Origin of the sequence: Actinoplanes sp. NPDC023714 (assembly GCF_040639855.1) — a bacterium.
In the GTDB taxonomy this organism is placed as follows: domain Bacteria; phylum Actinomycetota; class Actinomycetes; order Mycobacteriales; family Micromonosporaceae; genus Actinoplanes.
In genome coordinates, this window is sequence record NZ_JBFAAR010000003.1 from 417,129 (window position 1) to 742,132 (window position 325,004).

The 325,004-nt window shown below is 72.1% G+C and carries 300 protein-coding genes and 2 pseudogenes (1 of these 302 only partly in view); 142 read left to right on the top strand and 160 right to left on the bottom strand.

Annotation, left to right across the window (positions count from 1 at the left end; genetic code table 11):
- The 3 genes from AB0G10_RS17240 to AB0G10_RS17250 all read left to right on the top strand — a co-directional run.
- Positions 1 to 759 carry the 3' portion of an IclR family transcriptional regulator gene (locus AB0G10_RS17240; protein WP_360921882.1) on the top strand. The gene continues 6 nt to the left of window position 1, outside the view, so 759 of the gene's 765 nt are visible here — the last part of the coding sequence; the start codon falls outside the window, past its left edge; it ends in the stop codon at positions 757 to 759.
- Between the two features lie 107 nt (positions 760 to 866).
- On the top strand, positions 867 to 2,279 hold the full coding sequence (locus AB0G10_RS17245) for an extracellular solute-binding protein (RefSeq protein WP_360921885.1): 1,413 nt from the start codon (positions 867 to 869) through the stop codon (positions 2,277 to 2,279).
- Positions 2,276 to 4,222: an ABC transporter permease subunit gene (locus AB0G10_RS17250; RefSeq protein WP_360921888.1), complete on the top strand. Its 1,947-nt coding sequence runs from the start codon at positions 2,276 to 2,278 to the stop codon at positions 4,220 to 4,222. The genes AB0G10_RS17245 and AB0G10_RS17250 overlap by 4 nt, the downstream gene beginning before the upstream one ends.
- On the opposite strand, the gene AB0G10_RS17255 is transcribed toward AB0G10_RS17250, so the two are convergent.
- Positions 4,197 to 5,303 (bottom strand): GDSL-type esterase/lipase family protein, encoded by a 1,107-nt coding sequence (locus AB0G10_RS17255; RefSeq protein WP_360921891.1) that lies wholly within the window; start codon positions 5,301 to 5,303, stop codon positions 4,197 to 4,199. The genes AB0G10_RS17250 and AB0G10_RS17255 overlap by 26 nt on opposite strands.
- A gap of 117 nt (positions 5,304 to 5,420) precedes the next feature.
- Here AB0G10_RS17255 and AB0G10_RS17260 point away from each other — a divergent pair, with 117 nt between their 5' ends.
- On the top strand, positions 5,421 to 5,768 hold the full coding sequence (locus tag AB0G10_RS17260) for a hypothetical protein (protein WP_360921894.1): 348 nt from the start codon (positions 5,421 to 5,423) through the stop codon (positions 5,766 to 5,768).
- Positions 5,769 to 5,774: 6 nt separating this feature from the next.
- Here the strand turns inward: AB0G10_RS17260 and AB0G10_RS17265 are convergent, their stop codons facing one another.
- Positions 5,775 to 6,293, bottom strand: a complete 519-nt coding sequence (locus tag AB0G10_RS17265) for an ester cyclase (protein ID WP_360921897.1) — start codon at positions 6,291 to 6,293, stop codon at positions 5,775 to 5,777.
- Positions 6,294 to 6,353: 60 nt separating this feature from the next.
- Between AB0G10_RS17265 and AB0G10_RS17270 the strand changes: the two genes are divergently transcribed.
- Positions 6,354 to 6,989: a helix-turn-helix domain-containing protein gene (locus AB0G10_RS17270; RefSeq protein ID WP_360921900.1), complete on the top strand. Its 636-nt coding sequence runs from the start codon at positions 6,354 to 6,356 to the stop codon at positions 6,987 to 6,989.
- Here AB0G10_RS17270 and AB0G10_RS17275 read toward each other — a convergent pair.
- Complete coding sequence (locus AB0G10_RS17275; protein ID WP_360921903.1) at positions 6,979 to 7,887, bottom strand: MerR family transcriptional regulator; 909 nt, start codon at positions 7,885 to 7,887, stop codon at positions 6,979 to 6,981. The two genes, AB0G10_RS17270 and AB0G10_RS17275, sit on opposite strands and share 11 nt — an antisense overlap.
- A 115-nt stretch (positions 7,888 to 8,002) precedes the next feature.
- On the opposite strand from AB0G10_RS17275, the gene AB0G10_RS17280 reads away from it, so the two are divergent.
- Positions 8,003 to 9,055 carry a serine hydrolase domain-containing protein gene (locus AB0G10_RS17280; protein WP_360921906.1) on the top strand — a complete coding sequence of 351 codons (1,053 nt, stop codon included), beginning with the start codon at positions 8,003 to 8,005 and terminating at the stop codon, positions 9,053 to 9,055.
- A gap of 38 nt (positions 9,056 to 9,093) precedes the next feature.
- Here the strand turns inward: AB0G10_RS17280 and AB0G10_RS17285 are convergent, their stop codons facing one another.
- A complete protein-coding gene (locus tag AB0G10_RS17285) occupies positions 9,094 to 9,735 on the bottom strand; it encodes a fasciclin domain-containing protein (protein ID WP_360921909.1) in 642 nt (213 codons plus the stop codon).
- Positions 9,736 to 9,843: 108 nt separating this feature from the next.
- Positions 9,844 to 10,350: a MarR family transcriptional regulator gene (locus AB0G10_RS17290; RefSeq protein WP_360921912.1), complete on the bottom strand. Its 507-nt coding sequence runs from the start codon at positions 10,348 to 10,350 to the stop codon at positions 9,844 to 9,846.
- A 104-nt stretch (positions 10,351 to 10,454) separates the two neighbouring features.
- Here AB0G10_RS17290 and AB0G10_RS17295 point away from each other — a divergent pair, with 104 nt between their 5' ends.
- The gene (locus AB0G10_RS17295) at positions 10,455 to 10,988 is read left to right on the top strand and encodes an STAS domain-containing protein (protein ID WP_360921915.1); all 534 of its coding nucleotides are present in this window, start codon (positions 10,455 to 10,457) and stop codon (positions 10,986 to 10,988) included.
- A gap of 55 nt (positions 10,989 to 11,043) precedes the next feature.
- Here AB0G10_RS17295 and AB0G10_RS17300 read toward each other — a convergent pair whose 3' ends face one another.
- Complete coding sequence (locus tag AB0G10_RS17300) at positions 11,044 to 12,168, bottom strand: cellulose binding domain-containing protein (RefSeq protein WP_360921918.1); 1,125 nt, start codon at positions 12,166 to 12,168, stop codon at positions 11,044 to 11,046.
- A 167-nt stretch (positions 12,169 to 12,335) separates the two neighbouring features.
- On the opposite strand from AB0G10_RS17300, the gene AB0G10_RS17305 reads away from it, so the two are divergent.
- Positions 12,336 to 13,040: a hypothetical protein gene (locus AB0G10_RS17305; protein WP_360921921.1), complete on the top strand. Its 705-nt coding sequence runs from the start codon at positions 12,336 to 12,338 to the stop codon at positions 13,038 to 13,040.
- A 233-nt stretch (positions 13,041 to 13,273) separates the two neighbouring features.
- Here the strand turns inward: AB0G10_RS17305 and AB0G10_RS17310 are convergent, their stop codons facing one another.
- The 4 genes from AB0G10_RS17310 to AB0G10_RS17325 all read right to left on the bottom strand — a co-directional run bounded on the left by AB0G10_RS17310 (position 13,274) and on the right by AB0G10_RS17325 (position 16,768).
- Entirely contained in the window at positions 13,274 to 13,456 is a 183-nt protein-coding gene (locus tag AB0G10_RS17310) for a hypothetical protein (protein ID WP_360921924.1), read from the bottom strand.
- A 1-nt stretch (position 13,457) separates the two neighbouring features.
- The gene (locus AB0G10_RS17315; RefSeq protein WP_360921927.1) at positions 13,458 to 14,129 is read right to left on the bottom strand and encodes an alpha/beta fold hydrolase; all 672 of its coding nucleotides are present in this window, start codon (positions 14,127 to 14,129) and stop codon (positions 13,458 to 13,460) included.
- 68 nt (positions 14,130 to 14,197) lie between these two features.
- Positions 14,198 to 16,240, bottom strand: coding sequence for a M4 family metallopeptidase (locus tag AB0G10_RS17320; protein WP_360921930.1), 2,043 nt, complete (start codon positions 16,238 to 16,240; stop codon positions 14,198 to 14,200).
- A 66-nt stretch (positions 16,241 to 16,306) separates the two neighbouring features.
- Positions 16,307 to 16,768, bottom strand: a complete 462-nt coding sequence (locus AB0G10_RS17325; RefSeq protein WP_360921933.1) for a DUF427 domain-containing protein — start codon at positions 16,766 to 16,768, stop codon at positions 16,307 to 16,309.
- Between the two features lie 61 nt (positions 16,769 to 16,829).
- On the opposite strand from AB0G10_RS17325, the gene AB0G10_RS17330 reads away from it, so the two are divergent.
- Positions 16,830 to 17,084, top strand: coding sequence for a hypothetical protein (locus tag AB0G10_RS17330; RefSeq protein WP_360923049.1), 255 nt, complete (start codon positions 16,830 to 16,832; stop codon positions 17,082 to 17,084).
- Between the two features lie 35 nt (positions 17,085 to 17,119).
- A complete protein-coding gene (locus AB0G10_RS17335; protein ID WP_360921936.1) occupies positions 17,120 to 17,299 on the top strand; it encodes a hypothetical protein in 180 nt (59 codons plus the stop codon).
- A 9-nt stretch (positions 17,300 to 17,308) separates the two neighbouring features.
- On the opposite strand, the gene AB0G10_RS17340 is transcribed toward AB0G10_RS17335, so the two are convergent.
- Complete coding sequence (locus tag AB0G10_RS17340) at positions 17,309 to 19,351, bottom strand: ATP-binding protein (RefSeq protein ID WP_360921939.1); 2,043 nt, start codon at positions 19,349 to 19,351, stop codon at positions 17,309 to 17,311.
- A 65-nt stretch (positions 19,352 to 19,416) separates the two neighbouring features.
- Positions 19,417 to 20,607, bottom strand: a complete 1,191-nt coding sequence (locus AB0G10_RS17345) for an ROK family transcriptional regulator (protein ID WP_360923052.1) — start codon at positions 20,605 to 20,607, stop codon at positions 19,417 to 19,419.
- A gap of 118 nt (positions 20,608 to 20,725) precedes the next feature.
- Here AB0G10_RS17345 and AB0G10_RS17350 point away from each other — a divergent pair, with 118 nt between their 5' ends.
- The 5 genes from AB0G10_RS17350 to AB0G10_RS17370 are packed head-to-tail and all read left to right on the top strand — an operon-like array spanning position 20,726 to position 25,005.
- Complete coding sequence (locus tag AB0G10_RS17350) at positions 20,726 to 21,757, top strand: substrate-binding domain-containing protein (protein ID WP_360921942.1); 1,032 nt, start codon at positions 20,726 to 20,728, stop codon at positions 21,755 to 21,757.
- Between the two features lie 2 nt (positions 21,758 to 21,759).
- Positions 21,760 to 22,734 (top strand): ABC transporter permease, encoded by a 975-nt coding sequence (locus AB0G10_RS17355; RefSeq protein ID WP_360921945.1) that lies wholly within the window; start codon positions 21,760 to 21,762, stop codon positions 22,732 to 22,734.
- 10 nt (positions 22,735 to 22,744) lie between these two features.
- Positions 22,745 to 23,488, top strand: a complete 744-nt coding sequence (locus tag AB0G10_RS17360) for an ATP-binding cassette domain-containing protein (protein WP_360921948.1) — start codon at positions 22,745 to 22,747, stop codon at positions 23,486 to 23,488.
- Between the two features lie 27 nt (positions 23,489 to 23,515).
- Positions 23,516 to 24,385, top strand: coding sequence for a sugar phosphate isomerase/epimerase family protein (locus AB0G10_RS17365; RefSeq protein ID WP_360921951.1), 870 nt, complete (start codon positions 23,516 to 23,518; stop codon positions 24,383 to 24,385).
- Positions 24,382 to 25,005 (top strand): nucleoside/nucleotide kinase family protein, encoded by a 624-nt coding sequence (locus AB0G10_RS17370; protein WP_360921953.1) that lies wholly within the window; start codon positions 24,382 to 24,384, stop codon positions 25,003 to 25,005. Before AB0G10_RS17365 ends, AB0G10_RS17370 begins: the two co-directional genes overlap by 4 nt.
- Here AB0G10_RS17370 and AB0G10_RS17375 read toward each other — a convergent pair.
- Entirely contained in the window at positions 25,002 to 26,669 is a 1,668-nt protein-coding gene (locus tag AB0G10_RS17375; RefSeq protein WP_360921956.1) for a HAMP domain-containing sensor histidine kinase, read from the bottom strand. The genes AB0G10_RS17370 and AB0G10_RS17375 overlap by 4 nt on opposite strands.
- Positions 26,670 to 26,875: 206 nt before the next feature.
- Here AB0G10_RS17375 and AB0G10_RS17380 point away from each other — a divergent pair, with 206 nt between their 5' ends.
- Positions 26,876 to 28,480, top strand: coding sequence for a BCCT family transporter (locus AB0G10_RS17380; protein WP_360921959.1), 1,605 nt, complete (start codon positions 26,876 to 26,878; stop codon positions 28,478 to 28,480).
- 58 nt (positions 28,481 to 28,538) lie between these two features.
- On the opposite strand, the gene AB0G10_RS17385 is transcribed toward AB0G10_RS17380, so the two are convergent.
- Positions 28,539 to 31,745, bottom strand: coding sequence for a hypothetical protein (locus AB0G10_RS17385; protein WP_360921961.1), 3,207 nt, complete (start codon positions 31,743 to 31,745; stop codon positions 28,539 to 28,541).
- A gap of 257 nt (positions 31,746 to 32,002) precedes the next feature.
- On the opposite strand from AB0G10_RS17385, the gene AB0G10_RS17390 reads away from it, so the two are divergent.
- Together AB0G10_RS17390 and AB0G10_RS17395 are read left to right on the top strand one after the other, a co-directional pair.
- The gene (locus tag AB0G10_RS17390) at positions 32,003 to 32,239 is read left to right on the top strand and encodes a PLDc N-terminal domain-containing protein (protein ID WP_360921964.1); all 237 of its coding nucleotides are present in this window, start codon (positions 32,003 to 32,005) and stop codon (positions 32,237 to 32,239) included.
- A 32-nt stretch (positions 32,240 to 32,271) separates the two neighbouring features.
- Positions 32,272 to 33,945 carry a glycoside hydrolase family 9 protein gene (locus tag AB0G10_RS17395; protein ID WP_360921966.1) on the top strand — a complete coding sequence of 558 codons (1,674 nt, stop codon included), beginning with the start codon at positions 32,272 to 32,274 and terminating at the stop codon, positions 33,943 to 33,945.
- Here AB0G10_RS17395 and AB0G10_RS17400 read toward each other — a convergent pair.
- A complete protein-coding gene (locus tag AB0G10_RS17400; protein ID WP_360921969.1) occupies positions 33,897 to 34,097 on the bottom strand; it encodes a hypothetical protein in 201 nt (66 codons plus the stop codon). The genes AB0G10_RS17395 and AB0G10_RS17400 overlap by 49 nt on opposite strands.
- Positions 34,098 to 34,260: 163 nt before the next feature.
- Here AB0G10_RS17400 and AB0G10_RS17405 point away from each other — a divergent pair, with 163 nt between their 5' ends.
- Positions 34,261 to 34,638, top strand: coding sequence for a DUF2568 domain-containing protein (locus AB0G10_RS17405; protein WP_360921971.1), 378 nt, complete (start codon positions 34,261 to 34,263; stop codon positions 34,636 to 34,638).
- Between the two features lie 278 nt (positions 34,639 to 34,916).
- Here the strand turns inward: AB0G10_RS17405 and AB0G10_RS17410 are convergent, their stop codons facing one another.
- From AB0G10_RS17410 to AB0G10_RS17420, 3 genes are read right to left on the bottom strand one after another with little or no spacing between them, the layout of a single operon-like run.
- A complete protein-coding gene (locus tag AB0G10_RS17410; RefSeq protein WP_360921974.1) occupies positions 34,917 to 35,705 on the bottom strand; it encodes a nitroreductase family protein in 789 nt (262 codons plus the stop codon).
- Complete coding sequence (locus AB0G10_RS17415; protein ID WP_360921977.1) at positions 35,705 to 36,031, bottom strand: hypothetical protein; 327 nt, start codon at positions 36,029 to 36,031, stop codon at positions 35,705 to 35,707. Before AB0G10_RS17415 ends, AB0G10_RS17410 begins: the two co-directional genes overlap by 1 nt.
- Positions 36,028 to 36,729, bottom strand: a complete 702-nt coding sequence (locus AB0G10_RS17420) for a class I SAM-dependent methyltransferase (RefSeq protein WP_360921979.1) — start codon at positions 36,727 to 36,729, stop codon at positions 36,028 to 36,030. The genes AB0G10_RS17415 and AB0G10_RS17420 overlap by 4 nt, the downstream gene beginning before the upstream one ends.
- 169 nt (positions 36,730 to 36,898) lie before the next feature.
- On the opposite strand from AB0G10_RS17420, the gene AB0G10_RS17425 reads away from it, so the two are divergent.
- From AB0G10_RS17425 to AB0G10_RS17435, 3 genes are all read left to right on the top strand, one after another.
- Complete coding sequence (locus AB0G10_RS17425) at positions 36,899 to 38,404, top strand: VCBS repeat-containing protein (protein ID WP_360921981.1); 1,506 nt, start codon at positions 36,899 to 36,901, stop codon at positions 38,402 to 38,404.
- Between the two features lie 71 nt (positions 38,405 to 38,475).
- Positions 38,476 to 40,959: a discoidin domain-containing protein gene (locus AB0G10_RS17430; RefSeq protein WP_360921984.1), complete on the top strand. Its 2,484-nt coding sequence runs from the start codon at positions 38,476 to 38,478 to the stop codon at positions 40,957 to 40,959.
- 90 nt (positions 40,960 to 41,049) lie between these two features.
- A complete protein-coding gene (locus AB0G10_RS17435; protein WP_360921986.1) occupies positions 41,050 to 41,301 on the top strand; it encodes a hypothetical protein in 252 nt (83 codons plus the stop codon).
- On the opposite strand, the gene AB0G10_RS17440 is transcribed toward AB0G10_RS17435, so the two are convergent.
- The 3 genes from AB0G10_RS17440 to AB0G10_RS17450 all read right to left on the bottom strand — a co-directional run bounded on the left by AB0G10_RS17440 (position 41,279) and on the right by AB0G10_RS17450 (position 44,138).
- Complete coding sequence (locus AB0G10_RS17440; RefSeq protein WP_360921989.1) at positions 41,279 to 42,598, bottom strand: acetamidase/formamidase family protein; 1,320 nt, start codon at positions 42,596 to 42,598, stop codon at positions 41,279 to 41,281. The genes AB0G10_RS17435 and AB0G10_RS17440 overlap by 23 nt on opposite strands.
- A gap of 74 nt (positions 42,599 to 42,672) precedes the next feature.
- Entirely contained in the window at positions 42,673 to 43,275 is a 603-nt protein-coding gene (locus AB0G10_RS17445; protein ID WP_360921991.1) for a hypothetical protein, read from the bottom strand.
- A complete protein-coding gene (locus AB0G10_RS17450) occupies positions 43,272 to 44,138 on the bottom strand; it encodes an ATP-binding cassette domain-containing protein (RefSeq protein WP_360921994.1) in 867 nt (288 codons plus the stop codon). Before AB0G10_RS17450 ends, AB0G10_RS17445 begins: the two co-directional genes overlap by 4 nt.
- Positions 44,139 to 44,185: 47 nt before the next feature.
- On the opposite strand from AB0G10_RS17450, the gene AB0G10_RS17455 reads away from it, so the two are divergent.
- The 3 genes from AB0G10_RS17455 to AB0G10_RS17465 all read left to right on the top strand — a co-directional run bounded on the left by AB0G10_RS17455 (position 44,186) and on the right by AB0G10_RS17465 (position 49,356).
- Complete coding sequence (locus AB0G10_RS17455) at positions 44,186 to 45,853, top strand: hypothetical protein (RefSeq protein ID WP_360921997.1); 1,668 nt, start codon at positions 44,186 to 44,188, stop codon at positions 45,851 to 45,853.
- Positions 45,854 to 45,999: 146 nt separating this feature from the next.
- Positions 46,000 to 48,258, top strand: coding sequence for a discoidin domain-containing protein (locus AB0G10_RS17460; RefSeq protein ID WP_360922000.1), 2,259 nt, complete (start codon positions 46,000 to 46,002; stop codon positions 48,256 to 48,258).
- 90 nt (positions 48,259 to 48,348) lie between these two features.
- Positions 48,349 to 49,356, top strand: coding sequence for a GGDEF domain-containing protein (locus tag AB0G10_RS17465; protein WP_360922003.1), 1,008 nt, complete (start codon positions 48,349 to 48,351; stop codon positions 49,354 to 49,356).
- A 28-nt stretch (positions 49,357 to 49,384) separates the two neighbouring features.
- Here the strand turns inward: AB0G10_RS17465 and AB0G10_RS17470 are convergent, their stop codons facing one another.
- On the bottom strand, positions 49,385 to 49,690 hold the full coding sequence (locus tag AB0G10_RS17470; RefSeq protein WP_360922005.1) for a hypothetical protein: 306 nt from the start codon (positions 49,688 to 49,690) through the stop codon (positions 49,385 to 49,387).
- A gap of 295 nt (positions 49,691 to 49,985) precedes the next feature.
- On the opposite strand from AB0G10_RS17470, the gene AB0G10_RS17475 reads away from it, so the two are divergent.
- Positions 49,986 to 50,741 (top strand): alpha/beta hydrolase, encoded by a 756-nt coding sequence (locus AB0G10_RS17475; RefSeq protein WP_360922007.1) that lies wholly within the window; start codon positions 49,986 to 49,988, stop codon positions 50,739 to 50,741.
- Here the strand turns inward: AB0G10_RS17475 and AB0G10_RS17480 are convergent.
- Both AB0G10_RS17480 and AB0G10_RS17485 read right to left on the bottom strand, forming a co-directional pair.
- Positions 50,710 to 51,087: a hypothetical protein gene (locus AB0G10_RS17480; protein ID WP_360922010.1), complete on the bottom strand. Its 378-nt coding sequence runs from the start codon at positions 51,085 to 51,087 to the stop codon at positions 50,710 to 50,712. The genes AB0G10_RS17475 and AB0G10_RS17480 overlap by 32 nt on opposite strands.
- A gap of 135 nt (positions 51,088 to 51,222) precedes the next feature.
- Entirely contained in the window at positions 51,223 to 51,792 is a 570-nt protein-coding gene (locus AB0G10_RS17485) for a YciI family protein (protein WP_360922013.1), read from the bottom strand.
- A gap of 92 nt (positions 51,793 to 51,884) precedes the next feature.
- On the opposite strand from AB0G10_RS17485, the gene AB0G10_RS17490 reads away from it, so the two are divergent.
- On the top strand, positions 51,885 to 52,394 hold the full coding sequence (locus AB0G10_RS17490; RefSeq protein WP_360922016.1) for a LytR C-terminal domain-containing protein: 510 nt from the start codon (positions 51,885 to 51,887) through the stop codon (positions 52,392 to 52,394).
- 4 nt (positions 52,395 to 52,398) lie between these two features.
- On the opposite strand, the gene AB0G10_RS17495 is transcribed toward AB0G10_RS17490, so the two are convergent.
- The 6 genes from AB0G10_RS17495 to AB0G10_RS17520 all read right to left on the bottom strand — a co-directional run bounded on the left by AB0G10_RS17495 (position 52,399) and on the right by AB0G10_RS17520 (position 57,912).
- Positions 52,399 to 53,151, bottom strand: a complete 753-nt coding sequence (locus AB0G10_RS17495; RefSeq protein WP_360922020.1) for an ABC transporter ATP-binding protein — start codon at positions 53,149 to 53,151, stop codon at positions 52,399 to 52,401.
- Complete coding sequence (locus tag AB0G10_RS17500; protein WP_360922022.1) at positions 53,148 to 53,906, bottom strand: ABC transporter permease; 759 nt, start codon at positions 53,904 to 53,906, stop codon at positions 53,148 to 53,150. The genes AB0G10_RS17495 and AB0G10_RS17500 overlap by 4 nt, the downstream gene beginning before the upstream one ends.
- On the bottom strand, positions 53,903 to 54,691 hold the full coding sequence (locus AB0G10_RS17505) for a methyltransferase domain-containing protein (protein ID WP_360922025.1): 789 nt from the start codon (positions 54,689 to 54,691) through the stop codon (positions 53,903 to 53,905). Before AB0G10_RS17505 ends, AB0G10_RS17500 begins: the two co-directional genes overlap by 4 nt.
- Positions 54,688 to 55,689 carry an ABC transporter substrate-binding protein gene (locus AB0G10_RS17510; protein WP_360923055.1) on the bottom strand — a complete coding sequence of 334 codons (1,002 nt, stop codon included), beginning with the start codon at positions 55,687 to 55,689 and terminating at the stop codon, positions 54,688 to 54,690. The genes AB0G10_RS17505 and AB0G10_RS17510 overlap by 4 nt, the downstream gene beginning before the upstream one ends.
- A gap of 71 nt (positions 55,690 to 55,760) precedes the next feature.
- Complete coding sequence (locus tag AB0G10_RS17515) at positions 55,761 to 56,858, bottom strand: L-dopachrome tautomerase-related protein (RefSeq protein WP_360922028.1); 1,098 nt, start codon at positions 56,856 to 56,858, stop codon at positions 55,761 to 55,763.
- Between the two features lie 58 nt (positions 56,859 to 56,916).
- Positions 56,917 to 57,912, bottom strand: coding sequence for a LacI family DNA-binding transcriptional regulator (locus AB0G10_RS17520; RefSeq protein WP_360922031.1), 996 nt, complete (start codon positions 57,910 to 57,912; stop codon positions 56,917 to 56,919).
- A gap of 55 nt (positions 57,913 to 57,967) precedes the next feature.
- Here AB0G10_RS17520 and AB0G10_RS17525 point away from each other — a divergent pair, with 55 nt between their 5' ends.
- On the top strand, positions 57,968 to 58,777 hold the full coding sequence (locus AB0G10_RS17525) for a phytanoyl-CoA dioxygenase family protein (RefSeq protein WP_360922034.1): 810 nt from the start codon (positions 57,968 to 57,970) through the stop codon (positions 58,775 to 58,777).
- Positions 58,778 to 58,783: 6 nt separating this feature from the next.
- Here the strand turns inward: AB0G10_RS17525 and AB0G10_RS17530 are convergent, their stop codons facing one another.
- On the bottom strand, positions 58,784 to 58,942 hold the full coding sequence (locus tag AB0G10_RS17530; protein WP_360922036.1) for a hypothetical protein: 159 nt from the start codon (positions 58,940 to 58,942) through the stop codon (positions 58,784 to 58,786).
- Positions 58,943 to 59,141: 199 nt separating this feature from the next.
- Here AB0G10_RS17530 and AB0G10_RS17535 point away from each other — a divergent pair, with 199 nt between their 5' ends.
- The gene (locus tag AB0G10_RS17535; RefSeq protein ID WP_360922039.1) at positions 59,142 to 59,414 is read left to right on the top strand and encodes a hypothetical protein; all 273 of its coding nucleotides are present in this window, start codon (positions 59,142 to 59,144) and stop codon (positions 59,412 to 59,414) included.
- A 311-nt stretch (positions 59,415 to 59,725) separates the two neighbouring features.
- Here the strand turns inward: AB0G10_RS17535 and AB0G10_RS17540 are convergent, their stop codons facing one another.
- From AB0G10_RS17540 to AB0G10_RS17560, 5 genes are all read right to left on the bottom strand, one after another.
- A complete protein-coding gene (locus AB0G10_RS17540; protein WP_360922042.1) occupies positions 59,726 to 60,367 on the bottom strand; it encodes a DUF4360 domain-containing protein in 642 nt (213 codons plus the stop codon).
- Between the two features lie 186 nt (positions 60,368 to 60,553).
- Positions 60,554 to 61,768, bottom strand: coding sequence for an MFS transporter (locus AB0G10_RS17545; protein WP_360922045.1), 1,215 nt, complete (start codon positions 61,766 to 61,768; stop codon positions 60,554 to 60,556).
- 150 nt (positions 61,769 to 61,918) lie between these two features.
- The gene (locus AB0G10_RS17550; RefSeq protein ID WP_360922047.1) at positions 61,919 to 62,584 is read right to left on the bottom strand and encodes a hypothetical protein; all 666 of its coding nucleotides are present in this window, start codon (positions 62,582 to 62,584) and stop codon (positions 61,919 to 61,921) included.
- Between the two features lie 56 nt (positions 62,585 to 62,640).
- Positions 62,641 to 63,360 carry a MerR family transcriptional regulator gene (locus AB0G10_RS17555; protein WP_360922050.1) on the bottom strand — a complete coding sequence of 240 codons (720 nt, stop codon included), beginning with the start codon at positions 63,358 to 63,360 and terminating at the stop codon, positions 62,641 to 62,643.
- A gap of 18 nt (positions 63,361 to 63,378) precedes the next feature.
- On the bottom strand, positions 63,379 to 64,599 hold the full coding sequence (locus tag AB0G10_RS17560; RefSeq protein WP_360922052.1) for an MFS transporter: 1,221 nt from the start codon (positions 64,597 to 64,599) through the stop codon (positions 63,379 to 63,381).
- 147 nt (positions 64,600 to 64,746) lie between these two features.
- Between AB0G10_RS17560 and AB0G10_RS17565 the strand changes: the two genes are divergently transcribed.
- Positions 64,747 to 66,333, top strand: coding sequence for a beta-1,3-glucanase family protein (locus AB0G10_RS17565; RefSeq protein WP_360922055.1), 1,587 nt, complete (start codon positions 64,747 to 64,749; stop codon positions 66,331 to 66,333).
- Between the two features lie 127 nt (positions 66,334 to 66,460).
- Positions 66,461 to 67,636: a serine hydrolase domain-containing protein gene (locus AB0G10_RS17570; protein ID WP_360922058.1), complete on the top strand. Its 1,176-nt coding sequence runs from the start codon at positions 66,461 to 66,463 to the stop codon at positions 67,634 to 67,636.
- 39 nt (positions 67,637 to 67,675) lie between these two features.
- Here AB0G10_RS17570 and AB0G10_RS17575 read toward each other — a convergent pair whose 3' ends face one another.
- Both AB0G10_RS17575 and AB0G10_RS17580 read right to left on the bottom strand, forming a co-directional pair.
- Positions 67,676 to 68,410 carry a DUF1963 domain-containing protein gene (locus tag AB0G10_RS17575; protein ID WP_360922061.1) on the bottom strand — a complete coding sequence of 245 codons (735 nt, stop codon included), beginning with the start codon at positions 68,408 to 68,410 and terminating at the stop codon, positions 67,676 to 67,678.
- A gap of 48 nt (positions 68,411 to 68,458) precedes the next feature.
- The gene (locus AB0G10_RS17580; RefSeq protein WP_360922063.1) at positions 68,459 to 68,875 is read right to left on the bottom strand and encodes a hypothetical protein; all 417 of its coding nucleotides are present in this window, start codon (positions 68,873 to 68,875) and stop codon (positions 68,459 to 68,461) included.
- A gap of 134 nt (positions 68,876 to 69,009) precedes the next feature.
- Here AB0G10_RS17580 and AB0G10_RS17585 point away from each other — a divergent pair, with 134 nt between their 5' ends.
- Together AB0G10_RS17585 and AB0G10_RS17590 are read left to right on the top strand one after the other, a co-directional pair.
- A complete protein-coding gene (locus AB0G10_RS17585; RefSeq protein WP_360922065.1) occupies positions 69,010 to 69,795 on the top strand; it encodes a polysaccharide deacetylase family protein in 786 nt (261 codons plus the stop codon).
- Between the two features lie 122 nt (positions 69,796 to 69,917).
- A complete protein-coding gene (locus tag AB0G10_RS17590) occupies positions 69,918 to 71,051 on the top strand; it encodes a cytochrome P450 (protein WP_360922067.1) in 1,134 nt (377 codons plus the stop codon).
- 8 nt (positions 71,052 to 71,059) lie between these two features.
- Here the strand turns inward: AB0G10_RS17590 and AB0G10_RS17595 are convergent, their stop codons facing one another.
- The 5 genes from AB0G10_RS17595 to AB0G10_RS17615 all read right to left on the bottom strand — a co-directional run bounded on the left by AB0G10_RS17595 (position 71,060) and on the right by AB0G10_RS17615 (position 75,809).
- Positions 71,060 to 71,437, bottom strand: a complete 378-nt coding sequence (locus tag AB0G10_RS17595; protein ID WP_360922068.1) for a hypothetical protein — start codon at positions 71,435 to 71,437, stop codon at positions 71,060 to 71,062.
- 52 nt (positions 71,438 to 71,489) lie between these two features.
- On the bottom strand, positions 71,490 to 72,428 hold the full coding sequence (locus AB0G10_RS17600; RefSeq protein WP_360922070.1) for a PfkB family carbohydrate kinase: 939 nt from the start codon (positions 72,426 to 72,428) through the stop codon (positions 71,490 to 71,492).
- Positions 72,425 to 73,621, bottom strand: coding sequence for an AGE family epimerase/isomerase (locus AB0G10_RS17605; protein ID WP_360922072.1), 1,197 nt, complete (start codon positions 73,619 to 73,621; stop codon positions 72,425 to 72,427). Before AB0G10_RS17605 ends, AB0G10_RS17600 begins: the two co-directional genes overlap by 4 nt.
- A gap of 128 nt (positions 73,622 to 73,749) precedes the next feature.
- Entirely contained in the window at positions 73,750 to 74,670 is a 921-nt protein-coding gene (locus AB0G10_RS17610; RefSeq protein WP_360922074.1) for a substrate-binding domain-containing protein, read from the bottom strand.
- Positions 74,667 to 75,809, bottom strand: coding sequence for an ROK family transcriptional regulator (locus tag AB0G10_RS17615; protein WP_360922077.1), 1,143 nt, complete (start codon positions 75,807 to 75,809; stop codon positions 74,667 to 74,669). Before AB0G10_RS17615 ends, AB0G10_RS17610 begins: the two co-directional genes overlap by 4 nt.
- Before the next feature lie 111 nt (positions 75,810 to 75,920).
- On the opposite strand from AB0G10_RS17615, the gene AB0G10_RS17620 reads away from it, so the two are divergent.
- The 5 genes from AB0G10_RS17620 to AB0G10_RS17640 are packed head-to-tail and all read left to right on the top strand — an operon-like array spanning position 75,921 to position 83,933.
- Entirely contained in the window at positions 75,921 to 77,234 is a 1,314-nt protein-coding gene (locus AB0G10_RS17620; protein WP_360922079.1) for an ABC transporter substrate-binding protein, read from the top strand.
- Positions 77,231 to 78,166 carry a sugar ABC transporter permease gene (locus AB0G10_RS17625; protein WP_360922082.1) on the top strand — a complete coding sequence of 312 codons (936 nt, stop codon included), beginning with the start codon at positions 77,231 to 77,233 and terminating at the stop codon, positions 78,164 to 78,166. The genes AB0G10_RS17620 and AB0G10_RS17625 overlap by 4 nt, the downstream gene beginning before the upstream one ends.
- Positions 78,163 to 78,996, top strand: coding sequence for a carbohydrate ABC transporter permease (locus AB0G10_RS17630; protein WP_360922084.1), 834 nt, complete (start codon positions 78,163 to 78,165; stop codon positions 78,994 to 78,996). Before AB0G10_RS17625 ends, AB0G10_RS17630 begins: the two co-directional genes overlap by 4 nt.
- A 33-nt stretch (positions 78,997 to 79,029) precedes the next feature.
- Positions 79,030 to 81,393, top strand: coding sequence for a glycoside hydrolase family 2 protein (locus AB0G10_RS17635; protein ID WP_360922087.1), 2,364 nt, complete (start codon positions 79,030 to 79,032; stop codon positions 81,391 to 81,393).
- On the top strand, positions 81,378 to 83,933 hold the full coding sequence (locus AB0G10_RS17640; protein ID WP_360922090.1) for a carbohydrate binding domain-containing protein: 2,556 nt from the start codon (positions 81,378 to 81,380) through the stop codon (positions 83,931 to 83,933). The genes AB0G10_RS17635 and AB0G10_RS17640 overlap by 16 nt, the downstream gene beginning before the upstream one ends.
- Here AB0G10_RS17640 and AB0G10_RS17645 read toward each other — a convergent pair.
- From AB0G10_RS17645 to AB0G10_RS17655, 3 genes are all read right to left on the bottom strand, one after another.
- Positions 83,858 to 84,295 carry a chemotaxis protein CheW gene (locus AB0G10_RS17645; protein WP_360922093.1) on the bottom strand — a complete coding sequence of 146 codons (438 nt, stop codon included), beginning with the start codon at positions 84,293 to 84,295 and terminating at the stop codon, positions 83,858 to 83,860. The genes AB0G10_RS17640 and AB0G10_RS17645 overlap by 76 nt on opposite strands.
- 143 nt (positions 84,296 to 84,438) lie before the next feature.
- Complete coding sequence (locus tag AB0G10_RS17650; protein WP_360922096.1) at positions 84,439 to 85,431, bottom strand: glycosyl hydrolase; 993 nt, start codon at positions 85,429 to 85,431, stop codon at positions 84,439 to 84,441.
- 263 nt (positions 85,432 to 85,694) lie between these two features.
- Positions 85,695 to 86,522: a substrate-binding domain-containing protein gene (locus AB0G10_RS17655; RefSeq protein WP_360922099.1), complete on the bottom strand. Its 828-nt coding sequence runs from the start codon at positions 86,520 to 86,522 to the stop codon at positions 85,695 to 85,697.
- Between the two features lie 78 nt (positions 86,523 to 86,600).
- Here AB0G10_RS17655 and AB0G10_RS17660 point away from each other — a divergent pair, with 78 nt between their 5' ends.
- Entirely contained in the window at positions 86,601 to 87,758 is a 1,158-nt protein-coding gene (locus AB0G10_RS17660) for an ROK family transcriptional regulator (protein ID WP_360922102.1), read from the top strand.
- 466 nt (positions 87,759 to 88,224) lie between these two features.
- Positions 88,225 to 89,877, top strand: coding sequence for a DUF4173 domain-containing protein (locus AB0G10_RS17665; protein WP_360922105.1), 1,653 nt, complete (start codon positions 88,225 to 88,227; stop codon positions 89,875 to 89,877).
- 36 nt (positions 89,878 to 89,913) lie between these two features.
- Here AB0G10_RS17665 and AB0G10_RS17670 read toward each other — a convergent pair whose 3' ends face one another.
- From AB0G10_RS17670 to AB0G10_RS17690, 5 genes are all read right to left on the bottom strand, one after another.
- Positions 89,914 to 90,186 carry a hypothetical protein gene (locus AB0G10_RS17670; protein WP_360922108.1) on the bottom strand — a complete coding sequence of 91 codons (273 nt, stop codon included), beginning with the start codon at positions 90,184 to 90,186 and terminating at the stop codon, positions 89,914 to 89,916.
- A 160-nt stretch (positions 90,187 to 90,346) separates the two neighbouring features.
- Positions 90,347 to 91,027, bottom strand: a complete 681-nt coding sequence (locus tag AB0G10_RS17675; protein ID WP_360922111.1) for a DUF6082 family protein — start codon at positions 91,025 to 91,027, stop codon at positions 90,347 to 90,349.
- Between the two features lie 245 nt (positions 91,028 to 91,272).
- Positions 91,273 to 92,676, bottom strand: a complete 1,404-nt coding sequence (locus AB0G10_RS17680) for a hypothetical protein (protein ID WP_360922114.1) — start codon at positions 92,674 to 92,676, stop codon at positions 91,273 to 91,275.
- The gene (locus AB0G10_RS17685; RefSeq protein ID WP_360922117.1) at positions 92,673 to 93,023 is read right to left on the bottom strand and encodes a PadR family transcriptional regulator; all 351 of its coding nucleotides are present in this window, start codon (positions 93,021 to 93,023) and stop codon (positions 92,673 to 92,675) included. Before AB0G10_RS17685 ends, AB0G10_RS17680 begins: the two co-directional genes overlap by 4 nt.
- A gap of 32 nt (positions 93,024 to 93,055) precedes the next feature.
- The gene (locus AB0G10_RS17690; RefSeq protein ID WP_360922120.1) at positions 93,056 to 95,683 is read right to left on the bottom strand and encodes an EAL domain-containing protein; all 2,628 of its coding nucleotides are present in this window, start codon (positions 95,681 to 95,683) and stop codon (positions 93,056 to 93,058) included.
- 94 nt (positions 95,684 to 95,777) lie between these two features.
- Between AB0G10_RS17690 and AB0G10_RS17695 the strand changes: the two genes are divergently transcribed.
- Genes AB0G10_RS17695 through AB0G10_RS17705 form a run of 3 tightly spaced genes read left to right on the top strand, consistent with a single transcriptional unit; the run spans position 95,778 to position 99,109 of the window.
- The gene (locus AB0G10_RS17695; RefSeq protein WP_360922123.1) at positions 95,778 to 97,766 is read left to right on the top strand and encodes an EAL domain-containing protein; all 1,989 of its coding nucleotides are present in this window, start codon (positions 95,778 to 95,780) and stop codon (positions 97,764 to 97,766) included.
- Positions 97,767 to 97,793: 27 nt separating this feature from the next.
- Positions 97,794 to 98,783 carry a TRAP transporter substrate-binding protein DctP gene (gene dctP, locus AB0G10_RS17700; RefSeq protein ID WP_360922126.1) on the top strand — a complete coding sequence of 330 codons (990 nt, stop codon included), beginning with the start codon at positions 97,794 to 97,796 and terminating at the stop codon, positions 98,781 to 98,783.
- A gap of 32 nt (positions 98,784 to 98,815) precedes the next feature.
- Positions 98,816 to 99,109: a Uma2 family endonuclease gene (locus tag AB0G10_RS17705; protein ID WP_360922128.1), complete on the top strand. Its 294-nt coding sequence runs from the start codon at positions 98,816 to 98,818 to the stop codon at positions 99,107 to 99,109.
- A 1-nt stretch (position 99,110) separates the two neighbouring features.
- Here AB0G10_RS17705 and AB0G10_RS17710 read toward each other — a convergent pair whose 3' ends face one another.
- From AB0G10_RS17710 to AB0G10_RS17720, 3 genes are all read right to left on the bottom strand, one after another.
- Positions 99,111 to 100,556, bottom strand: a complete 1,446-nt coding sequence (locus tag AB0G10_RS17710) for an SMI1/KNR4 family protein (RefSeq protein ID WP_360922131.1) — start codon at positions 100,554 to 100,556, stop codon at positions 99,111 to 99,113.
- Positions 100,557 to 100,688: 132 nt separating this feature from the next.
- On the bottom strand, positions 100,689 to 101,474 hold the full coding sequence (locus tag AB0G10_RS17715) for a maleylpyruvate isomerase family mycothiol-dependent enzyme (RefSeq protein WP_360922134.1): 786 nt from the start codon (positions 101,472 to 101,474) through the stop codon (positions 100,689 to 100,691).
- A gap of 15 nt (positions 101,475 to 101,489) precedes the next feature.
- Entirely contained in the window at positions 101,490 to 102,605 is a 1,116-nt protein-coding gene (locus AB0G10_RS17720) for a mannosyltransferase family protein (protein ID WP_360922136.1), read from the bottom strand.
- Between the two features lie 118 nt (positions 102,606 to 102,723).
- Here AB0G10_RS17720 and AB0G10_RS17725 point away from each other — a divergent pair, with 118 nt between their 5' ends.
- Positions 102,724 to 103,383, top strand: a complete 660-nt coding sequence (locus AB0G10_RS17725; protein WP_360922139.1) for a response regulator transcription factor — start codon at positions 102,724 to 102,726, stop codon at positions 103,381 to 103,383.
- Between the two features lie 4 nt (positions 103,384 to 103,387).
- Positions 103,388 to 104,416, top strand: coding sequence for a HAMP domain-containing sensor histidine kinase (locus AB0G10_RS17730; RefSeq protein ID WP_360922141.1), 1,029 nt, complete (start codon positions 103,388 to 103,390; stop codon positions 104,414 to 104,416).
- Here AB0G10_RS17730 and AB0G10_RS17735 read toward each other — a convergent pair.
- Positions 104,367 to 104,672: a hypothetical protein gene (locus tag AB0G10_RS17735; RefSeq protein ID WP_360922144.1), complete on the bottom strand. Its 306-nt coding sequence runs from the start codon at positions 104,670 to 104,672 to the stop codon at positions 104,367 to 104,369. The genes AB0G10_RS17730 and AB0G10_RS17735 overlap by 50 nt on opposite strands.
- 71 nt (positions 104,673 to 104,743) lie before the next feature.
- On the opposite strand from AB0G10_RS17735, the gene AB0G10_RS17740 reads away from it, so the two are divergent.
- Both AB0G10_RS17740 and AB0G10_RS17745 read left to right on the top strand, forming a co-directional pair.
- Complete coding sequence (locus AB0G10_RS17740) at positions 104,744 to 105,367, top strand: TetR family transcriptional regulator (RefSeq protein WP_360922147.1); 624 nt, start codon at positions 104,744 to 104,746, stop codon at positions 105,365 to 105,367.
- Between the two features lie 108 nt (positions 105,368 to 105,475).
- On the top strand, positions 105,476 to 107,086 hold the full coding sequence (locus AB0G10_RS17745) for an FAD-dependent monooxygenase (RefSeq protein ID WP_360922150.1): 1,611 nt from the start codon (positions 105,476 to 105,478) through the stop codon (positions 107,084 to 107,086).
- Positions 107,087 to 107,180: 94 nt separating this feature from the next.
- On the opposite strand, the gene AB0G10_RS17750 is transcribed toward AB0G10_RS17745, so the two are convergent.
- Positions 107,181 to 108,032, bottom strand: coding sequence for an oxidoreductase (locus tag AB0G10_RS17750; RefSeq protein WP_360922152.1), 852 nt, complete (start codon positions 108,030 to 108,032; stop codon positions 107,181 to 107,183).
- 70 nt (positions 108,033 to 108,102) lie between these two features.
- On the opposite strand from AB0G10_RS17750, the gene AB0G10_RS17755 reads away from it, so the two are divergent.
- Positions 108,103 to 108,687, top strand: a complete 585-nt coding sequence (locus tag AB0G10_RS17755) for a TetR family transcriptional regulator (protein ID WP_360923058.1) — start codon at positions 108,103 to 108,105, stop codon at positions 108,685 to 108,687.
- A complete protein-coding gene (locus AB0G10_RS17760; RefSeq protein WP_360922155.1) occupies positions 108,684 to 109,451 on the top strand; it encodes an alpha/beta hydrolase in 768 nt (255 codons plus the stop codon). Before AB0G10_RS17755 ends, AB0G10_RS17760 begins: the two co-directional genes overlap by 4 nt.
- Here AB0G10_RS17760 and AB0G10_RS17765 read toward each other — a convergent pair.
- From AB0G10_RS17765 to AB0G10_RS17785, 5 genes are all read right to left on the bottom strand, one after another.
- Entirely contained in the window at positions 109,415 to 111,505 is a 2,091-nt protein-coding gene (locus AB0G10_RS17765) for an iron ABC transporter permease (RefSeq protein WP_360922158.1), read from the bottom strand. The two genes, AB0G10_RS17760 and AB0G10_RS17765, sit on opposite strands and share 37 nt — an antisense overlap.
- Positions 111,502 to 112,551, bottom strand: coding sequence for an iron-siderophore ABC transporter substrate-binding protein (locus tag AB0G10_RS17770; protein WP_360922161.1), 1,050 nt, complete (start codon positions 112,549 to 112,551; stop codon positions 111,502 to 111,504). Before AB0G10_RS17770 ends, AB0G10_RS17765 begins: the two co-directional genes overlap by 4 nt.
- Entirely contained in the window at positions 112,548 to 113,369 is an 822-nt protein-coding gene (locus AB0G10_RS17775; protein ID WP_360922164.1) for an ABC transporter ATP-binding protein, read from the bottom strand. The genes AB0G10_RS17770 and AB0G10_RS17775 overlap by 4 nt, the downstream gene beginning before the upstream one ends.
- A gap of 111 nt (positions 113,370 to 113,480) precedes the next feature.
- Entirely contained in the window at positions 113,481 to 114,314 is an 834-nt protein-coding gene (locus AB0G10_RS17780) for an AraC family transcriptional regulator (protein WP_360922167.1), read from the bottom strand.
- On the bottom strand, positions 114,311 to 115,081 hold the full coding sequence (locus AB0G10_RS17785; RefSeq protein WP_360922170.1) for a class I SAM-dependent methyltransferase: 771 nt from the start codon (positions 115,079 to 115,081) through the stop codon (positions 114,311 to 114,313). Before AB0G10_RS17785 ends, AB0G10_RS17780 begins: the two co-directional genes overlap by 4 nt.
- Before the next feature lie 179 nt (positions 115,082 to 115,260).
- Here AB0G10_RS17785 and AB0G10_RS17790 point away from each other — a divergent pair, with 179 nt between their 5' ends.
- Both AB0G10_RS17790 and AB0G10_RS17795 read left to right on the top strand, forming a co-directional pair.
- Complete coding sequence (locus tag AB0G10_RS17790) at positions 115,261 to 115,731, top strand: hypothetical protein (RefSeq protein ID WP_360922173.1); 471 nt, start codon at positions 115,261 to 115,263, stop codon at positions 115,729 to 115,731.
- 66 nt (positions 115,732 to 115,797) lie between these two features.
- Positions 115,798 to 116,295 (top strand): NUDIX hydrolase, encoded by a 498-nt coding sequence (locus tag AB0G10_RS17795; RefSeq protein ID WP_360922176.1) that lies wholly within the window; start codon positions 115,798 to 115,800, stop codon positions 116,293 to 116,295.
- 60 nt (positions 116,296 to 116,355) lie between these two features.
- On the opposite strand, the gene AB0G10_RS17800 is transcribed toward AB0G10_RS17795, so the two are convergent.
- On the bottom strand, positions 116,356 to 117,165 hold the full coding sequence (locus AB0G10_RS17800; RefSeq protein ID WP_360922179.1) for a DedA family protein: 810 nt from the start codon (positions 117,163 to 117,165) through the stop codon (positions 116,356 to 116,358).
- A 65-nt stretch (positions 117,166 to 117,230) separates the two neighbouring features.
- On the opposite strand from AB0G10_RS17800, the gene AB0G10_RS17805 reads away from it, so the two are divergent.
- Positions 117,231 to 118,220 carry an LLM class flavin-dependent oxidoreductase gene (locus tag AB0G10_RS17805; RefSeq protein WP_360922182.1) on the top strand — a complete coding sequence of 330 codons (990 nt, stop codon included), beginning with the start codon at positions 117,231 to 117,233 and terminating at the stop codon, positions 118,218 to 118,220.
- Here AB0G10_RS17805 and AB0G10_RS17810 read toward each other — a convergent pair.
- Both AB0G10_RS17810 and AB0G10_RS17815 read right to left on the bottom strand, forming a co-directional pair.
- Positions 118,217 to 118,981: an alpha/beta fold hydrolase gene (locus AB0G10_RS17810; protein ID WP_360922185.1), complete on the bottom strand. Its 765-nt coding sequence runs from the start codon at positions 118,979 to 118,981 to the stop codon at positions 118,217 to 118,219. The genes AB0G10_RS17805 and AB0G10_RS17810 overlap by 4 nt on opposite strands.
- A 16-nt stretch (positions 118,982 to 118,997) precedes the next feature.
- The gene (locus AB0G10_RS17815; protein ID WP_360922187.1) at positions 118,998 to 120,002 is read right to left on the bottom strand and encodes an MsnO8 family LLM class oxidoreductase; all 1,005 of its coding nucleotides are present in this window, start codon (positions 120,000 to 120,002) and stop codon (positions 118,998 to 119,000) included.
- Between the two features lie 141 nt (positions 120,003 to 120,143).
- On the opposite strand from AB0G10_RS17815, the gene AB0G10_RS17820 reads away from it, so the two are divergent.
- From AB0G10_RS17820 to argF, 4 genes are read left to right on the top strand one after another with little or no spacing between them, the layout of a single operon-like run.
- Positions 120,144 to 121,544: an amino acid permease gene (locus AB0G10_RS17820; protein ID WP_360922190.1), complete on the top strand. Its 1,401-nt coding sequence runs from the start codon at positions 120,144 to 120,146 to the stop codon at positions 121,542 to 121,544.
- 29 nt (positions 121,545 to 121,573) lie between these two features.
- On the top strand, positions 121,574 to 122,530 hold the full coding sequence (locus tag AB0G10_RS17825; protein WP_360922193.1) for a carbamate kinase: 957 nt from the start codon (positions 121,574 to 121,576) through the stop codon (positions 122,528 to 122,530).
- Between the two features lie 5 nt (positions 122,531 to 122,535).
- Entirely contained in the window at positions 122,536 to 123,756 is a 1,221-nt protein-coding gene (locus tag AB0G10_RS17830; RefSeq protein ID WP_360922196.1) for an arginine deiminase, read from the top strand.
- An 18-nt stretch (positions 123,757 to 123,774) separates the two neighbouring features.
- Positions 123,775 to 124,776, top strand: coding sequence for an ornithine carbamoyltransferase (argF, locus tag AB0G10_RS17835; RefSeq protein ID WP_360922199.1), 1,002 nt, complete (start codon positions 123,775 to 123,777; stop codon positions 124,774 to 124,776).
- Positions 124,777 to 124,781: 5 nt separating this feature from the next.
- Here the strand turns inward: argF and AB0G10_RS17840 are convergent, their stop codons facing one another.
- The 6 genes from AB0G10_RS17840 to AB0G10_RS17865 all read right to left on the bottom strand — a co-directional run bounded on the left by AB0G10_RS17840 (position 124,782) and on the right by AB0G10_RS17865 (position 129,346).
- The gene (locus AB0G10_RS17840) at positions 124,782 to 126,377 is read right to left on the bottom strand and encodes a methyl-accepting chemotaxis protein (protein WP_360922202.1); all 1,596 of its coding nucleotides are present in this window, start codon (positions 126,375 to 126,377) and stop codon (positions 124,782 to 124,784) included.
- Between the two features lie 109 nt (positions 126,378 to 126,486).
- Complete coding sequence (locus AB0G10_RS17845) at positions 126,487 to 126,807, bottom strand: STAS domain-containing protein (RefSeq protein WP_360922204.1); 321 nt, start codon at positions 126,805 to 126,807, stop codon at positions 126,487 to 126,489.
- Positions 126,804 to 127,229, bottom strand: a complete 426-nt coding sequence (locus AB0G10_RS17850; RefSeq protein WP_360922207.1) for an ATP-binding protein — start codon at positions 127,227 to 127,229, stop codon at positions 126,804 to 126,806. Before AB0G10_RS17850 ends, AB0G10_RS17845 begins: the two co-directional genes overlap by 4 nt.
- A gap of 140 nt (positions 127,230 to 127,369) precedes the next feature.
- The gene (locus tag AB0G10_RS17855) at positions 127,370 to 128,011 is read right to left on the bottom strand and encodes a fasciclin domain-containing protein (protein ID WP_360922210.1); all 642 of its coding nucleotides are present in this window, start codon (positions 128,009 to 128,011) and stop codon (positions 127,370 to 127,372) included.
- An 83-nt stretch (positions 128,012 to 128,094) separates the two neighbouring features.
- The gene (locus AB0G10_RS17860) at positions 128,095 to 128,823 is read right to left on the bottom strand and encodes an anti-sigma factor (protein WP_360922213.1); all 729 of its coding nucleotides are present in this window, start codon (positions 128,821 to 128,823) and stop codon (positions 128,095 to 128,097) included.
- A gap of 4 nt (positions 128,824 to 128,827) precedes the next feature.
- Positions 128,828 to 129,346, bottom strand: a complete 519-nt coding sequence (locus tag AB0G10_RS17865) for a sigma-70 family RNA polymerase sigma factor (protein ID WP_360922216.1) — start codon at positions 129,344 to 129,346, stop codon at positions 128,828 to 128,830.
- A gap of 92 nt (positions 129,347 to 129,438) precedes the next feature.
- Here AB0G10_RS17865 and AB0G10_RS17870 point away from each other — a divergent pair, with 92 nt between their 5' ends.
- The 4 genes from AB0G10_RS17870 (at position 129,439) to AB0G10_RS17885 (ending at position 132,576) form a co-directional block, all read left to right on the top strand.
- On the top strand, positions 129,439 to 130,263 hold the full coding sequence (locus AB0G10_RS17870) for a DUF4397 domain-containing protein (protein ID WP_360922219.1): 825 nt from the start codon (positions 129,439 to 129,441) through the stop codon (positions 130,261 to 130,263).
- On the top strand, positions 130,260 to 130,946 hold the full coding sequence (locus AB0G10_RS17875) for a class F sortase (RefSeq protein WP_360922221.1): 687 nt from the start codon (positions 130,260 to 130,262) through the stop codon (positions 130,944 to 130,946). Before AB0G10_RS17870 ends, AB0G10_RS17875 begins: the two co-directional genes overlap by 4 nt.
- A gap of 44 nt (positions 130,947 to 130,990) precedes the next feature.
- Positions 130,991 to 131,437, top strand: a complete 447-nt coding sequence (locus AB0G10_RS17880; RefSeq protein ID WP_360922224.1) for a DUF4440 domain-containing protein — start codon at positions 130,991 to 130,993, stop codon at positions 131,435 to 131,437.
- 110 nt (positions 131,438 to 131,547) lie between these two features.
- Positions 131,548 to 132,576 carry a hypothetical protein gene (locus tag AB0G10_RS17885; RefSeq protein WP_360922227.1) on the top strand — a complete coding sequence of 343 codons (1,029 nt, stop codon included), beginning with the start codon at positions 131,548 to 131,550 and terminating at the stop codon, positions 132,574 to 132,576.
- A gap of 6 nt (positions 132,577 to 132,582) precedes the next feature.
- Here AB0G10_RS17885 and AB0G10_RS17890 read toward each other — a convergent pair whose 3' ends face one another.
- The 3 genes from AB0G10_RS17890 to AB0G10_RS17900 all read right to left on the bottom strand — a co-directional run bounded on the left by AB0G10_RS17890 (position 132,583) and on the right by AB0G10_RS17900 (position 136,621).
- Positions 132,583 to 133,347 (bottom strand): hypothetical protein, encoded by a 765-nt coding sequence (locus tag AB0G10_RS17890; RefSeq protein WP_360922230.1) that lies wholly within the window; start codon positions 133,345 to 133,347, stop codon positions 132,583 to 132,585.
- Positions 133,348 to 133,449: 102 nt separating this feature from the next.
- The gene (locus AB0G10_RS17895) at positions 133,450 to 135,030 is read right to left on the bottom strand and encodes a methyl-accepting chemotaxis protein (protein WP_360922233.1); all 1,581 of its coding nucleotides are present in this window, start codon (positions 135,028 to 135,030) and stop codon (positions 133,450 to 133,452) included.
- Between the two features lie 40 nt (positions 135,031 to 135,070).
- On the bottom strand, positions 135,071 to 136,621 hold the full coding sequence (locus tag AB0G10_RS17900; RefSeq protein ID WP_360922236.1) for a GGDEF domain-containing protein: 1,551 nt from the start codon (positions 136,619 to 136,621) through the stop codon (positions 135,071 to 135,073).
- Positions 136,622 to 136,704: 83 nt separating this feature from the next.
- Here AB0G10_RS17900 and AB0G10_RS17905 point away from each other — a divergent pair, with 83 nt between their 5' ends.
- Entirely contained in the window at positions 136,705 to 137,268 is a 564-nt protein-coding gene (locus tag AB0G10_RS17905; protein ID WP_360922239.1) for a WHG domain-containing protein, read from the top strand.
- A gap of 16 nt (positions 137,269 to 137,284) precedes the next feature.
- Positions 137,285 to 138,418: a GDSL-type esterase/lipase family protein gene (locus AB0G10_RS17910; protein ID WP_360922242.1), complete on the top strand. Its 1,134-nt coding sequence runs from the start codon at positions 137,285 to 137,287 to the stop codon at positions 138,416 to 138,418.
- Here AB0G10_RS17910 and AB0G10_RS17915 read toward each other — a convergent pair.
- From AB0G10_RS17915 to AB0G10_RS17955, 9 genes are all read right to left on the bottom strand, one after another.
- Positions 138,415 to 138,948: a hypothetical protein gene (locus AB0G10_RS17915; protein WP_360922245.1), complete on the bottom strand. Its 534-nt coding sequence runs from the start codon at positions 138,946 to 138,948 to the stop codon at positions 138,415 to 138,417. The two genes, AB0G10_RS17910 and AB0G10_RS17915, sit on opposite strands and share 4 nt — an antisense overlap.
- Before the next feature lie 91 nt (positions 138,949 to 139,039).
- A complete protein-coding gene (locus AB0G10_RS17920) occupies positions 139,040 to 139,666 on the bottom strand; it encodes a response regulator transcription factor (protein WP_360922248.1) in 627 nt (208 codons plus the stop codon).
- Positions 139,667 to 139,808: 142 nt separating this feature from the next.
- Positions 139,809 to 140,867, bottom strand: a complete 1,059-nt coding sequence (locus AB0G10_RS17925) for a hypothetical protein (protein ID WP_360922251.1) — start codon at positions 140,865 to 140,867, stop codon at positions 139,809 to 139,811.
- Between the two features lie 25 nt (positions 140,868 to 140,892).
- Complete coding sequence (locus AB0G10_RS17930; protein WP_360922254.1) at positions 140,893 to 142,014, bottom strand: serine hydrolase domain-containing protein; 1,122 nt, start codon at positions 142,012 to 142,014, stop codon at positions 140,893 to 140,895.
- A 72-nt stretch (positions 142,015 to 142,086) separates the two neighbouring features.
- On the bottom strand, positions 142,087 to 143,169 hold the full coding sequence (locus AB0G10_RS17935; protein WP_360922257.1) for an oligopeptide/dipeptide ABC transporter ATP-binding protein: 1,083 nt from the start codon (positions 143,167 to 143,169) through the stop codon (positions 142,087 to 142,089).
- Positions 143,166 to 144,152 carry an ABC transporter ATP-binding protein gene (locus AB0G10_RS17940; RefSeq protein ID WP_360922260.1) on the bottom strand — a complete coding sequence of 329 codons (987 nt, stop codon included), beginning with the start codon at positions 144,150 to 144,152 and terminating at the stop codon, positions 143,166 to 143,168. The genes AB0G10_RS17935 and AB0G10_RS17940 overlap by 4 nt, the downstream gene beginning before the upstream one ends.
- Before the next feature lie 5 nt (positions 144,153 to 144,157).
- Positions 144,158 to 145,099, bottom strand: coding sequence for an ABC transporter permease (locus tag AB0G10_RS17945; protein ID WP_360922262.1), 942 nt, complete (start codon positions 145,097 to 145,099; stop codon positions 144,158 to 144,160).
- The gene (locus AB0G10_RS17950) at positions 145,096 to 146,103 is read right to left on the bottom strand and encodes an ABC transporter permease (RefSeq protein ID WP_360922265.1); all 1,008 of its coding nucleotides are present in this window, start codon (positions 146,101 to 146,103) and stop codon (positions 145,096 to 145,098) included. Before AB0G10_RS17950 ends, AB0G10_RS17945 begins: the two co-directional genes overlap by 4 nt.
- Before the next feature lie 4 nt (positions 146,104 to 146,107).
- Positions 146,108 to 147,766 (bottom strand): ABC transporter substrate-binding protein, encoded by a 1,659-nt coding sequence (locus AB0G10_RS17955; protein WP_360922268.1) that lies wholly within the window; start codon positions 147,764 to 147,766, stop codon positions 146,108 to 146,110.
- A 218-nt stretch (positions 147,767 to 147,984) separates the two neighbouring features.
- On the opposite strand from AB0G10_RS17955, the gene AB0G10_RS17960 reads away from it, so the two are divergent.
- Complete coding sequence (locus tag AB0G10_RS17960; protein WP_360922271.1) at positions 147,985 to 148,437, top strand: pyridoxamine 5'-phosphate oxidase family protein; 453 nt, start codon at positions 147,985 to 147,987, stop codon at positions 148,435 to 148,437.
- Between the two features lie 51 nt (positions 148,438 to 148,488).
- Positions 148,489 to 149,097 (top strand): TetR family transcriptional regulator, encoded by a 609-nt coding sequence (locus AB0G10_RS17965; protein ID WP_360922274.1) that lies wholly within the window; start codon positions 148,489 to 148,491, stop codon positions 149,095 to 149,097.
- 152 nt (positions 149,098 to 149,249) lie between these two features.
- On the opposite strand, the gene AB0G10_RS17970 is transcribed toward AB0G10_RS17965, so the two are convergent.
- Positions 149,250 to 149,846: a helix-turn-helix domain-containing protein gene (locus tag AB0G10_RS17970; RefSeq protein ID WP_360922277.1), complete on the bottom strand. Its 597-nt coding sequence runs from the start codon at positions 149,844 to 149,846 to the stop codon at positions 149,250 to 149,252.
- 335 nt (positions 149,847 to 150,181) lie between these two features.
- Between AB0G10_RS17970 and AB0G10_RS17975 the strand changes: the two genes are divergently transcribed.
- From AB0G10_RS17975 to AB0G10_RS17995, 5 genes are all read left to right on the top strand, one after another.
- A complete protein-coding gene (locus AB0G10_RS17975) occupies positions 150,182 to 150,412 on the top strand; it encodes a hypothetical protein (RefSeq protein WP_360922279.1) in 231 nt (76 codons plus the stop codon).
- A 64-nt stretch (positions 150,413 to 150,476) separates the two neighbouring features.
- Positions 150,477 to 151,412 (top strand): LLM class F420-dependent oxidoreductase, encoded by a 936-nt coding sequence (locus AB0G10_RS17980; RefSeq protein ID WP_360922282.1) that lies wholly within the window; start codon positions 150,477 to 150,479, stop codon positions 151,410 to 151,412.
- A 42-nt stretch (positions 151,413 to 151,454) separates the two neighbouring features.
- Positions 151,455 to 152,732 (top strand): aminotransferase class I/II-fold pyridoxal phosphate-dependent enzyme, encoded by a 1,278-nt coding sequence (locus AB0G10_RS17985; protein ID WP_360922285.1) that lies wholly within the window; start codon positions 151,455 to 151,457, stop codon positions 152,730 to 152,732.
- On the top strand, positions 152,726 to 153,934 hold the full coding sequence (locus tag AB0G10_RS17990) for an amidohydrolase family protein (RefSeq protein ID WP_360922288.1): 1,209 nt from the start codon (positions 152,726 to 152,728) through the stop codon (positions 153,932 to 153,934). The genes AB0G10_RS17985 and AB0G10_RS17990 overlap by 7 nt, the downstream gene beginning before the upstream one ends.
- 17 nt (positions 153,935 to 153,951) lie before the next feature.
- Entirely contained in the window at positions 153,952 to 154,596 is a 645-nt protein-coding gene (locus AB0G10_RS17995; protein WP_360922290.1) for a disulfide bond formation protein DsbA, read from the top strand.
- Between the two features lie 18 nt (positions 154,597 to 154,614).
- Here AB0G10_RS17995 and AB0G10_RS18000 read toward each other — a convergent pair whose 3' ends face one another.
- Positions 154,615 to 155,115 (bottom strand): Lrp/AsnC family transcriptional regulator, encoded by a 501-nt coding sequence (locus AB0G10_RS18000; RefSeq protein ID WP_360922293.1) that lies wholly within the window; start codon positions 155,113 to 155,115, stop codon positions 154,615 to 154,617.
- A 93-nt stretch (positions 155,116 to 155,208) separates the two neighbouring features.
- On the opposite strand from AB0G10_RS18000, the gene AB0G10_RS18005 reads away from it, so the two are divergent.
- The 15 genes from AB0G10_RS18005 to AB0G10_RS18075 all read left to right on the top strand — a co-directional run bounded on the left by AB0G10_RS18005 (position 155,209) and on the right by AB0G10_RS18075 (position 171,071).
- A complete protein-coding gene (locus tag AB0G10_RS18005; RefSeq protein WP_360922296.1) occupies positions 155,209 to 156,441 on the top strand; it encodes an MFS transporter in 1,233 nt (410 codons plus the stop codon).
- Between the two features lie 193 nt (positions 156,442 to 156,634).
- A complete protein-coding gene (aroB, locus tag AB0G10_RS18010; RefSeq protein WP_360922299.1) occupies positions 156,635 to 157,822 on the top strand; it encodes a 3-dehydroquinate synthase in 1,188 nt (395 codons plus the stop codon).
- Entirely contained in the window at positions 157,819 to 158,490 is a 672-nt protein-coding gene (locus AB0G10_RS18015) for an HAD-IA family hydrolase (protein WP_360922301.1), read from the top strand. The genes aroB and AB0G10_RS18015 overlap by 4 nt, the downstream gene beginning before the upstream one ends.
- Positions 158,484 to 159,443, top strand: a complete 960-nt coding sequence (locus AB0G10_RS18020; RefSeq protein WP_360922304.1) for a sugar nucleotide-binding protein — start codon at positions 158,484 to 158,486, stop codon at positions 159,441 to 159,443. Before AB0G10_RS18015 ends, AB0G10_RS18020 begins: the two co-directional genes overlap by 7 nt.
- Positions 159,440 to 160,459 (top strand): BadF/BadG/BcrA/BcrD ATPase family protein, encoded by a 1,020-nt coding sequence (locus AB0G10_RS18025; protein WP_360922307.1) that lies wholly within the window; start codon positions 159,440 to 159,442, stop codon positions 160,457 to 160,459. The genes AB0G10_RS18020 and AB0G10_RS18025 overlap by 4 nt, the downstream gene beginning before the upstream one ends.
- A complete protein-coding gene (locus AB0G10_RS18030) occupies positions 160,450 to 161,403 on the top strand; it encodes a sugar phosphate isomerase/epimerase family protein (RefSeq protein ID WP_360922310.1) in 954 nt (317 codons plus the stop codon). The genes AB0G10_RS18025 and AB0G10_RS18030 overlap by 10 nt, the downstream gene beginning before the upstream one ends.
- Positions 161,397 to 162,812 (top strand): glycosyltransferase, encoded by a 1,416-nt coding sequence (locus AB0G10_RS18035; protein WP_360922313.1) that lies wholly within the window; start codon positions 161,397 to 161,399, stop codon positions 162,810 to 162,812. The genes AB0G10_RS18030 and AB0G10_RS18035 overlap by 7 nt, the downstream gene beginning before the upstream one ends.
- Positions 162,797 to 163,552, top strand: a complete 756-nt coding sequence (locus AB0G10_RS18040; protein WP_360922316.1) for an SDR family oxidoreductase — start codon at positions 162,797 to 162,799, stop codon at positions 163,550 to 163,552. The genes AB0G10_RS18035 and AB0G10_RS18040 overlap by 16 nt, the downstream gene beginning before the upstream one ends.
- Positions 163,549 to 164,436, top strand: coding sequence for a mycothiol conjugate amidase Mca (mca, locus tag AB0G10_RS18045; RefSeq protein ID WP_360922319.1), 888 nt, complete (start codon positions 163,549 to 163,551; stop codon positions 164,434 to 164,436). Before AB0G10_RS18040 ends, mca begins: the two co-directional genes overlap by 4 nt.
- Positions 164,436 to 165,503, top strand: a complete 1,068-nt coding sequence (locus tag AB0G10_RS18050; protein ID WP_360922321.1) for a glucose 1-dehydrogenase — start codon at positions 164,436 to 164,438, stop codon at positions 165,501 to 165,503. The genes mca and AB0G10_RS18050 overlap by 1 nt, the downstream gene beginning before the upstream one ends.
- A 66-nt stretch (positions 165,504 to 165,569) precedes the next feature.
- Positions 165,570 to 166,970 (top strand): cytochrome P450, encoded by a 1,401-nt coding sequence (locus AB0G10_RS18055; RefSeq protein ID WP_360922324.1) that lies wholly within the window; start codon positions 165,570 to 165,572, stop codon positions 166,968 to 166,970.
- 1 nt (position 166,971) lies between these two features.
- A complete protein-coding gene (locus tag AB0G10_RS18060; protein WP_360922327.1) occupies positions 166,972 to 167,646 on the top strand; it encodes a class I SAM-dependent methyltransferase in 675 nt (224 codons plus the stop codon).
- Positions 167,643 to 169,112, top strand: coding sequence for an FAD-dependent monooxygenase (locus AB0G10_RS18065; protein ID WP_360922330.1), 1,470 nt, complete (start codon positions 167,643 to 167,645; stop codon positions 169,110 to 169,112). Before AB0G10_RS18060 ends, AB0G10_RS18065 begins: the two co-directional genes overlap by 4 nt.
- A 10-nt stretch (positions 169,113 to 169,122) precedes the next feature.
- Entirely contained in the window at positions 169,123 to 169,557 is a 435-nt protein-coding gene (locus AB0G10_RS18070; RefSeq protein WP_360922333.1) for a nitroreductase/quinone reductase family protein, read from the top strand.
- An 80-nt stretch (positions 169,558 to 169,637) separates the two neighbouring features.
- Positions 169,638 to 171,071: an MFS transporter gene (locus tag AB0G10_RS18075; protein ID WP_360922336.1), complete on the top strand. Its 1,434-nt coding sequence runs from the start codon at positions 169,638 to 169,640 to the stop codon at positions 171,069 to 171,071.
- Positions 171,072 to 171,212: 141 nt separating this feature from the next.
- On the opposite strand, the gene AB0G10_RS18080 is transcribed toward AB0G10_RS18075, so the two are convergent.
- Positions 171,213 to 173,663 carry an excinuclease ABC subunit UvrA gene (locus AB0G10_RS18080; protein ID WP_360922339.1) on the bottom strand — a complete coding sequence of 817 codons (2,451 nt, stop codon included), beginning with the start codon at positions 173,661 to 173,663 and terminating at the stop codon, positions 171,213 to 171,215.
- A 230-nt stretch (positions 173,664 to 173,893) separates the two neighbouring features.
- On the opposite strand from AB0G10_RS18080, the gene AB0G10_RS18085 reads away from it, so the two are divergent.
- The 9 genes from AB0G10_RS18085 (at position 173,894) to AB0G10_RS18125 (ending at position 195,321) form a co-directional block, all read left to right on the top strand.
- A complete protein-coding gene (locus tag AB0G10_RS18085; protein WP_360922342.1) occupies positions 173,894 to 175,177 on the top strand; it encodes a tetratricopeptide repeat protein in 1,284 nt (427 codons plus the stop codon).
- A 228-nt stretch (positions 175,178 to 175,405) separates the two neighbouring features.
- On the top strand, positions 175,406 to 175,984 hold the full coding sequence (locus AB0G10_RS18090) for a YceI family protein (protein WP_360922345.1): 579 nt from the start codon (positions 175,406 to 175,408) through the stop codon (positions 175,982 to 175,984).
- Positions 175,985 to 176,259: 275 nt separating this feature from the next.
- Positions 176,260 to 185,157, top strand: coding sequence for an amino acid adenylation domain-containing protein (locus AB0G10_RS18095; RefSeq protein WP_360922348.1), 8,898 nt, complete (start codon positions 176,260 to 176,262; stop codon positions 185,155 to 185,157).
- Positions 185,154 to 189,632, top strand: a complete 4,479-nt coding sequence (locus tag AB0G10_RS18100; protein WP_360922351.1) for an amino acid adenylation domain-containing protein — start codon at positions 185,154 to 185,156, stop codon at positions 189,630 to 189,632. The genes AB0G10_RS18095 and AB0G10_RS18100 overlap by 4 nt, the downstream gene beginning before the upstream one ends.
- Complete coding sequence (locus AB0G10_RS18105; protein WP_360922354.1) at positions 189,629 to 190,615, top strand: hypothetical protein; 987 nt, start codon at positions 189,629 to 189,631, stop codon at positions 190,613 to 190,615. Before AB0G10_RS18100 ends, AB0G10_RS18105 begins: the two co-directional genes overlap by 4 nt.
- An 11-nt stretch (positions 190,616 to 190,626) precedes the next feature.
- Positions 190,627 to 191,286 carry a class I SAM-dependent methyltransferase gene (locus AB0G10_RS18110; protein WP_360922357.1) on the top strand — a complete coding sequence of 220 codons (660 nt, stop codon included), beginning with the start codon at positions 190,627 to 190,629 and terminating at the stop codon, positions 191,284 to 191,286.
- Between the two features lie 33 nt (positions 191,287 to 191,319).
- Positions 191,320 to 191,523, top strand: coding sequence for an MbtH family protein (locus tag AB0G10_RS18115; RefSeq protein ID WP_360922360.1), 204 nt, complete (start codon positions 191,320 to 191,322; stop codon positions 191,521 to 191,523).
- Complete coding sequence (locus AB0G10_RS18120; protein ID WP_360922363.1) at positions 191,460 to 193,037, top strand: FAD-binding oxidoreductase; 1,578 nt, start codon at positions 191,460 to 191,462, stop codon at positions 193,035 to 193,037. The genes AB0G10_RS18115 and AB0G10_RS18120 overlap by 64 nt, the downstream gene beginning before the upstream one ends.
- A 22-nt stretch (positions 193,038 to 193,059) precedes the next feature.
- Positions 193,060 to 195,321, top strand: coding sequence for a M28 family peptidase (locus tag AB0G10_RS18125; protein WP_360922365.1), 2,262 nt, complete (start codon positions 193,060 to 193,062; stop codon positions 195,319 to 195,321).
- Between the two features lie 6 nt (positions 195,322 to 195,327).
- On the opposite strand, the gene AB0G10_RS18130 is transcribed toward AB0G10_RS18125, so the two are convergent.
- The 3 genes from AB0G10_RS18130 to AB0G10_RS18140 all read right to left on the bottom strand — a co-directional run bounded on the left by AB0G10_RS18130 (position 195,328) and on the right by AB0G10_RS18140 (position 198,554).
- On the bottom strand, positions 195,328 to 196,203 hold the full coding sequence (locus AB0G10_RS18130) for an SDR family oxidoreductase (protein ID WP_360922368.1): 876 nt from the start codon (positions 196,201 to 196,203) through the stop codon (positions 195,328 to 195,330).
- Positions 196,204 to 196,279: 76 nt separating this feature from the next.
- The gene (locus AB0G10_RS18135) at positions 196,280 to 197,698 is read right to left on the bottom strand and encodes a helix-turn-helix transcriptional regulator (RefSeq protein WP_360922371.1); all 1,419 of its coding nucleotides are present in this window, start codon (positions 197,696 to 197,698) and stop codon (positions 196,280 to 196,282) included.
- Between the two features lie 175 nt (positions 197,699 to 197,873).
- The gene (locus AB0G10_RS18140) at positions 197,874 to 198,554 is read right to left on the bottom strand and encodes a hypothetical protein (RefSeq protein ID WP_360922374.1); all 681 of its coding nucleotides are present in this window, start codon (positions 198,552 to 198,554) and stop codon (positions 197,874 to 197,876) included.
- Positions 198,555 to 199,067: 513 nt separating this feature from the next.
- On the opposite strand from AB0G10_RS18140, the gene AB0G10_RS18145 reads away from it, so the two are divergent.
- From AB0G10_RS18145 to AB0G10_RS18160, 4 genes are read left to right on the top strand one after another with little or no spacing between them, the layout of a single operon-like run.
- Entirely contained in the window at positions 199,068 to 201,569 is a 2,502-nt protein-coding gene (locus AB0G10_RS18145) for an amino acid adenylation domain-containing protein (protein WP_360922377.1), read from the top strand.
- On the top strand, positions 201,566 to 203,032 hold the full coding sequence (locus AB0G10_RS18150; RefSeq protein WP_360922380.1) for a tryptophan 7-halogenase: 1,467 nt from the start codon (positions 201,566 to 201,568) through the stop codon (positions 203,030 to 203,032). Before AB0G10_RS18145 ends, AB0G10_RS18150 begins: the two co-directional genes overlap by 4 nt.
- Before the next feature lie 32 nt (positions 203,033 to 203,064).
- Positions 203,065 to 204,531 carry a multicopper oxidase family protein gene (locus AB0G10_RS18155; protein ID WP_360922383.1) on the top strand — a complete coding sequence of 489 codons (1,467 nt, stop codon included), beginning with the start codon at positions 203,065 to 203,067 and terminating at the stop codon, positions 204,529 to 204,531.
- On the top strand, positions 204,531 to 205,805 hold the full coding sequence (locus AB0G10_RS18160; protein WP_360922386.1) for a cation:proton antiporter: 1,275 nt from the start codon (positions 204,531 to 204,533) through the stop codon (positions 205,803 to 205,805). Before AB0G10_RS18155 ends, AB0G10_RS18160 begins: the two co-directional genes overlap by 1 nt.
- A gap of 366 nt (positions 205,806 to 206,171) precedes the next feature.
- Here the strand turns inward: AB0G10_RS18160 and AB0G10_RS18165 are convergent, their stop codons facing one another.
- Positions 206,172 to 206,498 carry an STAS domain-containing protein gene (locus AB0G10_RS18165; RefSeq protein WP_360922389.1) on the bottom strand — a complete coding sequence of 109 codons (327 nt, stop codon included), beginning with the start codon at positions 206,496 to 206,498 and terminating at the stop codon, positions 206,172 to 206,174.
- A gap of 68 nt (positions 206,499 to 206,566) precedes the next feature.
- Here AB0G10_RS18165 and AB0G10_RS18170 point away from each other — a divergent pair, with 68 nt between their 5' ends.
- The 3 genes from AB0G10_RS18170 to AB0G10_RS18180 are packed head-to-tail and all read left to right on the top strand — an operon-like array spanning position 206,567 to position 208,173.
- A complete protein-coding gene (locus tag AB0G10_RS18170) occupies positions 206,567 to 206,911 on the top strand; it encodes a metalloregulator ArsR/SmtB family transcription factor (protein ID WP_360922392.1) in 345 nt (114 codons plus the stop codon).
- Entirely contained in the window at positions 206,908 to 207,900 is a 993-nt protein-coding gene (locus tag AB0G10_RS18175; protein WP_360922395.1) for an SRPBCC domain-containing protein, read from the top strand. The genes AB0G10_RS18170 and AB0G10_RS18175 overlap by 4 nt, the downstream gene beginning before the upstream one ends.
- A gap of 24 nt (positions 207,901 to 207,924) precedes the next feature.
- Positions 207,925 to 208,173 (top strand): hypothetical protein, encoded by a 249-nt coding sequence (locus AB0G10_RS18180; RefSeq protein ID WP_360922397.1) that lies wholly within the window; start codon positions 207,925 to 207,927, stop codon positions 208,171 to 208,173.
- Here AB0G10_RS18180 and AB0G10_RS18185 read toward each other — a convergent pair.
- The 6 genes from AB0G10_RS18185 to AB0G10_RS18210 all read right to left on the bottom strand — a co-directional run bounded on the left by AB0G10_RS18185 (position 208,159) and on the right by AB0G10_RS18210 (position 216,288).
- Positions 208,159 to 209,610 carry a cryptochrome/photolyase family protein gene (locus AB0G10_RS18185; protein WP_360922400.1) on the bottom strand — a complete coding sequence of 484 codons (1,452 nt, stop codon included), beginning with the start codon at positions 209,608 to 209,610 and terminating at the stop codon, positions 208,159 to 208,161. The genes AB0G10_RS18180 and AB0G10_RS18185 overlap by 15 nt on opposite strands.
- A gap of 28 nt (positions 209,611 to 209,638) precedes the next feature.
- Complete coding sequence (locus AB0G10_RS18190; RefSeq protein WP_360922403.1) at positions 209,639 to 211,204, bottom strand: FAD-dependent oxidoreductase; 1,566 nt, start codon at positions 211,202 to 211,204, stop codon at positions 209,639 to 209,641.
- Positions 211,205 to 211,269: 65 nt separating this feature from the next.
- Positions 211,270 to 213,222: a right-handed parallel beta-helix repeat-containing protein gene (locus AB0G10_RS18195; protein WP_360922406.1), complete on the bottom strand. Its 1,953-nt coding sequence runs from the start codon at positions 213,220 to 213,222 to the stop codon at positions 211,270 to 211,272.
- 14 nt (positions 213,223 to 213,236) lie between these two features.
- On the bottom strand, positions 213,237 to 214,043 hold the full coding sequence (locus AB0G10_RS18200) for a carbohydrate ABC transporter permease (RefSeq protein WP_360922409.1): 807 nt from the start codon (positions 214,041 to 214,043) through the stop codon (positions 213,237 to 213,239).
- Positions 214,040 to 214,999, bottom strand: coding sequence for a sugar ABC transporter permease (locus AB0G10_RS18205; protein ID WP_360922412.1), 960 nt, complete (start codon positions 214,997 to 214,999; stop codon positions 214,040 to 214,042). The genes AB0G10_RS18200 and AB0G10_RS18205 overlap by 4 nt, the downstream gene beginning before the upstream one ends.
- 2 nt (positions 215,000 to 215,001) lie before the next feature.
- Complete coding sequence (locus tag AB0G10_RS18210) at positions 215,002 to 216,288, bottom strand: extracellular solute-binding protein (RefSeq protein ID WP_360922415.1); 1,287 nt, start codon at positions 216,286 to 216,288, stop codon at positions 215,002 to 215,004.
- A gap of 177 nt (positions 216,289 to 216,465) precedes the next feature.
- Here AB0G10_RS18210 and AB0G10_RS18215 point away from each other — a divergent pair, with 177 nt between their 5' ends.
- Entirely contained in the window at positions 216,466 to 217,986 is a 1,521-nt protein-coding gene (locus AB0G10_RS18215; RefSeq protein ID WP_360922418.1) for an alpha-L-arabinofuranosidase C-terminal domain-containing protein, read from the top strand.
- 55 nt (positions 217,987 to 218,041) lie between these two features.
- On the opposite strand, the gene AB0G10_RS18220 is transcribed toward AB0G10_RS18215, so the two are convergent.
- From AB0G10_RS18220 to AB0G10_RS18230, 3 genes are all read right to left on the bottom strand, one after another.
- On the bottom strand, positions 218,042 to 219,502 hold the full coding sequence (locus AB0G10_RS18220; RefSeq protein WP_360922421.1) for an endo-1,4-beta-xylanase: 1,461 nt from the start codon (positions 219,500 to 219,502) through the stop codon (positions 218,042 to 218,044).
- A 202-nt stretch (positions 219,503 to 219,704) separates the two neighbouring features.
- Positions 219,705 to 220,319, bottom strand: a complete 615-nt coding sequence (locus AB0G10_RS18225) for a TetR/AcrR family transcriptional regulator C-terminal ligand-binding domain-containing protein (protein ID WP_360922423.1) — start codon at positions 220,317 to 220,319, stop codon at positions 219,705 to 219,707.
- Positions 220,316 to 221,047, bottom strand: a complete 732-nt coding sequence (locus AB0G10_RS18230) for an SDR family oxidoreductase (RefSeq protein ID WP_360922426.1) — start codon at positions 221,045 to 221,047, stop codon at positions 220,316 to 220,318. Before AB0G10_RS18230 ends, AB0G10_RS18225 begins: the two co-directional genes overlap by 4 nt.
- A gap of 126 nt (positions 221,048 to 221,173) precedes the next feature.
- On the opposite strand from AB0G10_RS18230, the gene AB0G10_RS18235 reads away from it, so the two are divergent.
- Positions 221,174 to 221,752, top strand: a complete 579-nt coding sequence (locus AB0G10_RS18235; RefSeq protein ID WP_360922429.1) for an ATP-binding protein — start codon at positions 221,174 to 221,176, stop codon at positions 221,750 to 221,752.
- A gap of 3 nt (positions 221,753 to 221,755) precedes the next feature.
- Here AB0G10_RS18235 and AB0G10_RS18240 read toward each other — a convergent pair whose 3' ends face one another.
- From AB0G10_RS18240 to AB0G10_RS18280, 9 genes are all read right to left on the bottom strand, one after another.
- The gene (locus AB0G10_RS18240) at positions 221,756 to 222,316 is read right to left on the bottom strand and encodes a DM13 domain-containing protein (RefSeq protein ID WP_360922431.1); all 561 of its coding nucleotides are present in this window, start codon (positions 222,314 to 222,316) and stop codon (positions 221,756 to 221,758) included.
- Between the two features lie 26 nt (positions 222,317 to 222,342).
- Positions 222,343 to 223,059 (bottom strand): AfsR/SARP family transcriptional regulator, encoded by a 717-nt coding sequence (locus AB0G10_RS18245; protein WP_360922434.1) that lies wholly within the window; start codon positions 223,057 to 223,059, stop codon positions 222,343 to 222,345.
- 112 nt (positions 223,060 to 223,171) lie between these two features.
- Complete coding sequence (locus tag AB0G10_RS18250; RefSeq protein ID WP_360922436.1) at positions 223,172 to 225,379, bottom strand: carbohydrate binding domain-containing protein; 2,208 nt, start codon at positions 225,377 to 225,379, stop codon at positions 223,172 to 223,174.
- A gap of 81 nt (positions 225,380 to 225,460) precedes the next feature.
- A complete protein-coding gene (locus AB0G10_RS18255) occupies positions 225,461 to 226,228 on the bottom strand; it encodes an enoyl-CoA hydratase (protein WP_360922439.1) in 768 nt (255 codons plus the stop codon).
- Complete coding sequence (locus tag AB0G10_RS18260) at positions 226,225 to 227,196, bottom strand: nitronate monooxygenase (protein ID WP_360922442.1); 972 nt, start codon at positions 227,194 to 227,196, stop codon at positions 226,225 to 226,227. The genes AB0G10_RS18255 and AB0G10_RS18260 overlap by 4 nt, the downstream gene beginning before the upstream one ends.
- Positions 227,193 to 227,942 carry an SDR family NAD(P)-dependent oxidoreductase gene (locus tag AB0G10_RS18265; RefSeq protein ID WP_360922444.1) on the bottom strand — a complete coding sequence of 250 codons (750 nt, stop codon included), beginning with the start codon at positions 227,940 to 227,942 and terminating at the stop codon, positions 227,193 to 227,195. The genes AB0G10_RS18260 and AB0G10_RS18265 overlap by 4 nt, the downstream gene beginning before the upstream one ends.
- A gap of 71 nt (positions 227,943 to 228,013) precedes the next feature.
- The gene (locus tag AB0G10_RS18270) at positions 228,014 to 228,613 is read right to left on the bottom strand and encodes a TetR/AcrR family transcriptional regulator (RefSeq protein WP_360922447.1); all 600 of its coding nucleotides are present in this window, start codon (positions 228,611 to 228,613) and stop codon (positions 228,014 to 228,016) included.
- Positions 228,614 to 228,631: 18 nt separating this feature from the next.
- On the bottom strand, positions 228,632 to 229,231 hold the full coding sequence (locus AB0G10_RS18275; RefSeq protein WP_360922449.1) for a TetR/AcrR family transcriptional regulator: 600 nt from the start codon (positions 229,229 to 229,231) through the stop codon (positions 228,632 to 228,634).
- Positions 229,228 to 229,980 (bottom strand): SDR family oxidoreductase, encoded by a 753-nt coding sequence (locus tag AB0G10_RS18280; protein ID WP_360922452.1) that lies wholly within the window; start codon positions 229,978 to 229,980, stop codon positions 229,228 to 229,230. The genes AB0G10_RS18275 and AB0G10_RS18280 overlap by 4 nt, the downstream gene beginning before the upstream one ends.
- Before the next feature lie 161 nt (positions 229,981 to 230,141).
- On the opposite strand from AB0G10_RS18280, the pseudogene AB0G10_RS18285 reads away from it, so the two are divergent.
- Both AB0G10_RS18285 and AB0G10_RS18290 read left to right on the top strand, forming a co-directional pair.
- Positions 230,142 to 230,324 (top strand): annotated as a pseudogene (locus tag AB0G10_RS18285) (phosphotransferase); the annotation flags it as partial.
- Between the two features lie 274 nt (positions 230,325 to 230,598).
- Complete coding sequence (locus AB0G10_RS18290) at positions 230,599 to 231,801, top strand: acyl-CoA dehydrogenase family protein (RefSeq protein ID WP_360922455.1); 1,203 nt, start codon at positions 230,599 to 230,601, stop codon at positions 231,799 to 231,801.
- 14 nt (positions 231,802 to 231,815) lie between these two features.
- Here the strand turns inward: AB0G10_RS18290 and AB0G10_RS18295 are convergent, their stop codons facing one another.
- The 5 genes from AB0G10_RS18295 to AB0G10_RS18315 form a co-directional block, all read right to left on the bottom strand.
- On the bottom strand, positions 231,816 to 232,340 hold the full coding sequence (locus AB0G10_RS18295; protein ID WP_360922458.1) for a hypothetical protein: 525 nt from the start codon (positions 232,338 to 232,340) through the stop codon (positions 231,816 to 231,818).
- A 62-nt stretch (positions 232,341 to 232,402) separates the two neighbouring features.
- Complete coding sequence (locus AB0G10_RS18300) at positions 232,403 to 233,053, bottom strand: lytic polysaccharide monooxygenase (protein WP_360922461.1); 651 nt, start codon at positions 233,051 to 233,053, stop codon at positions 232,403 to 232,405.
- 138 nt (positions 233,054 to 233,191) lie between these two features.
- The gene (locus AB0G10_RS18305) at positions 233,192 to 234,313 is read right to left on the bottom strand and encodes a lipase family protein (protein WP_360922464.1); all 1,122 of its coding nucleotides are present in this window, start codon (positions 234,311 to 234,313) and stop codon (positions 233,192 to 233,194) included.
- Between the two features lie 14 nt (positions 234,314 to 234,327).
- Positions 234,328 to 235,617 carry a hypothetical protein gene (locus tag AB0G10_RS18310; protein ID WP_360922467.1) on the bottom strand — a complete coding sequence of 430 codons (1,290 nt, stop codon included), beginning with the start codon at positions 235,615 to 235,617 and terminating at the stop codon, positions 234,328 to 234,330.
- Positions 235,562 to 236,542 (bottom strand): hypothetical protein, encoded by a 981-nt coding sequence (locus AB0G10_RS18315; protein ID WP_360922470.1) that lies wholly within the window; start codon positions 236,540 to 236,542, stop codon positions 235,562 to 235,564. The genes AB0G10_RS18310 and AB0G10_RS18315 overlap by 56 nt, the downstream gene beginning before the upstream one ends.
- A 528-nt stretch (positions 236,543 to 237,070) precedes the next feature.
- On the opposite strand from AB0G10_RS18315, the gene AB0G10_RS18320 reads away from it, so the two are divergent.
- Complete coding sequence (locus AB0G10_RS18320) at positions 237,071 to 237,406, top strand: hypothetical protein (protein ID WP_360922473.1); 336 nt, start codon at positions 237,071 to 237,073, stop codon at positions 237,404 to 237,406.
- Positions 237,407 to 237,421: 15 nt separating this feature from the next.
- Here AB0G10_RS18320 and AB0G10_RS18325 read toward each other — a convergent pair whose 3' ends face one another.
- Positions 237,422 to 237,904, bottom strand: a complete 483-nt coding sequence (locus AB0G10_RS18325; protein ID WP_360922476.1) for a hypothetical protein — start codon at positions 237,902 to 237,904, stop codon at positions 237,422 to 237,424.
- Between the two features lie 105 nt (positions 237,905 to 238,009).
- Between AB0G10_RS18325 and AB0G10_RS18330 the strand changes: the two genes are divergently transcribed.
- From AB0G10_RS18330 to AB0G10_RS18340, 3 genes are all read left to right on the top strand, one after another.
- The gene (locus tag AB0G10_RS18330) at positions 238,010 to 238,657 is read left to right on the top strand and encodes a hypothetical protein (RefSeq protein WP_360922479.1); all 648 of its coding nucleotides are present in this window, start codon (positions 238,010 to 238,012) and stop codon (positions 238,655 to 238,657) included.
- Between the two features lie 266 nt (positions 238,658 to 238,923).
- Entirely contained in the window at positions 238,924 to 246,423 is a 7,500-nt protein-coding gene (locus AB0G10_RS18335) for a LamG-like jellyroll fold domain-containing protein (RefSeq protein WP_360922482.1), read from the top strand.
- A gap of 30 nt (positions 246,424 to 246,453) precedes the next feature.
- Positions 246,454 to 246,894, top strand: coding sequence for a hypothetical protein (locus AB0G10_RS18340; protein ID WP_360922485.1), 441 nt, complete (start codon positions 246,454 to 246,456; stop codon positions 246,892 to 246,894).
- A 29-nt stretch (positions 246,895 to 246,923) separates the two neighbouring features.
- On the opposite strand, the gene AB0G10_RS18345 is transcribed toward AB0G10_RS18340, so the two are convergent.
- From AB0G10_RS18345 to AB0G10_RS18360, 4 genes and pseudogenes are all read right to left on the bottom strand, one after another.
- Positions 246,924 to 247,925 carry an NAD(P)H-dependent glycerol-3-phosphate dehydrogenase gene (locus AB0G10_RS18345; protein WP_360922488.1) on the bottom strand — a complete coding sequence of 334 codons (1,002 nt, stop codon included), beginning with the start codon at positions 247,923 to 247,925 and terminating at the stop codon, positions 246,924 to 246,926.
- A gap of 18 nt (positions 247,926 to 247,943) precedes the next feature.
- Positions 247,944 to 248,315: a hypothetical protein gene (locus tag AB0G10_RS18350; RefSeq protein ID WP_360922490.1), complete on the bottom strand. Its 372-nt coding sequence runs from the start codon at positions 248,313 to 248,315 to the stop codon at positions 247,944 to 247,946.
- Between the two features lie 118 nt (positions 248,316 to 248,433).
- Positions 248,434 to 248,856: pseudogene (locus AB0G10_RS18355) on the bottom strand (FAD-dependent oxidoreductase); the annotation flags it as partial.
- Positions 248,857 to 248,966: 110 nt separating this feature from the next.
- Positions 248,967 to 249,578 carry a hypothetical protein gene (locus tag AB0G10_RS18360; RefSeq protein ID WP_360922493.1) on the bottom strand — a complete coding sequence of 204 codons (612 nt, stop codon included), beginning with the start codon at positions 249,576 to 249,578 and terminating at the stop codon, positions 248,967 to 248,969.
- A gap of 211 nt (positions 249,579 to 249,789) precedes the next feature.
- On the opposite strand from AB0G10_RS18360, the gene AB0G10_RS18365 reads away from it, so the two are divergent.
- Positions 249,790 to 250,206 (top strand): SHOCT domain-containing protein, encoded by a 417-nt coding sequence (locus tag AB0G10_RS18365; RefSeq protein ID WP_360922496.1) that lies wholly within the window; start codon positions 249,790 to 249,792, stop codon positions 250,204 to 250,206.
- Between the two features lie 78 nt (positions 250,207 to 250,284).
- On the top strand, positions 250,285 to 252,186 hold the full coding sequence (locus AB0G10_RS18370; protein ID WP_360922499.1) for a bifunctional diguanylate cyclase/phosphodiesterase: 1,902 nt from the start codon (positions 250,285 to 250,287) through the stop codon (positions 252,184 to 252,186).
- 25 nt (positions 252,187 to 252,211) lie between these two features.
- On the opposite strand, the gene AB0G10_RS18375 is transcribed toward AB0G10_RS18370, so the two are convergent.
- The 4 genes from AB0G10_RS18375 to AB0G10_RS18390 all read right to left on the bottom strand — a co-directional run bounded on the left by AB0G10_RS18375 (position 252,212) and on the right by AB0G10_RS18390 (position 254,746).
- On the bottom strand, positions 252,212 to 252,976 hold the full coding sequence (locus AB0G10_RS18375; RefSeq protein WP_360922502.1) for a hypothetical protein: 765 nt from the start codon (positions 252,974 to 252,976) through the stop codon (positions 252,212 to 252,214).
- 42 nt (positions 252,977 to 253,018) lie between these two features.
- Positions 253,019 to 253,225: a hypothetical protein gene (locus AB0G10_RS18380; RefSeq protein ID WP_360922504.1), complete on the bottom strand. Its 207-nt coding sequence runs from the start codon at positions 253,223 to 253,225 to the stop codon at positions 253,019 to 253,021.
- Between the two features lie 44 nt (positions 253,226 to 253,269).
- Positions 253,270 to 253,764: an LURP-one-related family protein gene (locus AB0G10_RS18385; protein ID WP_360922507.1), complete on the bottom strand. Its 495-nt coding sequence runs from the start codon at positions 253,762 to 253,764 to the stop codon at positions 253,270 to 253,272.
- Positions 253,765 to 253,999: 235 nt separating this feature from the next.
- Positions 254,000 to 254,746, bottom strand: a complete 747-nt coding sequence (locus AB0G10_RS18390; protein ID WP_360922510.1) for a helix-turn-helix transcriptional regulator — start codon at positions 254,744 to 254,746, stop codon at positions 254,000 to 254,002.
- Between the two features lie 78 nt (positions 254,747 to 254,824).
- On the opposite strand from AB0G10_RS18390, the gene AB0G10_RS18395 reads away from it, so the two are divergent.
- The gene (locus AB0G10_RS18395) at positions 254,825 to 255,187 is read left to right on the top strand and encodes a nuclear transport factor 2 family protein (protein WP_360922513.1); all 363 of its coding nucleotides are present in this window, start codon (positions 254,825 to 254,827) and stop codon (positions 255,185 to 255,187) included.
- Positions 255,188 to 255,241: 54 nt separating this feature from the next.
- Here AB0G10_RS18395 and AB0G10_RS18400 read toward each other — a convergent pair whose 3' ends face one another.
- The gene (locus tag AB0G10_RS18400) at positions 255,242 to 256,252 is read right to left on the bottom strand and encodes a glycoside hydrolase family 11 protein (protein WP_360922516.1); all 1,011 of its coding nucleotides are present in this window, start codon (positions 256,250 to 256,252) and stop codon (positions 255,242 to 255,244) included.
- A gap of 347 nt (positions 256,253 to 256,599) precedes the next feature.
- Between AB0G10_RS18400 and AB0G10_RS18405 the strand changes: the two genes are divergently transcribed.
- The gene (locus tag AB0G10_RS18405) at positions 256,600 to 256,755 is read left to right on the top strand and encodes a hypothetical protein (protein ID WP_360922519.1); all 156 of its coding nucleotides are present in this window, start codon (positions 256,600 to 256,602) and stop codon (positions 256,753 to 256,755) included.
- Here AB0G10_RS18405 and AB0G10_RS18410 read toward each other — a convergent pair.
- A complete protein-coding gene (locus AB0G10_RS18410; protein WP_360922521.1) occupies positions 256,748 to 257,257 on the bottom strand; it encodes a GyrI-like domain-containing protein in 510 nt (169 codons plus the stop codon). The genes AB0G10_RS18405 and AB0G10_RS18410 overlap by 8 nt on opposite strands.
- A gap of 42 nt (positions 257,258 to 257,299) precedes the next feature.
- Here AB0G10_RS18410 and AB0G10_RS18415 point away from each other — a divergent pair, with 42 nt between their 5' ends.
- Positions 257,300 to 257,545, top strand: a complete 246-nt coding sequence (locus AB0G10_RS18415; protein ID WP_360922524.1) for a nuclear transport factor 2 family protein — start codon at positions 257,300 to 257,302, stop codon at positions 257,543 to 257,545.
- On the opposite strand, the gene AB0G10_RS18420 is transcribed toward AB0G10_RS18415, so the two are convergent.
- A complete protein-coding gene (locus tag AB0G10_RS18420) occupies positions 257,520 to 257,954 on the bottom strand; it encodes a MarR family transcriptional regulator (RefSeq protein ID WP_360922527.1) in 435 nt (144 codons plus the stop codon). The two genes, AB0G10_RS18415 and AB0G10_RS18420, sit on opposite strands and share 26 nt — an antisense overlap.
- A gap of 89 nt (positions 257,955 to 258,043) precedes the next feature.
- Here AB0G10_RS18420 and AB0G10_RS18425 point away from each other — a divergent pair, with 89 nt between their 5' ends.
- Positions 258,044 to 258,865, top strand: a complete 822-nt coding sequence (locus AB0G10_RS18425) for a hypothetical protein (RefSeq protein WP_360922530.1) — start codon at positions 258,044 to 258,046, stop codon at positions 258,863 to 258,865.
- A gap of 198 nt (positions 258,866 to 259,063) precedes the next feature.
- Here the strand turns inward: AB0G10_RS18425 and AB0G10_RS18430 are convergent, their stop codons facing one another.
- Positions 259,064 to 259,333, bottom strand: coding sequence for a hypothetical protein (locus AB0G10_RS18430; RefSeq protein ID WP_360922533.1), 270 nt, complete (start codon positions 259,331 to 259,333; stop codon positions 259,064 to 259,066).
- 79 nt (positions 259,334 to 259,412) lie between these two features.
- Positions 259,413 to 259,571 carry a hypothetical protein gene (locus AB0G10_RS18435; RefSeq protein ID WP_360922536.1) on the bottom strand — a complete coding sequence of 53 codons (159 nt, stop codon included), beginning with the start codon at positions 259,569 to 259,571 and terminating at the stop codon, positions 259,413 to 259,415.
- Between the two features lie 49 nt (positions 259,572 to 259,620).
- Between AB0G10_RS18435 and AB0G10_RS18440 the strand changes: the two genes are divergently transcribed.
- Complete coding sequence (locus AB0G10_RS18440) at positions 259,621 to 260,043, top strand: hypothetical protein (RefSeq protein ID WP_360922539.1); 423 nt, start codon at positions 259,621 to 259,623, stop codon at positions 260,041 to 260,043.
- A gap of 35 nt (positions 260,044 to 260,078) precedes the next feature.
- Here the strand turns inward: AB0G10_RS18440 and narI are convergent, their stop codons facing one another.
- Genes narI through AB0G10_RS18460 form a run of 4 tightly spaced genes read right to left on the bottom strand, consistent with a single transcriptional unit; the run spans position 260,079 to position 266,609 of the window.
- The gene (gene narI, locus AB0G10_RS18445) at positions 260,079 to 260,795 is read right to left on the bottom strand and encodes a respiratory nitrate reductase subunit gamma (RefSeq protein ID WP_360922542.1); all 717 of its coding nucleotides are present in this window, start codon (positions 260,793 to 260,795) and stop codon (positions 260,079 to 260,081) included.
- On the bottom strand, positions 260,792 to 261,379 hold the full coding sequence (gene narJ, locus AB0G10_RS18450; protein WP_360922545.1) for a nitrate reductase molybdenum cofactor assembly chaperone: 588 nt from the start codon (positions 261,377 to 261,379) through the stop codon (positions 260,792 to 260,794). Before narJ ends, narI begins: the two co-directional genes overlap by 4 nt.
- Positions 261,376 to 263,016, bottom strand: coding sequence for a nitrate reductase subunit beta (gene narH, locus AB0G10_RS18455; RefSeq protein ID WP_360922548.1), 1,641 nt, complete (start codon positions 263,014 to 263,016; stop codon positions 261,376 to 261,378). The genes narJ and narH overlap by 4 nt, the downstream gene beginning before the upstream one ends.
- On the bottom strand, positions 263,016 to 266,609 hold the full coding sequence (locus AB0G10_RS18460; RefSeq protein ID WP_360922551.1) for a nitrate reductase subunit alpha: 3,594 nt from the start codon (positions 266,607 to 266,609) through the stop codon (positions 263,016 to 263,018). Before AB0G10_RS18460 ends, narH begins: the two co-directional genes overlap by 1 nt.
- A 222-nt stretch (positions 266,610 to 266,831) precedes the next feature.
- Here AB0G10_RS18460 and AB0G10_RS18465 point away from each other — a divergent pair, with 222 nt between their 5' ends.
- The 3 genes from AB0G10_RS18465 to AB0G10_RS18475 all read left to right on the top strand — a co-directional run bounded on the left by AB0G10_RS18465 (position 266,832) and on the right by AB0G10_RS18475 (position 269,295).
- On the top strand, positions 266,832 to 268,043 hold the full coding sequence (locus AB0G10_RS18465; RefSeq protein ID WP_360922554.1) for an MFS transporter: 1,212 nt from the start codon (positions 266,832 to 266,834) through the stop codon (positions 268,041 to 268,043).
- Positions 268,036 to 268,515, top strand: coding sequence for a hemerythrin domain-containing protein (locus AB0G10_RS18470; RefSeq protein WP_360922557.1), 480 nt, complete (start codon positions 268,036 to 268,038; stop codon positions 268,513 to 268,515). Before AB0G10_RS18465 ends, AB0G10_RS18470 begins: the two co-directional genes overlap by 8 nt.
- Before the next feature lie 135 nt (positions 268,516 to 268,650).
- Entirely contained in the window at positions 268,651 to 269,295 is a 645-nt protein-coding gene (locus AB0G10_RS18475; RefSeq protein WP_360922560.1) for an MBL fold metallo-hydrolase, read from the top strand.
- A 32-nt stretch (positions 269,296 to 269,327) separates the two neighbouring features.
- Here the strand turns inward: AB0G10_RS18475 and AB0G10_RS18480 are convergent, their stop codons facing one another.
- From AB0G10_RS18480 to AB0G10_RS18490, 3 genes are all read right to left on the bottom strand, one after another.
- Entirely contained in the window at positions 269,328 to 270,761 is a 1,434-nt protein-coding gene (locus AB0G10_RS18480; protein ID WP_360922563.1) for a pentapeptide repeat-containing protein, read from the bottom strand.
- A 146-nt stretch (positions 270,762 to 270,907) separates the two neighbouring features.
- Positions 270,908 to 274,462 carry a glycoside hydrolase family 9 protein gene (locus tag AB0G10_RS18485; protein WP_360922566.1) on the bottom strand — a complete coding sequence of 1,185 codons (3,555 nt, stop codon included), beginning with the start codon at positions 274,460 to 274,462 and terminating at the stop codon, positions 270,908 to 270,910.
- A 46-nt stretch (positions 274,463 to 274,508) separates the two neighbouring features.
- Positions 274,509 to 275,342, bottom strand: a complete 834-nt coding sequence (locus AB0G10_RS18490) for an SDR family NAD(P)-dependent oxidoreductase (protein WP_360922569.1) — start codon at positions 275,340 to 275,342, stop codon at positions 274,509 to 274,511.
- Between the two features lie 154 nt (positions 275,343 to 275,496).
- Here AB0G10_RS18490 and AB0G10_RS18495 point away from each other — a divergent pair, with 154 nt between their 5' ends.
- Both AB0G10_RS18495 and AB0G10_RS18500 read left to right on the top strand, forming a co-directional pair.
- Positions 275,497 to 276,375, top strand: a complete 879-nt coding sequence (locus tag AB0G10_RS18495; protein WP_360922572.1) for a helix-turn-helix transcriptional regulator — start codon at positions 275,497 to 275,499, stop codon at positions 276,373 to 276,375.
- 189 nt (positions 276,376 to 276,564) lie between these two features.
- Positions 276,565 to 278,202 (top strand): pectate lyase, encoded by a 1,638-nt coding sequence (locus tag AB0G10_RS18500; RefSeq protein ID WP_360922574.1) that lies wholly within the window; start codon positions 276,565 to 276,567, stop codon positions 278,200 to 278,202.
- Positions 278,203 to 278,688: 486 nt separating this feature from the next.
- Here the strand turns inward: AB0G10_RS18500 and AB0G10_RS18505 are convergent, their stop codons facing one another.
- Positions 278,689 to 279,447, bottom strand: a complete 759-nt coding sequence (locus AB0G10_RS18505; protein ID WP_360922577.1) for an IclR family transcriptional regulator — start codon at positions 279,445 to 279,447, stop codon at positions 278,689 to 278,691.
- Positions 279,448 to 279,535: 88 nt separating this feature from the next.
- Between AB0G10_RS18505 and AB0G10_RS18510 the strand changes: the two genes are divergently transcribed.
- The 4 genes from AB0G10_RS18510 to AB0G10_RS18525 are packed head-to-tail and all read left to right on the top strand — an operon-like array spanning position 279,536 to position 282,176.
- Positions 279,536 to 280,234 (top strand): CoA transferase subunit A, encoded by a 699-nt coding sequence (locus AB0G10_RS18510; RefSeq protein WP_360922580.1) that lies wholly within the window; start codon positions 279,536 to 279,538, stop codon positions 280,232 to 280,234.
- Between the two features lie 4 nt (positions 280,235 to 280,238).
- A complete protein-coding gene (locus AB0G10_RS18515) occupies positions 280,239 to 280,856 on the top strand; it encodes a 3-oxoacid CoA-transferase subunit B (protein WP_360923061.1) in 618 nt (205 codons plus the stop codon).
- Complete coding sequence (locus AB0G10_RS18520) at positions 280,853 to 281,995, top strand: acetyl-CoA C-acyltransferase (protein ID WP_360922583.1); 1,143 nt, start codon at positions 280,853 to 280,855, stop codon at positions 281,993 to 281,995. Before AB0G10_RS18515 ends, AB0G10_RS18520 begins: the two co-directional genes overlap by 4 nt.
- Positions 281,979 to 282,176 carry a hypothetical protein gene (locus tag AB0G10_RS18525; protein WP_360922585.1) on the top strand — a complete coding sequence of 66 codons (198 nt, stop codon included), beginning with the start codon at positions 281,979 to 281,981 and terminating at the stop codon, positions 282,174 to 282,176. Before AB0G10_RS18520 ends, AB0G10_RS18525 begins: the two co-directional genes overlap by 17 nt.
- On the opposite strand, the gene AB0G10_RS18530 is transcribed toward AB0G10_RS18525, so the two are convergent.
- From AB0G10_RS18530 to AB0G10_RS18560, 7 genes are read right to left on the bottom strand one after another with little or no spacing between them, the layout of a single operon-like run.
- Entirely contained in the window at positions 282,173 to 282,622 is a 450-nt protein-coding gene (locus tag AB0G10_RS18530) for a MarR family transcriptional regulator (RefSeq protein ID WP_360922587.1), read from the bottom strand. The genes AB0G10_RS18525 and AB0G10_RS18530 overlap by 4 nt on opposite strands.
- Before the next feature lie 34 nt (positions 282,623 to 282,656).
- A complete protein-coding gene (locus AB0G10_RS18535) occupies positions 282,657 to 283,499 on the bottom strand; it encodes an SDR family oxidoreductase (RefSeq protein WP_360922590.1) in 843 nt (280 codons plus the stop codon).
- Positions 283,496 to 284,974, bottom strand: coding sequence for an AMP-binding protein (locus AB0G10_RS18540; protein ID WP_360922593.1), 1,479 nt, complete (start codon positions 284,972 to 284,974; stop codon positions 283,496 to 283,498). The genes AB0G10_RS18535 and AB0G10_RS18540 overlap by 4 nt, the downstream gene beginning before the upstream one ends.
- Positions 284,971 to 285,951 carry an acyl-CoA dehydrogenase family protein gene (locus tag AB0G10_RS18545; protein ID WP_360922596.1) on the bottom strand — a complete coding sequence of 327 codons (981 nt, stop codon included), beginning with the start codon at positions 285,949 to 285,951 and terminating at the stop codon, positions 284,971 to 284,973. The genes AB0G10_RS18540 and AB0G10_RS18545 overlap by 4 nt, the downstream gene beginning before the upstream one ends.
- A complete protein-coding gene (locus AB0G10_RS18550; RefSeq protein WP_360922599.1) occupies positions 285,948 to 287,096 on the bottom strand; it encodes an acyl-CoA dehydrogenase family protein in 1,149 nt (382 codons plus the stop codon). The genes AB0G10_RS18545 and AB0G10_RS18550 overlap by 4 nt, the downstream gene beginning before the upstream one ends.
- 16 nt (positions 287,097 to 287,112) lie before the next feature.
- A complete protein-coding gene (locus AB0G10_RS18555) occupies positions 287,113 to 288,681 on the bottom strand; it encodes a succinic semialdehyde dehydrogenase (RefSeq protein ID WP_360922602.1) in 1,569 nt (522 codons plus the stop codon).
- A complete protein-coding gene (locus AB0G10_RS18560; protein ID WP_360922605.1) occupies positions 288,678 to 290,027 on the bottom strand; it encodes a cytochrome P450 in 1,350 nt (449 codons plus the stop codon). The genes AB0G10_RS18555 and AB0G10_RS18560 overlap by 4 nt, the downstream gene beginning before the upstream one ends.
- 81 nt (positions 290,028 to 290,108) lie before the next feature.
- On the opposite strand from AB0G10_RS18560, the gene AB0G10_RS18565 reads away from it, so the two are divergent.
- Positions 290,109 to 290,711 (top strand): TetR/AcrR family transcriptional regulator, encoded by a 603-nt coding sequence (locus AB0G10_RS18565; RefSeq protein ID WP_360922607.1) that lies wholly within the window; start codon positions 290,109 to 290,111, stop codon positions 290,709 to 290,711.
- Between the two features lie 10 nt (positions 290,712 to 290,721).
- Here AB0G10_RS18565 and AB0G10_RS18570 read toward each other — a convergent pair whose 3' ends face one another.
- The gene (locus AB0G10_RS18570) at positions 290,722 to 291,084 is read right to left on the bottom strand and encodes a MerR family transcriptional regulator (RefSeq protein WP_360922610.1); all 363 of its coding nucleotides are present in this window, start codon (positions 291,082 to 291,084) and stop codon (positions 290,722 to 290,724) included.
- Between the two features lie 57 nt (positions 291,085 to 291,141).
- Here AB0G10_RS18570 and AB0G10_RS18575 point away from each other — a divergent pair, with 57 nt between their 5' ends.
- From AB0G10_RS18575 to AB0G10_RS18585, 3 genes are all read left to right on the top strand, one after another.
- Complete coding sequence (locus AB0G10_RS18575; protein WP_360922613.1) at positions 291,142 to 291,852, top strand: SDR family oxidoreductase; 711 nt, start codon at positions 291,142 to 291,144, stop codon at positions 291,850 to 291,852.
- Between the two features lie 95 nt (positions 291,853 to 291,947).
- Positions 291,948 to 293,537, top strand: coding sequence for an MFS transporter (locus AB0G10_RS18580; RefSeq protein ID WP_360922616.1), 1,590 nt, complete (start codon positions 291,948 to 291,950; stop codon positions 293,535 to 293,537).
- Positions 293,538 to 293,545: 8 nt separating this feature from the next.
- Positions 293,546 to 295,114, top strand: a complete 1,569-nt coding sequence (locus AB0G10_RS18585; protein ID WP_360922619.1) for a GMC family oxidoreductase — start codon at positions 293,546 to 293,548, stop codon at positions 295,112 to 295,114.
- Here AB0G10_RS18585 and AB0G10_RS18590 read toward each other — a convergent pair.
- Both AB0G10_RS18590 and AB0G10_RS18595 read right to left on the bottom strand, forming a co-directional pair.
- The gene (locus AB0G10_RS18590) at positions 295,100 to 296,152 is read right to left on the bottom strand and encodes a cytochrome d ubiquinol oxidase subunit II (RefSeq protein WP_360922622.1); all 1,053 of its coding nucleotides are present in this window, start codon (positions 296,150 to 296,152) and stop codon (positions 295,100 to 295,102) included. The two genes, AB0G10_RS18585 and AB0G10_RS18590, sit on opposite strands and share 15 nt — an antisense overlap.
- Complete coding sequence (locus tag AB0G10_RS18595; protein WP_360923063.1) at positions 296,149 to 297,561, bottom strand: cytochrome ubiquinol oxidase subunit I; 1,413 nt, start codon at positions 297,559 to 297,561, stop codon at positions 296,149 to 296,151. The genes AB0G10_RS18590 and AB0G10_RS18595 overlap by 4 nt, the downstream gene beginning before the upstream one ends.
- A gap of 95 nt (positions 297,562 to 297,656) precedes the next feature.
- Here AB0G10_RS18595 and AB0G10_RS18600 point away from each other — a divergent pair, with 95 nt between their 5' ends.
- Both AB0G10_RS18600 and AB0G10_RS18605 read left to right on the top strand, forming a co-directional pair.
- Entirely contained in the window at positions 297,657 to 298,976 is a 1,320-nt protein-coding gene (locus tag AB0G10_RS18600) for an NAD(P)/FAD-dependent oxidoreductase (protein ID WP_360922625.1), read from the top strand.
- Positions 298,954 to 300,354 carry a glucose-6-phosphate dehydrogenase gene (locus AB0G10_RS18605; protein WP_360922628.1) on the top strand — a complete coding sequence of 467 codons (1,401 nt, stop codon included), beginning with the start codon at positions 298,954 to 298,956 and terminating at the stop codon, positions 300,352 to 300,354. Before AB0G10_RS18600 ends, AB0G10_RS18605 begins: the two co-directional genes overlap by 23 nt.
- Here AB0G10_RS18605 and AB0G10_RS18610 read toward each other — a convergent pair.
- The gene (locus AB0G10_RS18610; protein WP_360922631.1) at positions 300,315 to 301,463 is read right to left on the bottom strand and encodes a glycosyltransferase; all 1,149 of its coding nucleotides are present in this window, start codon (positions 301,461 to 301,463) and stop codon (positions 300,315 to 300,317) included. The genes AB0G10_RS18605 and AB0G10_RS18610 overlap by 40 nt on opposite strands.
- 34 nt (positions 301,464 to 301,497) lie before the next feature.
- Here AB0G10_RS18610 and AB0G10_RS18615 point away from each other — a divergent pair, with 34 nt between their 5' ends.
- Positions 301,498 to 302,163 (top strand): DUF998 domain-containing protein, encoded by a 666-nt coding sequence (locus AB0G10_RS18615; protein ID WP_360922634.1) that lies wholly within the window; start codon positions 301,498 to 301,500, stop codon positions 302,161 to 302,163.
- Here the strand turns inward: AB0G10_RS18615 and AB0G10_RS18620 are convergent.
- The gene (locus AB0G10_RS18620) at positions 302,051 to 302,854 is read right to left on the bottom strand and encodes a glycosyltransferase family A protein (protein WP_360922637.1); all 804 of its coding nucleotides are present in this window, start codon (positions 302,852 to 302,854) and stop codon (positions 302,051 to 302,053) included. The two genes, AB0G10_RS18615 and AB0G10_RS18620, sit on opposite strands and share 113 nt — an antisense overlap.
- A gap of 73 nt (positions 302,855 to 302,927) precedes the next feature.
- Here AB0G10_RS18620 and AB0G10_RS18625 point away from each other — a divergent pair, with 73 nt between their 5' ends.
- On the top strand, positions 302,928 to 303,302 hold the full coding sequence (locus AB0G10_RS18625; protein ID WP_360922640.1) for a hypothetical protein: 375 nt from the start codon (positions 302,928 to 302,930) through the stop codon (positions 303,300 to 303,302).
- A 58-nt stretch (positions 303,303 to 303,360) separates the two neighbouring features.
- Here the strand turns inward: AB0G10_RS18625 and AB0G10_RS18630 are convergent, their stop codons facing one another.
- On the bottom strand, positions 303,361 to 304,497 hold the full coding sequence (locus tag AB0G10_RS18630) for a lipase (RefSeq protein WP_360922642.1): 1,137 nt from the start codon (positions 304,495 to 304,497) through the stop codon (positions 303,361 to 303,363).
- A 40-nt stretch (positions 304,498 to 304,537) separates the two neighbouring features.
- The gene (locus AB0G10_RS18635) at positions 304,538 to 305,218 is read right to left on the bottom strand and encodes a TetR/AcrR family transcriptional regulator (protein WP_360922645.1); all 681 of its coding nucleotides are present in this window, start codon (positions 305,216 to 305,218) and stop codon (positions 304,538 to 304,540) included.
- A 95-nt stretch (positions 305,219 to 305,313) separates the two neighbouring features.
- On the opposite strand from AB0G10_RS18635, the gene AB0G10_RS18640 reads away from it, so the two are divergent.
- From AB0G10_RS18640 to AB0G10_RS18660, 5 genes are all read left to right on the top strand, one after another.
- Positions 305,314 to 306,090 carry an SDR family oxidoreductase gene (locus AB0G10_RS18640; protein WP_360922648.1) on the top strand — a complete coding sequence of 259 codons (777 nt, stop codon included), beginning with the start codon at positions 305,314 to 305,316 and terminating at the stop codon, positions 306,088 to 306,090.
- Positions 306,091 to 306,212: 122 nt separating this feature from the next.
- The gene (locus AB0G10_RS18645) at positions 306,213 to 306,785 is read left to right on the top strand and encodes a phosphoesterase PA-phosphatase (protein WP_360923066.1); all 573 of its coding nucleotides are present in this window, start codon (positions 306,213 to 306,215) and stop codon (positions 306,783 to 306,785) included.
- A gap of 15 nt (positions 306,786 to 306,800) precedes the next feature.
- Positions 306,801 to 307,271: a hypothetical protein gene (locus AB0G10_RS18650; RefSeq protein WP_360922651.1), complete on the top strand. Its 471-nt coding sequence runs from the start codon at positions 306,801 to 306,803 to the stop codon at positions 307,269 to 307,271.
- A gap of 66 nt (positions 307,272 to 307,337) precedes the next feature.
- Positions 307,338 to 308,096: a class I SAM-dependent methyltransferase gene (locus AB0G10_RS18655; protein ID WP_360922654.1), complete on the top strand. Its 759-nt coding sequence runs from the start codon at positions 307,338 to 307,340 to the stop codon at positions 308,094 to 308,096.
- A gap of 140 nt (positions 308,097 to 308,236) precedes the next feature.
- Complete coding sequence (locus AB0G10_RS18660) at positions 308,237 to 309,823, top strand: peptide chain release factor 3 (RefSeq protein WP_360922657.1); 1,587 nt, start codon at positions 308,237 to 308,239, stop codon at positions 309,821 to 309,823.
- 19 nt (positions 309,824 to 309,842) lie between these two features.
- Here AB0G10_RS18660 and AB0G10_RS18665 read toward each other — a convergent pair whose 3' ends face one another.
- From AB0G10_RS18665 to AB0G10_RS18690, 6 genes are all read right to left on the bottom strand, one after another.
- A complete protein-coding gene (locus tag AB0G10_RS18665; protein WP_360922660.1) occupies positions 309,843 to 310,199 on the bottom strand; it encodes a nitroreductase/quinone reductase family protein in 357 nt (118 codons plus the stop codon).
- Positions 310,200 to 310,252: 53 nt separating this feature from the next.
- Positions 310,253 to 310,723, bottom strand: coding sequence for a hypothetical protein (locus AB0G10_RS18670; protein WP_360922663.1), 471 nt, complete (start codon positions 310,721 to 310,723; stop codon positions 310,253 to 310,255).
- Positions 310,723 to 313,185 carry a molybdopterin oxidoreductase family protein gene (locus AB0G10_RS18675; protein ID WP_360922666.1) on the bottom strand — a complete coding sequence of 821 codons (2,463 nt, stop codon included), beginning with the start codon at positions 313,183 to 313,185 and terminating at the stop codon, positions 310,723 to 310,725. The genes AB0G10_RS18670 and AB0G10_RS18675 overlap by 1 nt, the downstream gene beginning before the upstream one ends.
- Positions 313,186 to 313,364: 179 nt before the next feature.
- Entirely contained in the window at positions 313,365 to 314,171 is an 807-nt protein-coding gene (locus tag AB0G10_RS18680; protein ID WP_360922669.1) for a CAP domain-containing protein, read from the bottom strand.
- A gap of 102 nt (positions 314,172 to 314,273) precedes the next feature.
- Positions 314,274 to 314,660 carry a DUF6069 family protein gene (locus tag AB0G10_RS18685; protein ID WP_360922672.1) on the bottom strand — a complete coding sequence of 129 codons (387 nt, stop codon included), beginning with the start codon at positions 314,658 to 314,660 and terminating at the stop codon, positions 314,274 to 314,276.
- Entirely contained in the window at positions 314,657 to 315,610 is a 954-nt protein-coding gene (locus tag AB0G10_RS18690; protein WP_360922675.1) for an RNA polymerase subunit sigma-70, read from the bottom strand. Before AB0G10_RS18690 ends, AB0G10_RS18685 begins: the two co-directional genes overlap by 4 nt.
- A 176-nt stretch (positions 315,611 to 315,786) precedes the next feature.
- Here AB0G10_RS18690 and AB0G10_RS18695 point away from each other — a divergent pair, with 176 nt between their 5' ends.
- Entirely contained in the window at positions 315,787 to 316,740 is a 954-nt protein-coding gene (locus AB0G10_RS18695) for a beta-ketoacyl-ACP synthase 3 (protein ID WP_360922678.1), read from the top strand.
- On the opposite strand, the gene AB0G10_RS18700 is transcribed toward AB0G10_RS18695, so the two are convergent.
- Complete coding sequence (locus tag AB0G10_RS18700; RefSeq protein ID WP_360922681.1) at positions 316,719 to 317,102, bottom strand: hypothetical protein; 384 nt, start codon at positions 317,100 to 317,102, stop codon at positions 316,719 to 316,721. The genes AB0G10_RS18695 and AB0G10_RS18700 overlap by 22 nt on opposite strands.
- Before the next feature lie 28 nt (positions 317,103 to 317,130).
- The gene (locus tag AB0G10_RS18705; RefSeq protein ID WP_360922684.1) at positions 317,131 to 318,189 is read right to left on the bottom strand and encodes a polyprenyl synthetase family protein; all 1,059 of its coding nucleotides are present in this window, start codon (positions 318,187 to 318,189) and stop codon (positions 317,131 to 317,133) included.
- A 77-nt stretch (positions 318,190 to 318,266) separates the two neighbouring features.
- Between AB0G10_RS18705 and AB0G10_RS18710 the strand changes: the two genes are divergently transcribed.
- Together AB0G10_RS18710 and AB0G10_RS18715 are read left to right on the top strand one after the other, a co-directional pair.
- Complete coding sequence (locus AB0G10_RS18710) at positions 318,267 to 319,088, top strand: alpha/beta fold hydrolase (protein ID WP_360922687.1); 822 nt, start codon at positions 318,267 to 318,269, stop codon at positions 319,086 to 319,088.
- 75 nt (positions 319,089 to 319,163) lie between these two features.
- Complete coding sequence (locus AB0G10_RS18715) at positions 319,164 to 319,961, top strand: PRC and DUF2382 domain-containing protein (RefSeq protein ID WP_360922690.1); 798 nt, start codon at positions 319,164 to 319,166, stop codon at positions 319,959 to 319,961.
- A 54-nt stretch (positions 319,962 to 320,015) separates the two neighbouring features.
- Here AB0G10_RS18715 and AB0G10_RS18720 read toward each other — a convergent pair whose 3' ends face one another.
- Together AB0G10_RS18720 and AB0G10_RS18725 are read right to left on the bottom strand one after the other, a co-directional pair.
- Positions 320,016 to 320,771 carry an ABC transporter permease gene (locus AB0G10_RS18720; protein ID WP_360922693.1) on the bottom strand — a complete coding sequence of 252 codons (756 nt, stop codon included), beginning with the start codon at positions 320,769 to 320,771 and terminating at the stop codon, positions 320,016 to 320,018.
- Positions 320,768 to 321,481, bottom strand: a complete 714-nt coding sequence (locus AB0G10_RS18725; protein ID WP_360922695.1) for an ATP-binding cassette domain-containing protein — start codon at positions 321,479 to 321,481, stop codon at positions 320,768 to 320,770. The genes AB0G10_RS18720 and AB0G10_RS18725 overlap by 4 nt, the downstream gene beginning before the upstream one ends.
- Before the next feature lie 87 nt (positions 321,482 to 321,568).
- On the opposite strand from AB0G10_RS18725, the gene AB0G10_RS18730 reads away from it, so the two are divergent.
- Positions 321,569 to 322,717 carry a sensor histidine kinase gene (locus AB0G10_RS18730; RefSeq protein ID WP_360922698.1) on the top strand — a complete coding sequence of 383 codons (1,149 nt, stop codon included), beginning with the start codon at positions 321,569 to 321,571 and terminating at the stop codon, positions 322,715 to 322,717.
- A complete protein-coding gene (locus AB0G10_RS18735) occupies positions 322,714 to 323,418 on the top strand; it encodes a response regulator transcription factor (RefSeq protein ID WP_360922700.1) in 705 nt (234 codons plus the stop codon). Before AB0G10_RS18730 ends, AB0G10_RS18735 begins: the two co-directional genes overlap by 4 nt.
- On the opposite strand, the gene AB0G10_RS18740 is transcribed toward AB0G10_RS18735, so the two are convergent.
- Together AB0G10_RS18740 and AB0G10_RS18745 are read right to left on the bottom strand one after the other, a co-directional pair.
- The gene (locus AB0G10_RS18740; protein WP_360922702.1) at positions 323,348 to 324,145 is read right to left on the bottom strand and encodes an SAM-dependent methyltransferase; all 798 of its coding nucleotides are present in this window, start codon (positions 324,143 to 324,145) and stop codon (positions 323,348 to 323,350) included. The genes AB0G10_RS18735 and AB0G10_RS18740 overlap by 71 nt on opposite strands.
- Positions 324,146 to 324,155: 10 nt before the next feature.
- A complete protein-coding gene (locus AB0G10_RS18745) occupies positions 324,156 to 324,755 on the bottom strand; it encodes a DUF998 domain-containing protein (protein ID WP_360922705.1) in 600 nt (199 codons plus the stop codon).
- Positions 324,756 to 325,004: the final 249 nt, after the last annotated feature.

Sequence of the window (325,004 nt, forward strand, 5' to 3'; positions counted from 1 at the left end):
CGTGTGGTACCGGCGGTCATCCGCGCGCTCGACATCCTCGAACTGTTCCTGGACCGGCCCGAGCTCTCGGCCCGTGAGGTGACCGAGCGGCTGGATCTGCCCCGGACCACCGTCCATGAGCTGCTGGTCACGCTGGTCGAGCGGGCATACCTGATCGTCGTCCCGGGCCAGCCGGTGCGGTACCGGCTCGGCATGCCGGTGTTCCAGCTGGGTTCGGCGTTCGCCGGGCGTCTCGATCTGGTCCGCGAGGCGCAGGGCGTCGCGCGGGAGGTGGCGGCCGCCTGTGACGAGGCGGTCCACGTGGCCGTGCTGGACGGCGCCGACGTCATCTACCTCGTCAAGGTGGACAGCACGCACCCGGTCCGGATGGTCTCGGCGGTGGGGCGCCGGCTGCCCGCGCACTGCACGGCGGTCGGCAAGATCCTGCTGGCCGGCCTCGACCGGGCGGGGCTGGACGCCGTCCTGGCGAAGGGCCCGCTGGCGGGCATGACACCGGCGAGCATCACCGACCCGGACCGGCTGCGGGCGCATCTCGAGCAGGTCCGCGCCGAGGGCGTGGCGGCCGACGTCGGCGAGTCGGACACCGCCATGCGCTGTGTCGCCGCGGCGGTCCGGGACCATTCCGGGGCGGTCGTCGCCGCGATGAGCGTGTCGGCGCCGATCATCCGCTGGACTCCGCAGTCGCCGCGGGAGTGGGCCGGGCTGGTACGCGAGGGCGCGGCCACGCTGTCGGCCCGGATGGGCTACCGCGCCGCGTAGCGGTCGTAGAGACATTGACACCTCTCACCGTTCTGTCCTAGCGTCGCGTCCACGCGGTTCGGTATATCGAATCATGTTCGAAATCTCGAACAGGGGAGTGGGTGGCCATGGAGAGACGCGACTTCTTGGGGATGGGCGCAGGGATGCTCGGCGCGGCCGGCCTGGCCGCGTGCGGCGGCGGCTCCGAGTCGCCGCCCACGGCCCCGGCGGAGGTGCCGAAGGACCTGCTCGACGCCGCCGCGGCGCTGAAGGGCTCCACCATGGGCATGCTGTCGCAGAAGCTGTACTCGACGGCTGCCAACGAGGCGCTCGACGCCTCGATCAGGAGATTCGCCGCGGCGACCGGGACCACGATCGAGAACAGCCTGGTCCAGGCCGACGCGGGCGACGTGGTCGCCAAGATCGACGCCGAGGTCAAGGGCGGCGTGGCCCGCGACCTGGCGTTCATGACCGACTCGCGGTTCATCGCGCAGTTCCACGCGCTGGGCGACCTGGAGGACGTCACCGAGACCGTCACGGCACTGACCGCGAAGTACGGCGAGCCCTGCGCCGAGGCGAAGAACTTCTGCGTCTTCGACGGCAGGTGGTACGCGATCCCGTACCACTTCATCGGCATCGGCTCGTTCCTGCGCCGGGACTGGATGCTGGAGTCAGGGATCACGCCGAAGGACGTCTACAGCTGGGAGGAGCTGCGCGACGTCTGCCTGGCGATCTCCGACCCCGGTAGGCGCCGCTACGGCTGGGGCATGACCGTCAACCGCTCCGGCGACGGCAACGGCATGATCGAGGCGCTGATCAACTCGTACGGCGGGGCGATCGCCTCCAACGACGGCCGGAAGGTCACCTTCGACTCCCCGGAGACGGTGCAGGCGGTCACCTTCCTCGGCGACATCTACACCAACCCCCAGTACAAGCCGATGCTGCCGCCGGGGGTGGACAGCTGGACGGACACCAGCAACAACGAGAATTGGCTGGCCGGGGTCCTGGGTTACACCCGCAACAGCTTCAGCGTCTACGCCGATTCCAAGACCAAGAAAAACCCGGTGTACGCGAACACGCACGTCTTCTCCGACTGCGTCGGCCCGGCCACCGACAAATCGCTGCTGCTCGGCCAGTCGCAGGGCTTCGTCGTGTTCAAGGGCGCCAAGAACGGCGCCCTCGCCCGGCTCCTCGCCCAGTACCTGATCACGGCGCCCGCGCTGGTCGGGGTGGCGACGGAGGCGCCCGGGCTGGCCATGCCCGCCTGGGAGAAGGTCTGGGACGCCGACCTGTTCTTCACCGGCGGCGACCCGGCGTTCCCGATGCTGCGCACCATGTCGCAGCAGCCGCTGCCGCTGAGGACCACGAACGGCCTGACCTTCCCGCAGAAGGCCAGCGCCGGGCAGCAGGCCGTCGTCGCGGCCTACGTCCTGACCGACATGATGCAGCAGGTCGTGCAGGGGGCGGCGCCCGCGCAGGCGGTCAAGGACGCCCACGCCAGGATGGTGCAGATCTTCGCCCAGCAGGGGCAGCCGCAGTGACGTCGCTGCGCACCGGGCCGGCCCCCGTCGTGACGGCGCAACCGCCGCCGGGGCCCGGCTCGCTCACCCCGGCCCAGCGGCGGCTGGGCCGGGACTGGCGGCTCGCGGCACTGTTCCTGACGCCCACCGCCGTCCTCGTCGGCGCCCTCGTGCTGGTGCCGATCGTCCAGTCGATCGTCACGAGCACCACCGAACGGCACGGCGCGGACAGCGTGTTCGTGGGCCTGGACAACTACCGTGCGCTCGCCGGGGACGAGCAGTTCCGCACCGGCGTGGTGAACTCGTTCGTCTTCACCACGTACGCCGAGGTTTTCAAGGTCGTGCTGGGCCTGGCGGCGGCACTGCTGCTGCACCGGATGCGCCGCGGGCGCGCCCTGCTCACCGGCCTGCTGCTGGTGCCGTGGGTGGTGCCGACGGTGGTCACGGCCTTCACCTGGCGCTCCCTGCTCGACCCGATCTTCGGCAGCGTCAACACGCTGCTCACCGGCTCCGGCGTCGGCCCGCTGCTGGCGAGCCTGCACCTGGTGGACGCCTGGCCCGCGGGCTGGCTGTCCGACCCGGCGCTGGCCATGCCGTCGGTGGTGCTGGTCAACGTCTGGAAGGGGATCCCCTTCTTCACCGTCTGCTTCCTCGCCGGGCTCAAGGCGATCCCGGCCGACCACTACGAGGCCGCCACCATCGACGGCGCCTCGCCCTGGCAGCAGTTCCGCCACGTCACCCTGCCCGGACTCCGGCACGTGATCACCGTGACGGTGACCCTGTCGTCGATCTGGACGTTCAACAACTTCGACCTGATCTGGCTGCTCACCCAGGGCGGTCCGGGCGACGTGACCGCGCCGTACGTGCTGGTCGCCTACTCCAAGGCGATCCTGCAACTGCAGTACGGGGCGGGCGCGGCCGTCACCCTGGTCATGCTGCCGATCATCGCCGGTCTGGTGTTCGTCCTGGTCCGGCAGCTGCGCCAGGACTCCGGCGGCCGGGGGTCGCGGTGGAAGTGGCTCCTTGCCGCGGTGGTCACCGGCCTGCTGTTCCGGGCGTCGCCGCAGATCTTCTGGCGGGCCGCGGTCGTCCTCGCGTTGATCCTGCTGATCGCCGCGGCGGTGGGCCGGGCGTCCACGTCCCCGGTGTTGTCGAAGGTCGCGTCCGGCCTCGCCCTGGCCGGCCTGCTGATCTTCACGCTCGGCCCGGTGTACTGGATCGCGGTCACCGCGTTCAAGTCGGAGAGTCAGGTCGTCATGCGCGGCAACGACCTGTGGCCGACACCGTGGACCCTGGAGCAGTTCGGCGCCCTCTTCACCAGCCAGCCGTTCGGCCGCTGGTACCTGAACACCCTGATGGTGTCGGCGGCGTCCACCACCGTGGCGCTGCTCTGCGCCGCCCTGGGCGGGTACGCACTGGCCCGGCTGCGGTTCCGCGGTGCGCAGGGCTTCACCGTGACGGTGCTGCTCACCTACGTGATGCCCGGCGCGCTGCTGTTCATCCCGCTCTACCAGCTGCTCATCGAGACCCGGCTCACCGACTCGCTGTGGTCGCTGGTGCTCACCTACCCGACGTTCACGCTGCCGTTCGCCACCTGGCTGCTGACCGGCTACTTCGCGTCGATCCCGGTCGACCTGGAGGAGGCGGCGCTGGTCGACGGCAGTACCCGCTTCCAGGCGTTCCGCCGCGTCGTGCTGCCGCTGGCCCGGCCGGGTCTGCTGGCGGTCGCGCTGTTCACGCTGACCAACGCCTGGAACGAGTTCCTCTTCGCCTTCGTGTTCCTCACCAAGGACGACTACAAGACCCTCCCGGTCGGGATGCAGTCGATGATCGCCGGAGACGTCGTGCCGCAGGGCCAGCTCGCCGCCGCGTCCCTGCTGGTCAGCATCCCCGTCGTGGTCATGTACGCGTTCGGGCAGCGCTTCCTCACCGAGGGACTCACCGCCGGCGCGGTGAAGGGGTGACCGGCGCGGCCGGCCGTGCCGTGACGACGTTGGACCAGGCGCCGGTGTCGTCGCCCTTGGCGGTCTGCAGCCGGTACTGGTATTCGCTGCCGTTGGTCAGCATCGCCGACGTCCACGGGTTGTAGGCCATGCTCAGCGGCAGGGTCAGCTTCTGCCAGTCCTCGCCCGCGGTGACGTTGCGGGTCCACACCCAGTACGCGGTGGCGCCGGGCGACTCGGTCCACCGCAGGATCGCCTCGCCGTCGCCGTCGGTCACGCTGAGCACCGGCGCGACCAGCGGCCCGACCGGCACCGGGGGCAGCGGCCGCGGATAGGCGCGGCCGACCCGGAATCGCGAGGCCAGGGCGTCCTGGAACGCGGCCGCGATCTTCAGTTCGCCCCGGGCGTTCGGATGCACGCCGTCGTAGGTGTCGTCGCCGGCCACGAAACCGTTCGCGGTGGCCGCCAGGGCGGCCGCACTCGTCCCGGAGACGATCGCGGCGATGCGTACGTTGAGATCGGCGACCTTCGCGGCGAACGCCGGATCGGTCGCGGCCCGGGCGGTGGGCAGCACCGAGCCGAGCACGATCCGGACCGTCGGCTTGGCCGAGCGGGCATTGGCGACGACGGCCCGCAACCCCGCCTCGGCGCCGGCCGGGTCGGTGAACCAGGCCAGGTCGTTGATGCCGAGCAGGATCAGCAGGTAGTCGGGGTCGGCGCCGCGGACCTCCCCGGCGATGGTGTCCTTCTCCTCGACGGCGGCCCGCCCCCAGGTGGCGTCGTGGTCCCGGTCGAAGTTCGGGTCGGCGTACCGGGTGTCGCCCTGCCGCTGAGCGACGTTGTCGAAGATCCAGTCGCGGGGCCCGACCATGTCGGCCGGGACGCCCTGCGCCACCAGGTTCCTGTAGAACCGGTAGCGCCAGGTGTAGTCGCCGGTGCTGCCCTGCGAGATTGAGTCACCCACCACCATGATCCGTGGCCCGGCGGCCGCACCGGCCGCCGTGCTTGCGGGCGCGACCAGGGCCGTCACCGTCAGAGCCAGAGCCAGAGCCAGAGCCAGTGCCGCGGCCGAGACCGCCATCCGCCGAACGCCGCCGCCCATGACGGTTCTCCCCGCAGTCGTATCGATTGACGCCGATCCTGCGAGGTGCGCGAGGGGAAGTCAACGTGCTGGCAGAAAAACCGGTTAAGCCGAGCCCTCGGCGGCTATAACTCATGTATGTCGATTGATGAAGCGGAACTGATGACCTGTCCGGCCCGCATCACGCTCGACGCGGCGCAGCAGAAGTTCGTCGACGGCCTGCCGGCGGCGGCGCCGGCGTTGCAGTCGGAGCTGGGTTGCGAACTCGAGCGCGGTCACGACGGGTCCCACGCCGCGCTCGTGCAGCAGGCCGGCGACACGATGTGGTGGGCGCAGTGGACGCTCAGCGCGTCTGAGATCAACCCGTACACCTGGTGTCCGGTGCGGCAGCCGCAGCGGGAGGTGGAGCCGGACTGCACGCTGTTCGAGGGGCATCCCGGCCCGCACTCCTCGGAGGAGCGCTTCTGGATCAGCGACGCGGGCTGAAACGGTTCAGGTGAGTGCGTCGGCGCGGCGGGCCTGCCGCTTGGCCCGCACCATCCGCAGCAGGTATGCCGGGGTGGGCGGGATCCAGCCGAGCTGGCGGGCCATGCCCATGTCGTCGCGGTTGGCCCAGTGCTCGAGGACCTGGCCGTCCCTCATGCGGAACCAGTGGGTCTGCGTGATCGCGAAGGTGCGGCCGGTCGCGGGGAAGGCCTGGGCCACCTCGCCGCGCTCGTCGTACGCCACGAACGCGCCGGTCTGACGCCCGGACATGGTGCAGTGCACGACGGTGAGGTCGCCGTCGGTGACCGTGTCGTGGATGTCGAACGCGAGGCCGGTGAAACCCGAGCGCAGCCACTGGGCGGTGGCCGCGAACGCGGCGGGTCCCCGGCCGCGGCAGGCCGGCGGCTCGTCCTTCGCCTCGCGGTTGGTGGCCTGCGGGTGAACCACCCGGTCCAGCTCGCCGAGGTCACCGGACGCCATGATCGTCATGGAACGGATGCAGGTCTCCGCATCGGTGGTGAGCATGATTCCTCCAGGAAAATTGGATACACTCCAGCAGTATTCAATGCCGTGGGGTGGTATTCAATGTCTCGTCGCGTGTACGACAACACCCGCCGTGCCGAGCAGGCGCGCCTCACCCGCCGCCGGATCCTGGACGCCGCCCGGGACCTGCTGATCGGCCGGGGACCCGCGGTCACCATGCGGGAGGTGGCGGCGCACGCCGACGTCTCGGTCGAGACGGTCCGCAAGGTGTTCGGCACCAAGGCCGCCCTGATCAAGGACGTCTACGACGTGACGCTCGCCGGCGACGACGAGCCCATCCCGATGATCGACCGCCCGGAGCTGCGAGCCGTGTTCACCGCGACCGGCCCGGAGGACAAGGTTGCCCGGTACGCGCACGCGGCCCGGCTGATCGGCGAACGCGTGGGCCCGCTGCTCGCCACGCTGCTGGCCGGCGCCCGCGGCGGCGACCCCGACCTGATCCGGTTCCGGGAGACCACCAACCGGGAGCGGATGGCCGGCGCCGGCGCCATCGTGAACCACCTCGCCGGCAGCGGTGGCCTGCGCGCCGGCCTCGACCCCGGCAAGGCGTCCGACGTCGTCTGGACGCTCATCTCGCCCGAGGTCTTCGATCTGCTGGTGAGCGACCGGGGCTGGTCACCCGAGGACTACGAGCGGTGGCTGGCACGCGCGCTCACCGACGCCCTCGTCACCCGTTGAGGCGGTCCGCGGCGGAAGCCGCCGGCCGGCCCTCACGGGCGGCCAGTTCCCCGGCCAGTTCCATGCAGCGCAGGCGGGCCGGCGAGAAGTCGTAGGGCATCAGGCCGGCGGCCTCGGCCGCGCTCATGGCGCGGGCCTCCGGCCGGTCGGTGTCCGCGGCGTCGAAGAGGGCGTCGTCGGCCTCGTCCAGGCCGGACTCCTCGATCACGGCCTGCAGGGCGCTCTCGAAGGCGTGCCGCTCGGCGGCCACGCGCGCCACCCGGGGATCGTCGACGGCGACGCTGTCGTCGAGTGCCTCCTCGGCCGCGTCGACGCGGTCGGACTCCGCCCGCAGCGCGGGATGCGTGGCCAGGGCGACGAAGCGGGTGGCCTGGACGGCCGCGCCGAGCGGGCCGAAGATCCGCTCGGTGACCAGCAGGGTGTCCAGGTCCGCCTCGCGCAAGGAGCCTTCGGGCAGGCCCTCGAGGCGCCCGGTGACGAGGTCGGAGAGCAGGCCCATCCGGCTGCCCTCGGTACGCATCCGCCGCACGGCGGCCCGCTGCCGCCGCAGTGCCGCCTCCCGCTCGGCGAGGCTCTCCTCCAGCCGCTCCAGAATGCCGGCGATGCCGCGCCCGGGGGTTGCGGCCGTGCCGGTTGCGGCCGTGCCGGTTGCGGCCGTGCCGGTGGTGAAGGCGTCGCGGATGTCGTCCAGGGCGATCCCGGCGCCGGCCATCCTGCGGATCCACAGCAGGCGGATCATGTCCTCGTACCCGTAGCGGCGGCGGCCGTCCCCGCCCCGCTCGGGCTCGGGAAGCAGGCCGATCCCGTGGTAGTGGCGGATCGCCCGCGGCGTGCTGCCGGCGAACGCCGCCGCGTCGCCGATCTTGACGTTGCGGGGTGGCATGAAGGACGGAGGCACGGACGGGGACCTTCCCTCGGTGGATCGGGACGTAGGTCCACTGGATCACATGCCGCTACGGCAGGTGCAACCCGGATCACATCGACGAAAGCCGAACCCCCGTCATACTTCACCCATGGGAAATGTACGGGGGACGGTAGCGCCGGGTTTCGAGACCGTGCGGGAGGCGTTCGCGGCGTTCCTGGCCGCGGAGCCGGCCGGCAGCGGGTCGCAGCTGGCCGCTTTTCATCGGGGTGAGCAGGTCGTCGACCTGTGGAGTGACGACGTCGACGGGGACACGCTGACCGGGGTGTTCTCGGTCTCGAAGGGCGCGGCACACCTCGTCGTCGCGCTGCTGGTGCAGGACGGGGTGCTGGATCTGGACGCGCCGGCGCGGAGCCTGCCGTTCCCGCTGAGCCTCCGGGAACTGCTCGGGCACCGGTCCGGGCTGATCGGCGTCGACGGCGGGTTCAGCATCGAGGAGGCGGCCGACGATCGGGTGGTGGCGGCGCGGCTCGCCGGCCAGAAGCCGTACTGGACGCCGGGCGAGGGCTACGGCTACCACGCCCTCACCATGGGCGCGCTGATCGACGCGGAGCTGCGGGCGGTCACCGGGCGGTCGGTGCAGCAGTGGTACGCGGACCTGCTGCGCGACCGGTTCGACCTGGACCTGTGGCTGGGGCTGCCGGAGGAGCTCGAACCGCGGTTCCGCCCGCTGCTGCCGGCGCTGGGCCCGGCCTTCGTCCCTGACCCGGCGTCACTGATGGCCGTCTCGTTCAACACGACCCGGTTCGACCTGCTCGACTACGGCAACACCCGTGCGGTGCGAGCCCTCGGCGCCTCCTCGGGCGGCGGTGTCGGCAACGCGCGCGGGGTGGCCGGCCTGTACGCGGCGGCGCTGCGCCTGCTCGACGGGGACACCGTCGCCACGTTCGCCCGGCCGTACTCTCTGGGGTCTGATCTGGTGACCGGCGAGATCGACCACTTCGGGCTCGGCTTCGAGAATCTGCCGGTGACGTATCCGTTCCTCGGCCCCCGCACGATCGGGCACGGTGGCGCGGCGGGGTCGCTCGGCTGGGCGGATCCCGATGCGGAGGTGGCGTACGGATACGTGCGGCGCCGGTTCGCCTATCCGGGGCCGGAGAACGCCTGCCTGGGTGAGGCGATCATCGGGGCGGCCCGGGCGTGAGCTGCGATCTCACGCCCGGGCCGGGGTGAGAGTGAGGATCAGGGGAGGTTGATCGGGCGCAGGACCCGGTCGATGCCGTGGGCGATCTGGCGGTTGCCCTTGTTGATGTCGGTGCGGTTCACGCGCGGGTTGCGGTCGGAGCGGTCGGCGTCGACGAGGGCGATGCGCTTGTGCCGGCGCGGGCCGTACACATCGACCTTGATCTTGGATCCGGCCGCCGTGGTGAGCTTCGCGTTGTCGGACTTGAGCGCCGTCTTCCCGGTGATCGTGGCGCCCGGCACGACGTGGTAGAGCAGGACCGACTCGACGGTGTTGATGCCGAGGCCGGCGACCGCCGTGAACGCCTTCTTCTCGCCGGGCAGCTTCCTGGACTTGGTGATGTCCTTGACGAGCAGCTGGAAGGCCCGGTCGTTGGGCAGGAAGGCGGTGACCCGGGTCTTTCCGTCGGCGAGCACGGCGACCTTGCTGCCCGGCTTGGCCTTGAGCACGGCCTTCACCGCGGCGGTCAGGATGTCGTAGTCGTGGCCGTTGTGGTCGAAGCCCTGCTTGCCGGCGGTCAGCACGGAGACCAGGGACTTGGTCTTGAGCGGCTTCTTGCCGGCGGCCTGCGCGGGTCCGGCGACGAGCGCGGAGGCGACGATCGCGGCGGTGGCCACGGCGGCGGCCCGGGTGATCCTCATTCTCGTGCGTCCTTTCGAAGCGGGGTGGTGGCTCCAACGGCCACCACCCGTACTTCGCCCGGCGCCCGCCGGATGGATGCAGTCCTTCCGGGGAATCTCGTCAGGCTGTCAGCGGGACGTGGTCCGCCGGGCGCGGGGCTTGGCCGAGCGCGGCGGGGCGGCGCGCATGTGGTCGCGGGCCCGGCCCAGGATCGCGCCGAGGGTGGTGACGTCGGCGCCGGTCAGGGGCTCGAACAGCAGCTGCTGGACGCGGGCGACGTGCTCGGGCAGCACCCGGGCCACCAGTTCCCGGCCGCTGCCGGTGACCGTCACCATGACACTGCGCTCGTCGTCCGGCGACGGCGCGCGGGTGATCAGGCCGCGCTTGTCCAGCAGGCCGGCCTGATAGGTGAGCCCACTGCGGCTGTAGACGACACCGTCGGCGAGATCGGTCATCCGCAACCGCCCGCCGGGGGCGTCGACGAGCCGCGCCAGGATCTGGAACTGCACGTAGCTGAGGTCGCCGTCGGCGCGCAGGTGCTCGTCCACCGCGTACTGCAGAAGGCTGCTGACCTCGACGAGAGCGAAGTAGGCGCCCAGTTGTTCCGCGCTCAGGCCGGGCGCCGCGTCACTCATGCGGCGATCGTACCTGCTTTGAATTCGAAGTTCGGTGTGCGGCTCGCAGCGTACTACTGTGACCAGGACGCCGAAGAGCAGCGAAGCCGGCAGGCGGTGATGGCATGGACGGCCGTTCGCGAGCCGATCGTGACCCCGGCATGACGTCGCTGGGCATCAGCGTCAGCGGCGGTTCTGCGGGAACCGTCGTCCTCCGGGTGGCCGGTGACATCGACATCGATACGGCGCCTCGGTTGCGCGACGCGATCGAGGCGCAGCTCGCCCGGCGCCCGGCGCAACTGTGCGTCGAGCTGTCCGGGGTCGCCTTCATCGACTCGATGGGGGCGCAGACGCTGCTGGACTGCCGGGCGAGCGCCATGGACTCGCACTGCCGGCTGCGGCTGGCCGGACCGCAGGTCCTCGTGCACAACGTCCTGGACATGCGCGGGGTGGTGGAGGTGTTCGGCCTGCCGGCGGCGCCGGACGTCCCCTGGCGGGGGAGTGAGCCGAGGCAGTACGCGCCGCCTCGGGCCTGGACGCCGGTCGAGCAGACCGTCGAGCAGGCGGAGCGCGTGATCGCCGAGGCGCGGGAGATCAGGCGCCGCGCCGTCGCCGTCAGCGCTGCCGCCCGTCGTCTGCTGGATCTGCGGCGTGAGTGATGCTGTGCCGCGGTAGCACAGCATCACCCGGGATCTCGCGCGGTGCCGGCGGTCGTCAGCGCCTGGTGCAGGGCGTGCCGTTCAGGGTGAACGCGGCCGGGGTCGCGAACGAACCGCTGTAGGTGCCCTGGAACCCGAACGACGTGCTGCCGCCGGCCGGGATGGTGCCGTTGTGTGCGGCGCCGCGGGCGGTGAGCGCCCCGGAGTTGCCGCTCAGCACGGTGTTCCACGAGCCGGTGACGGACTGCCCGGCGGGCAGCGTGAAGCCGAGGTTCCAGCCGCTCACGGCGTTGGCGCCGGTGTTCGCGACGGTGACGTCGGCGGTGAAGCCGGTGTTCCACACGTTCGTGGCGTAGGTGACGGCGCAGGCGGCGCCGCCCGGCTGGCTCGTCGGCGACGTGGACGGCCCGGGTCCGCTGCCCCCGCCGTTGACCTGTGCGGAGAAGTTGGTGACCGCCAGGCCGGCGCCGCCGATCCACGGCTCGAAGCCCGCCTGGATGCTGGTCAGGTACCACGAGTTCGTGATCGCGCCGCGGTTGCGTACGTCGTTGATGAAGTCGAGGACGCTGAACGACCAGCTGCTGATCGGTGAGGGCGCCACATAGGAGACGACGGCGTTGGAGCCGTTGCTGCCCTGCCACACCTCCCACGTGCGCCCGCCGATGGTGGCGGAGCCGACGCGGGACCCGATCGGCTGGATCGAGCCCTGCCGGTTGAACCAGATCATGATCTCCTGGGCGTTGACGCCGTTGGTGCGCGGCGTCGGGTCGAGCCAGATGTCGAACGACGCGTTGTAGGTCGCGCCGGAGACGTAGTTGTAGCTGATGCTGCTCGTCGCGCTGCTGATCGCGCCGACCTGGATGGGCAGGTTCGTGCCGGGGGAGCAGTTGGTGTAGTGGCAGCCGAAGTAGACCGCCGGGTACGACACCGGCGCGCCGCTGGTGTTGCCGACGCCCTGCTGGCTGGCGATGGAGAACCCGGTGCTCGTGACGTTGATGCACTGTTCGGCGCTGGTGCCCCAGCGGTTGTTCATGACCACGTAGCGGCCGCCGATGGTGGTCGACCCGTACTGCTCGCAGATGCGGGTGTCGGCCTGCGCGGGCCCGGCCACGGTGAGCCCGACGATCGCCGCGGCTGCCAGGGTGCAGGCGGCGACGAGGGCGCGGAGGGGATGCTTCACGTCTGCTCCTTCTCGAAGGGGAGCGGGGGATCGGGGGTCGGGGGCGTGGGAGCGCTCCCGGTATCAACATAAGTCAATGCCGGCCGGACCGCGACATCACAGCGTCGCTGCGTGCGCCACCCCGATAGCATGGAGATCATTCGCTGCGAGTGGACGGCAGGTCGAAGGTGGAACGAACCGATCTCGTCGTGCCGGCGGATGCGATCGCCCGCCTGCGGATCCCGCCGCTGGCCATCACCGACGGCGCGGCCGACCCGGAATGGGTCGAGGTGCCGCTGAGCCGCTGGTGGTTCCTCACGCGGCGGCCGTCGCAGCGGTTACCCCTCGACGCGCGCAGCGCGCGGAGCGTCCGGCGCGCGACCCGGCTCGCGCCCTGGTCCCTGCCGGTCGCCCTGGTCTCGCTGATCGGCTGGTGGCTCGCCTACCACGCGAACCTGACCCGCGCCGGTCTCCTGGCCGCGATGGCGGCCTTCTTCTCCGTCCACCTCCTCGGCCTGGTGCGCGACCACGGGTTGCCGAAGCACCTGCCCTATCGCACGCGATTCGGTGAGCTGCGCATACCCGGCGTCCCGGCCGCGGTCGCGCAGCAGTGGCTCGCCCGGAACCCGGAGGTGACGGCCACCGGCGAGCCGGCGCCGCGCCCGCACTCCCGGCGCTTCTACATCGGCTGGTCCACGGGTCTTCTCGCCGCGTCGATCGGCATCGCCGCGACCATGGCGAACAACGGCCGCGAGGACGACATCCTGCTCTGGATGCTGGTGCCCGCCCTGTTCACCGCCGGCATCGTCGCGGCCCTGCGTATCCCGTCGCCGAGGAGCGCCGGCCGCGTGCGGACCTGGCCGCCCGTGAACGTCGACCGGCGGGTGCCATAGCGGGCCGGTGCAGCGGGTCAGTGGCTCCGGCATGAGCGTGGCGATCATCGGTCCCGATCGGCCTGCCGAGGTCGGTATAGCGATCGCTGCCGGCAGGCCGGCCACTTCCACGACGACCTCCTGCGCCGCCCGCGCGGGCGCCGGATCGGTGAGCAGCCAGTCGGTGGAACCGCCGCCGCCGTGGTGGACGATCGCGGTGCTGACGGCGAGGGGCGGCCACCGGCACCCGGCGGCTAGTGCAGGTAGAAGCAGCGATCCGGGCGGACCGGGACCGACGTGAAGCCGAGGCTCCGGTGGAGGTGGAAGCCGTCCGGGGACGGGAAGAGGACGGCCTGGACGGCGCCGTCACGGGCTGCGGCGGCGAGGCCGTGGAACCACGCCGCCTGGGCCCGCTCCGCCGGCTCGGAGACGTCCATGTCAGCTGCCGACGTGCTCGTGCAGGAAGGTGACGGCCCGGGACCAGGCCAGCTTCGCGGCATCGGGGTCGTAGGTGCCGATCAGGTTCTCGTCGTTGAGGAAGGCGTGCCCGGCCTCGTACACATGAAGCTCGGCCTTTTCCAGCTGCCCGAAGAGATCGCGGACTGCGTCCAGCGGGATGCGGTCCTGCGTCGCGTAGTGGCCCTGCACGGCGGCGCGGATGCGGGAGGCGACGGCGGCGGGATCCTGGGGGAAGCCGTAGAACGGGACCGCGGCCGAGACCTGCCCGGGACGGTCGGCGGCGAGCTGGAGGACGAAGCCGCCGCCCATGCAGAAGCCGATGACGCCGACCGTGGCGCTGGTGACCGCGTCGTGGGCGAGCAGGTAGTCGACGGCTCCGGAGAGGTCCTTCGCGGCGCGGTCGGCGGGCAGCTCGGTCATGAGCTGCTGGGCCTCGGCGGCGTCGTGGGTGGTCGAGCCGCCGTAGAGGTCGGGGGCGAGCGCGACGAAACCCTCGGCGGCGAGGCGGCGGGTGATGTCGGCGATGTGGTCGGTGAGCCCCCACCACTCCTGGACGACGATCACGCCGGGGCCGGTGCCCGCCTCGGGCAGCTGGAGGTAGCCGTGCGCCTGGCCGCCGTTGCTGGGGAAGGTGACGTTCTGAACCGACATGTATTGATCCTTACATTCCGGCGGCGCTCGCGCAGGCTCGGCGCGGGCACTCGCGCAAACGGCGGAGGTCAGGCCGGGCTGACGGTCCAGGTGAAGGTGACGACCGTGGACCGCTGCTCGTCGTCGGTGACGGTGAGGGTCACCGGGTAGACGCCCGCCTCCTGCAGCGTGCCCCACACCAGCGAGTCGTAGCCGGCGATGCCCGGCGGCAGGCCCGACCACGAGTACGTGAGGTCGATGCCGTCGTCGGTGGCGAAGACGAAGAAGACGTCCCCCTCGCCGACCACCCCGGTGCGGTCCTCGATGGGCCGGACGATCGGCGGCCCGCTGACCGACCACTGGACCTGGGTGACGCCGGCGTGGCCGGCCGGGTCGGTCGCGGTGACCGTGGACAGCGTCGAGCCGTGCGCCACGAGCGTCCCGGTGATCAGCCCGCCGGCGCTGATGGACAGGCCCGCGGGCAGGTCGGTGGCGGAGAACGTGACGGCGTCGCCCTGCGGGTCGCGGGCCTCGATGCGCAGGCTGACCGGGTCGCCGACGAGGTGGTGCTGCAGGGGCGGGCGGGTGACCGCCGGCTCCTGCTGGACCGGGGACGTCCCGTCGACGCCGGCCGCGGCCCAGGCCGCGTCCACGGCGGTGACCTCGGCTCCGCCCGTACCGTAAAGGTCTGCCGCCGCTCGCAGGGTGGCCTCCCGCGCGCCGCCGAAGTTCGTGTTCGACAGCATGTAGACGGTGAGCGCCCGATACCAGATCCGGCCGGCCGCCTCGTTGCCGATCCCGGTCACCGGTGGCGCGCCGGCACAGGTGGGACTGTCGCCCCACGCGGACTTCCCGCTGCCCACGGCCAGGGTGTAGAAGAACTTGTTCGCCACCCCCGACGACTCGTGGACGTCGAGGTAGCCCACCGACGGACTCCAGCAGGACGCCGACCAGCCGTCCCGGGCCGGGTCGTCCATGTAGCGCAGGACCACCCCGGTCTTCTCGCTCAGCGTGTAGTCGGGCCGGTCCTGCGGATTGTCGGCGGCGAACTCGACGAGCGTGCCGAAGATGTCGCTGGTGGCCTCGTTGAGCCCGCCGGACTCGCCGTCGTAGACGAGATCGGCCGTGGCCGCGGTGACGGCGTGCGCGTACTCGTGGGCCACGATGTCGAGCGACACGAACGGCCCGTACGTGGCGTCGCCGTCGCCGAATCCCATGCAGAAGCAGAAGTCGTCGTAGTAGGCGTTGGCGTCGTCCCAGTGCACCAGCGCGTCCGGCACCGAGCCGTCGTCGCGGACCCCGCTGCGGCCGTGCTCCCGCTGGAAGTAGTCGTACGTCTCGGCCAGGCCGTAGTGCACGTCGGCCGCGACCGTCGCCGGGTCGGATCGGGTGCCGTCGCCCCACACGTTGTCGGCGTCCACCAGCGGCTCGCCGCCCAGTTCGAACACCTGCGCGCCGCCGCGCGTCGGATCGGCGAGGGTGTAGCCGCCGTCCTCGCGGCGCGTCGTGGTCAGCGGCACCTCGCCGTTGTAGAGGGTGTGCCCGGTGCCGGCCTCCGCACCGTGGACCCCTTCGAAGGTGCGCCGCACCGCGCCGGTGCGCGCGTCCACGACGACGTTGAGCTCGCGTTTCTCCCCATCGGCGACGACCACCTGCCAGGCCAGCGCCGGCGCGCCCGCGACCGCGTCGATCACCAGGTGGGCGTCGGCCGTGCGATGGGCGCCGCCGAACTCCTGCACGGCCACCGCGGTCGCCCGGCGGGCGCCGACCGCGGGCTCGATGCCGGTGGTGATCTTCTGCCGCTGCGCCACCGAGGCGTCGCGGAAACTGCCGTCCGGGCCGGCGTGCACCACATAGTCACCGCCCAGCACGGGCAGACCCCGATGGGTACGGTCGAAGCGCACGTGCCGGGATCCGTCCGGATCGATCACCACGCCGCGGACCCGGTACTGCTCGTTCGCCGCGGCACGGATGGCGGCGCCGTGCCGGCCGACCAGGTCGCGGGCGTCACCGGCCGCCTGCGCCCGCGTGGGCCGGGGACGGTCGGGTCCCGCCGTCGCCGGTGTGGCCGAGGCCGCCAGCACGAGCGCCGTCGTGCCGGCCGCCAGCGTCCGCCGTGCAGTGCGAAGCATGTCGATCTCCCCGTGGTCGATGCCGCGGGGACCATATCGCATGCTATCGATGAATTCCGGCCCGGGTCACCACCCCGTCGTCCCCGGACCGCCCTTGAACGGCCCCTCGATGTCCGCCGTGATCCAGCCGCCGTAGAAGTCGCCCTCCTGCGCCCGCACCCGTTCGCCACCGACCCGGCATTCGTCGACACGGCTGGGATAGAACGCGACAAATCCAGAGATCTCAGCGTACGCCGCCACGGGGCGCTCGTAGGACCAGCCGGCCCGCGGCACCCGGGTCCCGCCGGCGACGAGATCCCAGTACCCGGCCACCCCCTTGAACTCGCAGAGCGACCGTCCCTCGCCCGGCTCCAGCACGCCGTCGGCGATGTCGTCGCGGGGCACGTAGTAGACCGGCGGATGCGACGTCTCCAGCACCCGCAGGCAGCGCTCGCTGTCCACGATCGTCCGCCCCGCGTGCACGATCGTCACCCGCTTCGTGACCCGCTCCACGCGCGGCGGACGAGGGTAGTCCCACACCGACTCCATCAGTCCAGCTTGCCACCCGCGCGGGCCGGGACCGTACGACCACGGCACCGGGCTGAGCCGGCTGCTCGGCTTCCTCAGCCGGATGGCGTCGCCCGACCTGGCGCACCTCGACGGCGTCAGCGCCGGCCGCGCCCATCAGCTCGTGGCGGGAGCCCTGGTCGCCCGGGACGCCATGCGGGCGCTCGGCGTCAGCGAGCTGGAGATCTGCCCGTGGGCCGTGGCCGCTCACCGACCGCCGGCCGCGCCGGGCCGCCGGCATCGCCCGGTGACCCCGCCCAGGCACGGGGCGGAGCACGCCCGGCGTCTGGCAGCATGATCGGGATCAGCCGTCGCAGGGAAGCAGGTGGGGTCATGCCCTTCGAGCCGCAGGACATCCCGCATCCGCTGCGCGTCACCGCCGAGCTCGTCGCGACCAGCCGGGACCTGTGCCGGATGGCCGCCGAATCCGTCGCCGCGGCCACCGAGAGCCGCACGCGGTCGCGCGCCCTGATCCGGCCCGCCGTCCCGCGGCATCCGCAGCGGCCCGGGTGATCCTGCGGCTCACGCGTGCCGGAGCGCCGGCCCGGCGGGCAGCCGCACGGTGAACACGGTCGCGGTCTCGCCGGGTTCGCCGGTCTCGCTGACGCTGATCGTGCCGCCGTGCAGTTCGACGATGGCGCGGACCAGGGTGAGGCCGAGTCCGTTGCCGGGCACGCCGTGGTGGCGGGCGGCGCTGCCGCGGAAGAACAGCTCGAACAGCTGGGCCCGTTCCTCCTCCGGGATGCGCCGGCCCGTGTTGGCGACGGACAGCACCGTGGCGTGCGCGTCGGCGTGCAGGGTGACGCCCACGGTGGAGGCGTCCGGCGCCCAGGTCAGGGCGTTGTTGACGAGTTCGCCGGCGACCTGGCGCAGCCGGTGCGGATCGCCGTCGACCGGGGCCGTGGCGGGGGCGTTCACGGCGACGGTGACCCGCTCGCCGGCGCGGGCCCGGGCGTCGTCGGCGGCGGCGCGGACCACGTCGGCCAGGTTCACCGGCTGCCGGTCGAGGCGCAGGTAGCCGGAGCGCAGCCCGGCCACGTCGAGCAGGGTCACCACGACCGCGTTGAGGCCGGCGACGTTGCGGTGCATCACCTCGAGCATCTCGCGGTGCTCGGCGGACAGCTCCGGGTCGTCGACGAGCATCTCGGTGTACGCCTGGATGCTGGTCAGCGGGGTGCGCAGCTCGTGACCGACGAGGGCGATGTACTCGTCCTTGGTGCGGTCGAGCTCGGCCGCGAGGCTCTCGGCGCGGCGGCGCTCGAGGAACCCGCCGAGCTGGGCGCAGATGCCGGTCAGGCTCGCGGTACGGGTGTCGCCGGCCGCCCTCGGGGTGTCGCTGTAGCAGACCAGCACGCCCAGGGTGTTCGATCCGCTGGACACCGGGGCCGCGAGCGCCGCGCGCCGGGGCCCGTCGTCCGGGCCGGTGGCCCACACCGGTTCGTTCGTCTGCCAGGCCCGGCCGGGCGCGTCCCGGCCGGCCGGCAGCGGCCCGGGTGGCGGCCGGAGCGCGTCCCGCTCGTCGGCGGCCCATCGGGCGCTGCGGCGCAGCACGCCGGCCACCTCGTCGACGATCCAGAACTCGGTGGCATCCCAGCCGGTCATCACGCCGATGAGGCGTACCACCCGGGCCAGGACCCCGTCGGTGTCGCCGCCGCCGGCGATCAGCTTCGCGATCTCCAGCTCGCACTCGGTGAGCTGCGCGACCCGGCGCAGCGCGGTCACGTCGTTCATCGCCACCACGGCGGCGAGCCCGGAGCGGTGGGTGACCGGCCGGGCGTGCATCCGGAAGCTGCGCGGCGGCGTCCCCGGGATCCGCATGACGACCATGTCGTCGCGGACGTGCTCACCGCGCAGGGCGCGGGTCACCGCGACCTCGGTCCCGGGCAGCGGGCCGCCGTCCGCGGCGTACAGGTGCAGCCGTTCCGGCCACCGGCTCGCCGGCGCGCCGGCGAGCCGGCCGGCGATCAGGGTGCGCGCGGCCTCGTTGTAGACCACGGGCCGGCCCTCGGTGTCGCAGCCGATCACCACGGTGTCCAGGCTGTCGGCCAGGTCCTGCAGGGTCTGGCGCTGCTCCCAGAGCGCCTGGTGGGCGAAGGGCTCGGCCTCCCGCTGCCGGGTCTGCGCTTCCGGTTCGCCGGGGATGTCCTCCCGCTGGGCCCGGACGTAGGCGGTGACGTCCTCGGCGCGGTGCACGATGTGCGTCAGCTCGCCGGCGGCGTTCAGGACCGGCACGCTGACCGGCGCCCACCACCGGGTCTCGAAGCCGCCGCCGGCCTGCGGGATGTCGTACTGATGCAGCTCCATGACGTCGGTGACCCGGTCGCGCAGCACCCGCTCCAGCGACGCGGCCAGTTTCGCCACGCCGGGGGAGGAGGGGTCGCGGGGGTTCTCCGGGAACGCGGCCAGGATCGGCCGGCCCACCAGCTCCTCCCGGGACCGCATGGTCGCCGTCTGGTAGGCGTCGTTCACGTCGACGATCAGCAGCTGCCGATCGAGCACCACCACCGGCGTCGGCACGCTGCGGAACAGTGCCCGGTAGTCGATCGGCTCCTGCGTACCGCTCACGCCACCAGCGTATTTGCGCCGGGCCGGGTGCGGCGTGCGATCGCCGAACCGGCGGCCGGCGCCGGTCACCCGCGGGCGATCAGGGCGTCCACCCGGTCCGGGGCGAAGATGCCGTCGGCGAGCAGCAGGGCCAGCCCGATCAGCCCGGACCGGTTGCCGAGCTGGGTGGCCACGATCTGCAGGCTCCGCGTCGCCAGCGGCAGCGAGCGCCGGTAGACCATCTCGCGGATGCCGGCGAACAGCTGCTCCTCGACCCGGGCGAGCTGGCCGCCGATCACGACGACGCGGGGGTTGACCAGGCTCACCGAGTCGGCGATGGCGTGCCCGACGATGCGGCCGGCGCGGCGGGCCAGCCGGACCGCGGTGAGGTCGCCGGTGCGGATGAGCGCGACGGCGTCGTCCACAGTGGTGACGTCCTTGCCGGCGGCGCGCAGGTCCCGGACCAGGGCCCAGCCTCCGGCGTACGCCTCCACGCAGCCGGTGTTGCCACAGCGGCACACCGGTTCGGCCTCGGCGTCCTCGACGGTGACCTGGATGTGCCCGATGTCGCCGGCCGCGCCGTCGGCGCCCCGGTAGACCTCCCCGCCGAAGATCATCCCGGCGCCGACGCCGGTGCCCACCTTGACCATCAGCATCTGGCGGACGCCGGGGTGCACGCTGCGCTGCTCGCCGAAGGCCATCGCGTTGACGTCCTTGTCGACCAGCACGGGGCAGCTGTAGCGCCCGGCGAACCAGCCGGGGATGTCGTACCGGTCCCAGCCGCTCATGATCGGCGGGCTGACCACCTGGCCGCTGTCGAAGTCGACCGGCCCGGGCACGTCGATGCCGACGCCGAACACCTCGCCCGGGTCGCGGCCGGCCTCGGCCAGGAGCTCCCGGAACAGGCTGTCGGCGGCGGAGAGCACCGGCTCGGGGCCGTCGGCCACGTCGATGGTGCGCTCGCGCTCGGCCCGGACCGCGCCCTTGAGGTCGCACAGCGCCGTGCGCATGCCGGTCGCGCCGATGTCGGCGACCAGCAGCACCCCGCGGTCGTGGTGGAAGGTGAACCGGCTCGCCGGCCGGCCGCCGGTCGACGAGCCCTCCCCGCTGGGCACGACCAGGGCGGCGCCGAGCAGGGCGTCCAGGCGCTGGTTGACGGTGGAGCGGGACAGGCCGGTCAGCTGCATGACGTCGGCCCGGGTCAGGCTCGGCCGGCCCCGGAACAGCTGGAGCACCTCGCCGAGCCCAGCCGCGGCCGTCAGGGAGGGCGCGCTCATGGACACGGTCGCATCCTATTACGAGTAGTCACCATGCGTAAGTCCCGAACCTTTTGCTTGACAGTCGTCATAACTCGGGATTCTAATCAGTCGAAACATCGACCGGAAGGGATCCCCCATGTCGCCCACAGCCGTCCACCGCGGCATAGCGGCCGCCGTCTCCGCCACCGCCCTCCTGCTCGCCGCCGCCTGCGGGTCCGGCGACTCCGGCACCGGCACGTCCGGCGGCGGGAACAAGGTCGCCGCGGTCATCATGGGCCTGGACAACCCGTTCTTCCAGTCCATGGAGCAGGGCATCGAGGACCAGGCGAAGACCGCCGGCACCGAGGTCACCGTGCAGGCCGCCAACTCCATCACCGACACCACCGGCCAGGCCGACAAGCTGACCGGCCTGGCCGGGCAGGACTACGGGTGCTACATCGTCAACCCGATCTCCGGCACCAACCTGATCCAGGGCATGGCGCAGCTCGCCGCACAGAAGAAGGCGATCGTCAACATCGACAGCCCGGTCGACGCGGCCGCCGCGAAGGCCGCGAACGCCACCCCGGCCACGTACATCGGCACCAACAACACCTCGGCCGGCGAGAAGGCCGGCCAGCAGATGGTCACGCTGCTGCCCGGCGGCGGGGAGGTCGCCGCGATCGGCGGCATCGCCGGCGACGTCACCAGCGGCCAGCGCGTCGACGGCTTCACCAAGGCGATCACCGGCAAGCTCGACCTGGTCCAGACCGTCGCCGCGAACTGGGAGCGGCAGGAGGCCCTCACCCAGGCCACCAACATCATGCGGGCCCAGCCCGGCCTGAAGGGCTTCTTCGTCGCCAACGACGACATGGGCCTCGGCGTGGCCCGCGCCGTCCAGACCGCGGGCAAGGCCGGCCAGATCAAAATCATCAGCGTCGACGGGATCAAGGACGCCCTGACCGCCGTCCAGAACGGCGAGATCGACGCGGTCGTCGCCCAGTACCCGTACACGATCGGCCAGATGGGCATGGAGGCCTGCCAGGCCATCGCCAAGGGCGCCACCGTCCCGGCGAGCGTCGAGGCCCCCGTCGAGGTGGTCACCGAGGACAACGCCGGCGAGGCGCTCGCCGCCACCCCGAAGCCGTTCGGCGCCTACGACGACCCCTTCACGACCCTCCTGGGAAGCTGACCATGACCACCGCCACCGTTCCCGAACGCCCCGCGAGCACCTGGACGAGCCACCTCAAGGACGTCGGCTTCTGGGCCGAATGGGCCGCCGCCGTCGGCCTCGTCCTGCTCGTCGTCGTCTTCCAGATCCTCAACCCGACCTTCCTCAGCACCGGCAACATCTCCTCCATGCTGGTCGCCGCCGCGATCCTGGTGATCCTCGCGGTGGGGCAGACCTTCGTGGTCGCCACCGGCGGCATCGACCTGTCGGTGGCGTCGATGATGACCCTCGGCGCCGTCGCCTTCGGCCAGGCGTACTCGCACGGCTGGGGCCTCGGCTGGTCCTGCCTCGTGGCCGTCGGCACCGGCCTCGCGACCGGGTTCGTCAACGGCTTCGTCATCGCCCGCGGCAAGATCACCGACTTCATCGTGACCCTCGGCATGCTCTCCGCCGCGTCCGGCGCCGCGCTGATCCTGGCCGACGGCAAACCCGTCACCATCGTCGACACGTTCCTGCTCAAGCTCTCCACCGGCGGCATCGGCATCTTCGGCTGGACCGTCATCATCGCCGCGGTGGTCGCCCTGATCGCCCACGGCTTCCTGTTCTGGACCCGGTTCGGCACCCACGTGCTGGCCACCGGCGGCTCCCGGGAGGCGGCCAACGCGACCGGCATCGACACCGCCCGCGTCAAGATCGCCGTGTACGCGGTCTCCGGCCTGCTGGCCGGCCTCGCCGCGATCCTGCTGATCGCCCGGGTGGGCGCCGCCGAACCGGCGTCGAACACGTCGTTCCTGCTCAACTCCGTGGCCGCGGTGGTCCTCGGCGGCGTCAGCCTGCTCGGTGGCCGCGCCACCATCGTCGGGCCGGTCATCGGCGCGCTGCTGCTCACCGCGCTCACCAACGGCCTGACCCTGCTCGGCGTCTCCCAGTTCTACCAGCCGCTGGCGGTCGGCTTCGTCGTCGTGCTCGCCGCCCTGCTCACACGATTCCAGAAGTGAGGTCTCGAGCATGAGCACTCTCATCAGCGTCGACGGCGTCTCCCTCGCCTTCGGCAGCGTCCAGGCCCTCAAGGACGTCTCCCTCACCATCGCCGAAGGCGAGATCACCGCGCTGGTCGGCGACAACGGCGCCGGCAAGTCCACCCTGGTCCGCTGCATCTCCGGCATCCACCGGCCGCAGGCCGGCACCATCGCGAAGAAGGGCCGGGAACTGCACCTCAAATCGCCCGAGGACGCCCGCGAGGACGGCATCGAGACCGTCCACCAGAACCTGGCCCTGGTCGAGGACCTCACCGTCTGGCAGAACCTCTTCCTCAACCGCGAGCTCGTCCACCGGGCCGGGCCCCTGGCGGTGCTGAATCGGCGCGGCATGCAGCGGCAGGCCAGGGAGATGGTCTCCACCCTCGCCGTCAACGTGCCGGCCGTGGGCAGCCGGGTGCGCCGGCTCTCCGGGGGACAGCGGCAGGCCGTCGCCATCTGCCGGGCCGCCGGCTTCAGCTCCGAACTCGTGATCATGGACGAGCCCACCGCCGCGCTCGGCGTCCAGGAGACCGCCCGGGTCGAACAGCTGATCACCAAGCTGCGCGACGACGGCCGGGCCGTCCTGCTCATCAGCCACAACTTCGACCAGGTGATGCGCCTGTCCGACCAGGTCTGGGTGATGCGCGCCGGGCGCTGCGTCGCCGGCCGCCGCACCGCCGACACCACCGGCCAGGAGATCGTCGCCCTCATCACCGGCGCCACGAGCTCCTGACACCCCGTACGGATGGAAAGAGGAACCATGGACCTGCGCAATCCCCTCGGCGTGCACGCCCTCGTCTGGGTCGGCGGCACCGGGCCGGCCGACGTGACCGCCGCGATCGGCAAGACCAAGGCCGCCGGGTACGACCTGCTCGAGTTCTCCCTGCACGACTCGATCAACCTGGACGTGGCCCGCACGCGCGCCGAACTCGAGGCGGCCGGCCTGCGCGCGGCCTGCTCCCGCGGCCTCGCCATGGACGCCGACATCTCCAGCGACGACCCGGCCGTGGTCGAGCGCGGCGAGAAACTGCTGCACGAGTCGCTGCGGGTCGCCGCCGGGCTGGGCGCGAGCCACCTGACCGGCGCCCTCTACAGCGCGTTCGGCAGCTACGCCCGGCCGCTCAGCGCCGCCGGCCGCGCCAACGTGGTCGCGGTGCTGCGCCGGCTCGCCAAGGAGGCCCGCGGCACCGGCGTCACGCTCGGCCTGGAGGTCTGCAACCGGTACGAGACCAACGTCGTCAACACCGCCCGCGACGCGCTGCGGCTGGCCGACGACATCGGCGAGGACAACGTGGTCGTCCACCTCGACACCTACCACATGAACATCGAGGAGAACGACATGGTGCGTCCCGTCCTCGACCTGGGGGAACGGCTCGGGTACGTGCACATCGGCGAGAACCACCGCGGCTACCTCGGCTCGGGGCACCTCGACTTCACGTCGTTCTTCCATGCCCTCGGCCAGATCGGCTACACCGGCCCGATCACCTTCGAGTCGTTCTCCTCGGCCGTGGTCGCGCCGGGCCTCTCCGCCGACCTGTCGATCTGGCGCAACCTCTGGGACGACGGCGAGCACCTGGCCCGGCACGCCCGCGACTTCATCAGCACGCACCTGAGCGCCGTACCGGCATGACCGTCACCTTCGCGGCCCTCGTGGACCGGGCCCGCGCGCTCGCCGGCAACGGGCGCCGGGCCGTCCTCGGCATCGCCGGAGCGCCGGCCGCCGGCAAGACCACGCTGGCCGAGGAGCTGGTGCGAGCGCTTGCGGCGACCGGGGTGCCGGTGGCCCACGTACCCATGGACGGTTTTCACCTCGCGGACGCCGAACTCGATCGTCTCGGGCTCCGGGACCGCAAGGGCGCTCCCGAGACGTTCGACGCCTTCGGGTACGCGGCACTGCTGCGCCGCATCCACGAAGGCCGCGACGAGATCGTCTACGCGCCCGGCTTCGAACGGGTCGTCGAGCAGCCGATCGCGGGGGCGATCCCGGTGTTCCGCGAGTCCCGGCTGATCGTCACCGAGGGCAACTACCTGCTCCTCGACGACCCGCGCTGGCGGGCGGTGCGGCAGCAGCTCGACGAGGTCTGGTACGTCGACCTCGACCGGGAGGAACGCCTGCGCCGGCTGGTCGACCGGCACGTGCGCTTCGGCAAGCCCCCGGCCGACGCGCTGGCCTGGGCCACCGGCACCGACGAGCGCAACGCCGAGATCATCATGGCCACCCGCGACCGCGCCGACCTGGTCATCCTTTAGCTCAGCGGCAGCTCGCCGCCGGCCAGGTCCCGGGCCGGCGCGGTCTCCGGCCGGTGCGGCGCGCGCGGCAGGCGCAGCACGAACCGGCTGCCGTGCGGGACGGCGTCCTCGTACCAGACCCGGCCGTGGTTCGCCTCGGCGAGCAGCCGCGACAGGTACAGCCCGAAACCGGCGCCGGTCCTCCGCCCGGTCTGATCGGCCTGGGTGAAGCGGTCGAACAGGTGCTCGACGAAGTCCGGCGGCACCCCGTTGCCCTCGTCGGTGACGGCGAACAGGACCTCGTCGCCGTGGCCGTCGAGGACCGCCGACACGTGGATGTCGCCGGGGCTGTACTTGATCGCGTTCGTGACGAAGTTCGTCAGCACCTCGTGGGTGTGCACCGGGTCGGCCCACACGGCCGCGCCGTCCGGGCCGTGGTCGACGCTGACCCGTGCCCGCGCCTGCCGGGTCAGGTTGTCGGTGACCCGGCTGATCGCCTGCGCGACCGGCAGGGCGACCGGCTGGGTGTGGATCTCGCCGGGCTCGGCGCGGCAGAGCGCGAGCAGGTGCGCGGCCATGTCGAGCAGCTGATCGACCCGGCCGCCCAGCGCCCGCACGGCGGCGCGACGCTCGTCCTCGCTGGTGAGGTCCCACTCCTGGGTCAGTTCCTCGGAGTACGCCGAGATCACCGCCAGCGGCTGGTTGATCTCGTGGGTGAGCGTGGCGATGATGTCGCTCTTCCAGGCGCCGGCCGCCTCCAGATCCCGGTTCGCGGCCGCCAGGTGCTCGGCCCGCCGGCTCAGCTCGCGGTGCGCCCGGTCCAGGCCCTCGTGCGCCGCTGACAGCTTGCGGTAGAGGCCGGCGCTCTCGGCGAGCAGGGCCAGCAGCACCACCCCGGAGGCGATCAGCAGGGTGACCCGGGCCGTGTAGTAGCCCAGCGTGTAGCGGTGCGGCGCCGCCAGGAACAGGATCGCCGTCGCCGCGGACGCGCTGATCGCCACCGCCACCCACTGCTCCACCGGCGGCCGATGGCGCAGATTCCGGACCACCGCGAGCAGGGCGGCCGCCGCGGCCGCCAGCACGGCGCCCACCACCCACTGCCCGGCCGTGGTCGGCGTGCCGTCCCGGTAGATCCGGGGCAGCCAGGCCGCCGCCCCGACGACGGCCACCGTCACCGCGATCACCAGCGCGAACACCGCGGCCGTCACGACCGCGACCGCGGCCCGCCGCCGCCTCTCGGCCAGCGCGATCCACCGCTCCGGCAGCGCGGCGACGACGTACTGCTGCGCCGCGGCCAGGACCGGGAAACCGCCGAGGAGCAGCAGGAACAGCCACGGGCCGCAGACCTCGGACCAGCGCGAGTCGTCACCGGTCCGCAGGATCCGGGTGAAACTGACGCCGTAGAGGACCATCATCAGCGCCGAGTAGAGGTACGCCGTCGACAGTCCCAGCGTCGCCGGTCGCCCGCCGGCCAGGAACTGCTGGATGAGCAGGTGCGCGGTCAGCAGGTCGGCCGCGGCCATCAGCACGAAGAACGCGTTGATCAGGTTCGGGTGCACGGCCAGGCGCAAGTCGGCCACCGGCACCATCGCCAGCGTGACGGCGACCACCGTGATCGCGCAGACCCACAGGCTCCGGCGTACCGGGCCCTCGTCCTGCCGCTCCACGATGCTCTCGGGGCACACGGCACCCGCCCTCTATCGATCACAGCTTCCCGCGTACGACGTTACCGCCCGTCACCGCCGCCCCCACCCGATTCCGCCCGACCGGTCCCGGCGGGTCAGCCGGGGTCGGCGAATGAGGATGTTCGTCCGGGTCGTGCGCCGGGTGCCTCGTTTCTGATCGTGTCATTCCCGCCGCGCGCCGGTGTGGTCGCTGGAAGACTGAGGCGATGGCGAGATCGGCCGAGGTCACGACGGGTCCGGGCGCCGACCGTGCCGTCGTGATCGCCGGGACGGCCGGTGTCCTCGCGGTGGTGCTCTGGGCGGTCCTCGCCCCCGATGCCGTGGACCGTGCCGGCGACGCCGCGCTGGGCTGGACGATCGGGACGTTCGGCTGGTTCTTCGTGCTGGCCGCGGACGCGTTCCTGGTGTTGTCCGTGGTGATCGCGGCGGGGCGGTTCGGGCGGATCCGGCTCGGCGCCGACGACGAGGAACCCGAGTTCACCACGCTGGCCTGGGTGGCGATGATGTTCAGCGCCGGAATGGGCATCGGCCTGGTCTTCTACGCGGTCGCCGAGCCGATCCAGCACTACGCCTCGCCGCCTCCTGCGTCCGGCGCCCTGGCCGGCACCGGCCAGGCCGGCGCCGTGGCGATGCAGTACACGCTGTTCCACTGGACGCTGCACCCCTGGGCGATCTACGCGGTGGCCGGGCTGGCGTTGGCCTACTCGACATTCCGCCGTGGTCGCGGCAACCTGCTGTCGGCCGCCTTCCGGCCAGTGCTGGGGGAGCGTGCCGACGGCGTGGCGGGCAAGCTGATCGACCTCTTGGCGATCTTCGCGACGGTGTTCGGGTCGGCGACCAGCCTGGGCCTGGGCGCGCTGCAGGTAGCGGCCGGTCTCGGCATCGTGGCCGGGGTGCCGGACACCCGTGCCGTCGAGCTCGTCATCATCGCGTCGCTGAGCGCGGCGTTCGTGGTGTCCGCGTTCTCCGGCCTGGACCGGGGTGTCAAGTGGCTGTCGACGATCAACATCTGCCTGGCCGTGCTGCTGATGCTGTTCGTGTTCCTGGTCGGTCCGACCGTCTACACCCTCGAGGTGCTGCCGGCCGCCGTCGGCGACTACCTGAACAACCTGCTGGTGATGTCGACGCGCACCGGGGCGTTCTCCGATCCGGACTGGATGGGCGGGTGGACGCTCTTCTACTGGGCGTGGTGGATCTCGTGGGCGCCTTTCGTCGGCACCTTCATCGCCCGGATCTCACGCGGCCGCACCGTGCGGCAGTTCGTCGTCGGAGTGCTGCTCGTTCCCAGCGGAGCCAGCGCCGTCTGGTTCTCCATCATGGGTGGCAGCGCGCTGCGGGCCCAGGCGACCGGCACGGCCGATCTGGTCACCGACGCCCGCGAGGGCGCCGAGTACGCCCTGTTCGGAATGCTCGACGCCCTGCCGCTGGCCACCGTGACGACCACGCTGGCCATGGTGCTGGTCGGGCTCTACTTCGTCACCAGCGCCGATTCCGCGTCGCTCGTGCTGGCCTCGCTCTCCTCCGGCGGCGCTCTGCGGCCACACCGCCTGCTGGTGGTGATGTGGGGCGTGCTGATGGGGGCGGTGGCCGGTGCGCTGCTGCTGGCCGGTGGCCTGCAGGCGCTGCAGCAGGCCACCATCGTGATCGCGTTGCCGTTCGTCGTGGTGATGCTGATCCTGGCCGCCTCCGTCGTGAAGGAGATGGCCGCGGACCCCGGCGCGGGAAGCCGCCCGAGGCGCGGGCGCCCGCACGGCATCGGCGACGCGGTACGCACCGTCTGGCCCGAGACGAAGCCCCGGCGCTCGCGCTGACCCCGGCCGGATCGGTTGGTGCCGGGACAGCCGGATGTCCTCGCCGAGGCGATCCGCATCAGGGGTCGCCGGCGGGTATCCGCCAGAGCCGGACGACGGGACCGCGCGATGCGGCGACGAATTCCGCGTCCGGACTGATGGCCAGTTCGTCTGGCCCGGCGAAGTCGCCGCCGGTATCCAGGATGGTGACCGACCTGCGGCTGGCGTCCCCCTCCGTCAGAGGGTCTCGGCGGGATCGTGCGACTGTCATGCCTCCCTCACCGTAGTAGTCGGATGAGATCACGAACGTGGGAACGGGGTCCTCCCCGCCGGCGCCCACTCCGATCTCCCCGTAGGTGGTGGTGTAGCCGTCGTCGGATCGGATGCCGAATAGGGTGATGTCCGCGCATCTGGCGACGACGACCTCGAGGGGTTCCTCGCTGTACTGCGGCGGTGCTCCTCGGTGGGCGATCGACTCGATGTCTCCACGGTCGAAGATCCACAGCGGGATGGCGTCCCATCTGTTGACCGTGGCCTTCTTCCTCCTGCTGCCGGTCGTGACGCAACGCTGACGTCCCCCCGAAGACCAGTCGTAGACGAAGAGTTCCCCCTCGGTATCGATGAAGATCATGATTCGGCCGTCATCGTTCAGCATGATCTCGTCGACCGGATGGGCGAGCGGGATGGGGGGACGCGCATCCGGCAGGTCATCCGGATACGTGTCCATCACGCGCACCTCGCCGGTGGTCGCCATCGCCAGGATGGAGCCGTCCGCGCTCAGTGCCATCGCTCGGGCAGGTTCCCCCGTCCGGCGTTCGGCTCGGGGATCGTCCGCGAATCCCGACGGGCCCCTGCTCCAGATCTGAACCTTGCCGGTGAGCGTCGAGACCGCCGTCGACTCCGCCGAGTCACTCAGTGCGATGGGCCCGTAGCGTTCCCCGGGTGACACCAGGACCGCCACGGCGGGATCCCTGGGGGCGGAGATGACCACCATGCTCAGGAGCACCGCACCGGTCAGGCCCACCACGGTCAGCCGCCGCCGGGGTGCCCGTCTCCTCGGCGCCGCGCCGATGGCCTCGGGCAACTCGAGTGGCTGAGTGGCGAGACGCTCCTGGAACCGGATGTGCCGGAATTGGTAGACCCCGCTCGACTGTCGCAGGAGGCCCTTCTCCCGGGCGTCGGTCAGAAACCCGATGAGACGCCACGGCAGCTGCCCCCGTGCGGCGAGCACCGACCGCGCGATCACGAATCTCGGCCATGCCCGGGTGAGCAGCAGCAACGCTGCGAACACGGTCCCGGGGAGGAGGAATGCCGTAGCCACCGAGAGTGCGTCGCCCACCGAGTCCCACGACAGACCGATCGCGAGCGGAGTCGTGCGATTCGGGCTCGTCCATGCCGCCGACCACTCCGGATCCCCGGCGATCGCCTGTGCCAGCACCTTCCCGATGAGTCCTCCGGCCAGCAGGGCGGGGAACGCCATGAGGTTGACGGCGGCACCGGCGCAGAACGCCCCGATCAGAGACGATCGGCGGTCTTCATGGATGAAGCGCACCGGGTCGGCGAGCGCGGACCGCTCCGCTGGGGCGTTCAGCCAGTCATGAACCGCGAGTGCGAGTGCCACCACCAGGCTGAACGAGGCCGCCATGCCCAGCAGTTGGCCGAAGGCGTAGAGCTCGCGCGTCGTCCACCCGCCGAGGCTCATGCCGACCGCCGTGCATGCCACGACGAGGCCACCGACGACGGCGCCTATGGTGATTCCGGAGCGTAGCCCGTGCCGCAGCCGGCCGAGCGATCCCTTGGCCGACACGGAGAGGGCGCTGGGTGGCCGGTCACCGGCGACGAACCAGATCACGATCGTGAGGAGGGCGAAAGCGAATCCGAACGCCCCGGCGGCACTGAGAGTATCCGGCAGATAGGTGGAGCCGTCAGTCAACGTGTACATCGCGGACGCGATGGTCGCCGCCAATGCCGTTCCGCCGATGATGCCGAGACCGATCGCGGTCCAGGGCGGGAGCAACCGGTGCATGGTCCACCAGGCGAGGTCCCGGTCACGATGCTGGTGCAGGTAGCGTGCGAGGAATTCCAGCCAGCGGCGAACCTCCTGGGCCGACCACCGCGACGGTTCCGCCGGCGGAGCGGCAGGCTGGTGACGGGGCCCGTACGCCCCGTCGATCACCTGGTCGATGATGTGGTCCTCGACCCGGTGTCGCGAGTCGAACCGTCTGATGTTCAGCAACTCGTCCGGCCGGCCGCCGCACCGCTCGTAGACGAATCGGGCCAGCGACACCATCAGCGGCGTCGACAGCGCCTGCGCCACCGGATGATCACGGCTCGGGTCGCCGGATGCCGCCAGCAGATCGCCGTAGACGTCATCCCAATCGGTGTCCTCGGGCCAGGCTATCGAGGACAGGTGGGCCACCACATCGTCTGCGGCGAGCGGCAGCACCTCCACCACCGGCGCGCCGCGAAGCACGGGCGCGCCGCCACGGATGACGTCGACGTACTCGGCTGAGCGACAGGTGACGATGATCGGACGATCACCGCCGATCGCACGGTTGATCTCGCGGACGGCGCTGCGGCGCGCCGACTCGGGTATCTCGTCCAGACCGTCCAGCACGGGCAGAACGAGTCCGTTGAGCAGCAGCCGGCGGGGCGTCTCGGGCTGTCCGTGGTAGTACAGCATGGCGAGGCTGTTCACGATCCAGGCATCCAGGGAAGCGGACAGCGGATCCCAGGTGGAGGCCGACAGCAGCACGGGCGTCACACCACCGGTCTCGCGCGCGTCGAGCAGCCCGAGCGTCATGAGCATGGCCAGCACGCTCTTGCCCGCGCCCGGCTCGCCGAGCAGCACCAGGCGCCCGGTTCCGAGGTGCGCGTAGTCCTCCGCGAGCTGCCGGACGACATCGTCGAATCTGCCGTCCAGCCGACCGGACAATCGCCTGCGGCGTACGCGGATGCCGCTCGGCATCCGCGCGGCCCGGATCGGATCATCCGCAATGCCGTCACGCTCGGTCGCCGCCCAGGACAGAGGTAGGACGCCGGGGTCACGGAGCCGCCGTGCCCGCGCTTCCTCGAGCCACTGCTCGCGAAGGGTCTCCGCCAGGTCGTCGGCCAGGTCACGGGCGGGTTCCTCGCCCTTCTCCGGCCAGAGGAACGCGACGATCGCGGCTCCGAGACTCACCAGGGTGACCAGCAGACCGACGTCGTTGGCAGAGATTCCCCCGACAGCCATCCGAACCAGCAAGGCCAGGACGGCGATCGCGCTGAGCACGAGGAGCGCGACCATGCTGGAACGGACGCGGGAGTTGCGGCGTAGCGATCGAGACGACATGGCTGGTCCTGCGCAGATCCGAATAGCCGAAGGACTATCTGGGGGACAGGTTCAGTGTCACTCGCCGGACGAGGTGGAGCCGTGTCGGATGACCGTCACCGTAGCGCGCGTCCGACCCAGGTCATACCCGCGTCTCCGACTCCGGTCAGACGCGCCCGCACCCCCTTCCTCGAGACCATGAACGGGTCATCGAGCGAAAGGAAAACCCCGAGATGTACGAGATCCTCGCCGCCGCCGGCATCGCGACGACGCTGGCCGGCATCGCCTTCTGGACCGTTCTGCTGGCCGGCTACGTCGCGCTGTTCGCGGTCACCCTCGTCAGCGTCTGCCGGTCGCCGCTGGAGTCGCGGTCGCGTACCCGATGGATCTGGTTCGTGGTTCTGGTCCCCGCCGTCGGGATCGCGATGTGGTTCCTGAGCGGCCGGCCCGCCACGCGCCAGGAGGTTTGACAGCCGGCGCACCGGCTGGGAGCGTTCCCAACGTGTCGAACATCGCGGTCAATCAGGTGGGGTACCTCTCGTCCGGGCCGAAGCGGGCCACGCTGGTCACCGACGCCGTCGCGGCGCTGCCCTGGCGGCTCGCCGACGGCGCGGGCCGGACCGTCGCGAGCGGGACGACCGAGCCTCGCGGCGTCGACGTCTCGTCCGGGCAGAACGTGCACACCATCGACTTCGGCGCCTGCGAGCAGGCCGGCGCCGGCTTCACGGTGACCGCGGGCGGCGCGACGAGCCGGCCGTTCGCCATCGGTGCCGACCTCTATGGACCGCTGCGCGCCGACGCGCTCAAGTTCTACTACTGCCAGCGCAGCGGCATCGAGATCCGCGAGGACCTGCGGCCCGGCTACGGCCGCCCGGCCGGGCACCTCGACGACCGTGACGTGCCGTGCGGCCCCGGCGCCGGCGACTATCGGCTGGACGTACGCGGCGGCTGGTACGACGCCGGTGACCAGGGCAAATACGTGGTCAACGGCGGCATCACGGTGTGGCAGCTGCTGCACGCCTTCGAGCACCGGCGCGGCCTCGACGAGCTGGTTCTGGACCTGCCGGAGAGCGGCAACGGCGTCCCCGACCTGCTGAACGAGGTGCGCTGGGAGCTCGACTTCCTGCTGCGCATGCAGGCGCCGGGCGGCCTGGTGCACCACAAGATGCACGACGAGCAGTGGACGCCGCTGCCGACCCTGCCGCACCTCGACCCGCAGCCGCGCCTGCTGCGCCCGGTGTCCACGGCGGCCACGCTGAACCTGGCCGCCGTCGCCGCCCAGGGGGCGAGGATCTTCCACAAGTACGACGCGGACTACGCGGAACGCCTGCTCACTGCCGCGAGGACCGCCTTTGCGGCGGCCGGGGCCAACCCTTCCCTGTACGCGCCAGCCGAGGACACGATCGGCGGGGGCCCGTACAACGACGACGACGTCCGTGACGAGTTCTACTGGGCGGCGGCCGAGCTGTTCCTGACCACCGGCGAGCAGCGGTTCGCCGACGCGGTCCTCGCCTCGCCGCTGCACACCGCCGACGTCTTCGGCCCGTACGCCTTCGACTGGGCCGCCACCGCGGCCGCCGCCCGCCTCGCTCTCGCCTTCACCGACCTCCCGGGCGTGCGCGCCTCGGTCATCGCCGGTGCGGACAGATATCTCGACATTCAAAAGGCCCATCCGTACGCCGTCGCGTACGCCCCGCCGGGCAACCACTGGGACTGGGGTTCCAGCAGCATGGTGCTGAACAACCTGGTGGTGGTGGCCACGGCCTACGACCTGACCGGCGACACCCGCTACCGCGACGGCGTCCTGGAGGGCTTCGACTACATCCTCGGCCGCAACGCGCTGAACCTCTCCTACGTGACCGGCTACGGCACCGACTTCGCGAAGAACCAGCACAGCCGCTGGTACGCCCACCAGATCGACCCGGCCCTGCCGCACCCGCCGGACGGAACCCTGGCCGGCGGCCCGAACTCCGGCCTGCAGGACGAGGTCGCACAGGCGAAGCTGTCCGGCAGGGTGGGCCAGTTCTGCTACATCGACGACATCCAGTCCTGGTCCACCAACGAGCTGGCCATCAACTGGAACGCCGCCCTGGCCTGGACGGCGGCTTTCGCCGCCGAGCACGGCTCTCAGGACGGCGTCAGCACCAGCCATCCGAAGCCGACCACGTCGCGGTAGCCGCCGAGATACTCGTTCCGTCGCTGATCGGCGAACGAGCGCGCGGCCGGCGTGCCGAGGCGTTCGATGCCGGCACGCCAGTCCGACTCGAAGTCGTCCCACTCGGCCACCGTCGACTCGGCGACGTGCAGCGGCCGGAACCCGGCGTCCACCGCGGCCCGGCAGGCGCCAGCCGCCGGATCAGATCGGCCACCCGCTGCCCGCCCAGGGGCGCATTGAAGTCCAGGCCGGCCGCGGCGGCAGCCAGATAGACCTTCCGCTCTTCGTCATTCACCGGCACACGGTAAGGCAGCACGAGAGCTTAAGCTGCGCCGTGTGCCGAGGGGTGAAGAAGCGGAGCCGCTGCCATTGACCGGCTGGCGCGGCCTCGTGCTGCTGACCAGGTTCCTCACCGAACTGGCGCTGTTCGCCGCGCTCGCCTACGCGGGCGCAACCCTGCCCGGCCAACTCCCGCTGAAGATCGCGCTGGCACTGGCCGCACCGGCATCCGCGATCACGCTGTGGGGCTTGTTCATCGGCCCGCGAGCGACCCGGCGGCTGCCCGAACCGTGGCGCTTCCTGACCGAGGCAATCCTGTTCGCCGCAGCCGGCGCCCTGATGACCGCAGCCGGCCACCCCTTCACCGCCATCCTGACAAGCGCAACCGGAATCGGCGTCGCCGCACTGACCAGAATCGCCGCCCCGGGCAAATAAGGCCGCCGCACCGAAAGAAGGACGAACCCGCAGCCTCCGGACGGCCCGGACCACCGACACCGCAACCCACCACCCGCCGCAACGTCATTCATCGAGTGGCAAGCCGACCCGCACCGCAGGCGCGCCAGCGCCGAGGAGCGGAAGCGGCGCGGCAGCACAACGGCCCGGACCAGGCAGCAAGCGCAGGTGAGGCACTCAGCGCAAGCCCCGCCAGGATCGCCGCCGCAGGAAGGGGCCCTCTCCCCGGACGTCCTGCTGGTCCGGACGCGCGCCTGATCTCAGTCCCAGCCCTGCTGCGGGGTGGCGCAGGTGCCGCGGAAGACGTACTGCGACGGCACCTTGCGCTGCTCACTCGACCAGTCGATGGGTGGCCGCCGCTGCTGTTCGGGCAGATATCCGAGCCGGTAGACGGCCATCAGTTCGAGGTCGTCCGGCACCTTCAGCAGCCGGACGATCTCGTCCCAGCGGCCCGGGACCTCCATCGGGAACGAGACGAACTGGATGCCCATGCCGAGCTCGACGGTGGTGAGCCAGACGTTCTCCATGGCGGCGCCCATGCTGAACACCGAGTAGAACGAGGACAGCTCACCCGGCCGGTACTCGGATCGGTCGAGCATGACGCCGAGCAGCAGCGGCGAGCCGGCCACCAGCTTGCGGTTCTCCTCGCCGAGGCTCTGCGGCACCCGCATGGCGTTCATGAGTTTCTGGCCGCGGGCGGTGAACACCTGGCTGGTGAACGGGCGCAGCGGCGCCGGCAGCCTGTCGAACAGCATGCCGTCGCGGCGGCGTTCCATCTCCTCCCGGCTGAACCGGAAGTACGGCTTGTACCGTTCGAAGAACGTGCCGTTCGACATGGCCTCGGTCATGCTCTCACCGCTGATGCGGGCGATCTCCTCGATCGCCGGGCGGTCCTCCACGATGACGAACCGCCACGGCTGGCTGTTCAGCTGCGACGGTGCACGCCCGGCCACCTCCATGAGCAGCCGCTGGTGCTCCTCGGAGACGGGATCGGGCAGGAACGCGCCGTTGGTGGTCTTGCGGCGGCGCACCACGTCAAGGAACTCCATCAGCGATTCCTCCAGACAAGGGCAAGGGCGATTGCGTACGAGGGGGCAGCCGCGCCGGCGACCGTGGCGTGCCGGCGCAGCCTCCCGCCGGCGTAGGGCAGCGCGATCAGCGGCCCGGCGGCCGGCAGCAGCGCGAGCCCGGCGGGCCGGCGGTCGGCGGCGCAGGCGACGAGCGCGGCCGTGGTGAGCGCGGACGTCACGACGTACAGGGAATGATGCACCCACCGCAAGCGGCGGTTGTCGATCGCGCCCGTCGCGACGGCGGCGCCGAAGGCGGCGTTCGCCAGATAGCTCAGCGCCGCGGCGGTGACCAGCCGCCGGGTCACCGCGGCGTCCCCTCGTGAATGAGCAGCAGGCGCTGCGGGAACATCGGCCTGACCTGCCAGCCGGGCGGCACGGCCGCGCGCAGCTCCGGGGGCCGGTAGCTGCGGCGGATCGAGAGCAGCCCGTCCTGGTGGATGAACGAGCCGCGGGCGAACGGCAGCGTCGCGGCGGCGTAGAGGCCGTAGCCGGCGCGCCCGCGCGACAGGTCGTTGTGGACGGTCAGCCGGCGCGCGAGGGTCTCGCTGTCGGCCAGCACGGCGGACAGCGCCGCCGGGTCGAGGTGGTGCAGGAGGTGGTTCGAGATCACCAGGTCGTACCGGTCGCCGCGGGCCACCAGGTCCGCGCTCGACGCCTGCTCGAACCGGACCCCGGCGGCGGGCCGATCGCGGACGTGGCGCAGCGCGCGCTCGTCCGGGTCGATCGCGGTGATCCGCAGCGCCAGCCCGTCCCGGGCCGCCCATCCGCTGAGGGCGCGGGAGATGTCGCCGCCGCCGAAGCCGATGTCCAGCAGCGTGGCGGGCCGGTCGGCGTCCAGGTGCGGCCGGATCCACCGCTGGTAGACGCGCCGCCATCCGGAGACGAGCCGGTTGACGGTGCGGAACTGCCGGTAGGTGCGTTCCAGCCGGTCGGGGTCGCAGCCGGGATCGTCCATGAACTCCTGCACGGCGGTGTCGCGGCGGGTGAGGCCGATGTTGCTCAATGCGTTGACCCTCCGGTTCCGGGCTGGACGGTCGACGGGATACCCGGAAAGATCAGCGCCTAACGACGGCTGTGTATCCGGTGGGAATTCCGGCTGCATCCTTTCGGGTGAACCGGGACGTATGGCAGATTGATGCGGCACCCAGGCGTCGGCGGAGGTTCGGTTGGACATGACAGCGCAGCAGACACGATCCTTCGGCCTGTGGCTGTCCGCGGCGTTCGCCGCCGTCATGCTCTATTCGCCCGCCCCGGCCCTGGCCGCGCCCGCGCAGGCCCCGTGCCAGGCCGGCGGCGTCTCGGCCGCCGACCGGGCGCTCGCCGACCAGCTGCGGCCGTCGCTGAACGGCAAGCGCCTCGGCCGGGCGGTGACCGGCAACCGGATGGCCTGCGCCCGCGCCATCGTCGACGCGGTCCGGGACCGCGGCCTCAACCAGCGCGCGGCCGTCATCGCGATGACCACCGCGATCGCCGAGAGCACCCTGAACAACCACACCGTGGCCCTCGACCACGACAGTCTCGGCCTGTTCCAGCAGCGCCCCTCGCAGGGCTGGGGACGTCCCGAGCAGCTGGTCGACCCGGAGTACGCCACCAACGCGTTCCTCACCTCGATGCTGCGTAAATACCCGGACGGCGCTTGGATGTCCGGCGACGTCGGCGCGATCAGCCAGGGTGTGCAGCGCTCGGCCTTCCCCCGGGCCTACACCCCGGAGGCGCACGACGCCGAGCTGATCGTGACGGCGCTGTGGCGGCAGGAGAAGGCGCAAGAAAAGGCTCCGGCCGGCACGACCGGGGCGACCCCGGCGCCGACCGCGTCGAAGCCCGCCGGCCCGTTCCAGCAGACCCTGACCACCGGGGCGACCGCGCTCGGCCCGATCACCGGCCACCACGAGCTCGCCGCGGCCGACTGGAACGGCGACGGCCGGCCCGATCTGGTGCTCGTCAACGGCACGGAGACGGTGACCGGCAAGACCGAGGTCCGGATCATGGACGGGGCGACGAACTTCGCGGCCCTGCTGCTGAGCACCGCCACGGCGCTCGGCCCGACCGACGACCGCTTCACCTACGCGCTCACCGACTGGAACGGCGACAAGCGCCCCGATCTGCTGGTGGCGCAGCGGTCCGGCACGGACAGCGGGCGCACCGAGGTGCGGATCCTCGACGGGGTGTCGGGCTTCCAGCAGCTCCTGGTGGAACCGGCCGCCGTGCTCGCCGCCACCGACGAGCGTCACCATTTCGCGGCGGCCGACTGGAACGGCGACGGCCGGCCCGACCTCGTCGTCACGCAGACCGCCGGGACGGCCGGCGGCAAGATGGAGGTTCAGGTCCTCGACGGCGCCGCGGGCTTCCAGCGGCACCTCATGCCGCCCACCGCCACGCCGGAGCCGGCCTCCGCCGACCGCCAGGTGGTCGTGACGGACTACGACAACGACCGCCACCCCGACCTGGTGGTGCTGCAGAAGTCGACCACGGCCGAGGGGAAGACCCGGGTGCGGGTCTACGACGGCGAGGCGCAGCTGCGGCGGACGCTGGCCGGGGCCGACGCGGTGCCCGGCGCGACCGCCCACCTCGACATGCTGGTCACCGACTGGAACGGCGACCGGCGCCCCGACCTCATGATGGTGCAGAAGCCCACCGCCACGAACCCCCTGACCGAGCTGGCCGTCTTCGGCGGATAGCGGGACGGCACGGGACTCCCATTGGCGATCTTCGATGTTAGTGTCGGGATCGCGAAAGGGAGGGGGACCCTTTGACATCTCGCATTCGACTGTGGACGGCCGCGAGCGCCGCCGTCTGCGTCATTCCGGCCCTGACCGTGGCGACCACGCCCGGCACGGCCCAGGCCGCCGCTCAGGCCGTCGCCTGCACGGCGCCGATCACGATCCCGGCCGGCGGGGTCGCGCCGCGCGCCGACCAGACGACGGTGGTGACCGGCAACACCGGCACGGTCTTCGACCCGGCCGGCGCCGACATCGCCTGGGCGCCGCGCGCGTTCGGCGCCGACGTGGTGCGCGCCGACGGCAGCCTGTCCAAGCAGATCACCGTGGGGTACTCGCGCACGACCGACGTCTCGAAGGGGGCCGAGCCCGCCGACGCCGGAGCCCGGGTGTCGTCGGACTCCGGGGCGACGTTCACGACGGCGCCCTCGTCGGTGCCGATGTACCGGCTCGGCGACGTCGCCAACCTGCTCGACGGTCGGCTGCTCGGCGCGCAGTTCGTCATCAACGGCGGCTTCGACACCAGCGTCGCCGGTCAGGTGACCATCCCGCTGGTGCTGAACCTCTCGGCCGACAAGGGCCGGAGCTGGACGCCGGTGTCCGCGCGGACGGTGATCACCGATGCCCAGATGCCGCAGAACCAGGCGAACCCGAACGTGGCCTCGATCAGGGGCGTCCGCACGGCCGGCAAGCCGATCCAGATGACCGGCGGAACCATCGCGATCCCGGTCTACTTCGCGATGAAGTACACCGAGACCAGCAACATCCTGTACGCCGCGCTGCTGACCGCCAAGCCCGGCTTCACCGGCACCGGCGCGATCGACACCAGCGCGCCGTGGCAGTTCACGATGCGGACGATCACCTCGAACCCGACGGTCAGCTTCAACGAGACCGCGGTGATCGAGCGGCAGGACGGCGCCCTGCTCGCGGTGACCCGCCGCGAGACCAGCCCGGCGGCGACGCTGTCCTACCGGATCTCCGCCGACGAGGGCCGGACCTGGAGCGTCAGCACCGTCCTGACCTTCGCCGACCAGCCCGGGTGCGCGGTCAGCGGGGTCCTGCCGCAGCTGGCGATGCTGCCGACCGGTCAGCTCGTGCTCAGCAGCGGCCGGCCGGACAACTGGCTGGCGATCTCCACGGACGCGTCCGGCACTAGCTGGACGCAGGAGCAGCAGACGTACTGGAACCAGCCGACGAACGGCGGCCTGTGGTGGTACGGCTCGTCCGGCTACACCTCGCTGATGCCGACCGGCGTGAACCGGCTGCTGCAGTTCGCCGACAACTGCCAGGCCCCGAACGCCAGCAAGGTCAACGGATGCGCGTCGGCCCTGAACTTCGAGAAGGGGCGGGACTACCGGATCGTGAACCGGCAGGTCGCGATCCTGCCCCCGGGACTCGGCAAGATCGACCTGCTCGGCAAGCTGCGGCACGGCACCGTCACGCTCACCACCGACCTGCACGGGGTCCCGCCGGTCGGGGCGGTCACGCCGCCGACCCCGTACGGCAGCGGCCCGTCGGCGGCCGACGCCACGAGCACGCCGTACTGGCGGGACGCGCTGGGCGCCGTGGACGGCAGCACCGCGTTCTGGTCCGGCGCGCTGTCCAGCCGTGAGGACGGCTCCGGCACGTACCAATTGAAGCTGGACCGGACCTATCGCCTGACCAAAATCGGTCTGGCGCTGCTGCCCGGCGCGGCAGCGACGGCGCAGCTCGACGTCTCCGCCGACGGCGAGACGTGGACGCCGGCCACCACCGTCAGCACGAGCGGCGACCGCGCCATGCGCTACTACAACCTCGACGCGACCGCCCGTCACCTGCGGATCCGCACCGACGCGACGAGCTGTGCCGCGGTCGGCGGCCCGGCCCGGTGCAGCATGATCAACGAGCTGGAGCTGTACTCGACGGTCAACTCGTTCGAGAACGAGGCGGCCATCCCGCGCGGCCTGACCGACCTGGCCTGCACCCGGATGACGTCGGTCTGGGCCAACGGCGACCTGGACCACGACAGCAACCACGGCGTCCGGATCATCGACGGCGGCAACGACACCTACTGCGACGGCGCCACGACGATCGGCAAGTTCACCTACCCGGGGCCCGGTGTGAGCCTGCCGGCCGCCTCGGCCCGCACCCTGCAGGCCGGCGTGCAGCCGGTGACGATCACCAACGGCCTGCTGGTCGACATCAACGGGGTGCGCAGTGACGGCACCACCGGCCCGGTGTACCACCTCGGCATCAACAACGGCCGTCGCTGGGCCGCCTACACCGACGCCGGCGGCTGGGCCGGGCTGGGCGGCGCCGCCGTCCCGCTCGGCGCCTGGACGACGTTCCAGGTGGTGGCGTCCACTACCGGCGCCACCCTCTACACGGTGGACGCCGCCGGTGAGCGCACGCTGATCGGCACGATCCCGAAGACCGGCAGCACCGGCATCACCTCGATCACCGGATACTCCTTCGCCAGCGGCAGCACCGAGGGCGTCGGCGACCAGGCCGTCTACGACGACATCAGCTTCGACTGACCCGGCGGCGTCCCGGGAGCGATCACCGCTCCCGGGACGCCGTGCCGGACCCGGGAGTGATCGGACGCCGCGCCGGACCGGGATGGCACCATGACCGACATGATCGACATGACCGCTGACGAGCACGCCTCCCGCGCCGCCGAACTCCTCGCCGAAGCCGAGCGCCTCTACCAGATCTGCCTGGTCGACTACCAGACCAACATCAACGAGGACGACCACTCGGAGGAGCCCTACGTCCCCGGCGCCGACCTCGCGATGCTCACCGCCACCACCCAGCTCGCCCAGGTCCACGCCACCCTGGCCCTGCGCCGGCCGCCGGTCAGAAGTGCGATTTCGGAATGACGGCGTGCACCCCGACCGTGCGGTCCACCACCTGGGACACCTCGAAGTCGGCGGCGGCGGACAGGTAGGCGTACGCCACCGCCCGATGCATGCCGAGGTCGTGCTCGAGGAAGTCCAGCGCGTTCACGACGGCCCGCCGCATCGCGATGTCGAGGTCGCCGCCCTGGCCGTTCTGCGAGCCGTCCGGGTCGGACAGCCCGATCGGCACCCAGGCGTCCGGCGTCTCGGCGAACGGGTAGCCGAACGCCACCGACGGCGCGCCCTTGCGTCCCCGCTTCACCACGGTGAGCCGGTACGTCGCCCGCAGCGAGCCCTCCATGGCCGTCAGCGCCACCTCGCCGTTGCCCATCGCCATGTGCGGGTCACCGGCGTAGAACAGCGCGCCCTCGGCGAACACCGGCAGATAGAACGTGGCGCCCCGGCCCAGCAGGTTGATGTCGATGTTGCCGCCGCCGAGCGTCGGCGGGATCGAGTTGAGGGACGCGTCGGTGAGGCCGGCCGCGTTCGCGAAGGCCACGCCCATCATGCCCATGAACGGGTTGAGCGGGAACGCGACGCTCTTCGAGCCGCGGGGGAGCACCCCCTTCGCGCCGCGGATCGGGGTGAAGACGGAGACGTTGCCGTACCGGCGCGGGTCGCCGGTGGCCCGGCCGTCGGCGCCGACCGGCGGCATGATCTCGGCTTCGGTGATGCCGGCCGGCACGGCGCCGCCGGCCAGCCGGGGGAGTGCACCCTTGCCGTGCCGGCTGGAGATCACGCCGTACGGGACGCGGGGCAGCGCCGAGAGGATCTCCACCTTGAGGACGTCGCCGGGTTCGGCGCCGGACACGTGGATCGGCCCGGTGACCACGTGCGGGCCGTCGACGTCGAAGTTGCGGGTGGTGCGGTCGTAGGAGCGGGCGATCGCGATCGCGTCGCTGAGCACGTCGGAGCGCTGCACGCCGTGCTTGCCGAACCACGCCACCGGGTCGCGGCCCTGGTCCTCGAGGATCCCCTCGTGCGACACGGTGTCCACGGTGACGGTCTCGCCGGAGCGCATCCGCAGGATCGGCTCGCTGGTCGTGGACGGCACATAGCCCCAGCGGACCTCGTCGGGGTGCGAGCGCACGTAGTGCCTGCCGTCGATCGGGCCCTTGCCGGGCTGCAGGATCTGCCCGGGCCGGCCCGTCGCCGGCCGCGTCGCCGAGGCGGGTGCCGAGGCCGCGCCCGCCGCGGCGCTTCCCGCGCCGACCGCGGCGATCGCCCGCAGGAAGGTGCGCCGGCCGAGTGCGTCTTTCAGTTTCTGTACGCCATCCATGCGCCAAGTCCACGAGATCTCTGTGTCGGGCCTGTCGTGCGGCTGTGACGCACCGGTTAACGAGATCGATTCCGTCAGGCGCCGGCCAGGTCCCGGCGGATGAACCAGGCCGCCACCGGTAACGACGCGGCCGTCCAGGCCAGCAGGGCCAGCTGGAATCGGGGCTGGCCGGCCGCCGCGAGCAGGAAACTGGTGAACGGCAGTGGTTCCTGGAGCTGGCCGATCAGGCCTTCGGCGAACAGCAGCCAGCCCAGATAGCCGGCCAGCAGCCACAGCGGGCGGCGCACCACGGTGGCGTTCGCGACGCCGAAGACGGCGATGAGCGGGATGACGGCGAGCGTGGTGACGTACTGGCGGCCGAAACCGGACCAGGCCACCGCGATGCCGCTGACCGCGGCCAGCAGCAGGGCGAAGAGGATCGCCACGAGGCACTGCACCGCGAGGACGCGCAGGCGGTGGGGCTGACCGAGAAAGGTCAGGATGATCGTACGGTGCTGATAGTGCTGGGCGGTCAGCATCACGGCGATGCCGAACGCCCCCACTCCGGCGAAGAGCATCCAGAACTCCTCGCTGAGCCAGCCGGTCAGCGCCGCCAGGGTGGTGAACCCGGCCAGCGAGATCCACGACGAGCGGATCGTGAAGCTGCGGTGGAGCTCGCTGCGCAGTACGGCGATCACGACGTGGCCTCCAGGAAGACGTCCTCCAGGTGCTGGCGTTCGGCCACCAGCTCGTAGATCGGGACCTGGAGGCGCAGGGCGATGTCGCCGGCCTGCTCGGGGGTGAGGCCGGCGACGAGCAGGACGCGGCCGTCGGTGTCCACCGAGGCGCCGCGGGCGAGGAACGCTTCGGCCAGGGCCTGCTGGTCGCCGCCGCGTACGCGCAGGGTGGTCATCCCGGCCAGCGAGGCCAGCGGGGCGGCGACCCGGATGCGGCCGTCGCCGATGATGACCACGTCGTCGACCATCAGCTCCAGCTCGCTGAGCAGGTGGCTGGAGATCAGCACGGTGCCGCCGGTCGCGGCGTGGTCCCGGAGCAGGGCACGCAGCCAGGCCATGCCGGACGGGTCGAGGCCGTTGGCCGGCTCGTCCAGCACCAGCACCGGCGGCTCACCGAGCAGGGCCGTCGCCACGGCGAGGCGCTGACGCATGCCGAGGGAGTACTCGCCGGTGCGCTTGTGGGCGTCGGCGGCGAGACCGACGTACTCGAGAAGGTCGTCCACCCGGGCGCGCGAGGTGCCGCTGAGCAGCGCCTGGCTGACCAGGTGGGCGCGGCCGGTCTGGCCGGGATGGCTCAGGCCCTGTTCGAGGACGGCGCCGACCTCCCGCAGCGGGCGCTTCAGGTCCCGGTAGCGCTGCCCGTCGATCAGGGCGGCGCCGCGGGTGGGGCGGCACAGGCCGAGCAGGATCCGCAGGGTGGTGCTCTTGCCCGAGCCGTTCAGGCCGAGCAGCCCGGTGACCCGGCCCGGCGCGGCGGTGAACGTCACGTCCCGGACGGCGTCCTCGCCACCATAGGTCTTCGTCAGTTCCCGGATGTCGATCATCGCGGGCGATTGAACACGCCGCCGTCAAGCCCCGCTAGATTCGCCGGGTGCCGATCGATGCGAAGACCGATGTCAATCCTGTCGCGGCGGTGCGCGCCGCCCTCGCCCGGTTCGACGAGGCCGGCCCCGGCCTGAGGCGGGACCCCGAGGCGGTGATCCGATGGGCCGGCGCGCTGCTCGACGGCGGCGACGAGCAACGGGCCCTCGAGGCGCTGCTCGGCGTGCTGCACCGGGAGGAACTGCCGGTCGCGTTCGACGCGGTGGCGACGCGGATCGGGGCGGACGACCGCCGTCGTACGCTCGCCCGCGCCCTGCTCGGCAGCGGGTGCGTCACCAGGTCGTACGGAACCCCGTGGCCGCATCCTTACCGGGCCGTCGCCGCGACCGTGGTCCGGCTGGCCGGCCGGGACCGGGACCTGGAGGAGGCCGCGCTGCGCACGGCGCGGGAGCACACGCCGGAGGAGTGGCGGGAGTCGCCGTACCGGGTCGGTGACGTGGTCGCGGCGCTCGCCGAGGCGCACCGCGACGAGCCGGCGTACCTCGATCACCTGGCCGGCCTGCTCGCCGGCGACGATCGGCGGCACCTCGGGTTCGCCGCCGCGCTGCTCGGGCCGGCCGGCCTCGACGAGACCCGCCGGCTCTGCGGCACGGTCGCCGACGAGGCCGGCGAGGCCCTGACCGCCGCGTTCGCCGGGGCCGGCCGGTTCGACGAGGCGCTGGCGTTCGCGGTCACGCTCGGCGCCGACGCCCGGCAGCGGGCCCTGCTGCGCCTCGCCACGCCGGGCATGCCGGCCGGCCGGGCCACGGCGCTGCTCGCCGCGTACCGCAAGTGCCCCAAGGCCAGCCGCCAGCGCGCCGACCAGGCGATCTACCGATCCCGGCAGATCAGCCTCTTCCTGACGCTCGACCGGGTCGACGACGCGCTGGCCGCGCTCGCCCAGATGCCCGACCTGCGCTTCGGCGACCTCGGGCACGGGCCGCGCGTTCTGCACATCCTGCGCCGGTTCGCGGACCGGCCGGAGGAGGCGACCCCGGAGCGGCTGCGGGCCGTGCTCGACGTGCTCACCGGGGAGAAGTTCAACCTGGGGGATCTGGGGGACGTGGTCGTCGAGGCGGTGCGGCTGGTCCACGGCGTCGCCGACGCCACCGTCCGGGCGGACCTCGTCGCGACGTACCTGCCGCGGATGCGGGCCACCCTGCGATCGGCGACCCTCACCGACATCGCCCTCGCCTGGGCGCGGGTGGACGAGGGCGATCACGCGGCCGCCGACCCGCTGTTCGCCGCGAGGGCCGCCGACGGCCGGCCCAGCCTGATCACGGGGATCATGCTGAGGCTGGCGCCCGCGGCCCGCCTCGCGAGCCGCGACCCGGAACTGTTCGGCCGGCTGCTCGCCAAGGCGTGCGGCGGCGTGATCCGGTTCCGGTTGACCGGGTACGGCGCGGACGAGTTGCGTCTCGTGGCCGAGGCGCTCGCCGGCGCCCCGTACTCCTATCCCCCGTGGATCGGCACCCACGTCTCGGCGCACGCCGCGGAGATCGGCGACCGGCGGCTGCTCGCCGCCGCGGCGGCGCACGCGCCGGACCGGGAGGCGGCGCAGCAGGTGGGCCGGGACATCGCGGTGGTCCTGGCCCGCGCGGGCGAGCTCGCGGCCGCGACAGAAGTTGCGGAACTGTGCGGCCTCACTGGGCAGGAAAAGGCCTCTGGGCAGGCCTGATGCGCCCAATAACAGTTTTCCCGGAGCTATTTGTTCGGGTCAATTCTGATTCTTTGTTTTCGGCATATTGACGAACCGCAACACCGAAGTAACAATTCCACAGAGAGCGCTCTCCCGTCTCCGCACCCGTCCGAATAGGCAGGTCCATGACACCCCCGACTATGACCTCCCCACCGCCGCTCCACCGCCGACGCCGCGGGCGGGTCGTGCTGAGCGCCGCCCTCGCCGCGGCCCTCGGCGCCACCGTCGTCTCGGTCACCACCGCCGCGAGCGCCGCGGACACCCCGATCTCGCAGGGGAAGGCGGCCACCGCCTCGTCCGTGGAGAGCGCCGCCTTCCCCGCCTCCGCCGCGGTCGACGGCGACGCCGGCACCCGCTGGTCCAGCACGTTCGCCGACCCGCAGTGGCTCCAGGTCGACCTCGGCACCTCCCAGTCGATCAGCCAGGTCGTGCTGAACTGGGAGGCCGCCTACGCCTCGGCCTTCACCATCCAGACCTCGGCCAACGGCTCCACCTGGACGAACATCAGCCCGGTCACGGCAGGCAGGGCCGGCGTCCAGACGCTCAACGTCACCGGCAGCGGCCGCTACGTGCGGATGAACGGGACCACGCGCGCCACCCCGTACGGATATTCGCTCTGGGAATTCCAGGTCTTCGGCAGTGGCACGGGTCCCTCACCCAGCACGAGCCCGAGCCCGAGCGGGCCGGCGCTGCCCACCTCGGACACCCCCGATCTGGGCCCGAACGTCCGGATCTTCGAGCCCTCCACCCCCGCCTCGACCATCCAGTCGGCGGTGGACCAGGCGTTCAACGCGCAGCTGCGCAGCCCGACCGCGCAGTTCGGCTCGCAGCGCCACGTGTTCCTGTTCAAGCCCGGCAGCTACGGCCGGGTCTGGGCCAACGTCGGCTTCTACACCACGATCGCCGGTCTCGGCCTCAATCCCGACGACGTCACGATCAACGGCGCCGTCAACGTCGACTCCGGCTGGAACTACGGCGACGAGTCCAACGCCACCCAGAACTTCTGGCGCAGCATGGAAAACCTGTCGATCGTGCCCGAGGGTGGCACCAACCGCTGGGCCGTCTCGCAGGCCGCCCCGATGCGCCGCGTGCACATCAAGGGCAACCTGACCCTCGCGCCGTCCAACCAGGACAACGGGCAGGGCTACTCCAGCGGCGGCTACCTGGCCGACTCGGTCGTCGACGGCGTCGTGTCCTCCGGCTCCCAGCAGCAGTGGTACACCCGCGACAGCCGGATCTCCCGCTGGGACGGCGGCGTCTGGAACATGGTCTACTCCGGCGTGCAGGGCGCTCCCGCCAACGCCTTCCCGAACCCGCCGCACACCACCCTCGCGACCACGCCGGTGACGAGAGAGAAGCCCTATCTGTACGTGGACAGCGCCGGGCTCTACCGGGTCTTCGTGCCCGCGCTGCGCCGCAACTCGGCGGGCGCCTCCTGGCCGAACGCCGCCGGCACCTCGATCCCGATGCGCCAGTTCTACGTCGCCAAGCCCGGTGACAGCGCGGCCCGGATCAACCAGGCGCTCGCCCAGGGCCTGAACCTGTTCTTCACCCCGGGCACCTACTCGCTCAACGAGACCATCCGGGTCACCCGCGCCAACACCGTGGTCACCGGCATCGGCTTCCCGACCCTGATCCCGACCGGCGGCGTCGAGGCGCTGAACATCGCCGACGTCGACGGGGTCAAGGTCAGCGGCCTCACCTTCGACGCCGGCACGACGAACAGCCCGACCCTGATGAGCGTCGGCCGGGCCGGCGTGCACACCGACCACTCCGCGAACCCGATCAGCCTGCAGGACGTCTTCTTCCGCATCGGCAGCAGCGTGCAGGGCAAGGCCACCACCACCCTCGCCGTGCACAGCGACGACACGATCATCGACCACATCTGGGCCTGGCGGGCCGACCACGGCGGCGCGCCCACCGGCTGGACGGTCAACACCGGCGACACCGGCCTCATCGTGAACGGCGACGACGTCCTCGCCACCGGCCTGTTCGTCGAGCACTACCAGAAGTACGAGGTGATCTGGAACGGCAACCGCGGCAAGACGATCTTCTTCCAGAACGAGAAGCCGTACGACGTGCCCAACCAGGCGGCCTGGATCGGGCCGCGCGGCAACGGCTACGCCGCCTACAAGGTGGCCGACGCGGTGACCGACCACGAGCTCTGGGGCGGCGGCTCCTACGCCTACTTCAACGTCAACCCGAGCGTGCGGGTGGACCGGGCGTTCGAGGTGCCGAACCGCTCCGGCGTCCGGCTCCGCAGCGTCCTCACCGTCTCCCTCGGTGACGTCGGCACCATCGCCAACGTCGTCAACGACACCGGCGGCGCCGTCCCGAACCCGGCCGGCAACACCACGCCGCGCAACGTCGTGGCCTATCCCTGACAGGTAGCTCGGGAAACGGGCGGCCACCGGTGCGACATGCGCCGGTGGCCGCCCGCTCAGGTCGGTGCTCCCGCCGTCGATCTTCCTGGTGTGAGCCTTCCGCGGCGGCTGCGCGCCAACGTCAGGGATCCCCACCCCGCCACCGTCAGCGGGTTCACCGTCGGTGTCATGTTCTTCCTGTGCGGGCTCTACACGTTCTTCACCATCCTGCTGCCGACCCCGCCCGGATTCCACGTCGGCGCGGTCAGCATGATCGGGCTCTCCGCCGTGATCGGCGGCCCGGTCCTGATGGCGCTGCCGTGGGCGCGGATACCGAACGTGGCCCGCCTCGCGATCGCCCCGGTGGCGATGACGTTGATCGCCTTCCACAACGTGGCCGCGGGCACCGACCCGTTCCGCTACGGCATGTTCTTCTTCCTGGTCTTCGTGTGGTTCGGGTTGTGTGAGCCGCGCGGCACCAGCCTGCGGATGTCCCCGTTCCTGGTGATCGCCTACCTGACGCCTCTGATCATGCGCGACGCCTCCGCGTCGGACCTCGCCTCACTGAGCTACACGCTCCCGCTCTACCTCACCGTCGGTGAACTGCTGGCGTGGCGGACCGACCGGCTGCGGCAGTTGCAGGACCGGCTGCGGCGGCTCGCGGAACACGATTCCCTGACCGGTCTGCCGAACCGGGCCGCGTTCATGACGGCGTTGCGGGACCGCTGTGCCGGCCCCGGCCCGGTCGCCGTGCTCTTCCTCGACCTGGACGGCTTCAAACAGATCAACGACCGGCTCGGTCACGCCGCCGGCGACGACGTGCTGGTCCAGGTCGCCGAGGCGCTGCGCGAGATGGCCCGGCCGGGCCTCGACCTGCCCGGCCGGTTGGCCGGCGACGAGTTCGTGATGCTGCTCCCGGAGACGTCCGCGGCCGAGGCGGAGGCCATCGCGGACCGGACCGTGCGGCGCCTGCGCGAGCTGCGCGCCGCGGACGGCACGCCGGTGGGCGCCAGTGCGGGCATCGCGGCCGGTCACGGCATCGCCGCGGACCTGCTCCTCGCGCAGGCGGACGAGGCGATGTACGCGGCCAAGCAGCGCCGCCCCGCGTCGGCCGCCTGACCCGGCCGGCCGGGCGCGGCCGCCGCGCTCAGCCGAACCGGTTCGCGGCGTCCCGGAGCACCTGCCAGAGCAGCGCGCTCACCGTCGCGGTCGCGATCGTGGCGATGAGCAGGAGCGGCCAGGACCGCCAGAGGCGCTGGACGTGGGCCAGCCGGGCGAGGACGGCGAGCGGAAGAACGACCTGGATCAGCGTGGCCGCCAGGTAGGCGGCCAGGCCCCAGGCGAGCCCGCTGCTGACCAGCACCGTGAGCAGCCGTCCCGCCGCCGCGTCGACGTCGTCGGCGGCGAACGCGAGCAGGCCGAGCCCGGCGGCCGCCGCGGCGATCTTCTTCAAGTGGGTCACGCTACCGGCTCTGCCGCCGCCCGGGAGGCGCAACCCGGTACGACGAGGGCCACCGCGACAGCTGCGGCGAGCACGGGGCGTGCCCGCCTGCTGACGGCTGCTAGGGTGGGCTCGTGCCCCGGATGGGCCGACACGATGGAGGCAGCAACTTCTCCCGCCGCTTGCCGGTCGGGCCTATCCGGAACCCTTTCTCTCTTCCGCCCGTCGCGCACCGCCGTCCCCGGCGCCTGCGCGCACGGTGGCCCGTTGCTGCTTCCGTCGTCACCTGCGACGACGAGAAGGACCCATGACGCCCGACATCACCTGCTACCCGTCCCACGAACGGTTCCCCGGCCCGCGACCGGCCGTGCTCGTCCTCCCCGGCGGTGGATACCGGTTCCACGCCGAGCACGAGGGCGAGGGCTACGCCCGCTGGCTGAGCGGCATCGGCTTCCACGCGTTCGTCCTGCGCTACCCGCTGCTGACCGAACACCGTTTCCCCGCGCCGCTGGAGTCCGGCCGCGCCGCCCTCGATTGGATCCGCGGCGGCGGGCACGGACTCGACGTCGGCGGCGTCGCCGGCGTCATCGGCTCGAGCGCCGGCGGGCATCTCGCCGGTCTGCTGGCGACCGGCACCGTGCTGTCGGCGGAGACGCTCGACGCGCCGCCGCCCCGGCCGGACTTCGCGATCCTCGCCTACGCGGCGGCGGACCTGAACCTGCTGCCGGACGAGCCGGTGCGGTGGATCCTCGACGGCCGGATGGAACTGCGCGACGAGCTGTCGCCGGCACGCCACATCGACGCCGATACCTGTCCGGCATTCGTCTGGGCCACCGCCGAGGACCCGCCCGGATTCCCCAACTCCCTGGCGTACGCGAGCGCGCTGTTCGCCGCCGGCATCCCCGTGGAGCTGCACATCTATCCGCGCGGGCGGCACGGCCTCGGCCTGGCGAACGGGGTCGCGTACGGGGAGCACGGCGACATCCACATCCCGCACACGGCCCGGTGGGCCGAGCAGTGCGAGGCATGGCTCAGGGCGGAGGGGTTCCTTCCGGCCGGCTGACGGCTCCCAGGCGCCGTTTCGCTTCGGCGACGGCCAGCCGCCCGGCCGCCTCGTTGCGGTCCTCGGTGGAGTCGACGAGGTGGATCAGGATGCGCCGGAGCACGAAACGCACCGGCGGCAGCGGCTCGCCCAGTTCACCGAGGACACCGCGGCGGACGGCGTTCACGCACGCCTCGACCAGCTCGCCGTCGTCGGATCCGGTCCCCTGGCTCTCGTGCGCGTCCACGAACTCGAACCGGTCCGCGGGCTCGACGTCGGCCAGGATCCCGGCGAACCCGGCACAGTGGAGTTGCGAGCCCGCGCGGACGTCGATGTCCCGGACCGGCCGATCGAAGACCACACCCATCCCGGCACCATAGCGGCGAGCCACCGGCGAACATGGTCGACGCGAACGACTTCACCCGACGGCAGGGGGACCGCCCTACCCGCCCGGGTGACGCGGACCGGGCCCCTGCGCACTCGACTACGACCCGTTCCGCCGTCACCGGCGGCCGCCGAAGGTCCAGGGGTGCACCTCGATCCGGTCGTAGACCCCGGTCGCGGCGAACCGGCCCCGGACCTCCTCCGGATCCGCGAACTCGCCGATCACCGCCGCACCCTCCCAGTCCTCGCCGTCCTCGGACAGCAGCCGGCCGAAAGCGATCAGCCGGTCGCGGTCCAGGGCCGGCTCGGCGCGCCCGGCGCCCGGCCAGTCCGTCAGCGGGCGGGCGTGCGCGAGGATCAGATAGCGCCCGGCCCGCTGGTCCCGCTCACCCGGGAAGTCCCACATGGTCCGCCCGAGCAGGTCGACGAAACGCCGGACGAGGACCTGGCGGTAGACGCCCGCCAGCTGGTTGGGCTCCTCGAACGCGAACACCCGCGCGGCCTCCGCGTCCGGCAGGTCGACGATGTGCACGCTGCCGGTCGCGCCCTCCAGATCGCCGGTGAGCGTCGGACCACGCGCGATCATCCCGGCGGCGAACCGGTCCATGAACGCCCAGTGCTCCTCGACGAGGCGCATCCGCAGCTCGCCGGCGCCGTCCCGGTCGCGGCCGTAGAAGAAGTAGTCCATCCGGCAAGGATCGCCCGGCCGTTCCGGACATCGAAGGCACGGCTCGATAACGACAGGTTCACCGTGTCGCGGGGGTGGGCACCAAGGTCGACATGACGGACACGCGGGTGCGGGCGTACCGCATCATCAGCAGCCTGGCCGTGGTGGCGGCGGCGACCGTGACGGTCGCGACGGTTCACGACACGCAGAGTGTCGCGGTGGCGAACGAGAGCTGCGCCGTCCGGGTGAACCTGGCGCTGCCCGGCGGATCGGGGGAGGTGACGCTGCGGGTGCTCAACGGCACCCGGAGCGCGGGGCTCGCCGAGCGGGTCAGCGACGAGTTCGAGAACCGCGGCTTCGCGATGAAGAAGCCGGCGAAGAGCAAGAGCAGGCTCGATCAGGTGGCGGTCGTCGAGTACGGACCGAAATCGGTCGGCGCGGCGCAGTGGATCCGAGCGTTCTTCCTCGGGCAGGCCGAACCCCGCTTCGTCCCGGAGCGGACCACCGACGTGATCGACGTGGTGCTCGGCGAGAAGTTCCGGGAGCTCGCCACGTCCACCGAGGTCAACCAGTCGCTGGCGCAGCTGGGCGAGCCGGAGCTGCCGCCGGGCACCTGCGCCTGAGCGGTCACGCCTCGGCCAGCAGGTCGTGCAGCTGGGCCACGCACTCGGCGACCGCCGGCAGGGCGGCGCTGTGGCCCAGCGACCGCGGCCGGGCGATGTCCACGTCGAGGACCTTGCGCACCCGGCCCGGCCGGGGGGTGAGCACCACGACGCGGTCGGCGAGCAGGACGGCCTCCTGGATGGAATGGGTGACGAAGACGGTGGTGGCCGGGCGGGCCAGGTGCAGGGCCTGCAGCTGGGCGGCCATGTCCTCGCGGGTGAGCGCGTCGAGGGCGGAGAACGGCTCGTCCATGAGCAGCACCCGGGGCTGCTGGATCAGCGCCCGGCACAGGGCGACGCGCTGCTGCATGCCGCCCGACAGCTCGTACGGATGGCGGTGTTGAAAGTCGGCCAGGCCGGCCGCCTCGAGCAGCTCGCGGGCGCGCTCGGCGCCGGCGGCGCGCGGCTGCCGGGCCATCTCGACCGGGAGCAGGACGTTGCCGAGGGCGGTCCGCCACGGCAGCAGCGCCGGCTGCTGCTGCATGAGCGCCACCTCGCGGCTCGGCGCGCGGACCGGGCGGCCGCCCACGGTGATCGTGCCCGAGGTCGGCGCGAGCAGGCCGGCGATCAGGCGCAGCAGGGTGGACTTGCCGCAGCCGGACCGGCCGATGACGGCGACGAACTCACCCTCGGCGACGGTCAGGTGGATCTCGTGCAGTGCCGCGACCGCGCCGGTCCGGGCCGGGAAGGTCCGCGACACCCGGTTCAGCTCGATCATCCGCTGATCGCCCGGGCCCACGGCACGAGCCAGCGCTCCAGGAGCACCACGAGGTAGAACAGCGTGGTGCTGAGCAGGGCGAGCAGCGCGATCGCGGCGAACGCGAGCGGGGTGTCGAACGACATGCCGGACAGCACGATCACCGCACCGAGCCCGCCGGTCGGGTTGTTGATCTCGGCGACCACGGCGCCGATCACGGCGAGCGAGATGGCGAGCTTGAGGCCGACGAACATCTGCGGCAGCGCCCACGGCAGGCGGATCTTGACGTACGCCTGCCAGACGTTCGCCGACAGCGACCGGCTCAGCTCGCTCAGCTCGGCCGGCGTCGACGTCAGCCCGGCCATCGTGGCGACCACGACCGGGAAGAAGCAGATCAGCACGACCAGCACGATCTTCGGCTGGGCGCCGAAGCCGAGCCAGACCACCAGCAGCGGCGCGACCGCCACCTTCGGCACCGAGTTCAACGCCACCAGCACCGGCAGCGTGGCGCGCTCGAGGGCCCGCCACGCGGTCAGCACCACGGCCAGGAGCAGGCCGGCCAGCACCGCGATGCCGAAGCCGGTCACCGTCACGGTCACCGTGGAGCCGGCCTCGCGCATCAGGTATCCCGGCTGCTTCCGGAACGCGGTGACGATGTCCGGCGGGGCGGGCAGGAAGAACGAGCGGATCCCGAACACCGCGGTCGCCGACCACCAGAGCGCCACCGCCGTCACGGCCCCCAGCAGCGGCAACGCGGACAGCCGGATCCGGTTCACCGGCGGAAACCCATGGTTGCGTACGTGAAATAGCCGCGGATCACCAGGCGCGGGTCCCCGGACAGCAGGCACAGGCGGTCCAGCTCCGCGTCGGTGAGCCCGGCCGCGCGCAGGGCGGCGCCCACCTGCGACACGTTCACCGCGATCAGCCGGGCGCCGGCGGTGCCACCGGCCCACGACCGCGACCGGATCTCGGTGCGCACGTCGCCGAGCCCGGCGCCGGCCATCGCGGCGTGCACCCGGCCGGCCCACGTCGGGTCGGCGCCGTTGGCCGGGAGCACCCGTTCGACGAGGATGCGGTGGTAGCGCTCGACGAGTTCGGCGGCGGCCGCGTCGGGGGCGGCGAGAACCACCCCGGGGTACGCCGACAGCCACTCCTCGAGGAACAGGACGCCACCGGGTGCGAGGGCGCCGGCGAGCCGTCCCAGGATCCGTTCCCGATCGGGGAGGTGGGCCAGCACCAGCCGGGCGTGGATCAGATCCCACGGCGGGTCCGGGACCGGCTCCGTGGTCAGATCGTGGCGGCTCACCCCGTACCCATGATCTTTCGGCATGTGACGGGGATTGAGGTCGGTGGCCAGCACATGCCCGCCCGGCCCGGCCAGAGCCGCGAGACGGCGCGCCACGCTGCCACCGCCGGCGCCCGCCTCCAGACAGCGGCGCCCGCGCAGATCCCCGGCGGTCGCGAGCTGGTCGAACGTGAACGGGTCGAGGATCTCGGCGAGCAGATCGTGACGCAGCGCCGCGGCCGGATCGTCGTTGTCGAACGAGTACGCCGCCCTCATCGCGCCGGCGCCAGGTCGAAGTCGACCACCGACTCCGGCGTGAGGCCCGGTGGGATCAGCCCGTTGCCCTGCAGGGTCGCGATGGCGTCGGCGACCCGGTTCTTCTCGATGAGGCCGGACGGATCCACCGCCGGCGCCATCAGTCTGATCTCACCGACCGCGGCCGTCACGTCGGCGGCCGGCTGCGCCTTCTTGAGGATCTGCGCGGCCTCGTCCGGATGCTCCATGGTGTACCGCAGGCCCTTCAGCGCCGCGTCCCGGAACCGGCGCACCAGGTCCGGGTCCTTCTCGATGACCGCGGAGGTGGTGATCAGGCCGTTGCCGTAGAGGCCGGACAGGAAGACGCTGTACGGCAGCACCACGGTCTTCTTGCCGCCGGCCGCCTTCTCGATGCCGCGCGCGCCGATCAGGAAGGTGCTGAGCGCGTCGACCCGGCCGCTCGCCAGCAGCGCCGGGAGCTGAGGCGGCGCGGCGTTGACCCACTCCACCCGGCCCTCGTCGACCCCGGCCAGCTTCGCGTACGCCGGGAACAGCAGCTGGTTCACCGAGCCGGTCGCGGCGCCCAGTTTGCGGCCCTCCAGGTCCTTCGGCTCGGTGACCCCGGACCCCTCCAGCGCGATGATCGAGACGAGGGTCTGCTGGTGCACCGCCGCGAACGCCCGGATGTCCGGGGCCTGACCCTTGCCGGTCAGGATCCACGTGCCGGTCAGGTCGGAGTTGGCGAACTGCGCCTGCCCGGCGCTGAGCACCTTGATGTTCTCGCCGGTGGCGGCGCCGAGCCGGATGGTGACGTCCAGCCCGGCGTCGCCGAAGTAGCCCTTCTCCTGCGCGACCCAGGCGAACGCGTCGCGGCCCACCGCGCCGAACGCGGTCAGGTAGGTGATGTCGTCGTTCTCGGTGCCCGGTGTGTCGCCGGAGTCCGCGCAGCCGGCGGCCAGCAAAACGACCGTTACCAGGGCAAGGGTGAAGATCCGCTTCATCGCCATGATCCCCCGCATCGTCGACAAATGCCTTCAAACGATACGCTTCGATGTCCGTGATCGGGAGATTGCGCGGGCGGGCCGGCTCGTCAGCGGCGCAGCAGGACCGGGCCGGCGCCGATGCGGATCCGGAACAGGGCGTACGGCCTGCGCCGCAGATCCTTGCCCTCCTGGTAGGTGGGCTGGCGGTGCAGCTGGTTCGCGGTGACGTACAGGTGACCGTCGGCGGCGACCGACATGGTGTCGGGCCACAGCAGCCGCGGATCGTGGACGAGGGTCTCGTACGCTCCGCCGGGGCGGCGCAGCAGGACCGCGTTCTGCTCGTAGGCGGTCAGGTAGAGGTTGCCGGCGTCGTCGGTCTCCAGCCCGTCGGAGCCGGTGCCCTTGTCGCCCTCGTCGGTCACGGTCCCGGCCACCGCCGCGTTGTCGAGCGACCGGTCGCACAGCGCGTCGACGGAGACGCTGAAGAGCCGGCGGGAGGCGAGCGGGCAGTAGTACAGGCGCTGCCCGTCGTGAGAGATCGCGATGCCGTCGGCGCCCATCGTCAGCGGCTGCGGTTCGCCGCCGGCCGGCCGCTGCATGAGGTAGCGACCCTCCACCACGGGACGGAAGGCGGTCAGGGGCTCGGCCTTGGTCGACGGGTGCTCGTGCAGCCGGCGCCAGGACTCGCCGGTCGCGAGGTCGACCACGATGATCGCGTTCGGCCCCTGATCCGACGAGTCGGTGATGAACGCCGTTCCCCCGGCGCCGCGGCGCAGGTCGAACCGGACGTCGTTGAGGTACGTCGTCGGCAGCGCCACGTCGGGCGGGAACACGATCGTCCGGACGACGGTGTCGGTCCGGAGATCGACGCAGACCATCTTGGGCCCGCCGGGCCGGGTGGGCCGGAACATCGGGGAGCCGGTGTCGAGAACCCAGAGCCGGTCGGCCGGGTCGACGACGACGCTCTGCACCGAGACGAAGGCGTGCTCGTCGTCGTCGCCGTCCGGGGTGTTCCACTTCTCGTCCGGGAACGGGACCGGGCGGCCGTCGCGCAGCTCGGTGACGGTGGCGGGCACGTCGTCACCCCACTTCGGGAAGTTGACGAAGACGCGTCCGCGGTGCGAGACGGTGACGCCGGTGGGCATCGGGCCGTCGAAGGTGGCGACCGTCTCGAGGGTGCCGCTCGGTTCGTCGCTGATGGTCATGGGGTCTCCGTCCGGTGAGCCGATCGTCGTCGATGACGCCTACCCCGAAGTGAGCGCTTCACACGGTGTCGGCGGCGGTGCTGGCCCGGATCTCCAGGTGGTGGGCGACGATGTGCCGCGCCGGCTCCCGGGGTGACCGATCGTCGAGGCAGTCCAGGGCCGCCCGCGCGATCCCCACCTTGTCCGGCGCGACGGTGGTCAGCGGCGGATTGGCGTAGCGACCGTCCTCCACGTCGTCGAAACCCGCGACGGCCAGGTCGGCGGGCACGCGCAAGCCGTGCTGCACGGCGACATGCATGGCGCCGAGAGCGAGCTGGTCGCTGAAACAGAACACCGCGTCGACCTCGGCCCCCGCGGCGATCAGCTCCCGCATCGCGGCCGCGCCGTCGGCCCGGTGCAGCCGGGCCACCGGGACCTCCCGCCCCGGCAGACCCGCCTCGGCCAGCGCCTCCCGGTAGCCCTCCAGCCGCCGATCCGCTGTCGCGTTGCTCAGATGCGGTTGCGGCCCGACGGCGGCGATGCGGGTGCGCCCGGTCTGGATCAGGTGGGTGGTGACCTCGCGGGCGGCGGCGACGTTGTCGATGGCGACGTGGTCGAGCAGGCCGCCGGCATCCTGTTCGCCGAGCAGCACGAGCGGCGCGGCGTCCGGGCCGCGGCGCAGGTCGGCGGGGGAGAGCGCCCACGGGCTCACGATCAGGCCGTCGACGGCCTGGCCGCCCGCGCCGCCGAGCAACTCGCGCTCGCGGTGGGCGTCGCCGCCGGTCTGCTGCACCAGCAGGGTCCAGCCGCGTTTCTCCGCCTCGTCGGCGAGGTGGCCGGCGAGCTCGCCGAAGTACGGCGAGGCGATCTCCGGAATGACCAGGGCGATCAGGCCGGACCGCCCGCCGCGCAGGTGACGGGCCGCGGCGTTGGGGCGGTAGCCGAGCTCGTCGAGCACCCGCTGCACCCGCTCCCGGGTCTGCGGCGCCACCAGCGGGAAGCCGGAGACGACGTTGGACACGGTGCGCACGGACACGCCGGCGCGCGCGGCGACGTCACGAAGGGTTGCGGCCACAGGGGCATCCTACCGCCACTTGCAACGTTGCATGCCACGTTGCAACATGGGAGGCATGACGACTTCTCTCGATGCACGCGAAGCCATCTACACCGACGGCATCACCGCCCTGCGCGGCGCGTTCAGCGTCGACTGGGCCGACCGGATGCGGGCCGACATCGAGGCCGCCTTCGCCGAGGCCAGGTCGCGGCCGGGCGGCGCGGTCGGGCGCGGGCCGAACCGCTGGTACGTCGAGATCCACCCGGAGCAGATGAGCGGCTTCGTCGACCTGGTCACCCACCCGTGGGTCATGGCGGTCTGCACCGCCGTGCTGGGCGACGACTACCGGATCGTCGAGCTCGGCTTCGACATCCCGTTCGCCGGCGCCGTCAACCAGCCGTGGCACCGCGACTTCCCGATGCCCGAGGTGACCCGCACCGAGCGCCGCCTCGACTCGCTCGCCTTCAACCTGACCGGCGTCGACACCACCGACGAGATGGGACCGTTCGAGATCGCCCCGGGCACCCAGTTCGACGACGAGCCCGACTTCGAGCACGGCATGTTCCCGCCGAAGTCGCGCTACGGCCGCTACCAGGAGCTGGCCACCCGCAAGTACCCCCAGCGCGGCGACATCTCGGCCCGGTCCGCGCTGACCATCCACCGCGGCACCGCGAACCGCTCCGCGCTCTCCCGCCCGGTCCTCGTCCTCGGCGTCGACGCCGCCGGCGGCACCAACAGCGACAAGCACGACATGGCGGTCACCGACCGGTTCTGGGCCACCCTGCCGGCCGAGGTCCGCGACCACCTGAAGTGCCCGATCGTCGACCGCCTCACCCCGATCACCCAGAAGCACACCATCGAGGGCCTGGTCATGGGAGACGCCTGACGGACCTCAGCGGGGCATCGTCGTCACCAGCAGCTCCCACCGGTTCACCTCGGTGATGAGCACCCGCTGCCGGTAGGCGCCCGCACGGCCGAGCGGATGCCGCACCACGAACTCGTCGCCGTCGTAGATGACCACGAACCCGGTGGACGGGTCGCCGATCACCACGGTCCGGTCCCGGTCCGGCGCGGGCCTGTTCCGGTGCTTCTTCGGCCGGTCGCGGTCACGGTCGCGGTCGGCGTCGTGGGGCTTGCCGCCCGGCTTGGGACGGTCGGCGTGCGGACGGTCGGCGTGCGGGCGGTCGGCATGCGGGCGGTGGTTCGGCGCACCGGAAGTGGTCGCGCCCGGGGTCGGCCGATCGCTGCTGGTGGTGCTCGTGATGGCGGCGGGCCTGCTGGCCGTGTGTGAGGGCGGGGCGCTCGGCGTGCTTGATGCCGGTTTGCTCGCGGAAGGTGAGGGTTGGGCGCTCGGCGTGCTTGATGCCGGCTTGCTCGCGGCGGGCGACGGCTGCGCGCTCGGTGTGCTTGATGCCGGTCGGCTCGCGGCAGGTGACGGCTGGGCGCTCGGAGCGCTTGATGCCGGGGAGGGCTTGGCGCTCGGTGTGCTCGATGCCGGCCTGCTCGAGGCGGGTGAGGGTTGAGCGCTGGTTGCGCCCGGCCTGCTCACGGTCGGGGACGGCCGGGTGCTCGGCGCGGCCGGACCGCCCGCGGTGGGGACCGGGCGGCCCTGGGCGTCGAGGATGCGGAGCACGGAGGCGTCCGGTTCGGAGCCCGCGCCCTGGCCGGCCGGGGGATCGGGCGTATCGGCCAGGGCGAGCGCTGAGGGCACCAGTGCCGTGACGACAGCGACACCGGCGGCGACGGTCATGCGCATCCCGGGAACCTCCTCGAGCCAGGAACCTGACTCCCCGAGATTAGCGCGAAACGGTACAAAACGGTCATCAGGCCACGATCAACACTTCTTCCAGGCGACGTGGTAGACGGTGTCCAGGTTGCCGTCGGTGGAGTCCATGGTGAGCAGGCTCGTGGTCTTCCTCCGGTCGGACCAGCCGCCGTTGACCCGCAGCTCGGTGTTGACGTTCAGGAACCGCTGCTCGCCGCAGGGCAGGAACGACAGCGAGCTGATGCCGATCGTGTCGGAACGCTGCCAGTCGCCGTCGGCCGGGCCGGTGAAGTCGTGCCGGGTCCGGTGGGTCTGGAACTCGCCCTGGAAGTAGTAGGTGGACGACTGGGTCGCCGACGCGCCACGTTCCAGGTGCGCGAACCCCCGGTAGTCGGTCCGGGCGATCGCGAAGGTGTAGCCCTGCGGGACGTCGACGTTCAGGGCGAGCTGACAGTTCTTCCGGAAGTCGAGCGGTTTCGCGCCGGCGCCGACCTGGGCGGTGAACGCGCTGTAGGTGACGGTGAAAGCCTTGTTGTCCGGCGACACGGTGGCGTCGGCCGTACCGATCGGGCAGCCCGATCCGTTCGCGGAGACCACGTCGATGAGCATCTTGCCGAGCGGCCACGGCGGGCTGGGGGCGGCGGCGGCCGGGGCGACGGTCGCGGCGAGCGAGGCGAGCACGGTGGCGGCGGTGGAGAGAGTCCTGAGCATGGCGACCTCTTCGATAGTCGTTGGTGAGAGCCACCGCAAACGTACGATTTGACCGGTTTGTCCACAACGATGGCGGAGCCGAGTTGATCTCGTGCGGGTGAGCCGCGGCCCCTTTCCGGCCGAGCGGTCGATCAAGCGATCGGCCGCTCGGCCCACCGGTGGCCCGGGAAGGCGGACCCGGCAGCACTACCGGGCGACCCCGACGGTGTCCGGCACCGGGGAGGCCGCCCGCGCCGAGAACGCCACGAAGGCCAGGGCCAGACCGATCGCGGCGAGCGCGAAGCCGATCCACGCGGCGCCGAGATACCCCCAGTTCAGGCTGATCGCCGCGCCGCCGAGGGCCGCCCCGGCGCTGTTCGCGATGTTGCCGGCCGACTGGTTGACGGCCGCGCCCATGAGCTGCGCGCCCGGCGTCACCGAGATGAGCCAGGTCTGGATGGCCGGGCCGATGAAGCAGGACGCCCCGCCGACCAGGAACGCCGCGGCGAACAGCCCGGCCGGGTGCCGTGCGGACACGGCGAACAGCGCGATCGACGCGACGATGCCGGCGAAGCCGAGCAGCACGCTGCGCCGCAGGTCGCGGTCGGCGGCGAACCCGCCGGTCAGGATGCCGGCGGTCATGCCGCAGCCCATCACCGCCATCACCCAGGGCACGGTCGCGGGGGAGAGGCCGGCCACGTGGGTGGTCACCGGCGACACGTAGCTGATCACCGCGAAGAACCCGCTCGAGCCGACCGCGACCACGAGGGTGACCAGCCAGACGTGCGGGGACCGGAAGCTGCGCAGCTCGGCCCGCGGCGATCCGCCGGGTGCGGCGGCGACCGGCGGCACGGTCGCGAGCACGGCCAGCAGCGTGAGCACGAAGACGCCGGCGACGGCGAGATAGGCGATCCGCCACCCCTGCGCCTGCCCGAGCCCGGTGATCAGCGGGACGCCGAACACGTTCGCGCAGGTCAGCCCGCTCAGCACGATCGCGAAGCCCTTGCCGTGGTTGCCGGGCCCGAGGATGGTGGCGGCGACGATGCCGGCCGCGCCGAAGTAGGCGCCGTGCGCGAGCCCGGAGACGAACCGGCCGGCCATCACCAGGTCGAAGCCGGGCGCCACGGCGGAGGCCAGCGTCCCGGCGACGAAGAGGCTCAGCAGTCCGACGAGCAGCCGGCGGCGCGGGACCCTCGCGGTCAGCGCCGCGATGGTCGGTGCGCCGACGACGACCCCCATCGCGTACGTCGTGATCATCCAACCGGCCCGGGCGACGGCCTCCGGATCCGAGGACGACAGCAGGTCCCGGGCGATCTCCGGGAGCAGGCCCATGGCGACGAACTCGGTCAGGCCGAGCCCGAAGCCGCCGAGGGCGAGCGCGGCGAGGGCGGCCCAGCGGCGGCCGGCGGACAAGGTTTCCACGAGCGCCGACTCTAGAACGTTCTAGCGCTTCACCGCTTAGAACGTTTTAGTAATCACACCTGATCGGTTTCCGGAGAGCCGCCACACGCCGTCACGGCCGTCGCCCCTTCTTCGCGGCCGGCAGCGTGACCGCGTAGTCGCGTCCTCCGTTCAACTCGGGTCGTCCGAGGTCTTCTCGCCCACGATGAACTCGCACCACGGCGACCACCCGGCCGCCGGGACGTAGGGCGGCGTGCCCCGCACCCGCCACCGGTACGTCTCGCCCTGCCGGAGACGGGTGCCGATCATCGCGAAGTCCAGCGTCGACGCCTCACCGGCCGACCGCACCGTGGTCCCCTGCTGATCGAGGTTGTGCGCCGGGTCGGTGTCGCTGCGCAGCTGGAACGTCGGCTCCAGCTCGGTCAGCCCGGGCCCGGCTGAGAACCGCGCCGACAGCGCGGGGAACACGGTGTCCAGCACCGGCCGCCGATCCTCCCCGTTCACGCACGCCATGCCCTCGGTGCTCAGCACGGTCGGCAGCGCCGCACCCGCATAGCGCGGATCGGCCGGGTCGGCGGCGCCCTCACGGTCCAGGCCGGCCGTGCTCTCCCACGGATAGCCGCAGGTCACCCGCTCGGTGCGGGGATAGGGCTGGGTGGCGATCGCGACCTGACACTCGGCGAGCGACATGAGCGGCGCCGCCGCCTGCCCAGAAGCCTGCCCGGAAGCCTGCCCAGACGCCTGCGCCGCCGGGCCCTCGTCACCCGCGGCTCTCGCCACCGCCGCCACCAGGAAGACGACACCGGCCGCACCGACCGTGACCCACCGACGTGACATCCGATTCCCCCTGTTCGCGACGGAGGATCGGCAGCCCGGCATGCGGGTTGAGAGGATCAGGCGGCGGCGATCAGCCGCGCGAAGAACTCGCGCTGGGCGTCGTTGAAGACCATTTTCTGGTACGCGGTGAGCAGCGCCCCGGTCCTCCCGTCCACGTTCTCGAACCCGTCGAAGCTGAGGTGACCGAGCGCCCGGTGGTAGTCGGCGACCAGACGGTCGATCTCGGCGTCCGGGGTGTCCGGGGTGAGCGCCGCGAACCGGGCGGTCAGCTCGTTGCTCGCCGCGAGCGTCTCCGGCTCGGACACCTGTGACATCAGTCCGGTGAGCGCGGCCCGGCCCGCCTCGTCGAGACGATGGTGCAGCAGCACCATGATGTCGCGGTCGTGCTCGAGCATCAGCGGCCCGCCGCCGGCGCCGGCCCCGAGCAGATCGGCCAGCTCCGGCGGGGTGTCCGGGCCGGCGCCGGCCGCGCGCAGCCGGGCGATCACCGCTCGGCGGGCGGTGAGCCGTTCGATCTGCCCGGCCAGTTCCCGGTCCAGCTCGTCCAGCACCGCGTCGGCCGGCCCGTCCGACGCCAGCATCGGCGGAATACCGTCGAGCGGGACGCCGAGCTCGGCCAGCCGCCGGATGCGCAGCAGCAGCACCAGGTCGCGCACCGTGTACTCGCGATACCCGTTGCTCCGCCGCGCCGGTTCCGGCAGCACCCCGACCTGGTGATAGTGCCGCAGGGTACGCACGCTGACCCCGGCCATCCGAGCGATCTCGCCGCTGTTCAATCCGCCCCCTCCGCCCGCTCAGCCTACGAGTTCCGCCGCGGAGGCCGGTCTCGGTTCCAGGTCGCGCAGCGCCCGCGCGCCGATCGCGACGAGCGCAGCGACGAGCCAGACGGCGGCGAGGACGACCGCGCCGGCCCGGGCGCCGGACCCGTCGACGAGCAGGGCGGCGCCACCCATGCCGATCGCCGGGGCGAGGGTGAGGATCGAGTTCTGCAGGCTCATCACCCGCCCGCGCATCGCGTCCGGGATCCGCTCGACCATGAGGACGCCCATCAGGCTGCCGAACAGCCCGTTGCCGAGACCGACCAGCGCCGCGGCGCCGAGTACCAGCCACGGGCCGGCGAGCGTGGCCATCAGGGCGAAACCCACGACCGTGATCACCAGCCCGGTTCGGAACCAGGTCCGCCGCCGGCCCCGATGCCCCGCCCCCGCGTAGATCCCGCCGCCGGCCAGCAGCCCGGCCGCGAGCGCGCTGAGCACCAGTCCGAGCAGCTCGGGGCGGTGCTGCAACGTGAAGTAGATCGGCAGCACCAACGCCTGGAATCCGGCCAGCACCACGACCAGCCCGGCGCTGAGCAGTGTGGTGACCATCAGGAACGGCGAGCGGATCAGCGTGTGCCAGCCGTCGCGGAGCACCACCCGCCGTGGGCCCGCTCCCGTCGCCGCGATCGCGCCCGCCTCGCGCGGAATGAGCAGGGTGACCGCCGCGGCGGCCGCCGAGGTCGCGGCCGTGAGCCACAGGACGGTGACCCCGTCGAACGCCGTGAGCAGTGCGGCGCCGGCGGCCGGCCCGATCAGCATGACCATCGCACCGGACGCCTCGCGCAGGCCCAGCAGCCGTTCGGCGCTCATCCGGCCGGCCCGGACGATTCCCGGGATCATCGCCTCGCGCGCGGTGAGCCCCGGCACGTCGCCGAACGAGCCGACCACCGCGAACAGCACGAGCCAGCCCAGCGCGAGCCCGGCGGTCGCGTCCAGCAGGGGGAGGGCGGCGATCGACAGCGCCGAGATCACGTCGGTGATCACCGAAGCGGTCCGCCGGTTGATGCGGTCGATCACCACGCCCATGACCAGGCCCGCCACGGCCGCGGGCAGTGCCGAGGCGACGGCGACGGCACCGGTGGCGAGCACGCTGCCGGTGATCTGGAGGACGAGCAGGGGCAGGACCACTCCGGCCACGGAGTTGCCGAGCAGGGACAGGACGTAGGAGGCCAGGTACGCCGACGAGACGCGGTTCATGCGGCCATCGCAAACCATGACGTCACGGCGGGGTCAACGGCCGGCCGGAAACATTCACGAATCTCGCTGTTGACAAAAGTTAACAAACCGAACAATGCTGAGAGCGCTCTCACAATCCCCGGAGAGGACGTCATCTTGCGTACCCGAATGAGATGGCTGACCGCCCTCGCCGCCCTCGTGGCGGCGGCGCCGGTCATTGCCGTGACGACACCCGCGGCGGCGGCATCGCCCGCCGTCCTTCCCCTGACCGTCACCAACAACACCGGCCGCGGCGACGCCGTGTTCCTCTACGTCATCGGCACCATGAACGGGCGGTGGGGCTACGTCAACACCGGCGGCGCGTTCACCCCGTGGCCGGCCGGCGGCAACCCGCCGGTGCCCGCCCCGGACGTGGCGATGGCCGGGCCCGGCAACGGCGGCACCACGACGCTCCGCATCCCCAAGGGCCTGTCCGGCCGCGTCTACATGGCGATGGGCGACAAGATCAAGTTCTTCATCACCCCGGACGGCTTCGTCCAGCCCGCGCCGTGGGCTGCCGGTGACCCGAACTACAACACCCTCTTCGACACCAGCGAGTTCACCTTCAACGACGCCGGCCTGTGGCTGAACAGCTCGCAGGTCGACTTCTTCGGCATCCCGCACGCCGTCACCGTGACGAACGGCGCCGGGCAGACCAAACGCACCGGCGACGTCGTCAGCGACGGCCGCAACAAGGTCATCAACGCCATCAAGGCGCAGGCGGGCTGGCAGAACTCGGTCATCACCCGCTCCGACGGCACGGTCCTGCGGGTGCTCGCCCCGGGCAAGGCCACCGATGCCGGCAAGTTCCCGGCGAACTACCTCGACGCCTACATCAACTCGGCGTGGAGCGCGTACACGAGCAGGACGCTGACCGTCGTGCCGCGCCAGAACGAGCCGAACCGGAAGTTCTTCGGCCGGACCGTCGGCAACACGATGCGCTTCACCGACAGCACCGGCGCCGAGGTCGCGACCGTCGACAAGCCCAGCACCGCGAACGTCTGGGGCTGCGACGGCGTCTTCAACGCCCCCAACGTGGCGCCGTTCATCCAGAGCGAAGTGCGCAGGACCATCTGTACGGCCCTGGTCCGCGGCACCCTCGGCACGTCCACCCAGGAGCCGGTTTACGACGCGAACCAGTTCTACAAGAACAGCGCGCCGAACCACTACTCCCGGATCATCCACGCCAACATGGTCGACGGTAAGGCCTACGGCTTCGCCTACGACGACGTCGGCGGCTTCGAGTCGCTGGTCCACGACGGTGACCCGCAGCAGGCCGGGATCGTGATGAGCCCGTTCGGCGCGGGCGGGACCACCACCCCGCCGCCGGCCACCGGCAACCGGATCCTCAGCAACTGGAACAACAAGTGCATCGACGTCAACAACTCCAACTTCGCCGACGGGGTGCAGCTGCAGGTCTGGACCTGCAACAACACCGCGGCGCAGGCGTGGACGTTCAGCGGCGGCACGATCAGCACGCAGAACAACAAGTGCATGGACGTGGCCTGGGGCTCCCGCGACAACGGCGCGGCCATCCAGATCGCCACGTGCAGCGGCAACGCGGCCCAGCAGTTCGTGCTCAGCGCGGCCGGCGACCTGGTCAACCCGCAGGCGAACAAGTGCGTCGACATCGCGGCCTGGAACGCGAACGACGGCGCCAAGCTGCACCTCTGGGACTGCGTCGGCGGCGCCAACCAGAAGTGGCGCAGGGGCTGACGCTCCGGGGCCGAATCTCCGGGGGCGGGCTCACACGAGCCCGCCCCTAGGGGTCGCCACCGATTGACCGGCGTCACTGGCGGTGGCAGCGTCGGCGGGGTCATTTCCGTACGGGGGGAGACTCGTCATGCCTGACCGCAGGACTGTTCTGGCCGGCTCCGCGGCGGCGCTGGTCGCCGTGAGCACGGGAACCGCGTCGCGCGCCGAAGCGTCGGCGACCCGCCCGGACCGGGCCGCTCTGCAGGAAGCCCTGGACCGGATCGTCGCGACCGGCGGCACCGCGGCGCTGGCCCGCGTGGACGGCCCGTCCGGCAGCTGGCGCGGTTCCAGCGGGGTGGCCCGGCTCGGGCACCCGGCCCGGCCGGTCCCGGGCGGACGGTTCCGGGTCGGCAGCATCACCAAGACCTTCGTCGCCACCGTGATCCTCCAGCTGGCCGGGGAGGGACGGCTGCGCCTCGACGACACGCTGCAACAATGGCTGCCGGGCGCGGTCCCGGGCGGCGCCGGGATCACGATCCGCCATCTGCTGCAGCACACCAGCGGGCTGTTCGACTACACCGAGGCGCTGTTCACATCCGTCGAGGACGTGCTGGCCGCCCGCTACCGCACCTTCCGGCCGGAGGAGCTGGTCGCCCTGGCCGCCGCCCGCCCGCCGCTGTTCGCGCCGGGGACGAGCTGGTCGTATTCGAACACGAACTACATCCTGCTCGGCATGATCGTGCGGAGGGCGACGGGTCGTCCGTACGCGAAAGAGGTTGATCGTCGCATCCTGGCGCCGCTGCGCCTGCACGGCACCGAGGTGCCCGGCACGGACATCACGATCGACGGGCCACATGCTCATGGGTACGAGGGGATCGAGCGTGACGGCGCGATCGTGCCGCTGGACTTCACCGATCTCAACCCGTCGATGGCCGGCTCGGCCGGCGAGATCGTCTCCACCACGGCGGACCTCAACCGGTTCTACCGTTCGCTCCTCGGCGGCCGGCTGCTGCGCCGCCCGCAACTGGCCGCGATGCTGGCGAACCCGGCCGGCGAGCTGGGTTACGGCCTCGGCATCTACCAGCAGCCGCTGCCCGGCGGCCCGACGCTGTGGGGGCACAGCGGCGGCATCTTCGGATACGTCACCTACTCCTTCTCCACGCCGGACGCCGCCACCCAGCTCAGCGTGTCGATCAACCCGTATTTCGGCGACTTCGGCGAGGCGCTGCTCGACCTCATGCTGATCGCGTTCGGCGTGACCGCGCCGGCCGCGCGGGCCAGGTCCACCGCCGGCCTGTTCCCGGCGGTGGGCATGCGCCTCTAGGCTTCCCGGCCGCGCCGGCCGCCTCCTGATCGAGCCGGCTCAGCCGTTGAAATCGGTCATCAGCCAGATCCGGTCGAAGGCGCGCTCGGCGAGATCCGCATGCTTGATCATGAAATTGACCACGATCAGCGTCTCGCCGAACGCGTCACCCACCCGGCCCTCGTCCAGCCAGACGGTGGCCAGCACGACGTGGTCGTTCGCGTCGAGGATGGGGTTGTCGGCGCCGCCCGTGCTGGCGGCGCCGTAGCCGCCGAGGGAGAACTCGTAGTCGTTGTCGTCGAGGTCCCACATCACCTCGCCGATCGCCTCCTCCACCTCGTCGTCGAGGCGGAGGTCGAACGGCACCTCGTGCTCGTTCTCCGGCAGGCTCCAGCCGGCCCGGGCGTGCAGCGGGATCGGGTCGAGGACCGGCACCCCCGGGCCCGGGCGCTCGGTCACCGCGGCGCCGGCCGGCACGTGGACGACCCGGCAGGCGCTGGGCGCGAAGTCGGGCTCGACGAAGAACAGCAGCGACCCGTCGGCCGGCAGGTCGAGGTCGTGCCCGTGCGAGGGGACCGCGGCCAGGTCGAGCGTCAGCACGAGACACTGCCCGGCCGGCCACTGCTCGCCGTCGGGCAGCGCCGCGAGACCGCCGAACCGGCCGGCCGCGGGCAGGCCGTCACCTTTCGGAACCAGCTCGGTCTGTGGCCGGGCCAGCCGCACCCAGCGCTCGATCTGGTCCACCGGCACGCCCTCTTCCCGGGCGGCGCGCCGGAACTCCTGTCGTACATCCATGGCCGGCATTGTGCCCGACGGGTCCGACAGAACCGGCGCCGCCGATCCTCAGTGGAAGAAGGCGACCACGGAGACCTTCCTGCGGTGGGCCTCGCTGAGCCACTGGAAGACGTCGTAGGCGGGGCCGGAGAACTCCTCCGCCTCGTCACCCTTCACGTCGAACCAGGAGAGTCGTTCGGCCGGTTCCTCGAGGGAGCCGTACTCCCGGTAGCCGATGCCGGGGAAGTCGCCGATCGGCGGCAGCGGCACCGGCGAGCCGCCGAACAGCAGATCGGATACCGAGAAGCCGTCGGTCAGGGTGACGGCACCCTCCTCACCGGTCACCTCGTCGATGGACGACTGCATGTCGGCACGGCGCTCGGCGAACGCCGCACCGGAGCGCCGCGCCAGCTCCCGGTCACCGCTGCCGATGTCGGCGCGCAGCAGCCCGAGGTCGACCGCCCACGCTTGCGCTCCGTACCCCATCGTCGTCCTCCCCGTGAACTCGTGAGCGGCATCGTAGTGCTGGGGGTGGCGGCCGTCTGCTTAGGTGGGCCACTGACCTACAGCGAGGACCTACCTTGATGCGCATCGGCCGGGGATTCCGGGCGGCTACGGCCATGACTCTGCTGGCGATCGTCGCCGGGTGTCGCGGGGACGCGCCGGTGGCGGCGCCGCCGGTCGGCGTGAGTGCCCGTCCGGTGGAGGCGGTCACCGTCTCGGCGCCGCCCAGTGTGCGGGAGGTGGCGCTGGCCGCGCTGCCCGAGAAGATCCGCAAGCGGATTCCGGAGTTCGGGCCGGCGCCCGCGCCGGAGCCGGTGACGCTGCCGGAGGGGACGGCCGGGTGGTTCAGCAGGATCCCGACGGATCAGAAGGTCGCGTTCATCACGATCGACGACGGCTGGGAGAAGAACCCGCTCACGCTGAAGCTGTTCCAGGCCGCGGACGTGCCGGTCACGCTGTTCCTGGAGATCGACGCGATCAAGGACGACCCGGAGTTCTTCACGCCGCTGCAGGACGCCGGCGCCACCATCGAGAACCACACGGTCAGCCACCCGAATCTCCGGGGCCGGTCGTACGACTTCCAGAAGCGCGAGATCTGCGGCGGCGCCGACCGGCTGGAGGAGTTCTACGGCCGGCGCCCGGTGCTGTTCCGCCCGCCCGGCGGCACCTACGACACCACCACGCTGCAGGTGGTGCACGACTGCGGGATGAAGGCCGCGTTCTACTGGAAGGAGACCACGCACAAGGGCAAGGTCCGCTACCAGGAGGACGAGGTCGTCAAGCCGGGCGACATCATCCTCATGCACTTCCGGCCGCGGTTCGTCGACGACTACCTGGCCGTGCTCAACGCCATCCACAGGGCGGGCCTGACACCGGCCCGCCTCGAGGACTACGTCCCCTGACCGTCGGCGCGCGTGAGAGCGCCGGCGCGGGGCATCGTCCGATCAGGCGGGTCGCCGCCGTGGCATGTCGGAAAACCGATCGATGCGTACAGTCGAGGCGTCCGGACGGGGGAGGGAGCCGCATGGCGCTGTTCGACGACGGGTATGCGGCGGACCCGCATCCGGCCCTGGCCGAGCTCCGGGAGGCCGGTCCGGTGCACCGGGTCGTGTCGGCGGCCGGGGTCCCGTTCTGGATGGTCACCCGCTGGGACGAGGCCCGGCGCGTGCTGACCGACCCGTCACTGTCCAAGCAGCAGCCGATGGACGGGCTGCCGGCGGAGCTGCGCTCGGCGCTGACCACCCAGATGCTGCTGCGCGATCCGCCGGACCACACCCGGCTGCGGCGGCTGGTCTCGGCCGGCTTCACGGCACGCCGGACGCAGGCGCTCGAACCGCGGATCGCGCAGGTGGCCGAACGGCTGCTCGACGATCTGGACCCGGCGGCCGGCACCGATCTGATCGGCCGGTACGCCGTACCCTTGCCCCTGGAGATCATCGGAGAGCTGCTCGGTGTCCCGGCACCCGACAGGGGTCTCTTCCACACCTGGTCGACCGTGCTGATCGAGGGTGACTTCGGCCCGATCCCGGAGATCGTCGCCTACTTCCGTGATCTGCTCGCCCGCAAGCGCGCCCGCCCCGCCGACGATCTGCTGAGCGCGCTGCTGGCGGTCGCCGACGGCGGCGACCGGCTCTCCGACGACGAACTCGCCGGGATGGCCCTGCTGTTGCTGGTGGCCGGCCACGAGACCACGGCGAACCTGATCGGCAACACCGTCCACCTGCTGTGCCGCCACCCCGACCGGCGCGACCCGGATCTGCTGCCGGCCGTGGTCGAGGAGGTCCTGCGGACGGCGAGCCCGGCGGCGACCTCGACCTACCGGGTCACCACGCGCCCGCTCACCCTCGGCGACACCACGATCCCGGCCGGCGAGCAGGTGCTCGTCTCGCTGCTCGCGGTGAACCGCGACCCGGCCCGATTCACCGACCCGGACGTGTTCGACCCCGGCCGCGACGACGCTGGGCATCTCGCCTTCGGGCACGGCATCCACTTCTGCCTCGGCGCGCCGCTGGCCCGGCTGGAGGCGCGGATCGCGGTGGGCCGGCTGTTCGCCCGCTTCCCCGATCTCGCGCTCGCGGCGCCGCCGGAGAAGCTGCCGTGGCGTGCCGGCGTGCTGATGCACGGGCCGGCCGCGCTTCCGGTCCGCCTGCGACCCTGACGCAGGCGCTATCCCTCCTCGTCGGCCTCGTGGACGGCCCGCTCGGCCGCGTCGTGATGCCACCGCGCGTGCTGCTCGTGCTCGGCGGCATGCGGGGCATCCACGTCGATCGCGCGTTCGTGGGCCTTCTCGGCGAGCTGGTGACCCCGGGCGGCGCTGCGATGGGCGACTGCCGACCGTTGCCGGCTCTCCCCGGCGTGGGCGGCGGCCCGCTCCGCCGTATCCGAGTCGGACACCACCGCCACCCGGCCCTCGCCGGCACTCTCCCGCAGCTTCTGGATCTCCGCTGCCCGCCGATGTGCCTCGGCGGCACGCCGGGCCGCCCGCTCGCCGCGCTGGTGGGCCTCGGCCACCAGGTCCTTCCATGTCCGCTCGTCAGGTTCCACGCGGCGGCTCCTTCAGGTAGACGAGGCCCGGCCGTCGTGCGGGCCGTACCTCCTACGGTAGGCACTCGCCGGCGGCCGGCCCAGCCCGGCGGCGTGACTCCAGGGTCGTCAACTCCGTCCGGGTCGGTGGCGCCGCCCCGGCCCGGGCCACCGTCAGCGCCGCCACCAGGGCCGCGTGCGAGAGGACTTCGTGCAGGTCGGCGGCGCCGATGTCGCTCAGCCGGGTACGGGCGGCCGCGCCGAGCAGGTCCCTCGTGTGCAACGCGTCGAGCAGGCCGGACATGAACGCGTCGCCGGCGCCGACCGTGTCGACGACCTCGACCGGGACCGGCGGGACCTCCACCGCCGCGCCGGCGGCGACCGCGACCGCGCCCTCGGCTCCCCGGGTCACGCAGACCAGGGCCGGGCCGAGGGCCAGCCAGCGCCGGGCGGCGTCGATCGGTGGCAGCCCGGGATGGAGCCACGCCAGGTCCTCGTCGCTGGCCTTCACCACGTCGCTGAGCGCGACGATGCGTTCCACCCGGTCGCCGCAGTCGCCGACGAGGGCCGGGCGGATGTTCGGGTCGTAGCTGATCGTCGTGGTGGCCCGCCGATCGCGGAGGAGTCGCTCGACGTCGGCGGCGCCCGGTTCCAGGAGGGCCGCGATCGAGCCGGTGTGCAGGTGCAGGGCGTCACCGGCGGGCGCCGGGCCGCCCGGCCACTCCACCGCGAAGGTGTAGCGGGCCGACCCGTCCGGCCGGATCTCGGCGATTGCCCGGGAGGTCGTCCCGGACCGGGGCGCCGGCAGCTCGACGCCCGACGAGGTGAGGTGGTCGCTCAGCAGGTCGCCGGCCGGGTCGTCGCCGAGGTGGGTCCACAGGGCGACGTCGTTGCCGAGCCGGCCCAGACCGACGGCCACGTTGGCCGGGCTGCCGCCGGGCAGCTCGCGGGCGCCGCCGCCGTCGTTCACCACGTCGATGATCGACTCGCCCGCCACCAGGAAACGCCTCATCCGACCGCTCCCGTCGCGCACGCGGCGGCCAGCCCGGGGGCGAGCGGCGCGCGGGGGATCAGCATGGCCTGCACCGCGTGGTAGAGGTCCGGTTTGCCGGACCAGGTCGTCTCGGCCGGACGGTTCGCGGTGTCCAGCTCGTGCCACCACGAGCCGCGCGGCAGGTCCACCACGTGTTCCCGGACGTAGGCGCACCAGGTCTCGTACCAATGGGCGTAGTTCTTCTCCCCGGTCCGGGTGTGCAATGCCGCGGCGGCCGCGATCGCCTCCGCCGCCACCCAGTGCATCCGCTGCCGGACCACGGGAGTGCCGTCCCAGTCGGTCGTGTAGACGAAACCCGGCGCCCCGTCCACCTCCCAGCCGTCCTCGACGGCCCGGGCGAACAGCGCCTTCGCGGCGGGCAGCATCCACGCCCCGGCGGTCGATCCGAGAGCCGCCTCGACGTGCAGGATCAGCCGGGACCACTCCAGCGCGTGCCCGACCGTGGCGCCGAACGGCTTGAACGGATCGTGCGGGCGGTCCCGGTGGTGGTCGAGCCGCGGCTCCCACCGGCTGTCGAAGTGCTCCGGCAGCCGCCAGTCGTACCGCCGGCCCCAGCCGGCCGTCCGCTCGGTGATCGCCAGCGCGCGGTGCAGGCACTCCTGCCGGCCGGTCGCGTCGTACGCCGCCAGCATCGCCTCGACCGCGTGCATGTTGGCGTTCAGCCCGCGGTAGGCGTCGAGCCGCTCCCACCCGGTGTCCCACGCGTCGGCGAACATGCCATGCCCGGGTTCCCAGAACCGCTGCACCAGGGTGTCCAGGGCCTCGGCCAGCAGCTCCCGCGCCCCGGCCCGCCGCGCCAGCGTGCCGGAGGACGCGGCGAGCACGACGAAAGCATGGTCGTAGCAGGACTTGCCCTCGGCCGGCCGTCCATCGGCGCCGACCGACGGATGCCACCCGCCGTGCCGATCGTCGTGCAGCACCCCGGTGAGCCCGGCCAGCGCCGCGTCGGCCAGCGGACCGGCCCCGGGCACCCCGAGCAGCTCGGCCATGCTGTAGACGTGCGCCATCCGGGCGGTGATCCAGGTGTGCACCGGGGCGTCGAGGTCGGGCGTGCCGTCCGTCCGCAGCCAGGCCGCCCCGCCGAGCGGATGCGGAAATTTCCGGCCGAAGTCGAGCAGGCGCCCGGTCTCCTCAGCGAGCCATGTCGGCAAGAGATCAACTCCTTGTGATGAGTTTTGCAAAAGTTTATTAATTTAAGTCAAAGTCAAGAGCCGCTTGGGTACGAGGGAAGCGCCGCCCCATTCGGCTGCACTCCATGGTCGTAGCGCCGGGCGGGCGGTCAAGCTGTGCTGTCCCGGGCGACCATGTGGGCCTGCGGCGCCTCGTAGATGTCGTTCGCCGGGCCGGAGCGCATCGTGTCGAGGGCCGCCTCTGCGGCTATCTCGCCGATCCGGCCCACGTCGTGGCTCATCGCGGAGAGGGCGGGGACCGCCAGCTGGCACTGGGCGGAGTCGTCCCAGGCCACCACGGAGAGGTCGCCGGGAACGGTCAGGCCCTCCTGGCGGGCCGCCTCGAGGCCGCTCAGCGCCATCACGTCGTTGTCGTAGATGATCGCGGAGGGGCGGGGCGGGCCGGTCAGCAGGCGGACGGTAGTGGCCCGGCCGGATTCCTGCGAGTAGTCGCCCTCGGCGCTGATCAGGGTGATCCCGCGGTCGGCCGCCTCGGACCGCAGGCCGCCGAGCCGCAGCTGGGTGTGCGCGAGGGCGAGTGGTCCGCTCACGTGGCCGAGCACGGTGTGGCCCCGTCCGGCGAGGAAGCGGACCGCCTCGCGGGCCGAGCCGGCGTCGTCGGTCCAGACCGTGGGCAGGCCGTCCGCCGTGGACGGGTCGCCGATCACCACGGCGGCCAGGCCGAGGCGGCGGACCAGGTCGACGCGTTCGTCGCCGGGGCTGAGGTCGACCATGACGACGCCGCCGACGCGCCGTTCGGCCGCCCACTGCCGGTAGGTGGCGCTCTCCGCCGCGTGGTCCGGCACGACCTTGAGCAGCACCGAGTAGCCGGCCGGGATGAGCAGGCGTTCCAGGCCTTCGATGAACTCGTGGTAGTACGGCTCCTCGCCGAGCACCCGGGAGGCCCGGGCCAGGACCAGGCCGACCCGTGGCGGTGACCCGGCCGGCGGCCCCGGAAAGTCGTGCGCGGCCGGCGGCCCCGGAAATGGGTGCGCGGCCGGCGGCCCCGGGAACTCGAGCGACGCTGTCAACGGTTGCTCCTCACTGCCGGCGCGACGGCCGCCTGGATGACCAGCACGGCGGCGCCGATGGCGGCCGCGTCCCGGGGTTGAGCGGAGATCTCGACGGAGACGCCGTGCCGGCGCCTCGCGTGCGCGGTGCGGTCCAGGCAGGCCCGGATCCGGCGCGCGTAGATCGAGCCGGCCAGGGCGACGCCGGGGCCGGTGAGCACGAGCCGGCCGAGGTCCAGCACGTTCACCACCGAGGTCGCGGCGACGCCGAGCCAGGTGGCGGCCCGGTCGAGGACCGCGTACGCCTCCGGGTCGCCGCCGACCGCGGCCCGGGCGATCACCTCGTACGCATGGGACTCGCTCCCGTCGAGAGGAAGACGCCGGGCGAGAGCGGGATTCTCCCGGGCCGCGCGCACGGTGGCGCCGGTGGACGCGTACTGCTCGACGCATCCCCGGTTGCCGCAGGGGCACGGCCGTCCGTCGTAGTCGATGGAGACGTGTCCGAGCGCGCCGGAGCCTCGGGACAGCGCGCCGTGGAAGACGAATCCGGCGCCGACGCTGCTGTTCAGGTGGATCGAGCCGAACGCCTGCTCCCGCGACACCCGGCGGCTCCAGAACTCGCCGAGCGCCGAGGCCGCTGCCTCGTTCTCGACCATGACCGGCACCCCGATCCGCTCCCTCAACGCGGCCCGGACCGCACCGGGATCCCGCGCCGGCGAAGGAGAACCGGGGACGGAGAGGGCCAGGCCTTCGATCCGGTGGCGGGGCAGGTCCAGGCCGGCGATGAAGCGGTCGAACTGCTCGGCCTGCCACGACTCGCCCGGCGGCCGGGGCACCACCTCGCGGCCGACCACCCCGCCGGTGAGATCGACGGCGACGCAGGTGAGCGTTTCCGGTCCGAGGTGGAATCCGATGCCGAAGCGGCTGACCGGGTTGATGGCGACCAGCTTGCGCCGGCGGCCGTGCGCCGAGTCGAGCGAGCCGATCTCGTGGATGATGCCGTCCGCGATGAGCTCGCGCACGATGTTGGAGATCGACGGCTGGGTGAGGCCGGTCAGGTCGGCGAGCTCACCGCGGCTGATCGTCACCGCGGAGCGGATGACGTCGACGATGAGGGCACGACTGCCCGGCCCGGCCGCTGGGGTTTCGCGACGTGCCATGGCAGCGCACGCTACACCATAAATAAATTAGTAATCTAACCTTGACAGGCCTGTAACGGCCGTCTCATGCTGGGCGCCTCACCGCTGATTCCAGCAGGACGGACAACTCTGATGATCGATAGAAGGACTCTGCTCGCCCTCGGCACGGCCGGGGCGCTGGCGCTGGTGACGGGCTGCACCGGCGGCGCGAGCGACGACACCGCCGCGACCGGCGACTTCTCCGGCGACATCAAGGGCAGCATCACGGTCCTGACGAACCGGACCGACCTGGTCGAGACGAAGCTGCCGGAGTACGCCAAGGTCTTCGAGGCGAAATACCCGGGCACGACTGTCACGTTCGAGGGCGTCACCAACTACGAGGACGACGTCACCACCCAGCTCAGCGGCGGCGACTACGGCGACGTGCTGCTGATCCCTAACAGCGTCGCTGTCGACCAGTACCCGCAGTTCTTCGAGCCGCTCGGGGACGCCGCCGAGCTCAAGAACAAGTACCGGTTCATCGACCAGACGACCTACGACGGCAAGGCGTACGGGCTGTCGCTCGGCGGCATCGCCAAGGGCTTCGTCGTCAACAAGCGGATCTGGGCCGAGGCCGGCGTCACCGCGCCGCCGAAGACGCCCGAGGAGTTCCTGGCCGGGCTCGAGGCGATCGCCGCGAAGGGCGGGACCGTCCCGTACTACACCAACTACAAGGACGGCTGGCCGCTCAGCGAGTGGAACAACCAGCGCGCCGTCTTCGCCGACCCGGCGATCAACGAGAAGTTCCCGGAAGACCCGAACCCGTGGCAGCCCGGCAAGATCCAGTACATCGCGGACGGCCTGCTCTTCGACATCGTCGACGCGAAGCTCACCGAGAAGGACCCGCTCACCACGAACTGGGAGGGCTCGAAGCCGATGCTCGCCACCGGCAAGACGGCCGCGATGCTGCTCGGCTCCTGGGCGGTCCCGCAGATGCAGGACGCCGCGAAGGCCGCGAACGCGAACCCGGACGACATCGCGTTCTGGCCGTTCCCGTACCAGACCGAGGGCAGGTTCCACGCCCGCATCGACGGCGACTACACCGCCGCGGTCAGCAGGAACTCGGAGAACAAGGCGACCGCCCGGGCCTGGCTCGACTGGTTCGTGAACGAGTCCGGCTTCGCCGCCGACAACCAGGCCATCCCGCCGGCCGTGGACCAGCCGCTGCCGGCCACCCTCAAGGCGTTCACCGACGCCGGCGCCGAGCTCATGGAGACCCCGCAGGCGGTCACCAACGTCGGCAAGGAAGACGAGATCATCCGGCGGTCCGAGATCGACCTGAAGGGCGACATCTACCGGCAGAAGCTCGTCGACGTCGCCCGCGGCGCCGCGAAGGGGGACAAGGAGTCGTTCTTCGCCGACCTGAACAAGCGGTGGAGCGCCGCCCAGTCGCAGGTCATGAAGTGACGACGCAGCTGATGACGGACGCCCGGCCCGCCTCCGCGGCGGCCCGGGCGACCGGCCCGAGCCGATGGCACCGGCTGCTGAAGACCCCCTATCTGTACGTCGCGCCGGCCCTGATCCTGCTGATCACGTTCACCTACGTGCCGGTCGGCAACATGATCTGGTACAGCTTCCACCGGTGGGACGGCCTGGACCCGGTGATGGAGCCGGCCGGCCTGGACAACTACATCCGCGTCTTCACCGACGAGCAGTACTGGCGGGTCTTCCTGATCAGCGGGTACTACCTGCTGGCGTCGTTCGCGCAGATCGCCATCGCGCTCTACTTCGCCGTCGTGCTCTCGTTCAGCGTCCGGTTCCGCAACCTGTTCAAGGGCATCCTGTTCTTCCCGTACCTGCTCAACGGCGTCGCTGTCGGCTTCGTCTTCCTCTACCTGTTCCAGCCGGACGGCACGCTCGACACGGTGCTGCGGCTGGTCGGGCTCGGCGACCACACCCGGCTCTGGCTGGGCGACCCGGACATCGCGAATCTGTCGCTCGCCGGCACGTCGGTGTGGCGGTTCACCGGCCTCAACTTCGTGCTGTTCCTCGGCGCGATCCAGTCCATCCCCGGCGAGATCTACGAGGCCGCGGAGATCGACGGCGCGAACCGCTGGCACCAGTTCCGGCACATCATCGCGCCGGGCATCCGGCGGATCATCAGCCTCTCCTTCATCCTGGCGATCTCCGGCAGCCTCGGCGTCTTCGAGATCCCGTTCATCATGACCGGCGGCGCGAACGGCACCCGCACGTTCGTGGTGCAGGCCTACGAGACGGCGTTCCAGTTCCGGCAGATCGGCCTCGCCTCGGCCATGGCGGTGGTGCTGCTGCTGTTCGTCCTGCTCATCACGTGGCTGCAGCGCCGCTTCCTGCCCGACGACGAGGTGACCCTGTCATGAAGAACGGCATGCGAGGCGTGGCGCGCGCCGCCAAGTACGCCTCGCTCATCGCGGCGGCCCTCGTCGTCCTCATCCCGCTCGTCGTCGTGCTCTTCGCGGCATTCAAGACCCATGCCGAGTACGACGCGACGGGCCCGCTCACGCCGCCGGAGAATTGGCACAACTTCGACAACTTCGTCACCGCGTGGACCGCCGGCGACATGTTGCAGGGATTCGTCAACACCACGATCATCCTGGTGATCTCGCTCGCCGGAACGGTCGCCGTCGGCACGCTCGCGGCGTACGCGATAAGCCGTTTCTCCTTTCCCTTCAAACGCCTGATCCTCGGGCTCTTCCTGGTGGCGGCGCTGGTGCCGGGCGTGACCACCCAGGTCGCGACGTATCAGATCGTCAAGTCGATGGGCCTGGTCAACACCCAGTGGTCGGCGATCGTGCTGTTCCTGGGCACCGACATCATCTCGATCTACATCTTCATCCAGTTCATGCAGTCCATTCCGCCGAGCCTCGACCAGGCGGCCATGATGGACGGCGCGAACCGGTTCACCATCTACCGGCGCATCATCCTGCCGCTGATGAAACCGGCCATCGCCACCGTCGTGATCATCAAGGGCATCGCGATCTACAACGAGTTCTACATCCCGTTCCTCTACATGAGATCGCCCGATCTCAACGTGATCTCCACGGCGCTGTTCCGCTTCAAGGGCCCCTATGGCGCGCAGTGGGAGACCATCGCCGCCTGCACGATGATCGTGATCCTGCCGACCGTCGTGATCTTCCTGCTGCTGCAGCGCTTCATCTACAACGGCGTCACCGCCGGTGCCACCAAGTGACTGCCGTTTCCCAAAGTGACTAAGGATCTCTCAATGCTGCATGCGGAAGACCTCGGCGGAGCGTGGGAACTGCGCGAGAAGCCCGCCGACGAAGCCATTCCGGCGGTCGTTCCGGGCTGCGTGCACGTCGATCTGCTGAACGACGGCCGGCTGCCGGACCCCTTCCTCGACGACAACGAGAAGGCGGTCGCCTGGGTCGGGCGCACCGACTGGCAGTACACCCGCGAGGTGGCCTGGACCGGACCCGAGCACGACCGCGTCGACCTGGTCTTCGAGGGCCTCGACACGGTCGCCGGGATCGAGCTCGGCGGCACGGTTCTCGGCACCACCCGCAACATGCACCGCACCTATCGGTACGACGTGACGGCGCTTCTCGAAAACGGCCCGCAGCCGCTCACCGTCCGTTTCGCATCCGCCTACACCGAGGCCGGAGAAGTGCGCGAACTGCTCGGCGAGCGCGACAACGCGTACCCGGAGCCGTTCAACTTCATCCGCAAGATGGCCTGCGGTTTCGGCTGGGACTGGGGACCCACCCTGGTCACCGCGGGCATCTGGCGGCCGGTGCGCCTCGAAGGCTGGAGCACGGCCCGCATCTCGGCGGTGCGGCCGCTCACGACGTACGCGAATGGTCTCGGAAAGCTGGACCTGACCACCGAGATCGAACGCACCCGGGATCGCGCGCTCCGCGCGCGGATCCTGCTCGACGGCCGGGAGATCGCCTCACTTCCGCTTCATGCCGATTCCGTACGAACGGAACTGGACGTCCCCGGAGTGACGCCCTGGAATCCGCGCGGCCACGGCGAGCCGGCGCTGCACACCCTGACCGTCGTGCTGACCGATGGCGATCACGAGCTGGACCGCTGGGAGCGACGCGTCGGATTCCGCACCGTGGAGATCGACCGGACCGGCGGCGGGTTCGTGTTCCACCTCAACGGCGAGCCGGTGCTGATCAAGGGCGTCAACTGGATCCCGGACGACATCTTCCCGTCCCGGATGACCCGGGAGCGCTACGCGACGCGGCTGCGCGAGGCGGCCGGCGCGGGCGTCAACCTGATCCGGGTGTGGGGCGGCGGCATCTACGAGGACCGCGCCTTCTACGAGATCTGCGACGAGCTCGGCCTGATGGTCTGGCAGGACTTCCTGTTCGCCTGCGCCGACTACCCCGAGGAGGAGCCGCTCTTCTCCGAGGTGGTCGCCGAGGCTCGGGAGAACGTCACCCGGCTGTCGCCGCACCCGAGCCTGATCACCTGGAGCGGCAACAACGAGAACCTGTGGCTGCACGGCGCGATGGGCTGGGGCGGGCACGGGAGGTCCTGGGGTGAGCGCTACTACCTCGAGGTGCTGCCGGAGATCGTGGCCGAGCTCGACCCGTCCCGCGTCTACCAGGCGGGCAGCCCGTGGTCGGGCTCCTGGGAGCACGAGCCGAACAGCGTCGACCACGGCACCTTCCACTCCTGGGAGGTGTGGAACCGCGAGCCGTACACGAACTACCGGAACTCGGCGCCCCGGTTCGTCGCCGAGTACGGCTGGCAGGCGCCGCCGGCCTGGACCACGCTGCGCGAATCCGTCTCCGACGACCCGATCCGGCCGGACTCGCCCGGGGTGCTGCACCACCAGAAGGCCGAGGACGGCAACGGCAAGCTGGCCCGCGGCCTGGCCCCGCACTTCCCCGGGTTCGAGGCGCTCGGCGTCGAGGCCTGGCACTACCTGACCCAGCTCAACCAGGTCCGGGCCGTCCGCACCGGCGTCGAGCACTGGCGGTCGCACTGGCCGCACACCGGCGGCGCCATCCTCTGGCAGCTCAACGACCTGTGGCCGGTCACGTCCTGGGCCGCCATCGACGGCGCCGGCCGGTACAAGCCGCTCTACTTCGCGCTCGGCGAGATGAACGCTTCCCGCGCCCTGACGATCCAGCCCCGGGACGGTGGGCTGGTGGTGGCGGTCCTCAACGACACCGCTTTCTCCTGGGACGGGACGCTTCTCGTCGACGGTCACGACATCCCGGTGTCGGTGGCGCCGCGGTCGGTCTCTCTCGTGCCGTTCACCGTCTCTTCCTCCGCCGGCGTCGTCGTCGCCCGCCTCGACGACGCCCGGGCGCTGTGGTTCTCCTCGTCCGTTCCCCTCGAGAATCCTCGTCTCACCGTCGACGTCGAAGCCGTGCCGGGAGGGCTCGATGTCCATGTGCGGGCCGCCGGCCTGGCCCGCGACATCCTGCTGCAGGCCGACCGCATCCACCCGCGGGCCACCGTCGACAGGGGATTCGTCACCCTGCTGCCCGGCGAGTCGGTGGTGTTCCACGTCCGTGCCCCCTTCGACCTCGACCCGGCGCTCGCGAAGGTGCCGTGGGTGCTGACCGACCTCTTCTCCGCCCTGGAGGACCGTTGCGTTCCGCTCTGATCGCCCTCACCGTCATGGCTTCCCTCGCCGTCCCGTCACCCGCTTCGGCCACTGCTCCTGAGAAGTGGCCGTCCCTCAACAAGACCTTCGTGACCCGGGACGGCGCGTCCCTCTCGCTCGACCGGCGCGACTTCCGGTTCGCCGGCACCAACATCTACTGGCTCGGCCTCGACGAGAACGTGGGCGGGATCGGCTACCCCACCTACTTCCGGATCCGGGACGCCCTCGACACCGCCAGAGCCATGGGCATGACGGTGGTCCGCTCGCACATGCTGACCTCGACCGGGCACCCGCTGACGCTGCTGCCCTCGAAGGAGGCCGGCTTCAACGACGAGGCGTTCCGGACCGTCGACTACGCCATCGCGTACGCCGGTAGGGTCGGCATCCGGCTCATCCTGCCGCTGACCGACAACTGGGCGTACTACCACGGCGGGCACGCCGACTTCACGAAGCCGTACGGCCTGCCCGACGCGGCGTTCTACACCGACCCGCGGGTCATCGCCGACTACCGGGCGTACGTGAAGCACGTGATGAACCGGGTCAACGCGCTGACCGGCAAGCGCTACGCCGACGACCCCACGATCATGGCGTGGGAGCTCGGCAACGAGCTCGAGGGCATGACCCCCGAGTGGATCAACACGAACGCCTCGCTCTTCGCCGGCTGGGCCCCGCGCCAGCTGATCGCCGCGGGCCGCCGCTTCGACATCGACCCGGACACCCTCACCGCCCCCGACGTCGACATCGTGGACGTGCACTACTACCCGCCGACCGCCGCGAAGGTGAAGGCCGACGCCGCCACCATCGCCGGCGCCGGCAAGGTCTACATCGCGGGGGAGTACGCCTCGAACGCCGCCTCGGCCGAGCTGTTCGACCCGGCCGTGGCCGACCCGAACGTCACCGGCATGCTGTCCTGGTCGCTCTTCGGCCACCACGACCGCAACGGATTCGTCCAGCACGACGACGGGTTCACCTTCCACTACCCCGGCGACGACGCCCGGATGACAGCCGCGAACCGGGCGCAGATCGCGTTCGCTTCGTCGATGGGCGGTTCGGTCCCGCGCAGGGCGGCCGGCACCCCGCTGATCACCGCGATCGGCAAGCGCGGCGGGCTCAACGTCCTGCGGTGGCGGGGCGCGGCCGGCGCCGACGGATACCGGGTGGAGCGGGCGCGCTCCCCGCACGGGCCGTGGAAGCCGGCACACGGCGGCGTGCTCACCGACGCCGACGCGCCGTGGACCGACCTGACGCCGCCCGGTGACGCCTGGTACCGCGTCGCCGCCGTCAACGGCGCCCGGTCCGAGCCGCGGTACGCCGGCGCCCGGGAGACCGTGCTCACCGATCCACTGCAGGACTTCTTCCTGACCTCCGGGCACACCGACGCGGAGATCCGCCCCGGCGGCCTTCATCCCACCGGCCGCGGAGACGCGTCGGTGAGCTGGCAGATCGCCGGTCTGAAGCGGATCCAGGTCGATGTGCTCAGTGACCGGCGTCCCTCGCTCGCGGTGCAGGTGTCGAAGGACGGCAGCAGCTGGCGGTCCATCGCCTCACGTGCCGACCGTGTTCGCGACGTGAAGTGGTCGATCACGGCGTCACTCGCTGGCGCCGGAAATATCCGACTTGTCTGGCGCGCTGCCGGACTCGCCCAGGCCACCCTCTGGGCCGCCGACCCCGCACCGGTGACCGGCCGTCCCGCCGGGTTCGCCGTGACGGCCCCGGCCGCGGGCGCCACCGGGGTGATCGGCCCGCAGGAGTTCACCTGGCAGGAGGCGGCCGGCGCCGGCCACTACACGCTCACCGTCTCCCGGCACCGCGACCTGCACGACCCGGTGATCGACGTGACCGGGCTGGACACCACCTCATACACCCCGGCGCAGGGTCTCGACCCGGCCACCACCTGGTACTGGAGCGTGCGCGCCACCAACACGGCCGGCAGCCGGACCACGCCTGTCGCGTCCTTCACGACCCGGGCCCTGCCGTCCGCTCCGGCGACGATCGACGACTTCGAGGGGTACGCGGACAGCGCCGCCCTCGCCGCGGCCTACGTGCGCAACACCGGCGGCGACCCGGTGACCCCGACGATCGTCGCCTCGCCGTCGGGCGCCGGCCGGGCCATGCGGCTCGACGTGACGCCGGGCAGTTCCGGCTACGCGGGCGTGACCCGCACGTTCGCCCCGCTCGACCTCTGGGGCCAGCAGGGCATCTCGCTCGACCTGGACCGGACCGGCACCCGGGCCGGCATCACGATCCAATTCGTGGCGAACGGCGTCTACTGGGAGCACACCCTCCCCGCCGGAACGCCGTCCGGAACGGTCCGGGTGCCGTTCACCGCGTTCGCGCAGCCGCCGTGGGCTCCCACCGGCACGCTCGATCTGCGGCAGGTCACGCAGCTCTCGGTCTATCTGGGCGGCGGCGACGCCGGCCGGCTGATCGTGGACCAGGTGCAGGCGTACCCGGCGCCGGAGTCTCAGGCCGTGACGCGGGCCGTGTTCACGCACTCGGCGACGTCGAGCACCAGCAGCAGCCGGCCCTCGGTCTTGTAGGCGCCGATGACCAGCTCCCGGGACGGCCCGGTCAGCGTCGCCGGCGGCTCCTCGAACAGCTGCGAGTCCAGGTCGGCGACCTGCCCGATCCGGTCCACCAGCAGGCTCACCGGCTCGTCGCCGGCCCGCACGATCACGTTCATGACGAGGCCCGACATGTCCCGGCGCGGCAACCCGAACTGCACCCGCAGGTCCACCGCGGCGATCACCTGGCCGCGCAGGTTGAACAGCCCGCCGACCGCGTTCGGCGCCAGCGGAACCGGCGTGTACTCGCTGTACGACAGCACCTCCTGCACGGCGTCCACGTCGACGCCGAAGAACTGCCCGGCGACCTCGAAGGTGACGAACTGGCGACTCGACATGCGGGCTCCCGACGATGGTGACCGCCGGCATCCGTGCGGCGATCGCTCGCCGGGGTTATCGGACGCCGTCGCGCCGACTCAAGGAATCCGGCCCAGTCTTGAAAAGAAAGGTGGCCGCCGGAGGAGACCGGCGGCCACCGTGATCAGCCGATGCGGACTTCGCCCTGGTTCAGGACGCGGGGATGGAAGTAGGCCGCCTGGATCTCGGCGTTCGTGTTGGTGCCGCGCAGCTGCTCGGACCAGACCATGAAGTACGCCCACCGGGTCTGGCTCGTCAGCAGGCTGTTGTTCGGGACCCTGCCCATCTCGGCGATCGCGATCGGCTTGCCCGCCGCGATCGACTGGATCTGCGAGTAGTCCGACGACGACGGATAGCTCTTGTACCAGGCGTCGAGCGAGACGACGTCGACGTAGCCGCTGCCCGGGTAGTACTGCGCCCAGTTGGCGTTCGGGTTGTCCTGGACGTTCCAGACCCAGATCAGGTTGTCCAGGCCCTGGCTGGTGAAGTAGTCGCGCATCTGCTGGTAGATCTTCGCGCCGCCGTTCGCGCCGGGCCGCGCTCCCCACCAGTTCCAGCTCTCGTTCATCTCATGGAAGGGCCGCCAGAGTACGGGGATGCCGGCGTCCTTGAGCTGCCTGAGGTAGGGCACGACCGCCGCCATCCGGCTGCGCCACACGGTGTTCAGGTTCGTGCCGCCGGTGACGATCTCCTGGAACTGCGCGTTCGAGATGCTCGTCTTGACGCCGCCCTCGAAGTTGCAGGTGGCGCCGACCGTGGGGGAGCAGGCGTGCCAGGTCAGGGTGACCAGCGAGCCGTTCGCCCACTCGGTCTTCGCCTGGTTGATCACGCTCTGCCGATTGGCGACGTCGGTGCCGGTGAACATCATGTCGCCGCCCCACAGGCCGGGGTACTGGCCGGTCACGTCGTACACCTGGCGGGTGTACTGGCCGGGCTGGTTCGCCGGCTCCTTGTTGTGCTGCCCGGAGACGATCGACGTGCCGGTGATCGACCGCAGATAGTTGAGGACGGTGGACTTCGGGGTGGCCGGGAACGCCTGTGCGGCCGGTGCGCTGATGCCCGTGCCGAGCAGCACCATCGCGGCGCCGACGGCCCAGGCGGGTCGGGGGATTCGCATGCACGAAGCATCGATCGTCGTTACGCCCATGTCAACCTTAGATTAATAATTTAAGCAACCAAGGTTGGCGCGGTGGTCCGTGGGCGGGCGCGGCGCTATGGGCATGCGTGCACCTCACGGGCATCGTCGTTGCTGACTTAAGGCGCGAGCCATAGTTCCGGGGCCGCGTGTGCCGTCCGCGGAAGAACAGTCCGCCAGATCCCGCAGGCGCTCGAGGCAGTCCCCGTGGTGGCGCGCGCGGGCTCGGGCGGCGGCGTGAGGCTTCAGCCGGTGCTGTCGCGTGCCACGAAGGTGGCCGGCGGCGCCTGGTAGACCGCCGGTGGCTTGCCGGCCATCGCGTCGAGGATGGCGCCGCCGGCGATCTCGCCGATCCGGGCCACGTCGTGGCTCATCGCCGAGAGCGCCGGCACGGCCAGCTGGCAGAGGGCGGAGTCGTCCCAGGCCACCACCGAGACGTCGGCCGGCACCGCGAGATTCCGTTCGCGCAGGGTGTCGAGGGCGGCGAGGGCCATCAGGTCGCTGTCGCAGATGATGGCCGTGCACGATCGGGCGGCCAGCTCGGCGGTGGCGACGCGGGCTGATTCGTACGAATAATCGCCGTCGGCCTGGACCAGCGTGATGTCCAGTGACGCGGCCTCGGCCTCGGCGCCCTCGCGGCGCAGCTGGGTGTGCATGAACGAGAGCGGGCCGCTGAGGTGCCCGATCGTGCGGTGCCCGCGCCCGGCCAGGAGACGGACCGCCTCCCGGGCGTAGCCGGCGTCGTCGGTCCAGACCGTGGGCAGCCCGGACGCCGTGGACGGGGCGCCGAGCACCACGGCCGGCAGCCCGAGCCGGTCCACCAGCGGGACCCGGTCGTCGTCGGGCAGCAGGTCGACCAGGATGACGCCGTCGATGCGACCGCGCTCGGCCCACCGTTCGTACGCCTGGTTCTCGGCCTCCCGATCGGTGACGACCTTCACGAGGACGGAGACGCCGGCCGGGGTGAGCACACGCTCCAGCCCTTCGATGAACTCGTGGTAGAACGGCTCCTGCCCGAGCACCCGTGAGGCTCGTGCGAGAACCACGCCGACCCGCCGCTGCGCCTGTGTCACCGGTTCCTCCGTAGCTGTCGTGCCGAAAGGTACGGTATCGCCTGACAGCAGGCGGCACGCGAACGGAGACCACACGTCATGGCACGCCGAGAAACCTCCGTGGCCGGGCCGGGTAGCCGCGCCCTGGTCGTGGACGTCATCCGCTCGACGGCCACGATCAGCCGGGTGGAGCTCGCCGAGCGGACCGGCCTCACCCAGCCGTCGATCTCCAACATCGTGCGGGACCTGATCGCCGAGGGGGTCATCTACGAGACCGGCTCGTCCGATTCGTCCCGCGGCAAGCCCCGCAAGCTGCTCGCGATCACCCCGGCCAACCGGTTCGGCATCGGCTTCCACCTCGGCCCGGACACGCTCACCTGCGTGGCGATCGACCTGACCGGCGGCGTGGTGGGCCGCGAGGTCATCCCGTTCGACGGCGTGGACCTCGCCGAGCGGCTGGGGGAGCGCTTCGACGAGTTCATCGCCGACCTCGACCTGCCCCGGGACCGGATCGAGGGGCTCGCCGTGGTGGCGCCGACGGCCCGCCCCGGCGAGGAGGAGGACGCCCCGGAGTGGACCGCCGTCCGCGCCGCGCTGACCGAGCGCCTGAACCTGCCGGTGATCGTGGAGAACGACGCGGCCGCGGCCGGGCTCGGCGAGTTCTGGAGCCGGCGGGTGCCCCGCGAGCAGGCGTTCGGCAGCGTCTACCTGTCCACCGGGATCGGCGCCGGCCTGGTCTTCGGCGGGGCGTTGTTCCGCGGCGCCGGCTTCGACGCGGGCGAGCTCGGGCACCTGTCGATCGCCTACGACGGCCGGCCGTGCCCGTGCGGCAATCAGGGGTGCGTCGAGCGTTACGCCTCGATGGTGGCGACCGTCGACGCCGCCCGCGAGGCGGGGCTGACAGTGGATCAGAAGACCATTTCGACCGCGTACGACGCGATCGCGCACGCCGCGGTCAGCGGCGACCCGCGGGCGTTCGCGGTGGTGGACCAGGCCGCCCGGTACCTGAGCCTCGCGGTGACCTCGATGGTGAACCTGCTCGACCTCGGCCGGGTCGTGCTGACCGGGCCGGGCGTCGCGGTGGCCGGCTCGATCTACGCCCGCCGGCTGCGCGCCCACCTGGAGCGGACCGCGCACGCCCGGCGCCGGCACGAGATCGTGGTCGAGCTGTCGGCGCAGCCGCGCGACGCCGCCGGGATCGGGGCGGCGGCGCTGGTGGTCCAGGCGTCGATCGCGCCCGGTCACACCGCCACCTGACGCACGCACCTCCCGCATCCGTGCCAATCCATCCGCGCGTCGCGGCGATACGGACACGTCCCGGCGTAGAAATTGCCGTGCGCACGCCCTACAGTGTGCGGACCGAGCAACCTAGGAGGGTGCAGTGGCGGACGTGCCACGACAGCAGCCGGATCCGGCCGCGGATGTTCCTGTACCGGCACCCCAGCTATTGGTCATGCCGCCCGTCGAGGGGATTCCGCCCATCGTCTGGCCGGGCGCCGACGGTGAGACGGCGTGGGCGATTCCGGTTCGAGTTCCTTCGGGTACGAAGGGATACGCGCTCTTCCTGCCGATGATCCCGGTGGAGACCGAACCGGCTTCCACGAAATCCGCTCCGGCTCCTGTTTCCAAGCCTGAGCCGGCTCCCGCTCCTGTGCCGGCTCCGGTTTCCAAGCCTGAGCCGGTCGCCAAGCCCGAGCCGGCTCCGGTCGCCAAGTCTGAGCCGGTGCCCGCGCCCGTGGAGAAAGCGGCGCCCGTCGAGAACGCGACCCCGTCGGACCTCGCCTTCACGCCCGCGAAGGCGCCGGCCCCCAAGCAGGTTCCTCCGGTCCCGCAGCCGATCCACCCGTTCGGGAGATACGAGCAGCCGCCGTCCAGCTGGCAGCTGTTCCGGAAGAAGAACTGGCCCGGGCCGAAGACGGCGCAGGGCTGGGCCGTACCGGCCGGTGTGCTCGCCGGAGCCCTCGGCTTCCTGGTCTTCCTGCCGCTGGACCGGGTCGGCATCGGCTGGTTCCTCGGCTGGCTCGCGCTCACCCTGGGCGTCGGGTTCGCGGTCCGCGGCTCCAAGGACCTGTCCCGCAGCGAGAGGCTGATCCGCTCCGGCTGGGCCGCCGCGGCGCTCGCCCTCATGCTCATCCCGGCGTTCCGCAACGCCTGGTGGCTGGTGACCTTCAGCGTGCTGGGGGCGATCGGCTGCACGGCGCTCGCGATCGTCGGCGGCCGGCAGGTCAGGTCGATCCTGTTCAGCCTCGTCGCCGCCCCGTACGCGGCCTTCGCCGGCATCCCCTGGGTGCGCAAGCACCTGAAGACCGGCCGCAACCCGGGCATGGCCCGGCGGATCTTCTTCTCGGTCGCGCTCACCGTCGTGGTGCTGTTCGTCTTCGGCGCGCTGCTGTCCTCGGCCGACGTCGCGTTCTCCAGCCTGCTCGACGACGCCGTGCCCGACCTCGCGGCCGGCTCGCTCTTCCAGTGGATCCTCCTGGCCGCGGCCGGTGGCCTGCTCGCCGTCTCCGGCATCTACACGCTCACCGCGCCGCCGACGACGTCCAGCCTGGACACCGAGGGCCGGGGCCGGTTCGGCCTGATCGAGTGGGCGCCGGCCGGTGCCGCGCTGGTGCTGCTCTTCGGCGGCTTCGTGGCGGTGCAGTTCACCGTCCTGTTCGGGGGCAGCCGGCACGTGCTCGAGACGGCCGGGCTCAGCTACTCGCAGTACGCCCGGAGCGGTTTCTGGCAACTCGTCGCCGTCACCCTGCTGTCGCTGGCCCTGATCGCCGGCCTGGCCCGCTGGGCGAAACGGGAGGAACCGGCGGAGCGGGTGCTTCTCCGCGTACTCTTGGGCCTGCTCTGTGGTCTGAGCGTCGTGATCGTGGCGTCCGCGCTGTCCCGGATGTGGGAATACCAGAGGGTCTACAGCTTCACCGGCGAGCGCATCTTCGTGATGGCCTCCGAGATGCTGCTCGGCGTGATCTTCGTGCTGATCGCGGTGGCCGGCATCAAGTGGCGGGGCCGCTGGATCCCCGGAACCACCGTCGGCCTCGCCGTCCTGATGCTGCTCGGCCTCGCGGTCCTCGACCCCGAGGGGTACGTGGCCAGCCGCAACGCCGCCCGCTACGAGGGTTCCGGCAAGATCGACGCCTGGTATCTCCGCGCCCTCTCCGCCGACGCCACACCGGCCCTGAGCGAACTCCCCGATCCGGTGCGCCGGTGCACGCTCAGCTGGATCGTCGAGGATCTGAAGGAGCCCGACCCCTGGTACGCCTGGAATCTCGGGCGGGAGAGGGCGCGCGAGGAGCTGGCGAAGCTGCCGCCGGACGCGATCGGCAACCAGAAGGACTGCAAGGCGGCCGACCAGTTCGACCTGCCCAAGACCCGCAGGTGAGGCCGGGGTGCTCCGGCTCAGTGCCGGAGCACCCTCTCACGCATCCGGGATGTCCCGCTTGGCGGCCAGCAGGGTCTCCCGTGAGACCACCACGATCCGCTCGTAGTCGGCCCGTGCGGCATCCGGCGGCAGAGCCGGCTCCAGAGCCTCGGTCATGTCCGTCCCGATGACGGCGAAGTTCCCATCGGAGAGCTCGAATACGTCGGGGCACGTCGCATTGTTCAACGATCCGCGTTCCCGGGGTGAAAGACCGAGCCGGCGTACGAACTCCACAGGGATGCCTTCCTTGCCGCTGACGGACTCGATCATCTTGCACGTCGTCGTGGTGCCGTCAAAGGAACGCCACGCGCCGACAACCGCGCCGGACAGGATGTCCGGGTAGTCGGCGGTCAGGGTTCCGGCATGGGTCCGGGGCCGGCGCTCGCACCGACCCGCTGGGCTACTTGATGAGCCTACCTTCGCGCGCTGGTCAGGTGGGCTCTTCCGCCAGGATGGCCTCGTCCGCAGACGGCCCGAAGTCATGGTGCGCGGTGGCGACCGCTGTCTCGTAGTCCCGGCAGATCTCGTCGAGCTTCCTCGCGAAGGCGTGCTCCGAGCTACCGGGCTCCAGGGATGTCCTGCCGCGCTCGGCGGCCGCCCAATACTTCCGCATTATGGAACTGGTGAAGAGGTACCGCATGCTGCCGAGCACCTCATCGTCGGTCGCCTTGTTCAAATTCAATGACGTCCAGTGGAACTGATAGATGATGTTCGCGTACAGGAACTGACGATTTCGTTTGACGGAGAGGCCCGGCTGAAATGCCGGCCAGACTTCGGCCAGTTGCTGATCGTCGATGCTCATCTTCAGGATCTCGAGATGCAACATGCTCAATTCGGCGGCTGCGCTGCGCTGCAACTCGCGGAACTGGACGCGTGCGGTCATCACCACGGCCATCAGCGCGAGCCCGCTGATGATCGAGCTGAGGACGCCGAACGTCTGTCCGACGTCACTCCAGCGACTCCAGTCACCGGGGGGAGCCTGCTGTCCCAGCACGGCTGCGACGCCCACCCCGGCGACCAGGGCGAGCAGGCCCGCTGCGGCGATGGCGGCGAGCCGGTAGATGAGACGGGCCGCGGCGACTCGACGGGACTCCTTCGTAGCGCTCGCCATCGCAACTCGCCTCCCGTCGCCGGTGGCGGCCGTGCAGCCACGACCGCCACTCCCGAGCTGTCCACCGCGACCATCGGCAACTGGCCGCGATGCCGCCTCATCTCACATAATGCGGCAACAAATGTGGGAGAACCACCATCGTCCCATGAGTGAAAGTCGATACGGAGTCGGTGCCGATGTTGCGACATGGCATCTTGAATGGTGGCGATCCGCCACCATTCAAGACCATTAACGACCGTTAATGCTCAGCGGTATTCCTCGCCGTGGCGGACGGCGACCACGCCGGGCATGTGTGCCACCTCGTCGGCGAGGGCGGGGAAGACGCCGGGACTGCTCAGGCCGATCTCCCAGAAGTAGGGGACCGTCATGCCCGAGTCGCCGGTGAGGTCGCCTCCGTCGCAGTAGGCCCACCGGTATTCGTCGTCGGTGGGGTCGTGGTGGAACGAGTAGGAGATGGTGCCCCAGACCCGGGAGATCGCGGCCTGCGCGTAGTTGCGCTGCTCGTCGGTGGACGACTGGGTGATGTAGACGCGGGCGACCCGGCTGTGGGCGACGTCGGCCGGGGCCGGGTCGGCGGGTGGGCCGGACGGGGCGCAGGACGCCAGCACTGCCGGGGCGTGCCAGCAGGCGGCGGCGATCAGGCAGGTCAGCACGGCGATCGGCGGGAGCGCGGCGCGCAGCCGGACCGCGGCGAGGGCCACCACGATCAGGCCGAGGATCATCGCGCCCGGCACGCCGGTGAGGGCGCGCAGGCCGAGCCAGAGGACCTCGTCGCCGGGGCGGTCGGCCTGGATGTTCCACAGGCCGCCGAGCAGGGCGGAGAGCAGGGTCAGCAGCACCGCCGTCCAGCCGGCGGTCGCGGCGACGCCGGCGCGGGCCGGGTCGTCCTCGGTGCGGCGGCTGGCCCAGCCGACGAGCAGCCAGCCGAAGGCCGCGGTGAGAAGGCCGCCGGCGACGGCGACCGTGGCCAGCCAGGGCGGGGCCGAGCGGGTGAGCTGGAAACTGGCCGCGCCGTCGGAGTCCCACGGCGCGCGTTCGCCCCAGAGGACGCCGGTGTAGGTGAGCACCAGGCCGTCCCGGGTGGCCCAGAAGCCGGCCGTGTCGATCGACGACTCGGACCCGGCCTCCGACTCGTGCGTGACGTCGCCGTGCACGTCCCAGCCGGCGGCGGCCAGCCGGTCCCGGGCGCCCTCGGCGTAGGCGAGCACGTCCCGGGTGGTGTCGTCGTGCTTCACCCAGTAGTCGGCGAACCCGTAGATGGTCTGCTCGCCGTCGCCGCTCTCCACGAACGTCTCGGCGTCGCCGCCGCCCCACACCCGCTTGCCGGGGAAGACGGTCGCGCCGAGCTCCTGCGACGCGGCGCCGGACGGCAGGGCCGGTGCGTAGTGCCAGCCGACCCGGGCCGCGACGGCGGCGCCGAGCAGGCCCGCGGCGAGCGAGGCCAGCACGGCCAGCACGACGATCGCGGTGCTGGCGGGCCGGCCGAGACGGGCGCGCAGACCGTACCCGATGATGTTGAAGATCTCCCGGCCGGTGGGCCGGACGCGCTCCGGCGGAGCGCATTCCAGCAGGGTGGCGAGCATTTCGGCGCGGCGCGGGCCGGGTGGGTGGACGCGCAGAAGGTACGAGTAACGACGTTCCAGGTTCATGACGGCGCCGTCCCCAGGCCGAACCGGCGGCGGGCGGCGAGCTGGGCGGAGGCCGCCTCGACGCTCGCCCGCAGCCGCTTCGTCTCGGCGTCCAGCGCGGCCGCGCCGTCGGTGGTGAGCCGGTAGTAGCGCCGGGGCCGCCCGTCCACGATCTCCTCCCGGTCCGGCTCGACCAGCCCGAGCGCGGCGAGCCGGTCGAGGGCGGCGTAGAGGGTGCCGGCCTGCAGGGTGATCCGGCCGTCGGAGAGGCGGGTGACCTCCTGGATCACCCCGTAGCCGTAGCGCGGCTCGGGCGCCAGGGCGGTGAGGATCCAGAAGGTGGGTTCGCGCATCGGGGCGGGTGGCATGCGGGCCAATATAAAGATGATCTGAGTATGGGTCAACGCTCGGCCGGTACGGCGGCCTCCCCGGCCAGGCGGGCGCGCAGGTCGGCGGCGGGCATCGGGCGGGCGAAGTGGAAGCCCTGCGCACGTTCGTAGCCGAGCCCGGCCAGCAGGGCGGCCTGCTCGGCGGTCTCCACGCCCTCGGCCACCGCCTGCAGGCCGAACGCCCGGGCCATCTGCACCACCGCGTCCGCGATGGCGGGCGAGCCGCCGACGTCCGGGACGAACGAGCGGTCCAGCTTGATCTGGTCGACCGGGCAGCTGGCGAGCAGGCTCAGCGTCGACGCCCCGGTGCCGAAGTCGTCGAGCGACAGCCGTACCCCCAGGTCCCGCAGGGCCTGCAGGTTCGCGGCGGTGGCGCCGCCGCCGACCGCGAGCGACTCGGTGATCTCCACGGTCAGCCGGCGCGCCGGCAGGCCGCTGTCCCGCAGCGCCGCCGCCACCACGTCCGGGAAGCCGGCCTCGCGCAGCTGGCGGGCCGAGACGTTCACCGACACGGTCAGCTCGCCGGGCCAGGTCGTCGCCTCCCGGGTCGCGTCCCGCAGCACCCAGGCGCCCAGCGCGACGATGAGGCCGCTCTGCTCGGCCGCCTCGATGAAGGCGCCCGGACCGAGCAGCCCCTCGGTCGGGTGCTGCCAGCGGACCAGGGCCTCGCAGCCGGTGATCCGGCCGCCGGGCAGGGTCACCACCGGCTGATAGAAGGTGACCAGCTGACCGGATTCGATCGCGGTGTGCAGCGCCGCTACCCGCCGTCGCCGTTCGGCGCCGCGCGCCTCCATGCCCGGCCGGTACCGCTCGACGCCGCCCTCGCCCCGGGCCTTCGCCTCGTACAGCGCGATCCCGGCCCGGCGCAGCAGGTCACCGGCGTCGTCGCCGCCCCGGCCCTCGGCGACGCCGAACCCGGCCCGCACGGTCATCGGCTCGCCGTCGATCAGGGCGGGCTCGAGCAGCGCCGCCGCGATCCGGGTGAGCACCTGGTCCAGGTCCGCGCCGCGGATGCCCTCGAACAGCACGGCGAACTCGTCACCGCCGAACCGGGCCACCGTGTCGGCCGGCCGCACGCTCGCGCGGATCCGCTCGGCCACGTGCACCAGCAGCGCGTCGCCGGTGGTGTGCCCGAGCGCCTCGTTCACGGTCTTGAAGTCGTCCAGGTCGATCAGCACGACGCCGAGCGGCGTGTCCGGGCCGGCGGCGGTCACCGCGGCCGTCATCCGCTTCGTGAACACCGCCCGGTTGGTCAGGCCGGTCAGCCGGTCGTGACTGGCCTCGTAGCTGAGCCGGTCGCGCACCTCCCGGGTCTCGGTGATGTCGCGCGCGTTGCTGACGATGCCGGCCACGCTCGGCTCGCCGGTCAGGTTCGCGCTGGTGACGTCGAGCCACCGGTAGGTGCCGTCGGCGTGCCGCAGCCGGACCTGCGAGACGGCCGTGGTCTCGGGCGCCGCGAGCAGCGTGGTGAGCCGACCGGCCGCCGCCGCCCGGTCGTCCGGGTGCATCCACGTTCCCACGGTGGTGCCGATCATGTCGTCCGGGTCGGTGCCCAGCACCCGCAGGGACGCCGGGCTGACGTACGTGAGCATGCCGGACGCATCGGTGATGGTCACCATGTCGGTGGAGTTCTGGACCAGGAGACGAAACCGCTTCTCCTGTACGCCGATACGCGCCAGCAGGGCGTCGTTCAGCCGGAAGGCCAGCAGCTGCCGGACCACGACCAGCGCCGTCAGCGTGACCGCGACGGCGTCGACGAGCAGGTCGTCCCGGTCGCTGCCGACCCCGACGTTGTGGAAGAGCACCACGGCGTCGACCGCCGCGATCGCGACGTACGGCATCAGGCTGTACCCGCGCGGCCGCCGCTCCGGCCGGCCGCCGCCCGCGGTGTCCACCACCTGCACCCGCGCCCCGGCCGCCGCCGCGAACGCCGCCAGTGGAAGCACCAGCACCAGCGGATTCCCGGCCGGCTGCCGGGGGTCCAGGAAGCTGATCGCGGAGCCGAGCCCGCCGATCAGCGCCGACGCGCCGATCCAGTACAGGCCGCGCCGGGCGAACGTGCCGACCCCGGCCAGCACCACCCGCGCGGCCATGTAGACGAGGTTGAGCCCGGCGCCCATGATGACGGCCGCGGCGACCACCCCGGAGACGGTGACCCGGCCGCCGGCGAACTGCGCGGAGGCGCCGAAGTGCCAGATCAGCAGGCCGGCGGCGCAGGTGAGGGTGCCGAGATCCAGCCAGATCCCGATCTGCTCGGCGCGGTTGCGGGCGCCGGAGGGCAGGCCGACCAGCGGCCAGGTCAGTACGATGCCGCCGACCAGGTGCAGCACCACCGACGCCGGGAGCAGCCAGCCGCCGGCGCCGAGCTCGTACAGGATGCGCAACGCCGCGACCCCGACGAACAGCGTGATGCCGACCCGCACGGACTTCCAGTACCGGCGCACCGCCGGCGCGGACGCCGGATCGCTCTCCACCCGCCGGACCAGGATCAGCGTCGGCACGATGACCGCGATCATCAGCAGCCAGTTCACCGGGCCCGGCCACCACGGGCCGGTCCGCTCCTGCAGCAGGAACACGGCGACATCGGCGATGACCAGCGCCGTTACGGCCCGGAACGCCCGGTCGGCGAAGGCACGCACCCCCTCCCCATCGACGCGATCACGGCCGAGTTGAGATCTACACCGCAGCTTCGAAGCGTTCAATTCGCGGCCCGCCGAGCCGAAAAGACACCGTGTGAAGGCGAATGGCGCAGGCGACCGGCCCGGACGCGGGCGGTGGACCCGGCTGCTGGAGGCTCGGGCGACCGCCCGGTCGGCGATCGCCGGCACCGCGGCCGGCATCGTCATCCTGGCCGCCGCGGCCGTCCTGGCCTCCACCGGCACCGCCGAGACCACCGAGGAGGTCCGCCGGGTCCAGGCCATCACGCAGACCCTGAACCGGATCTCGGTACAGATCAACGCCGAGGACGCGGCGCTGCGCGGATACCTGGCCACCGGCGGCACCGAGTACCGCCGCGCCGAGCTGGTCGCGAAGCTCGGCGCCGCCCGGGCCAACCTCGACTGGCTGGAGCGGAACAACGCGGTCGACCGGGCCGAGCTCGACGCCATCCGCGGCGGGTACGAGAACTACAACCGGATCGTCTCGGACATCATCTCGCACACCGACGGCGGCGCCGACGTCGCCGGATACACCGACCTCGCCTCGATGACCTTCGCCCCGCTGCGCGACAACGTCCTCGCCATCGGCGACCACCACCAGCAGGAGCTCTCCGACTACCTGCGCGAGGTGAACCGGCGCGCCGACATCCTGCACGCCATCGCCGTGGCGACCATCTGCGTCGTCCTGGCGCTGTTCGCGGTCTGCGCCCGGGTGCTCATCGGCTATCAGCGCCGCGCCGAACGGCAGGCGGAGCAGCGGTTGCACGAGGCCACCCACGACCCGCTGACCGGGCTCGGCAACCGCGCCAAGCTGCACCACGAGCTCGACGCCGCGGTCCGGCGCGGGCAGGCCTCCGGCACCCCGTTCAGCCTGCTGCTCATCGACCTCGACCGGTTCAAGGAGGTGAACGACACGCTCGGCCACCACGCCGGCGACGACCTGCTCGTCGAGGTGGCGCAGCGGCTGACCGGGGGCCGCCGGGCCGGCGACGTCGTGGTGCGCCTCGGCGGCGACGAGTTCGCCCTGATCCTGCCGACCGCGCCGGACCACCAGCAGGCCATGGAGGCCGGCCAGCGGATCCTCGAGGAGCTGCGCCGGCCGGTCGCGCTCGGCGGCCTGCTCGTCGACATCGACGCCAGCATCGGCGTCGCGTCGTACCCGGTCGACGGCGACGGCGGCGAGGAGCTGCTCCAGCACGCTGACGTCGCGATGTACGCGGCCAAGCGCCGGCACGGCGGCGTCGCCGGCTACGACCCGGCGCTGGACAGCGGCGACGCGAGCCGGCTGTCGCTGCAGAGCGAGCTGCGCCAGGGCATCGAGCGCGGCGAGCTCGTCGTGTTCTACCAACCCAAGATCGACGTGGCGACCCGCCGGCCGTGCGGCGCCGAGGCCCTGGTCCGCTGGCAGCACCCGGCCCGCGGGCTGCTCGGCCCGGACGCGTTCATCCCGCTCGCCGAGGACAGCGGCCTCATCGACATGGTCACCGCCGACGTGCTCGACCAGGCGCTGGCCCAGCTCGGCCGGTGGACCGCGCTCGGCCACGAGCTCCCGGTCTCGGTGAACGTCCCGGCGCGGTCGCTGACCGACGAGGCGTTCCCGGCCACCATCGTCGCGGCACTCGCCCGTCACGACGTACCCCCGAAGCTCTTGACCTTGGAGATCACCGAGAGTGCGGTGGTCACCGACATGGAACGCGCCGGCGAGGTGCTGCGGCAGCTGCGCGAGCACGGCGTGCACATCTCGATCGACGACTTCGGCACCGGGTACTCCTCGATCGCGCACCTGCGGGACATGCCGCCGCACGAGCTGAAGATCGACCGGAGCTTCGTCATGAAGATGTGCGAGGACACCCGGGACGAGACCATCGTGCGGGCGGTCGTGGACCTGGCCAAGAACCTGCGCCTGCGGGTCGTCGCCGAGGGCGTCGAGAACGAGGACGCGCTGCGGGCGCTCGGCGACCTCGGCTGCGACGAGGCGCAGGGGTACCACATCAGCCGCCCGCTGCCGGCCGCCGAGCTGACCGCCTGGCTGGACCGCTCGGGAATGGCGATAAGCATCAGCTGAGGCCGCCGCCGGCACTACCGTGAGGATGTGGATCGCCGCGCCCTGCTGACCTCGGTGGCGGTGGTGGCCGGCGGGCTGGCGACCGGCTGCTCCCGCTCGACCTCGGCCCCGACCGACACGGTGGACGTGCTGCTCGGCGAGTCCGTGCAGCCCACCAGCCCGATGGTGGCCGCCGAGAACTTCTTCGCCGGCAAGGTGTCCGAGCTGACCGGCGGCCAGTGCCGGGTCACCGTGAAACCCGGCGGCGAGCTCGGCGACGAGCAGCGCATGGCGGAGATGCTGCGCACCGGCAGACTCGCCTTCTGCAAGACGCTGCTGGCGAACCTGACCGCGTACGACAAACGGCTCGGCGTCTCCAGCCTGCCCTACGCCTTCACCGACCGCGACGAGTGCCTGGCGAGCATGCGCGGCGACTTCGGGCGGCGCTGCTCGGCGATCCTGGCCGAGCACGGCCTCGTCATGCTCGGCTTCTTCTACGCGGGTGACCGCAACTTCTACAACCGGGTCCGCGCCATCCACACCCCGGCCGACCTGAAGGGCCTGCGCATCCGGGTGCCGCAGAGCATCGTCTCGATCGACATGATCAACGCGCTGGGCGCCACCGCGGTGCCGCTCGCCACCAACGACATCGGCTCCGCGCTGAAACAGGGCCTCGTCGACGGCGCCGAGAACAGCGTCGTCTTCTACGAGACCGAACAGCACCAGCAGTACGCGCCCTACCTGTCCTGGACCCGCCACCAGCACGGCGTCGACGTCCTCCTCGCCGGCGCCACCTGGCTCGCCGACCGGCCCGCCGCCATGCGCGACTCGATCATGCAGGCCGGGCAGCTCACGCAGGAGGAGGAGATCCGGCTCTGGGCCGAGGCCACCAAGGCCAAGACGGCGTCGGCGGAGCGGCAGGGGAGCCGGCTCAACGAGGCGGACGTGGAGCTGTTCCGGAAGGCCCTCGCCAAGGTGATCAGCAACCATCGCGGCACGTTCGGCGACCTCGCGGATCTGCTGCCGGGCCTGTCCTGAGACCGCCCTATCGTGGTTGTCCGGGAGGGTGCATGACTGCTGACACCATCGACCTGAATCCCACCCGGCCTGAACACGTGCTCCTGGTGATGGAGGTGGTCTCTCCGGGATCGGAGACCACCGACCGGATCGTCAAAACCGATCAGTACGCGAGGGCCGGCATCCCGTTCTACTGGCGGGTCGAGCAGGCCGCCACCGGTGCGCCGATCGTCTACACGTACGTTCTCGATCCGGCGGCGGGCCGCTACCGCGACAGCGAGATCTTCACCGGCCTCATCAAGCCGACGGCGCCCTTCGCCGTCGAGATCGACCTCGCCCGTATCTGACTCAGCGGCCGCCGCTGATGGTGCGGACGCTGCTCGCCACCCCAAACGCCCGTGCCCAGCGGGCCGCGTCGCCCACCCCGGCGGCGCCGCCCAGCCGGGCCGCGGCCAGCCGGTCCGGTCGCCGGCCGGTGGCCAGCAGATCCGTCCACTGGCGGCCGTCGAGGGTCAGCACGCGCAGGGCGGGCAGCGCCGCGATCACCTCGATGTCCGCGACCGCGGCGCCGGACAGGTCGAGGCGGACCAGGTCCGGCAACCTCTCCAGGCCGGCGATCGACGCCGGCTCCCGGTTGCCGCCCAGGGTGAGATCCACGATGGTCGCCGGCAGCGCGCCGAGCTCCCAGCGCGCCGCTTCCACGTGCAGGCGCTCGATCGGCAGACTGAAATCGATCAGTGCGGAATCGGCGGTCACGCGCACCGAGCGAAGGTCGGTGAAGGGCTCGAAGGCGGCGAAGCGGACCGGTCCCGCGGCGTTCAGCACCACCCCCTGAGCCGTCGCCGGCAGGTCGGCGAGGTCGTCGACCCTGATCTCGGGGTCGGGGGCCGGCGGGCGCTCGTCGCCGAGGGTTGCGACGGCCCGGCGGAGCAGGTCGGTCACCGAGGCGGCGACATATGCGACGGGCGCCCACACGTCCCGCCCGTACGTGAGCACCTGACCGATCCGGCCCAGCGGCCCCGGATCGAGGTCGACGGCCGCGAAGTTCATCCCGTGGTCGCGCGCGAACGTCACCCAGCCGCTGCTCGACGACACCCGGCGCACATGTCCGGCCGGCACACAGTCGAAGATCATCCCGTCGTCGAACGGCCCGTCCTCATAGCCGGGATGGTTCTCCCGATTCCAGGCGAGGAGCACATTCAAGGGTACGAGGACGAACGGGTCGAGCAGGCCCGATTCGCCGCCGTCGCCGCGCACCAGGCGGTAGAGGGCGCGCAGATCCTCCGGCAGGCGCACCCCGAGCTGCCGTTCGGCGTCGAGGATCTCCTCTTCGGACCAGCCGGGCGCGTACCCGGCCGGGTGATGCCGGGCGGTGAACGCGGCGACCAGCCGCCCGACCTCGGCCAGCACCGCCGGATCCGTGGCGGCGGAGCCGGTGACGCCGGGCTTCCGGGCGGGCGGCACCTCGTGCCCGGGCAGGCGGTAGTGCTCGTCGAGGACGATCCGGGCGGGCAGCGACGGCACGTCCCGTGACCAGTGGATGGTGTACGTCCCGTCCGGATCACCGATCATCTCGACCACCATGCCCCGGCCGGCGACGCCGGGCAGGGCGGCCATCGCGTGGTCGAGGTCGAGGTTGTTCCAGCGGCCGAGCAGGGCCGGCTCACCCGCCAGGGTGTAGGTCCGGCTCTCGCTGCCGCGGGCGTGCACGGTGGTCAGCTGGTATCCGGGCTGCCGCAGTCCCGCCACGAACGCCTTCCCCAGCCGGTGCAGCGCCTCGTCGATCTCGATCACGCCGGGATTGTGCCATGCGCAGGGTCCGGCCGTACCGAGATCATCCTATCTTCCTAGGACGCCTTAGGGGCCGTGACCGGCGACCCGGCCCGCGGCGGCGACCAGCACCGCCGCGGACGCCGGGCCGGTGGATCAGAAGCCGGGGAACACCGCTCGCAGCTCGTCGAGGGTGATGTTGCCGGTCACCTCGATGCCGGGGGCGGTGTGCCGCGGGGACAACCGGCCGTAGATCAGCCGCAGCGCCGCCTCGAGCGGACCCGAGAACACCGCGGTGGCCGGCACGGACTCGGTGGTGAGGCGCACCGAGTCGTCGATGACGAGGCGATAGGGGCTGCCGGCGATCTCGACGACGGCCGGTTCGGGGGCCTCCTTCGGCTTGCCGATGAAGCCGAGCAGGAAGCCGATGCCGCCGGCGAGGTGTTCGGCGATGATCTCGGCGGAGCCGGCGGCCAGGGTGGCGGCCGGGTCGAGGCCGGCGCGGACGTCCCAGGTGTGCGGGGCGACCTCGCTGAGGCGGAGGGCCGCGAAGGTGGCGTACGGGACCGGGTCGGGCAGGAACGTCCGGACGCGGAGGTCCTCGTGGCGCTCCTCCGGCACGGATTCGAGGGCGGCGACGAGGGCCTCGTCCGAGGCGATCGCGCCGGTGGCCTGGTCCTGCGGGCTCGTGGCGTTCCAGCGGTCCCACACGCCCTGGTTGAAGTCGGGGCCGGGCTCGGCGGCCTCGCCGACCGCCGCCCGGAAGCCGGCCAGCGTGATCTCGGCGCCGCTGCCCAGGTGGGACAGGACGTCGGCGATCGTCCACTCGGAAGCGCCGGACGGGCCGGTCAACCGGTCGGGGGAGAGCGTGGGGACGAGGTCCGCGAGGGCGTCGTGCTCGCTGCGCAGGGCCGCGATGGTGCGGCCGGCAAGGGTCGTCATGACGAGAACCCTAGGTCAGGCGACCAGGAATGTGCCGCCCATGAAGACGACCAGGAACGCCGCCTGCAATGCCATGCCGACCATGAGCACGGCACGGTCGGCCGCCTCGTTCGCGCCGATGCGGGCCAGCACCAGGAAGATCGCGACGGCTTCCATGGCGTACCGGGCGGCCGACTGCATCGACCGGCCGCCCACCTCGGTCGACATCAGCACGACGAGGGTGAGCGCGCCCTGGACCACGAGGTAGGCCTGGTCGCGCCGGAACCGCCAGGGGCCGGTCACGCAGAGGACCAGCAGCACGGCCGCGAGCAGCACCGAGCCGGCGTCCAGGATCGCGCCGAGCGCGCCCGGCTCGCCGATCTGGCGGACCGCGATGAGCCAGGCCTCGCCGGGGAGGGTGTAGCGGCGGTCCCACTGGTCCTGGGCGACGCTGAACGCCAGCGGGTCGCCGAGTTCCATCCAGCAGTAGAGGCTGTAGGCGAGCGCGCCCGAGGGCACCAGCGCCAGGCCGAGAACGTCCGGCCGGATCCGGTGGGCGCGCAGGTACTCGACGGCGAGCGGGACGATCAGCAGCAGGCCGAACAGCCGGGTCGCCGACGACATGCCGGCCAGCGCGCCGGCCAGCCACCAGTGGCCGCGGCGGCCGGCGTACAGCGCGCCGGCGGCGAGCAGCACGAAGAGTGACTCGTTGTAGCCGATGAACAGGAAGAAGCCCATCGGGGTGGCGGCCAGGTACCAGGCCGCGCGCCGGGCCACCAGCGGGCCGAACTCGTGGGCGGCCAGGCGGTGCAGCACCGCGAGCGCGCCGATCCCGGCCGCGTTCGCGATGACCAGGGCGGCGACCTGGCCGCCGCCGGGCAGCACCGGGTCCAGCAGGCGGATCAGCAACGGGTGGAGCGGGAAGAACGCCGGGTAGCCGGGGCCCTCGTGGTAGCCGTGCTCGGCGATCGTGACGTAGTGCTGGGCGTCCCACTGGTTCCAGCCGTGCAGGGCGGAGGACCGGTGGCCGAGCAGGCTCACAGCGAGCCGGGCCGCCGTGGTCGTGGCCCAGACCGTGAGGGCCGCGAGCAGCGCCGTACGCCACGGCTGGGGGCGCAGGACCGGGGGAGCCGGGGCCAGGAGTGTCGACATGGGCGACGAAGCTACGGACGTACGGATAACCACCCGCTAAATCGAAGATCACGGATTTATCCGGCGGTTAGCGGGTCACCCGTACCCTCGCAGTCGGTTTTGCGGTGAGGGAGAGCGGATGCGCGTGCTGGTGGCCGACGACGAGCGGCTCTACGTCGACCTTCTGGCGCGGGGGCTGCGGCGCGAGGCGATGGCGGTGGACGTCTGCTACGACGGGGACGCCGCGATCGAACGGCTCGCGGTCAACCGCTACGACGTGGCCGTGCTCGACCGCGACATGCCGGGCAGCACCGGCGACGAGGTGTGCCGGTGGATGGGGGAGCGGCGGCTGGAGACCCGGGTGCTGCTGCTCACCGCGGCCGGCAGCGTCTACGACCGGGTCACCGGGCTGCGGCTGGGCGCCGACGACTACCTGACCAAGCCGTTCGCGTTCGCCGAGCTGGTCGCCCGGCTGGAGGTGCTGGCCCGGCGCACCGCCCCGGCCCTGCCGCCGGTGCTGGAACGCGCCGGGATCGTGCTCGACACCGGCACCCGCGCGGCCACCCGCGACGGCCGGCCGCTCGACCTGACCGCCAAGGAGTTCGGCCTGCTGCGGGCCCTGATGCGCGCCCAGGGGCGGGCGGTGAGCGCCGAGGACCTGCTGGAACAGGTCTGGGACGAGAACATCGACCCGTTCACCAACGTCGTGCCCGTCACCATGCGTAAGCTGCGGCTCAAGCTGGGCGAACCGGCCGTGATCCACACCGTGCCGCGCGCCGGCTACCGCCTCGGAGGCTGACCGGATGCGCGCACGGCTCCTGATCGTCCTGCTGGCCGCCGGCACCGCGGTCCTGATGATCCACCACTACTGGTTCCGGGTGCCGTGGCTCCCCGGCTACGCGGGCGAGCCGTGCCTCTACGAGATCGAGGGCTTCTGCGGCACGGTGGAGCGGAACAAGCCGGTCGACTCGCTGATCCTGTGGGCCTGCGTGCTGGCGGTGATCGGCCTGCTCCACCGGCCGGTCAGCCGGTGGGTGATGGCGCCGGTGCGCGACGTGGTCCCGCTGATCAGCCAGGTCGGCCCGCAGAACCTCGGCCTGCGCATCCCGCCCGGTCGCGGCCGCCGCTCCGCCGACGAGATCACGACGCTCGTCACCGCGCTCAACGGCATGCTCGACCGGCTTGCCGCCGGCTATGAGGGACAGCGCAGCTTCGCTGCGAATGCGAGCCATGAGCTGCGTACGCCGCTGGCGCTGCAACGCATGATCATCGAAGTCGCCATGGCCGAGCCGCTGGCCGCCGACCAGTCCGCGCAGGTCGCCGGCCAGCTGCTGCAGGCCAACGAGCGCAGCGAGCGCATCATCGAGGGGCTGCTCACCCTCAGCCAGGCCGAGCAGGGGATCGTCGCGCACACCCCGCAGCGCCTCGACGAGATCGCCGCCGAGGTGGCCGCCGAGCACGAGGTCCCCTTCCTCGCCGAGCCGGACTCGTGGACCGTCGACGGCGACCGGGTGCTGCTGGAACGGCTGATCCGCAACCTGGTGCACAACGCCGTCAAGTACAACCGGCCCGGCGGCTCGGCGCACGTCGTGCTCGCCGCCGGGGGCGCGCTGACGGTCACCAACACCGGCCCGGTCGTCGCCGCGTCCGACGTGGCCCGGCTCTTCGAACCGTTCACCCGGCTCAACGGCGACCGCATCGACCACACCGGCGGCAGCGGCCTGGGGCTGGCCATCGCGCGGGCGATCGTGCGGTCGCACGGCGGAACCCTCGACGCGGTGCCTAATCCGGGCGGCGGTCTGCGGGTGACGGTGCGCCTGCCGGGTTCGTAGCGCGGACGTGCGCGCCCGTCACCGCGACGCCGGGGACGCCGGCCAGCAGCCCGTCCGGGTCGGCCAGGCTCGCCAGGCCGGTGAGCAGGTCGGCTCCGAGCTCGGCGGCGGCGGTCTCCAGGTCGTCCTCCTCCTCGTCCCAGTCGATGTTCGCGGCCCGCAGCCGCCGGACGGCCAGGGCGGTGACCGCCGCGGGATCGTCGACGCGGACGGTGAGCCGGCAGTGGAGTTCCACGGTGCGCGGTGTGGTCGTCATGCCGTGATGCTGTCATCTTTTTGCGTACCACGCATCTTTGCGTGCCACGCATGTTTTGCTACGGTGGGGGCATGACGGGATTGCGGCAGCGCAAGAAGGCCGAGACACGGGCGGCGCTCGGCTGGGCCGCGATCCACCTCACCGCCGAGCGCGGCTACGACAACGTCCGCGTCGAGGACATCGCCGAGGCGGCCGGCGTCTCGCCGCGGACCTTCAACAACTACTTCTCCAGCAAGGCCGAGGCGATCGCCTCCCGCCATCTCGACCGCAGCCTGCGCACCGCGGCCGCGCTGCGGGAGCGTCCCGCCGGCGAGCCGCTCTGGGAGGCGCTCACCGCGGCGGCGCTGGAGCAGTTCCGGCCCGGGCCCGAGGTCGAGGCGATGCCGTCGCCCGCGCACCCCCAGTGGGCGGCCGGCGTGCGCGCCATGCTCGCCGAGCCGGCGCTGCAGGGGGAGCGGCTGCGGGCCGCCGCCACCGCCGAGGCCGAGCTGGCCGCCGCGGTGGCCGAGCGGACCGGCACCGACCTCGCCACCGACATGTACCCGCGTCTCGTCGCGGCCGCGGCCGGCGCCGCCGTGGCCGTCGCGATGCAGCACTACCTCGACAGTGCCGACCCGGCCCCGATCGACCGGCTCATCACCGACGCCGTCAGGCAGATCGCGGCGGGCCTGCCCGAACCGTCCCGCCTCCGCTGAGCCGCCGCTTCCGCTGAGCCGCCGCTTCCTTCAAGCCGCCGCTTTCCAGCCGCATCCGCGTCGCCTCCGCGACGTGGCGATGACGCGTGCCCCGAAAGGATCACGATCATGATCGATGTCCTCATCGCCGGAGCCGGGCCGAACGGCCTCATGCTCGCCTGCGAACTCGCCCTCGCCGGCGTCCGCCCGGTCGTCCTCGAACGCCGCACCACCGCCACCGGCGAACCCCGCGCCAACGGCCTCGTCGGCCAGGTCGTGCGGCTGCTCGACCGGCGCGGGCTCGCCGCCCGGCTCAGCGGCGACCCCACCCCGCCGAAGCCGCAGCCGGCCTTCGTCTTCGGCGCGTTCCCGCTGGACCTGACGACGCTCGAGGAGAACCCGCACTACGTCCTCGGCGTGCCGCAGGCCCGGCTCGAGGCCGAGCTCGCCGCCCGGGCCGCCGAACTCGGCGTCGGCGTGCGCCGCGGTCACGAGGTCACCGGCCTGCATCAGCACGACGACCGCGTCGAGGTCGACCTCGCCGGCGGCGCCCGGCTCACGGCCCGGTTCCTGGTCGGCGCCGACGGCGGCCGCAGCGTGGTGCGCCGGCTCGCCGGGATCGCGTTCCCCGGCGTCACCGACGACCGATCGGTCTCCCGTACCGCCACCGTGACCATCCCGGCCTCGCATCTCGATCCCGGGACCGGCGGCCTGCGCGTGCCCGGCTACGGCATCGTCCCGCCGTTCCAGCACACCCGCACCCCGCACGGGCTGATCGCCTGGGCGCCGTTCCCCGGACGACCCGCGGTTCTGAGTACGACGGAATGGCCCGCGACGCCGGCCTCCGGCGACACCCCGATGAGCCTGGCGGCGCCGGCTGTCGCCGGCACTCCGATCAGCCCGGCGGCGCCTCCGATGAGCCTGGCGGAACTGCGCGCCAGCGTCGCCCGGGTGCTCGGCGCGGACCTGCCGGTCGACGCCCCGGACGGCCCCGGCCTGCTGCGCCGGTTGACCAGCGGGAACACGAGGATCGCCGCCCGCTACCGGGACGGCCGGGTGCTGCTCGTCGGCGACGCCGCGCACGTCCACCCGGCGATGGGCGGCCCCGGCCTCAACCTCGGCCTGCAGGACGCCGCCAACCTGGGCTGGAAGCTCGCCGCCGAGGTGCGGGGCTGGGCGCCGGAGGGCCTGCTCGACACGTACGAGTCCGAGCGCCGCCCGGTGGCCGACCGCGTCGTGATGTCCACCCGGGCGCAGGCGGCCCTCATCGCTCCCGGCGACGACGTCACCGGCCTGCGCGAACTCTTCGCCGAACTGCTCCACGAACCGGCGGTGACCGGGCACATCGCGGCGCTGATGTCCGGCGCGGACACCCGCTACCCCGCCGACCCGGCCGACCCGCTGGCCGGCCGCTCCGCCCCGGACGTGGTCGTGCACGGCGCCGAGGGCCCGCAACGCCTCGCCGAGCTGACCCGCACCGCCCGGCCGCTGCTGCTGGACTCCACCGGCGACTTCGCCGAGATCGCCACGCCCTGGAAGGACCGCGTCGACGTGGTCACCGGCCGCCTCGACGGCACCGCCGCGACCGCGCTGCTGATCCGCCCCGACTGCTTCGTCGCCTGGTCAGCAGGGCATGCCGAATCCGAAGGTGGCGCCGAGGCAGCAGGCGCCGAGTCACTTCGAGCCGCACTCACCGCCCACTTCGGCTCGCCCGGCGGCGAGCGTCAGCGAGAAGCCTAGTTTCCTAGGACGCCACGGAGCGCGTAGCGGCGAACGCACCCGAGGGCTGCCCGCCCGAGAGTTGCGCCGACACCACAGCTAAAAGCCTAGTTTCCTAGGACGCCAATGAGTGGACCCCGGTGAGCTGCTCCGACACCGTCCACAGCCGAGCACCCAGCTCCGGATCGCGGGCGTCGGCGGACGGCTCGACCCGCTTCGGGCGCCCCCGCAGTTCCCCCACGCCAGAGGGGCCGTAGAACTCGCCACCGCGGGCGCCGGCGTTCGTCGCGGCGTACAGGATCGGCAGCGCGCCCGAAGCGGCGCCCTGCGCGACCAGCGGGGTGATGATGCGCAGCATCAGGCGGTTGAGGCCGGTGGTGGCCGCCCGCTGGATGCCGGTACGGGTGAAGCCGGGGTGGGCGAGCATGCTGCGGATCGGGCTGCCGGCCGCGGTGAGGCGGCGGTGCAGTTCGAGGCCGAAGACGGCGTTGGCGAGCTTCGACCGGTTGTAGGCGGCCATCGGCCGGTATCCGGCGGCGCTGCCGAGGTCGTCGAAGCGGAGCGTGCCTTTCCGGTGCAGGTTCGACGAGACGGTGACGACGCGCGGGTCGCGGCCGGCGGCGAGCAGGTCGAGCAGCAGGCCGGTGAGCGCGAAGTGGCCCAGGTGGTTGACGCCGAACTGCAGTTCGTGGCCCTGGGCGGTGACTGTGCGCGGCATCCCCATGACGCCCGCGTTGTTGATCAGCAGGTCCAGCCGGTCGTGGTCGGCGCGCAGGTCGCGGGCGAAGGCGCGGACCGCGTCGAGGTCGGCCAGGTCGAGCCGGCGGGCTTCGGCGCCGGGCAGCAGGCGAGTGGCGCGGCCGGGGTCGCGGACCGCGGCGATGACATGGTCGCCGCGGTCGAGGAGGGCGCGGGCGGTGGTTAGGCCGAGCCCGCCGGTGGTGCCGGTGATCAGCGATACCGTCATGCGTCACACCATGTCGAAAGTGGCACTCAGTGTCAAGGGAGGCGCGTAGTATCGTGGCGCCGTGACGAGCATGGCGGAACGCAAGCGGCAGCTGGTGGCCGCCGAGATCACCGAGGCGGCGCTGCAGCTCTGCGCCGTGAAGGGGTTCGACAGCACGACGGTCGACGAGATCGTGGAGGCGGCCGGCATCTCCCGGCGCACGTTCTTCCGGTACTTCTCCTCGAAGGAGGACGTCGCGATCCAGCTGCTCGCCTCGCTCGGCGCCGACATGCGTGACGAGCTCCGGGCGCGACCGGCCGGCGAGGCGCCGGCCGTCGCGCTGCGCCATGCCGTCGGCATGGCCATCGACCACTGCGTGGACGAGCCGGTGAAATCCCTGCGGGTGGTCCAGCTGATTCTGCGTACGCCGGTCCTGCACGCCCGCATGCTGGAGCGTCAGGCGCAGTGGCGGGAGTGGCTGACCGCCGACCTGGCCGGCCGCCTCGGCCGGGACCCGGCCACCGACCTGTTCCCGGAGATGGCGGCCGGGATGGCGCTGGCCGCGTTCGAGGCGGCGATGCGGCACTGGAGCGTCAGCGACGGGGCGGCCGACCCGCACGAGCTGACCGACCGGGCGTTCGCGGTGATCGGGCCGGCGCTGGACCCGCGCCGGTGAGCCACCTCCGGATCAACGGCGCCGACCTCTACGCCGAGGTGGCCGGGGACGGCGAGCCCGTCCTGCTGCTGCACGGCGGCTTCTGCTCGCTGGAGTCGCTGCGAGCACAGTCCGACGCCCTCGTGGCGGATCACCGGGTGTACGCGTTCGAGCGCCCCGGGCACGGCCGCTCCGCCGACATCGACGAGGCCTACGGATATCCCCGCATGGTCGCCGACACCCTGGCCTACCTCGACGCGGCGGGCCTCGGGTCGGCGCACGTGGTCGGCTACAGCGACGGCGCGATCATCGGGCTGCTGCTCGCCCTCGACCACCCGGAGCGGGTGCGGTCGCTCGTCGCGATCAGCGCGAACCTCGACCCGTCGGCGTTCGAGGACTCCGATCTCACGCTCAGCGCGCTGCCGAAGCCGGAGCCGCAGCGCCCCGACGTCGAGCGGATGCACTACGACCGTCTCTCGCCGGACGGCGCCGCGCACGCTGACCTCGTACTCGAGAAGCTCTTCGCTCTCTGGACCAGTGAGCCGCACATCGCGCCGGCCGACCTGGCCCGGATCACGGCGCCGGTGCTGGTCATGGCGGGGGACCGGGACACCATCCGCCCCGATCACAGCCTGCGCATCGCCGCCGCGATCCCCGGCGCGCAGCTCGCCATCGTGCCGGGGACCACGCACAACCTGATCGCCGAGCGTCCGGAACTGATCAGCACGATGATCCGCGAATTCCTCGATCACGCCCGGGAGCGGCTCAGCAACCAGACGAAATAGGGCGCCCCGATCAACGCCATCATCAGCCCGGCGGGAATCTGCGAAGGGGCGATCAGGGTACGGCCGAGCGCGTCCGCCACGCCGACGAGCAGGCCACCGAGCAGCATGGCGACCGGGATGATGCGCCCGTGCCGGACGCCGACGAGGCCGCGCGCGAGGTGCGGGGCCACCAGCCCGACGAAGCCGACCACGCCGACCGCCACGACCGCCACGGCCGCCGCCACCGCCGCGATCGCCAGCAGGGTGAGCCGGGCGCCCTCGCAGCGGACGCCGAAGATCCGCGGGGTGTCCTCGTCGATCGCCAGCAGGTCGAGCTGGCGGCGCAGGCCGAGCACCGCGGGCGTGGCGATCAGGAGCACGGCCACGACCGGCAGCACGTCGGCGAAGGTACGGCCGTACGTGGTCCCGGACAGCCAGGTCAGGATGCGCGGGGTGTCCCACGGGTCGGCGCGCAGCAGCAGGAACGTGCTGACCGCGGTGAGCGCGTAGCCGCAGCCGATGCCGATCAGCAGGAACCGGTCCGGCAGCAGCCCGCCCCGCCAGGCCAGCAGGGTGATGAGCGCGAACGTGGCGAGGCCCATCGCGACGGCGGTGCCGATCAGCACCGGGCGCCCGCCGGGCAGGCCCGAGGTCACGACGATCACGGCGCCGAGGCCGGCGCCCGCGGTGATGCCGAGCACGCCGGGCTCGGCGAGCGGGTTGCGCACCGTTCCCTGGACGACGGTCCCGGCCAGGGCGAGGGCCGCGCCGGCCGTGATGGCTGCGGCCACCCTCGGGGCGCGGTCGTCGAGCGCCCGGCCGATCAGATCCGGCGCGGCGCCCTGCAGCCAGAGCACGACGTCTCCGGTGCGCAGCCACAGGCTCCCGGCCAGCAGGCCGGCCACCGCGACGGCGGCGAGCAGCACCGCCGCGACGGTCAGCACGGTGAGGAAGCGGCGGCGGGAGCGGACGGCGACGTGGGCCCGGGGCGCCTCGCGGGCTGTCCCGGCGTCGCGCAGCCGCAGCGCCAGGACCACGATCACCACGGCGCCGAGCAGCGAGGTCGGGATGCCGGTCGGGATCGAGGCGGCCGCCTGGGCGCCCATGATCGCCCGCAGCACGGCGTCGGCGAGCAGCACGAGCAGCGCCCCGGCCAGGCCGCAGGCGGGCAGCAGGAGGGCGTGCCGGCTCAGCACGCCGATGCGGTGGGCGGCCAGGCGTACCGCGACCGGCGCGGCCAGGCCGACGAAGGCGAGCGGGCCGGCGAGCGTCACCGAGATGCTGGTGAGCAGCACGGCGCAGAGCACCGCGACGAGCCGGGTCGCGCGGATCGGCACGCCGAGCGAGGCCGCCGTGTCGTCGCCGAGGCCGAGCACGTCGAGGCGCCGGGCCAGCAGCAGGGCGACGGCCAGCACCACGGCGACGACCGGGGCGGCGCGGGCCGCGGCGTCGATGTTGAGCTGGGCCAGCGAGCCGCTGCCCCACGCGTACAGGCCGGTGGTGTTCTCCCGGAACAGGATCAGCAGCATCGCGGTCGCCGCGTCGAGGGCCATCGCGACCGCCGAGCCGGCCAGGACCAGCCGGGTCGAGGCCAGCCCGGCGGCGCTGCCGGCGAGACCGAGCACCAGCGCCGCGGCGAGCAGGCCCCCGCCGAAGGCGACGGCGCCGGACGCCCAGAGCGGCACCGCCAGGTGGAACGCGGCGACCAGGCAGAGCGCGAAGTAGGAGCCGGCCGTGACGGCGAGGGTGTCCGGGGCGGCCAGCGAGTTGCGGGTCACCGACTGCAGCAGCGCGCCGGCGCAGCCGAGCGCCACCCCGACCGCGATCCCGGCGGCCATCCGCGGCAGGCGCGAGCCGGTCAGCACGTCCGTGACGGGCACGCCGCCGACCTGCTCGCGGGCACCCAGCAGGTAGCGCAGCAGGTCGGTGAACCCGATCCCGGAGGTGCCCTGGGTGATGTGCCAGAGGCCGGCCGCGACCACCGCGACGAGCAGGACGGCCAGCACGGCCGCCCCGCTCGCGCCGCGCCCGAGCCCCGCGGCGGGCAGGGCCCGCCGCACCCGGGTGTCGCTCACGCCCCGGTCAGGATCTTCACGTAGGCGTCGATCGCCTGCTCGTTGGAGAGCGGGCCGCCGGCGCCCCAGACGCCCGCCGGGAACGCGTAGGCGCGCTTCTCCGCGACGGCCGGCAGTGCCGTCCAGATCGGGCTCTTGGTCAGCTCGGTGACGTAGCTGTCCGGGGTCTCGTCGTCGGAGTAGAACAGCGTCGCGTTCCCGACCGCGGTGAGGCCCTCGATGTCGGTCTGGGCGAGACCGTACGAGGGATCGACGCCGCCACTGCCGTACGAGGAGTTGATCTCGTCGGTCCACGCGGCGGTCATGCCGAGCTGCTCACCGAGCTCGGTGAAGAGCGCGCCCTTGCCGTACGGGCGGATGACGACGTTGCCGCCCTCGATCCAGCCGTCGAAGAACAGGAAGTCCTTCGCCGTCACGTTCGCGGCCGCGACCTTCTGCTTCGCCTCGGCGAGGTGCTGGTCGAACTGCTTCAGGACCAGGTCGGCGCGCTCGGTGCGGCCGGTGGCCGTACCGATCATCGAGAAGACCTTCTTCATGTTCGCGATCTGGCCGGACGCGTCGGCGCCGACCGTGGCGAGCACCGGGACGCCGCGCTTCTCCAGCTTCGTGATGATCTCGTCGTCCGCCTGGTACGCCTCCACGACGATGAGGTCCGGGTTCGTGGCGTAGAGCGCGTCCAGGTCGGGCTCGCCGCGCTCGCCGGTGTCCACGACGCCGGAGGGCAGCGTCTCCGCCTTCACGTAGGTGCCGTAGCCCTTCGCGTCGGCGACCGCGACCGGGGTGACGCAGAGGGTCAGCAGGTCCTCGGTCTGCTGCCACTCCAGCACCGCGACCCGCTGGGCGGGCTTGGCGAGCTCCACCGTGCGGCCCACGCCGTCGGTGATCGACACCGGGCCGGTCGCGGTGCTCGTGGTGTCGTTCGCGCAGGTCTGCGACACGGGCGCGGACACCGCGCCGGCGGCGGGCTCCTCGACCTCGGTGGTGCCGCAGGCCGAGGCCGTCACGGCGACGGCCGCGGCGAGCGCGGCGAGGCGGATGCGGTTCATACCGGGATCTCTCCTGTGGTGGTGCGGGGACGGGCGGGGTGCCGCCCGACGGGGTCGATGCGCAGGCGGCCGGTGCGCGGGTCGGTCTCGACCTCGACGCGCAGGCCGTAGACCTCGCTGATGTTCTCGGCGGTGAGCACGGCGAACGGGTCGCCCGCGGCGTGCACCCGGCCGGCGGCGAGCAGCACGAGCGTGTCCGCGACGCGGGTGGCGTGGTCGAGGTCGTGCAGCACGATGCCGACCGCGACGCCGTGCTCCCCGGCGAGGTCGCGGACCAGGTCCAGGGTCTCGATCTGGTAGCGCAGGTCGAGGTGGTTGGTCGGCTCGTCGAGCAGCACGACGCCGGTCTCCTGCGCCAGGCAGGCGGCGAGCCAGACCCGCTGCATCTCGCCGCCGGACAGCTCGCCGACCGGCCGCTCGCCCATGTCGTGGACGCCGGTGACCCGCATCGCCCGGGCGACCGCGGCGCGATCGGTGGCGGACGGCCCGGCGAAGCGGCGCCGGTGCGGGTGCCGGCCGAACGCGACGACCTCGGCGGCGGTCAGCCCGTGCGGGGCCTGCCGGGACTGCGCGAAGAGGGTGACCTCGCGGGCGAACTCGCGGGCGCTGAGCAGCGCCGTGTCCCGCTCCTCGAGGCGCACCCGGCCGTCGTCCACCCGGTGCAGGCGGGCCAGGGCGCGCAGCAGCGTGGACTTCCCGCTGCCGTTCGGGCCGACCAGCGCGGTCACCCGGCCGGGCTCGATCGTCACCGAGACGCCGTGCACGACCGCCGTTCTCCCGTAGCGGAGCACCAGCTGTTCAGCGCTGAGGGCGGACATGGTCGGGCTCCGTATCGGCTTAGTAAGGGTTGCCTTGCCTAACGGAGGCTAGGTGATGATCAACTTGGCGGCAATCCCGCACCCGGGACATCCGATACGGGAAACCGGACATCAGCCCGCTTTCGTGATCCGCCCCGGAGTCACCTGCATCACCCGGCGGAACGCCGCGATGAACGTGCTGGGCTGCGAATATCCGAGCCGCTCGGACACTTCCCGCACGTCGGCGCCGGTCGACAGCAGCGCCATCGCCTCGTGCACCCGCAGTGCCTGACGCCACTGCGCGAACGACAGCCCGGTCGCCTCCCGGAACGCCCGGGTGATCGTTCTCTCGCTCACACCCAGGTGAACCGCCCACTCCTGCAGCCCGCGGTCGTCGGCCGGGTCCTCGAGCAGCGCCTCGGCGATCACGTCGATCCGCGGGTCGCCGGGCAGCTCCAGCGCGAACTGCCGCTCGGCGGCCTCCAGCACGTCGAACACGACGGCCTCGGTCCGCTGCCGGGCCCCGGCGTCGAGGCCGGCGCGGGCCAGCCGCAGCAGCAGCGACTCCAGCAGCGGCGTCATGGTGATCGAGGTGGGGCCCGGGAACGCGACCGGCGTGCGCCCCGGGTCGAAGAACGCGTCGTGCAGCTCGGCGCCCGCGGTCAGCCGGCCGCCGTGCACCACCCCAGCCGGCAGCCACAGGCCGGACCCGGCCGGCACCGTGACGATCCGGTTCCCGATCCGGGAGGTCAGCGTCCCGCCGCGGACCCACACCAGCTCGTGCATCGGGTGCGCGTGCGGCAGCCAGTCGGTCGCGGCGCCCTGCACCTCCGACTCGGCCACGATCGCGTGCGGGGCCTCGCCGGCCGGCACGGGGAGGGCCCGGCGGACCACCGTGCCCGGGTCCCGGCGCCAGGTCGCCGGTCCGACCTCGTCCTTCACCATCCCCGATTCGTGTTCGATCACCCCGCGAGGGTACGGGCGACCCACAGATCCTCGACCGGCCATCGTCCCGCCCAGTCCGCCGTCGCGATGTCGTAGTACTCGTGGGTCTCGGCGTCGTCGGCGGCGTACAGCTCGTGCAGGGCCTCGACGGCGAACCCGGAGGCGCGCAGGATCCGGATCCACTCGCCGTGGCTCGGATGGAACTCGGTCCCGCCGCCGGGCCACCGTATCCGCGCCGTGCCGCGCTGCGGCCGCAGCAGCCGGTCCCCGGCGAAGCCGCCCTCCTCGGGGACGCAGAGCATCGCCTGCACGCTGGTGGTCAGGAAGACGAGCCGGCCGCCGGGCCGCAGCAGCCGGGCCGCCTCCGGGATCCAGCGCTCCGGGTCGCACCAGACGCACGCCCCGTACTCGCTGACGGCCAGGTCGAAGGAGCCGTCCGGCAGCGGCACCTCCTCGGCGTTCGCCTCGATCAGCGGGAACGACAGCCCGAACTCCCGCTGGCAGCGGCGGGCGGTGTCCAGCTGGGCGGGCGTCAGGTCCACGCCGGCCGGGCGCGCGCCGCGCCGGGCCAGCCAGGCCGAGACGTACGCGGTGCCGCAGCCGAGCTCGACGACGTCGAGGCCGGCGACGTCGCCGAGGACGCCGAGCCGCCGCTCGGTGTTGCCGAACAGGCCCCAGGTGAACTCCTCGGCCGCCCACGCGGCGTGCGCCCGCGAGTCGGTGAACTCCGCGTTCACCAGCGTCCAGAGCGCACGGTTGACGGCCAGCTCGTCCGGCGAATCAAGCATGCGCCACTGTGGCAGGACGACCGGGCGGACGCCGTCATCCCGGGCGGACGAAATCACCCCTATGACGCGCGGCACGGAGGGTCACGGTCATCGGCACCTGCACCGCCCGTCCCGACGACACCGTCACCGCCTGCGAACACCGCACGCCGCCTGATCTCCGGCCCGGTTAGAGTGCGATCATGACCGACGCATCCGTGCACCTCGCGGCCCAGCCTCGCCTCGACACGCTCGTGACGGAGTTCCGCTCCGACGCCCGAAGGCTGCGCACCGACTTCGCGGGGACGGCCTGGATCGGCGACATCCCCGACCCGGAGTCCGGGATGATGGGACCGAACTACCAGCGGCGCGCCGTCGACTCGCAGTTGTTCCTGCCCGACACCCACTGGTACACCGTCGGCGACCTCGACGACGCCGAGATCCAGATCGCCGTCGGCCTGCTCCAGGTGCCCGGCACCAAGCAGGGCACCCAGGGCCTGGTCGGCGCGATCGCGGACCCGAGTGCGGACTTCTTCGAGCACCCGGAGCACGACGACCGGGTCGGCGTCTGCCTCACGCTGCGGGGCCAGATCTGGTCCAACGTCGGCCTGTCCTATCGGATCACCGTGCTGTGCCGGCCGGAGGCCTTGATCAGTACCGCACCCACCGCCTGAACGTGACCGTGGTGGCCGGCGGCGCGTGAATGGCCGAGAAGCCGCGCCGGATCTAGCATGCACACCATGAGCGACGTCGACCCCGGTGAGCTGCCCGAGCTGACGTTCGTACTCCCGACCATCCCGGCCTCGGCCGGGGCTCTCGTCCGTGGCCGCAAGGGCCGGTTGCTCATTCTGAAGCCGACGTACAAGGGCGGCTGGACGATCCCGGGTGGGGTCGTCGAGGTCGGCGAGTCACCCTGGGATGCGTGTCGCCGCGAGACCAGGGAGGAGTGCGGCCTCGACGTCACCACGGGACGGCTCGCATGCGTCGACTTCCGCCGCCCACGACCCGACCGTCCGGGTGGTATGCGCTTCCTCTTCGACTGCGGCGTCTTCGACGACGACGTCCTGGACACGGTGATCCTTCAGCCGATCGAGATCGCCGAAAGCCGGGTCCTGCCGATCGACGAGGCGCTGCCTCTGCTCAGCGGACCGGTCCGGCGTCGTGTGCGCGCCGCCTGGAAGGCCAAGGGAGTGCGCTATCTGGAGGACGGCCGCCCGGTGCAGGGGGTCAGCCCTTAGCGCCCGGAAGCCGGCGACCGCACCAACCGCGAAGGCGGCTCGACGCCGCGCCCGGGGGCGTCAGCGCCCGCGATCGGACACCCGGGCCACGCCGCGGGCCGTCGGGTAGTGGTTGGGGCTGCCCAGGCCGTCGAAGTCGGCGGCGAGCCGGCCGTCCACGTCCGCCTCGGCCGGGTCGACGCCGGCGGCCATGGCGCGCTTGCGGGCCAGCAGCCGGCGGACCACCAGGAAGACGACGAAGGCGACGCCGAGGGCGAGCACGACCTTGGACACCGGGCCGAGCCAGCCTTCGACGCGCTCCCAGTTGTCGGCGAGCTGCCAGCCGGCCCCGATCAGGGCGGCGTTCCAGATGCCGCTGCCGATCGCGGTGAACAGGACGAACCTGCCGATCGGCATCCGGGCGACACCGGCCGGCAGCGAGATCAGGCTGCGCACGATGGGGACGCACCGGGCGGCCAGCACCAGCCAGGAGCCGTACTTGTCGAAGAGCGCGTAGCCGCGTTCCACGTCGGCCCGGGTGGACAGCACGAACCAGCGTTTGCCGGCCAGCGCGTGCAGGCGGTCGTACCCGAGCAGGGCGCCCACGTAGTAGAGGACGAGCGCGCCGGCCAGGGCGCCGACCGTGGCGGCGGTCCAGACGGCGATCACGTTGAGGTCGCCGTCACGGGCCCGGAAGCCGGCCAGCGGCAGGATCAGCTCGGAGGGGATCGGCGGGATCACCGTCTCGAGGAAGAGCAGCAGGCCGACGCCGGCCGCCCCGAGCGCATCGACGAGCCGGAAGACCCAGTCGGTGATCCAGTCGGTGATGCCACTCACGTGGAACTCGTCTCCTCCGTCGACCAGCAGGTGGCGCCGAAGATACGGGGGCAAGATACGAACTTCCTGAAAAACTGCCCGATGGGAACGATCTTGACGGGCCGGGTGTTGCCCCGGATATGACTGCACCCCGCCTTTCGATCCTGGACCTGGCGCCCATCGCCCCCGGCGAGACCGTCGCGCAGGCCTTCGCGAATTCCGTCGCCCTCGCTCAGGCGGCCGAGAGGCATGGGTACGAGCGGGTCTGGTACGCCGAGCACCACAACATGGCCCGGATCGCGTCCAGCGCCACCAGCCTCCTGATCGGCCACGTCGCCGCCCACACCTCGACCATCCGGCTCGGCGCCGGCGGCGTCATGCTGCCCAACCACTCGCCGCTGGTGATCGCCGAGCAGTTCGGCACCCTCGCCTCGCTGCACCCGGACCGCATCGACCTCGGGCTGGGCCGGGCGCCCGGCAGCGACCAGGCCACCATGCGGGCGATGCGCCGCGACCCGATGTCCGCCGAGTCCTTCCCGCAGGACGTCCTCGAGCTGCAGGGCTACCTCAGCGGCGCGTCCCGCGTCGAGGGTGTGCAGGCCACGCCCGGCGCGGGGACGAACGTGCCGCTGTTCATTCTGGGTTCGTCGATGTTCGGGGCGCGGCTGGCCGCGGCGTACGGTCTGCCGTACGCGTTCGCCTCGCACTTCTCGCCCGGACTGCTGCACGAGGCCGTCGCCCTCTACCGCCGCGACTTCACGCCGTCGGAGCAGCTGTCCGCACCCTACGTGATCGCCGGGGTGAACGTGGTGGCCGCCGCGACCTCCGAGGCGGCGCGGGAGCGGTTCGAGACCACCCGCCGCATCCTGGTGCGCGGCCTGATCACCCGGGCCCCCGGCGCGCCGGACTACGGCGACGAGGAGATCGACGCGTTCCTGGCCACGCCGAACGGCCGCCAGCTCGCCTCGATGCTGACGTACACGGCGGTGGGCACGCCGGACGAGGTGGGCGCGTATCTCACCGCGTTCGCGAAGGAGGCGCAGGCCGACGAGCTGATCGTCGCGCACCAGGCGACCCGGATCGAGGACCGCCTGGAGTCGGTCGCGCTGACCGCGGAGGCCGTCGCCTAATCGACGGAGGTCAGATAGGGGTCGGCCCACGCGCTGATCACCCGGGCCGCGCGCTGCGCCTGTCCGGAAGCGGTCAGCAGATGGTCCGACCCCTCCAGCGCGACGAAGCTGCGCGGGTGCTTCGCGGCCTGGAAGATCCGGCTGGCGTTGGCGACGTCCACGGTGCTGTCCGTGGGGGAGTGCATCACCAGCAGCGGCAGCCCGAGGTCCTCCACGTGGTGGCGCAGCTCGGCCCGGCGGAAGTCCTCGACCAGGCTGCGCTTGAGGATCAGCGCCTTGCCGCCGACCAGCCACTCGGCGTGCCCGTCCTCGATGACCCGGTCGACGAGGGCCTGGTAGTGCCGTTCCACGTTCTTCGGCTCGAACGGGGCGCCGATCGTGGCGACCGCCCGCACGCTGGGGATCCGGTTCGCCGCGGCGATCACGGCGGCGCCGCCGAGGGAGTGGCCGACCAGGATGTCGGGCGCCGTGCCGCGCCCGGCCAGGAACTCGGCGGCCAGCACCGTGTCGTCGACCTTGACCGCGAACGATCCGTCGCCCCAGTCGCCCTCCGAGTCGCCGAGGCCGAGGTTGTCGAAGCGCAGCATGCCGATGCCCTCGGCGGCGAGCTGCTTGCAGGTGCGGGCCGCGCCCGGCGAGTCCTTGCTGAGCGCGAAGCCGTGGGCGAAGACGCCCCAGCCGCGGACCGGTTCGGCGGGCGGGTCGATCAGCCCGGCCAACGCGGGCCCCCGGCTGCTGGCGAATCGGACGCGCTCGGCCACACCCCGATCCTAGGTGTCATCCGGGCTTTACCGGCCCGGACTTCCCGAACAGCGCGGCCAGGCTCGCGTCCGAGGCGGCCAGGGCGTCCCGGTCGAAGGTGCTGCTCGCGGCGACCAGTTCGGCCGCCCCGGTCCGCTCGAGCAGTTCGGCGAGCCGGCTCTCCACGGCGGCCCGCGTCCCGGTGATCGCCGCCGCCACGGTCCGGTCGAGGTGACCCTGCTGACGCGACGTCCGCGGAGCGGCCCGGACAGCCGCCACGGATTCCAGGGGCGGAAACACCCCATGGGTACGGCTCCACGCCATCGCCCACGCCTCGGGCAGCAGCAGGTCGGCGGCCTCCGCCTCGGTGTCCGCGATCAGGACGTCCAGGCTGATCGCGACCCGCGGTTCCGGTTGCCGCTCGGTGGGCCGGAAGGCGCGCCGGTAGGCGTCCAGCGCCTCCATCCCGGGACCGGGGTCGCCGCCGACGCCCAGCAGCGGCCCGCCGACGATCACCGGCAGCCCGGCCTCGGCGGCCACCCGCAACCCGCTGCCGGTGGCGAGCACGTGCAGCGGCACCGGACCGTCCGGCCGCGGATGCGCGGTGACCTCGGCCGTCCCGTCGAGATACGCCCGCAGTTCGGCGAGGTCGGTGGCGAAGTCGTTCTCGCCCTGGCGCAGCGCGCGGCGCACCGGGGCGGTGAAGCCGGGGGAGCGGCCCAGCCCGAGGTCGACCCGGCCCGGCGCGAAGGCGGAGAGGGTGGCGAACTGCTCGGCCACCACGATCGGCTGGTGGTGCGGCAGCATCACGCCGGCCGAGCCGATCCGGACGGTCGACGTGGCGCCGGCCACCGCGGCCAGCAGCACGGCCGGCGCGGCGCCCGCGATCCCGGGCACCCCGTGGTGCTCGGCGACCCAGATCCGGTCGTACCCGAGAAGCTCGGCCCTCGTGGCGCGCGCGACGGTCGCCCGGAGCGCCGCGGCCCCGGTCTCGCCGGCGCGGATCCGCGACCGATCCAGCAGGGAGAGTCCGTTGATCACGACAGGTGCAGCATCGCCGGGCGGCGCGCTTGTTCCCGGGAATTCATCCGTTCCGGAGGAGGCGATCACGCCGGATCGACGTCCATCGTCGAGCCGAACAGCTCCCTGCGGCGTCTCCACCCAAGCAGTTCGGGGAAAGTCATGGCAGATGTAAGGGAAGCCCCCTCGAAACCCGAAGCCGTCGCGAGCCTCGGTCTCCCGCAGGCGACGGCGCTGATCCTGGGCAGCATCATCGGGGTCGGCATCTTCAACCTCCCGTACTCGCTGGCCTCGATCGGGCCGATCAGCATCGTGGCGATGGTCCTCACCACGGTCGGCGCCGTCGCCCTGGCGATGATGTTCGCCTCGCTGTCCCGGCGGCTGCCGGCCGACGGCGGCCCGTACGCCTACGCCCGCGCCGGGTTCGGCAACGGCACCGGATTCCTGAACGCCTGGTCGTACTGGATCACCGCGTGGGCCGGCAACGCGGCGATCGTCACCGGCTGGGTCTTCTACGTCGAGAAGTTCGTCAACACCGGCCACGTGGCCGGCTGGTCGATCGTCATCGCGCTGGTCGGCCTCTGGATCCCGGCCGCGATCAACCTGAGCGGCGTCAAGAACACCGGCGCGGTCCAGCTCTGGACCTCGATCGTCAAATACGTCCCGCTGGCCCTCATGTCGACGGTCGGGCTGCTCGCCATCAGCTCCGGCAACTTCACCCCGTGGAACGTCAGCGGCGAGTCGGACCTGCGCGCGATCGGCAGCGCCATGGCCATCTGCCTCTTCAGCTACCTGGGCGTCGAGGCGGCCGCGGTGGCCGCCGCGAAGGTCCGCGACCCGGAGCGCAACATCCCGAAGGCCACCCTGCTGGGCACCCTCGGCGCCTCGGTCGTCTACCTGCTCTCGATGGTCGCCGTGTTCGGCGCGGTGCCCACCACCGAGCTGGCCAAGGACGAGAACAAGGCGTCCTACTCGGTGGCGGCCGACGCCATGGTCGGCGGCGGCACCTGGGCCGGCACCCTGGTGGCCCTCGCCGTGATCGTCTCCGGCATCGGCGCGCTCAACGGCTGGATCATGATCTGCGCCGAGATGCCGCTGGCCGCCGCGAAGGACGGCCTGTTCCCGGCCGTGTTCGGCCGGATCTCGCGCCGCGGCGTCCCGGCGCCGAGCATCATCGCCTCCACGGTGCTGGGCAGCGTCGCCATGGCCGTGAGCTTCATGGGTACGAGTGGAGCGACGGTCTTCAACACGCTGGTGCTGATGACCGGCATCACCGCGGCGGTCCCGTACGCCTTCTCCGCCCTCGCCCAGCTGAAGTGGCGGCTGCGCGACCGCCGCGAGCTGCACACGCCCCGGTTCGCCCGGGACGCCACGGTGGCCGTCCTCGCGCTGATCTTCTCGGTCCTGTTCATCTGGTGCTCCCGCAACACCGGCGCGGAGAACTGGTACGAGGTGTGGGGCCCGTTCCTGATGGCCGGTGTCGCGATGCTCCTCGGCATTCCGGTCTACCTGCGCATGCGTACGAGAATGACCGACCCGCCGCCGGTCCCGCCCTACCACTGACCGCTTCCGACCCCCATCCGGGAGGCGCCATGCGCATCGTCATCGCCATCGGCGGCAACGCGCTGCTGGAGCGCGGCCAGAAACCCGACGCCGCGGCCCAGCGGGAGAACGCCCGCCGCGCCGTCGAGGCCCTGGCCCCGCTCGCGGCCCGGCACGAGCTGGTCGTCACCCACGGCAACGGGCCGCAGGTCGGCATGCTCGCCCTGGAGAGCGCCAACGATCCCGAGCTGGAGCGGCCGTACCCGCTCGACGTCCTCGGCGCGCAGACCCAGGGCATGATCGGCTACTGGCTGCTGCAGGGCCTGCAGAACGCGCTGCCCGGCCGGCAGGTCGCCGCCATCGTCAACCAGACCCTGGTCTCCGCGGCCGACCCGGCGTTCGCCGCGCCGACCAAGTTCGTCGGCCAGGTGTACGACGAGGAGACGGCCCGCCGGTTCGCCGCCGAGCGCGGCTGGGAGGTGAAGCCGGACGGCCCGCACTATCGCCGGGTCGTCCCGTCGCCGGCGCCCGAGCGGGTCGTCGAGATCCGCATCATCCGGCAGCTGCTGTCGTCCGGCGCGGTGGTGGTCTGCGCCGGCGGGGGCGGCGTGCCGGTGATCCGCAACGAGGCCGGCCTGCTGGAGGGCGTCGAGGCGGTCGTCGACAAGGACCTGGCGACCGCGGTGCTGGCCGAGTCGCTCGAGGCCGACGCCCTGCTGCTGCTCACCGACGTGCCGGCGGTCTACCGAGGCTTCGGCACCGACCGGGCCGAGCCGATCTTCCGGTCCACCCCGGCCGCGCTGCGCCGCGAGCGGTTCCCCGGCGGCTCGATGGGCCCGAAGGTCGAGGCGGTCTGCCGGTTCGTGGAGCTCACCGGCGACCTGGCCGCGATCGGGGCGCTCACCGACGCCGAGCAGATCCTGGCCGGCAAGGCCGGGACCGTGGTGACCCCGGCCGGCGACTACGGCGGCCCGCACGACCTCACACCCCCACATCAGAGAAGGTGATCGACGTGTCCTTCGGTGTCCATTCCGAGGTAGGCAAGCTGCGCAAGGTCATGGTCCACCGGCCCGGTCTGGAACACACCCGCCTGACCCCGTCGAACGCCGAGGAACTGCTCTTCGACGACGTGCTCTGGGTGGAGCGCGCCGAGGCCGAGCACGACGCGTTCTGCGACGCGATGCGCGGCCGCGGCGTCGAGGTGTTCGAGGTCGAGAACCTGCTCACCGAGGCGCTCGCCGACCCGGCCGCCAAGCAGTGGGTCGGCGAGCACGTCCTGAACGAGCGCGAGGTCGGTATCACCGCCGCCGACCGGGCCCGGGAGTGGGTCGGTGAGGCCGAGCCGGCGCAGGTCGCCGACTTCCTGATCGGCGGGATCACCAAGGCGGACGTGGCCCGGCCGCTCGGGCTGATGTGGGAGTCCGCGTCGTCGACCACGATGCTGCTGCCGCCGCTGCCCAACTTCCTCTTCCAGCGCGACCCGTCCTGCTGGATCTACGACGGCGTCACGCTCAACCCGATGACGAAGCCGGCCCGCAAGCCGGAAACCATGATCATGGAGACGGTCTACCGGTTCCACCCGATGTTCGCGGCCGAGAAGTTCCCGATCTGGCTGGGCGGCGCCGGCGAGGACTGGGGCCGGGCCCACGTCGAGGGCGGCGACGTGCAGCCGATCGGCAACGGCGCCGTGATGATCGGCATGGGGGAGCGGACCACCCCGCAGGCCGTGCTCTGGATCGCGCGCTCGCTGTTCCGGGCCGGCTCGGCGTCCGTGGTGCTGGCCGTGCTGCTGCCGAAGTCGCGCAGCTACATGCACCTCGACACCGTGATCACCATGTGCGACCGCGACCTGGTGACCGCGTTCCCGCAGGTGATCGGCGGCGCCCGGATCTGGACCGTCCGGCCCGGCGACGCCGCCGACGACCTCGTCGTCGAGCAGGCGAGCGGATCGCTGCCCCAGCTCATGGGCCGGGTCCTCGGCGTCGGCGAGATGCGGGTCATCGAGACCGGCGGCGACAGCTTCGGCTCCGAGCGCGAGCAGTGGGACGACGGCAACAACGTGGTCGCCCTCGAGCCGGGCGTGGTCGTCGCCTACGAGCGCAACACCGGCACCAACGCCGCGCTGCGCAAGGCCGGCATCGAGGTGATCCCGATCGCCGGCTTCGAGCTGGGGCGCGGCCGTGGCGGTTCGCACTGCATGACCTGCCCGATCCAGCGTGACCCCGCGTACTGAGCAGACCGGAGGCATCCCATGGCGTTCAACCTGCGCAACCGCAACTTCCTCAAGGAGATCGACTTCGAGCCGCGCGAGCTGCGGCACCTGCTGAACCTGGCCCAGGCGCTCAAGCTCGCCAAGTACGCCGGCACCGAGGTCAAGCACCTGGACGGCCGGGAGATCGCGCTGATCTTCGCGAAGACGTCCACCCGGACCCGGTCCGCCTTCGAGGTCGCCGCGTACGACCAGGGCGCGCACGTGACCTACCTCGACCCGTCCGGGTCGCAGCTGGGCCACAAGGAGTCCATCGCCGACACCGCCGCCGTGCTCGGCCGGATGTACGACGCCATCGAGTTCCGCGGCAGCGAGCAGGCCGACGTCGAGGAGCTCGCCGCGCACGCCGGCGTCCCGGTCTACAACGGGCTCACCAACGAGTGGCACCCCACCCAGATGCTCGCCGACTTCCTCACCATGCACGAGGCCAGCGGCAAGCCGTACGATCGCCTGACCTACGCCTATCTGGGCGACTGCCGCTACAACATGGGCCGCTCGCTGCTGGTCATGGGCGCGCTGATGGGCAGCGACGTCCGGCTCGCCGGTCCGGCCGAGCTGCACCCGCCCAAGGACGTCGTCGAGCTGGCCCAGGACATCGCCGGCCGCACCGGCGCCCGGATCACCCTGACCGACGACCCGGCCGCCGCGGTGGACGGTGCCGACTTCGTGCACACCGACGTCTGGGTCTCGATGGGCGAGTCCAAGGACGTCTGGAGCGAGCGGACCAAGGTGCTGGCGCCCTACCAGGTGAACGCCGCCCTGCTGGAGCGGTCCGGCAACCCGGCCGTGAAGTTCATGCACTGCCTGCCGGCGTTCCACGACGCCAACACGGTGGTCGGCGCCGAGATCATGCAGCACACCGGGATGACCTCCGGCATCGAGGTGACCGACGAGGTCTTCCGGTCGGCCGCCAGCATCGTCTTCGACCAGGCGGAGAACCGCCTCCACACGATCAAGGCGGTGCTGGTCGCGACCCTCGGCTGACCGGCTCAGTGCCGGAAGCCGCCGACGAGGGCGCTCAGCTCACCGGCCAGCCGGGTCAGGTCGGTGGCGGCGCGCTGGGTGGACCGGGCGCCCTCGGCGGTGTCGCCGGCGACGCGGGCGACGTGCGAGACCGTCTCGGCCACGGCGCTGCTGCTGGTCGCCGACTCGGCGACCGAGCGGCTCATCTCGCTGGTGGTGGCGGTCTGCTCCTCGACGGCCGAGGCGATCGTGGTGGTGTAGTCGCCGATCTGCGCGATCACGGTGGTGATCTCGCCGATGGCGTGCGCCGCGTCGGCGCTCGACGACTGGATCGCGGCGATCCGGGCGGTGATCTCCTCGGTCGCCTTGGCGGTCTGCTGGGCCAGCTCCTTCACCTCGCCGGCCACGACGGCGAAGCCCTTGCCGAGTTCGCCGGCCCGGGCCGCCTCGATGGTGGCGTTCAGGGCGAGCAGGTTGGTCTGCTCGGCGATGCTGGTGATCAGCCGGACCACGTCGCCGATCTCGGCGCTGGCCGCGCCGAGCTGACCGACCTGCTCGTCGGTGCGGGCGGCGACGGCGAGGCCCTGCTGGGCGACCTGCGCGGCCTGGGACGCGTTCGCGGCGATCTCGGTGATCGAGGCGCTCATCTGCTCGGCCCCGGCGGCGATCGACTGCACGCCGGCGTTGACGTCCGCGCTCGCGGCGGTGGCCGACTGCGCCCGGGCGGCGGCGTCCCCGGCGCCGGCCTGCAGCTGGGCGCTGACCGCGGTCAGCTCCTCGGAGGCCTGGGTCAGGGTGGCCGCCGACGCGCCGATCGTGGTGACGGTGCCGCGGAGATTCGTGACGGCGGTGTCCAGGGCGGCGCCCATCCGCCCGGGCTCGTCCCGGGAGACCAGCCCGGTCGTGCGGGTGAGGTCGCCGGTGGCGAGGCTCTCGCAGACGTCGCGTACCCGGCGCAGGGACCGCACGATGCCGCGGGCCACCAGTACCCCGAGGGTCACCGCGCCGGTCAGGCCGGTGCCGAGCAGGGCGACCGCGACGGTCCGGTTGGTGGCGTAGTCGCTCTCGGCGGCGGCGGCCGAGGTGGCGGCGTCGGCGCTCTCGGCGTCGTTGAGGTGCTGGACCTGCTCGTTGACGTCGGCCAGCAGCGGGGCGATCGCGGTGTCCCGGGTGGTCTGCCAGGCGTCCAGGTCGTTGCGGGCGCCGGCCGGCAGCTGCTCGTCCCGGACGATCCGCACGTAGTCCTGCCAGTCGGCCTCGAGTGCCGCGATGGCGGACTCCCCGATGGCCGGCTCGGTGGCCCGGTAGGCGGCGAAGGCCTCCTCGACGGCCCGCAGGTCGTCCTCGACGGCCTGGGCGTACCTCCGGTTGGCCGCCGGGTCCTCGGAGATCACCTGGTTGGCCTGGTTGAGCCGGACCATGCTCATCGCCCGGGCCAGGTCGCCGACGGCGTCGACGCTGGTGAGGTTGCTGCGATAGATCTTCTGCGCGGCCGCGCTGGAGTGCCGCAGGGCGGTCAGGCCGACGATGCCGACCGCCATGGCGACGGCGGCCGCGGTGAGCACCGCGATCAGAATCTTGACGCTGACGCTGAGATCGGCGAACGAGCGCGTACCGGTCACGACGTCATCCCCTCCCGGCGCGCGGCGTCCGATCGACCCCTCCTATGGCAAAGAGTAGTCTCGCCAGCACTTCGTGTGATCGGATTGCGCGGCAGGACGCGGGGCCGGATCAGGTGGGCAGGCTCGGGGCCGTCAGCACGTCCAGCAGGCCCGCGATCTCCAGCGTCCGCCGGGTGATCCCGACCGGCTCGGTCACCACGAACGACACCCCGCGCCGCCGGCAGGCCTCGCGGGACCGCAGCAGGGCGTGGATCCCGGAGGAGTCGCAGAACTCGACCCCGGCCGCCTCCACGACCAGGCTTCCCGGCGGCGGGCCGGCCAGGACCGCCGCGACGTGCTCGTCCAGATCCCCGGCGGTCGCCATGTCCAGGTCGCCGGTCAGGACGAGCCGGACCGTACCGGTGGTGGTGTCGTGACGCACGATCTTCATGCCTGCTCCGTCCTGGTCGTCCCGCTCGCCGGCACGCCGTCACCCGGGAAGGGCCGCAGCTCGGCGCGCACCCGCTTGCCGCCCTCGTACGACTGCACGAACCACCGCGTCGTCAGCGACTCGATGATCCGCAGTCCCAGGCCCCCGGTCCCGTCCGGCTCGCGGCGCCGCGGCACCACCGACGAGCCGTCCGCCACCGAGAGGGTCACCTGGCGCCCGTAGGCCTCGACGTCGACGACCACCGCGCCGCCGCCGTGCCGGACCGCGTTGGTGACCAGCTCACTGACCACGGTGGTCGCGTCGTCGAGCCAGGCCTGATCCCGCAGGCCCCATCCGCCGAGCACGGCCTTCACCGCGCTGCGCGCCCACCCCGGCGCGCTGCTGTCCAGCGGCAGGTCGAAGTGAGCCGTCAGAGCACTCATCGAGCACGTCACCGCCCCGTCATCCCGGCAACCTCGCCGGTCATTTTCCCTTCGATAGAATCGACATGCAAATCGACGCAACTGTGGGGTGCGCTGCCCTGGCGGAGGCGGCGCACCCCACAGTCTTCCCCCGGGACAGGTCAGGGAAGGTCGATCGGGCGCAGCACGCGGTCGATGCCGTGGGCGATCTGCTTGTTGCCCTTGTTGATGTCCCCGCGGTTCACCCGGGGGTTGCGGTCGGAACGGTCGGCGTCGACGAGGGCGATGCGCTTGTGCCAGCGCGGGCCGTACACATCGACCTTGATCTTGGATCCGGCCGCCGTGGTGAGCCGAGCGTTGTCGGACTTGAGCGCCGTCTTCTTGGTGATCGTGGCGCCCGGCACGACGTGGTAGAGCAGGACCGACTCGACGGTGTCGATGCCGAGGCCGGCGACCGCGGTGAACGCCGTCTTCTCGCCCGGCAGCTTCTTGGCCTTGGTGATGTCCTTGACGAGCAGCTGGAAGGCCCGGTCGTTCGGGAGGAAGGCGGTGAGTGCGGTCTTGCCGTCGGCGAGCACGGCCACCTTGCTGCCCGGCTTGGCCTTGAGCACGGCCTGCACGGCGGCGGTCAGGATGTCGTAGTCGTAGCCCCTGCGGTCGAATCCGCTCTTGTCCGCGGTCAGCACGGCGGCGAGCGACTTGGTCTTGAGCGGCTTCTTGCCGTGCGCGGCGGCCGGCGCAGCGGTGAGGGCGGAGGCCATGACGGCGGCGGTGGCCACGGCGGCGACCCGGGTGATCCTCATTCTCGTGCGTCCTTTCGAAGACGGGTTGGTGGCTGCGTCGCCACCAACCCGTACTTCGCTCCGGCCCCGCCGGATGGATGCACCTAATTCTCGAGAGTTCCCCGCAGCAGGCTCCGGCCGGAATGCGTGGCGTCGCCGTCGTGCGGCTCGTCGCTCACATCGACGAGCCGGAACCGGTTCAGATCCGTTCCGGCCGGCAGCGGCAGCGCGGCCTCCGTGCCGTCCGCCGCGAGACTGCCGAGGGCCACCATCTTCGCCGGATCATCCGGATCCAGCAGCCACACCTCATGAAAACCCGAGGTCAAAGGCAGATTGCGTACGTCGATGAGCACCTGCTGATCGGCGAGCACGCGGACGTCGCCGCCGGCCGAGGGCGGCACGGTCGCCAAGGGCTCGAGCGTCGCCCGGGCCGTCACCTCGGCGGCGGGCTGCCGCTCGGTGAGCCGCTCCACGGTGATCGTTCCCGCGACCGCGGCGATCGCGGCGGCGGCCGCGGCGAGGGCCGGGACCAGCCAGCGGGGGCGGCTCCGGCGCTTCTCCCGGTGCTCCCGCTTCCTTTCCAGGTCGGTCTTCCTTTCCCGGCCGGTCTTCCTTTCCAGGCCGGTCGTGACGGCGTCCTCCCGGATGCCGGCCTCGATGCTCTGCCAGAGGTGCTCCGGCGGTGGGGGCAGGTCGCGCAGATCGCCGGCCTCGGCGCCGAGGCCGGCGACGTGCCGCAGGGCCTCCACCTCGTCGTGGCAGGCGGCGCACTCCGCCAGGTGACCGGTTTCGGTCCCCTCCGGGGAATCCTCCGCGAGTGCTATCGCGATCATCCGATCAGGATCCAGGTGTTGCACCGTCCACCTCCCAACGGCGTCGCAGGGTCGCCATCCCGCGGCGGATATGGCTCTTGACCGTCCCGAGCGGCAACCCGGTGGCGGCCGCGATCTGGTGATGCGTGAGGTCGCCGAAGAACGCCAGTTCCAGTGTGCGCCGCTGCTCGGCCGGCAACCGGCTCAGCTCGTCGGCGATCAGCAGGCGGTCGGCGACCCGTTCCGGCGTCTCGGGTCCGGCCGGCGGCGACGCCTGGGCCCGTACCGTCTCGGTCACTCGCTCGTGGCGCGCCACGGACCGCAACCGATCCGCGGCCTTGCGCCGCGCGATACCGAGCAGCCACGCCAGCATCGTCCCGCGCTCCGGGTCGAACCCGTCCCGGCCGGTCCACGCCGCCACGAACGTCTGCTGGGTGACGTCCTCGGCGTCGGCCCGGTCGCCGAGCAGGCGCTGAGCCAGATAGAGCACGGCCGCGCCGTGCTGCTCGAAGGCCGCCCGCAACGCCGTCTCGTCGTCCCTCATCGACCTCCTTCCGAAAAAAGCTGCATCCATTCGCGGCCGTGGCGGCGAAGGACCTGGCGTAGGCAATCACGACGAACAGTTCAGGAGATCCGATGCGCATTCTGCCTCTCGGCCGCGCCGCCGCTGCCGGTGCGGTGTCCCTGCTCGCCTTCGGCGGTGTCGCGGCACTCGCCGGCTCACCCGCGTACGCCAAGGCGAACGCCCAGGTGACGGTCGTGCACGGCATCCCCGGCCAGCCCGTCGACGTCTACGTCAACGGCGAGAAGACCCTCCCGGACTTCCAGCCCGGCAAGGTGGCCGGACCGCTGAGCCTGCCGGCCGGCGACTACGACATCGCGCTGACCAAGCCGGGCGACGCGATCGGCGACGCGCTGCTCACCGTGAACGACGCCGCGGTGCCCGCCGACGCGAACGTCAGCCTCGTCGCGCACCTCGACGAGGGCGGCAAGCCGGCCCTCACGCCGTTCGTCAACGACACCGCGAAGCTGGACGCGGGCAAGGCCCGGCTGATCGTGCGGCACGCCGCGGCGGCCCCGGCCGTCGACGTCCGGGCCGGCGGCCAGCCGGTCTTCGAGGACGTGACCAACGGCGAGGAGGGCAAGGCCGACGTCGACGCCGGCACGGTCTCCGCCGACGTGGTGCTGGCCGGCACCGACGACCGGGTTCTCGGCCCGGCCGACCTGGACCTCGCCGAGGGAACCGCCACGGTCGTCTACGCGGTCGGCTCGGCCGAGGACGACTCCCTCGACATCGTCTCGCAGACCATCGACGGCCTGCACTCGGCGCCCGGCGGCGTCCCCAGCGGTGACGGCGGCCGCGCCGACGGCAACGGCGCGCTGCCCCTCTACGCGGCCGGCGCCCTCGGCGTCCTGCTCGCGGCGTTCGGCCTGACCCGGCTGGTCACCGCCCGTCGATGAGCATCTCCCCGTGGCAGGGCACGCCCCGGCGTGCCCTGCTCCTCATCGTCCTCGGGGTGACGCTGGCGGTGGCGGCCTTCGCGGTGGTGTCCCGGTCCCGGCCCGCTGACGACTTCGGCGCCGTGCCCGTCGCGGTTCCGGCCTCGGTCGCTCCCTCCGCTTCCTCCGCTGCTTCCCCCGCCGTTCCCGTGCGGGATGGTGCCCTTCCGGCCGCTTCCCGGGATGAAGGGCCGACCCGGCTGCGCATCCCCGCGCTCGACCTGGACGCGGCCGTCGACGCGGTGGGCATCGACGCCCGGACCGGCGACTTCGCGGTGCCGGCGAGCGTCGACCGGGTCGGCTGGTACCGCTTCGGCCCCGGCTTCGCCGCCCGGGCCGGCTCGATCGTCGTGGCCGGCCACGTGGACAGCGCCGCCGAGGGCGAAGGCGCATTCTTCCGGCTCGGCGCCCTCGAGGCGGGGGACCGGGTGACCCTCTCCGGACCCGGCGGCGAGACCCGCTCCTTCGAGGTGGTCGCCCGCGAGCGGTACCGCAAGACGGCGATCCCACTGGAGAGGTACTTCGCGCGCGACGGCGAGGTCCGGCTCACCCTGATCACCTGCGGCGGCCCGTTCGACGAGAAGACCCGGCACTACCGCGACAACGTCGTGGTCACCGCGACGGCCTGGCAGCCGCCGCAATAACGGCGTATGGTGTACGGAGTTTCTCGCCGACCCCGAGGAGTGCCGTGACCGCCCAGAACCCCCTCACCGCCGCCCCGTTCACCCCGACCGCCGACGACACCGCGAGCCTGATGGCCTGGTTCGACCGCTACGACGCCCTGGTCCGCCGCCACGACGTCGAAGCCATGGCCGACATGGCCCGCTTCCCGCTCACGGTGATGACCAGCGACTCCGCCGGGGAGTACGTCACCCAGCAGTGGGACCGCGCCACCTTCGTGCAGACCATGGACGCCGGCGCCGGCGATCTGAACCTGGACAATCAGCGCCGGCCGTTCTTCCTCAACCACGACATCGCCGTGGTCGTCACCGACACGACGGTCACCGCCGTCGGCGAGGAAGTGCGGCACATGCGCTACGTCGACGTGATGGCCAAGACCGGCGGCGAATGGCGCTTCACCAGCATGATCCAGGGAGGCTGGGGCGACATGCTGAAGCAGTACCTCGGCGCCTGACACGCTGCGGCCTGATTCCTCCGGCACGCCGGCCTGGCCGAGCTGAAGCTCTGGTCCACCAGGATCGCGGAGCGCTACACGGTCCCCATCGATGCTGGACAATGGCTTGCATGCGCGCCTACCGCGACCTGTTCGCCGTGCCCGAGGTGCCCCGCCTGCTCCTCGCCATCGTCACGACGCGGCTGGCCCCGCCGATGCTGACGCTCACGCTGCTGCTCGCCGTGGTCGACGCCGGGCGCCTGCCGACCGCGTTCGCCCTGGACGGCGTGCTCAACGAGGCCCTGTACGTCGGCGGTCCCGTACTCGTCTCCGCCCTGCTCCTGGTCACCGGCCCGATCGTGGTGCTGGCCGTGGTCGCGGCGATCCTGACGACCGGGGTGCTGCTGCTCGTCGCCACGCCCAGCCTGCGGCGCCGCCCGCCGGCCCGCACCGGCCTACGCCGCGACTACCTGGGCCCGCTCGCGACCGGCCAGGTACGCCTCATCCTCGCCGTGATCGTCCTGAGCGCGTTCACCTTCGGCACCGTGATGGTCGGCGGACCGGCCTCGGCCACCGCCGCCGGCTCCCCGCACGCGTCCGGCGTACTCATCGCCGCGCTCAGCGTCGGCTCGGTGGTCAGCGCCCTGATCTACGGCAGCCGCAGCCGCCGCGGCGCGCCCGGCCCGCAACTGGCCGTCACCCACCTCGCGGCGGCGCTCGTCCTCGCCGCCGCCGGCTGGGCCCCGGCCCTGCTCGCCCCGGCCGCCGCCGGTTGGGCCCCGGCTCCGCTCGCCCCGGCCGCCGCCGGCTGGGCCCCGGCTCCGCTCGCCTCGGCCGCCGCCGGCTGGGCGCCGGCCCTGCTCGTCCTGGCCCTGCTGCTGCTCGCGGCGGGCGCGGTGACCGGGCCGCAGGACACGCTGATCCAGGTGGTCCTCGGCGAGGCCGCCCCGGAACGTTTCCGCACCGAGGCGTTCGCCTGGATGGGCGCGTCGACGTGGGCCGGCTATGCGCTGGGGTCCGCCGCCGCGGGCCAGCTGATCGACCTCACCGGCGCGCCGGGCGCCGCCTTCCTCGCGGCCGCCGCCGTGGCCCTGCTGGCCGCGCCGCTGTCGCTGCTGGTGAGGCGGGCGGCGGCGGAGGAGCCGTCGCGGGCGCGGTGATGGCGCTCAGGGTCGGGTCGCCACGATCAGGGCCGTCGCGATCAGGGCGATGGTGAGCAGGGCATGGCTGATCAGCAGATACGCGAGCAACCGGCTCCCGGGCTCCAGCGTCCCGGCCCTCTCCGGCTCAGCCCTCCCCGGCTCAGCCCTCTCCCGCTCAGCCCTCTCCCGCTCAGCTCTCTCCGGCTCAGCTTTCTCCCGCGCGGCCCTCTCCGGCTCGGCCGCCGATCTTCGCGTGGGCGGCCGGTCGCGCCGGCGGCGGTTGCCGGTCCGGCTCGGCGGCATCTGCCGCGCCGACAGCATGCCCTCCTGCATCTCGACGCGCGCCGGCCCCATCTCCGCCGTGAAGCCGCTGCCGAGGGCGGCCGAGCTGACGTTGCGCACGTACCGGGCGACCGGACCGGGCACCAGCCGTGAGATCTCCCGGATGCCCTGCGCCAGCGACCCGAAGTCCTGCACCAGCTTGATCGTCGCGGCGATCACGATGACCACCTCGAGGGAGCCGGACCGCACGGTCAGTTCGGACACCTCCACGTCACCGGAGCCGAGGGCCTGCCGGCAGATCCCGGTCAGCTCCGCCTTGACGTTCGCCCGTTCGAGGGCGAACTCCTCGGCCGTCCAGGCCATGCCCTCAGCCGTGCCACCCCCGGTCGCCGCAACGACCAGGCCTTCCTGCGCCGGGGTCGCGGGAACCCGGGTCGCCCGCTGAAGGACGAGCGCCCTCATCCGGATCAGCACGATGGGACCCGTGATGGTCAGCTCGTCCGGCATGAGCCGAGGCTCCCGCGACGACGAGATCCTCTCAATCGGATGATCGGACGCCCGGCCTCAGTTCAGAGATGTACGACGATGGGCCGCCATCGTAGGGGGCTGTCAGTAGCGGAACGTCGCGACCAGGCCGCTCAGTTCGGTGGAGAGGCGGGCCAGTTCGCCGGTGGCCTCCTGGGAGCGGGCGGCGCCCTCGCTGGTGACGCGGGCGGCTTCGGCGACGCCGACGATGGTGCGGGCGATGTCGGAGGTGCCGCCGGCCGCCTCGGCGACGCTGCGGTTCATCTCGGCGGTGGTGGCGGTCTGCTCCTCGACGGCCGAGGCGATCGTGGTCTGGAAGTCGCTGATCCGCGCGATGACGCGGGAGATCTCCTCGATCGCGGTGATGGCGCCGGAGGTGTCGGCCTGGATCGTCTCGACCCGGCGGGAGATGTCCTCGGTGGCCCGGGCCGTCTCCTGGGCGAGGTCCTTCACCTCGGAGGCGACCACGGCGAAGCCCTTGCCGAGCTCGCCGGCGCGGGCCGCCTCGATGGTGGCGTTCAGCGCGAGCAGGTTGGTCTGCTCGGCGATCGCGGTGATCACCTTGATGACGTTGCCGATCTCCGCCGACGACTCGCCGAGCTTGCCCATGGTGTGCGAGGTCGTCGACGCCAGCCGTACCGCCTCGCCGGCCACCTGGGCGGCCTCGGTCGCGTTCTGCGAGATCTCCCGGATCGAGGTGCCCATCTCGTCGCCGCCGGCCGAGACCGTGCTGACGCTGCGGGAGACCTCCTCGGCGGCGGCCGACACGTGCTGCGCCTCGCCGGAGGTGCGCTCGGCGGAGGCGGCGATCTGCGCGGAGACGCCGGTCATCTGCTCGGTGGCGGCGGCCAGCGAGGAGGCGGAGCCGTCGATGGTGGCGACCGTGCCGCGCAGCCGGACCATCGCGGCGTCGAGCGCCCGGCCCATCTGACCGGGCTCGTCGGCGCCGGTCAGGCCACTGGTGCGGGTGAGATCGCCCTGGGCCAGGGCCTCGCACACCGTTTTGACGCGAGACAGCGAGCGTACGATGGCCGTCGCCACCACGACACCGATGGCCAGCGCGAGCACCAGCCCGGCGGTGAGCAGGACTATCGACAGTGTCCGCGACGACGAGGACTTCGACTGGGCCGAGGTGACGTTCGTCGACGCGTCCGCCGCCTCCGCCTCGGTCAGGGCGTCGACGGCCGCCATCATCTTCGTGACGATGGGCGCGATCTCCTGCTCGTTGACCGTGGTCCAGGTGTCGTAGTCGTTGGCGGTGGCGGCGTCCGCCTGCCGTTCCTCCACGACGTTCTGATAGTCCTGCCAGAGCTGTTCCAGCTCGGCCAGCACGGCGGGGTCGCCGGCGAACGTGCCGTCGCGGTAGTTGAAGATGGCGTCGTCGACGGCCTCGATGTCGGCGTCATGCGCCTTGTCGTACTTCTCGCTGGTCGCGTCGTCGGGCGCGATCGCTGCGGTGGCGACGTCGAGCCGGGTCTGCGTGATGGCCGCGCGGATCCGGCCCACCTGGTCGACGTTGACGACGTTGTTGTCGTAGATCGCCTGCGCCGAGTCGGCGGCCTTGTTCAGCGCCACGAGAGTGACCAGACCGACGACGAGCGCCACGAGGGTGGCGACGCCGATCGCAGCGAGGATCTTGACGCGCACGCTGAGGTCCCTGATCACCTCCTCACCGTACGAGCCGGTAACCGGATGCGAGGGAGTTTCAGGACACCGCGGCCAGCCGGTTGCGGCCCGATCGTTTCGCGACGTAGAGGTGCGCGTCGGCGCGGTCGTACAGGTCGCGGCCCGGCTCGCCGGCCCGGCACGCGGCCAGGCCCATGCTGAGGGTCACGGTGAGGCCCGGCACGATGGCGCTCCAGTCGCGGGCCTGGATCACCCGGCGGATGCGCTCGGCGATCTGCCGGGCCTCCTCCTCGCCGGTGTTCAGGAACATGGCGAACTCGTCGCCGCCGAACCGGATCGCCACCTCGCCGTGCCGGCAGTGCGCGCGCAGCACGCCGGCGATCTCGCCGAGGACCCGGTCGCCGACGCCGTGCGAGTAGCGGTCGTTGATGTCCTTGAAGTGGTCGACGTCGATGAGCAGCAGGGAGCCGCCGGCGACGACGGTGTCGATGCGGCGGTCGAACATCCGCCGGTTGCCGAGCCCGGTCAGCGCGTCCGAGGCGGCGGCCTGGTCGGCGCTGGTCCGGGCCGCCTCCAGCTCCACCCGGCGGTACGCCTGCCGCAGCATGGTGCGCCGGTCCAGCCGCAGCTGCCAGAGCGCCTCGACCTGCCCGTGCAGCGAGTCCAGCACGAGCTGGGTGGCCTCGTCCGGGAGCTCGCGCACCGCGGTGATCGCCAGCTCGTACTGGAACAGCAGCCGCTGCGATCGCAGCACGGCGAGTTCGAGGCCGGCCCGGAACTCGCGGCGGGCGGCCCGCCACGCGCCGCCGGCCCGCAGCGCCAGGCCGTGCGCCAGGTGCAGCAGCCGGGCCTCGTGGTGCTGACCGGCCGCCCGCATCGTCGGGAGCAGTTCCTCGGCGAGGGCGATCGTCTCCTCGTACCGGGCGGATTTGGCATGACAGACGGCGAGCAACGCGGCGCTGAGCGGGGAGTCGATGCCCTGTCCGATCCAGAAGTTCAGCACCGTCGCGCTCTTGGCGATCAGGGCGACCGCCTCCTCGGCGCGGCCCACCTGTTCCAGCCGGAGCGCCCACTCGAGCCACAGCTCGGTGTGGGTCAGCTCGGCGGCCGACCGATAGAGGTCATCCGGGTTCTCGAACGACGCGATCGACCGGCGCATGGCCTCGTCGGCGAGCTCGAACAGCTCGGCGCCGCGCGCGGCCTCGGCCAGCGAGGCCATCGCGGAGAAGTACCGCAGGCCCTTGCGCGGCGCCACGTCGAGCAGCGCCATGGCCCGCGCCACGTAGTGCAGGCCGTCGTCGATGCGACCGAGATGGATCAGCACCTCGGCGGTGTCCGCCAGGATCTTGGCGTCGGTCGCCTTCGGGCCGCCCAGCTCGCTCTGGTCGGCGATCAGGTCCTCGGCGATGCGCAGGGCCTCGTCGAGCCGGCCGAGCGCGCTCAGGGCGTACATCCGGCCCAGCCGGCTGACCCGGTGCGTGCGCCGGTCGCCGAGCATCAGGGTGATCGCCTCGGCCTCGTCCGCGGCGAGCAGCGTCTCCGTGTGGTGACCCCGGATGGTGAGGTCGTGCACGTGCAGCGCGAGCTGGGCGTGCGGGCCGTACGGAGAAACCAGCACCGGAAGCGACATGGCCCTAGGGTCGGCCCCCGCGGGACCGACATGAGCTACCTAAACCCTTTAGGTTTCAGCCTAAGGTATGTAGTCTCGGGAGCATGGCACGAGCGAACCTGACCCCGGCCGTGGTCGTCGCGGCGGCGGCCGACCTGGCCGACCGGGAGGGCGTCGACGCGATCACCCTGTCCGCGCTGGCCCGCGGGTTCGGGGTGCAGACCGCCAGCCTCTACTCGCACGTCCGGGACCGGGCCGCGCTGCTCGACGGTGTCCACGAGCTGGCCCTCGGCGAGCTCGCCGATCGGATCGCGGAGGGCATCGGCGGCCGCTCCGGGCGGGACGCGCTCGTCGCCCTGGCCGAGGCGCACCGCGACTACGCCGGCGCGTTCCCCGGACGCTGGGCCGTGCTGCTGCGCCCGGCCGCGGCGTCGACCGTCCGTTCGGCATCGGCCGGCCGGGTCGCCGCGCTCACCCTCGCGATGCTGCGGGGATACCACCTGCCGGAATCCGAGCTCGTGCACGCCACCCGTCTGCTCGCCGCCACCGTCAACGGCTTCCTGGCGCTCGAGGCCAACGGCAGCTTCGGCCATCGCGAGCCCTCCACCGACATCTCCTGGGGGCGTGCGCTGGACGCCCTCGACACCGTCTTCCGTTCCTGGGCATAGAGAGAAGAGATTTCTTGTGTACGCCGTAGCCGACCACATCCGCGGCGCCGCCGAACTCGAGGTCACCCCCCGAGGCGTCCGGCCGCACCGGCTGCCCGCATGGGTGCGTGAGCAGTTCCCGGACGGGCAACTTCTCGCGATGGAGAGCCAGCCCTCCGGCGTACGCATCGCCTTTCGCACGACGGCGACCACGGTGGAACTGGTGACCCATCCGACCCGGGTCGCCTACCCGGGCGCCGACCGGCCGCGCGGGCGCATCGACGTCTACGCCGACGGTGAGCTGGTGCTTCGTGACGTGCTCGGCGGCGGCGACCGGATCGAGGTCGACCTCGCCACCGGCGCGAGCACGTTCCATCCCGGCGAGCCGCACACCACCACGATCACCGGGCTGCCGGCCGGCCGGCGGCGGATCGAGATCTGGCTGCCGCACAACGAGAGCGTCGAGGTGGCCGATCTGCGGGCCGACGCCCCGATCGAGCCGGACGATGTGACGCTGCCGCTCTGGGTGCACCACGGCAGTTCGATCAGCCACGGCTCGAACGCGCTCGCGCCGAGCGGGATCTGGCCCGCCGTCGCCGCCCGCCGGGCCGGTGTCGAGCTGCGGAACCTCGGGTTCGGTGGCAGCGCCATGGTCGATCCGTTCGTGGCCCGGGTGATCCGGGACGGGCCGGCCGACTACATCAGCGTGAAGCTCGGCATCAACGTGGTGAATCTCGACGCCATGCGGCTCCGTGCGTTCGTGCCGGCCGTGCACGGCTTCCTCGACACGATCCGGGACGGTCATCCCGGCGTACCCCTGATCTTGATCTCTCCGATCTTCTGCGGCATCCATGAGGAGACGCCCGGACCGGGGGCGATCGACCCGGCCTCGATCGGCACGGGCCAGGTGCGTTTCACCGCGACCGGCACCCCCGGCGACGTGGCGCTGGGACGGCTGACGCTGCAGGTCATCCGGCGCGAGCTGCGGTCGCTGGCCGAGCGCCGGGCGGCCGACGAGAACCTCCACTATCTGGACGGCCTTCATCTGTACGGGCCGGAGGACGCCGCCGAGCTGCCACTGCTCGACGGTCTGCACCCGAGCCCCGAGGCGCACGAGCGCATCGGGACCCGGTTCGCTTCTGTCCTGGCTCAGAAGTCCGCTTCTCTTTAGTTCAGAAGTCGGAGCAGGGCGTTCAGTAGCGCGGCCAGGGCGCCCGCACCCGGGTTCTGGTCGAGCAGGTGGGTGATCGCGCAGAGCAGGTTGCCGAGCAGATTGCCGGGCGCCGACTCGGCGGTGATCGTGAGATGCACCCGGTTCAGGTCCACGACCAGGCCGAGCAGGTCCAGGTGCAGCGGGCCGAGTGTCAGGTCGAGGATCCGGCAGGTGGCCTGGGCCACGGCGACCGGCATGGCCACCGGCTGGCTCACCGTGCCGACGGTGTCGCCGGCCGCGTCGGTGAGCGTGCCGGTCAGGGTGCCGACGGCGACCAGGCCGCCGTCCCGCGCCGCGAAGCTCTCCGGCGTGAAGGTGCCGGCGAACGTGCCGGCGTCCTCGGTCGCACCGGTTATCGGGATGTTCAGGATGCCCGCGGCCGCTTGCGTGACGGGAGCGGCCGTGGCGGTGCCGGGCGCGGCGGCGGCCAGGCCGAGCGCGGTGATCAGCGCGATGAGGATGGTCGAGAGACGTTGCCGGTGTGTCATCGTTTCCTCCTTCGTCGGTTCCTCTCATCGACCTTCTTCGTTCGCGGAGATCGGTTGCAGTGAGCGCTGTCATCGATCGGCCTGACACGTGTCACAGGAGCCAGCCCGCGTCCTCCGCCACCCGGACCGCCTCCAGCCGGTTGCGGGCGCCGGTCTTGCGGAGGATCACCGAGATGTAGTTGCGCACCGTCCCGGCCGTGAGATGCAACGTCGCGGCGACCTCGGCCGACGGCATCCCGGACGCGGCGACGCTCAGCACGTCCCGCTCCCGCTCGGACAGCGGGCTGCGCGGCGCGGCCACCATGGCGACCGCCAGCCCGGCGTCGATGACGCGTTCGCCCCGGGCCAGGCGGCGGACGGCGTGCACCAGCTCAGCGGGCGCGGCCTGCGTACCGATCACGCCGCTCGGCGTCTCCCTCTCCCGCGAGCCGTCCAGCGCGCGGCGCAGCTGAGGCGCCGTATCCGGGCAGGCCACCGCCAGCGTGGCGCAGGCCGGATGCTCCACGCAGTACCGGCGGAACAGCTCAAGACCATCGCCGGCCATCAGCCCCGCGTTGACGATCGCGACATCCGGCGGCGGCACGGCACGGGCCATGACGGCCGCCTCGGCGAGACAGCCGGCTTCGCCCGCCACGGCGAAGTCCTCCTCCAACGACAAAGTAGCGGCCAGAGCGCCGCGCAGCAGATTCATGGGTTCGACGAGCAGAATGCGGATCACGATGGCCTCCCAGCCAGATTCGAAGCTTCGCGGTGGGATCGCCGGCCCTGATCCGGCCTCGAGGACCGATGCGGATTGTGGGGCCGGCGGGCCGGTCGCCGGGTCGGTACACCGGCGACGGCCCGATCTCGAACCGCGTACTTCAGCTGGGAGGGCCGCTGTACCGGACCGTGCGTCCGGAGCTGCTCGCATTCGCGGGCAGGGCGGCGGAGGTGGCCGGGATGTCGGGCCACCAGGAACTCGGGACGGTGCCGAGCGGGGGAGAGGCGCCACTGCCGGCGTCGCGGAGATGGCCGGCGCCGGCGGATTGCTCGCCCGGAGGTGGTGGCGTCCGGGGATGCGGCGTGCGGGAGGGGGTCGCGTGCGAGGACGTCGCATGCGAGTTTACCGGCATAACGGATTTATCCGAAATGTCGGGTGTGGAAGAGAGGAGGAGCGCGAGTCGCGGGTTGAGGGCTGCGGTCGCCAGGCCACGGACCTGGGGCAGCGTGGCTGATGTGGCCGCCGGCTCGCGGATCTCGGGCGGCGTGGGGATCGCCGGGCCGCGGATCTCGGGCGTGGTTGGCGTGGGGATCGCCGGGCTGCGGATCTCGGGCAGTGCCAGTGGTTCGGTGAGGAATGCCGGTAGGGATGCGGCCGATGGTGCTTTCGGCGGCGATGCCATCTGTTCGGCGAGGTGTGACACCACCGCGTCGACGGGCGCCTCGGGAAGGGATGCCACGATGTCCTGCGGCTTCGGATCCGGCAGCTCGGGTGCGGCAGGGAGCGACTTCGCCGTGGCGGTGACGGTGCGGCGAGTGGTCTTCTCGGTGTGCGTGACCTTTCGCGACGTGGTGCGCATCTTGTGGCCGACTGCCTTGGGTGCGACGCGCTGGAGCTTGGGCTTCGAGGGCTTCACCTTGCGCGCCACGGCCTTCGCGGACTCACCTTTGCGCGGTGAGGCTTCGGGCGACGCTTTGCGTGCCGAGGGCTTCGGCGACTCCGTGCGCGCCGTGGGCTCGGCGGGAACGACCTTGCGAGTGGAATCGGAGACCTCGGAAGCGACCTCGGGAACGGCGTCGGAGGCGACCTCCGTCAGTGGGGTGCCCTCGCCGGCCCGCGCTGCCGGCTGATCCAGGGCGCTCAGCGCGAAGTACGCGCCGGCGACCAGGCCGATCAGCAGCAGCAGGCGGGCGCAGCGGGCGACCACGAGCCGAGCCATCGAAACCCATCTACCCCGAAAGGGGTCAGCGCATGCCCAGCGCGGCGTAGATGATGCCGTCCGCGACGGTCATCTGCCCCGAGCCCTTGGCGTCGGTTGAGTTCACCGAGTAGACGAGGCGGAAGCTGCCGTCGCGGCTGCCGCCGATCGCGCTGGAATAGCCGTACCGGGCTCCGGACTTCGCCCACAGGACCTCGCCGGTCGGCAGCGTGGTCGCCTCGAGGCCGGCGCTGTGGGTGGCACCGGGTACCGGCGGCAGCGTGAACATCTCGTCGAGCTGGGCGGCGGGCAGTAGTCGGCCGGCGAAGAGCGCGGCCGTGAAGGTGTCCAGGTCGGCCAGGGTGGAGATGATGTCGCCGGCGGCCGGGGTGAGGGTCTGGCTCCAGTTCGTCACGTCGACGAGCGTCCCGCCGACGGTCTGGTATCCGTGCGCGTGCGGTCCGCGGATCGTCGGGTCGGCGCCGGGCACGTACGTGTCGCGCAGCCGCAGCGGGCCGGCGATCCGGCGCTGGATCTCGGTGGCGTACGCATGCCCGGTGACCTTCTCGATCAACCGGCCGGCGACGATGTAGCCCATGTTCGTGTAGTGCTGCTCGTCGCCGGGCGCGAACTCGCGCGGGTTGCGCAGCGCCAGCCGGACGATCCGTTCCGGCGTCCAGACGTCGTAGCGGTGTGCCAGCGCCCATTCGATGTCGTCCGGCAGGGCAGGGCTGGGCAGGCCGCTGGTGTGGTTCAGCAGCTGCCGGACGGTCACGCCGGCGTACTCGGCGGGCAGCAGCCGGGGCAGGTGAGTGCGGACGGAGTCGTCGAGGCTGAGCCGGCCCTCGGCGGCGAGCTGGAGGACGACGGTGGCGGTGAAGACCTTCGTGACACTGCCGACCCGGAACCGCGCGTCCGCCGGGACCGGCGCTCCGGTGCGCAGGTCGGCGACCCCGGACGTGCCCGTCCAGCAGCCCTTCGCCGTCGTGACCCGTACCTGCGCCGCGGTGGCCTCGGCGTTCGGCAGCCCGGCCATCGCCTGACGCATGCCGGCCGCGTCGATCCCATCGCCGGCACAGACGACAGCAGCAGGAGGAGCGGCCGCGACCGGCGACGCGACCGTGACGGCGGCGAGCGCGGCGACGATCGGGAACAAGAAGATCTTCATGACGATCACCCTGCCGGGGTGACGGGATCCGGACATCCGGGTCGCGACCCCCGCAGAACCCTGACCGTCCACTTAGGGGGTCTGGATCAGCCCGTCGCCGACGTCCGGCGCCGCCTCGGAACCCGGCCGGACGATCTCCGCCCGCACCGCGTGCATCGCCAGCGACCCGTCCAGGATCTCCTCGGCGAAGTGGCAGGCCACCCGCTGCCCCGAGTCGTCGAACACCCGCAGCGGCGGGCGTTCCGATTCACAGCGGCTCTGCGACCAGGGACACCGGGTACGGAACCGGCATCCGCTCGGCGGCGCCGCGGGCGACGGCAGATCGCCGGCCAGCAGGATGCGTTCGCGCTGATCCTCCACGTACGGGTCGGGGATGGGCACGGCGGAGAGCAGGGCCTTCGTGTACGGGTGCAGCGGCCGCGAGTACAGCAGGTCGCCGTCCGCCTCCTCGACCAGCGCCCCCAGGTACATCACGCCGATGGTGTCCGAGATGTGCCGGACCACCGCGAGGTCGTGCGCGATCACGAGGTAGGTCAGCCCGAGCGACTCCTGCAGGTCGCCGAGGAGGTTGACGACCTGGGCCTGGATCGACACGTCGAGGGCGGACACCGGCTCGTCGGCCACGATCAGTTCGGGGCCGAGGACCAGGGCGCGAGCGATGCCGATCCGCTGGCGCTGGCCGCCGGAGAACTCGTGCGGGTACTTCGACAGCGCCGAGGCGGGCAGGCCCACCGCGTCGAGCGTGGACCGGAGCTTCGCTCGTACCCCCGCCTTGTCCTTATGAAGGTTGTGGGCCCGGAGACCCTCGAGGAGCAGGGACTCCACCGACTGGCGGGGATCGAGGCTGGACATCGGGTCCTGGAAGACCATCTGGATGCGTTGCCGGAACAGCCGCATCTGTTCGCCCTTGAGCGCGCGGACGTCGGTGCCGTCGAAGATGATCCTTCCGCCGGTCGGCTCGACCAGGCGCAGCAGCCCGCGGCCCAGCGTCGACTTGCCGCAGCCGGACTCGCCGACCAGGCCGTAGGTCTCGCCGCGCCGGATGGTCAGGGAGACGCCGTCGACGGCATAGACGTAACCGAGCGTCCGGTCGAAGAGCAGTCCGCTTTTGATCGGGAAGTGGACCTTCAGGTCGTCGATCTCGACGAGCGTCACGCGGGCACCTCCTGAGGCACGGGGTTGGTGCACCGCAGCGCGCCGTCGCGGCGGCGGGTGGCGACGAGCGGGACCGTCCCGCCGATGCAGTCGTCGATCACCCGGTCGCAGCGCGGGGCGAAGGCGCACCCCTCCGACCAGGGAATGTTGTCGCTGACCGAGCCGCGGATCTGGTGCAGACGCCCGCCGCGATCGGCATCCAGGCGAGGGACCGACTGCAGAAGACCATATGTGTACGGGTGGCGCGGCTCGGCGAACAGATCGTGGCGGACGGCGCGCTCGACCACCTTGCCGGCGTAGAGGACGTTGACGGTGTCGCAGAGTCCCGCCACCACGCCGAGGTCGTGAGTGATCATCACGAGGGCCGTGCCGGACCGGTCGACCAGGTCCTTGAGGAGCGTGAGGATCTGCGCCTGGATGGTCACGTCGAGGGCCGTGGTCGGCTCGTCGGCGATCAGCAGCCGGGGCCGGCAGGCCAGCGCGATGGCGATCAGCGCCCGTTGCCGCATGCCGCCGGAGAGCTGGTGCGGGAACTCCTTGAGCCGCCGTCCCGGGTCGGGGATGCCGACCGCGTCGAGCAGGCCGGCGGCCTCGCGCAACGCCGCCTGCCGGGTGCGGCCCCGGTGGCGTTCGAGGACCTCGGCGACCTGGAGGCCGAGCGGGATGACCGGGTTGAGCGACGACAGGGGGTCCTGGAAGATCATGCCGATGTCCCGGCCGCGCCGATCCCGCAGATCCTGCGGCCGCAGCTGGAGCAGATCGGCCTCCTCGAAGAGGATCTCGCCGGTGACCCGGTTGCCGCGGCGGGGGAGCAGCCCCATGATCGCCAGGCTGGTCACCGACTTGCCGCAGCCGGACTCGCCGACCAGCCCGACCGTCTGGCCGGGCTCCACGGTGAAGCTGACGCCGTCCACCGCGGTGAAGGGCGCGGCGCCCCGGCGCTGGAAGACGACGGAGAGGTCGCGGACGTCGAGAAGGGGCATCGGGATCACCGCCGGTTCTTCGGGTCGAGCGCCTCGCGCATGCCTTCGCCGAGCAGGGTGAAGCCGAGCGCCACCACGATGATCGCCACGGCCGGGTAGTAGGCCAGCTCGGGGCGGACCTCGAGGTAGCGGACGCCGTCGACGCCCAGCATCAGGCCCCATTCGGCCCGGTTGATGTCCGGGTCGCCGAGGCCGAGGAAGGACAGCGCGGCCGCGTCCAGGATCGCCACCGCGAAGGTGAGGGTGGCCTGCACGATGACGGCGGTCAGCGAGTTCGGCAGCATGTGCCGGGTCACGATGTGCCGCCGCTTCACACCCAGCGCGCGGGCCGCGAGCACGTGGTCGCTCTCCCGTTGCGCCAGCATCGACCCGCGCAGCAGCCGGGCGAAGATCGGCACGTTCACCACCGCGACCGCGATGATCACCGTCCACTGGGTGGACTCGCTGGCCAGCGCGACCAGCGTGATCGCCAGCAGCAGGCTGGGCAGCGCCAGCATCACGTCGGTGACCCGCATGATCAGTACGTCCACCCAGCCGCCGACAGCGCCCGCGATCGCGCCGAGCAGCACCCCGAACAGCAGGCCGATGAGGGTGGCCAGGACGCCGACGAAGAGCGTCTGCCGGGCGCCGTAGATCATCCGGGAGGCGAAGTCGCGGCCCAGCGGGTCGCTGCCGAGCGGGTGCCCGGCCGTGGCGCCCGGCACCGAGTCGACGGTCAGATCCTTCGTCAGCTCCGGGAACCGCTGCACCGGGTCGTGCGGCGCCACCAGCGGCGCGAAGATCGCGACGATCAGGAAGAGCAGGATGATGACGGCGCCGGCGATCGCCGTGGGGTCGCGCAGCAGCCGCCGGCCGGCGTCGCGGAGCAGGCTGACCCCGCCCGCCTCGGCGGTCCGCGCGGTGAGCTCGTCGATGCGCCGGCGCTTGTGTTCGGCGAGGGTGCTCATTGGACACGCACCCTCGGGTCGATGAACGCGTACGACAGGTCGACCACCAGGTTGACCACGATGAAGACGACGGCGGCGAGCAGGATCAGCGCCTGCAGCACCGGATAGTCCCGGCTGCCGCTGATCGAGTCGGTGATCAGCGTGCCGAGGCCGCCCCAGTTGTAGACCTTCTCGGTCAGCACCGCGCCGGCCAGCAGCGCCCCGGTCTGCAGGCCGATCGTGGTGACCACCGGCAGCAGGCCGTTGCGCAGCACGTGCCGCTTGCGGATGGTGGCGTTGCGCAGGCCCTTCGCGTCGGCGGTGCGGATGTAGTCCTCGTCGAGGACGTCCAGCACGCTCGCCCGGGTGATCCGCACGATGATCGCCAGCGGGATCGTGGCGAGCGTGACGGCCGGCAGCACCAGATGCCACAGCGCGTCGGCGGAGGCGTCCCACTCCCGGGTCAGGATCCCGTCGAGCACGAAGAAGCCGGTCACGTCGGTGTTGTCGGCGCCGGTGCTGATCCGCCCGGACGGCGGGAACAGGTGGACGCCCTGGGTGAGCCAGTCCTTGAGCAGGTAGCCGAGGAAGAAGATCGGAATGGAGATGCCGATCAGGGTGACCACGATGGTGGCGTTGTCGAGCAGCCGGCCGCGGTGCCGGGCCGCCAGGTAGCCGAGCGGGATCCCCAGCCCGACGGCGATGATGATCGCCGCCAGGGCCAGTTCGATCGTCGCCGGGAAGGCCCGGCTGATCACGTCGGTGACGGGCTCCCCGGTACGGATGGAGTTGCCGAAGTTGCCCGTCACCACATTCTTGAGGAAGTGCCCGTACTGCACGTGGATCGGCTGGTCGTAGCCGAGGGCCCGGATGAGCGCCTCGCGGGTCTGCGGGGTCGCGCGCTCGCCCAGCAGCGCGTCGACCGGCCCGCCGGGCAGGCTGCGCAGCCAGAAGAACACCAGGGTCATCAGGGCGATCAGGGTGACGGAGAGCTGGACCAGGCGGCGCGAGACGACTCTCACCATGGGGTTACTTGGTGATCGAGACGGTGTCGAACTCCTCGGCGGTGAGCGGGCTCGGCACCAGTCCCTCGACCTCCTTCGTGGTCACGATGGCGGGCGGGGCGTGCCAGATCGGCACGGCGGGCAGCCACTTCGCGGCGAGGTCCCGGTTGACCTGCTCGAAGGCGGTCCGCTTGGCGGCCTGGTCGACGGTGGCGTCGGCCTTGCCGATGGCGGTGAACATCTCGGTCATCGCGTCGTCGCCGAACTCGACCTTGGGCCGGCCGAAGAAGGTGCCGACGAAGTTGCCCGGGTCGTTGTAGTCGCCGGTCCAGCCGAGGATGTGCAGGTCCTGCTTGCCGAACTGCTGCACGTCGTCCTTGAAGCCGCCGTTCCACGGCCGGGGCACGCCGTTCACCTTGATGCCGGCCGCCTGCAGGTCGTTCGCGAGCACCGTGAAGATCTCCTGCGGGTTCGGCATGTACGGCCGGGACACCTCGGTCGGGTAGTAGAAGTTCAGCGTCAGCCCGGTCGCGCCGGCCTCGGAGAGCAGCGCCTTGGCCTTGTCCACGCTGTAGTCGTACTTCTGCACGTCCGGCGCGTAGCCGAGCACGGTGTCCGGCAGGAACTGGTCGGCGACGACCGAGCCGCCGGGCCCCTTCGTCTGCACCAGCTGCGCCCGGTTCAGCGCGTAGGCGATCGCCTGGCGTACCCGAAGGTCTTTGAGCTTGGGGTTGTTCTTCTGGTTGATGCCCAGGTAGAGGATGTTGAAGGCGGGGCGCTCGAGCACCTCGTAGCCCTCGTCGGCCAGCGCCTTGCGGTCGGCCGGGGCCGGGAAGTCGATCGCCTGGACGGTGCCGGCGCGCAGCTCCTGCTTGCGGGTGTTCTCGTCCTTGATGACCTTGATGATCACCTTGTCGACCTTGGCCTTCTCGCCCCAGTAGTCGGCGTTGCGGTTCAGCGTGATCTCGCCGGTCGCCTTGTTCCAGCCGCCGTAGGTGAACGCGCCGGTGCCGGTCGGGTGCTCGGTCGCGAACGCGCTGTAGGAGAAGGAGTCGCCGTTCTGGGTCACCGTGTCGGCGTCGTACTGCTTGATCGCCGCCGGGCTCGCGATCGAGAACGCGGTGAGCGCGAACGCGCCCGGGAACGCGCCCTTGTACTTCGTCATCGTCACGACCGCGGTGGAGGCGTCCTGCGCCTTGCAGTTGTCGTAGACGGCGTCCGGGCTGCCGGCGAACCCGCCGAAGACGTCGGCGTAGTAGATCATCTGGGACTGGGCGGCCTCGCCCTTCATGTTGTACCAGCGGTCGAAGTTCGCGCAGACCGCGGTGGCGTCCAGGGCCGTGCCGTCGTGGAACTTCACCCCCTGGCGCAGCTTGAACGTCCAGACCTTGCCGGTCGGGTCGTTGGACCAGCTCTCGGCCAGGCCGCCGGTCAGCTCGGCGGTGCCGGGCTTGTGGGTGACGAGCGTCTCGTACATCTGCCGGATCGGCCGGAACGACTCCCCGTCGTCGTTGAAGATCGGGTCGAAGTTCTTCGGATCGCCGGCGCCCGCGAAGACGAAGGTCCCGCCGGAGGCGTTGCCCTGGTCCTCGCCGTTGTCCCGGTCGCTCTCCGCGCAGCCTGCCACGCCGATCGTCAGCGCCGCGATGACACCGGCGGCGATGGCCGTCCTTGGTGCACGCATCGTGTTCACCCCGTCCTGTGGGTACGGACTTTGGCGAGAGACTAGCCATTGACGATGATCAACGTCGGAGTTCGGTATCCGATTGTGTCCTTTCATTCCGGGCGCATCGGCCAAGATCAAATTCAAAGGCCATCGGTACGAGGGGAGCCGGCGCCCCGGCAGCCGGCTCTGACCAGGCATTTTCCGGTCATCGGACGCGGCTGGCACACTCTGCTGCCATGAGCAGATGGGCCGAGATCGAGAAGGACGAACCGGAGTTCGCCGCGCGGGTGCGGGAGCTCTTCGAGGCGCACGACCACAAGTTCATGGCCACCCTGCGGCGGGACGGCGCCCCGCGGATCAGCGTGGTGGAGGCGCGCTTCACCGGCGGGGACGTGGTGATGGGGATGATGGGCAGGTCGCTGAAGGTGGCCGACCTGCGCCGTGATCCGCGCGTGGCGCTGAGCAGCGCGAGCGACGACGTCCCCGGCGACCCGGCCGCGTGGGCGGGCGACGCGCGGATGAGCGGCCGCGCGATCGAGGTGCCCGACCCGGCGCGCCCGGGGGAGCCGTCCGGGGTCTTCCGCGTCGACATGAACGAGGTCGTCCTCAACTCCATCTCGCGGTCGGAGGGGCTGGTCGTGCAGGCGTGGCGGACCGGCAAGGGGCTGGAGCGCCGCCCGCTGGGCTGATCTCGCTGGAGTGATCTGGACAGGGTTTCTGATTGGTGGTTCAATAACTCCGTGCCGCGACCCAGGAAAGTCTCCGACGCCGCCCTCATGGACGCGGCGGCCGACGCGCTGGGCCGCAAGGGGCCCCGCTTCACGATGGCCGACGTGGCCGAGCTGGCGGGCGTCGCGACCGCGACGGTGGCCATGCGGTTCGGGTCCAAGCAGGCGCTGCTGCTGGCCATGACGGCGGTGGCGAAGGACGACCTGCTGACCCGGATGCGGGCCGCCGCGGACGCCGAGACCGACCCGGTGCGGTCGATCGCGGCGGCCGCGCTCGCCGCGCTGGCCGGCGGGGGCGACCCCTCGGCGACCGCGAACCACCTGTCCCAGCTCGGCGCCGACCTGGTCGACCCCGACCTCCGGGCGTCGCTGGCGCGGCTGCGCGACGACTACCGCGAAGAGCTCCGGGTGCTGCTGGAGAAGGTTCCGCTGCCGAACGCGCCGTCGGCGGCGCAGGCCGCGAGGATCCTGGCCGGTCTGGTGCACGGTCTGCAGCTCGACTGGGCGCTGGCCCCGGACGGCGACATGCTCACCACGATCGGGTCCGATGTCGACACCCTGCTCGCGTGGTGGAGTGGCGCCTCCGCGGATTATTGTCGTCCCGATGCGGAGGGTGATTAGCCTCATTGCGATTCCCTTCTGTTTCCCCGGTGTTTCTCAACTACGCATTTCCCTGATTGTCATCGGCGTTTTCTCCGTTGTCCGTCAATGGCGTCACCGCACACAAAAAAGTGCCACCGGCTGTTCTTAACCGGTGGCACTTTCTCGATCATTCACTCCCCGCTCGGGGAATCGTTTCCCTCGTCCACTTCCATGATGTATCCGCGGCCCCATGCGGTACGGATCGCGAGACCCAGCGGGGCGATCCGGCGACGGATTCGCATGATGTGCAGATCGAGAGAATTCCGGCTGCACAGCTGCCCGTCGTCGGCCAGTCCGGTGGTGAGCGTCTCGCGGGCGACGAGGTGGCCGAACCGCAGGACAAGGATTTTAAGTAGCGAAGCCTCGCTCGGCGACAGTGCCGTGGAGTGGCTCCGGAAGGACAGCACGCCATCGTTGTTGAGCTGGGGAATCTGGTGTGCTCCGGCCCGCGCGCGGAGGCCGGCGGCCCGCAGCCGCACATCCTCGCGCGGGGCCGGGACGCGGACCCAGTCCTCGCGCGGATCGGTGCAGACCGGCGGCTGGGAGCCCGGGGCGATCACGAGCAGCCGGAGGACCCCCCGGGTGCGACATCGCTCCCGCCGCGCGGATTCTTCGGGCCATCTGATGATTTCGACATGATCGAACTTGGAAGTCGGCGCGCTCTCCCTGGGCGGCCGATTCGCTTGCCGGGGTTGATCAGCATAAGCGACCTGACTGTGCTGTTTCATGGTCCCCCCGTAGCGCCTTTCTGTCGAGTACGTCGATATGTTATTGCCTTCCGGGCAACTATGTCACCCCGGTTGTCAGTCATTCGTCGGTCACCGCGAGGCGCCGATAGGGATGCGATACCCGCGGTGACTCTGTGGTCATCCGGAAAAGCGCGGCAGGGCATTCGAACTTCACGGACAGTGACGGCCATTCGATAGGATCCCCAAATGCGACATGGCATCCCAAGGTCAGCTAGACGGCGCAAACCCTCCTGACAGAACCCTGACGGAAACGGTGGGGCGGTCCCGGGCGCGCTCCTAGGCTCACGCCGACTCCACTCCCGAGGGGGCGAGGCATGCGGCCCGACAGCGAACGGTTCCCGCCACTGACCCGATCGCAGCGCTGCGGCTACGCCGCGGATCCCGATGTCCTGCTGTCCGACATGAGTCACCTGGCCGAGCCCGCCGTGGTCCCGCCGCCCTCTTCCGGTCCGCCCGGTTCCCTGGCCCTCCCCGTGCTGCTCCTGGCTCTCGGCACCCTGCCGGCGCTGCTGCTGCTGATCCTGGCCGTCATCGCCGTCGCCTGATTGTTCGACAGAGCGCCGAAAGATGTTGCGGTGCCTCCCGCCGGTCGTCGCTAGCTTGGCCGCCATGGAGTTGCGCATCTTCACCGAACCGCAGGAGGGCGCTCGCCACGAGGACCTGTCGCGCGTGGCACGGTTCGCCGAGGAGGCGGGCTTCCCGGCGTTCTTCCGATCCGACCACTACCTCAACACCGGCCCCGGCGCCGGCCTGCCCGGTCCGAGCGACGCCTGGATCACCCTCGCGGCGCTGGCCCGGGAGACGTCCCGCATCCGGCTCGGCGTCCTGATGAGCGCCGCCACGTTCCGCGCGCCGGGCCCGCTCGCGATCATCGCGGCGCAGGTCGACGAGATGTCCGGGGGCCGGCTCGAATTCGGCGTCGGCGCCGGCTGGTTCGAGACCGAGCACGACGCCGCCGGCCTGCGTTTCCCGCCGCTCGGCGAGCGGTTCGACAGGCTCACCGAACAGCTCGAGATCATCACGGGGCTGTGGGACACACCCGGCGGCGAGCGCTTCGACTACCGGGGCGCCCACTACCGGATCACCGATTCACCGGCGCTGCCCAAACCGGTGCAGCGCCCGCGGCCGCCGCTCATCGTCGGCGGCAAGGGCACGGTCCGGACGCCGCGGCTCGCCGCCCGGTTCGCCCAGGAGTTCAACGTCTCGCTGCGCGACATCCCGACCTGCCGGGCACAGTTCGACCGGGTGGACGCCGCCTGCGAGCGCATCGGCCGGGACCCGGCGGGCATCGTCCGGTCGGTCGCGCAGACCGTCTGCGTGGGCGCCGACGAGGCCGAGCTCCAGCGCCGCGCCAAGGTGCTGAACCGCGACGTCGACGATCTGCGGGCCAACGGCATCGCCGGCACGCCGGCCGAGGTGGTGGACCGCATCGGCCGCTGGCGGGAGGAGGCCGGGGTGACCCGCATCTATCTGCAGCTGCTCGACCTCACCGACCTGGGCCACCTCGACCTGATCGCCGCCGAGGTGATGCGCCAGCTCGACTGAGCCGGCTCCGGGATTGGATCGACGACACGGGGGACGTTCGCGATGAGCACCACCACGACCGGCCGGGCCGGCGCCCTGGACGGGCGGTCCGGCGCGCTGGACCGGCAGCCCGGCGCGCTGGACCGGCAGTTCGACGCGCTTGACCGCGAGTTCGACGCGTTGGACCTGGCCCGGCTGCGGGCCCGGCCCGGCGCGAAATGGCAATGCACCCCACCGGACGTGCTGCCGGCCTGGGTGGCCGACATGGACTTTCCGGTGCCACCGCCGGTGCTCGCGGCCCTGCGCGCGGCGCTCGACACCGGCGACCTCGGCTATCCCGACTGGCCGGACGGCGCCACCCCGGTCCGGGAGGTGTTCAGCGAGCGGATGGCGGCCCGGCACGGCTGGCGCCCGCCGCCGCACGAGGTCCGCGAGTTCGCCAACGTGACGCAGGCGGTGCAGGTCGTCCTGCAGACGGCCACCGCCCCCGGCGACCCGGTCGCCATCCACGTGCCGGCCTTCCGGCCGCTGCTCGCCGGGTTGGCCACGATGAACCGGCCGATGGTGCCGATAGCCCTCACCGGCACCGGCACCGGCACGGGCTGGGAGTTCGACGCCGACCGGTTCGCCCGCGACGTCGCCGCGACCGGATGCCGCGCGCTGATCCTGGTCAACCCGCACAACCCGACCGGCCGGGTCTTCACCCGCGCGGAGCTGTCCGCGCTCGCCGCCGTCGCCGAGCGCCACGACCTGCTGGTGATCGCCGACGAGGTGCACGCCGACCTGACGTACGCGCCGGCCGCGCACGTGCCGTTCGCCTCGCTGCATCCGGACGTCGCCGCCCGGACCGTGACCGTCGCCTCGGCCAGCAAGGCGTTCAACCTGGCCGGGATGCGCGTTGCCGCCTGCCACATCGGATCGCCCAGGGTCCGCGAGGCCCTGGCCGCCGTGCCGCCCGAGCTGTACGGCGCGGTCGGCCTGCTGGGCGTCACCGCGACCGTCGCGGCCTGGACGAGCGGCGACGACTGGCTCGCCGGCGTGCTGCGCTATCTGGACGGCAACCGGCGGCTGGTCGCCGAGACGCTGGCCGGCGTCCCCGGGATCGTCGCCCACCGGCCGGAGGCGACGTACCTGAGCTGGCTCGACCTCACCGGCCTGGACATGGGGCCGGACCCGGCCGCCCGGCTGCTGACCGAGGCCCGGGTGCTGCTCTCCTCCGGCCCGGACTTCAACCCGGGCGGCGACGGCTTCGCCCGGCTGAACTTCGCCGCCCCGCGACCGGTGCTGCGCCGGATCCTGGAGCGGCTGCTCGACGCGACGGCGCGGGCCGGCCGGTGCTGATCACGGCGGCCCGGATGCTGGCCGGACCGGCCGGCGAGGTGACGGCCGACGCCGCCGTGCTGGTGCGGGGCGCGACCATCGTCGCGGCCGGGCCGCGCGCCGAGGTGGCCCGGCTGGCCGCCCCCGGCGAACCGGTCTCCGACCACCCCGGGGCGACGCTGCTGCCCGGCCTCGTCAACGGCCACGTGCACCTGAGCCTGGACGCCTCGGCCGACCCGGTCGGCGGCCTGCTCGCGGCCGGCGACGGCGCGCTGGAGGCCGCCGTGGCGGACCGGGCCGCCCGGCTGGTGCGCGCCGGGATCACGACGGCGCGCGACCTCGGCGACCGCGGCGGCGCCGTGCTCCGGCTGCGGGGGCGGATCGCCGCCGGCGAGGTCGCCGGGCCGCGGCTGCTCACCTCCGGCGCGCCGCTGACCCCGCCCGGCGGGCACTGCTGGTTCTTCGGCGGCGAGGTGGACGGCGAGCGCGCGGCGCTGGACGCGGTACGCCGGCACGCGGAGGCCGGCGTCGACGTCATCAAGATCGTGGCGAGCGGTGGCCATCTCACCGCCGGCGCGGCCCGGATGTGGGAGAGCCAGTTCTCCGCGCCCGAGCTGCGCAGCATCGTCGGCGAGGCGCACCGCCTCGGCCTGCCGGTCGCGGCGCACGCCCACGGCACCGCGTCGATCGCCGCGGCGGTGGACGCGGGCGCCGACACGATCGAGCACTGCACGTGGATGGACGGCGCCGGGCGCCTCGAACGGCGCGACGACGTCGCCGCGCGGATGGCCGAGCGCGGCATCGCGGCGTGCTGCACCACGTGCGGCCCGGACTGGCGCGGCACCCTGGCGAGCCGGGGCCCGGCGGAGACCCGCCACACCTACGGCCGGCTCGCGTGGATGGCCGAGCGCGGCGTCCCGCTGCTGCCCGGCACCGACGCCGGCGTGTCCCAGTCCGGGTTCGACGGGATGACCGGCCTGCTCGAGCTCTACCACTGGCTCGGCTTCCCGGCCGCCCGGGTGATCGAGCTGGCGACGACCGGCGCGGCGCGGCTGCTCGGCCTCGGCGCCACGACCGGCCGCATCGCCCCCGGATACGACGCCGACCTGCTGGTCGTGGACGGCGATCCACTCGCCGGCCTCGGCGCCCTGCGGCGGGTCCGGCTGGTCGTGGCCCGCGGGCTGACCCATCGGACCCCGGCCGATCTACCCCATCACCCCTGAGGAGAGGAACCGGAATCATGACCGAGGACACCACGAGCGCACGGCCCCGCGTCGACATGTGGTTCGACCCGATGGACCCCTGGTCCTGGATCGTGTCGCGGTGGCTGCTGGAAGTCGAGAAGGTCCGCGACGTCGAGCTCGGCTTCCACGTGATGAGCGTGTCGGTGCTCAACGCCGGCCGCGACGTGCCCGAGCAGTACCGCGACGACCCCGGGGCGTTCCTGGCCCGGATGCAGGCGGCGTGGGGGCCGGTCCGGGTCGCCACGGCCGCCGCGGCCCTCAAGGGCGAGGAGGTGCTGCGGGAGTTCTACTCCGCCATGGGCGTGCGCATCCACGAGCGCGGCGAGAAGGACTACGCCGTTGTGATCAAGGAGGCGCTCGACGAGGTCGGCCTGCCGGCCGAGCTTGCCGACGCGGCCGGCACCGACGCGTACGACGAGCGCCTGAAGGAGAGCCACGAGCGCGGCATGCGGCCGGTCGGCAACGACGTCGGCTCGCCGATCGTGCACCTCGGCGGCAGCGCGTTCTTCGGCCCGGTGATCTCCCGGATCCCGCGCGGCGAGGTGGCCGGCCGGATCTTCGACTCGCTCCTGGGGCTGTCGAGCTTCCCGCACTTCTGGGAGCTCAAGCGCTCCCGGACCGAGGAGCCCGAGTTCGGCTGAGCACCGCCGGCCCGGTCGCTACCGCCAGCCCTCGTGGCGGGTGGCGGCCGGGTGCTCCGCGGGCGGGGGCGTGACCCGCTGGTCGTCGTACTGGGTGGACAGCACCAGCGACGAGGTGAGCTCGCCGTGCCGGCCGAGCCGCTCCAGCAGGACCTCGAGGTGCTCCAGCGAGGCGGCGCGCACCTTCAGCAGCGAGCAGTGCGTGCCGCTGAGCTTGTGGATCTCGCTGATCTCCGGGTACTGCGCGGCCGAGGCGTTCTGCAGCAGGCAGTGCCCGGACGCGCAGCGCAACTGCACGAAGGCGAGGAACGGGTAGCCGGTGCTGCGCGGGTCGATCCGGGCCGCGTACCCGGTGATGACGCCCGCCTCCTCGAGGCGCCGCACCCGCTCGGCGACGGCCGGCGGCGACAGGCTGACCCGGCGGCCCAGCTCCTTGAAGGACAGCCGGGCGTCGGCCTGCAACTCCCGGATCAACTGCCAGTCGAGCGGATCCAGCGACCTTTCCGAACGTAAAGCCATGGCGGCAATATAGCGTTGATAGTGCGTTGATCGGCAGTAAAGATCTTTCATTTGACATTCAAAAGCGACATTGCGGTTTTCTAGCATTGACGCATGGGGATTATTCAGGAAACGGATCGGGAAGCGGTCGCGGTCCGGCGCCGCGCGATGCCGCTGCTGTTCGCCGCCGTGGCGCTGACCAACACCGCCATGGTCGCCTCCACCACGGTCGCCACGCTGATCGTGGCCGATCACGCCGGCACCGGGGTCAGCGGGTTCGCGAACGCCGCGGCGGTCCTCGGCTCGGCGGCGGGCGCCTTCGGCCTCGGCGCCCTGACCGTCCGGTACGGCGGCCGCCGGGCGCTGCTGACGGTCTACCTGCTCGGCTTCCTCGGCTGCCTGGTCGCGGTGCTCGGCGGCGCCGGCGGACTGCTGCCCGCGCTGCTGGCCGGCATGGTCGCCATCGGCATCGGCAACGGCGGCGCGCAGGTCTGCCGGTACCTCGCGACCGAGCTCTACCCGGAGGACCGCAAGGCGTACGGGTTGTCGGTCATCGTCTGGGCCGGCACGGTCGGCGCGCTGGCCGGGCCCACCCTCATCGCCCCGGCCGGGCGGGTCGCCGTCGCCCTCGGCCTTCCCGAGCTCACCGGCGCCCTGCTGCTGGCGGCCGCCATGACGGCCGCGTCGGTGCTGATCACCCTCGCCCTCCCGGCCGCGACCGGCGCGGCCGCACACACCGGCCGGCCGCCGCTGACCTGGCGGGCCCTGGCCGCCGCGCTGGGCCGGCCCGCGGTCCGGCTGCCGCTGACCGCGATGCTCGGGGCGCACCTGTCGATGGTCACGATCATGACGATGACCCCGTTGCAGCTGCACGAGCACCACCAGGGGCTGGGCACCGTCGGCTGGGTGCTCAGCGCGCACATGGTCGGGATGTTCGCCCTCGCACCGCTGTCCGGCCGCATCGCCGACCGCTTCGGCGGCCGGGTCGCCATCGGCGGCGGGACGGCCATGCTGGTGGCCGCGGCACTGCTCGTGATCACCGCGCCCACCGCCTACTCGCTGGCCCTGCCGGCCGCCCTGTTCCTGCTCGGCTACGGCTGGAACCTGGTCTTCGTCGGCAGCAGCGGCCTGCTCAGCGGCGGCCTGGAGACCGCCGAGCGGGTCGAGGTGCAGGGCGGTGTCGACGCGATCGTCTTCGTGGCCGCCATCGCGGTGAGCCTGCTCGCCGGCGCGACGTTCGCCGGGGGCGGGTTCGCCGTCGTCGCCGTGGTCGGCGGCCTGATCGCCCTGGCGCCGGTGCCGCTGCTCGTCCGCGGCACGCGCTGGACGCTGCCGAGCAGTTCTTAACAGGACCTGTCAGCGAAACCCCGAAGCGGTGATCGGCATGGATAGATTGTTGCGGGAACTGTAACGGCTTGTAAGGCGGACCGCCCGCGACCAGCGCGGTCGCCGGGTCCGCCTCGCCGCGGGCGGGGAGAGGGCAGCCGAGTCCCACCCGACCGCAATCACCTGACCGATCCACCGAACCGGGGGAATCGTCATGCCTGCTCTAGTGCGATGCCATCACGACGTGGCGCTCTCGTCCGCTCTTCCCGAGGCGCCATGCAGCTTCACCGCGAGCCGCACCGACAGCTACCCGGTCAACGTCTGCCGCGACGAGTCCGCGGCGCTCGGTCACCTGCTGACCGAGATCGGTGACCGGCGGGTGGCCCTGATCAGCGACGACCTCGTCGCCGGCCTGCACGCCCGCGGCCTCGCCGCCCGGCTGCGCGCCGCCGGGGTCGACGTCACGATGACCGCGTTCCCGGCCGGCGAGGCGAGCAAGTCGCTGCTGACCGCCTGCGACGTGCTCGACTGGCTGGCCGGCACGGCGCTGGCCCGCCGGGACATCGTGGTCGCCGTCGGCGGCGGGGTCGTCATCGACACCGTCGGCTGGGTCGCGAGCGCCTACATGCGCGGCGTGCCGTACGTGAACGTGCCGACCACCCTGCTCGCGCACGTCGACGCCGCGCTGGGCGGCAAGGTCGCCGTCGACCACGCCTCCGCGAAGAACCTGATCGGCGCCTTCTACCAGCCCAAGGCCGTGGTCTCCAACGTCGGCTACCTGTCGACGCTGGACCGCCGGCAGCTCGCGTCCGGCCTGGCCGAGGTGGTGAAGAAGGCCGTGATCGGCTCGCCCGAGCTGCTGGGCCTCGTCGAGCACGAGGCCGAGCGGGTGCTGGCCCGCGACCTGGACGTCCTGGAGCGCCTGGTCCGCGCGGCCAGCCGGGTCAAGTGCGCGCTGCTGGCGCAGGATCCGTACGAGGAGGACCTGCGCCGCCCGCTGAACTTCGGGCACACCGTCGGGCACGCGGTGGAGACCGTCACCGGCTACGGACCGGTCCTGCACGGCGAGGCGGTGGCGTTCGGCATGGCGGTCGCCGTCGAGATCGCGGTCGAGCGCGGGCTCGCCGGGTACGACCTGCGCGACCGGCTCGTCCAGCTGCTGAGCCGGATCGGCCTGCCGGTGAGCCTCACCGAGTTCCCGGTCCCGGTCGACCCCGACGAGGTCGTCGCGGCGCTCGGGCAGATCCGCAAGATCCGCGACGGTCAGATCCGGTTCGTGCTGCCGCTGGCGGTGGGCGAGACGGCGATCGTCAACGACGTGACCGACGCCGAGGTGCACGCCGCGATGCTGCGGATCACCGCGGCCCGGACCGCCGGCCGCCGGGCGGAGCCGGTCCGATGACGGTGAACGGCACGATCCTGCGCGCCGCGGCGGTGCTGTTCGACCTCGACGGCGTGCTGGTGGACTCCGGCGCGACCGTCGAGCGGTCGTGGCGGCGCTGGGCCGTACGCCAGGGGCTGAACCCCTCCGCCGTGCTGGCGGTGTGTCATGGCCGGCCGACCGCGGCCACCATCGCCGTGGTCGCCCCGCACCTCGACGCGGCCGCCGAGGCCCGCCGGCTCGAGAGCGAGCAGGCCGCCGACAGCGCCGGCGTGCGGGCCTGCCCGGGCGCCGCCGACCTGGTCGCCGAGATGCCGGCCGGCCACTGGGCGGTGGTCACCTCGGGCACCCGGGCGCTGGCCGCCTCGCGGCTGCGGCAGGCGTCGATCCCGGTGCCGGACGTGCTGATCACCGCGGACGACGTGCGCCGCGGCAAGCCGGACCCGGAAGGCTACCGGTCCGCCGCCGGGCTGCTCGGCTTCGCGCCGTCCGGCTGCGTGGTGGTCGAGGACGCGCATCCGGGCGTGACGGCCGCCCGGGCCGCCGGCTGCCGGGTGATCGGCGTCGCCGGCCCGTCGCTGGGCCCGGCCGGGGACGTCGACGTCCTGGTCGGCGACCTCGGCGCGGTCACCGCCGTGCGCGCCGGCCACGGCGTCGACCTGCGCCCCCGGGCGGGTGCACGATGGTGACCGCACCGGTGGTGATCGTCGGGAACGGGCTGATCGGCGCGGCGTGCGCGGCCACCCTGCGCGGGTCCGGCCACCCGGTGATCACGGTGGCCCGCCGCGGCGAGCCCGGCCCCGGCCACCTCTCCTGCGACCTGACCGACGCCGGCGGCCGGGCCGCCCTGGCCCGCCTGCTGCGTGACCGCCGGCCCGCCCGGGTGGTGCTGACCCACGGGCCCAGCGACGTCACCTGGATCAACGCGCACGAGCGGGAGGCCGCCGACACGCACGCCGGGGTGGCGGATCTGGTGGCCGGGTCCGGCGTCCCCGCCGTGCTGATCTCCACCGACAACGTCTTCGCCGGGGACCGCGGGCACCACCGCCCGGACGACCCGATCGCCCCGGCCAACGCCTACGGGCGGATCAAGGCGCGGGCCGAGCGCGCCGTCGTCGAGGCGGGCGGCACGGCCCTGCGGGTCAGCCTGGTCTACGGGTGGGCCGGGCCGGCATACCGGGAGACCTACGCGGGACGCTGCCTGCTCGCCGCGGCCGCTGGGCGGCCGACCGACGCGCCGGTCGACCAGGAGTTCACCCCGGTGCACATCGACGACGTACGGACGGTGGTGGCCGCTCACTGCGCGGCCGCGACCGTCCCCGGCGGGGTGGCGCACCTGGCCGGACCGGAGCAGCTGAGCCGCTTCGCGTTCGCCCGCCTCGCCTACCGCCTGGCCGGCGCCGACGAGGACCTGGTGCGGCCGTGCTCGCGGGCCGGCACCGAGTGGGCGACGCGACCCCGGTTCTCCTCTCTCACCTGCGACCGCTTCGACGACCTACCCGGACTGGCCGGCTGGTCGCCGATTCCGGCCGAGCAGGGCCTGGCCCGCATGGTCGCGGAGATGCCCGCCCCGACCGGCCTCGCGGCCGCTTTCCCGGCGGCTCGCGCTGCCGGGCTCGCGGCGGGCGGGGGGACACGATGAGCGCCCGGCCCGCGCTGCTGGCCGTGGACGCGGGCGGCACCCACACCAGAGCCGTGGTCCGCCACGACGGGCGCACGCGCAGCTGGGAACTGGCCACCATGAACCGGCACGCGGTCGGCGCGACCGCCGACGACGTCCTGCTGCGGCTGCTGTCCGCGGTCCGGCAGGAGATCGGCGACCGGCCCTGCGTGGGCTGGCTGGCCAGCGCGTCGGTCGACCCCGACGAGCCCGCCGCCGAGCTGCGGCGGATCACCGCGGGCGCGGTGCGGGCCGGGCTCGACGCCCGCCTGGTCGTCTCGAACGACGTGGTGCCGCTGCTCTGGGGCCTGCCCGGGGTGGCCGGCGAGGGCATCGCGGTGATCTGCGGGACCGGCTCCGGCTTCCTCGGCGTGGACCGCTCCGGCGCCGCCGCGCGGGCCGGCGGCTGCGAATACCTCGGCAGCGACGAGGGCGCCGCCGTCGACATCGGACGGCGGGGCCTGCGCGCCGCCGTCCGCGCCGGCGACGGCCGGGGACCGGCGACCGTGCTGACCGGGCTGCTGGCCGACGCCACCGGGATCCGGGCGCCGCAGCTGGCCCGGGCGATCGCGGCTCAGCCGTACCCGAAACAGCGCCTCGCCGATCTCGCCCCGATGGTCTGTGCCGGCTGGCTCAGCGGCGACCAGGTCTGCGGCGGGATCGTCTCGGACGCGGTCACCGATCTCGTCGCGGGCGTGCGGGCGGTCCGCGACCGGCTGCGCCTGACCGGCGGGTACGCCGTCGTGACCGTGGGCGGGGTGTTCGCCGGATGCCCGCCGTTCCACGACCTGATCGAGAGCCGCCTGCTCGACTTCGAGGGCGCCGGGCAGGTCACGTTCACCAACACCAGCGCCCGGGTGGTGATGGCCGCCCTGGAGCACCTCATGGACGACCGCGGCGAGGTGACGCTGCCGGCGGCGATCGGCGACCGGCACGCCTGGATGGTCAGCTCGGCGCCCGCCGCGGTGACCGGTGCGGAGGAGGAGATGTGCGTCTAGGACTCTGCCTCGCCGCGTACGGCGGGGAAGGGCTCGGCAGCGCCCTGAAACAGCTGCCGGACGACACGCTGACCCTCGACGTGCCCACCGACACCACCCTCGGGCTGGTCGACGCCCGGCGGTGCGCCGACGACCGGGCGTACCTCGACGAGGTCGCCGGCGCCCTGCGCGGGCACACCGTCGGCGTCGTCAGCAACAGCCGGGACGCGCAGCTGCTGCTCGGGCCGCACGGCCCGCACACCGCCGCGGTCTGCCCGGGCGACCCCGGCACCCGGGTGGCCCACGCGCTGCGGTGCGGTCTCGGCGCGATCCGCCTCGCCGAGCGGCTGGGCGCGCCGGCGGTACGGCTGCTGCCCGGCTGCCCCGACTTCGGCCGCTGGCTGTCCTGGTGGGGCAGCGACGCCGGCTGGGCCGACAACGTCGCCGTCTTCCTCGACCGGGCCGGGCCGCTGATCGCCGCGGCCCGCGACGCCGGCGTCCTGATGATGCTCGAACCGCACCCCAAACAGGTCGTCTACGACCGGGCCAGCGCCGATCTGCTGTTCGCCATGTGCGACGGCTGGGCCGACGTGCTGCGGCTCTGCGTCGACCCGGCCAACCTCGCCGCCATCGGGCACGACGCGGTCGGCGCGGTGCGCGGCTGGAACGGGCGGATGGCCGCCGTGCACGCCAAGGACCTGCAACGCCACACCGCGCCGGCGTCGCCCCGGGGAGCCGGCTGGTCCCGGTACGGCCCGCAGCCGCCGATCCGGTTCCGGGCGCTCGGCCTCGGCGAGCTCGACTGGCCGGCCATCGTCGCGGCGCTGCAGGACGAGTGCTTCGAGGGCGTGCTCTACCTCGAGCACGAGGACACCCTGCTGCCCCGGGAGCAGAGCATCCGGCGCAGCCTCGATCTGCTGCGCTCGATCGTCCCGCAGCACGCGGCTCAGGGCCGGACATGGTGAGCCCGGCGCCGGTCTGGGTGACGGCGCCCGCCGGAGACTCCCGGGTCGTGCACGTCAACGCCACCGCGACCGGCGGCGGGGTCGCCGAGCTGCTGCACCGCGTGGTTCCGGCGCAGGCCGCCGCCGGATGGGGGGCCGGTTGGCTGGTGATCGGCGGCGACGCCGGTTTCTTCGACACCACGAAGCGCATGCACCACCTGCTGCACGGCCGCACCGACCCGGCCGTGCTGGACGCCGCGACGATGGCCCGCTACCGGGCGGTGCTGGCGCCGCAGGCCGCGTGGTTGGCCGAGCGGGTGACCCCTCGCGACGTGGTGTGCCTGCACGACCCGCAGACCCTCGGGCTGGCCCCGGCGCTGGCCCGGGCCGGGGTGCCGGTGATCTGGCACTGCCACATCGGCACCTCCCGGCACGCCGAACCCGGCCCGGCCGCGATCTGGCGCGCCTTCGCGCCGGAGCTGGCCGTCCTCGACGCGGTGGTGACCACCCTCCCGGAGTACGCCCCGCCGATCCCGCTCGCCCGCCGGCACGTCATCGCCCCGGCGGTCGACCTCGCGGCGGCGAAGAACCGCCCGCTCACCGAGGAGGAGGTGGCCCGCCACCTGGCCGCGATCGGCCTGACCGCCGGACCCGCCGCCGCGGCTGTGCGAGCCGCCGCCGCGCACGGCGCCGCGGCTGTGCGAGGCGCCGCCGAGACGGGAGGCGGCGCGGCGGGACGCGGCGCGGCGGGTGCGGTGGTGGAGCAGCAGGCTCCGCTTCCGGACGGCGCCCGCGTCGTGGCGCAGGTGTCGCGCTGGGATCCGCTCAAGGACATGCCCGGCGTGGTCGGGCTGATCCCGCGGCTGCCCGCCGACGTCCACGTCGTGCTGGTCGGCGCCGACCCCGCCGACATCCCCGACGACCCGGAGGGCGCCGAGGTGCTGCGGCAGGTCCGGGCCGCCCGCGACCGGCTGCCCGCGGACGCCCGCGCCCGCGTGCACCTGGTGCTCACCTCGCTGCGGCACGACGAGGAGGCCGCGCTCGTCGTGAACGCCGTGCAGCGCCGGGCCGACGTGGTGCTGCAGAAGTGCTTCGAGGAGGGCTTCGGGCTGGCCGCCACCGAGGCGATGGCGAAGGGCCGGCCGGTGGTGGCCGGCGCGGTCGGCGGGCTGCGCCATCAGATCGTGGACGGGCAGAGCGGCGTCCTGGTCGATCCGCACGACCCCGCGGCGGTGGCGTCCGCCGTCCGCCGCCTGCTCGGCGACCCCGCGCTGGGCCGCCGGCTGGGTGCCGGCGCCCAGGCCCGGGTCGCCGCCGCCTACCTGCTGCCCCGCCTGCTCAGCGATTACGAACGACTGCTGCGATCGCTCGCCGGCCGCCCCGCCGGCGACGACGCCGCCGTGAAGGAGGAACCGTGGCCGACGAGGTGACCGCAGTGGTGACCGCTGCCTGCGGCACGATAGGCAGCGCGGTGATGCGACAGCTGCTCGTGCACGGCGTCGCCGACCGGGTGATCGGCGTCGACGTGCGCGACCCGGACTGCGAGCCGCCGCCGGGCGCCCGGGTGTGGCGGCACGACCTGCGCGACCCGGCCGACCTGGCGCGCCTCGCCGACCGGCTGCCGCGCACCGTGGACATCCTGGTGAACGTGCTCGGCGGGGAACGCCATCCGGCCGTACGCCCGGTCGACGACGTCGCGTGGCCGCCGCCGGAGGTCTGGGACGACATCGTCGACCTGAACCTGTCGGTCGCCTACCGGGTCACCAAGGCGCTGCGCGGTCACCTGATCGCCGGCGGCGCCGTCTGCAACGTCAGCTCCATCGCCGCCGCGATGCCGTGGGCGGTGTCGCCCGCGTACGGCGCGGCCAAGGCGGCGCTCGAGCACTGGAGCAACTCGCTGGCGGTGCTGCTGGCCGGCGACGGCGTCCGGGTCAACACGGTCCGGCCCGGGTTCGTGTGGAGCGAGCAGTGGCGGGCCGTGGACCGCGCCGAGTTCGACCGGGTCGCGCGGGACCGGGTGCCGCTGCGGCAGCCCGCCGCCGGCCGGGAGCAGACCGCGTGCGACGTCGCCGACGCGGTGGCGTTCCTGTGCTCGCCGGCCGCGGCGCACGTGACCGGACAGGCCATCAACGTCGACGGTGGCGCCGCCCTGGTGCGGGCCGCCCGATGACCGCCGCGGCCGGCACGGCGCCGCTGCGGCTGCTGGCCGTGCACGCCCACCCCGACGACGAGTCCAGCAAGGGCGCGGCCACGCTGGCCCGCTACGCCGCGGCCGGGCACGACGTCCTGGTCGCGACCTGCACCGGCGGCGAGGCCGGCGACATCCTCAACCCGGCGATGGACCGCGCCGAGATCCGCGGGCGGCTGCCCGAGATCCGCCGCGCCGAGCTCGCCGCCGCGGTCGGGGTGCTCGGCGTCCGGCAGCGCTCGCTCGGCTTCGTCGACTCGGGCTGGCCCGAGGGCGACCCGCCGCCGGTGGCCGCGCACACCTTCGCCGGCCTGCCGCTGGCCGAGACGACCGCCGCCCTGGTCCGCCTGATCCGCGAGTTCCGCCCGCACGTGCTGGTCACCTACGACGAGATCGGCGGGTACCCGCACCCCGACCACGTCCGCAGCCACGAGGTCGCGGTGGCCGCCTTCGACGAGGCGGCGGACGACGGCGCGCATCCGGACGCCGGACCGGCCTGGCAGACCCTCAAGCTCTACTACGTGCACGAGTGGTGCGGCGCCAAGATGCGCACCTTCCACGACGCGCTGCTGGCCGCCGGCCGGGAGTCGCCGTACCACGAGTGGCTCGCCGAGTGGACGCCGCAGCGGGACGTCACCCGCCGGATCACCACCCGGGTGCCGTGCGGCGACTGGTTCGCCCACCGCGACGACGCGCTGCGCGCGCACGCCACCCAGATCGACCCGGGCAGCCACTGGTTCGCGGTGCCGCTCGCGGTGCAGCGCGAGCTGTGGCCGACCGAGGACTTCGAGCTGGTGCGGTCGCTCGTGCCGGTACGCCTGCCGGAGGACGACCTGTTCGCCGGGATCGGGGCGGGGGCACGGTAGTGCGGGCCCTCACCGTCGACGCCGGCGTGCCGGGCACCCTGTCGTTGCGGGAGCTGCCCGACCCGGCCCCGGACGAGGGGCCGGTGCTGGTGCGGACCCTGGCCGTCGGGCTGTGCGGCACCGACGAGGACATCGTCCGGGCCGCGATGGGCGCCGCCCCGCCCGGCTCGCCGCACCTGGTGATCGGCCACGAGAACCTGGGCCGGGTGCTGTCGTCGGCCGACGCGGCGCTGCGGCCCGGCGACCTCGTCGTGGGGTTCGTCCGCCGGCCCGACCCGCTGCCGTGCTCGGCCTGCGCCGCGGGGGAGTGGGACATGTGCCGCAACGGCCGGTACACCTCCCGGGGCATCACCCGGCTGCACGGGTTCGCCCGGGACCGCTGGCGCTGCTCGGCCGGCGGGCTGCTCCGGCTGGACGGCCGGCTGGCGCGCAGCGGCGTACTGGTGGAGCCGGCGTCGGTGGTGGCCAAGGCGTGGGAGCAGATCGAGCGGATCAGCCGGCGCGCGCACTGCGACCACGGCCGGGTCCTGATCACCGGGGCCGGGCCGGTCGGGCTGTTCGCGGCGCTGATGGCGACCCAGCGGGGTTTCGAGACCCATGTGTACGACGTGGTGCCGTCCGGGGCCAAGCCGGAGCTGGTCGAGGCGCTCGGGGCGACGTACCACCGGACGCCGGTGGCGGACGGCCGGCCGGACGCCGACATCCTCATCGAGTGCACCGGCTCCCCGCCGGTGATCGCCGCCCTGCTCGGGCTGGGCGGCCCGGCGACCATCACCTGCCTGCTCGGGATGTCGCCGGGGGAGGCGGTCATGCCGGTCGACGTCGCCGCCCTCAACCACCGCCTGGTCCGCCTCAACGGGGTGGTCTTCGGGACGGTCAACGCCAACCGCCGGCACTACGAGGCGGCCGCCGGAGCGCTGCTCGCCGCCGACCCGGCGTGGCTGGACCGGCTGGTGACGCGCCGGGTGCCGATCGCGGAGTACCGCCGGGCGTTCCGCCGCGAGGCCGGTGACGTGAAGGTGGTCCTCGACGTGGACGAGCCAGGAGCTTGTCAACTCCTGTCATGACTGCTTGTCACGCAACCTGACCTCATCTATCGTCGTGGATGACAATTGAGTCAAGCGGGAGGTCCCATGCCCAGCCCTGTCGCGTTCCCCGGCCCACCGCACGTCCCCGTGATCGGCTGGCCGCTGCGGGCGGTACGCATGCTGGCGGACCCGCTGCCCTTCTTCACCACCATGCTGGAGCGGCACGGCGAGATCAGCACGACCTCGCGCCGGGCGCCCAGACATGTCTTCGTCTTCGGCCCGCGCTACCAGCGGCAGCTGTTCGGCAACCCGGACGCGTTCATCGCCGACGCGTTCCGCGAGTTCCGGATGCCGCCGCGCTCGGCGATGGCCCGCCTCACCGCCGGCCTGCTCAAGCTCAACGGCCCGGCGCACGCCCGGCACCGCTCGCTGATGCAGCCGGCGTTCCACTCGCGGGCCGTGGCCCGCCACCACGAGACGATCGTGAAGGTCACCAACGAGGAGCTCGACCGGTTCCGGACCGGCGAGGTGCGGCGGGTCGACCACGACCTCTCCCGGCTGATGCTGCGGATCGGGATGAAGACGCTGTTCGACGTGGCCGAGACCGGCGACGTGGACCGGCTCAACGGGCTCATCGGCCGGCTGCTCTCCTCGGCGTCGGCGCCGCTCACCCTGCTTCTGCCGGTGAACGCTCCGGGCACGTCGTACCGGCGCACGCTGCGCGCGGCCGAGCAGGTCGACGACGCGGTCCGCCGGATCATCGTGGCCAAGCGCGACGCCCCCGGCGACGACATCATCTCGATGCTCATCGCGGCCCGCGACGAGAACGGCGAGGGGCTGACCGAGGACGAGCTGGTCGGGGAGGCCTACACGGCGTTCTGTCACGACAGCAGCGCCTCCGCGCTGACCTGGACGCTGCTCATGCTCGACCAGCACCCCCAGGTCCGCAACGACCTCTGCGACGAGCTCGCGGCGGAGCTGGGCGGCGCGCCGCCGGAGCCCGGCGTCTTCGGCCGGCTGCCGCTGCTGGACCGGGTGATCAAGGAGACGCTGCGGCTGTTCCCGCCGGCGTCGATGGGCCTGCGCTACGCCGCCCGGGACACCGAGCTCGGCGGGTACCGGATCCCGCGCAAGGCCACCATCTTCTTCAGCCCGTACGTGACCCACCGGCTGCCCGCGGTCTTCGACGAGCCGCTGCGCTACGCGCCGGACCGCTGGACCGGGCCAAGCCCCGACTCCTTCGGCTACCTGCCGTTCGGCGCCGGCCCGCACGGCTGCCTCGGCCGCTCGTTCGCGCTGCTGGAGATGAAGATCGTGCTCGCCATCGTGCTGCAGCGGTTCCGCCTCGCGGTCGTCGACGGTTCCACGATCGACGCGAAGATCAAGATCTCGCTGGTGCCGGATCAGGGGCTGAGCTGCCGCGTCGAGCAGCCCGCCGGCGACCGGAGCCGTGCCGCGGTGCGGGGCAACATCCGTACCGCCGTCGACCTCGCCGGAGCGCGGTGACATGCGCGACCCCGGATTCGTCGACGTGTTCAACCGCGAGGCCGACGTCTACGACGAGCGGCACGGCGCCACCTGCGGCGTTGCCCACAACCTGGCAATCGAAGCGGTGATCGCCCGCAGCAAGAAAGCCCGCAGCGAGGAAGACCGCGGCAAGGAAGCCCGCAGCGAGGAAGAAGAGCCGCGGCACATCGTCGACATCGGCTGCGGCACCGGCGCGCTGCTGGAGGCCGCCCACCGCCACTGGCCCCACGCCCGCCTGTCCGGCGTGGACCCGGCCGACCGCATGATCGGCGTGGCCCGGTCCCGGCTGCCCGGCGCGGACCTGCACGTCGGCACGGCCGAGCGCCTGCCGTTCCCGGACCGCAGCGCCGACCTGGTGCTCAGCACCACCGCGTTCAACCATTGGAGCGACCAGCGCGCCGGCCTGGCCGAGGCGGCCCGGGTGGTGACGCCGACCGGCCTGGTCGTCGTCGTCGAGCACGCGCCGCCGGACCCGGCCACCGCGGTCCTGCTGACGCTCGCCGGCCGGATGGTGCGCCACCACTCCGAGCACGACATCACCGAGGCGGCCTGGGACGCGGGTCTCGCCCCGCTCAGTGTGACGACCGAGGCGGGCGGATTCCTGCGCCTGATCGCGCAGCCGGCCGCCACCGCACTATGGAAGGAGCCGTCGTGACGGTCCTCATCGTGGGCGCCGGTCCGGCCGGGCTGACCCTCGCGGCCGAGCTCAGCCTCGCCGGCGTGCCGTGCCGCATCCTGGAGCAGCGGTCCGAGCGCTACCCGCACTCCCGGGCGTTCGCGCTCACCCCCCGCTGCCTCGAGATCCTCGACATGCGCGGCGAGGTCGACGAGTTCCTGACCCGGGGCCTGCCCTCGCACGTCATCTCGCTGGGCACCAAGGGCCGGGGCATCGACATGTCGCGGTACGTCGACAGCCGGCACAAGTACATGCTGATCCTGCCGCAGGTCGACACCGAGGAGGCGCTCGAGGCCTGGGCGCTGAAGCGGGGCGCGGTCATCGAGCGCGACACCGAGGTCGTCGGGCTCAGCCCGGACGGGGACGGCGTCACGGTCCGGGTGCGTGACCCGGAGGGCGAACGCACCGAGCGGGCCTCCTTCGTCGTCGGCTGTGACGGCGCGCGCAGCACCGTACGCGATCTCCTGGGTCTTTCGTTCCCCGGGACGCCGTCGCAGTTCTCCGCGATCATCGCGGACGTCAAGCTCGCGCACGTCCCCGACGAGCAGGTCTTCGCCCGGCACACGCACCGCGGGATGGTCGCGGTCATGCCGTTCCCGGACGGGCACTTCCGCCTGATGATCCAGGACCACCAGCGGATGCAGATCCCGGTCTCCGAGCCGGTGACGCTCGCCGAGATCCGGCGCAGCGCCGCCGAGATCCTCGGGGTGGACCTGGGCATCCACGACCCGCGCTGGCTCAGCCGGTTCCGCAGCGAGCAGCGGCTGGCGTCGCGCTACCGGGTGGGCCGGGTCCTGCTCGCCGGCGACGCCGCGCACGTGCACACCCCGGCCGGTGGGCAGGGGCTCAACCTCGGCATCCAGGACGCGATGAACCTGGGCTGGAAGCTCGCCGCGACGGTGCACGGCTGGGCGCCGCCGGACCTGCTGGACACCTACGAGGGCGAACTCCGGCCGCTGGCCGCCAAGGTGCTCCGGGAGACCGAGAACGTCTTCCGGTTCAACACCGCCCGCGGCCCGCTCATGCGCTCGGCGCGCTGGCTGGTCAAGCAGGCGCTGCTGGTCCCGGAACTGCAGCGCAGGGTGGTCACCGAGATGGCCGGCACCGAGGTGCGCTACGGCTCCGGCGACCATCCGGCGGTGGGCCGGCGCCTGCCCGACGCCCAGCTCATCCTGGTCTCCGGCACGGTCACCTCGGTGTTCCGGCTGCTCCAGGCCGGCAAGCCGGTCTTCGTCGACCGGACGCCCGGCGGCCGGCTCGCGGACCGGGCGGCCCGGCTGTGGCCGCGGCACCTGGTCACCGCCCACGCCAAGGTGGACGGCGCCGCCATCCCGGCGGCGGTCCTGGTTCGCCCGGACGGGCACGTGGCGTGGGCCGCCGACCGGGCCGACGAGCCCGGGATGCGCGAGGCCCTGATCCGCTGGCTCGGCAAGCCGCAACCCTGAGGAGGCCACCGTGGCAAGCACGATGAAGGATCGCTTCACCCGGTTCATCAGCCGGGCCAACGTCCGGGTCTACCGGACCACCGGCGGCCGGGTCTGGAACAGCATGCTCGGCATGCCGGTGCTGCTGCTCACCGTCAGCGGCCGGCGCACCGGCATCGTCCGGACCAAGCCGGTCATCTACTTCGAGGACGACGGCTCGTACATCGTGGTCGGCTCGCTCGGCGGGGAGCCCACCGAGCCGCTGTGGTTCCGCAACCTGCGCGCCGCGAAGACGGCCGCCGTGCAGGTCGGCCCGCGCACCACCGAGGTCGACGTGCTGGTGGTGGAGGGCGAGGAGCGGGAGCGGCTGTGGAAGAAGGCCACCGAGCTGGCGTCGTTCTTCACCGCCTATCAGGCCCGGACCGAGCGGGTGTTCCCGCTGGCGCGGCTGACGCCACGGGCATGACTTCGCCCGGGTGACTCCATTGTCATGCGCCTGTCACAACGATAGTGTCAACGGAAGTCAATCGATGACAGGGGGAAGCCATGGCGCAGCGGGCCTCGCTGGCGACTCGGGAACGGCTGATCCTGGGCGTCCTGCTGATCGTCCAGTTCATGCTCATCCTGGACGTCGCCATCGTCAGCGTGGCGGTGCCCAGCATGCAGGAGAGCCTCGGCATCAGGGCTGGTGACCTGCAGTGGGTCTCCACCGCGTACACGCTGACCTTCGGCGGCCTGCTGGTCGCGGCCGGCCGGATCGCCGACCTCTTCGGCCGCCGCCGGATGTTCATCATCGGCACGGCGGTCTTCACGGTCAGCTCGCTGTTCTGCGGCGCCGTGCAGGAGCCGTGGCAGCTCTTCGCGGCGCGCGGCGCGCAGGGCGTCGGCGCGGCCCTGGTCTCGCCGGCCATCCTGTCGCTGCTGCTGACCAGCTTCGCCGACGAGGGGGTGCGCAACCGCGTCCTCGGCCTCTGGGGCGCCGTCGGATCCGGTGGCGCCATCGCCGGGCAGCTCATCGGCGGCGTCATCACCGACAGCCTCGGCTGGCGCTGGATCTTCCTGGTCAACCTGCCGATCGGCATCCTCGCCTGCGTCGCCGCGCCGGTGCTGCTCGCCCGCGACGGCGAGCGCTCCGGCGAGCGACTCGACACGGCCGGCGCGGTCACGCTCACCCTCGGCCTGCTGTGCGCGGTCTTCGGCGTCAGCCGGATCGCCGAGCACGGCGCCGACACCGTCGTGATCGCGGTGTTCGTCCTGGCCGCGATCCTGCTGGCGGTGTTCGCCCGGCACGAGCGCCGGTACCCCGAGCCGCTGGTCCCGTTCGACGTCTTCGAGAACCGCAGCCTGGTCGGCGGCAACCTGCTGTCGATCGTCAACGGCGTCATGGTGATGACCGCGATCTTCTTCTCCACCCTCTACATGCAGCACGTGCTGAACTTCTCGGCGCTGCAGGCCGGTCTCGCGTTCGCGCCGGTCACCGTGGTCATCCTGATCATCTCGGGGATGACCGGCCGGCTGACCGACCGCTTCGGCATCCGCGCCCTGCTGGTGACCGGGGCGGTCTTCACCGGCCTCGGCATCCTCGGTCTCATGGCGATGCGGGTCGGCGGCGACTACTGGATCACCGTCCTGCCGGGCCTGCTGCTGCTCGGCGTCGGTCAGGGCCTTGCGTTCGCGCCGGCGACCGCCGCGGCGACCCACGGCGTCCCGGACGACCGGCAGGGTCTCGCCGCCGGCCTGGTCACGATGTCGCAGCAGCTCGGTGGCGCGGTCGGGTTCGCCGTCCTGGCCACCATCGCCGCGGCGGTGCTGCCCGATCCGACCACGTCGGACCCCTACGCGCTCATCGACGGGTACCGGCTCGGCTATCTCGTGGGCCTGGTGCTGCCCGTGCTCGGCGTGATCTTCGCGCTCTGGCTGACGCCGGGCAGGACCACTCCGGCTGCTCCGGCCGACGAGCCTGCCACGGCCGGCGCCTGATTTTCAGGGGTACGGCCGGAGCACCCGGCCCGCCGCACCCGGCCCGCCGCGCCCGGCTCCGGCCGGGCGCGGTCCGCGTGCCCGCGTCACCGGTCGTCAGGACTTCACCCGGCGCGCTTCCGCGTGCCCGCCTCGCGGTCGTCAGGACATCACCCGGCGCAGGTAGTGGGCCGTCGGGCTGTCCGACGCCGCCACCTCCCGCGGAGTGCCCTGCGCGCTGATCCGCCCACCGTCGGCGCCGCTGCCCGGCCCGAGGTCGACGATCCAGTCCACGGCCGCCGCCACGTGCAGGTCGTGCTCGGCGAGGACCACGGTGCTGCCCTCGGCCAGGATCGCGTCGAAGGTGTCGACCAGGCGCGCCACGTCGGCCGGGTGCAGGCCGGTGACCGGCTCGTCGAGCAGCACCAGGCCGGGGCGCCGGCCGCGGGCGCCGCGGTTGATCGTCGCGGCCAGCTTGAGCCGCTGCGCCTCGCCGCCGGACAGCTCGGTGGAGCTCTGCCCGAGCTGGAGGTAGCCGAGGCCCACCTGACGCAGGGTCGCCAGGGTGGTGGCGAGCGGCGCCGGATCGGTGAACAGCGCCGCCGCCTCGTCGACCGTCAGGGCGAGCACCTCGTCGATGGTGACGCCCTGATAGCGCACCGAGAGCACGTCGGCGCCGAACCGGCGGCCGTCGCACTCGTCGCAGGTGACCGTCACGTCCGGCAGGAAGTGCATGTCGACCGAGCGGCGCCCGTACCCGGCGCAGGCCTCGCAGCGGCCGCCACCGGAGTTGAACGAGAACGCGGAGGCGCCGAGGCCCTTGAGCCGGGCCGCGTCGGTGCCGGCGAACAGCGTACGGATGGTGTCGAAGGCCTTCGAATAGGTCGCCGGATTCGACCGCGGGGTGCGGCCGATGGGGTCCTGGTCGACGACGTTGACCCAGCCGAACGCGCCGGCCCCGTCGACCCGGCCGACCGCCGGCACGCGCCGTCCCTCGATCGCCGCGAGCGTCCCGGCGGCGACGCAGTCGTGCAGCACGCTGCTCTTGCCGCTGCCGCTCACCCCGGTCAGGCAGGTCAGCACGCCCTGCGGCAGCGCCAGCCGGTCGATGCGCACGTTGTGGCTGCGCAGATCGTGCAGCACCAGCCAGTCGTCGCCCGGGGTCCGCCGCGCCCGCCGCACCCGGGGGCCGGTCGTGGTCAGGTACGGCGCGGTGCGCGATCCGGGCTGCGCCGCGAACTCGGCGGCCGGGCAGGAAGCGACGAGCCGGCCGCCGAGCTCACCCGCCCCGGGGCCGATCTCCACGACCCAGTCGGCGCCGGCGATGAGGTCGGTGTCGTGCTCGACGAGCAGCACGGTGTTGCCGGCGTCGCGCAGCCCCCGGATGATCTCGGAGAGATGCTCCTTGTCGGCCGGGTGCAGGCCGCACGTCGGCTCGTCGAGCACATAGACGATGCCGGTGAGCCCGCTCGCCAGCTGGCCGACGACCCGGGCGCGCTGCAGCTCGCCGCCGGACAGCGTCGGCGCGGGCCGGCTCAGCTGCACGTGCCCGAGGCCGAGCCGGACCAGCAGGTCGAGGCGCCCGCCGAGCTCGGGGAGGAGGACCCGGGCGATCTCGGTCCGGGTGACGTCCAGCCCGTCGGTCACACCGGCGGCCCACGCCGCGGCCTCGGTGACCGTCCCGGTGACCACCTCGGAGTACGCGCGCCCGTTCACCCGCTGGGTGCGGCTGCTCTCGCCGTAGCCACTGGCGTCGCAGTCCGGGCACTCCACCATGCGCATGTACGGCAGATAGCGCTTCTTGGCGTTCTCCGTCCCGGCCGCCGAGAACAGCCGCTCGACCTCGGCGACCGCGCCGCGCAGCGGCTTGCTCCAGCGGTACGTCACCTCGGCGTCGGAGTTCTTGTTCGGCAGATCGATGCTGACCGAGATCGACTCGTCGCCGGTGCCGTAGAGCAGCGCGTCGCGCAGGCCCTCCGGCAGCTCCCGCCACGGCTTGGCCAGGTCGGCGCCGAACCGCTCGGCCAGGAACGGCACGGCGGCCTGCTCCCCGGAGTGGAAGCGGTCGAACCAGGTGGACGCGCCGCCGGTGAGGGGCGCGTCCGGATCGGTGATGATCAGGTCCGGGTCGGCGTGCAGCGTGGCGCCCGCGCCGCGGCAGCTCCGGCACGCGCCCTCGGTGCTGTACCTGTCGAAGTGCGCCGACGCCAGCACCGCGCCGTCCGAGGAGTGCCCGAGGACCCGGGAGAAGAGCAGGCTCAGGTACGCGTCGATGCCGGTCACCGTCGCCAGGGTGGACCGGGCGTTGCGGTTGAGGTGGCGCTGGTCCACGGCGAGGGTCGCGCCCAGCCCGGTGATCCGGTCGACCTGGGGCCGGTCGCGGGGGGTGATGTACTGGCGGACGAACGGCGCGAGGCCCTCCAGGTACCGCAACTGCGCCTCGGCGTGCAGGGTGTCGATCGCCAGCGAGGTCTTGCCGCTGCCGCTGACCCCGGTGAACGCCACCACCGCGCCGCGCGGCACCCGGAGATCGACGTCGCGCAGATTGTGCGTGCGGGCGCCGGTCACCTCGATCCACCCGGAGTCGCCGACGTGTGCCGCAGGATTCCGCATGTCGTCCCCTCGACGCTCGGATGCGCTGTCCGGACACCATAGTGGAGGATGACAAAAGTTGACAATCGAACCTGTCAACGCAGCTCGGGACCGGCAGACGTGAAAGCCCGTGCCATGACAGCGGCAACACCACACGGTGTGGCACGACACCCTTTGCCGGTGACACGCGGGCCTCTAAGCTGGACGCCCGGGGTCTGACGACCCGTTTCCCGCTGGAGAGGTCGTCCTTCATGGCGAGGCAGCCGGCATTCGGCCGCCGTCTCAAGGCGCTGCGCCTGCGACGCGGCCTGTCCCAGGCCGACCTGGCGCGCGGCGCCCTGTCGGCGAGCGCCGTCTCGCTGCTCGAGGCCGGTCGCCGGGAACCCACCCAGGCGACCGTCGAGGCGCTCGCGGCGCAGCTCGGCTGCAACCCCGCCCTGCTCGCCGACGGCAGCGACACGCTCGTGGTGGCCGACGCCGCGCGGCTGGTCGCGCTCGGCGAGATTGCCGTGCAGGAGGGCCGGCACGAGGAAGCGGCCAAGCTGTTCGAGGACGCGTTGTCCGAGGGGCTCGGCGACCCGCTGCGGGTGCTGCGCGCGCGGCTGGGCCTGGCCGGGGCGGCCGAGATGGCCGGGCGCTTCGGTGACGCGCTGACCGCGCTCGAGCGGCTCGCGGCCGACTTCGCGGCCGAGCGGGTGACGCCGCCGCTCGCGGTGACGATCCCGCTGGCCCGGGTGCAGCGCGCGGCCGGCCGGCCGGACGACAGCAGGCGGACGGCGGCCGCCGCGCTCGAGCGCATCGATCAGTTCGGCCTGACCGGCCTCCGGGAATACGTGCAGCTCGCCGGCGTGGTGGTCGGCGGGCTCGCGGACGCCGGCGACATCACGGCGGCCGCCGCCACCGCCACCGCCATGCTGGCCGGCACCGAGCCGGTCCGGAGCCGGCGGGAGCAGGCCGCCGCGTACGCCGCGGCCGGTCAGATCGCCGCCGGCGAGGGCTGCGAGCTCGAGGCGCTCCAGTTCACCGAGCGCGCCGCCCGGATCATGCGGCAGGGCGAGGGGATGAGCTCGTCGGCGGCGCTGCGCATGTCGCTGGCGTGGCTGAAACTGCGCCAGCCGGCGCCCGACATGGCCGGCGCCGAGGAGTTGCTCGTCGACGCGCGCGCCGAGCTCGAGCACCTCGGCGATCTCAACACGCTGGTCTGCTGCGAGACCCAGTTGTCCCAGGTGGCGCTCGCCCAGAAGCGGGCGCCGGACGCCCGGCGCTGGGCCGAGATCGCCCTGGGCCGCAGCGGGCCGGAGGTGGGCGGATTCGAGCTGATCCACGCCGGGATCGCCCTCGGCGAGAGCCACTTCGCCGCCGGCGCGGCGGACGACGCGGTGGCCTGTTACGCCGACGCGGCCCGGCAGCTGGCCCAGTTCGGTCACTCGCAGATGACCGCGATGGTCTGGAGTGAGCTGGGCCGGCTGTTCCACGAGGCCGGCCGGCCGCAGGAGGCCCTGCACGCCTACGACCAGGCCGTCGGCGTCCGCTGACCCGGCTCTGTTTCGGCTTCTGTCAAGGTCCTGTCACGCCCATGGGTGACGCGCTGTCATGGCTTTGAGCTGCGCGGGTTTACTGTGGAGTGGATTTGCTGTTAGTCTCCCGTCACAGCTGAACCGGACAATTTCCGTCTCACAGTCAACTGGCCTGCCCGGTGCCGCGCCCGCCCTCCGGCGGCGACGCGCCCGCGAGTGGTCCTCCGTCGCAAAGGGAGCAATGACATGACTCTGGCGTCCGTCGTGCCCACCGGTCTCGCCGCCGGCACCTGGATCATCGACCCGTCCCACTCCGAGGTCTCCTTCAGCCTGCGTCACATGGGCCTGTTCAAGGTGCGCGGCTCGTTCGCGGTCTTCACCGGCCAGGTCGTCGTCGACGAGCAGGTGGAGAAGTCGTCCGTCGCCGTCGAGGTGCAGATGGACTCGGTGGACACCCGCGACCCGAACCGGGACGGGCACCTGCGCTCGCCGGACTTCTTCGACGTCGAGAAGTTCCCGGTCATGACGTTCCGGTCGTCCTCGGTGCGGGTCGACGGGGACCGCCCGGTGCTGGTCGGCGAGCTCACCGTCAAGGACGTGACCCGCCCGTTCGAGCTGGCCGTCGAGCCGCTCGGCGTGATCGGCGACCCGATGGGCAAGCAGCGCTCGGGCTTCCTGGCCACCGGCGAGCTGTCCCGCGCCGACTTCGGCATCACCTTCAACATCCCGATGGCCGGCAACGACGTCGTGATCGGCGACAAGGTCCAGGTGTCCATCGAGGTGCAGGCCGTGCTCGACGACGGTCAGGCCGCCGGCCAGGCCTGACGAGTCCCGGCCGTCGAGCCGGCGCACGGCACGGTCCCCCCGTCCGGGTCGTGCGTCCCGAGCCGCCGAGGTTTCCGCGAGGAGCCTCGGCGGCTCTTTGCGTCAAGTGGTCCGTCACTGACTTGACCATCGCTTGACTAAGTTGTGGAGCAGACCTGACAGATTTTGTTGATTTCCTCAGTCATGCTGCCTAGGGTCGAGATCAGCCCGGCCGACCGTCGCCGTCCACTGGCGACACCGCAGCCGGAGTGCTCTGCGGCGACGAGAGGGGCGGCATGCGTATCCCGTACGGTCTGGCCCGCGGTCCGGCCAACCTGTCCGATCTTCTGCACCTGCGGGTGGAGCGGCAGCCCGACCACGAGGCGTTCACGTTCCTGGACGACGGCGGCTCCGACGCGACGACCAGGGTCACCTACCGGCAGCTGCACGAGCGTGCCGCTCAGGTCGGCGCCGCCCTGCGGGAGCGCGGGGTGCGGCCCGGCGACCGGGCGATGCTGCTGTTCGCCCCGGGCACCGACTACGTGGCGGCGTTCTTCGGCTGCCTGTACGCGGGCGTCGTCGCGGTGCCGGTCTATCCGCCCGACCCGCAGCGCTGGGAACGCGGTGTCCGCCGGCTGCGCGCCGTGGCCCGGGACGCCGAACCCCGCTGCGTCCTGACCACCGGCGTGATCGCGTCGTTCGCCGGTGAGATGCTGGCCGAGCAGGCGCCGGAACTCGCCGCCACCGAGTGGATCAGCTGCGACGAGCTCGGAGAGTACGACACCGCCGGCACGCCGGTCCCGGTCGACGGCGGGCACCTGGCGTTCCTGCAGTACACCTCGGGCTCCACCACCGATCCGCGCGGCGTCCGGCTGACCCACGCGAACCTGCTGCACAACCTCGGGCTGATCAGCGACTTCTTCGAGCTCGACGGCGGCAGCCGGGGCGTGATCTGGCTGCCGCCGTACCACGACATGGGGCTGATCGGCGGCGTCCTCGGTCCGGTGCACGGCGGCTTCCCGGTCACCCTGATGTCGCCGATGGCCTTCCTCTCCGACCCGATGCGCTGGCTGCGGACCATCTCCGAGACCGGGGCGACCGCCAGCGGCGGACCCAACTTCGCGTACGAGCTGTGCGCCCGGCGCGCCACCGAGGACAACACCGCCGGCCTCGACCTGTCGAGCTGGAAGGTGGCGTTCTGCGGGGCGGAGCCGATCCGGGCCGCCGCGATGGACCGCTTCGCCGAGACGTTCGCCCCGTTCGGGTTCCGCCGCGAGGCGCTCTACCCCTGCTACGGGCTCGCCGAGGCCACCCTGATCGCCACCGGCGGGCGCCGGGCGGCCGCCCCGGTGATCCGCGAGTTCACCACCGTCGACCTGGCCGCCGGCCGCGCGGTTCCGGTGGCGAGCGACCTGGCCGCAGACCGGGCGATCACGGCCGCGAGCGACCTCGCCGGCGGCCGCGCGGTCCCGGTTGCGAGCGACCTCGCGGCCGGTCGCGCAGCCCCGTCCGCGGGCAGCCGCGCCCTCGTCGGCTGCGGCACCGCTGCACCCGACCAGGAACTCCTCGTCGTCGATCCGCAGACCCGTACCCCGGTCGCGGCCGGCGTGGTCGGCGAGGTCTGGCTGCGGGGCCCGAGCGTGGCCGACGGCTACTGGCGCCCCACCACCGACGGCGACGACACGTTCGGCGCCCGCCTGGCCGCGCCAGCCGATGACCCGGCTGCGGCGGGCGGTGACCCGGCTGCGGCGGGCGGTGAGCCGGCTGCGGCGGGCGATGACCCCACCGCGTTGGGCGGTGAGCCGGGCGCGGCGGGCGGTGGCTGGCTGCGGACCGGCGACCTCGGCTTCCTGGACGGCGGGGAGCTGTTCGTGACCGGGCGGCGCAAGGACCTGATCATCATCGGCGGGCGGAACCACTACCCGCAGGACGTGGAGCTGACCGCGCAGAGCAGCCACCCCGGACTGCGGCCCGGCGGCGTCGCGGCCTTCGGTGTCCACGCCGGTGGCGGCGAAGCGCTCGTCGTCGTGCAGGAGGTCGGCCGCCGGCACGAGGATGACGCCGGCGCGGAGATGGCCGAGGCGATCCGGCGTGCCGTCGTCGCCGAGCACGGCGTCGCGCCGCACGACGTCGTGCTGGTGCCGGCCGGGACCGTTCCGAAGACCTCCAGCGGGAAGATCCAGCGGCTGCTCTGCCGGGACGACTACCTGGCCGGCCGGTTGCCGAGGCTGGCGACGGCCACCGAACCGGGGGCTGCGAGCGGCGCGGCCACCGAACCGCGGGACGGCGGTGGCGCGGGCGCCGAACTGCGGGACGGCGGTGGCGCGGGCACCGGACTGCGGGACGGCGGCGGCGCGGCGTTCGACCGGGAGGCGTGGAACGCCACGACCGGCCGGCGGCGTGCTGACGACGTACGCGGCCTGCTCTTGACTTTGACCGCCGAGCAGATCCGTGTGGCGCCGCAGCGGATCGACGTGACCACGCCCCTGACCGCTCTCGGACTCGACTCGCTCGGCGCCGTGGAGCTCGCGGACCGTCTGCGGGAGAGCACGGGCGTCGAGATCCCGGTATCGGCGCTGCTCACCGGCACCGTCGAGGACATCGCCACCGAACTGGCGGCCCGCCCGGTGACCACGTCACTCGCGGACACCGCCGACACCGCGGGCCCGCAGATGAGCGACGGCCAGAAGGCGCTCTGGTTCCTGCAGCGGCGTGATCCGGCGAGCAGCGCCTACACGGTCGCGCGCGCCGTCCGGCTCGGCGGCGACCTGGACGTCGACGCGCTGCGCGCCGCCCTGGACGCGGTCGTCGACCGGCACGAGATCCTGCGCACCTGCTTCCCGGCCGACGGCGACGAACCCCGCGCCACGCTCACCGACGCCCGCCCGCACGTCGAGACGGCCACAGTGACCGCCGCGGACCTGGAGGGGCGGCTGCGGCAGGCCGCGGCCGAGCCGTTCGACCTGGCGCGCGGTCCGCTGCTGCGGGTACGGGTGTGGCGCGAGGAATCCGGCGACCACGTCCTGCTGCTCGGCGCCCACCACCTGATCGTCGACCTGATCTCGCTGACCGTGCTCGTCGACGACCTCGGCGCCGCCTACCGGGCCGCCGCATCGAGCGAAACCGCAGCATCGGGCGTCACCGCCGCATCGAGCGAGACCGCAGCATCGAGCGAGACGGCAGCATCGGGGGAGACCGCCGGCCTTGCTCCGGCGCCCTCCTTCGGCGCGTTCGTGCGCTGGCAGCGGCGGCACGGGGAGGCCGGTGCCTGGGCGGCCGACGAGGAGCACTGGCGCACCCGGCTCGCCGAGCCCCTGCCGGTGCTGTCCCTGCCGGCGCCGGCGAGCGCGCCCGCTTCCGGCGATGGGCCCGGCTCCGGTGATGGGCCCGGCTCCGGCGACCGGCCTGGCTCCGGCGACCGGCCTGGGCTCGTGCGGTTCACCGCCGGCGGCGCGCTCGGGGAGCAGCTCCGCGACTTCGCGGCCCGCCGCTCCACCACCGCCTTCGCCGTGATGCTGGCGGCCTACACCGCCCTGGTGCACCGGCTGAGCGGGCAGGACGACGTGATCGTCGGTACCCCGGTGGCGGTCCGGGACCAGCCCGGCCGGCGCGACGTCGTCGGCTACGCGGTCAACCCGGTGGCGATCCGCAGCGACCTGTCCGGCTCACCCTCCTTCGAGGACCTGCTCGCCGCGACCGCCCGCCGGCTGCGCGAGGCCCTCGACCACCGGTCGCTGCCGTTCCCGGTGCTGGTGGAACGGCTCAGTCCGCAGCGGGCGGCCGGCCGCACCCCGGTGTTCCAGACCATGTTCGTGCTGCAGGGTGGACCGGCGGCGCTGGCCGGCCTCGCCGTCGACGCCCCGGACGCCGGGTTCGAGCTGGCCGGCCTGCCCGCCGCGCCGGTGCCGCTGCCCGCGACCGGCAGCCAGTTCGACCTCACGTTCGCGGTGGCGATCACCGGGAGTGGTGTGGCCGGGCGCATCGAGTACGACCCCGCGCGACTCGACCCGGCGATCGCGGCGAACCTCGGCGAGCGCTTCGCGGCGCTGCTGCGCGACGTCCTGGCCGATCCCGCGGTACGGATCATCGGGCTCTCCGGGCTCACCGACGCCGAGCAGCGGCTCATCCTGCACACCTGGAACGACACCGCGACGGCGGTCCCGTCCGGCCGCACGCTGCACGAGCTCGTCTGGGAGCAGGCCGGCCGGACCCCGCATGCGCCGGCGCTGCGCCGCGGCGACACCGTCGTGACGTACGCCGAGTTGCGCGAGCGGGCGTCCGCGCTGTCGGCGCGGCTGCGCGCCGGGGGCGTCGACGCCGGCGACCGGGTCGCGGTCTTCCTGCGCCGCGGCCCGGACCTGGTGATCGCGCTGCTCGCGGTCCTGGAGGCGGGCGCCGCGTACGTGCCGCTCGACCCCCGCTATCCGCGCTCGCGCACCGCGGACATCCTGGCCGACTCCGGCGCGACCCTCGCCATCGTGGACGAGGAACTGCGCGACCGGCTGCCCGGTGCGCTTCCGACCCTGGTCCCGGGGTCACCGGCTGATGGATCGCCGGCTGCCGGGCCGGCAGGGCGGCGCGCCCGGCCCGCCGATCTGGCGTACGTCCTGTTCACCTCCGGCTCGACCGGGCGCCCCAAGGGTGTCGCGATCCCGCACTCGGCCGCGGTGAACCTGGTCGGCTGGGCCCTCGCCGAGTTCCCGGCCGAGGATCTGAGCTGCGTGCTCGCCGCCACCTCGGTGACCTTCGACCTGTCCGTCTTCGAGATCTTCGCCCCGCTCGCCGCCGGCGGCACCGTCATGATCGCGGAGAACGCGCTGGAGCTGGCGAACCTGGCCGGCCGCGAGGACGTCACCCTGGTCAACACCGTGCCGTCGGCGATCGAGCAGCTGCTCGACACCGACGGGCTGCCGCCCACCGTCCGGGTCGTGAACCTGGCGGGCGAGCCGCTCGCCGGCGAGCTGGTCGAGCGGGTCCGCGCCGCCACCGGCCAGGACCGCGCCGTCTACAACCTGTACGGCCCCTCCGAGACCACCACCTATTCGACAGCGGCCCGGCTCGTTCCCGATGTCGCGGTCTCGGTGGGTGGTCCGGTCGCGAACACCCGGGTGTTCGTTCTGGATGCGGGTCTGTCGCCGGTTCCGGTGGGTGTGTGCGGGGAGTTGTTCATCGGTGGTGCGGGGGTGGCGTGGGGTTACTGGGGTAGGGCGGGTCTGACGGCGGAGCGTTTCGTTCCGGATGTGTTCGCCGGTGACGGGGGTCGTCTGTATCGCACCGGTGATGTGGTGCGGTGGCGTTCGGACGGGTCGCTGGAGTTCGTGGGCCGGGCCGATCACCAGGTGAAGGTGCGGGGCTTCCGGATCGAGCTCGGTGAGGTGGAGTCGGCGGTGCGCGCGCATCCCGGCGTCCGGGCCGCCGTGGTGGTGGTCGCGGGGTCGGGTGCGGCTGCCCGGCTGGTGGGCTACGTCGTGCCGGCCGCCGGGTCCGACGGGGATCTGGTGGCGGGTCTGCGGGAGTTCTGCCGGGGGCGGTTGCCGGATTACATGGTGCCCTCGGGGTGGGTGGTGCTGGCGGAGCTGCCGCTGACGCCGAACGGGAAGGTGGATCGGCGGGCGCTGCCGTCCGCTGAGGTGGCGCGGGGTGTGGTGGCGCGGTTCGTGGAGCCGGTGTCGCCGGTGCAGCGCCGGGTGGCCTCGGTGTGGCGGGAACTGCTGGGTGTGGCCCGGGTGGGGTTGCACGACAACTTCTTCGACCTCGGCGGCCACTCCCTTCTCGCCGTCCGGATGGTGGCCCGGCTGCGCGCCGAGACCGGGGTGGACATGCCGGTCGACGCGATCTTCGAACATCCCTGGCTGGCCGGGTTCGCCGACGCCGTGCAGGCCCGCGGCGTACCGGGCGGGGTGGACATGCCGGAGCCGATCCGGGCCCAGCCCCGGCCGGGGTCCGGTCCGTACGAGTCGCCCGCCACCGACGGCCAGGAACGGCTATGGTTCCTCCAGCAGTTCGACCCGGACGCCGGGCTGGCCTACCACCTGCACGGCACGTTCCAGGTGGACGGGCCGCTCGACCCGGTCGCCCTGCAGCGGGCGGTCAACGACCTGACCGCCGCCCACCACGGCCTCGTCTCGCGCTTCGTCGCCGCCGGTGGCCGGCTGCGCCAGATCGCCGACCCGTCGACGGCCGTCGTGGTCGGGCTCGCCGACCTGCGCGCCCTGCCGGCCGAGGAGCGCGCCCGGGCCGCCCGTACCGTGGTCCGCGACCAGGCCCGCCGGCCGTTCGCGCTGGACCGGGGCCCGCTGCTGCGGGTCACCCTGGTCCGGCTCGGCCCGCGGGAGAGCCTGCTCGCGGTGACCACGCACCACAGCGTCGCGGACGGCCTGTCGGTGCAGATCTTCGTCCGTGAGCTCGCCGAGCGGTACCGCCTGCACCGGGCCGGCACGGCCGGCGCCGTCACCGCGCCGGTGCTGCGGTTCGCCGACTACGCGGCGTGGGTGCGCCGGCCGGACCGCCGTGACCGGCTCGCCGCCGACGAGCGCTACTGGACCGCCCGGCTGGACGGGATGCCCGACCTGGTCGCGCTGCCGACCGACCGGCCGCGTCCGCCGATCCAGTCCTTCCAGGGCGCGACGCTGCGCTTCGCGATCCCGGTCGAGCTGGTCCGCGCGGTGCACGAGGCCGCGCGCCGGGAAGGGGTCACCCTCTACATGGCGACCCTCGCGGCCTGGATGGTCGTGCTGTCCCGGCACGCCGGCCAGGACGACTTCGGGGTCGGCACCCCGCTGGCGAACCGGCCGCTGCCCGAACTCGAATCGATGATCGGGTTCTTCGCCAACACCGTGGTGATCCGGGCCGGCCTGGAGGGGCGGCCGACGGTCCGGGAGGTTCTGCGCCGGGTCCGCACCGCCTGCCTGGAGGCGTACGCGCACGGCGAGATGCCCTTCGAGTCGCTGGTCGAGGCGTTGCACCGGCAGCGCACGCCGGACCGCAACCCGCTGTTCCAGGTCATGTTCGGCCTGCACGAGACCACGCTGGGCCGGACCGTGCTGGGCGACGCGACGCTGACCCCGGTGCCGGAGGACCTCGGCGCCGCGAAGTTCGACCTGTCGCTCTTCCTCGAGCAGGACGGCGAACGGGTGCAGGGCGTGCTGGAGTACCGCACCGCCCTGTTCGACGAGTCCACGGTGCGCCGCTTGCAGCGGCACTTCGTCGCGGCGCTCGACGGCATCGCCGGCGACCCGGACCGGGCGATTGAGCAGTTGCCGCTGCTCTCCCCGGAGGAGCGCCGCACGCTGGTGGTCGACGCCAACCGGACGGCCACCCCGCCGCTGCCGGCCGCGACCGTCCCGGAGCGGGTCGCCGAGCAGGCCCGGCGGCACCCGGACGCCGTCGCCGTCCGCTTCCGGGACCAGGAGCTGACGTACCGGCGGCTGCAGGAGCGCGTCGAGGTCCTGACCGCGGCGCTGCGGCGGCGCGGCGTCGGGCGCGGCGACCGGGTCGCGGTCTGCGTCGACCGCGGACCCGACCTGGTGGCGGCGCTGCTCGCGGTGCTCGCCTGCGGCGCCGCGTACCTCCCGCTGGATCCGCACCATCCCGACCAGCGGCTGCGGCACGTCCTCGACGACGCCGCCCCGTCGCTGGTGGTGACCGACGGGCCGGCCATGTTCGCGGGCGGCCTGCCGGTGCTCGTGCTGCTGCCCGGCGAGGAGCCCGCACCGGCCGGGGAGGCCGAGCCGGCCGACGACACCCCGCGGCCCGGCGACCTCGCCTACGTCATCTACACCTCCGGCAGCACCGGCGGCCCGAAGGGCGTCATGGTCGGCCACGCCGCCCTGACCAACTTCCTCGCCGCCATGCAGGACCTGCTACCTGTCGACCGGGACGACACCCTGGTCGCCGTGACGACGCCGTCGTTCGACATCGCCGCGCTCGAGCTGTTCCTGCCGCTGGTGCTCGGCATGCGGCTGACCATCGCGCCCTGGGAGACCACCCGGTCCGGCGCCGACCTGGCCGCCCTGCTCGCCGCCGGCGAGGCCACCGTGATGCAGGCGACCCCGGCCACCTGGCGGATGCTGCTCGACGCCGGCTGGACCGCCACCGGCGGCTTCGTGGCGCTGTGCGGCGGCGAGGCGCTCCCCGACGACCTGGCCGGCCGGCTGCGCGACGCCGGCGCCCGGCTGTGGAACCTCTACGGCCCCACCGAGACCACCATCTGGTCCACGGCGGCGCCCCTCTCCGCCGGCGTTCCGGTGTCGGTGGGTGGCCCGATCGCGAACACCCGGGTGTTCGTTCTGGATGCGGGTCTGTCGCCGGTTCCGGTGGGCGTGTGCGGGGAGTTGTTCATCGGTGGTGCGGGGGTGGCGTGGGGTTATTGGAATCGGGCGGGTCTGACGGCGGAGCGTTTCGTTCCGGATGTGTTCGCCGGTGACGGGGGTCGGCTGTATCGCACCGGTGATGTGGTGCGGTGGCGTTCGGACGGGTCGCTGGAGTTCGTGGGCCGGGCCGATCACCAGGTGAAGGTGCGGGGCTTCCGCATCGAGCTCGGTGAGGTGGAGTCGGCGGTGCGCGCGCATCCCGGCGTCCGGGCCGCCGTGGTGGTGGCCGCCGGCGCCCGGCTGGTGGGTTACGTGGTGCCGGCGGAGGAAACCGACGACGGGGTTCTGGTAGCCGCTCTGCGGGAGTTCTGCCGGGGGCGGTTGCCGGATTACATGGTGCCCTCGGGGTGGGTGGTGCTGGCGGAGCTGCCGCTGACGCCGAACGGGAAGGTGGATCGGCGGGCGCTGCCGTCCGCTGAGGTGGCGCGGGGTGTGGTGGCGCGGTTCGTGGAGCCGGTGTCGCCGGTGCAGCGCCGGGTGGCCTCGGTGTGGCGGGACCTGCTGGGTGTGGCCCGGGTGGGCTTGCACGACAACTTCTTCGACCTCGGCGGCCATTCCCTGCTGGTCGCCCGCATGGCCGATCAGCTCAGACACGAATTCGGGGTCGACGTGCCGATTCGTGACGTCTTCCTGGACGCCACGGTCGAGGCCGTGGCGGCCGGCGTGGAACGCGCCCTCGGTGGCAGCGCCGCCACCGGGGGCGTCACCGGCGCCGACACCGACCGCCTGCTCGACGACCTGGCCCGGCTCTCGGGCGAGCAGTTCGACGCGATGCTGGCCGATCCGTCACTGACGGCCCAGCGAGGGGAGCACAACCGATGAACGACGACGACGCCAAACTCGAGGCCGCCCGGCGTGCGCTGGCGGAGCGACTCTCCCGCAACGGAGGCCGGCCCGGCGCGATGCTGGCCGACCAGCAGCGCGCGTGGATGCTGCACACCCTGGACCAGGCCGCACCCGGCGTGATCGCCGGCCTGTACCGGCTCACCGGCCCGCTCGACGGCGCCGCCCTGCAGCAGGCGCTCGCGGCCCTCGGCGCGGGCACCGAACTGCTCCGCAGCACGTTCCACGAGCTCGCCGGCCGGCCGGTACGGGTGATCGGCGGTGTCGCCGACCTGTCGATCACCGTGGCGGACCTGCCCGGCCCGGACCCGACGGCCCGCCAGTCCGCCTTCGACGACCTCTGCGTCCAGGAGATCGCCCGCCCGTTCGACCTGGCGACCGGCCCGCTGCTGCGCGCCGTGCTGGGCCGCATCGACGACGACACCAGCCTGATGCTGCTGGCGCTGCACGAGACGATCGCCGACGAGTGGTCGCCCGACGTGCTGCTGCGGCAGCTGCTCACCCGATACCGAGCCCTGCTGAGCGGCGACGACATCGACCAAAGCGAGGAAGGGGCGCCGGAACCGGACGGCTTCGCGGCCGCCGTCCATCGCGAGCGGGAGTGGCTGGAGACTCCCGAGGCCGGCGCCGCCCTGCGCTACTGGGAGCGGACCCTGGACGGCGTGCCGGCGCTGCGCCTGCGCACCGACCACCCGCGCCCGGCCGTCAAGACGCACCGCTGCGGAACCGTGTCGGCGGACCTGCCGGACACCCTGGCCGCCGGCGTCGACGAGGCGGCCGTCGCGTACGCCACCACCCCGGGCACCGTGGTCCTCGCCGCCTGGCAGGCCGTGCTCGGCCGGTACGCGCAGCTCGACGAGGTCGCCGTCGGCGTCCGGAATCCGGGCGCGGCCCAAGCCGGAGGCCCGTCCAAGGCCGCGCCCGAGCCGGTGTTCGGCCCGCACGCCGGCACGGTCGTGATCCGGACCCCGCTGCCGGCCGCCCTGACCACCGGTGAGCTGCTGGAACAGGTGGACCGCTCGCGGCGGGACGCGGCCACGCACGGCCGGATGCCGTTCAGCCGGGTCGTCGACGCCCTCGACCCGGTGCGCGACGTCAGCCGTACCCCGCTCTTCCAGGCGCTGTTCCTGGAGCGGGAGGCGGTCGAGGCCGGCGCCGAGGACCGGCTGAGGGCCGAGACGCTCGTCGCCCCGGGACTGTCCACCCCGTACGATCTGGCCCTGACCCTGCTCTCGGGCCGGCGCCGCCGGCTGGTCCTGACCTACAACGCGGATCTCTTCGAGGCGGCCACCGGCCAGCGGATGCTGGCCCACCTGCAGGCCATGCTCGCCTGCCTGGCCGGCGACGGCACCACCGCGGTCCGGGTCGCGCCGCTGGCGAGCCCCGCCGAGACCGCCGTGATCCGCGGTGGCTGGAACGCGACCGCCGCGGTGTTCCCGGACGAGCCGTTGCACGAGCTCATCGCCCGGCAGGCCGCCGCCACGCCCACCATGGTCGCCGTCAGCGACCAGGAGGAGGAGCTGCGCTACCGGGACCTCGACGAGCGCGCCAACCAGCTCGCGCACCGGCTGCTCGAGCTCGGCGTCAAGCCCGAGGACCGGGTCGCCCTCTGCCTGCGCCGCTCCTCGCAGATGGTGGTGGCGATGCTCGCCGTCCTCAAGGCCGGCGCCGCCTACGTGCCGCTGGACCCGCAGTACCCGGCCGAGCGGCTCACCTACATGCTCACCGACTCGGAGAGCGCCGTGCTGGTCAGCGAGTCGGCCCTGCTCGACCGGCTGCCCGCGGACACCGTGCCGACGCTGCTGCTCGACGCCGGCTACGCCGGCATCGCCGCGCAGCCCCGGTCCCGGCCGCCGGTCGAGGTCGGCCCGGACGCGCTCGCCTACATCATCTACACCTCGGGCTCGACCGGTCTGCCCAAGGGCGTGCTGGTGGCGCACCGCGGCGTCGTCAACAACCTCACCTGGCGGCAGCGCACCTGGCCGCTGCGCCCCGGCGACCCGGTGCTGCAGAACCACCCGTTCAGCTTCGACCCCTCGGTCTGGGCCACGTTCTGGCCGCTCATGGTGGGGGCCGAGTGCGTCATCAGCCCGCCGGCCAAGCAGCTGGACCCGGGCGCGCTCGTCCGGCTGATCCGGGACCGCCGCATCGTCGTCTACGGCGCGGTGCCGTCGGTCAACGCGGTGCTGCTCGAGGACCCGGCCATGGGGGAGTGCACCTCGCTGCGCTGGATGCTGTCCGGCGCCGAGCCGCTCACCGCCGGCCTGCAGCGCGCCGCCTACGAGCGCCTCGACGCCGGCATCGCGAACCTGTACGGCCCGACCGAGACCACCATCGACGCCACCTTCTGGCAGTGCCCGCGCAGCAACGACCCGCAGGCCGCGCCGATCGGCCGGCCGCTGGACAACCTGCGGGTCTACCTGCTCGACGAGGACGGCGCCCTGGTCCCGCCGGGGGTGCCCGGGGAGATCTGCGTCGCGGGCGTCGGCCTGGCCCGCGGCTACCACCGGCGGCCCGGCCTCACCGCCGACCGGTTCATCCCCGACCCGTTCTCCGCGGAGCCGGGCGGGCGCCTGTACCGCACCGGCGACGTCGGGCGGTGGCGCGCCGACGGCGCCATCGAGTTCCTCGGCCGCGTCGACCACCAGGTCAAGGTGCGCGGGTTCCGGGTGGAGCTCGCCGAGATCGAGTCGGTGCTCGCCATGGTCCCGGGCGTCCGGGACGCGGTAGTGGTGGCCCGGCCGAACCGGCAGGGCGACAACCGGCTCGCCGCGTACGTGGTCGCCGCGGACCCGGCCCGGCCGCCCGCGCAGGACGAGATGGCGGGCTTCATCGCCGACGTGCTGCCGGCCTACATGGTGCCGTCGGTCTGGACGACTCTCGACGCGTTGCCGCTGACCGCCAACGGCAAGGTCGACCGGCGCGCGCTGCCGGACGCCGAGCCGGCGCCGGTCGCCGCCGACGCGGTCGCCCCGCGCACCCCGCTCGAAGAGGACGTCGCGTCCGCGTTCGCGCAGGTGCTCGGCGTGGAACGGCTCGGCGTGCACGACGACTTCTTCGACGGCGGCGGCACCTCGATCATGCTGGCCCGGCTGGCCTCGCGGCTGCTCGCGCAGTACGAGCTGCAGATCCCGGTGCACCAGTTCTTCCGGGTGCCGACCGTGGCCGGCGTCGCCGCGGTGATCCAGGAGTACAACCGGGCCGGCATCGAGGGGGTCATGTCGCAGCAGCACGCGACCCGCCTGGAGGAGGACGCCCGGCTCGACGACGACATCGACCCGGCCGGGCTTCCGGTGGCCCGCCACCTCGACCCGGAGGCGGTGCTGCTCACCGGCGCCACCGGCTACCTCGGCGCGTTCCTGCTCGCGGACCTGCTGAGCCGCACCCGGGCGGACGTGTACTGCCTGGTCCGGGCCGCCGACGGGCCGGCCGCGCTGGAGCGGATCGAGAAGGCGATGCGGCAGTACCTGATCTGGGACGAGCGGCACCGGGACCGGATCCGGCCGCTCGCCGGCGACCTGGCGCTGCCCCGGTTCGGCCTCGACGACACGACCTGGCAGCACCTGGCCGGGCGGCTCGACGTGATCTACCACAACGGGGCCATGGTCAACTTCGTCTATCCGTACTCGGCCCTGCGGGCGGCGAACGTGGGCGGCACACACGAGGTGCTCCGGCTGGCCTGCACCGAACGGCTCAAGGCCGTGCACTACGTGTCCACCATCGACGTGCTGCTGGCCACGCACACGTCCCGGCCGTTCGTGGAGGACACCAGCCCGCTGCTCAACCCGGTCGAGGTGCCGGGCGGCTACACCGGCAGCAAGTGGGTCGCCGAGAAGATCGTGTACCTGGCGGGGGAGCGCGGCGTCCCGGTCAGCATCTACCGCCCCGGCCTGATCATGTCGCAGACCGCGACCGGCGCCACCCAGACCAGCGACTACCTGCTCGTCGCGTTCCGCGGCTATCTGCCGATGCGGATCCTGCCGGACTACCCGCGGATCTTCGACACCGTGCCGGTCGACTACGTGAGCTCCGCGATCGTCGCGATCTCGCAGCGCGAAGGCACCACCGGGCAGGTCTTCCACCTCTTCAATCCGGCCCCGGTGTCGATCAGGCGCTTCTGCGAATGGATCCAGTCCTTCGGGTACGACTTCGACATCGTCCCCTTCGAGGAGGCCCGCCGCCGGGCGCTCGAGGTCGGCACCGACCACCCGCTCTACCCGCTGGTGCCGCTGATCCGGGACGCCGTCGTCGACCCGCAGCCGTCGCTGGACCCGGCGTTCATCGCCGACCTGGAGCCGTCGCTGGAGTGCCGCAACACCCTCACCGCGCTGGCCGGCACCGACGTGGCCTGCCCGCCGATGACCGAGCGGATGGCCCACCAGTGCCTGGCCTACCTGGTCGACGTGGGCTTCCTGCCGCCGGTGGAGGCCACCGTACGGGAGGTCGCGCGGTGACCGGCGAGCCACTGTTCCACCTGCTGCGCCCGGAGCACCTGCCGTCCCCGGCGGACGTCGCCGGATACCTGCGGACCCGGGGTGGCGTGCTGCCCGCGGCGATCGGCCACCGCGACGACGCGCGGGCCCTGGACGCCGTCCGCGCCGCGGTGGCGGCGGTGCCGATGGCCGCCGGAACCGTCGTGGACGGCCCGGACGGCGCCGAGTCGGCCGGCAACCGCGACAACGACCAGGCGTTCGGCATCGTCCGGGTGGACGGCGACCGGCCGGCGCTGTTCGTGCACACCGTCCTCAAGGGATACGAGGCGCTGCTCGCCGACACCTCGGCGGGCGGCACCGACCTCACCGGCGAGCAGTGGCGGACGCTGCGCCAGGCCCTCGGCGTGATGCTGGAGCAGCCGCCGCAGGACCGGCTCGCGCGGCAGTGGCGGCCGCTGCCCCGGCGCACCGATCAGCCGCCGGCCGCGGCGCTGCGCCGCTGGGTGCGCGGCCACCGCCTGTTCATGGTGCTCATCCAGGGGCTGGTGCAGGCCTCCGGCGACCTGGCCGGGCGGTTGCGCGCCGGCGACCGGGAGCCGGTCGCCGCGCTGGACCGGGCGATCCTGCTGATGCGGGCGTCGGAGGTGGCGCTGCGCTTCGCCGGCGACTTCAGCATCGCCGACTACGACGCCGTGGTCCGTCCGACGCTCATGCCGCCGCACTCCCCGCCCGGGATGAGCGGCCTGCACTGGCGCGACCACGAGCACCTGATCAAGAACCTGGCCGCGACCCGCGATCTGCTGACCGGCGTCGACCCCGCGCTGGCCGGCATGCGGGCCGCGTTCCGCCGGGCCTACGCCGAGGTGTACGACGCCCACCGGTTCGTCTGCGCCCGATTCGTCGGCGAGGAGTCGGCGAGCCTGCTGATGGCCAAGTCGAAGCAGTCCGCGGTCGCCGTTCTGGACCGTTACAAGCAGGCCCGCCTGCACAACGTCCCGGAGTGATGGAGGTAGCTATGTGGACCCAGGTCGAGCTGTCCGACGAGCTGTGCGGGTACGTCCGCGACATCTCGCTGCGCGACAGTCCCCTGCTGAGCGAGCTGCGTGACGAGACCCGGTCGCTGCCGGTCGCGAGCATGCAGGTGTCGGCGGAACAGGGCCAGTTCCTGAGCACCCTGGTCCGGGCCGTCGGCGCCCGCCGGACCCTGGAGGTCGGCGTGTTCACCGGCTACAGCCTGGTGAGCACCGCCCTGGCCCTGCCCGCCGACGGCACCGTCGTGGCCTGCGACGTGAGCGCCGAGTGGACCGAGGTCGCGATGCGGTACTGCGAGCGCGCCGGGGTGGCCGGCAAGGTCGACCTGCGGCTCGGCCCGGCCGCCGAGACGCTGCGCACGCTGCGCGCCGAGGGCCACGACGGCACGTTCGACTTCGCGTTCATCGACGCCGACAAGGAGTCCTACGAGGAGTACTACGAGCTGGCGCTGGCCCTGGTGCGCCCGGGCGGCACGCTCGTCTTCGACAACGTGCTCTGGTCCGGCCTGGTGGTCGACGACACCACGACCGACCCGGAGACCGTCGCGCTGCGCGACTTCAACGCCCGCCGCCGCGGCGACGACCGCATCGACCTGAGCGTGCTGCCCTACGCCGACGGCCTGACCGTCGCCGTCAAGCGCTGACCGCTTCCCTCCCGTACGCGAAAGGAGCTCTTCATGTCCAGCTTCCTGTCCGATGACGATGACTACCCGTGCCGCGTGGTGATCAACGACGAGGAGCAGTACTCCATCTGGCCGCAGGACCGCGACGTGCCCGCCGGCTGGCGCGCCACCGGCTTCGCGGGGACCCGCCGCGAGTGCCTCGACCACGTCGACCGCACCTGGCTCGACATGCGGCCCAAATCCGTGCGCACCGCCTGAGCCGCACGCCGATCGAGGAGGGCAGCGCCATTCTGCAGCATCGACCGAAGACTCAGCAGGACGACGGCGGGGCGCCGGTACGCCCCGCCGCCACCGGCCCCGACTGGCGCGGGCTGCGCGCCCGCATCCGGGGCAGCGTCATCCGGCCGGACGACGAGGGCTACGACGACGTCCGGGCGCTGGCCGACCTCGAGTTCAACGCCGTACGGCCGCTCGCGGTCGTGCGCTGCGCCGGGCCCGAGGACGTGCGGCACGCGCTCGCGTTCGCCCGCGAGCTCGGCGTCCCGGCCGTCCCGCGCAGCGGCGGGCACAGCTTCGCCGGCTGGTCGACGACCGAGGGCATCGTCGTCGACGTCTCCGGGATGACCCGCACGGTCGTCGACGGCGACGTCGCCCGGGTCGAGGCGGGCGCCCAGCTCGTCGACCTCTACACCGACTCGCTGCGGTACGGCCTCGCGGTGCCGACCGGCTGGTGCTCGACGGTCGGGATCGCCGGGCTGGCCCTCGGCGGCGGCATCGGCCTGGAGAGCCGCAAGCACGGGCTCGCCGTCGACAACATCCTCTCCGCCGACGTGGTGCTGGCCGACGGCCGGCTGGTCCGCTGCGACCGGCTTGAGCACCCCGACCTGTTCTGGGCGCTGCGCGGTGGCGGCGGCGGCAACTTCGGCGTGGTGACCTCGCTGGCGCTGCGGGCCTACCCGGTCACCGGGATGACCAACTACGTGCTGCGCTGGCCGTGGACGGCCGCCGCCGAGGTGGTCCAGGCCTGGCAGCAGTGGGCGTTCGACACCCCGGACGACATGACGCCGACGCTGACCATGGAGCTGCCGGACGCGGCCGCCGGCGCCGTCCCGGAACTCACCGTGAAGGGCGCCTGGCTGGGCGATCCCGAGCGGCTCGGCCCGCTGCTCGAGCAGCTCCGCGACCGGACACCGACACCGCCCGGCGAGGTCTCGGTGGAGACCGTGCCGTACGAGGAGGGGGTGATCTGGTGGTTCGGCTGTGAGGGCATGGCGATGGCCGAGTGCCACTTCGAGGGGTCGCACCCGGAGGGGAAGGTGCCCCGGGTCGGGTTCGCCCGGGCGCGCGGTCACTTCGTCGACGCCGACATCCCGGCCGGCGGCATCCTCGCGATGATCGAGGCGTTCGCCGCGCACCCCGCCCCGGGTCAGTCCCGCAACCTGGACTTCCTGACCATGGGCGGCGCCATCAACCGGGTGCCCGCCGACGCGACCGCCTTCGTGCACCGCGACAGCAGGTACTTCGTCGGCTGCGCGGTCGGCACGATGGGCCCGGAGTCGCCGGAGGGCCAGAAGGTGGCGACCGACTGGATCGACTCCTGCTGGGAGGCGGTGCGGCCGTGGGCGTCGGACCGGACCTACCAGAACTTCGTCGACCCGGCGCTGCCGGACTGGCAGAGCCGCTACTACGGGCCGAACTACGCGCGGCTGGCCGAGGTGCGGGCCGCGTACGACCCGGACCGGTTCTTCCGTTTCCCCCACGCCATCGTCTGACAACCGCGGAGACGGGACCGACATGAGACGATCCGCAACACCGCTCCTGCGCGCCCTGCCGGCGATCGCCGCGGCCGGCGCCGCGATCGCCGCGCTGCGCGGACTGCGGCCACCCCGGCCGGCCGGTCCCCGCGCCCCGCTCGACCGGTTCTCCGCGGTGCGCGCCGAGGGGCACCTCCGGGTGATCGCCGCCGAGCCGCGGCCGATCGGCTCACCGGGCGCGGCCCGTGCCCGGGCCGAGCTGGTGGACCGGCTGCGGGGGCTCGGCCTGGAGACCGGCGTGCAGGAGGCGGTCGCCGTGGCCGACCTGGGCGCCGCGCCGTACGGGGTGCGCTACCGCTCGGCCGGCCGGGTGCACAACATCGTGGCCCGCATCCCCGGCACCCACCCGGGCCGGTCCGTGCTCGTGATGACCCACTACGACTCGGTCGAGCAGGGCCCGGGCGTGAGCGACGCGGGCATGCTGGCCGCCGCCGTGCTGGAGACCGCCCGGGCGCTGCTGACCGGCCCGCCGCCGCGCAACGACATCGTCTTCCTGCTCACCGACGGGGAGGAGGCCGGGCTGCTCGGCGCCCGGGCGTTCTTCGACGAGCATCCGGCCGCCGCCCGGGTGGGCGCCGTGCTCAACTTCGAGGCGCGGGGCACCCGCGGCCCGGCGCTGATGTTCGAGACCGGGCCGGCGAGCGGGGCGCTGCTGCGGCACCTCGCCGATCTGCCGCGTCCGGCGCAGAGCAGCTCGCTCTTCGACGAGGCCTACCGGCGGATGCCGAACACCACCGACTTCGCGGTGGCCCGGGAACGCGGGCTGCCCGGCCTCAACTTCGCCAACATCGGCGGGTTCGCCGACTACCACGGCCCGCACGACGACTTCGAGCACCGCGACCGGGGCACCCTGCAGCACCACGGCGAGGTGATGACCGGACTGGCCCGCCGGCTCGGCGCGATGGACCTGGACGAGCCGGCCGGCCCCGACCCGGTGTTCTTCTCGGCCGGGCCGCGCCGCCTGGTGCACTACCCGGCGCCGGCGGCCGGCCCGCTCGCCGTGCTGGCGGCCGGGGCCGCGGTGGCCGGCCTGATCGCCGGCCGGCGCGGGCTCGGGGACGGCTGGCGGCTGCCGTCGTCGACGCTGCGGCTGGCCGCGCGGCTGGTCGCCGGTGGCGGCGCCGCGACGGCGCTGACCTTCGGCGCGGCGGCCCGCAGCCCGCAGTTCCGCCGCAGCGGCGACTTCCCCGGATCGGACGCCGTGCACGTGGCGCTCGGCGGGCTGGCCGCCGCCGCGGCGGTGACCGGCCTGGCGGGCGACGAGCCGTGGCGGCGGCTGGGAGCGGTGCTGCCACCGCTGGCGGCGCTGTCCCTGCTGGCCGGCGCGCGGGCGCCCGGGGCCGGCTACGTGACCGTCTGGCCGCTGGCCGGCGGCGCCGTCGCGGCGCTCACCGCGGGCGCGCACCCGGCGGTGCGGGCGGCCGGCGCGACCGTCGCGGCGGCGGGCGCGGCGGCCACCTTCGTACCCCTGTCCCGGCTCCTCTATCAGGGCCTCACCCCGCGGATGGCGGCCGCCGCGATGCTGGCGCTGCAGCTCGGCGGGGAACTGGCCGCGCCCGCGCTGGCGCTGCTGCCGCCGGGGGCGCGGCGGGCGGTGGCGGCGGGCGGCCTGGCCGGGGCCGCGGCGGTGCTGGCGCACCGCCTGACCCGCCCGGCCGCCGGCACGCCGGAGACCCTGAGCTATCTGTACGACGTGGACGCGGGCGCCGGCTGGTACGTCAGCACCGACCGGCACCCGACCGGGTGGACGAGCCGGTTCCTGGGCGCCGAGCCCGCCCGGGGGCCGCTGCCGGACTTCTTCCCGGGCTGGGACCGCGAGTTCCTCAGCGCCCCGGCGGCGCCGCACCCGCTGCCCGCGCCGGAGGTGGAGGTGCTGGCGGACGAGCCGGCCGCGGCCGGTCGCCGCCGGGTCCGGCTGCGGGTCCGCACGGCCCGCGGCGCCCGGCAAATCGGCCTCACCATCCCGGACGCGGCCGTGCACGCCTGGTCGGTGGAGGGCCGGCCGGGACCGGAGGATCCGGCCGGTCCGTGGGAGCTGTGGCTCTACGCCCCCGGCGACGGCGGCCTCGAGGTGAGCCTGCTGCTGGACGCCGCGCCGGCCCGGATCCGGGTGATCGACCGGTCGGACGGCCTGGCCGCCGGGCCGCCGGCGTCCGCGTTCGGCTCGCAGACGCCCGCGGCGGCCCTCGACGTCGACGGCTGGGGCAACGGCACCTTCGCGGCCCGCTGGCTCAAGATCTGAGGCGCTTCAGCCGCGGTGCATGTTCGCGGTGAAGTTCTCCCAGTGCGGCTGGCGGCCGTCGCGGTCGGTGAACCCGTAGCGCTCCATCAGGTGCCAGGACGCGTACGTCTTGCCGGCCAGGCCGGCGACCTCGGGGTCGGCGGCCACGGCCGCCACCGCGCGGCCCACGTAGTGCGGGGTCTCCGAGCCGCCGAAATGCCGGTCCTTGGCGATGCCGTCGCGCCAGTTCTCCTCGGTGACCCCGAACGCGTCGAGCATCGCCTCGGACCGCAGGAAGCCCGGCGTGATCGCCAGGGCGGTGACGCCGTGCGGGCGGAGCTCTTCGGACATGGCCAGCGCGAGTCGGATGACCGACGCTTTGGCGAGATCGTAGAAAAGGCTGCCGCGATAGTCGGGCTTGTATCCGTCGGTGATTTCCACGATCAGGCCGGATTTCCGGGCCACCATCAAAGGCGCCGCGAAGTGGCTGGTGATGATGTGCGAATGCACCGCCCGCTGCTGCATCAGCAGGCCCTTGTCGAGATCGTGTTCCCAGAACGCCTTGCCCCAGGAGGTGAGCTCGTCGCCGCCCCAGACGTCGTTGACCAGGATGTCCAACCGGCCGCCCTGCTCCTCGGCGATCCGCTGAATCAGGCGTTCGACCTGCTCGGGGACGGTGTGATCGGTTTGCACGGCGATGCCGGTGCCGCCGTCGGCGGTGACCAGCTCGGCGGTCTGCTCGATGGTCTCCGGACGGTTGCCGGTCGCCGGGCGCCCGGCGACGCTGCGCCCGGTGCAATACACCACGGCGCCCTGGGCGCCCAATTCCCGGGCGATGGCGCGGCCGGCTCCCCGGGTGGCTCCGGCGACCAGAGCCACCTTGCCCTTCAACGCGTTGCTCAACGATTCTCCTCGGTGCGCGAAAAAATGCCACCGACCAATGTAGTCGGTGGCATTCGATCTTTTCCGGGCGCCATTCTCACGTACGCGAGCCGTGCCGATTCCCGGATCGGGCCGGTCGCTCGGCGGCCCGCGCCTTGGCCGGCTGCGGACGGGTGGGCAGCAGGGTCGGCGGCAGCTCCATGCCCAGGCCCTGGATGGCCCGCCGGTACGCGGCGATCGCCGCCTCGGTCTCCCCGATCTCGGTCATCACCTGACCCAGCTGTGACCAGAGCCGGGAGCTCTGCGCGGTGTCCGGCAGCGCGTCCAGCTCCGCCTGCGCGTCCAGGCAGGCGCGGCGCGCGCCGTCCTGGTCGCCGAGCAGCGACAGCGCCGTGGTGTCGAGCAGCCGGCACCGGATCCGCTCGAGGTCGGGGACCCGGGCGTCGGCGGCCATCTCGCCGGCCATCCGGTGCGCGGCCTGCGCCTCGTCCTGCATGATCAGGCAGCGGATCAGGTCGTTGCGGCAGCGGGCCGCGTCCGCGACCGCGCCGGCGCTGTCCAGGTCGGCGATGGCCTGCTCGAGCAGCTCGCGGGCCTGCTCCGGGCGGGCCGGGGTCTGCCGGATCAGCAGTCCGCCGTAGACCGCGCGGAGCATGCCGAAGGTCTGCCGGTAGTCGTTCGTGTCGGCGTCGGTGACGCGCGCGGCCAGCTCCAGGGCGTGGCCGATGCGGCCGTCCTGCTGGGCCAGCCGGCTGGCGTTCCAGTACACCGCGACCAGCTGCCGGCGCTCGGACAGCTGGGGGAGCACCCCCATGGCCTTGGCGATCGGCACCCCGGCGGCCTCGTGGTCGCCGCGCTCGCACCACACCGCGGCCACCACCGAGCTGAGCTCCACGGTCACGTCGGAGACGGCCAGCCCCAGCGCGTCGATGCGCTCCTGGGTGCGCTCGGCCTCGGCGAGGGCGCGGTCGCCGTCACCGGCCCGGGCGAGGCTGCGGATCAGCCCGAGGGTGGCGCCGAGCCAGTGCGTGTACTGCGGGTAGTTCTCCGCCGAGCGCAGGCAGCCCTCGTAGGCGACGACCGCGTCGGCGTAGCGCCCCTGCAGCTCCGCGATGCGGGCCAGGCCGAACTCGACCTCCTCGAGGACGTCCTCCTTGCCGGGGTTGTCGTCGAGGGCCTGCTGATAGCGGCCGACCGCGTCGTCGAGCTCCCCGATCAGCAGGGCGGCCCGGGCGAGGCGCAGCTGTGCCGCGGCGGTCCGGTCGGGTGCGCTGCCCGCGGCCGGCTCCGGGGCCAGCAGGTACTCGGGCGGGCAGCCGAGCCGCTCGGAGATCTCCCGGACCACGCGGGAGCTGGGCTCGCGGCGGTCGGCCTCGAGGAAGGAGATGTAGCTGGCTGAGATGTTGTCCCCGGCCAGGTCACGCTGGCGCAACCCGCGCGCGACGCGCAGCCGCCGCAGCCGTTTGCCGAAGGTCTCCCCGGCCGGAATGACGTCGTTGGCGTTACCGGTGACCATGTCCACGATCTACAGCCACTTCCTTCGAATGCGCGCCAGTCACGCGCAGTGCACTCTTGTCAAGTGCAGTGAAGTCTACCCGCAAGATCGGGTAAATCACCAGGGTCATAGCGGTCTCAGGATGGATTGCCGCTGATGGCGGTGCCATTGCCGGCCTCGGCGATTGACTGCACCGTCATCTGTGGAGGTAGCGCCGGCCGGTCCGGCGGCTCGTCCGGGCGTGCCTCCGGGCGGCCCGGGCCGTCTCGCCGGCGGGGAGGCGGCGCGCGGTCAGCTCGGCGGCGGCGCGGAAGGCCTCGGCGGCCTCGTCGAGGTCGACGGACTGCCCGGCGATCCGGAAACGGCGGTGGATGGCGCGGCCGAGCAGGCTCAGCGCCCGGCCGGCCCGGGCCAGGTCGGAGCGCTCGGCGCCGTCGCCGAACACCTCGCGGGCCAGCTGCAGCTCGCGGACCGCGCCGTTGAGGTCGGCGTACCGGCCGCACCTGTCGAAGCGGATGCAGAGGGCCATGCCGAGCAGGTAGGAGTTGGCGATCCGAGCCTGACCGGTCTGCGGGCCGTTCCGGCAGGCGCGGCGCAGCAGATCGATGGCCTGGTCGAGCGCGAGGGGATCGTTGATGCGCACCGCGTATTCCAGGACCACCGAGCCGAACTCGGCGGCGGTGGGCCAGCAGAGGTCGTCGCCGGCCCACGGCCGGCCGCCGGCCGGCTGGTGCCCGCTGGTGAGGGTGTCGTGGCAGCGGGACAGCCAGGACAGTGCCATCGGGTAGCCGTAATCGGACACCGGGGGAGTGGGTGGGTGGCCGTCGGCCGGGTTGCTGCTCGTCTCGGTGTCGGCCGGTGGTGCCGTATCGGACACCGCAGCGTCGCCGTCGGAAGGCGACGTCCGGTCTCTGGGCGTGATCAACTGTCCTGGTCCCCCGGGTGATGTGACAAACGGTTAACAGTCGGCTTCCGACGGTCAGGTTAGTTGATGTCTTTGGCGACTGCCAGCCCTCGATTGTCATGGCTTACTTGTCATACGAGTCAACTAATTTGGACGGCCGGACCGTCGCTTCGTGCCTTTCCGTCGCTGTTGTCAACGCCGATCACGCCGCTCTGACCAGCTCCGCGGCCACCGGGTATGACTCTGAGAGCCCTCTCCGATGCACTCCTGTCAACTTGCTTGACTCGACTTGAGACACTCATGTAGAACCACATGACAGATCAGTAATGCGAGCTGACCGGGTTGTTTCGCAGCCTCCCAGGACCACCAGATGGCGGGAGATCCCACGTGACTCTGCAATCGCCCTCCGAATCATCGATCAGCGAGATCTCGCCGGAGCCGGCACCCGCGCCCGCCATCGGAACACCGCGGCCCACCCTGCCGGCGATGTTCGACAGGCGGGCCCGCCTCGATCCGGACGCCGAGGCGCTGCGCTACCGCGGGACCGCCATGACCTACGGCGAGCTCGGCCGCGCCGCCAACGCCCTCGCCCGCGAGCTGGTCCGCCGCGGCGCCGGCCCGGAACGCATCGTCGGCCTCCAGCTGCCCCGCGGCCCCGGACTGATCGTCGCGATGCTCGCCGTGGCCCGGGCCGGCGGCGCGTTCCTGCCGATCGACGCGGCGTACCCGCCGGACCGCATCGCCTTCATGCGCGCCGACGCGGCGCCCGTGCTGATCGTCACCGAGGACGGGGACGGGTCCACCGTGTCGCTGGACGCCCTGCGCGCGGCCGCGAGCGACCTGCCGGACGGCGACCTGAGCGACGCCGACCGCCGGGCCCCGCTCGACCCGGCACACCCCGCCTACGTCATCTACACCTCGGGGTCGACCGGCCGGCCCAAGGGCGTCGTCGTCACCCACGCGGGCCTGCACGACCTGACCACCGCCCAGGCCGCGGCGTTCGGCGTCGGCCCGGGCAGCCGGGTCCTGCAGTTCGCGTCGCCCAGCTTCGACGCCGCGGTCTCGGAGATCTGCATGGCGTTGCTCACCGGCGCCACCCTGGTCCTGGCGCCGCCGGCCGACCTCGCGCCCGGCCCGGCGCTCAGCGCCCTGATCACCCGGGAACGCGTCACCCACGCCACCCTGCCGCCGGCCGTGCTGCCGCTGCAGGAACTGCCCGACTCGGCGCTCCCGGCCGGCCTCAGCCTCATCGTGGCCGGGGAGTTCTGCCCGAGCGACACGATCCGGCGCTGGGCACCCGGACGTACCATGATCAATGCGTACGGGCCGACCGAGTCCACGGTCTGCGCCACGATGACCGCGCCGTTGCGGGCCGGCGACCGGTCACACATCGGGACCGCCATCTCCGGCACCCGCATCCACATCGCCGGCGACGACCTCGCGCCGGCGCCCCCGGACGCGATGGGCGAGATGTTCATCGCCGGCGCCGGGCTGGCCCGCGGCTACCTCAACCGGCCCGCGCTCACCGCGCAGCGGTTCCTGCCCGACCCCTGGGGACCGCCCGGCAGCCGGATGTACCGCACCGGCGACCTGGCCCACCGGCGCGCCGACGGCACCATCGGGTACGACGGCCGCTCCGACGACCAGATCAAGATCCGGGGATTCCGCGTCGAGCCCGCCGAGATCGAGGCCGTCCTGCGCGAACGTCCCGACGTCACGGCGGCCCGGGTCCTGCTGATCCAGGGCCGGCTCGCCGCCTACCTGGTGCCCGGTCCGGACGGGCGGGCCGACACCCGGGCCGCGGCCGCCCACCTCGCCGCGAGGTTGCCGGCGCACATGGTCCCCGGCGCCTACACCGTCATCGACGACCTGCCGCTGACCCCCAGCGGCAAGGTCGACAAGGAGCGGCTGCCGCCGCCGGTGTTCGCGGCGGGCGACGGCACGCCCCGGACTCCGCAGGAGGAGATCCTCTGCCGGCTCTTCGCCGGGGTGCTCGGCCTGCCGCGGATCGGCGCCGAGGACAACTTCTTCGAGCTCGGCGGCGACTCGCTGATGGCGACCAGGCTCAGCGTGCGCATCCGCAGCGAGCTCGGCGTCGACATCCCGGTCGTGGCGATCATCGAGGCGCAGACCCCGGCCCGGGTGAGCCGCCTGCTCGGCGCCGACCGGCCGGACAGCGCCCTCGGCCCGGTGCTCGCCCTGCGCTCGACCGGCACCGCCCCGGCCCTGTTCTGCGTCCACCCGGCCGGCGGCATCAGCTGGTGCTACACCGGCCTGCTGCCGCACGTCGGACGCCAGCACCCGGTGTACGGGCTGCAGGCGCCCGGCGTCAGCGGCCCGTGCGACCCGCCGCCGAGCATCGCCGGGCTCGCCGCCGACTACCTGCGGCGGATCCGCGAGATCCAGCCCGCCGGCCCCTACCACCTGCTGGGCTGGTCGATGGGCGGCGTCATCGCGTACGAGATGGCCGCGGCGCTGCGGGCCGGCGGCGAGGAGGTCGGCTCGCTCACGCTGCTCGACGCGTACCCGGAGATCCCGCCGGAACTGCGGCACGACGACGAGGCCGCGCTCCTGCTCGACCTCCTGCACTTCATCAACGTCCCCGACCTCGGCCCGGGCCCCGGCCCGGTCGACCGGGCCACGGTCATCGACGTCGCCCGCAGCCACGGCAGCGCCATCGCGAGCCTCGGCGACGGCACCGTCGACCGGCTCATCGAGGTCTTCACCGGCAACTACCGGCTGCTGCGCGACTACCGGCCGGCCCGCCTCGACGCCGACATGCTGCTGTTCACCGCCACCCGCGGCCGGCTCGCCGAGTTCGCCTCGGCCGACCAGTGGCGGCCCCACACCACCGGGGAGATCCGTCACCACCTCGTCGACTGCGAGCACCGCGACATGGCCCGCACCGGTCCGATGAGCGCCATCGGGCCGGTTCTCGCCGCGTACCTCACCTCAGCCCGCCAGCCCCACCCCGGGAGGAATCAGTGAACTCCGAGAGCTACGACGTCATCGTGATCGGCGGCGGGCCCGCCGGCTCCACGGTCGCGACGCTCACCGCCAAGAAGGGGCACCGGGTCCTGCTGCTGGAGAAGGACAAGTTCCCCCGCTACCAGATCGGCGAGTCGCTGCTGCCGGCCACCGTGCACGGCATCGCGAACCTGCTCGGCGTCGCCGACCGTCTCGGCGAGGCCGGGTTCATGCGCAAGAACGGCGGAACCTTCCGGTGGGGCGCCAACCCCGAGCCGTGGACGTTCGCCTTCGCGGTCTCGCCGCGGCTGGCCGGGCCCACCTCGCACGCCTACCAGGTCGAGCGGATGAAGTTCGACCAGATCCTGCTGGACAACGCCCGCAAGAACGGCGTCAAGGTCCAGGAGCTCTGCACCGTCACCGACGTCGTCGAGGCCGGTGGCCGGGTCACCGGGGTCCGCTACGCCGACGCGGACGGCACCGCGTACGAGGCCTCCGCCGCCTACGTGGTCGACGCGTCCGGCAACCTGAGCCGCACCTACCGGTCGGTCAGCCCGCAGCGGCACTACTCGCCGTACTTCCAGAACCTCGCCCTCTTCGGCTACTTCGAGGGCGGCAAGCGGCTGCCCGCGCCCAACCAGGGCAACATCCTCTGTGCCGCGTTCGACGAGGGCTGGTTCTGGTACATCCCGCTCACCGACCAGCTCACCAGCGTCGGCGCCGTGGTGCGCCGGGACAGCGCCGACCGGGTGCAGGGCGACCCGGAGGCCGCGCTGCGGAACCTCATCGACGACTGCCCGCTGATCAAGGAGTACCTCGCGGACGCCCGCCGGGTGACCGAGGGGCCGTACGGCGAGATCCGGGTGCGCAAGGACTACTCGTACTGCAACGCCCCGTTCTGGCGCTCCGGCATGGCGCTCATCGGCGACGCCGCCTGCTTCGTCGACCCGGTCTTCTCCTCCGGGGTCCACCTCGCCACGTACGGGGCCCTGCTCGCCGCCCGGTCGATCAACAGCTGCCTCGACGGCACCGTCGACGAGACCGCCGCCTTCACCGAGTTCGAGCGCCGCTACCGCCGCGAGTACGGCGTCTTCCACGAGTTCCTGGCGTCCTTCTACAGCATGCAGGCCTACGAGGACTCGTACTTCTGGCAGGCCAAGAAGGTGACCGGGCAGAACGCCTCGAACATCGAGGCCTTCGTGGAGCTGGTCGCCGGCACATCCTCCGGCGAGGAGGCGCTCGCCACGGCGCACGGCACGACCGAGGCCATCGCGGCGGGCGCCGGCGCGCTCTCCGCCGCCACCTACGAACTCGGCACCCGCCCCAGCGCCCTGCACTCCAGCGGCGTGGTCGCCGCCGCGATGAGCGAGGGCGCCCGCATCCAGTCGCACGCCCTGCTCGGCGGCGACGCGGGCACCGAGTCACCCCTGTTCGACGACGGGCTCATCGCCACCGACGACAGCCTCGGCTGGACCAGACCATGACCTCCGGGTACGACGAGGATGTGAACGAATAGATGGACAGACGACACCTGCTGGCCGCCGGCGTGCTGGCCGCCACCGGATCCGTGGTGGCCTCGACGCACGGCGCGTCCGCCGACGCCCCGGATCCGCTGCCCGGGCACCTGAAGCACCGGGCGCCCGGACCGGCCACCGCGGCCGCCGACCCCGGCGTCACCCCGTACACGGTCGGCATGCCGATCCCCGGCCAGCTGCGGCCGGCCCGGGTGTACGCCGACCACGACTACTACGAGCACACCATGGAGCCGGCCGACGTCCGGATCCTGCCGGGCGTGAAGACCGCGGCGCTGACCTTCGGCGGCTCCTTCATCGCGCCGACGATCCGCGCCAGGGCCGGCCGGACCGTGCGGATCAAGTACACCAACCGGCTCAGCGAACCGGCGAACGTCCACCTGCACGGCGGGCACGTCGCCGCCGACCACGACGGCCACCCGATGGACACCGTCCCGCCGGGCGCCTCCCGGGTGTACGAGTACCAGAACCGCCAGGACCCCGCGATGCTCTGGTACCACGACCACACCCACCACCGCGAGGCCGAGCACGTCTACCGCGGCATGCACGGCTTCTACCTGATCGAGAGCGACGCGGAGAAGCGGCTGAACCTGCCGTCCGGGAAGTACGACGTCCCCATGATGATCCGGGACGCCGCCTTCGACGAGAACGGGCAGCTGATCTTCGACGACGCCGTGGACCCGTTGCAGACCCGGCTGACCACGATGGTCAACGGCAAGGTGCAGCCGTACTTCGCGGTCGCCGCCCGGCGCTACCGGTTCCGGCTGCTCAACACCTCGAACCACCGCACCTTCCACCTCACGTTCGGTGACCTCCCCGTGGTCCAGGTCGGCAGCGACGGAGGGCTGCTGCCCCGGCCGGTGCCGGTCACCGAGCTGTCGCTGTCGCCGGCCGAGCGCGCCGACGTCGTGGTGGACTTCGGCGGGCGCGCCACCGGGTCCCGGATCCTGCTGGAGACCGCCGAGCTCGGGCCGATCCTGCGCTTCGACGTCGACCGGCAGTCCGCGGACACCAGCGCCGTGCCGGCGGTGCTCCGGACCATGCCGGCGCCGCCGGTCCCGATCCGGGAACGCGAGATCACCCTCGGGCTGTCACCCGACCAGCAGTGGTTCTGGATCGACGGCAAGCCCTACGACCCGTACCGCATCGACGCGACGGTGCGCCGGGGCACCACCGAGGTCTGGAAGGTGCACAACGCCGACACCGTCTTCGGCGGCATCGAGCACGTCTTCCACATGCACCTCGTGCAGTTCCGCGTGCTCGACCGCGACGGCGCGCCGCCGCTGCCCGGCGAGACCGGCTTCAAGGACACCGTGCACATCCCCGGCGGCACCACGGTCCGGCTGCTCGCGAAGTTCACCGACTTCACCGGGGTGTACGCGTACCACTGCCACATGATGGAGCACGCGTCCACCTTCCAGATGATGGCCCAGATGGAAGTGGTCCCCTGATGGACGCGCTCATCGCCGACGTCGTGGGCGCGGTCGCCGTGGTCGTCTTCCTGTCCTGGCTGCTCGGCGCCGCCGCCCGCCGGCTGGGGCAGCCCGCCGTCGTCGGTCAGATGATCGCCGGGATCGCTCTCGGCCCGAGCGTCCTCGGGCACCTGCCCGGTGACCTCACCGGACGGCTGTTCCCGCCGACCGCCCTCCCGTCGCTCACCGCGCTGGCCCAGGTCGCGGTCGTGCTGTTCATGTTCGTGGTCGGCTACGAGCTCGACCGCGGGCTGCTCCGGCACGGCCGCCGGGCCGCGGTCCTCGTCGCGGTGGCGGCTCTGGTCGTACCCATGGCTCTGGGCGCCGGCGCGGCGACCCTCTTCGAACCGGCGTTCACGGCGCTCGGTCAGCCGCCCACGAACGGGGCCTTCGTCGCCTTCATGGGCGTCGCCGTCTCCATCACGGCCCTGCCCGTCCTCGCCGCCATCCTGCGCGAGCGGGGACTCACGGTGACCATCCCCGGCGTCACCTCGACGACCGCCGCCGGGATCATGGACGGGGTCGCCTGGGTGCTGCTCGCCGCCGTGGTCGCCGGCGTGACCCGGCTGCACGGCTACTCCTGGTCGGCCTCGCTGCTGCTGTTCGCGCTCTTCATGGCCGTGATGCTGCTGCTGGTGCGGCCGGCCCTGGCCTGGTGGCTCAACCGGCACCCGGGCCGGACCCTGGCCCTGCCGATCGCCATGACGCTCGCCCTGGCCGCCGCCTGGGTCACCGCGTCCATCGGCCTGCACGCGGTGTTCGGCGGTTTCGTCGCCGGGCTGGCCATGCCGCGCCGCACCGCCGAGCCCGACCCGGACGTCCTCGAGCCGATGGAGAAGATCTCCGGAGCGCTGCTGCCGCTGTTCTTCATGATCACCGGGCTGTCGGTGAACATCGGCGCGCTCGGCGGCGACGCGTTCCTGGTCCTCGGCCTGGTCTGCCTCATCGCGGTCGCCGGCAAGACGGTCCCGGCCTACTTCGCGGCCCGCGCCGGTGGCCTGCGGCCGCGGGACTCCGGCATCGTGGCCGTCCTGATCAACACGCGCGGCCTCACCGAGCTGATCGCCCTCAACGTGGGGCTGAGCGCCGGCCTGATCGGGCAGCAGCTGTTCAGCGTGCTGGTGCTCATGGCGGTGCTGACCACGGTGCTGACCTCGCCGCTGCTCACCCTGGTGGGCGTGCCGAAACTCGCCGCGACGAGGACGGCGCCGCCACCGGACCTGCCCGCGGTCGCCGCCGCCCGGACGCCCTGAGCCGACGCCGCGCCGTGGCCCTGGGCCCGGCGGCGGCCTGCGCCGGGAGAGCAGCCAGTGCGCGGGCGTCGTCCGGTGCTGCGCGCGTCCGGCCCCGCCCGGCCGAACGGGATGCCCAGCATGTCCGCCCCGTCGACGGCGCCGCGGCCGGCGAGCAGGCTCAGCCGGACGCCCTCGGCCGTGACGACCGGCTCGCCGCGGTGCGCTGACGCCCAACGCCGCCACCCGCGTGTTGAGTTGAGGTTCGATCCGCGCCTCAACTCGACACGCAAGGAGGGTTTCTTCGTTGCGTGTGGAGATGGGGTGCGGATTGGACCGCAACTCAACACGCGAAGTGGCGCCGGCGCGAGAGCGGGCACCAAGACGTCAGGCGGTCAGGCCGAACGCGGCGGACAGGCCGGTCACCTGCACGGCCTTGGCGACCGGCGGCGACGGGTCGACCAGGGTCAGCGTCACGCCCGCCGCGGCGGCGGAGTTGCGGGCGCTGATGAGCGCGCCGAGGGCGTACGAATCGATCAGCGTCACCCGGGAGACGTCCACCTGCAGGAACCGGCACGACGAGGCCTGGGCCGCTGCCGCGAGGTTGTCGCGTACCTCGTCGGCGTCCGCGAGATCCAGCTCGCCGGCCAGCGCGGCACGCAGGGTGACGCCGTCGCTGCTGGTCTCGTACATGATCAATGCGTTGCCCGACATGAGAGCGACCGTAGCAGGACCGCGTCATCAAGTTGACGCTTGATAAAGCGATCGCTTTAATAAGCGTCATGGAACTGGACGCGCTCTTCACGGCGCTCGGCGACCGCACCCGGCGGGACATCGTCGTGCGGCTCAGCGCCGGCGAGGCCACGGTCAAGGAGTTGGCCGAGCGCTACGACATGACCATGCAGGCCGTGTCGCAGCACGTGCGGGTCCTGGAGCGGTCCGGCCTGATCAGTCGCGGACGGCACCGGCAGACCCGGCCGTGCCGGCTCGAGCCGCGGGCCCTGGAGGCCGCCGCGTCGTGGATCGAGGAGAGCCGCCGGATGTGGTCCGACCGGATGGACCGGCTCGACGAGCGGCTGGCGATCCTGCAGGAGGACGGTAAGAAGCAGGAGGGCGGGGAAGAGTGAGCAGCGACGAACTGGTCTACCGGCGGGTCTTCCGCGCCCCGCGCGAGCTGGTGTGGCGATGCCTCACCGAGCCCGCCGAACTGGCGCGCTTCTGGGGCCCGGAGGGGATGGACACCCCGCTCGACGGCATCGTCGTCGAGCTCTGGCCGGGCGGGCGCTTCGAGACCCTCATGGTCGGCGGCCACGGCAGCCACCGGATGGTCGCCACCTTCACCGACGTGGCCGCCCCGGAACGGCTGGCCTGGGTCGAGCCGGCCACCGGCATGCACACCACCAGCACCCTCACCGATCTCGGCGAGGGCGGCACCGAGGTGGTCATCCACCAGCGGCACGTGCCCGAGCCGATGCGCCGGCCGGAGAACCGCGCCGGCTTCCGGACCTCGCTCGACAAGCTCGAATCCCACCTGGCCGCCCTGACCCGGAAGGCGATCTTCGAGGGGCTGGCCGGCCTGCTGCACGAGACGGCCGCCTGGGACGCGCCGTCGCTGTGCGAGAAATGGCAGATCCGGCACGTGGTCGCGCACGTGACGATGCCGGTCCGGCTCACCCCGGAGCGCTTCGGCGCCGAGATGGCGGCCGCCGGCGGCGACTTCGCCGTGCTGTCCGACACGGTGGCGGCCCGCGACGCCGAGCTGCCCGCCGCCGACCTGCTGGCCCAGCTCCGCGCACCGCTGCTGCACGCCTGGCTGCCGCCGGGCGGGGGAGAGGCGGGCGCCCTCACCCACGCCGTCATCCACTCCCTGGACATCACGGTCGCCCTGGCCCGCCCGCCGGTCGCCCCGCCCGCAGCGATCACCGAGGTCCTCGACCAGCTCACCGCGGCCGGAGGCGCACTGTTCGGCGTCGACCTGAGCGGGGTACGCCTCGAAGCCACCGACACGGCCTGGAGCTGGGGCGAGGGCCGTGTCATCGAGGCCACGAGCGGCGAGCTGGCGGCCCTGCTCGGCGCCCGCACCCTCCCCGGCGGCCGCGTTCTCCCGCGCGCATGACCCCGGGCGTGCAGGCTGGGCAGCATGGGTGACCTCGACCCCGGCTCCGCGGCGGCCGCCGAGGCGTGGTTCGGCCAGGCGCACCGGCATCTGACCGGCGGCGGCTACACGATCGAGGCGTTCGAGACGCGGGCGGACCACCGCCGGCTGGTGGCGACGCACCCGGAGAGGCTGATCCGGGTGGCGATGGGGCAGTACCTCGGCCGGACCGCCGTCGAGGTGTCGGTCCAGTCGGCCTGCGTCCCGGAGCCGGCGCCCTCAGGGCGCCCGTGAGCCGCGCGCCGTCTCCTGCTCGACCACGGCGTCCACGTCCGCCAGCCGGCCCAGCCCCTGCAGCGGCCGGCGCATCCGGTGGTTGCCGGCCAGCTCGGTCGAGTGGCGGGCCAGGAAACTCCAGTACCCGGCCGTGTAGGGGCAGGCGTCGTCGCCCAGGCGGACCTTCGGGTTGTAGCGGCATCCCCCGCAGTAGTCGCTCATCCGGCTGATGTAGGCGCCGCCGGCCGCGTACGGCTTGGTGCTCATCCGGCCGCCGTCGGCGAACTGGCTCATGCCGACCACGTTCGCCGTCATCACCCACTCGTAGCCGTCGACGAAGGCGCGGTGGAACCAGTCGGCCAGGGCGCCGGGCCGCCAACCGCGCTGCAGCGCGTAGTTGCCGAGCACCATGAGGCGCGGGATGTGGTGCACCCAGCCGTGGTCGCGGACGCCGGCCAGCACGTCGGAGAGGCAGCGCGCCTCGACCGCGCCGGCGTCCAGGTTCGCGAACCAGGCCGGCAGCTCGCGCCGCGCGTGCAGTTCGTTCGCGGCGCGGTAGGAGGGCTCGAAATACCAGTACAGGTGCCAGATGAAGTCGCGCCAGCCGAGGATCTGCCGGATGAATCCCTCGACGGAGCGCAGATCAACCCCGTCTTTCCGGTACGCCGCCTCGCTCCGCTCGATCACTTCGGCGGGATCCAGGAGTCCCAGGTTCATGGTGGCGGAGAGCATGCTGTGCGCCATGAACGGGTTCCCGGCGAGCATGGCGTCCTCGTAGGGCCCGAAGATCGGGAGGCGGTGCTTCACGAAGTGCCGCAGCCGGGCCAGCGCCTCGGCCCGGGTGGCCGGGAACAGGCGCGGGCCGTCGTTGCCGAGGAACGTGATGCCGTCCTCCCGCTCCCACCGGTCGAGGTCGGCGCGGACCTCCTCGTCGATCTCGTCCTCGGCGATCGGCGGCGGCGCGGCGACGTCGAGGCGGGCGGGCGGCGGCTCCCGGTTGTCGGCGTCGTAGTTCCAGCGCCCGCCGGCCGGTTCGGCGCCGTCCATGAGGACGTCGTGCCGGCGCCGGGCGTCCCGGTAGAAGTCCTCGAGCCGCAGGTGGTCGCGCCCGTGCGCCCACGCTACGAAGTCCTGGGGCGCGGTCACGAAGCCGCGCGGCGGCAGCATCTCCACGCCGGGCAGCCGCTTCACCAGGTCGCGGGCGGCCCGCGAGGTGGGGTGGCAGACCGTCACCGGCTCGGTGACGGCCTCGGCGTAGGTCTCGGCCCGGACCAGCCGCACGTCGCCGCCGTCGCGGGCGAGGTGGCGCATCGCGGAGAGCACGAGGTGCGCCTTCTGCCGGTGGAACACCCGGCGCCGGAACACGGCCTTCGACTCGACGAGCAGGACCGGCTGGCCGGGTTCGTCGAGGAAGTGCGGGCCCAGCTGATCGGCGAACAGCCACCGGCGTCTCATACCGGCCATCCTGCCCCGGATCGCGACGCTAGGTCGTCAACACGCGCTGGTGGAGGGCGGTGACGGCGGCCCGGGCCGAGAGGAAGGCGCCGTGCTGCCAGGCGACGGCCTGGCTGAGCCAGTCCCCGGCGAAGTAGACGCGGCCGGCCGGTTCGAGCAGCGGCCGGAAGGAGGACCACGGGTAGGCCCACGCGCCCTCCAGGTGCGGCATGCGCTCCCAGGCCACCGAGAAGGCGGAGGCGAGCTCGGTGCGGTACTTCGCGCCGTGGATCTTCACACCCTGCTCGATCGCCCGGGCGGTCCGCGCGGCCGGGCTCAGCGCGCCGTACGCCTCGGCCACCTCGCCGAAGTTGTAGTAGCCGACGACCAGGCCGCGCCGGTCGTGGAAGCCGGACGACGGATACCAGATCTGGGTGATGTCGAGGTCGGTGAAGGTGGGGCCGCCGTAGATCCGCAGGTCGGTCTCCCACCAGCGGCTGCGGTACTCCAGGCCGATCTTGCCGGCCGCGAACGGGACGAACGCGGCGAGCGCGGCGCTCACCTCGGCGCTGAAGTTGTGCGGGATCTTCGCCAGGAGGTGCGGCGGCAGCGCGGCGACGCAGAAGTCGGCGGTGATCGCGTGCTCGCGGCCGCCCTGCCGGTAGGTGACCACGACGTCCGCGTCGCGGCCGGTCACGGTCAGCACCCGGGCGCCGAGCCGGATCCGGTGCCGGCCGGCCGCCGCGGCGAGGGCTGTCGCGATCCGGTCCATGCCGCCGACCGGCTGGAACATCATCATGGCCTGGTCGTAGCCGAACTCGAAGCTGAGGTAGCGCCCCACCTCGCTGGCGAGGACGTCGGAGAGCGACGCCGGCCCGGGCAGCGGGGTGCCCGCGTCCTCGCCCGCTCCCGGGTACGAGGAGAAGCCGCGCCGGGTCGAGCCGGTGTATTCGTGGGCCGCCCCGATGTCGCCGAAGTCCTCGAGGAAGGCGAGCAGCCGCTGCCGGTCCTCGGCGGTCAGCCGGCCGTCCAGCGCGCCCTGGTCGGTGGCCTTCGCGAGCAGTTCCGACACGTACCCGTAAAGGTCTGCCTTGGCGGTGCGCATCCGGACCGGGGGCCCGGCGGCCTCGTTGTAGATCAGGGTGTCGGCGTTGGCGTTGACGAAGGGCTCGACGGGGACGCCGAGCTCCCGGCAGTAGTCGAGGGTGACCATCCACTGGGCGACGCGGGCCGGTCCGGCGTTGAAGTACGTGCCGGGGGAGTACGCGGCCCGCTGGGTGCGGCCGCCGAGGTCGGTCAGCGCGGTGCCGCCGCGGACCGTGAGGTTGCGGCCGCCGGCGATGTCCCGCGCCTCCAGCACGGTGCAGTCGTATCCGGCCTTGCCCAACTCGTAGGCGCAGGTGAGCCCGGCGATGCCGGCGCCGAGGACCACCACCTTGCGGGCGGCGCGCCCGGTCAGGTGGAAGTCGGACGGCTGCGGCGGCCGGAATGCGGGGGTCGCCGCGCGCGCCGGTGCGAGGCCGAGCGCCCCCATCGTCGCGAAGAGTGCCCCCGCCCCGCCGCTGACGCCCACGGATTGCAGGAATCGACGTCGAGTGACCTCTCCATCACGCATCGTCCGAGTCTCGTGACGGCCGATAACGGCCACATATATCGACCGTCACGGATCGATAACCCGGCTCACCACACCCGGATGCGGCTGCTCCCGGCCGTGAGATCGGCGAGCGGCCCCGCCGGGTACGCCCGGGCCGGCGCCTTGCGGACACCGGTCAGGTCGGTGTCGATGACGGCCGGCGTGCCGTCGCGCTCCTCGAACTCGGCGTCGGCGAACCGGACCCGCTCCAGGTCGCGGCCGCCGACCGGCACGACCGCGGCGGCGTCGAAGCCGTCCGGGAGGTCGGCCACCAGGTAGACCTCGTCGCCGTCCTGGACGATCGACGCCGACGCGTCGCCCAGGGTGACCGCGTCCCGCTCGCCGGCGAACGCCCGCGCCCCGCCGGCGTAGACGTTGTTGCGGGCGTACACGGCCTGCTTGACATTGAGGAAGCGCTGGTGATCTCCCGGCGGCTCCTCGTCGATGCGCTTCAGGTACTCGGCGAACGACGCGGGATAGGCGTCGTAGCCGGCGGTGCCCGCCACCGCCGGGGCGGTCCCCTCGGGCATGGCCGCGTACGCGACAGAGGGGTCCCCGCCCGCGAAGAGGTTGCCGATCCACCGGTCGTCGCCGCCCACGATGAAGGCGTAGCCGGCCACCTGGGTGCTGTGCGGCCGGTGGTAGGGGGTGGCCCGGTCCATCACCGGCTCGACCCACAGGGTGCCGCAGATCAGGTTGTTGACGAACGCCCCGCCCTGGCTCCACAGCTCCAGCGACGCCGGCGACGCCAGGATGTTGTGCTCGACCAGGTAGGGACCGTGGCTGACCTCGATGAACAGGTCCCGGGTGTTGTCGTGGTAGATGTTGCGGGAGACCCGGGTGCCCTGGGTCTGCCAGTCCAGCCAGGTGCCGAGCGAGCAGTCGTGGATGCGGTTGTGCCGGATCTCCACGTCGATCGCCGCGTGCAGCTTGATGCCGCCGATCTCGTACCCGTAGAACTCGCGCTTGAGCGCGATGTTGTAGATGTGGTTGTCCTCGATCGTGGAGAAGACGCAGCCGAGGTGGCCGACGATGCCGTTCTGCCCGCAGTCGTGGATGGTGTTGCGGCGGATCACGTGCGAGCCGATGTGCTCCCGGTCCCAGCCGATCTGCCGGGCCGCGAAGACCGACTCCAGCTGATACTGATAACCGGGCTTGTCGCCGCGCTCGGTCGCGTAGTGGTGCCCGGTCGACGCCTCCTTGCCGATCGAGACGGCCGAGGTCTTCGCGTCGTGGATGACGTTGTCCTCGATGATCCAGCCCTTGGCCCAGTTCGGGCCGATCAGCCCCGGCTGGTCGGCGGTGGGCGGCGTCCACGGGGTGGCCGCCTGGCAGAGCTCGAAGCCGCGCACGGTGATGTAGTCCAGATGCGGCACGAGCGGGTAGAACACCGACCTGCGTACGTTGATCTCGACAAGCTCCACGTTCGGGTCGGCGCCCTGGAAGTTGGCCCAGATCGTGGTCTCCGCGGCGCCCACCTCGGCGTACCAGACCAGCAGCGTCCGCTCCGGCTCGCGGATCCGGTCGGTGACGCCGGTCCAGTCGTCGATCACCTCGGTGCGCTTCTCCGGGTCGGACACCTCGGCGCGCGAGGCGGCCTCGTAGAAGCTGAGGCCGTTGAGGTAGACGTCGCCGAGGTGCTTGCCGCGGACGACCCAGTCCCCGGCGAGTTCCTCGGCGAACGGGTTGAAGTCGCCGAACAGGGTGTTGGCGACGGTCGCCTTCCACACCGTGCCGCCGTCCGGCTGCCAGCCGGTGACCCGCTCGGAGCCCTTGATGACGACGTGCTCACCCTCGGCGGCCCGGTAGGTGATGCGGCGGTTGTCGCTGAGACCGCCCCGCCGGGGGGTGACCCACTCGCGGTACTCGCCGGCGTGGACGATCACGGTGTCGCCGGGGCGGGCGATCGCGGCGGCCCGGTTGATGGTCCGGAACGGCCGCTCCGGCGAGCCGTCGGCATCGTCGTTGCCGGTGGTCGCCACGTGCAGCAGCGATGTCATGTCGTGAGGCCTTTCTATCCTTTGACGGCGCCGGTGAGGCCGCCGACGATGCGACGTTCGAAGAGGCTGAAGAACACCAGCGCCGGGATCATCGACAACGAGGTGAAGGCGAGCACCTTCGCGGTGTCCACCGAGTATTGCGAGGCGAACGCCTGCACCCCCAGCGGCAGCGTGAATCCATCCTGGTCGTTGAGGATGAACAGCGGCAACAGGTAGCTGTTCCAGCTGTTCACGAACGCGAGGATGCCGACGGTGATCAGACCCGGGACCGACAGCGGGAGCACCATCCGCCAGAAGAAGCCGAGCCGGCTGCACCGGTCGATGGCGGCGGCCTCCTCGATCTCGCGCGGGATCGCCCGGAGGAACGGCACCAGGATGATGATCGTGGTGGGCAGCCCGAACGCGATCTGCGGCAGGATGACGCCGGGCAGCGTGTTCACCAGGCCGAGGTTCTTGATCAGGATGTAGAGCGGGGTGATCGCGACCGTGGCCGGGAACATCAGGCCGGCGGCGAACAGGGCGTACATCGCTCCGCGCCCGCGGAACCGGTAGCGGGCCAGCACGTAGCTGGCCATCACGCCGAGCACGACGACGCCGGCCGTGGTGGCGACCGCCGCGATCGTCGAGTTGCCGACCTGGCGCCAGAAGACGTCGCCGGTCAGCACGCCGGTGTAGTTCTCGAACACCCACGGGTCGGGCAGGCCGGCCGGGTCGGTGGTGATCTGCGAGTTGGTCCGGAACCCGCCGACGATGATGTAGACGACCGGGCCGAGCATGAGGCCGATCAGGGCGAGGGCGGCGAAATAGCGGGAGTGCTTCATGCGTGTCCCTCACTGTCGCGGCGCAGCACGAACCGCTGGTACACGAGCGCGATCATCATGGAGATGGTGAAGAGCACGACGGCGACGGCGTTGCCGTACCCGTAGTTGGCGGCGTTGCGGCCCTCGACGACCATGTAGGTCGCCATGGTCGAGGTGCCGGCGGTGGACGCGACGTACTGGCCCCAGATGATGTAGACCAGGTCGAACAGTTGCAGCGCGCCGATGATCGACAGGAACGCCCAGATCCGGATGGTCGGCCCGAGCAGCGGCAGCGTGATCCGCCACTGGGTCTGCCAGTAGGTGGCGCCGTCCATCGCGGCCGCCTCGCTCAGCTCCTCCGGGATGTTCTGCATCCCGGCCAGGAACAGGATCACCGCGAACCCGATGTACTTCCAGGTCAGAACCAGCATCAGGGTCCAGATGGCGAGCCGCGGGTTCGCCAGCCAGTCCTGGGCCAGGCCGCCGAGGCCGATCGAGCGCAGGACGTCGTTGACCGCCCCGTCGGTCTGCAGCAGCAGGGCCCAGGCCGTCCCGACGATGACCTCGGAGATCACGTACGGCACGAAGATCAGCACCCGGATCAGCGACTGCCCGCGCATCCGCTGGTTGAGCAGCAGCGCCAGGCCGAGCGCGATCGGGCCCTGCAGGACCAGCGACAGCACCACGATCTGGCCGTTGTGCATGAGCGCCTCGTGGAAGGCGGTGTCCTGCAGGATGGTGACGTAGTTGTCGAGCCCGACGAAGTCGGTCGGCGGCCCGTAACCCTTCCACCGGTAGAAGCCGTAGTAGGCGGCGAGCACGACCGGGACGATCACGAAGCCGATGAAGACCAGGATCGCCGGGCCGGACAGCACCGCGATCTCCAGACGCTGAGCCCAGCCGATCCCGCGCCGGCGGGGGCGGACCGGTGGCGGCGCCTGCACGCCACCCCCGGCCCGCACCTCGGTGACCGTCACTGTCAGCCCTTCTTGGCCGCGTCGTTCACGGCCTGGATGATCCCGGCGACGTCACCCTTGCCGGCGAGCAGGTTGACCACGCCGACGTTGAGGGCGTTGCCGACGTTCTGGCCGTAGACGGTGTCGAGCCACTGCGAGACGTAGGGCGCCTTGTTGTAGGCGTCCAGCACGGCCTTGAGGTAGTCCTCGGTGACCGCGCCCTGCGCCTCCTTGTTGACCGGCAGCGCGTTGTAGGCCTTGTAGTACGCCTCCTGCACGTCCTTGGTGAGCAGGTAGTTGAGGAAGTCGGTGCACTCCTTCGGCGCGTCGACCGAGCACGAGTAGCCGTCCGCGCCGCCCATGATCGCGGCCGGGTCGCCCTGGCCACCCGGGACCGAGGGGAACGGGAAGTAGCCGAGGTCCGGCATCGGCTTGGCGTCCTTGGTCAGCGACGCGATGACACCCGGGTCCCAGGCGCCCATCAGTTCCATGCTCGCCTTGTAGTTGGCGACCAGGCCGGCCGAGCTGCCCGCGCCCTGCTGCGCCGAGGTGGTCAGGAAGCCGTCGTTGAACGGCTTGGTGTCGGCGAACGCCTTGAGGTCCTCACCGGCCTTGGTCCAGCAGGCGTCGGAGAAGTCCTTGCTCTGCGCGGCCGCCTCGAGCGAGGCCTGGGAGCAGGCGCGCAGCGCGAAGAAGTAGTACCAGTGCGCGGCCGGCCACGCGTCCTTGGCGCCGAGGGCCACCGGGGTGCCGTTGGCCTTGAGCTTCGTCACCGCCTGGTTGAGGTCGTCCAGCGTGGCCGGCGGCGTGGTGACACCCGCCTTCTGGAAGAGGTCCTTGGAGTACCAGAAACCCCCGGGCAGGATCGAGACGGGTACGGAGTACGCCTTGCCGTCCACCTGTCCGGTGCGGAGAGCGGCCTCGCCGACGGCGGCCTTCGTCTCGGCCGTGATGTCGGCGGTGATGTCCTTGAGCTGGCCGGCCTCCACCATCGCGGCCATCTTGCCGCCGCCCCGCTGCAGGAAGAGGTCCGGCGCCGAGCCGGAGTTGAGCGCGGTCTGTAGCTTGCCGTCCAGGTCCTCGTTCTGGACCTGCTGAATCTTGATCTTCACGTTCGGATGGGCGGTCTGGTAGGCGGCGACGGTGGACTCCCAGAAGGCCGCGCCGGGCCCGGTCGAGGCGTTGTGCCAGAGCTGCATCTCGACGTTGCCACCCGAGCCGCCGTCGTCGTCTCCGCCGCTGCAGGCGGACAGACCCGTGACCGCCAGCGCTGCCGCGGTGGCCAGGGCGAGGGTTCTTCTCGGCGACATGTGATGCCCACCTCTCGGTGTCGAAAGTTTCGGAATAGATCCGGAAGATGCCGCTCAAGTTAGGGACCGTTTCATGGACATGTCAAGGTGTCGTACGCCAGGATGGCAACACGTTCGAAATCAGCAGGGGTGGACCTGGCTCCGAAAGTTTCGGGCAGCTCCCCGGAAAGGCACCACATGACCATCGAAGCCGTCATCAACCTCGACCTCGGCGGGCCGCGCATCAGCCGGCACCTCTACGGGCACTTCGCCGAGCATCTGGGCCGCTGCGTCTACGGCGGCTTCTACGTCGGCGAGGATTCGGGCATCCCGAACGAGGGCGGCATCCGCCTGGACGTCGTCGACGCCCTGCGCGCCCTGGACATCCCCAATCTGCGCTGGCCGGGCGGCTGCTTCGCGGACGAGTACCACTGGCGCGACGGCATCGGGCCCCGCGCGTCGCGGCCCGCCATGGTGAACACCCACTGGGGCGGGGTCGAGGAGAACAACCACTTCGGCACGCACGAGTTCATGGCGCTCTGCGAGCTCCTCGGCGCCGAGCCCTACATCAGCGGCAACGTCGGCTCCGGGACCGTCCGGGAGATGAGCGAGTGGGTCGAGTACCTGACCCGCGACGGCGACTCGCCGATGGCGAGGCTGCGCCGGGCCAACGGCCGCGACGAGCCGTGGCGGGTGCGGTTCTGGGGTCTCGGCAACGAGGCGTGGGGCTGCGGCGGCGCGATGACCGCCGAGCAGTACGCGTACGAGGCCCGCCGCTACGGCACCTACTGCCGCGACCACGGCGACAACCGGCTCTACAAGATCGCCGCCGGGGCGAACGCCGGCGACTACGCGTGGACCGAGACGCTGATGAAGCAGCTCGCCCATCTCGGCTGCCGGCGCGTGACCAGCACGATGTACCACGCGCTGTCCCTGCACTACTACACGGTCACCGGCCCGAGCTGGGACGAGAAGGGCTCGGCCACGGTCTTCGACACCGGCGACTACTACGCCACGATGGTGGCGGCCGCCCGCGTCGAGGAGCTGATCGCCGGGCACGCCGCGGTGATGGACTGCTACGACCCGGGCCGCAGCGTCGGGCTGGTCCTGGACGAGTGGGGCACCTGGTTCGACGTCGAGCCGGGCACCGACCCGGGCTTCCTGTACCAGCAGAACACCCTGCGCGACGCCCTGGTGGCGAGCGTGCACTTCGACGTCTTTCACCGGCATGCCGGCCGTCTCGTGATGGCCAACATCGCGCAGACCGTCAACGTGCTCCAGGCCATGATCCTCACCGATCCGGACTCGGAGGCCATGGTGCTGACCCCGACCTACCACGTCTTCGCGATGAACCGGGGCCACCAGGACGCCACCGCGCTCCGGGTCGACCTGCGGAGCGCGCCGCCGTCCCGGCCGGTCGGCGACGCGACGCTGACCACCGTCTCGATGTCGGCCAGCCGCAGGGACGGCCGGCTGCTCGTCTCGCTGTCCAACCTCGACGCCACGGAGCCCGCCGACGTGGAGATCGACCTGCGGGGCGGCGCGGTGGCCGGCGCCGAGGCGCTGATCCTGACGTCCGGGGCGCTCCAGGACCACAACACGCCGCGGTCGCCGTCGGTGGTGGCGCCGCGCCCGTACGACGGGGTGTCGCTGGCCGGCGGCACGCTGCGGGTGCACCTGCCGGCCCACTCGTTCGTCACCGTGAGCGGCGCGCTCTGAGGAAGGTGCGGTGAAGGGGTGCGGGGCGGGTCGACGCCGCCCCGCACCCCCGGCTCTACGAGGCGAGCGCGAACCGCTGGTTGGCCTGCCCGTTGCAGTCGTAGATCTGCACCTGCTGGCCGTTGCCGGTGCCCCACACGTCGAGGCAGCGACCGGACTGGACGCCGGTGATGGTGCCGTTGGCGTTCACGTTCCACTGCTGGTTGGCCTGGCCGTTGCAGGCGTAGATCTGCACGGCCGCGCCGTTGCCGGAGCCGGCCGCGTCCAGGCACCGCGTGCCGTACACGGTCAGCTGCCTGCTCGAGGTGAGCGTCCACTGCTGGTTGGCCTGCCCGTTGCAGTCGTAGAGCTGCACCCGCGTGCCGTTGTTCTGCGTCGCGTTCGGCACGTCGACGCACCGGCCGGACTGGGCGCCGACGATCCGGCCCGACCCGGCGGGCGGCGGGGTGGAGCTGCCGCTCGGCGACGGGTTCGGTCCGGCGCCGTTGAGGGCGTTGAGCACCGACGTGTAGGCGGCCTTCTTGTTGCCGTTGCCGTCGAACAGCAGCGGGTTCTCGCTGGCCCGCCACGAGTCGCTGTCGCGCACGCCCCACACCGTGATGCCGATGCACCGCGGCACGTTGAGGCAGGCCTGGGTCAGCCCGGCGTACTGGCTGGTCGAGGCGTTGGTGACGTCGACCTCGGTGAGCAGTACGTCCACACCCAGGGCCGCGAAGCTGGACAGTGTCGTCTGGAAGTTTCCGGGCAGCGAGCTGCCGCCGGTGAAGTGCGTCTGCAGGCCCACGCAGTCGATCGGCACGCCGCGGGCCTTGAAGTCCTGGATCATGCGGTAGACGCCCTGCGTCTTGCCGTAGGACCAGTTCTCGATGTTGTAGTCGTTGTAGCAGAGCCGGGTCGACGGGTCGGCGGCGCGGGCGGTGCGGAACGCCACCTCGATCCAGTCGTTGCCGGTGCCCTGCAGGTTCGACGACCGGCGGCTGCCGTCCTCGTTGAACGCCTCGTTCACCACGTCCCAGGAGTGCAGCTTGCCCCGGTAGTGGGCCATCACGCCGTTGATGTGATCGATCATGGCCTGGCGCAGGCTGCCGCCGCTGAGGCTCTGCATCCAGCCGGGCTGCTGCGCGTGCCACGCGAGGGTGTGGCCGCGGACCTTCATGCCGCGCTGGGTGGCCCAGTTGTAGATCTGGTCACCGGCGCTGAAGTTGAACTGGCCGCGCTGGGGCTGCGTGGCGTCCGGCTTCATCTCGTTCTCGGCGGTCACCATGTCGAACTCGCGCCCGGCGATGGACGTGTAGGTGGCGTTGCCGAGCCGGCTCGCGGCGATCGCCGTGCCGAAGTAGCGGCCGGACTGCTGTGCCGCGGCGCCCAGCGTGCTCGCCGCGGCGTCGGCCTCGGGCATCGCCGTCAGGGCGCCGAACGCCCCGACGGCGGCGACGGCCGCGACGGTCAGCAGCCGTGCTGGGAGCGACCGCCGGCGGGGGATGCCGGTGGTGGGGATCGGGGATGTGCCAGTCACGGGAGATTCCCTTCTCGGGAGTGACGCGATTCGATGCCGAATGCTGGCACGGAAACATCTTCGAAACAAGATATTCCGGTATCCCGGCGGAAGTTGAATCAGCGTTATCCCAGCTCAAATGGCTCGAAAATGCTCCGTCAGTGCGAAAGTCAACGACATATTTTTTCCGAAACTCTCGATATCGCGACCAGGTGGCGGCCGTTCAGATAACAGTTTTCGGAACGCTGATTCCGTCGAAGAGATTGGTGACGAGGGCGTCGATGAACGCGTCGTCGACCGGCTCGTCGGGGACCAGCAGCCGGTGGTAGATCGCGCCCCAGAGCTGGTCGACGAGCACCCGGACGTCGACCTCCGGGCGGATCTGGCCGCGCTCCTGGGCGCGGGTGAGGCGCTCGCAGGCGAGCGCGCGCCGGCCCGTCGAGTAGAGCGCCCGGTACGACGCCGCGAGGTCGGCGTCGGTCTGCGCGGCGCCGATGAGCTGGAGCACCGCCCGGCCGCCCGGCGTGCGCATCACCGCGGCGAAGCTGTGCAGCTGGGCGAGCAGGTCGGCGCGGACGTCGCCGGTGTCGTCGAAGGCGAGGGTGCCGGCGACGGCGTGGAAGTAGGCGTCCATCGCCAGCGCGCCCGGGGACGGCCACAGCTTGTAGATCGTGGTCTTGCTGACGCCCGCGGCCTTCGCGACCCTCTCGAAGGTCAGCCGCGCGATGCCCTCGGCGAGCACGATGTCCCCGGTCGCGCGCAGCACGTCGGCGCGCACCTCGTCGATCGGCCGGCGGCCACGGCCGCGGCGGGCGGTCTCCCCGGGCTCCGCGATCATGCGAGGCCCCCGTTCGTGAAGAGCACCTGGCCGTTGACCCAGCGGGCCGGCCCGGCGAGGAAGGCGACCGTCTCGGCGATGTCCCCGGGCTCGCCGAGGCGCTCCAGCGGCGCGGCCTTGGCCAGGTTCGCGACGGTCGCCTCGTCCTTGCCGTCGAGGAAGAGCGGGGTGGCGGTCGGCCCGGGCGCGACCGCGTTCACGGTGATGTCCCTGCCCCGCAGCTCCCGCGCGAGGACCAGGGTCATCGCCTCGACGGCGGCCTTGCTCGCGACGTAGGCGCCGTAGGTGGGGAATCTGGTCCGGGTGACGCTGGTCGAGAAGTTGACGATGGCGCCGCCGGCCCGGACCCGGTTCGCGGCGAGCCGGGAGACGACGAAGGTGCCGCGGATGTTGGTGCGGTGCATCCGGTCCAGGTCGTCGAGGTCGAGCGTGGCGATGGGGGACAGCAGCATGATGCCGGCCGTGTTCACCACGACGTCGATCCCCCCGAACGCGGCCTCGGTGGCGTCGAAGGCCGCCGCCATGGCCTGCTCGTCGGCGACGTCGCCGCCCACCGCGATCGCCTGCCCACCCGACCCGGTCACCGACTTCACGACCTCGTCGGCGCGGGCGGCGTTGCCGGCGTAGTGCACCGCGACGGCGAATCCGTCGCGGGACAGGCGCTCGGCCACGGCCCGGCCGATGCCGCCGGAGCCGCCGGTGACGAGGGCGACGCGAGTGCTGGTCATGAGGATCTCCTCCGCTGCTCTCATATGAACGACACGTTCATATAACCACGAAATGAACGAGTCGTCCATATGGGCGGGCAAGAAGGTTGCGTCGATTACTGCGTCGATTCGGGGTAGACTGATGCCGTGCAAGCGAAAGCGGTACGACACGAGGCGGTCGCCGGCAGAGCCCGCCTCCTGCGGATCGCCGCGGCCGAACTCTGCCGGCGCGCCGCCGACGCCGGGCAGGCCGCGGCAGCCCAGCGCGCGCGCGTGGAACAGCGCCGGTCCGGCCGCCCGGTCATCCGGATGGACGTCGTCCGGCAGAGGGAACACGCGCCGGCGCCGGCCCTGGTCGAGGAACTGCCCCCGCTGCCCGGCGCGGCCCGCCACGCCCGGGGGCTCGTCACCGACTTCTGTGCCCGCCACGACCTCGGCGCGCTGATCGGCCCGGCCTCGCTGATCGCCGCCGAGCTGGTCGGCAACGTCGTCGACCACGCGCACACGATGATGACCATGCGGATCGCGATGGATCAGGAGCGTTTTCTGTACGTCGGAGTCCGCGACGGCAGCACCACCCCGCCGGAGCTGCGCCTCCCCGATGCCGCCGCCGCGGGGGCCGCCGGTCGCGGACTCCACCTGGTCCAGGCGTTCAGCGACTCCTGGGGCCACCGCGTCGACGACGGCGGCAAGACCGTCTGGGCCCTGCTGCGCCTCCCGGGCTAGGACCTAGGTGGTCTCGAGGGCCGCGGCGCCGAAGGAGACGGCGAAGCGCTTGCACCAGATGCTGACGCTGCGGAAGTCGGCCGGGTCGACGCCGGCCGGGATCGGATAGACCTGGTCGCCGTGGTTGCCCTTGAGCTTGCCGAGCTCCGCGTACGCCCCGTCGTCGAAGACGTGCCAGCCCGCCGAGCCGGTGCGGACGGCCTGGTCGGACAGCCAGACCCGCAGATCGGGGCCGTCGCTGGTGTCGAGGCCGGCCAGTTCGAGCTGGTGGCTGCCGTCGGCGTTGCGGATCACCCGGGCGGTGCCGGCGGTGTCGTGCTCGTGCGTGACGAAGGAGCCCTCCGCCACCACGGCCGCGACCGGCGGCTCGGACGAAGCAGGTGCGGCGGCCGAGGGGGCGGCGGCCGAGGGCGCGGCGGGCGGCGCGGAGGCGACGACGGTCAGGGACTCGGTGACGGTCCGGTCGGTGAACAGCCGCCACGGCTGGAACCAGTAGAGCGCCCCGGCGCCGAGCACCGCGACGACGATCCAGGTGACCGGGCGGGTGAGCAGTCTGCGAATCATGATGTCCCGTCGATGAAGGTGAGTGGTCAGGCGCCGACCGAGTCGCGCAGCAGCCGCCGGTGGATCTGGCGGAGCCGGATTCCCGGTTCCACGGCGAGGTCGCGGACGAGCCGGTGCCGGGTCCGCCGATAGACGTCGAGCGCCTCGGAGCGCCGGTCGCAGGCGTCCAGCGCCTCCATGAGCTGTTCGGCGAACCGCTCGCGCAGCGGATGCTGGGCCACCAGCCGCAGCAGTTCCGGCACGAGGCGCCCGCCCTCGCCGAGCCGGATCAGCGCCTCCACCCGGGTCTCGACCGCGGCGAGCCGCATCTCCTCGAGGCGGGGCGCCTCGATGTCGCGCAGCGGCACGTCGCCGAGGTCGGCGAGCGCCGGCCCGCGCCACAGGGCGAGCGCCTGGTCGAGCAGGGTCACGGCGTGCGCCGGTCGGGCGTGGTGCGCCAGCGCCACCAGCCGCTCGAACTCGCTCAGGTCGGTGGCCGCCTCGATCAGGTATCCGCCGTGCTGGGACCGGAGCACCGGCTCGGGCAGGATGGCGCGGAGCCGGGAGACGTAGTTGCGCACCGTGAGGATCGCGCTCGCCGGTGGGCGCTCACCCCACAGCAGGTCGACGAGGGCGCCGACCGGGACGACCCGGCCGGTCTGGAAGAGCAGGGTGGCGAGCACCGCCCGCTGCCGGGCCGCGGTGATCCGCACCGGGACGCCGCCGTGCCGGATCTCGACCGGACCGAGAAGCCGATATTCCATGCAGGCATCCATCAACACGCCACAACTCCCCGTAGATGTGGTGGTCACCGAAGATCATCCTAAGTGGAACGGCCACCCGTGTGGGGTGGCCGTTCTCACGGGATGTGGGAAATCAGGGACGCAGCGCGTTCGCGATCACCAGGTTGCCGACCTTGGTGCCGGTCGCGTACCCGCTGTCGGCGTCCCACTGGTAGTGGACACCCAGGTAGATCCGGCTCCGCCCGTTCTCCAGCGCGGCCTGGCTGAAGCTGGTGAACGTGCGGACCACGCCCTTCGCGTCCGGGTCGTCGGTGGTCAGCTTCATGGTGAGGCTGTCGGTGCCGAAGTAGCCCTTCATCACGGCGGCCCACGCGCCGCCGAACGTGGCGTGCCCGCTCACGTACGCGGGGAACGACGGCGAGAACCGCACGCCCTTCTCGTTCGAGAGCGGCTTCCAGGTGGTGTCCTGCACCGTCTCCGAGCGGCCGTCCTCGCCGGCGCGCTGGATCGCCGTCTCCGGGCGCCACAGGTCGATCGCGGTCTGGTACTTCGCGTCCCAGGCGGCGATCGCCGCGTCCGCGAGGGCGAGGCTCATCAGCCCGAACAGCCGGGCGTTCTCCAGCATCCCGAGGCCGCGCATCTGCGACACGATCCGGGTGTGCTCGAACATCTGGCCCGGCGGCTTGTAGGTGCCCAGCACGTCGTTGGCCCAGAAGAAGGCGATCTCGGTCTGCTCCGCGCTGCGGTCCGCGAGCGGGGCGTCGTAGCGGCCGAACTTCTTCACCTCGTTCACCTGGGCGCCGTAGGCCGGGCTGGCCAGCAGCGCCGAGTAGCTGGTGAAGCCGCCGGGCAGGCCGGGCCGGAACTGCGCCCCCGACGTCATCACGAACGGGTCGACCAGACCCCAGTTCGGGCTGACGGCCGCCGCGCCGGTCACGGTCGGACGCCACGCGCCGGCGGTGGTCGACGGCGTGTAGGCGGCGTTGTTCGCCGAGCCGTCACCGGTGCGCCCGGCGATCACCGCGGCGGCCACCTGGGCGCCGACCGAGGAGCCGCGCTGGCTCTCCACGTCGGTGGCGCCGTTCGGGATGCGGCTCTGCGCCGTGGTCAGGTTCGCGGCGAAGTCCTTGGCCGGGAAGACCGCCTTCAGCACGTCGTGCGCCGCCCGGTTCGCCGCGGCCTCCGGGTTGGCGACGACGGTGTCCTGCGGGATCGTGATCCGGGACGTGTACGGCGTGCCGACCCCGGTCGCCGAGGCGAGCGCGTCGTGCACGGCGACCTGGAGCATGGCGCCGGCCCGGGACAGCCGGGTCGGGTTGCGGTCCGCCTCGGCCGGGCTGCGGAACGCGTCGACCAGTACGCCGTTCCAGTACAGCACCGGGTCGAACGCGGTGACCTGCTGCTCGATCAGCGACACCTCGTCGACCCGGACGACCGCGGTGTTCGCGGCACCGACCTGGAACGTGAGCTGCCCGGCCTCGGTGGTGAGCGTCGAGGTGAACCGGAACGAGAACCGCTGCGGGCTGGTCGTCAGCGCGACGTCGCGGGCCAGCGGCGAGGTGTACGGCGACGCCGCCGTCTGCACGATCACCCGGGCGCTGCGGGCCGTGCTCGCCGAGGCGGTGAACGAGGCGACGTACTGCTTACCGGCCCGCAGCGTCACGCCGGTCGTGCCGACCACGTCGTCCCACGGGTTCGTCTTCCCGGCGCTCGTGGTGATCCGCAGGGCGTTGTTCTCCAGCGCGATCGCGGTGCTCGCCTGGGTCTTCCACCACGGGTTGATCGTGCCGGTGAAGGAGCCGTTGGCGATCTCGTCGGTCTCCACCAGGCGCACGTTGTCGATGCAGGCGGTCGAGGCGTCCGGGTGGCCGCCGAGCAGGAACGCGATCTGGATGTCGCTGCGGCCCAGCGACGAGGTGAACGGCAGCGCGTACCGGCGCAGACCCGCGTCCACCTGGATCGGGGTGTCCAGCGTGCCGGTGAACGGCGAGGCCTCCTGCTGCACCCGGACGACGGGCGAGTAGGCGATGGTGGACCTCATGTCGAAGGTGAGCGCGTAGGTCCGGCCCGCCGCGAGGGTGAATCCGCCGCGGCCGAGCATGGCCAGGTAGTTGACCGACGAGCCGCCGGCCACGTCGGTGCAGAGCTGCCCGGAGCTGGTGCGCAGGTTGCCGGCGTCGCCGCCGGTCCACCAGGTGCCGGTGCCGCTGTCGAACGTGCCGTCGGTGACTTGGTTGGCCGGTGCCGCGACCGCTGCCTGACCGGGCAGCACCGCCACGGCCAGACCGGCGGTCAATGTGATGACGAGGGACTTGACCAGGGATTTCAGACGCCCAGACACTGACGACCCTTCGAGCAGAGTGAATATCTCTGCGCGTAGGGTCACGGCCGCGATCATCGCGGGGATAGCGCCCCGATAGCGTCAGCGGCCGGTGAAGTACGGCGTCCGCTTGTCCCGGAAGGCGACCAGGGCGGTCCGGAAGTCCTCGCTGCCGAGCAGCGCCGACTGGCCGTCGGTCTCCCGCCGCACGCTCTCCTCCAGCGCGCCCAGCGTCGCGGCGTTGACCGCCCGCTTCGCCGCGGTGAGCGCCAGGGGCGCCGCCCGGGACAGCCGGGTGATCAGCTCGTCGGCGGCGTTCGCCAGCGACGACGGTTCCACTACCCGGTGGATGAGGCCCCAATCCTCGGCCGTGGCGGCGGGCAGCCGGTCGCCGAGCAGGGACAGGCTCATGGCCCGGGCCCGGCCCACGTTCGCCGGCACCAGCAGGGTGGCGCCGCCGTCCGGCATGAGGCCCACCTTCACGAAGGCGAGCTGGAAGAACGCGTCGGTGGAGGCGAGCACGAGGTCGCAGGCGAGGGCGATCGAGCAGCCCACCCCGGCGGCCGGGCCGTGGACCACGGCGACGGTCGGCTGGGGGAGGGCCAGCAGCGCGCGGATCAGCTGGTTGGCGGCGTGCAGGGTGGCGGCGGGCGGCGCGTCGGTCACCGTGGTCAGGTCGGCGCCGGAACTGAAGGCCCGGCCCGCACCGGCGAGCACGACGACCCGTACGCCCGGATCCTCCGCTGTTTCGGAGAGCAGTTCGGTCAGATCGTCGAGTACCTCGGCGGTCACGGCGTTGAGCACGTGCGGCCGGTCGAGGGTGATCCGCAGGACCGGCCCGTCGCGGTCGCATCGGATGTCCGGGGTCATGACGCGACCGCCGCGGCCAGCCGCTGCGAGATCAGGTCGGTGGCCTCGGCGACGATCCGCTCGATCAGCTCGGCGCAGGTCGGCACGTCGTGGATGAGACCCTGCACCATGCCGACCGTCCAGATGCCGGCGTCGAGGTCGCCGTCCTCGAAGACCCTGCGGCCGCGGACGCCGGCCACCAGGGGAGCGATGTCCGGGAAGGTGCCGCCGCCCTCCAGGATCTCCACGACCGAGCGGCTCACCTCGTTGCCGGCGACCCGGGCCGTGTTGCGCAGCTGCCGGAAGATCAGCTGGGTGCCGCGCTCGTCGCCGTCGACGATGGCCTGCTTCACCTTGTCGTGGATCGGGGACTCGACCGTGCACATGAACCGGCTGCCCATGTTGACCCCGTCGGCGCCGAGCGCCAGGGCCGCGACCAGCCCGCGGGCGTCGGCGAAGCCGCCGGAGGCGAGGACCGGGACGCTGAGCCGGGCGGTGGCCGCGGGGATGAGGACGAGGCCCGGGACGTCGTCCTCGCCGGGGTGGCCCGCGCACTCGAAGCCGTCGATGCTGACGGCGTCCACCCCGACCGCCTCGGCCTTGAGAGCGTGCCGGACGCTCGTACACTTGTGAATGATCTTGATGCCGTGTGCTTTGAACATCGCCATGTGCGGCTCGGGGTTGGACCCCGCGGTCTCCACGATCGTCACGCCGGAGTCGACGATGACCTGGCGGTATTCGTCGTAGGGCGGCGGGGTGATCGCCGGCAGGATGGTGAGGTTCACCCCGAACGGCCGGGAAGTGAGCGCGCGCGCCCGCTCGATCTCCCTCGCCAGGTCGGCGGGGGTTGGCTGGGTCAGCGCGGTGATCATGCCGAGCCCGCCGGCCTCGGAGACGGCGGCGGCGAGCTCGGCGCGGCCGACCCACTGCATGCCGCCCTGCACGATGGGGTGCCGGACGCCGAACGCCTCGGTGAATCGCGTCCTCATCGCGGCGCCATCCGGATCGCGCCGTCGAGCCGGATCGTGTCGCCGTTGAGCATCGGGTTCGCCACGATCGCGGTCACGAGATCGGCGAACTCCCCGGGCCGGCCGAGCCGGGCCGGATGCGGCACCTGCGCGCCGAGCGAGGCCTTGGCGTCCTCGGGCAGGCCGGCCAGCAGCGGCGTCTCGAACAGGCCGGGCGCGACGGTGACCACCCGGATCAGCTTCGAGGCCAGCTCACGCGCGATCGGGAGGGTCATGCCGACGATGCCGCCCTTGGACGCGGAGTAGGCCGCCTGCCCGATCTGGCCCTCGAAGGCGGCGACCGAGGCGGTGTTCACGATGACGCCGCGCTCACCCTCGATCTCCGGATTCGAGGCCATGTGTACGGCGGCCAGCCGGATCACGTTGAACGTGCCGAACAGATTCACCTCGACGGTGCGGCGGAACAGGTCGTACGGAAAAGGGCCGTCCTTGCCGAGCACCCGCGCGGCGCTGCCGATGCCGGCGCAGTTCACCACGACCCGCAGCCGGCCCAGGCCCGCCGCCAGGTCGAGCGCGGCGGTGACGGACTCCTCGCCGGTCACGTCGCCGGGGCTGAAGTGGAGGCCCGGCAGATCCTTGCCGTCGGAGGAGGGCAGATCGAGGATGACGACGGCGGCCCCGGTGGCGGCCAGCGCCCGTGCGGTGGCGAGCCCGAGACCGGAGGCGCCTCCGGTGACGAGGGCGACGTCCTGCTGGGTCAGTCTCACAGAGATCTCCTTCGAAGTCCGGATCTCCCGAGTCTGGTCCCTCGGCCCTGAAACAGTCAAGGCTGTCTGTTTCAGGGTCCGAGGAGCGCGTGCCTGGTGATCTCCTTCCAGTGCTCCAGCAGCGGCTCGGACATCGGGTCGCGCGCGTCGAACGCGTAGCTCAGCGCGGTGCCCCGCATGCTGGTGAAGAGCACCGGCCGGATCGGCAGGTAGAGCGGCCGGGCCACCAGCTCGGGGCCGAAGAGGTGGTCCATCCGCTGCCAGATGGCCCGGCCCAGGCGCTTCTCCGCCGGGCGGATGGCGTCGGCCAGGGCCGGCTCGGTGCGGGCCGCCACCCACAGCTCGGTCGCCGCCCAGAAACTCGCCTCCTGGAACGTCTGCCAGAGCACGTCGACCACCACGGCGATCCGCTCGCCGGGCCCGCTCGCCTCGGCGATCCGCTCGCTGAGCACCGGCGGGACCGGCCGGTCGAGCTGCGTCGCGAAGATGTGGTGGGCCGCCGCGACCAGCAGCTCCTCCTTGGACCGGAACTGGTGCAGCATCCGGCCGCGGGACATGCCCGCCTCGGCCTGGATCGAGATGGTGCTGGTCCGGGCGTATCCGTCGCGCAGCAGGCAGGTGACCGCGGCGTCGAGGATCAGCGAGCGGGTCAGGTCGGCCCTCATCGTCATGCCGTCCACCCTAACGGTCTACGCTGACTGTTCGAACTCCACGGCGGCCAGGGCGATGCGCACATAGTCCGCCGCTGTCTCCTCGGGGCTCTGTGGGCCACTGGGCTGATACCAGCCGGCGACTCCCTGACACATCGAGAGGATCGCCCGCCCGCAGGCCGCCGCCTTTGAGGTCCGAAATGTCCCCGCCCGGCAGCCGTCCTCGATCGTGTCCCGCAGCAATCCCTCGATCCGGTCCCGGTGGGCGACGTACCGGGCCAGGTTGGCCGGCGTGAGCGACCGCCGCTCCGAGTCGAGGAACGCCAGGTCGCGGTGGTGCGCCATGTAGAGCACGATCGCCTCGACGGCGCCGCCGAGCCGGGCCACCGGGTCCGAGCCGGCCTCCTCGAGGGCGGCGTCGACGTGGCTCGTCACGATCCGCATGGCGTGGTCGAGCAGCGCCATGAGGATCGCCTGCTTGTTCTCGAAGTGGTAGTAGAGCGCCGGGACGGTCACCCCCAGCTCGCCGGCGATCTTCCGGACGCTGGTGGCGTCGTACCCGTGCCGCACGATCTGGTCGAGCGACACCGCGAGGATCGGCGGCAGCTCGAGAGCGGGGTACCGCGTCCAGTCCCTCACAGCGCCGCCATGCCCCCGTCCACGATCAGGCTCGTCCCGGTCACGTAGGACGAGGCCGGCGAGGCGAGGAACAGCAGCGCCCCGTCCAGCTCGGCCTGCTCCCCGAACCGGCCGAGCATGCTGGTGCGGGCCACCATGGCCCGCAGCTGCTCATCATCATTCGCGGTCATCTCGCTGGCGAAGTATCCGGGGCACAGCGCGTTCACCCGGATGCCCTTGCGGGCCGACCACTCCTGCGCGAGATCGCGGGTGAGGCCCAGGACGCCGGCCTTGCTCGCGGCGTAGGCGGCCTGCGGGAACGGCGGCGCGATGTGCGCCAGCACGCTCGCCACGTTCACGATCGACGAGCCCCGCGGCATGTGCGGCGCGCAGGCCTGCGCCATCCAGAACGGCCCGGCCAGGTTCACCTGGAGCGTCGCCAGGAAGCCGCCGGGGGTCTCCCTGGACGCCGGGACGGCGTGCCCGATCCCGGCGTTGTTGATCAGCACGTCGATCCGGCCGAATGCGGTCGCGACGGCCTCGGCGGCGGCCCCGCACTGTTCCGGGTCGCCGACGTCGGCGGCGCAGGTGATCACGCGCGTGCCTCCGGCCCGCAGCTTCTCCGCGAGGTCGGTGAGGCGCGCGCTGCGCCGGGCGACGAGCGCCACGTCGGCGCCTGCGGCGGCGAGGGTACGGGCGAAGCCCGCGCCCAGGCCGGAACTGGCACCCGTCACGAGCGCGATCCGCCCGTCGAGCCGGAACATGTCCATGCGCTGACACCCCTTGACTTTCCGATCGAAGAACCCGAATTCTAGTTAGCGCTCGCTAAGTAGACGAGAGGCGATCTCCGATGACCGATCTCCACGTCCGGCGCGCCCTCGGGCCGGCGCTCGCGGCCGTCCTGGGCGACGACGCCTGGCGGGAATTCGAGGCCGAGCTGATCGTCGGCGGCAAGTCGAACCTGACCTACCGCCTCCGGTCGGCCGCCGGCGAGGTCATCCTGCGACGCCCGCCGGACGGCGCGGTGCGGGCCACCGCGCACGACATGGGACGGGAGATCCGCGTGCAGAAGGCGCTGGCGCGGACCCCCGTACCCGTGCCTCTGATCCTCCTCGACCAGCCGTGGCTCCTCGCCCCCTCGGTCACCCGGACGCTCGGCTTCCCGCGACGCGCCGAGATCGCCGCCTGGTACGCCGAAGCGACCGGCGCCGACCTGTCGCACCTCACCGTCCACCTCGCCCTCGCGCACCTGAAGTTCGCCGTCATCACCGAGGACATCGACGTGCGTGTCCGGTCCGGGGCGATGGCGGGGCAGGACTTCGGCGATCTGACCGGCGAGGCGGCGCGGATCGCCGAGGCGGGCCTCGACGTCCTCGGGAAAGTGTGAGATGGACTTCGCACCCAGCCGCCTCGCCACCGACATGGCCGGCGCGATGTGGCGATTCATGCACGAGCGCGTCCTCCCCGCCGAGCCGGTCTGGCGGGCGCAGCTCGCCGAGCTCGGCCCGCACGCCACCCCGCCGGTCCTCGAGGATCTCCAGCGGGAGGCGCGTCACCGCGGCCTGTGGAACCTCTTCCTGCCCTCGGTCTCCGGCCTGAGCAACCTCGAGTACGCGGCGGTCGCCGAGGTCACCGGCTGGTCCCCGGTGATCGCTCCGGAGGCGATCAACTGCCAGGCGCCGGACACCGGGAACATGGAGCTGCTGCATCTGTTCGGCACGCCGGAGCAGAAGCAGCACTGGCTGGAGCCGCTGCTGGCCGGGACGATCCGGTCCGCGTACGCGATGACCGAGCCGCAGGTGGCCTCCTCGGACGCCACCAACGTCGAGACCTCGATCGTCCGGGACGGCTCGTCCTATCGGGTCGACGGCCGCAAGTGGTGGATCACCGGGGTGTCCGACGCGCGCTGCCGGGTGTTCATCGTGATGGGCAAGACCGATCCGGACGCGCCGCCCCACCGGCAGCAATCCATGATCATCGTGCCGCGCGACACCCCGGGCGTCGAGGTGGTCCGTGATCTGCCGATCTTCGGTTACCAGGATCAGCACGGGCACTGCGAGATCACGTTCACGGGGGTACGGGTGCCGGCCGGCAACCTGATCGGCGAGGAGGGCGCGGGTTTCGCGCTCGCGCAGGCCCGGCTCGGGCCGGGCCGGATCCACCACGCGATGCGCGCCGTCGGGATGGCCGAGCGGGCCCTGGCGCTGATGGTCGAGCGCGCCCGGTCGCGGACCGCGTTCGGCGTGACGCTCGCCGAGCAGGGGGCCGTGCAGCACCTCATCGCCGACGCGCGGATCGCGATCGACCAGGTGCGGCTGCTCGTCCAGAAGACCGCCTGGCTGATCGACAACCACGGCGCCCGCGCCGCCCGCACCGAGATCGCCGCGATCAAGGTGGCCGCCCCGGCCGTGGCCACCCGCGTCATCGACAGCGCCATCGAGGTCTTCGGCGCCGCCGGCGTCAGCGACGACACGCCCCTCGCCTACTTCTACGCCTGGGCGAGGGCCCTCCGCATCGTCGACGGCCCGGACGCCGTGCACCGGCGCACGATCGCCCGGCAGGAGCTCGGACGCGAAACCGCACGCCGGTGAGCTCCTCGGCCGGGTCAGAGTCCGGCGGCGTCGTCGTAGCGGCTGCGCAGGCTCGCCATCTCCTCGTCGGACAGCGCCTCGCGGGCGGCCAGGTCCGCGTACTCCGGCGGGAACATCTGCCGCAGCCGGTCGGCGTACTTCACCTCGGCCGTCGCCTCGACCACCTGGATGCCGATCGGGTCGGCGGTCATGTCGAGGATGACCGGGCCGGCCAGCTTGACGGCGACGTCCCAGGGGCGCTGCGGTTCGGCGACCCCGCAGAGGTGGAAGCCGTACACGGTCTTCACCTCGTCGTACGAGGACGCGTCGGCCGGCTCGTACCCATAGGAGCGGACCCCGCAGATGACCGTTCCGGCCTGCTGCGCGCCGTGCCCGGCGTGCTGATGCTGCGCCGGGTCGGCCGACTCCAGCGTCGTCCGCATCCGGTCCATGATCTGTGCCTGGAGATCGGCCGGATCCGCCGTGGTGCGGAGCAGCGCGACCGCGCCGGCCGACACCGCCAGGACCAGCGCCACCCACCCGTGTCTGCGGGCGATCATCTCTCACCTCGTCGTCAGAGGGCTCCCCCCGGCCGGGGCCGGGGGGAGCGGGATGGTGTGGATCAGGCGAAGTTCACGTCGCTGCACCACATGTAGGCCTGGTCCTGGTGCGAGGCCTGCCAGATGACGAAGAGGATGTGATGGCCGGTGTATCCGGAGGTGGAGATGTTGAACGAGATGTTCTGCGCCGGCGCGTACCGGCCGGTCTGCGTGATGAAGTCGAGGTTGCCCCAGCCGAGTTTCTGGGTGGCCGGGTTGAACCCCTGCTTGCTGACGTAGACGCGGAAGTAGTCGGCGCCATGGCTGGCCTGGTCGTACAGCTGGACCGTGAAGTTGCGGCTCAGGTTCGTCCGCTTCCAGGCGCCGGGCTGGTTCAGGCTGTCGTTGCGGGTCAGGCCGTTGCTGCAGAGCTGGCCGTCCGGGGTGCGGGCCTGGAACTGGCCGCCGAGGCCGTCGCGCAGGGCGCTCATCCAGTTCCACATGGTGTCCGGGTTGGCCTGGAACGCCTGCCAGCACATCGGATCCTGGGTCTGCATGGCCGGGTTCATGTGCTGGCTGCCCCAGGTCTGCCAGCACTGGTAGGCGCGGGACGCCGGGTTGACGATGGTGCCGTGGGCCTGGGCCGCGCCGCTCGAGGGCAGCACGCTGAGCATCAGGGCCAGGACGACGATCATCGCCTGGACAGGCCGGCGGAACGTTCGGTGTGGGGGCACGACGGGTCCTCCGTTCGGCGGGGATGTGCGGTCCGGGAGGCCCCCGGCGTTTCGGGGATGGGAGCGCTCCCGGAACTAGCATCACACCGATGTGTCCAGATATCAACCTATGTCAATGGCCGACCCGGGCCGCTCCGATCATCCGGCCAGGTGTTTCCGGGCGAAGGCGATGTTGTTCGGGAGCGCCTGGGCCCAGACGTTGTGGCCGGTGGCGTAGTTCTTGTAGGTGACCTTCGTGCCGTGCGCCAGCATCTCGGCGACCTGGAGGTCGGTGAGGAACGGGAAGGCGACGACGTCGAAGCGGCCCTGGTTGACCAGCACCGGGGCGTCGTAGCCGGCGACCGGCAGGCGGGTCACGTCGCGCAGGACGGACGGGAACCTGCCGGTGTTGAGCGGCTTCGCCAGCATCTGGCCGATCCCGATGCCCTGGGTGCGGGTGTTCATGTCGAAGTAGCAGAGCCGGTGCGCGTCGTCGACGACCGTGCGGCCCAGCGGCGTCAGGTAGGCGTCGAGGTCGAAGCCGGGGCGGGCCGTCTCCAGGCCGGCCAGGATGTAGGAGACGTAGGTCGTGTAGTCCGGCGCCGGCAGCGGCGGGATGTACGGGCCGGCCAGCGGGATGTAACCGTCCACCTTGGTGGCCGGCGCGTCCGCCATGGCGGCCTTCAAACGGAGCTCCGGCGCCCGCTCGGCCGCCTTCGCCGCGGTGGCGAGGGTGGCGTGACCGCCCTGCGAGATGCCGTTCAGCACGTAGTCGGCGGAGAGCGCCGGCGTCACCGACCGCGCCGCGCGCACCGAGTCGATCACCGCGTTGGCCTCGGCGTTCGCGTCGAGGTAGGCGTGCGAGCCGGCGGTGCCGATACCGATGTACTCGGTCGCCACGAAGGCGAAGCCCGCCTCGATCCACGGCGTCACGACGTTGACGTCGGCACCGGCCGCGCCGTAGTCGTCGGTGTAGGCGCAGTCGTCGCCGAGCCCGGCCGTCACGTGGGCGTACGCCAGGATCGGCCAGCCGCCGGCCGGCGCGGTCCCGGCCGGCGTGTAGACGGTGGCGAGCGCCTGGCGCGGCTGGTCGAGCGAGTCCTGCGTCCAGTAGGTGATCGAGGTGGCGGTGCTCCCGGGCGCCTCTTTGCCGGGCAGCGGCGTCTGCGCCACCACCGAGCCGGGGGCGGTTCCCGGTACGGCGGCCGAGGCCGGCCCGGCCAGTCCGAGGGTCAGGAGCGGGCCGATCGCGAGGGGCGCGATCAGGCGGATTGTGCGCATGGGCGTCGATCTCCTTAGTTAGGAGAGGCTAACCTAACAGATCGACGGAGATGATCAGCCAGATCCCGGGTCTCCGGCCGGATCGCGGAGCGGGCCAGGTGGTCGAGAAGGGCTGCGTAGTGCTCGCTCTCCAGCCGCGCGGTGGCGGACGGCTCGTCCTGCCGGAGCCGTCCCAGCCCCTTGGCGGTGTGCAGCACGGCCATGGCCTCGTACCGCTCCATCACCGGTGCGCCGTCGCCGATCGTCAGGCCGTACCCGGTGAGCGCCTCGAGGTATTCCCGGCACAGCTCCGCCCGCTGCCGCCAGCCGTGCTCGTCGGCGGCGAGCAGGGGCAGGTCGTCGAGGACGGTGGCGGCCTCCCTCAGCAGCGGGAGCGCCTCCCGGGACTCGATGTCGATGAGCACGAGCCGGCCGTCACGGGTCCACAGCCAGTTGCCCGGGTGCGGGTCCTTCTTCGCCACGACCGGGGTGTCGGCGGCGGCGAAGGGCGCGCAGGCCGCGGCGAGGAGCCGGAGGGTGTCGTCGCCGCCCGGCCCGAGCCTGCCCGCGATCTTGGCGAGCTGGCCGCGGAACGCCTCCTGCTCGGCCGGGCCCGCGACGCGCGGGAACCCGTCGTCGGATCGTGCCCGCCAGGCTTGGAAGGCGGCCAGATACAGCAGGGCCTCGCGGAATCGGGGGAGGGGGTCGGGACCCGGCCCGGTCCGCCGGTCGGCCACCGCGGCGCCGAGGAGCCGGGCCTGTGCCCGGCGCATCACATAGACGCCGTCGCCGCCGGGAAGGTCGATGACGGCGAGCGGTTCCGGCAGGGTCCAGGTCCGGGGCGCCCCGGTGCCGGCCAGCCAGTCGCGGAAGGCGGCGGTGTCGTCGTGCTCGCGATGGGCGGCGGCCGCATCGAGGCGTTTGTGCACGAGGGCCTGTTCGAGGAGCCGGTGCCGGTCGGTCAGCACGCGTACGCCGTGCTCGCCGTCGCGGTCCTGGCCGCCGAGGATCCGGCCCTCGAACTCCGGGTTGTGCACCGCCAGCTCCGCGGCCCGGCGAAGCAGTTCGGGCCGCCGGCCGCCGATGACGAGGGCGGCGAGGTCGTCCGGGCCGGCGTCGGATCCGCGCAGGACGGCCTCGTCCAAAAGGCCGGCGTGTGCGGCCAGGTCGGCCAGCTGCAGGACCGGCCACGGCCAGGCGGGGTCGCAGCGAGCCGCCTGCAGGGCGCGCCGGGTGGCGTCGGTGATCAAACGGTCGTCGGCGTCCAGGCTAGCCAGGCGCAGGGCGGCGGCGGCCGTGAGGCTGCGGTTCTCCCGCTGCTCCACGCCGGAGTCGTACACCTCGTCCTTGAGGCCGATCGCCCGGCGCAGGTCCGCCGGGGTGTTCTGCGCGACGCCCCGGCGGCGCCCGCGCCAGGCCGGCCTCGGTCCATGCGAGGCCCTCGGCGAAGAGTCCACCCGCGACAGGGCCTTCCGCCTCCTCGGCGCCGGCCTGGACGATCCGGCCGAGCTGCAGGGCGCAGGCGCCCGCGTTGACCAGGGCGTCGATGCTGGGCGGCTCGGCCCGGAAGGCGGCGAACGAGGTGCGGTAGAGATGGATCGCCCGGGCGAGCGTGTCGGCATCATCGGTACGTCGTCCGAGCAGCCACGCCAGCAGTGCGGCATGCCCGGCGACCGGCCGGACGGCCGGCTCGCTCAGCGACGGGTGGACGAGATCGATCTCGATGCGGTCCAGGGCGTCGGCCAGCAGCGGCCGCCACTCGTCCTCCGGCAGGTGCCGAGCGAGGATCTTGCAGGCCCGGACCAGCGCGGCGGTGGGCAGCGGGTCGTCCGGCGGAGACGCGATGATCGTCGTGGCGAGAGCCCGCAGGCGTTCCAGGTCGTCGGCCGCCGACGCCTTCTCCACCAGCTCCTCGAACCGCACGGCCCGCAGCTTCGCCGCGGTGCGATCCGAGGCGCCGGCCGGGTACAGCCGGCGGGCCAGCTCACGGTCCGCGCGCGCCCCCGGGGTGTCGTTGCGCCGGGCCCGTACCTGGGCGCGGTTGAGCAGGGCGCGCACCACGGACGGGTCGTGGCGGTGCGGCACGGCCCGCTCGTCCAGCCAGTCGGCGAGCGCGCCGTCGAGCAGCCGTGCGTCGCGCCGCCCGTGTTCGTCGCCGAGCAGGTAGAGGTGGTTGCGCACCTGGGCACGCTTGGCGAGCAGATAGCCGTCGTCCACCCCGCCGTCCCGGTGGTCCGGTGCGGCGGCCATCGCCCGGCCGTAGCGGCGATCGGCCTCGGTGAACGCGGCGATCGCCGCGGCGCGGTCATCGCCGCCGGCGGCCGGAAGCCGGCGTGCAGGAAACCGATCTGGGCCACCGCGTCCGCAGCCGTCGCCCGGAACCGCCGGGACGCGATGTCCCCCGCACCCGCCACGATCTCCCGCGCCCGCTCCAGAGGGGCCGGGTCCTTGGTGATCGCGTACAGCCGCAGACCGTTCTCGACCCGGTACGCGAAGTGCTCCTCGCTGCGGTCGCCGAACCGTTCCGCGGCCTCGGCGTGCTCCTCGGCCTCCACGAGCAGCCCGAACGCCTCGGCCGGCGCGGCGGCGCGGGAGAGGAGGGTGAGTGCGTTGGCCAGTTGGCTCCGCAGCACCCTGCGGCGGTCCGGCGCCCCGTCGCGTCGCGGCGCCAGCCTCCGCTCGTCCGGCAGGACCTCCCGGGAGACCTGGACGCACTCGTCGAGCAGGAAGAGGCCGGCCGGCGACCCCTTGAGCCCACGTCCGGTGAAGAAGCACTTGGTGGCCAGTTGCAGCCTGATCTCGAGGCGGGTCTGCGGCACGCTCATGCCCTGGGCGCGCAGCGTCTCGGCGAGCCCGGCCACCTGTTCGGCGAACCGGGAGTGGAACATCCGCAGCAGCACCAGCCAGACCAGGTCGTCCGATTCCCGGCCGCGGTTCGTCCTGGTCGACTTCCAGGCGCCGACGAGCCCTTCCGCCGTGCCGTGCCGATCGAGGTCGGCGAGCGAGTACGGCCGCACCAGACGGCTCAGGCGGGTGGACAGATTGCGGGGCAGTACGACGCCGTTCTCGGTGTACCGCCGGGAGACCTCGGTGTGCCGCATCCGGCCACAGTAGACGCGCGAATGCCGGTCAATGGCCGATTCCGGGCAGCGGATCCCGGCGCTTGGCCCGAACGGCTGACACCTCGTGCCGGGCCACCGCGGTGAACTGGCCGACGGCGTCACGGCTGGCCCTGTCGCCGGCCTCGAGCTCCTCGCGGGTCTTGGCGCGCTTGATCGCGTGGGTGATCTCGCGGGCCCGTTCCGCGCTCGCCCCGATCGCCGGGTCGCCGGCCACCAGGGCGACCTGGAAGTAGGCGGCCCACACGGCGCTGCGCAGCGTGTAGACGTTCTCGGCCTCGCCGTCGGGCCGGCCCTCGTTCTCGCTGATCCAGCGGCCCATGAGGGCGCTGCGGTAGTTCATGACCGCCGCCGCGAAGGTGCGGTAGGCGTCGATGCGCGCGTCGTGGACCTTGGCGGAGGCGACGTTGCGGCGTTGCAGAAACTGCGTGATCAGAGCGCCGATGATGGTGCCGGCCAGCGCTCCCGCCACGCCGATGAGCACTGGCGTCATGACCGAAGGTAACAGAGCGACGCCAGTCGATCGCGCTCCGAGATTTAAGATTCTTTAATGTACGGGGTCCCGTCCCGCGGTGATCTCCGAGCCGTAGAAGCGGGCATGAGACGCACGTACAGGCGGCCGGGCAGCGGCTTCAGCGGACGTAATCGCAAGATCGTGATCGGGGCCGTGGCGGCCGTCGTGCTCGGTGGCGGCCTTGCCGTCGGCACCGGGCTGAGCAGCGCCTCCACCTTCTGCGACGGGCTGGACGAGCAGATCCGGGCCACCCAGCAGTACATGGTCGAGCAGCGGGCCGCTCCGAACGCGCAGACCGAGGCCATCCTGGCGAACCGGCAGGCCGTCATCGACCTGATCAACGTGCAGAAGGCGCAGGGCGGCTGCGAGGGCGCCCAGGCAGCCCAGCCGCCCGCCGCCCAGCCCCCGGCCGCACAGCCTCCGGCCGCGGAGGAGCCCGAGGCGCCGGCGGAAGAGGCGCCCGCCGAGGAAGAAGAGGCCGCCGGCGACGTCGTCTGCGCCGGCTCCACGGTCACCCTCTCCGGCGAGGCCGGCGCCCCCGCGGCCTCGAGCGGCACCTTCCCGATCGGCACCCGCCTCAAGGTGACGAACCTGGACAACGCCAAGAGCATCACGGTCACCGTCGCGACCACTTCGGGCAGCTGCATCCTGCTCAACGACGCGGCCTTCGAGGAGGTCCGCGAGCCCGGCAAGTTCCTGATCCGGCGAGCGGTCATCGAGCGCGTGGGTTAACTGACAAATCGATGACGGTGCACGACAGTTGTGCCCCCGCCGTGTGACGGACGTGCAACAACGGGGAGGCTCTATCGCTGCAAACCCGGCCGAACTGGACGGTCCCACGTACCTTTTGGCCGGGTTTAAGGCATCGATCAGCACTGTTGCCCAGCGAATCCCGGCACCTCTAGGTTTCTCGCGATTCCAAGCGAGATCAACGGGGGTAGCTGCGGATGCAGCCCGAACGTGCATTCATTTTCGGTCGCTTCAACACGGGCAGATGGGTGTGGGGCCAGCGCGCGCTGAGCCTGCTCCTGGCCGTCGCGGTGGCCGTGACCTTGACCGAGGCCCCGGCGGCGCGACGTGCCGCCGCGGCCACCACGCCCGTCGCGGCCGCACCCGCCGCGACGCCCTGCCCCGCTGAGCGGGCGAACCTGGCCTCCGCCGCCGTCTCCGCGAAACTCTGCGGCAAGCCGGTGGAGGCCCTCGACCGCCGCACCGAGACCACGCAGGTCTTCGCGAACCCGGACGGCACGATCACCGAGGACCGGGCGCTCGCGCCGGTACGCGTCCACGACGGCGCCACCTGGCAGGACGTCGACCTGACCCTCGTGAAGACCTCCGACGGCGCCGTCGAGCCCCGCGTGCACGCCCGTGATCTGCGGCTGAGCGGCAAGGCGACCGGCGCCGGCGAGAACGAGGTCGTCTCGCTCGGCAGCGGCGAGGAGCGGACCGCCGTCTCCTGGAAGGGCGCGCTCCCGGAACCCGTCCTGGACGGCCCTACCGCCACCTACCCCGAGGTGCTGCGCGGCGTCGACCTGGTCGTCAAGGCCGGTTCGACCGGGTACGAGCAGTACTTCGTCGCGAAGGACCGGGCGGCGCTGCGGAAGGTCGCGAAGCTGACCCTGCCGATGAGCACGGGCAAGCTGACCGCCACCGACGACGGCATGGGCGGGCTCACCTTCAAGGACCGGAAGGGCCGGGCGGTCGGCCGGGCCCAGGCGCCGGAGATGTGGGACGCGACGGTCGCCCCGCGCGCCGGTGAGCACGTGAACCGCGCCCGCGTCGGCCTGCGCACCACGGCCAGGGGCGCCGGCAAGGCCGTCATGGAGCTGACCGCCGACCCCGCGTTCGTGGACCGCGCCGACCTGACGTTTCCGGTCACCATCGACCCGCCCGCCTCGCTGCCCGTCGCGTTCGACGCGTTCGTGCAGAACAGCTACTCCAGCGACCAGTCCGGGGTGGGCGAGCTGAAGCTCGGCCACGTGGTCGACGGCGGCACCTACACCGCCCGCTCCTACCTGCGCTTCGCCACCACCGGCATCTGGGGCAGCCGGATCACCTCGGCGAAGCTGCGGCTCTGGAACTTCCACTCCTGGTCGTGCACGGCCGCCTCGTGGGAGGCCTGGCGTACCGACCGGGCCGACGCCTCGGTGCGCTGGACCAACCAGCCGGCGGCCCGGGAGAAGGTCGGCACCTCGACCGAGACGAAGGGCTACAACTCGTCCTGCGGCGACGGCTACGTCTACATCGAGGTCGGCAAGGCGCTGCAGTACGCCGCCGACAACAAGACCAGCGACGTCACCCTCATGCTGCGCGGCACCAGCGAGACGTCGTCGACGAGCTGGAAGAAGTTCGACTCGGCGGAGGGCGCCCACCCGCCGGTCGTCTCGGTGACCTACAACAACCCGCCGGCCGCGCCGACCGGGCTCGCCGTGGCGCCCTGCTACTCGTCCTGCGGTGCCGGCGCCCGTACGTCCGGGGTTCGCCCCACCCTGTCCGCGAAGCTGGCCGACAGCAACGCCGGGCAGGCGCTGCGCGCCGAGTTCGAGGTCCGCAACAAGGCCACCGCCGCGGTGGTCGCCACCTCCGGGATCCTGACCGGCAACCCGGGCTGGACCAACGGCTCGACGGCGACCTGGCAGGTGAACGCGAACCTGGCGAACGCCACCACCTACCAGTGGCGGGCGCGGGGCCGGGACGCGTACATCGACGGCGCCTGGACCGGCTGGACCGACCTCACCGTCGACACCGACAAGCCGCTGGTGCCGCACGTGTCGGCGAACGTCTACTTCAACGACGGTCAGCCGCACGGCGGCGCCGGGCAGGCCGACACGTTCACCTTCACCCCGGCGGCCGGCACCTCCGACCTGGCGGCGTTCGTCTACCGCCTCGACTCCGACGCGTCGTCGACGACGGTCGCGGCGACCGGCGCGATCACCCGGTCGATCAGCCCGCCGGACGGTCAGCGCACGCTGACCGTGCAGGCCAAGGACCGGGCCGGCAACCTGTCGGCGGCGAACACCTACACCTTCTCGGCCGGCAACGCGGCGCTCGCCCAGCCGATCGCCGGCGCGACCGTCGCGAAGCGTACGAAACTGCAGATCTTCACGCCGGTGACCGGCTACACCCGGGCGTTCTACGAGTACCGGCGTGGCCCCGGCGCGGCGATCCTGCCGGTGCCGTCGGCGAACCTCACCTCGGCGGGCGGCGCGCCGATCACGGCGACCAGCGGTTCCCCGGTGGCGTTCAGCGCGCTGGGCGGCTACGCGATCTGGAACGCCTCGGACACCCTCGGTTCGGTCGGCGGCGTCGTCGAGGTGCGCGCCCGCATCTACACGGCGACCTCCACCTCGTCCGTCTACGACACCCCGTGGGTACGGGTGACCGTCGACTCCAGCGGCGACGGGGCGGCCACCGAGGAGGTCGGTCCGGGTGAGGTCAACCTGCTGACCGGCGACTTCGGGCAGACCGTGACGGACACCGAGAAGCTGGGCCTGACCGTCTCCCGCGCCACCTCGTCCCGGACCACGGCGGACGGCTGGACGCCGATGGCCGAGAAGCTGACCGCGAACCAGCAGCAGGTCTCCACCGACCTGACCGGCTTCACCGTGCCGTCCACCTCGACCGCGGTCCGTTCCACGCTGCGCGGCCAGGGCGACGTCACCCCGCTCGACTCCGTCGAGATCACTCCGGCCGCCTCCGGCACCAGCAGCAACGACACCTACGTGGCGCTGGGCGGCGACACCGGCGCGATGCGGTTGGGCATGCAGGCCGGTAAGACGTACCGGGCCACCGGCTGGATCTACGTGCCGGCCGCGACCACGCTCGCCCCGCACAACGTCGAGCGCGGCCTGCGCATCGTCGGCTGGCACCGGACCGGCACCGCCGGGTACGTGCCGGTGCCGTCGCCGATGGCCGGCTTCACCGAGGGCTGGCAGGAGCTGTCGGTCGACATGACCGTCCCGGCCGGCGCCACCGAGGCGCTGTTCCGGCTCTACAACGGCAACCTCACCGGCAGCGGCAAGAAGGTCTGGTGGGACAACATCTCGGTGACCGAGGTGGTGGCCCCGTTCGGCCCATCCTGGAACGGCGGCACCACCGGCGGCCCGGCCGAGAGCGACTACACCACGCTGGCGTTCCCGAGCCCGTCGGTCGCGCAGCTCAGTACGGTCGGCGGCGGCTGGATCACGTTCTCCCGCAACACCGACGGCAGTTTCACCCCGGAGCCGGGCAGCGAGGGCCTGGTGCTGAGCCGGCCGGACGCGAGCACGTACCGGGTCACCGACCTCGACGGCGGGATCAGCGACCTCAAGCAGCAGGGCGGGATCTGGACGGTCACCGCGACGCGGACCGGGGACGACGATTCCACCACCCGCTATCTGTACGACACCACCGGCGGCCGGCTGCTGCTGAAGAAGGTGGTGAACCCGGTCAACCCCGGCGTCGACGACGCGAACGGCTGCACCGGCGCCACCCTGCCGCGCGGCTGCGAGGTGCTCGAGTACGTGCACGCCACCGCCACGGCCGCCGGGCTCAGCGACACGGTCTTCGGCGACTACACCGACCGGGTCACCGCCGTGCGGATCTGGAACTGGGACCCGCAGGCCGGGGCCGTCAACGCCGTCGAGGTGGTCCGGTACGCGTACGACAACCTCGGCCGGCTGCGCGAGGTCTGGGATCCGCGGGTCAGCCCGGCCGTGAAGACCGCCTACCAGTACGACGGCGCCGGCCGGGTCGTGCGGGTCACCCCGGCGGGCGAGTTCCCGTGGATGTTCGACTACGCCAACCCGGACGTCGACGCCGCCGCGCTGCGCTGGAACCTGGACGGCAACGCCACCGACAGCTCGGGCGCCGGCCGCAACGGCACCGCGACCGGCGTGACCTGGGGCGAGGCCAACGATCCGGCGAACCCGGGCGACCGGGCCGCGTACTTCGGCGGCGCGGCCACCGCGCAGATCGCCGCGTCCGGCGCCGCGCTGTCCAACACGGCCGCCTACACGGTGTCGGCCTGGGCGCGGATCACCGACAAGAGCGTGAACCGCACGATCGTGTCCAAGGACGGGTCCCGGACCAGCGGGTTCTTCCTGAACTACGTGCAGGCCAACGACCGGTGGGCGTTCTCCCGGACGACCGCCGACAACGACTCGTCCACGGCGGTGCGCGCCACCTCGAACGTGGCGCCGACCGTCGGCCGGTGGACCCACCTGGCCGGCGTCTACGACACCGCCTCCGGCAGGATGAAGCTCTACGTCGACGGCGTGCTGCAGAGCACCACCGCGGCGACCGGCGGCTGGAACGCCACCGGCACCTACGTGGTGGGCCGGGCCAAGTGGGCCGGCGCGAACGCCAACCCGTGGGCCGGCAGCATCGACGACGTACGGATCTACGGCGCCGCGCTGACCGACGCGCAGGTCGCGGTCCTTGCCGGGGACGAGAACGCGGGCCGCCTGGTCCGGGTCCGGCGGGCCGCCCTGCAGCAGGGCAGCCGCACCGCCGCCGACGGCGAGACCACAGCCGGCGTCGTCTACAACGTCCCGCTCAGCCGGGCCGCCGGTGGGCCGCACGACATGACCGCCGCGGCGGTCGGCACGTGGGGTCAGAAGGACCTGCCCACCGACGCCACCGCGATCTTCGACCCGGAGGCGCCGCCGGCCCGGCACAACGCCTCGCCGTCGTCGCCGGGAGCGGGCGGGTACGCCTACGCGAAGGTGCACTACCTCAACGCCGGCGGCCGCGAGGTCAACACCGCCACCCCGGGCGGGCACATCGACACCGAGGAGTACGACAGGTTCGGCAACGTGGTCCGTGAACTGGACGCCACCGACCGGCTGCTGGCGCTCGGCACCCTTCCGGACGCGGCGACCGGCCTGGCCGAGCTGGGCCTGCTCGAATCGGACACCGCGACCCGGGCGCTCGCCCTCTCCACGGTGCGCCGGTTCAGCGACGACGGCGTCGACGAGCTGGAGACCGTCGGGCCGACGGTCACCACGATGCTCGAGGACGCGCTCGCCGACCCGGACGGCTCCGGTCCGCTGGAGGCGGTGCCGGCCGGCGAGACGGTGATCGCCCGCGCCGCTGTCACCAAGAAGTACGACGAGGGCAAGCCGGACGGCGCCACCTATCACCTGGTCACCTCCGAGACCCAGGCGGCCCGGGTGGACGGCTACCCGGAGGCGGACCGGCGGGTCACCCGGTACGGGTACGACGGCCACCACGGCGGCGCCTCCGGCTGGAAGCTCGGCACGTCCACCAGCACGACGGCGGACGCGGCGGCCGGAGGTGCGCAGCTGACCGCGTACGGCGTCTACGACCAGTCCGGCCGCGGCCTGCGGTCGTGGGGCTTCGACTCCACCGGCGACGACGCCCGGACCAGGGTGAACGTCTACTACACGGCGGGCGCGAACGCGGCCGACAGCGCCTGCGGCAACCGGCCGGAGTGGGCCGGGCTGGCCTGCACCAGCCGGGCGGCCGCCGCGGTGACCGGGCACGACCCGGACCGGGCGAGCGACAGCCTGCCGGTGCGCCGGGTCACCCGGTACAGCCGGTTCCGCGACCCCGAGGTGACCACCGAGACGGCCGGCGGCAAGGTCCGGACCACGACCAACGTGTACGACGCGGCCACCCGGGTGGTGTCCGCCTCGGTCACCGGTGACGTCGGCGCCGCGGTGGAGACCACCACGACGACGTACGACCCGGCGACCGGTGAGCCCGCCGAGACCCGGGCCGGCGGCGCGGCCATCGTCCGGGTCCGGGACATGCTCGGCCGGATGAGCAGCTACACCGACGCCGACGGCGGGGTCACCACCCACGAGTACGACAGGTACGGCCGGGCTGCCAAGGTCACCAACCCGACCGGCTCGGTCAGCTACGCCTACAACCGGTCGGCCGAGCCGCGCGGTCTCGCCACGAGCATCACCGACAGCGCGGCCGGCACGTTCGGCGCCACCTACGACGCCGACGAGAAGCTGGTCAAGCTCACCTACCCGGGCGGCCTCACGCGGACCGACCGGCTGGACGCCAACCAGCAGCCGGTGCAGCGGGTCTACACCCGGGACGCGGACGGCGAGGTGATCTACGCCGAGTCGACGGTGGAGAACATCGCCGGGCAGGTCGTGCACGACGACTACACCGGAGGGGCGGTCGCCTACACCTACGACCGGCTCGGCCGGCTGATCCGCTCCGAGCGGGACACCGACGGCGCGGGGTGCACCACCCTGACGTACGCCTACGACGCGCGGTCCAACCGCACGGCGCGGTCGGCGTACGAGCCCGCGGAGGACGGCTCCTGCCGCTCCACCGGCGCCGCGGTGACCGAGAGCCACACCTACGACTCCGCCGACCGGCTCGCCGGCGACGGATACACCCACGACGCGTTCGGCCGGGTCACCGGCATGCCGGGCGGCCTGGTCAACAGCTTCCACGTGAACGACCTGGTGGCCGCGCAGACGGTGGACGACTCGCGGCAGCGGTGGACGCTCGACCCGGCCAAGCGGGCCCGCGGCTTCACCACCGAGACGCGGGTGGACGGCGAGTGGACAGCGTCCTCCTCGAAGCTGAACCACTACGGCGACGAGACCGACGAACCGCAGTGGATCGTCGAGAACACCGCGACCGGCGAGGCCACCCGGATGGTCTCCGGGCCGGACGGCGACCTGGTCGCCACCGCGTCGGCGGCCGGGGGAGTGCGGCTGCAGCTGGCCAACCTGCACGGCGACGTGGCCGCCACGATCGACCCGCAGATGACCGAGCCGGAGCTCTACCCGTACGACGAGTTCGGGGTGCGGCCGGAGGGTCAGCAGTCCAGCGGTGACCGGTACGGCTGGCTGGGCGCGAAGCAGCGCTCCAGCGAGGCGTTCGGCGGCCTGATCATGATGGGTGTCCGGCTCTACGCGCCGGCGCTGGGCCGGTTCCTGCAGTCCGACCCGGTCGACGGCGGCAACGCCAACCCGTACGACTACTGCTCCGGCGACCCGGTGAACTGCGCCGACCTCGACGGCAAGCTGTGGGGCCGGATCAAGAAGGCCGCCAAGGGCGCGTGGAACTTCACGAAGAACAACCCGGCGCTGGTGGCCGGCACGCTCTCGATGTTCACCCCGCCGCCGTTCAACGTGGCGTTCGGCGCCGCCGCCGTCGGCTTCTCCGCCTACTCGGCGTACAAGAACGTCCGGGCCGGCCGGTACGGCGCCGCCGCGTTCGACGTCCTGGGCGCCGTCCCGGGCGGCGGCAGCGCGTTCCGGGGCGCCCGCGCCATCCGGGCCGGCATGAAGGCGAAGCGGCTGGGCCGGAACGTCAACCGGTTCAAGGGCTATCGTGGCGCCCGCAAAGCCAAGCGGGCCTACGTGAACCGGATCAACCGGTCGAAGAGCAACTCGAAGCGGCACTGGCGGGCGTCGAACCGCTGGGGTGGCTGGGACAAGCGGTACGCCTATCCCGCGGCGGTGGGCTACACGGCCTGCAAGTACCGCAGTTCGTGCCAGCGCCGGGCACGCTGGATCTACTGAGTTCGGATCTCTTTCAACCAGGAGCACCAGATGGATCTGCTGTCGCTGCCGGCCCGGTTTCTCGCCAGGCCGGCGGCGGCTGCGCTCGGGATCGAGGGCAGCACGCCGCACGAACGCGCCGCCAACCTGCGTGCCGAGATCGAGCAGGAGCCGGAGGACGAGCTGGCCCTCGGCGAACGCCACCTGGGGCGCGCCGCGCTCTGGCTGACCACGGCCGCGGTGCTGTTCCCGCTCGCCATCCTGGTGTCCTGGCTGATCGAGGGTTCGATCGTCCTGCCGGTGCTGTGGACCGTCGCCCTCGGCACGGTGGCGATGTTCCTGCTGCACGTGATCAAGGCGCTGCTCGCCTACTACGTCATCGGATCACGCTGGAATCCGCGCTCGCGACCGTGGCGGATCGCCATGCTGAGCCAGTGGCCCGACGTGGCGATCGCGCTCGCCGCGGCGGTGGCGGCGCAGTTCCTCCTCTGAGGGACGGGTTCATGCGTACGGATCGAGGATCACACGGGTTCGGACTCGTGCCCGGCGGGATGCGAGCGGAGCAGCCCTTCGTACGCTCGCTGGGCTGTGATCTCCCCGGTGACGACCCGGTGGATCGTGCGGGTGATGGGCATCGGCAGGCCGTGGCGGTCGGCGAGCTGGACGGCCGCGTGCACGGTCTTGACGCCCTCGGCGACCTGGCCCATCTCGGCGAGGATGTCGTCGAGGCCGCGGCCGCGGCCGAGCTGCTCGCCGACGTGGCGGTTGCGGCTGTGCGGGCTGATGCACGTCGCCACGAGGTCGCCCATCCCGGCGAGCCCGGCCAGCGTGGTCGGCTCCCCGCCCATCGCGACGGCCAGGGTGGTCAGCTCGGCCAGCCCCCGCGAGATCACCCCGGCCCGGGTGTTGTCGCCGACGCCGAGGCCCTGCGCGATGCCGGTCGCGATCGCCACCACGTTCTTGAGCGCACCGCCCACCTCGCAGCCGATCACGTCGTGGTTGGTGTAGACGCGCAGCAGGCCCCGGCGGAACACCCGCTGGATCTCGGTGGCGACGGTCAGGTCCTCGGTCGCGATCACGGTGGCCGCCGCCATCCCCGCCATGATCTCTTTGGCCAGGTTGGGACCGGTCAGCGCGGCGGCCGGGTGCCCGGGCAGGACGTCCTTGATGACCTCGGTCATCCGGCGCAGCGAGTCGCGTTCCAGGCCCTTGCTGAGGCTCACCACCGGGATCCACGGGTGCAGGTCGGGGCGGACCAGCTCCAGCGTGCTGCGGAACGCCCCGGTCGGCACGCCCACGACGAGCAGCTCGGCGTGCGCCGCCGCCTCGGCCAGGTCGGCGGTGGCGCGCAGCCGGGCCGGGAGCGGGAAGCCCTGAAGGTAGCGGTCGTTCGTGTGCTTCGCGTTGATCTCGTCGGCGGTGGCCGGGTTGCGCGCCCAGATCAGCGATTCGTGGTCGCGGCGGGTGAGCACGGAGGCGACGGTGGTTCCCCAGGAGCCGGCGCCCAGCACGGTGATCCGCATGGTTGTCGAGGATACGGTTCATCCGCCGGAAATGGTGTCTCGCTGCGGGTCCTGGAGGAACCGGGGCAGGTGGAAGGTGCCCGGCCTGCGGGCCTCGGCCGTCATCTGCTTCACCGTTCCCCGGCAGATCAGCTCCTTCACCCCGGCGCCGGCCCGGCCGCGCAGGTGGAAGCGGGTGGCGCTGTCGTCGCGGCGGTTCAGCTGGAAGATGCCGTCGTGGCGGCCGAGGCTCAGGCACAGCGCGACGAATCCGATCCGGAGCGGCTCGGGGCGGCGGCCGGCCACCCGGGCCAGGACGGTGTCGGCGGCGTGCGCGCCGAGCGGACCGGCGGCCTGGCAGCTCATCCGCAGCGGCAGGTCCGAGGGTGCCGCGGCGTCCCCGGCCGCCACGATCCGGTCGTCGTCGACGCTGGTCAGCGTGCAGAGACGGCCCCAGATCCCCGCCGCAGACCAGCGTGACCGCGCGCCCGCCGCCGGCCAGCTCGGCGGCGGTTTCCATGCCGGACGCGCCGCCGCCCACCACCGTCACCGGCGCGGCGAGCGAAAGGCCGGCGAGCGCCTCCCGCAGCCGCTCGGCCTCCTCGAGGCTGGTGAGCGGATAGACGTGCGGCATCCGGCCGGCGGCGCTGCGGCTGCCCACCGCATAGATCAGGTAGTCGTAGGAGGCCGTCCCGCCGCTCGCCAGCTCGACGCGGCGGCCGGCCACGTCGATCCGGGTCACGGTGTCGACCACCAGCCGGACCCGGCCGGCCAGCACCGTGCCGAAGTCGACGACGGCGTCGTGCGTGCCGGCCACCATCTGGTGCAGCCGGATCCGTTCGACGAACCGCGGCCGCGGGTTGATCAGGGTGACCGTGACGCCGGGGTCGCGGGTGAGGCGGTTGGCGGCCAGCACACCGGCGTACCCGCCACCGATCACCATGACGTTCATCTTTCCTCCTCGGTCGTGATGCCCACGACCAGGAGTCAACGCGGGCCGGCCCGCTGTGACATCGGGCCGGATTCCCGTGGCCGCGGTGGCGCGACCACGGGAGACCGCGGTCAGATCAGGTCGAGCTTCATCGTGTTGTTCGGGCCGGAGAGGAGCAGGGTCAGCAGCGGTGTGAGGGCGCCGCAGCCGGTGAAGGGCGGGATCGTGTACTTACCCTCCATCGTGATCGGCTTGAACAGCTCCACGGCGCTGGTGTTGTTGAGCGTCAGCGTCGAGGGCTTGGTGGTGCGGCAGTTCTTCCGCTTGACCAGGTTGATCTTCGGGGCGATGTCGGTGTGCACGTCGACGATCTGGAGCGTGAACTTCGTGGTCGTCGACAGCTTGGACGCGCCGAGGTCGATGGTCCCGGTCAGCCCGCCGACCGGCACGATCTTCACGGTCGAGGTGGTGCCGATCAGGCCGGCGAGCTTGAGTTTCGCGGTCAGGTCGGACAGTTCGGCGCTGCCGGTGACGGTGCCGGTGTCCAGGTCGATCTGGGTCTTCACGGACGACGTCGGCACGGCCACGTCGGTCTTCGCCTTGGCGAGGCGTGTCGTGCCGGTGACGTTGTTGAAGTCGATCGACATGGGCGCGGCCTGCGCGGGCGAGACCACAGCGGTGGCGGCGGTGGCCCCTAGCAGGGCGGCCGTGGCGAGCATGGTGGTGCGGCGAAAGTAACCCATGGATCCTCCATGGAACGTGTCAGGACGGGGTGGATGGTTCGCGAACCGGCATGCCGGAGCCGAGGTTACTCCACAGTAGGTTTCGGGGGAAGGCGCGTTGAACATGACGCCCATCGATGTGTCCCGGTCATGATTAATCCCTTACGGATGAGGCCGGGACCCGGCGGCGGCGGTGTACTCCGGGGAGACGCTTTTCCGAGAGGACGTTCACATGTTCGACGACAACGGTTCCTTCCTGCTGGCGATATTCGAGTTCTTCATCTTCTGTGCCTGGTTCATGTGCCTGTTCTGGCTGTTCGGCGACCTGTTCCGGAGCAAGGACATCGGCGGCTTCGCGAAGACGATGTGGGTGCTCTTCCTGATCATCCTGCCGATCGTGGGGATGCTGGTCTATCTGATCGCCCGGGGGTCGGGCATGAACGAGCGGGCCCTCGCCTCGGCGGCGGAGATGCAGAAGCGGCAGGAGGAGTACATCCGGTCGGTGGCGGCGCCGGCCGACGCGAAGCGCAGCCCCACCGAGGAGATCGCGTCGGCGAAGTCGCTGCTCGACTCGGGGGCGATCAGCGAGGCCGACTTCGAGCGGCTGAAGGCGGACGCCCTGGGACGGGCCGCCACACCCGTCGCATGAGCACCCGGCGTCCGCCCGTACCCGAGAAGGTCCTGCAACGCGGCACGAAGGTGCCGTGACCTTGCTTAACGTGAAGGGGTGCGAGGGCTGAGCGGGGTGCTGGGGATCGTGCTCGTCGCGGTTTCGGGCTACGCCATGCTCGGCAGCTGGGAGCAGTCGGGCATCGTGTCCCGGATCGCCGCCGACAGCACCGACACCGACGCCTACCAGCGGGCCGCCTATCTCACGTCGGCGGAGATGGTGCTGATCCAGGCCGCCATGCGGGAGCCGGACGGGGAGGAGCGGGACGAGCTGTTCGCGGCGCACGCGCGGACCCAGGCCGCGATGATGCACATGGCGGCGCGCGACGACGAGCACCGGGAGGAAGCGGCCGGGGTCGCGCAGCGGCACCGCGACCTCGAACCGACGTTCGAGCAGTATCTGCGCCAGCTCGACCGTGGGGACACCGCCGGGGCGCAGGCCAGCCTCGAGAACGTGATCGAGCCGGCCGTCTCGGTGATCATGGAGGAGGTGCTGGCCGAGCAGCGGTACCACCTCGACGAGTACACCCGGAACCAGGAGGCCGGCACGCGTCAGTCCGAGCGGCTGAAGTGGGGCAGCGTGCTGGCCTTCCTGACCGGGGTGGTGCTCCTGCTGCTGTTCGCGCGGGCCTCCTGGGCCAACCGGCGCCGGTTGGAGCGGATGGCCGTCACCGATCCGCTCACCGGGTTGCCGAACCGGGCCGCGTTCGCCCGCGAGGCGCAGGCCGCGCTCGACCACGGCCCGGTCACCATCCTCGCGGTCAACCTGGACGGCTTCCGGGACGTCAACGAGCAGCTCGGCCACCGGATCGGCGACCTGCTGCTGCAGCAGGCGGGGGAGCGGCTGCGGGCCTCGGTCCGGGAGGGTGACCTGGTCGCCCGGATCGGCGGCGACGACTTCGCGGTGCTGCTGGTGGAGAGCGAGGACGATCCGGAGGCCGTCGGCCGCCGGCTCACCCGGGCGTTCGACAGGCCGTTCGCCATCGACGAGCTCACCATCGATCTGGAGGTGAGCATCGGCGCCGCGACGGCCGGGACCGGCGACACCGTGGCGTCCGTGCTGCAGCACGCCGACACCGCCATGGACGTGGCGAAACGGCGGCGGCTCGGCTTCTCCCGGTACACCTCCGAGCACGGAAACGACAGCATCGCCCGGCTCGGCCTGCTCGGCGACCTGCGCCGGGCCCTGGACGCGGGCACCGAGATCACGCTGCACTACCAGCCGCAGATCGACCTGGCGACCGGCGACCTGGCCGGGGTGGAGGCGCTGGCCCGCTGGCAGCATCCGGGCAGGGGCCGGATCCCGCCCGGCGACTTCATCCCGGTCCTGGAGACGACCGGCCTGATCCACCGGTTCACCGACCACGTCCTGGAGATCGCGCTGGCGCAGGCCCGGTCCTGGCTCGACGACGGCCTGCGCATCCCGGTGTCGGTGAACATCTCGGCGCGTACCCTGCTCGACCCGGGCTTCTGCGACCGGGTCGCCGATCATCTGCGCCGCTGGGGCGTACCGGGCGGACAGTTGTGCATCGAGGTGACCGAGCACAGCGTGATGACCGACCCGGGCACCGCCATCGACGTGCTGCAGCACATCCGGGACATGGGGGTGCGGACGTCGATCGACGACTACGGCACCGGCTATTCGTCGATGACCTATCTGCGGCTGCTGCCCCTCGACGAGCTGAAGATCGACCGCTCGTTCGTGGCCGGGATGGCCCGCGATCCCGGGCATCACGCGCTGGTCGCCTCGACCGTCGAGCTCGGCCACAACCTGGGGCTGTCGGTGGTGGCCGAGGGGACCGAGGACCTCGAGACGATCATGGCGCTGCAGCGGCTCGGGTGCGACGTCGCGCAGGGTTACTACTTCGCCGCACCCCTGGAGGCCGGGGCGCTCATCGGGAAGCTGCCGGAATTGGCGGAGACGACCCGGCGGATGAGGCTCGAGCCGAGCGAGGGATGAAAACCCCTCTTGGGTACGCCTGCCGTCAGACTGCCTGCGTGGCCCACACCGGGCCCGGCGCGGCCGCCGCCCGGCCGTCGTGGCGCGGGAGGTGGCGGTGGAGTGCGGCCGCCCGTGCCGCGGCCTCGCGGACCTCGCGGCGCAGGCTGTCCCGGGTCGCCACGGCGAGCTGCGCGTCGTGCCAGGCGGCCCCCTCCGCGGCCCGGGCCCGGCGGTGCAGCTCCCACCGGTACACCACGACGGCCCGCTGGACGGCGAGCTCCTGCTCGACCGGGTGCAGCCGGGCGTCGAAGCCGCCGTCCGCGAGCGCGCCGACCGGCAGGTCACCCCTCGCCACGGCGGCTCCGACCGTACGGTGAAGGAAGTTCTCGCGGTGGGCATATTCGGACGGGGTGCGCGGGCTCCAGGCGGGGCGGAAGGCCGACGCCGTGCGGGCGCGAGCCAACTGCTCATCGGCTTCCAGCCACCGCTGCCAGGCTTCGTCCGCCCGCTCGTCGGCCTGCCGCCAGCACTCCTGCCAGCGTTGCGCCGCCAGCGCCGCCCGGTCGGCGGCCACCGCGACCTCGCCGGCGTAGCGCACCGCGGTCGTCGCCTCGTCCTGCCGCCGCTCGCGTTCCTGCCGGTAGCGGCGCAGGAACCCGAAGGTCTCGAGCGCGGCCCGCTGCGGGTCGCGGATCGCCTGCGGGCTCGCGAGCATCAGCAGCGCCGGCAGCGACAGCACCATGAGCACGGCCCAGATGGTGATCGGGGCGGCCGGAGCGTCCAGGAACATCTCAGCGAAAAGGTTCATGACAAAACTCCCCTGCACAAGGATCCACGCGAACGAGAACGGTCAGGCGTGGAGTGCGGGCGGAGCGCGGGAGGTGTCGCCGACCGGGATGTAACGGTTGTGGAGCATCGGGACGGCCGGGGGCGTCACCGGGTGTCCACTGTGCTTTACCGCGGGCCTGGGCGCTTGCTTCTTCTTCGTGGCGTTGATCAATAGCGCCACGAGGGACACGAACAGGCGCAGCATGGCGCGCGCCCAGTCCGTGATCATGCCGTTACCGTACCCGATGGCGTCGATTCCGTGGGTGCGCCACGCTAGTCGTTGCCCGGCTTGGCGTCGCGGTCGAGGGCCAGGTCGAGCGCCAGCACACTGCCGATGATGAGCAGCGGGTCGACGCCCGCCGCGACCTGGACCGCATAGGTGTCGCGGACGGTCAGCCACCGCTTGGACACCGACGCCACCTCGGCGCCGCCCTGCTCGATCACGTACTCGTGGTCCAGCAGGTCACCCTTCATCTCCAGGTCGTCCGGCCCCGGCACGTCGATGGTGAACTTCTCCCGGAACGGGGTGAACAGCTTCTTCTTCACCTCGGCCGCCTTCTCCCCGCCGATCCGGATCTCGTAGGTCGGCCGCAGCGCCACCAGGTGCCGGTGCACCGACGCCACCTCCGTGCCGGCCACGTCCTCGATCACCACCCGGTTCCGGACGCTGAACACCTTGCCGTCCACGTGATAGACCTTCGCGCCGTTCTCGTCCAGCACGTCGAAATCATCACCGATCGAGAAGAACCGCTCTTTGATCACGAACATGCCTCCGATTGTCCGCCATCCGCGCCAGGCCCCGCAGGGAGGCGGTGATCGCTCAGCCCGTGGTGTGTCGAGTTCGGGTGCGAATCGGACCTCAACTCAACACGCACGCCGGGTGAGCCCGTTGTGTGTTGAGTTTGGGCGTGGATCGGACCACAACTCGACACGCATGCCGGGTGAGCCCGTTGTGTGTTGAGTTTGGGTGGGGAACGGACCTCAAGTCGGGCTCATGAACGGCTCAGCGGCGGTGCAGGGCCGCGGCCGTCGTGGCGTCGGCGGGGAGGAAGGCCTCGATGGCCAGTTCCGACAGGGTGACGTCGCGCGGGGTGCCGAGCACCGACGTGGTGCTGAAGAAGGACAGGCCGTTCATGCGCAGCGGCACGACCAGGGCGGCCGGCGGCGAGCCGAGCGAGCCGCCGGGATAGCCGGACAGTTCCTCGTGCAGCGTCCGCAGCACCGGATCGGCGGTGTGGGTGGCCTGCTGGTCGAGGCGGTCCAGGATGTGGGTGCGCCACTCGGCCAGGTTGTCGATGCGGGCGGCCATGCCCTCCGGGTGCAGCGACAGCCGGAGGACGTTGACCGGGGGCTCCAGCAGCCGGGGCGCGCAGCCTTCGAGCAGGGGCGTGATCGACGAGTTGGCGTCGATCATGGTCCAGTGCCTATCGATCAACACCGCGGGGTACGGGTCGTGACCGGCCAGGACGTCCCGCAACGAGGACATCACCTGGGCGAGCGGGGCGCCGTCGAGGCCGTTCTCGGTCCACGCGGGGGCGTAGCCGCCGGCCAGGAGAAGCTCGTTCTGGGCGCGCAGGGGGACGTCGAGCTCGCCGGCGAGGCGCAGGATCATGTCGCGGGTCGGGCGGGAACGCCCGGTCTCGACGAACGACAGGTGTCTCGTGGACACGCCGGTCTGGGAGGACAGTTCGAGCTGACTCATCCGCCGGCTGGTGCGCCACTCCCGCAACAGCGTCCCCACATCGCTCATGGCTCTCACCTTAGGAAGGCCGTCCATTACCTCCGGCGTCATCGACCCGGCTACCGGGCCGCCGCCAGAGTGATGCCCATGAGTGATTTCGCGAACGTGGTGGATCGGTATCTGGCGGTGTGGAACGAGACCGGCGCGGCGGAGCGGCGGAAGCTGATCGACGAGGTGTTCGCCGAGGACGTCCGCTACGTCGACCCGATGGCCTCGGTGACCGGCCGGGAGGCGATGGACGGGTTGATCGCGGCGGTGCAGCAGCAGTTCGCCGGGCTGGTGTTCAGCCGGGGTGAGGGCGCGGTGGACGCCCATCACGGCCGGGGGCGGTTCACCTGGCACCTGGGGCCGGCGGGCGGCGAGGCGCTGGTGGTCGGCTTCGACGTGGCGGAGCTGAACGGCGAGGGGCGGATCGCGAGCGTCATCGGCTTCCTGGACCGCGTGCCGTAGAACAGGGTGTGGCGCGGTGGATGGGCCACCGCGCCACACGTTCTCCTTCGCCGGTCAGCCCGCCCGGCAGGTGACTGTCGGCCAGGTCCAGTTGCCGTTGGCCATGATGGTGACGCCGAAGTTGTTGCCGTTGCCGTTCGGCCGGGCCGTGACGGAACCGGTCGTCCCGGTGACCGCCGCGTTCCAGCTGTTCTGGATGCTCTGCCCGCCGTTCAGGTTCAGCCCGACCGTCCAGTTGCTGGTGCCGGTGACGGCCACGTTGAGGTTGAACCGGTCGCCGAACTGCTCGCCCGCGGTGAGCGTGGCGGTGCAGTTGCTGTTGCCCGGCGGCGGGGTGGTCGGGTTGCCACCACCACCGGTCCCCTCACGGACGGTGATGTCGGAGCTGCCGCTGCTCTGGTAGCCCTCGGTCGCCATGATCTGGTAGCTGTGGTTGGTGCCGAGGGTCAGGCCGGCCCGGGCCCAGGCGTCGAAGTGGTTGGCGACCGTGATGGTGCCGCTGCTCCGCTTCTGCTGCCGGACGCTCCAGAACTGGTAGAACGTGCGGGTTCCGTCGATCGACGGCGCGTTGACCCGCTGGCTGCGCAGGATGTCGTAGGTGCCGCCGTCGGTGGTGACGGTGCCCAGCCGGGTGGCGCCGCTGCTCGGGTTGTAGCTGCCGAAGTTCTCGACGATGTAGTACTCGATGAGCGGGTTGCGGGTCCATCCGTACAGGGCGAGGTAGGTGTTGTTGTTGCCCGGGTTGTAGCTGCCGGAATAGGTCACCGTCCGGCGTGTGCCGGTGGCCCAGCCTTTGCCGCCGACCCAGTTGTTGGTGCTGCGGTCCCAGCTGCTGGTGTACCTGCCGTCGGCGCGCAGCGTCATGCTGGCGTTGCCGCTGTCCTTCCAGAACGAGAAGTAGTAGCCGTTGTGGGTGCCGGTGGTGTTCGAGCTGACGGTCCGGTCGGCTTCGGCGTGGGCGACGCCGGCCATCGAGATCGCCATCACGACGGCGCCTGCCGCGGCGGCGAGCAGGCGGAGGCGGCCACGCCGGCGGCGGGCGGGACGGGTGGATTCTTCGGTCATGCGGATGCACTCCTCCTCAGAAAGAGGCTGGCGGGTAATAGCCCCACGAGGCATGGCGGAGCCCTCGTGGTGGGGATGGCGGCCATTGAGGCCCGTCATTGCGAAGCCTGTCGCGCGGGGAGCACGCTTGTCAACAACTTACGGAAACATTACGGAAATACCGAAGTTGATCAGCGGCAGCAACTGCGAAAATAGCAGCGTTTTAGTTTCCGAAACTTTCATTCGCACGGGCGTTCCGACGTACCCATGAGGGGTGTGAGGCCGGGAAAGCAGGCGCGATCGTCATGGGGTGCGACTATTCGCAAAGGTTCGTGGTGCTCCCGCTGCGCCGGTCGCATAGTGGAGACATGCGCTCGACCACCAGGCCCGCCTTCACGAAGCAGCGCGCGGCCGTCACCGGATTCGCGGCGTTCGTGGTGTTCGCGATCGCCATCAGCCCGCAGGCCGGCCTGATGATCGGCCTCGGGGTGTTCGTCGCGCACTGGTTCGCCGCCCTCAAGTGACCCCTCCAACGACCTCTCGAACGACCTTGAAGACCGGCCAGCCGATCTCGGTGCGCTGCTCGCCGGCACCGGGCAGGTACGTCTCGTGCACCGGGCCGGCGACGCCCAGCGCGTGCGTGACCACCCACGCGCCGAGCCGGCCGTAGGTCACCTGGATGTCGTCGTGCGGCCCGGTGTGGACGGTCACCGCGACGTCGGCGGCCGGCAGCTCGACGACCTCGATGCGGCCGCTCGCGCGCGGCTCGCGGACCGGGCGGAAGACGGTCATGGCCCCCGCGCCGTCGGTGAACAGCTCGTTGGCGTACCGGCCGCCGTGCGGACCGGTGCGCTCGGCCGGACCGAACGCCGCGTCCAGCTCCGCCACGGCCGCGTCGAACCAGCCCGGTACGCCGGCGGACCGGACGTGCCCGCTGATCGCGGCGACCGTGCGGGCGGGCTCGGTCCGGAGCTCGACCTCGATGCCGGCCGGCTCCGGGCTCAGCAGCCGGCGCAGCGAGGTCACGGCCGCCCGGGTGCGATCAAGCTCGGCCTCCAGCCGCCGCAGGTGGGCGCCGTCGTCACCGACGACGGGCGCACCTATCGCGGCGAGGACGAGATCCGTGGCTGGCAGCGGCGCGCCGCCGGCGAGTTCACGTACACGGCCGAGCTGATCGGCGCGACCCGCGTCGACGACACGCACTACGAGCTGGTCCAGCACCTGGAGGGCGACTTCCCGGGCGGCGTGGTCGACCTGCGCTACCGCTTCACGCTGGCGGACGGGCTGATCACCTCGCTGGTGATCGCACCGTAGTCCGGTGCGCTGTCGTGAGCCGCTCGATCGTCGCGACGACGAGGCGCTGCTGCTCCGGTGAGAGCGACGCGGCCACCCGCTCGATCTCGCCGGCCAGCGGCCGCAACTCGCGCAGCAGCGTCTCGCTCGCGTGCGCGGTCACCGTGAGCGTCTGGCGCCGCCGGTCGTCCGGATGCGGCTCGCGGCGGGCCCAGCCGGCCGTCTCCAGCCGGTTGACCAGCCCGGTCGCGGCGCCGGAGGTGAGCCCGAGCAGGCGCCCGAGCTCCACCGGCCCGATCGGCCTCTCCGCGGTCACCAGGTGTTTGAGCGCCAGGAAGTCGCCGGAGCTCAGGCCCATCCGGCGCGCGATCGCGGCGTCCACCTCGGCGGCCGCGGCTGCCAGATGGTGCACGGCCCACCCCAGATCCATGCCGTCAGGGTAGCTTAGAAACTAAGCTACCTGGCATGGACGCCAGTCGAACTCTTGCGCTCGCGGGCGCTTGCGCCACATTCGTCGCGGTGCCGAATCTGGGTGCGCTCCTCGGCCGGGGAGAGCAGACCGATGCGTACGACACCCCGATCACCCCGCCCGACTACGCCTTCGCCGTCTGGGCCCCGATCTTCGCCGGTTGCCTGGCCTCGACCGCCGGCCAATGCCTCCCCGCCGGCCGCACCGATCCGCTGAGCCGCCGCACCGGATGGCCGCTGGCGGGTGCCTACGCGCTGAACGCCGCCTGGTCGCTGGCCGCCCAGACCGGCCGGTTCGCGTACACGCCCTACCTGCTCCCGGCCGCCGCCGCACTGGCGGCGACCGCCCACGTGCGCCTCCAGCCCCTCCCGCCGTCGCCGGGCCTGCTGGCCGTCACGCCGGTCAGCACCGGCCTGCTCCTCGGCTGGACCACCCTGGCCAGCGCCGTCAACATCGTCGCCGCCCGCCGCGCCCGGGACACGCCGGGAGTGGTCGCGGCGGCCACGGCGGGCTTATCAGTCGTCGCCGCCGCGGTGTCAGCCGGGGTTTCCCGCAGCCGCCGGGGCGGACTCCCGGTCGCGCTGGCCGCTGCCTGGGGCCTGGGCACCCTCGCCACCATGCGAAGCCGCCCGGGGGTGGTCCGCGCGGTGGCCGCCTTCGGCGCGACAGCCGTCGCCGCCGCGGGCTTGCGCCCGGCCCGTCGCACCGCAAGCCGTTGTCGTGCTGCCGGCATCGCGCCTGCTCAGACAGGGCGGGCTCGTGCCCACACTGCCGCAAATAGGCGGCCGCTACGTGAGCCGCGGCGTCACCGGCCGCCCACCGGGGCTTCCGGAATCGTCGCGGGGTCCGTCTCGCCACGTGGCCGGACCTGATCGCGACCCCACTCAACCTAGGTTCCTAGGACGCCTTCTCGCGGCTGCTGGCGCTCAGCTCTTCGCCGCCCGGTCGGCCACTGCCCGAGCCGTCCGGCCGGGCGGCGGGCTTTTCCTTGCGTTTCGTCCATGTCCGACTGGGGCGGGCGAACAAAATCAGCCTGGGTTCCTAGGATGCCGGCCGGGCCTGCGCTTCGGTCAGTTTTTGGCGGCCTTGTCGGACTTGTAGGACCTGTACATCAGGAAGGCGAAAGCGGCCACGATGACGACGATTCCGGCTACGAGGATGGCGAACACTCCGTCGCCCTCTTTCTCGCGGACTCCCAGGGCTCCGCTGATCAGGAAGTAGGCGCCTACCGCTCCGCCGAGGGCTGTGAAGATCCAGCTGTTGAGGAGGGGCTTCTTGGGGGCCGGCTCGGCGGCGGCGTCGTCCTGGGGCTGGGGCGTGGGGGAGTCGCTCGGGGTCACGTGGTCAAGTATCGGCCATGCGGTCCCCCGTACAAGGAATCGGGCCCTTGATCTTGGAGATGTGGGCGGGGGACGCTGGTCAGCGCAGGGTTCGGCGGCCCTTGAGGAAGCCCATGACGAGGGCGGCGATGAGGGCCACGAAACCGATGATGAGCAGCCATTTGACGGCTTTCAGGACGAGGCCCAGGACGATCAGGACGAGGGCCACGATTCCCAGGGTGTAGATCAAGGTACGCATGGCGGGGCGGTACCCGCCGGAACCGGTCGTCAACCCTTACCGTGGGAGGGTGGGCGACGACGAGGAGCGGCCGGCCCGGGTCGAGGACGTGCACGCGATCGCGGCGGGGATGCCGCATGTCACCGTCTACGACGAGAGCAGCGACAACCCGGTCTATCAGGTGGGGCGGAAGTCGTTCGTGTTCTTCCGGAACCCCCGGCCGGACGCGGTCGACCCGGTGAGCGGCGAGCGCTACGACGACGTGATCGTCTTCTGGGTGCCGTCGGAGGCGGACAAGCAGGCGCTGATCCAGGACGCGTCGAATCCGTTCTTCACGACCGCGCACTTCGACGGGCACCTGTCGGTGCTGGTACGGGCGAGCCGGCTCGGTGAGCTGACCCGCGGCGAGCTGGCCGAGGTGATCCAGGACGCGTGGCTGTCCCGGGCGTCGGCGCGGCGGGCGGCGGACTGGCTGGCCGCCAACGAGATGTGAAAGCGCACGAGATGTGAACGCGCACGAGATGTGAATCAGCGCCGGTCCCAGCCGGGCCGGGTGGGGCGCAGGCCTTTCCGCGGATCGCGGTAGCGGTAGACGACGTAGGGGCGGGTCAGGTAGCCGACCGGGGCGCTGAAGGCGTGCACGAGGCGGGTGAAGGGCCAGAACGCGAAGAGTGTGAACGCCGCTATGACGTGGATCTTGAAGGAGGCCGGGACCGCGGTCATCAGGGCGGCGTCGGGCTGCAGGGTGAACAGGGAGCGCAGCCAGGGGGAGACGGTCTCGCGGTAGTCGTAGCCACCGCCGGCCAGGTTGGCCTTCACCGTCGCCCACAGCCCGAGCACGATGACGCCGCCGAGGACCACGTACATCGCCTTGTCGTTCCTGGTGGTGGCGGCGAAGACCGGGCCGGTCAGCCTGCGGCGGGCGATCAGCAACGCCATGCCGATCAGGGTGCAGAGGCCCGCCACGGTGCCGATGAAGACGGCCATGAGGTGGTAGGCGTGCTCGGTGACGCCGACGGCCTCGGTCCACGACTTCGGCACGAGCAGGCCCATCACGTGGCCGATCAGGACCATGAGGATGCCGAAGTGGAACAGCGGGCTGGCCCAGCGCAGCAGGGTGGTCTCGTAGAGCTGCGAGGAGCGGGTGGTCCAGCCGAACTTGTCGTAGCGGTGGCGCCAGACGGTTCCGCCGATCAGGACGAGCAGCGAGAGATACGGGAAGATCACCCAGAGGAACGTGCTCACCGGAGGCTCCCGAACGGTTGCAGGCCCACCTGTTCGGCGGGCGGGCCGGTGCGTGCGAGCGCGGCCGCGGCGGACAGGTCCTTCGAGGTCGGGGCGGGCAGCATCGCCCGGATCGCGTCGACGGCGTGCCGATAGACGGTGCCGTCCTTCGTGAGCGAGGCGGTGAGCAGGTCGAGGCCGATCCGGTTGTCGCGCAGCAGCCGCCAGCCGATCGGGTGCTCGGCGGCCAGGTCGAGGACGGCCGGCAGGTAGTCCGGCAGTTCCCCGCCGACGACCTCGAGGCCGGCGTGCCGGTAGGCGGCGGCGAAAGCGGCCAGCGCCTCGCCGCGCCGCCGGGTGTCGCCGCAGGTGTAGTAGGTCAGGTGCAGGCTGCAGCGGCGCCGGAAGTCGAACAGCTCCACATATTCGGTCCGCAGCATGTGTACGTCGGTGCCGGCCCGATGGGCGGCCACGGCGCGCAGCGGCTCGGCGATGGCGGCGGGCAGTTCCGGCAGGGCGCCGGCGATGACCGGCAGGGCGGCGAGCACGTCGTCGTCGGGATAGCGCAGCAGCAGGGAGGCGGCGCGGGCGGCGACGGCGTTCACGACTGATCGTCCCGGGCCGGGGGGAACAGCCCTTCGGGACGCCCTCTGCCGTCCCAGTTCAGGAGGTTGAGCCGCCGCGGCTCGTCGGCGGTCTGCCGATCGCGCAGCATGTGGAACGTCTCCACCTGCACCGGGACCGGGGTGCCGGAGGCCTCGCCGAACGGCCCGGTCTGGTACATGCCCGGCCCGCCGTCGTAGTCGAGCGAGCACTCGGCGCCCATCGCCTCGAGCCGGTGCGCGTCCTCGGCGTGCGCGGCCGGGATGACGTAGCGCTGCTCGTACTTGGCGACGGCGAGCAGCCGGTACATGTCGTTCATCTCGCCGGCGGTCATCCCGACCGCGGCCGGGATCGAGTCGTCCGGCTTCTCGCCGAGGTTGATGCGCCGCTGGTACGACCGCATCGCGGCGAGCCGGTTCAGCACGGCCCGGACCGGCTCGGTGTCGCCCGCCGTGAACAGCTCGGCCAGGTACTCCATCGGGATGCGCAGCGCGTCGACGGCGCCGAACAGGTTGTGCGGGTCCTCGCCGTCGTGGCCGGTGTCGCGCAGCACGTCGACGACGGGGGACAGCGGCGGGATGTACCAGACCATCGGCATGGTCCGGTACTCCGGATGCAGGGGCAGCGCCACCTCGTACTTCATGATCAGGTCCCAGACCGGCGAGCGCCTGGCCGCGTCGATCCAGTCCTCCGGGATCCCCGCGTCGAGCGCCTGCCGGGCGACGGCCGGATCGTGCGGGTTCAGGAAGACCGAGCGCTGGGCGTCGTACAGATCATGTTCGTTCTTGACCGCGGCGGCTTTGGCCACCCGATCGGCGTCATAGAGCATCACGCCGATGTAGCGCAGGCGGCCGACGCAGGTCTCCGAGCAGATGGTGGGCTGGCCGAGCTCGATGCGGGGGAAGCAGAACGTGCACTTCTCGGCCTTGCCGGTCCGGTGGTTGAAATACACCTTCTTGTACGGGCAACCCGTCACGCACATCCGCCAGCCACGGCAGCGATCCTGGTCGACCAGCACGATGCCGTCCTCGGCCCGCTTGTAGATCGCGCCGGACGGGCAGGACGCGGCGCAGGACGGGTTGAGGCAGTGCTCGCAGATGCGCGGCAGGAAGAACAGGAACGCCTTCTCGTACTCCTGGCGCACCTGATCGGAGACCTTCTGCAGCACCGGGTCGCCGGCCAGGACCTCGTTGCCGCCGCCGAGCGAGTCGTCCCAGTTCGCCGACCAGACGACCTTGGTGTCCTCGCCGGTGAGCAGGCTCTTCGGGCGAGCCACCGGCAGATCGTCACCGGCCGGCGCGGTCAGCAGGTGCTCGTAGTCGTAGGTCCACGGCTCGTAGTAGTCCCGCATCGACGGCAGCTTCGGGTTCGCGAAGATGCTGAGCAGCCTCTTGACCCGGCCGCCGGAGCGGGGCTTGAGCCGGCCGGTCGCGGTGCGCACCCAGCCGCCCTGCCACTTCTCCTGGTCCTGGTACGTGCGCGGGTAGCCCTGGCCGGGCCGGGACTCGACGTTGTTGAACCAGACGTACTCGACGCCGGACCGGTTCGTCCACGCCTGCTTGCAGGTGACCGAGCAGGTGTGGCAGCCGATGCACTTGTCGAGGTTCATCACCATCGCGGTCTGGGCCATGACGCGCATCAGTAGGTCACCTCCTGGCTGCGGCGGCGGATCACGGTGACCTCGTCGCGCTGGTTGCCGGTGGGCCCGAGATAGTTGAACGCGAACGACAACTGGGCGTACCCGCCGATGAGGTGGGTGGGCTTGACCAGCAGCCGGGTCAGCGAGTTGTGTATGCCGCCGCGCCGGCCGTTGACCTCGGCCTTCGGCACGTCGATGACCCGTTCCTGGGCGTGGTACATGTAGACGGTGCCCTCGGGCATCTTGTGCGAGACCACGGCGCGGCAGACCACGACGCCGTTGCGGTTGACCGCCTCGATCCAGTCGTTGTCCCGTACGCCGATCTTCGCGGCGTCCTGCTCGCTCATCCACATGGTCGGCCCGCCGCGGGAGAGCGTCAGCATGATCAGGTTGTCCTGGTACTCGGAGTGGATGGACCACTTCGAGTGCGGCGTGAGATACCGCACGGTGATCTCGAGCTCGCCGTTACGGCCGAGGCGGGGCTCGCCGAAGAGCCGGTGCATGTCCAGCGGCGGCCGGAAGATCGGCAGCGCCTCGCCGGCCTCGTGCATCCAGTCGTGGTCGAGGAAGAAGTGCTGTCGGCCGGTCAGGGTGTGCCACGGCTTGAGCCGCTCCACGTTGATCGTGAACGGGGAGTAGCGGCGGCCGCCGTGCTCGCTGCCCGACCACTCCGGGCTGGTGATCACCGGGACCGGCCGGGACTGGCAGTCGGCGAAGGTGATCTGTTTGCCCTCGTGCTCGGCGGCCAGGTCGGCGAGCCGCACGCCGGTGCGCTTCTCCACGTCCCGGAAGCCGGCCGTGGCGACCCGGCCGTTCGTGGTGCCGGAGAGCGCGAGGATCGCCTCGCACGCGTGTACGTCCGTCGCGAGCGACGGCCGGTCGCCGAGCACCACGCCGTTCTTGCGGCGCAGGTAGTCGATCTCCGGATTCACGTCGACGGCGACGCCCTTGCCGGTCGTGCCGAGGCTGTCGAGCAGCGGGCCGAGCGCGGCGAGCTTATCGGCGATCGCGCCGTAGTCGCGCTCCACCACGGTGATCCGCGGCATGGTCCGGCCGGGTATCGGCGTCTCGCCGGTCTCCTTCCAGTCGGTGACCCGGCCGTGCGGGGTGGCCATGGCGTCCGGGGTGTCGTGCAGCAGCGGTGTCGCCACCAGGTCCTTGCGGACGCCGAGGTGGGTCCGGGCGAGGGCGGAGAACGCGCGGGCCAGGCCGTGGAAGGCGTCGAAGTCGGTGCGGGTCTGCCAGGGCGGGTTGATCGCCGGGGTGAAGGCGTGCACGAAGGGGTGCATGTCGGTGGTGTTGAGGTCGTGCTTCTCGTACCAGGTGGCGGCCGGGAGGACGACGTCGGAGAGCAGGGTCGTCGAGGTCATCCGGAAGTCGAGGCTGAGCAGGAGGTCCAGTTTGCCCTCCGGGGGCTCGCCGTCCACGGGATGCGCGCGCAGGTTGGAGCTCGTCCCCAGGAGGTGCTTGAGGAAGTACTCGTTGCCCTTCGCCGAGGAGCCGAGGAGGTTGGCGCGCCAGACGGTGAGCACTCGCGGCCAGTTGGCGGGGTCGTCGGGGTCGTCCAACGCGAACCGGAGATGTCCGGATTTAAGGTTTTCTGCGATATGGGCGCCGGGATCGCCTTGGATGGAATCCGCCAGATCGAGAGGGTTGCGGTCGAATGTCGGGACCGATGGCATCCATCCGAGCCGGGCCGACTGCCGGAGCAGGTCCATCGTGTGCCTGCCGGCGAACAATCCGTCACCCGTCGGCGAGGAAACCGCATCAGCCGTGTACGTGTCGTAGCGCCACTGGTCGGTGTGGACGTACCAGAAAGCCGTACCGATCATCTGCCGTGGTGGCCGCACCCAGTCCAGCCCGAACGCGAGCTGCTGCCAGCCCGTCACCGGGCGGCACTTCTCCTGGCCGACGTAGTGCGCCCACCCGCCGCCGTTGACGCCCTGGCAGCCGGTCAGCGTCACCAGCGCGAGGATGGCCCGGTAGGTGGTGTCGGAGTGGAACCAGTGGTTGGTGCCGGCGCCGAGCAGGATCATCGACCGGCCGCCGGAGCGCTCGGCGTTGTCGGCGAACTCCCGGGCCACCCGGGCGACCTGCGCGGCCGGTACGCCGGTGAGCGGCTCCTGCCAGGCCGGGGTGCAGGGCCGGGTCGCGTCGTCGTATCCGGCCGGCCAGTCGCCGGGCAGGTCGTCGCGGTGCACGCCGTACTGGGCCAGCATCAGGTCGAAGACGGTCGTCACGAGCCTGCCGGCGACCGTGCGGGTGGGGACGCCGCGGGTCAGCACGCTGGGTTCGCCGGTGTCGAAGCGGGGGAGCTTCACGACGGCCGGATCCCCGGCGCCGGCGCAGGTCAGGGCCGGTTCGATGCTGCCCAGATCCAGGTTCCACTGGCCGTCCTCGGATCCGAATCGGTGGCCGAGGCTGCCGCGTGGCACGGCCGGGGCGTCGGCGGCCGAATCCCAGAGGACCGGCTTGAACGTGCCCTCGTCCTCACCGAGGTCGTCGGCCGTGAGGAACCTGCCGGGCCGATGGTCGCCGCCGGGTGCTGGTTCCAGGGTCACCAGATACGGCAGGTCCGTATATCTCCGTACGTAATCAATGAATCTCGGTGTCCGGCGATCGACGAAGAACTCCTTGAGCACGACGTGACCCATCGCCATCGCGAGCGCGCCGTCGCTGCCCGGCTGGGCCGGCATCCACTCGTCGGCGAACTTGACGTTGTCGGCGAAATCCGGGCTCACCACGACGACCTTCTGACCGCGGTAGCGCGCCTCGGCCATCCAGTGCGCGTCCGGGGTGCGGGTGACCGGGACGTTCGAACCCCACATCATCAGGTAGGCGGCATCCCACCAGTCGCCGGACTCCGGCACGTCGGTCTGGTCGCCGAAGACCTGCGGTGACGCCACGGGCAGGTCGGCGTACCAGTCGTAGAACGACAGCATCGTGCCGCCGATCAGGCTGAGGAACCGGGCGCCGACCGCGTGCGACACCATCGACATGGCCGGGATCGGCGAGAACCCGGCGACGCGGTCCGGCCCGTACCTCTTGATCGCGTGCACGTGCGCGGCGGCGACCATCTCGAGGGCCTCGTCCCAGCTCACCCTCACCAGGCCGCCCTTGCCGCGGGCCCGCTGATAGGCGCGCCGGCGCTCCGGATCGTCCTGGATCTCGGCCCACGCGGCCACCGGGTCCTTCAGCCGCTGCCGCGCCTCGCGGAACATTTCCAGCAAGACCCCCCTTGCGTACGGATACCGAACGCGTGTGGGTGAATAGGTGTACCAGGAGAAGGCCGCGCCGCGAGGGCATCCCCGTGGCTCGTACTCCGGTCGATCCGGTCCGGCCGTCGGATAGTCGGTCTGCTGCTGCTCCCAGGTGATGATGCCGTCGCGGACGTACACCTTCCACGAGCACGACCCGGTGCAGTTGACGCCGTGGGTGGACCGCACGACCTTGTCGTAGGACCAGCGGTCGCGGTAGAAGGCGTCCGCCTCCCGCCCGCCGATCTGATAGAGCGCGCGTCCGTCGGGCGACACCCGCGCGCGGCGTACCAGGCCCCCGAGTTTGAGCAACGCCTGTCCGGATTCGTTCGCCATGCGCCCTCCTCGTCCTCACATTCGCGGGGGAGAGGGCGGCTCGCAACCCCGATGAGGGATTCGGTGCCGTTCGGCCCGTCCGGCCGGGTCTTTGGCCCTGACCGACGTTTCGGCGGGATTCCTGCCGCAAGTGCCGATGGGACGGGTAGAAAGGCCCTATCCGGCAGGAGCCCTGCGCCGGGACCGTTGGCGGTGACACACCTTCTCTCCGCGGAGTCACAGATGGGCACACCTTCGGCTACGCCCCCTCGCGCCGGCCTGATGCTGGCCCTGGCCACCATCGGGTTCGCTGTCAACTTCTGGGCCTGGGCGCTGCTCAGCCCGCTCGCCGCGCGATTCCAGGCCGAACTCGGCCTGACCTCCTTCCAGCAGGCGCTGCTCGTCGCGGTCCCGGTCGTGGTCGGCTCGGTCGGCCGCATCCCCGTCGGCGCCCTGACCGACCGGTTCGGCGGCCGGATCATGTTCCCGCTGATCTCGCTGGTGACCATCGTCCCGGTGCTCTACCTCGGGCTCTTCGGCCACGACGCGCTCACCTCCCTGCTGGTCGGCGGCTTCTTCCTGGGCATCGGCGGCACCGCGTTCGCGATCGGCGTGCCTTTCGTCAACGCCTGGTTCCCGCCGCAGCGGCGCGGGTTCGCCGTCGGCGTCTTCGGCGCCGGCATGGGCGGCACCGCGATCAGCGCGCTCACCACGGTGAAACTCGTCGACGCCGGCACCACCGCCACGCCGTTCCTGATCACCGCGGGCGCGCTGGCCGCCTACGCCGTCGTCTCCTGGCTGCTGCTGCGCGACGCCCCCGGCCGCCCGGTGCCGACCGCGCCGCTCGTGAGCCGGCTCGCCGCGGTCCTCCGCCTGAAGATCACCTGGCAGGCCTCGGTGCTGTACGCCGTCGCGTTCGGCGGGTACGTCGCCTTCTCCGTCTACCTGCCCGCCTACTTGAAGACCGCGTACGGGCTGACCCAGGCCGACGCCGCCAACCGGATGGCCGGCTTCGTCGTCCTCGCCGTGATCATGCGCCCGGTCGGCGGCTGGCTCTCCGACAAGGTCGCCCCGGCCCGGGTGCTCGCCGCGTCCTTCGGCGTGGTCGCGGCCGGCGCCGTCGTGCAGTCGTTCACGCCCGGCCTCGTGCCGCTCGGCACTGTCGCGTTCCTGGCCATGGCGGCCGCGCTCGGCGCCGGCAGCGGGGCCACGTTCGCGCTGGTGGCGCAGAACGCCCCGGCCAACCAGGTCGGCTCGGTCACCGGCGTGGTCGGCGCGGCCGGCGGTCTCGGCGGATTCGTGCCGCCGCTGGTGATGGGCTCCATATACGGGCAGTTCCAGTCGTACGCATGGGGTTTGATCCTGCTCGCGGTGGTCGCCCTCGCCGCACTCCTGCTCGACGTCTTCTCCGTCGCCCGTGGCAACACCCCGAAAGGAAAGATCGCACATGTGTGAGTACTGCGGATGCCAGGAGGTCGCCGCGATCGGCGAACTCACCCGCGAGCACGACGAGGTCGTCGGGCTGATGGCCGAGGTGCGCGCCGCCCACGCGGCCGGGGACGTGGACCGCATGGCGGTGCTGGCCCGCCGGATCACCGAGATCCTCACCCCGCACACCGCGGTCGAGGAGGAAGGGCTGTTCCCGCTCATGGACGCCGACTTCCCGGAGCAGGTAGCCCTGCTGCGCACCGAGCACCGCGAGGTGGAGGCGGTGCTGGGCCGGGCCGGGAGCGGGACACCCGCCGACCCGGGCTGGCCGGACGCCGTGATGGCGGTGCTGAACGACCTGCGCACCCACATCCTCAAGGAGCAGGACGGCGTCTTCCCGGCGGCGTTGACGACCCTCGACGGGGCTGGCTGGGACAGCGTGGACGCGGTGCGGGCGCGGGTCGGGAGTGGTTTGCTGCTTCCCGGGGCGGCCGGGTGACTCGCCGTATTCCTGCTGGTGAACGGGCGCGGCGACGGTGATGCTCTCGGCCGCCTGGAGGTTGCTGGTCGCCCGGCCGGAACAGCGGCAGCGGGGATACGCCCTGCCCGACGAATAGATCAGTATCGTGACCTCATGCGGCTGATCAAGTACACCCACGCCTGCGTCCGCCTCGACGACGGCGACCGGAGCCTGCTGATCGACCCGGGCGTCTGGACCGAGCCCGAAGCGTACGACGGCGTCACCGACATCCTCGTCACCCACGAACACGACGACCACATCGACCTGGAACGGATCGCCGCGCTGCTGACCTCGCGCAACCTGCGCATCTTCGCCCCGGAGCCGGTCCGGGCCACCGCCGTGGAGGAGAACGCGCCCACCGTGGCCGCCGCGATCACCCCGGTCGCGGCCGGCGACACCTTCACGGCCGGCGGCTTCGCGGTGACGGCGGTCGGCGGCCTGCACGCCGAGATCTACGAAGGCCTGCCCGGCTGCGCGAACGTCGGCTTCATCGCCGAGGGCGTCTACCACCCCGGCGACTCCTTCTTCGTCCCCTCGCAACCGGTGACGACACTGCTGGTCCCCGCCGCCGCACCCTGGTTCAAGCTGAGAGAGGCACTCGACTTCACCCGCGCGATCGCCCCGGCCCGGGCCTTCCCCATCCACGACCGCATGCTCTCGCCCGACGTCGGCTTCGACCGCTTCGACGTCTGGATGCACATGAAGGGCAACACCGATTACGCCCGCATCCCCCTCACCGAGGCGGTGACCCTGTCCTGACAGGCCCTCTGCCTCGCGCCGAGCCGGCCGGGTCACCTCCGGTACGCGCGGACCAGTTTTCCCCGCGTGGGGTCGTCCCACCCGGGCCGCACCTCCCAGCCGGTCGGCCAGATCCTTCGAGCGTCGGGCTCGGCCGTGTTGAGGTTCGGGTCGTCGAGGTGGAGAACGTACGCACCGCGCAACCCGCCGTCGTCGGCGAAGGTCGCCTGATCGAATTGCGCGCCGCCGGCAAAAGTCGCCCGATCGAACCGGACGGCACTTCCGAACTTGGCGCCGCCGAACCGGGCGTTGTGGGCGAACGTCGCCTCGGCGAATCCGGCAAGCCCGTTGAACTCGACGTTGGCGAACCTGGTGAGGCCGGCGAAGGTGCTTCCACTGAACCGGGCGTCCCCGGTGAACACCGCGCTCCCGAACAATGCGCTCCCGTCGAACGTCGCCCCGCCGAACCAGACGCCCTCGGCGAATACGGCTCCGTCAAATCGTGCGTCTTCCAAGAACCTCGATCGATCGAACCAGGTCTTGCCGCGGAACTTCGTGTCATCGAAACGGGTCGTCCGGGTGAATGTCGCCTGGTCGAACCGGGCTTTCGCGAGGAACTCCGTCTTCACGAAACGAGCGTCACCGAGGAACGAGGCACCGGTGAACACGGCGTCGCCGGTGAAGGTGGCATCGACGAAGGAGGTGTCACCGGTCAACGTGGCGCCCTCGAATCGCGCGCCGTCGACCGACGCCTCGCGAAGGTCGAGATCGACGAGGGCGGCGCCGGTCAGGTCGAGACTCACCCCCGGCCAGAAGTCCTCATCGGGTGTCGCGTCCAGGCGCTGCGCGGCCTCGCCTCGATGACCATCGGGAGGTCGGAGGTGAGCGGCCAGAAGCCGTTGAGCGGTCAGCCGTACCTGCAGTTCCTGGTGCGCATCGCGGTGATCGTCGGGAGGGCTCCCGGTGCTGCCGAGCGGTAGCCCGGGGGACACGACCGCTCCCGACCCACCGGTGTGTGCCGGCGGTGAAGGGGCGTAGGGCATACGAAGATAGCCGCAGATGACGTCGATCACCGACGTCCGCTGATCGGGATTGGCCTGCGCCAACTGCCCGAGGGAATACAGGGCACCCAGCCGGACCGGGGCGTGTTGGTTACCGAGCTGGTCGACGGCCGTGGCAAAGAACTCGTTGACCTGCTCGATCTTCTGAAGTCTGTATGCGCGATCGTGCTCCAGGCGGTTCTGATGGAAGGTCCGGTAGGTGACGACCGCACCGCTGGCAACCGCGAGTCCGACGCATGCTTGCACAAGCGTCGTGCGTACGTCGTTCTTGGCCTTGAGGGCCTGCTCGCTGGTGAGCCCGTGCCGGGGGTATCGCGTGAACAGCCACGGACCGACCGCCAGCGCGAACACCAGGAGAAGCGTCCCGACGACGCCGCCGAGCGTCCACAGCACCAATGTGGATCCGCGCGGGCGAGACCTGCTCATGCCGTCATGGAACAGCGCCGAAGCCCGCCGGCCTCAGCACTGTCGCGAATCCGCCATCCGCCGACGCCCGGCCGTCCCGCGTCGATCGCGAGGCGGCCGGCGCCCGCTCGCCGTGCCGGTGATGCGCTCTCTGCCGGGCGTGTCGGTCAACTCCCGGTGATCAGCCAGGTGGCCAGGTCGGGGTCGAAGGTGCCGGCCGGGATGCCGCGCAACCGGCCGCAGTCGCCGTCGGAGTCGCCCGGCACCTTGATCCAGAGCAGGAACTCGGGGCCCGACGTGCTCACCCGGGACGGCGTGCCCAGCTTGACGCCGGCCGGGTTGCACCAGTCGCCGGCGGTGCCGCCGTTGGCGTTGCGGCTGGTGTCGACCACGTACGGCTTGGCCGCCCGGCCGCGCGCCGCCAGTCCCGCGTTGACGGCGTCGGCGTACGCGGACGACTCGGCGGTGGTGAAGAAGTTCGACACGTTCACGGCGAAGCCGCGGGCCCCGGCCACCCCGGCCTGCACGAGCCGGGACGCCATCGTGTCCGCGTCGACCCAGCTCGCGTTGCCGCCGTCGACATAGGTCCAGGTGCGGCCGCTGAACGCGCTCACCGCGTGCGCGATCAGGCCGAACCTGGTGGCGCGCTCCGCCTCGCTCAGGCAGTCGACCAGCGCGACGCCGTCGGGTTCGATGATCACGACGGCGGGACGGCCGGCCACCCCGGCGGCGAAGTCGGAGATCCATTGCCGGTACGCCGCGGGGCTCCCGGCGCCGCCGCTCGATTCGCCGCCGCAGTCACGGCCGGGGACGTTGTAGGCGACCAGGATCGGCACGGTTCCGGTCGCCGCGGCGCCGCTGACGTAGGTGTCGACCGCCGTGCGGATGTCACCGCTCCAGTTGCCGAACCAGGCCGCGCCCGCCTTCCCGGCGATCGACGTGCGGATCGCCGCGGCCCGGGAGTCGTTCGGGTTGGCGGCCACCCACTGCGTGGCGTGGAAGTCCGGGTCGGGGTAGAAACCGTTGGCCGCGGCGATCTGCGCCGGGGTGCTGCCGGCCGCGGTGTCGCGCAGCCAGTCGCCGACGAGCGGCCGGTCGGTGTCCTGCCCGTAGTTGAACGAGTGGTCGGCGCTGCCGGAGGTGTTGGAGTCGCGCAGGTGCCACTGGTGCCCGTCCGGCCGGAAGACGCCGATGGTGTCCGTGCCGTCGCCGTTCCAGTCGCCCGCCAGCGGTCTGTCGCCGGCGCTGCCGTAGATGGCGGTGATCTCCGGCGCCGCCGTGCCGGTGAGCTGGTTGCGCAGCGCGAACACCCGCGTCGACGGCCGGTAGTAGCCCAGCGAGTCGTAGCCGTCGTTGTTCCAGTCCCCGGCCAGGATCGTGTCGGTGGAGGCGCCGAACTTCACGCCGATCTCGGCCGCGCCGCTGGTGTTCGTGTTGCGGATCCGCACGGTCTGGTCGCCGGGCCGCCAGGTGGCGACCGTGTCGTCCCCGTCGCCGTCCCAGTCGCCGACCAGCGGGACGTCCGAGGTGGTGGCCCAGGCGGCGGTGTAGAAGTGGTCGGGCGAGCCGGCGGACAGCGCGTTGCGCAGCCAGAACTGCCGGGTCGACGGCCGCCAGAACCCGATCCCGTCGACGCCGTCGCCGTCCCAGTCACCGGCCAGCGGCACGTCACCGGAGGCCCCGACGACGAATCCCGGGATGTCCGAGGCGCCGGAGGCGAGCTGGTTGCGCAGGTAGGCGGTGGCGTTCGCGGGCCGCCACACGCCGACGGTGTCGCGCTTGACGACCGGTTCCGGTTCGGGGTCGGGATCCGGGCCGGGCCCGGCGCTTCCGGCGCCGAGCAGCGCGAACGCCAGCAGACCCGTCGACGTGAAGTCGATGGCCGGCTCGACGCTCATCCACGCGTCCGCGTCGTCCATGAAGCGGGCGCCGTTGCCGGTGAACGCCGCGTAGGCGTCCGAGCCGTCAGCCGGGCAGGGCGCGGTGCCGCCGTCGTCGAGGCCCTCGAAGACCTCCTCCTTGTTCGGCCCGTTGACCGCGGCGCCGGCCAGGATGCCGCCGTTCGTGGCCAGGTTCGCGATCTGGTGGTGCGGGCAGCGCGGATACGTCGTCCCGACCCCGACGATCAGCGAGACGCCCCACGGGTTGCCGCCGAGCACCCAGTTCGCCTGGGACTGCGCGAACGAGGCGTAGCGGGGTGTGCCGGCGACCGCGTCGTACCGGGCGGCCTGCGCGATCAGGCCGAGTGCATGCGACGTGGCGTCGTAGTTCTTGTAGTCCGCCGCGGCCCGGAATCGGTCGGCGTCCGCCCGGGTGACCGCCGCGTCGAGTTGCGCGCGCTGGTCGGCGAGCAGTTCCGCGGAGGTGACGGCGAGCCCGGTGGCCCCGGCGCCGTCGATCGCGGCGACCAGGTCGGTCAGCGCCAGCCCGCTCACGTCGTACAGATTGAGGGTGTCTCTGTTCCCCGCGTCCAGATAGGCCCTCGCCCAGCTCGCGCCCTGGCTCAGCCAGGTGGTGGCGCGGCTGTCGCCGAGCGCGCGGGCGGCCAGGGCCAGTTCCGTCGCGCCGAACGCCATGTCGTCCTGCCAGACCGACTCCGGGTAGTACCCGTGCGGGAACGAGGTGACGAGCTCGCCGATGCCGCTCGTCTGCGCCTTCGCGAAGATCGCGGCTGCCGTGGACAGCTCCGCTCGCGCCCGCGAAGGATCGGTGGTGGCGTGCGTCTGCGCGGAGAGCGCGAACGCGGCGGCGACCCGGCCCGCCAGGTTCGGGCTCAGCGAGGCGCCGGGCGCATTGGCCCGCAGCACCGGGCGGTAGCGCAGATAGTAGGAGCCGGTCCCGGGCGCGTCCGTCACCGTGTCGTCGGCCTCCGGCAGCCGCCAGTCCCAGTGGTCGCCGATGAAGTCGCCCTGCTCGTTGCCGCCGCCGATGCCGATCTGGGCGTAGAGGACGCCGCTGTTCTCGTCCCACATCTTGTCGAGCCAGCCCATCGCGTGCTCGATCTCGGCTCCCCGGCCGGCATCGGCGCTGCCGGAGCGTTGGGCGATCAGAAGAGCACCGACCGCGTACGCCGTGGTGTGCGTGAATTTGAGGTAATCGCCGGCATCGAACCACCCGCCGGCGACGTCGACCTTCGGCGCTCCGCTGATCGGCGTCATGCCACCGTCGATCGTGTCGTCCCAGTCTTCGGTGCCGGCGTAGGCGGGCACCTGGTAGACCGTCGCGGAGGCGTCGGCGAGGTGCGACGGCCGGCGGCCGAGCGCGCCCGCGATCACGTTCTGCCCGTCCCGCTGAGCCTGGAAGAACCTGGTCATGGTGCCGGCCACCGGCGCGTACAGATCGGCCTTGCCCTTGATCTCGAACGGCGGCGACTCGGTGACGCCGGCGATCCGGATCGTGTAGCGGCCCGGCGTGGTGAGGCCGCTGAAGTCAATCGGCAGCACGCCGGTGTATCCGGTGTTCCAGCCGCCTCGGCTGCCGCCGACGGTCCCGGTCGCCGCCGTGCTGCCGTCGGCCGCGACGACCGAGAACGCGGTGCCGGCCTGCGCGGCGGTGCCCAGAAGATAGGCGGTCTTCGGCTGGTCGGCCGGATATCCGACCTGGTTGAGGCGGATGTAAGAGGCCACCGCCGCGCTGGCGGACGCGGCGGTGACGGCCAGGGAGCCCCCGCTGAGCAGCAGGGCGCTGGTGAAGAAGGCGGCGAGGCGTCGGGTCGGCATCATATTTATCAGTTTCCATGTGTCGATGGCCCGGGACGCTCGCACGGTATCAGGACGCGACGACGTCCGTGGTGACGGCGAGCGCACGGCCTGCCTCCAGATCGGCGGCCAGGGCCTGCACCCGGGCCTGCGCCAGGCCGTAGGAGTCCGAGCCGAGAACCTGGTGCAGCGGTGCGTCGCCGTCCTCGACGATCCGGATGATCGCGGCGGCCACCTTGACCGGGTCACCGAGCTGGGTGCCCGGCATGGCCAGGTGGGCGGCGGTCATCTCCCGGATCGCTTCGTAGCCCTCGATCGTCGTGACGGGCAGCGCGAGCGAGTGGGTGCGCAGGAAATCGGTGCGGGTGTAGCCCGGCTCGACGAGATTGACCCTGATGCCGAACCCGGCCGTCTCGGCGGCGAGCGACCCGGTGAGGCCCTCCAGCGCGAACTTGGCGGCGCAGTAGAGCCCCCAGCCGGGGAACGTGGTCAGCCCGAGAATCGACGAGACGTTGACGATGTGTCCGCTCTTCGCCGCGCGGAAGCCGGGCAGGACCGCGCGCAGCACGTTGCAGACGCCGAAGACCTGCACGTCGAAGAGCCGCCGGGCCTCGGCGTCACTGACCTCCTCGACGGCGGCGAGCAGACCGTAGCCGGCGTTGTTGACGACGGCGTCGATCCCGCCGAAGCGGTCCTGCGCGGCGCGCACGCTCGCGGCGACCGCCTTCTCGTCGGTCAGGTCGAGCTCCAGGGGAAGCAGCCGCGTCGTGTCGGTGCGGCCCAGGGCCTCGGTGAGGCGGTGGGCCGAGCGGGTGGTCGCCGCGACGTTGTCGCCGCGCTCCAGCAGCTGCTCGACCAGCTCGAGCCCGATGCCCCGCGACGTGCCGGTGACGAACCAGTTCATGAGTGTCTCCTCGTGGTGGGCGCTGTGCCGTGCCGCCCATGCTGCTCGCGGCGGCGCGGCCGGCGACAGGCCGCAGCAGGCCCAGCCGTGCCTGGGAAAGGCATGCCCACCCAGGAGGTGGCCGGGACCGTCCCGGCCGGGCAATCCTTGGCGCATGAGCAGCGCATTGGGCGAATTCCTACGCAAGTGCCGGGCGGACACGGCGCCCGTCGAGCTGACGTGGGAGACGGGCCGGCGGGTGCCGGGGCTGCGCCGTGAAGAGGTCGCGCGCCTCGCCGGGATGAGCGCCGACTACTACACACGCCTCGAGCAGGGCCGGCACAGCAGTCCGTCCGATGCCGTCCTCGACTCCCTGGCCCGGGTCTTCGGCCTCGACGCGGCCGGCCGCGCCCACCTCGCCGATCTGGCCCGGCCCACCCGGCGCCGCAAGACACCGGATCCGGCGCAGCGCGTGCGCCCCGCGATGCAGCAGATGATCGCGTCGATGACCGACCACCCCGCGATCATCCTGGGCCGCCGCACCGACGTGCTCGCCTCGAACGCGCTGGGCCGGGCCCTGCTCACCGACTGGCCCAGCCTGCCGCCGGGGGAGCGCAACTACGCCCGGTGGATCTTCCTCGATCCCGCCGCCCGCGAGGCCTTCCTGGACTGGCCGGCGGTGGCGGCCGAGGTCGTGGGCACGCTGCGGCTCTACGCGGGAAGAAACCCCGACGACGTACGGATGACAGCGCTCGTCGGCGAGCTGACCGTGCGGAGCCCGGAGTTCCTGACCTGGTGGAACGGTCACCAGGTCCACGAGCGCACCAACGGCACGAAGCGCATGACGCACCCGGCCGTCGGCCCGATCACCCTGAACTACGAGGCGCTGACCCTGCCCGGCGACGACGACCAGACACTGTTCCTCTACAGCACCGATCCGGGCAGCCCGTCGCACGACAACCTGAGGCTGCTCGCCCTCTGGGCCGCCGGTGGCCGGCAGCGGGCCGAGGAGAGCGGCGACCGGCAACCGGTGGAACAGAAGGGAGCGCGATGAGATGGGGATGACCGAGCCGGTGGTTCACGGCGTACCCGAAAAGATTCTTCTCGCGGTGGGCAACCAATCCGGGCCGGGTGGCCACATGGTGATGATCGGCTTTGCCGGTCGCGCCATGCGGTGGTCATCCCCAACGAGCCGCCGCTTCCCCACACGCGCATCCCCATGCGCGGGAACAGGTGAAGCTAGATGAAGAGATCAGTAGCCCTGCGGCTCTCCGCGGTGGTCGGTGTCGCCGGTGTGGCCGGTGCGATCGCGTTCGGTGTGCCGCAGCTACAGGCCTCGGCCGAGGCCGCGCTCGCCGCCGACGGATTCGCCGGGCAGAACGGCGGCACGACCGGGGGCGCCGGTGGCACCACGGTCAAGGCCACCACCGGTACGCAGATCCACGAGGCGCTGTGCAAGCGGGCGGCCAGTGACACCCCGATCACCATCCAGGTGGAGGGCACGATCAACCACGGCAACACGACGAAGGTCTCCGGGGACAGCTGCAACACGGCGGCCGACCGGATCGAGCTCAAGGAGATCAGCAACGTCACCATCGTGGGTGTCGGGGCGGGTGCCACGTTCGACCAGCTGGGCATCCACATCCGGGACTCCAGCAACATCATCGTCCAGAACGTCACGGTCAAGAACGTCAAGAAGTCCGGCTCACCGCTGTCCAACGGCGGCGACGCGGTCAGCATGGAGAGCACCGTCCGCAACGTGTGGGTCGACCATGCCACGCTCGTCGCCTCGGGCGGTGAGTCGGAGGGCTTCGACGGCCTGTTCGACATGAAGGACGACACCGAGTTCGTGACGCTGTCCTACAGCATCCTGCGCAACTCCGGGCGCGGTGGCCTGATCGGCTCGAGCGAGACGGACACCGGCAACACCAACATCACGTTCCACCACAACAAGTACGAGAACCTCGACTCGCGGGCGCCGTTGCTGCGCGGTGGGGTCGCTCATATGTACAACAACCACTACTTCAGCCTGAACGAGTCGGGCATCAACTCGCGGGCCGGCGCGAAGGCCAGAGTGGAGAACAACTACTTCGAGGACTCGAAGGACGTGCTGGGCACGTTCTACACCGATGCGGCCGGGTTCTGGCAGGTCGCCGGGAACATCTTCGACAACGTGACCTGGTCGTCGCCGGGCGAGGAGAACAACCCGGCCGGTCCGGATGTCACGTCGAACACGTCGGTGAGCATTCCGTACGCGTTCACGCCGGACGCCGCGTCCTGCGTGCCCGCGATCGTGGCGCAGACCGCGGGCGCCGGGACCGGGCTCAAGATCTCGGACGGGAAGTGCAGCGCGACCGCGGCGCCGACCGCCACGGCTACCGCTACGCCTTCGGCGAGCGGCACGGTGAAGCCCAGCGCCACGGTCAAGCCCAGCGCTACGGCCAGTGCCACGGCCAGCGCCTCGGCCGGTGCCACGACCTCGCCGAGCGGCACGGTCAAGCCCAGCGCCACCGCGACCGGCGGCATCAACCTGAGCATCGGCGCCGGTGCGGACGGTTCCAGCAAGGCGGCGGGCACCAGCTACGGCAATGTGAAGGACGGTAAGGCGGACACGTTCTGGTCGCCGAGCGGCGCTACCGGTGACATCTCGATCAAGTGGGGTGCGGCGACGAAGGTCGCGCGCATCGCCATCGTCGAGGCGTCGGGGTCGTCGATCGGTACCTATCAGGTGATCAATGGCGCGACCGGTGCGGTCCTGGCGTCCGGCACCGGTGGTGGTTCGATCAGCTTCCCGGCGACGAGCACTACGAAGATCACGTTCAAGGTGACCGGGTCGACCGGGACGCCGAAGATCGCGGAGTTCCAGACGTTCGCCTCCTGATCCGGGGCTGGCCGGGCCGGGTTCGCTTCCGGTCCGGCCATGTCCGGCGGCGCCGCCGAGCCAGGTCGGGATGCCGGGGTTGAGCCGGCCCTGGAGCTGAGGAGCTTTGGGATGCGCCTCCGGGAAGGGTTCTCTCAACCGATTTCGCGCGGGCGGTCCCAGCCCTCGCTCGGCAGGGCGGGCAATGTCCACGCCGGGTCGGGGCGGACGTCGCACCAGGTGCCGTCGAAGGGGAAGGTGGCGGTTTCGATGTCGTGAATGACGCGTTCGCCTTCGGCGCGGATGGTGGTCGCCTGCTCGGGGGTTCAGTAGTCGGGGTGGCCGGCCCGCTCGAGGTATTCCTGCTCGTCCTTCCACCTCCACTGGCGGTCCGGGGTCACCACGATGTCCAGGGCGTGGTCGAACGTGTCGATGCCGGCCACGTCGCCGTCGGATCGGGGGGCCGGGGGATGTCGTGGCTGCTTGTGGCCGTCGCTGGGAGTGCGATCAGCCTCGGCGGGCTATGCGTTGGGTCAGGGTGTGGGCGGCCTCGAGCAGCAGCGTTCCCAGCTGGGCCGTGCGGTCGCCGTTGAAGCGGGACTCGACGCCGGTCAGGCTCAGGGCCCAGGCGGGCGCGCCGGTGCGGTCGAACACGACGGCCCCTATGCCCCAGCTGCCGGGCACGATGAGTCCGGGATTGACCGCGTAGCCGCGTCTCCGGGTGGCCGTGATCCGGCGGGTGAGGGGATTCGCAGCGTGCTGGTCGCCGTACGCGGAAGCAAGCTCTTCTCCCCGGGACCGGACGTAGTCCTCGACGTCGTCGATCGGCAGGTAGGCGAGGATCGCCAGGCCGGCCGAGGCTACGCCGAGCGGCAGGCGGATGCCCTCGTGCAGCACGTGCGAGCGCAGCGGGAAGCTGCCCTCCTCGCCGGCCAGGCAGACCGTCTCGTCGCCGCGGCGGGCCGAGAAGAACGCGCTCTCGCCGGTCTTGGCCGAAAGTGATCGCAGGATGTCGCGGGCCGTCGAGGTGACGTCGTAGCGTTCGGCGGCGACCGAGCCGAGCAGGAAGAGTTCGGGGCCGAGATACCAGCGGCCGTGCCGGTCGACGAAGCCCTCCTCGGCGAGCGCGGCCAGGACCCGCTGCGCCGTCGAACGCGGCAGACCCGTGGCCGCCGCGACCTCGGCGGTGGTCACACCCTCGGCGCCGCTGGAACCCACCCGCCGCAGCACCGCGGCCACCCTGCCGATCAACTGCGTCCCCTGCATGCTCACATTATGAGCACGAGCTGCTCACCGCGGCCGCTGTGTGATCAATCGCGGCCTGCCCGGCGGAAAGTTCCTAGCGTCCGCCGGCATGAGCAAACTCGTCGACAGCGCGGCCGCCGCCGTCGCCGCCGTCGCCCGGGACGGCATGACGGTCGCGGTCGGAGGATTCGGTCTCTCCGGCAATCCGACCTCGCTGATCACGGCGCTGCGGGACACCGGCGTCCGCGATCTGACCATCGTCAGCAACAACATGGGCGTCGATGGCAAAGGCCTCGGTCTGTTGCTGGAGAACAAACAGGTCAGCAAGGTCCTCGCCTCCTATGTCGGCGAGAACAGGCTGTTCGCCCAGCAATACCTGGACGGTCTCCTCGACGTCGAATTCGTGCCGCAGGGGACGCTCGCCGAACGGTTGCGCGCGGGCGGGGCCGGAATTCCGGCCTTCTACACGCCGACCGGTGTGGGCACCCCGGTCGCCGAAGGTAAACCGGTCGCCGAATTCGACGGGGTGACAGCCGTCCTGGAACGCGGCATCGTGGCCGACCTCGCCCTGGTACGTGCCCACCAGGCCGACCTCGAGGGCAATCTGCGCTACCGGCTGACCGCGCGCAATTTCAATCCGCTCGTCGCCACCGCCGGCCGGATCACGATCGCCGAATGCGACGTCGTCGGCGCCCTGGATCCGGACGACGTCCACACGCCGGGCATCTATGTGCAGCATCTGGTCCGCGGCGACATCCACGACAAGAACATCGAGCAGAGGACGGTGCGTTCTCGTGTGGACGCGTGACGAGATGGCGGCGATCGCCGCCTCCGAACTGGTCGACGGCCAATACGTCAATCTGGGAATCGGCATTCCCACCCTGGTTGCCAACAATCTGCCGTCAGGGGTACGAGTGACGCTTCAGAGCGAGAACGGCATTCTCGGAATGGGGCCGTTCCCGTTCGAGGGCGAGGAGGACGCCGACCTCATCAACGCCGGCAAACAGACCGTGACGCTGCTGCCAGAGGCCTCGATATTCGATTCGGCGACGTCGTTCGGCATGATCCGGGGCGGTCACGTGCAGACCGCGATCCTCGGAGCGCTGCAGGTCGCGGCGAACGGCGACCTCGCGAACTGGACCATCCCCGGCAAGCTCGTGAAGGGCATGGGCGGGGCCATGGATCTGGTGGCCGGCACGCCGCGGGTCATCGTCGTGACCGAGCACGTGGCGAAGGACGGCAGCCCGAAGATCGTGGAGAAGTGCACGCTGCCGCTGACCGGCGCCGGAGTGGTCGACCGGATCATCTCGGACCGGGCGGTCTTCGACGTGACGGACGACGGGCTGGTGCTGCGCCGGATCGCCGAGGGGGAGACGGTCGACGGGGTGCTCGCCCTGACCGGTGCGGGCTTCACGGTGGACCTGGCATGAGGGCCGTGATCGCCGGGTATGCCCGGACGCCGTTCGCCCGCTTCGCCGGCTCGCTCGCGGCGGTGCCGGCCACCGCGCTCGGCGCGCACGCCGCCCGGGCCGCGCTCGCCCGCGCCGGTGTCCCGGCCGACGCCGTGCAGCGCGTCTTCGCCGGTCAGGTGCTGCAGGGCCTCGCCGGGCAGAACCCGGCCCGGCAGGCCGCCGTCGCCGCGGGCATCCCGCTCACCGCGCCCGCCACCACGATCAACGCGGTCTGCCTGTCCGGCACGGAAGCCGTGATCGCTGGCACCGACCTGATCACTTCCGGTCGTGCGGACATCGTCGTGGCGATCGGCATGGAGTCCATGTCTCTGGCGCCGCACGCGGCGCGGACCCGGGCCGGCGCCCGCTACGGCGCCATCGAAATGCTCGACACCCTCGAACACGACGGCCTCACCGACGCCTACGAACGCCGCTCGATGGGCGCGTCGACCGAGGACGGCAACGTCGCGCTCGGCCTCGACCGTGCGGTCCAGGACACGTGGGCCGTGAGCTCGCACCGGCGCGCGGCGGCGTCGGCCTCCTTTCTGGACGGCGAGATCGAGGCTTACCCCGTACCCAAAACGCTTGTGAAATCGGACGACGGGGTGCGCCCGGACACGAGTGTGGAGGCGCTGTCTCGCCTGCGTGCGGCGTTTGCGAGCGACGGGACGATCACCGCGGGCAATTCTTCGCCGCTCACCGATGGGGCGGCTGCTCTGGTGTTGATGAGCGAGGCGGCGGCGCGGGCGCACGGGGTGACGCCGCTGGCGCGGGTGCTGGCGTCGGCGATGGTGGCGGGGCCGGACGTGCGCCTGCATCACCAGCCGTCGAATGCCGTCGTCGCCGCGTTGAAGGAGTTGGGCGCCGTGCCCGCCGACCTCGCCCGGATCGAGATCAATGAGGCCTTCGCGTCGGTGGCGGTCGCGTCCGTCGACGCACTCGGGGTGGATCCGGGCATCGTCAACGTCCATGGTGGAGCGATCGCTCTCGGACATCCGATCGGCGCGTCGGGTTCCCGGATCGTGGGCACGCTGGCCCGGCAGGTGGACGGGCTGGGTGCCGCGGCGATCTGTGGAGGCGGTGGCCAGGGCGCGGCGGTGATTGTGGAGGCGATCTGACCCCGGCATCCTGGCCGCTCGTCTCCACGCCGAGATCGTCGCCGAGACGAGCGACCAGGTCGACTTCGACGCGAGCCTGCGCCGGCTCGTCGAGCAACTGCGCGCCGCGGTGGCCGAGGGCGAGGCCTCTGCTCCGCGCGGAGGATGGCGAGGCTTGGAGGAGGGCGAGGCGGCCGGCTAAGGCCGGCGGGTGTTGAGGATCATCCGCTGCAGCACCTTGAGCGCCGTCACGTAATCCGCGTCGTCGATGCCCTCGTGAATGCGTGCCCGGATCGCCGGCGCGTGCCGCTTGCACTCGAGGCGCGCCGCTTCTCCCGCGTCGGTGATGGAGTACCGCCCATCGCCGTCGCGGGCGAGCCAGCCGCGCCCCAGCAGGATCCCGGCCTCGGCGTCGAGGTCGTCCTCGGCGCGCAGATAGGAGCTCATCGCTTCCCGTAGCTCCGGAATCGTCCGCCCGCCGCCCTCCGGCAGCAGGTCGGCGGGGGAGAGGTTGCGCAGCAGCCAGAACTGCGGCTGACTGAAGCCGTGCCGGCCCTGTTCCGCGCGGGTGAACGCGATCAGGGCCTCGTAGGCGACCCCGGTCCAGTAGGCGGCGGGCTGAGCGGCGAGTTCGGCGTCGGTCGTCATGCGGCCGACGGTAGGAGCTCACCTTCACTTGAGGTCAAGGCGACGGGTCGGAGCCGCGGCGGGCGCGTTGTTCGTAGGCCTCTCGGGCCGCCGGGTCCGCCTGGCTCAGCACCTTCCCCGCGTCCGAGAGGCGATCGAGCACCTCGCCCACCCGCCGCGGCAGGGCCTGGGTGAACTTGGTGGGGCCCTGCACCCACTTGGGCACCCACACCTCGGCCTGCGGTTTCCGCAGCGCGCCCTCGATCACCTGCGCCACGTCGTCCGGGGTGACGGCCTTGACGCCGCGGGCGGCGGGGACGCCGGCCGAGAGTTCGGTCTTCACCACCGTCGGCAGGATCAGGGTGACGTCGACGCCGAGAGGGGCCAGCTCGGAGCGCATGGCCTCGCTGAATCCGACGACCGCGAACTTCGAGGCCGAGTACGTGGCGGCGTTCGCCACGGCGAGCCGGCCCACCGCCGAGGCCACGTTGAGGATGTGGCCCCGGCCGCGGTCGACCATGCCGGGCGCCACGGCCTTCGTACCGTTGATGACCCCGAACACGTTGACCTCGAAGATCGTCCGGGTCAGCTGGTCGGGTTCCTTGAGCAGGGAGCCGAGCGGCATGATGCCCGCGTTGTTGACCAGGGCGTCCCACGGGCCCAGCCGATCGACCTCGGTGAGGAATTCCTGCCACGAGGCGGGGTCGGTGACGTCGAGGCGGGCCGCCGTCACCCGGTCGCCGAACGGCGCCGCCACCGTGGCGGCGAGCGTGACGTCGAGGTCGCCGATCGCCACCGAGGCGCCGAGGCGGGCCAGGCGGGTGGCGGTGGCGCGGCCGATCCCCCGCGCGCCGCCGGTGACGATCACGGCCATGCCGGAGATCGCGCGGGCCGTCACGGCTTCACCAGGGCCCGGACGGCCCTCCGGTTGATCTTCCCGACGCTGGTGAGCGGGACCGCGTCGAGGACCAGGACCTCGCGGGGGTACTTGTACTTCGCCATCCGCTCCCGGGCGAACTCGACCAGTTCCGGGCCGGTGACCTGCTGGCCGGGCACGAGCTGGACGACGGCGACGACCTCCTCGCCGGTGGACGGGTCGGGGCGGCCCACGCAGGCGGCGATCTGCACGGCCGGGTGGTCGAGCAGCACGTCCTCGACGTCGCGGGGGAAGACGTTGAAGCCGCCGCGGATGATGAGGTCCTTCAGGCGGTCGACGACGTAGAGGAAGCCGTCGGCGTCGAGCCGGCCGACGTCGCCGGTGTGCAGCCAGCCGTCGCGAACCGTCCGCGCGGTCAGCGCGGGGTCGTTCCAGTAGCCGAGCATCACCCCCGGTCCTCGTACGCAGATCTCGCCGTCCTCACCGGCCGGCACCGGCTTGCCGTCCGGGTCGAGGATGGCCACCTCGGCGTGCGGGAGCGGTTTGCCGACGCTGCCGGAGCGGTGGTCGGTGATCGTCTCGGCCGAGACGAACGCGCTCGACTCGGTGCAGCCGTAGCCCTCCAGGACGGTCACGCCGAAGGTCTTCTCGGCGGCGGCGCGGATCGGCGGTGGCAGAGTGGCGCCGCCCGAGCCGAAGACCTTCAGCGACGACAGGTCGTGGTCGCCGAGTGGCTGGGCGAGCAGCATCGCCAGCATCGTGGGGACGACCGGGGCGGATTCGAGGCGGTGCTCGGCGACCAGTTCCAGCCAGCCGGCCGGCTCGAACCAGCGTTGCATCACCGAGACGCCCCGGCGGTCGGAATGTAGCGCGGCGATCGAGACGATCAGGCCGTAGGCGTGCGACAGCGGCAGCGCCAGCAGCGACCGGGTCACGTCCATGGTGCGGTTGACCTGGTCCAGGCCGCGGCCGCACTCCCACAGGCCGCGGTGGCTGAGCATGACGCCCTTCGCCCGGCCGGTGGTGCCGCCGGTGTAGAGCAGCGCCGCGAGGTCGTCGTCGCCGCGCGGCTCGATCCCGGCCGGCTCGGACGCCTCCAGCGAGGAGAACGACGAGCCGATCTCAAAAGCGGTCACCGGAAGACCCTCGGCCGCTGACCGGAACAGATCGCCCAGTTCCGGACTGATGATCGCCGCGACCGCCCCCGAGTCGGTGAGGATGTGCCGCAGCTCCGGCACGCTCTGCAGGAAGATCACCGGCGTCACCACGGCGCCGGCCCGCCAGATCGCCCGGTAGGAGATGAACACCTCGGGCGCGTTCATGGTCAGCACGACCACGCGGTCGCCGGGCTGGACGCCGTGGGCGCGCAGGCCCGCGGCCACCCGCGTGGACCGCTCGTGGATCTCGCGGGTGGTGACCCACCGGTCCTCGAAGAACAGGGACTCGTAGTCGCCGTGCCGCTCGAAGGCCTCCTCCGCCAGAACCGCAAGATTCATCGCACTGCCTCCTCCATCGCCAGCCGGGCTACCTCGTCGAACGCGGCCACGTCGTCGCCGAGCAGGAACCGGTCGACCTTGGCGCGCCGCCAGTACAGGTGGGCGTCGTGCTCCCAGGTGAAGCCGATGCCGCCGTGCACCTGGATCACCGTCTCGGCGGCGAGTTCCAGGGTGGTGGCCGCGGCGGCCTTCGCGGCGGCCGAGGCGAGCGGGAGTTCGCCGGGCGCGTGGTCGGCGGCCCAGGCGGCCCACCAGACCAGGGATCGCAGCTGCTCGACCGCGACATACACATCGACGAGCGCGTGCTTGATGGCCTGATAGGAACCGATGGGACGGCCGAAGGCAAACCGATCTTTCGCGTACGTCGTGCCGAGCTCGAGGATGCGGGTCGCCGCGCCCAGACCCTCGGCGGCCAGGATCGTCCGGCCCACGCGTTCGCCGTGCCGCCAGAGCGCGCCGGCGTCCCGTACCCATGTGGTGGTCTCCGCCATGGTGACGTCGCCGAGACCGCGGGTCGCGTCGATCGGCTCCCGGGCGGTGACCGTGCCCGGACCGCCGACCAGGTCGCCGTCGCGCAGCGCCAGGAACGTGCCGGCGCCGGCCGCGTCGAGGACCGGACCGCCGTCGTCGATCACCGCGACCGCGAGGGTGCCGTCGGCGAGGCCGGTCAGGCGTTCCTCGTCGCCGCCGAGCAGCACCGCGGCCCGGGCGTAGGTGACCAGCGAGGGACCGGCGAGCACCCGCCCGGCCTGCTCGGCGACGACGGCCAGGTGCAGCACGCTGCCGCCGCCACCGCCGGCGCTCTCCGGAACGGTGATCGTCGCGAAGCCGCTCTTGACCAGCTCCTCGCGGCCGGGCCGGATCGCGCTTCCGTCGTCCAGCGCGGCGCGGGCCGCTGCCGGGGAGGCCGCGGCGGACAGGAACTCGCCGGCGGCCGCGGCCAGATCCCGGTGCTCCTGATCGAGGTCGAAGTTCATGCCGGCGCCCCCTTGTCCACTCGCGGCTCGGCCGGCAGGCCCAGGACCCGCTCCCCGATGATGTTGCGGAGGACCTGGTCGCTGCCGCCCGCGATGGCCATGCCGGGCAGCACCGCCTGGAGGTTCTGCCACGTGCCGCCCGCGACGGCGGCGTCCTCGCCGAGCACCCGCACCGCGAGGTCGGCCAGGTCGCGCGCCGATCGGGTGCCGCTCAGCTTGCCCGCCGACGCCTCCGGGCCGGGCAGCTCGCCGTGGCTGATCCTGGAGAGCTGGCGATATCCCGTGTAGCGGGCGCCGAGCGCGGCCACGTAGCCGCGTCCGAGCTGCTGTCTCGCCAGCACCTGACGATCGGGGGAGAGGCCGCCGATCCGCTCGGCGACGTGCCGGGCCACCGTCTCCGGCTTCGCGCCGACCCCGGTGCCGCCGCCACCGAGCGAGAGCCGCTCGTTCATCAGCGTCGTCAGCGCCACCGTCCAGCCCTGGCCGGGCTCGCCGAGCCGTTCGGTGTCCGGGATCGCCACGTCGTCGAAGAACACCTCGTTGAAGTGCGATTCGCCGTTCATCTGCCGCAGCGGTCGCACCGTCACCCCGGGCGCCTTCATGTCGACCACGAACATGGTCAGTCCCCGGTGTTTGGGCACATCGGCATTCGTACGGGTGAGCAGGATCCCGTAGTCCGCGAGGTGGGCCAGGGTCGTCCACACCTTCTGCCCGGTGACCCGCCAGCCGCCGTTCCCGTCCCGCACCGCCCTCGTGCGCAGCGCGGCCAGGTCGCTGCCGGCGGCCGGCTCGCTGAACAGCTGGCACCACAGGTCGTCGGCGCGCAGCAGCCGCTTGAGGTAGCGCCGCTTCTGGTCGTCGCTGCCGTGCACGATCACGGTGGGGCCGCACATGCCGATGCCGATCAGGTTGATCAGGGCGGGCAGGCCGAGCCGGGCCGTCTCCTGGTCGACGATCGCCTGCTGCATCGGGGTGCCGCCGCGGCCGCCCGCGTCGGCGGGCCAGGTCACGCCGACGAATCCGGCGTCGTAGAGGAGCGCCTGCCAGGCCCGGGGATCGGCGGCGTGCTCGTCGCGGTGCGCGGTCAGGAACGCGCGCACCTCCGCCCGCCAGGCGGCCTCGTCCGGGGTGTCGTCGAAATCCATGCACGTCCCTTCCGCTCTATCGGATGCGCAACCTCCGCAGCAGCCTCAGCTGCCGGTTGCCGAGTGCCACGAACGACTCGGTGCGCCCGCCCGGCGGCGGGCCGAGCGGGCCGAGACGCGAGACCGCGACGGTCTGCGCGTCGGTGAACCGGCGGATGCCCTCGGCGCCGTGCCGCCGGCCCAGGCCGCTGTCCCCGCGCCCGCCCATCGGCGCCTCCACGGTGGCGATCGCGAGGCCCGCGCCGTCGTTGACGTTCACGGCGCCGGAGCGGATCCGGCGGGCCATCGCCGCGGCCGTGACCGTGTCGGCGCTGAAGATGCCGGCCGACAGGCCCTGCCGGCCGCGGTTGGCGACCTCGATCGCCTCGGCGTCGCCGTCCACCCGGTGCAGGGCCACGACCGGCCCGAACGTCTCGCCGAGGCACAGGTCCATCTCGTCGGTGACGCCGGCCAGCACGGTGGGCTGGTAGGCGAACGGGCCGATGTCGGGGCGGGCGCGGCCACCGGCCAGCACCGTGGCGCCCTTCGCGACGGCGTCCCGCACGTGCGCCTCGACCCGGTCGAGCTGGGCCCGGCCGGCGAGCGGGCCGAGGTCGTACCCAAAACCGAGGCCCTGGCCGAGCCGCTGCCCGCTGGTGGCCGCGAGCAGCCGCTCGGTGAACGCGTCGTAGACCCCGCGATGCACGATCACGCGCTCGATGTGGATGCACATCTGGCCGCTGTTGGCGAACGCCGCGTCGACGGTGCCGCGGGCGGCCAGATCGAGGTCGGCGTCGGCGCGCACGATCAGCGGGTTCTTGCCGCCCAGCTCCAGGGAGGCGCCGATGAGCCGGCGCGCGGCCCGCTCGGCGACCAGCCGGCCGGTCGCGGTGGAGCCGGTGAAGCAGACGTAGTCGGCGGCGTCGACGACCGCGGCGCCGATCACCGGGCCGTCGCCGGTGACGACCTGCCAGACGTTCTCCGGCAGGCCCGCCTCGGCCAGCAGCGCCCGCGCCCACAGCAGGGTCAGCGGGGTCTGCTCGTCCGCCTTGCTCACCGCGGTGTTGCCGGCCAGCAGCGCCGGGATCAGGTCGGCGACGCCGAGGTAGAGCGGGTAGTTCCAGGGCGAGATGATCCCGACGACGCCCTTCGGCAGGCGGACCTCGGTGACCCGGGTCAGCACCGGCACCGGCGGGCGCACCGGGCGGTCCTCCAGGTAGGTGCGGCCGTGCCGGGCGTAGTGCCGGGCCACCGTGCCCAGCAGCAGGACCTCCTGCCAGGCGTGCAGGCGGGCCTTGCCGACCTCCCACTGGATCAGGTCGAGCACCTCGTCCTGGCGCTCGACGAGCAGGTCGTGGAAGCGCAGGACCACCGCGGCGCGGGCCCGGTAGGACAGCGCGGCCCACGCCCGCTGCGCCTCGCGGGCACGCTCCGCCGCGGCGTCGACCTCCTTCACCCCGCACGCCGGGACCGCGACGCTCGGCAGCGCGTCGAACGGAGCGGTCGCGGTCCTCGTACCCTCGCTGCCGCCTTTGACCCATCGGCGCAACGACGCGAGCCTCGCGTCGGTGAGCCAGGCCGGACGGTGGGCGCTGACCGCGCTCATGCGTTCTCCCGCAGGACTATCGGCTGGCCGTCCTTCGGGAACGGCAGCGAATGGTGATCCAGCGGCGGCAGGTACGCCGGATCGACGCTCCAGTGGTATCGGCGCAGCAGCCGATGCATGATCGCCTTGACCTCGAGGCCGGCGAACCAGAGGCCGATGCACTTGTGCACGCCGCCGCCGAACGGCTCCCAGGCGAACCGGTGCGAGCGGTCCTCCCGGCGCCCCGGCGCGAACCTCTCCGGGTCGAAGACCATCGGATTGGTCCAGTACTCCTCCATGAGGTGGGTGAACTGGATGCCGAGCGCGCACATGGTGCCGGCCGGGATCCGCGTCCCCTGCACGACGGTGTCCTTGACGGTGTAGCGGACCAGCACCGGAACCGGCGCCCGCAGCCGCAGCGCCTCCCGCATCACGAGGTCGATCGCGACCAGCGACTCCAGCTCGGCCCGGTCCGGCGCCGGACCCAGCGCCATCGCCTCGTCCCGGCACCGCCGCTGCCAGTCCGGGTGCTGGCCCAGGTATTGCAGGATCGTCGCGGTCGTGATGGTCGACGTGTCGTGCGCCGCCATCATCAGGAAGATCATGTGGTTGATGACGTCGTCGTCGGAGAAGCGCTCGCCGTCCTCGGTCTCGATGTGGCAGAGCACCGAGAAGATGTCCTCGGTCAGCGTGGCCCGCTTCGCCGGCAGGTAGCCGCGCAGGAAGTCCTCGAGCACCCGCCGGGCGCGGTAGGCGCGGCCCCACCGGGTGAACGGCACGTCCGCCCGGACCACCCCGGCGGCGGCCTGCACGCAGGCGAGGAACGCCCGGTTGACCCGTTCCATCCCGGCCCGGCCGGTGTCCCGCGCGCCGCCCATGAACAGGTCCGCGGCGATGTCGAGGGTGAGCTGCTTGAGCCGCCAGTGCGCCGGGAACCGCCGGCCGGCCTCCCAGCCCCGCAGGCCCCGCTCGATCGCCGGGTGCAGCCGGCGGGTGTAGCCGTCCAGCCGCTCCGGGGTGAACGCCTCCTGCATGATCCGCCGATGGCCGTGGTGCACGTCGAAGTCGATGAGCATGAGGCCGCCGTGGAAGAACGGCCCGACCAGCTGCGACCAGGCCGGCTCGTTGGCGAACGCCTTGTCCCGGTTCTGCAGCGCCTCGCCGCAGGCGTCCGGGCCGAGCAGCATCACGGTGTTCCGGCCCAGCATGTACGCCGGGGCGACCGGCCCGTAGTGTTCCCAGTGCCGCCGGTAGAGCCGGACCGGATCACGCTGGTAGTCGAAGAACGCGCCGATCCAGGGCAGCCCCCGGTCCTCGCGGCGCAGCGGAGCGACGCGGCGCGTCCCGTCCCGAATCTCAGCCGTCATTGGCCACCTCCGGTATCGACCAGCGTGATTCGGGAAGCGTGTCCTGTCAATGTTCCGGGCGCGCTGTGGCATGGTGGGCGCATGGCGGTCCAGTCAGGGATCTACCGGGGCGTCAGCGCCGCCGACCGGGTGGCCGCACGCCGCGACAGGCTGCTCGCCGCGGCCCTCACGGTCTGGGCCGACCCGCTGACCCGGACGACGATGACGGCCGTCTGCGCCGAGGCCGGGCTCAGCGAGCGCTACTTCTACGAGAGCTTCACCGGCCTGGAATCGCTGCTCGAAGCCGTGATGTCGGCGATCGCCGCCGAGATCGAGACGACGAGCCGCGCCGCCGCCGACGCCGCCGGCGACGATCCGGTGGCGCGGGTGCGCGCGGCGGTGCGGGCCTTCATGGACCTCCTCACCGACGATCCGCGCAAGGGCCGCGTCGCGATCGTGGAGTCGGTGGCGGTGCCCAAGCTGCGGCAGCGGCGCACCGAATTGTTGCGCCATCTGGCACATCAGTCGGCGCTGGAGTGTTCGGGCGCTCACGACTCCACCGCGACCGCCGACGAGATCGGCGGCATGCTCTTCATCGGCGGCATGGCCGAGCTGATAACCGCCTGGCTCGACGGCGTCCTCGTCGCCTCCCCGGACGAGATCGTGGAGGCAGCCTCACGCGCGTTGCTGGGCCTCTACCGCTGAGGTCGCCCGGTCAGACGTAGTCGCACTGCGGGTTGGGGCGCGACGTCATGTCGATGATGTCGTCGAGGCGGTCGCGGGCCAGGATCAGCTCGGCGATCTGGGTGTTGATCCGGTCGCGTTCGGCGACCAGGCGCTCGCGCGACTCCGGGGTGCTCACCTGGGCGTCCACGCACGGCAGCAGCTCGGCGATGGTCCTGCTGGACAGGCCCGCGGCGTAGAGCTGCTGGATCAGCCGGACCCGGTTGACCGCCGCGTCGCCGTAGAGCCGCTGGCCGCTGCCGCTGCGGGTGGAGGCCAGCAGGCCCTGCTCCTCGTAGTAGCGCAGCGCCCGCACGCTGACGTCCGTCCTGGTCGCCAGATCCCCGATCCGCACGTGATCCACCTCGCAACACTTGCCTCTGACGTCAACGTGAGGTTTTAGCGTAGCGGCATGCAGATCGAAGGAACAAAAGCCCTGGTGACCGGCGCCAACCGCGGACTCGGCAAGGCGTTCGCCGAAGCCCTCCTCGCCCGCGGCGCCGCCACCGTCTACGCGACCGCCCGCCGGCCCGAGCTCATCGACATCCCCGGCGTCGTCCCGCTCCGGCTGGACGTCACCGACCAGGCGTCCATCGACGCCGCGGCGGCCGAGGTGGGCGACCTCGACATCCTGATCAACAACGCCGGCATCTCCACCGAGGCCCCGCTGCTCGGCCCGTCGACCGAGAACATCCGCCGCGAGTTCGACACCAACTTCTGGGGCACCCTCGACGTCACCCGGGCGTTCGCCCCGCGGCTGGCCGGCGGCGCCATCCTCAACGTCATCTCGGCGCTGAGCTGGTACGCCTTCGCCCCGTCCAGCAACGGCTACGCCGCCTCGAAGGCCGCCATGTGGTCGCTCACGAACGGCGTCCGGCTGGAGCTGGCCGACCAGAAGACGCAGGTCACCGCCCTGGCGCTGGCGATCGCCGACACCGACATGATGGCCGGGTACGACATCCCCAAGCTCCCGCCACACGCCGTGGTGGCCCAGGCCCTCGACGGCCTCGAGGCGGGCAAGCTCGAAGTGATCGCCGACGCGCCCACCGCCAACGTGAAGGCCTCGCTCTCCCGCGACCCGGCCCTGTTCTACGCCGACATCCCGGGCGCCCTCTTCGGCTGACGCCGTTTCCGCGGTTCACCCTGACCGGACGATGCGCGGGCCCCCTTCACGCGCGAGGTTGATGCCATTGCGGCCTGTCGAGGGGGGCGAGCGTCGTGGCGGACACCGACCGCGTTGCTGGTGTGAAAGGGACGGCCGAGGCGCCGGCGCGTGCCGGGCTGGTGCTGACCGCGCTGATCGTGGTGGCCGGGGTGGCCAACCTGAACCTGTCGGTGGCGAACGTGGCGCTGCCGTCGATCGGCCGGGCGTTCGACTCGTCGCAGACGGCGCTCGACCTGATCGCGGTCGGCTACTCGCTCGGCCTCGCGGCGTCGGTGCTCTACCTGGGCGCGCTCGGCGACCGGTACGGCCGCAAGCTGATGCTGCTGCTGGGCATGGGCCTGTCCGTCCCGGCCTGCCTGCTCGCCGCCTACGCGCCCAGCGACACGGTGCTGTTCCTGGCCCGGCTGCTGGGCGGCTTCTCGGCCGGCCTCGCCTATCCGACCACCCTCGCCCTGATCACCGCCCTGTGGGCGGGCGCGGGCCGGACGAAGTCGATCGCGCTGTGGTCGGCGATCGGCGGCGGCATCGCCGCGCTCGGCCCGCTGGTGGCCGGCGCGCTGCTGCAGAACTTCTGGTGGGGCTCGGTCTTCCTGATCACCCTGCCGCTCGTGGTGATCGCGCTGCTGCTCGCCTGGTTCCTGGTGCCGAGCGGGGTGAACGAGACCGACGACCCGGTCGACAACCTGGGCGGCGTGCTGTCGGTGGTGCTGGTCGGCTCGCTGATCCTGGCGATCAACTTCGCGCCGGTGCCGAACAAGGGCGCGCTCACCCTCGGGATGGCCGCGATCGCCCTGGCCGCCCTCGTCGGGTTCGTGCTGCGGCAGCGGGTCGCCCGCAATCCGCTGTACGAACTGCACGTGGCCGGCCGGCGGGTGTTCTGGGTGGCCGCCTGCGCCGGCGTGATCGTGTTCGGGTCGCTGATGGGCTCGGCGTTCGTGAGCCAGCAGTACCTGCAGAACGTGCTCGGCTACTCGACGCTGGAGGCCGGCGCCGCGTTCCTGCCGGCGGTCGTGCTGATGGTGCTGGTGGCGCCCCGCTCGGCCCGGCTCGTGGAGACCCGCGGGGCCCGGTTCACCCTGCTCTGCGGGTACGTCTCCCTGCTGCTGGCCTTCGGCTGGATGCTGGTGTTCTGGCAGGACGACAGCCGGTACTGGCAGATCGGCCTGGCCTACGCGTTCGTCGGCGTCGGGGTCGGCCTCGCCGGCACCCCGGCGTCGCACTCGCTGACCGGCTCGGTGCCGGTGCGCCGGGCCGGCATGGCGTCCGGCACCGCCGACCTGCAACGCGACCTGGGCGGCGCGATCCTGCAGTCGGTGTTCGGTGCGCTGCTGACCGCCGGGTACGCGTCGGCGTTCGCGGCCACCCTGGCCGTCACGCCGGACGCCGAGAACATGAGCGGCGACATGCGCAACGTGCTCACCAAGTCGTTCTCCAGCGCCGCCGACGCGGCCCAGCAGTATCCGCAGTACGCCGGCCAGATCACCGCCGCGGCGAAGACGTCGTTCCTGGACGGCGCCGACTGGGCGTACACGGCGGGCATCCTCGCCATCCTGGCCGGCGCCCTCCTGGTCTTCTTCCTGTTCCCCCGCAAGGAGCAGGAGCGGCAGCTCCTCGCGGACTACCACACGGAGGACAACGGATAGGGGAGAGCATGCAGCACGCGGACGTGATCATCATCGGTACCGGCGCCGGTGGGGGCACCCTGGCACACCGGCTGGCGGCCACCGGCAAACGGATTCTGATCCTGGAGCGCGGGGATTACCTACCCCGGGAACGGGACAACTGGGAATCGACGGCGGTGTTCGTGAAAGGCAAATACCGCGCGCCGGAGTTCTGGCTGGACAGACACGGCCACGAGTTCCCACCCGAAGTGAACTACTACGTCGGCGGGAACACCAAGTTCTACGGCGCGGCGCTGTTCCGGCTGCGCCCGCAGGATTTCGGCGAGATCCGCCATCACGGGGGGATCTCCCCGGCCTGGCCGATCACCTACGACGATCTGGAGCCCTACTACTGCGAGGCCGAGCATCTGTACGGGGTGCACGGCCTGCACGGCGAGGATCCGACAGCGGGCAAGGCGAGCCGGCCCTACCCGCACGCGCCGGTGCAGCACGAGCCCCGCATCCAGGAGCTCAGCGACAACCTGGAGAAGCTCGGCCGGCACCCGTTCCACCTGCCGATCGGCGTGAACCTGAGCCAGAACGCGGCCGGCCACCCGGCCCACGGCAGCGCCTGCATCCGGTGCGACCGGGTGGACGGTTTCCCGTGCCTGCTGGACGCCAAGTCGGACGCCCAGGTCCGGTGCGTCGACCCGGCCCTGGAGCACGACAACGTCTCGCTGGTCACCAACGCGTACGTGGAACGGCTGGAGACCGACCCGACCGGCCGCGCGGTCAGCGCGGTGATCGCCCGGGTGAACGGCGAGGAGCAGCGGTTCAGCGCCGACATCGTGGTGGTCGCGTGCGGCGCGGTCAACTCGGCGGCCCTGCTGCTGCGCTCGGCGAACGACAGGCACCCGCGCGGGCTGGCCAACGGCTCGGACGTGGTCGGCCGGCACTACATGCGGCACAACAACCTGGCCGTCATGGCGGTCTCCCGGGAACCCAACCCGACCCGCTTCCAGAAGACCCTGGCGCTGCACGACTGGTACTTCGCCTCGGAGGAGTGGGAGTTCCCGATGGGCGGCATCCAGATGCTCGGCAAGTCCGACGCCGAGCAGATCCGGGCGAACGCCCCGCGGATGGCCGGCAAGCTGTCCCCGGAGATGCCGTTCGAGGTGCTCGCCCACCACGCCGTCGACTTCTGGCTGTGCGGGGAGGACCTGCCCGATCCGGACAACCGGGTGACCCTCGAGGCGGACGGGCAGATCCGGCTCAGCATCGACGAGAACAACAACGCCGAGGGCGTCAAGCGGCTGCGGCACCAGTTCCAGAGCATGCTCGGCGATCTCGGGATGCACCCGCACCGGCTGCTCGACCACAGCATCTACCTGCACAAGGGGATGCCGATCGGGGCCACCGCGCACCAGGCCGGCACGGTGCGGTTCGGCACCGACCCGGCGAGTTCGGCGCTGGACGTGAACTGCCGGGCGCACGAGGTCGACAACCTCTACGTGGTGGACACCGGATTCTTCCCGAGCATCGGGGCGGTGAACCCGTCGCTGACCGCGATGGCGAACGCCCTGCGAGTCGGCGACCACCTGGCCTCACGCCTGGGCTGAGCCCTCGTGCAGGGTGGGGGCCCGCGACGTCGCCGGGTCCTCACCCAGCTCGCCCCTCTGATCCAGCCAGAACAGCAGGATCAGGGCGGGTACGACGAGCAGGAGCGCGCCGGCGGCCCAGATGAGCAGCCAGCGCAGGGTGGCCGGGCCGGCGGCGCCGTCCTGCACGGTCAGCGAGAACGGCAGCAGGTAGGGATACTGCGCGACCGCCCACGCCCACACCAGCGCCGCGATCCCGCCGGCGCCGGCCAGCCGCACGCGCCACATCCGGGTCCCGCCGGCCAGCAGGAACGTGGCGGCGAGCAGGACCAGGCTGGCGAGCAGCAGGGGCCAGCCGCGCTGGACCACCCGATCGAACATCTGCCGCTCGTCGAACCACAGCGAGATCAGCACGACGACGCCGAGCGCCAGCCCGGCCAGGCCGGCCGCGATCGCGCGGGCCCGGAAGTAGCCCTGCAGGCCGGGGGCGCCGTGCCGGCGCGCCTCGGCGGACAGGTAGACCGCCGAGACGTAGGCGCCGATCGCCACGGTGAGCAGGCCCACCAGGATCGCGGTCGGGTTGAGCCAGCTGGTGAGCTCGTCGCCGGCCGCGTTGCCGACCGGGATCCGGCCGGTCAGCACCGCGCCCACGGCCGTGCCGAGGCAGAACGGGGTGAGGAACGAGCCGGCCCCGAAGATCCAGCCGGCCAGGTGCCGCATCCGGGCCCGGGCCGCGTCCTTGCTCATCGCGAAGCCGGCCGCCCGCAGCACGATGCCGAGCAGGGCGAACGCGAGCGGGATGTAGAGCGTGGACATCACCGACGCGAAGGTGCTGCCGAAGCCCGTCCAGCAGAGCACGAGCACGTAGATCAGCCAGACGTGGTTCGCCTCCCAGACCGGGGTGACGGCGTTGTCGATCAGCGACCGGGGCCGGCGTCCGCGGTCCCGGCCGCCGGCCGTGAGGTCCCAGAAGCCCGCGCCGTAGTCGGCGATGCCCGTGCAGGCGTACAGGGTGAGGGCCAGCACCATGATCCCGGCCACCACGACGGCGGTGTTCATCGCTCCGCACCCTCCTCCACGGCGGGCCGGGGGCCGTAGACGGCGAGGTCGTCGTCGGTCCGATCGGTCCGGCGCCAGCGCCGCGACATGGCCCGCAACACGGTGATCGTGCCGATCGCCAGCGACAGGTAGAGCAGCGCGATCAGGCTGAAGCTGATCCACAGGGTGCCGGCGTCGGTGTTGGTGACCGCTTCCTCCGTACGCATGATGTTGTAGACGATCCAGGGCTGGCGGCCGACCTCGGTGACGATCCAGCCGGCCTCCACGGCGATGTAGGTGAGCACCCCGGCGCTCGCGGCGAACCACAGGAAGAGGCGGTTGCCGGGCACGTCGCGCCGCCGCCAGTACGCGATGAAGAACCAGAACGCCAGCAGGAGCAGCACCGTGCCGACGCCGACCATGATGTCGAACGCCCAGTGCACGACGGTGACGTTCGACGGGCGGTTCTCCGGCGGCACCTGATCGAGACCGGGGACGTACGTGTCCACGCTGCCCCCGGCGAGCCACGAGTTCAGCCCGGGGATGGAGATGCCGCCCTCGACCGTGTTGGTGGCGCTGTCGTAGCGGCCGAACAGCACCTCCGCCTGGTGGGTGCCGGAGTCGGTGACCACCTCCATGGCCGCGAACTTGGCCGGCTGGTCCTCGAAGACGGCGACCGCGGTCAGGTCGCCGACCACGAACTGCACCGGCGTCAGCACCGTGGCGATGGTCAGCGGGATGAGGACGCCGAGCCGGTGGTAGCGGTCCCGGCGGTCCTTCAGCCACCCGACCACGTAGATCGACGCGACGGTGAACCCGGCGGCCATGTACGCCGCCACGAGGAAGTGCCCCAGCTCGTACGGAAGCGCGTCGTTGAAGATCGCCGCGATCGGATCGACGTTCGTGATCTGGTTGTTCTCGTCGATGGTGAAGCCGGCCGGCATGTTCATCCAGGCGTTCGCCGAGATGATCGAGAAGGCGCCGCCGATCGCCACGAACGGGATCGGCAGGCCCAGCCAGAAGTGGGTCCACGGCTGCAGCCGCCGCCAGCCGTAGATGTAGATGGCGACCAGGATGGCCTCCAGGAAGAACAGCACCCCCTCGATCGCGAACGGCAGCCCGAACACCTCGCCGAACCGGCCGGTCAGCCCCGGCCAGAGCAGGCCCATCTCGAACGACAGCACGGTCCCGGAGGCGGCGCCCACGGCGAAGGTCAGGCCCGCGGCGTGCGACCAGCGGCGGGCCAGCGTGAGCGCGACCGGGTCGTTGCGTCTCAGCCCCTTGAAGTTCGCGATCAGCATCATCGTCGGCAGCGCGATCCCGAACGGCACGAAGACGATGTGGAACATCAGGGTCAGCGCCATCTGCTCCCGGGCCGGCAGCAGCTGGGCGGGAGCGGCGAGCAGGTCGGCATCCACGGACTCCACCATGGACACCGCCGGGACCGGCCACCTCATCCGCCCGGGATGAGGCCTGCCGCCCGGCACCGGATCGACGATGTGCGTCGCGAGTGAGGAGTCAACGCATGGTCGACCTGACCCAGGTAGTGATCATCGGCGCCGGCTTCGCGGGGGTGGCATGTGCGCGGCGGCTCGCTACCGACCCGCGGGTCCGGGTCACCATCGTGGACCGCAACGGCTACCACCAGTTCCAGCCGCTGCTCTACCAGATCGCCACGGCCGAGCTGGCGCCCCGCGACATCCGCTTCGACCTGGACGCGATGTTCACCCGGCACGCCACCGTGCAGGCCCGGACCGGCGAGGTGGTGGAGATCGACCCGCGCGCCCGGTCGGTGCGGCTCGCCGACGGCGGCACGCTCACCGCCGACGTGCTGGTGCTGGGCGCCGGCGCGCAGCCGAACTTCTTCCACACGCCCGGCGCCGAGCAGCACGCCGTGCCGCTCTACAGCCTCGGCGACGCCGAGCGGGTCCGCGGCCGGATCCTCGAGCTGTTCCGGGACACCGCGGCCAAGCCGGAGCTGGCCGAGGACGGCACGCTCACCTTCGTGGTGGTCGGCGGCGGCCCGACCGGCGTGGAGACCGCCGGCGCGCTGGCCGAGATCGTGCACGACGTGATGCCGCACGTCTACCCGCACCTCGCCATCGCCGGCGCCCGGGTGGTGCTCGTCGATCTCGGGCACACCGTGCTCACCGCCTTCTCCGACGACGCCCACTCCTACGCCGTCGAGCAGCTGCGGCGCCGCGGCGTCGAGCTGCGCCTCGGCGTCTCGGTCAAGGAGGTCACCCCGGAGGAGGTCACGCTCGGCGACGGCTCCCGGATCAGGACGCGTCTCGTCGTCTGGGGCGGCGGCCAGATGGCCGCGCCGGTCGCCTTCCGGTCCGGCCTGCCGCAGGGCCGCGGCGGGCGCATCGACGTACGGCCGGACCTCACGGTCCCCGGCTTCGAGAACGTCTACGCGCTCGGCGACGTCGCCAACATCCCGGGCGCCGACGGGGAGGCGCTGCCGCAACTGGGCAGCGTCGCGCAGCAGGCCGGCGACTGGGCGGCCGGCAACATCATCGCGGACCTGGAGGGCGGGCAGCGGCAGCCGTTCCACTACCGGGACAAGGGGATCATGGCGATGATCGGCCGCAAGGCCGCGGTCGCCGAGATCGGCCCGCACCGCCACGAGCTCAAGGGCCGGTTCGCCTTCGCGGCCTGGCTCGGCGTGCACGCGCAACTGCTGGCGAACGCGGGCGCCGAGATGCGCGCTTTCGTGAGCTGGCTCGACGACTTCTACGTACGGCCGGCGCACCGCTCGGCCGAGCTGCTCGATCCCGCCACGATCGACCGGCCACGCATCCGCTGGGAGGGGACCCACGATGGCACCGAACACACGGGGTGACGTCCTTGTCATCTTCGGCATCACCGGCGACCTCGCCAAGGTGATGACGTTCCGTTCGCTCTACCGGCTGGAGCTGCGCGGCCTGCTCGACTGCCCGATCGTCGGCGTCGCCGTGAACGACTGGTCCCGGGACGACCTGGTGACCCACGCCCGCGCGGCGATCGAGGGCACCGGCGAGAAGATCGAGGAGGAGGCGTTCACCCGGCTCACCGCCCGGATGAGCTACCTGAGCGGCGACTTCGGCGACCCCGGCACCTACCGGCGGATCGGCGAGGCGATCGGCGGCGCCGCCGTGCCGGTCTTCTACCTGGAGATCCCGCCGTTCCTGTTCGGCCGGGTCGCCGCCGGGCTGGCCGAGGCCGGCCTGGTCCGCAACGGCCGGGTCGTGGTGGAGAAGCCGTTCGGCCACGACACCGCCTCCGCGGTCGCCCTGGCCGCCGAGATCCACCAGCACGTGCCCGAGTCCCAGCTGTTCCGCATCGACCACTTCCTCGGCAAGATGGGCCTCGAGGAGCTGGTCTACTTCCGGTTCGCGAACACGCTGCTCGAACCGGTGTGGAACCGCAACTACGTCGAATCCGTCGAGATCACCATGGCGGAGAGCTTCGGCGTCGAGGACCGCGGCCACTTCTACGACCCGGTCGGCGCGGTCCGCGACGTGGTGGTCAACCACCTCATGCAGGTCCTCGCGGCCGGCGCCATGGAGTCGCCGGCCGGGCAGAACCCGGACATGCTCAAGAACACCCAGCTCGCCCTCTGGCGCGCGGTCGCCGAGGCGGACCCGGCCCACTACGTGCGCGGCCAGTACGACGGTTACCGCCGGATCCCCGGCGTCGCCCCGGACTCGCAGACCGAGACGTACGCGGCCATCCGCCTCGACATCGACAACTGGCGCTGGGCCGGGGTGCCGTTCTTCATCCGTACCGGCAAGCGGCTCCCGGTCACCCAGACCGAATTCCGCCTGGTCTTCAAGCGCCCGCCGAAACTCGGCCTGCGGCTGCCGGGCATGGCGCACCGCCCCGAGCCGGACCAGCTCGTGGTGAAGCTCGACCCGTCCACCGGGCTGCGCTTCGAGATGCAGGCCCACCGCTCCGACGCCGAGGGCCCCGAGGGGGTCACGCTCGACATGGAGTTCGCCGAGGAGGGCGGGGAGGGCCCGACACCGTACGAGGTGCTGCTGCACGCGGCGCTGCTCGGCAACAGCACCCGGTTCCAGCGTCAGGACGGCGTCGAGGAGACCTGGCGGATCATGCAGCCGCTCATCGACAGCCCGCCGCCGGTGGAGTCCTATGCTCCCGGCACCTGGGGCCCGGCCGGCGCCGACCGGCTGGTCGCCGGCTACGGCGGCTGGCACGGGCCGTGGGTGGCGCCCTCGTAGATCTCCATCAGGTTCCGCAGGAAGACCTCCGGCGTGTACGCCGCCGCGGCTGCCAGGCCGTCGTCGATCACCCGCTTCCGGAGCGCGTCGTCGTCGAGCATGCGCAGCAGCCCGGCGGCGAACGCGTCCGGAGTGGGGTCGCAGGTGAACCGAGGGCTTCCGCCGTCCCCGCCCGGTCGCGCGGCGAGCGCGGGGTCGGCCACGACCACCGGCAGCCCGGCCGCCTCGGCCTCGGTGAGGACGAGGCCCTGGGTGTCGGTCGTGGACGCGAAGGCCAGGACGGCGGCCGCCCCGTAGTGCTGGATCACGCGATCGTGCGGGACCGGCCCCCGTACCCAAACATGATCTTGAAGGTCGAGAGCGGCGATGCGCCGGAGCAGGTGGCGGCGCCGGCGGCGGACACCGAGCATGATCAGCGTGGTGCCGGGGCGGGTCGCGTGGACGCGGGCGAAGGCCTCCAGGAGCAGTTCCGGGTTCTTCTCGGCGGTGCCGCGCCCGACAGCCAATACGACATTCCCTGATCTTTCCGTTCTTGAAGGCTGTGTCGGGGTCGGTGTGGGCAGCACGCGGATCTCGGCCCGGGGCTCGAACACCGCGAAGCCCGCCGCCGTCTTCGGCGACGGCGCGATCGCCACCGCCATCCGCGCGAACATGGCCCGGCCGAGTTCCACCAGCCTCCGGTGCCGGATCGCGCCCGGCCTGGCCAGCTCCAGGTAATCCCCCGGCGACCAGCCCAGACGCAGCCGCAGCGCGCACCAGGCGGCGCCGGCCGGGATCTCCGGATAGACGTCGGCGTAGGCGAGCAGATCGGTGTGCCAGGTCGCCACGAGCGGCACGCCCCACGCCGCGGCGGCCCGGAAGCCGGTCATCCCGATCGGCCCGGTCGAGTGCGCGTGCACGAGATCGGCGCGTCGCGGCGTGAACGGCAGACCGACGCGCACGTCCCGCAAGGGCAGGGGCAGCGAGGGTACGGGACCCCGCAGCGGCCCGGGCCGGTAGAGGTCGACCTCGTGGCCGGCCGCGCGCAGCAGCCGCACGGTCAGCTCGGCGGAGCGCGCGACGCCGTCGGGCCGGCCGGCCCGGCTGTCGCAGAAGTGCGCGATCCTCATGTGCACTATTCAATGCCGTTCCTACGCTCGGAGGATGGCCGCCGTCTTCGGGGTACTCGCCGCGGTGCAGATGATCGTCGTGAGCACGGTGGACGGGCTGACCCAGCCCGGCTACGACGTCAGCCGCAACTGGGTCAGTCAGCTGTCGCTCGGGCCCGGCGGCTGGCTCGGCACCGCCAACCTCGCGACCTGCGGACTCTGGGTGATCCTCGGCGCGCTCGGGCTCCGGCGGCGGGCCGGCAGGGGTGCGGTGGGTCTGCTGCTCCTCTGCGGGTTCTGCCTGATCCTGCTGGCTGCCGTGCGTACCGATGCGGGGTTGGGTTTTCCGGAAGGCGTGCCCGAGGAGCACACCGCGCGCGGGCTCCTCCACCAGCTGATCTCCGTGGTGCTCGGCGTCGCGGGAATCGGCGCGGTGACCGGAATCGGACCCCGGCGGGTGGCCCGGGCGGTCGCCGGAGTCATGGCGGTGACCTTCACGGCGGCGAGCGTGCTGGTGCTGCTCGACGACGCCGGCGTGCTGCCGGGCAACCCGAGCGGGCTGCTGGAGCGGGTCGCGCTGTTCGCCGGATTCGGCTGGATCGCCCTGGTCAGTGGCCGGGCGACATGGGATTCTTGCGGCCGCCGCCGCGCACGCTTCCCCCACCCCATGCGTACGCCGCGCGCAGCGTGGGAAAGAGCGCGAGCTGAACGCGGGCCGTGACCCAGGCGCGGGCGTGGGCGCCGCCGTGCCGGCGGTAGGTCTTCTCGGTCATCAGCACGTAGTCGCGGTAGTCCCCGAACCGGTTCGCGATCCGCCGGGCCGAGGTGCCGGCCCGCATCCCGGGCGCGAACACCGCCCGCTCACCCCGCTGATGCAGGTGGATGCCGAGGTCGATGTCCTCGTGCACGCCCGGGTCGGCGCACATCAGCGGCCGGACCCGCCACCAGGCCGCCGCGCGGATCGCCATGTTCGCCCCGAGCAGCCAGTCGAGCCGCTGCCGCCGCCAGGCCAGCCGGAACAGGGCGTCACCGCCGTCGATCAGCCGGGCCATCCCGACGTCGTAGTAGTTGACCGGGCCGGTCGCGGCCTGCACCCCCTCGTCCTCGAACGTCTCCCGCACCGCCCGCGACCAGCCGGGGGAGAGGCGCGTGTCGGCGTCGATCCGCCCGATCACCTCCCCGGTCGCGGCGTCGAAGCCGAGGTTGCGGGCGTGCTGGACCCCGCGCCGGGGCTCGTGGAGCAGGGCGACCCTCCTGCTCCTGCCTTCGAGCAGGCGGAGCGTGCCGTCCTCCGACCCGTTGTCCACGACGATCACCTCGTGCACGGGCTCCTGCTGCGCGGCGATCGCGTCGAGGCAGGGGCCGAGAAACCGCTCCTCGTCGAAGACCGGCACCACGACCGAGATTCGCATCGGCACACGTCTATTCAAGCGAAGCCGCGCAATCCTCACGTTCAACCGACGGTTATCTCGGCACTCCCGGCGAATGGGGAAGATCGCCGCCGATGACCTGGCCGTCGCGTTGAGCGAGGTGGCCCGGTCGTTGCCGCACGAGACCGATGAGCAGGGCACGGCCCGCGGGCACGACACCGTCCTGCTCCCGGACACGACAGTCGACGACCGGTGGCCCGCGTTCGCCGGCCTGTCGGTACGCCTGGGCGCGCTCGGCCGCCGGGATGAGGGGCTGGCCGCGAGCGTGGAAGCCGTCGGCGTCTACCGGAATCTGGCGAGGGCCCGCCCGGACGCCTTCCTGCCCGACCTGGCGCTGTCGCTGAACAACCTGTCGATCCGCCTGGGCGAGCTGGGCCGCCGGGATGAGGGGCTGGCCGCCTGGCTCACGAACCTGGAGGAACCGGGCTGACGGCCGCGCAAGCCGGTGCCGGGCACCCCCGTGGCGCCCGGCACCGGCTTCCGGCCGATCACGGCCGGTGGAACATCACCTCCGGGTAGGCGGCGCTGGGGCCGTCCAGCAGCGGCTGCGCGACGCCCCGCAGGTGTCTGTCGAAGAAGGCGACCACATACGTCCGTACGATCGCGGTGGTCCTGTCTCCGGGAAGGGGCGACTCCGGGTCCGCCAATCCCGCCTGGTCGGCGATCACGGCGACGTCGCTGAAGTCGAGGTGACCGGTACCGGTCACGGTGAGCCAGCGCTTCCAGCCGCCCAGCTTCTGGTAGTCGCGATCCCAGGTGTAGTCGCGGCCGCCCGGCGCGTGCGGCGGCGTGCCGAGCATGAGGAACGGCCGGTCGAGGCCCTCGGCGACCGGACTCACGAACGTGCCGTCCATGTTGATGCCGGCCCGTACCCGCCGGTCCGCGGCCATGGTCGCGGCCGCCGCGTTGCCGCCGATGGAGTGGCCGGCCATGCCGATCCGGGTGAAGTCGATCATGCGGGCGTGCCGCCAGCCGCCGAGCCGGTCGAGCACGAGACCCACGTCGCCGGCCCGGCCGAGCGGCAGCCGCGCGGACTCCTCCAGCGTCGCGCCGTCGAGGACCTCGCAGGCGGTGCAGGTGAGCGTCCGGCCGCCGGGGAAGAGGGAGCCCGCCGATTCGTACGCGTGGTCGATCGCGGCCACCACGTACCCACGGCTGGCGAGCTGCTCGGCGAGAGCCGTCAGGGTGTGCCGGTGCAGGGTGAACCCGGGCGAGAGCACCACCAGCGGGAACCGGCCGCGCCGCGGTTCGGCCCCGGTCCGCGCGGTGCCCCGGGTGGCACTGAGCCGGTCGGCGTCGACGGCCCCGGCCGCGCCCTGCATCTCGAGGAACAGCCGGGCCTCCGTCGCGGTGAGATAGCCGGCGGCCCGCCCCTTCCGCGACGCGGCCGGGTAGTACATCGAGACCATCAGCTCCCGGTCCCGCTCCGGCACCCACTGATCCCGGCGCTCCCGATCCACCAGATGCAGCACGTCCCGCCCGACCTCATGCTTGCCGGTCGGCGCCGGCAGCACGAATCCGGCGGGGCTCGCGGCGGCCGGCGCAGGCGCGACGACCGGTGGCGCGACGACGGCGACGGCCGCGGCGAGGGCGATCGTGGCAATGGCCTTTCTCGATCTCAGCATGCCCGCATCATCGGCATCCGTCGCTGTGAGGGGACTGAGCTCAGCTGAGAGGATCCACAGCCGTGCGCGCCTCGATGCCGTCGAGGATGCAGTCCAGGCCGAACGCGAACCCGTCGTGGGCGGCCGGCCCGAACGCGGACGCCTCGATCAGCGCCGGGTAGTCGCCGGCGTGCTCCCGCAGCAGCTCGTTCAACGTCGCCGCCAGCGCGGCGCCCTCCTCGGCGGCGATGCCCGCCGCGGCCTGCACCTGCGCGCGCACGTGCCCGAGGACCACGAGCGCGGCGTCCACCCGCTGCGGGCCGGTCAGCCCGGTCCCGGCCAGGGCGGCCGCCGCGCGTTCGAGCCAGCTCAACTCCTTGGGCCCGATCGGCCGGGCCTGCATGGTCGCCGTGGCCAGCCAGGGGTGCTCGCCGAAGACCGCGTGCAGCCGCGTCGCCCAGGTGCGCAGCGCCGGCTTCCACCCCGCGGAGGCGTCCAGCGGCGGCGCCGTGCCCAGTGCCGTGTCGATCATCAGCGTGACCAGGTCGGTCCGCTTCGGCACATAGCGGTAGAGCGACATCGCGGTGTACCCGAACCGCTCGGCCAGCCGCTGCATGGTGACCGCCGGCAGCCCCTCGGCGTCGGCCATCGCGACGGCCGCCTCGACGATCTGCGCGACCGTCAGCACCGGCCGCGGCCCCCGGCTGCGTTTCCCGTCCCGGCCCCACAACAGGTCCACCACCGGCCGGCTCCCTTCGGTATTGACGACCCTTGCGCGCCGAGTATATAACGTAAACAGTTTTGCTTACGCCATAAACAGTTTGGGAGACGATCGAGATGACGACGAGGACGGCACTGGTCACCGGCGGCTCACGGGGCATCGGCCGGGAGATCTGCATTCAGCTGGCGGCGCAGGGCGCGCTGGTGGCGGTGCACTACGCCGGCGACGACGCGGCTGCCCGGCAGACCGTGGAGCTCATCGAGGCGGCGGGCGGGTCGGCGTTCCCGATCCGGGCCCGGTTCGGTGAGGAGGGCGATGTGGACACGGTGATCACCGCGCTGGAGGAGGGGCTGCGCGAGCGCACCGGGACGGCCCACCTCGACGTCCTGGTCAACAACGCCGCGATCAACGACTCCGCGGGCGGCATCGACGGCGAGACGCCCGAGGCGTTCGACAGGCTCTTCGCCGTGAACGTGCGGGCGCCGTTCTTCCTGATCCAGCGGGCGCTGCCGCTGATGGGCGCCGGCGGCCGGGTCATCAACATCGGCTCCGGGGTCACCCGGATCGCCCTGCCGGGCGAGCTCGCCTACGCCATGACCAAGGCCGCCATGGCGACCCTGACCCGGAACGTCGCCAACGACCTCGGCGCGCGGGGCATCACCATCAACACCGTGGCGCCCGGTCCCACCCGTACCGAAAGAATGGCTGCCTTTCTCGATCATCCGCAGGCGCAGGCCGCGATCGCCGGGAACCAGGCGATCGAGAGGGTCGGCACGCCCGCCGACATCGCCGCCGTGGTCGCCTTCCTCGCCACCGACGCCGCGGGCTGGCTGACCGCCAATGTCCTCGACGCGACCGGCGGCACCTACCTGGGCCCGAAGCGGATGGGTTGACGGCAGCGATTCAAGAGCCTTTATTTCTGTACGTGTCCCCGGAGCAGACTTCCCACATCCCCCAGCAGCGGTCCGCCGGGCAGCCCACGCCGCCGCTCGCCGGAAACGTCCCGGAGAATCGCGTGGCCCGGCTGCTCACCGAGATCTTCTCGCCGGGCATCCTGGTCGCCGGCCTGCTGATCGCGGTCGCCTGGCACTCGGCGGAATCGGTGCGGCAGGCGGTCACCATGGGTCTCGTCGCGGTGGCGTCGGCGAGCCTGCTGCCGATGTACTACATCCTCCGCGGCGTCCGCCGCCGGCGCTGGACCGACAAGCACCTCGTCGTGCACTCCCAGCGCCGCTGGCCGCTTCTGATCATCCTGCTCTCCACCGCGGGCGGCACCGCCACGCTCGCCCTGGCCGGCGCGCCGCGGCAGCTGCTCGCCCTGATCGCGTCGATGCTGGCGTCGCTGCTGGTCGCCGTGCCGGTGACGGTCCTGCTGCGCTGGGGCATCTCGATCCACGCCCTGGTCGCGGCCGGAACGGTGGCAGCCCTCTGCGTCGTCTTCGGCCCGGCGCTCGCGGTGCTGCTGCCGCTCGCGCCGGCGGTGGGCTGGGCGCGGGTGGCCCTCGGCGAGCACACGATCGGCCAGGTGGTCGCCGGCGGTGTGCTGGGAGCCGCCGCGACCGGTTTGCTCTTCCCTCTCCTTGCCTGACAGTGGGTGTCAGTCATGACCGGTGATGATCACCGCATGAACGACTTCGACTTCCTCACCGGCTCGTGGAACGTGACGAACCGCCGGCTCGCCACCCTGTTCAGCGGCAGCGACGAGTGGGAGACCTTCCCCGGCGTCAGCACCTGCAACCCGATCTTCGAGGGCGGTTGCAACACCGAGGAGATCGCCTTCCCGACCCTCGGCAGCAGCGGCCTCACGCTGCGCCTCTTCGACACCGAGCGCGAGGAGTGGTCGATCTACTGGGCGAGCAGCCGCACCGGCCTGCTCTACCCACCCGTCGTCGGCACCTTCACCGACGGCCGGGGCGACTTCTACGGCGACGACACCCACGACGGCAAGCCCATCAGAGCCCACTTCATCTGGTCCGGCATCACCCCCACCTCGGCCCGCTGGGAGCAGGAGTTCTCCGCCGACGGCGGCCGGACCTGGGAGTCCAACTGGGTGATGACCTACACCCGAGCCTGACCGGATCGACGCTCCACCCGGCGCGGCGGCCCGGTGCGTGCGGGGGAGCGGCGGGGAGGCTCCTGCGTGTTGACTGTGCTCGTGGATCGTCAACGGCTCAGCAGCATCGCGCACACCCATCACCCGATCGCGGCGCCGATCTCCGGCGTGAACCTCAACCGCCTGCTGCGCCGGGCCGGCCGCGAACCCGCGGCCCGGATCCTCGACCTCGGCTGCGGCGAGGCGGCGTGGTCGCTGCAGGCCCTGGCGCACTACCCGGACGGGGTGGCCGACGGCCTCGACATCAACCCGTTCGCGCTGGAGCGCGCGGCGGCCGCCGCCGCTGAGCGCGGGCTCGCCGACCGGCTTCTGCTGCACGAGCGGGACGTACGGGAGTACCCGGCGGACGGCGGCTACGACCTGGTCCTCTGCGTCGGCTCGACGCACGCGTTCGGTGGATTCCGGAAGACCCTCGACGCGGCCGGGCGGCACGTGACGGCCGATGGCGTGCTGATGATCGGCGAGGGGTTCTGGGCGGTGCCGCCGATCCCGGCGGCGCTGGACGCGCTGGACGCGGCCGAGTCGGATCACACCGACCTGGCCGGTCTGGTCGCCGTGGCCGCCGAGGCCGGCTGGGCGCCGGTGTACGCGCACGTCAGTGAGGCCGCCGAGTGGGACGACTACGAGTGGTCGTGGACCGGTTCGCTGACCGAGTGGGCGCTGGACAATCCGGGACATCCGGACTCCGCGGCGGCGCTGGCGATCGCGCGGGAGCACCGGACCGGATGGCTGGCGGGCTATCGCGGCGTGCTCGGCTTCGTGACCCTGGTGCTGCGCCGGGCCTGACGGCGGCGTGCAGGCGACCTCACCGGACGGGTGAGGTCGGTCACGGTGGGTGCTCGGAAGGGCTGGTCGGCAAGGGCCGCGGCGTTACCGTCCGTCGGGCAGTGGAGAATGGCTGAAGACGTGGTCAGAAGGAGCAGAGTGTGAGTCAGAACGTGCTGGCGCCGGCGTCCGGAGTTGCCCGGGAAGCGAGCCGGAGGCGGACGTTCGCGGTGATCTCGCACCCGGACGCCGGAAAGTCGACCATGACCGAGGCGCTGGCGCTGCACGCGCGGGTGATCGGGCAGGCCGGCGCGGTCCACGGCAAGGGTGACCGGCGGGGCGTGGTGTCCGACTGGATGGCGATGGAGCAGGAGCGCGGCATCTCGGTGACGTCCGCGGCGCTGCAGTTCTCCTACCGGGACACCGTGATCAACCTGCTGGACACGCCGGGGCACGCCGACTTCTCCGAGGACACCTACCGGGTGCTCACCGCCGTCGACAGCGCTGTCATGCTGCTCGACGCCGCGAAGGGGCTGGAGCCGCAGACGCTGAAGCTGTTCGAGGTGTGCCGGCAGCGCGGCATCCCGGTGATCACGTTCATCAACAAGTGGGACCGGCCCGGCCTGGACGCGCTCGCGCTGATGGACGAGATCGAGCAGCGGATCGGCTTGAAGCCGGCCCCGCTGACCTGGCCGGTCGGCATCGCCGGGCAGTTCCAGGGCGTGATCGACCGCCGGACCGGTGACTTCACCCGGATGCAGCGTTCCCCGGGCGGCGCCGACCTCGCCATCGAGGAGGAGATGAGCGCGGCCGAGGCGGCCGAGCGCTACGGCGCCGACTGGGTCACCGCCACCGAGGAGCTGGAGCTTCTCGAGATGACCGGCGCCGACTACGACGAGAAGGAGTTCCTCGCCGCCAAGACGACGCCGGTGCTCTTCGGCGCCGCGGTCGCGAACCTCGGGGTACGCCAACTGCTGAACATCCTGCTGGAGCTGGCCCCGGCCCCGTCCGCCCGGCCGACGGTGGCCGGCGCCGAACGTCCGGTCGACGGCACCTTCTCCGGGTTCGTGTTCAAGATCCAGGCGAACATGAACCGCACCCACCGCGACCAGGTCGCCTTCGTCCGGGTCAACTCCGGTAGATTCGAGCGCGGCATGATCGTCACGCATGCCGGCACCGGCAAGCCGTTCACCACGAAGTACGCCCAGCAGATCTTCGGCCAGGGCCGCGACACCATCGACGAGGCATACCCCGGCGACGTGATCGGCCTGGTCAACGCCACATCCCTCGGCATGGGCGACACCCTGTACGCGGGTGATCCCGTACAGTATCCGGCTCTTCCGTCGTTCCCCCCGGAGCACTTCGCCGTGGTGAGCACCACCGACACGTCGGCGTTCAAGCGCTTCCGGCGCGGCATCGAGCAGCTCGACGGCGAGGGTGTCGTGCAGGTGCTGCGGTCCGAGCAGCGCGGCGACCAGTCCCCGGTGCTCGCCGCGGTCGGCCCGATGCAGTTCGAGGTCGCCACCCACCGGCTGGAGGCCGAGTTCGGGGTGAAGGTCCAGCTCAACCACCTTCCGTACGAACTGGCGGTGCGCACCGACGAGGCGGGCCGGGAGATCCTGCGCCCCGAGTCCGGCATCGAGGTGATGACCCGGGTCCGCGACGGCGCCCTGCTCGCCGTCTTCCCTCACAAGTGGCGGATGCGGTCGATCGCGAGCCGCTACCCGGAGCTCCAACTCGACGCGTAGGTGTTCGACGGCCCGCCGCTCAGTCCAGTTCGATCTCCACGAGCGGACTTCCCGCGAGCCAGGACTCCACGGTGCCCGCCCAGCTCAGCGCCGGCACGATCTCGTTGAAGACGCGGGCCCGCTCCTCCGGGTCGGTCACCAGCCGGGCCCGCACCCGCAGATCCCGATCACGCAGGTGCAGGGTGAAGGTGGGATCGGCGGCCAGGTTGGCGTACCAGTCGCGGCGGCCCGGGCTGCCGGTCAGCCAATAGCGACCGGCGGCCCGGTAGCGCCACGTCTCCAGCCTGCGCGGGCGGCCGCTGCGCCGCCCGATCGTGGTGATCTCCACGGTCTGCTGCCGGTCCAGCGCCTGCCGCACCTCGTCCGTCACGGTCATGCCGACATGATGCGACCTCAACAGGGCTTCATGTCCAGGCCACGAACGACGACCTAGCCGCCGACGATCAGTGGCTGCGGGGCCGCCGCCTTCATCCGCGTGTTGAGCCAGGACAGCTGCCGCGAGTTCTGGCCGGACGCGTGCTCGCACAGCTCGATCAGCTCGTCGTCCCGCAGGCCCTGCGCCGCCTGGTGGACCACCGTCCACGTGGTCTGCGTCAGCGTCCCGAGCACGTGCAGGTCCTGGAGGTCGCGCAGCAGGCCGACCGGGCCGCTGCGCACCTCGGCGAGGCCGTCGGCGTGCAGGCGCTCGGGTTCGCGGACGTCCGCGCCGTGGCGTTGCTCGCCGTAGCGCTCCACGATCGGCGTGAGGCGCTCGACGTGCTCGTCGCTCATCTTCGCGAGGGCCTGGCAGGTGAAGAGCACGTCCGGGTGCTGGGCGTGACCCTCCCCGACCGTGCGCAGCGAGGCCGCCATGGTCTGCTCGGCGTGGTGCACCAGACCGAGATAGATCACCAGATACATCAGCGGCCTCCGGCAAGAGCAGGATCATTCGGGTACGAGGGAAGCGGCACGGCCCGGCTGACCGTCGGGGCGCCGCCGGCCGTCTCCGGCACGCCGCCGGGCCGGGCGGGCGCCGAGGCCGCCGTGGTCGGCGCCGGTGCGGGCGAGGAGCCGTCGCGGACCTTGCGGACCCGGCAGGCGGCGGTCTTGAAGTAGGGCTGCTTCGAGACCGGGTCCCAGACCGTCATGGTGAGCTCGTTGGCCTGCCGGCCGGCCTCGCCCGGAAGGCCCGGGGTGCCGTAGTGGAACGGCGCGAACACGGCGCCCGGCATCACCCGCCCGACCCGGGCCTGTGCCTCGAGCGCGCCGCGCGGCGATTCGACCCGTACGAAATCGCCCTCGACGATGCCCAGGTGCTCGGCGTCGGAGGGGGACAGCTCGACCCACATGTCCGGGGCCGCCCGGCGCAGCGACTCGGCGCGGCCGGTCTTGGTGCGGGTGTGGAACTGGTAGACGGTCCGGCCGGTCGTGTAGAGCAGCGGATACTCCTCGCTGACCGGCTCGTGGGCGGGCGTGTAGTCGGCGCCCTTGAGGAACGCCCGGCCGTCGGCGCGCAGGGCCCGGTGCTCCTGCTCAGTGACGGTGGCGCCGGTCAGCAGGTCGTGGCCGTACGTCTCGCACTCGCCGGTCGCGGTCGGGAAGACGAAGTCGGCGTAGAGCCGGTCGGTGCCGTCCGGTGCGGCGTCGTTCACCGGCCACGGAATCCCGGCGCCCCGCAACTTCTCGTACGAAAGGCCGGTGTAGTCGGCGGGGCGGCCGCGGCTCGCCGCACGCCACGCGTCGAAGGCCTCCTCGGGGGTCCGCCACGGGATCAGTGGTTCGCCGGCGCTGTTCCGGAAGTCCATCGCCGCGGCGTACCCAAGAAAGATCTCCAAGTCGGAGCGCGCCTCACCCGGGGGCTCGACCGCCTTCTCGGAGAGGTGCACCGTGCGGTTGACGTTGGTGAACGTGCCGGTCTTCTCACCCCAGCCGGCCGCGGGCAGCACCACGTCGGCGAGCCGGGCCGTCTCGGTCAGGAACAGGTCCTGGACGATCACGAAGCACTGCTCGCCCGCGAGGATGCGGCGGATGCGCGCCGACTCCGGCAGGGACACGGCCGGGTTGGTCGCCGAGATCCAGAGCAGGCCGATCGAGCCCTCCTCGACATAGCTGAAGATCTGCATGGCGTGCGTCGGCGGCGCCCAGTGCGGGATCGTCAGCGGGTCGACCTTCCACAGCTCGGCGAGCTGCTTCACGTGCTCCTCGTTGTCCCAGTTGCGGAAGCCGGGCAGGTCGCCGTCGGCGCCGCACTCCCGGTTGTTCTGCGCGGTCGGCTGCCCGTTCATCTGCAGGATGCCGGAGCCCGGCCGCCCGATCAGCCCGCGCAGCAGGTGCAGGTTGTTCACCGCGACCGCGGAGGCGGTGGCCTGATGCGACTGGTAGAAGCCCTGGAGCACGGTGGAGAGCACGTTCCCGCTCGTACCGAAGATCTCCGCGGCCCGTCTGACTTCCGCGGCGTCGACCCCGCAGATCTCGGCGACGTGCTCGGGCGTGTACGACTCGACGATCGCCCGCAGGTCGTCGACGCCGAGCGTGTGCTCGGCCACCCACTTCTCGTCGACCCACCCGTTTTTGAAGAGTTCCCTGGTCAGGCCGTTCATCAGCGCCAGGTTGGTGCCGACGCGCGGCGCCAGGTGTACGCCTCCCGTCCGCTCCGCCTCCTCGGCCACCTTCGTCCGCCGCGGGTCGACGCAGACCAGCACGGGCGGATCGCCGGCCCGGGTGCGGTCCAGGATGCGCGACCAGAGCACGGTCTGCGTCTCGGCCATGTTGTGCCCGTACAGGAAGATCGCGTCGCAGTGCTCGATGTCGGTGTACGACCCCGGCTGCCCGTCCGCGCCGAACGACTCCTTGAGCGCCGCCGCGGCGGTGGCCGTGCACAGCCGGGTGTTGCCGTCCATGTGCGGGGTGCCGATGCCGGCCTTCCCGATCACCGCGAGCGTGTAGTACTCCTCGAGGAACAGCTGCCCACTGGTGTAGAAGGCGTGCTCCAGCGGCTTCAATCGCTTCGACACCTCGACGATGCGGTTCATGGCAGTGTCCCAGTCGCACTCGACGAGCACGCCGTTCTCCCGGATCATCGGCCTGGTGAGCCGGTCCTTCGACCGCGACCAGGCGGTGCTGCCGTACAGCCCCTTCGGCCCGAGCCGCCCGTGGTTGACGACGTCACCGGCCCGCCCGCGGATGCCGACCATCCGGCCGTCCTTGACCGCGATGTCACACCCGCACCCGTTGCTGCACAGCAGGCAGGCGCTCGGCACCCACTTCTCGACCTGATCCTCGCCGACGCCGTCCTCGAGATACTGGTCGACGCGGGCCGGCCACACCGTGCCCTTCGCATGCGGTGTTCGTGGCCCCCAGATGTCAGCGATCCTGTCCGTCATGGGGGCTCGGCTACCCCTGCGCGCAAGCCTTCATGCACCCACCTCCCGCGTTCTTCGAACGGGCGACACCTCCCCACGGGTCCGTGTCGAGGACGTTCCCGGCGGCCGTCCTCGGTGGCGACGGGAGACGGCCCATCCGCGGCCCCACGCCATCACGAGGTCGGCGACGGCATCGGCCATCAGGCGGGGGTCGCGAAGACTTGGGTCCAGTATTGGGTGCCCGACGAGGACTTCGCGATGCCGACGCCGATCTCCTCGAAGCCGCAGTTGAGGATGTTGGCCTTGTGCCCGGGGCTGTTCATCCAGCCGTCCATGACGCTCGCGGCGCTGGTGTAGCCGGCCGCGACGTTCTCGCCGACGCCGCGCCACCGGTAGCCCTCGGCGGTGACCCGGTCGCCCATCGCCGCCTCGCCGGGAAGCTGGTGCGACATGCTGTTCTGCTCGGCCTGGAGCTCGGAGTGCTTCTGCGCGGCCGCCTGCAGACGGGATTCACTGGAGAGCCCGTCACAGCCGGCGGCCTGCCGTTCCACGTTGACCAGCCGGAGGACCTCGCCGGCCACCGAGTCGTCGCCGGTCGAGGGAGCCTCCGTGGTCTTCGCCGGGGCCGGCGTCGGGGACTTGCTGACCTTCCTGCTCGCCGACGGCCTCGGGCGGGCCTGGGAGGTGATGCTCGCGGAGGCGCTCGCGGACGGCGACGGCGCAACCGAGGCGGAGGCCGAAGCGGAAGACGACGGTTTCGGGGCCGTCGAGGCCGACGGGGAGGACGACGGCTCCGCATCCTCCTCAGCGGAAGACGCGGAAGACGAGGAAGCCGCCGGATCGGCGGTGGCGACGTCCACGACCTCGGGCGTCGTCGCGGCCAGCCGGATCTCCCGATCCCCGGAAGTGCTGCCCACGACGATGGCCGTGGAGCCGGCGCCGATCAGCCCCAGGGCCCCGATGGCCGTCAGGGTGTAGCGGATCCGCCGGTTGGGTGCGGTCGGCACGAACTTTCACCTCGTCGAGTCGTAGTAGCCGACCCATGATTCATTCATCGACGAGAGAAGAGATCATCGCTAAGACAGGCTTAAGGTTCGATTCATCGAGATCTAACGCTTCGCCTCGCGGAGGCTCCGCGTCAAGGTCACAATCATCACTGCGCCGGGTACGAGGTGAAGCCCGATCAGGCTGACGCGCGTGGCGGTGTCCGCCCCGGAGACGAGCGGCGGGATCAGCGAGACGACCGTCAACGCGACCGTCGTCCACAGGAACGGGCCGGCGGGCCGGGCGCTCCAGCGGAGGAACGCCACGGCCATGACCACCCCGACGACCGAGAAGAATCCGGTCACCACGGCGAATCCGGCCAGCGGGATGGTCTCGCCGCCGGACGGGATCGCGAAGCCGACGCCGGCCGCGAGGGCGAGCGCGGCGGCGAGCGTGGTGGCCGCCACCGCGATGACGGTGGCGAGCAGTCCCGTGGCCAGTACCCGTCTCACGGCTGCAGCCTCTCCGGGAGGCCGAGCCCGGCGAAGCGGTCGTGACCGAAGACGACCACCTCGGTGATCGCGCCGCCGGTGATCCGCAGGACGTCGAGGGTCAGCGGCAGAGCGGCGCCCTCGCTCTCCTGCCAGAGATAGAAGGCGACGGCGGGCTGCCGGTTCACCGCTGTCGGGACGCCGCGCAGGCCGGTCATGCCCTCGAAGCCGTCGGCGGTCCAGTCCTCGAGGACCGCCTCCCGGCCGAACCGCACGCCCGGGGTGGGCGGCATCGCGCTGCGGACGTCCTCGCGCAGCATCGCGGTGATCGCCGGGATGTCGGTGGTGACGCTCGCCTCGGTGAAGCGGCGCACCAGGTCCCGGACGGCGGCGTCGTCCCCGCCGCCGGTCCAGTCCTGCCGTTCGGCGGGCAGGTGCTCGCGCATCCCGGCGCGGGCCCGCTGCAGGGCGCTGTTCACCGAGTTGACCGAGTCGCCGAGCAGTTCGGCGACGTCCTTCGCGGGCCAGCCGAGCACGTCGCGCAGGATCAGCACGGCCCGCGGGCGCGGCGCCAGGTGCTGGACCGCGATCAGGTACGCCAGCTCGATCGTCTCCCGGGCGACGGCGGCCGTCTCCGGCGAGTCGGTGTCGCCGGCCGGCAGCTCGTCGAGCAGCCGGTCCGGGTACGGCTGCAGCCACGGCACCTCCCCGCCGGACGCCGGCTCCGGGCGGCGCTTCGCGAGCAGGTCGAGGCAGGCGTTCGTGGCGATCCGGTACAGCCAGGCCCGGAACGTCGACCGCCCCTCGTACGTCTCCCGGTGCCGCCACGCCCGCAGGAAGGTCTCCTGCACGGTGTCCTCGGCGTCCTCGAACGAGCCGAGCATGCGGTAGCAGTGCACGTGCAACTCGCGCCGGTGCTGTTCCAGCCTCTCCGCGGTCATGAGGTCATCCTTTCGCCCGTGGTCCGTCACAGGTGAGCCCGTGGTCGTCACAGGTGAGCCCGTGGTCGTCACAGGTAAGACGGCCGCGGGCGGAAGGACTCATCACCAGCGCCTGCGCCTCCACTGCGCTCGCTCCAGGGCTTGGTTACCGGTGAGGAACGAAAGAATCCGAGGGCGCCCAGGCGGGCATGCTTGGATACCGAGCTATGGCCACTCCTTTGCAGCGCCGCGCCGGTCACGCCGGGTCGCGCATCCTGAGCGTCGCCTCGTACAGGCCGCGGACCGAGGTGGGCAACGAGCCGATCGCGGCCCTCATCGACTCGAGCGACGAGTGGATCCGCCGCCGCTGCGGGATCGAGTCGCGGCGGCGCGCCGAGCCCGACGAGGACCTGGTCACGATGGCCGCGGCGGCCGCCTCCAAGGCGCTGGCCGGCGCCGGCGTCGACCCGCGGGACGTCTCGGCCGTGCTGGTGGCGACGATGTCGCACCGCGGCCGGGCCACCACCGCGGCGCCCCTGGTGGCCGACGCGCTCGGCGCCACCGGCGCCGCCGCGATGGACCTGGGGGCGGCGTGCGCCGGATTCCCGTACGCGCTGGCGACCGCCGACGCGCTCGTCCGCGGCGGCGCGGCCGGCTACGTGGTGCTGGTCGGCGCCGAGCGGATGACCGACATCATCGACGAGCGCGACCGGGGCACGGCGTTCCTCTTCGGCGACGGGGCGGGCGCGGTGGTCGTCGGCCCGGCGGAGACGTGCGGCATCGGCCCGGTGGTGTGGGGCGCCGACGGTGCGAAGAGCGAGGTGCTGCGGTACGACGAGGCGGGCATCCTGCGCATGGCCGGCCCCGAGGTCTTCCGCTGGGCGACGTCCGTCGTCCCCGACCTGGCCAGGAGCGCGCTGGACGCGGCCGGCATCGCCGCGGACGACCTCGCGGCCTTCATCCCGCACCAGGCCAACCTGCGGATCACCTCGGTCGTCGCCAAGTCCCTCGGGCTCGGACCGCACGTCAAGGTGGCCACCGACGTCATCACGAACGGCAACACCGGCGCGGCCTCCATCCCGCAGGCCATGGCGGCCCTGCCCGGCACGACCGGTCCCGCCCTGCTCGTGGGCTTCGGCGCGGGCCTCTCGTACGCGGCTCAGGTCGTCACGTTGCCCTGACCCGCATCCCCGCGTTCGTGGCGGCGGACCATGAGGACCGTCTCCACCACCAGCGTGGTCACCGCCAGCACCGCCGCGGTGAGCAGCGCCAGCGCCGAGCTGATCAGGATCAGGGTGCCGAGGCCGGCGCTCGCGTCGAGGCTGGAAGTGAAGTGCGCGACGTCGCCGCGGCAGTCGTCGCCGAAGCACGATCGCCGGTCCAGGGAGCTACCGACCGCGCAGAGGCCGACGAGCACGCCGGCGAGGGCGCCGGTCGGCGCGAGCCAGGCGAATCGGAGACGCTCGCGGCGGGTGCGCCGCCAGAGGACGGCCCAGCGCAGCGCGACGAGGGCCGGCAGGATCGCGATCGGCCACTGTGACATCGCCGAGCAGCATAGCCGGGCGGCCGGGTCACGCCGTGCGGGCGGTGGCCGCCTGGGCCAGGCCGAGCAGCACCGATCGGGCCTCGTCGTCGACGGCGGCGGTGTCCAGGGCGGACACCGACCGTTCCAGCAGGCCGGCGATCATGGTCTCCACGGCGGCGAGGGCGCCCGAGGACACGATGATGTCGCGCAGGGTGTCGATCTCGGCGGGGCCCGGCGGCGGGCCGGTGAGCAGGGCGGTCATGGTGTCCCGCTGAGTCCGGGAGCCGTTCTGCAGGGCGAGCGCTATCAGCACCGTACGTTTGCCCTCGCGCAGATCGTCGCCGGCGGGCTTCCCGGTGCGGGACGGGTCGCCGAAGACGCCCAGGACGTCGTCCCTCAGCTGGAAGGCCTCGCCGAGGGAGAGGCCGAAGCGGGACAGTCGGGCGAGCAGGTGGTCGTCGGCGCCGGCGAGCTGGGCGCCGAGCAGCAGCGGGTGCTCGACCGTGTACTTGGCGCTCTTGTAGTGCATGACGCGGCGGGCGCGGTGCAGGGCGTCCTCCGGGCGGCGGCCACCGGCGGCCTGTTCGAGCAGGTCGAGGTACTGCCCACCCATGAGCTGGGTGCGCATGCCGTTGAAGACGCGGCGGCCGCGGGCGAGAGCGTACGAGGGGAGGGCGCTGCTCGTGTAGAGCTCGTCGCTCCAGGTCAGGCAGAGGTCGCCGGCCAGGACGGCGGCGGAGAGGCCGAAGTGGTCGGGGTCCCTGGCCCAGTCGTTGCCGCGGTGCAGGGCGGCGAAGCGGCGGTGCATCGACGGCGCGCCGCGGCGGGTGTCGGATCCGTCCATGACGTCGTCGTGGATCAGGGCGGCGGCCTGCAGGAACTCGAGGGAGGCCGCGGCCGTGACGATGCCCGGCTCACCGGCTGCGCCGGCCGCCTGCCAGGCCCAGTAGCAGAAGGCGGCCCGCAGGCGCTTGCCGCCGCTCATCAGATCGGAGACGTACCGGACCAGGGGAGCGCAGTCGGCGCTCACGTCGGCGAGCAGCTCGGCCTGCTGGGCGAGGAAAGCGTGGATCGTCCCGTCCAGGCCAGGTATCTCTGTCGTCATGATTCTCTATTATCAAGAAATCCGCTCGTGTTGCTAGTTGTCGCAGGTGACGGAGGTGGCACAATCGCGGCGGCACCATGATCTTCGAGGAAAGCAGCACCGTGACGCACAACCCGCTCGTCCTGATCTCACCGGCCATGGGGATCGGATCCCGCTACTACCGGCCGCTCGCCGAGGCGTTCGCCGCCCGGGGCTGGCAGGCGCGGGCGCTGACCAGGCGCGGCTTCGAGCCGGACGGGGTCCGGGCGTCGCGGACGCAGGACTGGTCCTACGACGACGAGATCGGGGACATGGCCGTCGCGGTCCGGGAAGCCCGCGCGGAGCTTCCGGAGCGGCCGGTGATCCTTCTCGGCCACAGTCTCGGCGCGCAGATCGCGGCGGGGCATCAGCTCACCCGGGTTCCGGCGGACGGGATGGTGACCGTGGGCGGCTGCCTCCCGTACCACCGGCACTATCCGCTCGGCGGTCCTCACCTCGTACTCATGGGCGGGGTCATCGTGCCGGTGCTGACCGGACTCTTCGGGTACCTGCCGAAACCGGCGTTCGGCGGGCCGGGCGCGCGGACCCTGATGCGCGAGTGGGGGCGGATGGCGGTGACCGGGCGGACCCCGTACCCGGCGGAGGCGCCCATCGCGAGCCCGGCGCTGCTGATCGCCCTGGACGGGGACCGGCTGGCGCCCGCGCCGGCGGTCGAGCGGTTCGGCGAGCGGCTGTTCGCGCCCGAAGGGGTGACGAACTGGGTGTACCGGAATGAGGACGTGCCGGAGGGTGCGAGCAACGACCACATCTACTGGGTGAAGTCGCCGGAGCCGGTCGTCCGGCGGATCGCGGAGTGGTGGAGCGCGGCAAGATCCCCCATGAGTGGACATGAGCGGCCAAACACGGATTCACTCACCTAACAGGGCGATAAGCGGTGTGAATGGGTCGTCGCGGGCCGGGTAGCAACTGGGCAACCCCAAGCGAAGGAGACGCTCGTGATCACCCAGGACAAGATCCATTCGCTCTACGGCCTCGACGTCGTCGACCGCGACGGCGACAAGATCGGCGAAGTGGGCGCCGTGTGGAACGACGCCGGCGGCCGGCCGGCGTGGGCCAGCGTCCGCACCGGCCTGTTCGGACTCAACGAGTCGCTGTTCCCGCTGCAGAACGCGGACCTGCGCGGCGACCAGGTGCTGCTGCCCTTCGAGAAGCGGACCGTCAAGGACGCGCCGAACGTCGACGCCGACCACGACGAGCCGCTGTCCCGCGACGAGGTGGACCGGCTCTACCAGCACTACGGGCTGAACTGGGACGAGACGTACCGGACGTACCAGGCCGAGGACTCCTACGGGTACTCCTCCGAGGGCGCGCACTCCTCCGGCTACGAGGGCGCGCACTCCTCCGAGGGGCGCGCCATGACCCGCTCGGAGGAGCGGCTCAACGTCGGCACCGAGACCGAGCAGGCCGGCCGGGCCCGGCTGCGCAAGTACGTGGTGACCGAGCAGGAGCAGGTCTCGGTGCCGGTCCAGCGCGAGGAGGTGCGCCTCGAGCGGGAGCCGATCACCGACGCCAACCGGGGTGACGCGTACGCCGGGCCGGACTTCACCGAGTCCGAGCACGAGGTGACCCTGCACGCCGAACGTCCGGTCGTCGACCGCGAGGCCGTCCCGGTCGAGCGGGTGCGGCTCGGCAAGGAGACGGTGACCGACGAGGAGCGGGTCGGTGGCGAGGTCCGCAAGGAGCGGATCGAGGCCGACTTCCCGGACGAGCGGGGCCGGCGCACCCTGGACTGACGCGGGGGAGGGGGAGCCGCCGGGCGGCGGCTTCCCCTCGTACCCGAAAGGATCTCAGGCCAGATCCCGGTGACGGAAACTCAGCGCTCCGAGGCCGAGCGTCACGATCACGTAGACCGCGGCCACCGCCGCGGCGCCGCCCTGGGACAGCAGGTAGGGGTGATCGCTTCCGGCCAGCTGCGGCGTCAGGTTGGGCAGCAGGACCGACGCGAACCGCAGCTGCCAGACCGCCGGCAGGAAGTGGGCGAAGATCGGGCAGACGAGGACGAGCGCGCCGAGCGTGGTGATCGCCGCCGCCGTCGACCGCAGGACCGTGCCCAAGCCGAGCGCGACGAGACAGGTCACCACCATGATCAGGGTCGCGCAGAGGACGGTCGGCACGGCGTCGGTCCATTGCGGCCACGGATTGATCGGCGCCGGGCGGTCGCCGAGCATGAGCCGGGCGTCGGCGAAGGCCAGGAGCGCGAACAGGGCGCCGCAGCCGAGCCCGATCAGGCCGGCCACCACCGCCTTCGCGCTGAGCAGGACGCGGCGCTGCGGCACGGCGAGCAGGGCCGGAGTCCGCTCGCTGGTGATCAGCATGGCCCCGATCGCACCGACGAAGAACATCACGAACGGCATGGTCACCACCGTCGGATCGGCGGTCTCGAAGTTGGCCCGGTCCGCCGCGGACGCCGCGTCGTACGAGCCGACCAGCAGAAACAGGATCAGCGCGCCCACCCCGGTGGCGATCACGCCACCGGCCAGCAGGGCCCAGGTAGAGCGCAGGGTGCGCACCTTCATCCACTCGGCGGCGATGGCGTGGGTCATCGGTACTCGACCTCCTCGTCGGTCAGCTCCAGATAGGCGTCCTCGAGCGTGCTGCCGTGCCGGGCCGTCAACTCGGCCACCGAGGCGTCCTCGATGAGCCGGCCCCGGCCGACGATCAACACCCGGTCGGCGGTCAGCGCCATCTCGGTCATCAGGTGGCTGGAGAGCAGCACGGTCCGGCCCTCGGCCGCGAGCGCCCGCAGCGTCTTCCGGATCCAGCGGACGCCGGACGCGTCGAGGCCGTTCACCGGCTCGTCGAGGACGATCACGGCGGGGTCGCCGAGCAGGGCGCCGGCGATGCCGAGCCGCTGCCGCATCCCGAGCGAGAAGCCGCCGACGCGTTTGCCCGCCACGCTCGCGAGGCCGGCCTGGTCCAGCACGGCTCTGACGCGCTGCTCGCCGATGCCGTTCGTCCGGGCCAGGCAGTTCAGGTGCGTGAACGCGGTGCGGCCCGGGTGGGCGGCGTCGGCGTCGAGCACCGCGCCCACCTCGTGCAGCGGATGCCGGATCTCGATGTAGCGCCGGCCGCCGATCAGCGCCTCGCCGGAGGTGGGCCGGTGCAGGCCGAGGAGCATGCGCAACGCGGTGGACTTGCCGGCGCCGTTCGGGCCGAGGAAACCGGTCACCACGCCGGGACGCACCTCGAAGGACAGCCGGTCGACGGCGGTCCTCGTCCCGTACCTCTTGGTCAGCTCTCGCAGCTCGATCATGTGGAAGATCGTGGCGCAGCTGAGGCTCCCTCCGCGTCTGACCACGGTCAGACGCGGAGGCTGTCCCGGGCCGGTAGCTTGAGGCGCGTGGATCTCGCCATCGCCCTCCTCATGACCTATCTGGCCGGTTCGGCGGTCCTCGATCCGCCCGGGCCGGCGTTCGAGGGTCCGGTCGCGATCGCCTGGCTGGCCGGTGTCCTGGTGGCGATGCCGCTGACGTTCCGCCGCCGGCGGCCACTGGTGGTGTTCGTGTTCGTGCTGGTGGCGGCGACTCTGGCGACCGGGCTCGGGGTGGTCGGGGTCGGGGTCATCGTGGTGACGTGGTTGCCGGTGGGGTTGGCGCTGTACACAGTGGCTTGCTCGGTTGGTCGATTTGTCGCCTTTGGGCTGCTGGCTGGCGGCTTACTTGCGGCAGCAATCACCATCCCACTACTATATTTCCGGATTTCTCAGGGTATTCTGGACACTGCTGCTGATCGCAGCGAGGTTCCACTGTGGTGGCAGGTGGAACTCGGTGTCGTCGTCGTCCTGCTGGTCACGGCCTGGGCGCTCGGCCGGCTGATGCGCTGGCGGCGGGAGGTGCAGGCCGAGGCCGCGCAGCGCCTGGCCCACGACATGGTCGCCGAGGAGCGGCTGCGGATCGCGCGCGAGCTGCACGACATCGTCGGGCACAGCCTCAGCCTCATCGCGGTGAAGGCGACCGTCGCGAACCACATCGCCGAGGAGCGGCCGGCGGAGGGGCGGGCCGCGCTCCAGGCGATCGAGAAGACGAGCAGGTCGGCCTTGACGGAGATCCGCCGGTTGCTGGACGTCTTGAGGACCGAGGACGATCCGGCCTCGCTGGACCCCGCACCCCACATTTCCGATTTGTCGGATTTAGTGGGGCGATATGACGTCGAGATCGATCTCGCCGTGGACGGGGTCGACGATCTTCCGCCGGCGCTCGGCCTCACCGTCTACCGCATCGTGCAGGAGTCGCTCACCAACGTGATCAAGCATGCGGGCGCGTCGCACTGCGCGATCAGCGTGCGCGGCGGCGACGGCGCGGTGCGCATCGAGGTGACCGACGACGGCGGCAGGCCGCCGTCGTCGAAGGGGCGGCGGGGGCAGGGCCTGATCGGCATGCGCGAGCGTGTTTCCCTGTACGGCGGAACGTTGACCGCCGGGGCGAACCCCGAAGGCCGTGGCTTTCGGGTGCTCGCCGTGATCCCCTTCTCGCCCGAGGATGGTTCGTGACCGACATCGCGGTACTGCTCGCCGACGACCAGGCGCTGATGCGCGAGAGTTTCCGGGCGCTGCTCGACGCCTCACCCGGATTCCACCCGGTCGCCGAAGCCGGCAACGGGGTGGAGGCCGTCGCCCTGGCCCGGCAGCACCGGCCCGACGTGGTGCTGATGGACGTGCGGATGCCCGAGATGGACGGCATCGAGGCGACCAGGCAGATCAGCGCCTCCGTCCCGGGCGTGCGCGTGCTCATCCTGACCACGTTCGATCTGGACGAGTACGTCTATGCGGCGCTCCGGGCCGGGGCGAGCGGATTCCTGGTCAAGGACACCACGGCCGCCGACCTGCTCACCGGCATCCGACTGGTCGCCGAGGGGGAGGCGCTGCTGGCGCCCCGGGTGACCCGGCGGCTGATCGAGGCGTTCGCCGGCACGTCCCCGTCCGCGTTCACCGGCCTGCCGATCACCGACCGCGAGCGGGAGGTGCTCACGCTGATCGCCCGGGGACTGTCCAACACCGAGATCGCCGGAGAGCTGTATCTCGGTGTCGGAACGGTGAAGACCCACATCACCCGGCTGCTGCAGAAGCTGGACGCCCGGGACCGCGCCCAGCTGGTGATCACCGCCTACGAGTCGGGGCTGGTCACGGCTTCCTCGCTACCGCCCCATAGGCGTCAAGCCACTCGACCGCCGCGTCCGGGCGCCACGCGGTGAGCTGCACCAGGCCCGGCTCCACCAGGTCGAGGCCGTCGAACAGGCCGCCGATCGCGTCCGGGCTGCGCAGGATGTACGGCACCCCGCCGCTCCGCACCAGCCGTTCGGCGCCCTCCACGACGGCCGGCGTGGTGTCGGTGCCGTCCCACAGCACCAGGTAGCTGCCCGGCGGCGTCGCGTCCATCACCTCGCCGACGATCGACGCCACCACCGCGAGGTCCGGCTCGTAGCCCAGCACGCCCATGAACATCACCGCGATCGGCTCGTCGAAGTCGAGCACCTTCCTCGCCTCGGCAAGGATCTTCTGCGGGTCGTGGTAGTCGGCGTCGACGTGGACGGTGCGCCCCTCCTCGGGCGTGTCGGCCATCAGCGCCCGGGCGTGCACCAGCACGAGCGGATCGTTGTCGACGTAGACCACCCGCGACTCGGGCGCGATCCCCTGAGCCACCTCGTGCGTGTTCTGCATGGTCGGCAACCCGGTCCCGATGTCCAGGAACTGCCGTATCCCGGCCTCCGCGGTCAGATGCCGTACCACCCGGATCAGAAACTTCCGGGACTGCTTCGCCATCAGCACGATCTCCGGATACACCTGCGCGACGCCGTCCCCGGCGGCCCGGTCGGCGGCGAAGTTGTCCTTGCCGCCCATCCAGTAGTTCCAGATGCGCGCGGCGTGCGGCACCTCGGGCTTGAGGTCGGGAGCGGTGGTCTGATCATCCGTGGACGCCATGGACAGCTTTCTATCGACAACATCCCCGGTCCGCAAGGGCCGATCGGCAGGACAGGACGACCGCCAGAGGCCAGAGCGCCTGCGCGCCGGCGGCCACGCGTTCGGCGAGGCCGGCCCGGCCGGTGCCGAGCGCGACGGCGAACCAGGCGACCAGTCCGAGGAGCACGGCCGCGGCAGCGAGCGACACGGCCGGCCGCAGCGCCCGCGGACCGCGACCGTCGCGGCGCCAGGCGAACGCGGGCCACACCGCCAGCGCCCCGAACGCCGCCGAGGCCGCGACCGCGTGCTGTGGTGAGGAACCGGTGACCGGCAGCGGGAACGCTGCCACCAGCACCGTCGCCACGCCGCCGAGGGCGAGCACGATCCGGCCCGGGAGGGCGGCGGGGGAGAGGCCCCGCGCGGTCACCGCGTGACAGATCCCGACGCCGGCGAGGGCCGCCGTCATGACCCACCGGTCGGTGGCGCCGTGCGCGGCCAGCGCGCTGATCGTCGAGGCCGTGCTGTCGAAGCCGCCGGGTTGCAGCCCGGCCGCGAGCGTCCACCCGCCGATCAGCAGGACGGGCGCCGCCGCCGAGGACAGCAGGGCCCACCCCGGCACCGTCGATCTCACCCGTCCATGGTGGCAGAGAGGCGAGGCCCGGCAGGATCGGTGACTCGCCACCGTGCGTGGCCGTCGGTTATGGCAAGCCGGCGTGTCGAGTTCGGGTGCGGATTGAGCCGGAAGTCAACACGCGGTGGGGGCTCTCGGTTGCGTGTTGAGTTGGGGTGCGGATTGAGCCGGAAGTCAACACGCGGTGGGGGCTCTCGGTTGCGTGTTGAGTTGGGGTGCGGATTGAGCCGGAAGTCAACACGCGGTGGG

Coding starts and splice junctions, on each gene's coding strand:
- AB0G10_RS18695 (WP_360922678.1), top strand. CDS start 315,787: ATGGCCACTCCTTTGCAGCGCCGCGCCGGTCACGCCGGGTCGCGCATC.
- AB0G10_RS17315 (WP_360921927.1), bottom strand. CDS start 14,129: ATGTCGGTTCAGAACGTCACCTTCCCCAGCAACGGCGGCCAGGCGCAC.
- AB0G10_RS18670 (WP_360922663.1), bottom strand. CDS start 310,723: ATGTATCTGGTGATCTATCTCGGTCTGGTGCACCACGCCGAGCAGACC.
- AB0G10_RS17845 (WP_360922204.1), bottom strand. CDS start 126,807: ATGAAGATCGTGCGTCACGACACCACCACCGGTACGGTCCGGCTCGTC.
- AB0G10_RS17390 (WP_360921964.1), top strand. CDS start 32,003: ATGTACGAGATCCTCGCCGCCGCCGGCATCGCGACGACGCTGGCCGGC.
- AB0G10_RS17670 (WP_360922108.1), bottom strand. CDS start 90,186: ATGATCGAGTCCGTCAGCGGCAAGGAAGGCATCCCTGTGGAGTTCGTA.
- AB0G10_RS18280 (WP_360922452.1), bottom strand. CDS start 229,980: ATGGACATGTTCCGGCTCGACGGGCGGATCGCGCTCGTGACGGGTGCC.
- AB0G10_RS17970 (WP_360922277.1), bottom strand. CDS start 149,846: ATGAAACAGCACAGTCAGGTCGCTTATGCTGATCAACCCCGGCAAGCG.
- AB0G10_RS17245 (WP_360921885.1), top strand. CDS start 867: ATGGAGAGACGCGACTTCTTGGGGATGGGCGCAGGGATGCTCGGCGCG.
- AB0G10_RS17945 (WP_360922262.1), bottom strand. CDS start 145,099: ATGAGCACCCTCGCCGAACACAAGCGCCGGCGCATCGACGAGCTCACC.
- AB0G10_RS18085 (WP_360922342.1), top strand. CDS start 173,894: ATGGCGAGGCAGCCGGCATTCGGCCGCCGTCTCAAGGCGCTGCGCCTG.
- AB0G10_RS18080 (WP_360922339.1), bottom strand. CDS start 173,663: ATGCGGAATCCTGCGGCACACGTCGGCGACTCCGGGTGGATCGAGGTG.
- AB0G10_RS17905 (WP_360922239.1), top strand. CDS start 136,705: ATGGCACGAGCGAACCTGACCCCGGCCGTGGTCGTCGCGGCGGCGGCC.
- AB0G10_RS17280 (WP_360921906.1), top strand. CDS start 8,003: ATGGGAAATGTACGGGGGACGGTAGCGCCGGGTTTCGAGACCGTGCGG.
- AB0G10_RS18625 (WP_360922640.1), top strand. CDS start 302,928: ATGGGGAAGATCGCCGCCGATGACCTGGCCGTCGCGTTGAGCGAGGTG.
- AB0G10_RS17915 (WP_360922245.1), bottom strand. CDS start 138,948: ATGACACACCGGCAACGTCTCTCGACCATCCTCATCGCGCTGATCACC.
- AB0G10_RS18480 (WP_360922563.1), bottom strand. CDS start 270,761: ATGAGCAGGTCTCGCCCGCGCGGATCCACATTGGTGCTGTGGACGCTC.
- AB0G10_RS17590 (WP_360922067.1), top strand. CDS start 69,918: ATGGCGCTGTTCGACGACGGGTATGCGGCGGACCCGCATCCGGCCCTG.
- AB0G10_RS17770 (WP_360922161.1), bottom strand. CDS start 112,551: ATGAACCGCATCCGCCTCGCCGCGCTCGCCGCGGCCGTCGCCGTGACG.
- AB0G10_RS17570 (WP_360922058.1), top strand. CDS start 66,461: ATGCCTGACCGCAGGACTGTTCTGGCCGGCTCCGCGGCGGCGCTGGTC.
- aroB (WP_360922299.1), top strand. CDS start 156,635: ATGCCTGCTCTAGTGCGATGCCATCACGACGTGGCGCTCTCGTCCGCT.
- AB0G10_RS18705 (WP_360922684.1), bottom strand. CDS start 318,189: ATGACGACAGAGATACCTGGCCTGGACGGGACGATCCACGCTTTCCTC.
- AB0G10_RS17490 (WP_360922016.1), top strand. CDS start 51,885: ATGACGGACACGCGGGTGCGGGCGTACCGCATCATCAGCAGCCTGGCC.
- AB0G10_RS17885 (WP_360922227.1), top strand. CDS start 131,548: ATGCGCGCCTACCGCGACCTGTTCGCCGTGCCCGAGGTGCCCCGCCTG.
- AB0G10_RS17290 (WP_360921912.1), bottom strand. CDS start 10,350: ATGAGTGACGCGGCGCCCGGCCTGAGCGCGGAACAACTGGGCGCCTAC.
- AB0G10_RS18405 (WP_360922519.1), top strand. CDS start 256,600: ATGCGCTCGACCACCAGGCCCGCCTTCACGAAGCAGCGCGCGGCCGTC.
- AB0G10_RS18005 (WP_360922296.1), top strand. CDS start 155,209: ATGGGGATTATTCAGGAAACGGATCGGGAAGCGGTCGCGGTCCGGCGC.
- AB0G10_RS17825 (WP_360922193.1), top strand. CDS start 121,574: ATGCGCATCGTCATCGCCATCGGCGGCAACGCGCTGCTGGAGCGCGGC.
- AB0G10_RS18650 (WP_360922651.1), top strand. CDS start 306,801: ATGACCGGTGATGATCACCGCATGAACGACTTCGACTTCCTCACCGGC.
- AB0G10_RS18225 (WP_360922423.1), bottom strand. CDS start 220,319: ATGATCGCGGAGCCCGGGGAGACCGCCCGCCGCGGCCGTGGCCGCCGG.
- AB0G10_RS18395 (WP_360922513.1), top strand. CDS start 254,825: ATGAGTGATTTCGCGAACGTGGTGGATCGGTATCTGGCGGTGTGGAAC.
- AB0G10_RS18520 (WP_360922583.1), top strand. CDS start 280,853: ATGAGGGCCGTGATCGCCGGGTATGCCCGGACGCCGTTCGCCCGCTTC.
- AB0G10_RS17580 (WP_360922063.1), bottom strand. CDS start 68,875: ATGGGGTACGGAGCGCAAGCGTGGGCGGTCGACCTCGGGCTGCTGCGC.
- AB0G10_RS17735 (WP_360922144.1), bottom strand. CDS start 104,672: ATGACGACCACACCGCGCACCGTGGAACTCCACTGCCGGCTCACCGTC.
- AB0G10_RS17775 (WP_360922164.1), bottom strand. CDS start 113,369: ATGTCCGCCCTCAGCGCTGAACAGCTGGTGCTCCGCTACGGGAGAACG.
- AB0G10_RS18420 (WP_360922527.1), bottom strand. CDS start 257,954: ATGGATCTGGGGTGGGCCGTGCACCATCTGGCAGCCGCGGCCGCCGAG.
- AB0G10_RS17585 (WP_360922065.1), top strand. CDS start 69,010: ATGACTCTGCTGGCGATCGTCGCCGGGTGTCGCGGGGACGCGCCGGTG.
- AB0G10_RS17955 (WP_360922268.1), bottom strand. CDS start 147,766: ATGCGTGCACCAAGGACGGCCATCGCCGCCGGTGTCATCGCGGCGCTG.
- AB0G10_RS17650 (WP_360922096.1), bottom strand. CDS start 85,431: ATGCGAATCCCCCGACCCGCCTGGGCCGTCGGCGCCGCGATGGTGCTG.
- AB0G10_RS18000 (WP_360922293.1), bottom strand. CDS start 155,115: ATGGCTTTACGTTCGGAAAGGTCGCTGGATCCGCTCGACTGGCAGTTG.
- AB0G10_RS17350 (WP_360921942.1), top strand. CDS start 20,726: ATGTCGCCCACAGCCGTCCACCGCGGCATAGCGGCCGCCGTCTCCGCC.
- AB0G10_RS17795 (WP_360922176.1), top strand. CDS start 115,798: ATGAGCGACGTCGACCCCGGTGAGCTGCCCGAGCTGACGTTCGTACTC.
- AB0G10_RS17575 (WP_360922061.1), bottom strand. CDS start 68,410: ATGGATGTACGACAGGAGTTCCGGCGCGCCGCCCGGGAAGAGGGCGTG.
- AB0G10_RS17705 (WP_360922128.1), top strand. CDS start 98,816: ATGACTGCTGACACCATCGACCTGAATCCCACCCGGCCTGAACACGTG.
- AB0G10_RS18075 (WP_360922336.1), top strand. CDS start 169,638: ATGGCGCAGCGGGCCTCGCTGGCGACTCGGGAACGGCTGATCCTGGGC.
- AB0G10_RS17285 (WP_360921909.1), bottom strand. CDS start 9,735: ATGAGGATCACCCGGGCCGCCGCCGTGGCCACCGCCGCGATCGTCGCC.
- AB0G10_RS18025 (WP_360922307.1), top strand. CDS start 159,440: ATGAGCGCCCGGCCCGCGCTGCTGGCCGTGGACGCGGGCGGCACCCAC.
- AB0G10_RS17460 (WP_360922000.1), top strand. CDS start 46,000: ATGACACCCCCGACTATGACCTCCCCACCGCCGCTCCACCGCCGACGC.
- AB0G10_RS17565 (WP_360922055.1), top strand. CDS start 64,747: ATGAGATGGCTGACCGCCCTCGCCGCCCTCGTGGCGGCGGCGCCGGTC.
- AB0G10_RS17550 (WP_360922047.1), bottom strand. CDS start 62,584: ATGTCACGTCGGTGGGTCACGGTCGGTGCGGCCGGTGTCGTCTTCCTG.
- AB0G10_RS18740 (WP_360922702.1), bottom strand. CDS start 324,145: ATGGCGTCCACGGATGATCAGACCACCGCTCCCGACCTCAAGCCCGAG.
- AB0G10_RS17325 (WP_360921933.1), bottom strand. CDS start 16,768: ATGGAGTCGGTGTGGGACTACCCTCGTCCGCCGCGCGTGGAGCGGGTC.
- AB0G10_RS18115 (WP_360922360.1), top strand. CDS start 191,320: ATGTCCAGCTTCCTGTCCGATGACGATGACTACCCGTGCCGCGTGGTG.
- AB0G10_RS18560 (WP_360922605.1), bottom strand. CDS start 290,027: ATGACGGCTGAGATTCGGGACGGGACGCGCCGCGTCGCTCCGCTGCGC.
- AB0G10_RS17740 (WP_360922147.1), top strand. CDS start 104,744: ATGACGGGATTGCGGCAGCGCAAGAAGGCCGAGACACGGGCGGCGCTC.
- AB0G10_RS17475 (WP_360922007.1), top strand. CDS start 49,986: ATGACGCCCGACATCACCTGCTACCCGTCCCACGAACGGTTCCCCGGC.
- AB0G10_RS18640 (WP_360922648.1), top strand. CDS start 305,314: ATGACGACGAGGACGGCACTGGTCACCGGCGGCTCACGGGGCATCGGC.
- AB0G10_RS17860 (WP_360922213.1), bottom strand. CDS start 128,823: ATGATCGCGATAGCACTCGCGGAGGATTCCCCGGAGGGGACCGAAACC.
- AB0G10_RS18505 (WP_360922577.1), bottom strand. CDS start 279,447: ATGCAGGGGACGCAGTTGATCGGCAGGGTGGCCGCGGTGCTGCGGCGG.
- AB0G10_RS17560 (WP_360922052.1), bottom strand. CDS start 64,599: ATGAACCGCGTCTCGTCGGCGTACCTGGCCTCCTACGTCCTGTCCCTG.
- AB0G10_RS18090 (WP_360922345.1), top strand. CDS start 175,406: ATGACTCTGGCGTCCGTCGTGCCCACCGGTCTCGCCGCCGGCACCTGG.
- AB0G10_RS18125 (WP_360922365.1), top strand. CDS start 193,060: ATGAGACGATCCGCAACACCGCTCCTGCGCGCCCTGCCGGCGATCGCC.
- AB0G10_RS18675 (WP_360922666.1), bottom strand. CDS start 313,185: ATGACGGACAGGATCGCTGACATCTGGGGGCCACGAACACCGCATGCG.
- AB0G10_RS18530 (WP_360922587.1), bottom strand. CDS start 282,622: ATGACGACCGACGCCGAACTCGCCGCTCAGCCCGCCGCCTACTGGACC.
- AB0G10_RS17805 (WP_360922182.1), top strand. CDS start 117,231: ATGACTGCACCCCGCCTTTCGATCCTGGACCTGGCGCCCATCGCCCCC.
- AB0G10_RS17295 (WP_360921915.1), top strand. CDS start 10,455: ATGGACGGCCGTTCGCGAGCCGATCGTGACCCCGGCATGACGTCGCTG.
- AB0G10_RS18400 (WP_360922516.1), bottom strand. CDS start 256,252: ATGACCGAAGAATCCACCCGTCCCGCCCGCCGCCGGCGTGGCCGCCTC.
- AB0G10_RS17365 (WP_360921951.1), top strand. CDS start 23,516: ATGGACCTGCGCAATCCCCTCGGCGTGCACGCCCTCGTCTGGGTCGGC.
- AB0G10_RS17720 (WP_360922136.1), bottom strand. CDS start 102,605: ATGTCGACACTCCTGGCCCCGGCTCCCCCGGTCCTGCGCCCCCAGCCG.
- AB0G10_RS17790 (WP_360922173.1), top strand. CDS start 115,261: ATGACCGACGCATCCGTGCACCTCGCGGCCCAGCCTCGCCTCGACACG.
- AB0G10_RS17320 (WP_360921930.1), bottom strand. CDS start 16,240: ATGCTTCGCACTGCACGGCGGACGCTGGCGGCCGGCACGACGGCGCTC.
- AB0G10_RS17270 (WP_360921900.1), top strand. CDS start 6,354: ATGTCTCGTCGCGTGTACGACAACACCCGCCGTGCCGAGCAGGCGCGC.
- AB0G10_RS18590 (WP_360922622.1), bottom strand. CDS start 296,152: ATGAACACCGCCGTCGTGGTGGCCGGGATCATGGTGCTGGCCCTCACC.
- AB0G10_RS18255 (WP_360922439.1), bottom strand. CDS start 226,228: ATGACCCCGGACATCCGATGCGACCGCGACGGGCCGGTCCTGCGGATC.
- AB0G10_RS18145 (WP_360922377.1), top strand. CDS start 199,068: ATGTTCGACAGGCGGGCCCGCCTCGATCCGGACGCCGAGGCGCTGCGC.
- AB0G10_RS18160 (WP_360922386.1), top strand. CDS start 204,531: ATGGACGCGCTCATCGCCGACGTCGTGGGCGCGGTCGCCGTGGTCGTC.
- AB0G10_RS18710 (WP_360922687.1), top strand. CDS start 318,267: ATGATCTTCGAGGAAAGCAGCACCGTGACGCACAACCCGCTCGTCCTG.
- AB0G10_RS17360 (WP_360921948.1), top strand. CDS start 22,745: ATGAGCACTCTCATCAGCGTCGACGGCGTCTCCCTCGCCTTCGGCAGC.
- AB0G10_RS17385 (WP_360921961.1), bottom strand. CDS start 31,745: ATGGTCGCGCTCCTCGTGCTCAGCGCGATCGCCGTCCTGGCCTTGCTG.
- AB0G10_RS17335 (WP_360921936.1), top strand. CDS start 17,120: ATGCCCTTCGAGCCGCAGGACATCCCGCATCCGCTGCGCGTCACCGCC.
- AB0G10_RS17345 (WP_360923052.1), bottom strand. CDS start 20,607: ATGAGCGCGCCCTCCCTGACGGCCGCGGCTGGGCTCGGCGAGGTGCTC.
- AB0G10_RS17900 (WP_360922236.1), bottom strand. CDS start 136,621: ATGTCGCTTCCGGTGCTGGTTTCTCCGTACGGCCCGCACGCCCAGCTC.
- AB0G10_RS17310 (WP_360921924.1), bottom strand. CDS start 13,456: ATGGACGTCTCCGAGCCGGCGGAGCGGGCCCAGGCGGCGTGGTTCCAC.
- AB0G10_RS17515 (WP_360922028.1), bottom strand. CDS start 56,858: ATGACCATCAGCGACGAACCGAGCGGCACCCTCGAGACGGTCGCCACC.
- AB0G10_RS17675 (WP_360922111.1), bottom strand. CDS start 91,027: ATGGCGAGCGCTACGAAGGAGTCCCGTCGAGTCGCCGCGGCCCGTCTC.
- AB0G10_RS18245 (WP_360922434.1), bottom strand. CDS start 223,059: ATGGAATATCGGCTTCTCGGTCCGGTCGAGATCCGGCACGGCGGCGTC.
- AB0G10_RS18345 (WP_360922488.1), bottom strand. CDS start 247,925: ATGCGGATCACCGTGCTGGGCGCCGGCTCCTGGGGAACCACCGTCGCC.
- AB0G10_RS17355 (WP_360921945.1), top strand. CDS start 21,760: ATGACCACCGCCACCGTTCCCGAACGCCCCGCGAGCACCTGGACGAGC.
- AB0G10_RS17745 (WP_360922150.1), top strand. CDS start 105,476: ATGATCGATGTCCTCATCGCCGGAGCCGGGCCGAACGGCCTCATGCTC.
- AB0G10_RS18500 (WP_360922574.1), top strand. CDS start 276,565: ATGAAGAGATCAGTAGCCCTGCGGCTCTCCGCGGTGGTCGGTGTCGCC.
- AB0G10_RS17425 (WP_360921981.1), top strand. CDS start 36,899: ATGACAGCGCAGCAGACACGATCCTTCGGCCTGTGGCTGTCCGCGGCG.
- AB0G10_RS17960 (WP_360922271.1), top strand. CDS start 147,985: ATGAGCAGATGGGCCGAGATCGAGAAGGACGAACCGGAGTTCGCCGCG.
- AB0G10_RS18215 (WP_360922418.1), top strand. CDS start 216,466: ATGACCATCGAAGCCGTCATCAACCTCGACCTCGGCGGGCCGCGCATC.
- AB0G10_RS18630 (WP_360922642.1), bottom strand. CDS start 304,497: ATGCTGAGATCGAGAAAGGCCATTGCCACGATCGCCCTCGCCGCGGCC.
- narH (WP_360922548.1), bottom strand. CDS start 263,016: ATGCGCGTCATGGCCCAGACCGCGATGGTGATGAACCTCGACAAGTGC.
- AB0G10_RS18375 (WP_360922502.1), bottom strand. CDS start 252,976: ATGAACCTTTTCGCTGAGATGTTCCTGGACGCTCCGGCCGCCCCGATC.
- AB0G10_RS17940 (WP_360922260.1), bottom strand. CDS start 144,152: ATGCCCCTTCTCGACGTCCGCGACCTCTCCGTCGTCTTCCAGCGCCGG.
- AB0G10_RS18195 (WP_360922406.1), bottom strand. CDS start 213,222: ATGACATCGCTGCTGCACGTGGCGACCACCGGCAACGACGATGCCGAC.
- AB0G10_RS18610 (WP_360922631.1), bottom strand. CDS start 301,463: ATGAGGATCGCGCACTTCTGCGACAGCCGGGCCGGCCGGCCCGACGGC.
- AB0G10_RS18475 (WP_360922560.1), top strand. CDS start 268,651: ATGCGGCTGATCAAGTACACCCACGCCTGCGTCCGCCTCGACGACGGC.
- AB0G10_RS18435 (WP_360922536.1), bottom strand. CDS start 259,571: ATGCGTACCTTGATCTACACCCTGGGAATCGTGGCCCTCGTCCTGATC.
- AB0G10_RS18665 (WP_360922660.1), bottom strand. CDS start 310,199: ATGACCGTGACGGACGAGGTGCGGCAGGCGCTGGACCGGCAGCAGACC.
- AB0G10_RS18605 (WP_360922628.1), top strand. CDS start 298,954: ATGGCACCGAACACACGGGGTGACGTCCTTGTCATCTTCGGCATCACC.
- AB0G10_RS18165 (WP_360922389.1), bottom strand. CDS start 206,498: ATGTCGGGCAACGCATTGATCATGTACGAGACCAGCAGCGACGGCGTC.
- AB0G10_RS17600 (WP_360922070.1), bottom strand. CDS start 72,428: ATGAGGCGTTTCCTGGTGGCGGGCGAGTCGATCATCGACGTGGTGAAC.
- AB0G10_RS17685 (WP_360922117.1), bottom strand. CDS start 93,023: ATGCCACCCGCCCCGATGCGCGAACCCACCTTCTGGATCCTCACCGCC.
- AB0G10_RS18460 (WP_360922551.1), bottom strand. CDS start 266,609: ATGGCGAACGAATCCGGACAGGCGTTGCTCAAACTCGGGGGCCTGGTA.
- AB0G10_RS18210 (WP_360922415.1), bottom strand. CDS start 216,288: ATGTCGCCGAGAAGAACCCTCGCCCTGGCCACCGCGGCAGCGCTGGCG.
- AB0G10_RS17855 (WP_360922210.1), bottom strand. CDS start 128,011: ATGAGGATCACCCGGGTCGCCGCCGTGGCCACCGCCGCCGTCATGGCC.
- AB0G10_RS18305 (WP_360922464.1), bottom strand. CDS start 234,313: ATGCGCACAATCCGCCTGATCGCGCCCCTCGCGATCGGCCCGCTCCTG.
- AB0G10_RS18515 (WP_360923061.1), top strand. CDS start 280,239: ATGGCGGCGATCGCCGCCTCCGAACTGGTCGACGGCCAATACGTCAAT.
- AB0G10_RS18190 (WP_360922403.1), bottom strand. CDS start 211,204: ATGCGTGATGGAGAGGTCACTCGACGTCGATTCCTGCAATCCGTGGGC.
- AB0G10_RS17715 (WP_360922134.1), bottom strand. CDS start 101,474: ATGACGACCCTTGCCGGCCGCACCATCGCGGCCCTGCGCAGCGAGCAC.
- AB0G10_RS18135 (WP_360922371.1), bottom strand. CDS start 197,698: ATGGTCACCGGTAACGCCAACGACGTCATTCCGGCCGGGGAGACCTTC.
- AB0G10_RS17985 (WP_360922285.1), top strand. CDS start 151,455: ATGAGCACCACCACGACCGGCCGGGCCGGCGCCCTGGACGGGCGGTCC.
- AB0G10_RS18615 (WP_360922634.1), top strand. CDS start 301,498: ATGGCCGCCGTCTTCGGGGTACTCGCCGCGGTGCAGATGATCGTCGTG.
- AB0G10_RS18330 (WP_360922479.1), top strand. CDS start 238,010: ATGAGACGCACGTACAGGCGGCCGGGCAGCGGCTTCAGCGGACGTAAT.
- AB0G10_RS17615 (WP_360922077.1), bottom strand. CDS start 75,809: ATGGCACGTCGCGAAACCCCAGCGGCCGGGCCGGGCAGTCGTGCCCTC.
- AB0G10_RS18575 (WP_360922613.1), top strand. CDS start 291,142: ATGCAGATCGAAGGAACAAAAGCCCTGGTGACCGGCGCCAACCGCGGA.
- mca (WP_360922319.1), top strand. CDS start 163,549: ATGACCGCCGCGGCCGGCACGGCGCCGCTGCGGCTGCTGGCCGTGCAC.
- AB0G10_RS18100 (WP_360922351.1), top strand. CDS start 185,154: ATGAACGACGACGACGCCAAACTCGAGGCCGCCCGGCGTGCGCTGGCG.
- AB0G10_RS17505 (WP_360922025.1), bottom strand. CDS start 54,691: ATGAGGGCGGCGTACTCGTTCGACAACGACGATCCGGCCGCGGCGCTG.
- AB0G10_RS17380 (WP_360921959.1), top strand. CDS start 26,876: ATGGCGAGATCGGCCGAGGTCACGACGGGTCCGGGCGCCGACCGTGCC.
- AB0G10_RS17870 (WP_360922219.1), top strand. CDS start 129,439: ATGCGCATTCTGCCTCTCGGCCGCGCCGCCGCTGCCGGTGCGGTGTCC.
- AB0G10_RS17680 (WP_360922114.1), bottom strand. CDS start 92,676: ATGAACCTGGAACGTCGTTACTCGTACCTTCTGCGCGTCCACCCACCC.
- AB0G10_RS18155 (WP_360922383.1), top strand. CDS start 203,065: ATGGACAGACGACACCTGCTGGCCGCCGGCGTGCTGGCCGCCACCGGA.
- AB0G10_RS18595 (WP_360923063.1), bottom strand. CDS start 297,561: ATGGTGGAGTCCGTGGATGCCGACCTGCTCGCCGCTCCCGCCCAGCTG.
- AB0G10_RS18600 (WP_360922625.1), top strand. CDS start 297,657: ATGGTCGACCTGACCCAGGTAGTGATCATCGGCGCCGGCTTCGCGGGG.
- AB0G10_RS17980 (WP_360922282.1), top strand. CDS start 150,477: ATGGAGTTGCGCATCTTCACCGAACCGCAGGAGGGCGCTCGCCACGAG.
- AB0G10_RS17660 (WP_360922102.1), top strand. CDS start 86,601: ATGGCACGCCGAGAAACCTCCGTGGCCGGGCCGGGTAGCCGCGCCCTG.
- AB0G10_RS17925 (WP_360922251.1), bottom strand. CDS start 140,867: ATGGCTCGGCTCGTGGTCGCCCGCTGCGCCCGCCTGCTGCTGCTGATC.
- AB0G10_RS18490 (WP_360922569.1), bottom strand. CDS start 275,342: ATGAACTGGTTCGTCACCGGCACGTCGCGGGGCATCGGGCTCGAGCTG.
- AB0G10_RS17785 (WP_360922170.1), bottom strand. CDS start 115,081: ATGCTTGATTCGCCGGACGAGCTGGCCGTCAACCGTGCGCTCTGGACG.
- AB0G10_RS18390 (WP_360922510.1), bottom strand. CDS start 254,746: ATGAGCGATGTGGGGACGCTGTTGCGGGAGTGGCGCACCAGCCGGCGG.
- AB0G10_RS18315 (WP_360922470.1), bottom strand. CDS start 236,542: ATGGCCGCCGCACCGGACCACCGGGACGGCGGGGTGGACGACGGCTAT.
- AB0G10_RS18700 (WP_360922681.1), bottom strand. CDS start 317,102: ATGTCACAGTGGCCGATCGCGATCCTGCCGGCCCTCGTCGCGCTGCGC.
- AB0G10_RS18060 (WP_360922327.1), top strand. CDS start 166,972: ATGCGCGACCCCGGATTCGTCGACGTGTTCAACCGCGAGGCCGACGTC.
- AB0G10_RS17495 (WP_360922020.1), bottom strand. CDS start 53,151: ATGATCGAGCTGAACCGGGTGTCGCGGACCTTCCCGGCCCGGACCGGC.
- AB0G10_RS18095 (WP_360922348.1), top strand. CDS start 176,260: ATGCGTATCCCGTACGGTCTGGCCCGCGGTCCGGCCAACCTGTCCGAT.
- AB0G10_RS17410 (WP_360921974.1), bottom strand. CDS start 35,705: ATGGAGTTCCTTGACGTGGTGCGCCGCCGCAAGACCACCAACGGCGCG.
- AB0G10_RS17875 (WP_360922221.1), top strand. CDS start 130,260: ATGAGCATCTCCCCGTGGCAGGGCACGCCCCGGCGTGCCCTGCTCCTC.
- AB0G10_RS18020 (WP_360922304.1), top strand. CDS start 158,484: ATGGTGACCGCACCGGTGGTGATCGTCGGGAACGGGCTGATCGGCGCG.
- AB0G10_RS18325 (WP_360922476.1), bottom strand. CDS start 237,904: ATGACGCCAGTGCTCATCGGCGTGGCGGGAGCGCTGGCCGGCACCATC.
- AB0G10_RS18485 (WP_360922566.1), bottom strand. CDS start 274,462: ATGATGCCGACCCGACGCCTCGCCGCCTTCTTCACCAGCGCCCTGCTG.
- AB0G10_RS18465 (WP_360922554.1), top strand. CDS start 266,832: ATGGGCACACCTTCGGCTACGCCCCCTCGCGCCGGCCTGATGCTGGCC.
- AB0G10_RS18110 (WP_360922357.1), top strand. CDS start 190,627: ATGTGGACCCAGGTCGAGCTGTCCGACGAGCTGTGCGGGTACGTCCGC.
- AB0G10_RS17480 (WP_360922010.1), bottom strand. CDS start 51,087: ATGGGTGTGGTCTTCGATCGGCCGGTCCGGGACATCGACGTCCGCGCG.
- AB0G10_RS18055 (WP_360922324.1), top strand. CDS start 165,570: ATGCCCAGCCCTGTCGCGTTCCCCGGCCCACCGCACGTCCCCGTGATC.
- AB0G10_RS18200 (WP_360922409.1), bottom strand. CDS start 214,043: ATGAAGCACTCCCGCTATTTCGCCGCCCTCGCCCTGATCGGCCTCATG.
- AB0G10_RS18550 (WP_360922599.1), bottom strand. CDS start 287,096: ATGGATTTCGACGACACCCCGGACGAGGCCGCCTGGCGGGCGGAGGTG.
- AB0G10_RS17930 (WP_360922254.1), bottom strand. CDS start 142,014: ATGAAGATCTTCTTGTTCCCGATCGTCGCCGCGCTCGCCGCCGTCACG.
- AB0G10_RS18545 (WP_360922596.1), bottom strand. CDS start 285,951: ATGAACTTCGACCTCGATCAGGAGCACCGGGATCTGGCCGCGGCCGCC.
- AB0G10_RS18380 (WP_360922504.1), bottom strand. CDS start 253,225: ATGATCACGGACTGGGCGCGCGCCATGCTGCGCCTGTTCGTGTCCCTC.
- AB0G10_RS18585 (WP_360922619.1), top strand. CDS start 293,546: ATGCAGCACGCGGACGTGATCATCATCGGTACCGGCGCCGGTGGGGGC.
- AB0G10_RS17635 (WP_360922087.1), top strand. CDS start 79,030: ATGCTGCATGCGGAAGACCTCGGCGGAGCGTGGGAACTGCGCGAGAAG.
- AB0G10_RS18725 (WP_360922695.1), bottom strand. CDS start 321,481: ATGATCGAGCTGCGAGAGCTGACCAAGAGGTACGGGACGAGGACCGCC.
- AB0G10_RS18565 (WP_360922607.1), top strand. CDS start 290,109: ATGGCGGTCCAGTCAGGGATCTACCGGGGCGTCAGCGCCGCCGACCGG.
- AB0G10_RS17265 (WP_360921897.1), bottom strand. CDS start 6,293: ATGCTCACCACCGATGCGGAGACCTGCATCCGTTCCATGACGATCATG.
- AB0G10_RS17995 (WP_360922290.1), top strand. CDS start 153,952: ATGACCGAGGACACCACGAGCGCACGGCCCCGCGTCGACATGTGGTTC.
- AB0G10_RS18360 (WP_360922493.1), bottom strand. CDS start 249,578: ATGGGTTACTTTCGCCGCACCACCATGCTCGCCACGGCCGCCCTGCTA.
- AB0G10_RS18510 (WP_360922580.1), top strand. CDS start 279,536: ATGAGCAAACTCGTCGACAGCGCGGCCGCCGCCGTCGCCGCCGTCGCC.
- AB0G10_RS17730 (WP_360922141.1), top strand. CDS start 103,388: ATGCGCGCACGGCTCCTGATCGTCCTGCTGGCCGCCGGCACCGCGGTC.
- AB0G10_RS18015 (WP_360922301.1), top strand. CDS start 157,819: ATGACGGTGAACGGCACGATCCTGCGCGCCGCGGCGGTGCTGTTCGAC.
- AB0G10_RS17950 (WP_360922265.1), bottom strand. CDS start 146,103: ATGGTGAGAGTCGTCTCGCGCCGCCTGGTCCAGCTCTCCGTCACCCTG.
- AB0G10_RS18385 (WP_360922507.1), bottom strand. CDS start 253,764: ATGTTCGTGATCAAAGAGCGGTTCTTCTCGATCGGTGATGATTTCGAC.
- AB0G10_RS17820 (WP_360922190.1), top strand. CDS start 120,144: ATGGCAGATGTAAGGGAAGCCCCCTCGAAACCCGAAGCCGTCGCGAGC.
- AB0G10_RS18170 (WP_360922392.1), top strand. CDS start 206,567: ATGGAACTGGACGCGCTCTTCACGGCGCTCGGCGACCGCACCCGGCGG.
- AB0G10_RS18260 (WP_360922442.1), bottom strand. CDS start 227,196: ATGAGGACGCGATTCACCGAGGCGTTCGGCGTCCGGCACCCCATCGTG.
- AB0G10_RS18035 (WP_360922313.1), top strand. CDS start 161,397: ATGGTGAGCCCGGCGCCGGTCTGGGTGACGGCGCCCGCCGGAGACTCC.
- AB0G10_RS17260 (WP_360921894.1), top strand. CDS start 5,421: ATGTCGATTGATGAAGCGGAACTGATGACCTGTCCGGCCCGCATCACG.
- AB0G10_RS18240 (WP_360922431.1), bottom strand. CDS start 222,316: ATGATTCGCAGACTGCTCACCCGCCCGGTCACCTGGATCGTCGTCGCG.
- AB0G10_RS18555 (WP_360922602.1), bottom strand. CDS start 288,681: ATGAGCGCGGTCAGCGCCCACCGTCCGGCCTGGCTCACCGACGCGAGG.
- AB0G10_RS18340 (WP_360922485.1), top strand. CDS start 246,454: ATGGATCTGCTGTCGCTGCCGGCCCGGTTTCTCGCCAGGCCGGCGGCG.
- AB0G10_RS17255 (WP_360921891.1), bottom strand. CDS start 5,303: ATGGGCGGCGGCGTTCGGCGGATGGCGGTCTCGGCCGCGGCACTGGCT.
- AB0G10_RS18720 (WP_360922693.1), bottom strand. CDS start 320,771: ATGACCCACGCCATCGCCGCCGAGTGGATGAAGGTGCGCACCCTGCGC.
- AB0G10_RS17630 (WP_360922084.1), top strand. CDS start 78,163: ATGAAGAACGGCATGCGAGGCGTGGCGCGCGCCGCCAAGTACGCCTCG.
- AB0G10_RS18270 (WP_360922447.1), bottom strand. CDS start 228,613: ATGACGATGAGGGCCGACCTGACCCGCTCGCTGATCCTCGACGCCGCG.
- AB0G10_RS17525 (WP_360922034.1), top strand. CDS start 57,968: ATGACGACTTCTCTCGATGCACGCGAAGCCATCTACACCGACGGCATC.
- argF (WP_360922199.1), top strand. CDS start 123,775: ATGGCGTTCAACCTGCGCAACCGCAACTTCCTCAAGGAGATCGACTTC.
- AB0G10_RS18295 (WP_360922458.1), bottom strand. CDS start 232,340: ATGATCGCCCGCAGACACGGGTGGGTGGCGCTGGTCCTGGCGGTGTCG.
- AB0G10_RS17890 (WP_360922230.1), bottom strand. CDS start 133,347: ATGCCGGACGAGCTGACCATCACGGGTCCCATCGTGCTGATCCGGATG.
- AB0G10_RS18180 (WP_360922397.1), top strand. CDS start 207,925: ATGGGTGACCTCGACCCCGGCTCCGCGGCGGCCGCCGAGGCGTGGTTC.
- AB0G10_RS18365 (WP_360922496.1), top strand. CDS start 249,790: ATGTTCGACGACAACGGTTCCTTCCTGCTGGCGATATTCGAGTTCTTC.
- AB0G10_RS17850 (WP_360922207.1), bottom strand. CDS start 127,229: ATGAGTGCTCTGACGGCTCACTTCGACCTGCCGCTGGACAGCAGCGCG.
- AB0G10_RS17435 (WP_360921986.1), top strand. CDS start 41,050: ATGACCGACATGATCGACATGACCGCTGACGAGCACGCCTCCCGCGCC.
- AB0G10_RS18620 (WP_360922637.1), bottom strand. CDS start 302,854: ATGCGAATCTCGGTCGTGGTGCCGGTCTTCGACGAGGAGCGGTTTCTC.
- AB0G10_RS17510 (WP_360923055.1), bottom strand. CDS start 55,689: ATGCGGGGGATCATGGCGATGAAGCGGATCTTCACCCTTGCCCTGGTA.
- AB0G10_RS17725 (WP_360922139.1), top strand. CDS start 102,724: ATGCGCGTGCTGGTGGCCGACGACGAGCGGCTCTACGTCGACCTTCTG.
- AB0G10_RS17645 (WP_360922093.1), bottom strand. CDS start 84,295: ATGTCGAGTCGCCAGTTCGTCACCTTCGAGGTCGCCGGGCAGTTCTTC.
- AB0G10_RS18540 (WP_360922593.1), bottom strand. CDS start 284,974: ATGAATCTTGCGGTTCTGGCGGAGGAGGCCTTCGAGCGGCACGGCGAC.
- AB0G10_RS18495 (WP_360922572.1), top strand. CDS start 275,497: ATGAGCAGCGCATTGGGCGAATTCCTACGCAAGTGCCGGGCGGACACG.
- AB0G10_RS17750 (WP_360922152.1), bottom strand. CDS start 108,032: ATGACGGTATCGCTGATCACCGGCACCACCGGCGGGCTCGGCCTAACC.
- AB0G10_RS18185 (WP_360922400.1), bottom strand. CDS start 209,610: ATGAGACGCCGGTGGCTGTTCGCCGATCAGCTGGGCCCGCACTTCCTC.
- AB0G10_RS18470 (WP_360922557.1), top strand. CDS start 268,036: ATGTGTGAGTACTGCGGATGCCAGGAGGTCGCCGCGATCGGCGAACTC.
- AB0G10_RS17755 (WP_360923058.1), top strand. CDS start 108,103: ATGGCGGAACGCAAGCGGCAGCTGGTGGCCGCCGAGATCACCGAGGCG.
- AB0G10_RS17865 (WP_360922216.1), bottom strand. CDS start 129,346: ATGAGGGACGACGAGACGGCGTTGCGGGCGGCCTTCGAGCAGCACGGC.
- AB0G10_RS17540 (WP_360922042.1), bottom strand. CDS start 60,367: ATGCTCAGGACTCTCTCCACCGCCGCCACCGTGCTCGCCTCGCTCGCC.
- AB0G10_RS18230 (WP_360922426.1), bottom strand. CDS start 221,047: ATGACCAGCACTCGCGTCGCCCTCGTCACCGGCGGCTCCGGCGGCATC.
- AB0G10_RS17450 (WP_360921994.1), bottom strand. CDS start 44,138: ATGATCGACATCCGGGAACTGACGAAGACCTATGGTGGCGAGGACGCC.
- AB0G10_RS17370 (WP_360921953.1), top strand. CDS start 24,382: ATGACCGTCACCTTCGCGGCCCTCGTGGACCGGGCCCGCGCGCTCGCC.
- AB0G10_RS17440 (WP_360921989.1), bottom strand. CDS start 42,598: ATGGATGGCGTACAGAAACTGAAAGACGCACTCGGCCGGCGCACCTTC.
- AB0G10_RS17975 (WP_360922279.1), top strand. CDS start 150,182: ATGCGGCCCGACAGCGAACGGTTCCCGCCACTGACCCGATCGCAGCGC.
- AB0G10_RS18290 (WP_360922455.1), top strand. CDS start 230,599: ATGGACTTCGCACCCAGCCGCCTCGCCACCGACATGGCCGGCGCGATG.
- AB0G10_RS17620 (WP_360922079.1), top strand. CDS start 75,921: ATGATCGATAGAAGGACTCTGCTCGCCCTCGGCACGGCCGGGGCGCTG.
- AB0G10_RS17485 (WP_360922013.1), bottom strand. CDS start 51,792: ATGGACTACTTCTTCTACGGCCGCGACCGGGACGGCGCCGGCGAGCTG.